The sequence below is a fragment of the Nocardioides marmorisolisilvae genome, assembly GCF_031656915.1.
GTDB classification, from domain to species: Bacteria; Actinomycetota; Actinomycetes; order Propionibacteriales; family Nocardioidaceae; genus Marmoricola; species Marmoricola terrisoli.
In genome coordinates, this window is sequence record NZ_CP134227.1 from 3,516,211 (window position 1) to 3,974,424 (window position 458,214).

The 458,214-nt window shown below is 69.3% G+C and carries 419 protein-coding genes, 3 tRNA genes, 1 pseudogene and 1 riboswitch (2 of these 424 cut by a window edge); of the genes and pseudogenes, 254 read left to right on the forward strand and 169 right to left on the reverse strand.

What is annotated here, in order from left to right:
- Both dapD and Q9R13_RS16915 read right to left on the reverse strand, forming a co-directional pair.
- Positions 1-212, reverse strand: the beginning of a protein-coding gene (dapD, locus tag Q9R13_RS16910; RefSeq protein ID WP_310962343.1) for a 2,3,4,5-tetrahydropyridine-2,6-dicarboxylate N-succinyltransferase. The gene continues 775 nt to the left of window position 1, outside the view; 212 of the gene's 987 nt are visible here — the first part of the coding sequence; its start codon is at positions 210-212; its stop codon lies off the left edge, out of view.
- Positions 213-272: 60 nt separating this feature from the next.
- Positions 273-1,295, reverse strand: coding sequence for a M48 family metallopeptidase (locus Q9R13_RS16915; RefSeq protein ID WP_310962344.1), 1,023 nt, complete (start codon positions 1,293-1,295; stop codon positions 273-275).
- Positions 1,296-1,386: 91 nt separating this feature from the next.
- Between Q9R13_RS16915 and dapE the strand changes: the two genes are divergently transcribed.
- The 3 genes from dapE to Q9R13_RS16930 are packed head-to-tail and all read left to right on the forward strand — an operon-like array spanning position 1,387 to position 3,554.
- The gene (dapE, locus tag Q9R13_RS16920) at positions 1,387-2,451 is read left to right on the forward strand and encodes a succinyl-diaminopimelate desuccinylase (protein WP_397219456.1); all 1,065 of its coding nucleotides are present in this window, start codon (positions 1,387-1,389) and stop codon (positions 2,449-2,451) included.
- Positions 2,448-3,266, forward strand: coding sequence for an LOG family protein (locus Q9R13_RS16925; RefSeq protein WP_310962346.1), 819 nt, complete (start codon positions 2,448-2,450; stop codon positions 3,264-3,266). The genes dapE and Q9R13_RS16925 overlap by 4 nt, the downstream gene beginning before the upstream one ends.
- Positions 3,267-3,302: 36 nt before the next feature.
- Positions 3,303-3,554 (forward strand): DivIVA domain-containing protein, encoded by a 252-nt coding sequence (locus tag Q9R13_RS16930; protein ID WP_310962347.1) that lies wholly within the window; start codon positions 3,303-3,305, stop codon positions 3,552-3,554.
- Between the two features lie 7 nt (positions 3,555-3,561).
- On the opposite strand, the gene Q9R13_RS16935 is transcribed toward Q9R13_RS16930, so the two are convergent.
- Positions 3,562-4,374: an enoyl-CoA hydratase-related protein gene (locus Q9R13_RS16935; RefSeq protein ID WP_310962348.1), complete on the reverse strand. Its 813-nt coding sequence runs from the start codon at positions 4,372-4,374 to the stop codon at positions 3,562-3,564.
- 119 nt (positions 4,375-4,493) lie between these two features.
- Between Q9R13_RS16935 and Q9R13_RS16940 the strand changes: the two genes are divergently transcribed.
- From Q9R13_RS16940 to Q9R13_RS16950, 3 genes are all read left to right on the forward strand, one after another.
- Positions 4,494-4,661: a DUF3117 domain-containing protein gene (locus Q9R13_RS16940; protein WP_310962349.1), complete on the forward strand. Its 168-nt coding sequence runs from the start codon at positions 4,494-4,496 to the stop codon at positions 4,659-4,661.
- 73 nt (positions 4,662-4,734) lie between these two features.
- Complete coding sequence (locus Q9R13_RS16945; RefSeq protein ID WP_310962350.1) at positions 4,735-6,267, forward strand: leucyl aminopeptidase; 1,533 nt, start codon at positions 4,735-4,737, stop codon at positions 6,265-6,267.
- A complete protein-coding gene (locus Q9R13_RS16950) occupies positions 6,264-6,620 on the forward strand; it encodes a hypothetical protein (RefSeq protein ID WP_310962351.1) in 357 nt (118 codons plus the stop codon). Before Q9R13_RS16945 ends, Q9R13_RS16950 begins: the two co-directional genes overlap by 4 nt.
- A gap of 9 nt (positions 6,621-6,629) precedes the next feature.
- On the opposite strand, the gene Q9R13_RS16955 is transcribed toward Q9R13_RS16950, so the two are convergent.
- Positions 6,630-7,280 carry an O-methyltransferase gene (locus Q9R13_RS16955; protein ID WP_310965113.1) on the reverse strand — a complete coding sequence of 217 codons (651 nt, stop codon included), beginning with the start codon at positions 7,278-7,280 and terminating at the stop codon, positions 6,630-6,632.
- Between the two features lie 219 nt (positions 7,281-7,499).
- Here Q9R13_RS16955 and sigE point away from each other — a divergent pair, with 219 nt between their 5' ends.
- Genes sigE through Q9R13_RS16970 form a run of 3 tightly spaced genes read left to right on the forward strand, consistent with a single transcriptional unit; the run spans position 7,500 to position 9,826 of the window.
- Positions 7,500-8,129, forward strand: coding sequence for an RNA polymerase sigma factor SigE (gene sigE, locus Q9R13_RS16960; protein WP_310962352.1), 630 nt, complete (start codon positions 7,500-7,502; stop codon positions 8,127-8,129).
- 21 nt (positions 8,130-8,150) lie between these two features.
- Complete coding sequence (locus tag Q9R13_RS16965) at positions 8,151-8,645, forward strand: anti-sigma factor family protein (protein WP_310962353.1); 495 nt, start codon at positions 8,151-8,153, stop codon at positions 8,643-8,645.
- 5 nt (positions 8,646-8,650) lie between these two features.
- Positions 8,651-9,826 (forward strand): S1C family serine protease, encoded by a 1,176-nt coding sequence (locus Q9R13_RS16970; RefSeq protein WP_310962354.1) that lies wholly within the window; start codon positions 8,651-8,653, stop codon positions 9,824-9,826.
- A 9-nt stretch (positions 9,827-9,835) separates the two neighbouring features.
- Here the strand turns inward: Q9R13_RS16970 and Q9R13_RS16975 are convergent, their stop codons facing one another.
- The 5 genes from Q9R13_RS16975 to Q9R13_RS16995 form a co-directional block, all read right to left on the reverse strand.
- Positions 9,836-10,162: a sec-independent translocase gene (locus Q9R13_RS16975; RefSeq protein WP_310962355.1), complete on the reverse strand. Its 327-nt coding sequence runs from the start codon at positions 10,160-10,162 to the stop codon at positions 9,836-9,838.
- Positions 10,163-10,169: 7 nt separating this feature from the next.
- Positions 10,170-11,333, reverse strand: coding sequence for an Mrp/NBP35 family ATP-binding protein (locus Q9R13_RS16980; RefSeq protein WP_310962356.1), 1,164 nt, complete (start codon positions 11,331-11,333; stop codon positions 10,170-10,172).
- A 20-nt stretch (positions 11,334-11,353) separates the two neighbouring features.
- The gene (locus Q9R13_RS16985; RefSeq protein ID WP_397218450.1) at positions 11,354-12,022 is read right to left on the reverse strand and encodes a DUF1003 domain-containing protein; all 669 of its coding nucleotides are present in this window, start codon (positions 12,020-12,022) and stop codon (positions 11,354-11,356) included.
- A gap of 6 nt (positions 12,023-12,028) precedes the next feature.
- On the reverse strand, positions 12,029-13,282 hold the full coding sequence (locus Q9R13_RS16990) for a magnesium transporter MgtE N-terminal domain-containing protein (RefSeq protein ID WP_310962357.1): 1,254 nt from the start codon (positions 13,280-13,282) through the stop codon (positions 12,029-12,031).
- Between the two features lie 212 nt (positions 13,283-13,494).
- Positions 13,495-14,568 carry a hypothetical protein gene (locus Q9R13_RS16995; RefSeq protein ID WP_310962358.1) on the reverse strand — a complete coding sequence of 358 codons (1,074 nt, stop codon included), beginning with the start codon at positions 14,566-14,568 and terminating at the stop codon, positions 13,495-13,497.
- Positions 14,569-14,800: 232 nt separating this feature from the next.
- On the opposite strand from Q9R13_RS16995, the gene Q9R13_RS17000 reads away from it, so the two are divergent.
- From Q9R13_RS17000 to Q9R13_RS17025, 6 genes are all read left to right on the forward strand, one after another.
- Positions 14,801-15,205, forward strand: a complete 405-nt coding sequence (locus Q9R13_RS17000) for a hypothetical protein (RefSeq protein WP_310962359.1) — start codon at positions 14,801-14,803, stop codon at positions 15,203-15,205.
- Positions 15,206-15,315: 110 nt separating this feature from the next.
- Positions 15,316-16,608: a phospholipase D family protein gene (locus Q9R13_RS17005; RefSeq protein WP_310962360.1), complete on the forward strand. Its 1,293-nt coding sequence runs from the start codon at positions 15,316-15,318 to the stop codon at positions 16,606-16,608.
- A 94-nt stretch (positions 16,609-16,702) separates the two neighbouring features.
- Positions 16,703-18,256 carry a class I SAM-dependent methyltransferase gene (locus Q9R13_RS17010; protein ID WP_310962361.1) on the forward strand — a complete coding sequence of 518 codons (1,554 nt, stop codon included), beginning with the start codon at positions 16,703-16,705 and terminating at the stop codon, positions 18,254-18,256.
- A 50-nt stretch (positions 18,257-18,306) separates the two neighbouring features.
- Positions 18,307-18,483, forward strand: a complete 177-nt coding sequence (locus Q9R13_RS17015; protein ID WP_310962362.1) for a DUF6752 domain-containing protein — start codon at positions 18,307-18,309, stop codon at positions 18,481-18,483.
- 9 nt (positions 18,484-18,492) lie between these two features.
- Positions 18,493-19,644 carry a hypothetical protein gene (locus Q9R13_RS17020; RefSeq protein WP_310962363.1) on the forward strand — a complete coding sequence of 384 codons (1,152 nt, stop codon included), beginning with the start codon at positions 18,493-18,495 and terminating at the stop codon, positions 19,642-19,644.
- Between the two features lie 122 nt (positions 19,645-19,766).
- Positions 19,767-20,966 (forward strand): acyl-CoA dehydrogenase family protein, encoded by a 1,200-nt coding sequence (locus tag Q9R13_RS17025; protein WP_310962364.1) that lies wholly within the window; start codon positions 19,767-19,769, stop codon positions 20,964-20,966.
- A 65-nt stretch (positions 20,967-21,031) separates the two neighbouring features.
- On the opposite strand, the gene Q9R13_RS17030 is transcribed toward Q9R13_RS17025, so the two are convergent.
- Together Q9R13_RS17030 and Q9R13_RS17035 are read right to left on the reverse strand one after the other, a co-directional pair.
- Positions 21,032-23,680 (reverse strand): M4 family metallopeptidase, encoded by a 2,649-nt coding sequence (locus Q9R13_RS17030; protein ID WP_310962365.1) that lies wholly within the window; start codon positions 23,678-23,680, stop codon positions 21,032-21,034.
- A gap of 96 nt (positions 23,681-23,776) precedes the next feature.
- Positions 23,777-25,198 carry an NAD-dependent malic enzyme gene (locus Q9R13_RS17035; RefSeq protein WP_310962366.1) on the reverse strand — a complete coding sequence of 474 codons (1,422 nt, stop codon included), beginning with the start codon at positions 25,196-25,198 and terminating at the stop codon, positions 23,777-23,779.
- Between the two features lie 179 nt (positions 25,199-25,377).
- Between Q9R13_RS17035 and Q9R13_RS17040 the strand changes: the two genes are divergently transcribed.
- Entirely contained in the window at positions 25,378-26,457 is a 1,080-nt protein-coding gene (locus Q9R13_RS17040) for an IS110 family RNA-guided transposase (RefSeq protein ID WP_310962367.1), read from the forward strand.
- 313 nt (positions 26,458-26,770) lie between these two features.
- Here the strand turns inward: Q9R13_RS17040 and Q9R13_RS17045 are convergent, their stop codons facing one another.
- Positions 26,771-27,421, reverse strand: a complete 651-nt coding sequence (locus tag Q9R13_RS17045; RefSeq protein WP_310962368.1) for a hypothetical protein — start codon at positions 27,419-27,421, stop codon at positions 26,771-26,773.
- An 84-nt stretch (positions 27,422-27,505) separates the two neighbouring features.
- On the opposite strand from Q9R13_RS17045, the gene Q9R13_RS17050 reads away from it, so the two are divergent.
- A complete protein-coding gene (locus Q9R13_RS17050; protein WP_310962369.1) occupies positions 27,506-27,679 on the forward strand; it encodes a DUF5302 domain-containing protein in 174 nt (57 codons plus the stop codon).
- Positions 27,680-27,697: 18 nt separating this feature from the next.
- Here Q9R13_RS17050 and Q9R13_RS17055 read toward each other — a convergent pair whose 3' ends face one another.
- On the reverse strand, positions 27,698-28,375 hold the full coding sequence (locus Q9R13_RS17055; RefSeq protein WP_310962370.1) for a GAF and ANTAR domain-containing protein: 678 nt from the start codon (positions 28,373-28,375) through the stop codon (positions 27,698-27,700).
- Positions 28,376-28,625: 250 nt separating this feature from the next.
- Here Q9R13_RS17055 and Q9R13_RS17060 point away from each other — a divergent pair, with 250 nt between their 5' ends.
- Genes Q9R13_RS17060 through Q9R13_RS17070 form a run of 3 tightly spaced genes read left to right on the forward strand, consistent with a single transcriptional unit; the run spans position 28,626 to position 31,177 of the window.
- The gene (locus tag Q9R13_RS17060; RefSeq protein WP_310962371.1) at positions 28,626-29,165 is read left to right on the forward strand and encodes a MaoC family dehydratase; all 540 of its coding nucleotides are present in this window, start codon (positions 28,626-28,628) and stop codon (positions 29,163-29,165) included.
- Between the two features lie 18 nt (positions 29,166-29,183).
- On the forward strand, positions 29,184-30,245 hold the full coding sequence (locus Q9R13_RS17065; protein ID WP_310962372.1) for a hypothetical protein: 1,062 nt from the start codon (positions 29,184-29,186) through the stop codon (positions 30,243-30,245).
- Entirely contained in the window at positions 30,242-31,177 is a 936-nt protein-coding gene (locus tag Q9R13_RS17070) for a glycosyltransferase family 2 protein (protein ID WP_310962373.1), read from the forward strand. The genes Q9R13_RS17065 and Q9R13_RS17070 overlap by 4 nt, the downstream gene beginning before the upstream one ends.
- Positions 31,178-31,195: 18 nt before the next feature.
- Here the strand turns inward: Q9R13_RS17070 and Q9R13_RS17075 are convergent, their stop codons facing one another.
- Positions 31,196-33,214, reverse strand: a complete 2,019-nt coding sequence (locus Q9R13_RS17075) for an LTA synthase family protein (protein ID WP_310962374.1) — start codon at positions 33,212-33,214, stop codon at positions 31,196-31,198.
- Between the two features lie 82 nt (positions 33,215-33,296).
- On the opposite strand from Q9R13_RS17075, the gene Q9R13_RS17080 reads away from it, so the two are divergent.
- The 3 genes from Q9R13_RS17080 to Q9R13_RS17090 all read left to right on the forward strand — a co-directional run bounded on the left by Q9R13_RS17080 (position 33,297) and on the right by Q9R13_RS17090 (position 35,250).
- Positions 33,297-33,869, forward strand: coding sequence for a histidine phosphatase family protein (locus tag Q9R13_RS17080; RefSeq protein WP_310962375.1), 573 nt, complete (start codon positions 33,297-33,299; stop codon positions 33,867-33,869).
- Between the two features lie 84 nt (positions 33,870-33,953).
- Positions 33,954-34,601, forward strand: coding sequence for a DUF6758 family protein (locus Q9R13_RS17085; protein WP_310962376.1), 648 nt, complete (start codon positions 33,954-33,956; stop codon positions 34,599-34,601).
- A 43-nt stretch (positions 34,602-34,644) separates the two neighbouring features.
- Positions 34,645-35,250, forward strand: coding sequence for a MarC family protein (locus Q9R13_RS17090; protein ID WP_310962377.1), 606 nt, complete (start codon positions 34,645-34,647; stop codon positions 35,248-35,250).
- Between the two features lie 186 nt (positions 35,251-35,436).
- On the opposite strand, the gene Q9R13_RS17095 is transcribed toward Q9R13_RS17090, so the two are convergent.
- Positions 35,437-36,228 carry an SDR family NAD(P)-dependent oxidoreductase gene (locus tag Q9R13_RS17095; protein ID WP_310962378.1) on the reverse strand — a complete coding sequence of 264 codons (792 nt, stop codon included), beginning with the start codon at positions 36,226-36,228 and terminating at the stop codon, positions 35,437-35,439.
- 59 nt (positions 36,229-36,287) lie between these two features.
- On the opposite strand from Q9R13_RS17095, the gene Q9R13_RS17100 reads away from it, so the two are divergent.
- Together Q9R13_RS17100 and Q9R13_RS17105 are read left to right on the forward strand one after the other, a co-directional pair.
- The gene (locus tag Q9R13_RS17100; protein WP_310962379.1) at positions 36,288-37,061 is read left to right on the forward strand and encodes a ParA family protein; all 774 of its coding nucleotides are present in this window, start codon (positions 36,288-36,290) and stop codon (positions 37,059-37,061) included.
- A 2-nt stretch (positions 37,062-37,063) separates the two neighbouring features.
- Entirely contained in the window at positions 37,064-37,741 is a 678-nt protein-coding gene (locus Q9R13_RS17105) for a L,D-transpeptidase (protein ID WP_310962380.1), read from the forward strand.
- A 47-nt stretch (positions 37,742-37,788) separates the two neighbouring features.
- Here Q9R13_RS17105 and Q9R13_RS17110 read toward each other — a convergent pair whose 3' ends face one another.
- Positions 37,789-39,327: a DEAD/DEAH box helicase gene (locus Q9R13_RS17110; protein ID WP_310962381.1), complete on the reverse strand. Its 1,539-nt coding sequence runs from the start codon at positions 39,325-39,327 to the stop codon at positions 37,789-37,791.
- A gap of 98 nt (positions 39,328-39,425) precedes the next feature.
- On the opposite strand from Q9R13_RS17110, the gene Q9R13_RS17115 reads away from it, so the two are divergent.
- On the forward strand, positions 39,426-40,118 hold the full coding sequence (locus Q9R13_RS17115; RefSeq protein ID WP_310962382.1) for a ferritin-like fold-containing protein: 693 nt from the start codon (positions 39,426-39,428) through the stop codon (positions 40,116-40,118).
- A 61-nt stretch (positions 40,119-40,179) separates the two neighbouring features.
- Here Q9R13_RS17115 and Q9R13_RS17120 read toward each other — a convergent pair whose 3' ends face one another.
- From Q9R13_RS17120 to Q9R13_RS17130, 3 genes are all read right to left on the reverse strand, one after another.
- Positions 40,180-40,452 (reverse strand): GlsB/YeaQ/YmgE family stress response membrane protein, encoded by a 273-nt coding sequence (locus Q9R13_RS17120; RefSeq protein ID WP_310962383.1) that lies wholly within the window; start codon positions 40,450-40,452, stop codon positions 40,180-40,182.
- A gap of 130 nt (positions 40,453-40,582) precedes the next feature.
- Entirely contained in the window at positions 40,583-40,804 is a 222-nt protein-coding gene (locus tag Q9R13_RS17125; RefSeq protein ID WP_310962384.1) for a DUF3107 domain-containing protein, read from the reverse strand.
- A 37-nt stretch (positions 40,805-40,841) separates the two neighbouring features.
- The gene (locus tag Q9R13_RS17130; protein ID WP_310962385.1) at positions 40,842-41,486 is read right to left on the reverse strand and encodes a TetR/AcrR family transcriptional regulator; all 645 of its coding nucleotides are present in this window, start codon (positions 41,484-41,486) and stop codon (positions 40,842-40,844) included.
- A 151-nt stretch (positions 41,487-41,637) separates the two neighbouring features.
- On the opposite strand from Q9R13_RS17130, the gene moeZ reads away from it, so the two are divergent.
- The 5 genes from moeZ (at position 41,638) to Q9R13_RS17155 (ending at position 51,074) form a co-directional block, all read left to right on the forward strand.
- Positions 41,638-42,864: an adenylyltransferase/sulfurtransferase MoeZ gene (moeZ, locus tag Q9R13_RS17135; RefSeq protein ID WP_310962386.1), complete on the forward strand. Its 1,227-nt coding sequence runs from the start codon at positions 41,638-41,640 to the stop codon at positions 42,862-42,864.
- A 48-nt stretch (positions 42,865-42,912) separates the two neighbouring features.
- Positions 42,913-43,761, forward strand: coding sequence for a trypsin-like peptidase domain-containing protein (locus Q9R13_RS17140; protein WP_310962387.1), 849 nt, complete (start codon positions 42,913-42,915; stop codon positions 43,759-43,761).
- 33 nt (positions 43,762-43,794) lie between these two features.
- Entirely contained in the window at positions 43,795-44,118 is a 324-nt protein-coding gene (locus tag Q9R13_RS17145; RefSeq protein ID WP_310962388.1) for an MGMT family protein, read from the forward strand.
- Positions 44,119-44,547: 429 nt separating this feature from the next.
- The gene (locus Q9R13_RS17150) at positions 44,548-47,808 is read left to right on the forward strand and encodes an ATP-dependent helicase (protein WP_310962389.1); all 3,261 of its coding nucleotides are present in this window, start codon (positions 44,548-44,550) and stop codon (positions 47,806-47,808) included.
- Complete coding sequence (locus Q9R13_RS17155; protein WP_310962390.1) at positions 47,805-51,074, forward strand: ATP-dependent helicase; 3,270 nt, start codon at positions 47,805-47,807, stop codon at positions 51,072-51,074. The genes Q9R13_RS17150 and Q9R13_RS17155 overlap by 4 nt, the downstream gene beginning before the upstream one ends.
- 15 nt (positions 51,075-51,089) lie before the next feature.
- On the opposite strand, the gene deoD is transcribed toward Q9R13_RS17155, so the two are convergent.
- Positions 51,090-51,809 carry a purine-nucleoside phosphorylase gene (gene deoD, locus Q9R13_RS17160; protein ID WP_310962391.1) on the reverse strand — a complete coding sequence of 240 codons (720 nt, stop codon included), beginning with the start codon at positions 51,807-51,809 and terminating at the stop codon, positions 51,090-51,092.
- Between the two features lie 66 nt (positions 51,810-51,875).
- Here deoD and Q9R13_RS17165 point away from each other — a divergent pair, with 66 nt between their 5' ends.
- Genes Q9R13_RS17165 through Q9R13_RS17175 form a run of 3 tightly spaced genes read left to right on the forward strand, consistent with a single transcriptional unit; the run spans position 51,876 to position 55,423 of the window.
- Positions 51,876-53,765, forward strand: coding sequence for a M3 family metallopeptidase (locus tag Q9R13_RS17165; protein ID WP_310962392.1), 1,890 nt, complete (start codon positions 51,876-51,878; stop codon positions 53,763-53,765).
- Positions 53,750-54,628, forward strand: a complete 879-nt coding sequence (nudC, locus tag Q9R13_RS17170) for an NAD(+) diphosphatase (RefSeq protein ID WP_310962393.1) — start codon at positions 53,750-53,752, stop codon at positions 54,626-54,628. The genes Q9R13_RS17165 and nudC overlap by 16 nt, the downstream gene beginning before the upstream one ends.
- Positions 54,629-54,688: 60 nt before the next feature.
- Positions 54,689-55,423: a lysophospholipid acyltransferase family protein gene (locus Q9R13_RS17175; RefSeq protein WP_310962394.1), complete on the forward strand. Its 735-nt coding sequence runs from the start codon at positions 54,689-54,691 to the stop codon at positions 55,421-55,423.
- A gap of 18 nt (positions 55,424-55,441) precedes the next feature.
- Here the strand turns inward: Q9R13_RS17175 and Q9R13_RS17180 are convergent, their stop codons facing one another.
- Positions 55,442-55,687, reverse strand: coding sequence for a mycoredoxin (locus Q9R13_RS17180; protein ID WP_310962395.1), 246 nt, complete (start codon positions 55,685-55,687; stop codon positions 55,442-55,444).
- A 77-nt stretch (positions 55,688-55,764) separates the two neighbouring features.
- On the opposite strand from Q9R13_RS17180, the gene Q9R13_RS17185 reads away from it, so the two are divergent.
- From Q9R13_RS17185 to Q9R13_RS17205, 5 genes are all read left to right on the forward strand, one after another.
- The gene (locus Q9R13_RS17185; RefSeq protein WP_310962396.1) at positions 55,765-57,837 is read left to right on the forward strand and encodes an ATP-dependent DNA helicase UvrD2; all 2,073 of its coding nucleotides are present in this window, start codon (positions 55,765-55,767) and stop codon (positions 57,835-57,837) included.
- 136 nt (positions 57,838-57,973) lie between these two features.
- On the forward strand, positions 57,974-58,165 hold the full coding sequence (locus tag Q9R13_RS17190; RefSeq protein WP_310962397.1) for a hypothetical protein: 192 nt from the start codon (positions 57,974-57,976) through the stop codon (positions 58,163-58,165).
- A gap of 146 nt (positions 58,166-58,311) precedes the next feature.
- On the forward strand, positions 58,312-58,593 hold the full coding sequence (locus Q9R13_RS17195; protein WP_310962398.1) for a WhiB family transcriptional regulator: 282 nt from the start codon (positions 58,312-58,314) through the stop codon (positions 58,591-58,593).
- 43 nt (positions 58,594-58,636) lie between these two features.
- Positions 58,637-58,804 (forward strand): hypothetical protein, encoded by a 168-nt coding sequence (locus Q9R13_RS17200; RefSeq protein WP_310962399.1) that lies wholly within the window; start codon positions 58,637-58,639, stop codon positions 58,802-58,804.
- 148 nt (positions 58,805-58,952) lie between these two features.
- On the forward strand, positions 58,953-59,114 hold the full coding sequence (locus Q9R13_RS17205) for a hypothetical protein (RefSeq protein WP_310962400.1): 162 nt from the start codon (positions 58,953-58,955) through the stop codon (positions 59,112-59,114).
- Between the two features lie 12 nt (positions 59,115-59,126).
- On the opposite strand, the gene Q9R13_RS17210 is transcribed toward Q9R13_RS17205, so the two are convergent.
- From Q9R13_RS17210 to Q9R13_RS17220, 3 genes are all read right to left on the reverse strand, one after another.
- Complete coding sequence (locus tag Q9R13_RS17210; RefSeq protein ID WP_310962401.1) at positions 59,127-60,488, reverse strand: ABC1 kinase family protein; 1,362 nt, start codon at positions 60,486-60,488, stop codon at positions 59,127-59,129.
- A complete protein-coding gene (locus tag Q9R13_RS17215) occupies positions 60,485-61,324 on the reverse strand; it encodes a TOMM precursor leader peptide-binding protein (protein WP_310962402.1) in 840 nt (279 codons plus the stop codon). The genes Q9R13_RS17210 and Q9R13_RS17215 overlap by 4 nt, the downstream gene beginning before the upstream one ends.
- A gap of 133 nt (positions 61,325-61,457) precedes the next feature.
- Positions 61,458-61,616, reverse strand: coding sequence for a DUF5679 domain-containing protein (locus Q9R13_RS17220; RefSeq protein ID WP_089503918.1), 159 nt, complete (start codon positions 61,614-61,616; stop codon positions 61,458-61,460).
- A 191-nt stretch (positions 61,617-61,807) separates the two neighbouring features.
- Between Q9R13_RS17220 and Q9R13_RS17225 the strand changes: the two genes are divergently transcribed.
- The 5 genes from Q9R13_RS17225 to Q9R13_RS17245 all read left to right on the forward strand — a co-directional run bounded on the left by Q9R13_RS17225 (position 61,808) and on the right by Q9R13_RS17245 (position 66,389).
- On the forward strand, positions 61,808-62,623 hold the full coding sequence (locus tag Q9R13_RS17225) for an enoyl-CoA hydratase/isomerase family protein (RefSeq protein WP_310962403.1): 816 nt from the start codon (positions 61,808-61,810) through the stop codon (positions 62,621-62,623).
- A gap of 249 nt (positions 62,624-62,872) precedes the next feature.
- Positions 62,873-63,409 carry an HIT domain-containing protein gene (locus Q9R13_RS17230; protein WP_310962404.1) on the forward strand — a complete coding sequence of 179 codons (537 nt, stop codon included), beginning with the start codon at positions 62,873-62,875 and terminating at the stop codon, positions 63,407-63,409.
- Positions 63,406-64,728 (forward strand): MFS transporter, encoded by a 1,323-nt coding sequence (locus tag Q9R13_RS17235; protein ID WP_310962405.1) that lies wholly within the window; start codon positions 63,406-63,408, stop codon positions 64,726-64,728. Before Q9R13_RS17230 ends, Q9R13_RS17235 begins: the two co-directional genes overlap by 4 nt.
- Positions 64,728-65,807 carry a PHP domain-containing protein gene (locus Q9R13_RS17240; RefSeq protein ID WP_310962406.1) on the forward strand — a complete coding sequence of 360 codons (1,080 nt, stop codon included), beginning with the start codon at positions 64,728-64,730 and terminating at the stop codon, positions 65,805-65,807. Before Q9R13_RS17235 ends, Q9R13_RS17240 begins: the two co-directional genes overlap by 1 nt.
- Before the next feature lie 33 nt (positions 65,808-65,840).
- Positions 65,841-66,389 (forward strand): M48 metallopeptidase family protein, encoded by a 549-nt coding sequence (locus Q9R13_RS17245; protein ID WP_310962407.1) that lies wholly within the window; start codon positions 65,841-65,843, stop codon positions 66,387-66,389.
- 75 nt (positions 66,390-66,464) lie between these two features.
- On the opposite strand, the gene Q9R13_RS17250 is transcribed toward Q9R13_RS17245, so the two are convergent.
- Positions 66,465-67,007, reverse strand: a complete 543-nt coding sequence (locus tag Q9R13_RS17250) for an NUDIX domain-containing protein (RefSeq protein WP_310962408.1) — start codon at positions 67,005-67,007, stop codon at positions 66,465-66,467.
- On the reverse strand, positions 67,004-68,335 hold the full coding sequence (locus Q9R13_RS17255) for a zinc-dependent metalloprotease (protein WP_310962409.1): 1,332 nt from the start codon (positions 68,333-68,335) through the stop codon (positions 67,004-67,006). The genes Q9R13_RS17250 and Q9R13_RS17255 overlap by 4 nt, the downstream gene beginning before the upstream one ends.
- Positions 68,336-68,382: 47 nt before the next feature.
- Between Q9R13_RS17255 and Q9R13_RS17260 the strand changes: the two genes are divergently transcribed.
- The 7 genes from Q9R13_RS17260 (at position 68,383) to Q9R13_RS17290 (ending at position 74,984) form a co-directional block, all read left to right on the forward strand.
- Complete coding sequence (locus tag Q9R13_RS17260) at positions 68,383-68,847, forward strand: molybdenum cofactor biosynthesis protein MoaE (RefSeq protein WP_310962410.1); 465 nt, start codon at positions 68,383-68,385, stop codon at positions 68,845-68,847.
- A 56-nt stretch (positions 68,848-68,903) separates the two neighbouring features.
- Positions 68,904-69,143: a hypothetical protein gene (locus Q9R13_RS17265; protein ID WP_310962411.1), complete on the forward strand. Its 240-nt coding sequence runs from the start codon at positions 68,904-68,906 to the stop codon at positions 69,141-69,143.
- A gap of 70 nt (positions 69,144-69,213) precedes the next feature.
- On the forward strand, positions 69,214-70,281 hold the full coding sequence (locus Q9R13_RS17270) for a YlbL family protein (protein WP_310962412.1): 1,068 nt from the start codon (positions 69,214-69,216) through the stop codon (positions 70,279-70,281).
- A complete protein-coding gene (locus tag Q9R13_RS17275; protein WP_310962413.1) occupies positions 70,278-70,835 on the forward strand; it encodes a PPA1309 family protein in 558 nt (185 codons plus the stop codon). The genes Q9R13_RS17270 and Q9R13_RS17275 overlap by 4 nt, the downstream gene beginning before the upstream one ends.
- Before the next feature lie 109 nt (positions 70,836-70,944).
- A complete protein-coding gene (locus Q9R13_RS17280) occupies positions 70,945-73,875 on the forward strand; it encodes a UPF0182 family membrane protein (RefSeq protein WP_310962414.1) in 2,931 nt (976 codons plus the stop codon).
- Complete coding sequence (locus Q9R13_RS17285; RefSeq protein WP_310962415.1) at positions 73,872-74,657, forward strand: hypothetical protein; 786 nt, start codon at positions 73,872-73,874, stop codon at positions 74,655-74,657. The genes Q9R13_RS17280 and Q9R13_RS17285 overlap by 4 nt, the downstream gene beginning before the upstream one ends.
- A 253-nt stretch (positions 74,658-74,910) precedes the next feature.
- Positions 74,911-74,984 (forward strand) — tRNA-Met (locus Q9R13_RS17290).
- Here Q9R13_RS17290 and Q9R13_RS17295 read toward each other — a convergent pair.
- Together Q9R13_RS17295 and Q9R13_RS17300 are read right to left on the reverse strand one after the other, a co-directional pair.
- A complete protein-coding gene (locus Q9R13_RS17295; protein ID WP_310962416.1) occupies positions 74,966-76,243 on the reverse strand; it encodes a tyrosine-type recombinase/integrase in 1,278 nt (425 codons plus the stop codon). The genes Q9R13_RS17290 and Q9R13_RS17295 overlap by 19 nt on opposite strands.
- On the reverse strand, positions 76,240-76,380 hold the full coding sequence (locus tag Q9R13_RS17300; protein WP_310962417.1) for a helix-turn-helix domain-containing protein: 141 nt from the start codon (positions 76,378-76,380) through the stop codon (positions 76,240-76,242). The genes Q9R13_RS17295 and Q9R13_RS17300 overlap by 4 nt, the downstream gene beginning before the upstream one ends.
- A gap of 45 nt (positions 76,381-76,425) precedes the next feature.
- Here Q9R13_RS17300 and Q9R13_RS17305 point away from each other — a divergent pair, with 45 nt between their 5' ends.
- Positions 76,426-77,403 (forward strand): DUF5919 domain-containing protein, encoded by a 978-nt coding sequence (locus Q9R13_RS17305; RefSeq protein ID WP_310962418.1) that lies wholly within the window; start codon positions 76,426-76,428, stop codon positions 77,401-77,403.
- Positions 77,400-77,870 carry an NUDIX hydrolase gene (locus Q9R13_RS17310; RefSeq protein ID WP_310962419.1) on the forward strand — a complete coding sequence of 157 codons (471 nt, stop codon included), beginning with the start codon at positions 77,400-77,402 and terminating at the stop codon, positions 77,868-77,870. The genes Q9R13_RS17305 and Q9R13_RS17310 overlap by 4 nt, the downstream gene beginning before the upstream one ends.
- On the opposite strand, the gene Q9R13_RS17315 is transcribed toward Q9R13_RS17310, so the two are convergent.
- Entirely contained in the window at positions 77,863-78,408 is a 546-nt protein-coding gene (locus tag Q9R13_RS17315) for an HD domain-containing protein (protein WP_310962420.1), read from the reverse strand. The genes Q9R13_RS17310 and Q9R13_RS17315 overlap by 8 nt on opposite strands.
- Positions 78,409-78,891: 483 nt before the next feature.
- Here Q9R13_RS17315 and Q9R13_RS17320 point away from each other — a divergent pair, with 483 nt between their 5' ends.
- From Q9R13_RS17320 to Q9R13_RS17350, 7 genes are all read left to right on the forward strand, one after another.
- Complete coding sequence (locus Q9R13_RS17320) at positions 78,892-80,190, forward strand: ISL3 family transposase (protein WP_310961331.1); 1,299 nt, start codon at positions 78,892-78,894, stop codon at positions 80,188-80,190.
- Positions 80,191-80,287: 97 nt separating this feature from the next.
- Positions 80,288-81,496 (forward strand): hypothetical protein, encoded by a 1,209-nt coding sequence (locus Q9R13_RS17325; RefSeq protein WP_310962421.1) that lies wholly within the window; start codon positions 80,288-80,290, stop codon positions 81,494-81,496.
- Positions 81,493-82,065, forward strand: a complete 573-nt coding sequence (locus Q9R13_RS17330; RefSeq protein WP_310962422.1) for a hypothetical protein — start codon at positions 81,493-81,495, stop codon at positions 82,063-82,065. Before Q9R13_RS17325 ends, Q9R13_RS17330 begins: the two co-directional genes overlap by 4 nt.
- Positions 82,062-83,990 carry an AAA family ATPase gene (locus Q9R13_RS17335; RefSeq protein ID WP_310962423.1) on the forward strand — a complete coding sequence of 643 codons (1,929 nt, stop codon included), beginning with the start codon at positions 82,062-82,064 and terminating at the stop codon, positions 83,988-83,990. Before Q9R13_RS17330 ends, Q9R13_RS17335 begins: the two co-directional genes overlap by 4 nt.
- A 48-nt stretch (positions 83,991-84,038) precedes the next feature.
- Positions 84,039-84,539 (forward strand): hypothetical protein, encoded by a 501-nt coding sequence (locus tag Q9R13_RS17340; protein WP_310962424.1) that lies wholly within the window; start codon positions 84,039-84,041, stop codon positions 84,537-84,539.
- Positions 84,540-84,785: 246 nt separating this feature from the next.
- On the forward strand, positions 84,786-85,595 hold the full coding sequence (locus Q9R13_RS17345; protein WP_310962425.1) for a MarR family winged helix-turn-helix transcriptional regulator: 810 nt from the start codon (positions 84,786-84,788) through the stop codon (positions 85,593-85,595).
- 141 nt (positions 85,596-85,736) lie between these two features.
- Positions 85,737-85,955: a hypothetical protein gene (locus Q9R13_RS17350; RefSeq protein ID WP_310962426.1), complete on the forward strand. Its 219-nt coding sequence runs from the start codon at positions 85,737-85,739 to the stop codon at positions 85,953-85,955.
- Positions 85,956-86,055: 100 nt separating this feature from the next.
- On the opposite strand, the gene Q9R13_RS17355 is transcribed toward Q9R13_RS17350, so the two are convergent.
- On the reverse strand, positions 86,056-86,691 hold the full coding sequence (locus tag Q9R13_RS17355; RefSeq protein ID WP_310962427.1) for a TetR/AcrR family transcriptional regulator: 636 nt from the start codon (positions 86,689-86,691) through the stop codon (positions 86,056-86,058).
- 67 nt (positions 86,692-86,758) lie between these two features.
- Between Q9R13_RS17355 and Q9R13_RS17360 the strand changes: the two genes are divergently transcribed.
- Positions 86,759-87,193 (forward strand): ester cyclase, encoded by a 435-nt coding sequence (locus Q9R13_RS17360; RefSeq protein WP_310962428.1) that lies wholly within the window; start codon positions 86,759-86,761, stop codon positions 87,191-87,193.
- 386 nt (positions 87,194-87,579) lie between these two features.
- Here the strand turns inward: Q9R13_RS17360 and Q9R13_RS17365 are convergent, their stop codons facing one another.
- A complete protein-coding gene (locus Q9R13_RS17365) occupies positions 87,580-88,944 on the reverse strand; it encodes an IS110 family RNA-guided transposase (RefSeq protein WP_310962429.1) in 1,365 nt (454 codons plus the stop codon).
- A gap of 165 nt (positions 88,945-89,109) precedes the next feature.
- On the opposite strand from Q9R13_RS17365, the gene Q9R13_RS17370 reads away from it, so the two are divergent.
- From Q9R13_RS17370 to Q9R13_RS17415, 10 genes are all read left to right on the forward strand, one after another.
- Positions 89,110-89,331 carry a TrfB-related DNA-binding protein gene (locus Q9R13_RS17370; RefSeq protein ID WP_310962430.1) on the forward strand — a complete coding sequence of 74 codons (222 nt, stop codon included), beginning with the start codon at positions 89,110-89,112 and terminating at the stop codon, positions 89,329-89,331.
- Between the two features lie 80 nt (positions 89,332-89,411).
- Positions 89,412-91,115, forward strand: coding sequence for a type I restriction-modification system subunit M (locus Q9R13_RS17375; protein WP_310962431.1), 1,704 nt, complete (start codon positions 89,412-89,414; stop codon positions 91,113-91,115).
- Complete coding sequence (locus Q9R13_RS17380) at positions 91,112-92,341, forward strand: restriction endonuclease subunit S domain-containing protein (protein WP_310962432.1); 1,230 nt, start codon at positions 91,112-91,114, stop codon at positions 92,339-92,341. The genes Q9R13_RS17375 and Q9R13_RS17380 overlap by 4 nt, the downstream gene beginning before the upstream one ends.
- On the forward strand, positions 92,341-93,312 hold the full coding sequence (locus Q9R13_RS17385) for a DUF4268 domain-containing protein (protein ID WP_310962433.1): 972 nt from the start codon (positions 92,341-92,343) through the stop codon (positions 93,310-93,312). The genes Q9R13_RS17380 and Q9R13_RS17385 overlap by 1 nt, the downstream gene beginning before the upstream one ends.
- A 58-nt stretch (positions 93,313-93,370) precedes the next feature.
- Positions 93,371-93,649, forward strand: coding sequence for a type II toxin-antitoxin system RelE/ParE family toxin (locus tag Q9R13_RS17390; RefSeq protein ID WP_310962434.1), 279 nt, complete (start codon positions 93,371-93,373; stop codon positions 93,647-93,649).
- Positions 93,650-93,679: 30 nt separating this feature from the next.
- Entirely contained in the window at positions 93,680-93,967 is a 288-nt protein-coding gene (locus Q9R13_RS17395) for a HigA family addiction module antitoxin (protein WP_310962435.1), read from the forward strand.
- 9 nt (positions 93,968-93,976) lie between these two features.
- Positions 93,977-97,069 carry a type I restriction endonuclease subunit R gene (locus Q9R13_RS17400; protein WP_310962436.1) on the forward strand — a complete coding sequence of 1,031 codons (3,093 nt, stop codon included), beginning with the start codon at positions 93,977-93,979 and terminating at the stop codon, positions 97,067-97,069.
- Between the two features lie 763 nt (positions 97,070-97,832).
- Positions 97,833-99,377, forward strand: a complete 1,545-nt coding sequence (gene istA, locus Q9R13_RS17405; RefSeq protein WP_310962437.1) for an IS21 family transposase — start codon at positions 97,833-97,835, stop codon at positions 99,375-99,377.
- Positions 99,374-100,153, forward strand: coding sequence for an IS21-like element helper ATPase IstB (gene istB, locus Q9R13_RS17410; RefSeq protein ID WP_310961606.1), 780 nt, complete (start codon positions 99,374-99,376; stop codon positions 100,151-100,153). Before istA (Q9R13_RS17405) ends, istB (Q9R13_RS17410) begins: the two co-directional genes overlap by 4 nt.
- A 145-nt stretch (positions 100,154-100,298) precedes the next feature.
- A complete protein-coding gene (locus Q9R13_RS17415; RefSeq protein ID WP_310962438.1) occupies positions 100,299-101,855 on the forward strand; it encodes an AMP-binding protein in 1,557 nt (518 codons plus the stop codon).
- Between the two features lie 11 nt (positions 101,856-101,866).
- Here Q9R13_RS17415 and Q9R13_RS17420 read toward each other — a convergent pair whose 3' ends face one another.
- On the reverse strand, positions 101,867-102,298 hold the full coding sequence (locus tag Q9R13_RS17420) for an Lrp/AsnC family transcriptional regulator (protein WP_310962439.1): 432 nt from the start codon (positions 102,296-102,298) through the stop codon (positions 101,867-101,869).
- A 166-nt stretch (positions 102,299-102,464) separates the two neighbouring features.
- Between Q9R13_RS17420 and Q9R13_RS17425 the strand changes: the two genes are divergently transcribed.
- From Q9R13_RS17425 to Q9R13_RS17445, 5 genes are all read left to right on the forward strand, one after another.
- A complete protein-coding gene (locus tag Q9R13_RS17425) occupies positions 102,465-104,804 on the forward strand; it encodes a transketolase-like TK C-terminal-containing protein (protein WP_310962440.1) in 2,340 nt (779 codons plus the stop codon).
- A 488-nt stretch (positions 104,805-105,292) separates the two neighbouring features.
- A complete protein-coding gene (locus Q9R13_RS17430; RefSeq protein ID WP_310962441.1) occupies positions 105,293-106,306 on the forward strand; it encodes a BMP family ABC transporter substrate-binding protein in 1,014 nt (337 codons plus the stop codon).
- A gap of 40 nt (positions 106,307-106,346) precedes the next feature.
- Positions 106,347-107,894 (forward strand): ABC transporter ATP-binding protein, encoded by a 1,548-nt coding sequence (locus tag Q9R13_RS17435; protein WP_310962442.1) that lies wholly within the window; start codon positions 106,347-106,349, stop codon positions 107,892-107,894.
- Complete coding sequence (locus tag Q9R13_RS17440; RefSeq protein WP_310962443.1) at positions 107,891-108,994, forward strand: ABC transporter permease; 1,104 nt, start codon at positions 107,891-107,893, stop codon at positions 108,992-108,994. The genes Q9R13_RS17435 and Q9R13_RS17440 overlap by 4 nt, the downstream gene beginning before the upstream one ends.
- Entirely contained in the window at positions 108,991-110,064 is a 1,074-nt protein-coding gene (locus Q9R13_RS17445; RefSeq protein ID WP_310962444.1) for an ABC transporter permease, read from the forward strand. Before Q9R13_RS17440 ends, Q9R13_RS17445 begins: the two co-directional genes overlap by 4 nt.
- 33 nt (positions 110,065-110,097) lie before the next feature.
- Here the strand turns inward: Q9R13_RS17445 and Q9R13_RS17450 are convergent, their stop codons facing one another.
- Positions 110,098-110,706: a TetR/AcrR family transcriptional regulator gene (locus Q9R13_RS17450; RefSeq protein WP_310962445.1), complete on the reverse strand. Its 609-nt coding sequence runs from the start codon at positions 110,704-110,706 to the stop codon at positions 110,098-110,100.
- A gap of 377 nt (positions 110,707-111,083) precedes the next feature.
- On the opposite strand from Q9R13_RS17450, the gene Q9R13_RS17455 reads away from it, so the two are divergent.
- The 21 genes from Q9R13_RS17455 (at position 111,084) to Q9R13_RS17555 (ending at position 136,148) form a co-directional block, all read left to right on the forward strand.
- Complete coding sequence (locus tag Q9R13_RS17455) at positions 111,084-111,617, forward strand: flavin reductase family protein (protein WP_310962446.1); 534 nt, start codon at positions 111,084-111,086, stop codon at positions 111,615-111,617.
- Between the two features lie 278 nt (positions 111,618-111,895).
- Positions 111,896-113,068 (forward strand): LLM class flavin-dependent oxidoreductase, encoded by a 1,173-nt coding sequence (locus Q9R13_RS17460; RefSeq protein WP_310962447.1) that lies wholly within the window; start codon positions 111,896-111,898, stop codon positions 113,066-113,068.
- Entirely contained in the window at positions 113,065-113,919 is an 855-nt protein-coding gene (locus Q9R13_RS17465; protein WP_310962448.1) for an enoyl-CoA hydratase/isomerase family protein, read from the forward strand. Before Q9R13_RS17460 ends, Q9R13_RS17465 begins: the two co-directional genes overlap by 4 nt.
- Before the next feature lie 13 nt (positions 113,920-113,932).
- Entirely contained in the window at positions 113,933-114,712 is a 780-nt protein-coding gene (locus tag Q9R13_RS17470; protein ID WP_310962449.1) for an enoyl-CoA hydratase/isomerase family protein, read from the forward strand.
- Between the two features lie 127 nt (positions 114,713-114,839).
- Positions 114,840-116,735 (forward strand): AMP-dependent synthetase/ligase, encoded by a 1,896-nt coding sequence (locus Q9R13_RS17475; RefSeq protein WP_310962450.1) that lies wholly within the window; start codon positions 114,840-114,842, stop codon positions 116,733-116,735.
- A 16-nt stretch (positions 116,736-116,751) separates the two neighbouring features.
- Positions 116,752-117,519 (forward strand): creatininase family protein, encoded by a 768-nt coding sequence (locus Q9R13_RS17480; RefSeq protein ID WP_310962451.1) that lies wholly within the window; start codon positions 116,752-116,754, stop codon positions 117,517-117,519.
- 393 nt (positions 117,520-117,912) lie between these two features.
- On the forward strand, positions 117,913-119,520 hold the full coding sequence (locus Q9R13_RS17485; RefSeq protein WP_310962452.1) for a GMC family oxidoreductase: 1,608 nt from the start codon (positions 117,913-117,915) through the stop codon (positions 119,518-119,520).
- Between the two features lie 31 nt (positions 119,521-119,551).
- Positions 119,552-121,102 (forward strand): aldehyde dehydrogenase family protein, encoded by a 1,551-nt coding sequence (locus Q9R13_RS17490; RefSeq protein WP_310962453.1) that lies wholly within the window; start codon positions 119,552-119,554, stop codon positions 121,100-121,102.
- Entirely contained in the window at positions 121,099-122,256 is a 1,158-nt protein-coding gene (locus Q9R13_RS17495; protein ID WP_310962454.1) for a DUF993 family protein, read from the forward strand. Before Q9R13_RS17490 ends, Q9R13_RS17495 begins: the two co-directional genes overlap by 4 nt.
- Before the next feature lie 31 nt (positions 122,257-122,287).
- A complete protein-coding gene (locus Q9R13_RS17500) occupies positions 122,288-123,067 on the forward strand; it encodes a sugar phosphate isomerase/epimerase family protein (RefSeq protein WP_310962455.1) in 780 nt (259 codons plus the stop codon).
- Between the two features lie 91 nt (positions 123,068-123,158).
- Entirely contained in the window at positions 123,159-124,163 is a 1,005-nt protein-coding gene (locus tag Q9R13_RS17505; RefSeq protein WP_310962456.1) for a LacI family DNA-binding transcriptional regulator, read from the forward strand.
- Between the two features lie 133 nt (positions 124,164-124,296).
- The gene (locus Q9R13_RS17510; protein WP_310962457.1) at positions 124,297-125,055 is read left to right on the forward strand and encodes an SDR family NAD(P)-dependent oxidoreductase; all 759 of its coding nucleotides are present in this window, start codon (positions 124,297-124,299) and stop codon (positions 125,053-125,055) included.
- Positions 125,055-126,626, forward strand: a complete 1,572-nt coding sequence (locus Q9R13_RS17515; protein ID WP_310962458.1) for an acyl CoA:acetate/3-ketoacid CoA transferase — start codon at positions 125,055-125,057, stop codon at positions 126,624-126,626. The genes Q9R13_RS17510 and Q9R13_RS17515 overlap by 1 nt, the downstream gene beginning before the upstream one ends.
- 25 nt (positions 126,627-126,651) lie before the next feature.
- Complete coding sequence (locus tag Q9R13_RS17520) at positions 126,652-127,818, forward strand: acyl-CoA dehydrogenase family protein (RefSeq protein ID WP_310962459.1); 1,167 nt, start codon at positions 126,652-126,654, stop codon at positions 127,816-127,818.
- Between the two features lie 71 nt (positions 127,819-127,889).
- Positions 127,890-129,050, forward strand: a complete 1,161-nt coding sequence (locus Q9R13_RS17525; RefSeq protein WP_310962460.1) for a glycerate kinase — start codon at positions 127,890-127,892, stop codon at positions 129,048-129,050.
- A gap of 83 nt (positions 129,051-129,133) precedes the next feature.
- A complete protein-coding gene (locus Q9R13_RS17530) occupies positions 129,134-129,889 on the forward strand; it encodes an aldo/keto reductase (protein WP_310962461.1) in 756 nt (251 codons plus the stop codon).
- Between the two features lie 82 nt (positions 129,890-129,971).
- A complete protein-coding gene (locus Q9R13_RS17535; RefSeq protein ID WP_310962462.1) occupies positions 129,972-130,991 on the forward strand; it encodes an aldo/keto reductase in 1,020 nt (339 codons plus the stop codon).
- Positions 130,992-131,339: 348 nt separating this feature from the next.
- Positions 131,340-132,449 carry a sugar ABC transporter substrate-binding protein gene (locus Q9R13_RS17540; protein ID WP_310962463.1) on the forward strand — a complete coding sequence of 370 codons (1,110 nt, stop codon included), beginning with the start codon at positions 131,340-131,342 and terminating at the stop codon, positions 132,447-132,449.
- A gap of 245 nt (positions 132,450-132,694) precedes the next feature.
- A complete protein-coding gene (locus Q9R13_RS17545; RefSeq protein ID WP_310962464.1) occupies positions 132,695-133,612 on the forward strand; it encodes an ABC transporter permease in 918 nt (305 codons plus the stop codon).
- Positions 133,612-135,147 carry a sugar ABC transporter ATP-binding protein gene (locus Q9R13_RS17550; RefSeq protein WP_310962465.1) on the forward strand — a complete coding sequence of 512 codons (1,536 nt, stop codon included), beginning with the start codon at positions 133,612-133,614 and terminating at the stop codon, positions 135,145-135,147. The genes Q9R13_RS17545 and Q9R13_RS17550 overlap by 1 nt, the downstream gene beginning before the upstream one ends.
- Before the next feature lie 101 nt (positions 135,148-135,248).
- Positions 135,249-136,148, forward strand: a complete 900-nt coding sequence (locus Q9R13_RS17555; RefSeq protein ID WP_310962466.1) for an ABC transporter permease — start codon at positions 135,249-135,251, stop codon at positions 136,146-136,148.
- A 172-nt stretch (positions 136,149-136,320) separates the two neighbouring features.
- Here Q9R13_RS17555 and Q9R13_RS17560 read toward each other — a convergent pair whose 3' ends face one another.
- The 12 genes from Q9R13_RS17560 to Q9R13_RS17615 all read right to left on the reverse strand — a co-directional run bounded on the left by Q9R13_RS17560 (position 136,321) and on the right by Q9R13_RS17615 (position 150,903).
- Positions 136,321-138,243 carry a hypothetical protein gene (locus Q9R13_RS17560; protein ID WP_310962467.1) on the reverse strand — a complete coding sequence of 641 codons (1,923 nt, stop codon included), beginning with the start codon at positions 138,241-138,243 and terminating at the stop codon, positions 136,321-136,323.
- 151 nt (positions 138,244-138,394) lie between these two features.
- The gene (locus Q9R13_RS17565; protein WP_310962468.1) at positions 138,395-140,266 is read right to left on the reverse strand and encodes a peptidoglycan DD-metalloendopeptidase family protein; all 1,872 of its coding nucleotides are present in this window, start codon (positions 140,264-140,266) and stop codon (positions 138,395-138,397) included.
- Positions 140,266-140,643 (reverse strand): hypothetical protein, encoded by a 378-nt coding sequence (locus Q9R13_RS17570; protein ID WP_310962469.1) that lies wholly within the window; start codon positions 140,641-140,643, stop codon positions 140,266-140,268. Before Q9R13_RS17570 ends, Q9R13_RS17565 begins: the two co-directional genes overlap by 1 nt.
- Before the next feature lie 155 nt (positions 140,644-140,798).
- Positions 140,799-141,425, reverse strand: a complete 627-nt coding sequence (locus tag Q9R13_RS17575) for a hypothetical protein (RefSeq protein ID WP_310962470.1) — start codon at positions 141,423-141,425, stop codon at positions 140,799-140,801.
- Complete coding sequence (locus Q9R13_RS17580; RefSeq protein ID WP_310962471.1) at positions 141,422-143,113, reverse strand: type IV secretory system conjugative DNA transfer family protein; 1,692 nt, start codon at positions 143,111-143,113, stop codon at positions 141,422-141,424. Before Q9R13_RS17580 ends, Q9R13_RS17575 begins: the two co-directional genes overlap by 4 nt.
- The gene (locus Q9R13_RS17585; protein ID WP_310962472.1) at positions 143,110-144,462 is read right to left on the reverse strand and encodes an ATP-binding protein; all 1,353 of its coding nucleotides are present in this window, start codon (positions 144,460-144,462) and stop codon (positions 143,110-143,112) included. Before Q9R13_RS17585 ends, Q9R13_RS17580 begins: the two co-directional genes overlap by 4 nt.
- Positions 144,459-145,919, reverse strand: coding sequence for an SCO6880 family protein (locus tag Q9R13_RS17590; RefSeq protein ID WP_310962473.1), 1,461 nt, complete (start codon positions 145,917-145,919; stop codon positions 144,459-144,461). Before Q9R13_RS17590 ends, Q9R13_RS17585 begins: the two co-directional genes overlap by 4 nt.
- Positions 145,916-147,244, reverse strand: a complete 1,329-nt coding sequence (locus Q9R13_RS17595; RefSeq protein ID WP_310962474.1) for a type IV secretion system protein — start codon at positions 147,242-147,244, stop codon at positions 145,916-145,918. The genes Q9R13_RS17590 and Q9R13_RS17595 overlap by 4 nt, the downstream gene beginning before the upstream one ends.
- 11 nt (positions 147,245-147,255) lie before the next feature.
- Positions 147,256-147,543 (reverse strand): DUF6112 family protein, encoded by a 288-nt coding sequence (locus Q9R13_RS17600; RefSeq protein WP_310962475.1) that lies wholly within the window; start codon positions 147,541-147,543, stop codon positions 147,256-147,258.
- Between the two features lie 290 nt (positions 147,544-147,833).
- A complete protein-coding gene (locus tag Q9R13_RS17605) occupies positions 147,834-148,127 on the reverse strand; it encodes a hypothetical protein (RefSeq protein ID WP_310962476.1) in 294 nt (97 codons plus the stop codon).
- Positions 148,128-148,571: 444 nt separating this feature from the next.
- Positions 148,572-149,807 (reverse strand): acyl-CoA dehydrogenase family protein, encoded by a 1,236-nt coding sequence (locus tag Q9R13_RS17610; RefSeq protein ID WP_310962477.1) that lies wholly within the window; start codon positions 149,805-149,807, stop codon positions 148,572-148,574.
- 13 nt (positions 149,808-149,820) lie between these two features.
- Entirely contained in the window at positions 149,821-150,903 is a 1,083-nt protein-coding gene (locus tag Q9R13_RS17615) for a phosphotransferase family protein (RefSeq protein WP_310962478.1), read from the reverse strand.
- A 73-nt stretch (positions 150,904-150,976) separates the two neighbouring features.
- On the opposite strand from Q9R13_RS17615, the gene Q9R13_RS17620 reads away from it, so the two are divergent.
- Positions 150,977-151,837, forward strand: a complete 861-nt coding sequence (locus Q9R13_RS17620) for a helix-turn-helix domain-containing protein (RefSeq protein ID WP_310962479.1) — start codon at positions 150,977-150,979, stop codon at positions 151,835-151,837.
- A gap of 185 nt (positions 151,838-152,022) precedes the next feature.
- On the opposite strand, the gene Q9R13_RS17625 is transcribed toward Q9R13_RS17620, so the two are convergent.
- The 11 genes from Q9R13_RS17625 to Q9R13_RS17675 all read right to left on the reverse strand — a co-directional run bounded on the left by Q9R13_RS17625 (position 152,023) and on the right by Q9R13_RS17675 (position 166,269).
- A complete protein-coding gene (locus Q9R13_RS17625; RefSeq protein WP_310962480.1) occupies positions 152,023-152,922 on the reverse strand; it encodes an alpha/beta fold hydrolase in 900 nt (299 codons plus the stop codon).
- Positions 152,915-153,256, reverse strand: a complete 342-nt coding sequence (locus tag Q9R13_RS17630) for an SDR family oxidoreductase (protein WP_310962481.1) — start codon at positions 153,254-153,256, stop codon at positions 152,915-152,917. Before Q9R13_RS17630 ends, Q9R13_RS17625 begins: the two co-directional genes overlap by 8 nt.
- A gap of 132 nt (positions 153,257-153,388) precedes the next feature.
- Positions 153,389-155,758, reverse strand: a complete 2,370-nt coding sequence (locus Q9R13_RS17635; protein ID WP_310962482.1) for a CaiB/BaiF CoA transferase family protein — start codon at positions 155,756-155,758, stop codon at positions 153,389-153,391.
- Between the two features lie 6 nt (positions 155,759-155,764).
- The gene (locus tag Q9R13_RS17640; RefSeq protein ID WP_310962483.1) at positions 155,765-157,606 is read right to left on the reverse strand and encodes an acyl-CoA dehydrogenase family protein; all 1,842 of its coding nucleotides are present in this window, start codon (positions 157,604-157,606) and stop codon (positions 155,765-155,767) included.
- Between the two features lie 325 nt (positions 157,607-157,931).
- Positions 157,932-159,449, reverse strand: a complete 1,518-nt coding sequence (locus Q9R13_RS17645; RefSeq protein WP_310962484.1) for a class I adenylate-forming enzyme family protein — start codon at positions 159,447-159,449, stop codon at positions 157,932-157,934.
- A 91-nt stretch (positions 159,450-159,540) separates the two neighbouring features.
- Complete coding sequence (locus Q9R13_RS17650) at positions 159,541-160,323, reverse strand: SDR family NAD(P)-dependent oxidoreductase (protein ID WP_310962485.1); 783 nt, start codon at positions 160,321-160,323, stop codon at positions 159,541-159,543.
- Positions 160,324-160,441: 118 nt separating this feature from the next.
- Positions 160,442-161,974 carry an AMP-binding protein gene (locus tag Q9R13_RS17655; protein ID WP_310962486.1) on the reverse strand — a complete coding sequence of 511 codons (1,533 nt, stop codon included), beginning with the start codon at positions 161,972-161,974 and terminating at the stop codon, positions 160,442-160,444.
- 4 nt (positions 161,975-161,978) lie between these two features.
- Positions 161,979-163,130 carry an acyl-CoA dehydrogenase family protein gene (locus tag Q9R13_RS17660; RefSeq protein WP_310962487.1) on the reverse strand — a complete coding sequence of 384 codons (1,152 nt, stop codon included), beginning with the start codon at positions 163,128-163,130 and terminating at the stop codon, positions 161,979-161,981.
- A gap of 9 nt (positions 163,131-163,139) precedes the next feature.
- Positions 163,140-164,456, reverse strand: a complete 1,317-nt coding sequence (locus Q9R13_RS17665) for an acyl-CoA dehydrogenase family protein (RefSeq protein ID WP_310962488.1) — start codon at positions 164,454-164,456, stop codon at positions 163,140-163,142.
- A gap of 17 nt (positions 164,457-164,473) precedes the next feature.
- Positions 164,474-165,331 carry a TIGR03619 family F420-dependent LLM class oxidoreductase gene (locus Q9R13_RS17670; protein WP_310962489.1) on the reverse strand — a complete coding sequence of 286 codons (858 nt, stop codon included), beginning with the start codon at positions 165,329-165,331 and terminating at the stop codon, positions 164,474-164,476.
- Positions 165,328-166,269, reverse strand: a complete 942-nt coding sequence (locus tag Q9R13_RS17675; RefSeq protein ID WP_310962490.1) for an enoyl-CoA hydratase — start codon at positions 166,267-166,269, stop codon at positions 165,328-165,330. The genes Q9R13_RS17670 and Q9R13_RS17675 overlap by 4 nt, the downstream gene beginning before the upstream one ends.
- 124 nt (positions 166,270-166,393) lie before the next feature.
- Here Q9R13_RS17675 and Q9R13_RS17680 point away from each other — a divergent pair, with 124 nt between their 5' ends.
- Both Q9R13_RS17680 and Q9R13_RS17685 read left to right on the forward strand, forming a co-directional pair.
- Entirely contained in the window at positions 166,394-167,164 is a 771-nt protein-coding gene (locus Q9R13_RS17680) for an SDR family NAD(P)-dependent oxidoreductase (RefSeq protein ID WP_310962491.1), read from the forward strand.
- Between the two features lie 118 nt (positions 167,165-167,282).
- Positions 167,283-168,053: a FadR/GntR family transcriptional regulator gene (locus tag Q9R13_RS17685; RefSeq protein WP_310962492.1), complete on the forward strand. Its 771-nt coding sequence runs from the start codon at positions 167,283-167,285 to the stop codon at positions 168,051-168,053.
- Between the two features lie 54 nt (positions 168,054-168,107).
- On the opposite strand, the gene Q9R13_RS17690 is transcribed toward Q9R13_RS17685, so the two are convergent.
- Positions 168,108-169,136: an NADP-dependent oxidoreductase gene (locus tag Q9R13_RS17690; RefSeq protein WP_310962493.1), complete on the reverse strand. Its 1,029-nt coding sequence runs from the start codon at positions 169,134-169,136 to the stop codon at positions 168,108-168,110.
- Positions 169,133-170,140 (reverse strand): phosphotransferase family protein, encoded by a 1,008-nt coding sequence (locus Q9R13_RS17695; protein ID WP_310965115.1) that lies wholly within the window; start codon positions 170,138-170,140, stop codon positions 169,133-169,135. The genes Q9R13_RS17690 and Q9R13_RS17695 overlap by 4 nt, the downstream gene beginning before the upstream one ends.
- 249 nt (positions 170,141-170,389) lie before the next feature.
- Here Q9R13_RS17695 and Q9R13_RS17700 point away from each other — a divergent pair, with 249 nt between their 5' ends.
- Complete coding sequence (locus tag Q9R13_RS17700; protein WP_310962494.1) at positions 170,390-171,370, forward strand: thiolase family protein; 981 nt, start codon at positions 170,390-170,392, stop codon at positions 171,368-171,370.
- Entirely contained in the window at positions 171,367-171,765 is a 399-nt protein-coding gene (locus Q9R13_RS17705; RefSeq protein ID WP_310962495.1) for a Zn-ribbon domain-containing OB-fold protein, read from the forward strand. Before Q9R13_RS17700 ends, Q9R13_RS17705 begins: the two co-directional genes overlap by 4 nt.
- Here the strand turns inward: Q9R13_RS17705 and Q9R13_RS17710 are convergent.
- From Q9R13_RS17710 to Q9R13_RS17725, 4 genes are read right to left on the reverse strand one after another with little or no spacing between them, the layout of a single operon-like run.
- Positions 171,738-172,196 (reverse strand): hypothetical protein, encoded by a 459-nt coding sequence (locus Q9R13_RS17710; protein WP_310962496.1) that lies wholly within the window; start codon positions 172,194-172,196, stop codon positions 171,738-171,740. The genes Q9R13_RS17705 and Q9R13_RS17710 overlap by 28 nt on opposite strands.
- 14 nt (positions 172,197-172,210) lie before the next feature.
- Complete coding sequence (locus Q9R13_RS17715; protein WP_310962497.1) at positions 172,211-172,984, reverse strand: SDR family NAD(P)-dependent oxidoreductase; 774 nt, start codon at positions 172,982-172,984, stop codon at positions 172,211-172,213.
- Between the two features lie 14 nt (positions 172,985-172,998).
- A complete protein-coding gene (locus Q9R13_RS17720) occupies positions 172,999-174,018 on the reverse strand; it encodes a phosphotransferase family protein (RefSeq protein ID WP_310962498.1) in 1,020 nt (339 codons plus the stop codon).
- Between the two features lie 39 nt (positions 174,019-174,057).
- The gene (locus Q9R13_RS17725; protein WP_310962499.1) at positions 174,058-174,525 is read right to left on the reverse strand and encodes a nuclear transport factor 2 family protein; all 468 of its coding nucleotides are present in this window, start codon (positions 174,523-174,525) and stop codon (positions 174,058-174,060) included.
- Positions 174,526-174,619: 94 nt separating this feature from the next.
- Here Q9R13_RS17725 and Q9R13_RS17730 point away from each other — a divergent pair, with 94 nt between their 5' ends.
- Positions 174,620-175,312, forward strand: a complete 693-nt coding sequence (locus Q9R13_RS17730) for a histidine phosphatase family protein (protein WP_310962500.1) — start codon at positions 174,620-174,622, stop codon at positions 175,310-175,312.
- 47 nt (positions 175,313-175,359) lie between these two features.
- Here the strand turns inward: Q9R13_RS17730 and Q9R13_RS17735 are convergent, their stop codons facing one another.
- The 9 genes from Q9R13_RS17735 to Q9R13_RS17775 are packed head-to-tail and all read right to left on the reverse strand — an operon-like array spanning position 175,360 to position 185,112.
- On the reverse strand, positions 175,360-176,034 hold the full coding sequence (locus Q9R13_RS17735; RefSeq protein ID WP_310962501.1) for an isochorismatase family cysteine hydrolase: 675 nt from the start codon (positions 176,032-176,034) through the stop codon (positions 175,360-175,362).
- Positions 176,031-177,683: a GMC family oxidoreductase gene (locus Q9R13_RS17740; protein WP_310962502.1), complete on the reverse strand. Its 1,653-nt coding sequence runs from the start codon at positions 177,681-177,683 to the stop codon at positions 176,031-176,033. Before Q9R13_RS17740 ends, Q9R13_RS17735 begins: the two co-directional genes overlap by 4 nt.
- Positions 177,680-179,155 (reverse strand): aldehyde dehydrogenase family protein, encoded by a 1,476-nt coding sequence (locus tag Q9R13_RS17745; protein WP_310962503.1) that lies wholly within the window; start codon positions 179,153-179,155, stop codon positions 177,680-177,682. The genes Q9R13_RS17740 and Q9R13_RS17745 overlap by 4 nt, the downstream gene beginning before the upstream one ends.
- Positions 179,152-179,619: a hotdog family protein gene (locus Q9R13_RS17750; protein WP_310962504.1), complete on the reverse strand. Its 468-nt coding sequence runs from the start codon at positions 179,617-179,619 to the stop codon at positions 179,152-179,154. The genes Q9R13_RS17745 and Q9R13_RS17750 overlap by 4 nt, the downstream gene beginning before the upstream one ends.
- The gene (locus tag Q9R13_RS17755) at positions 179,616-180,194 is read right to left on the reverse strand and encodes an FAS1-like dehydratase domain-containing protein (protein WP_310962505.1); all 579 of its coding nucleotides are present in this window, start codon (positions 180,192-180,194) and stop codon (positions 179,616-179,618) included. The genes Q9R13_RS17750 and Q9R13_RS17755 overlap by 4 nt, the downstream gene beginning before the upstream one ends.
- Before the next feature lie 20 nt (positions 180,195-180,214).
- Positions 180,215-182,671 carry a CaiB/BaiF CoA-transferase family protein gene (locus Q9R13_RS17760; protein ID WP_310962506.1) on the reverse strand — a complete coding sequence of 819 codons (2,457 nt, stop codon included), beginning with the start codon at positions 182,669-182,671 and terminating at the stop codon, positions 180,215-180,217.
- Positions 182,672-182,718: 47 nt separating this feature from the next.
- Positions 182,719-183,501 (reverse strand): SDR family NAD(P)-dependent oxidoreductase, encoded by a 783-nt coding sequence (locus Q9R13_RS17765; protein ID WP_310962507.1) that lies wholly within the window; start codon positions 183,499-183,501, stop codon positions 182,719-182,721.
- 20 nt (positions 183,502-183,521) lie between these two features.
- A complete protein-coding gene (locus tag Q9R13_RS17770) occupies positions 183,522-183,914 on the reverse strand; it encodes a Zn-ribbon domain-containing OB-fold protein (protein WP_310962508.1) in 393 nt (130 codons plus the stop codon).
- 10 nt (positions 183,915-183,924) lie between these two features.
- Positions 183,925-185,112 carry a thiolase family protein gene (locus Q9R13_RS17775; RefSeq protein WP_310962509.1) on the reverse strand — a complete coding sequence of 396 codons (1,188 nt, stop codon included), beginning with the start codon at positions 185,110-185,112 and terminating at the stop codon, positions 183,925-183,927.
- Positions 185,113-185,517: 405 nt separating this feature from the next.
- Here Q9R13_RS17775 and Q9R13_RS17780 point away from each other — a divergent pair, with 405 nt between their 5' ends.
- The 8 genes from Q9R13_RS17780 to istB (Q9R13_RS17815) all read left to right on the forward strand — a co-directional run bounded on the left by Q9R13_RS17780 (position 185,518) and on the right by istB (Q9R13_RS17815) (position 195,966).
- Entirely contained in the window at positions 185,518-186,786 is a 1,269-nt protein-coding gene (locus Q9R13_RS17780) for an ABC transporter substrate-binding protein (RefSeq protein WP_310962510.1), read from the forward strand.
- A 24-nt stretch (positions 186,787-186,810) separates the two neighbouring features.
- On the forward strand, positions 186,811-187,506 hold the full coding sequence (locus tag Q9R13_RS17785) for an ABC transporter ATP-binding protein (RefSeq protein WP_310962511.1): 696 nt from the start codon (positions 186,811-186,813) through the stop codon (positions 187,504-187,506).
- On the forward strand, positions 187,503-190,262 hold the full coding sequence (locus tag Q9R13_RS17790; RefSeq protein WP_310962512.1) for an ABC transporter permease subunit: 2,760 nt from the start codon (positions 187,503-187,505) through the stop codon (positions 190,260-190,262). Before Q9R13_RS17785 ends, Q9R13_RS17790 begins: the two co-directional genes overlap by 4 nt.
- A 15-nt stretch (positions 190,263-190,277) precedes the next feature.
- Positions 190,278-190,925 carry a TetR/AcrR family transcriptional regulator gene (locus Q9R13_RS17795; RefSeq protein WP_310962513.1) on the forward strand — a complete coding sequence of 216 codons (648 nt, stop codon included), beginning with the start codon at positions 190,278-190,280 and terminating at the stop codon, positions 190,923-190,925.
- 32 nt (positions 190,926-190,957) lie between these two features.
- The gene (locus Q9R13_RS17800) at positions 190,958-191,755 is read left to right on the forward strand and encodes a crotonase/enoyl-CoA hydratase family protein (RefSeq protein WP_310962514.1); all 798 of its coding nucleotides are present in this window, start codon (positions 190,958-190,960) and stop codon (positions 191,753-191,755) included.
- A 31-nt stretch (positions 191,756-191,786) separates the two neighbouring features.
- Complete coding sequence (locus tag Q9R13_RS17805; protein ID WP_310965116.1) at positions 191,787-193,205, forward strand: amidase; 1,419 nt, start codon at positions 191,787-191,789, stop codon at positions 193,203-193,205.
- 422 nt (positions 193,206-193,627) lie between these two features.
- Positions 193,628-195,148 carry an IS21 family transposase gene (istA, locus tag Q9R13_RS17810; RefSeq protein ID WP_310961201.1) on the forward strand — a complete coding sequence of 507 codons (1,521 nt, stop codon included), beginning with the start codon at positions 193,628-193,630 and terminating at the stop codon, positions 195,146-195,148.
- The gene (gene istB / locus Q9R13_RS17815) at positions 195,148-195,966 is read left to right on the forward strand and encodes an IS21-like element helper ATPase IstB (RefSeq protein WP_310961200.1); all 819 of its coding nucleotides are present in this window, start codon (positions 195,148-195,150) and stop codon (positions 195,964-195,966) included. Before istA (Q9R13_RS17810) ends, istB (Q9R13_RS17815) begins: the two co-directional genes overlap by 1 nt.
- 353 nt (positions 195,967-196,319) lie before the next feature.
- Here the strand turns inward: istB (Q9R13_RS17815) and Q9R13_RS17820 are convergent, their stop codons facing one another.
- The 3 genes from Q9R13_RS17820 to mobF are packed head-to-tail and all read right to left on the reverse strand — an operon-like array spanning position 196,320 to position 202,299.
- Positions 196,320-197,414, reverse strand: coding sequence for a toprim domain-containing protein (locus tag Q9R13_RS17820; protein WP_310962515.1), 1,095 nt, complete (start codon positions 197,412-197,414; stop codon positions 196,320-196,322).
- Positions 197,411-198,757 (reverse strand): hypothetical protein, encoded by a 1,347-nt coding sequence (locus tag Q9R13_RS17825; protein ID WP_310962516.1) that lies wholly within the window; start codon positions 198,755-198,757, stop codon positions 197,411-197,413. The genes Q9R13_RS17820 and Q9R13_RS17825 overlap by 4 nt, the downstream gene beginning before the upstream one ends.
- A gap of 44 nt (positions 198,758-198,801) precedes the next feature.
- Positions 198,802-202,299 carry a MobF family relaxase gene (gene mobF / locus Q9R13_RS17830; RefSeq protein ID WP_310962517.1) on the reverse strand — a complete coding sequence of 1,166 codons (3,498 nt, stop codon included), beginning with the start codon at positions 202,297-202,299 and terminating at the stop codon, positions 198,802-198,804.
- Between the two features lie 156 nt (positions 202,300-202,455).
- On the opposite strand from mobF, the gene Q9R13_RS17835 reads away from it, so the two are divergent.
- Positions 202,456-202,532, forward strand: a tRNA-Met gene (locus Q9R13_RS17835).
- Positions 202,533-202,974: 442 nt separating this feature from the next.
- On the opposite strand, the gene Q9R13_RS17840 is transcribed toward Q9R13_RS17835, so the two are convergent.
- Complete coding sequence (locus tag Q9R13_RS17840) at positions 202,975-204,213, reverse strand: RHS repeat domain-containing protein (RefSeq protein WP_310962518.1); 1,239 nt, start codon at positions 204,211-204,213, stop codon at positions 202,975-202,977.
- A 495-nt stretch (positions 204,214-204,708) separates the two neighbouring features.
- Between Q9R13_RS17840 and Q9R13_RS17845 the strand changes: the two genes are divergently transcribed.
- From Q9R13_RS17845 to Q9R13_RS17890, 10 genes are all read left to right on the forward strand, one after another.
- Positions 204,709-207,321 carry a helix-turn-helix transcriptional regulator gene (locus Q9R13_RS17845; protein ID WP_310962519.1) on the forward strand — a complete coding sequence of 871 codons (2,613 nt, stop codon included), beginning with the start codon at positions 204,709-204,711 and terminating at the stop codon, positions 207,319-207,321.
- Between the two features lie 411 nt (positions 207,322-207,732).
- On the forward strand, positions 207,733-208,167 hold the full coding sequence (locus Q9R13_RS17850; protein WP_310962520.1) for a hypothetical protein: 435 nt from the start codon (positions 207,733-207,735) through the stop codon (positions 208,165-208,167).
- Positions 208,168-208,507: 340 nt separating this feature from the next.
- On the forward strand, positions 208,508-210,052 hold the full coding sequence (gene istA, locus Q9R13_RS17855) for an IS21 family transposase (RefSeq protein ID WP_310961607.1): 1,545 nt from the start codon (positions 208,508-208,510) through the stop codon (positions 210,050-210,052).
- The gene (istB, locus tag Q9R13_RS17860) at positions 210,049-210,828 is read left to right on the forward strand and encodes an IS21-like element helper ATPase IstB (protein ID WP_310961606.1); all 780 of its coding nucleotides are present in this window, start codon (positions 210,049-210,051) and stop codon (positions 210,826-210,828) included. The genes istA (Q9R13_RS17855) and istB (Q9R13_RS17860) overlap by 4 nt, the downstream gene beginning before the upstream one ends.
- A 313-nt stretch (positions 210,829-211,141) precedes the next feature.
- A complete protein-coding gene (gene istA, locus Q9R13_RS17865) occupies positions 211,142-212,662 on the forward strand; it encodes an IS21 family transposase (protein WP_310961201.1) in 1,521 nt (506 codons plus the stop codon).
- Positions 212,662-213,480 carry an IS21-like element helper ATPase IstB gene (istB, locus tag Q9R13_RS17870; protein ID WP_310961200.1) on the forward strand — a complete coding sequence of 273 codons (819 nt, stop codon included), beginning with the start codon at positions 212,662-212,664 and terminating at the stop codon, positions 213,478-213,480. The genes istA (Q9R13_RS17865) and istB (Q9R13_RS17870) overlap by 1 nt, the downstream gene beginning before the upstream one ends.
- Positions 213,481-213,877: 397 nt before the next feature.
- Positions 213,878-214,501: a helix-turn-helix domain-containing protein gene (locus Q9R13_RS17875; RefSeq protein ID WP_310962521.1), complete on the forward strand. Its 624-nt coding sequence runs from the start codon at positions 213,878-213,880 to the stop codon at positions 214,499-214,501.
- Positions 214,494-215,204: a B3/B4 domain-containing protein gene (locus Q9R13_RS17880; protein WP_310962522.1), complete on the forward strand. Its 711-nt coding sequence runs from the start codon at positions 214,494-214,496 to the stop codon at positions 215,202-215,204. The genes Q9R13_RS17875 and Q9R13_RS17880 overlap by 8 nt, the downstream gene beginning before the upstream one ends.
- A gap of 64 nt (positions 215,205-215,268) precedes the next feature.
- Complete coding sequence (locus tag Q9R13_RS17885; RefSeq protein ID WP_310962523.1) at positions 215,269-215,592, forward strand: hypothetical protein; 324 nt, start codon at positions 215,269-215,271, stop codon at positions 215,590-215,592.
- Positions 215,593-215,594: 2 nt separating this feature from the next.
- Entirely contained in the window at positions 215,595-216,818 is a 1,224-nt protein-coding gene (locus Q9R13_RS17890; protein ID WP_310962524.1) for a trans-sulfuration enzyme family protein, read from the forward strand.
- Between the two features lie 382 nt (positions 216,819-217,200).
- Here Q9R13_RS17890 and Q9R13_RS17895 read toward each other — a convergent pair whose 3' ends face one another.
- Positions 217,201-217,758 carry a GNAT family N-acetyltransferase gene (locus Q9R13_RS17895; RefSeq protein WP_310962525.1) on the reverse strand — a complete coding sequence of 186 codons (558 nt, stop codon included), beginning with the start codon at positions 217,756-217,758 and terminating at the stop codon, positions 217,201-217,203.
- A 329-nt stretch (positions 217,759-218,087) separates the two neighbouring features.
- Between Q9R13_RS17895 and mreB the strand changes: the two genes are divergently transcribed.
- A complete protein-coding gene (gene mreB / locus Q9R13_RS17900) occupies positions 218,088-219,098 on the forward strand; it encodes a rod shape-determining protein (protein ID WP_310962526.1) in 1,011 nt (336 codons plus the stop codon).
- Between the two features lie 24 nt (positions 219,099-219,122).
- Here mreB and Q9R13_RS17905 read toward each other — a convergent pair whose 3' ends face one another.
- The 8 genes from Q9R13_RS17905 to Q9R13_RS17940 all read right to left on the reverse strand — a co-directional run bounded on the left by Q9R13_RS17905 (position 219,123) and on the right by Q9R13_RS17940 (position 229,270).
- A complete protein-coding gene (locus Q9R13_RS17905) occupies positions 219,123-221,996 on the reverse strand; it encodes an FtsW/RodA/SpoVE family cell cycle protein (RefSeq protein ID WP_310962527.1) in 2,874 nt (957 codons plus the stop codon).
- Between the two features lie 27 nt (positions 221,997-222,023).
- Positions 222,024-223,271, reverse strand: a complete 1,248-nt coding sequence (locus Q9R13_RS17910; protein ID WP_310962528.1) for a hypothetical protein — start codon at positions 223,269-223,271, stop codon at positions 222,024-222,026.
- 173 nt (positions 223,272-223,444) lie between these two features.
- Positions 223,445-224,215, reverse strand: a complete 771-nt coding sequence (locus Q9R13_RS17915; protein ID WP_310962529.1) for a thioesterase family protein — start codon at positions 224,213-224,215, stop codon at positions 223,445-223,447.
- Positions 224,216-224,321: 106 nt separating this feature from the next.
- Positions 224,322-225,677 (reverse strand): lipase family protein, encoded by a 1,356-nt coding sequence (locus Q9R13_RS17920; RefSeq protein ID WP_310962530.1) that lies wholly within the window; start codon positions 225,675-225,677, stop codon positions 224,322-224,324.
- Positions 225,674-226,501: an SDR family oxidoreductase gene (locus Q9R13_RS17925; protein WP_310962531.1), complete on the reverse strand. Its 828-nt coding sequence runs from the start codon at positions 226,499-226,501 to the stop codon at positions 225,674-225,676. The genes Q9R13_RS17920 and Q9R13_RS17925 overlap by 4 nt, the downstream gene beginning before the upstream one ends.
- Positions 226,498-227,634: an MBL fold metallo-hydrolase gene (locus Q9R13_RS17930; RefSeq protein ID WP_310962532.1), complete on the reverse strand. Its 1,137-nt coding sequence runs from the start codon at positions 227,632-227,634 to the stop codon at positions 226,498-226,500. The genes Q9R13_RS17925 and Q9R13_RS17930 overlap by 4 nt, the downstream gene beginning before the upstream one ends.
- A 65-nt stretch (positions 227,635-227,699) precedes the next feature.
- Positions 227,700-228,740 (reverse strand): AraC family transcriptional regulator, encoded by a 1,041-nt coding sequence (locus Q9R13_RS17935; RefSeq protein WP_310962533.1) that lies wholly within the window; start codon positions 228,738-228,740, stop codon positions 227,700-227,702.
- A gap of 47 nt (positions 228,741-228,787) precedes the next feature.
- Positions 228,788-229,270 (reverse strand): iron chaperone, encoded by a 483-nt coding sequence (locus Q9R13_RS17940; RefSeq protein ID WP_310962534.1) that lies wholly within the window; start codon positions 229,268-229,270, stop codon positions 228,788-228,790.
- Between the two features lie 109 nt (positions 229,271-229,379).
- Between Q9R13_RS17940 and Q9R13_RS17945 the strand changes: the two genes are divergently transcribed.
- The 3 genes from Q9R13_RS17945 to Q9R13_RS17955 are packed head-to-tail and all read left to right on the forward strand — an operon-like array spanning position 229,380 to position 233,029.
- On the forward strand, positions 229,380-230,105 hold the full coding sequence (locus tag Q9R13_RS17945; protein WP_310962535.1) for a sulfite exporter TauE/SafE family protein: 726 nt from the start codon (positions 229,380-229,382) through the stop codon (positions 230,103-230,105).
- Positions 230,106-230,149: 44 nt separating this feature from the next.
- Complete coding sequence (locus Q9R13_RS17950) at positions 230,150-231,526, forward strand: flavin-containing monooxygenase (RefSeq protein ID WP_310962536.1); 1,377 nt, start codon at positions 230,150-230,152, stop codon at positions 231,524-231,526.
- 60 nt (positions 231,527-231,586) lie between these two features.
- Positions 231,587-233,029, forward strand: coding sequence for a hypothetical protein (locus Q9R13_RS17955; protein ID WP_310962537.1), 1,443 nt, complete (start codon positions 231,587-231,589; stop codon positions 233,027-233,029).
- Position 233,030: 1 nt separating this feature from the next.
- Here the strand turns inward: Q9R13_RS17955 and Q9R13_RS17960 are convergent, their stop codons facing one another.
- From Q9R13_RS17960 to Q9R13_RS17980, 5 genes are all read right to left on the reverse strand, one after another.
- Positions 233,031-233,318: an iron-sulfur cluster biosynthesis family protein gene (locus Q9R13_RS17960; protein WP_310962538.1), complete on the reverse strand. Its 288-nt coding sequence runs from the start codon at positions 233,316-233,318 to the stop codon at positions 233,031-233,033.
- An 88-nt stretch (positions 233,319-233,406) separates the two neighbouring features.
- Positions 233,407-234,756 (reverse strand): serine hydrolase domain-containing protein, encoded by a 1,350-nt coding sequence (locus Q9R13_RS17965; protein WP_310962539.1) that lies wholly within the window; start codon positions 234,754-234,756, stop codon positions 233,407-233,409.
- Between the two features lie 61 nt (positions 234,757-234,817).
- Positions 234,818-236,236, reverse strand: a complete 1,419-nt coding sequence (locus tag Q9R13_RS17970) for a YlbE family protein (RefSeq protein ID WP_310962540.1) — start codon at positions 236,234-236,236, stop codon at positions 234,818-234,820.
- Positions 236,233-237,702, reverse strand: coding sequence for an FdrA family protein (locus Q9R13_RS17975; RefSeq protein WP_310962541.1), 1,470 nt, complete (start codon positions 237,700-237,702; stop codon positions 236,233-236,235). The genes Q9R13_RS17970 and Q9R13_RS17975 overlap by 4 nt, the downstream gene beginning before the upstream one ends.
- On the reverse strand, positions 237,699-238,592 hold the full coding sequence (locus tag Q9R13_RS17980; protein ID WP_310962542.1) for an oxamate carbamoyltransferase subunit AllH family protein: 894 nt from the start codon (positions 238,590-238,592) through the stop codon (positions 237,699-237,701). The genes Q9R13_RS17975 and Q9R13_RS17980 overlap by 4 nt, the downstream gene beginning before the upstream one ends.
- A 60-nt stretch (positions 238,593-238,652) precedes the next feature.
- Here Q9R13_RS17980 and Q9R13_RS17985 point away from each other — a divergent pair, with 60 nt between their 5' ends.
- The 11 genes from Q9R13_RS17985 (at position 238,653) to bar (ending at position 253,823) form a co-directional block, all read left to right on the forward strand.
- Entirely contained in the window at positions 238,653-239,924 is a 1,272-nt protein-coding gene (locus tag Q9R13_RS17985) for a PucR family transcriptional regulator (protein ID WP_310962543.1), read from the forward strand.
- A 148-nt stretch (positions 239,925-240,072) separates the two neighbouring features.
- Complete coding sequence (locus Q9R13_RS17990) at positions 240,073-241,503, forward strand: uracil-xanthine permease family protein (RefSeq protein WP_310965117.1); 1,431 nt, start codon at positions 240,073-240,075, stop codon at positions 241,501-241,503.
- Positions 241,504-241,590: 87 nt separating this feature from the next.
- Positions 241,591-242,466 (forward strand): FAD binding domain-containing protein, encoded by an 876-nt coding sequence (locus tag Q9R13_RS17995; protein ID WP_310962544.1) that lies wholly within the window; start codon positions 241,591-241,593, stop codon positions 242,464-242,466.
- Positions 242,463-242,972, forward strand: a complete 510-nt coding sequence (locus Q9R13_RS18000) for a (2Fe-2S)-binding protein (RefSeq protein ID WP_310962545.1) — start codon at positions 242,463-242,465, stop codon at positions 242,970-242,972. Before Q9R13_RS17995 ends, Q9R13_RS18000 begins: the two co-directional genes overlap by 4 nt.
- Positions 242,969-245,536 carry an aerobic carbon-monoxide dehydrogenase large subunit gene (gene cutA / locus Q9R13_RS18005; protein ID WP_310962546.1) on the forward strand — a complete coding sequence of 856 codons (2,568 nt, stop codon included), beginning with the start codon at positions 242,969-242,971 and terminating at the stop codon, positions 245,534-245,536. The genes Q9R13_RS18000 and cutA overlap by 4 nt, the downstream gene beginning before the upstream one ends.
- On the forward strand, positions 245,533-246,150 hold the full coding sequence (locus Q9R13_RS18010) for an SRPBCC family protein (protein ID WP_310962547.1): 618 nt from the start codon (positions 245,533-245,535) through the stop codon (positions 246,148-246,150). Before cutA ends, Q9R13_RS18010 begins: the two co-directional genes overlap by 4 nt.
- 2 nt (positions 246,151-246,152) lie before the next feature.
- Positions 246,153-247,538, forward strand: coding sequence for an amidase (locus Q9R13_RS18015; RefSeq protein ID WP_310962548.1), 1,386 nt, complete (start codon positions 246,153-246,155; stop codon positions 247,536-247,538).
- A gap of 90 nt (positions 247,539-247,628) precedes the next feature.
- Positions 247,629-249,734 carry a hydantoinase/oxoprolinase family protein gene (locus Q9R13_RS18020; RefSeq protein WP_310962549.1) on the forward strand — a complete coding sequence of 702 codons (2,106 nt, stop codon included), beginning with the start codon at positions 247,629-247,631 and terminating at the stop codon, positions 249,732-249,734.
- A complete protein-coding gene (locus Q9R13_RS18025) occupies positions 249,731-251,641 on the forward strand; it encodes a hydantoinase B/oxoprolinase family protein (RefSeq protein WP_310962550.1) in 1,911 nt (636 codons plus the stop codon). Before Q9R13_RS18020 ends, Q9R13_RS18025 begins: the two co-directional genes overlap by 4 nt.
- Positions 251,642-251,759: 118 nt before the next feature.
- Complete coding sequence (locus Q9R13_RS18030) at positions 251,760-252,695, forward strand: carbamate kinase (RefSeq protein WP_310962551.1); 936 nt, start codon at positions 251,760-251,762, stop codon at positions 252,693-252,695.
- A 24-nt stretch (positions 252,696-252,719) separates the two neighbouring features.
- Positions 252,720-253,823: a barbiturase gene (bar, locus tag Q9R13_RS18035; protein WP_310962552.1), complete on the forward strand. Its 1,104-nt coding sequence runs from the start codon at positions 252,720-252,722 to the stop codon at positions 253,821-253,823.
- A gap of 128 nt (positions 253,824-253,951) precedes the next feature.
- Here bar and Q9R13_RS18040 read toward each other — a convergent pair whose 3' ends face one another.
- From Q9R13_RS18040 to Q9R13_RS18055, 4 genes are all read right to left on the reverse strand, one after another.
- Positions 253,952-254,119, reverse strand: a complete 168-nt coding sequence (locus tag Q9R13_RS18040; protein ID WP_310962553.1) for a hypothetical protein — start codon at positions 254,117-254,119, stop codon at positions 253,952-253,954.
- Positions 254,120-254,155: 36 nt separating this feature from the next.
- A complete protein-coding gene (locus Q9R13_RS18045) occupies positions 254,156-255,322 on the reverse strand; it encodes a CaiB/BaiF CoA transferase family protein (RefSeq protein WP_310962554.1) in 1,167 nt (388 codons plus the stop codon).
- Between the two features lie 66 nt (positions 255,323-255,388).
- A complete protein-coding gene (locus tag Q9R13_RS18050) occupies positions 255,389-257,416 on the reverse strand; it encodes an MFS transporter (protein WP_310962555.1) in 2,028 nt (675 codons plus the stop codon).
- Between the two features lie 46 nt (positions 257,417-257,462).
- Positions 257,463-258,101: a TetR/AcrR family transcriptional regulator gene (locus Q9R13_RS18055; protein ID WP_310962556.1), complete on the reverse strand. Its 639-nt coding sequence runs from the start codon at positions 258,099-258,101 to the stop codon at positions 257,463-257,465.
- Positions 258,102-258,198: 97 nt separating this feature from the next.
- Between Q9R13_RS18055 and Q9R13_RS18060 the strand changes: the two genes are divergently transcribed.
- Together Q9R13_RS18060 and Q9R13_RS18065 are read left to right on the forward strand one after the other, a co-directional pair.
- On the forward strand, positions 258,199-259,380 hold the full coding sequence (locus Q9R13_RS18060; RefSeq protein ID WP_310962557.1) for an acyl-CoA dehydrogenase family protein: 1,182 nt from the start codon (positions 258,199-258,201) through the stop codon (positions 259,378-259,380).
- A 66-nt stretch (positions 259,381-259,446) separates the two neighbouring features.
- The gene (locus Q9R13_RS18065; RefSeq protein ID WP_310962558.1) at positions 259,447-259,764 is read left to right on the forward strand and encodes a GNAT family N-acetyltransferase; all 318 of its coding nucleotides are present in this window, start codon (positions 259,447-259,449) and stop codon (positions 259,762-259,764) included.
- Positions 259,765-259,773: 9 nt separating this feature from the next.
- Here Q9R13_RS18065 and Q9R13_RS18070 read toward each other — a convergent pair whose 3' ends face one another.
- The 4 genes from Q9R13_RS18070 to Q9R13_RS18085 all read right to left on the reverse strand — a co-directional run bounded on the left by Q9R13_RS18070 (position 259,774) and on the right by Q9R13_RS18085 (position 262,048).
- Entirely contained in the window at positions 259,774-260,142 is a 369-nt protein-coding gene (locus Q9R13_RS18070) for a hypothetical protein (protein ID WP_310962559.1), read from the reverse strand.
- A gap of 74 nt (positions 260,143-260,216) precedes the next feature.
- Positions 260,217-260,801: a hemerythrin domain-containing protein gene (locus tag Q9R13_RS18075; protein WP_310962560.1), complete on the reverse strand. Its 585-nt coding sequence runs from the start codon at positions 260,799-260,801 to the stop codon at positions 260,217-260,219.
- A gap of 88 nt (positions 260,802-260,889) precedes the next feature.
- Positions 260,890-261,114: a hypothetical protein gene (locus Q9R13_RS18080; protein ID WP_310962561.1), complete on the reverse strand. Its 225-nt coding sequence runs from the start codon at positions 261,112-261,114 to the stop codon at positions 260,890-260,892.
- Positions 261,115-261,211: 97 nt separating this feature from the next.
- Entirely contained in the window at positions 261,212-262,048 is an 837-nt protein-coding gene (locus Q9R13_RS18085; RefSeq protein WP_310962562.1) for an adenylate/guanylate cyclase domain-containing protein, read from the reverse strand.
- Between the two features lie 123 nt (positions 262,049-262,171).
- Between Q9R13_RS18085 and Q9R13_RS18090 the strand changes: the two genes are divergently transcribed.
- From Q9R13_RS18090 to Q9R13_RS18100, 3 genes are all read left to right on the forward strand, one after another.
- Entirely contained in the window at positions 262,172-262,615 is a 444-nt protein-coding gene (locus Q9R13_RS18090) for a Zn-ribbon domain-containing OB-fold protein (RefSeq protein ID WP_310962563.1), read from the forward strand.
- Entirely contained in the window at positions 262,612-263,790 is a 1,179-nt protein-coding gene (locus Q9R13_RS18095) for a lipid-transfer protein (RefSeq protein WP_310962564.1), read from the forward strand. The genes Q9R13_RS18090 and Q9R13_RS18095 overlap by 4 nt, the downstream gene beginning before the upstream one ends.
- 126 nt (positions 263,791-263,916) lie before the next feature.
- Entirely contained in the window at positions 263,917-264,726 is an 810-nt protein-coding gene (locus tag Q9R13_RS18100; protein WP_310962565.1) for a COG4705 family protein, read from the forward strand.
- Between the two features lie 160 nt (positions 264,727-264,886).
- Here the strand turns inward: Q9R13_RS18100 and Q9R13_RS18105 are convergent, their stop codons facing one another.
- The 3 genes from Q9R13_RS18105 to Q9R13_RS18115 form a co-directional block, all read right to left on the reverse strand.
- The gene (locus Q9R13_RS18105) at positions 264,887-266,281 is read right to left on the reverse strand and encodes an IS1380 family transposase (protein ID WP_310965057.1); all 1,395 of its coding nucleotides are present in this window, start codon (positions 266,279-266,281) and stop codon (positions 264,887-264,889) included.
- 143 nt (positions 266,282-266,424) lie between these two features.
- Positions 266,425-267,684: an NAD(P)/FAD-dependent oxidoreductase gene (locus Q9R13_RS18110; protein WP_310962566.1), complete on the reverse strand. Its 1,260-nt coding sequence runs from the start codon at positions 267,682-267,684 to the stop codon at positions 266,425-266,427.
- 104 nt (positions 267,685-267,788) lie between these two features.
- The gene (locus Q9R13_RS18115) at positions 267,789-268,928 is read right to left on the reverse strand and encodes a PucR family transcriptional regulator (protein WP_310962567.1); all 1,140 of its coding nucleotides are present in this window, start codon (positions 268,926-268,928) and stop codon (positions 267,789-267,791) included.
- 43 nt (positions 268,929-268,971) lie between these two features.
- On the opposite strand from Q9R13_RS18115, the gene Q9R13_RS18120 reads away from it, so the two are divergent.
- Genes Q9R13_RS18120 through Q9R13_RS18135 form a run of 4 tightly spaced genes read left to right on the forward strand, consistent with a single transcriptional unit; the run spans position 268,972 to position 273,420 of the window.
- The gene (locus Q9R13_RS18120) at positions 268,972-269,691 is read left to right on the forward strand and encodes an MOSC domain-containing protein (protein ID WP_310962568.1); all 720 of its coding nucleotides are present in this window, start codon (positions 268,972-268,974) and stop codon (positions 269,689-269,691) included.
- 36 nt (positions 269,692-269,727) lie between these two features.
- Complete coding sequence (locus tag Q9R13_RS18125) at positions 269,728-269,913, forward strand: hypothetical protein (protein WP_310962569.1); 186 nt, start codon at positions 269,728-269,730, stop codon at positions 269,911-269,913.
- A 35-nt stretch (positions 269,914-269,948) separates the two neighbouring features.
- Positions 269,949-271,361: a magnesium chelatase gene (locus tag Q9R13_RS18130; protein ID WP_310962570.1), complete on the forward strand. Its 1,413-nt coding sequence runs from the start codon at positions 269,949-269,951 to the stop codon at positions 271,359-271,361.
- Entirely contained in the window at positions 271,354-273,420 is a 2,067-nt protein-coding gene (locus Q9R13_RS18135) for a VWA domain-containing protein (RefSeq protein WP_310962571.1), read from the forward strand. The genes Q9R13_RS18130 and Q9R13_RS18135 overlap by 8 nt, the downstream gene beginning before the upstream one ends.
- A gap of 22 nt (positions 273,421-273,442) precedes the next feature.
- On the opposite strand, the gene Q9R13_RS18140 is transcribed toward Q9R13_RS18135, so the two are convergent.
- Positions 273,443-274,681: an MFS transporter gene (locus tag Q9R13_RS18140; protein WP_310962572.1), complete on the reverse strand. Its 1,239-nt coding sequence runs from the start codon at positions 274,679-274,681 to the stop codon at positions 273,443-273,445.
- A gap of 135 nt (positions 274,682-274,816) precedes the next feature.
- Between Q9R13_RS18140 and Q9R13_RS18145 the strand changes: the two genes are divergently transcribed.
- A complete protein-coding gene (locus tag Q9R13_RS18145) occupies positions 274,817-276,181 on the forward strand; it encodes a GH1 family beta-glucosidase (protein ID WP_310962573.1) in 1,365 nt (454 codons plus the stop codon).
- Between the two features lie 13 nt (positions 276,182-276,194).
- On the opposite strand, the gene Q9R13_RS18150 is transcribed toward Q9R13_RS18145, so the two are convergent.
- Genes Q9R13_RS18150 through Q9R13_RS18160 form a run of 3 tightly spaced genes read right to left on the reverse strand, consistent with a single transcriptional unit; the run spans position 276,195 to position 279,185 of the window.
- Entirely contained in the window at positions 276,195-277,055 is an 861-nt protein-coding gene (locus tag Q9R13_RS18150; protein WP_310962574.1) for an ABC transporter permease, read from the reverse strand.
- Positions 277,042-278,016, reverse strand: a complete 975-nt coding sequence (locus Q9R13_RS18155) for an ABC transporter ATP-binding protein (protein ID WP_310962575.1) — start codon at positions 278,014-278,016, stop codon at positions 277,042-277,044. Before Q9R13_RS18155 ends, Q9R13_RS18150 begins: the two co-directional genes overlap by 14 nt.
- A gap of 8 nt (positions 278,017-278,024) precedes the next feature.
- Positions 278,025-279,185, reverse strand: a complete 1,161-nt coding sequence (locus tag Q9R13_RS18160; protein WP_310962576.1) for a LolA family protein — start codon at positions 279,183-279,185, stop codon at positions 278,025-278,027.
- A 92-nt stretch (positions 279,186-279,277) separates the two neighbouring features.
- Here Q9R13_RS18160 and Q9R13_RS18165 point away from each other — a divergent pair, with 92 nt between their 5' ends.
- Together Q9R13_RS18165 and Q9R13_RS18170 are read left to right on the forward strand one after the other, a co-directional pair.
- Positions 279,278-279,934 (forward strand): response regulator transcription factor, encoded by a 657-nt coding sequence (locus Q9R13_RS18165; protein ID WP_310962577.1) that lies wholly within the window; start codon positions 279,278-279,280, stop codon positions 279,932-279,934.
- Positions 279,935-279,937: 3 nt separating this feature from the next.
- Positions 279,938-281,299 (forward strand): sensor histidine kinase, encoded by a 1,362-nt coding sequence (locus Q9R13_RS18170; RefSeq protein ID WP_310962578.1) that lies wholly within the window; start codon positions 279,938-279,940, stop codon positions 281,297-281,299.
- A gap of 298 nt (positions 281,300-281,597) precedes the next feature.
- On the opposite strand, the gene Q9R13_RS18175 is transcribed toward Q9R13_RS18170, so the two are convergent.
- Together Q9R13_RS18175 and Q9R13_RS18180 are read right to left on the reverse strand one after the other, a co-directional pair.
- Entirely contained in the window at positions 281,598-282,650 is a 1,053-nt protein-coding gene (locus Q9R13_RS18175) for an acyl-CoA dehydrogenase family protein (protein ID WP_310962579.1), read from the reverse strand.
- An 18-nt stretch (positions 282,651-282,668) separates the two neighbouring features.
- On the reverse strand, positions 282,669-283,820 hold the full coding sequence (locus Q9R13_RS18180) for an acyl-CoA dehydrogenase family protein (RefSeq protein ID WP_310962580.1): 1,152 nt from the start codon (positions 283,818-283,820) through the stop codon (positions 282,669-282,671).
- Between the two features lie 75 nt (positions 283,821-283,895).
- On the opposite strand from Q9R13_RS18180, the gene Q9R13_RS18185 reads away from it, so the two are divergent.
- Complete coding sequence (locus Q9R13_RS18185) at positions 283,896-284,312, forward strand: hypothetical protein (RefSeq protein ID WP_310962581.1); 417 nt, start codon at positions 283,896-283,898, stop codon at positions 284,310-284,312.
- Between the two features lie 25 nt (positions 284,313-284,337).
- Here Q9R13_RS18185 and Q9R13_RS18190 read toward each other — a convergent pair whose 3' ends face one another.
- Positions 284,338-285,936, reverse strand: coding sequence for an MXAN_6640 family putative metalloprotease (locus Q9R13_RS18190; protein ID WP_310962582.1), 1,599 nt, complete (start codon positions 285,934-285,936; stop codon positions 284,338-284,340).
- 74 nt (positions 285,937-286,010) lie between these two features.
- Here Q9R13_RS18190 and Q9R13_RS18195 point away from each other — a divergent pair, with 74 nt between their 5' ends.
- Together Q9R13_RS18195 and Q9R13_RS18200 are read left to right on the forward strand one after the other, a co-directional pair.
- Positions 286,011-287,309 carry a DUF445 domain-containing protein gene (locus Q9R13_RS18195; protein WP_310962583.1) on the forward strand — a complete coding sequence of 433 codons (1,299 nt, stop codon included), beginning with the start codon at positions 286,011-286,013 and terminating at the stop codon, positions 287,307-287,309.
- 5 nt (positions 287,310-287,314) lie between these two features.
- Positions 287,315-287,527, forward strand: coding sequence for an RNA-binding S4 domain-containing protein (locus Q9R13_RS18200; RefSeq protein ID WP_310962584.1), 213 nt, complete (start codon positions 287,315-287,317; stop codon positions 287,525-287,527).
- 27 nt (positions 287,528-287,554) lie between these two features.
- Here the strand turns inward: Q9R13_RS18200 and Q9R13_RS18205 are convergent, their stop codons facing one another.
- The 3 genes from Q9R13_RS18205 to hisN form a co-directional block, all read right to left on the reverse strand.
- Positions 287,555-287,929 (reverse strand): FKBP-type peptidyl-prolyl cis-trans isomerase, encoded by a 375-nt coding sequence (locus Q9R13_RS18205; protein ID WP_310962585.1) that lies wholly within the window; start codon positions 287,927-287,929, stop codon positions 287,555-287,557.
- A 26-nt stretch (positions 287,930-287,955) separates the two neighbouring features.
- Positions 287,956-288,387: a CBS domain-containing protein gene (locus Q9R13_RS18210; protein WP_310962586.1), complete on the reverse strand. Its 432-nt coding sequence runs from the start codon at positions 288,385-288,387 to the stop codon at positions 287,956-287,958.
- A 66-nt stretch (positions 288,388-288,453) separates the two neighbouring features.
- Complete coding sequence (hisN, locus tag Q9R13_RS18215; RefSeq protein ID WP_310962587.1) at positions 288,454-289,380, reverse strand: histidinol-phosphatase; 927 nt, start codon at positions 289,378-289,380, stop codon at positions 288,454-288,456.
- Positions 289,381-289,511: 131 nt separating this feature from the next.
- Here hisN and Q9R13_RS18220 point away from each other — a divergent pair, with 131 nt between their 5' ends.
- Complete coding sequence (locus Q9R13_RS18220) at positions 289,512-290,000, forward strand: DUF2231 domain-containing protein (protein ID WP_310962588.1); 489 nt, start codon at positions 289,512-289,514, stop codon at positions 289,998-290,000.
- Between the two features lie 81 nt (positions 290,001-290,081).
- Here the strand turns inward: Q9R13_RS18220 and rsgA are convergent, their stop codons facing one another.
- From rsgA to Q9R13_RS18240, 4 genes are all read right to left on the reverse strand, one after another.
- Positions 290,082-291,071: a ribosome small subunit-dependent GTPase A gene (gene rsgA / locus Q9R13_RS18225; protein ID WP_310962589.1), complete on the reverse strand. Its 990-nt coding sequence runs from the start codon at positions 291,069-291,071 to the stop codon at positions 290,082-290,084.
- Positions 291,071-292,336, reverse strand: a complete 1,266-nt coding sequence (gene aroA / locus Q9R13_RS18230) for a 3-phosphoshikimate 1-carboxyvinyltransferase (RefSeq protein ID WP_310962590.1) — start codon at positions 292,334-292,336, stop codon at positions 291,071-291,073. Before aroA ends, rsgA begins: the two co-directional genes overlap by 1 nt.
- 21 nt (positions 292,337-292,357) lie before the next feature.
- Positions 292,358-292,888 (reverse strand): DoxX family protein, encoded by a 531-nt coding sequence (locus tag Q9R13_RS18235; RefSeq protein WP_310962591.1) that lies wholly within the window; start codon positions 292,886-292,888, stop codon positions 292,358-292,360.
- 108 nt (positions 292,889-292,996) lie between these two features.
- Entirely contained in the window at positions 292,997-294,556 is a 1,560-nt protein-coding gene (locus tag Q9R13_RS18240) for a sigma-70 family RNA polymerase sigma factor (RefSeq protein WP_310962592.1), read from the reverse strand.
- A 125-nt stretch (positions 294,557-294,681) separates the two neighbouring features.
- Here Q9R13_RS18240 and Q9R13_RS18245 point away from each other — a divergent pair, with 125 nt between their 5' ends.
- The 7 genes from Q9R13_RS18245 (at position 294,682) to Q9R13_RS18270 (ending at position 298,680) form a co-directional block, all read left to right on the forward strand.
- Positions 294,682-295,503 (forward strand): hypothetical protein, encoded by an 822-nt coding sequence (locus Q9R13_RS18245; RefSeq protein ID WP_310962593.1) that lies wholly within the window; start codon positions 294,682-294,684, stop codon positions 295,501-295,503.
- 86 nt (positions 295,504-295,589) lie between these two features.
- Positions 295,590-296,360: an SOS response-associated peptidase gene (locus Q9R13_RS18250; protein WP_310962594.1), complete on the forward strand. Its 771-nt coding sequence runs from the start codon at positions 295,590-295,592 to the stop codon at positions 296,358-296,360.
- Entirely contained in the window at positions 296,353-296,988 is a 636-nt protein-coding gene (locus Q9R13_RS18255; RefSeq protein ID WP_310962595.1) for an alpha/beta hydrolase family protein, read from the forward strand. The genes Q9R13_RS18250 and Q9R13_RS18255 overlap by 8 nt, the downstream gene beginning before the upstream one ends.
- 43 nt (positions 296,989-297,031) lie before the next feature.
- Positions 297,032-297,736 carry a sigma-70 family RNA polymerase sigma factor gene (locus tag Q9R13_RS18260; protein ID WP_397218533.1) on the forward strand — a complete coding sequence of 235 codons (705 nt, stop codon included), beginning with the start codon at positions 297,032-297,034 and terminating at the stop codon, positions 297,734-297,736.
- The gene (rsrA, locus tag Q9R13_RS18265) at positions 297,736-298,020 is read left to right on the forward strand and encodes a mycothiol system anti-sigma-R factor (protein ID WP_310962597.1); all 285 of its coding nucleotides are present in this window, start codon (positions 297,736-297,738) and stop codon (positions 298,018-298,020) included. The genes Q9R13_RS18260 and rsrA overlap by 1 nt, the downstream gene beginning before the upstream one ends.
- Before the next feature lie 101 nt (positions 298,021-298,121).
- Positions 298,122-298,196 (forward strand): 50S ribosomal protein bL37, encoded by a 75-nt coding sequence (locus tag Q9R13_RS20315; RefSeq protein WP_369759046.1) that lies wholly within the window; start codon positions 298,122-298,124, stop codon positions 298,194-298,196.
- A 76-nt stretch (positions 298,197-298,272) separates the two neighbouring features.
- Positions 298,273-298,680, forward strand: coding sequence for a thioesterase family protein (locus Q9R13_RS18270; protein ID WP_310962598.1), 408 nt, complete (start codon positions 298,273-298,275; stop codon positions 298,678-298,680).
- A 112-nt stretch (positions 298,681-298,792) separates the two neighbouring features.
- Here the strand turns inward: Q9R13_RS18270 and Q9R13_RS18275 are convergent, their stop codons facing one another.
- On the reverse strand, positions 298,793-300,475 hold the full coding sequence (locus tag Q9R13_RS18275; RefSeq protein ID WP_310962599.1) for an acetolactate synthase: 1,683 nt from the start codon (positions 300,473-300,475) through the stop codon (positions 298,793-298,795).
- Positions 300,476-300,485: 10 nt separating this feature from the next.
- Entirely contained in the window at positions 300,486-301,373 is an 888-nt protein-coding gene (locus Q9R13_RS18280) for a DUF2785 domain-containing protein (RefSeq protein ID WP_310962600.1), read from the reverse strand.
- A 136-nt stretch (positions 301,374-301,509) separates the two neighbouring features.
- On the opposite strand from Q9R13_RS18280, the gene Q9R13_RS18285 reads away from it, so the two are divergent.
- Positions 301,510-303,042 carry a sensor histidine kinase gene (locus Q9R13_RS18285; protein ID WP_310965118.1) on the forward strand — a complete coding sequence of 511 codons (1,533 nt, stop codon included), beginning with the start codon at positions 301,510-301,512 and terminating at the stop codon, positions 303,040-303,042.
- A 35-nt stretch (positions 303,043-303,077) separates the two neighbouring features.
- On the opposite strand, the gene Q9R13_RS18290 is transcribed toward Q9R13_RS18285, so the two are convergent.
- The gene (locus Q9R13_RS18290; RefSeq protein ID WP_310962601.1) at positions 303,078-303,329 is read right to left on the reverse strand and encodes a WhiB family transcriptional regulator; all 252 of its coding nucleotides are present in this window, start codon (positions 303,327-303,329) and stop codon (positions 303,078-303,080) included.
- 324 nt (positions 303,330-303,653) lie between these two features.
- Between Q9R13_RS18290 and Q9R13_RS18295 the strand changes: the two genes are divergently transcribed.
- Positions 303,654-304,130 carry a hypothetical protein gene (locus Q9R13_RS18295; RefSeq protein ID WP_310962602.1) on the forward strand — a complete coding sequence of 159 codons (477 nt, stop codon included), beginning with the start codon at positions 303,654-303,656 and terminating at the stop codon, positions 304,128-304,130.
- A gap of 26 nt (positions 304,131-304,156) precedes the next feature.
- Here Q9R13_RS18295 and Q9R13_RS18300 read toward each other — a convergent pair whose 3' ends face one another.
- The 5 genes from Q9R13_RS18300 to Q9R13_RS18320 all read right to left on the reverse strand — a co-directional run bounded on the left by Q9R13_RS18300 (position 304,157) and on the right by Q9R13_RS18320 (position 307,763).
- A complete protein-coding gene (locus Q9R13_RS18300; protein WP_310962603.1) occupies positions 304,157-304,798 on the reverse strand; it encodes a UdgX family uracil-DNA binding protein in 642 nt (213 codons plus the stop codon).
- A 60-nt stretch (positions 304,799-304,858) separates the two neighbouring features.
- On the reverse strand, positions 304,859-305,635 hold the full coding sequence (locus Q9R13_RS18305) for an RNA polymerase sigma factor SigF (RefSeq protein ID WP_310962604.1): 777 nt from the start codon (positions 305,633-305,635) through the stop codon (positions 304,859-304,861).
- Positions 305,636-305,637: 2 nt separating this feature from the next.
- Positions 305,638-306,006: an ATP-binding protein gene (locus Q9R13_RS18310; RefSeq protein WP_310962605.1), complete on the reverse strand. Its 369-nt coding sequence runs from the start codon at positions 306,004-306,006 to the stop codon at positions 305,638-305,640.
- Positions 306,007-306,066: 60 nt separating this feature from the next.
- The gene (locus Q9R13_RS18315) at positions 306,067-307,245 is read right to left on the reverse strand and encodes an NAD(P)-dependent malic enzyme (protein ID WP_310962606.1); all 1,179 of its coding nucleotides are present in this window, start codon (positions 307,243-307,245) and stop codon (positions 306,067-306,069) included.
- Positions 307,246-307,457: 212 nt separating this feature from the next.
- Positions 307,458-307,763 carry a S24/S26 family peptidase gene (locus tag Q9R13_RS18320; protein ID WP_310962607.1) on the reverse strand — a complete coding sequence of 102 codons (306 nt, stop codon included), beginning with the start codon at positions 307,761-307,763 and terminating at the stop codon, positions 307,458-307,460.
- A 112-nt stretch (positions 307,764-307,875) separates the two neighbouring features.
- Here Q9R13_RS18320 and sodN point away from each other — a divergent pair, with 112 nt between their 5' ends.
- Both sodN and Q9R13_RS18330 read left to right on the forward strand, forming a co-directional pair.
- Positions 307,876-308,277, forward strand: coding sequence for a superoxide dismutase, Ni (gene sodN, locus Q9R13_RS18325; protein WP_310962609.1), 402 nt, complete (start codon positions 307,876-307,878; stop codon positions 308,275-308,277).
- A 626-nt stretch (positions 308,278-308,903) separates the two neighbouring features.
- Positions 308,904-309,566 (forward strand): Type 1 glutamine amidotransferase-like domain-containing protein, encoded by a 663-nt coding sequence (locus Q9R13_RS18330; RefSeq protein WP_310962610.1) that lies wholly within the window; start codon positions 308,904-308,906, stop codon positions 309,564-309,566.
- 16 nt (positions 309,567-309,582) lie between these two features.
- On the opposite strand, the gene Q9R13_RS18335 is transcribed toward Q9R13_RS18330, so the two are convergent.
- Positions 309,583-310,254: a response regulator transcription factor gene (locus tag Q9R13_RS18335; protein WP_310962611.1), complete on the reverse strand. Its 672-nt coding sequence runs from the start codon at positions 310,252-310,254 to the stop codon at positions 309,583-309,585.
- Complete coding sequence (locus Q9R13_RS18340) at positions 310,251-312,227, reverse strand: histidine kinase (RefSeq protein WP_310962612.1); 1,977 nt, start codon at positions 312,225-312,227, stop codon at positions 310,251-310,253. The genes Q9R13_RS18335 and Q9R13_RS18340 overlap by 4 nt, the downstream gene beginning before the upstream one ends.
- A gap of 108 nt (positions 312,228-312,335) precedes the next feature.
- On the opposite strand from Q9R13_RS18340, the gene Q9R13_RS18345 reads away from it, so the two are divergent.
- Both Q9R13_RS18345 and Q9R13_RS18350 read left to right on the forward strand, forming a co-directional pair.
- Positions 312,336-313,304 (forward strand): zinc-binding dehydrogenase, encoded by a 969-nt coding sequence (locus Q9R13_RS18345; protein WP_310962613.1) that lies wholly within the window; start codon positions 312,336-312,338, stop codon positions 313,302-313,304.
- Positions 313,304-313,972 carry an SDR family oxidoreductase gene (locus tag Q9R13_RS18350; RefSeq protein WP_310962614.1) on the forward strand — a complete coding sequence of 223 codons (669 nt, stop codon included), beginning with the start codon at positions 313,304-313,306 and terminating at the stop codon, positions 313,970-313,972. Before Q9R13_RS18345 ends, Q9R13_RS18350 begins: the two co-directional genes overlap by 1 nt.
- A gap of 10 nt (positions 313,973-313,982) precedes the next feature.
- On the opposite strand, the gene Q9R13_RS18355 is transcribed toward Q9R13_RS18350, so the two are convergent.
- The 5 genes from Q9R13_RS18355 to Q9R13_RS18375 are packed head-to-tail and all read right to left on the reverse strand — an operon-like array spanning position 313,983 to position 318,253.
- Entirely contained in the window at positions 313,983-314,729 is a 747-nt protein-coding gene (locus Q9R13_RS18355; RefSeq protein WP_310965119.1) for a class I SAM-dependent methyltransferase, read from the reverse strand.
- Positions 314,722-315,888, reverse strand: a complete 1,167-nt coding sequence (gene rffA, locus Q9R13_RS18360; RefSeq protein ID WP_310962615.1) for a dTDP-4-amino-4,6-dideoxygalactose transaminase — start codon at positions 315,886-315,888, stop codon at positions 314,722-314,724. Before rffA ends, Q9R13_RS18355 begins: the two co-directional genes overlap by 8 nt.
- A 10-nt stretch (positions 315,889-315,898) precedes the next feature.
- Complete coding sequence (locus Q9R13_RS18365) at positions 315,899-316,651, reverse strand: sulfotransferase domain-containing protein (protein ID WP_310962616.1); 753 nt, start codon at positions 316,649-316,651, stop codon at positions 315,899-315,901.
- The gene (locus Q9R13_RS18370; RefSeq protein WP_310962618.1) at positions 316,648-317,592 is read right to left on the reverse strand and encodes a glycosyltransferase family 2 protein; all 945 of its coding nucleotides are present in this window, start codon (positions 317,590-317,592) and stop codon (positions 316,648-316,650) included. Before Q9R13_RS18370 ends, Q9R13_RS18365 begins: the two co-directional genes overlap by 4 nt.
- Before the next feature lie 10 nt (positions 317,593-317,602).
- On the reverse strand, positions 317,603-318,253 hold the full coding sequence (locus tag Q9R13_RS18375) for a TetR family transcriptional regulator (protein WP_310962620.1): 651 nt from the start codon (positions 318,251-318,253) through the stop codon (positions 317,603-317,605).
- A 153-nt stretch (positions 318,254-318,406) separates the two neighbouring features.
- Between Q9R13_RS18375 and Q9R13_RS18380 the strand changes: the two genes are divergently transcribed.
- From Q9R13_RS18380 to Q9R13_RS18390, 3 genes are all read left to right on the forward strand, one after another.
- Positions 318,407-319,558 (forward strand): ferredoxin reductase, encoded by a 1,152-nt coding sequence (locus Q9R13_RS18380; RefSeq protein ID WP_310962621.1) that lies wholly within the window; start codon positions 318,407-318,409, stop codon positions 319,556-319,558.
- Positions 319,559-319,579: 21 nt separating this feature from the next.
- Positions 319,580-320,701 carry a fatty acid desaturase family protein gene (locus tag Q9R13_RS18385; RefSeq protein WP_310962623.1) on the forward strand — a complete coding sequence of 374 codons (1,122 nt, stop codon included), beginning with the start codon at positions 319,580-319,582 and terminating at the stop codon, positions 320,699-320,701.
- Between the two features lie 69 nt (positions 320,702-320,770).
- Positions 320,771-320,986: a hypothetical protein gene (locus Q9R13_RS18390; protein WP_310962624.1), complete on the forward strand. Its 216-nt coding sequence runs from the start codon at positions 320,771-320,773 to the stop codon at positions 320,984-320,986.
- 16 nt (positions 320,987-321,002) lie between these two features.
- Here the strand turns inward: Q9R13_RS18390 and Q9R13_RS18395 are convergent, their stop codons facing one another.
- The 5 genes from Q9R13_RS18395 to Q9R13_RS18415 form a co-directional block, all read right to left on the reverse strand.
- Complete coding sequence (locus Q9R13_RS18395; protein WP_310962625.1) at positions 321,003-321,617, reverse strand: acetoacetate decarboxylase family protein; 615 nt, start codon at positions 321,615-321,617, stop codon at positions 321,003-321,005.
- 15 nt (positions 321,618-321,632) lie between these two features.
- Entirely contained in the window at positions 321,633-322,295 is a 663-nt protein-coding gene (locus Q9R13_RS18400) for an AAA family ATPase (protein ID WP_310962626.1), read from the reverse strand.
- A gap of 73 nt (positions 322,296-322,368) precedes the next feature.
- Positions 322,369-323,214, reverse strand: a complete 846-nt coding sequence (locus tag Q9R13_RS18405) for an alpha/beta fold hydrolase (RefSeq protein ID WP_310962627.1) — start codon at positions 323,212-323,214, stop codon at positions 322,369-322,371.
- A gap of 25 nt (positions 323,215-323,239) precedes the next feature.
- A complete protein-coding gene (locus Q9R13_RS18410) occupies positions 323,240-323,419 on the reverse strand; it encodes a DUF6104 family protein (protein ID WP_310962628.1) in 180 nt (59 codons plus the stop codon).
- Positions 323,420-323,422: 3 nt separating this feature from the next.
- Positions 323,423-327,187: a multifunctional oxoglutarate decarboxylase/oxoglutarate dehydrogenase thiamine pyrophosphate-binding subunit/dihydrolipoyllysine-residue succinyltransferase subunit gene (locus Q9R13_RS18415; RefSeq protein WP_310962629.1), complete on the reverse strand. Its 3,765-nt coding sequence runs from the start codon at positions 327,185-327,187 to the stop codon at positions 323,423-323,425.
- A gap of 335 nt (positions 327,188-327,522) precedes the next feature.
- Between Q9R13_RS18415 and Q9R13_RS18420 the strand changes: the two genes are divergently transcribed.
- The 3 genes from Q9R13_RS18420 to Q9R13_RS18430 all read left to right on the forward strand — a co-directional run bounded on the left by Q9R13_RS18420 (position 327,523) and on the right by Q9R13_RS18430 (position 332,433).
- Positions 327,523-330,282, forward strand: a complete 2,760-nt coding sequence (locus Q9R13_RS18420; RefSeq protein ID WP_310965120.1) for a helix-turn-helix transcriptional regulator — start codon at positions 327,523-327,525, stop codon at positions 330,280-330,282.
- A gap of 9 nt (positions 330,283-330,291) precedes the next feature.
- Positions 330,292-330,507, forward strand: coding sequence for a hypothetical protein (locus Q9R13_RS18425; protein WP_310962630.1), 216 nt, complete (start codon positions 330,292-330,294; stop codon positions 330,505-330,507).
- Positions 330,508-330,615: 108 nt separating this feature from the next.
- Complete coding sequence (locus tag Q9R13_RS18430) at positions 330,616-332,433, forward strand: putative Ig domain-containing protein (protein WP_310962631.1); 1,818 nt, start codon at positions 330,616-330,618, stop codon at positions 332,431-332,433.
- Positions 332,434-332,519: 86 nt separating this feature from the next.
- On the opposite strand, the gene Q9R13_RS18435 is transcribed toward Q9R13_RS18430, so the two are convergent.
- Positions 332,520-333,716, reverse strand: a complete 1,197-nt coding sequence (locus Q9R13_RS18435) for an IS701 family transposase (RefSeq protein WP_397217824.1) — start codon at positions 333,714-333,716, stop codon at positions 332,520-332,522.
- 197 nt (positions 333,717-333,913) lie between these two features.
- Here Q9R13_RS18435 and Q9R13_RS20320 point away from each other — a divergent pair, with 197 nt between their 5' ends.
- The 7 genes from Q9R13_RS20320 to Q9R13_RS18470 all read left to right on the forward strand — a co-directional run bounded on the left by Q9R13_RS20320 (position 333,914) and on the right by Q9R13_RS18470 (position 340,981).
- Positions 333,914-334,336, forward strand: a complete 423-nt coding sequence (locus Q9R13_RS20320; RefSeq protein ID WP_397219467.1) for an MBG domain-containing protein — start codon at positions 333,914-333,916, stop codon at positions 334,334-334,336.
- Positions 334,337-334,776: 440 nt separating this feature from the next.
- The gene (locus Q9R13_RS18445) at positions 334,777-335,670 is read left to right on the forward strand and encodes a hypothetical protein (RefSeq protein ID WP_310962633.1); all 894 of its coding nucleotides are present in this window, start codon (positions 334,777-334,779) and stop codon (positions 335,668-335,670) included.
- 656 nt (positions 335,671-336,326) lie between these two features.
- Positions 336,327-336,878 (forward strand): helix-turn-helix domain-containing protein, encoded by a 552-nt coding sequence (locus tag Q9R13_RS18450; protein WP_310962634.1) that lies wholly within the window; start codon positions 336,327-336,329, stop codon positions 336,876-336,878.
- Positions 336,879-336,917: 39 nt separating this feature from the next.
- On the forward strand, positions 336,918-338,156 hold the full coding sequence (locus Q9R13_RS18455; protein ID WP_310961615.1) for a tyrosine-type recombinase/integrase: 1,239 nt from the start codon (positions 336,918-336,920) through the stop codon (positions 338,154-338,156).
- Complete coding sequence (locus Q9R13_RS18460) at positions 338,153-339,139, forward strand: tyrosine-type recombinase/integrase (RefSeq protein ID WP_310961616.1); 987 nt, start codon at positions 338,153-338,155, stop codon at positions 339,137-339,139. The genes Q9R13_RS18455 and Q9R13_RS18460 overlap by 4 nt, the downstream gene beginning before the upstream one ends.
- On the forward strand, positions 339,136-340,125 hold the full coding sequence (locus Q9R13_RS18465; protein ID WP_310961617.1) for a tyrosine-type recombinase/integrase: 990 nt from the start codon (positions 339,136-339,138) through the stop codon (positions 340,123-340,125). The genes Q9R13_RS18460 and Q9R13_RS18465 overlap by 4 nt, the downstream gene beginning before the upstream one ends.
- A 214-nt stretch (positions 340,126-340,339) precedes the next feature.
- Entirely contained in the window at positions 340,340-340,981 is a 642-nt protein-coding gene (locus Q9R13_RS18470; RefSeq protein WP_310961614.1) for an integrase core domain-containing protein, read from the forward strand.
- Positions 340,982-341,045: 64 nt separating this feature from the next.
- Here Q9R13_RS18470 and Q9R13_RS18475 read toward each other — a convergent pair.
- Positions 341,046-341,120, reverse strand: a tRNA-Arg gene (locus Q9R13_RS18475).
- A gap of 128 nt (positions 341,121-341,248) precedes the next feature.
- Here Q9R13_RS18475 and Q9R13_RS18480 point away from each other — a divergent pair.
- The 36 genes from Q9R13_RS18480 to Q9R13_RS18655 all read left to right on the forward strand — a co-directional run bounded on the left by Q9R13_RS18480 (position 341,249) and on the right by Q9R13_RS18655 (position 375,171).
- Positions 341,249-341,839, forward strand: a complete 591-nt coding sequence (locus Q9R13_RS18480) for a hypothetical protein (RefSeq protein WP_310962635.1) — start codon at positions 341,249-341,251, stop codon at positions 341,837-341,839.
- A gap of 42 nt (positions 341,840-341,881) precedes the next feature.
- Complete coding sequence (locus Q9R13_RS18485) at positions 341,882-342,370, forward strand: Na+/H+ antiporter subunit E (protein ID WP_310962636.1); 489 nt, start codon at positions 341,882-341,884, stop codon at positions 342,368-342,370.
- Complete coding sequence (locus Q9R13_RS18490; protein ID WP_310962637.1) at positions 342,367-342,621, forward strand: MrpF/PhaF family protein; 255 nt, start codon at positions 342,367-342,369, stop codon at positions 342,619-342,621. The genes Q9R13_RS18485 and Q9R13_RS18490 overlap by 4 nt, the downstream gene beginning before the upstream one ends.
- 13 nt (positions 342,622-342,634) lie before the next feature.
- Complete coding sequence (locus Q9R13_RS18495; RefSeq protein WP_310962638.1) at positions 342,635-342,934, forward strand: monovalent cation/H(+) antiporter subunit G; 300 nt, start codon at positions 342,635-342,637, stop codon at positions 342,932-342,934.
- The gene (locus tag Q9R13_RS18500; protein WP_310962639.1) at positions 342,931-343,218 is read left to right on the forward strand and encodes a Na(+)/H(+) antiporter subunit B; all 288 of its coding nucleotides are present in this window, start codon (positions 342,931-342,933) and stop codon (positions 343,216-343,218) included. Before Q9R13_RS18495 ends, Q9R13_RS18500 begins: the two co-directional genes overlap by 4 nt.
- The gene (locus tag Q9R13_RS18505; RefSeq protein ID WP_310962640.1) at positions 343,215-343,964 is read left to right on the forward strand and encodes an MnhB domain-containing protein; all 750 of its coding nucleotides are present in this window, start codon (positions 343,215-343,217) and stop codon (positions 343,962-343,964) included. Before Q9R13_RS18500 ends, Q9R13_RS18505 begins: the two co-directional genes overlap by 4 nt.
- Positions 343,961-344,308 (forward strand): sodium:proton antiporter, encoded by a 348-nt coding sequence (locus tag Q9R13_RS18510; RefSeq protein WP_310962641.1) that lies wholly within the window; start codon positions 343,961-343,963, stop codon positions 344,306-344,308. The genes Q9R13_RS18505 and Q9R13_RS18510 overlap by 4 nt, the downstream gene beginning before the upstream one ends.
- Before the next feature lie 6 nt (positions 344,309-344,314).
- Positions 344,315-346,129: a complex I subunit 5 family protein gene (locus tag Q9R13_RS18515; protein ID WP_310962642.1), complete on the forward strand. Its 1,815-nt coding sequence runs from the start codon at positions 344,315-344,317 to the stop codon at positions 346,127-346,129.
- Positions 346,130-346,194: 65 nt separating this feature from the next.
- On the forward strand, positions 346,195-347,850 hold the full coding sequence (argS, locus tag Q9R13_RS18520) for an arginine--tRNA ligase (RefSeq protein WP_310962643.1): 1,656 nt from the start codon (positions 346,195-346,197) through the stop codon (positions 347,848-347,850).
- Positions 347,851-347,860: 10 nt separating this feature from the next.
- The gene (gene lysA, locus Q9R13_RS18525) at positions 347,861-349,315 is read left to right on the forward strand and encodes a diaminopimelate decarboxylase (protein ID WP_310962644.1); all 1,455 of its coding nucleotides are present in this window, start codon (positions 347,861-347,863) and stop codon (positions 349,313-349,315) included.
- Entirely contained in the window at positions 349,312-350,646 is a 1,335-nt protein-coding gene (locus tag Q9R13_RS18530; protein ID WP_397218550.1) for a homoserine dehydrogenase, read from the forward strand. Before lysA ends, Q9R13_RS18530 begins: the two co-directional genes overlap by 4 nt.
- Positions 350,643-351,725, forward strand: a complete 1,083-nt coding sequence (thrC, locus tag Q9R13_RS18535; RefSeq protein ID WP_310962646.1) for a threonine synthase — start codon at positions 350,643-350,645, stop codon at positions 351,723-351,725. The genes Q9R13_RS18530 and thrC overlap by 4 nt, the downstream gene beginning before the upstream one ends.
- A gap of 10 nt (positions 351,726-351,735) precedes the next feature.
- Entirely contained in the window at positions 351,736-352,644 is a 909-nt protein-coding gene (gene thrB / locus Q9R13_RS18540; RefSeq protein ID WP_310962647.1) for a homoserine kinase, read from the forward strand.
- 168 nt (positions 352,645-352,812) lie between these two features.
- Positions 352,813-354,198, forward strand: coding sequence for an HNH endonuclease signature motif containing protein (locus Q9R13_RS18545; protein WP_310962648.1), 1,386 nt, complete (start codon positions 352,813-352,815; stop codon positions 354,196-354,198).
- Between the two features lie 498 nt (positions 354,199-354,696).
- Entirely contained in the window at positions 354,697-356,559 is a 1,863-nt protein-coding gene (gene rho / locus Q9R13_RS18550) for a transcription termination factor Rho (protein WP_310965121.1), read from the forward strand.
- Between the two features lie 47 nt (positions 356,560-356,606).
- Positions 356,607-356,978 (forward strand): response regulator transcription factor, encoded by a 372-nt coding sequence (locus Q9R13_RS18555; protein ID WP_310962650.1) that lies wholly within the window; start codon positions 356,607-356,609, stop codon positions 356,976-356,978.
- A gap of 2 nt (positions 356,979-356,980) precedes the next feature.
- Entirely contained in the window at positions 356,981-358,051 is a 1,071-nt protein-coding gene (locus Q9R13_RS18560) for a HEAT repeat domain-containing protein (RefSeq protein ID WP_310962652.1), read from the forward strand.
- Positions 358,048-359,505: a glycosyltransferase family 2 protein gene (locus Q9R13_RS18565; protein WP_310962653.1), complete on the forward strand. Its 1,458-nt coding sequence runs from the start codon at positions 358,048-358,050 to the stop codon at positions 359,503-359,505. Before Q9R13_RS18560 ends, Q9R13_RS18565 begins: the two co-directional genes overlap by 4 nt.
- Positions 359,506-359,530: 25 nt before the next feature.
- Positions 359,531-361,087, forward strand: a complete 1,557-nt coding sequence (locus Q9R13_RS18570; RefSeq protein ID WP_310962654.1) for a sensor histidine kinase — start codon at positions 359,531-359,533, stop codon at positions 361,085-361,087.
- Positions 361,088-361,202: 115 nt separating this feature from the next.
- Complete coding sequence (gene rpmE, locus Q9R13_RS18575; protein WP_310962655.1) at positions 361,203-361,445, forward strand: 50S ribosomal protein L31; 243 nt, start codon at positions 361,203-361,205, stop codon at positions 361,443-361,445.
- A gap of 81 nt (positions 361,446-361,526) precedes the next feature.
- Positions 361,527-362,624, forward strand: a complete 1,098-nt coding sequence (prfA, locus tag Q9R13_RS18580) for a peptide chain release factor 1 (protein ID WP_310962656.1) — start codon at positions 361,527-361,529, stop codon at positions 362,622-362,624.
- A complete protein-coding gene (gene prmC, locus Q9R13_RS18585) occupies positions 362,617-363,516 on the forward strand; it encodes a peptide chain release factor N(5)-glutamine methyltransferase (protein WP_397218556.1) in 900 nt (299 codons plus the stop codon). Before prfA ends, prmC begins: the two co-directional genes overlap by 8 nt.
- A complete protein-coding gene (locus tag Q9R13_RS18590) occupies positions 363,513-364,241 on the forward strand; it encodes an L-threonylcarbamoyladenylate synthase (protein WP_310962657.1) in 729 nt (242 codons plus the stop codon). Before prmC ends, Q9R13_RS18590 begins: the two co-directional genes overlap by 4 nt.
- A gap of 5 nt (positions 364,242-364,246) precedes the next feature.
- On the forward strand, positions 364,247-365,380 hold the full coding sequence (locus tag Q9R13_RS18595) for a glycosyltransferase family 4 protein (RefSeq protein ID WP_310962658.1): 1,134 nt from the start codon (positions 364,247-364,249) through the stop codon (positions 365,378-365,380).
- 351 nt (positions 365,381-365,731) lie between these two features.
- On the forward strand, positions 365,732-365,950 hold the full coding sequence (locus Q9R13_RS18600; protein ID WP_310962660.1) for an AtpZ/AtpI family protein: 219 nt from the start codon (positions 365,732-365,734) through the stop codon (positions 365,948-365,950).
- Positions 365,951-365,989: 39 nt separating this feature from the next.
- Positions 365,990-366,436: a hypothetical protein gene (locus Q9R13_RS18605; RefSeq protein ID WP_310962661.1), complete on the forward strand. Its 447-nt coding sequence runs from the start codon at positions 365,990-365,992 to the stop codon at positions 366,434-366,436.
- Positions 366,433-367,245 (forward strand): F0F1 ATP synthase subunit A, encoded by an 813-nt coding sequence (atpB, locus tag Q9R13_RS18610; protein WP_310962662.1) that lies wholly within the window; start codon positions 366,433-366,435, stop codon positions 367,243-367,245. The genes Q9R13_RS18605 and atpB overlap by 4 nt, the downstream gene beginning before the upstream one ends.
- Positions 367,246-367,320: 75 nt before the next feature.
- A complete protein-coding gene (locus tag Q9R13_RS18615; RefSeq protein ID WP_310962663.1) occupies positions 367,321-367,575 on the forward strand; it encodes a F0F1 ATP synthase subunit C in 255 nt (84 codons plus the stop codon).
- Positions 367,576-367,634: 59 nt separating this feature from the next.
- Positions 367,635-368,192 (forward strand): F0F1 ATP synthase subunit B, encoded by a 558-nt coding sequence (locus tag Q9R13_RS18620; RefSeq protein WP_310962664.1) that lies wholly within the window; start codon positions 367,635-367,637, stop codon positions 368,190-368,192.
- On the forward strand, positions 368,192-369,001 hold the full coding sequence (locus Q9R13_RS18625) for a F0F1 ATP synthase subunit delta (RefSeq protein ID WP_310962665.1): 810 nt from the start codon (positions 368,192-368,194) through the stop codon (positions 368,999-369,001). Before Q9R13_RS18620 ends, Q9R13_RS18625 begins: the two co-directional genes overlap by 1 nt.
- A gap of 54 nt (positions 369,002-369,055) precedes the next feature.
- Positions 369,056-370,699 (forward strand): F0F1 ATP synthase subunit alpha, encoded by a 1,644-nt coding sequence (atpA, locus tag Q9R13_RS18630; RefSeq protein ID WP_310962666.1) that lies wholly within the window; start codon positions 369,056-369,058, stop codon positions 370,697-370,699.
- Between the two features lie 42 nt (positions 370,700-370,741).
- Entirely contained in the window at positions 370,742-371,671 is a 930-nt protein-coding gene (locus tag Q9R13_RS18635) for a F0F1 ATP synthase subunit gamma (RefSeq protein ID WP_310962667.1), read from the forward strand.
- Between the two features lie 5 nt (positions 371,672-371,676).
- Positions 371,677-373,137: a F0F1 ATP synthase subunit beta gene (gene atpD, locus Q9R13_RS18640; RefSeq protein WP_310962668.1), complete on the forward strand. Its 1,461-nt coding sequence runs from the start codon at positions 371,677-371,679 to the stop codon at positions 373,135-373,137.
- Between the two features lie 76 nt (positions 373,138-373,213).
- A complete protein-coding gene (locus Q9R13_RS18645; RefSeq protein ID WP_310962669.1) occupies positions 373,214-373,543 on the forward strand; it encodes a F0F1 ATP synthase subunit epsilon in 330 nt (109 codons plus the stop codon).
- Between the two features lie 27 nt (positions 373,544-373,570).
- Positions 373,571-374,017: a DUF2550 domain-containing protein gene (locus Q9R13_RS18650; protein WP_310962670.1), complete on the forward strand. Its 447-nt coding sequence runs from the start codon at positions 373,571-373,573 to the stop codon at positions 374,015-374,017.
- Positions 374,014-375,171, forward strand: coding sequence for an MFS transporter (locus Q9R13_RS18655; protein ID WP_310962671.1), 1,158 nt, complete (start codon positions 374,014-374,016; stop codon positions 375,169-375,171). The genes Q9R13_RS18650 and Q9R13_RS18655 overlap by 4 nt, the downstream gene beginning before the upstream one ends.
- 7 nt (positions 375,172-375,178) lie before the next feature.
- On the opposite strand, the gene Q9R13_RS18660 is transcribed toward Q9R13_RS18655, so the two are convergent.
- Positions 375,179-375,751, reverse strand: coding sequence for a cob(I)yrinic acid a,c-diamide adenosyltransferase (locus Q9R13_RS18660; protein WP_310962672.1), 573 nt, complete (start codon positions 375,749-375,751; stop codon positions 375,179-375,181).
- A 36-nt stretch (positions 375,752-375,787) separates the two neighbouring features.
- Here Q9R13_RS18660 and murA point away from each other — a divergent pair, with 36 nt between their 5' ends.
- The 7 genes and pseudogenes from murA (at position 375,788) to Q9R13_RS18695 (ending at position 382,552) form a co-directional block, all read left to right on the forward strand.
- Complete coding sequence (murA, locus tag Q9R13_RS18665; protein ID WP_310962673.1) at positions 375,788-377,071, forward strand: UDP-N-acetylglucosamine 1-carboxyvinyltransferase; 1,284 nt, start codon at positions 375,788-375,790, stop codon at positions 377,069-377,071.
- Positions 377,072-377,201: 130 nt separating this feature from the next.
- Positions 377,202-377,507, forward strand: a complete 306-nt coding sequence (locus Q9R13_RS18670; protein WP_310962674.1) for an STAS domain-containing protein — start codon at positions 377,202-377,204, stop codon at positions 377,505-377,507.
- Positions 377,508-377,565: 58 nt separating this feature from the next.
- Positions 377,566-378,477: a methylmalonyl-CoA mutase family protein gene (locus Q9R13_RS18675; protein WP_310962675.1), complete on the forward strand. Its 912-nt coding sequence runs from the start codon at positions 377,566-377,568 to the stop codon at positions 378,475-378,477.
- 78 nt (positions 378,478-378,555) lie between these two features.
- Positions 378,556-379,950, forward strand: coding sequence for an IS1380 family transposase (locus Q9R13_RS18680; protein WP_310965057.1), 1,395 nt, complete (start codon positions 378,556-378,558; stop codon positions 379,948-379,950).
- Between the two features lie 170 nt (positions 379,951-380,120).
- Positions 380,121-380,759: pseudogene (locus Q9R13_RS20365) on the forward strand (methylmalonyl-CoA mutase family protein); the annotation flags it as partial.
- A gap of 102 nt (positions 380,760-380,861) precedes the next feature.
- Positions 380,862-381,317 (forward strand): cobalamin B12-binding domain-containing protein, encoded by a 456-nt coding sequence (locus Q9R13_RS20370; protein ID WP_310965123.1) that lies wholly within the window; start codon positions 380,862-380,864, stop codon positions 381,315-381,317.
- Positions 381,318-381,439: 122 nt separating this feature from the next.
- Positions 381,440-382,552: a PAS domain S-box protein gene (locus Q9R13_RS18695; RefSeq protein ID WP_310965124.1), complete on the forward strand. Its 1,113-nt coding sequence runs from the start codon at positions 381,440-381,442 to the stop codon at positions 382,550-382,552.
- 23 nt (positions 382,553-382,575) lie between these two features.
- On the opposite strand, the gene nucS is transcribed toward Q9R13_RS18695, so the two are convergent.
- Positions 382,576-383,250: an endonuclease NucS gene (nucS, locus tag Q9R13_RS18700; RefSeq protein ID WP_310962676.1), complete on the reverse strand. Its 675-nt coding sequence runs from the start codon at positions 383,248-383,250 to the stop codon at positions 382,576-382,578.
- Between the two features lie 203 nt (positions 383,251-383,453).
- On the opposite strand from nucS, the gene Q9R13_RS18705 reads away from it, so the two are divergent.
- Together Q9R13_RS18705 and Q9R13_RS18710 are read left to right on the forward strand one after the other, a co-directional pair.
- Complete coding sequence (locus tag Q9R13_RS18705) at positions 383,454-385,235, forward strand: 3-hydroxyacyl-CoA dehydrogenase family protein (protein WP_310962677.1); 1,782 nt, start codon at positions 383,454-383,456, stop codon at positions 385,233-385,235.
- A 9-nt stretch (positions 385,236-385,244) separates the two neighbouring features.
- On the forward strand, positions 385,245-385,841 hold the full coding sequence (locus Q9R13_RS18710; RefSeq protein WP_310962678.1) for a TMEM175 family protein: 597 nt from the start codon (positions 385,245-385,247) through the stop codon (positions 385,839-385,841).
- On the opposite strand, the gene Q9R13_RS18715 is transcribed toward Q9R13_RS18710, so the two are convergent.
- The 4 genes from Q9R13_RS18715 to Q9R13_RS18730 all read right to left on the reverse strand — a co-directional run bounded on the left by Q9R13_RS18715 (position 385,805) and on the right by Q9R13_RS18730 (position 388,795).
- The gene (locus Q9R13_RS18715; protein WP_310962679.1) at positions 385,805-386,524 is read right to left on the reverse strand and encodes a class F sortase; all 720 of its coding nucleotides are present in this window, start codon (positions 386,522-386,524) and stop codon (positions 385,805-385,807) included. The genes Q9R13_RS18710 and Q9R13_RS18715 overlap by 37 nt on opposite strands.
- Positions 386,502-387,575: a hypothetical protein gene (locus Q9R13_RS18720; protein WP_310962680.1), complete on the reverse strand. Its 1,074-nt coding sequence runs from the start codon at positions 387,573-387,575 to the stop codon at positions 386,502-386,504. The genes Q9R13_RS18715 and Q9R13_RS18720 overlap by 23 nt, the downstream gene beginning before the upstream one ends.
- 221 nt (positions 387,576-387,796) lie before the next feature.
- The gene (locus tag Q9R13_RS18725) at positions 387,797-388,180 is read right to left on the reverse strand and encodes a pyridoxamine 5'-phosphate oxidase (RefSeq protein ID WP_310962681.1); all 384 of its coding nucleotides are present in this window, start codon (positions 388,178-388,180) and stop codon (positions 387,797-387,799) included.
- Between the two features lie 78 nt (positions 388,181-388,258).
- Positions 388,259-388,795, reverse strand: a complete 537-nt coding sequence (locus Q9R13_RS18730) for a CGNR zinc finger domain-containing protein (protein WP_310962682.1) — start codon at positions 388,793-388,795, stop codon at positions 388,259-388,261.
- 38 nt (positions 388,796-388,833) lie between these two features.
- Between Q9R13_RS18730 and Q9R13_RS18735 the strand changes: the two genes are divergently transcribed.
- Positions 388,834-389,811 (forward strand): EamA family transporter, encoded by a 978-nt coding sequence (locus tag Q9R13_RS18735; RefSeq protein WP_310962684.1) that lies wholly within the window; start codon positions 388,834-388,836, stop codon positions 389,809-389,811.
- Here the strand turns inward: Q9R13_RS18735 and Q9R13_RS18740 are convergent.
- From Q9R13_RS18740 to mce, 4 genes are all read right to left on the reverse strand, one after another.
- Complete coding sequence (locus Q9R13_RS18740; RefSeq protein WP_310962686.1) at positions 389,789-390,910, reverse strand: AI-2E family transporter; 1,122 nt, start codon at positions 390,908-390,910, stop codon at positions 389,789-389,791. The genes Q9R13_RS18735 and Q9R13_RS18740 overlap by 23 nt on opposite strands.
- A 31-nt stretch (positions 390,911-390,941) precedes the next feature.
- A complete protein-coding gene (locus tag Q9R13_RS18745) occupies positions 390,942-392,330 on the reverse strand; it encodes a coiled-coil domain-containing protein (RefSeq protein WP_310962687.1) in 1,389 nt (462 codons plus the stop codon).
- 132 nt (positions 392,331-392,462) lie between these two features.
- The gene (ccrA, locus tag Q9R13_RS18750) at positions 392,463-393,800 is read right to left on the reverse strand and encodes a crotonyl-CoA carboxylase/reductase (RefSeq protein WP_310962688.1); all 1,338 of its coding nucleotides are present in this window, start codon (positions 393,798-393,800) and stop codon (positions 392,463-392,465) included.
- Positions 393,801-393,849: 49 nt separating this feature from the next.
- Positions 393,850-394,323, reverse strand: a complete 474-nt coding sequence (mce, locus tag Q9R13_RS18755) for a methylmalonyl-CoA epimerase (RefSeq protein WP_310962689.1) — start codon at positions 394,321-394,323, stop codon at positions 393,850-393,852.
- 180 nt (positions 394,324-394,503) lie between these two features.
- Between mce and Q9R13_RS18760 the strand changes: the two genes are divergently transcribed.
- The 8 genes from Q9R13_RS18760 (at position 394,504) to Q9R13_RS18795 (ending at position 401,569) form a co-directional block, all read left to right on the forward strand.
- Positions 394,504-395,694 carry an acetyl-CoA C-acetyltransferase gene (locus Q9R13_RS18760; protein WP_310962691.1) on the forward strand — a complete coding sequence of 397 codons (1,191 nt, stop codon included), beginning with the start codon at positions 394,504-394,506 and terminating at the stop codon, positions 395,692-395,694.
- Between the two features lie 13 nt (positions 395,695-395,707).
- Positions 395,708-396,679: a methylmalonyl Co-A mutase-associated GTPase MeaB gene (meaB, locus tag Q9R13_RS18765; protein ID WP_310962692.1), complete on the forward strand. Its 972-nt coding sequence runs from the start codon at positions 395,708-395,710 to the stop codon at positions 396,677-396,679.
- Between the two features lie 102 nt (positions 396,680-396,781).
- The gene (locus Q9R13_RS18770; RefSeq protein WP_310962693.1) at positions 396,782-396,961 is read left to right on the forward strand and encodes a hypothetical protein; all 180 of its coding nucleotides are present in this window, start codon (positions 396,782-396,784) and stop codon (positions 396,959-396,961) included.
- A 10-nt stretch (positions 396,962-396,971) separates the two neighbouring features.
- Complete coding sequence (locus Q9R13_RS18775; RefSeq protein WP_310962694.1) at positions 396,972-397,499, forward strand: PH domain-containing protein; 528 nt, start codon at positions 396,972-396,974, stop codon at positions 397,497-397,499.
- 46 nt (positions 397,500-397,545) lie between these two features.
- Positions 397,546-398,034: a MarR family winged helix-turn-helix transcriptional regulator gene (locus Q9R13_RS18780; protein ID WP_310962695.1), complete on the forward strand. Its 489-nt coding sequence runs from the start codon at positions 397,546-397,548 to the stop codon at positions 398,032-398,034.
- Positions 398,035-398,239: 205 nt separating this feature from the next.
- Positions 398,240-398,809 carry a hypothetical protein gene (locus Q9R13_RS18785; RefSeq protein ID WP_310962697.1) on the forward strand — a complete coding sequence of 190 codons (570 nt, stop codon included), beginning with the start codon at positions 398,240-398,242 and terminating at the stop codon, positions 398,807-398,809.
- Between the two features lie 99 nt (positions 398,810-398,908).
- The gene (locus Q9R13_RS18790) at positions 398,909-400,609 is read left to right on the forward strand and encodes an acyl-CoA mutase large subunit family protein (RefSeq protein WP_310962698.1); all 1,701 of its coding nucleotides are present in this window, start codon (positions 398,909-398,911) and stop codon (positions 400,607-400,609) included.
- 48 nt (positions 400,610-400,657) lie between these two features.
- Complete coding sequence (locus Q9R13_RS18795; protein WP_310962699.1) at positions 400,658-401,569, forward strand: tetratricopeptide repeat protein; 912 nt, start codon at positions 400,658-400,660, stop codon at positions 401,567-401,569.
- A gap of 68 nt (positions 401,570-401,637) precedes the next feature.
- Here the strand turns inward: Q9R13_RS18795 and Q9R13_RS18800 are convergent, their stop codons facing one another.
- The 8 genes from Q9R13_RS18800 to Q9R13_RS18835 form a co-directional block, all read right to left on the reverse strand.
- Complete coding sequence (locus Q9R13_RS18800) at positions 401,638-403,041, reverse strand: HNH endonuclease signature motif containing protein (RefSeq protein WP_310962701.1); 1,404 nt, start codon at positions 403,039-403,041, stop codon at positions 401,638-401,640.
- Between the two features lie 128 nt (positions 403,042-403,169).
- Positions 403,170-404,510, reverse strand: a complete 1,341-nt coding sequence (locus Q9R13_RS18805; protein WP_310962702.1) for a lipopolysaccharide biosynthesis protein — start codon at positions 404,508-404,510, stop codon at positions 403,170-403,172.
- Between the two features lie 21 nt (positions 404,511-404,531).
- Complete coding sequence (locus Q9R13_RS18810; protein WP_310962703.1) at positions 404,532-405,311, reverse strand: NUDIX hydrolase; 780 nt, start codon at positions 405,309-405,311, stop codon at positions 404,532-404,534.
- Positions 405,312-405,334: 23 nt separating this feature from the next.
- A complete protein-coding gene (locus tag Q9R13_RS18815) occupies positions 405,335-406,081 on the reverse strand; it encodes a class I SAM-dependent DNA methyltransferase (RefSeq protein ID WP_310962704.1) in 747 nt (248 codons plus the stop codon).
- Positions 406,082-406,153: 72 nt separating this feature from the next.
- Positions 406,154-408,394: a 1,4-alpha-glucan branching protein GlgB gene (gene glgB, locus Q9R13_RS18820; protein WP_310962705.1), complete on the reverse strand. Its 2,241-nt coding sequence runs from the start codon at positions 408,392-408,394 to the stop codon at positions 406,154-406,156.
- Entirely contained in the window at positions 408,391-409,746 is a 1,356-nt protein-coding gene (locus tag Q9R13_RS18825; protein ID WP_310962706.1) for a maltokinase N-terminal cap-like domain-containing protein, read from the reverse strand. Before Q9R13_RS18825 ends, glgB begins: the two co-directional genes overlap by 4 nt.
- Positions 409,736-411,502, reverse strand: a complete 1,767-nt coding sequence (gene treS / locus Q9R13_RS18830) for a maltose alpha-D-glucosyltransferase (RefSeq protein ID WP_310962707.1) — start codon at positions 411,500-411,502, stop codon at positions 409,736-409,738. Before treS ends, Q9R13_RS18825 begins: the two co-directional genes overlap by 11 nt.
- A complete protein-coding gene (locus Q9R13_RS18835) occupies positions 411,499-413,475 on the reverse strand; it encodes an alpha-1,4-glucan--maltose-1-phosphate maltosyltransferase (RefSeq protein ID WP_310962708.1) in 1,977 nt (658 codons plus the stop codon). The genes treS and Q9R13_RS18835 overlap by 4 nt, the downstream gene beginning before the upstream one ends.
- 123 nt (positions 413,476-413,598) lie before the next feature.
- Between Q9R13_RS18835 and glgP the strand changes: the two genes are divergently transcribed.
- Positions 413,599-416,169: an alpha-glucan family phosphorylase gene (gene glgP / locus Q9R13_RS18840; RefSeq protein ID WP_310962709.1), complete on the forward strand. Its 2,571-nt coding sequence runs from the start codon at positions 413,599-413,601 to the stop codon at positions 416,167-416,169.
- 35 nt (positions 416,170-416,204) lie between these two features.
- Here glgP and glgX read toward each other — a convergent pair whose 3' ends face one another.
- Complete coding sequence (gene glgX, locus Q9R13_RS18845) at positions 416,205-418,367, reverse strand: glycogen debranching protein GlgX (RefSeq protein WP_310962710.1); 2,163 nt, start codon at positions 418,365-418,367, stop codon at positions 416,205-416,207.
- 168 nt (positions 418,368-418,535) lie between these two features.
- The gene (locus Q9R13_RS18850; protein ID WP_310962711.1) at positions 418,536-420,533 is read right to left on the reverse strand and encodes a right-handed parallel beta-helix repeat-containing protein; all 1,998 of its coding nucleotides are present in this window, start codon (positions 420,531-420,533) and stop codon (positions 418,536-418,538) included.
- Between the two features lie 128 nt (positions 420,534-420,661).
- On the opposite strand from Q9R13_RS18850, the gene galK reads away from it, so the two are divergent.
- The 10 genes from galK to Q9R13_RS18900 all read left to right on the forward strand — a co-directional run bounded on the left by galK (position 420,662) and on the right by Q9R13_RS18900 (position 430,322).
- The gene (galK, locus tag Q9R13_RS18855; RefSeq protein ID WP_310962712.1) at positions 420,662-421,780 is read left to right on the forward strand and encodes a galactokinase; all 1,119 of its coding nucleotides are present in this window, start codon (positions 420,662-420,664) and stop codon (positions 421,778-421,780) included.
- A 1-nt stretch (position 421,781) separates the two neighbouring features.
- On the forward strand, positions 421,782-422,561 hold the full coding sequence (locus Q9R13_RS18860; protein WP_310962713.1) for an enoyl-CoA hydratase/isomerase family protein: 780 nt from the start codon (positions 421,782-421,784) through the stop codon (positions 422,559-422,561).
- 19 nt (positions 422,562-422,580) lie between these two features.
- A complete protein-coding gene (locus Q9R13_RS18865; RefSeq protein ID WP_310962714.1) occupies positions 422,581-422,961 on the forward strand; it encodes a hypothetical protein in 381 nt (126 codons plus the stop codon).
- A 120-nt stretch (positions 422,962-423,081) separates the two neighbouring features.
- A complete protein-coding gene (locus Q9R13_RS18870; RefSeq protein WP_458295154.1) occupies positions 423,082-423,858 on the forward strand; it encodes an electron transfer flavoprotein subunit beta/FixA family protein in 777 nt (258 codons plus the stop codon).
- 13 nt (positions 423,859-423,871) lie between these two features.
- A complete protein-coding gene (locus Q9R13_RS18875) occupies positions 423,872-424,831 on the forward strand; it encodes an electron transfer flavoprotein subunit alpha/FixB family protein (protein ID WP_310962716.1) in 960 nt (319 codons plus the stop codon).
- Between the two features lie 17 nt (positions 424,832-424,848).
- Positions 424,849-425,880, forward strand: coding sequence for an endonuclease/exonuclease/phosphatase family protein (locus Q9R13_RS18880; protein WP_310962717.1), 1,032 nt, complete (start codon positions 424,849-424,851; stop codon positions 425,878-425,880).
- Between the two features lie 65 nt (positions 425,881-425,945).
- Positions 425,946-427,133 carry a cysteine desulfurase family protein gene (locus Q9R13_RS18885; protein ID WP_310962718.1) on the forward strand — a complete coding sequence of 396 codons (1,188 nt, stop codon included), beginning with the start codon at positions 425,946-425,948 and terminating at the stop codon, positions 427,131-427,133.
- Positions 427,133-428,221 carry a tRNA 2-thiouridine(34) synthase MnmA gene (gene mnmA / locus Q9R13_RS18890; protein ID WP_310962719.1) on the forward strand — a complete coding sequence of 363 codons (1,089 nt, stop codon included), beginning with the start codon at positions 427,133-427,135 and terminating at the stop codon, positions 428,219-428,221. The genes Q9R13_RS18885 and mnmA overlap by 1 nt, the downstream gene beginning before the upstream one ends.
- 130 nt (positions 428,222-428,351) lie before the next feature.
- Positions 428,352-429,701, forward strand: a complete 1,350-nt coding sequence (locus tag Q9R13_RS18895) for an HNH endonuclease signature motif containing protein (protein ID WP_310962720.1) — start codon at positions 428,352-428,354, stop codon at positions 429,699-429,701.
- 84 nt (positions 429,702-429,785) lie between these two features.
- Positions 429,786-430,322 (forward strand): NUDIX hydrolase, encoded by a 537-nt coding sequence (locus Q9R13_RS18900; RefSeq protein WP_310962721.1) that lies wholly within the window; start codon positions 429,786-429,788, stop codon positions 430,320-430,322.
- Between the two features lie 6 nt (positions 430,323-430,328).
- Here Q9R13_RS18900 and Q9R13_RS18905 read toward each other — a convergent pair whose 3' ends face one another.
- The 8 genes from Q9R13_RS18905 to Q9R13_RS18940 form a co-directional block, all read right to left on the reverse strand.
- Positions 430,329-431,111: a DUF1295 domain-containing protein gene (locus Q9R13_RS18905; protein ID WP_310962722.1), complete on the reverse strand. Its 783-nt coding sequence runs from the start codon at positions 431,109-431,111 to the stop codon at positions 430,329-430,331.
- Positions 431,108-432,415, reverse strand: coding sequence for a cyclopropane-fatty-acyl-phospholipid synthase family protein (locus Q9R13_RS18910; protein ID WP_310962723.1), 1,308 nt, complete (start codon positions 432,413-432,415; stop codon positions 431,108-431,110). Before Q9R13_RS18910 ends, Q9R13_RS18905 begins: the two co-directional genes overlap by 4 nt.
- Entirely contained in the window at positions 432,412-433,689 is a 1,278-nt protein-coding gene (locus Q9R13_RS18915) for a cyclopropane-fatty-acyl-phospholipid synthase family protein (RefSeq protein WP_310962725.1), read from the reverse strand. Before Q9R13_RS18915 ends, Q9R13_RS18910 begins: the two co-directional genes overlap by 4 nt.
- Positions 433,686-435,758 carry an FAD-dependent oxidoreductase gene (locus tag Q9R13_RS18920; RefSeq protein WP_310962726.1) on the reverse strand — a complete coding sequence of 691 codons (2,073 nt, stop codon included), beginning with the start codon at positions 435,756-435,758 and terminating at the stop codon, positions 433,686-433,688. Before Q9R13_RS18920 ends, Q9R13_RS18915 begins: the two co-directional genes overlap by 4 nt.
- A complete protein-coding gene (locus Q9R13_RS18925; RefSeq protein WP_310962727.1) occupies positions 435,755-436,525 on the reverse strand; it encodes an anti-sigma factor in 771 nt (256 codons plus the stop codon). Before Q9R13_RS18925 ends, Q9R13_RS18920 begins: the two co-directional genes overlap by 4 nt.
- Positions 436,522-437,124 carry an ECF RNA polymerase sigma factor SigK gene (gene sigK, locus Q9R13_RS18930; RefSeq protein ID WP_310962728.1) on the reverse strand — a complete coding sequence of 201 codons (603 nt, stop codon included), beginning with the start codon at positions 437,122-437,124 and terminating at the stop codon, positions 436,522-436,524. The genes Q9R13_RS18925 and sigK overlap by 4 nt, the downstream gene beginning before the upstream one ends.
- Positions 437,125-437,155: 31 nt before the next feature.
- On the reverse strand, positions 437,156-437,776 hold the full coding sequence (locus tag Q9R13_RS18935; protein ID WP_310962729.1) for a fasciclin domain-containing protein: 621 nt from the start codon (positions 437,774-437,776) through the stop codon (positions 437,156-437,158).
- A gap of 89 nt (positions 437,777-437,865) precedes the next feature.
- Entirely contained in the window at positions 437,866-439,449 is a 1,584-nt protein-coding gene (locus Q9R13_RS18940) for a molybdopterin-dependent oxidoreductase (RefSeq protein WP_310962731.1), read from the reverse strand.
- A gap of 63 nt (positions 439,450-439,512) precedes the next feature.
- Here Q9R13_RS18940 and Q9R13_RS18945 point away from each other — a divergent pair, with 63 nt between their 5' ends.
- On the forward strand, positions 439,513-440,592 hold the full coding sequence (locus tag Q9R13_RS18945; RefSeq protein WP_310962732.1) for a uroporphyrinogen decarboxylase/cobalamine-independent methonine synthase family protein: 1,080 nt from the start codon (positions 439,513-439,515) through the stop codon (positions 440,590-440,592).
- An 84-nt stretch (positions 440,593-440,676) separates the two neighbouring features.
- On the opposite strand, the gene Q9R13_RS18950 is transcribed toward Q9R13_RS18945, so the two are convergent.
- The 4 genes from Q9R13_RS18950 to Q9R13_RS18965 form a co-directional block, all read right to left on the reverse strand.
- Positions 440,677-442,362 carry an MFS transporter gene (locus Q9R13_RS18950; protein ID WP_310962733.1) on the reverse strand — a complete coding sequence of 562 codons (1,686 nt, stop codon included), beginning with the start codon at positions 442,360-442,362 and terminating at the stop codon, positions 440,677-440,679.
- The gene (locus Q9R13_RS18955; protein WP_310962734.1) at positions 442,359-443,018 is read right to left on the reverse strand and encodes a TetR/AcrR family transcriptional regulator; all 660 of its coding nucleotides are present in this window, start codon (positions 443,016-443,018) and stop codon (positions 442,359-442,361) included. The genes Q9R13_RS18950 and Q9R13_RS18955 overlap by 4 nt, the downstream gene beginning before the upstream one ends.
- A 115-nt stretch (positions 443,019-443,133) precedes the next feature.
- Positions 443,134-443,634 (reverse strand): hypothetical protein, encoded by a 501-nt coding sequence (locus Q9R13_RS18960; RefSeq protein ID WP_310962735.1) that lies wholly within the window; start codon positions 443,632-443,634, stop codon positions 443,134-443,136.
- A gap of 119 nt (positions 443,635-443,753) precedes the next feature.
- Complete coding sequence (locus Q9R13_RS18965; RefSeq protein WP_310962736.1) at positions 443,754-444,386, reverse strand: alpha/beta hydrolase; 633 nt, start codon at positions 444,384-444,386, stop codon at positions 443,754-443,756.
- 113 nt (positions 444,387-444,499) lie between these two features.
- Here Q9R13_RS18965 and ligA point away from each other — a divergent pair, with 113 nt between their 5' ends.
- Positions 444,500-446,608, forward strand: a complete 2,109-nt coding sequence (gene ligA / locus Q9R13_RS18970; protein ID WP_310962737.1) for an NAD-dependent DNA ligase LigA — start codon at positions 444,500-444,502, stop codon at positions 446,606-446,608.
- A 60-nt stretch (positions 446,609-446,668) separates the two neighbouring features.
- Here the strand turns inward: ligA and Q9R13_RS18975 are convergent, their stop codons facing one another.
- Positions 446,669-447,688 carry an SGNH/GDSL hydrolase family protein gene (locus Q9R13_RS18975; RefSeq protein ID WP_310962738.1) on the reverse strand — a complete coding sequence of 340 codons (1,020 nt, stop codon included), beginning with the start codon at positions 447,686-447,688 and terminating at the stop codon, positions 446,669-446,671.
- 34 nt (positions 447,689-447,722) lie between these two features.
- On the opposite strand from Q9R13_RS18975, the gene Q9R13_RS18980 reads away from it, so the two are divergent.
- From Q9R13_RS18980 to Q9R13_RS19015, 8 genes are all read left to right on the forward strand, one after another.
- Positions 447,723-450,119 (forward strand): glycosyltransferase family 2 protein, encoded by a 2,397-nt coding sequence (locus Q9R13_RS18980; RefSeq protein ID WP_310962739.1) that lies wholly within the window; start codon positions 447,723-447,725, stop codon positions 450,117-450,119.
- A gap of 46 nt (positions 450,120-450,165) precedes the next feature.
- Positions 450,166-450,489, forward strand: a complete 324-nt coding sequence (gatC, locus tag Q9R13_RS18985; protein ID WP_310962740.1) for an Asp-tRNA(Asn)/Glu-tRNA(Gln) amidotransferase subunit GatC — start codon at positions 450,166-450,168, stop codon at positions 450,487-450,489.
- 35 nt (positions 450,490-450,524) lie between these two features.
- A complete protein-coding gene (gene gatA, locus Q9R13_RS18990) occupies positions 450,525-452,015 on the forward strand; it encodes an Asp-tRNA(Asn)/Glu-tRNA(Gln) amidotransferase subunit GatA (protein ID WP_310965125.1) in 1,491 nt (496 codons plus the stop codon).
- The gene (gatB, locus tag Q9R13_RS18995; protein ID WP_458295155.1) at positions 452,012-453,508 is read left to right on the forward strand and encodes an Asp-tRNA(Asn)/Glu-tRNA(Gln) amidotransferase subunit GatB; all 1,497 of its coding nucleotides are present in this window, start codon (positions 452,012-452,014) and stop codon (positions 453,506-453,508) included. The genes gatA and gatB overlap by 4 nt, the downstream gene beginning before the upstream one ends.
- A 113-nt stretch (positions 453,509-453,621) precedes the next feature.
- Positions 453,622-453,737: riboswitch (cobalamin riboswitch) on the forward strand.
- A gap of 66 nt (positions 453,738-453,803) precedes the next feature.
- Entirely contained in the window at positions 453,804-455,129 is a 1,326-nt protein-coding gene (locus tag Q9R13_RS19000; RefSeq protein WP_310962741.1) for a prenyltransferase/squalene oxidase repeat-containing protein, read from the forward strand.
- Positions 455,126-456,352, forward strand: a complete 1,227-nt coding sequence (locus tag Q9R13_RS19005) for a hypothetical protein (RefSeq protein WP_310962742.1) — start codon at positions 455,126-455,128, stop codon at positions 456,350-456,352. The genes Q9R13_RS19000 and Q9R13_RS19005 overlap by 4 nt, the downstream gene beginning before the upstream one ends.
- A gap of 22 nt (positions 456,353-456,374) precedes the next feature.
- Entirely contained in the window at positions 456,375-457,490 is a 1,116-nt protein-coding gene (locus tag Q9R13_RS19010) for a CbiQ family ECF transporter T component (RefSeq protein ID WP_310962743.1), read from the forward strand.
- Positions 457,487-458,214: the 5' portion of an ABC transporter ATP-binding protein gene (locus Q9R13_RS19015; protein ID WP_310962744.1), read on the forward strand. Its footprint extends 934 nt past the window's final position; 728 of the gene's 1,662 nt are visible here — the first part of the coding sequence; the start codon lies at positions 457,487-457,489; its stop codon lies off the right edge, out of view. The genes Q9R13_RS19010 and Q9R13_RS19015 overlap by 4 nt, the downstream gene beginning before the upstream one ends.

The following is a 458,214-nucleotide window of genomic DNA, read 5'->3' on the forward strand; positions in this document are numbered from 1 at the left end:
ACCCGGCGTGCGGTGTCCTCGCCGACCAGCGCGGTCAGCGACGCCGGTGCCTGGGCGTCGTCGGGGGCGTCACCGAGTGCGGGGGAGGGGAACCAGGTGTCCAGGACGGCGCCGGCGGCAGGACCCTCGGACACCACGGTGGCCAGGCCGAAGCCCCACGCGGTCTCGGGCAGCGCGTCGGCCGGGGTGGTGTCGGCGGATGTCGTCGGCATGCGAAGAGGTTACCGACTGACTGCACAGGGCCAGGAACGGCCGCCGGGCCCGGACCCGGCTCAGTCGTCGCGTGGCCCGCGGCGCAGGGTCTCGTCCAGCCACCCCTTGAGCTGGCCCGCGACGCCGGCAGCGTCGTGCAGCATCCGGCCCAGCGAGTCCTGCGTTCGCCGGAAGCTGTCGGTATAGCTCCGAGCCGCGTCCTGGGCAGCCGCGGAGACGCTCGCCGCCGCGTCGGTGCCCCGCTGGGGGTAGTCACCGGACAGGATCGCGGTGTACTCGCCGCTGTCGACCCAGCGGCGCAGCTCGGTGGCGCGTACGACGGCGAACGGATGCGACTGGCCCTCCACCAACATCAGCTTGATGAACGAGTCCCGCAGGTCGCCGGACTCGTCGTACTCCTGGCCCTGCGCCAAGAATGCAGTGCTGTCCAGGTCGGCCAGGTGGCCGCCGCTCGCCAGCGCCATGTGGGTGCGGAACGCGGTGGCCGGGTCCTGGGTGGCGAGCAGCCCGGCCCGGTCCGCGGAGAGCTCGGCCTTGCGCGACCACTCCATCAGGCCGGCCATCACGGCGCGGAACCCCAGTCCGCCCAGCGGGATCGCCGCGAACAGACCGCTGAGCATCAGCAGCCGCTGCAGCAGGGTCTGGTAGACGGCGTGGCCACTCAGCGCGTGCCCGAGCTCGTGGCCGATCACGAACCGGAGCTGGTCGTCGTCGAGCAGGTCCACCAGTGCGGAGTTCAGCACGATCATCGGCTTGTTCACGCCGATCGTCACAGCGTTGAGGACCGGGCTGGCGGCGACGTACATCTCCGGGACCTGCTCGGCGTCGAGGGCGGTCGCGGACTCCTGGAGCAGCCGATGCAGCCGCTCGAACTGGCGCTCGTCGACACGGACCGCCGACCCGAGCAGCGCGAGCCGGACCACACGCTCGTTGAAGAACCCGGAGAGCACCTTGACCACCTGGTCGTAGCCCTTCAGCCTGCGCAGTGCCACCAGCGCGCCGCGGTCGGCGGGGTGCTCCCACGCCCGCGAGCTGATGCCGGTGAGCGCCTTGCGGGCGCGGATGGGCTCGTTCCTCGTCATGCCCAGAGTCTGCCTCTCCGGTGGCTGTTCCCGACCGGTCCACGGATTCCCGCGGTGAGGTACGCCGTGCCGGCCTGACAAGATGACCGACATGGGACTGGACCTCACCGTGGACGGGGTGGCGCTCACCGAGGCGCTGGTCGGCATCGAGTCGGTCAGCCGCAACGAGGGACCCATCGCCGACGCTGTCGAGTCGGCGCTGCGCGAGCTCGGACACCTCGAGGTCGTCCGGCTCGGCAACTCGGTCGTCGCCCGGACCGGACTCGGCCGAGCCGAGCGGGTGGTGATCGCCGGGCACCTCGACACGGTGCCGCTCAACAACAACCTGCCGGTGCGCAACGACGGAGTGAACCTGCACGGCCTCGGCACCTGTGACATGAAGGGCGGCGTGGCCGTCGCACTCCGGCTGGCCGCAGGCCTGCCCGACCCGAGCCGCGACGTCACCTACGTGTTCTACGAGTCCGAGGAGATCGACGACCGGTTCAACGGCCTGCGGCTGATCAGCCAGGCCCGCCCCGACCTGCTCGAGGCCGACTTCGCCATCCTGATGGAGCCGAGCGAGGCGACGGTCGAGGCCGGCTGCCAGGGAACCCTGCGGGTCGAGGTCCGCACTCGCGGTGAGCGGGCGCACCCGGCGCGTGCGTGGAAGGGCGTCAACGCCATCCACGGTGCCGCCGAGGTGCTCGCCCGGCTCAACGAGTACGTCCCCCGCCGGCCAAAGATCGACGGGCTGGAGTACCACGAGGGCCTCAATGCGGTGCTGATCGCCGGTGGTGTTGCCACCAACGTGATCCCCGACGAATGCGTGGTGACGGTGAACTACCGCTACGCCCCCGACCGCACCGAGGAGGAGGCGCAGGCCTTCGTCCGCGACTTCTTCGACGGCTACGACGTGACCGTTGTGGACAGCGCGCCCGGGGCGATGCCCGGCCTGGGGCTGCCGGCGGCCAGGGCGTTCGTCGAGGCCATCGGCTCCGCGCCCCAGCCGAAGTTCGGCTGGACCGACGTCGCCCGGTTCACCGCGCTGGGCGTCCCGGCCGTGAACTTCGGGCCGGGCGACCCGAGCTTCGCCCACAAGCAGGACGAATTCGTGCCGATCGAGCAGATCAGGGCATGCGAGCACAAGCTGCGGCAGTGGCTGGGAGGAGACGCATGAGCGGACCAGAGGGATCGGCCCGGCCGGCCCACGAGGGACGCCGGTCCAAGCAGCGCGGCCCGACCGTGCTGCGCGGTTCCCAGGTCGACCTGTCGACCACCGACCAGCGGCTGCTCGACGAGCGCGGGCCGAGCGAGTGGGTGCACACGGACCCGTGGCGGGTGCTCCGGATCCAGGCCGAGTTCGTCGAGGGCTTCGGTGCGCTCGCCGAGCTGGGTCCCGCGATCGCGGTCTTCGGATCGGCCAGGACGCTGCCGGACAGCCCCTACTACGCGCTGGCGACCGAGCTCGGCGAGCGGCTCGCCCACGCGGGCTTCGCGGTCATCACCGGGGGCGGCCCCGGGACGATGGAGGCGGCCAACCTCGGCGCCAGCCGCGCCGGCGGGGTCAGCGTCGGGCTGGGCATCGAGCTGCCCTTCGAGACCGGGCTCAACGAGTACGTCGACATCGGCATCAACTTCCGCTACTTCTTCGCCCGCAAGACGATGTTCGTGAAGTATGCCCAGGGCTTCGCGGTGCTGCCCGGCGGACTGGGCACCTTCGACGAGCTCTTCGAGGCACTGACCCTGGTACAGACGCAGAAGGTCACCTCGTTCCCGGTCGTGCTCCTCGGCGTGGCCTATTGGAGCGGGATGCTGGACTGGATCCGCGGCACCGTGCTTGCCCAGGGCAACGTCTCGGCCAAGGATCTCGACATGATCAGGCTGACCGACGACGTCGACGAGGTGGTCGAGGCGATGGTCCAGGCCCGCGCCGAGCACGGCCAGGCGCCGGGCTCGGGCGCGAAGCCCGGCCAGCCGAAGCGACCCGAGTAGCCGCGTCGCGGCAACCGGCAGGGAGGAGGAGCGCCGATGGCATGGTTCTTCGGGGTGGTGCTGGTGCTGTTGATCGGCGGCGTCGTCGTCGTCGCCGCCGGCCGGGGCGAGGGTCTGGCACCGGCGCAGTCCGACGATCCTCGGCCCGCGCTGCCCGACCACACCCTGGGTGCGGCGGACCTCCGCGCCGTCAGGTTCTCCACCGCGCTGCGCGGCTACCGCGTCGAGGAGGTCGACGCGCTGCTACGCCGGCTGGCGGCCGAGATGGAGCAGCGCGAGACCCGGTAGCGACCGGTCAGCGGCCATGGAACTCGGGCTTCTCCTTGGCCACGAAGGCCGAGACTGCGGCGCGATGGTCGGCGGTGCCGCCGGTGAGCGTCATCATCGACGACTCGAAGTCGAGGGCGTCCGCGAGGTCGTGACCGGCCGAGTGGGTGACCGACCGGCGGATGGCGCCGTACGCCACCGTCGGCCCGGAGGCGAGTCGGCGGGCCAGCTGGGTCGTGGTGGCCACGAGCTGGTCGGCAGGGACGACCGTAGTGGCCAGCCCGAGCTCGAGTGCCTCCCTCGCAGGAATGGTCCGCGGGAAGTAGAGCAGCTCCAGCGCCCGGGCGCGGCCGATCAGCCGAGGCAGGGTCCACGACGAGCCGGTGTCGCAGGAGAGCGCGACGCCGGCGAAGGCGAGGTTGAAGCCCGCCGACTCCGCGAGCACCCGCAGGTCGGCGGCGAACGCCAGGCTCGCGCCCGCGCCGGCGGCCACGCCGTTGACCGAGGCGATCACGGGCTTGGGCATCGTGAGCAGGCTGCGCACGATCGGGTTGTAGTGCCGGTCGACGGTGGTGAACAGCTCCTCGGAGCTGCCCGAATCGAGCAGTTGGCGGTGCTCCTTGAGGTCCTGGCCGACGCAGAACGCGCGCCCCGACCCGGTCAGCACGACGCACCGGACCGAGTCGTCCGCGGCCGCGTCGGTCACCGCTGCGAGGAGTGCCTCCTTGATCTCGATGTCCAGGCCGTTCATGGCGTCGGGGCGGTTCAACGTGATGGTGGCGACCCCGTCGACGACCTCGTAGTGCAGGGAAGTGCTGTCCTGATTCTGCTGCTGGTCCATGCCTCGGAGTCTGCCCTACGCCGAGGGCTCGTGGTGCGGCCGGCGGCGGGCATGGGGGATAATGGATCGGACAGGGCGCTTGTACGTGGCGCGCAGGGAACTGAGGAAGAGGTGTTCGGATGGCGGCGATGAAGCCGCGGACGGGCGACGGCCCGCTCGAGGTCACCAAGGAGGGTCGCGGCATCGTCATGCGGGTACCCCTCGAGGGCGGTGGGCGTCTGGTGGTCGAGCTCAATGCCGAAGAGGCCGGTGCCCTGGGCGAAGCGCTCAACAACGTGGTCGGCTGACCAGCACGGTCGGCCGCTCGAGGCCCCGGGACGTCCCCATCGGACGACCCGGGGCTTCGCTATTGTCGAGGCCGTGCCGTTGCCCTCGCAGGTCTCACCCCCGGAGTTCGCGTTCACCGACGCCCCGCCCTCGCGCGTCATCGGCGCCGCGGTGGTCGCGCTGCCCGTGCTGGCCGGTGGTGAGGACGGGCCCGAGCTGGGGCCCGGTGCCGCCGAGCTGGCCGACGACCTCGACATCGACCTGCTCCAGATCGCGGAGTCCCTCGGTGCGACCGGGCAGGTGGGCCGCGTCGACGCCGTACCCCTGCTGCGTACCGGCGACCTGGCCAACCCCTCGCTGCGCACCGTTCTCCTGGTCGGCGTCGGAGGCGGCTCCCCGACGGCCTGCCGTCGAGCAGGTGCCGCGCTGGCCCGCGCCGTCCGCGGCCGGCACTCGGTGGCCACCTCGATCCCGTCGGTCGGGGGCAGCGACTGCCTGACCGCGTTCGTGGAGGGGGCCGTCCTCGGCTCCTTCTCGTTCACGATGCGCTCCGAGGGGGCGCCGGAGCCGCCGGTCCAGCGGATCGTGCTGGCGCACACCAACGAGCCCGAGGAGGGGCTGCTCTCCCGGGCCCTTGCACTGGCCGGCGCCGGCTGGCTGGCCCGTTCGCTGGCCACCGTCCCCTCCAACGTCAAGTCCCCGCAGTGGCTCGCCGACCAGGCCGTCTCCACCGCCCAGCAGGCCGGACTCGACGTCGAGGTCTGGGACCAGGACGTGCTGGCGGACAAGGGATTCGGCGGCATCCTCGCGGTGGGCCGCGGCTCGGCGACCCCACCGCGGCTGGTGCGGCTCGGCTACCGGCCGCCCAGGCGCGCGCGTCGCGTCCCGCACATCGTGCTGGTCGGCAAGGGGATCACCTTCGACAGCGGTGGACTGAGCATCAAGCCCGGCGAGGCGATGGTCAACATGAAGCGCGACATGACCGGCGCCGCCGTGGTCCTGGCGGTGATGGCCGCGCTCGCCGACATGGAGTGCCCGGTCCGGGTGACCGGGCTGATGTGCATCGCCGAGAACGCCATCGGCGGTGATGCGATGCGACCCGGGGACGTGCTGCGGCAGTACGGCGGCCGCACCACCGAAGTCGTGAACACCGACGCCGAGGGCCGCCTGGTGCTGGCCGACGGGCTGGCGCACGCGGTCAAGGACCTCAAGGCCGACGTGGTCGTCGACGTGGCGACGCTGACCGGTGCCGCCAAGGTGGCGCTCGGGCTCCAGACCGGCGGGCTGTTCAGCAACGACGACGTGCTGGCAGCGGCGCTGCTGGCCGCGGGCGCCGAGGCGGGCGAGCCGCTGTGGCGGCTGCCGCTGGTGCCGGAGTACGCCGAGCGGCTCAAGTCCTCGGTGGCCGACGCGATCAACGCGCCGACCTCGGCGGGCGCCATCTGCGCCGCCCTGTTCCTCCAGCCGTTCACCGGCGGGCTCCCCTGGGCCCACCTCGACATCGCCTCGGTCGGGGATGCCCAAGAGGACAGCTTCGAGTGGACCAAGGGGCCGACCGGCTTCGGGGCCCGGCTGCTGCTGCGCTGGCTGGGATCCGCGGACCCGCTCGAGGGGGTCGCGCGATGACGGTCCCGATGAGCGGGCTGACGGTGCGCTGGTCGCTGGCGGGCTGTCCCGCCGGCGTTCCCGACGAGCTGATCGCCTATGTGGCCGACAGCTCCCACCGGCGGTTCCAGGGCGCGGCGACGCTTCGCTTCAAGACCTGGCGGATGCGTCGCGACGACTGGTTCGAGGGCTGCTACGTGTTCGCCGATCCCGAAGCGCGGTCGGCCTTCCAGGAGTCCTTCACGGCGACCGCGGCACAGTCGCCGGTCTCGCAGATCGTCGGCTCGGCCCCGATGCTGATCGAGGCCTGCGAGATCGTCGGGATCGCGGAAGGTGCCGAGTCCTTCACCAGCGCGGCGTCGTACGACGGCTGAGACGCCCGCTCAGCTCTCCGGCGTCCACACCTTCTTGGCCAGGAGCAGGCCGTCACCGACCGGCAGCAGCACGCCGACGAGGTTCTCGTTGTCGGCGATCGTCCGGCCGAGCTCGCGGACCGCGATCGTCTCCTCGTCGCGCTGAGCCGGGTCGGCCACCCGGTCGTGCCACAGCGCGTTGTCGAAGGCGACCACGCCACCGGGGCGGAGCAGGCGCAGCGCCTCGCCGAGGTAGTCGGGGTACTCCCGCTTGTCGCCGTCGCAGAAGACCACGTCATAGTGACCGTCGGTCAGCCGGGGCAGCACCTCCAGTGCCGAGCCGGGGATCAGCCGGGCCCGTTGGGCGGGGATCCCGGCCTCGTTGAAGGTCTCCCGCGCGAGGCGCTGGTGCTCGGCCTCGGTGTCGACCGAGGTGAGCACCCCGTCGGGGCGCATGCCCCGCAGCAGCCACAGGCCGGACACGCCGGTCCCGGTGCCGATCTCCACGACGGCACGGGCCTCGAGCACCGAGGCGAGAAAGCGCAGTGCGGCTCCGCCGCCGGGCCCGATCGGGACGACCCCGACCTCCTCTGCACGGCCACGGGCACGGGCGAGGAGGTCGTCCTCGGCGACGTACTCCTCGGAGTAGGTCCAACTGGCGGGCTTGAGCGGTGTGGTGATGACGGCCTCCGGTGCTCGGTTTGGGGGGAGATTACCGCTCAGCGAGCCGACCAGGCAGCACCCGCGCGGGCAGGAGCGGCGGAACAACGTGCGCAGCGGCGTGGGAACAACGTGGCGCGCTGGTCCGTTCCGCAGGAGAATGGCTTTCCCAGCCTCCGGCTGGGAGCTGCTAAGTCCCGTCTCAGGGACCGATGGTTCATTGGAGGTCGAGAGCACACGATGGCGATCCGACGCGCCGCGCAGCACCGCCGGGGGAGGGAGTCCGCGATGTCGCAGGCAGAGCAGGTGCACCCCGACGCCCCGTCGTGGGAGCAGATCGTCGACGAGCACTCCGATCGCATCTACCGGCTCGCCTACCGCCTGACCGGCAACCGGCACGACGCAGAGGACCTCACCCAGGAGGTCTTCGTGCGGGTCTTCCGCTCGCTGCACACCTACACGCCGGGCACCTTCGAGGGCTGGCTGCACCGCATCACCACGAACCTGTTCCTCGACCAGGCCCGCCGCAAGCAGCGGATCCGCTTCGACGCGCTGCCCGACGACGCCGACAACCGGCTGCCCAGCGACGGCGGGACCCCTGAGGACGCCAGCGTCGACCAGCTGCTGGACTCCGACATCGAGTTCGCGCTGGCCTCCCTCCCGGCCGACTTCCGAGTGGCCGTGGTGCTGTGTGACATCGAGGGCCTCAGCTACGAGGAGATCGCCGACGTCCTCGACCTGAAGATGGGCACCGTCCGCTCCCGGATCCACCGAGGCCGCGCCCAGCTGCGCAAGGCGCTGGCCCACCGGGCGCCCTCGCCCGACCGGGTCCGCTACCTCGGACCGAAGCTGAGCGGTCAGCTGTCATGAGGCTCTTCCGATGAGGACGTCATGAGAGCGCTGCATCTCACCGGACACATCGGGTCGAGCGTCTCCGCGCTCGTCGACGGCCAGTTGTCGACCCAGGAGGAGGAGCGCGCCTGGGCGCACGTGCTGACCTGCGCCGGCTGCCGCCGCCTCGTCGAGCGCGAGGGCTGGACCAAGACCCGGCTGCGCACGCTGTCGGTCGTCCCGGACCGCACCCAGGCGCCGTCGGCCCTCCTCGGCTCGTTGTACGACGTCGACGCGTGGGCCGAGGTCGACCGGATCGAGCGGGCCAGCGTGCGCCGGCGTACCGCGGCCGCCGTGGTCGGCGTCGGGTCGCTGGGCTTCGCGGTCCTCGGCATCGTGGCGGCGACCACCCCGCCCGCGGGCCGCGGCGAGGTGCCGGGGACGCCCTCCCCCGCGATGATCCGCTCCGAGCTGATCGGCCCGGCGGTCGGTGCCGGGGTCGGGACCGGCGCAGGGGTCACCGAGCACGTCGCTGTGCGGCGTGCGGCAAGATAGACCGAGTGACGGAGAGCCAGGGCGACAGTCAGCCGACCGGCATCGAGCACAGCGCACCGGGGGGAGCACGAAATCCGGAGCCCTCGGAGGCCCGGCTGCCGGTCTGGGTCTGGCCGATGATCGCCGTGGTCGCCCTGCTGCTGGGGCTCAGCGGCGGCGCCTTCGCCGGCTACGTCGTGGCCGGCCACCGTAGCGGCGGCGACACCCCCGGCGGCGTTCTCAAGGTCCAGCGCCGCACGGTCGCTCCGCTGCCGGCCGACAACAGCAGCATCCCCTCGGTGGCGAAGAAGGTGCTGCCGAGCACGGTGCAGATCATCGCCGAGTACGACGGTCACGCCCGCGGCGCGACCGGTTCGGGCTGGGTCTTCGACAAGCAGGGCCACATCATCACCAACAACCATGTCGTGGCCCAGGCCGCGGCCGACCACGGCCCGATCGAGGTGATCGACCAGCGCGGACGGCACTTCTCGGCGAAGGTAATCGGTCGCAGCGCGGTCTATGACGTGGCCGTCCTCGAGGCCAAGGCGGCGCGGTCCCTGCGCCCGGCGGCCATCGGCTCGGCCGACCAGATGAACGTGGGCGAGACCGTCGTGGCGATCGGCTCGCCGCTGGGCCTCTCGGCCACGGTCACCTCCGGGATCGTCAGCGCCGTGCACCGCCCGGTGACGACCGGTGACGGCAGCGACTCGTCGTACATCAGCGCGATCCAGACCGATGCCGCGATCAACCCGGGCAACTCCGGTGGCCCGCTGGTCGACCTCCAGGGACAAGTGGTCGGCGTCAACTCGGCGATCGCGTCGCTGGGCACCGCGATCGGCAGCGACGAGAGCGGCAACATCGGCGTCGGCTTCGCGATCCCGATCGAGCAGGTCGAGACCACGACCGACCAGATCCTGCGGACCGGACGAGCGGAGTACCCCGTGATCGGGGCCGGTGTCCGGGGGACCACGGCGATGTCCGGCGCACGCGTCGAGTCGGTCACCGACAGCTCGCCGGCGGCGCGCTCGGGCCTGCGCCCCGGAGACCTGATCACCGCGCTGGACGGCGAGAAGGTCACCGGGTCCATCGATCTCGTGGTGGCGATCCGCACCCACGTACCGGGCGACACCGTCACGCTCACGATCGAGCGCAACGGTCACCAGCGCCAGCTGCGGGTCAAGCTGGCTGCGAAGACCGGCTGACCCCTGCTCTCAGGTCGACTCGGGGTCGTACGGCGGCCGCGCGCCGCGGGCGAGCACGTCGGACCGGCCGGTGGGACCGGGCTCATCCTCGTCCTCGAGGGCCTCCAGGATGTGCCGCCGGATCGCCTGGCGCGGGTCGAGGTCGGTCAGCTTGAGGTCGGCGTACTCCGGGCCGAGCTCGCGGCGCAGCTCGTTCTGCGCGCTGAGCGCGAACTGGCGCACCTGCCGGACGAACCGACCGGCCTGCCGGCCGAGCTCGGGGAGGCGGTCCGGGCCGAACACCACCAGTGCCACCACCAGGATGACCGCCAGCTCGGGGAGACCGACTCCGAACACGACTGCCTCAGAACTTCGACGTGGGTGTCAGGCCGAGCTGCATTCCGGCGAGGTTGCGGCCGCGGCCGGCGAGGCGCTGGGCGATGCCGGCCAGGGCACGGGCAGAGGGAGCGGTCGGGTCGGCCTCGAGCACCGGCTTGCCGGAGTCGCCGCCGGCCCGCAGCTCGACGTCGAGCGGGATCTCGCCGAGCACCGGCACGTCGTAGCCGAACCGTGCCGACAGGGTCGCGGCCACCCGGGCGCCACCGCCGGATCCGAAGACCTCGAGGCGGTGCTCCCGGCCCTCCTCCGCGCAGTGCGGGCAGGGCAGGAACGACATGTTCTCCACGACGCCGATGACCCGCTGGTGCATCATCGAGGCCATCGTGCCGGCGCGCTCGGCGACCTCGGCAGCGGCCTCCTGGGGAGTGGTCACCACGATGACCTCGGCGTTCGGGAGGTGCTGGCCGAGCGAGATCGCGATGTCACCGGTGCCCGGGGGCAGGTCGAGCAGCAGTGCGTCGAGGTCGCCCCAGTAGACGTCGGCGAGCATCTGCACCAGCGCGCGGTCGAGCATCGGGCCGCGCCATGCGACCACCTGGTCGCGGCGCGGCTTGAGCTGGCCGATCGAGATCACCGAGACCCCGGAGGGGGTCGGGACCGGCATGATCAGGTCCTCGACCTGGGTGGGGCGGTGGTCGGCGACGCCGAGCATCGCCGGCACCGAGTGACCGTAGATGTCGGCGTCGACGACGCCGACCTTGAGGCCCTGCTGGGCCAGGCCGAGGGCCAGGTTCACCGTGACCGAGGACTTGCCGACACCGCCCTTGCCGGACGCGATCGCGTACACCTTGGTCAGCGAGTCGGGCTGGGCGAACGGGATCTCGCGCTGGGCATGGCCGGCCCTCAGCACGGTCTGCAGCTCCGCACGCTGCTCGGCGCTCATCACCCCGAGCTGGAGGTCCACCGCGGTCACCCCGGCGACCTTCGAGACCGCCGCGGTGACGTCGCGGGTGATCGTGTCCTTCAGCGGGCACCCGGCGACGGTGAGCAGCACGGTCACCGCGACCTTGCCGGTGTCGTCGACGTCGAGCGACTCGACCATGTTCAGGTCGGTGATCGGGCGCTTGATCTCCGGGTCGTTGACCGTCGCCAGCGCAGCGCGGATCTGGTCGAGATCGGGGGATGTCATGACCTCAAGAGTACGTGCCGTCAGGGGGCGGTGGGCCGGCCCCCGGAGTGATCCGCCTCATCCCCCGGCTCGCTGCCTGCGTCCCCACCGGTCCGGTCCCCGGACTGCTCCTCGGAACGGCCCTCGGCGTCCGGCTCGATGGCCGCGGACCTCTCGTCGAGCTCGTTGAGCAGCGCCCGCAGCTCGGAGCGGACGTAGTCGCGGGTGGCGACCTCACCGATGGACATCCGCAGCGAGGCGACCTCGCGGGCCAGGAACTCCATGTCGGCGTGCGACGCGGCGTCCGCCTGCCGGTCCTGCTCGGCGACCACGCGGTCGCGCAGCTCCTGACGGTTCTGCGCGAGCAGGATCAGCGGGGCGGCGTACGACGCCTGCAGGCTGAGCATCAGCGTCAGGAAGATGAAGGCGTACCGGTCGAAGCGCAGCGACGGGGGCGCAAGCGTGTTCCAGCCGATCCAGACGACCACGAACACCGTCATCCAGATGAGGAACTTCGCGGTGCCCATGAAGCGGGCGAACTGCTCGGCGAAGACGCCGAACCGGTCGGTGTCCATGCTCGGTCGACGGACCAGCCGGCGGCGCAGCTCGCGGGGGGTGTCCAGGCGGGAACGGGTGCGGTCGTCGAGCGTGGTGTCCGGCTTGCGCTCCGTGTTGCGCGGCGTACGACGCTCCTGGGGGTCTCGTGCCATCCGTGCTCACCCCCTCCCGATGGTGCGGTCGCGCCAGCCCTCGGGCAGCAGGTGGTCGAGGAGGTCGTCGACGGTGACCGTGCCCAGCAGCCTGCCCTCGTCGTCGACCACGGGGGCGGCGACCAGGTTGTAGGTCGCCAGGAAGGTGGCCACGTCCTCGAGCGTGGCCTCGGGTCGCAGGTAGGTGATCGAGGTGTCCAGCACACCCGCGACCAGGGTCGACGGCGGCTCCCGCAGCAGCCGCTGGATGTGCGCGATCCCCAGCAGTCGCCCGGTGGGCGTCTCGAGCGGCGGCCGGCACACGTGCACCAGGGCGGCGAGGGAGGGGGTGAGCTCCTCGTTGCGGACGCGGGCGAGCGCCTCGGCCACGGTGGCGTCGGGGGAGAGCACGACCGGCTCGGGGGTCATCATGCCGCCGGCGGTCTCCTCGCCGTAGACCATCAGGCGGCGCACGTCCTCCGCGCCCTCGGGCTGCATCAGGTTGAGCAGCTGCTGCGCGGTCTCGGGAGCGAGGTCGGCGATCAGGTCGGCGGCATCGTCGGGGGACATCTCCTCGAGGACGTCGGCGGCCCGCTCGACATCGAGGTGGCCGAGGATCTCGACCTGGTCCTCCTCGGGCAGCTCCTCGAGGACGTCGGCGAGCCGCTCGACGTCGAGCGCGGCCACGACCTCGCTGCGACGGTCGGTGGGCAGGTCGTGGATGACGGTCGCGGCGTCCGCGGCGCGCAGGTCGGCCAGCGCCGCGATCAGGTGGGTGGCTCCCTCGTGGGTGCCGGTGCGCTGCAGCCCCTCGACCTCGTCCCACTCCACGACGTGGGTCTGCGGGCGCCGGCGGAAGCCCTTGGAGCGGGTGCCTTCGGCGATCGCCACCCGGGACAGCACCCAGTCGCGGGTGCGGGCCTGTTCCATGCCGACGTCGAAGACCACGCCCTCGGTGCCGGTGGCCCGCACCCGCACCAGCCGGTCCAGGAGCTGGCCGATGACCAGGGTCTCGGTGGAGCGCTGCTCGAACCGGCGCATGTTGAGCAGTCCGGTGGTGATCACCGACCCGGCGTCGATGTTGGTCACCCGGGTCATCGGGGCGAAGATGCGCCGCCGCCCGAAGACCTCCACCACGAGCCCCACGACCCGGGGCTGCCGGAGGTCGGAGCGGAGCACCACGACGATGTCGCGAACCTTGCCCACCTGGTCGCCCTGGGGGTCGAAGACGGGCAGGCCGGCGAGGCGGGCCGCGAAGACGCGAGTGGGTGCGGTGCTCACTCTGCGTCCCCGCGGAGGCACGAGCGCAGCGAAGTACTCCGGGGTCCCCGCGCGAAGGCAAGCGAAGTGCGTTCGCGGGGGGTGGAGCCTCGTGGGGTGGTCACGACCTGTCAGCCTAGTGGCCGACAGGTCGTGAGCCCGTCCCGAAAGGCGGTGTCACCGCCGGTTGTTCAGGGCTGGTTGTCCGGCCCGGTTGTACGACGGATCGCGGGTCACTGCGCCTGCGACGGCGGAGCGCCGGGCTTCGACCGACTGAAGTAGGCGTACTTGTCGCTCTTCACGGTAATGGCGCCGAAGATGTCCGCAGGTACCGACAGCGGGTGCTTTCCGCTGACCAACGAACCGCTCCAGCTGGTCTGGGTGTACTTGGTCTTGTCGCCCCTGCCGCAGGTGTTGAGGGCGGGGTATCCCGGATTGCTGCTGGTGATCTTGCCCGACGTCTTGTTGGGGCCCTTCGCGAGCAGTGTCGCGCCGCCGCTGGTGGTAGTCAGCTTGGGCTTCGGAGCACTGGTGGTGACGATGTCGGTGCGTGACGCCCCCTGGGGCCTGGCCAGCTGGGTATTCCGGCTGCCCGTAATGGCAGCGTGGGAGGCGCCCTGCTTGAGGAAGCCGTACAGCGACGTGGAGATGTGGGTCGCCTTGTTGTAGGCCGACACGTTCCAGGTGGTCCCGTAGGTGCAGGGAATCGTTGGGGTGCCTCCGCCGCAGTCGCCGGTCGAGGCGTAGCCGAAGGTCAGGTAGCTCTTCGTCGAGAAGTGGAAGGTCTTGCTCTTGCTCCCGACAGCGCCCCACTTGTGCCTTCCGGAGGACTTGGTGTTGAAGAAGAACGTGCCCGAGATCGTGCCCTGCCAGGTGCGTGAGCTGATCGCGCCACCGCAGTTGTAGACCTTGGCGGACTTGGACTTCTTGAACTTCAGGGCAACCTTCCCGTAGGGACCGAGCTTGGTCTTGACGCTGCCCTTGCCCTTCATCGATGCCTGGATCGCGGAGGCCGGGATGGGGATGTACCAGCTGTGGGTCTCGGAGTGGTCGCGCTTGGATACGTCGACCGACACGTTGCCCGTCTTCGACGCCTCGGCGCCCAGGCTCTTCGATGCGTACATATCCACGGTGAGCTTCGTGTGTGCGGACGACACCACGTTGACCGACCCCCCGTAGAGGCTGACGTAGTCCGGGCTGGGCGCGGCTGCGTGGGCCGGCATGGTGGCGACCGTCCCGGCGAGCGCCATGCCGCCGGTCGCCAGCAGACTGAGCAGGAGACGCGTCGTACGTCGCCCCCGTGGCATTGCAGGTGTTGCTTCTCGTACGGTCGACACGTTGACCAACTCCGATTCGAAGGGTGCGCAGGAGTCGAGCCCCGAGTTGCTCGTTCCGGGAGCGTCGCGCTTCCCGGCTCCCCGCGCAATCGCCCGATCGAACTAGTCCGCGCCACCCGCGCCCCTGTGTCGTGCTCCCATGTCGCGTCGAGGTGGGCGTCGAGGTGAGCACAGCGGCCCTTGGCCTTGTTAGCATCGGTTCATGCAGCGATCCCGCGTCTCCGTGTGCCTGCTGATGCTGGCGGCCCTGGGGGCCTTCGTGCTCGCTGGCTGCGGCAGCGCGGCCGGCCCCGGTGACGCAGCGGCGTCGACGAAGCCGACGACCAGTTCCTCGCCGAGCCCGTCGGACACCCAGAGCCGACCGGCGAAGCCGCTTCCCGCCTGCAGCCGGATCTGGATCGCCGGCCACAAGCTGCCGTCGAGCTACCACGGATGCGTACGCGGTGGCCACGAGATCGCCTCCCACCACTACGCCTGCTCCTCTGGCCAGGTCCTCGAGGCGTACGGCGACCACTATTTCGCCGCACGGGGCGGACCCGTCCAACGGGTCTCCGACCTGCGCCACGACAAGCGCTACGCACAAGCGGTGCGCTCCTGCACCGGCTGATCAGGGGCGCAGGGCCCGGGGCCGATCCACGGGCGATGCGCGTTTCCGTGGGCGGTGCAAGTTAGAGTGATCGTCGCCCGACCGCGAGTCTCGTTATTGGGGGAATGGTCATGTCACGTCCGTTGAGGGTCCTGGTGCCCACGCTGGCGATCGCCGTCGTCCTGGGCGTCGTCGCCCTTGCGGCGCCGACGACGGCGGCGACCCGGGCGGCGGCCACGCAGGTGGCTGCTCGTACGACGACGCCGTGGTCGCCGAGATCCGGCCCGGTCTTCAACGATGCCAACGGCACGTGGCCCGAGCGCAACCGGATCGCGCGCAAGATCATCCGGAGCATCGACGGATCCAAGAAGGGCTCCACCATCCGGATCGCGACGTGGAGCTTCTTCACCCGCCCGGCCCTGCACGCCCTGATCCGTGCGCACCAGCGAGGTGTCTCCGTCCGGCTGGTGATGGCATCCGGCCGGGCCAAGCAGAGCCCTAACTACTGGACCCTGAAGCGCGCGCTGAAGAAGGGGAACCGGAAGCGGCCGCCCGCGATGCGCAGCGGTGCCCGCACCTGCCGGGCGACCTGCCGAGGCACGCACGGAACGCTGCACAGCAAGCTGTTCCTCTTCTCCAAGGTCGGCCACGCCCGGGACATCACCATGTGGGGCTCACCGAACCTCACCTCCTCGGCGGTGCGGATCCAGTGGAACGACCTCTACACCGAGGCGAACCGGAAGGGCCTGTTCGACTACGCCTCGAAGATCTACCGGCAGCTGTGGCGTGACCAGCCGGTCAAGGACGGGTATCGAGTCAAGAACTTCGGCCGCGTCGGCTTCTCCGCGCTGCCCTACCACGGGACCAGTGACTGGATCACCAAGCAGCTGCGCAAGGTGCGGTGCAGCGGCGCCAAGGGCTGGGGGACCGTGAACGGCCACACCCGGATCAAGATCGCCCAGGCGGTGATCCGGGGCACCCTGGGCAACCGCATCTCCCGGCACCTGAAGTCGCTCTATGACAGCGGCTGCGAGGTGACGATCCTCTACTCCGTCAGGGGAAGGTCGGTGGCGAAGATCCTCGAGTCCCACAGCGGACGCGGCGCGATCCCGATGCGTCACTTCGTGCAGGACACCAACGGCGACGGGCTCTACGACAAGTATCTGCACATGAAGGTGCTGGCGATCAGCGGGCACATCGGCAGCGACCCGAGCGCCAAGCTCGTGATGAACGGCTCGGAGAACTGGGCCAACATGTCGTACCACAACGACGAGATCGTCGGGTACTTCCACAACAAGAGCTACCGGCAGTACTCCCGCTGGCTGACCTACCTGTGGCGCCACGTCCCGGTCTCGGTGCCGCCGACGTACTACGCCCGCACACGCCCGCCGACGAACCCGTACGCCAACCTCGAGCTGGACTGACCGCGGGTCAGCAGGTTGTCGTGCTGGCTGAACGCCCTCCGGCCCTGATCCGGCTGAGCAGGATCGGGGTCCGGCGTTGGGCTAGCCTGCGGTCGTGACGGCACGAGCAAGGGACCGGTCGCGCGGGCGCGAGGTCGTCTCCGTGGACGAGACCGGCATCGTGCTCACCGAAGGCGAGGACGGCCCCCTGGACGTCGAGTTCGATGGCCGTCGGGTGTGGTCGTTCTGGCTGGTGCGGGACACCGAGGAGGTCGGCGAGTCTCGGCGGCTGGCCGCGTGGCCGCGGCAGCTGCGCAACTATCTCGACGGGGTCACGGTCGTCGGGGTCCGCAGCCACGGAGACGAGCGGGCGCTCTTCGAGGAGGAACGCCGCTTCGGCACCTCCACGGAGCGGATCGCCGTCGTCGACAGCCGCGGCCAGCCGTTGGGCACCGACAAGTCCGGAAAGCTGGTGCCCACCTTCGAGAACCGTTCCGTCGAGCAGACCGCACCGCTGCTGGACTCCCTCGAGACCGTGCTCGCGGAGCTCGCCGCGGCGGGCGTGGCCGCGTTTCCGGCCTACGGCACGCTGCTCGGCGCAGTGCGCAGCGGTCGGCTGATCGGTCACGACTCCGACGCCGACATCGGCTACGTGAGCCGGCACCGACACCCGTTCGACGTGATCCGGGAGTCGTTCGCGATCCAGCGCAGGCTGGTCGCGCACGGCTACCACACGATGCGCTACAGCGGCGGATCGTTCCAGGTGCTGGTGACCGAGAGCGACGGCTTCGTGCGCGGACTCGACGTCTTCGGCGGCTACTTCGACGGGGAGCGGCTCTACCTGATGGGCGAGGTGCGGACGCCGTACCGCGAGGAGTGGATCTTCCCGCTCAGCAACTGCGAGCTGGAGGGCCGCACCCTGCCGGCGCCGGCGGAGCCGGAGCGGCTGCTCGAGGCGATGTACGGCCCGGGTTGGCGGGTTCCCGACCCTGCCTTCGCGTTCACCACCCCGGCAAGCACGGTGCGAGCCTTCGACCAGGTCTTCCGGATCAGCCGTGCGCGTCGTCGGCTCTGGGGACGCGCGCACCTGCAGACCACCGGCTCGTTGCCGCCGGTGCAACCGTCGCCGCTGGCGGCGTACGTCGCCGAGGGGGGCGTTCCCGCCCAGCTCCTCGACGTCGGCGCCGGCCGCGGGATCGACAGCCTGTGGTTCGCCCGCCAGGGCAGCGCCGTGACCGCGTACGACTACCTCGTCGGCACTCCCGGCCGCGCGGCCAGGAGAGCGGAGCGGGAGGGCCTCAGCCTGGACGTTCGCTGGCTGAACCTGCAGGAGTGGCGGTCGGTGCTCGCCGAGGGGGCCCGGATCGCCCGACTGCCCGGACCGCGGACGGTACTGGCCAACCACGTGCTGGAGGCCACACCGGCGTTCGGCCGGGACTCGCTGGTCCGGTTCGCCTCGATGGCGCTTCGCGACGGGGGCCGGCTCTACGCGGACTTCTGGTGCGGGGGCGGCGAGCCGGGGGAGACCCCGGCCTGGCCGGTCCGGCTGGAGGAGGTCACCGCGCTCCTGCGCCGCGCGGGGGCACATATGCTGCAGGCTGACGAGTTCGACGACGACGCGGCCCCGCTGGGCCGGCGCACAGGACGGGTGGTGGCGCAGTGGGCGTGAGTGGCGGTGCGGGAGGACTCACCGGCCGGTTCCGAGCTCGACAGGAACGTGTGGAGGAGCTGGAGGCTCGCGTCGCCGAGCTGGAGGCCGACCTTGCCGAGTTGCGCGCCCAGCACCTCCGCCTTGCCGAGATCGCCGACGTCGTGCAGGAGCTGCTGATCCCGATGGCCTCGCGCGACCAGGAGAGGATCGACGCCGCGATCGCCGACTTCACCAAGGCCCTGTAGGGACATCGGATGGCGGATCAGATCTTTCTCCATATCGGGCTGCCCAAGACGGCCACGACCTACCTTCAGACGATCGTCTGGAACGCGCGCGACCAGCTGCGCGACGACGGCGTGCTGCTGCCCGGTGTCGGCCCTCGAGACCACCTGTGGACCGCACGCGCGGTGTGCGAGCACAAGGTCATGGAGACCGCGACGACCCGACAGCGGGCAGCTTGGGACCGGGTCAGGGCGGAGATCGCCGAGGCCGACGGTCGGGTACTGCTCACCCACGAGTTCCTGGCCTCGGCGACGGCCGAGCAGGCGCGCGGGATGGTCGAGGCCCTCCAACCAGCAGAGGTCCATCTCGTCCTTACCGCGCGCGAGACGCTCGGGCTGTTCACCGCGAGCTGGCAGGAGAGCCTGAAGAACCGGGGCACCCGCCCGATGGCCGACTATCCCGGCTCGGCCCGCCGAGTGGCCCAGCCGGTGTGGCACTGGCACACCCTGGACCTGCGTGAGGTGCTGGAGCGGTGGACCGATGCGGTGCCGACGGATCGCGTCCACATCCTGCCGCTGCCTGGACCCGGCGCCCCGCGGCAGCTCATCTGGCAGCGGTTCGCGGGTCTCATCGGTGTCGATCCGTCCGCCTACGCCACGGACGGCTTCGTCAACTCCTCGATGGGCGTCGCCGAGGCCGAGACGCTGCGACGGGTGAACCAGCACCTGGTCGAGCGCGACCTGCTGGGCCACCGTCACGAGCGCGGCACCATGATCCGCACCTACCTCGCCGATCAGCGCCTGGTCCCGCGCGGGGGGGACCGCTTCTGGCCCACGCCGCCGCAGATCGAGGAGTGCAGGACCCGTGCGGACCGCGCGATCGGGTACGTGGCCGAGCACGGCTACCACGTCGTGGGGGACCTGGAGGACCTCCGGGTCCCGGACCGGCTCGAGGAGCGGCGCGAGGCAGGCTCGGCGACGGACGCCGAGGTCGCCGAGATCGCGACCGACCTGGTGGCCCAGCTGCTGGGCGACGTCTACGCCGTGCGCCAGGAGCGCAACGCGGCCCGCCGTGCGCTGGACCAGGCACTCCTCGTGGTGCCGCCCCCTCCGCCCCCTCCGCCCCGCTGGCGCGCGCTGGCCGGCCGCGTCCGAGGGCGACTGACCCGCCGATCGTCGACCTGAGGACCCCGCATCGACCGGCCCACGGAGGGCCGTGCGCTGTGGCCTGTGTCGCACGCCATGGCAGCGATGTCGACGCGCCGGTAACATCGGCGGCGCCGTCCAGCCGAAGGAGAATCGAACACATGGGTCGTCTCTGCGAGACCGAGGGCCTCACCGACATCCAAGAGGAGATCCTCAAGACCGTTCGTCAGTTCGTCGAGGCGAAGATCATTCCGGTCGCCACCGAGCTCGAGCACAAGGACGAGTACCCCACCGAGATCGTGGAGGGGATGAAGGAGCTCGGCATCTTCGGGCTGATGATCCCCGAGGAGTACGGCGGTCTGGGCGAGTCGCTGCTCACCTACGCGCTGGTGGTCGAAGAGATCGCTCGTGGCTGGATGAGCGTCTCGGGCATCATCAACACCCACTTCATCGTGGCCTACATGCTGTTGCAGCACGGCACCGAGGAGCAGAAGCAGAAGTACCTGCCCCGGATGGCGGCCGGTGACCTGCGTGGTGCGTTCTCGATGTCCGAGCCGGCGCTGGGCTCGGATGTCTCGGCGATCACGACGAAGGCGACCAAGCGGGAGGACGGGTCCTACTCCATCACCGGCCAGAAGATGTGGCTGACCAACGGTGGCTCGTCGTCGCTGGTCGCCGTACTGGTGAAGACCGATGAGGGCGCCGGGTCGGTCTACAAGAACATGACCACGTTCCTGATCGAGAAGGAGCCCGGCTTCGGCGAGGTCGCCCAGGGGATCTCCATCCCCGGCAAGATCGAGAAGATGGGCTACAAGGGCGTCGACACCACCGAGATGATCTTCGAGGGCCACGAGATCTCGGCCGAGCAGATCCTCGGCGGCGAGCCGGGCAAGGGCTTCTACCAGATGATGGACGGCGTCGAGGTGGGCCGGGTCAACGTCGCCTCGCGTGCCGTCGGGGTGGCCAACCGTGCCTTCGAGCTGGGTGTCTCCTACGCCCAGCAGCGCGAGACGTTCGGCAAGCCGATCATCGAGCACCAGGCGATCCTGTTCCGGATCGCCGAGATGGCGACCAAGGTCGAGGCCGCGCACGCGTTGATGGTGCGGGCAGCGCGGATGAAGGACCGCGGCGAGCGGATGGACCTCGAGGCGGGGATGGCCAAGTACCTCGCTGCGGAGTACTGCAACGAGGTCGTGGAGAGCTCGTTCCGGATCCACGGCGGCTACGGCTTCTCCAAGGAGTACGAGATCGAGCGGCTCTACCGCGAGGCACCGATGCTGCTGATCGGCGAGGGCACCTCGGAGATCCAGCGGATGATCATCGGCCGCCGGGTCGTGGAGGACTACAAGCTCAAGGCCTGAGCCGGCCCCGCCGGACGTCGCGTCAGCCCGGTGACGCTCGCAACGGCGGCCGCGGGCGATCCGGCTCAGCAGCGTCCGGCGGGCCTCGCCCGGGTCACGAGGTCCATCCGGCCGACGCTGAAGTCCGTCCAGAGGACTCGACGGCCGCCGGCGGCGGCGAAGGCCGTCTGCGCCCCCCGGCTGCACGACACCCGCTCGCGCCTCCCGCCGGTGGACGGGATCTGGACCAGGCGTGGCCTCTCGAACGACTCGTAGGTGACGGCCTTGCGGCTGGCGCTCAACGAGGCGAAGCGGGGCGCGTAGCGGGCGGTGTCGGGCACCAGCACCTGCTGGTGCCCCGTGCGGCGGCTCATCCGCACGATGGCGTCGCGCAGGCTTCGGCGGCCGCGATCAGCCACGTAGTAGACCGCGGACCCCACGACCGTCGGCTGGTAGATGCCAGCGACCGTCTGCTTCGACACCGGCCGGACCGTGGCCAGGGTGCGGGTGCTGCCGCGTCGGGCGTCGTACGCGCGAAGCAGCCCGCTGCCGCCTGGACGGAAGTCGAGCACCGTGTAGTAGACCGTGTCGCCGGAGACGTCGAAGTCGCCCAGCATGTGCTGTGGCGATGCCCTGACCGTGTGCAGCCGGCCACCGGACCGGTGCACCACCAGCTTGTACCCGCCCCTGGCGGTGGTCAGCGTCCATGCCGTCGTGAGGCCGTCCACGCCGGTGGCCCAGACCATGGCGTGGCGGTACGACGCCAAGGTGTGCGTGCGACCGCCGGAGAGGCTGCGCAGCTGGACCCGCACCGTGGTGCCGGCCGCTGTGGTGGCGGTCGCGGACCAGGCCGCGTGACGCCCGTCGGTCGACGGCACGTCGTAGACCAGGTGGCTGTTCGAGGAGATCAGCCGGTGGCCGGCGTGGTCGGTGCGGCCTGCGTAGACCGACGGTCGTCGGTCGCCCAGCCGGCCCGCATCGGTGATCACCCAGTGGCGGCCGCCCACCGAGACGTTGCCGCCCGAGCTCATCCCGGGATACAGCGCCCGGCTGTCCATGCCGGCGACGCTGTGCTCCCAGCCGGCGACGACCCCACGGACGCGGAACGCGTCTCGCAGCCTGCCCAGCTGGGTGCTGGTCGCGCCTGCTGACCTGGCCACGGCAAGGAGGCCGGCGCGGGCGTCGAGGAAGTCGGAGAGCGGGGTGAGGTACTGGGTCAGCAGCGTGTACATGTCCCGGTTCGCGACGGCGATGCCGAGGATCCGGCGCGCCTGCCAGAACGCGCCGCTCATGATCGTCGAGTTGTCGTGCACGCCGCCGTTGTCGTCCCCGCTGCCGTCGAACTGGGCGGTGGTGTGCAGCTTGTCGAGGTTCCGGGTGGCGCAGGCGGCAGGGGTCTCGTCGCGGCAGAGGCTCTGGCCCATCAGGCCGTCGAGCGGTGAGCTTGGCTTGATGCCCAGGGTCTGGTTCTCGATCGCGTTGCCGAAGTAGTCGGCGACCGCCTCGTTGAGGGCGCCGGACTGGCCGAAGCCGAGCAGCCCGGCCGAGTGCTGGACGACTCCGTGGGTCATCTCGTGACCGACCACGTCGAGGGACGCCGAGAACGGCCGATAGCCGTCCCCGCCTACGCCGTAGACCATCTCGTCGCCGTTCCAGAAGGCATTCGGGAATGCTCCGCCGTGGTCGGAGACACCGACGACGGACACGATCCGGCCGCCCTTGCCGTCCAGGCCGTCGCGGCCCAGGGACTTGTAGAAGTCGTAGACGCGCTCGGCGCCCCACTGGGCGTCGATCGCTCCATAGGGGTTCGCCGTGAACGGGATCGTCGCCGAGGTGACCAGCCTCGGGCCCGAGGGGATGCCGCCCCCGGCGAAACGAGTGAGATCCTCGCGGTTCGCGTCGTAGGTCTCGATGCCGTGTCCTCGCGTGGTGTCACGCAGCACGTAGCCCCTCGCGGTGCTGGTGGCCTGCAACGGGAGTGCGGGGCCGTGGAATCCGTGGCCCGTGGTGTCCACCGGAGTGTCGTAGTCGATCGCGTCATAGCTCAGCACCGGCTGCGACCGGCCGGCGGCGACGAAGGTTTCCTCGCGCACCGGGAGCCCCGAGCCTGCCCGCCGCCCGGTCACCGTCACGTGCCGGGCGAGCAGACCGCGGCCGAACGGGAGCACCACCTCGCCGCCGTCGTGGACGCGCACGTTCCGGACGGTGCGGGACACTGCGCGCTGCGCGACGAGCGCCGCGGTCCGCGTGCTCACGGTTGCGGTCAGGTCGGGCTCCAGGTGACCGAAGTAGCGGCCGCTGGTCCCCTCGACCACGTGGCGCGCATCGCTGGCGCGAACCCTGACGACGTACTGCGCACCGAGCACCGGAATGCCGTGATATCGCTGGGCGAAGCGGACCGCCTTCACCCCACCGCTCGACGAGGTGCCGACCCGGCGCAGGTCCGCGTGCGGGTGGGCGATCCGATAGCGGTCCCGGTGAGAGGCGAGGAAAGAGAGCGCTGCCGAGGTGGCTCCCGGCGCGCGCATCCGCACCCGCAGGCCCGCCGTCAGCGGCGGAGTGTCGGTGGGACTGAGCGCCGTCGACCCGCTGCCCGCGCTGCCGGCCCCAGCAGCCGTCGCCGGGGCCGTGGCGGGCGGTCGCGGGGACGAGGGGCCGCCGTCAGCGTGCGCGGGCGAGACAGCGAACAACGGGACCGCCAGCGCCGCAGCGGCGGCGAGCGCGAGTCGAGACACGGGGCACTCCGATCACCGGGTCGCGTGACCTGCGCACGCAGCCCCGCGCACACCCTAGTGCTGGCAGCGCGCCGTTCGGCCGGAATTCCCAGATACTCAGGCGTCGGTGGGCGCCTGCTCGCCACCGCTGATGGCCGCGGCGACCGCACCGGGGACGTCCGGGTGGAAGACGCTGGGAATGATGAAGTAGGGGTTGAGCTCCTCGTCGGTCACCACGTGGGCGATCGCCTCGGCGGCACGCAGCAGCATCGGCACGGTGATGTCCCGGGCTCGCGCATCGAGAAGGCCGCGGAAGACGCCAGGGAACGCGAGCACGTTGTTGATCTGGTTGGGGTAGTCACTGCGGCCGCTGGCGACCACGGCCGCCCGTTTGGCCGCCTCGGCCGGGTCGACCTCCGGGTCGGGGTTGGCCAGGGCGAACACCACCGCGTCGTCGGCCATGTCGTCGATCCACTCAGGCTCCAGGATGCCGGGCGCGCTGACGCCGATGAAGACGTCGGCGCCGCACAGCGCGGTGTGCAGGTCGCCGGTCACCCCCCGAGGGTTGGTGCGGGAGGCGACATCGGCCATGGCCGGCGACAGCGAGTCGTCGTCGCCGCACAGCGCTCCGTCGCGGTCGACCACGACCACGTCCGCGGCACCCGCTGCCAGGAGCAGGGTGACGATGGCCGTGCCCGCTGCGCCAGCGCCGGACACCACGACCCGGGCGTCCTCGAGCCGCTTGTCGACACAGCGCATCGCGTTGGTGAGCGCGGCCAGCACGACGATCGCGGTGCCGTGCTGGTCGTCGTGGAAGACCGGGATGTCGAGCAGCTCACGCAGCCGGCGCTCGACCTCGAAGCAGCGCGGAGCGGCGATGTCCTCCAGGTTGATGCCACCGAAGCCGGGGGCGATCGCGACCACTGCCTCCACGATCTTGTCCACGTCCTGGGTCGCCAGGCAGATCGGCCAGGCGTCGATGTTCGCGAACCGCTTGAACAGCGCGGCCTTGCCCTCCATCACCGGCAGCGCGGCACCGGGGCCGATGTTCCCCAGGCCCAGGACCGCCGACCCGTCGGTCACCACCGCCACCGTGTTGCCCTTGATCGTCAGCCGGCGGACGTCCTCGGGGTGCTCGGCCAGCGCGAGGCTGACTCGCCCGACACCGGGCGTATACGCCATCGACAGGTCGTCACGGGTGCGCAGCGGCACCTTCGACTCCACCGCGATCTTGCCGCCGAGGTGCAGCAGGAAGGTCCGGTCGGACACCTTGTGGACGGTGACGCCGTTGACCTCGCCCACTGCGGCGACGATCTCCTCGGCGTGCTCGGAGTCGGTCGCGGAGCAGGTCACGTCGACCACCAGGCGGTCGTGGCGCGAGTCAGTGACGTCGATCGCGGTCACGATGCCGCCCTGGCCGGCGATGCAGGTCGCCACCTGGCCGATCAGCCCCGGGTCGAGATCCGTGTGCAGCCGCATGGTGATGGAGTACGACGCACTGGTCGCTGCACGCCGCCGTCGGGTGTTGTCGCCTGCCATGCCCAGCATCCTGCCACCGTCGCGGCGCGGGCCGGTGTCTGCACGCCCCGAGTCTCAGACGGTATGACGTGACCGCCTCGACGTGAGGGGGTTGCGGGCCGGGGCCTCTCACATGCATGAACGTGGGTTATCGGGCAGGAGCGGCCTGCTCGACCTATCCACAGGCATAGGAGGCCCCGGTGTTCACTGAGCGTACGAGTGTTGGACTCGATGTGCATGCACGGTCGGTCGTCGCGACGGCGATCGACACCACGACCGGCGAGCTGTTCAAGGAACGGCTGATCCCCTCGAACGAGATCGTCCTGGAATGGCTGGCTCGTCTGCCCGGTCCGGTCGCGGTCACCTACGAGGCAGGACCGACGGGGTTCGGATTGGCCCGAGCGCTGGCTGCGGCCGGGCTGCGGTGCGAGGTCGCGGCACCGTCCAAGCTCGTTCGTCCGGCTGGTGATCGGGTCAAGACCGATGCCCGTGACGCGCTGCAACTTGCCAAGCTGCTGCGCAACGACGACGTGACCAGCGTCCGGGTGCCGACGATCTCCCAAGAATCGGCACGCGACCTTGTCAGGGCCCGTGAGGACGTCCGCGGCGATCTGATGCGCGCCCGGCACCGGGTCTCGAAGCTGTTGCTGCGCCACGGACACGTCTACTACGGCGGGCAGACCTGGTCGGCCAAGCACCATGGGTGGCTGCATCGGATCCGCTTCGAGGAGCTGGGCACCCGATGCGCCTACGAGGCCGACCTCGAGGCCATCGAGTTCGCCGTCGCGCGCCGCGATCGCCTCGACAAGCTGATCGCCCAGGTCGCCGCAGACAGCGAGTTCACCGACGTGACACGTCGACTGTGCTGCCTGCGCGGTATCTCGACCTTGACCGGATTCGCGCTCGCCGTCGAGCTCGGTGACTGGCAGCGATTCAACGCCAACGGCATCGGCGCCTACCTCGGACTCGTCCCTTCCGAGCACTCCAGCGGCCAGTCCCGCCGCCAGGGCTCGATCACCAAGACCGGCAACAGCCACGCCCGGCGGCTACTGATCGAGGCCGCCTGGCACCACAAGCCCCGCTACACCGTCGGTGCGGTCCTGCGAGCCCGCTGGGAACAGGCCCCAGAAGCGGCACGCGTGCGCGCGCACGTGGGCAACACCCGACTCAACCAACGCTGGGCCAGCTACACCCGCCGGCACAAGAAGAACACCGTCGCGAACACCGCGATCGCGCGTGAGCTAGCCGGCTGGTGCTGGTCACTAGCCATATTGGAGTAGCCGGCCTACGAAGACTTGGCCTGGCCCGTCAACCGTCTTGACGAGCAGCGCGAGGAGAACCCCGTCCGCGATTGGGCTGTGAGCCACGAAAAAGCTCGTGACGCTCGACCTCAGAGAAGCCGACCACTCCTGCCGCACGCCGTCCTGCGGTAACCAACCCGCGCATATCAGCATCGACCGCGCGTCGACAACGACACGCTGCGACAAGACGACCACAGCCCCAGACCAAGAGAGGCGCCGCCAGCACACCCAGTGCCGGCGGCGCCTCACCCTGCCCTCTTGACAGACAGGGCCCACATATCAGCCCAACGGCTCAGTGGCTCCAGGACCAGCTGGTCAGCACCGAGTCGATGGTGTGCTGGCGCTGGTGGGTTGGGACCTTCGGTGAGAAGGAGAAGCTGATGATGTAGCAGTGGTCGGGTCCGAGCACGACGTACTGGTCGATCCAGTAGGGCTTGTTGACCTCGGAGCGGAGGCCGGCGAGGTGTCCGGCGGGCGAGCCCGCGATCCGGGTCTGCGGGAGTACGGCGTACTTCGGCGCGGTGGACAGCATCCGCTGCCGGATGTTGGCCGTCACCGTCGGCAGCTGCGCCATGGTGAGCGAGCCGTCGGTCACCACGACGTTGAAGTTGCTGCGGAAGCCGTGCACGGACTGCACCGCGCCGGCAGCCCGGTCGATCCCGGTGTCGGTCTTGAGCTTCGACGTCACGTCGCGCCAGCCCTTGGGGAGCCGGAGACGATAGCCGGTGCCGGTGACCTGCGCGCCCTTGGCTGGGGGCGCCGTCGGCGGCGTCGCGGTCGAGCTGGGGCTCGGCGTGGGGTGGGAGGCCGACGGCGCGGCCGAGCCCGGACCGCTGCTCGCTGCGGGGTGTCCGCTACCGCAGCCCGAGACCAGCATCAGCACGGCGGCCAGGGCCGGGAGGACGGGGCGGGCTCCGACCGGGACGTCGCGAAGGTGCCTCACGGGGACAATCTATGCACTCGACGCACGCCGCGCGGGATGCGAGGGTGGTCGGGTCAGCGCCAGGACCACCGGGAGGACCGCACCATGACCGACAACGAGGACCTCAAGGCGAAGATGCGCGAGGCGCTGGAGCGCAAGCACGGCACCGAGCACCCCGACGACTCCGACGCCCGCTCCCGGGAGAAGGTGCACGGCTCCGAACAGAGCGGGGGCGCGCCGAAGATGCACCGTCGCAAGGCCGGTGGCGGCGGCTCCTGAGCTCGCGCCTCGGCGTTGTCAGTGCGGCAGGTCGCGGGTGCTGACCAGCTTCTCGGCGACCGCCCGCAGTTTCATGTTCCGGCTCTGGGAGTAGCGCATCAGGACGGCGAAGGCCCGCTCCTCGTCGATGTTGTAGCGCTCCATCAGGATCCCCTGGGCCTGACCGATCCGCTTGCGCGAGTCGATCGCCTGCCACAGGTGCTCCTCCTCGCGGGCGCTCGCCAGCGCCACCGCGGCATGCCGGGCCAGCACATGGGCCACCTCCTGGTCGGCCACGTCGAAGCGGTTCGGCTGCTCGTCGTACAGGTTGAGCGTGCCGACCGTCGAGGAGCTGGTGTACATCCGCACGCTCAGCAGGCTGCGGATCCCAGCCTGGGACACGGCATGGGCCCACCGCGGCCACCGGGTCTCGGTCCGGGTGTCGCCCACGATCACGCTGTAGCGGTCAGCGAGCACGTCGATATCCGGACCCTCCCCGCACTCGACCTGGATGGCCTCCAGATCGGCCACCAGCGAGTCGGTGGCGGCAGCGGTCTCGATCCGCTGGCCGTTGTGCACGAAGACCACGCCGGCGTACCCGCAGTGCACCGCCTTGAGCGCGTACTGGAGCACGCGGTCGACGGTCTCGTGCACGCTCTCCTCGCCATGCAGATCCAGCGCCATCTGCGCGAAGTCTTCAAGGAAGTCGTTGTCCATCGGGTCTCGCTATCGGCTCGTGCGCGCCGGGGCTTCCCTACACCAGCGCGCCGCCCGCCATGGCACGCTGCTGGACCACGGTGGGAGGATTCAACCACCTGCCCGACCCGGACCGATACCCGCCACCCCTCTTTCGTGGTGGCGGGTGAGCAACGCCACCCACCCCGGGGTCGTGCGCACGGGCGGACTTCGGCAGCATAGGGCCTGATCCCGGCGACCGCCGGTCGACCATGACGAGTGGAGAGCAGCCGTGCAGTTCGGACGCAGCTACGAGGAGTTCGAGGTCGGTGCGACCTACAAGCACTGGCCGGGCAAGACGGTCACCGAGTTCGACGACCACATGTTCTGTCTGCTCACGATGAACCACCACCCGCTGCACCTCGACACGAACTACGCCGAGGAGACCACCCAGTTCGGCAAGAACGTCGTGGTCGGCAACTACGTGTACTCGATCCTGCTCGGGATGAGCGTCCCCGACATCAGCGGCAAGGCGATCGCCAACCTCGAGATCGAGTCGCTGCGGCACGTGGCCCCCACCTTCCATGGCGACACGCTGTACGGCGAGACCACCGTGCTCGACAAGTGGGAGAGCAAGTCCAAGGACGACCGGGGCGTCGTGCACGTCGAGACGATCGGCTACAACCAGGACGGGAAGGTTGTGTGCATCTTCCGCCGCAAGGTGATGGTGCCCAAGGACAACTACCTCGAGGCCCGTGGCGGTGAGCAGCCCGGACGCCCGGTCCCGCAGCCGGACAAGAACTGGCCGGGGCCCGACGGCGCGGCCGGCTGACCGGACAGGGGTTCGGACGTGGCCACCCGAGTCGTCCTGCACGTCGGAGCGATGAAGTCCGGCACCAGTTTCATCCAGCAGGTGCTGCTCGCCAACAAGGACCGGCTCGCCGAGCACGGCATCCTGTTCCCGGGCAAGCGCTGGCGCGACCAGGTGGTGGCCGTGCACGACCTGATCGAGCACGACGAGCTCGCCGAGGACGGCCCATGGCACGCGATGGCGGCGCAGGTGCGCGACTGGCCGGGCACCGCGATCATCTCGATGGAGTTCCTCGGGCCGCGGTCGCGGCCGAAGATCGAGATGGTCAAGGAGTCCTTCGGCGACGCCGACCTCCAGGTGGTCCTGACCGCACGCGACCTGGCCAGGACCATTCCGTCGATGTGGACCGAGTCCGTGCAGAACAGGGGCACAGCGACCTGGCCGGCGTACCTGCGCGGCGTACGCAGTGAGGCACTGACCGCCGAGGGGCGGGCGTTCTGGCGCCAGCAGCGCATCCCCGCGATCGCCAAGCGCTGGTCCTCGGTGTTCGGGCGCGACCACTTCACGCTGATCACCGTGCCGCCCCGCGGAGCACCCCCGACGCTGCTGTGGGAGCGGTTCTGCTCGGTCGCGGGCGTCCCCGAGGGCCTCTGCGACCTCGAGGCCCCCGGCAACCCGGCGCTCGACGCACCGTCGGCGATGGTGATGCGGGCGCTCAACGAACGACTCCAGGAGCGCGGCCTGGACTCGGCCGACTACGACCGGTTCGTCAAGCGCTCACTGGCCAAGAACGGCATCGGCCGGCGTCCGGAGCGCGGAGCGCCCGTCGGCCTCGACGAGCGCTGGGTGCTCAAGAAGGCGCGCTCCGAGCTCGCCGGGCTCGCCGCGCTCGACCTGCGGGTGGTCGGTGACCTGGCCGAGCTCGAGCCCCAGCCCGTCCCCGGCGTGCACACCGACAAGGTGACCACCCAGGAGCAGCTCGACGCGGCCCTGGACGGGTTGGCCGCGGTGATCGAGCTGTGGGCCGAGGACAGCCGGGTCCGGGCCGCGCGGCAGCGACGTCGCCTCAAGCGGGCACGTCGCAAGGCGCGCAGGCAATGAGCCGCTTCTCGCGCCGTGCCGGCCGTGAGGCTCCGGTCGACGCGGACGACACCCGGGTGGCCGTGGTCACCATGGTGCGTGACGAGGGCACGGTGCTGCCGCTGTGGCTCTCGCACTACGCCGACCAGGTCGGTGAGGACAACCTCTACATCGTCGACGACAGCTCCGAGGACGGCTCGACCGACGACCTGCCGTGCAACGTGCTGCGGGTGCCGCCGGTCCGGGAGGGGAAGTTCGAAAGCTCCCGGATGCGGGCGGTCAGCGGCCTCGCAGACGGTTTGCTCGGACTGTACGACGCGGTGGTGTTCTGCGACGCCGACGAGTTCCTGGTCCCCGACCCGGCGCAGTACGCCGGGCTGCGCGACGTGGTGGCCGCGCACGCGGCCCGGGGTGCCGAGGCGGTCGGCACCCTCGGCTTCAACGTGGTCCAGCACCTCGGCGTCGAGCCCGCGCTCGACCTGACCGCACCGGTGTTGACGCAGCGGCACTACGCCGTGTTCGTGCCGACCATGTGCAAGCCGAGCATCAACCTCTCCGGATCCGCCTGGGTGGCGGCGTCGCACGGGATCCGCGCCGACTACCGCGTGGATCCGGCCGTGTTCATGTTCCACCTCAAGTTCGCCGACCGCGACCTGCTGCACGCCGCCGGCGAGCACCGCCGCAAGATGGTGGAGCTCGACGGCCGATCCCAGGTGACCAGCTGGCGACGCGGTGGTGACGAGCTGGTCGGGCTGCTGGAGAAGGTCTCGTCCGGCATCGACCCGGCGCGCACACCCGAGTTCGTGCCACCCAGGGGGCGTGCGCTGGACCGGCTGGTCATCGCCGACGACCAGCGCCCGGGCGCCCATCGAGCGCCCAAGGGAGGTCAGGTCAAGGCGATGGAGCAGCGTCCGGCCGAGCGCATCCCGGCCCGGTTCACCGGCACGTTCTGAGCCGCGCCGCTCCAGCGGTCACCGGGGCGGGTTGCCGAACATCGTCGACTCCGACCAGCGGTGTCCGACGCTCAGGTCGTACTGGATCAACCGGTAGTCCTTGAGCACGGCCTTGGCGGCCGGGTCCAGGTCCTTGGCCGAGGTCAGCTGGTCGGTCGCGTTGATCTTCATCCCGGCATCCATCGCCGGCACCTGCTTCTGAACCGCATCCAGCAGGGCGTAGTACGCCGGAATCGGGGCGTTCATCGCGTTGAACAGCATCGGGTAGAAGTGCGTCGGGCTGGTGGTCGGCAGGGTGGTGTGCTTGAACCTCTTGACGTTCGACCAGATCAGGAACGGCGTCTCGTGGGCCGTGCGCAGACCCTCGCGGCGGATGAAGTTGCCGGGGTAGACCTGCGGAGGCAGGTGGTCGCCGTACATGATCACCACCGTCGGCTTGTCGGTCTGCGCCGAGAGCTGGTCGGTGAAGCGCTTGAACGCGGCGTCGGTGATGTTGATGCCACGCAGGTACTGCCCGTAGTACTTGTCCAGTGACTTCGGGACGCCGCTGACCGGGATGATCGGGTCCGAGTACTGGTTCTGGTACGGCGTGTGGTTCTGCATCGTGATGACGTGCAGGTAGACCGGCTTGGTGTGGTCGTCGATCTCGTCGAGGATCTGGTCGAACGCCGACTGGTCGTCGATGTAGCGCCCGTGCTCGGCCCGTCGCTTCTCCTTGATCGTGTCCTTGTCGATGAACTGGGAGAACCCGAAGCGCTTGAAGACCTCGACCCGCTTGTACATCTGTGTGGTGTAGGGGTGGATCGCGATCGGCACGTGGTTGCGCTGGGTCAGCCACTGCACGATCGACGGGTAGCTCTTGTAGTGCGTGATCAGCTGCTCGTACGGCGTCTCCAGCTGCGGGTTGAACTGCGCCATCGACTGGCCGGTGAGGACCTCGAACTCCATGTTGGCGGTGCCGCCGCCGTACCCCCAGGCGAGCGTCTTGCCCGAGACGGTCTGCGCCATCGTCTTGGTGATGTTGGGCAACGGGTTCTCCGGCAGCTTGACGCCCTTGAGCCACTCGGGCTGGCTCAGGCTCTCGGACAAGATGTCGACGACGTTGACGTTGTCGAGGCTCCCGGTGCGGCCCTTGTTCATCTTCGCGGCGAGGGCGGTGTACTTCTGGTCGATCTGCCGGATGGTCGCCTCGGAGTACCCGGGCGGGGGGTTCATCGCGGTGACGTGCATGTTGAACAGCAGCCCGGAGACGAAGCCGTTCTTCTGGTAGTTGCGGACCGAGTCCCAGTCGCGCCAGCGCAGGCCGGTCGCGTCGTACATCTTGCGCCAGCTGTTGCCCGAGACGTTGAAGTTGGAGGCAGTGTGCAGCAGCAGCAGACAGAGCACGACCACCACGACGCGGACCCCGCGGGCGATCCAGAGCTGCCTTCTGGAAAGACCGCGCCAGAGCGGCGGGAAGAGCTTCGCGGCCAGCCAGCCCACGCCGGCCGCCGCCGCGATCGCGAGGACCACGCCGACCGCCCCACCGATCAGGTCCATCTTGGGCACGAAGGAGGCGATGAACCCGGGCTGGTTGAGGTAGCTGGTGTCAGTGGGGAGGAGGGGCTCGTTGCGCTGCTCGATCTTGGTGTAGTTGACCACGGCCAGGAAGACCGAGATCACCCCGAGGACGCCCATCGACAGCCACAGCCGGCCGATGAGGGCGAAGATGAGCACCACCACGATCCAGGTGATCAGCAGGCTGGGCCAGAGCCCTGCCGGATGCAGGATCGGCTGCCAGCCGCCCTGGTGCGGCACGCCGCGCCACATCGAGTAGTCCAGGACGAGGTTGGCGGCCCAAGCGCAGAAGAGGCTCAGCACCAGGGCGCAGAGTGCGGTGAAGGCCCAGCGGATCCGGCCGGGCCGGCGCCGGAACGGCTGGTCGGAGTCCCGCAACGGCGCACCGTCGCCGGCGGAGGTCTCCTCCGGGGAGGCCGGGACCTCGGTGGTCAGCTCCGGATCCGACGCCTCCGTGTCGGGGGCCTGAGGATGTGTCACGGGCGAATCCTACGTTTTGCGCCTCCCGAATTGTCCCAGGTCGTGCTGACATGGGACGCGCGCGTCGTGACAGGGTGGCTCCATGGCCGACGGCGGACAGGGTGAGCTCTGGGTGGTGCGGCACGGGGCGACCGAGTGGAGCGCCGCCGGCCGGCACACCTCGGTCACCGATCTGCCGCTGACGCCCGACGGCGAGGCGGAGGCCCGCGCAGTGGCTCCGAGGCTGGCCGAGGTGGCCTTCGACCTGGTGCTGACCAGCCCTCGGCTGCGGGCCCGCACCACCGCCCGGCTGGCCGGCTTCCCGGACGCGGTCGTGGACGAGGACCTCGCCGAGTGGCGCTACGGCGACTACGAGGGCCTCACCACCGCACAGATCAGGGAGCAGGTGCCGGACTGGACGGTCTGGCGCCGGCCCTGCCCCGGAGGCGAGACCGCGGACGAGGTCGGTGCCCGGCTCGACCGGGTCGTGGCCCGGGCGCGGGAGGACGGCGGTCGCGTGCTGGCCTTCGGGCACGGCCACGCCCTGCGGGTGCTGGCCGCACGCTGGCTCGGCCTGCCGCCACAGGAGGGTCGTCTGCTGGTCCTCGGGACCGGCACGCTGTCCTCGCTGGGCTACGAGCACGGCGAGCCGGCGGTCAGTCGGTGGAACGGCTGAGAGCGAGCCGCTCCGGAGGCCTGGCGGGACGCTTCGGTCCGCCAGCGGTTCCCGTCGGCGCCGGCACGCACTAGCCTCGCGGGTGTGGCGCTGGAGGCCTCGTGTCCGCGGTGCCCGTTGCCGGTCAAGGAGGGCGACGGGGGGTTCGCTTGCGGCCGGCACGGTCGGATCGTGCCGCTGTGGCGCCCGCGGGCTGCGGCGTACGACGCCTTCGCAGAGCTGATCGGCCGATCCGCGGAGGTCCCCACCTACCTGCCCTGGCCGATGAGCCCGGGCTGGACGATCGCGGACTTCGGCTGCGTCGGACACCCGGACGGTCCGGCTACGGCGACCGTGACGACCACGGTCGGGACCAGCGACCTCGACGGCCCGGTCGAGGTCACCGTGGTGTCCGAGGACCCCGGCGTCGGTCTCGGCGCGCGCTGTGCCGGGTCCCAGCACCTCGATCCCGGCGAGCAGGTGGGCGTCGGGCCACCCGCCGTACGTGTGCGGGCCGGAGGACGCTCGGTGCCGCTGTGGTCGGTCGACATCGAGGAGGACCCCGACGCGGAGGATGACCTGCTGACCAGGTCGGTCTTCGCCGGCGAGGCCGAGGGGCGCTGGCTCTGGCTGGTGCTGCGGCCCGCATCCGCCGCTCTGCTGCTGCACGACGAGTGGCTGCTGGCCGACATCACCGGCTTCGGGCCCGAGGCGCTCGAGATGCCGTTCGGGGGGCCGCGGCCGGAGTGGTGAGCGGGCACAATGTCCGCGTGCACGTGATCGTCGAGGCCGCGCGGTGAGCCTGACCCTGCTGATCGAGGTCTTCGTGACCCTCTTCGTGATCATGGACCCGGTCGGGACGATCCCGATCTTCCTGTCGCTGACCAGCGGTCGCTCCGGGGCGATGATCCGCCGGGCGGCGTGGCAGGCGGTGGCGGTCTCCTTCGGGGTGATCGTGGCGTTCGCGTTCTTCGGCCAGCAGATCCTGGAGTACCTGCACATCTCGCTGCCGGCGCTGCAGTGCGCCGGCGGCCTGCTGCTCCTGCTGGTCGCCCTCGAGCTGCTGACCGGCAAGGAGGAGGCCCCCGTGGTCACCGGCGAGACGAACGTCGCGCTGGTGCCGTTGGGCACGCCCCTGCTCGCCGGCCCCGGCGCGATCGTCGCCACGATGGTGTTCTCCAAGCAGGTGCACCACTGGGGAGCCTTCGCGGCGGTCGCGCTCGGCGTCGTACTCGTGCACGTCGCGCTGTGGCTGGCGATGCGCTTCTCGCTGCCCATCCTCCGGCTGATCCGCGAGGGCGGCGTGCTGCTGATCACCCGGATCGCCGGCCTGCTGCTCTCTGCGATCGCCGTCCAGATGGTCGCCGACGCCGTACGCGCCTTCGTCCTCGGTCAGGGCTGATCGGGGGCCGAGGCGGCGCAAGTGTGCAGTGGATCGGGGCCGAGACGGCGCAAGTGTGCAGTGGATCGGGGCCGAGGCGGCGCAAGTGTGCAGTGGATCGGGGCCGAGGCGGCCCAACTTTGCAATGGGTCGTGCAAGTTTGCGCCGCCTCGACGGGAACTTGCTGCAAATTTGCGCCGCCTCGACCTACTTGCGGCCCAGGGACTGCAGCCGCTGCAGGAGGCCGCCGGGGACGAGCCGGGCGGTGGTGGTGATCGTCTTGTAGCGCACGCTGGGGATGGACAGGACCTTCCCGGCGTCGAGGTCGGCGAGCGCCTGGGTGACCACGTAGTCGGCGTCGAGCCAGAGGAACGACGGGGCGCTGTCGGTGTCGCTGCCGAGGCGCTGGTGGAACTCGGTGCGCACGAAGCCCGGGCACAGGGCCGTGACCGTGACGCCGCGGGGCCCGTACTCGTGATGTGCCCACTCGCTGAACCTGTTCACCCACGCCTTCGCGGCGGAGTAGGTGCCCCGGGGCAGGAACGCAGAGACCGAGGAGACGTTGAGCAGCTTGCCGTGCCCACGCTCCACCATCGCGCCGAGAGCCGCGTGGGCGAGCCGCATCGGCGCCACGACGAGTACGTCGAGATGGGCCTGCTCCTGCTCGATCGTGTTGTCGAGGAAGTTGTCCTTCAGTCCGAAGCCCGCGTTGTTGACCAGGATCTCCACCGGGCGCGACCGGTCCGCGAGCCGCCGCTCCACCGTGGCCAGTGACTCCCGGTCGACCAGGTCGGCGGGCAGCACCTCGACGGCGACGCCGTACACCTCCCGCAGCTCGGCAGCGACCTCGGCCAGACGGGCCTCGTTGCGGGCGACCAGGACGAGATCGTGGCCCCGGGCGGCGAGCTGGCGGGCGAACTCGTGGCCGAGGCCGGAGGTCGGGCCGGTGACCAGGGCGGTGCCCGGCGAGCCCGCTGGGGCGGCAGAAGGGTCAGACATGGACACAGCATGCCGGTCACTGCATGGCGCCGGGAAGGAACTGCGGCATGATGGACACGATGTCCACCACCACAGTGCTCGCGGTCGCCAACCAGAAGGGCGGCGTGGCCAAGACGACCTCGGTCGCATCGCTCGGCGCGGCCCTTGCCGAGCTCGGCCACCGGGTCCTCCTCGTTGACCTGGACCCGCAGGCGTGCCTGACCTTCAGCCTGGGCATCGACCCGGAGGACCTCGACGCCTCGGTGCACCACGTGCTCACCAAGGGGCTGGACGCCACCGAGGTGATCATCGAGACCGAGGACGGCGTCGACCTGCTGCCGGCCACCATCGAGCTGGCTCGCGCCGAGGCCGACCTGCTCACCCGCACCGGCCGTGAGTTCGTGATCCGCACCGTCGTCGCCGACCTGGACCACTACGACTGGGTGCTGCTCGACTGCCCGCCGTCGCTGGGGGTGCTCACCGTCGCTGCCCTGACGGCCGCGAACGGCGTGCTCGTGCCGCTGCAGTGCGAGACGCTGTCCCACCGTGGCGTCGGCCAGCTCCTGGACACCGTCCACGACGTACGCCGGTTCACCAACCCGCACCTCGAGGTCTGGGGCGTGCTGCCCACCTTGTACGACGGCCGCACCAATCACGCCCGAGCAGTGCTCGACAACATCTCGGAGACCTACGGCCTGGCCGTCATCGGCCCGCCCATCCCCAAGTCGATCCGGTTCGCCGAGGCACCGGCGGCGGGCCGGTCGATCTTGGCCACCTCACGCACCAGCAAGGGCGCCCAGGCCTACCGTGAGGTCGCGCGCAACCTGACCACGTTCTCGACGGCACGGTCCTGACCATGCCGCGCCCCACTGGCCAGCATCGTGCCGAAGGGCGTGCGCAGCTCCGCCCGAACTACCGCCGGATGGGTTTCGCCGGTGCGGCATTCGCGATCACCCTGGTCGCCCTGCTGGCCGGCATCGGGGTGATCCCGCTGCAGCATCGGCAGCCGGCCGCCGCCGAGACGCACCTCCCGGCGACGAGCCAGCAGGCCACGGTCCGCTCACTTGCCGCGGGCGCCCAGCCGGTGGACAGGCGCGCTGCCGGCACGTCGGGCATCAGCAGGGCGTCGACCGCCCTTCCGACGAACTCCGGTCATGGCCGCCGGATCGTCTTCGACATCTCCGACCAGCGGGTCTGGCTGGTCGGCCACGGTGACGACGTCGCGTCGACGTACCTCGTCTCCGGCAGCCTCACCGACAACCTGCACCCGGGCAGCTACGCGGTCTACTCCCGGTCACGCTGGGCCGTCGGGGTCGACGACTCCGGCGTGATGCAGTACTTCGTCCGGTTCGCGCACGGCAAGCACGCCGCGATCGGCTTCCACAGCATCCCGACCAAGCACGGTCAGCCGCTGCAGACCCGGGCCGAGCTGGGCAGGCCGGCCTCCCACGGCTGCATCCGGCAGTGGCTGCCGGACGCGATCAGGCTGTGGCGGTTCGCCCCGGTCGGGACCAAGGTCGTCGTGACCGCCTGACGCGCGGCCAGGCCACGCACATCGCGGCGTGCCCGAGAACCCCGCGGTCAGCTCTCGGTGGAGCTGGCGGGCCTGCCACCACGGGTACGACGACGGCTGCGACTGCGTGCGGGGCGATCCGAGGAGGGCCCGCTCGACTTGTCCCCCGTCGCCTGCGCCGCCGCCGATGAGCCTGCTCCGGACTGACCACGGCTCTGACCGCCGGAGCGGCCCTCCGGGCGGCCACCCGATCGGCCGCCGGACCGACCGCCGCCGGAGCGGCCGCCGCTCGGCCCACCACGACCGCGGCCAGCGGGCTCGGCGCGCTCGACCTTGATCGAGCCCTCGGGGACGATGCGTCCCTTGATGCCCGGCGCGATGCCCTGGTCGTGCAGGAAGTGCTCGGAGCTGGAGTAGGTCTCGGCCGGGTCGTCGAACGGCAGGTCGAGCGCCTTGTTGATCATCTTCCAGCGGTGCAGGTCGGCCCAGTCCACGAACGTGATCGCGATCCCGGTCGCGCCCGCGCGGCCGGTGCGACCGATCCGGTGGACATAGGTCTTCTCGTCCTCGGGGCAGGTGTAGTTGACCACGTGGGTCACGCCGCTCACGTCGATGCCGCGGGCGGCCACGTCGGTGGCGACCAGCACCTGGAGCTTGCCCTCGCGGAACCGGGTCAGCGCCTTCTCACGGGCGCCCTGGGCCATGTCGCCGTGCAGCGGGCTCGTCTTGAAGCCACGCTCGGTGAGGTCGTCGGCGATGCGCTGCGCCTGCCGTTTGGTGCGGGTGAAGACGATCATCAGGTCCGCGCCCTCGGCCTGCAGCAGCCGGCCCAGCATCTCCGGCTTGTCCAGGTCGTGGGCCTGGTAGATGAACTGCGCGGTGGCCGGCACCGTCGCGTTCTCGTACGACGACTCCGCGCGGATGTTCATCGGGTGGCGCATGTGGGTGCGTGCCAGGGCCACGATCGCCGCCGGCATGGTGGCCGAGAACAGCATCGTCTGCCGGGTCTCGGGCGTCTTGGCGAGCAGCTTCTCGACGTCGGGCAGGAAGCCGAGGTCGAGCATCTCGTCGGCCTCGTCCAGCACCAGGCTCTTGACGTGGGAGATGTCCAGCGCGCGCCGGTTCATCAGGTCGATCAGCCGGCCGGGTGTGCCCACGACGATGTCGACGCCGGTCTCCAGCGCGTCGAGCTGCGGCTCGTAGGGGACGCCGCCGTACACGGTGAGCACCCGCATGCCGCGGTCGGCGCTGGCCACCGTGAGGTCGCCGGAGACCTGGATCGCGAGCTCGCGGGTCGGCGCCACGATCAGTGCCTGCGGCTTGCCGGGAGCGACGAGCTCTTCGTAGTCGGGGTCGTGCGGGGCGACGCTGCGCTGGATCACGGGGATGCCGAAGGCCAGCGTCTTGCCGGTGCCGGTGCGGGCCTGTCCGATCAAGTCGGTGCCCATCAGAGCGACGGAGAGGGTCATCTCCTGGATGGCGAACGGGGTCACGATGCCCACGCGCTCGAGCGCGTCGGCGATCTCGGGGAGCACCCCGAGCTCTCGGAATGTGGTCAGGATCTTGCCTGTTCTCTTGGGATTTCGGATGTGGTGGGCCCTTGTCATCTGGGGCGTCCACACCGTCCCGTCATGTCGCCCTCACTGGGATCAGGGCCCGGGCGACAGAGTCAATCTGATGGCCATGGTATCGGTACCCTGCCCCCATGAGCGAACCGAGCGAGCCGATCGCCTTCTCCGACCCCGCCTACCGGGCCGCTGTCGTGGACCTGATGGGCGTGATCGCGTACGGCGAGCTGTCCGCCTTCGAGAGGCTGGTCGACGACGCCAAGCTGTCGCCGCGGCTGACCGACAAGCTCGCCCTGGACAGCATGGCGACCGCCCAGTTCGGCCACGTCCAGCCGCTGATGGACCGGATCACCCAACTCGGCTCCGACCCCGTCGACGCGATGGCGCCCTTCGTGGAGCCGTTCGACGCCTTCCACGCCAAGACCGCGCCGAGCGACTGGCTCGAGGGCCTGGTCAAGGCGTACGTCGGGGACGGCCTGGCCGCCGACTTCTACCGTGAGATCGCCGCATTCGTGGATGCCGGCACCCGGGAGCTGATCATGGACTCGCTGCAGGACGCGGGCCAGGCCGACTTCGTCGTCGACCGGGTCAAGCAGGCGATCGCCGACGACCACCGGGTGGCCGGTCGGTTGGCGTTGTGGGGTCGTCGGCTGATGGGAGAGGCCCTCTCCCAGGGGCAGCGGGTGGCCGCCGAGCGGGACTCGCTCGCTGCGTTGCTGGCCGGCGGAACCGACCGCCCCGGCCTCGACCTGGCCGCGATGACCCGGATGTTCAGCAGGCTCACCGAGAACCACACCCAGCGGATGGCCGAGCTCGGTCTCGCCTCCTGACGCCGCGCGCCCCGCACGCGCGATGGCGTGCGGGGCGCGCGGATGGGACGTGTGGCGTTGCTCAGGCGTGCTTCGTGCGGCCGGTGACACCGGCAGCGATCACCACCAGGATCGCCGCGACGACGACCTGCCAGATGTGTCGCCACCAGTCGATGCCGCTGGTGCCTCCGTAGCCCCAGATCGCCTTGTAGATGTAGTTGCCGATCAGGATGCCCAGGATTCCGCAGATGACGGTCAACCAGAGCGGAATGTTGTCCCTCCCGCCCGGGGCGACGAGCTTTCCGAGCAAGCCGATGATCACGCCGCCGATGATCGTCCAGAGAACGAGTCCCATGACGCTTCCTTTCCGAACCGTTTCGTGGGCAACAGCCGAACCTGCTGCCCGCCGGCCACCATGATGGCCCGTCGGGCCGCCCGGCAAACCTCGCCGCGCGATCCTCGCGTGTCGGACTGCTCCGGCCCGGTCAGGAGCGGAAGCCGACCTGGCCCGCCACCGAGGTGGTGATGTCGACATAGGCGAGCTTCTCGGCGGGCACCACGATCCGGCGTCCCTTGGCGTCGGCGAGCGCGAGGACGGTGCCGTCGGCGATCGCCTTCGAGACCGCGTCCTGGACCTCGTCGGCGTCGAGCGTGGTGTCGATCGTGAGCTCGCGGTTGGCGTTCTGGACGCCGATCTTGACCTCCATCGGAGGACCTCCTGTGAGTCGTTGGGTGGGATGCGGGTCAGTCGCTGATCGGGTAGCCGCCGATGCCGCGCCAAGCCAGCCCCGCCACCAGCGCGGCGGCCTGGCGCTGGTCGATGCCGGCCTGCTCGTGCAGCCGCTCGTCCAGCCAGAACCGAGCGCTCACCTGAGCCATTCCCACGAGCGAGACCGCCAGCAGCTGGGAGTGCTCCTCGGGGAGCCCGGTGTCGTCGTGGATCAGCGGGGTGATCAGCGCGGCGCACTCGGTGGTCACCCGGTCGACCCGCTCCCGGACCGCGGGCTCGTTGGTGAGGTCGGACTCGAAGACCAGGCGGAAGGCGCCCTCCTCGCGGGCGACGTACTCGTAGAACGAGGTCACCGTGGCGGCCACCCGCTGCTTGTTGTCGTCGGTGGACTCCAGAGCCTTCGCCATGCTGACGATCACCTGCTCGCAGGACTGCTCCAGCAGCGCGAGGTAGAGCTCGAGCTTGCCTGGGAAGTGCTGGTAGAGCACCGGCTTCGAGACGCCTGCGCGCTCGGCGATGTCGTCCATCGCGGTCGCGTGGTAGCCCTGGGCCACGAAGACCTCCAGGGCGGCGCCGAGGAGCTGGGTGCGCCGCGCGCGCCGGGGCAGCCGGCCGCCCCGCGGCTTCTCGGACCCGTCCGTGGGCAGCTGCGTCGTCACGGGGCGGAGCCTACTCGGGGGTACGCCGTACCGGATGCCGGGACGCGCGCCCGCCGGAGGAACCCGCCGGGGAACATGGAGAGCGGTCCGATGGTTGTGCCTGACGAGAGCCATCGGAGAAGTCCGCCCGAAGATCTGCCCGAGGAGAGTCGTGTCCCTGCCACCGCTGGTCGAGCCCGCCGAAGAGCTGACCGTCGACGAGGTACGTCGCTACAGCCGCCACCTGATCATCCCCGACGTCGGCATGGCCGGGCAGAAGCGCCTCAAGAACGCGAAGGTCCTGGTGATCGGCGCCGGCGGACTCGGCAGCCCCGCGCTGCTCTACCTGGCCGCGGCCGGCGTCGGCACCCTCGGCGTGATCGACTTCGACGAGGTCGACGAGTCCAACCTGCAGCGCCAGGTGATCCACGGCCAGTCCGACATCGGGAAGGCGAAGGCGGTCTCGGCCAAGGAGTCGGTCGCCGAGATCAACCCGCTGGTCGAGGTGATCCTGCACGAGGAGCGGCTCGACAACGACAACGTGCTCGAGATCTTCGAGCCCTACGACCTGATCGTCGACGGCACCGACAACTTCGCGACCCGCTACATGGTCAACGACGCCGCCTTCTTCTTGAAGAAGCCCTACATCTGGGGCTCGATCTACCGCTTCGACGGCCAGGCCAGCGTGTTCTGGCCGACGCTGACCAACGAGGACGGCAGCAGCGCCGACGCGCCCTGCTACCGGTGCCTCTACCCCGAGCCGCCGCCGCCGGGGATGGTGCCCAGCTGTGCCGAGGGCGGGGTGCTGGGCGTGCTGTGCGCGTCCATCGGCTCGATCCAGGTCAACGAGGCCATCAAGCTGCTCACCGGCATCGGCGACCCGCTGGTCGGCAAGCTGATGATCTACGACGCCCTGGAGATGGAGTACCGCAAGCTCAAGGTCCGCAAGGACCCGAACTGCGCGCTCTGCGGCGAGCACCCGACCGTCACCGGCCTGATCGACTACGACTCGTTCTGCGGTGCGGTCAGCGAGGAGGCGGCCGACGCGGCAGCCGACTCGACGATCTCGGTCGTGACCCTCGAGCACATGCTCAAGGAGCGCGAGGAGGGTGCGCGTGACTTCGTGCTCGTCGACGTCAGGGAGCCGAACGAGTTCGAGATCAACCGGATCCCCGGCTCGGTGCTGATCCCCAAGGGCGAGTTCCTCAACGGCAACGCGCTCGCCCAGCTCCCGGCGGTCGACTCCGGCACCCAGGTCGTGCTGCACTGCAAGTCCGGGGTGCGCTCGGCCGAGGCCCTCGCGGTCGTCAAGGGCGCCGGGTACGACGACGCCGTGCACGTCGGCGGTGGCGTGGTGGCCTGGGTCAACCAGATCGATCCCTCGCAGCCGTCGTACTGAGTACGCGGGGGGCGTAGCCCGCGAGTGGGCTGGTGCGTTGGACACGACGTGACCCTCCGTCGTACCGCCCTGCTCGCGCTCGCCGTGCTCGCTCCGTTGCTGGTCCTGGTCGCGCCGATGCCGAGCGCGTCGGCCGCCGGCCGGCCGATCCAACCGGGCGTGCAGATGATCATCGCCGGCGCACAGTGCACCGCGAACTTCGTCTACCGGCAGAAGGGCCACCCGAAGCGCGTGTACGTCGGGATGGCCGCGCACTGTGCCGGCAAGGGATCGGACAGCGACACCAACGGATGCACCACGCCGTCGTACCCGCTGGGCACGAGGGTCCAGTTCGTCACCGGCGCGAACCTGCTGAGTGGAGGGACCCAGGTCGGCACCGGCCGGCTCGCCTACAGCTCGTGGATCGCGATGCACCGGGCGCACACCCGGGCGGCCGGGGCGTGCGGCTACAACGACCTCGCACTCGTGCGGGTGGACCGCAAGTACCTCAGCCGGGTCAGTCCGTCGGTCCCCGGCATGGGCGGTCCGGTCCGGCTCGCGCGCCAGTTCCCGGCGGTCGGCGCACCGGTCTACAGCCTGGGCAGCTCGTCGCTGCGCGGCAGCACCCAGGCCAAGTCGGGCACCGTGCAGAGCCGGTCGACCTGGACGATGACGGTGCGCACCGGCTCCCCGGGCGTGCCCGGTGACTCGGGCAGCGGCTTCCTGGATCGCCGGGGCGGAGCCATCGGGGTGCTGTCGACACTGGACATCTTCCCCAACACCGGTTCCAACGGGGTCGGCTCGCTGTACCAGGAGGTCCGGTTCGCCCGTAGCCACGGGATGGCCGGGCTGCGACTCGCGACCGGGCGCCCGTTCACGCCACCCAGCGGCGGCGGCGGTCTGCTCGGCCTTCTATAGCGCCCCGGTCGCCGCCGGCCTTACGGTTCCGGCGTGGAGCGCGAGGAGTACGTCGAGCGCGTCCTGTCCCTGGTCGAGCAGATTCCCCGCGGGCGGGTGAGCACCTACGGACTGATCGCCGAGGCGGTCGGTCGCGGTGGACCGCGCCAGGTGGGCGCGGTGATGGCGCAGTACGGCGGCCCGGTGCCGTGGTGGCGGGTGATCCGCTCCGACGGGACCCTGCCCGCCTCCCACCACGACGTCGCGCGCCAGGCCTACCTCGAGGAGGGAACGCCGCTGCGACCCTCCGGTGCGGTCGACCTCCGTCGTGCGGTCTGGGTCCCCGAGCCTGACCATGACGGGGTCGACGGGTCCTGAATCCACAGAGTTCTCCACCGGTCGCGGCGGCTGCGCGCAGGCCCTGTGGACGAGGGAGGCAAGTCTGTGGAGAACACCCGGTATCGACAGAATTCCTCGAAATAGTTCGCGAAACCCCTTGCGCGCGATGTGATCCGAGGCATAGAACTTCTCTCACGCAATCCCTCCGGGGAGAGCGGGATGGCTCGGAGACGAGGATCCACCCGGCGAGGAGACTCGCCGCCGCGGTCGGGTGACGAAACTGCGGGGATCGGAGTCGAGGAGTGCATCGACTGGAAGCGTCACCGTGATCCGGTCATCCAGATGGGCCCTCGCAACTCATACTTGCGAGGGCCCATCGTCAATTCCGGGGTACCCCGTCCGACCGGGTCCGGAGCGGGCCCGGTCCAGCCCGGCGAGGTGTCGGCACCAGATGCTTGAGTGGTCCCCGTGAGCGCCAGACCCGAGCAGACCCGCGAGCCGGCGTACACCCTGCTCCCGCCCACCGCGCCACCGACCGCACCGACACTGGACGAGCAGCAGCGCCGGGTCGTCGAGCACCCCGGTGGCCCGCTGCTGGTGCTCGCCGGACCCGGGACCGGGAAGACCACCACCCTGGTCGAGACGATCGTGGAGCGGATCGAGGGTCGCGGGGCCGACCCCGCCTCGGTGCTCGCCCTCACCTTCAGCCGCAAGGCCGCCGAGCAGCTCCGCGACCGGGTGACCGCGCGGGTCGGCCGGACGACCTCGACCGCGATGTGCTCGACGTTCCACTCCTTCGCCTACGCGTTGATCCGGAAGTACGCCCCGGCCGAGCTCTACGTCGCGCCGCTGCGGCTGCTGTCGGCGCCCGAGCAGGACGTCGTGCTGCGCGAACTGCTCACCGAGACCCCCGAGTCGGTGCGCTGGCCGGAGTCGCTCGGCCGCGCCCTCGGCACCCGCGGCTTCGCGCGCGAGGTGCACGACGTGCTGTCCCGAGCCCGGGAGAAGGGCCTCGACGGGCCCGCGCTCAGCGCGCTCGGTCGCGAGCACGACCTGCCCGAATTCGTCGCGGCCGGGCTGTTCCTCGACCAGTACCTCACCGTCCTCGACAGCCAGGGAGCCACCGACTACGCCGACCTGATCCGCCGAGCGGTGATCGAGGCGGAGTCCCACCGTGCCGAGCTGAGGGCGCGGTTCCGGCACGTCTTCGTCGACGAGTACCAGGACACCGACCCCGGTCAGGTCGCGCTGCTCCGGGCACTCGCCGGCACCGGCGCGCCCGGCGATGGACGCGAGCTGGTCGTCGTCGGCGACCCGCACCAGTCGATCTATGCGTTCCGCGGTGCCGAGGTCCGCGGGATCCTCGACTTCCCGCGGGAGATGACGTGCGCCGACGGCTCACCCGCACCGGTGGTCGCGCTGCGCACGACGCGCCGGTTCGGGCCCCGGCTGCTCACCGCCACGCAGCGGGTCGCCCGCCGGCTGCCGCTGACCGGCAGCATCCCCGAGGCGGCCCGGGGCGCGTTCCTGGCCCCGGTCGCGGCAGCCGATGAACACGGCGACGGCCGCGCCGAGGTGTGCACCTATGACACCGACCGGGCCGAGGCCGAGCACCTGGCCGACCTGCTCCGGCGGGCCCACCTCGAGGACGGGATCGGCTGGGACGAGATGGCCGTGCTGGTCAGGTCGGGACGCTCCCAGCTCCCCTCGCTGCGGCGATCGCTGCTGGCCGCCGGCGTGCCGGTCGAGGTGGCCGGGGACGACCTTCCCCTCGTCCAGGATCCCGCGGCGGCTCCGCTGCTCGACGCCCTGCGCGCCGCGCTGAACCTGCACAACGACGACCCCGGCGACATCGGCCACGTCGATGCCGCCAGGGCGGAGTCGCTGCTGATGGGCCCGTTGGGGGGTCTGGACGCCGCCGACGTACGCCGGCTGGCGCGTCGGCTGCGCGCCCGCGAGCGAGCCACCGATGAGCGGCCGACCCCGTCACCGCAGCTGGTCCGCCGCGCCGTGCTCGAGGACGGCTTCCTCGACGGTGTCGACAGCCCGGAGGCCACGAAGGCGCGGGCGCTCAACGCCCTGTTGGTCTCCGCCGCGGCGCAGGTCGCGGCCGGCGGGACCGCCGAGGAGGTGCTGTGGACACTCTGGTCATCGACGGGATGGCCACGACGACTGCGCACCGCCGCTGAGCGGGGCGGCGGCACCGCCCGGCGCGCACACCGCGATCTCGACTCCGTGGTCGCACTCTTCGAGGCCGCGGCGCGGGCGGAGGAGCAGCGGGATCACCAGGGGGTGCGCAACTTCCTGGCCACCCTCGCGGCCCAGCAGATCCCGGGTGACACTCTGGCTGAGCGCGGCGTGCGGGGCGCCGCCGTACGCCTGCTGACCGCGCACCGCAGCAAGGGTCTGGAGTGGCGGCTGGTGGTCGTCGCACACGTCCAGGCGGAGTCGTGGCCCGACCTGCAACGCCGGGCGACACTGCTGCGTGCGGACCGGATCGGCGCCCACGGCCTGGTCCCGCCGGTGAGCACCCGTGAGCTCCTCGCCGAGGAGCGGCGGCTGTTCTACGTCGCCTGCACCCGAGCCCGGGAGCGGCTCGTGGTGACCGCGGTCGCCTCCTCCGACGACGACGGAGAGCAGCCGTCGCGGTTCCTCGACGAGCTCGGCGTCGAGGTGCGCCACGTGCAGGGTCGCCCACCCCGGCCGCTGTCCCTGGCAGGCCTGGTCGCCGAGCTGCGGCGCACCGTCGCCGACCCGGAGACATCCTCTGCGCTGCGTGCTGCCGCGGCGCGGCGGCTGGCGAGACTGGCGGACGAACACGTGGGGGAGCGGCCCCTGGTCCCCCAGGCCGATCCCGCCTCCTGGTGGGGGACCCGTGCGCAGAGCGCTGCGGGCCGGCCGCTGCGTGACCCCGACGGTCCGGTGCCCGTCTCCGCGAGTGTGCTCGAGTCGGTGAGCCGGTGCCCGATGCGCTGGTTCCTCGAGCGCGAGGCCGGCGGCGTGCAGCCGGCAGCGCAGGCGGCCAGCGTGGGCCAGCTGGTGCACGCGCTCGCAGACCGGGTGGCCCGCGGCGACATCTCGCCAGAGCCCGACGGTCGCGTGGGCATCGACGCGCTGATGGCACAGGTGGACGCGGTGTGGGAGCGGTTCGAGTTCCGCACACCGTGGTCGCGCGATCGCGAGCACGCCCGGATCCGGCTGGCCCTGGAGCGCTTCTTGGACTGGCACTACCAGGACTCCCGCCGACTGCTCGGCACCGAGACCAGGTTCTCGACCGAGGTCGAGCTGGCGTCGGGGGAGCGGGTGCGGCTCAGCGGCTTCGCCGACCGGCTCGAGGTCGACCGCGACGAGCGGGTGGTGGTCGTCGACTTCAAGACCAATCGCAACCGGCCGAGCAACGTCGAGGTGACGCGCAACCTCCAGCTCGCCCTCTACCAGTACGCCGTCGACGCTGGCGCGGTCGAGGAGCTCCATCCGGACGCGCACTCGGGCGGGGCCGAGCTGGTCCAGCTCGGTTCGCTCGACGAGTCCGAGGCCGCCGTGGTGCAGCCGCAGCCGGCACCGGCGGCGGACGGCCCCGATCGGGAGGCGCTGCGCGAGCAGCTGGAGCTGGTGGCCCGGACGCTGCGCAGCGAGGTGTTCTGGGCGACGCCCGGGGACTTCTGCCGCACCTGCGCGTTCGTGGCGATCTGTCCGGCGAAGGGCGCCGGATCGGTGGTCAGCCAATGACCGCGGGACCATCGCGGCCGACGCGGCCGACGGGGCCGACACCCCGGCCGATCCGGTCCGCCGAGGAGCTCGCCGCGGTGATGGGCACGCCGTACACCCCGAGCGCGCAGCAGTGGGCGGCGATCTCCGCGCCGCTGACCCCGGCGGTGGTGATCGCCGGCGCCGGGTCCGGCAAGACCACCCTGATGGCCGCCCGCGTCGTCCACCTCGTGGTCACCGGCCAGGTCCGCCCCGAGGAGGTGCTCGGCCTGACCTTCACCACCAAGGCCGCCAGCGAGTTGCGTGGCCGGATTCGCGAGGCGCTCCTGGCGGCTGGCGCCCTGACCGGTCCCCGGCCGCTGCCCGGCGCGTCCGACGACGAGATGGAGGAGGAGCTCGAGCCGACGGTCGCGACGTACCACGCCTACGCCGCCAACCTGCTCACCGAGCACGGACTGCGCATCGGCCACGAGCCGGACACCCGGGTGATCACCGACGCCTCGCGCTACCAGCTCGGCGCCCGCGCGGTCGCGCGGTTCACCGGAGAGGTCGAGCAGCTCAGCGACCACCCGCCGACGGTGATCCAGTACATCCTCGCGTTGGACGCGGCGATGTCCGAGCACCTGGTCGGTCCCGACGAGGTGCGTGCCGCGGACGCGGAGGCGCGCCACGGGTTCATGGCCGCGCTGGCCGAGGAGCGCGCCGGCAATGACCGCAAGACCTACCGGGAGGCTATGGAGAAGGCGATCTCCGCGATCGACCGGCGGACCGAGCTGCTCGGCCTGGTCACGACGTACCGACGGCTGAAGTCCGACCTGGGCCTGATGGACTTCGGCGACCAGATCGCCCTGGCCGCCCGGCTGGTCGCCGCGCAGCCGGAGGTCGGCGCCCTCGAGCGCGGCAGGTTCAAGGTGGTCCTGCTCGATGAGTACCAAGACACCTCGGTGGCGCAGGCCCGGATGCTGGCGGGGCTCTTCTCGGGGCCGGACCCCGAGCACGGCCTGGGTCACCCCGTGATGGCGGTCGGCGACCCGCACCAGGCGATCTACGGCTGGCGGGGTGCGTCGGTGTCGAACATCCTCGGCTTCGCCGAGACGTTCCCGTCGCCGACCGGGGAGGTCCCGGTGCTGCCGTTGACGGTCAACCGGCGCTCGGAGCGGCGGATCCTGCAGGTGGCGAACGCGCTGGCCGGGCCGCTGTACGCCGGGCTGCCCGCCGTCACCCCCCTGGAGGCCAAGCAGGAGGCGGGCGACGGCGACGTCACGACCCGCGTCTTCGAGACCCAGGACGAGGAGCTGGCCTGGCTCGCCGACGCGGTCCGCGCAGCCCACACCGGGCTGTGGTCCGACATCGGGGTGCTCACCCGCGACAACGCCACGGCCGCGGCCTGCTACGACGCGCTGACCGCGGCCTCGGTCCCGGTGGAGATCGTCGGGCTGTCCGGCCTGCTGCGGCTCCCCGAGGTGGCGGGCGTGGTCGCGGTGCTCTCCCTCCTCGAGGACGTCACCGACAACGCCGCGATGCTCACCTTGCTCACCGGCCCCCGATGGGCGATCGGGCCCCGTGACCTGGCACTCCTCGGCGCCCGTGCCGCTGAGTTGTGCGGGGCGCCGTCCCGGGTCGCCGCGGCGGGCGACGCCCGGGCCGTGCAGATCCTCGAGGAGCTCGGCTCCATCGCGGACGGGGTCGATCCGGCCGAGGTGCCGGCGCTCGCCGACGCACTCGACGACCCCGGTGACGCGCCCTACTCCGCCGAAGCGCGGGAACGGCTCGCGCTGCTCGCCGCCGAGCTGCGGATGCTGCGCGCGAGTGCCGGCGAGCCGGTGCTCGACCTCGTCCGGCGCATCATCGACGTCACCGGCGTCGATGTCGAGCTCGCCTCAGCCGTCTCCACCGCCGCACCCGCGCGCCGGGACAACCTCGACCTGTTCGTGAAGGCCGTCGGCGAGTTTCAGGCCGTCGACGGCGAGGTGACCCTTGCGGCGCTGCTCGCCTACCTGACCGCCGAGGACGAGCAGGGCAGCGGCCTGGACCTGGCCACCCCGACGGAGGCAGACTCGGTCAAGCTCCTGACCGTGCACCGCGCCAAGGGCCTGGAATGGGACTCGGTGTTCTGCGTCGGCATGTGCGAGACCAGATTCCCGTCCAACCGGTCGCGGACGCTGTGGACCTCCTCGCCGGCGGTGCTGCCGGCGATGCTGCGCGGCGACGCCGTCGACCAGCCCCAGCTCCGCGGCTACGACAAGGCCGCCCTCGACGCCTACCGCGCCGACGCCCGGGACCACGACGCCACCGAGGAGCGCCGGCTGGGGTACGTCGCGCTGACCCGCGCCGCTCGACACCTGCACGTGAGCTCGCACTGTTGGGGGCAGCGCTCGACGCCGTTCGGGCCGTCGGCCTACCAGGCACTCGTGCGCGAGGCGGTGGAGGGCTGGCAGGGCACCGTCGCATGGCTGGAGCGGCCGGAGCGGGGCACCGCGAACCCCCTGCTCGGCAGGGACGCCGGCACTCCGTGGCCGGCCCGCGGGCTCGGTCGGGAAGCCGGCCTGCGGCAGGCGGCGGCCGCGTTGGTCCAGTCGGTCCCCAGGGCCGTCGACGACGAGGGGCTGGACATGGTCGAGGCCGCCCGGGTGCAGGACTGGGACGACGAGCTCGACCGGCTGCTGGCCGAGGCACGGGCCGAGCGCGGCGGCCGGCTCGGCGTACCCCTGCCGTCGAGCCTGTCGGCCACGGCGATGGTCCGGCTGCGGGAGGACCCCGAGGGCTTCGTCCGCGACCTGGCCCGGCCGATGCCACGACCGCCGTCGCCCGCAGCCCGGTTCGGCACCCGCTTCCACGCCTGGGTGGAGGCCCGTTTCGGACAGCAGGGCCTGCTCGACCCCGACGACCTGCCCGGCCGGGCCGACACCGGCATCGAGGACGAGGCCGAGCTCGCTGCCCTGGTCGAGCGCTTCGAGGCGGGTCCGTTCGCCGAGCGGGTTCCGCTCGCCGTCGAGGCGCCGTTCGCTCTGGTGCTCTCCGGGCAGGTGGTGCGCGGTCGCATCGACGCGGTCTACCTCGACGCGGACGGCCCCGACAAGCAGTTCCTCGTCGTCGACTGGAAGACCAACCGCACCCAGAGCGCCGACCCGCTGCAGCTCGCGATCTACCGCCTGGCGTGGGCCGAGCTGGCCGGCGTCCCCGTGGACAGCGTGCGCGCGGCGTTCCACTACGTCCGCTCGGGCGAGACGGTGGAGCCCGCGGACCTGCCCGGTCGGTCGGCGCTCGAGGCGCTGCTGCGACCCTGAGTGGGGGTCGGCGGGCTATTCCTCGGCGACGTCCTGGATCGCCGCCAGGGCGATCTCGACCATGTCGCCGAACGAGCGCTCCCGCTCGAGCGCGCTGGTCTGCTCGCCGGTGACGATGTGGTCGCTGACCGTGCACACCGCCAGCGCCCGCCGGCCGTACGCCGCCGCCAGCGTGTAGAGCGCACTGGCCTCCATCTCCACCGCGAGCACCCCGTGGGCCACGAACGGCTCGAGCAGCTCTGGGCGGGGCGAGTAGAACGCATCGCCGGAGAAGAGCAGCCCGACGTGGGTCGTCACGTCGGTGCGGCGGCGGGCCGTGTCGACCGCGGCCCGGAGCAGGTCGAAGTCGGCCACCGGGGCGTAGTCGAGGCCCGCGAAGCGGATCCGGTTCATCCCCGAGTCCGTACACGCGCCCGACGCGATCACGACGTCGCGCAGGGACAGTCGGTCGACCAGCGCACCGCAGGACCCGACCCTGACCACCTGCTGCACGTCGTAGTCGGAGAACAGCTCGTTGACGTAGATCGACATCGACGGCTGACCCATGCCCGAGCCCTGCACGGAGATGGGGATGCCCCGCCAGCTGCCGGTGTAGCCGAGCATGCCGCGCACCTCGGAGTAGCAGCGTGCGCCCTCGAGGAAGGTCTCCGCGATCCACTTCGCGCGCAGAGGGTCACCGGGCAGCAGCACGGTGGGGGCGATCTGTCCGGGCTCGGCGCCGAGGTGCGTGCTCACCTCGCCCAACCTAGCTGTCGCCACATGCCTCCGACGATCCCGCCCGGCAGCGCTACCCTCGCAGGAATGGAGCCCACCCCGCTGTCCCTCCCGGCCGCGACCGACCCTTGGGGCGATTGGCTACGCGACCGGGTGCGCGAGGGTCTCGGCCGCGCCGGCGAGGTCGTGGCCACGCTGCGCGAGGCGTCCGACGGCCATGCGGCGATCCTGCAGCTGTGGAACGACGCGGGCATCGAGGTCGCCAACGTCTTGGCGGTCACCTCGCTGGCCGCTGCGGTGCACCCCGACGAGGAGGTCCGGTCCACGGCCGAGGAGCTCGAGGCGGAGGCTCGCCGGTTCCTCACCGACCTGACCCTCGACGCGAGCGTCTTCGCCCGGCTGGAGTCGGTGCGCCCCGACCCCCTCGACGACGGCGCCCGACGGGTGCTGGCCGACGCCCTCCGCGAGTTCCGGCGCAGCGGTGTCGATCGTGACGAGGACGTGCGGGACCGGGTGCGCGAGCTGCGGGACCGCGAGACCGCGCTGGGGCAGGCGTTCGCCCGGAACATCCGCGAGGGCCGCCGTACGACCAAGGTGCCGGTCTCGGCCCTGGCCGGACTGCCCGCCGACTTCATCGCCGACCACCCCGCCGTCGACGGCGAGGTCGAGATCAGCACCGACTACACCGAGACCCACCCGTTCCTCACCTTCAGCACCGACGCCGAGGCCCGGCGGGCGGTCGGAGCGACCTTCTTCGACCTCGGCTGGCCGGCGAACGACCAGGTGCTCGCCGACCTGCTCGCCGTACGCCACGAGCGAGCCACGCTGCTGGGCTACCCGGACTGGCCCTCGTACGACGCCGAGGTGAAGATGATCGGGTCGGGCCCGGCCATCGCCGAGTTCATCGACCGGATCAGTGCCGAGGCGGACGAGGCGGGACGCAGTGAGGTCGCCGAGCTGGCCGAGGCCGTCGGCGAGACTGTCGACGTGGTCAGCTGGCGGCATGCCCTCGAGGAGCTGAAGCGGGAGCGCTTCGGGGTCAGCGCCAACGAGGTCCGCTCCTACCTCGACTTCACCAAGGTTCGGGACGGGCTGCTCGCGGTCACCGGCCGCCTCTTCGGCGTCGAGTACCAGCCCGTCGCGACGCCGAGCTGGCACCCCGACGTCACGGCGTACGACGTGCTCCTCGACGGCGACCTGCTCGGTCGGATCCATCTCGACCTGCACCCGCGGGCGGGCAAGTACAACCACGCGGCGCAGTTCGACCTGCGCCCCGGCGTCCGCGGCCGGCAGCTGCCGGAGGGGGTGCTGGTCTGCAACTTCCCCCGCGGGCTGATGGAGCACCGCGACGTGGTCACCCTGTTCCACGAGTTCGGCCACCTGCTCCACCATGTCCTCGCCGGTCGACACGAGTGGGTCCGGTTCTCCGGAGTGGCCACCGAGTGGGACTTCGTCGAGGCGCCGTCGCAGATGCTCGAGGAGTGGGCCTGGGACACCGAGGTGCTGCGCAGCTTCGCCACAAACGCCGACGGCGACCCGATCCCCGCCGCGCTGGTGGAGCGGATGCGCGCGGCCGAGGAGTTCGGCAAGGGGTTCTTGGCCCGCACCCAGATGTTCTACGCGGCGGTCTCCTACCGGTTCCACCAGGAGCGGCCAGCCGACCTGACCGCCCGGCTGTTCGAGCTCTACGACGAGTACTCCCTGCTCCCGCCGCTTCCCGGCACCCACTTCCACGCCGGCTTCGGCCACCTCGAGGGCTACTCGTCGGCCTACTACACCTACATGTGGTCCAAGACGATCGCCAAGGACATGTTCACCGCGTTCGACCCCGACGACTTGTTCGCGCCCGAGGTCGCGATCCGTTACCGCGACCGGGTGCTGGCGCCCGGCGGCTCCCGGGACGCGGCTGCACTGGTCGCGGACTTCCTCGGCCGGCCCTACGACACCAGGGCGTTCACCGCATGGCTGACCAGCTGATCCCCGTGGGCGCCCACGACCGCGCCGCGGACCGCCGCACCGACGACGCCTGGCTGGAGCAGGCCTGGGCCGACCCGGCCACCCGGGTCCTCGCCGTGGCCGGCACCCGGCTGCACGCGCCCGGCGGTGAGGTCGCCTGGACCTCGTCGGCCGAGGCGCCGGATGGGCTGCGGGCGTTCCTCGGCGCCGACGAGCACGGCGCCCGGTTCGCCGTCGTCGCGCCGCGGGACCTCGCCGACGGCGAGGACTGGGTCGGGTTGCGCGCGGTCCTCGGCCGGCTCCCGGACGCGGACGCGTCGTACGTCGTGCACGCCGTCGGCCTCGCCGAGTGGCACGCCTCGACCCGGTTCTGCCCGCGCTGCGCGGCAGCGCTGCAGCCCGCCCAGTCAGGGCATGTGCTGCACTGCCCGTCCTGCGGACGGGACCAGTTCCCGCGCACCGATCCCGCGGTGATCATGCTCGTGACCGACGACGACGACCGGGCGCTGTTGGGCCGCCAGCGGGTCTGGCCACGAGGCCGATGGTCGACGCTGGCCGGCTTCGTCGAGCCAGGGGAGTCCCTCGAGGACGCCGTACGCCGGGAAGTGCTGGAGGAGAGCGGCATCCGGGTCGGCGAGGTCACCTACTTCGGGTCCCAGCCCTGGCCGTTTCCCGCCTCGCTGATGCTGGGCTTCACCGCTCGTGCAGTCAGCACCACCATCGAGGTCGACGGAGACGAGCTGGAGGACGCCCGCTGGTTCAGTCGTGCCGAGGCGTTGGCCGGCGCCGCAGACGGCACCGTCGTGGTGCCGGCAGGGGTCTCGATCTCGCGGCGCCTCATCGTCGACTGGTACGGCGACGAGCTTCCCGGCTCCTGGACCTGAGGAGCTCTCCGGCCGGACTCGCTGCTGGACTGCGGCAGCGGCACCCGGCAGGCTTCGGCCATGTCGACGCGCCGGATGAGCAACGAGCAGGCCCACGACATCGCCCGCAAGGGCCCGGGCCGGGTCGCGTACTTCTTCGTGCGGATCGTCCTGATGCCGGTCCTGCGGATGCTGTTCGCGATGCGGGTGTCCGGCAAGGAGCACGTGCCGGCCCGTGGCCCGGTGGTGATCGCCCCGAACCACAAGAGCTTCTGGGACGCCTTCTTCATCTCCGCGGTGCTCTCCCGGCGGATCTACTTCATGGGCAAGGCGGAGCTGTTCGAGGGCCGGGCCGGCAAGCTGCTGATCTCGCTGGGCGGCTTCCCGGTACGCCGAGGCGCCTCGGACTCCGAGGCGATCGCGACCGCGCTGGCGATCCTCGAGCGCGGTGACGCCCTCGCGCTGTTCCCCGAGGGGACCCGGGTGTCCGACCCGGCGGAGCTCGGCCAGCCTCGTCGAGGGGCCGCGCGGATCGCGATCGAGGGCGGCGCGCCGATCGTGCCTACCGCGATCACCGGCACCGAGAAGCGCCGGTTCCACCTGCCGCGCCGGGTCCAGGTCTCCTTCGCCGCGCCGATCCCGGTCGCCGAGCTGCGCGCCACCCCGGAGGACGCGGGCAAGCTGATCGAGGACGCGGTCTGGCCGGTGGTCTCCGAGGACTACCGGAGGTTGCGGGCCCGGCCCGGCTTGGTCGCCGCGGGGTTGGCGGCCGTGGGCGTCGGCATCGCCGTACGTCGGTGGCGGGCGCGTCGCTGAGACCGCCGGTGCCGAGGCTCAGGCCAGGGCGGCGAGCTTCTCCTGGACCTGCTTCAACGACGGGTTGGTCTGTGCCGTGCCGTCGGTGTACACCAGCGTGGGCACGGTCTGGTTGCCGTCGTTGGCAGCCATCACGATGTCGGCGGCCGCCGGGTCCTGCTCGATGTCGACGACGTCGTACGCGATCCCGGCCCGGTCCATCTGACCCTTGAGCCGGTGGCAGTATCCGCACCAGGGGGTGGTGTACATCGTGACGGCACTCATCAGACTGTCGCTCCTCGCGCCTAGGGTGTGACCACACAACAACCCCGACCCGGAGATCCTTCCCTGTGCCCGCCCCCGTGACCGCAGACCTGCCATCGCCCGACCAGCTGCTCAGCGCCCTCGACCCCGAGCAGCGCGCGGTCGCCGAGGCGTTGCGAGGCCCGGTCCGGGTCCTCGCCGGCGCGGGCACCGGCAAGACGCGGGCGATCACCCACCGGATCGCCTACGGCGTGGCATCGGGCGTCTACAAGCCCACCGAGGTGCTGGCCGTCACCTTCACCACCCGGGCCGCCGGGGAGATGCGCGGCAGGCTGCGCGGCCTGGGGGCTGCGGGCGTGCAGGCGCGGACCTTCCACTCCGCTGCGCTGCGCCAGGTCCGGTTCTTCTGGCCGAAGGTCTACGGGGGCGCCCCGCCCCAGCTGATCGAGTCCAAGATCCCGATCGTCGCGGTGGCCGCCCGGCGCAACCGGCTCCAGGTCGACCAGGCCCGGCTGCGGGACCTCGCTGCGGAGATCGAGTGGGCCAAGGTCAGCAACGTCCTCCCCGACGACTACCCGCGCCTCGCCGGCACCCGCCACCGTGAGGTCACCGGCCTCGATGCGCCGACCGTGGCACGCGTCTTCGCGACCTACGAGGAGCTCAAGCGGGAGCAGGGCCGGATGGACATGGAGGACGTCCTGCTCTGCGCCGCGGCGCTGCTGGCCGAGGACGAGCGGGTCGCCGCCGAGGTCCGCCGGCAGTACAAGTGGTTCGTCGTCGACGAGTTCCAAGACGTCAGCCCGATCCAGTCGGCGCTGCTCGAGCTCTGGCTGGGCGGGCGTCACGAGATCTGCGTGGTCGGTGACCCGACGCAGACGATCTACTCGTTCGCGGGCGCCCGGGCCTCCTACCTCACCGACTTCGCGGCGAGCCATCCCGGCACCACCAGCATCGAGCTGGTCCGCAACTACCGCTCGACCCCGCAGGTGATCGCGACCGCCAACGCCCTGACCAGGGGCAGCTCCACTCGGGGCGTGGAGCTGCGCCCCCAGCACGAGTCCGGCCCCGAGGTGGCCTGGCACGAGCTCCCCGACGAGGTCGCCGAGGGTGAGGCGGTCGCCGCCGAGGTGCTGCGGTTGCAGCGCGCGGGCGTGCCGCTGCGGGAGATCGCCGTGCTGTTCCGGATCAATGCCCAGTCCGAGGGGTTCGAGGAGGCGCTCGCCGCTCGCGGCATCCCGTACGTCGTCCGCGGGGCGGCTCGCTTCTTCGACCGCAGCGAGGTGCGGCAGGCGATCGCCCTGCTGCGGGCCGAGGCCCGGGCCGGCGAAGCTCCCCACGATGACGTCGGTCCGCGGGTCCGTGCCGTGCTCGCCGGGATGGGCTGGACGTCCGAGGCGCCCGGCGGGCGTGGGCAGGCCCGCGACAGGTGGGAGTCGCTGATGGCGCTGGTCTCCCAGGCCGACGACTACGCGGAGGCAGAGCTCGCGGGCACCCTCGAGGGCTTCGTGGCCGAGCTCGATCGTCGCGCCCACGAGCAGCACGCCCCGGTGGCCGAGGGGGTCACCCTGGCCACCCTGCACGCCGCGAAGGGGCTGGAGTGGGATGCGGTGTTCTGCTGCGGACTGCAGGAGGGCACCCTCCCGATCACCTACGCGGACACGCCCGAGGCGGTCGAGGAGGAGCGCCGGCTGCTCTATGTCGGGATCACCCGTGCGCGCCGTCACCTGTGGCTGTCCTGGTCGCTGGCCCGCAGCCCCGGGGGCCAGGCGCGGCGCCGGCCCTCGCGCTTCCTCGACGGCCTGCGCCCGGCCTCGGCCACCGACCGACCGGCGGGGGGCTCGGCCGGCTCGTCGCGCCGGTCACGCAGTCGCCGGGCCGCGGTCTGCAAGCTGTGCCGGCGTCCCTTGGCGACCTCGGGGGAGCGCAACCGCGGCTACTGCCAGGACTGTCCGGTCCCGTACGACGAGTCGCTGTTCGACGCGTTGAAGTCGTGGCGCAAGGAGCGCGCCGAGGCCGAGAGCGTGCCGGCGTACGTCGTCTTCTCCGACGCCACCCTCGAGGCCCTCGCCGAGGTGCGGCCCACCGACCGCGATGCGTTGCTGCGGATCAACGGCATCGGCCCCTCCAAGCTGGAGAAGTACGCCGACGACGTGCTGGCGATCCTGGCCTGAGAACGGCGGCCAGCTCGGGGCTTCCTTAAATGATTTGCGCGCCCGAATGAGGGCGGCGTAACTTGACCCTCACGACTTGCGCACCACGGAGCTGACAACTCCGGCGCCCGACCAGCACGAAGGAGGTGCACCGACGATGAGCAACAACACCAGCATCTGGACGATCGACCGTGGCTACGCCATGCCTTCCGCCGCGGCCGCTTGCGTCGTGCCCTCCCACGCCGGTGCTGCCCTCCGCCGCACGCGTGGTGCCGTCGATCTGACCGCCGGTTTCGTGACCGAGCCGAAGTTCGACGCGGGTCCCCGCACCTGGAGTCCACCGATCTGACGAGTCCTGACTCGACGACCGGCAACCTCCAGGCCGCGGAACCCACCAAGGGATCCGCGGCCGTTCTGTTTTTCCGGCACCGGATCTCGCCCGGCTGTTCTCAACCCGCAGTTGCTCGCAGAAGTTCGAAAAGTAGGAGGAAGCACATGAGCACCAGTGCTCTCGACCCCGCCCAGGCGGACGAGGCGGAACGGTTGCCCTGTCGCAGGGAGGACCCGGAGCTGTTCTTCGCCGAGTCACCCAGCGACGTCGAGCTCGCCAAGGCCCTGTGCACGAGCTGCCCGGTCGTTGCCGAGTGCCTCGCCGGTGCGCTCGAGCGCCGTGAGCCGTGGGGTGTGTGGGGCGGCCAACTGTTCCTCCAAGGAGTGGTGATCCCCCGCAAGCGCCCCCGCGGTCGGCCCCGCAAGGACGCTGTCGTCGCGGCCTGAGCAACCAGACACCATGACCGGAATACCTGATCGGAGCAAGACCATGGAACACCTCATCCACGAGGACCTGGCGCGTGCCCATGTCGGCGCGCGCCTCCGGGAGGCGCAGCTGACCCGCCGCGAGCAGCAGCTCGTTCGGGCCAAGCGCCTCTCCCGCAGGGCGGAGCGCGCCGCCGCACAGGCGCGGCTGGCCCTGGCCCGCGCCCTGTAGTGGGCAGCGAGGCACCTGCGGGCACGGGGCCGGTTCCACCACTGTGGTGGAACCGGCCCCTTGTGCTCTCCGGGCCAGCGCAACGGAGCCCAGCGTCCCGGCCGCGCGGCATCGTGCGCTCGTCCAGCGCGCGACGTAGCGTGGCGTCGTGGTGACCTGTGACTTCTGCGGCAGCACCGAGCCCGGCGAGCAGCCGCCGGTGAGCTGGACCTCGGCCACCGAGCAGGGGCGGCTCAAGTTGTTCTGCGCACGCTGCTCACGCGAGTACCTGCGGTCGATGGAGGCGAAGCTGGACTCCGACCACTGGTGAGTGGGCTGCAGGCTAGCGCGGGTCGGCGAACCCGGGCAGGTTCTCCTCCAGCAGGGCGCGGAACGGCAGCTCGGCCTCGAGCTGGCTGAGCACCCCGATGGCGCCGGTCCAGGTGCGGTGGATCAGCAGGTACGACGGCGGCAGGTTCAACCGCAGCATGGTGGCGTAGGCCTCCCCGCGCGGGTCGTTGAGGCGCCGGAACTGTCGACGCATCCATTGGCGGGAGAACTGGAAGGTCTCCTCGGCGGCCGGCTCGATGAAGGGGCCGAGATAGGCGCGGAGCTGGTCGGCGTCGAGGCGGATCCGCTCTCGGATGAACCCCTCCTCGCGCAGCTGGTCGACCAGCTGGTCGTAGTCGTCCATCGCCGCGATCCGGATCAGCGCGCCCAGCGACCGGGGCAGGCCACGCTCCGGCAGTCGCGCTACGGCTCCGAAGTCGAGCACGCCGAGGCGTCCGGGCGTGCCGTCGGCGCTCGGCAGCGGACGGAAGTTACCCGGGTGAGGGTCCGCGTGCAGCATCCCGGTGCGCGACGGCCCGCCGAAGAGGAACCGGACGAAGTGCCCGGCGTAGTGATCGCGCTCCTCCTGGGTGCCGTCCCGGATCACCTGGGCGAGCGACCCGGGACTCTCCAGCCACTCGGTGACCAGGACGTGCGGGCTGCCGGCCACCACGTCGGGCACCACGATGTCCGGGTCGTCGCGGTAGGCGGCCGCGAAGGTCCGCTGCGCATCGGCCTCGAGGCCATAGTCGAGCTCCTCGGCTGCCCGCGCCTGCAGCTCGGCGAGCAGCGGCTTGACCTCGATGCCGGGCACCATGGGGCCCAGGGAGCGAGCCAGTCGGGCCAGCTGTCGCAGGTCGGAGCGCAACGCCTCGCCCGCGCCCGGGTACTGGACCTTGACGGCGACCCCGAGGCGGCGGTCACCGGTCCCCGCCCCCGGCTCGACCCAGATGCCCTTGTGCACCTGCCCGATCGAGGCGGCCGCCGCGGGGACGGCGTCGAAGTCGACCAGGTGCTCGTGCCAGTTCGCGCCGAGATCCTCGGCCAGCCGCTGCCGGATCATGATCGTCGGCATCGGCGGTGCGGAGTCCTGCAGGCGGGTCAGCTGCTCGCGGTACGGCGCGGCCAGCTCCTCGGGCAGCGCTGCCTCGAAGATCGACATCGCCTGGCCGAACTTCATCGCCCCGCCCTTGAGCTCGCCCAACGTCCGGAAGAGCTGCTCGGCGGTGCGTTGCTGGATCTCGGTCAGCACCGCCTCGGACGACGCGCCGCCGAGCCGCTTGCCCAGACCGACCGCGCTGCGGCCGGCGTACCCCAGCGGCAGCGCCGCGAGTCGGGCGGTGCGGGCCACCGCCTTGCGGGGAAGGTCGTTCACCCCGCCAGTCTGCCCGATGGGCGCGCGTCCTCCGGCGCGGCCTCGTCGGTCCACCCGCACGCGCAGCCGGGGTGACGCAGCCAGCGGGCGGCGACCATGCCGCTCAGCGCGCCGTCGACGGTGATCGTGGTGGACCAGGTCGCCGGCCGGGCGCCGCCGAGATGACCGGCCAGGTCGTGCAGGGCCCAGCTGGTGAGCAGCACTGCGAGCAGGGGGTCCACCGGATCCGCCACGGCATCGGGCCGGGGCCGGCCGGACGCCGCGGCGTACCGGGTGACCACCGCGTGGTGGCCCGGGTCCTCGTCCGCGCGGTGCTCGTCGAGGCAGCGCAGGCAGGCCGTCACGCCGGGGACGACCAGTGGACCGAGCACCGCGGCCCCGTCGACCAACCGGACCGCGATGTGCGTCGTCCGCGACCGGAGCAGCGGGTCGAGCAGGTCACGGTCGAGCTCGCCACGGCTGAGCACCAGGGCGGCATCGCCCGGGTCCGCGGCGGACGGGTCGTGACGGGCCAGGCCGGCGGCGTCCAGGAGCGCGCCCGGATCCAGGTCGGAGGCGGCGGCGCCCAGGTCTCCGTGCACGGCGATCCGGGCGCGCACCGGCTGCTCGGCATCGGCGTCCACGACTAGGCCCGCCGCCACCAGCTCGTCGAGGGTGCTGCGCGCCTCCGGGTCGTCGGGCAGGGTGTCGCGCGCGAGCAGCGCCTCTACCAGGCGGGTGTTCGCGGCGCTGCGCGTGAGGACCGCGCACCGGTCGGCGGTGATCCCGATCTGCAACAGTCCACGACCACGGTCGACGACCCGCAGCCCGGGGGCGAGGATCGGATGGCGGAGCATCCGCAGACGGTAGAGCCGGGCGGCCGCACCCGTCGAACGGCCGTCCACAGGGCTTCGCCCGGAGCGGGCGAACGCGCGAAGGCGGACCCCCCGAGGGGGATCCGCCTTCGCGAAATCGGATGCGGCGTGAAGCTCAGGCCTTGCCGAGGATCCGGTTGAGGTTGGTGCCGCAGACGGGGCAGACGGCCTTCGCCATCCGGGTGCCCTTGTCGTTCACCCTGACCTCGCCCTCGGCCTCGCGCTTCTCCTTGCACTTCACGCAGTAGAACTCGCCGCTCCAGGTCTCCGCCATGACGGCCTCCTTGTTCTGGTTGTTCGTGGTCGTCGCGGCGGGGATTGCAGGGAAGTCCCGCCGGGGTCCGGCCTGCGGACCGGTTACGACACTAGTCGACTGCGGCGGGGATTCCGTGCACCGGGGCGAGCCGGCGCCAGGCGTGTCCCGGCGCGACCACGCGGCCCGGATCGCAAAGTAGCCTCACCGTCATGACCCACGTGCCCGACCTGGCCGGGCTGGATCTGGCGCACCTGAGTGTGCGTCGGCCCAGCGACGGCGTCGTCGTACTCACCCTGGACAACCCCGACCAGCGCAACGCGATGTCGGCGGAGATGACCGATTCCTGGGGCCGCGCGCTCGATGCGGTCGCCGCGGACCCCGACGTACGCGCGGTCGTGGTGACCGGCGCAGGGACGGCGTTCTGCTCCGGTGGCGACACCGGCTGGATCGCCTCCGAGCCGGACGCCGGGGTCGACCGGCTGCGCAGCCGGATGATCGGGTTCTATCGCGCCTGGCTGCGGATCCGCGACCTCGAGGTGCCCACGATCGCGGCGGTCAACGGGCCGGCGATCGGGGCCGGTCTGTGCGTCGCGCTCGCCTGCGACCTGCGCTTCGCGGCACGCGGGGCGCGGTTGTCCGCGCCGTTCGTCAAGCTCGGGATGCACCCGGGGATGGCCGCGACCCATCTCCTGCCCGACGTCGTCGGCCCGGCCACGGCACGTGACCTGCTGCTCACCGGACGGACGGTGGACGCCGACGAGGCGCTTGCCCTGGGGCTGGTCTCGCGGGTCCTCGACCCCGAGCGCTTCGAGACCGAGGTGCTGGCCGCCGCCACCGAGATCGCCGCGACGGCGCCGATCGCATCCCGCTACACCACGGTGGCGTTGCGCGACGGGCACGCCGACATCGAGTCCGCCCTGCAGTGGGAGGCGCTCGCGCAGCCGGTCACGATGGCGACCGCCGACCTCCAGGAGGGCATCGCCGCGGCGAGGGAGCGCCGTGCCCCGCGGTTCCGCGGCCACTGAGCCCGCGCTGCCCGACGTCGGGACGGAGACGAGGCCCTCGACGATCCCTGCAGCTGCGTTTGCCTTCCCCTTGCGAACGCAACCTCGAGGTCGTCGAGGGCCTCAATGAGTGCCAACCTAGGGGGAGTGCGCCGGCCGGTCAATGCGGTTGGCGACCGACCTGTCCACCACCTGTGGACAACCCTGTGGAAAGGTGTGGACGACCGGCCGTGTGTTGTGGATCACATGTGGAGGAAGGGCGTTGAGCCGGTGCTGAGCGCGGAACCCGAGGACACGCCCGCGACCGGGCCACACGACGGGCCACAGGACGGTCCCCGAGACTGGCGCAGCGACCGGATCGGCGCCGCCCTGCGCGGGGAGAACCCCACCGTGCTCGCCCGGGTGCCGGCCGGGTTCGCCGTCATCGGCGACGTGCAGTGGCTCCCCGGCTACTGCGTGCTGCTCACCGACGACCCCGCCGTGGAGCGACTCTCGGACCTCGCGCCAACCGCCCGCGCCGACTACCTCGACTCGGTGGCCCGGCTGGCCGCCGCGGTGGAACGGGCCTGTGCCGCCGCCGATCCGGGGTTCCGGCGGGTCAACATCGAGATCCTCGGCAACACCGACCCCTACCTGCACGCGCACGTGTGGCCGCGCTACGGCTGGGAGCCGGTCGATCTGGTCGGCCATCCGGTGTGGCTCTACCCGCGCACGCACTGGTCGGACCCCGCGCACGCGCTCGATGCGCGTCACGACCCGCTGCGCGCCGCGATCACCGCGGAGCTGATCGAGACGGGGCGCCGGTGACCGCGGAGCAGCGCGTGCCGCGGGCGGCGTACGTCACCTGGCTGATCGGTCTGGCGGCGTATGTGATGGCGGTGTTCAACCGCACCTCGTTCGGTGTCGCGGTGATCCCGGCCGCGCACCGCTTCCACGCCTCGGCGAGCGACCTGGCGTCGTTCACGGTCGTCCAGCTGATCGTGTACGCCGGCCTGCAGATCCCCGTCGGCGTGCTCCTGGACCGGGTCGGGGCCCGTCGGCTGATCATCGCCGGCGGCGTCTTGATGACCCTCGGGCAGCTCGGCCTGGCGTTCTCCACCTCGGTGTCCACGGCGCTGCTGATGCGGATCCTGATCGGGGCGGGCGACGCGGTCACCTTCATCAGCGTGCTGCGCGTGGTCACCGACACCTTCCCGGGCCGGACGGTCCCGGTGATCACCCAGCTGACCGGGATCTTCGGCCAGCTCGGCGGCGTTCTCAGTGCGATCCCGCTGGCCGCGATGCTGGGCTCGTCAGGGTGGACGCGGTCCTTCGAGCTGGTGGCCTCCCTGGGCGCGCTGGTCACCGTGCTGGTGATCGTGGCGCTGCGCGTGGAGGACGTCGAGCACCGGACGGCCCCCGGATTGGCCCAGGCGTGGGAGCAGATCAAGGGCGCCTGGCGACATCCCGGCACCCAGCTGGGCCTCTGGACCCACTTCACGACCCAGTTCTCCCCGACGGTCTTCACGCTGCTGTGGGGATTCCCGTTCCTGATCTCCGGGGAGGGCCAGTCCCGCGGCACCGCGAGCATGCTGCTGACCGTCAACGTCGCCGCCGGCGCGGTGGTCTCACCGCTGCTCGGTCGACTGGTCGCCCGGCACCCGCTGCGACGTTCATGGATGGTGCTCAGCATCACCCTGAGCTGCGTGGCCGGGTGGACGCTCGTGCTGGCGTGGCCCGGGCAGGCGCCGCTGTGGGTGCTGGTCGTCCTCGTCGTCTCGATCGCGGCCGGCGGCCCTGGGTCGATGATCGGGTTCGACTTCGCCCGGACGTTCAACCCCAGCGAGCGGATCGGCACCGCGAGCGGGATCGTCAACGTGGGCGGCTTCGTGGCGTCGCTGTCGCTGATGTACGCCATGGGTGTGACGCTGGACCTGCTCACCCCCGGACACGGGTCGGACTACTCGCTCTCGGCGTTCAAGTGGGCGTTCGGGCTGCAGTACCTGATCTGGGCCGGCGGCACCGTCGCGATCCTGGTCAGCCGACGCCGGGTGATCCGGCGCGAGGAGATCGTCATCCCCAAGATCCGTGAGGCGGTGCTGCGCGAGTATCGCGCCCGCCGTGACCGCCGGGAGCAGGAGGACTGATGCCCGACTCGTACGACGACGGCCCGGTGGCCGCGCTGCGCCGGATCGCCTTCCTGCTCGAGCGATCCCGCGCGGAGACCTACAAGGTCAAGGCGTTCCGGGCTGCTGCCGCCACGATCCTGCCCGTCCCCGGCGACGAGCTCGCCGCCCGGGTTGAGGCGGGCACCCTGCGCGAGCTCCCCGGGATCGGCGCGTCGACGGCCGCAGTGATCTCCGACGCGGTGCAAGGACGGATGCCGGCCCGGCTGGCCAAGCTCGAGGCGGAGGAGGCCGGCCCGCTGGTGGAGGGAGGTCTCGCCGTACGCGCGGCGCTGCGCGGCGACCTGCACTCGCACAGCGACTGGTCCGACGGCGGCTCGCCGATCGAGGAGATGGCGTTCACCGCCATGGAGCTGGGCCACGACTACCTGGTGCTCACCGACCACTCTCCGCGGCTGACCGTCGCGAACGGGCTGAGCGTGGCCCGGCTACAACGTCAGCTCGAGGTCGTCGACGCCGTCAACGACCACCTCGGTCGCGCGGTCCCTGAGCCGGTCGGTCCGATCCCGAAGCCTGTCGAAGGGTTCCGGCTGCTCAAGGGCATCGAGGTGGACATCCTCGACGACGGCTCGCTCGACCAGACCGAGGAGATGCTGGCGCGGCTCGACGTACGCGTGGCCTCGGTGCACTCCAAGCTCCGGATGGATCCGGCCGCGATGACCCGCCGGATGGTCGCGGCCTGCGCCAACCCGTTCACCAACGTGCTCGGGCACTGCACCGGTCGGCTGGTGACCGGCGGCAGGGGGGTGCGGCCGCAGTCGGAGTTCGACGCGCGGGCCGTGTTCGAGGCGTGCGCCGCCCACGACGTCGCGGTCGAGATCAACGCCCGGCCCGAGCGCCGCGACCCGCCCACCGAGCTGATCCGGCTCGCGCTGGACATCGGCTGCCTCTTCTCCATCGACTCCGACGCCCACGCACCCGGCCAGCTGGACTTCCAGATCCACGGCTGCGCCCGCGCCGAGGAGCTCGGCATCGACCCGGATCGGATCGTCAACACCTGGCCGGTCGACCGGCTGCTGGCCTGGGCCCGAACCGGATAGCCGTCGGTGCGGACGGGAGGTACCTTCTGCTCCATGGCCGGCCAGCGCGAGGAGCCACCCACACCCGAGGTGGAGGTACGCCGGTCCCGGCGTCGGACCCGCACCGTGTCGGCGTACCGCCAAGACGGCCCGGACGGCAAGGTCATCGTGATGATCCCGGCCCGGTTCACCCGGGCCGAGGAGGCCCGGTGGGTCGAGCAGATGATCGCCCGGCTCGACCGCAGCGAGCGCCGCAAGCACCGCACCGACGAGCAGCTGATCCGGCGGGCGCGCGAGCTGTCGCGCGAGTACTTGCACGGCAGGGCGCAGCCGGTGTCGGTGCGCTGGGTGGACAACATGACCACCCGGTGGGCGTCGTGCACGCCGACCGACCGCACCATCCGGATGTCGGAGCGACTGCAGCCGATGCCGGCGTGGGTGGTCGACTACGTGCTGCTGCACGAGCTCGCCCATCTGCTCGAGCCGAGCCACAACGCACGCTTCTGGCACTGGGTGGATCGGTTCCCCCGGGCCGAGCGCGCCAAGGGCTACCTCGAGGGCGTCAGCGCCTCGGCCTCCCTGGGCATCGCCCCCTGCGACTGACCGTACGGCGCCGAGGCGGCTCAACCTTGCAGCCGTACGGCGCCGAGGCGGCGCAACCTTGCAGCCGTACGACGTTCAGCGAGCGACGAGCCGGGCCAGCCGGACCAGTTCGACCATGTCCGGCTCGTCGGTGGGGAGATCGTCGACGTCGAACCAGCGCACGTCCAGGGACTCGCTGCTGATCACCGCGGCCGTCTCGGCGGGGACCCGGGCGGCGTAGCGCACGTCGAGGTGGTGCACAGTCGTGCCCGGGTGGCAGAACGGCACCGGGTGGGACGAGAGCTGGACCGGGGCGGGCCACAGCACCAGCCCCTCGATGCCGGACTCCTCGGTCGCCTCGCGCAGCGCGGCTGCCGCCAGCGACGCATCGTCGGCCTCCAGGTGGCCACCGAAGTGGAACCAGCGGCCGGCCTTGCCATGCAGGTTGAGCAGCACCCGGTCACCGCGCTCGCTGAGCACCAACGTGCCGGCGGTCAGGTGCGCGGGATGGCAGGACTTGAGCAGTCCGTCGGGGTGCGCCCCCAGGTGCGCGACGTACGACGCGCGCAGCGCCTCCTGCTCGGCCGAGGGGGCCACCCATGCGCGCAACTCGGCGAGCGCATCGTCGTGCGCGCTCACGTCCCGTCGGGGTGGTCGTCTGCCCCCGGCTCGTCGGTCGGGGGGGTGGAGTCGAGGAGCTCCTGGACCGCCCGGTCGAACACGTCGTCGTCGAGCTCCTCCGCGTCGGGAAGGTCGTCGCGGAAGCCCAGCGGGTCATCGAGATCCGCGGCGCTCGGCAGCAGGTCGGGGTGGGCCCACACCGCATCCCGACCCTCCTGGCCCTGCCGGGACCGCAGCGAGCCCCACAAGGTGGACGCGTCGCGCAGCCGGCGGGGGCGCAGCTCGAGGCCGACCAGGGCCGCGAAGGTCTCCTCGGCGGGACCGCCGGCGGCCCGGCGACGACGCATCACCTCCTGCATCTTCGCGGCGGCGGGCATCCGCTCGGCGGTGGCCTGGCCGACGACCTCGTCGACCCAGCCCTCCACCAGGGCCAGGGTGGTCTCCAGCCTCACCAGCGCCGCCTCCTGCTCAGGCGACTTCCTTGGCTCGAACAGCCCGCCCGACAGCGCCTCCTGGATCGCGGCCGGGTTGCTGGGATCGAGGCCGCTCACCGCCTCCTCGATGCCACTCATGTCGATGTGCACCCCGCGACCGAAGGCCTCGACGGAGGAGATGAGGTGCTGGCGCAGCCACGGCACGTGGCCGAACAGCCGCTGGTGGGCGGCCTCGCGCAGGGCGAGGTAGAGCAGCACGTCGTGCGGCTCCACGTCGAGTCCATCGGCGAAGGCGGCGACGTTCCCGGTCAGCAGTGCCGCCGTGCCGGCCGGTCCCAGCGGGAGACCGATGTCGGAGGCGGTCAGCACCTCGCCGACCAGCGCACCGAGCGCCTGCCCCACCTGGCTGCCGAACATCGCGCCACCGGCCTGGGACAGCATCCCGATCAGCGGGCCGGCCATCGCGCGAGCCTCCTCGGGCATCGCCTCGCCCATCGCCGAGACGACGTGCTGGGCAACCGGTTCGACGAGCACCCGCCAGACCGGGGTGGTCTGCTCGATCCAGTCGGCGCGGCTCCACGCCGCGGTCGTGGTCACGCCCGAGGGCAGCACGGTCGCACTGTCGAGCCAGTGGTCGGCCAGCCGGAACGCGTCGGCGACTCGGGTCTGGTCCGCGCGGTCGGGGCTCGGGTCGGGCCTCTGCGCGGAGGTACGACGGGCGACGTCCGTCGCGAGGCTCCAGTTCACCGGGCCGTCGTACGGCGTCATCATCGCCTGCATCTGGCTCATCAGGCCGGACAGGTCGAGGTTGCCGAGATTCATTCCGCCGGCCCCGAACAGCTGCTCGAAGGGGGTGCCCTTGAACGGGTTCTGCGGGTCGTTCTCGCCGGGCTGGTCGGGCGTGTCGTCCATGCCTCCACGGTACCGGCCGGTGCACATCGGCCGCGTAGCCTTGGCACGTGAGCGATACCCCGACCAGCGCCACCACGCCGTCCGATCCGACCCGGGTCCGGCTGGTGGACCTGCGTACCGATCCGCTCGACCCCGCCGAGGTGCTGGCGGCGGTCTCCGACCCGGCGGCCGGCGGACTCAACCTCTTCGTCGGCACCGTCCGCGACAGCGATCACGGCGCGGGCGTCGATCACCTCGACTACTCCGCGCACCCGGGCGCGGCCGAGCGGCTGGGTGAGGTCGCCGCGTCGGTGGCTGCTGCTCATGACGACGTGGTCGCGGTCGCTGCGGTGCACCGGGTCGGCAAGCTCGTCGTCGGTGACCTCGCGGTCGTGGTGGCGGTCTCCGCCGGCCATCGTGACCAGGCGTACGTCGCCTCCCGCACGCTGATCGACCGGCTCAAGAGCGAGGTCCCGGTCTGGAAGCACCAGGTCTTCACCGACGGCACCGACGAGTGGGTCGCCCACGCGTGAGCCGGATCCGCGTGTCCTGACGGATTTCCTGCCCGGTGAGGCGCGACCATAGGCCCATGGCGATCCTGCTCTGGCTGCTGCCGCCCGTCGCGGTGACGGTGGTCGCGATGCTGTGGGTGGGCTGGGTCGGCCGCGACCGGCCGGCGCTGTCCGATCGCAGCGAGGCCGCGCAGGAGCGCGCCCAGCAGCGGTTCGCCGAGGCCATCCTGCGTGAGCACCCGGCCGCCGCCGTACGACGGACGACGCCGCGCGACCGCAGCACCGGGGTCGCTGTCCGGACCAGGAAGTCGGCCTGACCCGATCCGCCGCCCGGCTCCGGGTCCGGGCAGGTGCGCTGCGGTTGATCCCGGATGAGAGGGTTTCGCCATGAGCCGACGGACCGTGGCCACCCTGCTGGCGGTGGTGCTGCTGGTCGTGCTCGCGGGCACGTCGTTGAGCAGGCCGGTCGGCTACACGGTCTTCTCGCCCGGTCCCACGATCAACGTGCTCGGCTCGAACGGCAAGAAGCAGATCATCACGGTTTCCGGTCACAAGGCATTCCGTGACGACGGTGGGATCCGGCTGGTCACCGTCTACGAGACCGCGATCGACCAGAAGGTCACCCTCTTCGACGCGCTCCGAGCCTGGGTCGATCCCAACGACGGGGTCTACCCCCACGACGTGATCTACCAGCGCACCGACACCACCTCGTCGGTGCGGCAGGAGTCGGCCGCGGAGATGACGTCGTCGCAGGACAATGCGGTCGCGGCGGCGCTGCGCGAGTTGCACGTGAAGTACACCACTGCCGTGAAGATCGCGACGGTCGACCGGAAGGGCCCGGCCAAGGGGCGGCTCAAGCCGGGCGATCTGATCGTCGCCGTCGACGGGGTGCGCACCAGCAACCCCGACGCCGTGGTCCGGCACATCAAGACGCGACCTCCGGGCTCCAGGGTCACCGTGACCGTCGACCGGTCCGGCCGCCGTCTGCAGGTGCCGGTGACGACCGGGCCACTGGGCCCCAAGGGCCGGATGCGGCACCAGTCCCGGGTCGGGGTCGGGATCAGCCCGTCGTACCGCTTCCCCTTCGACGTCGGGCTGCACCTGAGCAGCAACATCGGAGGGCCGTCCGCGGGCCTGATGTTCTCCCTCGGCGTGTACGACGTGCTCACCCCTGGATCACTCACCGGCGGCAAGATCGTCGCCGGCACCGGGACCATCGACGCTCGCGGCAGGGTCGGCCCCATCGGGGGGATCCGGCAGAAGATGGTCGGTGCCCAACGAGACGGCGCGAAGCTGTTCTTCGTGCCGGCCGGCAACTGCGCCGAGGCGCTCGGCGGGCACTGGGACCCGTCGAAGATGCGGCTGGTGCGGGTGACGACCATGCCGCAGGCGCTGGCGGCGCTGAAGGCCTGGACGAAGAACCCGAACGCCGAGCTGCCCGGGTGCCGACGGTGAGCGCCGCGACCGATCGGGCCGCCGACCCCGAACTGACCCGCGTGGTCCGCGAGCTCGAGAAGCACGCCTCCGAGGCAGGCTGGGACCGGCCGGCGCAGCTGTTCGCCCTCGTGCCGACCGCCGAGCTGCTCGAACGCGAGCCCGGACTGGCCGCCCTGCTCGAGGATGCGGGGGAGCTGACCTCGGTCCAGCAGGAGGAGCTGGGCGCGGACGAGCTCGAGGAGCTGCTCGAGCGGATCGTCTGGCCCAGCGGCGTCGTCGGTTGCGCCGCGGTGGTCGAGCGGCTGCTGCTGCCGCCCGAGGCCGAGGCACAGATCCCCACCGGGTCCAAGGACGCCGCGGAGTTCGTCGCCGGACACCCTGCGCGGCAGGAGGTGCGGATCGTCGCCGGAGCCACGCGCGCGGGTGGCTCCTGGTGTGCGCTGCGGCTGCGTTCCCACGACGAGCCGCAGTCCGTGCTGGTCGGTGACGACCTGGTTCCGGGCCTGCTCGAGCTGCTCCATGCCACCCTTGAGCCTGAACCAGGCCCACCCGAGGGAGAGCAGCCCCGATGATCCACCCCACGAGATCGTCCCTCGCGTGCCTTCCCGCGGGGACACCGAGCTGGGCACGACGCTCCGCTCCTCGGCTGGGCTCCTGCGCACCACGACCGAGGGACCCCGCGTGAGCGACTTCTTCGACGACGAGGACGCGGCGGTGGCTGCGGTGCGCCCGGCGCGCCGGCGACCCCGTCCGATCGTGCTCACCCTGGTCGCGATCGCGGCGCTGCTGATCGCGTTCTCGGTGTTCACCTCGATCTGGACCGAGAAGCTGTGGTTCGCCAGCCTCGGCGACTCGTCGGTCTTCACCACGCTGGTCTGGACGAAGGTGGCGCTGTTCTGCGGCTTCGGCGTACTGATGGCGCTGGTGGTCGGAGGCAACCTCGCCGTCGCCTTCCGGCTCCGCCCGATGTTCCGGCCGCGCTCGCCCGAGCAGGCGGGCCTGGACCGCTACCGCGAGGTGGTCACCCCGGTACGTCGCGTCCTGATGGTCGCGATCAGTGTGGTGATCGGCCTGTTCGCGGGCAGTTCGGCCGCGGGCCAGTGGCGCGACTTCCTGATGTGGCGGCACCGGGTGCCCTTCCACAAGACCGATCCGTACTTCCACAAGGACATCGGCTGGTACGTCTTCTCCCTGCCGTGGTGGCACTTCGTCGTCGACTTCTTGATGACCGCGGTGATCCTCGGGCTGATCGCGGCGGTGCTGGTCCACTACCTCTACGGCGGCATCCGGCTGCAGACGCCCGGTGACCGGTTCTCCCGCTCCGCGCAGGCCCAGGTGTGCGTGCTGCTCGGTGTTCTGGTGCTGGTCAAGGCGGTCGACTACTGGCTCGACCGCTACGACCTGACCACCAACGACGGCAGCTTGATCACCGGGATGACCTATGCCCGTCAGCACGCCGTACTGCCGGCCAAGGACATCCTGATGGCGATCGCGCTGATCTGCGCGGTGCTGTTCTTCGCCAACGTCTGGCGGCACACCTGGCTGCTGCCCGGCGTCGGGATCGCGCTGTTCGCGCTGTCGGCCGTGCTGCTCGGCCTGATCTGGCCTGCCGTGGTGGAGAAGTTCCAGGTCAAGCCGAACGAGCCGGACAAGGAGTCGACGTACATCGCGCACAACATCGCGGCGACTCGGGCGGCCTACGACCTCGACGGCACCTCGGTGACCGAGTACGACGCCAAGACCACGCTCAGCCCGCAGCAGAGCAACCGGGACGCCGCATCGCTGCCCGGGATCCGGCTCGTCGACCCGATGCTGGTCTCGGAGACCTTCCAGCAACTGCAGCAGGTGCGTGGCTACTACAGCGTGCCGAGCGTCCTCGACGTCGACCACTACGAGGTCGACGGGCGCGAGCGCGACATGGTGGTGGCGGCCCGGGAGATGCACCTGGCCGGCCTGCCCGGGGCCGAGCAGAAGTGGTCCAACGAACACACCGTCTACACCCACGGCTACGGCATCATCGCCGCCTACGGCAACCAGCGCAACGCCCAGGACAAGCCGGTGCGCAACGACGGCTCACCGGTCTGGGCCGAGCGGGACATCCCCCCGAAGGGAGTGCTGGGCAAGTACCGCCCGCAGATCTACTTCGGCGAGAACAGCCCCGACTACTCGGTCGTGGGCAAGGCGCCGGGCGGCCACGACGTGGAGCTCGATAGCCCGCAGGGCACCGGCGACTCGGGGAGGTCCACGACCACCACGTACGCCGGCAAGGGTGGCGTCCCGATCGGGTCGCTGTTCCACAAGCTGCTCTACGCCGCGAAGTTCGGCGACTCCAACCTGCTGCTGTCCTCGCGGGTGCACGCCGCCTCCAAGATCCTCTACGATCGCTCGCCCCGCGAGAGGTTGCAGAAGGTCGCGCCGTGGCTGACCGTCGACTCCGACGCCCTGCCCGCGGTCGTCGACGGCCGGATCGTGTGGATCCTCGACGGCTACACCGTCTCGGACCGGTATGCCGACTCCGAGTCGCGGTCGATGGAGGAGATGACCTCTGACGCGATCAACCCCCGGTCGACGTACGCCACCTTGCCGACCGACCAGATCAACTACATCCGCAACTCGGTCAAGGCCACGGTGGACGCGTACGACGGCACCGTGACGCTCTACGCCTGGGACCAGTCCGACCCGATCCTGCAGGCGATGGAGAAGGCGTTCCCGCACCTGGTGAAGCCGCGGTCGGACATCCCGCCCGACCTGCTGGCGCACATGCGCTACCCCGAGGACCTGTTCAAGGTGCAGCGCAACATCCTGGCCGACTACCACGTGACCGACCCGACCACGTTCTTCAACGACAACGACCGCTGGGACGTGCCCAATGACCCGTCGTCGGCGACCCGGCTGCAGCCGCCGTACCGGCTCTCGGTGGCGACCAAGTCGGGCGGCAAGCCGGTGTTCTCGCTGACCAGCGTCTACACACCGAAGAACAAGCAGAACCTGGCATCGTTCATCTCCGTAGGGGCCGATCCGGAGGACCCGTCGACGTACGGCAAGTTCCAGATCCTCCGGCTGCCGGACAACACCCAGGTGCCGGGGCCGTCGCAGATCGCCAACCAGTTCGCCTCCGACGACCACATCGCCAATCGGCTGCAGGCCTTCAAGCGCGTGGGCGCGAAGATCGAGTACGGCAACCTGCTGACGCTTCCGGTGGGCGGTGGACTGCTCTACGTCCAGCCGGTCTACACCTCGCGTGCCGGCGGCACCGGCAACTATCCGGCGCTGCGGTTCGTGCTGGTCTCGTTCGGCAAGGAGGTGGGGATCGGCGACACGTTGTCGGCCGCGCTGGACGACGTGCTGGGTGTGACCGAGTCCGACCAGGGCAAGGGCGGGTCGACGAAGACTGCCCACCCGCGCGGCAAGGGTGGCACGACGACGAAGGGGAACGGCGGCAAGGGGGGTGCGGCGCTGCCCGAGCACGCACTCCGGCTGCTGCAGCGCGCCGACGCGAAGTTCCGGCAGGGCCAGGACCTGCTGCGCCAGGGTGACCTCGCCGGCTACGCCAAGGCCGTGAGGCAGGGAGAGCGGCTGGTCCAGCAGGCCATAGCCGCCGGCAGCAGATGACCGGCGCTCCGGAGCAGCAGCCGGAGCACGAGCGGCTCCGGATCGACTGGCTGCGCACCATTGCGGGGGCGTTGGCGGCGGTGTCCTCGGCGGTGCTGCTGTCCACCCTCGGCGCCGCCGGCACTTTGGCGGGTGCGGCGTTGGGCAGCGTGATCGTGTCGATCACCAGCAACCTCTACAGCCAGGGGCTGAACCGTAGTCGGGAGCGCGTCGCCAACCGGACGGTCGCGCTGCGTCAGGTGGGCGTTGCCCAGGCGGAGGTACGTCGGGCGCGCCGCCGGCGGATGAGCCCCGCCGCGGCCCAGGCGCACTTGGCCCACGCCGAGGAGCAGTTGACCCGCGCCCGGGCCGAGCTCGACGGCGAGGTCGAACCGGAGCGGCCCGGGCTCGGCGCCCGGTTCGCGGCGCTGCCGTGGCGTCGGGTGGCCCTGCTTGCGGCCGGGTTCTTCCTGATCGCAGCCGTGGCGATCACCGTGTTCGAGCTGATCGCGGGCGAGCCGATCTCGTCGTACACCGGAGGTAGCGACACCCACAGCGGCACCTCCTGGACCCGGATCGACGGCGGCTCGAAGCCGCGGCACAAGCCGACCCCAACGCCGACGCCAACCTCGACGACCACGCCGACGCCCACGCCGACCCCCACGCCCTCGTCGACCCCGACACCGTCATCGACCGCCGCTCCCAGTGGCACCCCGTCACCGACGCCCCCGGCCGCGTCGTCCTCGCCGAGCGAGCAGCCAAGCCCGACCGGCAGCCCGAGTGGGCTGCTCGGTCTGGGCTGACCCCGGCTCGCTGACCCGCGCTGCTGATCCTCGTGCGGCGTACCCGGTCAGTTGTGCGGCGCCGGGGCCGTTCTGCGCCGACCCTGCGCGTGCGCACCCCAACGACCATCGCGCGCGGTGACCAGCCCGGGGTCCTGCTGCTCACCCGCGGCCGGCCGTCGCCACCGCTCGCATGGCCGACCTCGGTGCCTGCGCTGTCCTTGGATCCGATTTTGCGCCTGCGACACTGTCCACTAACCTTGTGCCTACGCGACGCGGGGTGGAGCAGTTCGGTAGCTCGCTGGGCTCATAACCCAGAGGTCGCAGGTTCAAATCCTGCCCCCGCTACTTTGTGAAGGGCCCGCTGACCTGCGGTTTTGCTGAAGGTCAGCGGGTTCTTCGCTTTTCTGGTCGCCCTTGGAGTCGTCGATGCTGCCGAGAATGCTGCCGTCCACTTCGCCGATCTCGGTCGGCGCCGGGGCGAGGATCAGCTGCGCAACCGCGTCGGCAGCCACGGCATCCATGCCGGGGATGACGTGCGTATAGGTCTGCAGCGTGAACGCGGCGGTCGAATGTCCGAGGCGCTCGCTGATCACCTTGGCCGGGATGCCGGCCTTGAGCGCAGCGCTGGCATAGGAGTGCCGCACGTCGTGCAGCCGGATGCGGGGCAGGCCCGCTGACTTGCAGTGCCCGTGGAACAGAGCGGTGATCGTGTCGGGGTGCAGGGGGCGGCCGTCGGCCCAGACGAACAGCAGCTGGGTGTCCTGCCCGAGCAACTCGCGTTCGGTGTCCCAGGTGATGAAGTACTCACGAAGCGCCTCGCATGTGTCCGGATCGAGGGCGAGGTTGCGAACGCCGCTGGCTGTCTTCGGCTGGGATTCGACGGCCCGTCCCGCCACGACGACGCGGGGCGTGCTGGGGGACACCCGGCGGAGGTGCAGATCGACATCGTGTCGAAGCAGCCCGGCCAGTTCACCTCGACGCAACCCGGTCGTCGCGACCAGCAGCCAAAGTGCGTAGAACCTGTCGCTCTCGACATGGCGGACGAATTGGCCGAGCTGCTCCGGAGTCCAGATGGTCGGCCGCGGCCTTGGGGCGCGCGGCGGCTCGGCGTCCTCGGCATAGTTGCGCGGAAGCTGGTCCCACTTGACTGCATCTCGCAGGGCACGGTGAAGCATCCGGTGGACGTTCTGCACGGTCTTTGGGGCAAGCCCGCCGCTGGTTTTGACCCGGCCCCGCTGAAGCAGGTGGGTGTAGAGCAGATTGAGCCGGACCGCCGTGAGGTCTTGGAGCGCGGTCTGCCCGATCACGGGGATCACGTAGGCATCGAGGTAGTTGCGATAGTTCACCCAGGTCGACGGCCTGATCGCTCCCCGCACGGCTGCGTGCCACTCGTCGAGGAAGTCCTCGACGGTCCGTCTCGAGTTCTTGACGCTCCGCCCTTGGAGGTGGGCGTTGATGGCCTTGTTCATCGCTTGAGCGGCGGCGCGCTTGGTCGGGAATCCAGACTTGGTCATCCGTCGGCGTCGTCCGGTCAAAGGGTCGGGGCCGACCTCGAATCGGTACTCCCACTCACCCGACGGGCGACGTGACACGTTCCCGCTCATGCCGAGAGCAACTCCTCGAGCTTCGCGGTGATCACGTAGACGCGTCCGCCGAGATGGGTGGTGGGAAGGTCGCCACAGGCGGCGCAGCGATATGCCGCGGAGCGGCTGATGCCGAGCAGCCGCGCGGCCCGTGGCACGGGGATGAGCATGGGCAGTCCCGCCAGCTCACGTACTGCCGGAGCATGCTGCTGGATCAGCTGGCCATCCTTGATTCGGTCTGCGACGGCGCCGATGGGTGCGGTGCCCGACGTAGTTGCCCTCTGCTCTGCGACGTGTGCATCCGACATTTGGTAGACCTCCCGATAGGCCAGTTGATACGTCGATTTCACCGCGCGGCCCGGGACGCTGAAACCGCCTGGTGGGACGTTTTAGGACGGCTCGTGCTAGTCTGGATTCGTCCGGAGGTGGAACACGTGCGCAACGAACGGCTGCGATCAGCGATGGTCCGGACGCACATATCGGTGGAGGATCTCCAGCGTGCAGTGGGTGTCGATCCCAAGACAGTTCAGCGCTGGCTCAATGGGCGTGTTCCCCATCAGCGATTCCGCTGGGCAGTGGCGGAGCTGCTCGACGAGGACGAGGCCTATCTGTGGCCCACAACATCCGTCGAGACATCGGCAGGCGCCGGGAGCACGGCGGAGATCGTTGCGGTCTATGCCCGGCGCGCCGAGGTAGACCGCAGGCTGTGGACGAAGCTCATCGACGACAGCCGTCGCGAGGTGTGCATCCTCGGCTACGCCGCGCTGTTTCTCACCGAGGCATACCCAGGGCTGGCAGAGCGCCTGGTGGCAAAGGCCGAGGATGGATGCCAGGTACGGGTGGCGCTCGCGGACCCCTCCTCTGCTGAGGTCGCGGCACGAGACGCAGAGGAGCACCAGGACGGTGGGCTGGTGGCGCGCATCCAGAACGCGCTGACGAGGTTCCGCCCGGTCGCACTGTGTGAGGTTGCGGATCTGCGGCTTCATCACGAGCCGATGTACAACTCGGTCTTCCGCTTCGATGACCAGATGGTGGTGACACCGCACCTGTTTCGCCGGGGTGGCTTCGAGTCTCCCGCCCTGCACCTGCGTCGTCTTGGCGATCACGGCATCTTCGACACCTTCGCGAAGCACTTCGATGAGGTCTGGTCCAGCGCAATCGCCGTACCCTCTCAGGCATGACGCGCATCGATTACTACGACGATCCGGACGCGCCGGCGGCAAACAGCCTTGTGCCAGCGGCCTCGGCCGTGGTGGTCAACGGCGACGGATCGATCCTGATGCAACGACGCAGTGACAGCGGGTTCTGGAGCATTCCAGGCGGAAAGATGGAGCCGGGAGAATCGATCCGCGACACGGCCGTTCGCGAGACCCGCGAGGAGACAGGCTATGAGATTGAGCTCGGCCGCCTTGTGGGCATCTACTGCGATCCAAACCACCGCGCCGCGTACTCGGACGGCGAGGTACGCCAGGAGTTCTCGGTCTGCTTTGCCGGCAAGGTCATTGGCGGGAGCGCTCAGACCAGCGACGAGTCGCTCGAGGTCGCCTTTGTCGCTCCCTCAGAACTAGCCGACCTCGATATTCACGGGCCGATCCGGTTGCGGATCAAGCACTTCCTTGAAGACCGACCACAACCGTTCATCAGTTGAGCAAGGGCGCTGGGAGAAGACCCTGTACTCGAGCGACCACCTCCCGGAGGTGTGGCTCCGATCTCGCCAATGCAACGGTGACTGGATGCTCGCGCGGATACCGCCGCCGGATGTCGGCGATCCGTTGATCGATGTCGACCTGATCTCCCCTGGGGCCCGTGGTCAGGTCGGCAAACGTCAGAACGTCCGCTGCGATTGAGTCCTCCAGCGGGAACTCGTCTAGTTCGCTACTCAGCCCTCGCACCCCCGCCTCCCAGCGGGCGCCACTGTGGTGGGCCACCAGACACGACAGACGTTCCTCGCCCAGCGTCCGCAACCACCGCGCACCGTCGAGCGGGTGGAACCCAGTCGCCGAAAGCGCGGGGGAGTAGCCGATGTCGTGCATAAGGCCGGCGCACGCGAGGACGAGTTCGTCATCGGGGCACACACGCTGAGCGACGTTGCGGGCGGTCTCGCCGGTAGCACGGACGTGCGCCAGACGTCCGAGCAGGCCGTCCAGATAATGCCGTGCCAGTTGATCTGCCGTACCCAAGTCCATGCTTCGAGGGTAGGTCGAACATCTCCCGCACATCGAGCGGCGTTTGGCATGGGATGCATGGCTCGCAACGTTCGTGCCGGCTCGTGCGTCGCACCATGACGAACGCGATGTGCGTCGCTTCGGCCCAGATTGACGCAGGACATCCTGATCGCTCAACGAAGTTCAAGGGGTCCTGAAACACGGTGAATGCTCAGGACAGGCGCAGTCCGCGTCTGAACACCGAATGTCGTGGCCGCGCTGGGAGGGTGCACCGGCGTAGGGATTGCGAAGGCAACCGCGGAAGTCATGCGAGATCTTCGCGCGGCACCTAGATTGGCGTTCGTGACTGACACTGCCCAGGCGACCGCGATGACGCCTGCGCATATTTTGGGCTCTCCTGACGTACCTGTGGGTGCCTGAGCGCGCCTGAACGAGCCACACGCCGCTTCCTGTCTAGGTTTCTGAGCTGTCTAGGAACAGGAACCAGGTGCACAGGAGAGCGGCGTGCGTGATGTCAGCCTATGGCGGGGCGTGTTCGGGGTCGAGAAGACGGTGATCGAGCGGGTCGAGTTCGACGAGGACGACCAGGTGCTGGTCGCCTACGTGCGGCCGACCAAGCGGCAGCGTGGCCGCTGCGGGCGTTGTCGGCGACGCTGTCCGGGTTATGACGCCGGTGCGGGCAGGAGGCGTTGGCGGGCGCTGGACCTGGGCACGATGGTCGCGATGGTCGAGGCTGACGCGCCGCGGGTGACCTGCCGGGCCCATGGCGTGGTGGTCGCCCACGTGCCCTGGGCCCGCCACGACGCCGGCCACACGCTGAGCTTCGATGATCAGGTGGCATGGCTGGCCACCCAGGCCTCGAAGTCATGCGTGGTCGAGCTGATGCGGATCGCCTGGCGCACCGTGGGTTCGATCATCTCCCGGGTCTGGGCCGACATCGAGACCCAGCACGACCGCTTCGCCGGGCTGCGGCGCATCGGGATCGACGAGATCAGCTACAAGCGCGGGCACAAGTACTTGATGGTCGTCGTCGACCACGACCAGCGGCGACTGGTCTGGGCCGCACCGGGACGCAACAGCGCCACCGTCGCTGAGTTCTTCGATCTCCTCGGCGAAGAACGCTGCAAGCTGATCACCCACGTCTCGGCTGATGGGGCCGACTTCATCGACACCATCGTCGCCGGGCGGTGCCCGAACGCGGTCCGGGTGGCCGATCCGTTCCACATCGTCAAATGGGCGACCGAGGCGCTCGATGAGGTCCGGCGTGAGGCGTGGAACGACGCCCGCAAGCAGGCCAGAACCGAACCCAAGCGGCCGCGTGGACGTCCTCGCGCCGACGCACCGCCGCGACCGGGCAGCGAACGGGCCAAGTCGTTGAAGGGAGCCCGCTACTCGTTGTGGAAGAACCCCGAAGATCTCACCGAGAACCAGCAGACCAAGCTGGCTTGGATCGCGGCCACCGATCCGCGGTTGTATCGCGCCTATCTGCTCAAAGAAGGCCTGCGGCTGGTCTTCCGACTACCCCACGCGGCAGCCGCCGAGGCCCTGGACCGGTGGATCAGCTGGGCGCGACGCTGCCGGATCCCGGCGTTCGTGAAACTGCAGAAGAGCATCGTCAAGCACCGTTCCCGGATCCTCGCCGCGATCGAGCACAACCTGTCCAACGGGCTGATCGAGTCGACCAACACCAAGATCCGGCTGCTGACCAGGATGGCGTTCGGGTTCCACTCCGCCGAGGCATTGATCGCGCTGGCGATGCTCACCCTCGGCGGGCACCGACCCGCCCTCCCGGGCCGCAACTAACCCACAGATCAGTCAGGAGGGCCATATTTTGAAGGTCACGCCTACGCCCGACGATGCGGGCGCGGAGGCAATGGACAGATTCGATTGGCAGTGCGCGATGGCGACCGCTGATCTGCTCGCGGTCTACACCGAGCTGCTAAAGGCCGGGCGGACAATCGGCGAGGTTGCGGTCGAGCTGATCTGTGAACACCACGAAGACTGGGCTCTGTTACTGGGTGACGATGCGGACATTGTTTCTGCGAAGCATCTTGAGCGTGAGTTCGGTACGTACAGCACGTTGAAGCAGGTGCTTGATGATGGCGGTGTCCTGCATCTGTTCGACCGCTGGGTTGCTTTGAAGCAGTCACCGACGTGCCGGGTGATGACGACCCCGAGCTTGAGTGGCGACGCACGCCAGCTCGAGAAGGCCTGTGAGCACTTCGCCGGCCAGCAGGGGAACCTTGAGTTTGGGGAGTTCGAGGGGATCCTGACCAAGTTGGCGGCTGAGATTGTCCGGCGGCGGACGGTGAAGGCGAAGTCGGCGGACCCGAAGTCGGAGATTGTGTTCGTTCCGGAGAGTGCGGAAACCCTTGCTGCGTTTCTTCGCGTTCTTCGGTTCACTCACAGTCGCCCGTTCCGGGATGACTTGGCGTACTCAGCGGGCGATAGGTACGCAATGCCGGTGGCTGTGGCGTTGGGTCATGCGGAAGCGGCTGACGCGATCTGGGAGGCGTTGATGAACGTGGTCCGGGAGCGGATGCGGGCTGCGGGTCCAGAGCCTCGGGCGGCGTTGCCTTTGGTGTTGGGCGCCAGGGATGAGCCCGGATTCGAGAAGCGGATGCTGACGTTGGCGGATGTGGAGACGATTGTCGGTGTGGCGGTTGCGAACCCGTCTGGGTATCGGCGGTTGCCGAAAAAGGTCCTGACGTCGAAGGTTGCGGTAAAGATGAGCGCCGGCGGTTGTTCGGACACCGCGATTGCGCGTGCCGAGAGCTTGCGGCTTCAGTTCCGTTCGCACTGGCGCACGGTGAATTCGGGACCGAGCAAGGTCACGGCACGTCGAAACGTTGAGAACGCGTTGCATCGGATTGCGGACGAAGAAGCGGCCGCGGTGTCCGGGGGCCCTCAACCGTGGGGTCAGAGGTTGTGGTCTGCGGTTCAGGTGCGGATCGATGCTTTTGAGGGCAACGCGAAGGCGCACGGCCTGGACTCAAACCTGCTCCTTGGTGGTGTCGCGGAGCTGTCGAACAAGTGCCTGGTGTGGTTCTCGCCGAGCTTTGACGCTGACACTGTGATGCGCGAGACGGCAGAGAAGGCATCGTCATGACCCGGTCTTTCGAGGAACTCGATGAGCTCCAGTGGGAACTTGACGACCTTGCCTATCACCAGATTCGGGTGCTGTTGCTGGTCGCGGCGGTGGCTGCGGAACCGAAGCACAACCGGAAGCTGGATGGGCTGACCAAGCTCGCGAAGCTCGACTTCTTCGTCCGATACCCCGCACTCGCGACCGCGGTTCTTGACGACCTTGAACCGGATGAGCGGATGCATTTGAGTGAAGAAGACCTGTCGAACCCGACGACGGTTCAGGACCCGATGACGAGGTACAAGTACGGGCCCTGGGATGACCGGTACTACCCGGTCATCGGTGCGCTGGTCGCCCGCGGCTTGTTGAAGTACGGCACCGGTGCGCGTGGAAGCGTCTCGCTTCTCCCGACCCCTCTTGGGAAGCAGTTAGCGACCGAGCTCGCCGGAGACGGCGTGTGGCATGAGGTCGCTGACCGGTGCGCTGCGATCGCGGAAGCGTCACGCGGCATGACCGGAAACGCGCTAAAGGAACTCATCTACGAGAGGCTTGCAGAGCTAATGGATCGGCCGCACCGTCAGGTGATTTCGTGACCAGCCGATTTCGGATCGACCAGTTCAGGCTGGAGACCGTCGAAGGGCCGGTCACCTACAACTTCACTGACGATCTGACTGTCCTTGCCGGTGACACCGGTGTCGGCAAGACGACGCTGTTCGAGCTCATCAAGTTCGCGCTCGGTGGCGACGGCCTCATCGCGCCGGTGGCAGCGAAGAACGTTTCCGAGGTCCATCTGAGCATTCAGGTCGGAACCGAGCGGCTCCAGTTGAGCCGTGAGCTCGATGGCGACCGGCGCAAGAACATGCGGGTCACCGACCTGATTACTGGTGACGTTCGCCCGAAGGTCGCCGTGAGCAGCGACAAGGAAACAACGGTCAGCGGCATCCTGTTGAGTGCGCTCGGGTTGTCGACGACGATGCGGGCCGCCGCGCGTTCACCTGGCAGCAGCCGCAAGGGTGCGCTCATCACGTTCTACGACCTGTTCAAGTACATGTACGTGCCGCAGGCGGCCATCAACCAGGACATCGCTGGCAGCAGAGACACCTACTACGAGCCGAAACGAAAGTCAGTGTTCGAGCTTCTCTTCGGCCTCACCGACGCCGAGGTCCTCGACATGCAGTCGGAGCTGAACGACCTGAACGGCAAGGTCGCCGAGGCGAATCGTGAAGCCGAGACCATCAACCAGTTCCTCACCCACAGCGGCATGAAATTGCGGATCGACGCAGAACTGGCACTCGCTCAAGCAATCAAGGAGGAGAAGGAGGGGCAAGACGCCCTCATCCACCTCGCGAGCGAGGTCGAAGAGGTCGTCGACCGCGAGACCCAGGTCCTTCGCGAACTGCTGACCGACAGCGAGCGAGCCCTGAACGACGCGCAAGAGCTCGTGTCGTCACTGGACCGCGAAGAAGCGCAGTACCGCGCTGAGCGTCACCAAGTCGAACAAGACATCACGCGCCTCCATCAGATGGCAAGTGCCGGGCAGCGGCTCGCGAACATCGAGTTCGTCGTATGCCCCCGCTGCACTCAGTCACTGAACCAACGCCAGGTACCGGACGACGTGTGCCGCGTCTGCATGCAGCACGACAGCGTCAAGAACCTCACACGCGGCCAGTACGAGACGGCCCAACTAGTCGACCAGGTCGAAGAGGTCGATCTGCAGCTGACGGTCATCGCGAAGCAAGCTAGCGATGCCGCCGAAGCTGTTCAGAACCGCAGGAACCTGGTCAGCTCCCTGACTGCCCAGATCGAGAGGCGCACCGCGAACCGGGTCACACCGCGCCTCCAGGCGTACACCGACGCGGCAGCCAAGGCCGCACGCGCCAAGGCACAACAAGAGCATCTCGAAGAGGTCCTGCAGCGTTGGGACAGGGCCAGCGACCTCCAAACCGTGGCCGAGACACTCGAGAGCCAGCGCAGCGCACTCAAGACCGCGATCGGCGCTGCGAAGTCCGCGTTGGACGAGCGACGACGCAGCGTGCTCAGCCAGCTCACCGACGAATTCGCCACGACGGTCGCAGCGTTCCGCATCCCTGCCAGCCAAGGCGCCACCATCGACCCCAAGACCTACCTCCCGCTGCTCGACGGACAGCCCTTCAACCAAGTCAGCTCCGCCGGCGGCATCGCGACAGCAACACAGGTCGCGTACTGGATGTCGCTCGTGGCGGTCGCCATACGTCTCAACGACACCGCGTACCCGGCGTTCTTGATGATCGACAGCCCGCGGTTGGCGGTCAGCAGCACCGAGGACATCTCTGGCCAGATGTACTCGCGATTCGTAACACAGGTAGGCGTCGTCCCGAACCGACTTCAGTTCATCGTCGCCGACAATGAGATGCCGAAGGACTACGTCCGTCGGTTCACGGAGTTCAAGTTCTCGTACGAAGACCCGACCATCAGTACGGTCGAACATCCCGGCCCGGCAGACGTCGTGCCACTTACTGCCGAGTCCGACCCGGCCTAATGAGCCTGTCTGCAAGTCGCGTCATTTCGCCATGGCAGCCTAAGCGCCATGGACGTTGACGTACTGGATCGACTTCTGCCGATCGTCACATTGGTGATCGGCGCTTTGCTGACGTTCTTCCTACAGCGCTCGGAAGGTGGGTACACCCGTCGTCTTGCGGCAGGTGACCTGCTAGCCGACCTGAGTCGCCAAGTCTGGTCGAGGAGCGAACCCGACGGCTGGATGAGCTTTCAGGTGTATCTGGGCCGGCTGCGCGTCTACCTGCGTGAGGCGGGCGTGCCGGAACGGGTGACCAGATCGTTGTCAGAGGCCGCTGAGGCCTACTGGTCGGCTGTCGAGGAGATTCGAGGATCCGATGGCCAGGAGTCCTGGGCGATGCCGGACAGCCACGTGGCGCAGACCCTGAACATCGCTGAGAACCGAGTTCACATGTTCCTGCGCACGGGCTTGCGTTGGCGGCTCGGTGAATGGCGGCAGAGGCGTCAGGTTGTCAGATGGGTGACCGACGCACAAGAAGCTGAACGGAAGGCAAAGCAGGGGAGCGGATGATCTCCTGAATCGGAACAGTTCGGGCCAGTGTCGTCGGCGAGGGCCGTCACATCGGTCTGAGGCTCGAACGCCGCACGCTCCGCTGGTTCGACACGACCAGGTCCGTGCGATATCTGCAACCCAGACGGACCCGCGTCACACCGCCGCGGATGCCGCGACCTCGTGTCGTATCCGAGCGCCTCGTTCGTGGTTAGCGTGAGAGGTCGCCTTGGAAGGCGCCGCCACGACAACGGAGGATGCAGACCGATGCCGCACCCACAGTCGAAGATCCACCGCGTGTTCGAACTCATCGAGCCGATCGCCACGACCACGTTCTCCCAGGGTCCGACCGAGGAGTTCCTCGCCCTCGGTATGCGGAACTACTGGGACGGATATTTCGCAGGCCGGGCCGCGCCGTTGGGGTTGGCGCCTGCCGAGGTGGTGGACGCGGTCTTCTACAACTTCGCCGACGGCGAGGTGGCGCGCCACATTCCCTGGGTCTGGGGCATCACCACGCCGCAGGAGGCGATCGCGGTGCGCGAGCGGGGTAGCGCCGCGGCGCTGCGGCAGCGGATCGGGAACCTCGCCAACTCTCCCCGGGTTGCGCACGTTGCCGACCTCGCCACCCGAGCGGCGGTCAGCGCGCCGATCGAGGGTCGGGCGTTGTATGCCGGACTTCGAGCACTGGCCGTGCCCAGGGACCCGGTGGCGAGGCTGTGGCACGCGGCGACACTCCTACGCGAGCACCGCGGAGATGGCCACAACATCATCCTTGCCGCCCACGGCATCGGCGGCGGCGAGTCCCACGTCTTGATGGCGCTCACCATGGGGATGCGGGCCGAGGAGTTCGGTCGGATCAACCACCTGCCCCCGGCACGGGTGGTCGCAGTCGTCGACCGGTTGCGGGCACGCGGACTCGTGGACGCCGAAGGGTGGTTCACCGACGCTGGTCGCGACCTCCGGGAGAAGATCGAGAGCCAGACCGACGAACTGGCAAGACCGCCCTATGACGTACTCAGCGCGGGCGACCTCGACGAGCTGATCACCGGGCTCGAGTCGATTGCGGCTTCTTTGTAGGCCGCTTTTCGCCCATCGACGCGCGTCATACAGCGTTTGCGCACCCGCCGTCGAAGGCGTTTCGCGAGTGGGGTCTACCGTTGCAGACTGGCGGATGGCCGGAGCCCACTGTCGGCGCGACAGGATGCGAGGTGTAAGCCCATGTCAGAGATTCAGCTGCGGGTTCGCCTCGTGAGTGGTGATCAACTCGACGTCAGGTTTGAGGGTGATGGCGAGGAGGACGAGGTCATCGAGCGAGTCGTCGCAACCCTTGCGAATGATTCCGGCGCGCTTCGCTGCACCCATGGTGGCCGGCTGCTCGTGCTCTACGGGAGGGGCGTGGCCACCGTCGAGATAGCACCGCGCGGCGCAGTTCTTTGACCGCATCGCCAGCTGGTCGGCTCGTAGTGCCGCACGGAAATATCCGCGTCGCTCGCGGTGCCAGTCGCGCCCTTGTCGGATGTCGGGGGATCGGGCCGGCTCAGTCGAGTAGCGCGATCAACTGCCCGGCGAGCCAGGTCTCGTATTCGGTCGGCGACCAGCCGCGACGACGTACCAGCCGGTCGTAGCAGTCCGGGGAGTTCAGGGTCCACACCGCGTCGATCAACCAGGGCAAGCCGTTCTCGTCCGCGTGGTGCTCGGGGAGACCGATCCGGTCGCGCATTCCGGTGATCGCGCGGGCCGTGCCGACGTACCGTTCCTGCTCGATGGTCGCGGTGAACTCGAGGAGGGTGGCGTCGGTGCCGTGCGCTAGGAGCGCACCGAGCAGCGGCCCGGCCCGTTCGGCGAGAAGCCGTACCCAACCGGCGTATGCATTCGCGAACGCAGGCCGGTCGCCGGCTTCAAATATGGCTTGGAACTCCGGTCGGTCGCTCATCGTCACGGCCGCGTCGTCACCGGCCATCATCTGGTCATAGACCACCTTGACCACAGCCGCCTTGTTTCCGACCGAGTTGTAGACCGTCTGCGGGCTGACCCCCGCCGCAGCTGCCAGCGTGGCGACGGTCATCGCGGAGTACCCGCCGTGGAGGAGCAGGTCACGCGCGGTCTCCACGATCGATGCCCGGGTCCGCCGCGCACGCTCGATCCGAATGGAGCTGTCGTAGGGCCTTGGCATGCCGCCCCTAGTTCGTTAGATTCCAATTCCATTGGAATAACATTCCAATCCCTGTAGGAGTGTAGCCATGAACCCGAATCAAGCGCAGGCGGCGGCCCTACGCGTCTTCGACGCCATCAACTCCGGTGACCTGGACTGTCTCGAGGATCTGGTCACCGACGACTTCGTCGATCACGGCTCACCGTTTCCCCTTCCACCGGGCCCGGCCGGCTACCGGCAGATCCTCATCTTCGTCACCCAGGTGCTTCGGATCAGGTACGACATCGAGGACGTGTTCTCGACCGAGGACCGGGTTGTGCTGCGAGCGGTGGCACACGGCGTCGGGGTCGACGCTGTGCACGGACCGGGTGCGGAGGGCGGGAGCTACTCGATGGCCACCGCGCACATCTACCGCACTGAGGGCGGCCGGCTCGCCGAGCATTGGGGCGTCCGCGACGAGTACGGCGCACGCCTCCAGCTCGGCACCATCAAGGCCCCGGACCCGATGCCGCTCGGCCGCTGACTCAAGTCGGTGGCGGGGCACCACGCCGAGACGAGACCCCTGCGGGATCAGGCGACTCGACCGCAGCGCGGTCTCCGAGCAAAACGCGGGCCGCGACGGCGAATGCTCAAGTTGTCGCGCGCACCTCGTTCCTGGACGGAGGCCCACTGCCCAGCTGTCGGCGCAGATGGTCCCGCATGCTCCACCGATCGATGGTTCAGATGGACTGGACGTGGAAGCGCCACCGATCCAGCACTAGCCAACCGGAGTTGGGACTCCGACTGGGCACGGAACCCGACCTGATCAGGATGGACGGAGGGTCTGTCACAGACCCGTGAATCACCTGTAGTTGCACAGGCGCGTCAGCGCGTCGGGCGGCAGCCCGACACTTTGGTTCCTCGTGCGGCTCAGCTGACCTGGTCGAGTACGACGGTGTGGCCCAGCTTCTCGAGCTGGGTGACAAGTCGCCGGGTGTGGGCCTCCTCGTTGCGCTTCTCCAGCCATTGCGGGCCGAGGTCGCTGTAGGGCTGGTCTCGCTTGAGCATGTAGTAGGCGGTGGTCAGGATCGAGTGCGCGACCGCTACCTGGGCCCGACTCATCCCTCGGCGGCGCGTCAGCCGGGCGTGTTGGACCGCCAGGTAGTTCTTGCCCTTCATCCGGCCGACAGATCCGGCGGCCTCCACCAGGATCCCCGATAGCCACTTGTTTCCGCGGCGACGACCCGCGGGGGTGCGCCTGCCAGCCGACTCATAGATCGCCGGGGACAAGCCTGCCCAGGATGCTAGGTGCGCCGCGCTGGGAAACTTCGACATGTCCCCGCCCGTCTCGGCCAAGATGACCTGTGCGACCTTCGGGCCAACGCCGGGAATGGTCTGCAGCAGTTCGATCTGGTGCGCCCACGGCTCACAGGCAGCTTCGATTGCGAGGTCGAGCTCGCGCATGGCGCGTTCGACCCGATCGATGCGATCAAGCAGCGAGCGCGCCAGCTGGGCATGGTGTCGGTCGAAGTTACCCTCCAATGCTTGGGCCAAGTCCGGGATCTTCGACCGCATCTTGCCCTTGGCCATATCGGCCAAGACCAGAGCATCGGTCTCTCCCGCGATCATCGCGGCCAAGATCGCCCGTGCCGAGACCGTCTTCAGTGACGAGGCAACCACCGACAGCTTGATCGAAGCGTCCTCCAACATCAGCTCCAACCTGACGATCTCCCGGGTCCGGTCACCTTGCAGTTGAACTCGGTATCGAGTCAGCAGCCGGAGCCGGCGGATCTCGGGGGGCGGGACGAACGAGGGTGTCAACAAGCCGTGTTCGAGCAGTTGCGCGATCCACTCCGCGTCGCGCACATCGGTCTTCCGGCCAGGCACGGCCTTCATGTGCGCTGCGTTCAACAGCCAGACATCCATGACCTCCTCCAGGCAGTAGAACGGCGGCTTCCAGTACGTCGAGGTCGACTCCATCGCCGCGATGGTCACGCCCTCGCGCTCGAGCCAGTCCCGCATCACCAGTAGCGATCCCGTGGTCGTCTTGAAGGTCCGAGTCTCTTGATGTCGCCCACGGCGTGCGCCCGGCGTGCGGACGCACACCGTCACCGACGCCTTGCCGACATCCAAACCCGCGACCCGGTCGTAAAGCACTTCCATCTCGATCAGCTCCTTCCGGTCAAACCGGCCCGCCGGAAGGCTGGCCGGGTGTCGCTCGGAAGGTCTTCTGCCGGGATACAGACCCACGTGCTCGCAGCAACAATCCAAAGGCACCCGAAGACCCCACGCCATACACCTCTACGGGCTCAACCCGCACCAGTGTGTCCCGACGTCGCCGAGCGACACCACGATTCTCATCCCCCACCGCAGCGACGAAGTCGCAAGCCTTCACACCTCTTGCACCACGGATGACAACCGGGGGTTGACGCGATAGCTGCAGGCTGTCAGCATCGGCCCATGACACCGAAGCCCGTCGCCGAGGAAGACCGCCAGAAGTTCGAGAGACTTCGAGACCTTCGAAGCTCTGCGCTGGCGCACGCCCGTCTGGCGCGTCAGTTGGCTGAGCAGCGGCGCGACTTGATCAGCGAGCTGGTCGAGGCCGGGTACTCCCAGGCCGACGTTGCGCGTGAGTTGGGCGTGACCCGCCAGGCGATCCAGAAGATGCTTGCTGCTGTTTGACGTCGACGCTGGGCGGGTGGCGCAGGATGGGTCGGACCTATCCGGCAGGATCGGGTCAGTCAATCGGAAGAGGGGTCGAGTTGAGCAGTCTGGGGAACTTCGTGTGGTCCATCGCGGATCAGCTACGGGGGGTCTACAAGCCGCACCAGTACGGCGGGGTGATCCTGCCGTTCACGATCCTGCGGCGGCTCGACTGCATCCTCGAGCCGAGCCGCGTCACTGTCCGCGAACTCGCCAAGAAGCACAGTGGCGGTGCGCTCGACGTACAGGTCCGCCAGAAGACCGGCTTCCGGTTCTACAACACCAGCGCCTACAACTTTGCCGCGCTGCTCAATGAGCCCGATCAGCTGCGGTCGAACCTGATCGACTACATCTCGCGCTTCTCCGCCAACATCGACGTCTTCGAACGGTTCAAGTTCGAGAACGAGATCGCCACCCTCGACGAGAAGGGCCGTCTCTACCTGGTCGTCTCGAAGTTCGCCGAGGTAGACCTGCACCCCGACATGGTGCCGAACTCTGCAATGGGCGATCTCTTCGAGGAGCTGATCCGCAAGTTCGCCGAGGCCTCCAACGAGGAGGCCGGCGAGCACTACACCCCACGAGATGCGATCCGGCTGATGGTGGACCTCCTGTTCGCCGAGGACAACACCGCGCTGCTGGAGCCGGGCGTGGTCCGGTCGATCTATGACCCCACCGCCGGCACCGGTGGCATGCTCTCGGTCGCCGAGGAACGACTGGTAGAGCGCAACCCGAAAGCGCGCCTGGCGCTGTACGGCCAGGAGATCAACGACCAGTCGTACGCCATCTGCAAGTCCGACATGCTCGCCAAGGGCCAGGATGCCTCCAACATCCAGCTCGGCGACACGCTTTCCGACGATCGGTTCGCTGGTCGCACCTTCGACTTCTGCATGTCCAACCCGCCGTACGGCGTGGACTGGAAGGCCGCCCAAGAATCCGTGAAGGCCGAGGCCGCGCAGTTCCCGCAGGGCCGCTTCGGCCACGGACTACCGCAGGTCTCCGACGGCCAGATGCTGTTCCTGACCCACCTCGCCCACAAGATGCACTCCGCGAAGGACGGCGGCGGCCGGGCCGGCATCGTGTTGAACGGCTCGCCGCTGTTCAACGGCGCGGCCGGGTCGGGGCCGAGCGAGATCCGCCGCTGGCTGCTGGAGTCCGATCTGGTCGACGCGATCGTCGCGCTACCGACCAACATGTTCTTCAATACCGGCATCGCCACCTACATCTGGATCCTTGACAACACCAAGGCGCCCGAGCGCAAGGGCAAGGTCCAGCTGATCGACGCCACCGGATACTGGTCCAAGCTACGCAAGAACCTCGGCGCCAAGGGCCGCGAGGTCGGTGCGGCCGACCGCGACACGATCGTCAAGCTGTACGACGCCTTCACCGGGTCCGAACATTCCAAGATCTTCGACATAGGCGACTTCGGCTACTGGACCATCACCGTCGAACGCCCGCTCCTCGATGAGGACGGCAAGCCGGTGCTCGACGCCAAGGGCAAGCCCAAGCCGGACAGCAAGCTCCGCGACACCGAGAACATCCCCTTCACCTACGCCGGCGGCATCGACGCCTACTTCGACGCCGAGGTGCTCCCGCACGTCCCCGACGCCTGGGTCGACGCTAAGAAGACCAAGGTCGGCTACGAGATCCCTTTCACCCGGCACTTCTACACGTACGCCCCACCGCGCTCGCTTGCCGACATCGATCGGGATCTGGAAGCCCAGGTCGCCAAGATCCTGGATCTTCTACGCGAGGTTGAGGGGTGACTTCGTTGACCCGGCTCAAACGGGTGCTGAGCGAGGTCGACATTCGCGCTGGAATGGCGGACTCCACCTTGCCGCGCATGTCGGTTTCGATCTACTCCGGTGTGCAGCGTCGCGTTGAGCCGGCAGGTGAAGCATCTACCGCGGCCGACTTGTCCAGCTACAAGGTTTGTCGAGACGGCGACCTCGTCATCAACAGGATGCGAGCGTTCCAAGGGGCTCTTGGGATTGCGCCCGAGGACGGGCTCGTTAGTCCGGACTATGCAGTACTTGAGGTCGCGAGCGGAGTCGATCGCGCTTGGCTGTCCTACCTAATGACAAGTCAGCCGTTTGTGAGCGCGATGGCGAGTCTGGTCAAGGGCATCGGTGGGATCGACGCTGGGAATGTGAGGACGCCCCGCCTCAACATTCGCGATCTGGGTGACCTGGACGTTGCTGTGCCGAGTGCGTCCGATCAGCAAGCCGTCGTCGCATACCTTGACCTCGAGACCTCCCGGATTGACACGCTCGTCGAGGAGCAGCAGCGCCTTGTTGACCTCCTTCATGAGCGACGCGACGTGGCCTGGGCAAACGTGTATCGGTCGTTGGCTGGCTCTGCCCCGATCGTCTCCATCAGGCGCGTGATCTCGTCGATAGTCGACGGCCCATTCGGATCGTCGCTGACATCTGCGCACTACGTTGACGAAGGCGCACGCGTAGTCCGTCTCGGCAACATCGGCATCAACGAGTTCAAGAGCAGTGATGCCGTTTACATCTCTTTGGAGTACGCGCAGGAGCTGGAGGCGCATGCCGTCAGGGTGGGGGATGTCGTCGTAGCCGGACTTGGGGACGAGCGGATGCCGCTCGGTCGGGCTGCTGTTGTTCCCGATATTGGACCCGCCATCGTTAAGGCGGATTGTTACCGCGTGCGCCCCAGGCAGTCCGTGAGTTCAGAGTATTTGGCATGGGCGCTGTCGGCGCCCCAGAGCCGCAATCAGATCGCGCTCCTAGCTCGTGGCGCTACGCGTGCACGCCTAAACACGAGCATCATGCGCGAAGTCGCGATCCCGGTCCCTGACCACAGCGTTCAGCGTCGAGCGGTGGAGCAGACCGCGCTGATGACCGGGAAGATCGACACCCTCATCGCCGAGTCCGAGCGGTTCATCGAGCTGTCCCGGGAGCGCCGCTCCGCTCTCATCACTGCGGCCGTGACTGGCCAGATTGACCTACAAGACGAGGTTTCGGCGTGATGGACGCCCCGGCTTCGCTCGGTCGGTTGACGACGGTCCCGGCCCGTGAAGTCTGGCCATACGAGGCGCTCAACTTCACGCCGTGGCTGCTGGCCAACGTCGACGTACTCAGCGATCTGCTCGGCATGGATCTCGTCCTCGAGGTCGCCGAGCACCCCGTGGGCGACTTCAGCCTGGACCTGATGGGGCATGACGAAGCGACCGGTCAAACCGTGATTGTCGAGAATCAGCTCGAGATCTCCGACCACACCCATCTCGGTCAGATCCTGACTTATGCCGCTGGCACCGACCCGACCACGATCGTCTGGGTGACCACTGGCTTCCGGCCCGAGCATCGAGCCGCGCTGGACTGGCTCAACGACCGCACCGACGAGAACACCCGGTTCTTCGGCGTCGAGATCCACGTCGTAAAGATCGGCGATTCGGAGCCCGCGCCGGCGTTTCGACTGATCGTGCAGCCCAATGACTGGGGCAAGCAGGTGCGAGCGGCGACTGCGGTGTCCGGCGAGACCAGCGAACGCGTGCGGGCCTACTGGGCCTTCTGGGAGCGGTTCCGGGACCGACTCAAGGCCGCCCACCCCAACTGGACCTCATCGACCCAGTCCACGAAGAACTCGTGGTTCGCCAAGTCGGCTCGAGTGAGAGGGGCGACCTACTGCTCCGCGTTCACCGAGCGTGGTCTGGCAGTACAACTGGTGTTCGATAGCCCCGACGCCGGGCTGAACGTGGCCCGGTTTCAGGCCTTGCATGCACGACGAGCGGAGCTCGAGGCGGCGTTCGGCGCACCACTGCGTTGGGACCTAGTCGATGGTAGGAAGTCGACCCGGGTCGAGGTGGTGCGCGACGGGTACTGCGACGTCAGGGACGAATCGCAATGGGATGCCTGGCTTGACTGGCTCATCGAGACCGAGGGGCGACTGCGGGCCGCGTTGAGCGCTGTCGGTGGTGTCCCGTCGGTGCAGGTCGACTGATGATCCGGACATATGCTGACTTCTTGTATCGCATATCGTTACGCGATACATTGATCCAGTGATCGTCGGGTTCCGGCACAAGGGCCTGGAGCGGCTGTATCGCGACGGGTCCAAGAAGGGGGTGCAGGCGGCGCATGTCGACAAGCTGTTGCGCATCCTCTCCGTCCTTGACGTGGCGCAGTCCGCTGAGGACCTTGCGATCCCGTCGTTCCGCACGCACCAGCTCAAGGGCAAGCTCGCCGGACACTGGTCGATCTGGGTGAACGGCAACTGGCGGGTGACGTTCCGCTTCGTCGACACCGACGTCGAGCTCGTCGATTATCAGGACTACCACTGAACGCAGCGCCACCGCTGAAAGGACATGATCATGGTGATGAAGACCCCGGTCCATCCAGGCACCGTTCTGCGTGAGGACGTGCTCGCCGAGCTCGGTCTGAGCGTCGGGGAGACTGCGGAGCGACTCGGGGTGTCCCGGGTGACGCTCAGCCGGGTCCTGCATGCCCATGCCCGGGTGAGTCCGAACCTGGCCGTGCGCCTGGAGGAGGCGGGGGTCGGTACGGCCCGCGCGTGGCTGGCCATGCAGACGGCGTACGACCTCGCTCGTGAGCGCGCCGCGGGCGTGCCCAAGGTGACCAAACTCGAGCCGGTGGCCTGAGCCGTCACCATGGCCGACCACAACGAGATCAAGTTCGAGCAGGAGATCTCCGAGCATCTGGCTGCGCACGGTTGGCTGTACTCACCCAGCGACGACGGGTACGACGCGGAGCGGGCGCTCTTCCCCGCTGACGTCTTCGGCTGGTTGGCCGACACGCAGCCCGACGAGCTGGCCAAGGTGGTCAAGAACGGGTCGGTCGCCGAAGAGGGGCAGGTGCTGGACCGGTTGGTGAAGGTGCTCGACACCCCGCTGGAGTCGGGTGGCGGCACGCTCAACGTGTTGCGCAAGGGCTTCCAGCACGTCTCGGCTCGGTTCGACATGGCTCAGTTCAAGCCGGAGTCGACGCTCAACCCGGCCACGTCGCAGCGGTACTCACAAGTTCGGCTGCGGGTGATGCGGCAGGTGCACTACTCGACCGCCACCCGGCACTCGCTCGACCTGGTGCTCTTCGTCAACGGCCTGCCGGTGGCAACGCTGGAGCTGAAGACGGACTTCACCCAGACCGTCACCGACGCCATCAACCAGTACAAGAAGGACCGTCCGGTCAAGGACCCGGCAACCGGCAAGCCGCAGGCGATGTTCGGGTTCGGCACCCGCGCACTGGTGCACTTCGCGGTGTCCAACGACGAGGTCTGGATGACCACCCGGCTTGCGGGGGAGAAGACCCATTTCCTGCCGTTCAACCGGGGCACCCTCGACGGTGGTGCCGGCAACCCGCCGGCGTCGGGAGGCAAGTCCACGACGGCATACCTGTGGGAGGACGTCTTCGAGCGTGACGCCTGGCTGAACATCCTGGGCCGCTTCCTGCATCTGGAGACCCGAACTTCCCGCGACCCGATCTCGGGAGCGGTGGAGAAGTCGACGACGCTGCTCTTCCCGCGCTACCACCAGTGGGACGCCGTCACCCGGCTCACCGGGGCCGTGACCGAGGAGGGTCCGGGACGCCGGTACCTGATCCAGCACTCGGCCGGGTCGGGCAAGACCAACTCGATCGCGTGGACCGCCCACCGGCTGGCCCGGTTGCAGGTGGACAACCAGAAGGTCTTCGACTCCGTCATCGTCATCACCGACCGCAATGTGCTCGACGCCCAGCTCCAGGAGGCGATCAAGCAGATCGACAACGATGCGGGCATCGTCACCGCGATCGACATCGACGAGGCCCGCAAGCAGGGCGCGACCTCGAAGTCCGGGCTGCTGGCCAAGGCGCTGGTCAACGGCAAGCTGATCATCGTCGTGACGATGCAGACGTTCCCGTTCGCGATGCAGGAGATCCGGCAGAACTCCGGGCTGAAGGACAAGAGGTTCGCGGTGATCGCCGATGAGGCGCACTCCTCGCAGACCGGCCGCACCGCGACCGAGCTCAAGGCGGTGCTGACCTCCGAGGAGCTCGAGTCGTTGGAGGACGGCGGCGAGATCGATGTGGAGGCGCTGCTCGCTGCCGAGGCGACCGGGCGCGCGAACTCCTCGAACATCTCCTACTTCGCCTTCACCGCGACCCCGAAGGCCAAGACCCTGGAGCTGTTCGGCCGGGTTCCTGAGGGATCAGTGGACAGCCGCCCGGTGCCTTTTCATGTCTACTCGATGAAGCAGGCCATCGAGGAGCGGTTCATCCTCGACGTACTTCGCGGCTACCACTCCTTCCAGCTCGCCTTCAAGGTGGCCGGCGAGGCCGGCGCCGAGCGCGAGGTGGACCAGGCCGAGGCGACCAAGCGGGTCAAGCAGTGGGTCAAGCTCAACCCGCAGACGATCGCCCAGAAGTCGGCGCTGATCGTCGAGCACTTCCAGGAGAACGTCGCACCGCTGCTCGAAGGGCATGCCAAGGCGATGGTGGTGGCCGACTCCCGGGTGGCCGCGGGGCGCTACAAGCGCGAGATCGACAAGTATGTCGCGGCCAAGGGCTACGACATCGGCACCCTGGTCGCGATCTCGGGCTCGATCAGCGATGCGGAGTACGGCATCGAGGACGCCACCGAGGCCTCGCTCAACCCGGGTGTGGGTGACTTGCGCAAGGCGTTCCAGGGTGATGACCGCAAGGTGATGATTGTTGCGAACAAGTTCCAGACGGGGTTCGATCAGCCGCTGCTGAGCGCGATGTACGTCGATCGCAGGCTGTCCGGTGTCACCGCCGTACAGACCCTGTCGCGGCTCAACCGCACTTACCGGACCCCGTCGGGTCAGGTGAAGGACACCACCAGCGTCGTCGACTTCGTGAATCAGCCCGAGGACATCCAGGCGGCGTTCGAGCCCTACTTCACCGACGCCTTTCTGGAGACCTCGACCGACCCGAATCTGGTCTGGGACATCGCCGGCAAGCTCGACCAGGCGCGCATCTATGAGGAAGCCGACCTCGATGCCGTCGTCGACGCGTGGGTGAAGGGCAAGGGCAACCAGGCCCTCGACGCCGCGTTCGCGCCCGCGCTGACCCGCTTCACGACCCGCCGCAACACCGCCGAGGCCGCCGACGACAAGGGCGAGCTGGATGCGTTGGCCATCTTCCGCAAGGACCTCGGCACGTTCGCTCGGGTCTACGACTTCATGAGCCAGATCATCGACTACGGCAGCGCCGTACTGGAGAAGAGGTCGATCTTCTACCGGCTCTTCGACAAACGCCTCCACGAGAGGACCGACGCCGACGACATCGACCTGTCCTCGCTCTCCCTGCTCGCCGTACGCCAGGTCGACAAGGGCAAGACCGACCTCGACCTCGGCGCCCGCATCGGCCTGCACGGCCTCACCGAGGCCGGCTCAGCGGAGAAGAAGGACCCCAAGCTGGTCGCTCTCCAGGAGGTCATCGAGCGGCTCAACGACCTGTTCGGCGCCGAGGAGTTCGCGCAGAGCCAGTCCGAGACATTCGTGCGCGGCCTGATCGACCGGATGCTGGAGAACGAGTCCCTGGTGCAGCAGGCGCGGGTGAACTCGATCAAACAGTTCAGCGAGAGTCCCGACTTCGACGAAGCAGTGGTCGACGCTGTCGCCGACAACCAAGGCGCCCACAACAAGATCGCCGACTACTTCTTCACCGACGCGCCCGGCCGATCCAACCTGGTCCGTTCGCTGGCCAAGGCATTCCACGAACTGGCTGCCGATGGTGACGTCGCGTAGGGGAGTCGATGTCCGGCTCACAGACCGGCTGCACCGCCGACCACGGTTCCTGACCGGGTCCGCCGCGGCCGGGGTCACCAAGCTCGGCACCGAGATCGCCGAGGTTCTCACCTTGGGTGACGCGCACGGCACCGAGCCACTCATCTCGGCACTTGAGCGAGCGGTCGCGTTCGGCCGCTCGCGCGCTGATGACGTCCGTTCGATCCTGGCCACCAACGGACATGGCCGCAGGCCCATACCGGCGGGTCAGGCGTTGGCGATGACCCTGCCCACGGTGCCCGCCAGGTCGCTGGACGCCTACGCCATCCAGCCCGCGATCGAGGGGCTTGAGGGAGGTGACGGCTCACGACAGCGACGACTCCGACATTGCGGATCGCCACCCGAGCGAGGGGGTGTCGGCTGGTGTGCCAACCGGCTGCGTATCCAGTCATGTCAACGGGTGTCCCCCCGCAGGGTTTCCAATCTCGGGGCGAACGGAACAGGCGGCCCTCGCACCTTGTGCCCCGCTCAAATCGGACCAATGAAGCGTGCAAACTGCGTCAGGTCTCTACAGGTTGGACCCTGCATGCAAGTCTTCGGACGCGTCGGAGAAGTACATGTCCGTGGCCATGAAAAAGTCCCCACTGGTGGCCAGGTTCGGGTCCCCGCTGGTGGCCGGATAGAAGTCCCCACCCTTCGCGTCGTGTCGTAGCCGACGGTGAGGGCCCTGCGTGGTGACGGTGGCGGTGCCAACCAGTCACCGAGCACCACGCAGGGGTCTCCATTGAAGAACGCGAAGGAACGAATGGACGTGATTGCCGCCTACCGAGACGTGGGCACTTACCGGGGAGCGGCCGCGATCTGCGGCACGACCCACAAGACCGTGCGACGGATCATCGAGGCCCACGAGGCCAGCGGTGTGGGCTCGGCGCCGCCGGTGCGGGTCCAGCGGAGCAGGAACTACGAGAGCGTGGCCGAGCTGGTCGCGGAGAAGGTCGCCAAGACTGCTGGGAGGATCAGCGCGAAGCGGCTGCTGCCGACCGCCCGGGCGGCGGGCTATGAAGGGTCGGACCGCAACTTCCGGCGCCTGGTCGCCCAGGCGAAGCGGGAGTGGCGTCAGGGTCAGGTCCGTGCGGGTGGCCGCCGTCCGGCTGTCTGGTCGCCCGGCGAGGTCCTCGCGATCGACTGGGGTGAGAAGGTCCTCGCGGGCCGCAAGGTCCACGTCTTCTGCGCGGTGCTGGCGTGGTCGCGGTTCCGGTTCGTCCGGTTCGCCGCCGATGAGCAGCAGGCCACCACGCTGGCGATGCTGGCGGAGTGCTTCGAGGCCCTCGGCGGCGTCCCGAAGGTCGTGCTCGCCGACCGGATGGCCTGCTTGAAGGGTGGCGTGGTCGCGAACGTTGTCGTCCCGTCGCCGGACTACGTCCGGTTCGCGACCCACTACCGGTTCCGGCCCGACTTCTGTCATGCCGCTGACCCGGAGTCCAAGGGGATCGTGGAGAACCTGGTCGGCTACGCCAAGGACGACCTGCTGGTCCCGCTCGAGCTCGACGACGACCCGTGGGCCGGTGGCCTGGCAGGTCTGAACGAGCGGGCCGTCGCCTGGTGCGATGAGGTCAACGCGGCGGTGCACTCGGAGATCCACGCGGTTCCGGTCCAGCGGCTGGCCACCGAGGCCGAGTTGCTGGGCGAGTTGCCGTCGTTGCGGCTGGAGGTCGGTCCGAAGCCGACCACCCGGAAGGTCGACAAGCTGTCCTGCATCCGGTTCGGCTCGGCCCGCTACTCGGTGCCGAACCGGCTGATCGGCACCGTCGTCACGGTGCTGGTCGACGAACGCGACCGGATCCTGCGGGTGGTCGAGCCGGTCACCGGCGAGGTCCACGCCGAACACGGGCTGGTGGCGCCGGGCGAGGTCAGCATCGAGGATGCTCACTACGACCGGCCACGCCCCACCACGCCGGCCCGGGGAGCACGCGCCAGGACGCCTGCCGAGCGGGAGTTCCTCGCACTGGGAGGAGTCGCGGAGCAGTTCCTGACCGGGGCCGCAGCGGCCGGGGTCACCAAGCTGGGCACCGAGATCGCCGAGGTCCTCACCCTGGGTGCCGCGCACGGCACCGGCCCGCTCCTCGCGGCACTCGAGCGAGCGGTCGCGTTCGGCCGCTGGCGCGCCGACGACGTCCGCTCGATCCTGGCCACCAACGGACATGGCCCCAGGCCCACACCCGCGGGTCAGGCGCTGGTGATGACCCTGCCCACGGTGCCCACCAGGTCGCTGGACGCCTACGCCATCCAGCCGCCGATCGAGGGGCTCGAGGGCGGTGAGGTGTCGTGACCGCGACGACTCCGCCGCCGCTGCCCGCGGACCTGAACGAGGGTCTGAAGCGGTTGAAGATGGCCGCGATGCGCCGACTGGCACCCGAGCTGCTGGTGACCGCGAAGACCCAACGATGGAAGCCCGAGGAGTTCCTCCGCACCCTGGTCGAGGCCGAGATCGCCTCCCGCGACGAGTCCAACGTCCGCACCCGGATGCGACAAGCCGCCTTCCCGGTCGCCAAACGCCTGGAGGACTTCGACGTCGCCGCCTCCTCGATCCCGGCCGCGACGTTCGACTACCTCTCCTCCTTGGAGTGGATCCGCGCTGCGGAGAACGCCTGCCTGATCGGGCCCGCCGGCACCGGGAAGTCCCACACGCTCATCGCCTTGGGGATCGCCGCGGTCGAGGCCGGGCACCGGGTCCGGTACTTCACCGCCGCAGAGCTCGTCGAGACCCTCTACCGAGGGTTGGCCGACAACTCGGTCGGGAAACTCATCGAGAACCTGCTGCGCCATGACCTCGTGCTCGTCGACGAGCTCGGGTTCGCCCCGCTGGACGACACCGGGGCACAGCTGCTGTTCCGCTTCGTCGCGGCCGCCTACGAGCGCCGCTCGCTGGGGATCGCGTCGCACTGGCCGTTTGAGTCCTGGGGACGGTTCCTGCCCGAGCACACCACCGCGGTCAGCATGCTCGACCGGCTCCTGCACCACTGCCACACCGTCGTCACCGACGGCGACTCCTACCGGATGAAACAGGCCCGAGCGAACGGAGGAACACGACTCAAGACCAGCTGAACTCACCGCGAAGGGTGGGGACTTTCAGTTGGCCACCAGCGGGGACCGCAACTTGGCCGTTGACAAAGTACAAGACAGCATCGATGGATGTCCATACGACCGATGATGCGGCGTAAGCGGCCACGAGCGACCGGACGATTTGCTCATGCCGACTGAGGCTTCTCTCGAACTGGAACCAGCGAGAGGCAGTGATATGCACGTAGCAGCAACACCCCTGGAGTTTCTCCGGCGATCAGAAGCCATGTTTGCTGGCCGCGTTGCCGTCATTGACGGCGACCGCAGCTTCACCTATGCGGAAATGGCCGAGCGATGTCGCCGCGCTGGCGGAGCCTTAGAAGCCCGTGGGATCCGCGCCGGGGATCGCGTTGCCACCCTGGCGCGTAACAGTCTCATGATGTTGGAGGCCCACTATGCGGTCCCGGCGGTGGGGGCCGTCCTGGTTCCGATTAACCACCGCCTCAAACCCATCGAGATTGCTCCGCTGCTGGCTCATGCCGGCGTGAGCTTAGTTCTCGTCGACGACGTCCTCGCAGATTTGGCAGCGCAATTCGATGTGCCGGCGATGAGCGCAACGGAGTATGAGCGGAGCATCGCGTCAGCGCAGCCTACGATGCGCGAGATTCCAGATGAACACGATCTCTTGTCGATAAACTACACAAGTGGCACGACTGGTCGCCCAAAAGGGGTGATGTACGACCATCGGGGTGCGTACTTTCAGGCGCTCGCTATGGTCGCGCACAATCATCTGAGTATGGGGACGCGATTCCCCTGGACGTTGCCCATGTTTCATTGCAACGGTTGGACGTACCCATGGGCCGTGTCCGCCGTTGGCGGAACCCACGTTTGTCTCGATGCCGTCGATCCGGGGCGCATCTGGGAGCTCGTCCACGATCTCGGTATCACGCACCTCAATGCCGCACCCACGGTCCTCATCAGCCTGATTGGGCATGAGCTCGCTCGGCCCGTGATCTCCGAGCAGGCCCTGCGAGTTGCCACGGGAGGTGCGCCGCCTTCACCCACGCTTCTCTCGAAGCTTGCCGACCTCAACATCGACGTGACGCACTTGTACGGCCTGACCGAGACGTATGGGCCAGCAGCGGTCTGCGACTGGCAGCCCGAATGGTCTCGGCTACCCGCCGCGGAGCAGGCAAGGCTGAAGGCGCGTCAGGGCAATGCCAACGTCCTCGGCGGTCACGCTCGGGTGGTTGGACACGACGGTAACGATGTGCCCGCCGACGGGGAGACGGTCGGCGAGGTGGCCCTGCGTGGCAACAATGTGATGCGCGGCTATTTCCGGGATCCCGAAGCGACGAACGAGGCCATTCGCAATGGCTGGTTCTACTCCGGGGATCTCGCCGTGATGCACCCTGATGGCTACATCGAGTTACGGGACCGGTCCAAGGACATCATCATCTCCGGCGGTGAAAATATCGCCAGCATTGAGGTCGAGCAGGCCCTGTCCACGCATGGCGACGTTATCGAGGTGGCGGTCGTTGCGATGCCGCATGAGCACTGGGGTGAGGTGCCTGCCGCGTTTGTCGTTGCGCGCAATAACGTTCGGATCGAGGAGACTGAACTCATCGACTTCGTCCGTACGAAACTCGCCGGATTCAAGGTGCCCAAACGGATCGTCCTCGTCGACGAGCTGCCCAAGACTGCGACCGGGAAGATCCAGAAGTACGTGCTACGGGCGCGCCTCTGAAGGCTGCCGCGTCATCCGGCGCGATTCCATGAATACATGACGATCAGAGTCTTGGTGGCTGTCAGTCGCCCCGTGCGTCGCATCTTGTTGACGACGCGCTGCAGGTGATCGACGTCCTCGACGCGTATCCGCACAAGGACGTCAGGATCGCCAGCGATCGTGTAGAAGGACTCGATCTCGGGCACGTCCTTGAGAATCTGCGCGATCTCACCCGTCTCCGCGCTGCCCTCGAGCCGGATCTCGGTGAATGCCTCGACGGCGCCTCCAAGGCGATCGTCGACGAGGGCTGTGTACCCCCGGATGACACCAGTGTGTTCGAGGCGCTCGATTCGGCGGGCGACCGGTGCCGGGGACAGGTTCACCGCCCGCGCGATCTGGGCAACCGGCGCACGGCCGTCCTTGCGGAGAAGTTCGACGATCCGCCGATCTGTCTCATCGAGCACGGCACAATCCCCTCAGCATGATTCGATCTCTAGGAGCGTGATCAAGGGCGAACAATGCCAGACGAGCCGCCCACAATCAACCGAATCGAGCCTTCAAGGTGCTCAGGTACCCCATCGGCTGGGGTGCGGCTGTCATCCTTTCCCATCGCCGTTGAGAGGACGCGACGTGACCCAACTGAGCTTCCCGGAGCAATTCGCTTCGCCGCCGACCAGCAAGGCCACCGTGCTGCGGCGGGTCGCTGACCAGGTGTTGTGGCTGTCAACGGCCATTGTTGACGCGGCCAATCGCGGGCGACCGAACAACACCGGTGTCAAGGTCGGGGGTCATCAGGCCTCCTCCGCGTCGATGGTCGACATCATGGTTGCCCTTTGGTTCCACTGCTTGACGGCCGAGGACCGCGTCTCGGTGAAGCCGCATGCCGCGCCGGTGCTGCACGCGATCAACTACCTGCTGGGCGACCTGGACCCGAAGTACCTACCGACCCTCCGAGAGAAGGGCGGCCTGCAAAGCTATCCGAGTCGCTTGAAGGACCCTGACTCCGTCGACTTCTCAACCGGTTCGGTGGGGATCGGGGCCACAGCGGCGCTCTGGGCCGCTATGTCGCACCGCTACGTTGCTTCCCACTTCCCGCAGACACCAAGAGCAGGGAGGTTCATTAGCCTCCTCGGCGATGCCGAACTCGACGAGGGCGCGATCTGGGAGGCCGTGGCTGACCCCTCGGTGGCTTCGCTCGGCGAACTCATGTGGGTCGTTGACCTCAACCGTCAATCGTTAGATCGGGTGGTCCCCGATATCCAAACCTACCGACTACAAGCCATGTTCGCTGCTGCCGGTTGGCAGGTCATCACCCTTCCTTGGGGTCGTCAACTGCAGGCGCTGTTCGCCCGCCCCGCGGGCGAAGAACTACGCGCCCGGCTGACGGAGATGCCCAACGAGGAGTACCAGCGCATCCTCCGCGCGCCCGAGACGGAACTGCACGATCGTGTCGTGACCCCCGGGGGCAGCGATGCGCTGCGCGCACTTGTGGCGAGCCTTAGTGGAGCGGAGCTGGCCGCGGCGGTTCGAGACCTTGGAGGGCACGATCTCGAGCTCCTGGTCGACACGTTCGACAACGCAGATCCGGAACGACCCACCGTCGTGTTCGCGTACACGATCAAGGGGAACAGACTGCCCACGGAAGGTCATCCGAACAACCACTCGGCTCTGCTCTCCGAGATGCAGATGCACGCGCTGGCGGACAGCCTTGGAATGTCAATGGACGATCCCTGGCGCCCGTTCGACCCCGGAACCCCTGAGCACGAGCTTTGTCGTGAGCGCAGTGCCGCATTGCAACGAACGCCGGCCGTGGACGAAGCAAGGCTGAATGTGCCGACCTCGCTCGGTCACCCGTACCGCAAGCCGTTGTCAACGCAGGCCGCCCTGGGGCGCCTGCTGGCCGACACGGTGCGCGATGCGCCGGAGGTCGCGCAACGGTTGGTGACCTGCAGCCCCGACGTCGCGTCGTCGACCAACCTTGGCGGCTGGATCAACAAGACCGGTGTCTGGACGGCGCACAGCCGCCACGACTGGTTCGCCGACGACCCCGATCGCGTACTGCGCTGGTCGGAGCAGATGACTGGCCAGCACATCGAATTGGGAATCGCCGAGGTGAACCTCGTCGGGCTACTTGGCGAACTCGGGACGACCTGGAGCCGGTGGGGTCAACGACTGATCCCAGTCGCAACCCTGTATGACCCGTTTGTTGGACGGGCGCTCGAACCCTGGTCCTATGGGATCTATGCCGGTGGGCAGTCCATCCTGGTCGGCACGCCGTCCGGAGTGACCCTTGCGCCTGAGGGCGGTGCGCATCAGTCGATAACCACGCCCTCGATCGGGCTGGAGCAACCCGGCTGTGTGGCGTGGGAGCCGGCGTTCGCCCAGGATCTTGAGTGGACCTTCTTGCACGCAATCAAGAGCGTTGGAGTTCCGGGGGGTACCTCCCACTACTTCCGCCTCTCCACACGTCCGATCCCACCCGAGTTGTCCGAGCCCTCCGATGACCGCCATCTGATGGAACGTCGTCGCCGCCAGGCGATCTCCGGCGGATACAGGCTGCGGTCTTCCGCGACCGACGACGTCACCCTCGTTGGAGTCGGTGCCATCATGCCCGAGGTGATCGCAGCGGCGAACGCGCTAAGCGCCTACGACCTCACTGCGGGGGTGGTCTGTCTGACAAGCCCGGACTTGGTGTTCCGGTCCCTCCAGCAGCGAGGACTCCGAGTGCCCGGTCACGGGGGGTCGATTGTCGGGGAGTTGTTCCCAGCAACGACGCCGACCCCGATCGTGGCGGTGCTAGACGGGCATCCGCACACACTGGCCTTCCTCGCCGGTGTCAGGGGCGATCCAATCCGCAGCTTGGGAGTCACCGATTTCGGCCAGTCCAGCGCCCTCGACGAGGCTTACCAGATCCACGGCATTGACGCTGCCGCCATCGTCGATGCGGCCCTCGGCCTGCTGAACCGCTGAGGTCCACCCGGGCACACCAGCACTCGGCGCAATTCCGCGCCGATCGACGTGAGGCCCCGTTGCCTCGTTCAACTATGTGAACCAAACTTCACCTATGCCGCTCGGGACCTCCCCGTCAGCGAGGACAGTCTGTTTGCCCGTGATGCGCCGTCGATGTGGGACTTCCGGACATCGAACGGCTGGAGTGTTGACAAGATCACACTTCAACTCTAGGTTAATCCTAATTCACAGCCGAGGAGCGACAAACTCCGTCTGTCCGTCATTTGAGCACCGCGACTGCGACAGGGCCGCTGCGAACGAGGACAGCTTCATCGATGACGGTCCCCTGGCACACAAGGCCGGGAGGGGGCTGGAGCACGGGAACAAACAGATCCCCAAGCTCTGAGAGAGGTCTGCGTTTGCTAGCCAAGCGCCGGAACGCAGGCAGTCGCATCACATCGAACGCACCGTTGCCCCTAACAAACGCGCACAAGAAATTGGAGACCGAAATGCGACGCAAGACAAGCGCTGTGGTGGCGCTGAGCGTGGCGATCACCATGGGACTCTCTGGATGCGGGAGCACCAGCGGAACCAAAGGCACCAGCTCGGGCGCAAACTCTCACGACAGCACCAGTTCGGGCCAGCTGCGGATCGGCTTGGCGCTGAATGGGCCCATCAATGACAAGGGCTTCAACCAAGGGTATTACGACGGACTGGAGGCAGCGGCGAAAAAGTACGACGGAAAGATCTCGGTCGTGCAGAACCTGAAGACGCCTGCTCAGCAACAGACCGGGTTCGCCAACCTGGCCAAGTCGAACGACCTCGTCCTGCTGTCTTCTGGCGAGTTCTCCGACGTCGGCGCCCAGATCGCAAAGCAGTATCCCAAGGTGGAGTTTGTTGGCTCGCAGCCACCAGCCTCCAAGGATGTGCCAGCCAACTTTCACTATTACGGCATCAATTTCGCCAGTTCAGCCTTCTTGATCGGCGCAATCTCGGCGAAGTTGAGTAAGACGGGGACGGTCGCATTCGTCGGCGGGCCCCAGGATCCGCCGTCAACCCAGGCGAAGGCGGGATTCACCGCCGGAGCGAAATACGCAGTCCCCGGTATCAAGGTCCAGTCGAGCTTCGCTGGCTCATATGCCGATCCTGCAGCGGCGTCCTCGGCCGCGGCTGCGGAGTTCGCGAACGGCGCCGACGTGGTCGATGCATTCCTCGACTCGGGCTGGACTGGCGTCCTCCAAGCGGCGAAGAGCTCTGGAAAGGACGTCAAGGTCTTTACCGGCTCCCTGCGCAGCTGCACCGGGGGCGGCGTGGGGTTCGCCGACGAGAACTACAGCGCACTAGTCGAATTCCAGGTCAAGAGCTTCGTGAACAAGTCACTCCCCGCCGGTGGCAAACAGATCGGCCTTGAAGACGGAATTCAGACTGTGGGGTTGTGCTCATCGATCGCGAACGAAGCCGCCTATGTGAAGGAACTGACCGCGAAGGTCAACTCCAGCGCGGTCATCGTTCCGACGAGCTGACCAGCAGCGATCAGGCATCCGGAAGGGATGGCGAACTCACGTGACGGTGGCTCATGGCGCAACAGGTACGACGCTCGCGCTGGAAGCTCACAAGATCTGCAAGACCTATGGAGAAGTTGTCGCCAACGATCACGTGAGTCTCGCCATCCCTGAAGCGCAAGTGCTCGCGATCTTGGGAGAGAACGGCGCCGGAAAGTCGACCCTGATGAGCATATTGTGTGGTTTGACCCGGCCGGACTCAGGCGAGATCCGAGTCAAAGGCACGCCGCGGAGCTTCCGTCGGCCCGAGGACGCGCAGCGGGCTGGAATCGGCATGGTCCACCAGCACTTCATGCTCGTCAACGACATGACGGTCGCGGAAAACATCGCCCTCACCCGTTCGGGCCACTGGTCCTCAAACCGCCTTGCGTCCGAGGTCAAGAACGCCCTGCGATCCTTGTCGGAGGAATACGACCTTCACCTCGAGCCAGACGCTTTCATCAAGGATCTATCGGTCGGGCAGCGGCAACGAGTCGAGATCGCGAAGCTGCTGTGCGGCGACTTTCACACGTTGATCTTCGACGAGCCCAGCGCGGTCTTGACCGAACAGGAATGGCGGGACATGGGCGCGATCCTCAAGCGCCTTTCTGGCTCAGGGAAGAGCATCGTCATCGTCACCCACAAACTCGCCGAAGCCATCGAAGTCGCTTCGCAATGCGCCGTGTTGCGCAACGGACGGGTCGAGGGAGTAGTTCACACGGAGGACGTCACGACGGCGGAGCTTGCCAGAATGATGGTTGGCCGTGACGTGAGCCTGCCAACGGCCCTCATGGCACCGGCAGTTGGCGATGTCGTATTCCGGGCCGACCGGATCTGCCTTGATACCGCAGTTCGAAGCACGTCGCTCAAGGACGTGTCGTTCTCGATCCGGCGCGGCGAAATCTTCGGCGTCGCCGGTGTCGATGGCAATGGGCAGACGGGGCTCGTGCGGGTGATGTCGGGTATGCAACTGCAGACGACCGGTTGCGTTGCATTGAACGGGCATACCCTCACGCCCGGCTCGGTCGCCGCATATATCGATGCCGGAGGGGCCGTGATCCCTGAGGACCGTCAGCAAACAGGTCTCAACCTGGCGATGTCGGTCGCCGACAATCTCATCAGCAAAGACGTCAAGCGGTTCACCCGTGCTGGAATCCTGCGGCGCCCGGAGATCCGGATGCATGCGGAAGCAGTGGCCGCCGAATACGGCATCGTCGCGGCGAACGTCAAACACCCGGCCAGCAGCCTGTCGGGCGGCAATCAGCAGAAGATTGTCATCGCACGCGAACTCGGCCGCCCCTCGTCGTTTCTGATCGCATCGCAACCAACGCGAGGACTAGATCTGGGCGCAGTCGAGTTCGTGTACAAGGCCATCGAACGCTTCAGAACCGCTGGCGGAGCAGTCCTGCTCATTTCTTCAGACCTCGATGAGATCCTCACGCTGTCTGACCGGATCGCGGTGATGTCCGACGGGCACCTGTCACAACCCTGGGTCCGCGGGGCACTGTCCAAGGAGGAAATAGGTCTCCTCATGACTAGCTCAGTGTCCACGGGCGAGGATGTGCGATGAAGTCGGCATCTACGGCCCTGCGTCAACTTCTCAGCTCTGTCTTCGCGGCGGCGGCCGCCCTTGCTGTCGGCATCGTGTGCATCGGACTCAGCGGGTTTCCAGCGAAGGCGAGCCTGCGCACCATGCTTGTTGGCGCTGCCGGATCGAGTCAAGCATGGGCCGCGACGCTCAATGAAGTCGTGCCGCTGGTGCTGGTTGCACTCGCGTGGATCGTGGCCATTCGGGCCGGGCGTATCAATATCGGGTTTCAGGGTCAGATGCTCGGCGGCGCCATGTGTGCCACGGTCGTTGGCATCTACCTTCCCACCGGTGGAAGCCACGTCGGTCTGGTCGCCGCTGTCATCGCGTCCAGCTTAGGTGGTGCTGTGCTGTCCGGGCTCGCTGCTGCCCTTGCACATTGGCGCGGGGTACCCGAGATCATCTCGACCTTGTTGATGAGCTTCATGATGGTTCAAGTCGTAGCGTGGGCAATCCGCGGGCCGTTGAACGAGCCACATCAATCATTACCGCAAACCTCGCCGGTACGTTCAGGCGCCCGGTGGCCGACGCTCATTTCTGAGACGCCCCTCCACTACGACATCCTCTTATCGATCGGGCTGGCGTGCGTGGTCGCATGGGCGTTGCGCTCGACCACCTTCGGATGGCGCGCTCGGATGTCCGGTGACAATCCAGAGGCCGCCCAGCACGTAGGCATCAATACGTCCACGGTCGGCATCGTCGCGATGCTGTTGTCGGGTGGATTGGCCGGTATCGCCGGCGGCTCGCTCGTCTTGTCTTCCCTGCTCGGCAACTTGGTCGACGGCGTCGACGGCGGATTTGGGCTGGAGGGGATCGCGGTCGCGTTACTCGCGGGCAACTCGGCAATCGCATGCATTCCGGCCGCGATCCTCCTCGCCGGAGTCGACCAGGGAGGCGCGCTCACCGAGGCGAACCTGGCCGTGCCTTCCGCGCTTGTCGGAATAGTGCAGGGCTTGGTCATCGTCGCCGTTGCCGCCGCAGCCAACCTGCGGACCGGCGTCATCCGCAGGACATGGCTGACCATTCGAGACGCGCTTCCGAACCGCGCCACCGTTCGGTCAGCACGCGAGGTGACGCAATGAACGTCCTTGATGCGACATGGCTCGCATCTTCTATCGTGGCCGCAGCTCCGCTGCTGTTGGCTGCATCAGGCGAATTGGTCTCACAGCGGGCAGGGGTGCTCAACATCGGGCTCGAGGCGTACATCCTCGCCGGTGCGTTCTTCGGATATTGGGCTGAAGTGGCGACCGGCTCCCTGTGGATCGGCGTCGCGTGCGGTGTCGGGGCGGGCCTCCTCCTGGCAGCCGGGATGGGTATCGCATCCATTCAGTGTGGCGCAGACCAGCTCGTCGTTGGCATCGGCATGGTTCTGCTAGCCACGGGCGCAACGTCGTACATCTTTGATGTCCGGTTCGGTGGAACATCAACCGTTTCACTCAAGCCCATGGAAAGTGTGTCGGTACCGGTGGTCAGCGACATCCCGTTCCTGGGGCGGCCATTGTTCGACCAAAGCGTTCTCGTCTATGTTTCCTACCTCGCCGTGCCGCTCGCTGCATTCGTCCTCTACCGGACCACGTGGGGTCTCGCGGTGCGCGCCAGCGGCGAGGCTCCGGTGGCGGCTGTCGCGAACGGACTTAAGGTGAGGGCACTGCGCTGGCAGGCACTCCTCCTGTCCGGAGCTATGGGCGGCCTTGCCGGCGCCTTCCTTTCGGTCGCACAACTGGGCTTCTTCGTACATGGCATGAGCTCGGGCCGCGGCTACCTCGCACTCGCCGCGATCTTCTTCGGCCAGTGGAGAGCCAAGGGCGCGTTCCTGGCGTGCCTGATCTTCGGTGCCGCGCAGTCCCTTCAACTGCGACTGCAGGGTCTGCCCAGCGTGCCAAGATCGGTGTGGATTGTGTTCGCCATCGCCATCCTTGCCCACTTGATCTACTCGCATCGAGGCCGCGATGAGCTGTTCCGCATCGCGCACCTTCTCGAGGCCGTCGTCGCGATAGTTGTCGCAGCGTGTGGGATCTTGTCAGCTGACATCACGTTGCCCAGTGAGTTGTGGCTGGCGCTGCCATATGTGCTAAGCCTGATCGTGCTCGGACTGAGCGTCGGGACCTCCCGAATGCCGTCAGGTCTGACACTTTCGCCGCGACCGACCTAAGCGTCGCTCCTCAAGACGAGGGCGGTCTCCGGATCAATCTGCTCGGGTCGAGGTCAACGCTTGGACTGCCGCTGTCGACATCGTCTTCAGGATCGAGTCCCGATCGACCCCCTTGTTCAGCGTCGCGACCGAGTTCAGCATCGAAAAGACCGCCTGCGTGAGCAGCCGCACCTCTGGGTCCGACAGATCTGGTCGCAGCGGGGCGACAACAGCGATCCACTCCTCGGCATAGAGATTCATCGCGCGCCGAATGCGGCGGCGGTCCGCCTCGGGGAACGCAAGCTCGTTCTTGAGAAAGATCAGCGTCGTCGGGGGCCCGGAGATGATCGACCTGACATGGAAGTCGACCATCGCTGCCAACGCGGCACGAGAGTCGGGCTCGGACTCGGCAATGGCAAGCGCCGCATCGTGGAGAAAGTCCAACGGAGCCTCGACGACGGCGATGAGCAACGCCTGCTTGTTGTTGAAGTGCCGGTACAGCCCGGGCCCGGAGATGCCTGCCTTCGCGCAGATCATTCCCACGGTGACTTGGTCGTACGGATAGTGGAGGAACAAGTCGGCGGCGACCTCCATCAGAAGTTCGCGGCGCGAACGCTTTCTGACTGCCCCAGGCCATGCGACAGGAACTTGGTCAGCACTCACGGTCGATCCTCGCCACCTTGCGTCAAGACAGTGAACCGCGCGTTGCTCGCCTTGCCACCATCACGGCCAGAGGTTACCACGCATTCACCTGCGGTGATCGACAGATCTTCGCCGACCCACGCGAGACTGCCGGCCTGCTGTCGCTGGACTGTTTGCGGAAGTGCCTGTGGTCGACCCTAGCGTTGACGCTTCACATGTGTTAATTTCGATTAACAGATTCGGTTCGCGGGACGGAGGGTTGCGATGAAGTGGACGGACTGCGGCTCCTCGCCATCGAGGCTAACGAGAGGCAGCGTGGTCGTGCGTGCCGGGTGCTCACGACTCGGAGGTCCGGCGGACAGTTGCCGAAGAGTGATCCTCTCCCGAGGAGGCGCGGGATGACGCAGGGGGTGCTGATGGCGAGTCTTGATCCGGTCGTTTCTGGGGATCACCTTCGGGATCAATCCAAGCTCCGCCAGCTCTACGGTCGCTATCCAACGGGCGTTGCCGCTGTATGCGCACTGCGCGATGGTGAGCCCGTGGGCATCGTGGCGACGTCGTTCACTTCGGTTTCCCTTGAACCGGCGATTGTGTCGATCTGCGTGCAGCACACGTCTCAGACCTGGCCGATGCTTTCCGCCGACGGCGGCCGCATTGGGGTATCGGTCCTGGCTTCGACCCATCAAGACGTGTGCTTGCAGATTGCTGGTAGGCGAGAGGAGAGGTTCACCGGCGTCCCGTGGTTTGCAGGCAACTCCACCTCGGTGTTTCTCTCGGATGCAGCTGCTTGGCTCGACTGCGCGATCTCAAGATCAATCAAGGCGGGCGACCACGATGTGGTTCTCCTTGAGGTCCGCAGTGCAGCAGTGAACGAGGCGGTCGCTCCGCTCGTATTTCACGACAGCCATTTCCACACCCTCACCGCGCGTTAAGAGCGTTGCAGGCCCTGCCCCGCTCAGTCCCATGCGCACGCCTTGGCGCGCGATGCTACCCACAAGAACGTGAATGCGGCATCACTTCTCGTGCACTACCGCGGAGGTCGAGCATGTCCGTTCAGGGCGTGGCGCTCCGCGCCCAGAGGTCGCGATACAAGGCACAAACTCGTGCGATTGCGTCACGCGGTTCGATCCGTTGACATCCAGCGACTCGCAGGCTAGGTTAATTCTGATTCACATTCATAGTGGTCTTAGTCGAAGGCGGTTGGGTAGAGATGCGTTTCATCTTCATGAGCGAGGCAGAGACCGTCCCTGGGCACACCCATGAGCAGCGTTATCGCGAGCTGATCGATGAAGTGCTCTTGGCAGAGGAGGTTGGGTTCGACGCGTTTGGGACATCCGAACAGCATGTAGCGATCGGCACGGCGACTACATCTGCCCCAGAGGTCCTCTACCCCTACATGATGGCGCTGACGAAGCGGATCCAGTTCATCCATCTGGTGACGTTGTTGCCCACTCGGATCAATCACGCTTTGCGTGTCGCGGAGCGCCTCGCCACCGAAGACATCCTTTCGAACGGGCGGGTTGCGCTCGGCGTAGGTCGGGGCAATACGACCCTCGCCCTCCGCGCGTTCGAGGTGTCGCCAACTGAGAACAAGGCTCAACTTCTCGAAGGCATCGAGGTCATTCGCCGCGCGATGACCAACGACATCTTCTCCTTTGTTGGAGAGCACTACAAGATTCCACCGCGTAGCCTGGTTCCCAAGCACATCCAGCAGCCTCACCCCCCGATTCTGATGGCGACCGGCAGTCCCGAATCAGTGCGCGCTGCCGCGCAGATGGGCATCGGCGCGATGATGGGCGGGTTCTACCTCGGCTTCGATTTCTTGCAAAGCATGATCGACATCTACGACGCCGAGCTCAATGCCACGGAGCACGATGTCCCCACCCAAGCCCAGAAGGTGGCCGTGATTTCAGGCGGCATGCACTGTGCGGAGACGAACGAGGACGCGCGGCACTGGGCGTCGACACTGTTCGAAACGGTCAAGCTGTCGACCGGGGGGTACGACCGCCTGGCTCAGCTCTCCAGCGACTACGCGTACATGGGCGCGGTCAAGAATATTGACCTTGCTGACCAGCGCTACATGTTCGAGGATTCCGCCGGTTTTATCGTCGGCGACCCGGAGGCATGCATCGCGCAAGTCAAGAGATTCGCCGACATGGGCATCGATGCGATCACGATGCGAATTGACGGCCTGCCTCACCGGGAACTCATGAGGTCGATCGAGCTCTTCGGCAAGTACGTGATCCCAACGTTCAAGAACCCCCGCTCTGTAGTGCGCTCGTCCGACGAGATCCTCGTGGACATCCGAGCGGCCAGGCCCGCGCACCAAGCTGAGCTCGAGGCCTTTGAGAACGTGCACGCAGCGGTGGGAGACCCGCGATGAACACACTTGACCCCGGAGACATTTTCGCGAAGTACCCCGAAGAAGTCCTCGTTGAGCGTAAGGCCGACGGCGTCCTGCTGATCACGATGAACCGCCCAGAGCGTCTGAACGCGTTGACGATGCCGATGTTCCAGGTCATGTCGGATATCTGGGCAGACGTCGATCGCGACCCTGAGACGCGGGTGGCGGTCATAACGGGTGCCGGGCGGGGGTTCTGCACGGGGATGGACGTCCGCCAGCCCGATCCGTCGCTTGATGACGCAATCGCCCTCGCCGAGACCGAGAGGCGGCGCATCACAACTCTGCTCAACATGGACAAGCCCGTCATCTCGGCGATCAACGGCCCCGCCGTGGGTTGGGGCTTGTCGATGGCGCTGCTGGCGGACATCAGTGTCGCTGCGGAGGATGCGGTCCTCTCGGACGGGCACACTCGCATCGGGGTTGTCGCCGGTGACCACTCCTCGCTCATCTGGCCATTGCTTGTCGGGATGGCAAAGTCCAAGTACTACCAACTCACCTCGGCGAAGTTGACAGGGATCGAGGCCGAGCGCATTGGTCTCGTCAGTCTCGTCGAGCCGAAGGAACGGGTACTGGAACGAGCGCTGGAGATCGCCTCGGATCTGGCCCGGGGCTCGCAGCAAGCGATTCGTTGGACCAAACGCTCCTTGAACACAGGGTGGCTGACGAATGCGCTGCCTCAGCAGGAGCTCTCCGCTGCGCTGGAAACGATCGGCTTCGCGAGTGCGGACTATGCAGAGGCAAGGCAGGCGTTCCGTGAGGGCCGAGCGCCGGCATACCCATCAGCTCGGGGCAAAGGCCACTCCTTCGAACAGTCACCCGCGCACCTGTAGGGGGCGAGCAAACATGCCGAGCTCCACCATCGAGGAGGTCGAAGGACTGTGCACCGACGAGCACGATGGCGTGGTCATTGTGACTCTCGACCGGCCGCCTGCAAATGCGATGAACCGCGACGTGATCCGCGGTATTGCTTGCCTGTTCAACACCTTCGCGGAAGTCAGAGAGCCGCCGCCCGTGGTGATCACGGGAGGTGGCGAGCGTTTCTTCTGTGCCGGAGGTGACATCAAGGAACTGGACGGAGCCGATGTCAGCCAGATCGAGGACCGCATGCGCGAGTTCCACAGGATGCTCGTCGCGATGGACCGGTACCCGCGCCCGGTTGTTGCCGCCGTGAACGGATACTGCGTTGGCGGCGGCGTCGAATACGCGATGTTTGCCGATCTGGTGCTCGCGGCGCCCCATGCACGGTTCGGGTTCCCTGAGATCAACCACGGCCTGCTCCCAGCAGAAAAGGGAATCGAGCGAGTTGCTCGCCTGGTGGGCGTGAAGACTACGCGCGCCCTGCTCTTGACCGGCGATTTGATCGATGCCGATCGCGCTACCCAGGTCGGCCTGGTCGACGCGATCGTCGAGCCGAATGCACTCCTGGAGACTGGCATTGCTCATGCGCGGTCTGCGGGTGACAAGGCGCCCGTGTTGTACGCAGCGCTGAAGCGCGCCGTGAATGATCTCTCCGACTCCGGCGACGAGCGACGTTGTGAACTCGCGCTCGAGAATGCCCGCGCCTACTTCGACGATCCCGTCGCCAAGCGCCTCCGAGGGGGGTGGGAACAACGAAACAGATGAGGGTGGTCGCTGGACCGCTGACGCCCTCGCAACCAGAAGCCCGAGGGAGTCGGATCTGGCAACGGACGCCGGCAAGGACAGCCAGAATGCCGCTCGTTCATATCGAGAGGGTGGGAGCCTGATCACGATGTCAAACACTTCTTTACCGATTGGCGGCGCGACGCCCTACGCGCCCGCGCTCTCCACCATCGCCGGCTTCACGGCTCTGGAACGCACATTCCCACAGCTGTTGAAGGACCGCGCCGCCGCGGAGCCGAACGAGATTGCCTTCTGCCATTGGAACGGCGACCGCGCGGTCCCGACGACATGGAGCGAGTATGCGACGGCGGCGCGTGAGGTCGCGCTCGGCTTGAACCTCCTCGGTGTCGAACCCGGCGACCGCGTGGCGATCATGTCGCAAGCGTGTGCCGAGTGGGTTCAGGCGGCGCTGGGAATCTTGTCAGCAGGCGCGATCCCCGTCGGCGTATACCCCACGAGTTCTGTACTCGAAGTCAGGCAGGGCCTTGAGCACAGCGGCGCGACCGCCATCTTCTACGGCGGCTCCGAGCCTATGCCCAGGATCGTTGACATCGCTGCCGACATCGAGACCCTTCGGGCCGTGGTGAGCTTCGGTGCCGAACCGGTCGGCCTCGCTCCCTCGACAGTAGGCAAGTCGTGGGACGGACTGCGCCGAGCCGGACGTGACCACGGGCTCGTAAACCCGGCACTCTTCGATGACTTGGTCGAAGCAGGAAACATCGATCAGCCCGCCGCGCTGTTCTACACATCCGGGTCCACCGGAGCGCCCAAAGGAGTCACGCACACACACAGGAGCCTGCAGTACGCGGTGCTCACATTCGGGATGAACTATCCAGAGGTCGGCACGGTTCGTCACGATCTCGTGGGCTTCCTCGGCCTGTCACACGTTGCCCCAGCACTCCTATGCGTCTATGTGCCGATCATGACCCGCCTGGTGGTCACGTTCTGCAGGATGGACCAACGAGCCGAGGCCCTCATCGGCGTACGACCCACCGCCGCGGTTTGGCCACCTCGCATACACGAAAAGCTGCTCAGTGAGGCGCTCGCCGAGCTCAATGCGTCGCCGGCACCGTTCAGGCTTGCCTACAACCTCGCGATGATTGTCGGCCGCAAAGTGTGTGCACGGCGCTGGAAGCAGGAGCGCGTGCTGTGGCATCTGCGCGCTCTCTATAGCGTCGCGCTCAAGCTAGTCTTCCTACCGCTACGGGCAAAGGTGGGCGTCGACCGAATCGAGGTCTCATGGACCGCATCCGGTGCCATGACCCCTGAAGTCACCGCCCTGTGGCAGGTGTGGGGCCTTGATCTGCGCGAACTCTTCGGCACCACCGAGACCTGCGGTTCGGTCCTCGCCCAATGGGACCGTGCGTTCCCTCGTCCAGGCACAGTCGGGAAAAGCATGCCGGACCACCGTTGGGCAATCAAGACGAACGACGAGGGAGAACTCATGGTGCGGGCGCCACTGATGTTCGACGGATACTGGAACGACGTACAGGCAACCGCATCGGCGATGGACGGCTCCTGGTACCGGACCGGCGATCTTGTCGAGATCGACGCATCCGGCGAGGTTCGGCTCATCGGTCGCGTAAAAGACATCATCATCACCACCGGCGGCAAGACGATAAGCCCGCAACCGATCGAGGTACGGCTGAAGGCTGGCCCCCTCATCGAAGAGGCCGTCGTCATTGGTGATGGGCGAAAATACCTCACAGTGCTTATCTGGCCGAGTGAGGAAGGCAAGGCGCTAACTGAAGAGGCATTCTCGGAGGCCGCGCGCTCATGGATCGCGGAGGTCAATGCTGAACTCGCCCGGCCACTTCAACTTAAAGACTTTCGAACTCCTTCGCGACCGCTTTCGGCAGATGAAGGTGAGCTGACGCTCAAGGGCACCATCCGGCGCACGCAAGTCCACAAGTCGTTCGAATCCTTGGTCGCGGAGATGTATGGCCGCGAAGATCACGATGAGATTGCGCACCACGCGCAGTTCCTGGACGCGACTCAGGAGTGAAGACGTCGGGGTCGAGATGAGCGAGTTCCACGAGCGACGGATCGAGGAATTGACCAGTGCTGAGATCCACGGAGCAATCTCAGCCGGAGCGCGCACGGCGATTCTCCCGCTGGGTGCGACAGAACAGCATGGACCTCACCTGCCGCTGTGCGTGGACAGTGCACATGCGGATGCGCTCGCGGTCCGCATCGCCGAGCGGCTTGGTGACGCCCTGATCCTGCCGACTATCAGGGTCGGCTACTCCCCCCATCATCTCGGCTTCCCGGGCACCATGACGGTCAGCGCATCCACGTTGGAAGCCCTCTGCCTGGACTATTGCAGCTCGCTCGAAACGCACGGGTTCGAACGTGTGGTCTTGTTCTCCGCTCACGTCGGCAACTACCCGGTCATGCGCGACTTCGCACCGCGCCTGGCCGCAACCCTCGGACCGCGCCTGCAGATAATCGTCTATACCGACAGTGCAGCGATCCTCCGAGCATGGCGCGAGGCTGCCCAGGCAATCGCTGGGCTCGGAGAGCACGTGGGCGGCCATGCCGACATTGCGGAGACGTCGGTGATGCTCGAACTCCATCCCAGCGTCGTGCGCCGGGACCGTGCTGCCGCGGGGTACCGAGGTGAGGTGAACGACCAGTTCCTTCGCCGATGCTTCGAAGAGGGCATCCACACAGTGGCGCCCAACGGGGTCTTGGGCGATCCGGAGGGCATGTCCAAGGAGATCGGCCGTGCGGCTCTGGATGCCGTGACGGATCTCATCGTTGCCTACGCCCGCTCACGTGAGGCGTGATCGGCGCGAGTCTCAGTGGAGCGCGCGCTGATCGTGGGCCTTCGTCGACTTGTAGTCGGTGAGCGACGATGCGGGTCACGACTAGCGCCTGTTCATTGCAGAGCGCCGGGACGCGGAGCTGAACTCGGGAAGCTCATCGAGTTCTTCGAGCGCTACCTCGTGCTCGCGTGACTTCGAGCTGGAGGACTGGTCATCCCCGGAGCGCCGCCGCACAGGCATTGGACGCGATGTGTGGGTCAACCGACGCCCACCTACGGCGGGGAAAGCGATTACACCCGCGGTTAGATGGCAAACGGAACCCATGGCCCCTGTCGAGGTCTGATCGGGCAGGCTTGACAGCATTGGCGTCGGGACGTGTACGGTACAGAAAGCGTTTTCTACGGGAGGTTCCTGATGCCTGATTCGACTGCCTTCGATTACATCATTGCTGGCGGCGGCACGGCTGGGTGTGTCCTTGCCAATCGCCTGACCTCGAATCCCGAGATCTCAGTCCTGCTGATCGAGGCCGGTCGAAGTGATCGCAATCCGCTGATCCAGATACCCGCCGGGTTCGCGAAGCTCACCGCTGGACCATACGAATGGGGGTTTCGCAGCGTCCCCCAGAAGAACTGTGATGACCGCGTGATCCCGCTAGCGCAAGGCAAGGTGATTGGTGGGGGCGGCTCGATCAATGCTCAGGTCTTCACTCGTGGCGTCCGGCAGGACTACGACGATTGGGCGCATGAGTACGGCTGCGACGGGTGGTCAGCCAAGGAAGTCGACAAGTACTTTCTGCGGTCAGAGGGAAATGAGCGCCTCGCCGCGCCCCTCCACGGCACCGAGGGACCTCTCGGTGTCTCAGACCTCGCCAACCCGCACCCGCTCACGAGGGCCTTCGTCCGAGCCGGGCAAGAATATGGCCTGCCCTACAACGCAGACTTCAACGGCACGAGCCAGCATGGCGTGGGCTACTACCAGACGACCACAAAGGACGGCAGGCGGTGCAGCGCCGCGGTTGGCTACCTCCGACCCGCGCGTCATCGGCGGAACCTGACCGTGTTCACGCAGACCCATGTCGCCCGAGTCGTCTTGGCTGGCAAGAGGGCTGTTGGGGTCGAAGTGATCCGTGGCGGGAGGCCGGAGCGCTTCCACGCCTCTCGGGAGGTGATTGTCTCGGGTGGTGCGTACAACTCACCGAAAATCCTTCAACTTTCGGGCATCGGCGACCCGGCAGCGCTCCGGTCCGCCGGTGTCGACATATTGCATTCACTTCCTGGTGTCGGAGCCAACCTCCACGATCACTGCGACCTGGACATCATCTATGAGCTGAAGCAGTACCAGAGCATGGATCGTCTGAGCCGAGTGCGGCCGGCGACGGCTGCTGCGGGTCTGCAGTACTTGGCGTACCGGCGCGGTCCGCTGGCCTCCACGGTGGTTGAAGGCGGAGCTTTCAGCTACGGCGAGCCAGGGCACACCATCCCGGACATTCAGTTCCACTTCCTTCCCGCTGCGGGGGTGGAAGCAGGCATCGCCGCAACACGATATGGCTACGGGGTCACGCTGAACTCCTACTTCACCCGTCCGCGAAGTCGCGGCAGCGTGCGGCTCAGTTCGCGGAACCCCTTGGATCCCCCGTTGATCGACCCCAATTACCTTGACGATCCTTACGACGTCGAGATGAGTGTCGAGGGTGTGCGGCAGAGCCGAGAGATCATGACCCAGCCCTCGATGGCGCGGCACATCAAGGCGGAGCATCTCGCAGGTGGCGCGACGCTGCGATCCACGGACGATTACGTGCGCTTCGTTCGGGCACACGGCCGCACTTCATACCACCCCGTCGGCTCGTGCGCGATGGGCGTCACGGATGCCGCGGTCGTCTCCCCACAGCTGAAGGTTTACGGGATCGACTGCTTACGCGTAGTAGACGCATCAGTCATGCCACGCATCGTGAGCTCGAACACCCAGGCACCCACGGTCATGATCGCTGAGAAGGCTGCGGACCTGATCCTCGAGCGCGCCTAGCCAGCACCCAAGACGACCGGAGAGTCAGGACATGAACGTGACAATGGCTTCTGCGCCTGCAGTCCGCACATACGGGCACTTCATCGACGGCGAGACTACGTCTTCCTCGGAGCAGATTGTCCGCAGGAGCCCGGCAACCGGCCAGCCACTTGCGACATTCGCACGAGGCACGGCTGACGATGTCGACCGTGCCGTGAAGGCTGCTCGTCGCGCCTTCGACGAAGGCCCTTGGCCTCGCCTCAGCGGTCTGGAGCGTGGGCGCGTCCTGTTACGCCTTGCGGACCTGATGGGTCGCGACCTCGACAAACTCGCCATGATCGAGGCTGCCGAGGTGGGAAAGCCAATTCGGCAGGCACGCGCCGACGTCGAGAACTCGATCGCACTGACACAGTACGCAGCCTCACTGTCCATGAGCGCGCACGGCGAGATCTATTCCAACCTCGGAGAGCATCTCACGGGGATGGTCATCAGAGAGCCCTGTGGTGTGGTCGGCATGGTCACTCCTTGGAACTTTCCGCTCCTGCAACTGGTACAGAAGTTGCCTTTTGCCCTGGGTGCTGGTTGCACCGCGGTTTGCAAGCCCGCTGAAGTCGCGTCGGGGACGACGGTCGAGCTCGCTGCGCTCTGCGCCGAAGCTGGCGTACCCGCTGGTGCGTTCAATGTCGTCACCGGAGCGGGCAGCACCGCTGGTCAAGCGCTGACGGAATCGAGCCTTATCGACATGGTGTCCTTTACCGGGAGCACCGGCATCGGTCGCTCAGTGATCGCTGCAGCGCAGACGAACATCAAGCGGGTGTCCCTCGAGCTTGGGGGCAAGGGAGCCACGATCGTCTTCGCGGACGCCGACCTCGAGGACGCTGTGGAGGCTGCCATCTATGCCAACGTCTTCAACTCCGGCGAATGCTGCGTCTCGGGCACACGTCTCCTGATCGATCGACGTGTGGCTGATGACTTCACCGCGGCGCTCGGTGAGCGGCTCGGCGACTTGCGCGTCGGGGACCCTATGGATCCGGAGACGGACATCGGTCCAATGATCCATGATGCTCACCTCGCAAAGGTGATCTCGATGATTGACCACGCGCTCAGCGAGGGCGGTTCAATTGTCGCAGGTGGAAGCCGGCTCAGCGGCGCGCCTTACGATGCCGGCTCGTTCGTGGCACCGACGGTGATCGACGAGGTTCGGGTCGAATCTCAGCTCTTTCGCGAGGAGGTCTTCGGTCCGGTTCTCGCTGTCACCCGATTCGACAGCCAGGATGAGGCGATCCGGCTCGCAAACGCCGTCGACTACGGCCTCGCCAACTCGGTCTGGACGAAGAACCTCGACCTCGCGTGGACCACGGCGCGGCGGCTTCGGTCTGGCACTGTGTGGATCAACACGACCATCGATGGGGCCCCCCAGCTCCCTGGCGGTGGTGTGAAGCTCAGCGGTGTCGGTAGAGAGATGGGACAGGCTGGCTTTGACGAGTTCACCGAGCACAAGACGATCCAGCTCCGGACCGGTGGGTGGGAACGCTCCATTGCTGGACGAGCAGAACAGGACCCCGCGGGCGCCCCCGGTCCAGAGGCAAGGCCTGCTTCATGATTCGAATCGACCTACCGACTGCTGATGGTGACGCGAAACCGTACCGGCTCAGCGGCCTATCGACGGATCTGACCCAGGCGCCACCGCCACAAAGCAGGGTGGCTTACGCCGCTGTGCACGTGATTGCCGATGCTCGTCGAGCCTCGATCCCGGAGCACACGCGCTGCATAGATTGGGAGGGGACCCTGCGGCAGCGGAGCAGGATCTGGGATCTAGGTCTGGGCGTGGCCGAGGCTATGGATACTGCACAGCGGGGGATGGGTCTCCCGTGGTCAGATGTGCACCGCCTGGTGCGCATGACTCTCGAGGCCGCTAAACCGCGTGGCGCAAGCACCGTCGTCGGCATCGGTACCGACGCGCTGCCACCCGGACCGACCGGGATCGAACGGATCGTCGACGCCTACCTCGAAGAGCTCGACTTCGTCGAAGGTCTAGGTGGGACCGCCGTTATGATGCCAAGCCGCCAGTTGGCGGCGACGGCGACTACGCCCGAGCATTACGTGAAGGTGTACGACGCCGTTCTCGCTGATGCCCGCCGACCGGTCATCCTCCACTGGCTCGGTGAGCAATTCGACCCATGTCTTAAGGGCTATTGGGGGATCAACGATCCCGCCGAGGCTGTTGACACCGTCGCTGAGATCGTCCGCAGTCGGCCAGACGTGGTCGACGGCATCAAGATGTCGGTGCTTGACCCGGCTCTGGAGGAGGAGATTCGGGGCAGATTGCATGGGGAGCAGCGGGTGTACACCGGCGACGACTTCCACTATGTCGATCTGATCGGCGGTACCGCACGAGGACATAGCCACGCGCTCCTGGGCGCATTCGCCGCGATCGCGCCCATTGCGCGGCTCGCACTTGGCCACCTCGACGATGGGGACCTTCTCGGTTATCGGCGGACACTTGGACCTACCGAGCAACTATCCCGGCTCCTGTTCGAGGCTCCCACGCAGTACTACAAGACCGGCATCGCCTGGATCGCCTACCTCCAGGGTTATCAGGACCACTTCCGCATGCTGGCGGGCCTCGAGGCCGGTAGAAGCGTCGTACATCTGGCCGAGCTCTTCAAGGAGGCCGACACCATCGGACTCTTCACCGACCCCAGTGAGGCTGCACGGAGAATGCAGCGCTATCTGACGTTGCACGGAATGGCGTGAGATGGATATTGGGCGCTTGAGCCTTAACTCGATGACAGTCCCCTCGCTCAGTCTCGAGGAGCTGGTTGATAAGGCAGTCGGTCGCGGTATACCCGCGGTCGCGCCGTGGCGAAATCTGTTGCGCGAGGACCTGCCCGCCTCAGCGGCTCGACGCTGCTTGGTGGACGCTGGCTTGCACGTCAGCTCACTGTGCCGTGGCGGACTGTTCACGTCGTCGAGTCGCGCCGGACGTGCCGCTGCCATCGAGGAGACTATGCGGGCGATCGACGAGGCCGCCGAACTAGCCGCGGAGTGCTTGGTTATGGTCTGCGGCCCCGTTGTGGAGAAGGACGTGGCCGGTTCCTTCTCCATGGTGCGCGACGGCCTCGGGGCGGTGATCGACCACGCCGAGCGCGCCGGCGTCAACCTGGGGCTGGAGCCACTGCATCCGATGATGTCCGCGGACCGTTCCGTCGTCGCGTCGCTGAGGGACGCCCACGACCTGATCGTGGAGTTGGGATGGCCGCATCGTCTGGGCGTAGTGATCGACCTGTACCACGTTTGGTGGGATCGTGAGTTGCCTCGGTACGTCGAGCTGCTATCGGATCGGATCCTGGGTCTCCATGTCTCTGATTGGGTCACACCCCTCACGGGTGGGATTGCTTCGGGCCGGGGGATGATGGGTGACGGGTCCATTGACATCCCGGGTTTGGTGCGAGCCATTCCCTGGCCTGGCTTCATCGAGGTCGAAGTTCTCAGCGATGAGCTGTGGCAAAGGCCCGTCGAAGACACGCTGGACCTGGTCGTTGAGCGGTTCGGCAGCCATGTCTGACTACAGTCTGCAGCGCGGGCGGTCGGCGGAATCAGACGGGCCGCCCCAACAGGCCGTTTCACGTCGCTCGCGTAACAACAGGAGGGCCGCGATGCCTCGGCAGGTGGGGATCCAGGCTGTAGCCGATCGTGCAGGGGTCTCGACGGCGACCGTGTCGCGGGTGATGAGTGGGTCCACGTCGGTGAACGCCGAGATGACCGAACGTGTACGCGAGGCGGCAGCTCAGCTCGGGTATCGTCCCAACAGCGCGGCACGGGGGCTCGCATCGGGCGTGCTTCGAAACGTCGGCGTGCTTATGCCAGACATGACCAACCCCTATTTCTCGAACGTCCTGCAAACGGTCAGCCAGCAGGCAGAGAAGCAGGACTACCGTCTGGTCGTCGCAGACTCACGGCAACGACTTGATCAGGAGCTCAGCATCTGTTTGGGGCTGGCGGCGCAGACTGATGCGCTGTTGTTGCTGGCGCCGAGGATGCCGGCCGCGGACTTGAAGACCCTGGCACGACGCGAGATGCCCGTCGTGATCGTGAACCGGGTGGAGCTCGGCGTCGACCTACCCATGATCGCCGTCGACAACTTCTCTGCGATGCTGGAGATCTGCACTAATCTGGCGCAGCTCGGCCATCGTCGGGCGGTATATCTCGCCGGTCCTCGGGAGTCGTGGCAGAACCAGGAACGGTGGCGGGCGGTCCAACAAGCCAGGATCTTCGGCTTGGAAGCTACGCTCGTTCAGACCGACGGGACCCTCGAGTCGGGATTCCATAGCATCGAAGAAGCACTCAAGACCGATCCGACGGCGCTCATCGGCTTCAACGATCTGGTCGCGGTGGGGGCGATCTCCGCACTGCGACGCAAGGCGCTCGCGGTCCCCAGAGATCTCTCGGTGACAGGGTTCGACGACAGCGCCTTGGGTCGCTACACGGAGCCGCGGCTGACGACCGCGAAGAGTCCAATGCTTCAGCTGGGCGACGAGGCCTGGCGACTTGTCTGGACGGCCCTCGAGGGAGAGCGCCCCGAGAACCCGCCTCTGCTGCCAGCAGAGGTCGTACTTGGCCAGTCCACCGGCCCTCGGCCGAACGGTAAGCGCTCTCTATAGAGCGGGATGTCGCCGCGCTGGCTGGCAGAGCCCCAGGGCTGAGCCGGCAGCGTCCCCGTGTCACGCCATGCCCTCGTCGGTTGACACCAGTTTCCGTCGGATGATAGAAAGCGCTTACTGAACAGGAGGCGCCATGAAACTGCTAGACAAGGTCTGCGTCGTCACCGGCGGCACGTCCGGAATCGGGTTGGCGGTCGTTCGTCTGTTCGCGCAGCACGGCGCAACGCAGGTGGTGATGTCCTTGGACGTCGATGGCTGCGACGACCTTCGCAAGGAGGCCGCAGAGGCTGGATGGCCGGTGCGTGTTCTCGTAGGCGATGTTGGCGACCCGGCGGTCTGGGAAGACGCGATGGCGGTCGCCGGGGAAGTCGGGCCAGTCGACGTGCTGGTCAACAACGCCGGCTACGGCATCCAGGGCACGGTCCTCGAGACGTCGATCGCCGACTGGGAGGCGCTGTTCAAGACCAATACGGCCGGTGTCTTCTTGGGCTGTCGCGCGGTGCTGCCCCAGATGGTGACGCGAGGCTCCGGGTCGATCGTGAACGTCAGCTCGGTCGCCGGGCAGATCGGGATGTCGCGGCGCGCTGCATACTGCGCTTCGAAGGCGGCAGTAGTCGGGCTCACCAGGGCGATGGCTGTCGACCACGCCAAGGACGGCATTCGCGTGAATGCGGTTGCTCCTGGGACAACGGATTCGCCGTACTTCGACAAGATCGCAGCCGATGTCGCCGACCCGACGGTCTACCGGCGGTACCTCGCCGGACGGCAGTTGATGGATCGGCTCGCAGATCCTCAGGAGATCGCACAAGCTGTCCTGTTTCTGGCGAGCGATGCGGCGTCTTTTGCGACCGGTTCAGTGGTGACTGTCGACGGTGGAATGAGCGTCGTCTGATGGCATCGAGCGGAGCATTGACGGGCGGCGCCGGTCGCTTCGCGACCCCGGACGAGGCCGCAGCGGTGTTCGAGGACGGCATGGTTGTCGCGGTCACTGGATCAGGCGGAGGAATCCTCGAGGCGGACGCCGTGTTTGCGGCAATAGAGCGACGCTTTCTCACCACCGGACATCCGCGCGACCTGACGGTCGTGCACGGACTGGGTATCGGCGACGGCCAAGCTACGGGTCTGAACCGCTTCGCTCATGTGGGCCTAGTGAAGTGCGTGATTGGCGGTCACTGGTCCTGGTCTCCGGCCATGCAGGACCTCGCGATGCGCGGATGCATCGAGGCTTACTCACTGCCCGCTGGCGTGATCGCGGCGCTGTTGCGTGAGAGCGGCGCCCGACGCCCGGGACTGTTCACCAAGGTCGGACTTGGAACGTTCGTGGATCCGCGACGCGAGGGCGGCCGGCTTAATGCCGAAAGTCGACAGGATCTGGTCACGCTGGTTCAGGTCGACGGGGAGGAGTACCTCCACTACAAGCCGTTACATGTGGACATCGGCATCGTGAGGGGCAGCTCCGCCGATGCGTTTGGAAACGTCAGCGCTGCTGAGGAAGCCAGCATTCTGGATAGCCGGGCGGTTGCGCTCGCGGCCCGCGGAGCGGGCGGCTTGGTCATCGCACAGGTGAAGCATCGTGCCGAGTTGGGCGAGCAGGATCCCCGGTTGGTGAGTATCCCGGCGCCGATGGTCGACGTGGTGGTTGTCAGCCCCACGCAGTGGCAGACCTATGCCGCCGAGCACGATCCCGCCTTCAACACGCCTGCACCTCCCGGGTGGCCAGCCTCAACGATCGCGCCCCCGACCGACGGCGCACGCGCGATCGTGGCGCTCCGTGCGGCTATGGAGGTCGTTGATGGCGACGTCGTCAATGTCGGCTTTGGAATGAGCGCCGGTGTGGTCGACGTGCTGAGCCGACAGGGCCGGCTACACGACATCCAGCTCGTAATAGAGCAAGGAGCTGTGGGTGGATCGCCGGAGAGTGGGGATCTGTTCGGGCTCAGCCGGCATCCGTCCGCGCTGATGGACTCCCTGACCCAGTTCGACTTCTTTGCTACCGGGATGATCGACGTCGCGATCTTGGGAATGGGCGAGACAGATCGGGCGGGCAACGTCAACGTGAGCAAACTTGGACCCGCGACGGTCGGACCCGGCGGTTTCATCGACATCGTTCACAGCGCAAGTCGACTCGTGTTCTGCGGCACGTTCACGGCTCGCGGCCTTTCAGTGGCGACAGAGGGCGGCACCCTGCGCATCCTTCGGGAGGGCTCGGTCCACAAGTTCGTGGACCACGTCAGCCAGGTGACATTCGATGCCGCTGGTTCGCCGGCCAGAAATCAGACAGCCCTATACATCACTGAGCGGGCCGTATTCGAACTAGGTCCCGACGGGCTGACCTTGCGAGAGGTCGCTCCGGGCATCGACATCGAGCGAGACATCTTGCGCCACATGGACTTCGTTCCACGCATGGATGGCGTACGCACGATGCCCGCCGCCATCTTCGAAGGCGACCACCAACCGGTCTGATCACTCAGGAAGAAGAAGAGGTCCTATGTCCATCGCCACCGCCACGCCCCAGGAAGCCGAGGAACGCGCCGCCCTGATCTCGATGGTGCGGGACTTTGCCGCCCGACACATCGCGCCAGTGGTCGAAGAGCTCGATGCTACCGAGCGCTTTCCCGAGGAGATCTACAAGATGATGGGCTCCTTGGGCCTCTTCGGGGTCAGTGTCCCGGAGGTGGATGGGGGAGCGGGAGGCACGGTATCGGACTACGTGGCCGTCATGGAAGAACTGTCCTACGGCTATGCAAGTGTGGCGGATCAGTGCGGCCTAGTCGAACTGGTGACATCTCTTTTGGCTCGCTATGGCACAGATGACCAGAAGAGCCGCTACATACCGGGCCTCGTGTCAGGGGAGCTTCGAGCTAGCTACGCACTCACCGAGCCCCAGGCAGGCTCAGATCTAGGTGGCGTCAAGACACGTGCCCGGCGTGACGGCAAGGACTGGGTGCTCAACGGCGAGAAGATCTACATCCACAATGCGCCGGTCGCCGATGTCGCCATGGTTCTTGCAGTGACGGACCCGACCAAGGGCAAGCGGGGAGGGATGTCGATGTTCCTTGTGGACACAGACGTGCCGGGAGTCGAAAGGGCCTATCGCGAGAAGAAGATGGGGCAGAAGGCCTCGCCCGTGGGAGGATTCGTCTTCACTGATGTTCGCCTTCCCGATGCCGCGCTCCTGGGGGAAGCGGGCGCTGGCTTCTCCGCGGTGTTGCACGTCCTTGAGAAGGGCCGCCTTGGCATCGGCGCGCTTGCTAACGGCATATCTCGCGCTGCCCTGGACACGGCACTGGAACACGCGACCTCTCGTCACCAGTTCGGTCGCCCGATTGCGGACAACCAGGCAGTCGCGTTCGAACTGGCGAATATGGCATTGGATCACCGAGCTTCGACGCTGCTACTTCAGCGAGGTGCTGATCTGATCGATCGTGGCGAGCCGGCCAATGCTGCGTCGTCAATGGCGAAACTCTTCGCCTCGGAGGCGGCGATTCGTAACGCGGGGCGGGCAGTTCAGATACTCGGCGGCGCCGGGTACATCCGGGGCGTCACCGCTGAGCGGCTGTACCGAGATGCCCGGATCACTACGATCTACGAGGGCACTAGCGAAGTACAGCGGCTCATCATCAGCCGAGACCTCATCGCCAGCCGTCGGTCGTGAACCGGGCCATGGTTATGGGCCATGCCGTTGAACGAGATTTGCGATCAGGCGCACCGGCGCAGCGGGTCCTCGTGGCGATGGACAAGTTCAAAGGCTCGGTCACCGCACGCCAGGCGTGTGCCGCGGTCGCGACTGGAGTCCGTGATGTGCATCCTCGGGCAGACGTGGTGCAGCGACCCATCGCCGACGGCGGCGACGGAACCCTTGAAATGTTGTTGGCGACCGGCTATCAACCTCGCACCGTTGCTTGCCATGGGGTTATTGGGGAACCGCGCAGCGCGCAGGTCGCATTGTCGGGGGGCCAGGTATTCATTGAATTGGCTGCGGTCTGTGGCCTGCAGCTCCTGGGCCCAGTCCGGCGAGAGCCTTGGTGTGCCTCCAGCTTCGGGCTGGGGTCGGCGATCAGATCAGCGCTTGACCTAGGTGCACAAGAGGTCATCCTGGGGCTCGGTGGTAGCGCCTCGAGCGATGGTGGGCTTGGGATGCTGGTCGCGCTTGGTGCTGGCGTCAAGGACGGCTCCTCGCAACTCGTCAGCCCCGACACGCGGGGGGTCCTGACGGCCGAGGACCTTGATCTTTCGACCATTGATCGGCGCCTGCGTAACGTGGGTTTTATCGCTCTCGCCGACGTCCGGAGCCCGTTGAGCGGACCCGAGGGCGCCGCTTCGGTCTACGGTCCGCAGAAGGGCGTTCCATCAACGGAAGTCACCAGGTTGGATCACGCCCTGCGCCGCTGGGGCGCTCTGCTATCCGTCCGGTCTGGTCGGTCCGTAGACATGCCGGGCGCAGGAGCGGCAGGCGGGATCGGGGCGGCAGTTCTCGCCCTAGGTGGCTCTGTCATCCCAGGTGCCGGCTACCTATTGGACCGGATAGCCATCGATCAGATCCTTGAACGCGCCGATCTTGCTGTTACAGGCGAAGGGTCGTGGGATGCGCAGAGCTGGCAAGGGAAGGCGCCTGCAGAGTTGCTCAAGCGTGCTTCGCGCCTTAACGTTCCGGCTGCTCTGGTCGCTGGCCGTATTGAGGGGACATCGCGACCGACGCAGGTGCTGGGCTCCTACTCCTTGACCGATCTGGCCCGCGACGAGCAGACCTCCATGATGCAGGCAGCGCGGCTGCTGCGCCGTATCGGGAGCGAGATCGGGCGCAAGCACCTTGGACCAAAAGCGCGACCGAATACACCGAATGGCCGCGCCGTTATGGATTGCGAGCCGGAGGCATCCGCAGGATGAACCCATCACAGGACCTAGCGTTGAGGCCCGTCCGACTGGCGAATGGCCGTCGCCTCGACCGGATTGGCCTTGGTGTGTACCAGATGTCGGAGGATCACGCGGATCACACCATCCACGATGCCTTGGACCTGGGCTACCGCCGCTTCGACACCGCAGCTATGTATGGCAACGAAGCTCTGTTGGGGCAGGCGCTTGCATGCTATGGGGCCGCCACTGCCCCGGAGGTTTGCGTGACCACCAAGATCTGGAACGCCGACCACGGTCATCGCTCGGCACTAGAGGCATGCGAAAGAAGTCGCCGACGGCTCGGTGTACCTCGCGTCGGTATCCTTCTCATCCACTGGCCATGTCCAGCGCGTGACCAGTACGTCGAGACTTGGCGGGCAATGATTGAGTTGCAGAAGCAGGGACTTGTCGAGACCATCGGCGTGTCGAATTTCCAGATCGAGCACATTGAAAGGCTCATCGGCGAGACCGGCGTGGTACCGGTGATGAACCAGGTCGAGCTCCACCCACATTTCCAACAGCGACGCCTCCGAACCTGGCACGCCGAACGCGGCATTGCAACAGAAGCGTGGAGCCCGCTCGGCCGCGGAAGTGTCTTCGAAGACACGACGCTTCAGCGCATCGCTCGACGGCACAATCGCAGTGTCGCTCAGGTCGTGCTCCGTTGGCATCTCCAAGTAGGCAATCTAGCGATTCCCAAGGCCTCCAGCAGAGAGAGACTGCGTCAGAACATCGAATTGGGCGACTTCTACCTCGATGACCGTGACTTGGATGAGATCGACTCGTGCGATCGAAACGAACGAGGTGGCCCGGACCCATGTCTCGTGAACTGAGAGACCACGATCTGGGATCCCCGGCGACCAAGCCACCGGCGTACGCGAGTGGTCCCAACACACTGAAACATGGAGGCTCCCAGTGACACCGATTCAGACGAGGGCTCTCGGCAGGACCAGCGTTGAGGTAAGCGCCCTCTCCTTCGGGGCAGCCCCAATTGGCAACTTCCGGACGAGCTTCACCCAGTCCGGCGCGGAGGACATGATCCGCGACGCCTGGGAGAGCGGAATCCGATACTTCGACACCGCGCCTTCTTATGGAAATGGCCTGAGCGAACACCGAGTCGGGCATGCGCTCTATGGCCACGATCGTGCTGACTTCACACTTTCCACAAAGGCCGGATACGTCCTCAGGCGCCGATCGCATGCGTCTGTGGACGCTGGGCTGTGGGTCGAACCGGCGCCATTCGAGGCGGCCTTCGACTACTCCTATGAGGGCGTGATGCGGAGCGTAGAGTCGAGCCTTGACCGTCTGCTCACCGATCACCTTGACATCGTCTTCATGCATGATGTGGATCGGTACACCCACGGCGCGCACCAACCGGAGGCCTTCGAAGAGGCGGTTCGGAAGGGCTTCCCGGCACTCGAGAAACTTCGAGATGAGGGCGTGGTGCGCGCGATCGGGTTCGGCGTCAATGAGGCGGACGTATGTGCCGAAGCCATGCGGCGCGTCGACGTGGACTGCTTCTTGCTTGCAGGCCGCTACACCCTCCTGGAACAAGACCCGCTGGACGCCCTGCTGTTCAACTGCGCAGAGCAGGGAATCGGCATCGTGCTCGGCGGCGTCTATAACAGTGGGATCTTGGCGACTGGCGCCATACCGAACGCCCACTTCAACTACGGCCCCGCACCTGCGCTGATTCTCGAGAAGACAAGCCGCATTGAGGCGGTGTGCACGAAGTACGGCGTCCCGTTGGCCGCGGCCGCCTTGCAATTCGCAAGCGCCGGACCAGCGGTCGCCAGTATTTGCATCGGGTCTCGAACGCCCGCTCAGCAGCAGCAGACGGTGGATCTACTCAACACGCGTATCCCCCCACAGCTCTGGGCGGAACTTCGAGACCTGGGGCTTGTGCGGAGCGACGCACCCGTTCCGATGGCGTGAGCTCGACGCCACCTCGACGAGCCTTGCGCTGCGCGCCGCCGAGCAATCGATTTCTCGGCGATCCTTCGCGAGCTCGTGGCTTCAGATTCCAGGCCCCCTAGAGGTTGCGCATCGCGCCTATGCAGCGTGGATCCGGCTCACAAACCGCAAAATGTGAGATGCGGAACTCTGCCCTCTTGACCGGCCTGCGGGAGCCGTGCTAGAAAACGTTTACTAACAACAGAGGGACCAGTCGATAGTTGGCGCAGGTACCGACTTGGAACGAGCGGCTCGGGCGCTCCACCTACAAGCCTGCTGGACTTCTCGATTCCCGCCACCCCACAAAGACCTCCACATAGGGAGATGGGCATGAAGACATTTGGCCTCAATGCAACCCGTCGTGCGTCCTCACGTCGCTTGTTCGCGCTTGGTGCGGCCGGGGTGCTGTGCAGTGCGCTCGCTGCCTGTTCGGCTGCGGGGAGTAGTGCCGGCTCAGACGGTGGCGGGAGCGGCAGCGACTTTCAGATGGTCACTGCGGTCCGCAGTTTGAGCAACCCCTACGAAGCGCAGTGGGTCCAGGGAGCGAAGTGGTACGCAGAGTCGCTTCATCTTCCGCTGAAGACGATCGTCTACAACGGGGATTCGCAGAAGGAACTGTCGGATATCAATGCGGTGCTCGCCACTGGCAAGAAGGTGATCATGGACATCAACGTGAACGCCTCGGCCGACACCCAAGCGATCGCGCGCGCCGTCACCAATGCTGGTGGTTATGTTGTCACCGAATGGAACAGCCCCTCCAGCCTGCATCCGTGGGATGTAAGCGACCATTGGGTGGCACACGTCAGCTACAACGGTGTTCCTGGTGGCGAATCGGCTGCCAAGATCCTGTTCAAGGCCTTGGGTGGTAACGGCGGGATCATCGCTCTGCAGGGTATTGCCGACAACACGCCCGCAATCCAACGAAAGGCCGGGCTCGAGAAGGCACTTGCTCAGGCACCCGGCATCAAGCTTCTGAGCAGCCAGATCGCCAACTGGGACCAGACCACGGCGTACAACGACACCAAGACGCTGCTGACCAAGTACGGCTCACAGGTCAAGGGCATCTGGGCGGCGAACGACGACATGGCGGTGGGCGCGGAGCGTGCTGCCGATCAGGCGAACCGCAAGGACATCGAGATCGTAAGCGCGTCTGATGCCACTCCTCAGGTCCTCAAGGACATCGCGAGCGGTGGTCAGATCCTTGCGACCTATTCGACGGACGCACGTTATGACGGAGCGATTGGTCTCGCCATTGCCTACCAAGCGGCGACCGGCAAGATCGACGTGTCCAAACTTTCTCACTCGAAGCGGGAGTTCTACATCAAGGAGTTCCCGGTCACCGCAGCAAACGTGAAGAAGTTCCTGGCCACGCCAAGCAAATCGGTCTTCCTGCAGGGTCTACAGGATCCGTTCGCCCGTAACGTCGGACCCATCAGCTGAGGATCGCAAACATGGCCGAGCAGGCTCCGGTCCCAGAGCGGCCCGATTCCCAGAGCGACCGCACTCGCGGAGGAACAGTGGTTCTACACAGCGAACCTTCCGTCCGGGGAGGACGCCAGGGAGATCCGGCTGGCTCCCTTCCGCCTGAGGAATCCAGTGGTCGGGCGGCTGGAGCCGGCTCGGGCGCCACCGGTGCCTGGACCCGCCGGGTTTGGAGATTTGGTGCCGGAGCGGGCCCAGGCGTCGTGCTGGTCGCGATCTGCATCTATTTCGCGCTCACTACTAGCCACTTCGCCTCGCTGGACAACGTGCAAGCGATCATCGTCCAGGCTTCGATCATCCTGATCCTGGCGGTTGGTGCCACGTACGTGATCGTGATGGGCAGCATCGACCTTTCCGTGGAGGGCGTCATGGCGGCAGCAGCGCTGACGTTCGCTCTGTTGGTGCGCAACAGCGTTAACCACCACAGCTTCGGGCTCCTGGCGGTGGTTGCCGCAGTGGCGGTCGGTCTGCTCATGGGTGCGTTCAGTGGCGCAGTTCACGTCCTTCTGCGGGTCCCGTCCTTCATGGTGACCCTCGGTACCTGGTTCATCGGCCTGGGCATCGCAACCGTGCTCTTTGGCAGCCAGCAACCGCAGATCATGGATAGCTCGATCCTCGGCTGGAGCCAGCCGGGGCTTCTCGGCCTGCCACTCCTGACCTACATCGCAATCGCGGTAACCCTGCTCGCCGTACTGCTCGGCAAGTACACCAAGTTCGGTAGATACAACTACGGCATCGGTGGCGACGAGTCGATCGTCAAGCTGTCCGGCGTGAACATCAGCCGACACAAGATCCTTGTGTTTGTCCTTGCGGGCGGCTGCAGCGCGCTTGCGGGCGTACTGACGACAGTCCAGCTGGGCAACGCAAGTGTCGACATGAGCTCGGGCCACCTGTTCATCACCCTCTCGGGAGTAGTCGTGGGAGGAACACTGCTCAGCGGTGGCCGAGGCGGGGTATTCCACAGTGTGATCGGAGTCTTCATCCTCACTACTTTGGGCGACGGACTGATCCTTGCCGGGGTCAGTCCCTACTGGCAGGGCGCGATCCAGGGCCTGATCATCGTCGGGGCGGTACTGGCCGCAAGCTGGCCTGCCAGAGCACCGTTGAGGGTGGTGAAGTGATGAGTGCACCATCAGCGGCCAGCCTCTTGGAGATTCACGGCGCCACCAAACAATTCGCAGCCGTACGAGCACTCGACAATGCCAGCCTGCACGTCAGGCATGGCGAGGTCGTCGGGCTCGTCGGAGAGAACGGTGCCGGCAAGTCGACGATCCTCAAGGTGCTCTCCGGCAACTACCAGCTAGATTCGGGCACGTTGCTCGTTGGCGGGGTGGAGCGACGTCTCGGAGGTCCCCGAGATGCCGCTAGGGCCGGTGTTGGTGTCGTACATCAGGAGCAGTCGCTCCTACCCAATCTGACCGTGGCCGAAAATATCCTCCTTGGATGCGAACGAAGCGCAGCTTCCTTCGGGATTTATAGGAAGCGCGCGATGAACGAGCGCGCTGCCGCGTTGCTCGCACGGGTCGGTACGCGCGTCGACCCCCGGGCGCTTACGGAGACGCTGTCATTCGCCCAGCGTCAGATGGTCGAGATTGCGAAGGCGCTTGCGGTGCAGGACCAGTCATCATCGCGCGAAACCGTTGTGTGCCTGGACGAAGCTACCTCCGTGCTCGACAGCGATGACATCGACGCCCTTTACCGCGAGGTGCAGAGGCTGCGTGGGCTCGGAGGCGTCATATTCGTCTCGCATCGGCTGGACGAGGTACTGCGATTCTCCGATCGCATCTACGTGATGCGCGACGGCCGCGTGGTCGCCGAGCGTCGAGTCGCAGAGGCGAGCGAACAAGAGTTGCATCAGTTGATGGTGGGTCGGGACTCGCGTGCAGAGTTCTACCTACAGTCGCGCCAGAACGATGCTCCCGACGCCGAGACAGTCCTGAAGATTAAGAACCTGGGCTCTGCAAGAAGCTTCCACGATGTCTCCTTCGATGTGGCCAGAGGCGAGATCCTCGGCATCGCCGGAGTGGTCGGCTCCGGCCGTGAGGAACTCTGCCGAGCGCTGTACGGCGCCCAGCAGGTCACCGAAGGGACCATGGTTCTTGACGGCCGGTCATACGCCCCACGCTCACCGGGTGCGGCTACCCGTCGAGGCGTCGCGTACATCCCAGCTGAACGAAAGACCGAGGGTGTCGTCATTGGCTTGAGTGCTGGCGAGAACCTGTTCGTAACGTCCCCGAAAGTCGGTAGCCGAGGGCCTTTCGTGTCCCACCGGGCTCGCCGGAAGATCGCTGCCGACAACCTTGCCAAGATGCACGTCCGACCCAACGACCCATCACTCGATGTAGGAAGCCTTAGTGGTGGAAACCAACAGAAGGTGGCACTCGCACGATGCCTGCTTGTGCCGGACTTGAAGGTTCTGATCCTGGACCATCCCACCCGTGGTCTCGACGTTGGAGCCAAGGAGGACCTGTACCAACTGTTCAGAGAGCTGAGTGAGCGAGGCATCGCGATGGTGCTTATCGCTGAGTCCCTCGATGAGTTGATCGGCTTGAGCAACAGGATCATCGTCATGCGCGACGGTCGGACCTCAAAGACCTTGCAAACTCCTGCAGCCGCCAAGCCGAAAAAGGTCGATATCGTCGGAGAGATGGTCTAATCACTATGGCTACAGAACTCACAGATCGCCAGAGAAGAGCTTCGCTGCTCGCTGGGCACGGTCTCGCCGGGCGGCACGTCAGGAGCATCGCCCCGCTATTGGTGCTCGTCGTTCTCGTCGTAGTCATTGGATTGCGGCAACCACTGTTCTTCTCCGAACGCAGCCAGACAACGGTCGTCAACCAGGCAATTCCAATTCTGCTCCTTGCGCTTGGCCAGATGTTCGTTGTCCTGATCGGGGGCATCGACCTTTCCAACGCCGCGGCCACCTCCCTGCTAGGGGTGCTGCTGGCCGAATGGCTGCCGCACATGGGGGTGCTCGCGATCGTTCTCGTGATCCTGTGCGGCGTCGGAATCGGACTCGTGAACGGAGTCGTCTGCGCTTACGGCCAGGTTCCGTCCTTCGTTGCGACACTGGGAACGCTGGCGCTCTTTCAAGCACTCGCGCTGGTGATCTCACATGGTTCGGCCATCACAGTGAGCAACAACTACGGCGCCATCGGCTGGCTGGCAACGGGCAGCATCGGCGGCATCGCCCCAGGGTTTCTGATCGGCGTGGTCGCGGTCGTGGTCGTGGGTGTCGCTTTCCGCGCTCTGCGTCGTGGCGGCGTCTTCCACACCGTTGGCCTTGCTGAACAGGCCGCCATCATGTGTGGCATCTCCGCGAAGGCGGTGAGAGTGTCTGCGTTCGCCCTCTCGGGGCTCTTTGCCAGTCTCGCCTCGTTGTACCTGACCGCGAGCCAGTTCAGTGCGGCACCCGGACTCGCCGACTCACTCCTGTTGCCCGCTATCGCTGCGACGGTAGTCGGCGGTGTTGCCATCACAGGCGGCGTTGGCGGCCCGGTGGGTGTGCTGTTCGGGGCGCTCATCATGAGCGTGCTGCGGATCGGGTCGACCATCGCAGGCATCGATCCGACCTACCAAGACATCATTTATGGCGCGGCGGTGATCATCGCGGTCGGAGCGACAATCGATCGTCGAAAGCTCTCGATGATCAAGTAGCGGTCAGCAGAAGCGTCGTACCGCAAGCCATGCGGTGCTTTGGGCCTGCCGATCCTGAGCTTGACCCGGACCCGGGTGTCCCCAAGCACCCGGCCGAACCGAGATGGCCGGTCCGCGGAGGTCGCTTCATCGGCTAGGTCATCTACCTCGTACGGGAGGGTGGCCGAACGCGTCAGGGCGCTGGCGGCGGGTCGTGGATCAAGGTGAGGGTCGTGGTGCCGCTGTAGCCCCCTCCGTCGCTCGCATCCAGCGTCTTCTGTGCGAACACGTCACCACTGGCGCGGTCGAGGTCGATGCCCATCGATCCATCCGGGTTCGGGGTCGTTCCGTCGCGGATCACGCCGGTGACCAGCACGTCGGTCCACCACCGCGCACTGTCGTAGTTTGTCGGACCGGACTGGCAGTCGCCCTTCTCCTGGACCTGGTACTGCTCCGTCGCGCTGGAGTTGAGGTCGAGCTTGACGTCGCCGACCGTCTGTCCAGAGATGGTGAAGGTCAGCCCCGGCACCTGCACAGAGTTGGCGACACCGCTGAGCAGCGACTCGGTCGTGGTCGAGTGTTCGTCGTTCACCCCGCAGTCCCCGGTCGTGGTCACCGTTCCACTCGCGTCGGCGTATGTCCCGTCGCCAGTGCCGTCCAGCGGCACTGACCCGGAGACGACAGGGGCGCTGAGGTCCGGCTTGATCTCGACGGAGGCCTGGTAGTGCCACTGCCAACTCCCGGTCTCCGAGGAGTCGACCTTGCCAGCGTCGTAGCGCACCTGGGAGTCGAGCTCGAGTTTGAACCGGAGGCACTGGTAGAGCTCGGAGGTCGGAACCGGGGCGCCGAGCAGGGCGAGGTCGCGTGCCTGGGGGACGATGTTGCGCCCGATCTCGGTGATGTCGTGGTTGGTCACACAGCGTTGCTGGGCCCGATGGTAGATCCCATGAGCGAGCTTGGCCACGGTCGGCATCACCCGGTCCCTGATCGCAGCGCTGTCCGAGCCAGCACCGGTGATGAGGGCGTTGTCTCGCGCCCAGGTGAGCAGGTCGCGGATGGCCACCCGCGCTGGATCGTCCGCCGTGAGGCCGGGTGGTACCTCGTCGGCCATGATGGCCTTGAGCCAGTCGTCGAACACCGACGCCACGGCCTTGTCCGCGTCGTCTGAGGACATATCCCCATCGCGGAGGTCGCCGAGGATTTGGGCGAGCATCGAGTCGTAGAAGCCGGTGTCGTCCGAGGCTGCTGGAGCGCCCGCCGGGCCGGTTGGTGAGTTGTCGAGCCCGTAGCCACTGAAGTGCGCAACAGGTACCTGGATCTTGCTGCGCGAGGGTCCCAGTGGGACCGCCTGCAGGCCCGCGCCACCGCCGCTGTAACCGAGGCCGACCTGGCGCCGCAACGGCACCGCGTGCTTGGGAGTGATCGTCAAGGTGGCGCCGCGGACCAGTGCAAGACCCTCGGGGGCAAGCTGCACACCGCCGACCACCACCCCCCGAAGCCCGCCTGCGACCAGTGACGTCCACGGCGTCATGGTGATCTTGGTGCCGTCAGGCACGGAGCCCTTGGGCACAGAGAGCGTGAACCGGGTGCCATTCGCCGCCTTCGCCGCCAACATGCCGCCCGCTGAGCCGATCGTCGCGGTGTGGACAGCGGCAGAGTCGAGCTTCGTGGTCGCGTGTACCGGCTGCGCGAAGCGATGCGGCACCGGCACCATCCCGACCCGCTGGGATGTTGCACATCCGTGCGAGCTCGAACCCGGGCACGCCACCAGGAACCAGGTACCTGTGGCGAGGTGCGCCGGGACCCTCAGCTTCGCGGTGCCCCTCCGGTGGGCGATGCGCACCTTCGCCTTGACCTGGACGTCCGCGGCGCCATGCCTGGCATCACGGGAGAGCCAGAATCTCGGCGGCACCGGCGAGCGGAACTTCACCGCGAATCGCGCCCCGTGACGGAGCACCGCGGGTGGGTTCCCCAGATGTGACACCTTGGCGCCCTTCGCGCTCGCGCTGACCGCCCCGGTCGTGCCTGCGAGTGCGAGCATCACCGCACAAAGTCCGACCAAGCAGTTGATCCGGAGCCGGCCGGGCCGGCCCACGGGAGACACCAAGGCACCCATGCTTGTCAGCGTGGCACCGCGCCGCGAGATATGGGTCGAATCCCTGGAATCCAGGACCGGCGGACTACTCCACGGCTTCGACCGGGTGTCGCGACCACAGACCGGGCGGGAGGCGGTGCGTCGCCCTTGACCTGCCGAACAAGCGGTGGAGTCACTGCATTCGGATCTCGTGGGCGAGCCAGGCGGACGGATCGGTCGGGTCCTGGTAGATCGTCCCGCCGTGGGGGTGGACCTCGAAGTGCAGGTGGCAGCCGGTGGCGTTGCCTTCGGCGCCGGCGCGGCCGATCTGTTGGCCGACGGTGACGGCTTGGCCGTTGATGACGGATTCGGATTCCATGTGGGCGTACCAGGTGGTCAGCGTGCCCGGGCCGGCGCTCTGGATCTTCACCAGGTTTGGTCCGGCCCAGGCCTGGGTGTGGTCGAGGATGACGGTTCCAGATGTGGCGGCGTAGACGGGGGTGCCGCAGGGGACGGCGAAGTCGGTGCCGGTGTGGAAGCTCGACCACAGGGATCCGCGGTGGCCGAAGTTGTGCTCGTCGGTGCCAGCGAGATTGGCAGGGACTGGCCAGGTCACGGAGCCGAGCCCGTGCGCGGCGGCGAGGACGGTGTCGCAGCTGGCGGTAGCGCCGTCGGCGAGGAGGGCCTGGACGGTGCTGGAGCCGGTCAGCGCGGACAGCAGCCGCAGGGCGTGGGACCAGTACGGGGTGTAGTAGCTCGGGTCGGCGTTGTGTTGGGTGCGGTGGGCGGCGATGGTCGGGGGCAGGCTGGTCCAGCCGGGGACTTGGAGCAGCGCCTTGTAGAAGTTCAGCGATGAGGTGCGTGGGTCCATCCGGTCGGCGAGTGATCCCCAGGCGCCGCCGGCGCGTTGCTGGAACAGGCCTCGGGAGTCGGGGCCGGCGGTGTCGCCGTGGTCGAGGACGCGCAGACCGGATTCGCCGATTGCGGTCATCAGCGCGATGGCCTTGGCCTTGAGGGGTACGCCGAGCTGCTGGCCGGCGGCGATGATCGCGGCAGCGTTGTGGAGCTGCTCGGCGTCGAAGCCGGCCACTGAAGGATGTGACAGGGCCGGGGCCGCGGCCCGGTTGGCGTGCGCGGAAGGTTCTGCGTCGGCGGTGCGTGCGGCGGAGAAGTCGGCTTGCACACCACGGTGGTCGGAGTAGAGCCCGAAGGTGTTCTGCCGCAGGGGCACCAGTGCGCCAGTCTGGTAGAAGATCCAGTCGAAGGTGCCGCCGCGGTCGTAGGTGGCCCATCCGGCGGCGGGCTTGCCGAGCGCCCGATACGTGGGGATCATGCCGACCGGTGTCATCGCGGGGAGCGGTCCCCACCATTCGTCGCCCGGGCCGCCGTTGTGGGGGTAGTAGGTGTTCAGATCGCCTGCGACCAGGACGGGTCCGCTCTTCTGCAGCTGTTGTGCCAGCCAGGCGAGGTTCTTGAACCCGGCGGCGTCCTCGTGCTTGCGCAGTGTGTCGTGGTCGCGCCGTGGGTTGACCATGGTGTGGGCCGAGACGACCGATACTTGCGTCCCGGATGCGGAGCGCAGGGTCACCCAGGTGGCGTAGCGCGAGTCGAGCCGCTCGTAGTGACCGCGCACCGGGCGGGTCAGCCGGATGAAGCCCCTCGCGGCTGGGGTCCAGCGATCAGCACGCCAGAGCACCGCGGTCTCCCGGGCGGGGCTGCGCCGGCCGTCGAAGGACACCGGTGCCCGCCACATGCCGTAGCCGGGCCGGGTGAGCTGGCCGTCGCTGCGGCTGTTGACTTCGTTGAGGGTGACGAAGTCCGGGTCGCGGCCGACGATGTTGGCCAGATCGGATGCGAAATGGTGGGTGGGTTCGCTGATCTTGAGGTTGGCCTGGATCAGCCTGAGCCTCGCGCCTGGGCCAGCCTGGCCGCTGTGGGCTGCGGCCAGCTGCGGGGTGGGCAGGCAGCCGGCATCGTCGCGGGCCCCGAACATAGTCTCGAAGACGATCAGGCTGCTCATCACCAGCCCGACGGCCGCGATGATGGCGATCGCTGCCCGGTTCATCACAGGCTCGCGTGGTCGAAGCCGGTGGTCGGGTGGGACGGGGGCTTGGATTGGGGCTTGGGCTGGGGATGGCGGGGGAAGATGATCTCGGCGGCCAGCCACGGCGCGGTGGGGGAGCGCCGCGAGAGGCGTACGCCGAAGAGGCCGTGGTCGGTGTCGAACCAGACGGTCGCTGCGGTTGCCACCGGGGAGCGTCGTACGACGGCCAGGCCGGTGAGCGTGAGTCGTGGGATCTGGCTGGGGTCGGTGTAGGCGTAGTCCTGGCGGCCCTCGGCATTGAGCAGCGGACGCAGGCCGGCCCACCAGTGGTGGTAGTCCAGCCGTGGTCGTGACCAGGTCGCCAGCACCCTCCGTGCGGCGCTGCCCGGCCCCGGCACGGTCGTTGGCTGGCCGCTTGGTGCGGGCGCGGGTGCGATTGAGGGCAGGGGCGCTGTGCTGTGGATGGGGGTCGTTGGTGCGGCGTGCTCCGGGGTGCTGCCGCAACCGCTCAGGGCGAGCACACCCACGGAACACAGCGCCACCAGCTGCCGCCTCATGCGCCCGCCCGGGGTGCGGACGGACCGGCGCCGGCGGAGGCCAGCTCGGGGTCGAGGTCGGCGTCGGGGCCGAGGTCGGGTGTCGGGGGTCCGTAGGACGCGGCCGGACGGGGGCGGTGTTGGGTGCTGCATTCGATGGCGAACGCTCCGTGTTGGAGCCGATGCAGGACGCCGGGTAGCCACCGGTCGTGCCAGTCCGCGGCCGCGGTCAAGGGTGGGTCGTTGTCCTCGTAGGCCTGTTGCCAGGCCAGCCAGAGCGCGGTGAGCTCCTCGACGACCTCGGGGTGTTCGGCCCAGCAGGTCGGGATGGTGCGGGCGAGCGGGTAGCGGGCACGCAACCAGCCGACCCAATCGGTCAGCTGTCGCCACAGCTCGTCGCGACCCTTGGGTCCGAGGTTGCGCCAGCACCATGCCGTCGAAGAGGCAGCGATGCTGCTCGTGTTGCCGGTGGTTTCGAGGTCGTCGATCCGGGCGGCCAGTCCGGCGGCGGTGTCGACTGCCTCGTGGGCCAGTTCGTCGAGGTCGCGGCGCAGCCTGCTGATCATCTGTGCGTGGCTGAGCAGCTGCCGGGCGAGCGGGTCGCCTTCGGGCGACGGTGGAGGTGGTGTCGTGTCGGTGCTCATGGGGCGTCCCGGAGGTGACGGAACCGGCGTTCGGCGTACCAGGGCAGCAGCCGGACCCGTGCGGGTGGGAGGTTCTGGTAGAGCAGCACGGCTTGGCCGTCGGGCAGCTGCTGGAGCAGGTGCAGTGGTGCCAGGTGGTCGGTGTGCTCGTTGCGGGAGCGGCTGCGTCGGCCGTCGCCGCCGGTGGTGGTGCCGTGGGAGTGGGTGCGGGTCTGGCCCATCAGGTCTGACCAGTAGCGCAGGGTGTCGAGGTCGGCGACGCCGGGCAGCAGCATCCGCATCTTCGCGTTGGACACCACGGTGCGGGCGACGCTGCGTCCGCCGTACAGGTGCTCGAGCTGGGCCAGGTCGTGGTAGATCAGCAGCAGCTGGATGCCGTTGCCACGCGAGGTGGTCAGCAGGTGGGGCAGCCGGGGGTAGCGGAAGACGTTGCCGGCCTCATCGAGCGCCAGCAGCAGCCGAGGCTCGATCGGGCCGCCCTGCCGTGCGGCGCGCTGCTCGGCGGTGTGGATGATCGCCGACAGCAGGGTGGTGAAGTACGGCGCGAACCGGTCACCGTCGGCGTTGGGCACCACCACGCACAGGGTGCCTGCGCGGTCGAACAGGTCTGCTGGGGTGAAGCCGCCGGCGCGTGCTGCGGTGAGGATGCCGGGCCGGGAGTAGGTGTCGGCAATGCCCAGCGCGGTGAAGAGCACCGATCCCTTGCCTTCCTCGTGGATCTGCCAGGTCGAGGCGTAGTCCTGCGCGGCGCCGTCCTCACCTGCGGTGCGCAGCAGGTCCTCGACGTGGTCGCGGGCGCGTTCACCGGCGTGGATCCACTCCACCCATCCGGCGATGCCGTCACCGGAGAGGTGGGCGGCGAGCAGCAGCCCCTTGAGGTACTTGCGTGCTTGGGCGTTCCAGGGCCGCGCCTTCGGGTCGTCGGCCATCCCGGAGGAGTCGACCATCCACTCGGCGAGCCGGTCGGCGGCCTCGGCGTCGACCGCGGCATCGATGGGTGACCAGCCCGCGAGCTGGTGGCCCGGCGCGCCGCCGGGCGCGATCACCCACACCGGCCCGTGGACGGCGCGGGCCGCGCACAGCGGCTGCAGGTCCTGGGGCTTGGCGGTGGTGATCACCACGGGGCCGTCCCAGTCGAGCACGTTGGGCACGATCAGCCCGGTGGTCTTGCCGGACCCGTTCGGCCCGAACACGACCGCGGAGACGCAGTCATGGCCGGCCAGCAGCATCCGCCGACCCAGCGCCCGCCCGGCGACCAGTCGCCACCGCCGCTTGGCGGGATCAGCGGGTACGGCGAGCCGCCGCTGCGTACGACGGGTCGCCCATCGTGCGGGATCGACCTGCGAGGGTTGGGTGCGGCGTTGCCAGCCGAGGATCCCGAGCGCTGCGCCGACCGCGATCAGGAGGATCAGGACCGCGAGCACACTCCAGAACGCGGCCGGCACCAGCGATGCAGCGTCGGGGTACGCCGTATCCCAGGCGGCCGTGACCTGCCTGTCGCGGATCAGCTGGACCACGAACGACGGCGAACCACTGAACGGCGCCGAGGCACCGGAGCGTCCGACGAGCAGCAGGCTGGCCTGCGCGGCCAGCCAGCACCCACCGGCGACGACCCCGACGACGCCTCCGATGATGAGGATGCCGATCGCCAGAGCGTCGCTGGAGACCGTCTCCTCGCGGCCGCTCATGAGGCGATGCCTCGCATCCTGCCGTCAGTGTCGACGAGGGTGACCTCCTCCTCGCCGAGCAGGTGGTCGACGATCGCCGAGTGCCGTCCGATCTTCCACAACGCCCTTCCGCGAGGCAGGTGGACCAGCTGGTCGGCCTCGACATCGGTCAGGCCGAGCGTGGTCGCGGTCGCCTCGACCTGGTCGGACTCCTGGGCGTAGACGATCCGGGTCGAGCAGTCGGCCAGCAGGCCCTGGGCCAGGGCGACGGCCTCGCTGCCGGATGCACCGACCGCGCCGAGGTCGGAGATGCGGTGCACCACCGCGAGATTGGCGACCCCGAGCGCTCGGGAGAGCTTCCACTGGGCCTGCATCCGGCGGACCAGGGCGAGGTGACGCAGCATCCGCCAGGCCTCGTCGTAGACCACCAGCCGTCGACCACCCGGTGCCGAGGCCAAGGTGGCCTCCATCCAGGCCGACGCGCAGGTCATCAACAGTGCGACCGCGGTGTCGTCACCGGCCAGCCGCGAGGTGTCGAGCACCTGGATCGGTGCATCGAAGTCCAGCGGGTGGGTGGTCGGCCCGTCGAAGAGCCCGGCCAGGTCGCCCACGACCAGGCGACGCAGCTCCAAGGCGAGGTCGCGTGAGTCCACGACCAGCTCGCGAACGCTCATCTGCAGGGTGGCCGCAGCCTCCCGCGACGGAGACATCAGCGCGGTGACGATCTCGGGCAGCACCGGCGCGCCCTGCCCGCCTGCATAGGAGTCTGGCTGGGCTTCGTGGCGGGTGCCGGTCACCTCGGTGAGCGCGACCAGCAGCGCGTTGCGCTCGACCGGGCGGAGCCGGCGGTCCAGCGCGGTCTCGGCCAGCGAGGCGAGCAGGCTGTTGCGTCGTGCCAGCACCTCGCGTGCCCATTCCTCGGCGCTCAGCCGTGGCGGGCGGGGGCCCGGGTCGAGCGGGTTGACTCGGGCGGGCAGGCCTCGACCGAGCACGATCGGGTCCGCGCCCAGCGCGGTGGCCACCTGCCCCCACTCGCCCTTCGGGTCACCGGGCACGTAGACGCGCACCCCGAAGGCGCTCATCCGCAGTGCGAGCGTCTTGGCCAGCGCGCTCTTGCCGCGCCCGATCACCCCGGCCAGCAGGATGTTCGGGTTGGTGATCACGCCCTCGCCGTACAGCTCCCAGGGGTCGAAGACGAAGCTGCCGTCCGAGCCGGCCTGCCGCCCGATGTAGACCCCGCGGGTGCCCAGCGCGGAGTCGACGATGAACGGGTAGATGGCCTGGAGGTTTCGGGTGGTGGCCCGGTGCGCCGGAACCCGCAGCCGCCGCAGCGATCGACCGGTCGCAGCGCGTGGGTCGCGACGCTTCATCGGGCCACCCCCTGGGTCAGCGGCAGGCCGCCGCGCAGGAAGGCCTGGTCCACCTCGCCGTAGACCCGGCGTACCTCCAACGCACTGCGCACGGCGGCCTGCTCGACCATCGAGCACGCCGACTCCAGCTCATCGAGATCGGCGGCGGTGACGGTGATCCAGCCGGTGAACCGGTATTCGGTGTGCCCGCGCACCAGCTCCCGCTCGCGCCGCTCGAGGGCGTCGTACTCCTCGTCGTCTTGGGCGGTCTCCACCTGGCCGAGCCGACGCCGCTGTGCCTCGTCGGCACGCTTGGCGACCCGCTGGCTGCGCAGCTCCCGCAGCGAACGCGAGGGTGCGATCGGCTCGGCGGTCACCGAGACGGTCCGACGGATCCCACCCAGCGCGATCAGCGGGTAGACCCACGCCGCCTCGACCGGCACCGAGGGCCACTGGGAGATCCAGTAGACCGCGTGCATCGCGCTGTCGGTGCGGTAGTGGTCCCAACCCGGCTCGGCGGCCATCGGCCCGGCCGCAACCGGAGAGGACGGGACCCCCGCGGTGTCCAGCCCTGCTGCCGAGGCCGGGTCGAACTGTCCCCGCATCATCGTGGCAAGCTCCTTGGCCCCAGCCACGCCGAGCACGTCGATGTCGGCGCGGCCGAGCGCCTGCCTGACCCAGGCGATCTCACCCATCAGCACCTTCGTGGTGCCCTCCGGGCCCCCGCCGGCCTGACGGATCGGACGGCGCAGCCTGTGGGCGTCGATCGCGACCGCGACGAACGACTCGTGCCGGGTCGCGGCCGGGCCGGCTCGCTCGATCAGCCGGGCGTAGGCCCCGGCGTACGGCGCCGCGTGCTGGCCGTGCTGGTCCCACCACTGCTTGAGGTCGTGACCGCTGTCGGGCACAGTGCGCTCGAGCCACTGGACCGCGGCGATCCGCGATCCCTCCTGCCCGCTCTGGGACAACAGCGCACCCCAAGCGCTGATCCGCCGCTCCTGGCTGGCGCGGTCGGCCAGGACGTAGTTGGCGCCGCGGACCCGCAGCACCACCGTCCAGCGGTCGCCGATCCGCATCGCCGCGACCGGTCCGTCGAAGGTGCGGGCCTCGAACAGTCGTAGGCTCTGGCCCAGCCCCGGCAGGTCCATCCGCGCGACCCCATCGCAGCGGCGCAGCGCCGAGAACCCACCCAGATAGTGGGCATCTCCGAGCAGCCGGGCGTGCAGATGGTTGGCGATGGGACGCGCCCAGTCGACCAACGGGCGACCCTGGACAGGGAACAACGCGAGCGTGGCCATCACGCCCAGCACCAGGCAGCCGACCAGCGCGCCACCGGTGCCGCCGGCAAGGACGCCGAACAGCACCGCGGCGAAGCCGCATCCCAGCGCGCAGATCTGGCTCGCGGTGAAGCCGATCAGCAGCCCACCGCGGTCGCGTCGACCGAAGGTGTAGGTCGTCGGGGTCTCCTGGATCGTCATGACTTGTCTCCTTGTCCGCCGTGGCCGCTCGGGTCGGCGTCGGGCCCAGGGAGCGCGGCGTCGTCGCGCGGCGGCTGCGCCGTACGACCTGGATCGACGTGATCCGCGAGCTGCTCGGACGTCTCCCGGGCATGGGTTCCCGCTGCCTTGGTGGTCTCGGCGGCCACCAGCGTCGCGACGCCGGCGACGCCTGCCGCGGTCGCAGCCCCGCCGCTCGCCGCCATACCGCCCGCTCCTTCGCCGGAAGCTCCGGCTGCCACTCCTTCTCCGCCACCACCGGGCGCGGGAAGATTGGTAGCCATCGCCGGCTCAGGACCCTCCGGCCGTGGCGCGGTGCTCTGCGCGCGGGCAGCGTCCTTGCGGCGCATCCCCGAGCCGGAGCCGCCACCGGGCATCCGGTTCAGCACCGGGTTCATCCCGCCCCGCAGGGTGCCCATCGCATCGCCCGCCAGGTGGGTGTCGGCGGCGAAGTGCACCAGCCGCAGCATCACCAACGGCGCGAAGCACGCGCCGCACATCAGCACCGTCTCGCCGACGAAGTCACTCAACGACTGATCGGTGCCCCGTGCCAGCAGCGCGAGACCGACCCCGAAGAGCGTGAAGATCGCGGTCTTGGTGAACACCAGCGCGATCAGCACCTCGGTGGTCTTGCGCACCCACGCTCGGGTCGGGGCCCACAGATAGCCCGCGATGAGCAGCGGCGCGAACGCGACCACCACCAAGATGGCGACCTTGCGCAGCGCCAGGACGAACCAGAGGATTAGCCCGGATACCAGCATGATCGCCATCAGCAAGATCAGCAGCATGTTCGCCGCCGCCTGACCGGGATCGCCCGCGATCCGGTCGAAGCCCGACGCCAGCTTGTCGATCGAGCTGGACAGGTCATAGCCGGTGATGCGCACCACGCTGTGCGAGAGCCAGTCATCCAAGGCGATCAGCAGCTGGGCCATCACGATGTAGAACCCGCCACCCAAAGAGGCAACCCCCACGCCCACCGCGGCCCGGCCCAGGGTGCCGGGATCGCGGCGCAGGCAGGCCATCACCAGCGCGATGCACAGCACCACCCCGATCAGCGAGGCCGCCAGGCCCAGGAACCCGTAGTAGACGTGGCGGTAGGTCGGGTCGGCCAGCGGGACGGTCGAGGACTGGTCGACGTTCTTGACGATCTGGCTCAGCAGCGTCTTCGCGCCGGTCGCGATCGACCTGGTGATCGCGCTCAGACCGGCGTCGGCGACCTGATGGCCGCCCTTACAGATCAGGTTCCACCACGGGCAGCCGGTGAACGGCGGGGCCACGGTGGGATCGAAGGCCTGGATCGAGTGCATCGCCGGCTCCTTCAGTGGATCTGGGAGCCGAGGTTGGAGCAGAAGTTGATGATCGGCGCGGCGCCACCGGCCACCAGAGCGGCGGCGCCGCAGACCAGGACGCCGGTCTTGCCGCGCGAGACCGCGTGGTAGTTGCCGCCGAAGCTGCCCAGCGACCAGATGATCACGCTGATCAGCAGTCCGCCGAGGGCAGCGAACAACGCCCAACCGCCAAGCCCGTCGAGGATCTGCTGGATCTGCCCACCGCCGGGCAGGCTCGTCGGATCCGGGTTGACCTTCACGTTCGTCGCAAGGAACATCACTGACTTCCCTTCCTGAGGTTGTACCTAGCCACAGGCATCGGAAAGGACCGCACGTGGACACTCGAGGAGAAGATCGCCGCCGGTAACGCCGGCCGGGCCGGCCACGCATCGGCCAGGGCCGATGCCGATGCGGCGTATCGCGGTCGGGCTGGCTGAACGCCCATTGCGGGTCACCCCCGAGAGGTGGGTCGAAGCTGTAGCCCTTCGACCGTGAACCCATCCGCGAGCGCGGCGGAACCCCGATCAGTGAATCTGTGGAAAGCTCCTGCGACTCGCCGACGGTGGACTCAGCGGGTGAAGCTGGCCACCAGACTGGTCAGAAACCCGACCACCACCAGCAGGAAGAGCAGCCCGAGGACCAGGCGCCGAAGGACGCCGGTCCGCTGCCGGATCACGATCCGCTGGGGTCGGCTGCGGGCCGCGGCGTACCCCTCGGCATAGCCATCCTTGAACGCGGCCTCACGCGCAGAAGCCAACAGGCGCTCATGATCCTCGCGCCAGAAGAACTCCCCGTGCACCTCAACCAGAGGGTCATCCGCATCGACGATCACGACCCGCTTGGGTCTGGTTGACTCACTCACACCGCCCACCTCCCGATCGATAGCGCGGGTGGTTGTGACTTCTCATCGTAATCCGGTTCGGACCTCCACTACGGCATCGATCTGGCCGGGCCTGAGCCCGCCCACGGCCGTGCACAAGGGGTCCAACTTGCGGTCCGCCGCCAGTTGCTGGACGGCGGTTGCGAACGACAACTGCTCGACTCCTCAACCACCGTCGGCCGACGGTGGTTGACTGAGGCGAGAGCGGTCAGGGCTGCCTGATGTCCAGCGTCTCGGTTGTCGGTCAGTGTGATCGGACCAGCGTTATCGCCTCGGTCAGAGCGAGCAGCACTGTGGCGAGAGTCTCGAGGTCGCCTTCGTTGCGCGAGCTGATCGTGAGGTTGAAGGCTTGCCGGGCTAGTGAGAGGGCGATGCCCTGCCCGATTCCCCGTGAGGCGCCCGTCACAAGCGTGGACCTGTTGAACGTCACTGGGCCGGCTGCCCGTGGACGACGGGGTTGCGCGATGGATTCGCCGAGCCGCGGAGTTCGTTTCGTGCCACGGTTCGTCGGTGCACCGCGTCGGGTCCGTCGACGATGCGCAGGACGCGGGCCCAGGCGTAGAAGTAGGCGAGGGGGGTGTCGTCGCTGACGCCGGCGCCGCCGTAGACCTCGATGGCGCGGTCGATGACCGCGGTGGCGACCTCGGGTGCGGCGACCTTGATGCCGGCGATTTCGCCTCGGGCGTTCTTGGCGCCGTCCTGGTCGATGAGCCAGGCGGTGCGTTCGACGTAGAGGCGGACCTGGTCGATCTCGATGCGGGACCGGGCGATGAGGTCCTGGACGACGCCTTGGTCAGCGAGCGGGACACCGAACGCGACGCGGTCCTTGGCGCGGTCGACCATAAGAGCGAGGGCGCGTTCGGCCATCCCGACGGCCCGCATGGCGTGATGGATGCGGCCCGGCCCGAGGCGGGCCTGGGCGATCGCGAAGCCGCCACCCTCCTCGCCCAGGAGGTTCGCGACCGGCACACGGGCTCCGTCGAAGCGGATCTCGGAGTGCCCGTGCTGGTCCTGGTAGCCGAAGATCGGCAGGTGACGTACGACCTCGACGCCCGGGGTGTCTCGGGGGACGAGGACCATCGATTGTTGCCGGTGGGTGGCGGCGTTGGGATCGGTGCGGCCCATGACGATGAAGATCTCGCAGCGTTCATCGGCCACGCCGGTGATCCACCACTTGCGGCCGGTCACGACGTACTCGTCGCCGTCACGGACGATCGAGGTCTCGATGTTGGTCGCGTCCGACGACGCGACCTGCGGCTCCGTCATCGCGTACGCCGAGCGGATCTCGCCTTCCAACAGCGGCTCGAGCCACCGCTCGCGCTGTTCCGGGGTGGCGAAGAGGTGCAGCGTCTCCATGTTGCCGGTGTCCGGGGCCTGGCAATTGATGGCCTCGGGTGCGATTACGGGTGACCAGCCGGTGATCTCCGCGACCGATGCGTACTCGAGGTTGGAAAGGCCGCCGAACTCGTGGTGGAAGAGGTTCCAAAGACCCCGTCGACGCGCCGAGGCTTTGAGGGACTCCATTACCGGAGGATGTGCGTGCTCGCCGAGCTCACGCAGTTCTGCGGCCCACACCGGCTCGGCGGCGAAGACATCCTCGTGCATGAAGTCCCACATGCGACCGCAGACGTCCTCGGCCTTGGGGGAGAGGGCGAAGTCCATGATCGGTGCTCCTTTAATGCGGGTCAGTGCGGGTCGGTGCGGGTCGGTGCGGGTCGTCGGTGCTGTCGAGCGCGAGGAGGCCGGCCTCGGCGATCCGTGCGACCTCGGCATCGAGGTCGCCGAATTCCTGACCGGCCATCTGGCCGCCGGCCGCTCGCGCCGAGATGCCTTGGGCGATCGCGGCGAACTTGAAGTGCGCCAACGCGGTGTACGCAGGCAACTCCGTCATGTCTGCGTCCGACAACTCCGCGTAGCGATCGACGAGTTGGGCCCGATCGGGGAAGCCCGGTTCGCGGGTCAACGCGGGTGTCAGCACGGGCACGGTCTCACCGGCCTGGATCCAATAGACGAGGAGCAGGCCGAGATCGGCCAGAGGATGGCCCAGGGTGGAGAGCTCCCAGTCGAGCACCGCCACGAGGCGGCGCGGATCGTCCGAAGCGAACACGCAGTTGTCGAGTCGGTAGTCCCCGTGAACGATGGTCGCCCGGGCCGGTTCCGCCCAGCGCTGCGCACCCAGCCGAGTCGAGAGTTCTGTCATGGCGGGTACGTTGTGCGTCCGGGTCGCCTCCCATTGCCGGGTCCACGTCCTCACCTGTCGCGCGGCGAACTCCTGGGTCCTGCCGTACTCGCCGAGTCCCACACTCGCCGGGTCGACCGCGTGGAGGGTGGCGAGGCCCTCGATCAATGCGTCGGCCAGTGCGGTCCGATCGGTGGGTGAGTCGGCGTATCCGGCGGGAAGGGTCTCGCGAGGGATCACGCCGTCGACCTTCTCCATCACGTAGAACGGGACGTCGAGCGTGCCCGGTGCGTCTCCGACGAGCACGATCCCGGGCACCGGCACGTCCGTTACGCCGAGCGCGCGTTGGATCCGCGCCTCCCGGGCCATGTCATGGGCCCGCGGGAGGAGGTGTCCGGTGGGGGGTCTGCGCAAGATCAACGAGCCGGCGTCCGAGGTCAGCTCGAAGGTGAGGTTCGACTTCCCGCCCGTGATCAGCGCTGCCGTGTGCTCGCGCCAGCGCTCATCCCCCGTGGCGCGGACCAGGGCGGGGCCGAGGCGGTCGGAGCGAGTCAAGGAGAACGTTTGTTCTGCAGTCATCGTGTAGTTCAACCTAGGAGGGGGAGCGTTTGCGGTCGAGAGCTATTCGACGGTGTTCAGGTATTCTGAACACGTGACGGTCGATGGCCCGATCCGACGCGCGCGCGAGGACCGCGGTCGGTCGCTGCGGTCGGTCGCCGCTGAACTCGCCCTGAGTCCGGCAACCCTCAGTGCGATCGAGACCGGTCGAACATCTGTCACCGTCGACCGCCTCGCGCGCATCGCGGCCGTCCTCGGCGTACCGACGTCGTCGCTGCTGGAAGTTGACGACCACCCCGTACGACGGCCGCACCCCACGACCCGGCCCCGGGTCGCCCCATCGGCCCCGACGTCCTGGCGCGAGTTCCCCGACCTCAAGCTGGATCCGGTGCTCGCGAGCGCAATCCGCGTCTTCGTGACGACCGGCTATCACGGCGCGACGATCCGGTCGATCGCTGCCGGTGCCGGCACCAGCGTGTCCGGCGTCTATCAGCGCTACGACGGCAAGCAGCACCTCCTCGTGACCATCCTCGACCTGACGATGGACGAACTCGACTGGCGTCTGGCTGCCGCCCGCGCGTCGGCACCGGACGGTCCTGCCGGACCGCTCGTCCGGTTCGCGACGCTGGTCGAGGCGCTCGCGCTGTTTCACACGCGTCGGGCCGACCTCGCATTCATCGGGGCGAGCGAGATGCGCAGCATCCGACCGGCCGACCACGACCGCATCGCTCGACGACGCTCGGAGATCCAGCGGATGCTCGACCGTGAAATCCGTGCCGCAGTCAGATCGGGGCTGGTCGCGACCCGGCGTCCACGAGAGGACGGTCGAGCCATCGCGACAATGTGCACCTCGCTGCCGCAATGGTTCGACAACGCGGGATCGACAACGCCCGAGCAGATTGCCCACGAGTACGCGCTCCTCGCTCTGCGCATGCTCGGTACCCGTACCGGCTGATCGCTCGCGGCGGACTAGAGAGCGTCGATCACCTTCAGATGGGGCGAGCCCTCCAAGAGGTGCTCGCGAGAGTGAACCCGCTGACCAGTGCTTCTTCTTGGGCCGGGGTGATCGGGCGTCACTCGTGGCGGAGCTGGCACGGGACACATTCGACGTCGGTCCGCACTAATAGGTCGAGAGCGACCTCAGGTGTCCAGGAGGCACGAGACCTCCGCCGCCAGCGCCTCCGGCCGGTCCGACTGCACGTTGTGGCCGCAGCGAGGGATCTCCACGCTGCGGACGCGCCGGTTCGACCGGAGCATCCGCTGACGGTCCTCGACGGTGACGATTGGGGAGTCGCCCGCGACCACCAGCGTCGTCGGACACTGCAGCAGCGCGACCTCGCTCCACAGCGAGGCCATCTCGTCGAAGAGCCGCTCGGTCTGGGTGCGACCGTCCTCCCACCGTCGTGGATCCGCGCGCCATGCGTAGCTGCCGTCGTCCCGCCTCACGGCGTTGTAGCGCAAGGAGCGCTCCAGGGAGGCGTCGCTCGCCGTGGGGAGGTACCGGCGGGTGTGCCGGAGGAGCGCCTCGAAGTCGGCGAACACCTCGGTCTCCGCCAGGGTTGCGAGGTCTCCGGCGCGCCCGGGTCGGTTGCCGGGCGTGATGTCCACCAGGACGAGGCCCCGAGCGAGGTCCGGATGGGCCGCGGCGAGCGCGAGCGCGGCCAGGCCGCCGAGGGACATCCCGACCACCACACGGGGAACGGCGGGGAGGCTCCCGATCGCAGTGGCGAGCGAAGCGGCCATCCGGCGAGGCCGGTAGTCCGGGGTGGGGTACCAGCCGGAGCGCCCGTGGCCGGGCAGGTCCAGAGCGAGCGCGGGCCCAGTCCCAGTGAGGAGCATCCGGTCCCAGGTGTGGGCGTTCTGGCCGCCACCGTGCAGCAGGATGACCTTGGGGTCGTCGCCCCCCCAAGACAGCCCGCTCACCCGGACATCGCCGCCGTCGAGCTCGACGCGGCGCACCGCTGCGGGGTCCAGCCCCACGCCGAGCTCGGCCGCGTGCCGGTGGACGCTCGCGATCTCGTCGTCGGTGTGCTCAGGCACGACCGCCGTCCACGCTGATCGCGGTTCCCGTGGTGACCGACGATGCCTCGGTGGCCCGGTACAGGGCGGTGCCCCCGATCTTCTCCGGTCGATCGTCACGACCCAGCGCGGTGACCTCGCAGACAGCGGCCACCGCCTCCTCGGTCCAGTGCCGGCCGACGTCGGAGCCGAAGGCCCCCGGCATGATCGTGTTCATGGGAACGGGGGCGAACTCCGCCGTCAGCGCCGCCGTCATGGCGTTCACGCCGGCCCTCGCACCGCCTAGGGAACGATTGACGGTCTTGTCCCACAACGCCTCGGTCACCTCGGCGACGGAGGGATAGCGGAGCGACATGCCCGCATTGTCCACCAGGACGTCGACGCGCCCTGCCAGTCCAGTGCGTGGGTCGCGGCTGCAAGGGCGGGTGCGAGTCGCTCCCCGCAGGTGAGAGCGTGTGTTATCAGACAGGATGAAAGTGACCGTTCTTCATTCATGATCCTGCGATTCGTCGGTTCGAGAACGGGAGTCGCATAGTTGGATGACCCCGGCCCGGGCGGCTTCGTCGATCTGGGCCTCGGACAGCCTGAGAACGTCTCGGCAGATGGTGCGGGTGTCTTGTCCTTGAAGGGGGGCTGGTAACAGATCAATCTGCGGAAGGCTGGCAAATCGTGCCGGTGCGCCCGTCGCCGGAAGCACTCCTGGACCGTGTGGCTGATAAACGGGCCGGAGGAACTGTCGGTCCAGCAACTGGGGATCGCGCATCAGGTCAGTGGGTCGCTGGACGACACCGCAGGGAACACCTGCATCCTGCAGCGTTGACATGGCTTCGGAGGCCGGATGATGGGCGAACCAATTGATCGCGGTATTCACGAGAGCCGCGCGCTCGGTGGTCCGACACCCCAGGACTTCAGCCAGTTTCGCGGAGTCACGCGGATCGCGCAGCTCGACCACGCACCACTGGTCGCGGCCGGCACATTGGAGGACGTGTACGTCGGGTGATGGATACGCGCAATCGTCACCTGAAATGGAGGCAAAGGCGAATCGCGATGAGAGTTGCGCCAGGATCGTCTCGGCTTGGGAGACGCTCACCCGGGCACCGATCCCGTCGCCGTTTCGTTTGATGAGCGCTGCGAGGACGGTAATGGCAGAGATGATCGCCGACACATTGTCTGGGTAGATCGTCGAGGTGTCTGCATATCCGTCCTCGAGCTCTGGGTATCGCCACAACGAGGTGAGACCGGTCGCGGCGCGCACCAGCGGCCCGTAGCCCATACGCTCGCTCCACGGCCCGGTCGGACCGAAGGCGCTGCTGTCGGCGACGACGATGCCTGGGTTCAGAGTGCGTAGCCGCTCGTAGTCGAGCCCGAGTGCCGCCATCGTGCCAGGTTTGAAGTTCGACACCACCACGTCGGAACCGCGGACGAGTTCTTCGAAGAGCTCGATGCCTCGGGGATCGCGGAGATTGAGTCCCAGGCTCTGCTTGTTACGGTGGCCGTAGGCGAGGGATACCGTCATCGTGTCGGCAGGGGCAACCTGACGACTTCCATCGGGGAAATTGCGGTTTTCTACCTTGATCACTTCGGCACCGAGGTCCGCGAAGAGCCGCCCGATCTCGGCCCCGACCACGATGACGCCCAGGTCCAGCACCCGTAGGCCCGCGAAGGGTAGTGCCCCTGGAGGACCTCCACCCTGGCTGTCGGTCGGGCGCTTGTCGATGTCGGCAAGTTCGCGGAGTACCTCGGCGCGATGTTCGTCGTGCTGCGGCGCCCGGCGGCGGATGCCGGCCCGCTCGCCGTCGAACTCGACGAAGCCATTCGCCAGCGCAATCGTCTGCCCGTTGTCGTCCAACGGTGTGCGGACGAAGGCTCTTCTGGTTCCGAACTGTTCACAGTCGAAGACCTGGGCCGGCGTCTGGACCCGGGCGAGCGGTACGCCGAATCGCTCGGCTTCGGTCTCCAGCTCGGTAGCCGTCCTGGTGCGGAGGAATCCGCCGACGACGGTGTCGATCAGGTCTCGCGCCTGCTGACGCGCGACGAGTGAGCCAAGTTCGGGATCGGCGAGCTCGGGCGGTGAACCCATCCAGCTCAGGAGAGACTCCCACTGCCTGGTCGCGAGCACGCACATTCGCACGTAACCGTCCTTGCAGCGGAAGATCGGATAGAGGTGTCGAGTGTCCTGCTGCTCGTATTCCTCTTCCCATGGTGGCCGACCGCCCGACGCAGTGCCTCGGATCCCGAACAAGGGATCGACGGACTGGATGGCTGCTTCGTAGGTCGAGGCGTCGATGAACTCGCCCCGTCCGGTTCCCAGTCGCCGGTAATAGGCGGCAAGTGCGGACCATGCCGTGAGGACCGCGGCTGACTCGGTCACGATTCCGTTGGGGGGTGAGAGCGGCTCCTGTCCGGGGAGCCGTGATTGGACGGATACGCCTATGAGTGCGCCGAGGACGGCGTCAGTGCCGATCCAGTCCCGGCGAGGCCCGGTGAGTCCGAAGTCCGTCAGGGCGACCACGATGAGGTGCGGATGCGCCGCAGCGATCTCCTCGGGGCTGACAGGGATCAACGGCGCATCAGGTTGCTGGAAGATGATGTCGCTCCTGCCGACCAGATCCCAGAAGAACTCGACATCTTCTGTGGTGTCGGCATCCAGGGCGATCGCGCGCTTGTTGGCGTTGTGGACCGCGTAGCTGATGCTGCGGTCCCGCCACATCGGCAGTGCGGTACGGCTGCTCGAGCCCTGAGCCGTTTCGACGCGGATGACGTCAGCGCCCAGATCGCCGAGCAGGCGCGGTGCAAGTTCTCCTCGCCCATCTGTCAGGTCGAGTACCCGTAGTCCTGTAAGCGGCAGTTTCGGCATCGCCGGTCAGCCCTTCGCCATGCCCAGCGACCGTGCAATGAGGTTGCGTTGAATATCGATGGTTCCGCCGCCGACCGCATGCATGATCGAGGCGCGCAGGGCATATTCGAAACCCCCGCACCCCGGTACGTCGGCGACGTCCTCGCCGAGAATCGCGCTGGGGCCGAGTAGGCCCAGGGCCGACACGCCGAAGTCCTCGTAGAGCGAGGCCGCAACGACCTTGGCCATCGGCGCCTCCAGGCGTGCGCCGCCTCCGGCAGCGGTCGCGCGAACGCTCGCCGCGACCAGCACCCGTGCTGCCTGAACCCGTGCGGACAGCTGGGTGATCGTCGCCCTGGCCGCAGAGCCGACGGGGCCGACGACATCGGGCCGATCTCTGGTAGCTGCGAGCAGATCCTCGAGAAGGCGCAGACATTCGGCCGCGATGTTCGCCATGGCGATCCGCTCCTGGGCGAGCGCCTCGCCGATCACCTTCCAGCCCCCGTTAACCTCACCGATCCGGTCGCTGTCCGGGACACGGAAGTCATCGAAGAAGGTCGTGCAAGAGATTTCGCCGGACAACGCGACATGCTGCTGGGCCTCCCAGCCCGATCCCTCGATCGGAGTGAGGAAGAGCGTGATGCCTGCGTGGGGCGGCGTCGCGTCCGGGTCGGTTCGTGCCGCGAGCCACACGTACTCTGCTCGTTGCGCGCCCGTGCCCCACATCTTGCTGCCGTTGACGACCCAGTCGTCGCCCTCGCGAACTGCCCGCGTCCGAAGGTGAGCCAGGTCTGATCCGACCTCTGGCTCAGAGTAGGCAAGATACTGGGTCAGCCGGCCGCTGTTGAGCAGAGGCAGGAAGCGCTCGCACTGTTCGGGTGTTCCGTGACGGAGGATCGCGGTACCGAACATGTCGGCGACGATCTTCGCTTCGAGGTGGATGTTGTGGGCGGCAAGCTCCTCGGCGAGAACGATCTGGTGCTCGATCGGGGCATCGGCACCGCCGAACTCCTTGGGCCAGGCGAGCGAGAAGTAGCCGGCCTCGCTGAAGGCGGCGAGCAGGTCGGGCGACGGTGGCGCATCCAGATGCTGTACCGCTCCGACTCCGCTGAAGGGCGCGAGCACCTTGCGGACCTCTTGACGGAACTGTTCTGCGGACTCGCCGAGACCCAGAGCGGGCAGGCTGCGACTGGCCCGGAGGAGCTGTTCGGCGGGTTCACCCGAAGCTGGAGGAATTGCCCGCAGCCTGACCAGATCGGCGTGCAGGCGTCGGAAGAGCCAGGGTGCCTCGTGTTCCTCGAAGTAGCCTTGGGCGGCCAGCGTGTGGGCGTTGTCGAACTGGACGCGCGGCAGGGTCTCGACCGCGTAGGCGATCGCGAGCTCAGCGCTCAAGTGGCGATCGGGAGCCCCGTTGACGATCGACGCGGCTGCCTCCATCAGGAGCAGGCCCAGCGCGGTCAGGTCGATGGCCCCGTTCGCCGCTCGATGGGAGACGGCTTGGTAGGCGCCGATCGGCTTGCCAAAAGCCTCACGGGTCCGTGCGTACTCAAGTGCCAACTCGTGGCACCGGCTGGCTGCTGCGCGTGCCCGGGCAGCGAGACCGAGACGAAGCGTTGCGGCGAGGTCGTCGACTGCGTCCATCGCGAGCGTGAAGCTGCAGTCAGCTGCGCCCACCGAAGCCTCATGCCAATCCGGCTTGGCCAGGCCCGGTCTGGGCTCGAGCGAAACGACGGGCATCAGGTCGACCGCGCCGGTCCTGTCATCAACCACCAGGGCATGCGTGACGGACGTTCCCCCATCCACCAGGAGGCGCGGCGGTGCCCCGTCGTGCGTGAAGAAGGTGGCCGTCCGAACGTCGGCCGCCGTCACCCGTGCAGCCCATTCGTCCAGGCCAGCGACCTTGAGCGCGAGGACAGCGACGTAGGCGTCTGTGAGAGGGAGAGGGAGCCCGAAGCCTCCTGTCTGGGACACGGCCGTCAGGAGAGCATCCGCAGCTGACTCATCGGCCAATCCGCACCACCCCAACTCCGCAGCTCGGGCCCATAGACCTTCGAGGCGTACGTCGGCGTCCGCCTCGCCAGCAGTGCGGGCATCCGGCCAGTGCTGCGAGATCGCGCCGTGGACGGAGGCACCGAATGCATCGAGTTCTTCGGGCGTCAGGGACGTCATCATCTTCCTCCGTTGGGTGGCGCGCCTACGCGGTCGCCTTAGCGGCCTCATGGGCGAGGATCTTGCGCAGCTCGCCCTTGAGAATCTTCCCATCCGGCGACTGGGGCACGGTGTGCGTGCAGACCACCCGCTCGGGCAACTTCTCCTTGGAGAGCTTGAGGCCGAGCAGGTGCTGCACGAGGTCGGCCATGGTGACTTCCTCATCGGTCCAGATCCACGCACATGCACGCTCGCCGTAGACCGGATCCGGATAGCCGACCACGGCGACATCGCGGACACCGGGGTAGAGCCGGATGAGCTCCTCGACCTCGCTCGGATCGATATTGAAGCCGCCACGGATGATCATGTCCTTGAGGCGCCCGACGATCTTGACGTAGCCGCCTTCGACCTTCCGGCCCAGGTCCCCGCTGCGTAGGAAGCCCTCAGAAGTCAGCATGCCTTCGACACCTGACGGGTCGCCCAGATATCCGAGCATCAACGAGGGGCCCCTCATGGCGACCTCGCCGACCTCGCCGTCGGGAAGTCGTTCTCCCGAGGGCCCGAGGATGACCAGATCACAGTCGGGACCCGGCTTGCCGTCGAGGAGATTGCGCTCCTCCTGAGTGGAGTCCAGACCCATGTGGCAGTGCATCATGACCTCCGCCATCGCATAGACGCGAAGGACCTCGAAGCCCATGATGCGGCGAGCATCGGCGATGAGGTCGGACGACATGGGCGAACCACCCATGGAGATGGTGCGCATCGACGAGAGGTCGAGCGCATCGCCGAGTTCCTCGCGGGCTCGCATGAGCATGAGAAGCATTGTTGGAACCATGGTCGACCAGACACACTTCTCGCGCGCCATCAGCTCGACCACGCGAGCTGGATCCCACTTCTCGCTCTTGACGATGGGCAACCCCCTCGTTAGGCCGAGATACGTGTAGAAGGTGAAACCGGGGGCTCCCGCCCCTGCACCGGTGACGCAGATTGCCTCGCCGTAGCTGAGCCCGGCCCGTTCCGCGATTCGGTCGGCGACCCAGTCCATCGAACTCCAGCCGTGCATCACGCCCTTGGGCAGGCCCGTCGAACCACTGGTGAAGCCCACGACTGCCGGCACGTCTCCGGCCCACGCATGCGGCTCGACCGCGGTCGGTTGATCCGCGGCGATCTCGGCGCGGGTGGTCACGAGCATTCCCTCACGCTCGTCCACCATTGCGCGCTGCACATCGGTGTTGACCATGACGACGGTGGGATCTGCGAGTTCGACGACATAGCGGAACTCGCGTTCACCGAGGCGCTTGGGGATGGGCATGAAGACACATCCAACGCGTGCTGCTGCCAGGGCGACGGCCACATCCTCGAACCCGGTGTCATAGTGTGCGACCACGGCGTCGCCGGGTTTGGCACCGGCGGCGAGGAGCGTCGTGATCACACGATCGGCCTGCGTCGAGAGCTGCGCTCGCGTCCACCGGTCGTCCCCGACCACGATCGCGGTGGCCTCGGGATCGGAATCGAGGTGGCGGGCAAACGAATGGGCCAGGCTCACAGATTGATTCGGCAACATATCTCCTGGGGCGAGAAAACGTCAGATGTTTTGGATGGAGGCGTGACGGTGTCGTGGGTGACTCGGAAGTCGGCCACGCGTCGCCTGGGGATCAGTACGGCGATGCGCCGCCGTCGACGTTGAGAGCGGTGCCGGTGATGCCACTGGCGGCATCGCTTGCGAGGAAGAGTGCGGCAGCGGCGACCTCGGCGGCCTCGATCGGCCGTTGGAGCGCCGATTCCTTGTAGTAGATGGCCGCGAGCGCGTCGAGGTCGGGAAGATTCATGGCTTGGATCGTGGCGGGGCCGACGTCGTAGAAGGCGTCGGTGAGGACGATGCCCGGGCAGAGGGCGTTAATGGTGATGCCTTCGGTGCCGACTTCGCGAGCTGCTGACTTCACCAGGCCGAGAATGGCGTGCTTGTTTGCGACGTAGCCCGGAATCCCGGGCTTGCCCAGCTTCCCTTCCATCGATGACATGGCGATGATTCGCCCGCTCTTGCGGGGGAGCATGTGCTGGATCGACGCACGCATGCCCCAGAAGACGTGATTGAGGTTCCAGTCGAGCTCGAACTGCCATTCCTCGTCGGACATCTCTGCCACCGGTGCGGTCTTGTCGCAGCCGCCGGCGTTGAGAACGGCGATGTCAAGCCCGCCGAAGTGGTCGATCGCCGCGGCGATCAGGTGCTCCACGTCCTCGCGGCGGGTCGCGTCGCACGGCACGAAATGGGCCTGGGTGCCGGCGTCGAGCTCGCGCAGTGCCTGTTCGCCCTTCTCGGCCGACCGGCTACTGATGACGACGTACGCCCCTTCGGCCAGATAGGCCTCGGCGATGGCGCGTCCCAAGCTCCGCGTGCTCGCGGTGATGACCGCTACTTTTCCGTCGAGCGTAGGCATTCTTAGTCCTCCTGAGGTGGGTCCGCTTCCGAGGCAAGCGATGAGCCGTGCTGTGCGCCTGACTATAAGTCAGATGTTTTCTCGCAGCAAGAGATCGCAGTCATTTTGGTGGCCTTGATCATCCGTCCGCGCGCAACTGGGCGCGGAGCTGGAATTTCTGAATCTTGCCGGTTCCCGTCTTGGGCAGATCGCCAAACACGACCTCTTTCGGGGCCTTGAATCCGGGGAGTTGCTTGCGCGCCCAGGCGATAAGTTCGACGCTGGTGAGACTGGCCCCACTGCGGAGGGTGACGAAGGCAACCGGTACCTCGCCCCAGCGGTCATGCGGTGCGCCGACGACTGCACACTCAAGCACGTCGGGGTGGGTAGCAAGCGCCTGCTCGACTTCCACCGAGGCGATGTTCTCGCCGCCGGAGATGATCACGTCCTTCGCCCGATCGCGAAGTTCGATGTAGTTGTCAGGGTGCATCACTCCGAGGTCGCCCGTTCGGAACCAGCCGCTACCGAACGCCTCCGCAGTGGCAACGGGATCGCGGTGATACCCCAAGGCGACCGTGTTGCCCGTCAGGACGATCTCACCCACGGAGACACCGTCCGCTGGCACGTCACGGCCGGCATCGTCGACGACGCGCACGGGCGCACCGGCGATGTTCGCGTTGCCTTGGCGTGCCTTGAACGAGGCCTGCTCGCTGAGCGGTGCCGCGGCACGTTCCGGTGGGAACTCGGACACGACGGAGGGCCCGAAGGTCTCGGTCAGACCGTAGTAGTGGCGCACGTCGAAGCCCAGGTCACCCAGTTGGCCCAGCAGTGTCGGGGAGGGTGGCGCTCCGCCGGTGCCGACGAGCACCCGATGGGGGACGCGGGCGGCGAGCGAACTCGCTGCGAGGTCGATGAGCACCGTTGGTGCTGCGTTAAGGCTGGTGACCCCCTCCTCCTGCACCGCGCGCCAGACAGCGTCTGGTCGCACCTGCCGCAGGCATACGTGTCGTCCTCCGGCCGCAGTGACCGCCCAGGTGAAGCCCCATCCGTTGCAATGGAACATCGGAAGGGTCCACAGATGGACGGTGCTGGGGTCGAGCGCGGCGTGGTAGGCCATGGCAAGCGCCTGCTGGTGGGCGCCCCGATGGTGGTAGATGACCCCGCGCGGGCGGCCAGTGGTCCCTGACGTGTAGTTGAGGGCGAGGCTGGCGTATTCGTCCTCGACCGCGCGCTCGACCTCATCAGCGTCGATGAGCAGTTCCTCATACTCGACGTCCGAGATCTTGGCAGACGCAGGCAACCGGCTCGCGAGCGCCGCAAGCGAATGGTCATAGAGCAGGACGCTTGCCGACGCATGTTCGGTGATCCATGTGAGCTCGTCAGCGGTGAGTCGGATGTTCAGCGTCAACACTGTTGCGCCGGCTAGGGCGACGCCGAAATGTGCGTCGAGGAGCATGCGGCTGTTGGGGGCCAGCAGGGCTACGCAATCGCCTGGTTTCACTCCCTGGGCAGCGAGGAGTCCTGCCATCCGGCGGACACGCGTCAGCCAAGCGGCATAGGTGATCCTGATGTCACCGTCGACGACAGCCACACGTTCGGGGAAGACGACGGCCGAGCGTCTGAGGAAGTTGACGGGGCTCAGCGGAAGGTCGGTCGGTGGCCGGGCGCTCACGGGGTCAGCCGCGCAATTGCAGCGAGCGTCCGATGACCTCACGCATGATCTCGTTGGAACCGGCCCAGATCTTGGTGACGCGGGCGTCCTGCCACGCGCGGGCCACGGCGCTCTCCTGCATGTACCCGTAGCCTCCGTGCATTTGCACGCATGCATCGACGACCTCGTTCTGGAGATCGGATGTCTTCAGTTTCGCCTTCGCGGCGTCGATCGGTGTGAGCTCGCCGCGCACATGGGCGTCCACACACGCGTCGACGTACGACTGGGCGATGTCGACCTCGGTCACGAGGTCGGCCATGCGGAAGCGGATGTGCTGGAGGGACCCGATGCTGGCGCCGAAGGCCTGTCGAGTGGAGACGTAGTCACGAGTCATCTCGAGCACGTGCTGAGCGTGCGTGATGTTGCAGACCGCAGAGGCGAGGCGCTCTTGAGCGAGGTGCTCCATCATGTAGCCGAAACCCTCGCCGCGGACACCGATAAGGTTGTCAGCTGGGACACGGACTTCGTCGAAGAAGAGCTCCGCAGTGTCGCCCTGGTGCTGACCGACCTTGTGCAGCAGCTTGCCGCGGTGGAGGCCGGGCGAGTTGCCGTCGACGGCGATCAGCGAGATGCCATCCCTTCCCGTGGTCGGCTCGGTCCGCACCGCCGTCACGATGAGGTCGGCCGAGGCGCCGTTCGTGATGAAGATCTTCGAGCCGTTGACGACCCATTGATCGCCATCGAGGGTCGCGCGTGTCTGGAGCCCCGCCAGATCCGATCCTCCTGCGGGTTCGGACATGCCGACCGCGGTCACGATGTCACCCGAACAGAAGCCCGGGAGCCATCGTTGCCGCTGCTCTTCAGTGGTTCGCTTCGTGAGGTACTGCGAGACCACATGGGTGTGGATCCCCAGGGCGCAGGCGTATGCCAGGCCGGCGCGGGTCAACTCCTCGTCCATGACGGCGTTGAACCTGTAGTCATCGACGCCCATGCCGCCGTACTCCTCAGCGACGCACAGGCCGAGCAGGCCGAGTGCGCCGGCCGCCCGCCAGAGCTCGCGATCCAATCTTCCCTCGTGCGCGAACCGCTCGTCATGGGGTTCGATCGCGTTCCGGACGAAGGCACGCACGCTCGTCCGGAAGTCTTCGTGATCGGTGTCGTAGATGCTTCGCAACACGCTCGTCTCCTAGTACTGGTCGGGGGCCGCGAGAGCAGCGGGATCGTCGAGATAGGCCGCGAAGCGTTCAGCCGCCTGGCGGCGCCGCGTGGGCAGGTGCTCGCTGGGAATGTCATGTCGCTCGTATCCGCGGAGGATTCGGCGCGCGACCGTTGCACGATGTACCTCGTCGGGGCCGTCGTAGATGCGCGCGTTGCGCGCCTCCTTGTACATGTCCTCGAGCGGCAGATCGGTCGTGATGCCCAGCGAGCCGTGCGCCTGGATGGCGCGGTCGATGACGTTGTAGAGCACCTGGGCCCCGTAGAACTTGATCAGCGAGATCTCCGTCAGTGCGGCCTTCACGCCCTGTGTGTCCATCTTCCAGGCCGCATGGAGGGTCATCAGCCGGGCTGCCGAGATCTCTGCAGCCGAGTCGGCCACCCAGTTCTGCACGGTCTGCTTGTCGGCGAGGAGCGAGCCGTGGGTGTAGCGGGACACTGCGCGCTCACAGAGCATGTCGAGTGCCCGGCGCGACTGGCCGAGCCACCGCATGCAGTGATGAATGCGGCCCGGTCCCAGGCGCTTCTGGGCAAGGAGGAAACCTGCGCCCCGGGCGCCGACCAGATGTCCTGCCGGCACGCGGACGTCGCGGTACCGGACCTCGGAGTGGTTGCCGATCCGTCCCGGCTCGGGGTGTGGGTGCTGCATGGTCCCGATGTCGCGGATGATCTCGACTCCTGGCGTGTCCCGAGGGACGACGATGATCGATGCCCGCCCGTGGGGAGCAGCGTCGGGATCCGTCACGGCCATGACGATGAGGATGTCTGCGGCAGAGCCGTTGGAGGTGAACCACTTGTGTCCATTGATCACCCACTCGTCCCCGTCACGGACCGCGGTCGTCGAGAGGAGCGTCGGATCGGCGCCGGCGCCGGGTTCGGTCATCGAGAAGGCGCTGCGAATCCCTCCGGCGAGGAGTGGTTCGAGCCATGCCTCGCGTTGCCATTCCGAATCGGGGGCCTCCTCGATTCCCAGCGCCAGCAGCTCCGAATTGCCGGAGTCGGGCGCATTGTTGCCGAAGACGACGGGTGCGAGTGACGACATGCCGATGATCTCGTGCAGCAGGCCGAGACTGACCTGTCCGAATCCCATGCCACCCAGAGCGGCGGGAAGGTGCGCGGCCCACAGGCCCTGGCGCTTGACTTCTGCCTGCAGGGGACGAATTGCCGCAGCCAGTTGTGTCTGAGGTAGTTCGAGTGATTCCAGCAGGAAGACCTCGCTGCGGACGAAGTTCTCTGCCCATGCCAGCTTCTCGGCATACTCGGGTTCTGTGGAGAAATCCCAGGCCATGTCGATGTCCTCTCGTTTCAGGCGTCGGGGCGGATGGCGAGGCGTTCGGCGAGTTCCTCGAGGCGGTCGACCGCCTCGCTGCCCTTCGCCCAGGGGCGTACGACGAGCCGGTCGATGCCGGCAGCTCCGTACGCTTCGACCATCGCGTCGGTGACGTCCCCGGTGATGTGGGCGCTGAATTCGAAAGCGTCGTCGCGCGCCAGTTCTGCCCTCTTGCCGCGGATGAACGCCGTTGCCTCACCGACCGTCTCGGGTGACATGCCCGTTGCCAGCCAGCCCTGGCCGCGAGTCGCCGCGCGGATGAGCGCCTTGGGTCCGTGGCCACCGAAGATGTACGGCGGATGCGGTGATGTGGTCGGCTTCGGCTCCATTGCCACAGGGGGCACCTCGAGCAGGTCGCCCCGGTAGGTCGTCACCCGCTCGGTGAAGAGGAGATCCATCACGTCGAGCGTCTCGTCGAGGAGGCGACCACGCCGGTTGAAGGGCTTGCCCATGATCTCGAACTCCTCACGCAACCAGCCCGAGCCGATGCCGAAGCGGAAGCGCCCGTCGGAGTACTGGTCCATCGTCATGACGGAACGGGCCAGCCGGAACGGATCGTGGAGGGGGACGATCGAGATCGACACGACGAGCTCGAGAGTGCTCGTGCGTGCTGCGAGGAAGCCCAGCGCGGCGTATGGGTCGAAGAAGGGGAGAAAGCCGTGGAAGGCCTGGTGTGCGTCATCCTCCGCATACGGGAAGTGCGAGTCCTGGTGGACGGGCGTGACGACGTGTTCGCCCATCCACACCGAGTCATAGCCGAGCCGCTCACAGGCGGTGGCTACGTCGACGGTCTGGTGGGCCCGTAGCGGGAACAGCGAAACGCCGAACTTCACGAGGCATTCCCCGAGGTCGAAGCACCGGGAAGCCCGTCGCGTGTGCGCCGCCGAACCGGTTCAGCCGACGACCACTCAGGCACGCCGAATTCAGGGGTGCCGAGGTGGGTCTCACCTCGGGTGACCTCGGCCCAATGCGAGTGGCTGACCTGATGCAGGGAGAAGCAGGCATTGAGTGCGTTGTAGAAGCCCATCTGGTCGACCGTCTGGTTGACGGACTCCTTGATGAGCAGCGAAGCGACGGTCGGAAGCTTCGCGATCCGGCGGGCGAGTTCGAGGGTCCTGCTCTCGAGTTCGTCGTCGGGGAAGATCCGGCTGACCATGCCCCACTCGTGGGCCTCTTCGGCACCTACTGAGTCACCGAGCAGGAGGAGTTCCTTGGCACGTCGGGGACCGAACTCCCACGGGTGCGCGAAGTACTCGAGGCCGCACATTCCAAGCCTTGTGCCGACGACGTCCGCGAAGGTGGTCGAGGGCGTTGCCACGATGAGGTCGCAGGCCCAGGCCAGCATGAGCCCGGCGGAGAAGACCGGCCCCTGTGTCTGGGCGATCGTGATCTTGCGCAGGTCACGCCAGCGGCGCGTGTTCTGGAAGTAGTAGTGCCACTCCTGCAGCATCCGCTGTTCGGTACCGAGCCGGGAGCCACCGTTCAGGTCGTAGCTGGGGTGGCCCTCGGGAGCACCGGAGCGCTCTCGTACGTCGTCCGCGGATCCAAGGTCATGGCCGGAGGAGAAGACGGGCCCATTCCCGCCGAGAATGACCACTCGGACGCGATCGTCACGCTCTGCCCGGACGAGGGCGTCGTCGAGCTCGACGAGCAGTCCGCGGCTCTGCGCATTTCGCTGGCGCGGCCGGTTCAGCATGATGCGAACGATCCCGCCGTCGTCGATCTCGTCGTAGGTCAGGTAGGAGAACGGATCCTCCGTCGTTGTGGTCATCGTGTTGTCCTCGGTTGGGAGCGAAGCAGCGAAAAGAGCGATGGTGCAATACATCAGATGTATAGTACAAATGTAGTCCGGTGGCTAGGGGTCGTCGGATCGAAGGTCGGAGGAGGTGGCTTTGATGGCCGAAGTGCGAATCGATCCCGGCGGGTTGTTCTCGCTCGCGGGAAAGACCGTCCTGGTCACGGGCGGCAGCCGTGGTCTCGGCCGGGAGATGTGCCTGGGGTTCGCGGCAGCCGGCGCAGATGTCGTCGTGAGCAGTCGGGATCTGGGCGCGTGTGAAATGGTCGCCGCAGAGGTCGAGGCGTTGGGGCGCAGGGCCGTGCCCGTTGCCTGCCATGTAGGCAGGTGGGACGAGTTGACGAACCTGGCCGATGCTGCGATGAAGGCATCGGGCCGCGTTGACGTGCTGGTGAATAACGCCGGCATGTCGCCGGTCTACGGCTCGGTGGCAGAGATCGGCGAGGACCTGTGGGACAAGACGGTCAATGTCAACATGCGTGCCGCGTTTCGCCTCACCGCACTGCTGGCGCCGAAGATGGTGGCTGCGGGCGGCGGAGCGGTTGTCAACGTGAGCAGCATCGGGGCCGTCCGGCCCACGCGCGATATCGTTCCCTATGCGGCCGCAAAGGCCGGTCTAAACGCCATGACGGCGGCGCTCGCCAAGGAGTACAGCCCATCGGTGCGCGTAAACGCGATCATGCCCGGCGCGTTCGCGACCGACGTGGCGGAGTACTGGTCGGACGAGGCCGTTGAGCGGGTGTGTGGCATGACTGCGCTGGGCCGTGTCGGCAGGCCTAAGGAGATCGTGGGGACGGCGCTGTATCTGGCCAGCGATGCGTCGAGTTTCACCAATGGCGCGGTCATTGCCGTCGACGGGGGCCGCGACTGAGTGCGCTGTGATACCTCAGACGTGTAACGTGCGAGCCAGCTCTCGCGGTCGAGTGCAGACTGAGGTGCGGAAATCGAGCCCGTCACATGACGGGCCGGACGGGTAGGTGGTCGGGGACATGGCACAGGACAAGGCGGACTCGGCACGGCTCTCGCGCGCCCGCCAACTGCAGAAGGCAGAGCTGGGTGTCAGCCGGGTGCAGTCGTCGTACACGCAGGTCGCTGCACAGCTGCGCGACCTGATCACGCGTGGTGATCTGGTCGTGGGTCAGCGGCTGCCCTCCGAGGCGGAGATGGCGCCACTCTTCGGCGTCAGCCGGAGCACGATCAGGGAGGCACTGCGGATCCTGGTCACCGAACACCTCATCGAGACCCGGCGCGGTGTCCAGGGCGGTGCCTTCGTGGCACAGCCGGACCCCAGTCAGCTCGAGGGCATGTTGAGCACCTCCTTCAGCATGTTGGCGCTGACCAACCAGGTCGACGCGGAGGCCTTCCTCCAGGCAATGAGTGCCTTGGACGGCCCGGCGGCAGCGCTGGCCGCGCGCCGGCGCGGGGGCGACCAGGTGGACGAGCTGATCCGCACGACCCGAGAGATCGATGCGGACGATCTCGAGGTGATGCGCCAACTGCACATCGACTTCCATTCGGCGCTGCTCGTAGCCTCGGGGAACAAGCTGCTGGTCGCGATGGGTCGACCGGTGGCGGCGGTTGCGCGGGCGCGGTTCCGCCGCACGACGCCTGGCGAGGAGTTCTGGGAGCAGAACCTTCGCGACCATCAGGCGATCGCGCGGGCGATCCTCGACGGCGACGAGGTAGAGGCCTTTCGGCGGGCCAACGAGCACATCACCGGTAATCTCGCGCCCTACTACGAGCAGGAGAAGGTGGACTGATCGCACCCGTCGGGCACGAGCGCCTCGTGGCGGTCAGGGGAGGAGCCACGCTGGTCAGCTGGTCGGGTCCGGTGAGACCCGTACCAGCGCCTTACCGAAGTTGCGACCGGTGAGCATGCCGACGAAGGCGTCGACCGCGTTGTCGAGCCCATCGGCCACGTCCTCCAGGTACCTGATCTCGCCGCCGCGGATCCACGCGGACATCTCGTCGACGAAGCGGGCGTGGTGAGTGGGGAGGAACTGCGCTTGGAGGAAGCCCTGGACCGTCAACCTCTTGACCAGTGCCCGGCGCAGGAAGGTCGAGAGCCGGTCCGGACCCGAGCCGGCACCCGTGTCGTTGATCTCCGCCACCAGCCCGCACAGCGGGATGCGGCCATGGACGTTCATGCGTCTGATGACCGCGTCGCCCACCTCGCCGCCGACGTTCTCGAAGTAGACGTCGACGCCATTGGGGGTGGCCTCCTTGAGCTGCTCGCGAAATTCGGGCGACCGATGATCGACGGCAGCGTCGAAGCCGAAGTGCTCGCGCAGGGCGCGGACCTTGTCGGCGCCCCCTGCGATTCCGACGGCCCGCGCACCCTTGATCCGGGCGATCTGCCCGACAGCCGACCCGACAGGCCCCGTCGCTGCTGCGACGACGACGGTCTCACCGTATTGTGGATGACCTATCTCGAGTAGGCCGGCATAGGCCGTGAAGCCTGGCATCCCGAGCACTCCGAGGGCCGTGGAGATGGGTGCGACGGACGGGTCGACACGCCGCAGGGCACTCCCGTCGACGATGTCGTGGGTTTGCCACCCAGACTCGGAGAGGACGAGGTCGCCGGTCGCGAAGGCGTCGTGCTCGGATTCGAGGACCTCGCAGACCGTCTCGCCGATGATCGTCCCTCCGAGGGGGATGCCGGAGGCATAGGACTTCGCATCGGAGAGGCGACCACGGACATAGGGATCGAGCGAGAGATAGATGACCCGTAGGAGGACCTGTCCCGGCTCGAGTGGCGGGAGGTCGAAGGTCGTGGACGAGAAGTCCGAGGCGGTGGGGAGGCCGACAGGATGCCGTGCGAGCGTGATTCGGGATGGCCTCATCTCGGCCTCCCGTTGGGGGTGGTGACATCCAGGCGGCGGAGCCCGTCTGAAACCAGCCGCGGGATCGAGGGCGCGATCCGTTCCCAGTGTGGATCCTCGCGGCGGCCCGAACGATGCATATTCAGGTTGAGCCCGGCGATCACGGCGAAGCGATAGCTCGCGAGCGCGCGCGCGAATGCCACTTCCTCGCGATCGACCGCGCGACCGAGAGCCGATTCGTACCAGGCGAGGACGACCTCTTGTGGCGGGATGTCCTGCGTGGCCACGTCGTGACTCCAGGATGCTTGGTCGTTGATCGAGAGGAACCAGCCGATGTCGAGAAGCTGCGGTCCGAGGCCGCTCACCTCCCAGTCGAGCACGGTGCCGAGGCGGTCGTCGTCGAAGAGAAGGTTGGAGAACTGGTAGTCGCCGTGAACCAGGCCGGTTGAGGGCTCCGCCGGTGCTCCGTCTAGCAGCCCGCGGCGGAGGCGCGTCGCGTCCTTCTGCCATTCCGTAGGCATTCGTTCGAGGGCACGGTCCCAGGCGCACACCTCGTCGGTGTAGGAGACCGGCTCACTCCATTGCCGGAGGTCGACCGATGCCGGCAGGCGGTGCAGCTGTCCCAATGTGGTGACGGCGGCTCGGACGTGATGCGCGCCGGGTGGCTGGCGATCGGCGATCTCGAGACTAACGGTGTGGCCCGGCATCCGACGGACGAGCAGGAAGGGCGAGCCGAACCATTGGTCGTCGGTCCCCGGGTCGAGCACCGGAGCGACGGGAAGCCCCTTCGAAGCCAGGTAGCGTAGAACTGGGATCTGGCGCAGCACGTCGGCATTGCGGGTGCCCGCGCCCGGTGGAGGCAGGCGCAGGACCAGGGGCTCGCGCGTGCCGTCGGGCTGGGTCACGTCGAAGCCGTAGGTGAATCCCGAGTGTCCGTCGAGCGTGCGTACGCCGGACACCCGCGCGCCGGATCCGCGGGTCCCCTCGACCCAGACCCGCAATTGTTCCTCGAGCTGACTGATCATCTCCACCACTTCTCCGGCGTGACGTGAGGACTTGAAGCGATGACGTTACTATACATCTGACATTTATAGTGAGGAGTGCTCGTGGAGATCGCGGTCGTGGGGGTGGGCGAGAGTGACTATGGGCGTCGAACCGGGCGGAGCGAGGGCGCGCTTGCGCGTGAGGCAGTCGATCGTGCTCTCGCCGACGCCGGGCTGACCGGTGCTGACGTCGACGGCTTCGTCACCGAGGGGATGCTCACCTCCCACAGCGTGCCGGTCGACCAGATGGCGCGTGCGCTCGGCATCCCCGAACGACCCTTCTCGGCGCAGACCTCGATCGCGGGCGCCGGTGTGGTCGCGGCTCCGAGGCTGGCGCGCACGATCATCGAGGCCGGTCTGGCAAGCGTCGTCGTCACCTACTTCTCGATCGCCCTTGGTGCGAACAGCGGTGGACCCTATGCCGTCCATGCTGAGGACCCGTGGAAGGCGGAGTTCGAGCTGCCCGCAGGATGGTTCGGGCAGCCGACCTATTTCGCGGCTGTCGCGGCGCGCTATGCCCACGAGTTCGGTCTGCCGGACGATGCCCTCGCTGCCGTGGTGGGCGCCGCCCGTGCGCACGCGGCGCGCACGCCCAACGCGCTGTTGCGTGAACCCGTGACTAGTGCTGACTATGACAGGAGCCCGATCGTGGCGAGTCCGCTCCGGAAGGCGGACTGTTGCCTGACGAACGATGGCGCCATTGCCTATGTGATGACCAGCGCGGAACGCGCGCGATCATTGGCGAAACCCCCTGTCGTCGTCCGTGGCGCTGGTCTCGCGGCGGCTGCGACAACCCAGGCAGAGTATTTCACTCAACGGTCCGACTATTTCTCTCTGGCCGCTGGCGCTGCCTTCGGGGCAGCTCTCGCGGAGTCAGGACTTCAGCGTTCCGACATCGACATCGCCGAGCTGTACGACTGCTTCTCCATCACCACCCTTCTGCAACTCGAGGAGCTCGGCTTTGCCGAGCGAGGGGGTGGGCCCGCGTATGTGCTCGAGAGCGGTATCGGTCCGGGAAGCCCCGTGCCGGTGAACACGCACGGTGGCCTGCTCGCCCAGTCGTACGTCGTCGCCGGCAACCACGTCGTCGAGGCTGTTCGACAGCTCCGCGGTGAGCGCGGGGAAGGCCAGGTCGAGGGAGCTGAGGTGGCAATGGTCACCGGCTTGGGAATCCCGGACTATGCGTGCACCCTGCTGAGCGTCGACCGATGAACAGGTCAGAGATCGACGAGGAGTTCTGGAACGCTGCGCGGGAGGGGCGGCTCAGGTTGCCGCGATGCCCGTGCTGCCACGCGTGGTGGTGGTACCCACTGGACACCGGGCCGTGTCACGCCGCTGCCTACGAGTGGGTGGAGATACCGACGACAAGCCTGGTCTTCACCCGAACCGACGTGCAGCGGGCATTCGTCCCCGGCCAGGCAGTGCCGTTCACGCTGGCGCTCGTCATACCCGGAGCGGCACCGGTGGTACGGCTGGTAGTCAGGCTCGGTGGTGAGGCTGCCATCGGCGACTCCGTCGACCTCAAGGGCGTCGCCGAGACCGAGAACGGGCCCGTACTCGTCTTCGGCGCGCGATCTGATCAGTCGTCCCGGCCGACCAGCACGTAGGCGCCGTTGATCTCGTTTTCGCGGTCGATGCGCCGGGCCAGAATTGCCCGACCCTGGGCGCGAAGCTCGTCCTCGCCGGCGTCGGCGGCAAGCTCGAGGAGACGGGCGAGCACGATCGAGCCGGCTTCGTATGCGCTGACGACGTCATCGAGGTGGTAGCTTGCCGCGGGCTCAGGCGCCACGATGTCGGCGACTTCCGGCGTGCCGCTCAGGGCGTCGAGCCCGGCGCGCGCGTAAGCAGCCATGAGATCGGTCTCCTCAAGCATCCAGGCGACCTCGTGTGCCGAGCGAACGGCAGCAGTCCGCAGGGTCGTGGCGATCACTGCGAGTGCTTGCTGCGCGGCGCTCGCGCCCACTTCGGGGGCAACGAGCTGCTCGAGGTTGTGGCAGCACTCGAGGATCAGCTTCTCGGTGGTGGGTCTGGGGATCACGTTATTCTCCTGGATCAGTGGGCGAGCAGTCCGGCATCGACCGAGAGTGCGTGCCCGAGGATGAAGGACGCTTGGTTAGAGCAGAGGAAGAGGGCAGCTTTTGCGACCTCCTCAGGATCGCCGAGGCGTCCCAGGAGGCTCAGACGTGAGGTGACTTCGTCGCGATCGCGGCCGCGACGAGCGATGGTGGCATCGAGTAGCGGAGTGCGGATCCCGCCGGGAGAGATCACGTTGACGCGGATGCCGTGTTCTGCAGCCTCAAGGGCGGCAGTCCTGCTGATGCCGACCACGCCATGTTTGCTCGCGGTGTAGGCCGCCTGGCGGGCGTTTCCCCGGAATCCGGCGGTGGAACCGATGTTCACTATGGCACCACCTCCGCCCTGTGCGATGAGCTGGCGCAACTCATACTTGAGGCATAAGAAGGTCGACCTGAGGTTGACGGCGATGATCTGGTCGAAGAGTTCTTCCTCGAGGTCGACGAGGTGAGTCGTCTCGCGTTCAATGCCGGCAGAGTTTACCGCGCAGTCGAGGCGGCCGAATGCTTCCACGGTCTTCTCGACGAGTTCTTGCAATGCTGCCGCGTCGGAGACATCGGTGTAGAAGTAGCGGGCGCGTGCCCCGCTTGCCGTGATCTCTGCCTCGACCGTCCGACCGCGCTCGTCATCGAGGTCGGCGACCACCACATCGGCTCCAGCGGTGCCGAATGCCAGAGCCGTCGCGCGACCCATGCCGCTGGCTCCACCTGTCACCAGGGCCACCTTGCCGGCGAAGGACGGGTAGTCGTGCATGTCGGCCTCCCCTCTCATCGGACGCTGAGCGAGTGGTCGCGGTCGCGGACAATTCGGGAGAACTGGTTGTTGAAGTGCGAGAGTGTCCCGATGAGCAGGGCGCTCATGACACCGTGTTGTCCTGTCTCGAGAGCGGCGACACCTTCCCAGATCTGCTGGAAGTACAGCAGATTGCTGACCACGCAGAAGTAGTCGATGGCGGCAGGTTCGACTTGGGCCTCGGAAAGCCCGGATGCCTTCCGGTATTCCTCCAGGACGGTGTCGGCGTCTTCGACGTAGAGGTTCGGCGGGACGGGGTAGATCGAGTAGTAACCCAGGTCCTCGCGAGGATCGCCGATGCGCGCATATTCCCAGTCGATGACGAGCGGGTCGCCCCCGGGCGGGAGGAGAATGTTGGCCGGCTGGAAGTCTCCGTGGACGAGGGTGAGCGGCGCAGGTTCGGGGATGTTGTGCCGCAGGTAGCCGACGACGTCGCCCATGACGGGCAGGGAAGAACCAGCGCGGCTTGCCAGTCGCTCGGCAAACGCGATCACGCCCGCGATGTGGTCGTCCCACGATGCTGGTGCATCGAGGAGGAGCTTCGTCGTATCGACCGCGTGGATCGCAGCCAGCGTACGCATCAAGCGCTTCGCGCCGGTCTTGAGATCTGTTCCCGCTGTCAACAGGCCCTGCAGCGTTCCGCCGGAGACGAAATCGGTGACGAGGCACTTCGCCTCGAAGAAGTCCGCCTTCTCGTCGTACCACTGGGGCTCGGCTATCCCGAGCGAGGAATGCTCGTAGAGAGCGTTGAGGAGCTGCCACTCCCGGTCGCGATCGGTCCTGAAGGGCCCGGTGTCGGTGATTGGGTCCGAGCGCAGGATATGCGTCGTCATGGAGCCCTCGCGCCAGTTGATCGTGGCGACCCAGGTGGTCCGGCTGTATCCGCCCTCGACCGATTCGACCGAGATGTCTGTCACGCCTCGATCAGGCGCGCGCGCCGCAAGCAGGGCCTTCAGCTGTTCCGCGATGCCGGCTGCCGTCTTCGTGGTGACCATAGTCGTCCTCCTCGAGGAAGTATACATCTGATGTTTAACTCACGCGCGGTGGCTGAAGCCAAGCTGGGCACGCCGCGAGGCGAAGCGCCACCCCTCGGGCAAGCGGACGAAGGTGTCGACGTACTCGCCGACGTAGCGTGGCGAACCGGTCGGCGCGAGCGGGCGCACGCCTTGTGCGTCGGTGGTGACCACATCATCGAAGTCATGACGGAAGTTGACCATGTAGGTCGACGCTGTCGCGTGGTCGTCGTCGAGGAATTCGATTCGTGTGTTCGTGCAGACGTGCCGTGTAGTACGGCGATTGTCCGAAAGGCGCAGGGGCAACTCGATCCGTAGCTCGTCGTGGCCCGTGTAGCGGAGGTCCTCGAGTGGCATCTCCCAGAGGCCGTCGCCGGCGAAGAGCTCCCAGATCGTGTCCACCGAGCCGAAGTCGAGCCGGTGGGTGTAGTCGACGATGAGGTTCTCGATGTCGCGCTGGTCGAGCAGGCGCTGCAGGCAGTCAGTCATCCGCGCACTTCCTCCTGGTTGGGAATGGCTGCTTGTTGCTGATGATGCTAGTAGTCTGACGTTTATGGCAAGGACTCCGACAGTGGCTTCGCAAATGACTCCGTTCGACCACATGGTCTACTCCTATCTGAGCCAAGAAGGGCCCAAGACCGAGCTCTTGCTGGTCCGGCACGGTCAGCAGTGGCTGCCCGGGCCCGGGGAGGCCTATGAGGGGCACCGCAACCCGGCCCTCTCCGAGACAGGGAAGGAACAGGCCCGGGCGGTGGGACTCGGTCTGGCCGCGCACACGTTGGATGCGGTGTACGCCAGTCCGTTGACCCGTGCGCACGCGACCGCGGAGGCGATCGGTGGACATCATGGCCTGGAGCCAGTCGTCCTTGAGGACCTGCGCGAGATCGACCTCTTCCGCGAGCTCGAGCCCGGGATCAGTGCCGAGGATTTCCTCGGCCCGATCCAGATGCAGGGCGTGCGTGAGCGGATGATGCACGAACGGAGCTGGGACGTGTATCCGGCCTCTGAGTCGTCCGCGGAGTTCCGGCGCCGTGTTGCCAACACGATCGAAGGGATCGCATCCAATCACGAGAACCAGCGAGTCGCGATCGTCTGCCACGGTGGCGTGATCAACTCGTATCTCGCCCACGTGCTGGGGATCGGCCGGGACATGTTCTTCATGCCAGCACACACGTCGGTGAGCACGGTGCTCGCCGCACCGTACGGCGTCCGCGCCCCACGAACGATCGGAGACGTCTCCCACCTGGCGCATCGTCGCGACCTGGTGACGTTCTGACTGGCACCGGTTGCCGACTGCCGTTCGGCCGGCACGAGGGATGGGCGTCACGACGCTGCAGTCGCCGCCAGCAGCATCGCCCGGACCTCGCTCGAGGTGCGCACGTCGGCCGCGACGCTGGCGATGTTCATCATCGAGGCGAGCTCCTCTTCCTCGGTCGCCGCGGCGTTGCCGTCGGAGAGATACAGGGTCTTGTAGCCGAGCTGGTACGCGTCGCGTGCAGTTGCTTCACAACAGGTGTTCGCGGCGCACCCCATGATGATCAAGCTGTCGCAGCCACGCTCGGCCAGGACGTCATCGAGGGAGGAGGAGTTCCTAGCGAAGGGGCTGTAGCGGTACTTGTCGACGACCTCGTCGTGGTCACTCAGGTCAAGGTCCGGGTGGAGGTTATGGGCAGCGTTGCCCACTCGCAACTCGTCGCTCAGAGCGTGAATGATCGGGCTCGCCAGCTGCCAGGGCGGTAGCGCTCGCGGGCCGCTCTCGGCGTAGGTGTGGCGCAGGAAGAAGACCTGGCCGCCGGCGGCGCGAACCGAGGCCGACATCGCATTCGCCAGCGGGATCAACGCCTGTGTGCGAGGCAGCCCGAACGGATAGGTGTCCAGGGTGAACCCCTGCTGGAGATCGACCACGAGGAGCGCGCATCGGCGTGGATCCAGATCAGCATGGTTGTTGATCGTGCGCCCTCGCTTCATGATCTGGTTCCACGCCTCGCGCGTGATCATTGGTCGTGGTCCTTCAGGATGAGCTGGGCGCCGCGCTCGCCGATCATGACGGTCGGCGCGTTCGTGTTGCCGCTGGTCAGCGTGGGCATCACCGAGGCATCAACGACGCGCAGGCCGCGGACACCCTTGACGCGGAGCGTCGGGTCGACCGCGGCTCCGGGATCTGCGGCGTCTCCCATCCGGACGGTACCCACCCAGTGTGAACCGCCGAAGGAGTGTCCTCGGATGAAGCTCTCCCATTCGACGTCGCTGTGGACGTCACGAGTGGGCTCGTTCTCGGTGACGACGTACGGCTTCATCGAGGCCGTCTCGAAGATCTCACGCACCTTTCGGCCCGCCGCAGTGAGGTCCTCGATGTCTCGAGGATCAGCCAACATCGGGTGGTCGATGACCGGTGCTGAGCGGTGATCGTCGGACTCGAGACGAATGGTTCCGCGTCCGCGCGGATGAACCGGTGACATGAAGGTGCTGACGATCGACCGGTCCGAGAAGGCCACGCCCTGTTTGTCGTGGCGGTTCTTGGCCACCTCCTCCTGGGTCGAATGGGGTTTCTCCTCGGCCAGCCCGAGGGGGGCCATCAGGACGTGGTACTGCGGCCAGCCCTCGGGTTCGAGCGGAGGTCCGAAGAGCATCGCGTGCGACAGGGGGGCGGTGCCGGGGCCGCGCCGCCTGAACACGAACTCCAGGCCACCCTTGAGGATCGAGAGAGGATTCAGCTCCTGGTTCAGGGTGCGCTCGGTCACCTCGAAGGTCATCGAGATCGCCGGGTGTTCCTGCAGGTTGCGACCGACCGCCGGCACGTCGGCGACGACGGGGATGCCCAGGGCACGGAGCTCATCCTCGGGACCGACACCAGAACGCAGCAGAAGGGTGGGGGACTCGAGTGCGCCGGCACTGACGATCACTTCCCTATTTGCGCGGACGGTGCGCAGCTGACCTCTCTTCTCGTACTCGACGCCGACAGCCCGGGTGCCCTCGAACAGGATGCGAGTGGCCACGGCATGTGTTTCGACCTCGACCTCTCCCCGCCGCCGGGCTGGAGCCAGGAATGATCGTGCTGTGCTGTGACGCAGGCCCTTGCGCTGCGACAACTGCGACCAGGCTGCTCCAAACTGGCTCTCACCGTTGTAGTCGTCGAGCAGCGGCAGTCCAGCCTCCTCGGCACCGGTGAGCCAATGGCGCACCATCGGATGCTTGAGCCTGACCTCGGAGACGCGCTGTGGGCCGTTGCCGCCGCGCCACGCGTTGGCGCCACCCTCGTAGGACTCCAGCGACTTCATGAAGGGAAGCAAGGTGGAGTAGTCCCACCCGGCAGCACCCATCTTCGCCCAGGTGTCGAAGTCAGCCGAGTTGCCGCGTACCCACAGCATGGCGTTGACGGAGCTACCGCCGCCGAGCACCTTGCCTGCCGCCCACGTGTCCACCGCGCCACCACGGGTCGCGTCAGGAAGCAGTTCGTAATGCCAGTAGTTCTGGGGGTTGATCCTGATCATCCCGGCGGGAATCTGGATGAACGGCGACAAATCCGAGCCGCCAGCCTCCAGCAACAGGACGCTTCCCTTGCGCCCCGCCCCGAGCCTGGCGCTGACGACATTGCCTGCCGAACCGCCGCCGACCACGATGTAGTCGGGATTGTTGGTGGTACTCATGCCATCGCCCACTGGACGTGCTGAGCCTCGGAGAACTCCTCGATTCCCCAGACGCCGTACTCACGGCCAACTCCGCTCTGCTTCATGCCACCGAACGGGGCGTCGGGCCGGAAGCCTCCGCCGTTGACCTGCACACTGCCGACCCGCAGCTGCGCGGCCACCTTCAGGCCCGCTTCCAGGTCGGTGGTGAACACCTTCGCGTGGAGACCGTACGGTGTGTCATTCGCCGTCGTCACGGCGTCGGCGATGTCGTCGTAGGGGAGGAGGACGCCCACCGGACCGAAGAGTTCCTGCCGCGACACCGGCGCCTGATTGTCCACGCCGCCGAGGAGGTACGCGGGCATGAACCAGCCGTCCAGGTCGGGCACGGACCCCTTGCCGATGACCGTCGCGCCTGATTCGAGCGCAGCATCGACCCTGGCTTGCACGTGGTCACGATGTTCGGGGCGGATCAAGGGACCGATCGCCGTTGAGGGCGCCCAGGGATCGCCTGCGGGAAGGGCTTCGATGAACCGACGCGCACGCTCGGCGAACTCGTCCCACCGTGAGCGTGGAACAAGTATGCGTGTGGTGGCGCCACAGCTCTGGCCGGAGTTGGCGAGGTAGCCCATCAGGATAGAGGGCACCTGCGACTCGAGGTCCGCGTCAGGAAGGACGACAGCCGGTGACTTGTCCCCCAGTTCCAGCGAGATCGACTTTGCCGTCTCGGCCGCCTGGCGCATGATGTGTGCGCCGACTGCCATCGAACCGGTGAAGGCGACCTTGTCCACACCTGGATGTGTGGTGAGGCGCTGCCCGACGTCGGGACCGCCGACGACGATGTTCACAACGCCGGGAGGAAGTTCCGAGAAGACCTCTGCCAGCAGCAGTGTCGTGAGTGGTGCGCGTGGGCTGGGCAGGAGGACTCCGGTGCAGCCGGCGGCGAGCGCCGCTCCCATGCCCCGCATGGCAAGGAGAATCGGGAAGTTGTATGCGGTGATGACGGCGGCAACGCCGACGGGGCGACGCGCGACCAGGCTGACGCTGGTCGTCGGTACGAAGTGAGGTCCGAGGTGGACGGTGCCGTCCTCGGCGGCCCGGTCGGCGTACTCACGCAGTGTCTGCACGGCGAGGTCGGTCTGCAGGGTGTCGGCCAGGGCCACAGGAGTCCCGACTTCGAGGATCACGCCTGCGGACAGGGTGGCCTGCAAGGTCTCGAGCTTGTCCGCAACGCGATGGAGTGCCAGCGAGCGCTCACGCGGGGACATCCGCGGCCACGGACCTTCGTCGAAGGCGCGACGAGCGGCATCGATCGCGGCGTCGACCTGGGACAGGTCAGCAGTTGCGAATGTGGTCAGGGTCTTTGTGGTCGTCGGGTCGGGAATTGTGAGTTCCGGACCATTGCCTGCGACGCTCTTGTCGCCCACCAACAGATCCAGGTTCCACGCGGGCGCGCGTTCGTCGACGCCTGCGGATGAGGGTAGTGATGTCATGACGTAGTCTCCATTTCTGAAAGGGGCACCTCGACGACGACCGTCCCCGGTCCTACCGTCACGCCGAGCGAGTTCCAGGCGGAGATCTCCAGGTGGACTACGCCGACGCCCTTCGTCGTCGTCTTGCTGAGGACCCGGCCGCCGACGTAGGTGGTGTCGCCGACGATGTTGAACTTCTTCATCCGGAAGCCTGAGATGGAACGGATCGTTGCCGTCATGCCCACGTATTCGCGAACGGCGCGTTCCCACATCCCGAGCAACATGAAGGTGTTCGCGTACATCTCGGGCGCGCCGGACGCCTGTGCAGCCTCCGTGTTGTGGTGAATTGAATTGAAGTCCCGGGTCGAGCCGGCAGCCATCACGAGGCGATATACCGAGAGCGGGAACGCGACAGCGGGCACCTCGTCGCCGGGCTGCACATCGGCAAAGCGCAGCCTGGCGCCCTCACTGGTTTCGAGGCTCATCGGTCGATCTCCTCATCATGTGCGTTGTAGGCGTAGGTGCCGGTGCGCACCCGCGCCACGACATCGAGGTTCTCGTCCACCACATCGGACTCCCATTTGATGAAGGCGCCCTTGCCGACCGCCGTTTCCTTGGGGGTGCAACTCAGGAGCCTGCGCCCCCGCTGGGCGAGCCGGGAGCCGACGACCACCGGGCGTAGGAACTCGATCTCCAGATCGGTTCCGAAGAAGCCGTTGGTGGGTGGGGCCAACTCGAGCCCGACGTTGTTGATCGGGCTGTCCTCCGGTTGGGCATTGCGCTCGTGGCTGGTGAAGATGACCTGGCCGGGCTGGCGCATCGGTGGAAGAGTCCACATCAGCATCGAAGCGGCAGGCGCAATGATGTCGTCGTAGCCGTGGGCGCGCGCGGTCTCGCGGCTGGTGTGGAGCTTGCAGTCGAACTCGAGCGGCTCCAACCACCGACGAATCGTGCTCTGCTCGACAGGGTCACCGGCGAAGGTCGGCGCCCCCTCGTCGAAGTTTCTTCCAACGGCGGCGATCATCGGCTGCCAACCGGCTTGCCATCCCTCATCTGCCATGTCGCACTTCCTCTCCTTGGTCATGTCAGGACACCTGTCCGTTCGAGCTCGGCGATCTCATCCGAGGTCAGGCCCAGGTTTTGGCGCAGGATTTCGTGGTTGTGCTCGCCGTAACGGGGTGCGGATCCACGCACGCGGGCAGGCGTGGCGGAGAGCGAGAATCGTGGGCCTTCGACTGTCACTGATCCGTGAAGGGGGTGGTCGACGGAGGTGAAATGGCCGCGTGCAGCGAGCTGGGCGTCATTCATCGCGTCGACTGCGGTCGATGCGACATGTGCGGGCACGCCCGATCGCTGGAAGAGGTTCTCGAGGTCCTGTGCGCGACGGCTCGCCGTCCAGGCGCTGATGGTCGCATCGATCTCGTCCTCACGCGCTCGACGCCCTGCCAGCGTCGACAGCGCCGGATCCTCGGCCCAGTCCGTGCGACCGATCGCGCGGGCCAGGGTCTGCCATTCGGACGTCGTACGCACCGTCAACGCGAGATGGTCCGCGCATCCGTCGTCTGTCGCGCGACAGCGATAGACACCGTGGGGCGCGAAGGCGTCGTGACGATTGCCGTGCGGCCGGGCGACGTGGCCGGTCGCGAGATGGGCGGCTAGTTCGGGACCGAGGAAGTAGACACCTGCCTCGGCCTGGGCGACATCGAGATAGCAGCCGCGGCCCGTCGTGCGTCGGGCGCGCAGCGCGCCGAGCAGTGCAATCAGGGTCACCCTGGGCCCGAGGAAGTCCGTGTAGGGGCCGAACGGCCCGATTGGCAGTTCTCCGGGGACGCCGACCAGTTGCTGATAGCCGCTCATTGCCGCGCCGATGTTGCCGAAGCCGGCGAGGCCGGACAGGCTTCCGCTCTGTCCCATCAGGGAGCTGCTGACCATGACCAGGTCCTCATGACCCTCGCGTAGCGAGTCGTAGTCAAGCCCCCATCGCGCCATCTGGCCAGGTGCGAAGGACTCGACCACGACATCAGCCCAGCGGGAGAGCCGACGGACCAGCTCCCGACCCTCGGCCGTGGAGAGGTCGAGCGAGAGCCCCAGCTTTCCGGCGTTGCATGTCTCGTAGAGCGCAGAGTTCTCGACTCCTGGGGTGCCGCCTTGGAAGGGCGGCATCAATCGGGCGGTGTCGACCTTCTTCCGCGACTCGACCCGAATGACCGTTGCTCCGAGATCGGCGAGTGTACGCCCGACCACGGGGCCGGCGACCACCCAGCTCAGGTCGAGCACCCGCAGGCCGTCCAGGGGACCGATCGTGTCGGTCCGACGGTGAGACTCGTGGTGTGCAGACGCGGGACAGGAGCCGGACAGCCATTCCGAAAGGACCTCCGATGTGTGCTCTCCCAGCTCGGGTGCTGCTCGCCGGAAGGAATAGAGCTCACCACTTGCGCACGCGAACCGGCCGGGCAGCCGCTGGCGGCGGTCGCCGTCGCCGACCTCACACCAGAAGCCCCTTTCGGCCAACTGTGGGCTGGCGGCGAGATCGGCAACATCGGAGATGCCGACACAGAGCAGTCGACGCTCCATCGCGGCCGCGGTGACCTGCGCCTTGGTCTTCGTCTGAAAGAACTCGCCGACACGGTCGCGAACCTTCTCTAGGTCCGACTGTGTGATCTCGCCGCGTTCGAGCATGGCGGGAAGGACCAGCCAGTCCCAGTCCAGATGCTTGGGGAGGGGGGCGTCCGCCTCGGCCATCCACGTGAAGAACCGGTTGGTGAAGTGGCCCGCCGCGGCTCCCATGGCGAGATGGAACTCGATCAGTCCGTCGACGCACGGCCATTTCGAACGGCGGGTGCCGGTGCCGCTGCCGCTCTGGTCGATCTTGCCGTGAACCGCGTCTGGATCGGGGTTGTCATCACCCGCGTACGGAGCGAGGATGCGGCCGAGGGTGCAGATCGTCAGCGAGGCTTGTGCGCTGACTTCGACGCGCTGGCCAAGGCCGGTTCGCTCGGCGACGTCGAAGGCGGCCAGGGCGCCGCATGCGGCGTCGGCCCCGGCGTGCAGGAAGGCCTGGTCCGAGCTGATCCTCAGTGGCTGGTCGGAGTTGTCCCGGTTGAGGTCGAGCGCACCCCCGGCGGCCCAGACGATCAGATCAGTCGATGCATAGTCCGCCTTCGGGCCCGAAGAGCCGAATGGTGAGATCGCCACGTGAACCAGGCGTGGATTGACCGCGGACAACTCGGCAGGACCGAGCCCGAACGATGACAGCTGGTTGCCGGAGGACTCCACCACGATGTCAGCGACGGCGACGAGGTTGGCCAGGCGCTCACGTCCGTGCGTGCTCTCCAGGTCGAGCACCACGCTGCGCTTGTTCGCGGCGAGCGCCGCCCATGTAGATCCGGCGGGCCCCGGACCCAGATGGCGGGTTGGGGAGCCTTCAGCGGGTTCCACCACGACGACATCGGCGCCGAGGTCGGCGAGCATGCGGCCGGCAAGCAGCGCGCCACCCTCGCACAGGTCGAGTACTCGACATCCGTCCAGAGATCCCATCGTTCCCTCCCTTCTGACATGCGCCACGCTGGTATTGGGCGGATCGGTCAGTAGGGCGACGTTCCGCCGTCGACGTTCAGCGCTACGCCTGTAATCCCGCTGGCGCTGTCACCTGCTATGAAGACCGCCGCTGCCGCCACCTCGTCCACGGTGATGGGGCGTTGCAGCGCAGACTCTTTGTAGAAGATGGCCGCCAGCGCGTCGAGGTCGGGCAGGCCCATTGCTTCGATGGTGACGGGGCCGCCGTCATAGAAGGCATCGGTCAGCACGATGCCCGGGCAGATGGCGTTGACGGTGATTCCAGCCGTCCCTACTTCCCGGGCGGCGGACTTCACGAGTCCGAGGATCGCGTGCTTGTTGCTCGTGTACCCGGGGATCCCTGCCTTGCCCAGCTTGCCTTCGATGGACGACATGGCGATGATGCGGCCCTTGCCCGCAGGAAGCATGTGTCGCATCGCGCGACGCATTCCCCAGAACGTGTGGTTGAGGTTCCAGTCGAGTTCGTACTGCCACTCGGCGTCGGAGATCTCCGCGACGGGAGCGGTCTGATCGCAGCCGCCAGCATTGAGTACGACGATGTCCAGCCCCCCGAAATGGGCGACAGTCTCATCGATCAGTCGCTCCACGTCCTCGCGCTTGGTCGCGTCTGCGGCGATGAAGTGCGCCCGATTGAGACCACCCAGCTCGGCGAGTGCCTGTTTGCCCTTGTCCTCCGACCTGCTGCTGATGACGACCTGCGCGCCCTCGCGGAGATATGCCGCCGCGATGCCGAGGCCGATGCTGCGTGTGCTCGCCGTGATCACGGCGACCTTGCCTTCGAGCGAACCCATGGTCTTCTCTCCCTGACGAGTCATGCGAGCGTGAACACGGGCACGTGCTGACCATCGTTGAGTTCGCGAAAGGCGATACGCAATGCGGACCCGGTCTTGACCTCGTCGGGATCGGCATCCTCGACCTCGGCCCACCACCAGGGACCCTCGTCGAGCTCGCCGATCGCTACCACGGAGCGCGGAGTGACGCCGTTTGCGTCCGGGCGACCGTGGACGAAGGTGAAGCTCACGACGGTCGCCCTCCCGCTTGCGGCGAACGGCAACATCGCCTCCGCCGGGGTGTGTTCGGTGCGTGTGTCCTGGGGACCGTAGACCCGGCCGGTGGATGGGTCGCGATGCAGCAGGAATTCGCCACGGCCGGCGAGATCAACGAACTCCTGCGTGGCCGGGTCGGCGCGGAATGTGATGGACATCGGCGTCTCCTCATGACGGATGGGTGCCTAGGACGAGAGTGGAGTGGTGATCGAGGACCCCGCCGTTGCCGCTGACGAGGAGGAGTTCGTGATCGGCGACCTGCCGCTCGCCGGCCTGGCCACGAGCCTGGATGATGGCTTCGGAGAGAGGCGTCATGCCCCACATGTAGTACGAGGAAAGTTGACCGCCTCCGGTGTTCAACTTCAGCGATCCACCGGGACCCAGGGCGCCCGACTCGACGAAGGCACCCCCTTCACCCTTGGCGCAGAAGCCGTAGTCCTCGAGACTGATCAGGACCGTGTAGGTATAGCAGTCGTACAACTCCACAACGTCGATGTCGGACAGACTCACTCCTGCCATCGCCAGCGCGGCTGGACCCGAGTCCACGGCGCCGCTCACCAAGCCGAACTCTTCGAAGCGTTCGAGGAAGTGCCCCGGGTGTGCCTGCCCCCAACCCAGGACATGCACCGGCGGCTGCTGCAGGTCCGCGGCGCGCTCAGGGCTCGTCACGATGACTGCGATACCGCCATTGGAGACCAGGCAACAGTCGAGGAGCCTGAAGGGCTCTGCGATCCAGCGTGAGGATCGGTGGTCGTCCAGGGTCATCGGGGTCCGTTGCTGGGCAAGAGGGTTGAGCGCGGCCCAGGCACGCTGCGCTACGGCAATGGCACCGAACTGATCCGTGGTGGTCCCGTATCGTTCGATGTGGCGTCGTGCTGCCAGGGCATAGAGCGGGTTGGCGCCGAGCACACCAGCAGCGGCGAGCAGGCCCATCCAGCCGGAGGCGCTCCCGCCTGTGTAACTTGCCCCCGCCGACACCGACTCCCGCAGAGGAGCGTCGGCGAAGACGCAGGCGACGGCGTTGACGACGCCGGCCGCGACCGCCAATGAGGCAGTCTGGACCATCGCGCCTGCGGTAGCGCCGAAGGACTGCATCTCGGCGAGCACATGGAGATCCTTGAGGCCGAGCGATCGTTGCAGGTCGAGATGCACGTCGTCGCTGATGCCTCCCGACACCAGGAGACCATCGATCTCCGACAGAGCCAGTCCTGCGTCCACGGCAGCGAGGCGGACCGCCTCGTCGGCGAACTGCGTGGCGGTCCGACCGTAGACCTTGCCCATCTCGGTGATCCCGAGACCGGCGATCGCTGCGTGGGGGTGATACCGGGTGTGCACCGAGGTGACGCCTCCGTCCATTTCGTCCGACTCAGATTTGTGGTGTGTGGGGCTTGCCACACGTGTCGCTTCGCGGTTGACTGTGGCACGCTAAGAATCAGACGGCTATAGAAAAAAACGGTCCGTAACTCAAAACTTTCGCTCTCTCGCCCGAACAGTCAGACTGATGAAGTGAGGGGTTTACTACGGGGAAAGCAAGATGATCGTCCCTTGACAGGGTAAACACCTGATGTTTTACTTCCGGTCATGTGATGCGGACCACAGCGCAGCGGTGGAGGGCGCAGCTCGACCTTTCGACGGGGCGATTCTCGGGGACCGGCGGAGCGTCGGCGGTGGCTGACGGGGCACGCATCTTCGATCGATCGCCTGTTCCAACCCGGGTCATGCACCCCTCACCAGGCGACCAACAGTAGGGAAGGACAATTCATGAAGGCCACGGGTAAAGCGATCGTCGCGCTGGCCGGCGCAACAGTCATCAGTCTCGCTGTGGTTGGTTGCGGCTCATCGAACTCCGGCGGCGACGCCGGCGCCAAGAGCAGCGCAGCCGCCAGCGCGCCGACCCTGACCGGGGACCCGGTGCTCATCGGCTCCATGTATCCGCTCACCGGCCAGGGGCTCAACGAACAGACCTGGCTCGCAGGTGCGAAAGCCGCCGTTGCCGGCATCAACCAGCGCGGTGGGATCAACGGCCACCCCGTGAAGCTCGACCAGTGTGACGACGGCAACGACCCGAACAAGGCGACCGCCTGTGCGCGCAAGTTCATCAAGGACAAGGTCATCGCCGTCGCGGGGGGCGTCACCCTCTTCGGCGACAAGATGACTCCGATCCTGCAGAACGCGGGCATTGCGCAGATCGGCATCCTGCCCATCGTCCCGGCGGAGTACAGCTCGCCGACGGTCTTCCCGTTGGACACAGCCGGTCTGGGCACCGTCGGTGGTGGCTTGTACGCGCTCAAGAAGATCGGTGCAGAGACCGTCTACATCGTCGCGCCCTACTCGGGTGCGGCAAGCGACGCCGCCATCGCCTTCACGGAGAAGAATGCTGCCGCGGCCGGCCTCACAGTGAAGGGCGTCGCCCACGTGCCCCCGTCGGCGACCGATTACACCCAGTACGCGCAGGCTGCGATCAGTTCGGGTGCCGACGCGGTGTTCACCAACCTGGCCCCCGCACAGTTGATCCCGTTCACCCGTGCCGCGCAGCAGCTCAACGCGCATTTCAAGCTCGGTACGGACGGCGAGGCGTCTCCGGGCGATTACAAGAGCCTTGGAATGCTGGGCAGCTCTGCCGTCTACGCAAGTTCGTACCCGCCGATCAGCGGCGACACCGAGCGGTTCCCGGCCCTGGCCACGTACAACGCTGACATGGATGCGGAGCTTGCATCGGGTGACAGCAACGCGGAGAAGGACAAGCGGACGTCGTTCACTCAGCGGGCCTGGCTCGCAGTCTCGGTCACTGCGCAACTGGCGGAGAAGCTCGAGAAGCCGGACGCGGCCGGAATCCTCAAGGCGTTGCGGACCGAGAAGAACATCGAGACCGGAATGATTCCAGCGTGGACTCCCAGCGCCAAGGGTCCGACGGGCTACAGGTCGATATCGAACGGCCAGATGTACCTGCTCCAGCGTGATGGTGATGGCGACAAGCTCATCGAGAACGACCCGGTCGACATCATGAAGATCCTCTTCCCCAACGGCTGAGTTCCGCCCAGAGCAGGAGTCGAAGTGCCCATTCATCTCGAAGCTGCCGGCGTCTCGGGTGGCTATGGTCCGGTCACCGTTGTGCGCGATCTGACGCTTGCGGTCCAACCCGGTGAGGTCGTCGCCCTGCTCGGGCCCAACGGCGCCGGGAAGTCCACGACCCTGCGATTGCTCAGTGGAGTGCTTGCTCCGACCGCGGGAGAGATTCGGATGAATGGGCGCTCGACCCGGGAAGGCCTCCATCGTCGAGCACGGTCCGGCGTCGGCTACGTCAGCGGCGAGAAGCCCGTCTTCTCACGGCTGACGGTCGCCGAGAACCTCAGGGTGTCCGGAGTCAAGCGCAAACGTGCGATCGACCTGTTCCCCGAACTCGAGAGCCGGTGGAACACTCGTGCCGGCAGCCTCTCGGGCGGGGAGCAGCAGATGCTCGGCCTGGCCCGGACCCTTGGCCGGGGAATCCAACTGCTGCTCGCCGACGAGCTGTCCCTCGGGCTGGCTCCTCTTGTGGTCGAACGACTACTGGCCGTCGTGAGACGCGCCGCCGACGAGGAAGGCGTGGCCGTGATCAATGTCGAGCAACACGTCGACAAGGTCCTCAAGATCGCCGACCGCGCTTATGTCATGCGCCGGGGCCACATCGAGATGGAGGACTCGGGTGAGCACATGCGCGGCCAGATCGACAAGATTGCCGCTTCCTACCTGACGGGGATGCAAGGATGACCAACTTCATCGAGTTCGCGATCCTGGGGATCGCCGCGTCGTCCGCCTACGCGCTGCTCTCGAGCTCCCTGGTCCTGATCTATCGGGGTTCAGGGATCCTGAACATCGCGCACGGCGCCTATGCCATGGCCGGTGGCTTCCTCTACTACCAGTTCAGCACCCTCAACGGGATCTCTGTCGTCTGGAGTGCCGTTCTCGCCGTGCTCGGCGCGTGCGTCCTGGGCGCATTGACCCATCTCCTCGTCATGGTTCCCCTGCGCAACTCGGTTCCCCTGGTCCGGGTGATAGCCACACTCGGTGTGCTGGCGGTCCTCCAGGGCCTCGCACAGGTCCGCTACGGTGGAACCGGCAATGCCCTCGTCGCCGATCCGTTCCTGCCGCAGGGAAAGGTGACCTTTCACGACCTGATCGTGCCTTACGACCGGATCATCCTCTTCGGATTCGCCGTCGTGGTCGTCCTGGGTCTCCACTTCTTCAGCCGACACACGACGATCGGGCTGGCGATGACGGCAGCTGCAGAGAACGAGATCGGCGCAGCCAGCGTCGGCTGGTCTCCCAACCTCCTCGCCCTGTTCACGTGGACGGTCGGTGCGGGACTTGCGGGCTTCGCCGGGGTCATGATCGTCCCCTTGATCGGCCTGCAGGTGCCGACGCTGACATTGATCGTCATCGCGGCGATGGCTGCGGCGCTCTTCGCCAGCTTCGAATCCTTTCCCAAGACTCTCGTGGCATCGATGGCGATCGGCATTCTCCAGTCGTGGATCCTGCTCTACGGGACCAATGCCCACTGGGCAGGCGTTGGTGATGCTGTCCCGTTCCTGGGGATCCTGGCGGTGATGTTGGTGCGGGGGAGTGCTCTACCGCTGCGGGGCCACATCGTCGAACAGCTGCCGAAGGTTGGATCCGGGCGGGTTCGTCTCGGCTACCTGATACCCATCGTGGTCGTCCTCGGGCTGCTCATGATTTGGGTATTCTCCCTCGATCTCACGACGGCGATCGCGGTGCAGAGCATCGCCGGAATCGTCCTTCTCTCGGTGGTGGTTCTCACTGGTTACGCGGGGCAGCTCTCGCTCGCGCAGATGGGCCTGGCCGGCATCGGCGCCTACTTCGCAGGGCGTCTCGTCTCCGTGACGGGGGCGCCATTCCTGCTCGCCCTCATCGTCGGCGTGCTCGGCGCCGTCGTGGTGGGCCTGCTCTTCGCGCTACCCGCGCTGCGTACGCGAGGGGTCAATCTTGCCGTCGTCACTCTCGGCCTGGGGGTTGCGGTGCAGTCGGTGCTCTTCGAGAACGGCCTCTACACAGGTGGCTCGAAGGGGACCAACGTCGGTGCCGCACACCTCTTCGGCATCAACTTGGACCCGGTCGCCCACCCGCAGCGCTATGCCGTGTTCTGCCTGGTTTCCTTTGCCCTCGCGGGAGTCCTGGTCGCAGCCTTGAGGCGGAGCACCATCGGAAGGCAGCTCATTTCGATCCGCACCAATGAGCGTGCGGCAGCCTCGATCGGGATCAGCGTCTTCCGGACAAAACTGCTTGCCTTCGGCATCTCCTCGGGCATTGCTGGACTCGGCGGCATCCTGCTGGCGTTCAACGGTCACTACATCACCTATTCGACGGGATTCGATGCGCTGACATCGATCAACCAGGTTGGGAATGCGGTCGTCGGTGGCCTCGGCTACGCGAGCGGTCCCTTGGTCGGTTCGACCCTCCAGGCGGGTGGCATCGGCTCCTACGTGCTCAATCACTTCGGCTCACTCGATCCGTGGCTAACGGTGATCGGCGGCGTCTCCCTGATCCTGATGTTGCTGGGCAATGCCAATGGGGCGGTGGCGAACCTCACCGACATGACTGCGTCGTTGGTTGCCAGGTTCCGCGGGCGGGAGCCGGCCGAGGTCCGTGCCGGCGAGAAGACCTCGGCGCCGAGCCGGACGATTCCGGAGCCCTCGGTCGACAAGCCTTCACTCGCGCTGGTGGCGCGCGACGTGACGGTTCGCTACGGCGGTGTCACGGCAGTCGACTCCGTGGGCCTCGAGGTGCGCTCGGGTGAAGTGGTGGGACTGATCGGTCCGAACGGTGCGGGCAAGACGACGATGATCGACGCGTTGACGGGCTTCGTAGCAGCAGACATGGCAGAGCTCCGCCTCGGCGACACCGACCTCCGTAGGACACCCGCCCATCGTCGTGCACGACTCGGTCTCACACGCTCCTTCCAATCCCTGGAACTGCTCGAAGATCTCACCGTCGCGGACAACCTGATGGCTGCCGCCGAGCGTCACCAGGGACTGCGCGGCGTTCTTGAAAGCGTGCTGGGACGGCGCCGGTCGCTGCCGGTCCGTGTGCAGGAGATCGTCGACCAGATGGGGCTGGGCGACTGCCTGCACCTGGTCCCCGGAGAGCTTCCGTACGGCCGCCGCCGGCTCGTGGCCATCGCGCGTGCCGCTGCGGCGAGTCCGACGATCCTCCTCCTCGATGAGCCCGCCGCCGGTCTGGATGACACGGAGACCCGCGAGCTGGCGACCGTGATCAGATCGCTGGCCGAGGAGCAGGGTCTGGGCGTCCTGCTCGTGGAGCATGACATGAGCCTGGTGATGGACGTCTGCGACCAACTCGTGGTACTCAACTTCGGCCAGAAGATCGCCGAGGGAAGCCCCGCCGAAGTGCAGCAGCTCCGTGTGGTTCGCGAGGCATACCTCGGCGACATGGAAGACGAGGAAGAGGCGGATTGCGATGACCGAACGGTCGCATCCGCAGGGAGCTGAGCGAGGGGTGCTTCGATGAGTCGTGGCGCTGGTGGCCGTCCCCGCGCCCCGGACGCTGATGACCGGATCCTGACAGCGGCGTACGAGCTCTATGCGGAGAAGGGCTGGCGCGGCTTCTCGATCGGGGAGATCTGCCGACGGTCGGGATCCGGCAAGTCGGGCATCTACCTGCGCTGGTCGGGCCGCGCCAACCTCGTGGTGGCAGCCATTGCATCCCGTGAACTCGACTGGGCCTCGTGCGACACCGGAGACATTCGCAGTGACCTGCTCGCGCTCGCGCGCCTCGAGTATCTCGCCCAGACCTCGGGACACTACGCGGTCCTGGCGCGGTTGAAGACGGATGCTGCGACCTACCCGGAGTTGGCTGAGCTCACGGAGTCCGAGCTGTACCGCGCGCCGGTCCGGCATGTACGCGGAATCGTCAAGCGTGCCATCGAGCGTGGCCAGCTGCCCCGGCGAACCTCCACTGCGCTCATCTCGGATCTCGTTATCGGTGCCGTCATGAACCGTGCGATGGCCACACCGACGAACCTGCGGGCCGAGGTGAAAGCGAGGACCGAGGAGTACCTGAACCAGCTCGTCGATCTCGTCATAGCCGGCGCATGGCGTCTGGCTCAGGACTCAGACGAGGAAGCGGCCCACACCTTGACCCTTAGCCAGTGAAGGGAAGTTCTTTCGTGCAGAAGGCACCAGACGTGGTTCGGAACGAGGCGGTTCTCACCGAAAGGCGCGAGGCGGTGATGTTGGTGACGATCAACAGGCCCGAAGCGCGCAACGCCGTGAATCTGGCCGTGTCGCTCGGCGTCGGCCGGGCGTTGGACGAAGCCGATCGAGATCCCGATGTTCGCGCCGTCGTCATCACCGGGCAAGGTGATCTCTCTTTCTGCGCAGGGGCAGACCTCAAGGCAGTCGCGCGTCGCGAGATCGTTGTTCCGGTCGATGGGCCCGAGGCCACGTGGGGTTTTGCCGGCTATGTCTCGCACCCGATCAGCAAGCCCACGATCGCTGCTGTCAAGGGCTTTGCGATGGGTGGCGGAACCGAGATCGCTCTGGCCAGCGACCTCGTCGTTGCGGCGAAGAACGCTGTCTTCGGGCTTCCCGAGGTCAAGCGTGGGCTTTTCGCAGGTGCCGGCGGTGCCTTCCGCCTGGTGCAGCAGATGCCACAGAAGATCGCGATGGAGTTGCTTCTGACCGGTGACAGCATCACGAGCGAGCGCGCTCTCGAACTGGGCTTGGTCAACCGAGTGGTCGACGTCGAGGATGTTGTGGCGACCGCTCTCGATCTTGCGGATCAGATCGCAAGCAATGCGCCACTGTCGGTGCAGGCAACCAAACGAGTTGCTCTGGGGATCGTTGGCGCCGTTGTGCGTGGGGAAGACCCCCGCTGGGCACAGACTGAGCGTGAGGCCCGCACCTTGATGAGCTCTCAGGATGCTCAGGAAGGCCCTCGCGCTTTTGCGGAACATCGCGCCCCGAGGTGGAACGGCCGTTGATCCAGCCGCTGCCGCCAGCCTGGTTTCGAGAATGAGGCCGGGTGAGGTGGACGAGACCACCGCTTCCAGTCCGGTCAGCGCCGCTGTGCGAAGGGCTCGCGCTGATGGTGCGTCATCCGTCGTACGTGAGGCCTATCGTGCGATTGCCGCAGCTGAGTCGTCCGCGGAACTGAATGCATGGGTCAGGCTCTATCGAGGACGAGCTCTTGGCGTGTCAAAGAAGCTGGACGAACTCGACCCGAGTGAACGGCGCCAGCGGCTGCTGTTCGGCCTCCCCGTCGGGGTTAAGGATGTCATAGCGGTCTCCGGATGCCCGCTGACGGCGTCGAGTGACCGCCTGCACGGACGACCACGGAACGAGAGCTCCCTCGTCATGAAACGTCTCGAGCGCGCCGGTGCTGTGGCTGTGGGTCACTGCCACACGCATGAGTTCGCCGCAGGTGCCACGACAGACCAGTGTGCGAATCCCTGGGACGTCGCGAGATCCCCTGGTGGCTCAAGCGGAGGCTCGGCTGTGGCGGTGGCAAGTGGTGCCGTGCCGCTGGCGCTTGGCACCGACACGGCCGGATCTCTCCGGATCCCGGCCGCGCTCTGTGGCATCAGCTCGTTCAAGCCGACGTACGGCCTGGTTCCGAACCAGGGGTCGATCCCACTGGCGGCGTCCTTCGACCACATCGGCCCGATGGCTCGTGAGGTTTCCGACTGTGCACGGGTATTCATGCTCATGTTGAGCGACTCGGATCGACATCGTCTGGGCGGGCGTCGATCGGTGCCGCCTGAGGACCTCTCCGGGATACGAATCGGAATATGTGAGGCGCCCGACCGGACCGGGTTGCTCGACGAAGATGTCGCCACGGGGCTGGTGCGCGCATCCGAGTCGCTCGTGGAGCTCGGGGCGGAGTTGGTCTCGTTCCGCTTCCCGGCCGACCTCCTCGAGGGCTTCGCTGACTTCATGCCCCTGCTGTGCACGGACCTGTGGCGCTACCACCGCACGCTCACGAATGAGCCCGGTAAGTACCAGCCCGACGTGGCTGCGCTAGTGAATGCTGCCGCAGCGGACCATCTGGACGCCGAGAGGTACGCCGAGGCACAGCGGCGCCGGCGGCGGGCGATCGCGCGGTGGGAGGAGGGGATGGCTTCCGCAAATCTCAACGCTGTGCTCGAACCGACCTGTCCGATCACAGCGCCGCTTCGTGCATCACACGGCGACGTGGGCAATCCCGCAGCGGTGTCGCTCGCGGCGCTGACCGCGCTCTGGGACTACACCGGCAGCCCCGTAGTCGCCCTGCCGAGCGGCGTAGGGCCTGACAGCGGTCTTCCGACGGGCGTGAGCCTTGTTGGCACTTGCGACACTGATCTTCAAGTGCTCGATATAGGTGTCGCGTTGCAGACACTCATGCGGCCTCCGACCAGTCCGATCGCACTGAGGGTTGCCGCATCCGCTTGGTGAGACGGCCCTCGGAGCCTGTTCATGGCTTGAAAGTGGATGTCGACCGAGACGCGATGATCGATGGCATGACCGCCGGGATCCGGCCGATGCTCTTCTTAGCCGATGACAATGGCTCCACACCGCTTGGCAGCGAAGGGAGCGTCACTCCCAATTCTGGGTCGCGCGGCCGGCGCCAACACTAAGCGTCGACCTCGACACGCGTCCGGCGAGATCGACCAAGCGTGGTGACAGCGGACAGTCCAAGATCCCTGTAGGCGGACACTTCATCTCCCTCTCCGCGGACAGCTGATCTCCCTTCACGGACTACGGGGCCGGTCGTGTCGGTCCGAAATTGAAGGTCCCTCCGGGGCAACGCTCGAGGTCTCTAACCACGCTCGAGCTGCCTCACCGGAGGGACTGTGAAGAAGTCTGACAGGGAAATCATGGAGATTCTGGAAGCGTTTGATGCCACCGGGTGTGCGCACTCGGCGGCGCTGTTGGCGGGGGTAGACCCCAAGACCGTGCGCCGGTATGTCGCCAAGCGTGATGCTGGTGAGCCGGTCGATGCGCCGGTGCAGCGTCCGAAGTTGATCGACCCGTTCCTGCCGAAGATCGAGGAACTGGTCGAGCAGTCCGAGGGCACGGTCCGTGCCGATGTGCTGCACGAGCGGCTGGCCGCGATGGGATTCACCGGCGACGAGCGGACCACCCGGCGCGCGGTCGCGAACGCCAAGCAGGCCTGGCGCAACGGGCACCGCCGTCAGTACCGGCCCTGGATCACCGAGCCTGGTTTGTGGTTGCAGTTCGACTGGGGCCACGGGCCGGTCGTCTTCGGTCCTGATGGTCGACCACGGCAGACGCTGCTGTTCTGCGCGTGGTTGGCCTGGTCGCGATTCCGGGTCGTCCTGCCGACCTGGGACCGCAAACTCGAGACCCTGCTGACGTGTCTGGACACCACCTTGCGCAGGGTGGGTGGGGCGCCGACGTATGCGTTGACCGACAACGAGAAGACCGTGACGGTCGAGCACATCGCCCGGGTTCCGGTCCGGCATCCGATGATCGTGGCCGCGGGCCGCCACTACGGGCTGACGATCCATACCTGTGTCCCGTTCGACCCTGAGTCCAAGGGTGGGTCCGAAGCCACCGTGCGGATCGCGAAGGCAGACCTGGTCCCGACCAAGGCGAACCTGCTGACCGGCTACAACTCGTTCGCCGAACTGGACGAGGCGTGTGAGGCGTTCTGCGTCAAGGTCAACAACCGGATCCACCGTGAGACCGCACGCATCCCGGCCGAGGCGCTGGTCATCGAGCAGGCACGGTTGCATCCGATACCGGTGGCACCATTCACCGCAGCGCTCGGTGAGACCCGCATGGTCAACACCGACCAGACAATTCGGTTCGGGTCGGTGCGCTACTCCACCCCGTCGGGCCTGGTGGGTCGTGAGGTCTGGGTCCGTGCCGACGGCGACGAGCTCGTCATCACTGCCAACCTCCAGGCAGGGCTCACCGAAGTCGCCCGGCACCGGCTCTCGACGCCGGGGAACCCGCGGATCGACCTGTCCCACTATCCCGACCATCCCCAACAGCCCGACGGGTCCCCGAAGCCACCGCAACCGAAGGGCCGCAGTGACCAGGAGAAAGCGTTCCTCGGGTTGGGACCGGGCGCGCACTCGTGGCTGATCGAAGCCGCCGCCGTGGGTGCGCAACGCGTTCGGTCGAAGATGACCGCCGCGCTCGAGCTCGCCGCCCTGGTCGGGACCGGACCCGTCGACGCTGCGTTGGGTGTTGCTGCCGCAGCCGGCCGGTTCGCCGAGGGCGACCTCCTCGCGATCGTGACCCACCGCGCGAACGGTGCCTCGATCGCCAGCATGGTCGTCGCCGACGACGCTCACTCGGTCCAACCCGGCACCAGCGGCTGGGCAACCTTCGGTGCCCGCCCAGAGGGTCTAGAAGAGGAACAGTGATGACCACGCCGACCACGCGAGGTCCCCAGTCGACCGCCCTCAGCACCCAGTCGGCCTCGGCGCCGGAGCTGCCCGAGGAACTCCTCGCGGTCTTGAAACGGATGCGGTTGCCCTACCTTCGCAACGTCGCACCCGAAGTGTTGGCCACCGCACGGGCGCAACGCTGGGACCCCGCCGAGGTCCTGCGGGTCCTGATCACCGAGGAGATCCGCGGCCGTGATGACGCCACCAGGAGGATGCGACGCAAAGCCGCCGGCCTGCCCGCCGGGAAGACGTTCGAGTCCTGGCGCGAGACCGACTCCTCCATCCCACCCGGCACCCAGACCGGCCTCGCCACCCTGGAATGGGTCGGCCGGGCCGAGAACCTCGCCGTCGCTGGCCCCAGCGGCACCGGGAAGACGCACTTCGTTGAAGCCCTGGCCCACAAGGTCATCGACGAGGGCATGCGCGTCTCCTGGTTCAGCCTCGAATCGCTGACCACAGCGATCGGTCGCGCGAGCGTCGATGGATCCGTCGCCAAGACCATCGCCCGGATCACCAGGGCCGAGCTCATCGTGATTGATGACATCGGCATGCTCCCCGCTGGCCAAGCAGCCGGCGAGGCGTTCTACCGCGTCGTCGACGCTGCCTACGAACGCCGCTCCATCGCCGTCACCAGCAACCTGCACCCCTCCGGGTTCGACACGATCATGCCCAAGACTCTGGCCACAGCCACCGTCGACAGGCTGCTCCACCACGCACACGTCGTGCTCACCGAGGGCACCTCACTGCGCCTCTCCGAAGCCACCGCCGGACGAGGAGTGGTGCCTCTGACCTAACCAACGCAGGGAGATCAGTTGTCCGTGGACAGGGATATCAACTGTCCGCCAGCAAGGAGATCACCTGACCGCCCACAGGGAAGTCCCGCTGTCCGTTGACACGTGGAAAGTGCGTCGTCCGGTTCGAGACGGGTAACCTCACCCCGGTCCTGTCGAGGCTTCTCTCCACGTGATTGGCTCGTATGCTACGACGCCGGCTATCGCGCCCCGCCGACCGAATTGGGTCGTCTGGTCGAGCACGGCAACAGCCGGTGGAACTCGTCCGTCGGGATGAATGCGTGGTGAAGTTTGCCGCAACAGCAAAGCCTCAGGTGAGGGACCTGCAGGCGCCCTTCTGTAATCCCACGGAAGGATCAGGTTCCCTGCGGTCGTGGCCCTTCACGTCGTAGCTGGGTGTGCCGGGGCCGAGTGTGGGTGGGGGCCTTGGCAACATCGTGGACTGCAGTTGAAAGCTCCCGGGTCACCGTTTCACCAGGTAGGTCGAGGTGGGAGGCGAGTCGGGCTGCTTGGCGGCTGATGTCGCTGGGCTGCATGCGGCTGACGACTCTGGCGATGCTCCGGAGGCAGCAGATTCGGGCTTCGGCGTTGTCGTCGATGTCGGGCCAGTTGGCGAGGTGGTCGGTGACGATGCGGTCGGCCAGCGGTGTGACGGTGTTGAGGTGGGCGCGAACTGCAGATGGCTCGTGGGCGCCGAGGATCTCGGCCGGGTCCTTGCTGTCCTGGCGTTTCGGCGCCTGGAGCTTCGAGGGCGTCTCGCGCAGCGTGAAGTACGCAGATTGCGCTGCGCGGGCGCCGGAGGCGTCGTGGTCGAGGGCAATCACGATTGTTCCGGGTGAGGATGCGGCAAGCTGGCGCGCGTGGCCGGGGGTGAATGCGGTGCCGCACAGGGCGAGCGGAGCGAACACGGGTGGGCCGTCGCTGTTGGCGGCGTCGACGGCGAGCGCGTCCAGGGGGCCTTCGACCAGGACCGGTGTCGCACCTTCACGGATCCGCGATGCCGTTTCACCGAGGCCGAACAGCGATGTGGCCTTGTCGTAGATGGCGGTGCGGGGGGTGTTGAGGTAGCGGGGCACGGTCTGGTCGGCGCCGGGTGCGGCGCGGCCGGTGAAGCCGATGAGGTGTCCTTCGGTGTCGCGGATGCCGAAGGTGACGCGGTTGCGGAACCGGTCGATGAGGCTGCCGCGTCGGCTTGTGGTGACCAGGCCTGCGGCGAGCATGGTCTCGTCGGTGTAGCCGAGATCGGCGAGGTGGTCGTGCAGGCCGGTCCAGGACGCGGGGGCGTGCCCGACGGTCCAGATGGTGTCATCGAGGAGGTGGGCGAAGCCGCGTCCGGCCAGGTAGTCCCTCGGTCCGGTGGCCTCGGGGCCGAGTAGGTGGCGGCGGAAGTAGGTGGCGGCGTCCTCGTTGGCTGCGAAGAGAACCTCGGGGGAGTGGGGCGTCGTGTTCATCGGCTCGCGCTCCGGTGGACCTCCAGGCGAGGTGCCTCGCGTGCCGCAGAGGTGACTGCGGGTCGGTCGCGTTCGGGCTGGGGGGCGATGTCGCGCAGGGCTCGGACTACGTGGCGAGATGTGCTGGCTGCGAGGGTGAAGCCGCTGACCAGTGCTTCTTCTTGGGCGGGGGTGATCGGGCGCCATTCGTGGCGGAGCTGGCAGGGGACCCGTTGCGGGCTCTCCAGCGAGCCTGCGCGGCTGAGCGCGCGGACGATGGTGCTGGCCTCGGTGGCGAATCGGGGAAGGGCCGCGGTGAGGGCGATGCGCACGGGTGGCGTGAGTGTCGCGGGGTCGCGGAGGCGTTGGATCGCGTCCGCGTAGGCCCGTGGTGCTTTGGTGACGCCCTGGATGGTCTTGGTCAGGCCGGTGCCGGCGGAGGCCCAGGCGGCACGTGCGGCGTCGAGCTGGTCTTCGAGGTGGGCTCGCCGCACGCGGTCCAGCCCGGAGCCGGGCTCGTCCAGGGTTGTCGGGAGCTCAGCGAGGATGCTGGTGCCCAGCTGGGTCAGGTCGCGGAGGCTGGCCGGGCTCGCGCCGACCTGTGCGTGTGCTTGGGAGAAGGAGATCTGCCGGAGCAGTCGCAGCGCATCCGTCGAGTTCTCGAAGGAGGCCGAGCACGGGCCGGGGCTGAGGCGCTGGGCGATCCCGAGCTCGTCGATCCCGAAGGGCCCAAGGCTGGTGGCGATGTCGCGCAGCTCCCACATGGCTGCGCCGCCGTAGAGCCGGATGGCCTGGTGTGCTCCGTGGATCCGCTTGTGGAACCCGCGGTCGACGGGCCTGTCATCGGTATGCCGCTGGGCCCGGATGGCACTTTGCAGCAGGGCTTCGCCCGCCGGGAGTACGTCGAGGACCAGCTCGGTCAGCGCGCGGCTGGCCTCCAGACCACCGGGGGTGATCAGGACGTCCTCGACATCCGGTGTGCGTGGCTGATTGCGGCGGTCGATGTGGGTGGCGACGATGTCGTGCGCGGCGCCGAGGTGGAGCGCAGCCGAATGCCACATCCGGTCGGCCGACGCGGTCGCCGGCGACATGCCGGGGGACATGATGAGCCGGCGCGCTAGGCGTCGTGTCCCGGGAACTGACTGGCCGCCGACCTCGAGCAGCATCCTCAGATGGATGCCGGCGACATGCAGGAATTGTTCGTAGCCGGCCAGCTCGTCGCGGACGGCCAGGGCGTCGAGGCTGTGTTCGCAGGAGTGCCGGATGGCCTGGTCGACGCGCACATGGGTGCTGTGCATCAGCTGGCCGTAGGTGGCGGTGGTCGGTGTGGGGCCGGTTGAGGGCGCGGGGGAGTACTGCAGCACGAGACCTCCCGAGATCGGTGCGCTGCCTATGGGGCGCTATGGGGTCAGCGAGTCAGCCGCGGTCCGCGATAGGGCTGGGTGGCGGAAGGGGCTCGGACGGGGGCCGGCCGCGCCGCGAGTGGCGGTGCTGTCGGTCTTGGTGGGGCTGGCGGCGAGGCTTCGATCTCGGCCAGGGCGGCCCGGTAGGCGTCCTCGCGTCGGGTGCCCGGCTCGGGCGGCTCACCAAGCGGGCCCTGCTGGGTCGCGGTGACGTCGTACTGCTCGCGGTAGACCGCTGCCAGGGAGCCGAGCTGCTCGGCGCGGTCGCGGATCAGGCCGGCGCGCTCGCGCAGGTAGGGCAGCCAGCCGGGATGGCCGACATCGGGGGCGGGCAGCCAGGGAAGTGGTCGCTGACCGGCGTCACGGTCGGGTGCGCCGAGCGAACGCGGATGGTCCTGAATGCGGGTGGCGAGCACCAGCGCCGGGGAACGGGCGTTGTCGAGGTCTTCGAGGTCGTAGGCCGCGCGCAGCAGTCGCTGCGGTGCCACCCCTCGGCCGGCGGCCTCGGCGAGCACCCGTGCCAGGAAGGGTGCGGCTCGATCGCCCAGGATCCGTGGGCGTTCGGCCTCGGGGAGTGTCTCCACAGCCAGCCGGAGCGCATCGTCGGCCGCAACGGTGCGGGCGTGTTCGTACCGGCTGATCAGGGTGGGCAGGCTCCCAGCAGCGGTGACGGTCCCGGCGATGGTGGCGGTCGCGGAGTCCTCGCCACTGCTGCGGGCGAGCACTGCGTCGAGGACCTCCCGGGCGGTGCGTGGCGGGTCCGGTTCGTCATCGCAGGCCAGGCCCACAGCGTTCTCGGTCGCGACGTAGAGCGCGGTGTGATGCCGGCCGCGGGTGGAGGCCACGTAGAGCGCCTCACGTGTCATCTCGGTGGTCACGAGTGCGTGGGCGGTGTCGGTGGTGGTTCCCTGCACGCGATGGGCCGTGCTCGCGTAGGCAAGTTCGACCGAATCACTGACATAGGCCGCTGGCAGCACCACCGCGTGCCGGTTGGCCAGGTTGCGCACCGTCAGCGCGCCGTCGCGGTGCCGGCGTACGACGCGCCAGCTGTCGCCGTTGTGCACCCACCGGTCTCGGGCGTAGCGCAACAGCCGAGCGTTCTGGCGGGTGATCACCCAGTCCCCGACCCCGGCGGTGTTGCCGTCGCGCAGGCCGACACCCTTCGAGGCCACCTGTCGGGCATCGACCCGCTCCAGGCGAGCACGGGCGTTCAGTGCGGTGACGTCGCTGTTGGTCGAGGCCACCAGCACCGAGGTCCTGCCCGCACGGACGTCGGCGGCCCAGGCGTCGTAGGCCGCCTCCAGCATCGCGTCACGCGCGCCCGAGCGCACCCGGTCACGGTCGAAGTAGAAGTCCAGCGCCTCCCGACATCCGCTGCGCAAGGCCAGCGTCGCGGAGCCCTCATCGGGATCGGTGAACCGGTGCAGATCGCTCAGGTGTGCCGCACCGGCCTCGGCCTCGAGCAGCCTCAGCGCACCACCGGCGTCGACGGCGGCGAGCTGCGCCGGATCACCGAGGAGCCGTACCGCGGCACCGGCCGCCGACGCCACCCCCAGCAGCTCGGCCAACTGCAAGGTGCCGGCCATCCCGGCCTCATCGACCAACAGCACATCCCCGCGGCTGACCCTGAACCAGCCGTCACCCCCCTCGGCGTGGGTGTTCTCATGCAGGAACTTGTGCAGGTTCTCGGCCCGCATCCCGAGCTCGGCGCCCAGCACCGCGGCTGCCCGAGAGCTCGAGGCCAGCGGGATCACCCGGCCCAGGTCCGCGGCACCCCACACCTCGGCGAACGCACGCATCGCGGTCGTCTTGCCGGCGCCCGCGGGTCCGATGCCGACCGCCAGCTGCCTCGAGGTGGCCGCGAACTCCTCGACCAGCGTCCGCTGCCCGGGATCCAGACGGATACCGCAGGAGGACTCATGCATCGCAAGCGCGGCCTCCACGACGACGTCCTCGACGTGCGGCCCGCTCGCAGAGGTCGCCGCGGTCACCAATGCGTCCTCGGCGCTGAGGATCTCGCTGCTGGTGTAGCGCTGGGAGCCGTGCGCCACGAACACGCTTTGGTTGTCACTGGCCCGGACCAGAGCCGGCTCCTCACCGACCAGCTCCGGTTCGGCGATCCGGATCGACAGCCGTGGGCCGCTCGCCTGCTCGACCACGGAGCGCACCGCCTGCTCCCGTGCTTGGGCGTCCGCGAAGCGCAGTGGCCGCAGCGCACGCTCGGTCTCGGCGTAGAGGTTCCAGATCGTCCAGGTCGCTCGCTGGGTCGCGACGCTGCGCACCACCCGCTTCGCCGCGGCGGCGGTGAGCTCGTCGGAGAGCGCGGTGACCGGGTCGTCGCGGTGCACACACTCGGCGGCCAGGTGTTCGAGGCGCCGCCTGCCGACCACCGTGCGGGCCTGGGTGGTCCAGTCGGTGACCTGCTCGGCCAGGCTGCGCCCGACACCCTTGGCCTCACGGGTCTCCAAGGTGGCCTGCTGGGCCAGCCGCAGCTGGGTGGGCCGATTCGGCTCTCGGCCATGAGCGCTGCGGTACTGGCTGCGCAGCTCGGCGTACCGCTGCTCGATCAGGGCACGACGCCGAGAGAAGTGCCCGATCAGGTCAGCCGGCACGCCATCGATCTCGCGAACCGGACGCTTGCCGCCCGCATCGCCGGGACGCTCGACGAACCGGACCCCCAGCCGCCGGGCCATCGCGTCCTCGAACCGAGTGTTGTACCGCTCCGAGGCCGCCACCCCCAGCCCATACAGCCCGCGAGCATCCAGGGAGCGCCACTTGCCGTCCATGCCGCAGACCTTGTTCGCAATCGCGACATGGGTGTGCAGGTCCGGGTCGCCGCTACGCGACTCACGATGGTCGAAGGCCGCGCAGACCAGCCCGCTCGCGTCGATCTGCGCCACGCCCCCGTGGCCGGTGCGGGTGTAGGCCGCATGCTCCTCGAGCCAGCCGATCGTGGAGGCGACCGCCTCGTGGTGAGCGGCCTCGACCTCGGCCCGCACCGCGGGCCCGCCGAGTGCCCACAACACCGACGCGGACTTGACCGGAGTGAACACCAGATCGAACCCGGCCACCGCCCGACGCCCACGTCGCGCCTCGTTGGCCGCCAGCCGGCCCCGCTCGGACTGGGACGGTTCTCGCCCCGCCTGCTCGACGAACTGCGCCACCCGGGCGGCCACCCGATCCGGATACGGCGCCAGCTCGGCGTACGACGGATACCGCGCACCCAGCCGCACCGCCGCCTCGGTTGCGCCCGCCGCGCGCATCGCGTCGGCATCCGGATGCAGTCCGGCACCGAACAGCGCCCGCATCTGCGCCTCGGAGACCTCACCGCCGGCCACGCCCAGCTGTTCGGCGCCCTTGCCCATCCACACGCCCGGCGGGTTGCCGTGCGCCACGTAGTAGTCCGCTAGCGACTGACCAGCCGCACGGGCCCGATCGGCCGAGGCGACCTGGCGGGTCAGGTAGGTGTACCCGTCCCCGGCCGAGAGCTTGTGCAGCGTCATCACGTGGACCACAGGCGTTCGAATCGAAACCACGTGGACGCGAGATCGCCGGATCGTGCGGCCAATTCTGTGACCAAAACGTGCTGGAACCGGCCGCGATGGGTGGGATCGGGCGGGACAGCTGAAGCGCGAAACCGCAGGTCAGGCCGCCAATTCGGGTCGCAGCGGGACAGCCAGAACTGCCTTCGAGCAGGCTCATAACCCAGAGGTCGCAGGTTCAAATCCTGCCCCCGCTACAATGTGATGTCTCAAGACATCCCGGAGGGCCGAACCCAATAGTCGTGGGTTCGGCCCTCCTTCGTTTCTGCCCCCGCTACAAGGTGAAACAGCAGGTCAGAGGCGGCTTTTGGAGAGATCCGGAAGCCGTCTTTGGCGTTGTCGGGAGCGGTTTGGTAGCACTTGGCAGCAAGATCCGCGCCCCTTGGCGCTCGAGTCGCGTAAGCGACCGTGGTCACACGTGGACGGTCGCGTCCGTCGGTGAGCGTGCAGGGACCGACTTCTCGACGCGACCGGCCTCGACCTCTGGGTCAATGACCCTGATCACCGGCGTCATCGCCCGCGATCCCATACCGACTGGAAGCATCGCCGCAGCGGTCAACGGTGCCATCGAGGCATGGGGTCGGGCTAGCGCCTTGGAGCTGTGGGGAAGCCACCGCATCAACGCGGTCAGCCCCACTAGGAGAGGGTGCGTGTGACCGTCACGCTGTCATCGATCACACCGTCGTCCCCATAGTCGACGTCGCTGGTGTAGGTGACTGTCGAGCGTCCGATGTAGTCGTAGCGGGTGGTGGCAGTGGTGGTGCTGCCGCTCGCTGTATCGGTCCACGACTCCAAGCTGATCCGGCCCTTGGTGTCGTAGGTGTAGGCGTAGAACTGGTTGTCGACGAGCTGGCCATCGGCGTCATGCGTGTCTCCCGTGGTGTGCTCCAGCCGGCCCTGGCTGTCGTACTTCGAGATGAGGCGCTGGGTGGCCTCCGGGACCCCGTCGCCATCCGTGTCGAACTCGGCCAGGGTCGACACCTGCCGGCCACGGTTGTCGTAGCCGTACGTCACTGCCTCCAGGTTGGTCGTCCTTCCAGAGGCGGGATCGGTGCTGGTGGTTACCGACCTCAGCAGCCGACCGGCCTGTCCGTAGTCGTTGCGCACGTCTATCTGTCGGTCGTAGACGCCGTCGCCGTCGTCATCGATGCGTGCGTTCAGCAGAGTCAACTGGCCCCGGGGGTCATAGGTCTGCTGCTCATCCTGCATTAGCGTGAGCGCTCCTGGCCCCTGGGCCTGTGACTGGGTCTGCCTGATCAACTGTCCGCGGGAGTCGTAGGCGAGCTTCACGACGTCGTGAAGGAGCACGGCCCCGTGTTCGTCGTGCTGCACCGTGTCCCACTCCAGAACGTTGCCCCGCTGGTCGTAGGTCGTGGTCAGGACGTAGCCCGACCCCGATTCGTTGGAGTTGCTGTAGTCGTACGTCGTGGTGAGGGCCCGGCCCCGGCGGTCGTTGCCGAAGGCGAAGGTGTTGGTGCGGTCGATGACGCCGTCGCCGTTGTCGTCCACTGTCTGCTGTTCGCTGGTTAGGTGGCCCTGCCGGTCGTAGTTGGGCGTGTCGACAGCCGTGGAGGTCGGCCCCGGCCCGTCACCGTCCGAGTCGAAGGTGGACACCGTGTCGATGAGCTGGCCGCGAGCGTCGTACTCGGAGTGACGGTCGCTCCGTTCGGTCACGGTGCCGGCCGCATCGGTGATCACCCGCGACTGACTCACCACGTGCCCCGAGGTGTCGTAGACGGTGGTGACCGTCGCCCGCTGGACCCGTCCGTCCATGGCCTTGACGTCCGTGGTGGTGGTGACCACGGCCCCACGCAGCTCGGCCGGTGAGAGGGTGAGCGCCGCGTAGGGGTCCGGAGTCGCTGACGCTGGCGCCATCGGAACGAGGAGAAGCGCGGCTGGCAGGACCGAGGCGAGGCGCAGCAAATTCCGACGGGCAGCCATGAGTGCTCCTGCTTTCGTGCCCGGCGCGGGTCGCCGGACACCTCCACCGTGGCCCGGAATCATCGGTAAGGGAACGTCGGGCACTACCGGGGTTTGCGCTTCCGGTACCGGGTTTTCCGGCCGACCTCAGTGGGCGCATCGACTCCGGGCCAAACCGAGATGCATTCGGGTCAGCAGTGCATGTTGGTCGTGATCGGATCCCGGCGCGGGTCGCCGCGCACCTCCACGGTGGCGTGGAGACATCGGAAAAGGGAAGGGCAGACACCACCGGTGTTTCCGGTGCCGACACTGGGGTTTTCTTGTGGTGTGACCTGTCCGAGGGGGACCGGTTCGGCGGTTTCCGAGACACGGTGCGCCCAGCGAGGCACAGTGGAAGCGTCTGTCGTCCTGTCACCCCAGGAGCTCCCGTTGCACAGTCCGGTTCGATGTGTGCGCTACCGGGAGGTGAAGGTGATCGAGGGGGCTCTCGCGGCGGTCTCTGGTGGCACCTCGAAACTGGTCCTGGTCGAGGGTGGGATGGGCAGCGGCAAGACGGCGCTTCTAGCGGCGGCGGCCGAGGCGGCGACCAGGCTCGGTCTCCCCGTCATTCATCGGCGCGGAGACGAGTTCGATCTCGGATCGCCCATTGCCGACTTGGAGCCGGAGCTCCATGCACACGACGGGGATGTCGCCATCGTGCTCCTCGTCGACGATGCGCACTGGATCGACTCCCGCTCCCTGCTTCGCCTGCGACGATGGGTTCAGGACGGTCCGGGCCACACCTGTATGGTCATCGCGGTCCGGGCGGCTGAGTTGGTGGGAACCTCCGAACGCGTCATCCACGAGCTGATGGTGACCTCCGACGCCGAGGCGATTGAGCTGGCACCCCTCTGCCATGACTCCGCTGCGTCGCTCATCGCGGGGATCCGTGGGCGCCCGCCGTCATCCGAGGAAGCGCGGGAGTTGTGCACTCGGACGGGAGGCAATCCTTTCCTTCTGGCCGCAGTCGCGCAGGCTGACCACACCAATGCGTGCGCAGAGGTGCCGCGAGAGATCGTCCGCTGGGTGCGCACGGAGCTGACGCGGCAGGGTGATGACGCCGTGGTGCTCGCTCGGGCGGTGGCTGTGTTGGGGATGCATGCCTCGCTTCCCCACGCGGCGCGGGTCGCGCGGCTCTCGATCGAGGCTGCTGCCGAGGCGGCCGATGGTCTTGCGGTGGGCGAGATCCTGGCACCGCCGTCCGCGGTGGGAGATCGGCTCGACTTCGTCGCGTCCGTGGTGCGGGAGGCGGTGCTGGTGGACATGCCGCCGTTCGGCCGAGCCGAGTTGCACCACCGGTCGGCGGAGGTGCTGCACGGCGAGGGCGCACCAGCCGGTGACATCGCGACACATCTTCTGTCCTCGGTCTGCCGTGACGACGCGTGGGCCGCCGAGAGCCTGCTAAGCGCTGGTCGCCAGTGCAACGATGCAGGCGAGCCGACCAGGGCCATCGACCTGCTGCGTCGGGCGCTGGCCGAGCCGCCCCCGTCGGCCCTCACTGCGCAGGTGCTGCTCGAGCTGGGCCGTGCCGAGGCGTTGACCGGATCGGTCGACGCGGTGCAACGGCTGAGCCGGCTCATCGTGGGTGATTTCGACCCGGACATCCGGCGTACGGCGGCACGGTTGCTCGGTTCCTACAACTTCGCCGCCGGGCAGCCGGCGGAGGCCGGCCGGGCGTTCAACCAGGCCGTGGAGGAGGCCGCCGGGGCGGCGCCGGGAGGCCGCGGGGTCGAGATCGACCGGCTGGGGGCACTCTTCTTCGTCACCGAGAACCGTGTCGCCTTTGACCAGGACGTCAGGGCCATCCTGGACTCGGCCCGCGAGCAGGGCTCGGCGCCCGAGCCCGGGCTGCTCGCCATATGGGCGTGCTGCCTGGCCGTTACCCGACAGGATCGGGAAGCAGTGCGCATCGCCGCCGAGCAGGCGATGGCAGCGGGGCCTCTGCACGGCGCCCCTCCCTGGGACTGCGGGTTCTCCTGGGCCGTCGGGTCGCTGGTCTACAGCGATCACCTGTCCCTTGCGCGGCAGGTGATCGACGAGGTGTACGCCGACGTCGGGGAGGAGCCACCGCCGGCGACACTGGGCATGCTGCAGATGTGGCAGGCCATGGTGGCCTACCACGAGGGTCGTCTTCCTGAGGCCGCAGCGTATGCGAGAGCCGCGACGGACCTGGCCCGCGCCACTGGACTGCACATGTGGCTGCCGTGGAGTGCGACCTATGAGGTGCTGTGCGCCATCGAGGCCGACGAGCCCGCGCTGGCGCAGCGGGCACTCGATCTGGCTGTCGATCTCGATGACACCATCCTCGGCGAGGCGTGCCTGCTCTTCGCCCGTGGTCGGCTGCAGCTGGAGTCCGACGATCCGATCCGCGCCCTAGAGACGTTCCGTGCCACCGGCAGGAGTCTCGAGCGCAGCGGTCTCGATGATTGGCCGGAGGTCCCGTGGCGGCTCTGGGCCGCGCTGGCGGCCTCCGAGACGGGCGCTGACGGCGAGGCCGCGGCCCTGGCCGAGACCGAGCTCGCCGCCGCCCGCCGCTCGGGGGCGCCACGCCTGATCGGTGCAGCATTGCGCGCGGCCGGGCTGGTCAAGGGCGGAGGACTGGACCTACTAGAGGAGGCCGTTGCCGTCCTCGAGGAGACCTCGGCCCGGCTCGAACGGGTCCGGGCCCGCTGCGATCTCGGAGCGGCGCTGCGTACGGCAGATCGTGACGCCGAGGCGACCGCCATGCTCATGGAAGCGTTGGAGGAGGCCGAAGCCTGCGGCTCTAGGATCGTGGCTGCCCGGGCCCGCCGCGAGCTGCGTGCGCTCGGGCGGCGCCCTCGTCGGGCGGCCGTCTCGGGCCCGGCCTCCCTCACCTCCGCGGAAGCCAGGGTGGCCACCCTGGCTGCGCAGGGGCTGAGCAACGCGGCGGTCGCCGAGGTGCTGAGTGTCTCGGTACGCACCGTCGAGTGGCACCTGCGCTCGGTCTTCCGCAAGCTCGGCATCCGCGAGCGATCAGCCCTCGGCCCCGTACTGCGCGACTAGGGCGTGCGGAGACACGCATCGCCGACGCAGGTGGACGCGGTGGCGGAGGCATCAACGTGCATCGCCGGCCCTCCACCTCGATCGACCAGCACTCGGGGTCGCTCACCGAAGGCCCGCCACCTGTACCTAGGGCCGGTTTTCGCAACCATCGGGCCGAAGTGCCTCAAGGCCCTGCAATGCACGTGATTTGGTCCCGCTCATCGTCGAATGTGAGGAGCCCGTTCAGCGCGCGGCCGCCGGGCCTTGCCGTTGCTGATCCTGGCGCGCTCGCTGCAGGGCGTCGGACTGGCGTTGGTGCCGGTCGGCATCGCGATCATGCGCGATGACCTGCCACGGGACCGGGGGGCGGGCATGGGGTCAGGTTCGCCGTCTCCGGGATCAACATCGACACCACCGACCCGAGCGTCAGCTATGCCAGCCACCCGGCCGGCTACGCGGTCGACCAACAACATCCACATCGGGTGTACCGCCTCCGACCCTCTCGGAATCCTGGCGGGGTGCACGGGCATCGACGTCGATGCATCCGATCTGCCGCCAGGCACCAACACCTTCAGGACGACGGCCACTGACCGCGCCGACAACACGCGGATGGCCTCGACCAGCTTCACGGTGGAGGTGACCTACGCCAGCCTCTGCACCCTGACCCAACGCTGGGTAGCGAAGGACGGCGTCACTCACTCGCTGTGCAGCAAGCTCGACGGAGCCGAACGAGCCGACGCACGAGGTAATCACAACGCAAGCGCCGGGATCCGCGCCGCCTACCGCCATCAGCTGGACGCTCAGGCCGGCCGAAGCGTGACCCGTCAGCATGCAGACACCCTTGAGAACCTGTCACGGCAGTTGTGATTGACCATCGGCCGCCGAATTGCGGCGGCGGCCTCTTCCTTGCTGGTCGGCTCGACGATCCGAGCCGACACTCTCCGGGAGGCCGCCCCGTCGATCCTAGGAAGGCTCGATATCTCCTGCCAAAGAAGCCCACGCCACGGCACAACGGTTGTCGCCTACTGCGCGACGTCTTGCTGTCCGTGGCCATGAAAAAGTCCCCACTGGTGGCCAGGTTCGGGTCCCCGCTGGTGGCCGGATAGAAGTCCCCACCCTTCGCGTCGTGTCGTAGCCGACGGTGAGGGCCCTGCGTGGTGACGGTGGCGGTGCCAACCAGTCACCGAGCACCACGCAGGGGTCTCCATTGAAGAACGCGAAGGAACGAATGGACGTGATTGCCGCCTACCGAGACGTGGGCACTTACCGGGGAGCGGCCGCGATCTGCGGCACGACCCACAAGACCGTGCGACGGATCATCGAGGCCCACGAGGCCAGCGGTGTGGGCTCGGCGCCGCCGGTGCGGGTCCAGCGGAGCAGGAACTACGAGAGCGTGGCCGAGCTGGTCGCGGAGAAGGTCGCCAAGACTGCTGGGAGGATCAGCGCGAAGCGGCTGCTGCCGACCGCCCGGGCGGCGGGCTATGAAGGGTCGGACCGCAACTTCCGGCGCCTGGTCGCCCAGGCGAAGCGGGAGTGGCGTCAGGGTCAGGTCCGTGCGGGTGGCCGCCGTCCGGCTGTCTGGTCGCCCGGCGAGGTCCTCGCGATCGACTGGGGTGAGAAGGTCCTCGCGGGCCGCAAGGTCCACGTCTTCTGCGCGGTGCTGGCGTGGTCGCGGTTCCGGTTCGTCCGGTTCGCCGCCGATGAGCAGCAGGCCACCACGCTGGCGATGCTGGCGGAGTGCTTCGAGGCCCTCGGCGGCGTCCCGAAGGTCGTGCTCGCCGACCGGATGGCCTGCTTGAAGGGTGGCGTGGTCGCGAACGTTGTCGTCCCGTCGCCGGACTACGTCCGGTTCGCGACCCACTACCGGTTCCGGCCCGACTTCTGTCATGCCGCTGACCCGGAGTCCAAGGGGATCGTGGAGAACCTGGTCGGCTACGCCAAGGACGACCTGCTGGTCCCGCTCGAGCTCGACGACGACCCGTGGGCCGGTGGCCTGGCAGGTCTGAACGAGCGGGCCGTCGCCTGGTGCGATGAGGTCAACGCGGCGGTGCACTCGGAGATCCACGCGGTTCCGGTCCAGCGGCTGGCCACCGAGGTCGAGTTGCTGGGCGAGTTGCCGTCGTTGCGGCTGGAGGTCGGTCCGAAGCCGACCACCCGGAAGGTCGACAAGCTGTCCTGCATCCGGTTCGGCTCGGCCCGCTACTCGGTGCCGAACCGGCTGATCGGCACCGTCGTCACGGTGCTGGTCGACGAACGCGACCGGATCCTGCGGGTGGTCGAGCCGGTCACCGGCGAGGTCCACGCCGAACACGGGCTGGTGGCGCCGGGCGAGGTCAGCATCGAGGATGCTCACTACGACCGGCCACGCCCCACCACGCCGGCCCGGGGAGCACGCGCCAGGACGCCTGCCGAGCGGGAGTTCCTCGCACTGGGAGGAGTCGCGGAGCAGTTCCTGACCGGGGCCGCAGCGGCCGGGGTCACCAAGCTGGGCACCGAGATCGCCGAGGTCCTCACCCTGGGTGCCGCGCACGGCACCGGCCCGCTCCTCGCGGCACTCGAGCGAGCGGTCGCGTTCGGCCGCTGGCGCGCCGACGACGTCCGCTCGATCCTGGCCACCAACGGACATGGCCCCAGGCCCACACCCGCGGGTCAGGCGCTGGTGATGACCCTGCCCACGGTGCCCACCAGGTCGCTGGACGCCTACGCCATCCAGCCGCCGATCGAGGGGCTCGAGGGCGGTGAGGTGTCGTGACCGCGACGACTCCGCCGCCGCTGCCCGCGGACCTGAACGAGGGTCTGAAGCGGTTGAAGATGGCCGCGATGCGCCGACTGGCACCCGAGCTGCTGGTGACCGCGAAGACCCAACGATGGAAGCCCGAGGAGTTCCTCCGCACCCTGGTCGAGGCCGAGATCGCCTCCCGCGACGAGTCCAACGTCCGCACCCGGATGCGACAAGCCGCCTTCCCGGTCGCCAAACGCCTGGAGGACTTCGACGTCGCCGCCTCCTCGATCCCGGCCGCGACGTTCGACTACCTCTCCTCCTTGGAGTGGATCCGCGCTGCGGAGAACGCCTGCCTGATCGGGCCCGCCGGCACCGGGAAGTCCCACACGCTCATCGCCTTGGGGATCGCCGCGGTCGAGGCCGGGCACCGGGTCCGGTACTTCACCGCCGCAGAGCTCGTCGAGACCCTCTACCGAGGGTTGGCCGACAACTCGGTCGGGAAACTCATCGAGAACCTGCTGCGCCATGACCTCGTGCTCGTCGACGAGCTCGGGTTCGCCCCGCTGGACGACACCGGGGCACAGCTGCTGTTCCGCTTCGTCGCGGCCGCCTACGAGCGCCGCTCGCTGGGGATCGCGTCGCACTGGCCGTTTGAGTCCTGGGGACGGTTCCTGCCCGAGCACACCACCGCGGTCAGCATGCTCGACCGGCTCCTGCACCACTGCCACACCGTCGTCACCGACGGCGACTCCTACCGGATGAAACAGGCCCGAGCGAACGGAGGAACACGACTCAAGACCAGCTGAACTCACCGCGAAGGGTGGGGACTTTCAGTTGGCCACCAGCGGGGACCGCAACTTGGCCGTTGACATCTTGCATGCCTACGCGATGACCTGCAGATCCGGCGTAGGTGAACCCAACTGACAGCGGACAGTCCAAGATCCCTGTAGGCGGACACTTCATCTCCCTCTCCGCGGACAGCTGATCTCCCTTCCACGGACTACGGGGCCGGTCGTGTCGGTCCGAAATTGAAGGTCCCTCCGGGGCAACGCTCGAGGTCTCTAACCACGCTCGAGCTGCCTCACCGGAGGGACTGTGAAGAAGTCTGACAGGGAAATCATGGAGATTCTGGAAGCGTTTGATGCCACCGGGTGTGCGCACTCGGCGGCGCTGTTGGCGGGGGTAGACCCCAAGACCGTGCGCCGGTATGTCGCCAAGCGTGATGCTGGTGAGCCGGTCGATGCGCCGGTGCAGCGTCCGAAGTTGATCGACCCGTTCCTGCCGAAGATCGAGGAACTGGTCGAGCAGTCCGAGGGCACGGTCCGTGCCGATGTGCTGCACGAGCGGCTGGCCGCGATGGGATTCACCGGCGACGAGCGGACCACCCGGCGCGCGGTCGCGAACGCCAAGCAGGCCTGGCGCAACGGGCACCGCCGTCAGTACCGGCCCTGGATCACCGAGCCTGGTTTGTGGTTGCAGTTCGACTGGGGCCACGGGCCGGTCGTCTTCGGTCCTGATGGTCGACCACGGCAGACGCTGCTGTTCTGCGCGTGGTTGGCCTGGTCGCGATTCCGGGTCGTCCTGCCGACCTGGGACCGCAAACTCGAGACCCTGCTGACGTGTCTGGACACCACCTTGCGCAGGGTGGGTGGGGCGCCGACGTATGCGTTGACCGACAACGAGAAGACCGTGACGGTCGAGCACATCGCCCGGGTTCCGGTCCGGCATCCGATGATCGTGGCCGCGGGCCGCCACTACGGGCTGACGATCCATACCTGTGTCCCGTTCGACCCTGAGTCCAAGGGTGGGTCCGAAGCCACCGTGCGGATCGCGAAGGCAGACCTGGTCCCGACCAAGGCGAACCTGCTGACCGGCTACAACTCGTTCGCCGAACTGGACGAGGCGTGTGAGGCGTTCTGCGTCAAGGTCAACAACCGGATCCACCGTGAGACCGCACGCATCCCGGCCGAGGCGCTGGTCATCGAGCAGGCACGGTTGCATCCGATACCGGTGGCACCATTCACCGCAGCGCTCGGTGAGACCCGCATGGTCAACACCGACCAGACAATTCGGTTCGGGTCGGTGCGCTACTCCACCCCGTCGGGCCTGGTGGGTCGTGAGGTCTGGGTCCGTGCCGACGGCGACGAGCTCGTCATCACTGCCAACCTCCAGGCAGGGCTCACCGAAGTCGCCCGGCACCGGCTCTCGACGCCGGGGAACCCGCGGATCGACCTGTCCCACTATCCCGACCATCCCCAACAGCCCGACGGGTCCCCGAAGCCACCGCAGCCGAAGGGCCGCAGTGACCAGGAGAAAGCGTTCCTCGGGTTGGGACCGGGCGCGCACTCGTGGCTGATCGAAGCTGCAGCCGTGGGTGCGCAACGCGTTCGGTCGAAGATGACCGCCGCGCTCGAGCTCGCCGCCCTGGTCGGGACCGGACCGGTCGACGCTGCGTTGGGTGTTGCTGCCGCAGCCGGCCGGTTCGCCGAGGGCGACCTCCTCGCGATCGTGACCCACCGCGCGAACGGTGCCTCGATCGCCAGCATGGTCGTCGCCGACGACGCTCACTCGGTCCAACCCGGCACCAGCGGCTGGGCAACCTTCGGTGCCCGCCCAGAGGGTCTAGAAGAGGAACAGTGATGACCACGCCGACCACGCGAGGTCCCCAGTCGACCGCCCTCAGCACCCAGTCGGCCTCGGCGCCGGAGCTGCCCGAGGAACTCCTCGCGGTCTTGAAACGGATGCGGTTGCCCTACCTTCGCAACGTCGCACCCGAAGTGTTGGCCACCGCACGGGCGCAACGCTGGGACCCCGCCGAGGTCCTGCGGGTCCTGATCACCGAGGAGATCCGCGGCCGTGATGACGCCACCAGGAGGATGCGACGCAAAGCCGCCGGCCTGCCCGCCGGGAAGACGTTCGAGTCCTGGCGCGAGACCGACTCCTCCATCCCACCCGGCACCCAGACCGGCCTCGCCACCCTGGAATGGGTCGGCCGGGCCGAGAACCTCGCCGTCGCTGGCCCCAGCGGCACCGGGAAGACGCACTTCGTTGAAGCCCTGGCCCACAAGGTCATCGACGAGGGCATGCGCGTCTCCTGGTTCAGCCTCGAATCGCTGACCACAGCGATCGGTCGCGCGAGCGTCGATGGATCCGTCGCCAAGACCATCGCCCGGATCACCAGGGCCGAGCTCATCGTGATTGATGACATCGGCATGCTCCCCGCTGGCCAAGCAGCCGGCGAGGCGTTCTACCGCGTCGTCGACGCTGCCTACGAACGCCGCTCCATCGCCGTCACCAGCAACCTGCACCCCTCCGGGTTCGACACGATCATGCCCAAGACTCTGGCCACAGCCACCGTCGACAGGCTGCTCCACCACGCACACGTCGTGCTCACCGAGGGCACCTCACTGCGCCTCTCCGAAGCCACCGCCGGACGAGGAGTGGTGCCTCTGACCTAACCAACGCAGGGAGATCAGTTGTCCGTGGACAGGGATATCAACTGTCCGCCAGCAAGGAGATCACCTGACCGCCCACAGGGAAGTCCCGCTGTCCGTTGACACCCAACGCACGTGCCTTGCGGCTCACGGCCGCGTCGTTCAGTGCAGTGGCTGCAATGTCCGCCCGTGACTCTGTTGGGGTCGTGCATGCCGCCGCCGCACTTCTGTCCTCCAGCCTTCGTTTGGCGCGTGACTGACCGGATCAGGTCTGCCTGACGACGCACTCGGCAGCGAGGGCCCCGACGGTCAATGCAGCAGACCCTGTCCCGGAAGTCGGTAAGGCCCCGTGCCGTCTCCGAGAGTTGAGCCGACAGCTGGCCGAGCGTTAGATGCACGATAAGTGCACTATCATGCACTTATGGACGAGAGTACGGCTTCGCTGGCGTCCGCTATCGGCGGTCGCGTGCGCCACGAACGGCAGTCGCGACGGTGGACGCTTGACCAGCTGGCCGAGGTGGCAGGGGTGAGCCGTCGGATGCTGGTGAATGTCGAGCAGGGTACGGCCAACCCGAGCGTGGGCACGTTGTTGCGCCTCAGCGACGCCCTCGGCGTCGGGCTGCCAGCACTGGTGGAACCTCCGAAGACCGCACAGCTGACGGTGACCCGCAGCGGGGAGGGCGCGGCGCTGTGGACCGGCGATGCCGGCGGCCGTGGCGTGCTGGTGGCTGGCACCCAGCCGCCGGATGTCCTCGAGCTGTGGGACTGGAGCCTTGGGGTCGGGGACGCCCACACAAGCGAGGCTCACCTCGCTGGGACCCGCGAGCTCCTGCAGGTTCACGAAGGCAGGGTCACCGTGAAGGTCGGCGATCAAGCCGCCACACTCAACGCCGGGGACGCTGTCGGCTTCGCCGGGGACGTCGACCACGGGTACGCCAACGCCGGTACGGAGCCGGCCCGATTCTCCTTGACGGTCTTCGAGCCCGGCGTCGGAACCTCACCGAAGTCGAGCAGGTCCGGCAGGGCGGGTGGGAGCGATGCCTGACCTCGGGTCGTTCCTCAAGGGTGCCCACGTCGACCGTTCCGTTTTCGAGTTGCGCCCGGACTATCGCGCCATGCTGCTGGCTGTCGACGGCATCAGACCCGGTGCGGGCGACGAGGACAGCGAGGCCCTGCTCGTCGCCGCGGAGGCGTCGGTGCGTGAGCCGGCCGACCGACCGGTCGAGGAGTTGCCCCACATCGCGTCGTGGCGCGAGGCCTATCGGGCGTTCGGCGCCAAGCCGCAACGCACCCGCAACAGCCTCGAAGCACTGACGCGACGTGCCGGCTCGGAGGCAGGTCTGCCCCGGGTCAACCGGCTCACTGACATCTACAACGCGATCTCAGTCATCCACCAGGTGCCGCTTGGTGGTGAGGACCTGAACCGGTACGTCGGATCACCGCGGCTGATCCGGGCGACCGGTGAAGAGCCGTTCGACACGGTCGCGGACGGAGCCGACGTCGTGGTGCACCCCGAGGCCGGCGAGGTGGTGTGGTGTGACGAGATCGGCGTGACCTGCCGACGCTGGAACTGGCGCCAAGCCACCCGCACCCGGCTCCACGACGGCACCACCGCTGCACTGTTCATCCTCGATGCCCTCGACCCGATGACCGATCAGGACCTCGACGGTGTGGCCGACGACCTGCTCACCAACGTCGCGAGGCTCGGTCCGAACGTGCACTCCGCCCGGCGAGTCATCCGCCCTTGACCAAGCTCCGTCCACCCAGACCCCCCATGAACTCACCCGTACGACGGCGACCAGGAGATCACCGATGATGTGCTGCCAGTTCATCTTCAGGCCGGGAACCTACGACGATGACTTCCACCGGCTCGACGCCCAGATCGACGACTACGCCCGCAGCCTTCCCGGTTTCCAGCGGGTCGAGAAGTGGCTGGCTCCCGAGGACGGCATGGTCAACGCGATGTACTACTTCGCCGACAAGACCGACGTCGCCAAGCTCGCTCGCCTCCCCGCCCATCTCGAGGCCAAGGCCGGGGTTGCCCGCTGGTACGACGGGTACCGCATCGTCATCAGTCAGGTCACCGGCACCTATGGCGACGGCCGACTCCCCGCCGACGAGGGCCGCGTGGACTGAAGATGACCACCAAGCAGACCAGCCGGCCGGACAAGCACGACCCCGGCACCGTCGCCGACAACACCTGGTTCGTCCACGGCGGCAACCGTTGCGACGACACCACCGGCGCCATCCGCACCCCCATCGTGATGGCCAACAGCTACCAGCTCCCCGAAGACCCCACGACTCTCGACGACTCCGACTATGGCGGCCTGGTCTACACCCGCGAGCACGGCGCCAATCAGCTCGGCCTCGAACGCAAGCTCGCTGCGCTCGACCACGGCGAAGCCGCCGCCGTCTTTGGCACTGGCATGGCCGCCCTGCACGCCGCGTTCTTCACCATCCTCAACCCCGGCGACCACGCCATCGTCTCCAACGTCACCTATATGCGCGTGTGGGGTCTGTTCGACTCCCTACTGCCCGCCAAGCTCGGCATCGTCGTCGACTTCGTCAACATCACCGACCTCGACGCCGTCCGCGCAGCAGTTCGTCCGAACACCCGCCTGATCCACACCGAGGTCATCGCCAACCCCGACCTCCGCGTCTCCGACATCGCCGCCCTGGCCGACATCGCCCACGCCGCCGGCGCAACGCTCACCGTCGACGCCACCTTCACCCCGCCGCCCCTGTTCCGGCCCCTCGACCGCGGAGCCGATCTGACATTGCACTCGCTGACCAAGTACTACAGCGGTCACGGTGACGCCATGGGCGGCGCCGTCGTCGGCGCCAGCGCGTCGATCGAGGCGATCCGCACGGGCGCGCTGCACCACGTGGGCGGGGCCATCTCGCCGTTCAACGCCTGGCTCATCATGCGCGGCACCATCACCCTGCCGCTGCGCATCGAACGGCACAGTGCCAACGCCCAAGCCATCGCCGAGTTCCTCGCCGCCGACCCGCGCATCGCCCACGTCGCCTACCCCGGCCTGCCCGGCGACCCCCACCACGCCCGCGCCAGCGCCCAGCTCCGCGGGGGCGCCGGGGGCGTCGTGTCCTTCGCCATCGCGGGCCTTCACCAGGACCGCGTCCGGTTCGTCAACGACCTGCGCGTGATCACCTCCGCCGTCTCCCTGGGCCACGACGAAACGCTCGTCGCCTACGAGAACTACGCCGAAGCCCGCGCCTCCGCGTTCGACGCCCCCTTCCGTGACCACGGCCTCATCCGCCTCGCCGTCGGGCTCGAGGCAGCAGACGACCTCATCGCCGATCTAGACGCAGCCCTGACCACGGTTTACGGTCCCGCCGAATAGCTCCACGAAGGTCCATCCAGCCGTGGGACGTGGCCCCCGACAGCGACGCCGCGGGGCGTGGTTCGACTGGCTCGCACCCTCCGACCATGTCGGAGTCCTGGCTGTCGACCACCGCGAGCGAACCCACCCATCGCTGGTCATCGCGACCACGTCACCGCAGTCAGCGCTGACGATCTGCTCCTCCACTGAGCGTGACCGCGGCCCAACCGGTCGAGCGGATCGCCGACTCGCGTGCGGACCCGCGGCGGCGTTCACCGATCTGCGCGCCATGCTCAAACGCGAGGGCCCTCGTAGAGTCCGCCCCTGCAGTGCGACCCCGAGGCGGGCGGCTCCACGCGCGTCGCGACAGCGGGACCCTTCGGATGTACGGCGAGCGCGGCGTTCACACGTGGTTCAAAGCGCGCCAGTCATCCGCGGTGATCGACCACACCTCGGCGTCATGTGAGGGTCCACCAGGAACGGGGACGAAGTTCTTTCGAAGCACACCCTCGAGAGTGAAGCCCAAACGCTTGGCGACAGCGCGGCTGCGTTCGTTATCGAGGAGGTTCGTCCATTGAACCCGAGCCATTCCGCGTTCTCTGAACGCCCAATCGAGAGCATGCCAAGCCGCACGCTTGATCAGGCCCCGGCCCTCGAAGTCCGCGCAGATCCACACGCCGATCTCACAGCGGCGCATCGCAACGCTGAACTCGGGAAACCCCACTATCCCGATCAGACGATCGCCATGCCACAAGCCAGCAAGATGCCGGGCGTCGCTGGCGTGTGCATCGGCGAAGCGCTGCAGGAACGTTCTGGATTCATCGACCGTCCGCACGTGATAGGCAAAGGCCAGTTGCTTGATATGCGTGCGATCTCCGTCGACAGCCGCCAAGAACTGCTCCGCATGCCAGGGCTCGAGTGGCCCGAGTGCAGCCCCACCGCCCAGGTCATAGACGAACACACATCTGCCCCTCTCGCTCAGCTTCACGCGAACTGTGGCACCGTGACAACCATCAGGCAAGAGGCGTTCCCCGGGCCGGATCTGCGCGGACGCCACCTGAACCGACGTGCGTTGTCATGCCGCGAACCGTGAGCGTGCGTCCCTCACCCAAGACGGTCAGGTCGTAGCGAGGCCACGTCGCAGATCCGATGGAGCGCGGCGAGTGGGTCGCGTCGGCCCGCCTCGCCAGCGGCCATGGCTCGGATCAGCATCTCCCGACTGAGCGGGCGCCGGCGTACTCTGGAAGGCACTCCCTCGGATGCGCGAGGGCTCTCGATTGGAGGGCTCCCATGACCGGATTCGGTATCGATCTCGGCACGGCCAACACGGTCGTCTGCGACCAGAGACACGGCGTCGTCCTCGACGAGCCGTCGGTGATGGTCGTGCCCAACGCGCAGGGCCGCTCGAAGCGAGTCCATCCCTTGCTCGTGGGCACAGAGGCACGCGCGCTGATCGGTCGCTGCCCGGTCGGTCTGACCGCCGTACGACCACTACGAGACGGCGTGATCGTGGATCTCGAAGCCGCCCGCGCCTTCGTCGTGGGCGTGCTCGGCAAGCTGTCGATGTCACGACGGATACGCCCTCACGCGGTCATCGGTGTACCGGCAGGCGCCACCGCGCTCGAGCGTCGCGCGTTGCTCGAGGTCGCCGATGAGGCCGGCATCCGACGCGCCGCGCTGGTGCCCGAGCCGATCGCCGGAGCCATGGGCTGCGGCATCGACCCGCTGGAGGCCCGCGCCCACATGGTGGTCGACGTCGGCGGGGGTACGTCGGAGGTGACGAGCTTCTGCTTCGGCGGGATCCTGTCCCATCGCTCCACCCGGGTCGCCGGTGACGAGATGACGCTGGCGCTCTACCACCACCTGCGTACCGAGCATCACCTCCTGGTCGGGGAGCTCACCGCCGAGGCACTCAAGTGCAGCCTCGCGACTGACGACGCGCTCTCGGCGGTGGTGCAGGGCATCGATCTCGCCACCGGCCGGCCCCGGTTGCTGACTCTGGACTCCGCAGAGGTGCTGGAGGCATTGCGGCCCACCGTGGAGACGATCATCGCCGATCTCGGAGGCGCGCTGGAGGACCTACCTCCTCAGGCGGCCGACGACATCTTGGAGGAGGGCATCACGGTCTTCGGCGGCTGCAGTCTGCTGCGCGGCTTCGACAAGCTGCTGGAGTCCTCCTTCGCCTTCCCGGTCAAGATGGCCGAACGGCCGCTGACCTGTGTGGCCGAGGGCGCAGCTCTGTGCCTGGCGAACCCCGCGGTGCACCACGCCTTCGAGAACGCCTTCATCGAGGCCGCCTGAACCTGTCCGGCTCCCGGGGCTCGGCTACCTTCCCGTGCGCAGAATCGCGGCCCGGTGGGCGAAGAAGTACTCCATCGCGGGCAGCACCACCCGGCCGGAGGTGGTGACGCCCTCGCCACCACCACGCACGAAGCCAGTGGCCACAATGTCGGGTCGGTGCAACGGAGCGGCGGCGGTGAACCACGAGTCGGTGCCACCGCTGGGTGCGGCCGGATCCTGCGCCGAGCCGGTCTTTCCGCCGGCGGCGACCGGGAGCGCGGCCAGGATGGATGCCGTGCCACTCGTCGCGGCGGCCCGCATCCCGGCACGGACGAGGCCGAGCTTGTCGGCGAAGGACAGTGGATGCGCGCCCGGCATCGGCAGCCGCGTGAACCCGCTGCCGCTCCGATAGGAGAGGCCGAGGTGCGGCGTCACGAGCGCGCCGGTGGTGACGCCCGCGGTCCACAGGGCGTCCTGCAGGGGAGTGACGTCGAGGTAGCCCTGACCGATCCCGAGGACCACGGTCGAGCCCGGGTACCAGGTGCCGCCGGCCTTCGCCACGCTGCTCGGCGTACCCAGGAAGCCGCTGGACTCCCCGGGCAGGTCGATGCCGGTGGCGGCGCCCACGCCGAGTTGGCGTGCGGTGGTGATGATCGGCTGCGGGCCCATCGCCCAGGCGAGCTGGTAGAAGTACACGTCGTTCGACCACGCCAGCGCCTGCACGAGGTTCTGCGGCGGCAGCACCATCCAGTTGTGGAAGGTGTGATCGCCCAGTGTCCAGGAGCCGCCGGTCGGGATCACCTCCTCCGGTTGGATCGCCGGATGCTTGAGATCCGCCGAGGCGACCACGAGCTTGAAGGTCGAGCCGGGTGGCGCCACCACCTGAGTGACGTGCTCCAGCACCGGGTTGCCCTGCTGTTTCGACAGTGTCGCGAGGGCGCGCTGGTGCACCGGCGGGCCGAACACGTTGTCGTCGTACGACGGCAGGCTGGCCATCGCATAGACCTGACCGTTCTTGGGATTCATCACCACGGCGCCGCCCAGGTCGCCGCGCGGCTGGCCAGGCTCGCCCCTCAGGGCGCTGGCCAGCTGCCGGGTGAGCTCGCGCTGGAGGCCGAGGTCGAGCGTCAGTCGCAGACGACTGCCGGGCACCGGCGGGGTGGAGGGCCCCATCGCGACCGGCCGTCCCGCCGGATCGACGTACACGCACTGCCTGCCGTCCCGACCGCGCAGGATCGGGTCGTAGGTCTCCTCCAATCCGGTTCGGCCGACGATCGCACCGGAGGGCAGGTCAGGCCAGCGCTTGACGTCTGCGGGCGTTGCCACTCCCGTCCAGCCCAGGACCGGACCGAGCAGCGCGCCCTCGGGATACACCCGCCGGGTCGTCGGCGCGAGGAACACGCCAGCCAGATGGGCTGCTCGTACCCGGGCCGCCGTCGCTGGCGGCAGTGTGGCGACGACCACCGTCAGTCCGTGCGCCCGGTGCAGCTGCCGGACGACCGCGGTCCGGCTGCGCGCGGTGAGGGCGGCCAAGGTGCGGACCTGGGCCGATCGCACCAGCGCGGGCACGGCGTCCACCTGCTCCTGGCGTACATCGATGGCAAGCGGGGCGCCGTGCCGGTCGGTGATCTCGCCGCGGGGCGCGGGGATCCGCACGCATCGCATCATCTGGGTCAGGCCCGCGCGCCTGAGCTGGGGGCCGTGATCGGCCTGCAGGTTCCATGCGAAACCGGTCATCGCCATCAGGCAGCCGGTCACCAGCAGCGCGGCCGGGCCGAGCAGCCGGGGCAGCTGAGGCATCTGCCGGTGCCACAGCCGGTGCTTCTCGCCCTCGGCGCGCAGCCCGAGCACCAGTCCCAGGGTGGCGATGTGCACCGCGGCCGCCGTACCTCCGTAGCTGAGCAGCGGGAAGGGAACACCTGCGGTCGGGATCAGCCCAAGGTTTCCCGCGACTGAGACGACCACCTCGATGCCCACCAGCGCCGCAAAGCCCCCGGCGGTCAACCCTGCGGTCCGCGTGCGGGCGTGCCGAGCCGACAGCACGACGCGCCAGATCAGCACTGCCGCAGCCAGCACGGCCACGACGCCCGCGATCATGCCGTGCTGTTCGACCAGGCTGGCGAAGGCGAGGTCGGTCTCGCGGTCGGGCAGGTACTCGGAGACGAGCGCATGCAAGTGTCCGGCTCCGTGGCCGGTCAACCCACCCCAGGCCAGCGCGATGTGCATCTGCAGGATCGCCCAGCCCGGGCCGTTGGCGCTGGTCGACCCGCTGAGGAACGCATGGAGCCGATCCGCCTGGTAGGGACGCAGCAGGTGCTCGCCAAGCGGGGCAGCGAGGGCGGCGACGAGGACAAAGCCGCCGAGCACGCGCAGCGGAATGCGACCGATCACCAGCATCGCCACCGTGACCCCGCAGAGAACGGCCGCAGTCGACAGGTCGGGCTCGTTGACCACGAGCCCGATCGGTATGACTGAGACGACGAGCGCTGCCCCGAGCCGTCGTCGCCAGCCCCGCTCGGTGGCCAGCACCTGGGCCAGCACGAGCAGCATCCCGAGCTTGGCCAGCTCCGAGGGCTGCACGGTCAGCGAGTCGAGGGCGAGCCAGCGCCGCGCGCCGTTGACCGACTCACCCACGGCGACCACGGCCAGCAGCAGCACCACACTGACCAGGTAGCAGCTCCAGCCCAGCCACCGAAGGCCGTCCGCCCGCAGGCGTCGTAGCCAACAGAACAGCGCTACGCCGGCGAGGTCGACTGCGACCTGGTGATAGAGGATCGAACGGTCACCGAGCGACTGGAGGTTGAGCAGACCGAGGCCGACGAGGACGGCAACCGCCAGTACGGCGGGTACGTCGGGTGCTGCCCTCGGCCGGTGCACGAGCCTGTCCAGCCCGGCGTGTGCCCGGGGCGGCCCGCTCAATCCACGCTCGACGCTCAGCACGGGGGCTCACCGCGACCGTCCGCAGTGCGCGGGTCCGGCCGGCACCAGCACCGGCGGTGACTGGGTACGTGCCGGACTCGTCGTCTCGGCGACCAGCGCCAAGGAGTGCGCGTGCGGCAGCGACACGCTCGTCGGGGCGAAGACCCTGGTCCAGCCGGGGTCGGGTGCCATGGTCGTCGCCGGGACCCAGCGGGCAGTACCACGACAACGGTTCACGATGCCGATCCGCCAGCGCACGACCTCGCCGGCGACGGCGGGCTGCAGCAGCACGGTGACCTGGATCGGACACGCCATGCCCGGTGCGCAGGTGGCCAGCTGCTTGACAGTCGTCCCGGTGACCGCGCCGGCCGACGCCGGGGCGAAGGTCCGCAACGGTCGCGGTGTCTTCGCCGCCCTGCGAGGCACGACCGTGGGCTGGGACGGGGTCGGCGAGGGCGGGGTGACCGCTGTCGAGGCGGCCGAGTCGCCACGCAACCGGGCAAGCTGCCCGCCGGGCCCCAGCACGATCGCCGCCGCGACCACGAGCATCAGCGCGGCGAGGGTGACGAGCAGCCTGCGCCGGGTGCGGTGACGCAGCCCCTTCCAGCCGCGGCGGCGCCAGGGCTGGGCGCGCAGCGTGACCATCGGATCGGCCAGGTGTCCCGGTGCGGTCTGGGTCGGGTAGGGCGACCGATGGGGAGGGTCGATGCGGCCGAACGCGCGGACCAGCGCGGACAGCTCGTGGCGAAGCCGCTCGGCGTCGGCGGCGCCGCTGCCCTGCTGGAGAGCGAGGGCCGCGCGCAGTCGATGCGCCGCGGTGGCCGACTCGAACAGCTCCTCCTCGGCGATCCCTTCCAGGGTGCGCAGCAGCAACGCAGCCTCGGCGGGGCGACGTGCCATCCCGCTGCGGGTGTTGCCCAGCAGGAGCTCCGCCACTCCCCGGGCTGCGGCAAGGTCTGCCTCCGGTGAGGACGATGCGGGCGTTGTCTCGGCCGCCCAGTCCACCTCACCATCCCCGGAGACCGTGAGGGTCTCGGCCGAGGGCACCGGCCCGCGGCCGTTGTGCGCGTGCCGGCTGGCCAACAGCCCGAATATCTCGGCGGCCAGGAAGACCGCTTGGTACGGCGTGAGCACTGCCACCCGAAGCAGCTGGCCGAGGCGTACGACGGGCACCGGCGGTCCGGCCGGTTCCTCGGTGAGCCGGGTCTGCTGCACCGGCAGCACGAAACCGTCTGCGAGCCCACCCTGCGGAGGTGGGAGAACCTCGTGCGCCACGCGATCACCAGCCTCAGAAACCGACAACCGAACCAGTCGCCTGGCCGAGAGTGCGCACCAAGGGGCGACCACCTTTCAGTGTGGCGCGGTCGGCCCCGGCAGCCAAGACGTCGCTGCCCGCTGTGGGAGAACTCCGGGTCGGATCGGCCGGCCGGCGGCGATGGTGCTCTCCCTCAGGAGGTGCGGATCGTCAGGGTCTGCGACAGCGTGCCGAGGGCACCCCGCTCGTCATGCAGGACGCTGCTGGTCACGCCGAGGCCGGACGGCCCGAACGAGACGGTGGCGTCGAAGCCGACCCAGCCGGCGACCGGCTCACGGATCAGGTGGGCGGTGAGGTCGAGGTTCGGGAACGCGACCTCGCGCGGGTCGGCGCGCACCGTCATGCCGTTGACGATGTCGAACAGCCCGGTCGCTCGAGCAAGGTTGCTCACCGGCTCGTCATCGACGAGCGGCACGTCCGTATGCGCCCAGATCACCGCCCGACCGGGTTCGGCCTGCTGCCGGCGTACCTCTGCGGAGGCGATGAAGCCGCCGGGCCAGACGGTGGTCGGGTCCCAGGCCGGCAGCCGGTCGGGCGGCGGTACGGCGGCCAGCTGGGTGCCGGCGATGGCGGCGGTGTCGTTGGCGCGCATGAGCCACGCGCGCAGGGTCACCACCGTGCGATGCGCCTGGCTGAGCGTTGCCTCGACCAGCTCGATGCTTCGGCCGGGGCGCAGGACGCGCACGGCGGTGCCGACCTCGGCCATGGCCACGGTGCCCCAGATGTCGAAGGACAGCCGGGCCACGACGAGCCCGTCGTCGCGACGCGCGGCCAGGTCCCGTTCGAGGACGTGGACGAGCAGCCCCAGCGCGGGTGCGATGTGCTGCTCGTCGGGGTTCCATGCCCCGCTGACATGGTCGGTGGGGTGGTAGGTCGCGGGGCCGGTGCGGCGGAAGTAGGCCACGAGAAGCGCTCTCCTGTCAGCGGGTGATGACGGTCGGCAGCGAGCTCAGTGTCCGATCAAGGGACCGGTGGCTGCTCCGGTCATCGTTCCACCCTGGCACGCCGCCTCAGGAGCGACCGCCGGGGGACGCGGGTCCGGCTGGGTCATCGTGGTGGGACGACTGGCCGGCACGCCCGAAGATCACCCGTGTCGCCGCGCGCAGCATGCGGGCATATCCCGGCCACGACCGCGGGGACAGCGCAGGGGAGGTGACCCTGCGGGTGTGGGTGGTTGGCTCCTCGACGCCGGCGAACCGATCCTCGAGCCAGCCGAGCATCGCCGGCATGGCGAGGACCATGAGCGTGATGTGCCCGCTGAGTCGGTCCCGTAGGTAGCTGACCCTTGCGCCACCCTCGACGTACGTGGCGACCAGGGTGTCGATGTCTCGGACGTCGATGATCTGGTCATGGGTGGCCTGGACGACCAGCAGGGGGCACTGCGGGGTCTCGACGCCGAGGCGGAGGTCATCGAAGACCGCGAGGACCTCGGGCTCGGCGAGGACGTCGGCCAGTGGCGACTCGAGGAAGTCGTCGAAGTCGTCGAACGCGTAGCGCACCACGGCGCCGACCGTGGTCATCTGCTGGAGTGCCTCGAGCCTTCGGATGCCGGCCGCGGTGGCATGCCGGCGGAGTGTCTCGGCGAGCCCGGGATAGGCATGCCGGAGCCCCGAGACCACCAGGGCGGGCAGGCCCGCGTTGAGGCCGCCGTTCAACTTGATGAAGGCTTCTGCAGGATCGCCGACAGGTGAGCCGAGCACGGCGCCGACCAGTGGGAGCTCGGCTGCGTAGTGCGGGGCCATCTCCACCGCCCACGCGGATGCCATGCCGCCGCCCGAGTAGCCGAACAGACCGACCGGGGTCGTGGGTCCCAGCCCGAGCGGTGGGAAGGCCATGGCAGCGCGGATCCCGTCGAGGACCCGATAGCCGGGCTCCCGCGGGGCGGCGAAGTACCCGTGTCGGCCCTCGTGGTCGCTCATCGTGACGACGAACCCGCGATCGAGCAGTCCGCCGATCAGCATCAGCTCGAGCTGCGGCAGCGCGCCCCATGCCCGGGCGCCCAGACGCAGGGCATAGGAGGGGAAGCATCGGTCGGACACGGCGTCGATCGCGCACTGGTAGGCGACCAGGCGCTGCGGCCCCGCCGGGTCCTGGGAGTGCGGCACCACCACGGTGGTGACGGCGACCTCGGGTGCATCGTCGAGGTCGGTGCTGCGGTAGGCCAGCTGCCACGCATCGAGGCCACGCTGGGTCACCAGGCCGAGGAAGGCGAGCCGGACCTGCCGGCTGCGGATCACCGTCCCGGGGCTCAGGCTCGCCAGTCCGTCCGGGGCGTCGAAGAACGGGTCCGCCTCCGCGCGCAGCGGGCGTCGGATCGCCCGGTCGTCGCGGTGCGGCGCCGACCATGCGGACGCTGCCTCGGTCACGACGTCCCGCTGCGTGTCGAGAGCCTTCGTTGAGTACGCCGGCCGTGCGCGAGGACGAGTGGCACACCGGCCAGCCCCAGCCGGGGAGCAGCGTCCGCGATCCGCGCCAAGACGCCTCTCCAGGCCGGGACGGCGGTCACCAGGCGTGGCTTGTCGAGCACCCGGCCCACCGCGGTGACGACGTCCTCGGGTTGCAGCAGCTTGCCCGAGAACGACATGGCCGAGGCGGGGTCGGCGAGCTTGTCGTGGAGCATCGGTGTCCAGATGCCGTCCGGGCAGACACAGGAGATGGTGACGTCCTTGATGCCGGCGAGCCGGAGGTCGGCCATGGTGCTCAGGCTGAAGCCCAGCGCTGCGTGCTTGGATGCGGCGTAGACCGCCTCGCCCGCGACCGCTGTCAGCCCGGCCAGGGACACGATGTTGACGATGTGACCTCCGCCCGTCCCACGCATCGCGTCGACGGCAGCGATGGTCCCGTTGATCGTGCCCAGGGCGTTGACCTCGATCATCAGCCGGCGGCTGCGCTCCTCCTGGTCCCACGCGGCGCCGGTCATCAGCACTCCGGCGTTGTTCACCCACACGTCGAGTCGGCCCGCCCGATCCAGGATGGCGTCGCGGGCCTCCTCGACCTGGGCATGGTCCCGGACGTCGACGGCACGTGCTGTGGCGGCATCGCCGAGCTCATTGGCGGTCGCCTCGGCGGTGATGGGGTCGACGTCGGTGACGAGCACCTGGTGTCCGCGCTCGACCAGGAGGGCGGCGATGAGCTTGCCCAGACCGCGCCCGGCACCGGTGACGACGGCGCCCCCACGGGCGGCGGTCAACGTCGGCCGGCCCGGATCGTGCCGTACTCGATCCCGCCGTGGAGGTAGGTCGGCACCACGGGCCAGAACCGCTTCCACGGCACAAGCTCGGTCGACGGCAGGATCTGCAGCCACCGCGGATCGGCCGTGCAGGGGTCCGCGAGGGTCTTCTCCTTGACCATGGAGTCGTACTGGTCCAGCGAGTCCTCGAGGGTGTTGGCGTTCGGGCAGATCTCCCGGCCGAGCTGCTCGTGGTATCTGCGCACCCCGGGGATCTTGGACAGCTCGGGTTGCCAGTTGTCCAGGGAGATGCCGTTCTCCGAGGACACCCAGACACCATCAGGGGTGTTGATCACCAGCGAGTGGTTGCCGTCGGTGTGGCCCGGCGTCCACAGCAGGGCGACGCCCGGCCCGAGCTCGATGTCGCCGTCGAACGTCACGAACTTGTCCGGATCCACCCCGCCGAGCCCGCCCTCGACGTACCACGCCCACTGCATCGGGTGCAGCGACTGGAGCGTCGCCAGCTCCCGGCTGTGGACGAGCATCCGCGCATCGCCGAACAGCGGGGTGCGCGGTGCGGTCTCGCCCTCGATGACCTCGGACGAGCCGAGGATCATCCGGGGGTCCTGCACGTGCAGGTGGTCGAACGTGCAGTAGTCGATGTCGTCGGGGGAGAGGCCGAGCTTCTCGAGCACCGTGTCGGGCTCGTTGAAGTACTTCAGCACGACCTTCTCCATGAGCCTGCCTCCGGGCACCTTCCCGATGAGGGCCTGGAGGTTCCGGTAGAACGGCGCCTCAGCGGATCCGGCCGGCACCGTGGGCTCGAAGACGAGCGTGCGCGGCGTGCCGTTCCAGTCGTCGTACTGCACCACGATCATCCGGTTGATCATCGAGATCAACGGCAGGGTGGGCACCGACACCGCGTCGTGGAAGGCGTAGTTGACCGGGTACGGCGCCGCCGCGATGTCCACCGACCTCACCGCGTCGACCGTGCCCTGCTCCTTGAACCGCGTCTTGTACGCCGCTGCCGCCTCGCGCACGGCCCGCAGCCGGTCGCCTCGGGGCCACACGTCGTGCACGCCGTCGAACTCGGGTATCGATCGGATCCCGAGCTCCGTGAGGTCTGTTCGGGTCCGCTCTGCCTGCTGCACCATGAGTGCGCTCCTCCTTGGGTCTGCCCCGGATCGATACTGCGTGTCGAACGCGGCAGAAACTTGTTTCAGAGCGACAACTCTCCGAATCGCCGGGGACCATGTGCGGTGCGTCGCAGCTCGCGCGGGGCGAGGCCGAACCAGCGGCGTACTGCGTGGCTGAGGGTGGACTGCTCGGTGAAGCCGACCAATGCGGCCACCTGACCCAGGGGCAGGTCGGTCGTGGTCAGGTAGCGGTGCGCGGCGTCGCGGCGTACCTGGTCGAGCACCGCCTCGAACGTGGTGCCCTCCGCCGCGAGCTGGCGTTGCAGCGTCCTCGGGTGGACGGCGAACAGTCGGGCGACGTTGGTGATCGCCGGGCGGGTGGTGCGCAGGCTCTCCGAGAGGGCACCACGTACCCGCGCCGAGGTCTCCCGACCGGGGTCGGTGAAGTTGTCGGAGAGGTACTCCACGGCGAGCCGCCGGATCGCGTCGTTCGCGGTGGCGAACCCGCTGTCGAGAACGCGACGCTCCACCCGAAGGGCTGCGGTGGGACGGCCGAACTTCACGTCGACGCCGAAGAAGTCGGTGTAGCGGGACACCGGCGAGAGCGGCTGGTGCGGGATCTCCACCGTCCGGAGCCCGGTGCGACCGCCGATCATCATCACCGCGATGCGGTGGAAGACGCCGAGCCCGAGCTCGAGGGCCTGCGGGGAGTACGGCGACTCGGTGAGGTCCTTGCGGTAGGTCAGGGCGACGATGCTCCCATGACCCCACGGGTCGGGCTCGACCCCGATGCTGAGCGCGGGACTGTGCACGAAGAGGAAGTGGGACACGCACTCCAGGGCTGCGGCAACCGTCGACGACGCCTCGATCGCCACCGAGAGGGGTCCGAGGATCCCGAGGTCCTGGCGCTCCGCGAGTCGCAGCCCGAGATCAGGGCAGCCGAGCTGCTCGGCCGCGGCGTCGAGCATCTGGTCGTGGGCGGTGATCGACACCAGACCGTCCTCGTCGGCCAGGGCCGCGCGCGGGATCTCGAACGCATCCAGCAGTGCGCGGCCATCGCCGCCGAGGGACTCCACCAGAGACTCGAAGCCGCGCAGGCTCGCCGCACGAATCATCGGCCCCATGACTCAGCAGAGTAGGGGAGCCGTTTCGCCCGGGGTGGCCGCGGACGTCAGGAGCCGGCCGCCCGCTTGACCAGGGCCACCAGCTTCTTCTCCACCGCGGGGGTGATCGCGGTGACGGCGTAGGCCGTGGGCCACATCTCCCCGTCGTCGAGCTGGGCCCACTCGTTGAATCCGACCTCGCTGTAGCGCATCTTGAACTTCGCAGCGTTCTTGAAGAAGACGACGGCCTTGCCGTCCTTCGCGTACGCCGGCATGCCGTACCACGTCTTCGCGGCCAACTCGGGGGCGTGGGTGGTGACGATGGCGTGCAGCCTCTCGGCGATGGCACGCTCGTCGTCGGGCATCGCGGCGATCTTCTCGAGCGCGTCGTCCAGGTCGGCCGCCGCCTTCTTGGCCGCGGATCCGCCCCTGCTTGCGGCTGCCTTGAGCTCGGCCGCGCGCTCCTTCATCGCAGCGCGCTCCTCCTCGCTGAACCCCTCCTGCGCCGTGCCCTTCGCCATCGTCAGCCCCTTGTCCATGTCGGTGTGCACCGATCGTAGGCGGGATCGGGGTCGGGGTGCTTCTCCGATCCTGACCGGCTCAGCGGCTCCTCTGGAGCCCGGGACCGGGTCCGCCCCGGACACGGCGTACCGTCCCGGCGTGACACCCGACCTGCTGCCGCTGCTGGCGACCGGCCTCGTCGCCTTCGGGCTCGCAGCGGTGGCGCAGGCGGTCACCGGGTTCGGGTCGGCCCTGGTCTCGGTGCCGCTGCTCACCCTCGTGGTGCACCCGGCCGAGGCGGTCGTGGCGGCCACTCTTCTCGGGCTGGTGCTGGCCGGCTGGGGCGCGAGTCGCGAGCGCGCTCACGCTGACCGGCCCCGAGCGGGACGGCTGGTGCTGACTGGAGCGCTCGGCATTCCGATCGGGCTGGCTCTGCTGCTGGTGCTGGACGAGCGCGTCCTGCAGCTGGTCATCGGCAGCACCGTTCTGGTGCTGGTCGCCCTGCTCGCCGCCGGGCTGCGGATCCGGTCGACGAGCACCACGCTCACCGTCGCCGGACTGACCAGTGGCGCGCTGCTCACCTCGACGGGGATGAACGGCCCGCCGCTGGTGATGGTGCTCAGGGGACTGTCGCCCAGGACGTCCCGGGCCACCCTGCAAGTGGTCTTCTGCGTCCAGGACGCGGTTGCGGTCGTCGGGTTCGGCGTCGTCGGCCGGCTCACCGCACCGACGCTGGCGCTGGCCGCTGCGGGTGCCCTTGCCGTTCCCGTCGGGTGGCGCATCGGGGATGGCCTGTTCCATCGGTTGCCCGCTCGCGCCCTGCACTGGCTCGTCCTCGGCGGTCTCGCGGCGTCGGGGTGCGCCGCCGTGCTCGCGGCCCGCTGACCGAAGGGGTGCCGCCGCGTCGGGGCGGTGACTAGGGTCTGTCCATGGCGTACATGGTCAAGCCCCGCGATCGTGCGCCGGCGGTCACCGAGGTGGTCGTTCCCGACCTGTCCCTGCCCCGCGTGTGCGTGATCGGCGCCGGATCGTCCGGGATCGCCGCGGCCAAGGCGCTCTACCTCGCCCGGGTGCCGTTCGACTGCTTCGAGAAGGGCACCTCGATCGGCGGCAACTGGCTCTACGACAACCCCAACGGGCAGTCTGCCTGCTACGAGACCCTGGAGATCAACACCTCCTGTCCACGGATGGCCTTCTCCGACTTCCCGATGCCCGAGGACTACCCGCCCTACGCCCGGCACGATCAGGTGCAGCGCTACTTCGAGGCGTACGTCGACTACTTCGGCTTCCGGCACACGATCACCTTCGACACGACCGTCGAGTCGGTCAGCCGCAGCGGCGACGGTGGCTGGCTGGTCCGCATCGCTGGGCGTGACGGCACACAGACCCGGCGGTACGACGCCGTCCTGGTCGCCAACGGCCACCACTGGGATGCGCGCTGGCCCGATCCGCCGTACCCCGGATCCTTCGACGGCGAGCAGATCCACGCCCACGACTACCGGTGCGGTGACCAGCTCGCGGGCCGGGACGTGCTGGTCGTCGGAGCGGGCAACTCTGCCATGGACATCGCCGTCGAGGCGTCCTACCGGGCACGGAGCGCGACCCTGTCGATCCGGCGCGGGCAGTGGGTGCTCCGCAAGATGGCGCTGGGCAGGCCGTCGGACCAGGTGGCGCTGCCCGGCTGGATGCCGTGGTGGGTCACCGGGGTGCGGCTCCGGATCGGTGCGTTGCTCTCGGGCAGCCTGACGAAGTACGGCCTGCCGCGGCCCGAGCACAAGCCCGGGCAGTCCCATCCGGTGCAGTCCGACCAGATCAGGTCGCGGATCCGGGCCGGGGCGATCACCGTGCGGCCGGCGATCGAGAGACTCGACGGCGACCGGGTCAGGTTCGTGGACGGCAGCAGCGCGGTTGCCGATCTGATCGTGTGGGCGACCGGCTACCGGGTCAGCTTCCCGTTCCTGGACGCCGGCCTGGTCTCGGCCCGCGACAACGAGCTTCCGCTGTGGAAGCGGACCGTGCATCCGGACCTGCCAGGGCTCTACTTCATCGGCCTGGTGCAGCCCGTGGGTGCGGTGATGCCGCTCGCCGAGGCCCAGGGCGCCTGGATCGCGGAGATGATGACCGGCCGGTACGTCGCACCGCCGGCCGCAGAGATCCGCAAGCAGATGCTGGCCGACCACGAGCGCAACAAGCGGCACTTCTACGCCTCGCCGCGGCACACCATGGAGGTCGACTTCGACCACTACCTGTGGGCCCTCGACCGCGAGCGCAGGCGCGGTCGCAAGCGAGTGTCGTCCGCGCCGTAGCGCGAGGGGACGCTGCCGCGTTGGAGGGGCATGCGGTGCCGACGGTGGTGGACAGGACTGATGGCTGCGGGCGCGATCGTCGCCGTACTGGTCGGGGGTGCGCCACCCGGAACCGCGGCGACCCAGCCCCCGCCACCGCCCTCGCCGACGGCCCCGTGTGACGCGCTCAGCCCGATCGCGATCCCGTGCACGCTGCTCGGCAAGACCGCCGATGCGGTGGCCGCCGAGTGCCGTCGCGCCGGCGTGCCCGACGAGCGCTGCACGGTGCCGCTGGCGCACAAGGTGACCCAGGCAGCGCGGGATGCCTACCTGAAGTCATGGGTGCACCAGGCAGCCGAGTTCCAGTACGCCCTGGGTGGCTCGCTGCCGCTGCGGGACGCCCAGTGGATCGGCACGCACAACTCCTTCAACAGCCCGAGCGACTCGCTGACCCTCTCCCACGAGGACTCCAACCAACAGCTCACGCTGACCCAGCAGCTCGACATCGACGTGCGCGCCCTCGAGCTGGACCTGCACTGGATCCCGCGGCTGGAGCGCCTCGGGCAACGGGCGGTCACGGTCTGTCATGGAGAAAGCCCGAGCGAGGCCGACCTGGGCTGCACGAACGAACCGCTGTTCAGCACGGTGCTGCCGAAGATCGCGGACTGGCTCGATGGGCACAGCGATCAGGTGATCCTGTTGTACCTCGAGGACCAGATGCAGAAGCCTGCGGCGTACGCCTCGACGATCGCGACCCTGGACACGGTCCTGCGGCGGCCGGACGGAAGCAGCATGATCTACCGTCCCGACCCGTCCAAGCGGGCCGCCAACGGCTGCACGCCGCTGCCGCTCGGCGTCTCACGCGACCAGGTCCGCGCCTCCGGAGCCCAGGTGATCCTGGTCGGCTCGTGCGCCCCCGGATGGTCCGCGGACGTCTTCGACTGGAACGCGGACCACGTGGAGAGTGGGTCGACCTCGGCGTACCAGCCCTACCCGGCGTGCGACGCGACGTACGACGCGAGCGTCTACGCCACCAAGCTCGTCCGCTACTTCGAGGACTCCACCCTGGTCGCGAACCTGCTGGACCCGACCCGCCCACCGGCCGACCCGAACGCGCTGACGCCCGCGAAGGTGCAGTCGATGACCGACTGCGGGGTCAACCTCTTCGGCTTCGACCAGCTGCTCCCCGAGGACGGTCGGATCCAGGCCACCGTGTGGAGCTGGGCGCCCGACGAGCCACGCGTCGACGGGGGCGGCTGCACCCTGCAGCGCGCCGACGGTCGATGGGTCGCGGCACCGTGCGCCGACAGGCACCCGGCCGCCTGCCGGTCCGGCAGCACCTGGACGGTCACCGCGCCGGTTCCCTACGCTGCCGCCGCGGCGGCATGCGCCTCCTCCGGCTCGACCTTCGCGCTGCCGCGGTCGGGGGACCAGAACGCAGCGCTGCAGGCCGTCGCCGGGACCAGCGGTGGGGCCAGCCCTGGTGCCGGCGGCGCCTGGCTCCGCTACCGGATCACGTCGTAGGTCAGGCCTGCTGGTCGAGAGCGAACTGCACGTTGCCGTTGTCGTCGAGCCCGGCGTCGAGGACCTTGTCGTCGAGCTGCTGCGCAGCGGTGGTGGTGAGGTAGACGGTGGCGCCGTCCTCCTCGACGACCTGGTCGCCCTCCTGCGGCTGCTCGGCCGGGGTGACCACGAACGAGGGCTGGCCGGCGTCGTCGTCGGCGCTGATCCGCAGCGCGTTGATGTCCTCGGCACCGGGCTGGCTGGTCAGCGTGTTCAGGATCGTACGGGCGTTCTCGGTGAGGGTAAGCATGGATTCCTTCCGTCGAGATGAGTCATCCACCGTTGCTCGCTGGGGCCGAGGAATCAAATCGTGGCGCGCTCGGAAATGCTCGGGCAGGTCAGGCGAGGCCGGGCAGCGCGCGCACCGCGTCGAGCAGGCCCTTGGTGGGCACCGTGCCGTTGCAGACCACCACATTGCACGTCGGACTCGCGAGCAGGTCGCGGCGCAGCACGAACGGGCTCAGATAGTTCATCGGGTCGGCGTCGAGGTCGATCGGGTCGCCCGGGTAGGGGCCGGGGTCCGGTACGTCGACGTCCTCGACCGCGCTCATCAGGGTGCGGAAGAAGGTGTACTGCATGTCGCCCGGTGTGGCCCCCAACAGGATCGACGGGTCCGGGGAACGGTCGCCGAAGTAGCCGGTCGTCGTGACCGTCATGTGCAGGCTCGGGATCATCACGTTGAGCTGGCCGCCGGTGCCGTTCATCTCGTAGGCGTCCGACGGTGCGGTCGGGATCATCCGGCGGTGCACGGTCTGTGCCGCCGGGATGTTCGCGCCGGTGCACGACGTACCGGCGTTGGTCCAGAACAGCAGGCCGTAGCAGCCGTTGGTCGCAGTGGCCCGGCCGACCTCGTCGACGTACGCAGCGGGCACCACCTGGCGACCGTTCCAGCGGCCGCCGTCCTGCATCAGCAGGCCGAGCCGGGCGAGCTGGGTGGGGGTGAGGAACAGGTTCGAATAGCCGTACGGCGTGCCGGAGCGGTCCTCCAGCCACAGGTAGCTGCCTCGCGTGATCCCGATCGGCCCGAACAGCTCGCGCTGCGCGTAGGTGGCCAGGTTCTCGCCGACGGCCCGCTGGACGACGTAGGCCAGCAGCGCCGGCCCGAGCTGGCTGTACTCGAAGTGGGTGCCTGGAGCGTGCTTGATCGGCTGGGCGAGCGCCTCCTGCGGCAGGCTCGGGTCGAGGCCGGTGGTCGCGGCCTCGGCGAGGATCGACTCGTCGATCCCCGAGGTCTGGGTGAGCAGCTGGCGCACGGTGATCGCACGGTGGGCGCGGTCGCCCCACCCGGGCCCGGTCGGCAGGTAGCGGCCGATCGGGGCGTCGAGGGTGAGCCTGCCCTGCCCGATCGCGATCCCGGTGAGCATCGACGTGACCGATTTCGTCACGCTCCACAGGTTGTTGTGCGCCGTGCCGGTCAGGGCATCGAGCGGGTCGGCCGCCACCAGGCAGTCGTTGCGGAAGACCTGCACCGACAGCCGCATCCGGACGCTCAGCTGGTCCACCGCGGCCGTGACCCGGGCCCCGTCGAGGCGCTCCTGGGCCGGTGTCGCGGTCGTGAACGGCCGACCGGCGGCGGGCAGCCGGCAGTGCTTCACGACAGGAGCTGGTGCCGCCGTCGCGGTCGGGCCCATGAGCGCCGCCGCGCCGACGATCGCAACGGTGGCAAGCCGGGTGATGCGGCGGATCATCAGACCTCCGGGTGGGCGCTGGCTGCACGTGCCACCGCCAACGACCGATCCGGAGGGCGTGTTACGGCGACGGGGACCGGCGCCCCCGCGCCCGCGCCGCCAACGCGGAGAGCGCGGCCGGGAAGATCTCTGCGGGCGGGGTGACCAGGCCGGCGCCGACCTGGCCGGTGCCGGCGACCTTGCCGGCCATGCCAGTGTTGATCTGCGGCAGGATCCCGGTGCGGCAGACGAGCGAGACGTCGATGCCGGTCGGTGCGCCGCGGAAGTCGAGGACCGGGATCTGCCACCGGGGGTTCTCGGCGAGGGTGATCTCGTGCATCCGCCTGGTGGTGGCCAGCGCGTCGGGCACGGTGCCGCCGACGAAGCGCACGATGGCCGGCGCGGCGGCCATCGAGAACCCGCCGATGCCCGCGGTCTCGGTGATCGCCGAGTCGCCGATGTCAGGGTTCGCGTCGGCAGGACCGAAGTCCCCGAGGTAGAGCCCGTCGGCAACCTGGGCGGGGCCGGTGAACCACGCGTCGCCGGTGCCGGCCACCTGGATGCCGAAGTCGGTGCCGTTGCGCGACATCGCCACGACCATGGTGGAGCCGTCGATGCCACGGGCAGCGTCCAGGGCCAGCTTGCACGCGGGCATCGCGATGTTGAGGAAGAAGTGGTCGTTCCCGCCGATGAACGTGAGCGCCTCCGCGACGTCATCGGCGGAACGCCGGGACCGGGCCATCGCGGGCGACAGGTCGCGCAACAGCATCAGCGTTCCGGCGCGGTTGCGGTTGTGGGCCTCGTCGCCCATCTGCAGCATCTGGGTGAGGATGCCGGTGGCGTCGACAGGACCCGACGCGTCCACCGCTTCGGCCAGCAGCGGGCCGAGCACGTCGCGCATCCAGCCGAGCCGGGTGAGCACCTCTGCGGAGTAGGCGCCGTACCTCAGCACCTTGCCCAGCCCCTCGTTCAGCGAGCAGAAGGTACGGCGCTCCGACGCGGGGTCCTCGAGCACATACATCCACATCGACGGGGAGACGACCCCGGCCATCGGACCCACCGCGCCGCGGTGATGGCATGGCTCGAAGGTGAGCGCGCCGGACGCGAACAGACGCGCTGCGTCCTCCGGGTCCTCCACGATCCCCTCGAAGGCCGCCGCGCCCATCAGTGCACCGCGCATCGGGCCGGACGCGCGGTCCCAGGTCAGCGGCGGGCCCGCGTGCAGGAAGTGACCGCGCTCGAGATCGAGCAGGTCGGCCGCGGGCGCGAGACCGACCAGCATCGCCTGGACGCCCAGCACCCGCTCCACGGCGAGGGCGTTGGCATCCCGGCGCAGTGGGTCGCCCGCGACCTCGGCGAGGTCGTCGGCGGTCCCGGGCATCGGCGGCTGCCAGTCCACCTCGCTCACCGGCACCGCCTGCGACCGGAGGGCGTCGGCGAACAACCCGGCTCCGGCGGTCGTCACCGAGTCAGGCGGTCGGCTGGGCAGGGCCGGGGTCATCGACGCCCTCCGAGGATCGCGACCGCGCGCCGGACGGCCGCGGCGTTGGAGAGGTGCACCTCGGCGCCGGCGGCGGCGAGTGCGGCGGCCTGCCGGGACAGCACCTGTGGATCGCTCTCGGTCCCGACACAGGCGACCACCACGGGCGGCCCGCACGCGGCGATGGCGGGCGCCAGCGCGGCGGCGGGGTCGGCCTCGGCGCCGTGGCCGAGCACGACGTCGAGAAGGACCACGCCGGTGCGCGGATCGGCGGCCGCGCGGGCGAGGTGGTCGAGGCGGACGGTCGGGTCGATCATCGGGTGCGCCCGTCCGCGGGTGAGGCTGTCGTCGCCGAAGTCCACCATCAGGTGGCCGTCAGCGGTCAGGGACGCGTCCAGTGCGAGCTCCGGCTCCAGCGGGATGTTGCTGCGGATCGGGCCGAGTGCCTCGGTGGCGATCAGCATTGCCTCGTCGCAGAGGGTTCCGCCGACGAACAGCCCGCGCAGCAGCGAGCCCGCGGTCTCGGTCGCGGGGTGACCACAGCTCGGCCAGGACGGGACCGGTACGCCGAGCCGGCCCAGCAGGCCCTCCACGGCGCTGGTCAGGTCGGGCTGGCCGGGGCCCAGCAGTGCGAGGTCGATGGGCGTGGCCAAGGAGGCGGCGTACTCCTCCAGCGCAGTGGCGACCTCCGGTGCCGGCGGCTTGGAAACCACCAGCACGCGCTCGATCGCGGGGTCGGAGTCGAGTCGCAGCAACGCCGTACGGGTGGAGATCGCGCCGACCTCTGTCGACAGGTCCCGCCCGCCCACGCCGAGGGCGGCACCGACCCCCACGCCGGCAGCCTCCAGCAGGCACATCACCTGCTGGCAGCCGGTCCCGGACGCGGCGACGATGCCCACGGGGCCGGGCCGGACGGTGTTCGCGAAGCCCAGCCCGACGCCGCCGATCGCAGCGGTGCCGCAGTCCGGGCCCATCACCAGGAGCCCGCGGTCAACGGCCACCTGCTTGAGTGCCACCTCCTGCTCGAGGGACACGTTGTCGCTGAACACCATCACGTCGCAGCCGGCGTCGAGCGCGTCGATTGCCTCCACGAAGGCATGCGCGCCGGGGACGGAGACCAGGGCCAGCACGGCCTGCGTTCCCGATGCCGGGAGGGAGGTCCGGGTGGTGCGGGGTGGCGCCACGGCCGTGCTGCGGTCTGCTCGGCCGGCCCGGGCGGCGGCCAGTGCCGCGTCGACGGCGCCCCGCGCGGCCTCGAGCCCGTCAGGGTCGGCCAGCCGTAGCGCCACGACCAGGTCGTTGGGGGAGCAGTCCGGCACGGCGAACCCCATCGAGCCGAGGACCTCGACGTTGAGCGGGGTCGCCATCGCGACCTGGGCGGCGACGACGCCCGGTGTGGCCGCGACGTCGCGGCTGACCTGCAGCAGGGTGACGGAGTCGGCGTAGGCGCCGGGCCGGATCTCGACGTGGTCCGTGGGGCTGGTCATCCCGCGACTTCCGCACCCGTGGCGACACCCGCGACAGCGAGCCGGCAGCCGAGCAGCAGGCCGGTCCCGGAGGTGTGCCCGACGGCGCGGAGCCCGTCGATCGCGCGGGCGAGGGCGGCCCGGTCGCCCGCCGCGAGCGCCGCGAGGACGATCCGCAGTGGGGGTGGTGCCTCGCCGTCGCAAGCGCAGCGAAGCAGCTCCGCCGACAGTGTGGTGGTACGACGAGCCAGCTGGCCGATCCGACCGGCGACGGACTCGAGGCCAGGATGCCCGACGCACCGGGCCGTCACCAGCCAGCCGGACAGCACGTCGTCACCCAGTGGGGTGAGCCCGCTTCCCCGACCCAGCAGCGAGCCCACCGAGTCCGGGTCGCCGGCGGTCAGCCCGACCAGCGCCTCGGCCGGCAGCTCTGTGGTCCGCACGGGCCCGTCGGCGAGCAGGTCCGCGTGTGCCCGTTCCGCGTCCTCGATCGACCAGGGGATGTCGAGCTCCACGAGCCGGGCAACGACCACGACCAGTCCCGCGACCTGCAGCCGACCGTGCCCGGTGGCGGCCGGGTCGCCCACGCTGACGCGCGCGGCGGTCGCGCCCGCGATGGTCCGGATGCCGCACGGCACGTGCACGGCGTTGCTCGAGAGCAGTCCGATGCACCGGTCCCGGATCTGGACGTAGACAGCGTCGTCGCCGACGTGGATCACCCGCCCGTGCCGGGACGGGCCGGTGAGCTGGTCGCGTACGCGTCGGGTTGCCGCACCCGGCTGCGGCAGGTCAGTCTGGTAGCGGCTGTGCTCGTCCGTCGGTCGCGCCGCGGGAAGGTGCTGTGCCGGACCGCGCCGGACCGGGGCGGCAGGGGCCGGCTGCAGGGCCGTCGATGACCGTGACAGCGGCACGAGTGCCCTCCTCCTACGCCTTCAGGAGACACACGCTAACCATTGGGCTACGGTCAGCCGATGGTGAGGATTGCCAACATCGGCGGGAAGCAGGCACAAGAGTTGATAACCGACGACGCCTACGCTTTGCACGACGGGCTGGCCGAGATGGTGCTCGCCGGCGAGGACGTGGGTCGGATCCTGGCCGAGCTCGCCGACACCCTCGGGGTCGGGGTGGTGCTCACCTCCACCGACGGCCGGGAGCGGGCCGCGGCGCTCGACGACGCCCTGCGCGACCGGCTGGCGAGTGCCCACCTGGTGGACGAGACCGGACGGCTCCGGGTCGAGCGGCTCGGCGAGCCGCGGGCCCTGGGCAAGGGCGAGGCTCGGCTGCTTCCCGTGCGGGCGCCGGGAAACGATCTGGCCCGGATGCTCGCGGTGAGCCCGCGCAGCCCGCTGACGACCGCGGACGTGCGCGCCCTGGAGAGGTCGGCGACGGTGGTCGCGCTGTGGATCACCCGTGAGCGGGCGGTCTCGGCGGTGGAGCACAAGTACCGCGGCGACTTCCTGCGTGACGTCCTCCTGGGTCGTGCCGGCGGCGGCGAGTTCGTCCTCGAGCATGCCGCCGACTTCGGCTGGGTGCTCGCCCGACCGATGGTGGTGCTGTCCGCCCAGATCGACCCGCAGCCGCCCGACGAGGAGCCGGCCGGCGAGCAGCAGCGTCGGCAGTGGCAGGAGCGGTTCGCCGCGGCCTGGCGGCAGGTGGTCGCGACGGTGGATCCGACCAGTCCCACCGCGGACTTCAGCTCGGAGGTGGTGGCGGTGCTCCCGGCCGGCGGCGCCGACGCGGACAGCGTGGTGCGCCGGGTGGTGCACGACGTAGCCGGCGACAAGGGCGGCGGCCGACGGTCGTTCTCGGTCGGGGTGAGCCGGGTGGTCGACGGCGTGGGCGGCTATCCCGAGGCCTACGCCCAGGCACGCCGCGCGGTCGACGTCGGACGCCGGGTACACGGGCACGGCTCGACCACGTGGTTCGACCAGCTGGGTCTGCACCGGCTGCTGGCGATGGTGCCCGACACCAGCGAGCTGGAGGCGTTCGTGACCGACGTGCTCGGCGACCTTGCCGGCGACACCGAGGAGGCCGCGACGCTGCGACACACGCTGCAGGTGCTGCTGGACACGAACTTCAACGTCGCCGAGGCCTCCCGGACCCAGTTCTTCCACTACAACACGATGCGTTACCGGGTCGGCAAGCTCGAGCGGCTCCTCGGCCCGCTCGGGACCGACCCCAACCTGCGCCTCGACGTCGCGGTCGCCCTCAAGGCACTTGAGGTGACCGGGCCGCGCGGCTGACGGCGCGCAGACAACCCTTGCCAGCCCTCCTCGGCATCCTTAGGCACCTCTCGCCGTCGTACCGCTGTGAGCGGCGTCACTATCTTGAGGCCACCTCGGGCACATGGACGCGTGTGACCAGACGCAGGGAGGACCCGCAATGTCAGGGATGTTCAAGTGGGATGTTGTCTACGGAGGCAAGACGCCACCGCCGGGCAAGGCGGTCGGTCCGCATGAGCGGTTGAGCTGGGGCCGCACGATCGGCCTCGGCGCCCAGCACGTGGTCGCGATGTTCGGCGCGACCTTCGTCTTCCCGATCGTGATGGGCCTGGATCCCAACCTGGCCATCCTCTTCTCGGGCATCTGCACGATCCTGTTCCTTCTGGTCGTCAAGGGCCACGTGCCCAGCTACCTGGGCACCAGCGGCTCCTTCGTCGCCGGCGTCACGGCCATCCGGCTCCAAGGCGGTGACTCCGCCGATGTCACCGGCGCGATCCTCGTGTCGGGCCTGGTGCTCGCGCTGGTCGGTGTCCTGGTGCACTTCGCGGGCGCCAACGTGCTGAAGAAGGTCCTGCCGCCGGCCGTGACCGGTGCGGTGGTGATGCTCATCGGCTTCAACCTGGCGCCCGTCGTCGCCAACGTGTACTGGCCCCAGGACCAGTGGATCGCGCTGATGGTGGCCGCGTTCGTCGTCTTCGCGACGGTCCGCTTCCCCGGCTTCTGGGCACGGATCTCGGTCTTCCTGGGCCTGGTGTTCGGCTACCTGATCTCCTGGTTCTCCGATGAGGTGTTCGGCAAGATCACCTCGTTCAGCGCCGCGGCGAACAAGGTCACCACCCACGACCGGATCGACCTCTCCGGGCTGTCCCAGGCCAAGTGGATCGGCCTGCCGTCAATGCATCTCAGGGACGGAGTCCCGGCGGTGCACGGACCCAGCATCTCGCTGACCTTCGTCCTGCTGATCCTGCCGGCGGTGATCGCGCTGATCGCCGAGAACACCGGCCACGTCCGCGCGGTCGCCGAGATGACCGGCGAGGACCTCGACCCCTACATGGGCCGCGCGCTGGCGGCAGACGGCATCGCCACCGCCCTGGCCAGCACCTTCGGCGCATCGCCCACCACGACGTACGCCGAGAACATCGGAGTGATGTCGGCGACCCGGATCTACTCCACGGCGGCCTATTACGTGGCCGCCTTCGTGGCGATCATCCTGGGGCTGTGCCCGAAGTTCGGCGTGGTCGTGAACGCGATCCCGGGCGGCGTGCTCGGCGGCATCACGGTCGTGCTCTACGGCATGATCGGCCTGATCGGCGCCAAGATCTGGGTCGACAACGGGGTCAGCTTCGCCGACCCGTTGAACATGGCGCCGCTTGCCGCCGGACTGATCGCGGGCATCGGCAACGTCTCGCTGAAGATCACCCACAGCTTCGAGCTCGGAGGCATCGCCCTGGGCACGATCGTGGTGATCGCGTTCTACCACCTCGTCAACGTCAGACGCACCGGCGGCCCGTCGCCCGCACTGGCATCGTTCGGCGACATCCCTCCCACCCACGAGGGTCGGCGGTCCGGCGACGACGATCCGGCTCCGGCCTCGGTGTAGGAGTGCGCCCGGATCCAGGCTGCCCAGCGGTTCGTGCGGGGCGGCCGGGATGACCAGGCACCTGGACAGGCCACGTAGAAAGGCATCGTGAAACCAGCACCCTTCCGCTACTGCAGGCCTGCCGACCTGGGCGCGGCGCTGCAGGCGTTGGCGGACGACCCGGAGGCCAAGGTGCTGGCGGGCGGCCAGAGCCTGGTGCCGCTGCTCTCCATGCGGCTCGCCGCACCGTCGATGCTGGTGGACATCAATGGGCTGCCCGACCTCGACCAGGTGCGGGTGGGCACGGACGGCGTGCGGGTCGGGGCCCTGTCTCGGCACAGCCAGGTGCTGGCCTGCGTGCAGGCGGCCCAGGTGCAGCCGCTGCTGTGCCTGGCCGTGGCCAAGGTCGCGCATCCGACGATCCGCAACCGCGGCACCACGGTGGGCTCGCTGGTCCACGCCGACCCCGCGGCCGAGCTCCCCGCCGTGCTCCTGGTCCTCGGCGGCACGCTGACGGTCGCCTCCACGTCGGGGCGGCGGACGATCGCGGCAGGCGACCTGTTCGCCGGACCGATGGAGTCGACCCTGGCGCACGACGAGATCGCGGTCGAGGCGTTCTTCCCCGCACTGCCCGCCGGAGGCGGGGTCGCCTTCGATGAGGTCGCCCGACGCAACGGTGACTACGCGTTGTGCGGGATTGCGGTCACGATGCGGCTCGACGGTGACCGGGTGGTCGACGCCCGGGCCGGGTACCTCTCGGTCGCGGAGGTGCCCACCGCCGTGGACCTGACCGTCGCGCTCGGCGGCACGGTCGACTCGGACGCGCTCGGGCGAGCGGGGGAGGCCGCTCTGGCTGTGCTCGACCCACAAGACGACATCCATGCGACGGCCGCCTACCGGGCCCAGCTCGTCCGGGTGCTGACCAGCCGGGCGGTGCGCGCGGCGTACGACGACGCCAGGGCACGAGGGAGGGTGGACCCGTGAGCGAGGAACTGCACGCAGTCCGGCTGCGGGTCAACGGCACGTCGTACGACGTCCGGGTGCCCGCGCGGCGGCTGCTCTCGGACGCGCTGCGTCACGACCTCGGTCTGACCGGCACCCACGTCGGCTGCGAGCACGGGGTCTGTGGGGCCTGCACCGTGCTGCTGGACGGGACGCCGGTGCGCAGCTGCCTGATGTTCGCGGTCTCGGCGATCGATGCCGAGATCACCACCGTTGAGGGACTGACCAACGACGACGGCAGTCTCGGCCCGGTGCAGCAGGCCTTCAAGGAGTGCCACGGGCTGCAGTGCGGGTTCTGCACGCCCGGCTTCCTGACCACGGTCACGGCCGGCCTCGCGGCCAACCCCGACCCGAGCCGGGAGGAGGCCCGCGAGATCGTGGCGGGCAATCTCTGCCGCTGCACCGGCTACCAGAACATCGTGGCCGCCGTGCAGCGCGCGGCCGCCCTTCGACAGGCTCAGGGACCGGCCGAGGGGGTCGCGCCGTGACCACCAAGCTGTTCGGCGCCAAGGTCCAGCGCGTCGAGGACGACCGGCTGCTGCGGGGTGCCGGCCGCTACGTCGACGACCTCGCGGTCGGGCCGCAGGCCGGCACGCTGCACGCGGCGGTGCTGCGCAGCCCGCACGCGCACGCGCGGATCCGCGACATCGACGTCGAGGCGGTGCTCGACCTCGACGGCGTGCATGCGGTCTGGACCTACGACGACCTCGTCGAGATGGCGGCGCAGACCTCCGCACCGCTCGCCGAGCCGCTGCCGCTGCTGATCCCGCACCCTGCGCTCACCCACGGCCGCACCCAGTACGCCCTGGCCCGAGACGAGGTCAACCACGTCGGCGAGGCGATCGCCTTCGTGGTCGCCGACGACCGCTACCTCGCGGAGGATGCACTCTCGCTGATCCGGGTCGACTACGAGTTCCTGCCACCGGTGGTCGGCATCGAGGCGTCGCGTGCCGCTGAGCACCTGGTCCACGACGACGTACCCGGGAACATCGGGGCGCGACTCGAGCAGGGCACCGGCGACGCGGCCGGAGCGATCGCGGCCGCGCCGCACCGGCTCGAGCTCGACCTGACCGTCGAGCGCAGCGCCAGCATGCCGCTCGAGGGGCGCGGTGTGGTCGCCCGCTGGGATCCCGACCAGGGGCGACTCCAGGTGTGGAGCTCCACCCAGACCTCGACCGGCGTGCGGGCCGCGGTGGCGGCCAAGCTCGGGCTCGACCTGGGCAGCGTGGACGTCATCACTCCCGACGTCGGCGGCGGCTTCGGGGTGAAGATCAACCATCCCTGGCCCGAGGAGGTGCTGGTCCCGCTGGCCGCCCGCGTGCTGGGGCGCCCGGTGAAGTTCGTCGAGGACCGGCGCGAGCACTTCGTCTCGGCCGCCCACGAGCGGGCGCAGGTGCACCACGTCGAGGTCGGATTCGACGACGACGGCCGGTTGCTCGGCCTGGACGTCACCTTCTGGCACGACCATGGCGCCTACACGCCGTACGGGCTGATCGTGCCGATCATCACCTCGACCCAGCTGCTCGGTCCCTACAAGCCGCAGAACTACCACGTGGTCTTCGAGTCGCTCTACACCAACACCGTGATGGTGACGCCGTACCGCGGCGCGGGTCGTCCGCAGGGCTGCTTCGTGATGGAGCGGACCATGGACGCGATCGCGACGTACCTGGGCAAGGATCGCGCCGACGTCAGGGCCGCCAACTTCATCCAGCCCGACGAGTTCCCCTACGACCAGGGGCTGATCTTCCAGGACGGCCGCGAGCTGGAGTACGACTCCGGCGACTACCCGGCGTCGTTGGCCAAGATCAAGGCCCTGGTCGGCTGGGACGAGTTCGAGGCCTTCCGCGCCGACATGGCGGCACAAGGTCGACGGGTCGGGATCGGCCTGGCCTGCTACGTCGAGGGAACCGGCGTCGGTCCCTACGAGGGCGCGCACATCCATGTCGAGACCTCCGGCAAGGTCAAGGTCGCCACCGGGCTGACCACGCAGGGGCAGGGGCACCAGACCGCGTTCGCCCAGATCGTCGCCGACGCGCTCGGCGTGCCGTTGGAGGACGTCGAGGTCACCACCGGGGACACCCGTCGGATGCCGTACGCCGTGGGCACCTTCGCCTCCCGCGCTGCGGTGATGAGCGGCTCGGCGGTGCACCTTGCTGCCGGGAAGGTCCGGGAGAAGGCGCTGCGGATCGCCGCGGATGCCCTCGAGGCGTCGGTCGATGACCTCGAGATCGTCGACGGAGTGATCGGCGTCAAGGGCTCGCCGGGCGCCACCATCGACCTGGGCACGATCGCGGTGCTGTCCAACCCGCTGCGCTATGCCTTCGACGAGAAGTCCGCGCTGGCCACCCAGTTCACCGTCGGCGACCCGGGCAAGCCCCCGGTGGCCGAGGACGACGAGCCGGGGCTGGAGGGCCGGGACTTCTACTCGCCCGAGCGGTCGACGTTCGCGTCCGGCATGCACTCCGTCGTGGTCGAGACCGATCCGGACACCGCCGAGATCCGGATCCTGCGGTACGCCGTCGTGCACGACTGCGGCCATCTGATCAACCCGATGATCGTCGAGGGCCAGATCCACGGCGGCGTGGCGCAGGGCGTGGGCGGAGCGCTCTACGAGCGGATGGTCTACGACGACGCCGGGCAGCTGCTCAACGCCTCGTTCATGGACTTCCTGATGCCCTACGTGACCGAGGTGCCCGAGTCGATCGAGATCGACCATCTCGAGACGCCCTCGCCCTTGAACCCGTTGGGCATCAAGGGCGCCGGCGAGGCCGGCGTGATCCCGTCCGCGGCGGTCTTCGCGTCCGCGATCGAGGACGCCGAGCGCGGCGGCGGTGGTGGCCTGACCATCACCTCGATGCCGATCTCACCGTCGGAGCTCTTCGCCCTTCGACAAGCTCAGGGACCGGTCGGCGAGGGGACGGTCGTCGAGGGGCCGATCGGCGAGGGGACGGTCGTCGAGGGGCCGATCGGTGAGGGCGTTGAGGGGCCGATCGCCGAGGGGCCGATCGCCGGGGGACCGATCGTCGAGACAGCAGGGAAGGACAGGCCATGAAGATCGGCGGAGAGGCGACCTTGGTCGCACCGGTGGAGCGGGTCTGGGAGGCGATCTTGGACCCGCGGGTCCTGGTCGCCACCATTCCGGGCTGCGAGCGGCTGGAGCAGACCGGGGAGAACACCTATGACATGACCGTGACGGCCGGGGTCGCCGCGATCCGGGGCACCTACTCGGGGACGTGCGCGCTGAGCGACCTCGCCGAGCGGGAGTCGCTGGTGCTGTCGGTGCAGGGCGCGGGTGCGCCCGGCACGATCGGGGCGAAGGTCGATGTCCGCTTCGAGGACAACCGCGACGGCACCACCACGCTGCTCTACGACGCCGACGCGGTCGTCGGCGGCATGGTCGGTGGCGTCGGCCAGCGGATGCTGACGTCGGTGAGCAGGCGGATGGCGACCGAGTTCTTCAGCAATATCGAGCGGGCGATCAACGGGGTGCCGGCGCACGAGGAGCCGGTCGAGGGCCTAGCCGCGACGGCGCCTGAGGTGTTCACCGCATCACCCAGGGCGGGGGCCGGCCTCGATCAGGACAGCTTCCTCAAGGGAGTCGCGCTCGGCGCCGGCCTGGTGCTGCTCGGGGTCGCCGCCGGCTCGTTGTTCGGCCGGCGGAAGTAGCCGTGCCGGATCTCTCCGTCGACTCGACGGCCCGCGCGATGGTGGCGGCACTGCGGGCTCGTCGGATCTCCGCGCGCGAGCTGCTCGACCTGCACCTGGCGAGGATCGTCGCACGCAACCCGCAGCTCAACGCGCTCGTCTCGCTCGACGAGGACCGTGCCCGGGCCGCGGCGACCGCGGCCGACAAGGCGCTGGTCGCCGGCGGGGAGGTCGGTCCGCTCCACGGTCTGCCGTTCGCCTTCAAGGACACCCACGACGTCGCCGGCTGGCGGACGACGTACGGCTCGCCGATCTTCGCCGACCACGTGCCCGATGCTGACGAGCTCGTCGTGGAGCGGGTACGTCGCGCCGGCGTGGTGGTCGTCGGCCGCAGTAACGTGCCTGAGTTCGCGGCCGGGTCGCACACCTTCAACCGGGTGTTCGGCACCACGCTGAACCCGGTCGACCCGACCCGGTCGGCCGGCGGCTCCAGCGGCGGCGCGGCCTGTGCGCTGGCGGCCGGGATGGTGCCGCTCGCGGACGGCTCCGACATGGGCGGATCGCTGCGCAACCCGGCATCCTTCTGCGGGGTCGTCGGTTTCCGGCCGTCGCTCGGCCGGGTGCCGTCGTGGCCGACCGGCAACCACTGGGAGACCACTGCGGTGAGCGGTCCGCTGGCCCGCAACGTCGGCGACGTCGCGCTGCTGCTGTCGGTGATGGCCGGGCCGGACCCGCGCACCCCGCACGCGCTCGCCGATCCCGGCTCGGCGTTCGCCCCGCCGCTCGTCGGCAGCCTCGCCGGGCTGCGGGTCGCGCTCGCCCCCACCCTGGACGGACAGCTGGTCGTCGACGACCGGGTCGCTGCCGTGGTCGAGGCGAGTGGGGCCGTGTTCGCCGCTGCGGGCGCCCGGGTCACCGGCGCCGCACCCGACCTGGCGCTCGCCGAGGACACGTTCCGCACCTTGCGGGCGTGGCTCTTCCAGGCCAGCTTCGGCGCGCTGCTCGCCGAGCGGCCCGACGACTTCAAGCAGTCGCTCGCCGACAACATCCGGGCCGGGGAGTCGCTCACCGGCGCGGACGTCGCCCGCGCCTACGCACAGCGCACCGCGCTCGCCGACACGATGCGGGTGTTCTTCGCCTCGCATGACCTGCTGGTGCTGCCCACGTCGCAAGTGCCGCCGTTCCCGGCCGACCAGGAGTATCCGGCCGAGATCAACGGGCAGCCGATGGAGACGTACCTGGACTGGATGCGATCGGCGTACTTCATCACGGTCACGGGCTGCCCGGCGATCTCCGTGCCGGCCGGGACCACGCCCGAGGGCCTGCCGGTCGGGATCCAGGTCGTCGCGCCGCACGGCGCCGACCGGTTCCTGCTCGAGGTCGCGGCTGCCTTCGAGTCGGCGCGCTGACCTCCGGAGTCAAGACTTGCCGTGGAGAGCGGGTGGTGTCGGCAACTTGTGCCGTCGTCCGGTCCGACCGCGGCCGGTTGAATCGGGGCCATGGCGGGCCAGCGGCGGATCCGGATCGGCATCGACACCGGCGGCACCTTCACCGACGTGGTCGCGCTCGACGAGGACACCGGCGCGCTGGTCACCACCAAGACGCCGTCGACACCGGCAGACCCGGCGGACGGCTTCATGGCCGGGGTCGAGAAGGTGCTCGCGCTCCTCGCAGTGGATGGCGGCGGCGCCACGGCCGCCGACCTGGTCGCCGTCAGCCACGGCACCACCGTCGCCACCAACCAGCTGCTCGAGGGGAAGGTGGGCCGGCTCGGCTTCATCACCAACACCGGCTACGAGGCGATGCTCGAGATCGCGCGCCAGTCGGTGCCGGACGGCTACGGCAACTCCTACTTCTGGGTGAAGCCGGACCGGATCGTCCCGCGCGACCTGGTCCGCGGCGTCGACGGCCGCCTCGACTTCACCGGCGCAGAGCTTCGACCGTTCGACGAGGACGGAGCCCGCACCGTCGCGCGCTGGTTCCGGGACCGCGGGATCGACACGCTCGGTGTCTGTTTCCTGCACGCCTACGCGAACCCCGCGCACGAGCTGGCGATGCGGGCCGTGCTGGCCGAGGAGCACCCGGACGCGGTGGTCAGCCTGAGCAGCGAGGTGCTGCGGGAGTATCGCGAGTACGAGCGCGCGATGACCACCCTGGTCGACGCCGCCGTCAAGCCTCGGCTGTCGCGGTACGTCGCCGGCATCCGCGAGCGGCTCGACCACCTCACCGGCGAGGCCGGTCCGGTGCCCTTCCACGTGATGAAGTCCAACGGCGGGGTGCTCTCCGCGGAGGAGGTCGTGCACCAGCCGATCACCACGGTGCTCTCCGGCCCCGCTGCCGGGGCCCTGGGCGCCGCCCTGATCGCCCGGGTGGCCGGGTTCGACCGGGTGCTCACCAGCGACGGCGGTGGCACCTCGACCGACGTGTCCGTGGTGATCGACGGCCAGCCCACGCTCACCACCGAGGGCAGCGTGGGCGCCTACCCCAGCAAGATCCCGATGATCGACGTGGTCACGGTCGGGGCCGGCGGTGGCTCGATCGCATGGCTCTCGCCCGAGGGCAGCCTCAAGGTCGGCCCGCAGTCGGCCGGTGCCGAGCCGGGACCGATCTGTTACCGGCACGGGGGCACCGAGGTCACCGTCACCGACGCCCACGTCGTGCTGGGCCGGATCCCACCCCATCTCCTCGGCGGTGAGATCCCGCTGGACGTGCCCGCCGCCCGCCAGGGCGTGGAGGCTCTGGCGGAGCGGCTCGGGCTCTCCGCGGAGGCCTGTGCCACCGGCGTGCTGGAGATCTCTGCCTGGAACCAGGCGAACGCATTGCGACAGGTGACGGTCAAGCGTGGCCTCGACGTACGCGACTTCACGCTGACTACATTCGGCGGCTCGGGTTCGCTGCTGCTCTGCCGGCTGATGGACGTCCTCGGGGTGCCGCGGGTGCTGGTGCCGCCGAACCCGGGCAACGTCTCCGCGTTCGGGCTGCTGACGGTGGATGTCCGCAGCGACTACGTGCAGACCCACGTGCGGCTGGCGAGCGTGCTCGATCCGGTCGAGGTCGCCGAGATCCTCGGCGCGCTCACCGAGCGAGCCGCCGCAGCGCTGGTCGCGGAGGGGTTCGCCGCCGACCAGCACGAGTTCGCGAGGACGGCCGACCTGCGCTACTTCGGTCAGGCCTTCGAGGTGCGGGTGCCGATCCCCGACGGGCCGGTGGACGACGGGTTGCTGGGCGAGGTCGGCAAGCGATTCCATGCCGAGCACCGGGCACTCTACGGCTACGACTTCGCCGGCGACCCGAGCCAGCAGGTGGAGTGGGTCAACCTGCGCGTGTCGGGGATCGGCCCGATCCAGCGCCCGGAGATCCGCGCTGCTCCTCGCCAGGTGGCCGCGGGGGCCGTGCCGAGCACCGGCTCGCGGCCGGTCTGCTTCGACGCCGCTGCCGGGTACGTCGACACGCCTGTGCACTGGCGAGCCGCCCTCGGTCCCGGCACGGTCGTGTCCGGGCCTGCGGTGATCGAGGAGTTCGGCTCGACGGTGCCCATCCATCCCGGATTCACCGCCCGGGTCGACGACTGGCTGAACCTGGTCGTGACGAGGAGCGAGCAATGAGCGAGCGCGCACCCACCCAGTTCCCCTTCGGGACGCTGACCGACGACGCCGGCGCGAGCGCCGACCCGGTGCTCGTCGAGATCGTCCAGGGGTCGCTCGCCAGTGTCGAGCTCGAGGTCGAGACCGCCATCGCCCGCACCAGTCGGAGCCCGATGATCCGCGACGCCCACGACTTCCGCGCCGGGATCCACGACCGGTTGCTGCGCAAGCTCACCGGGCGTTCCTACTCCGCGCTGGTGCACCCGGTCGCACGAGACTTCCCGATCGACCAGATGCGCCCCGGCGATGTGTTCTTCCATAACGACGTCTACCGGTCCGAGGGCGGGATCGGACACCTGCCCGACCTGTGCGTGACCGTCCCCGTCTTCTCGGACGCCACGGTGGTGGCCTTCGTGCAGGCCTTCGGACACCACGATGACATCGGCGGCGCCGTACCCGGCTCGATGCCGTCGGCCGCCACCAGCGTCTTCGAGGAGGGCCTGATGGTCCCGCCGATCAAGCTGTGGGACGCCGGCGTGCCGAACCGCAGCGCGCTCGCGATCATGACCCGCAACAGCCGGATGCCGGAGTCGCTGGCCGCGGACCTCGACGCCGAGTGCTCGGCCTGTCTGATGGGTGCCGGGCGGCTGGGTGAGCTCTTCGACCGGTACGGCGTCGCGGCGGTGGAGTCCTGCTTCGACGCGATCATCGATCGCACCACACAGACCTACCGGCGCGAGATCCTCGGGCGGATCCCGGTGGGCAGCTGGGTGTGGGAGGACTACGCCGAGCATGACGGCGTCGACGAGCCGATGCTGCACACGCAGCGGATCACCCTGACCCGGACCGCCGCCGACGACCCCGAGGGCGAGCGGCTGGTGATCGACTTCGACGGCACCGGGCCGCAGGCCAAGGGACCGATCAACCACTGTGGCGACTACTCCGACGGCGTCTTCTTGAAGAAGTGGCTGGCCCCGATCCTGCGCAACCTGGCCGAGACCCCGGAGCGGATGGCCGAGCTCGACGTCAACGAGGGCGTGGTACCCCTGATCGAGATGCGCTTCCCGCCTCCGGGCACGTTGCTCACTCCGGTCTTCCCGGCCCCCACCAACGCGCGCACGTTCGTGATCCTGCGGCTGCTGGGCGTGCTCTCCGGCGTGCTCGCCAAGGCGGTCGACGGTCGGATGCCAGCGGACCAGGAGACCATCCGCTACACCGGGGTGTACGGCGAGGACCTCGACGGCCGGCCCTACCTGATGCGCGAGGTGCTCGGCGGCGGCTCGGGCGGACGGCACTACGCCGACGGCGAGGACACCATCCATGTCGTTCCCGACTCGCGCAACCTGCCCACCGAGTTCACCGAGGCACGGTTCCCGTTCGTCGTGGAGAGCCTGTCGCTTGCCCTCGACTCCGGCGGCCCGGGGCAGTTCCGCGGCGGGCTGGGCTACGAGAAGCAGATCCGGATGTTGAAGGACGCCCACTTCATGTCGATCGCGGATCGGTCGATCTTGTCCTGCTGGGGGGTCCGAGGTGGCCGCGCGGGTCGGCCGTTCCAGGTGACGGTCGACCCGGGTGGCCCCGCGGAGCGCGAGGTCGACGCGCTGGCCGACGCCGAGCCGGTCCGGGCGGGCGAGGTGATCCGGATCCGCACGACCGGCGGGGGAGGGTGGGGCGATGCGCTCGCGCGCGATCCCGCCCTCGTCGTTCGCGACGTGGTGTGGCGCAAGGTCTCTGCTGAGTCGGCGCTCACGGACTACGGCGTGGTGCTGACCGGGTCGGTGGCGGACGACACTCTGGCGTACGACGAGGCCGCTACCGCCACCGAGCGATCCCGTCGGCCTGGTCCCGCGGACGCGTTCTTCGACCGTGGGCCCGGATATGCACGGCTCTCGGGCGGGGCCTCGGCGGCCGCGGTGGACTTCGTCTGAGCTCTCCGCGGGCCGTCTGCCCGGTGAACGGCGGTTGGCAGAAATTGCCGTGGTCGGTCACCGGGGTTGGTGGCTGTTGCTCATGCCTGCGCGGGGCTGGGCACCTAGATTCGAGGGCATGCGCATCGTCATCGCTCTGGGTGGGAACGCGATGACCTCGAAGGACGGCCGGGCGCGGGTCGAGGACCAGCAGGTTGCGATCGCCGAGGCCTGCGAGCACGTCGCGGACCTGGTCGCGGCCGGCCACGACGTACTCCTCACCCACGGCAACGGACCGCAGGTCGGCAACCTGCTGCTGAAGAACGAGCTTGCCGCCGCCGAGGTGCCGCCGGTCCCACTCGACTGGTGCGATGCATCGACGCAGGCGACGATCGGGGTGACCGTGATGGACGCGCTCGACGCCGCACTCGCCGTGCGCGGCGTCGACAAGCGCACGGCGACGCTGGTCTCGCGCACGTTGGTCGACGTCGACGACCCAGGCTTCGACAACCCGACCAAGCCGATCGGACGGCACCTGTCCCGCGAGGACGCTCAGGTCCTCATCGACCACGGGCAGCGCTTCGTCGAGGTCGAGGGCAAGGGGTGGCGCCGCGTGGTCGCCTCACCCGAGCCACGGGAGTGCCTGGACGCACCGGCCGCCGACCGGCTGCTGGGCGACGGCTTCGTGGTGGTCTGCTCCGGCGGCGGCGGGATCCCGACGGTACGCCGGGCCGACGGCACCCTGGCCGGCGTCGAGGCGGTCATCGACAAGGACCTCACCGCAGCCCTGATCGCAGCACACGTCACCGCCGACGTGCTGGTGATCGCCACCGACGTGGAGGCCGCGGTCACCGGCTACGGCACCGACCACGCCCGGCCGATCGGCGAGGTCACCGCAGCCGAGATGCGCAGGATCGCCGCCGAACAGCACTTTCCGGCCGGGTCGATGGGGCCGAAGGTCGAGGCGGTCACCCGGTTCGCCGAGCGGGCCCACCGGCCCGGGGTGATCACGTCCCTGGCCCATATCGCCGACGCGGTCGAGGGCCGCGCCGGCACCCGCGTCGTACCCGACTAGTCAACACCTGCCGAAAGGAACGTCATGCCCTCTGCCATCGAAGTTCGCAAGATCCCGTTGCACTCCGTCTCGGACGCGAGCGAGCTTGCGAAGCTGATCGACGACCGGGTGATGGCCGCTGACCGGGTGATCGCGATCATCGGCAAGACCGAGGGCAACGGTGGGGTGAACGACTACACCCGGATCATCGCCGACCGGGCCTTCCGGGAGGTGCTCGTCGAGAAGGGCGCCGACCCCGAGAAGGTCAAGGAGGTCCCGATCGTCTGGTCCGGCGGGACGGACGGCGTGATCAGCCCGCACGCGACGATCTTCGCCACCGTCCCCGAGGGCGACGTCGAGCCCACCGACGAGCCGCGGCTGACCGTCGGGTTCGCAATGAGCGAGCAACTGCTGCCCGAGGACATCGGCCGGACGGCGATGATCACCAAGGTGGCCGACGCGGTGAAGGTCGCGATGGAGCGGGCCGGCATCACCGACCCCGCGGAGGTGCATTATGTGCAGACCAAGACCCCGCTGCTCACCATCGACACCATCCGGGACGCGAAGAGCCGAGGGCACGACGTCTTCACCGAGGACACGCTGACCTCGATGGACGTCTCCAACGGCGGTACGGCGCTCGGCATCGCGGTGGCGCTGGGCGAGATCGACATGCCGAAGGACGAGGACGTGCTGCGCGACCGGTCGCTGTACTCCTCGGTGGCCTCCTGCTCCTCGGGCGTGGAGCTCGATCGGGCGCAGGTGGTCGTGGTCGGCAACGCCCCCGGCGTCGGCGGCCGCTACCGGATCGGCCACTCGGTGATGAAGGACGCGCTCGACGCCGACGGCATCTGGGAGGCGATCCGCTCCGCCGGCCTCGACCTCCCCGAGCGGCCGCGGACCGAGGACCTCGACGGCCGGCTGGTCAACGTGTTCCTCAAGTGCGAGGCCTCCCAGGACGGCCAGGTCCGCGGTCGCCGCAACGCGATGCTGGACGACTCCGACGTGCATTGGCACCGCCAGATCAAGGCCTGTGTCGGCGGCGTCACCGCCGCGGTCACCGGCGATCCGGCGGTGTTCGTGTCGGTGTCGGCCGCGCACCAGGGCCCGGACGGCGGCGGTCCGGTCGCCGCGATCGTCGACCTCGGCTGACGTCCGGCGGACGCGGTCGAGGACCGACGAGGAACGAGCGCCTGGACCGCCTGGACGGGACAAGGTGCGGGCCTACCCGGTTCGCTCCTGGATCCGAGCGGGACCGCCCTCAATAGTGCGGGGCCCGCTCAGGTCCGCGACCGTCCCGCTGCGGCCCGCACCACTGCCCGGACCCACGATCCGAACCACCTGTCCTGCCGGGCTCGGGCGGGTCGCCGCGGCGGACGGTGCTCGCGGTGCAGCGAGATGCTCTCCACCTCGATGGGCACGCAGCCGCGCTGCGGTGGGACGACCATGCCTCGAATGTAGCCCCGCGCAGCACGTCGACCGGGTCAGTCGCCAGCCAGCCAGGCCCGGACCGACTCGTTGTGCTGGCCCAGGGTTGGCGGCGGCAGGTTGTCGACGCGGCCGCCGGCGTATGCGTTGTCATCGAGCCGCAGCACCGGCCCCGGGAGCGACAGCGCGCCCAGCGTCGCGTGCTCGACCTCGATCAGCAGGCCCTGTGAGCGGGTCTGCTCCCAGGCGTAGACGTCGTCGATCGTGCGCACCTTGCCGGCGGGGACGCCGGCCTCGTCGAGCAGCGCGAGCCAATGCTCGGCGGGAGCGGTGGCGAAGACGGCCTCGATCCCCACGACCAGGTCGTCGCGGTGCCGCACCCGATCGGCGTTGCTGGCGAACCGCGGGTCGGTGGTGTCGAGTCCGAGCGCGCCGGCCAGCGCGCGCCACAGCGCCTCCGAGCCGCAGGCGAGCTGGACCGGAGCGGTGGCGGTGTGGAACAGCCCGTAGGGCGCGATCGCCGCGTGGTGTGCGCCCGACATCGTCGGCACCTCTCCGGCGACGGTCCAGCGGGTGCCCTGGAAGGCGTGCACCCCGACGACGCCGGCCAGCAGGGAGGTGCGGATGACCCGGCCCCGTCCGGTGCGCTCCCGCTCGTAGAGGGCGGCCACCACGCCGAAGGCCCCGTTCATCCCGGTGAGCAGGTCGGCGATCGGGACCCCCACCTTGGTGGGCTGGTCAGGATCGGAGCCGGTCACGCTCATCAGCCCGCCCTCGCCCTGGGCGATCTGGTCGTAGCCCGCCCGCTGCGCCTCCGGTCCGTCATGACCGAACCCGGACACCGACAGGATCACCAGCCGGGGATTGAGCTCGTGCAACCGGGCCACGTCGAAGCCGAGCCGGTCCAGGACGCCGACCCGGAAGTTCTCCATCAGCACGTCGGCGCGGCGGACCAGCTCCTCGAGCAGCGCCTTGTCGTCGGGGTCCTTCAGATCGAGGGTGATCGACTCCTTGTTGCGGTTGCAGGACATGAAGTACGTCGACTCGCGCGCATCGCCCTCCCCGAGGAAGGGCGGTCCCCAACCGCGGGTGTCGTCGCCACCGTACGGCGTCTCGACCTTGATCACCCGCGCGCCCATGTCGCCGAGCATCATTCCTGCCTGGGGGCCGGCCAGGGCCCGGGTGAGGTCGACGACGGTGATGCCGTCCAGCGGAGCGCTCATGACCACCGACGGTAGCGGCCGGTGCAGGACTGTCCTATGGCAGCAGTTGCCAGCCCGCTCAGGTGCTCAGTGCTGCGCGCTGCCGAACAGCGCATGACGACGCTCGGGGTCGTCGAGCAGATCACGGGCGAGCTCGTCCAGCTTCTCGGTGAGCCGGGCGTCGTGCTCGTCGGCCCAACTGCCGAGGCGCCCCTCCAGCCGTTCGCGTCGCGCCGCGACCAGCCGTTCGATGGCGGCGTGCCCGGCCGGTGTGACCGTGGTGGCCTCGCCGGACCTCGTGACCAGGCCGGCTGCGGTCAGCGGCGCAGCCAGGTCGTCGACCTGGGGCGGGCTGAATCCGAACCGCGCGGCCAGTTCGGCGAGGTCCACGTCGCGCCGGCTGTCGAGACGGTAGAGGATCCACGTCGAGCGGGGGTCCAGGTCGAGGCCCGCCTCGGTGGCCAGCTCGCGATAGATCCGCTCGCGGTCGTCGCGGCTGGCCAGCACCGAGAGCACCCGGACGACCTCGTCGGCCGCGTCATCGCCTGCCGGCATCGCGGTCGGAGCCAGTGCCTGGGACTGGTCGGGCGCACTCGCGGTCTCGCGCAGCGGGACCTCCTTGAGCAGCCAGGTCAGCAGGAACGCGATCGCGGCGATCGGCACGGCCGCCAGGAACACCGTGTGCAGTGACGCCGCGTAGGCGTGGATGAACCCGTTGTGCACGGCAGGCGGCAGCTGCTCGAGCGCGGCCGGGCTGGCGCCGGCCTCGGCGTTGAATCCGGGTGGCACCGGGGTTCCGGCCAGGTAGTGAGCCAGGTTGCCGGTGAGCTGGTTGGCGAAGATCGCGCCGAACACCGCCGTGCCGAAGGAGCCGCCGATGGAGCGGAAGAAGGTGGCGCCGGACGTGGCCACCCCGAGGTCGCGGTAGGGCACCACGTTCTGCACCGCGATCACCAGCACCTGCATCACACCGCCGATGCCGATGCCCAGCACGAACATGAACAGGGTGTACTGCCAGGCGGGCGTGTCGACGGCGAGGTGCGAGAGCAGCCACATGCCGAGGGTCATCACGGCGGTACCCAGGATCGGGAAGATCTTGTAACGGCCCCACTTGGTGATCAGGATGCCGGTGAACGTCGAGGTGAGCAGCAGGCCGAGCATCAGCGGCAGCAGCTGCAGGCCGGAGCCGGTCGGGCTCTGGCCGCGGACCACCTGCATGTACTGCGGCAGGTAGGTGATCGCCCCGAACATCGCGAAGCCGACCACGAACCCGACCAGACTGGCCACCGTGAAGACCCGACTGCGGAACAGCCGCAGCGGCAGCACCGGCTCGACGGCGCGGCGCTCGGCGACGATGAACAGCGCGATCAGGACGACGCCGAGGACCGCAAGGGTGAAGATCGGCGCGGACGACCAGGCGTACGTCGTACCGCCCAGCGTGGTGAGCAGCACCAGCGACGTGGCCGCCCCCGCCAGCAGCGCCGTGCCCAGGTAGTCGATCACGTGGGAGACGCGTCCGGTCGCCGCCGGCAGGACCGCAGCGGTCACCACCAACGCCACCGCCCCGATCGGGAGGTTGATGTAGAAGACCCAGCGCCAGGACAGATGGTCGACGAAGAAGCCGCCGAGCAGCGGGCCCAGCACGCTGCTGACCCCGAACACCGAGCCGAAGATCCCCTGGTAGCGCCCGCGGTCGCGCGGCGAGACGACGTCGCCGACGATGGCCTGGGCGCCGATCATCAGGCCGCCACCACCGATGCCCTGGATCGCGCGGAAGGCGATCAGCTCGACCATCGACTGGCTGATCCCGGACAACACCGACCCGATCAGGAAGATCACGATGGCGGCCTGGAAGAACGTCTTGCGACCGTAGAGGTCGCCGAGCTTGCCCCACAGCGGCGTCGAGGCAGTGGAGGCGAGGATGTACGCCGTCACCACCCACGACAGCTCCGACAGCCCGTGCAGGTCTCCGGCGATGGTCGGCAGCGCCGTCGCCACGATGGTCTGGTCGAGGGCCGCCAGCAGCATGCCGCAGAGCAGTGCGCCGATGATGATCAGGATCCGCCGATGGCTGAGCTGCTCGCGCTGCGGAGCGGGTGTCGCGACCGTGCTCACGGGTGCCTCCAGATTCCTCCGGCGGTCCCGGTGGCCCGCCAACCGGTCACGCTACCGCGATCGGCGGTGCGTCCGGTCGCTCGCGGAGCCCGGCGACCAGGCTCGTCAGCGCGAGCTCGAAGCTGTCCTCGTCGATGCGCTCGGCGTGCTCGCCGATCCGATGCGCCTGGACCAGGTTGGGATAGCGGTTGAGGTAGACCGCGGTGTCGTCGGCGAACCCGCTGGCGAACGGGGTGGTCGCCGCGCCGACGACGAGGTACTTCACCGACCCCGAGATCAGCGTCGCCGTGCGCGGGGCCCAGCCGGCGCCGACGAGACCCCCGTGCACCGCGTCTGCCATCGCAAGGAAGTCCTGGCGGGCCCCGGTTCCCGCGGCGATGATCGGAGCGGCCCGCGGATGCGCGCCGAGCGCGGCGCGGTAGGACCGACCCCAGACCAGCAGGCCCGTCTCCCAGTCGTGGCCATCGAACCCTGAGGTGTCGATGTCCCGGGTGAGCAGGTTGGCGACCGCGTCGAGCAGCGCGTCCTTGGTCGGGTAGTGACCGTAGAGCGACTGGGCTCGCACCCCGAGCACCTCGGCCAGCCCACGCATCGAGAGCGCCTCCAACCCGCGCTCGTCGATCAACCTCAACGCGGTGTCCCGGATCAGATCCCGGTCCAGCTTCGGGACGGTCGGGCGTGGCATGGCGCCTCCAGGCAGCGCAACGGTTGCAGAAACGAACGCTGTCAGGTTAGGGTACGCAAGGCAACTGACAGCGTTCGGTAATGATCGGAAGTCCTCCATGGCCTCGCCACGCAAGCCGCTCGAGCTCTTCGCCACCGACAGCCTCGTCGGCCCTGACGACCTCGCGATCCGGGACACGGTGCGCCGGTACGTCGCGGAGCAGGTCCGGCCCCACCTCGCGCAGTGGTACGACGACGCCACCATCCCCGCGCGTGAGCTCGCCGGCGAGCTGGGCCGGCTGGGGCTCCTCGGGATGCACCTGAAGGGGTACGGATGCGCGGGCACCTCCGCCACGGCATACGGCCTGGCCTGCATGGAGCTCGAGGCCGGTGACTCCGGGCTGCGCTCGCTGGTGTCGGTACAGGGTTCGCTGGCGATGTTCGCGATCTGGAAGCACGGCAGCGAGGAGCAGAAGCAGGAGTGGCTCCCCCCGATGGCCACCGGCGAGGCGATCGGCTGCTTCGGCCTGACCGAGCCCGACTTCGGCTCCAACCCGGCCGGCATGCGGACCAGCGCTCGACGCGACGGCGGCGGCTGGGTACTCAACGGCACCAAGATGTGGATCACCAACGGCTCGGTCGCCGACGTGGCGGTCGTCTGGGCACGCACCGACGCGGACGACGGGCGGATCCGTGGCTTCGTCGTACCCACCGACACCGTTGGATTCTCGGCCCCGGAGATCAAGCGGAAGCTGTCGCTGCGTGCCTCGGTCACCTCCGAGCTGGTGCTGGAGGACGTGCGGCTGCCCGGCTCGGCAGTCCTCCCCGAGGCGGTCGGCCTGTCGGGACCGCTCTCGTGCCTGGACGAGGCGCGCTTCGGGATCGTGTTCGGCGCCCTCGGAGCGGCCCGGGACTGCCTCGAGGTGGCGATCGAGTACGCCGGCGAGCGCGAGATCTTCGACCGTCCGCTCTCAGCGTTCCAGCTCACCCAGGCCAAGCTCGCTGACATGACCGTCGAGCTCGGCAAGGGGATGCTGCTCGCGCTGCACCTCGGCCGGCTCAAGGACGCCGATCAGCTGGACGCCCGGCAGGTCAGCCTGGGCAAGCTGAACAACGTCCGCGAGGCGATCGCGATCGCCCGGGAGTGCCGCACGATCCTGGGCGCCGCGGGGATCACCCAGGAGTTCCCGATCATGCGGCACGCGAACAACCTCGAGTCAGTGCTCACCTACGAGGGCACCAGCGAGGTGCACCAGCTGGTGATCGGCCAGGCCCTCACCGGCCAGTCCGCCTTTCGCTGAGCCCCGAGGCCCTCCGGGTTGAGCGCTCAACTTGCCGCGTCGGCCGTCAGCAGCGACGATGGGCCGGTGACGAGTGCGGACGACACAGACGACGGCATCACCCTGGTGCACGTGCCCGAACGGCACCGCTACGAGGTGCGCGACGGTAACGCGGTCGCCGGGTTCGTGCAGTACACCGTCCCCGACGAGACGCATGTGGACCTGATCCACACCGAGGTCGATGACGCGTACGGCGGCCGCGGGCTGGCCGGCCGCGTGGTCGCCTTCGCCCTCGCGGACATCCGGGCGCGGGACCTGCGGATCATCCCGCACTGCCCCTACGTCCAGTCCTGGCTGAAGAAGCACCCCGGCTACGCCGACGTGACCGACTGGCCCGAGGCCTGAGCTCGCTCCTCAGTCGAGCAGGTCGAGCAGCCAGCTGGGGCTCATCACCCGGGCGCCGACGAGCTCGACCTGCTGCTGCAGGGCTCGGTCGGCGGTGATCACCACTGCTGGGCCCAGCTCGACCGCTGCCCGGCAGCACGCGACGATCGTGGAGTCACCGTCGCGCGGGGCATGCACGGTGACCAGGTGGCCGTCCCGGCCCGCGGGTACGCCGGCCCGCGCCTGACCCTCGAGCACCAAGACGATCTCGTCGTACGACGTGTCCGCGACCGAGAGCTGTCCGTGCAGCCGACGGGCCGCGCCGGCTCGGTCCTTCCACCAACCGTCCGGGCGCGACCCGACCACGTTGGCGCCGTCGACGACGAGGGTGGTTGCCACCCCCGCATGGTGCCACCACGGGCACCACCGGGGGTCCGAGCGGGGGTGGCGAGTCCCGCCGCCGAGCGGTCAGCTCAGCTGGCCGCCTTCTGCAGGGCGTCCTTGGCGTGGTCGAGCAGCGAGGCGAACGGCCCGGCGATCCACTGCGCGGTGGGGGAGCCCGCAGCGCTGGGGTGCGGGTGGGTCGGAGCGGTCTTCTCGGCGGTGGTGAGCATCGTGCCCATCCGGACGCGGGCCTTCTCGTCGGCCGACGAGAGCACCTCGGGGAACTCCTGGGTCTCCTCGGCCTCCGCGTGGTCGGAGACGGACTTCTCGAACTCGGCCAGCTGGTGGTCGAAGTCGGGGCTGCTGACGTCGAGCTTCTCGAGCTCGACGAGCACCTTGTTGGCCTCCGCCTCCTCCTCGTTGCGGGCGTCGGTGACCTCCTTGCCGGCGGACTGGCTGGAGACCGGACGCAGCACCATCTCCTCGGCGGTCTCGTGCATCGCCAGCAGGGCCCGCAGCTCGTCGAAGGTCTCGGACTTGTGCTGGGCGTCGGTGGCGGACTGGACCTCGGCGAAGAGGTCGCGGATCCGGGCATGCTGCTCGAGCAGGATCCGGATGACGTCTCCCTCCGGCAGCTCGGCTGCCCGGGCGCGCTCCTCGGCTGCTGTGCTCATTGCTCCTCCTGGATGGATTCGGGGGCGATCGGCGGTTCCTGCCGCCGTACCCGGGGCCCGTCGGAGGCAAACCGCCGAAGGGCTTTGGTCAGCTCGGCTCGTCCTGGGTGTCCTTGGAGTCCGTCGCCTCGACGTCGGTCTGGTTGGGCTCCTCGTCGGGGTCCTTGTCGATGCGCTCCTCAAGATCGGCGTCGTCGACGCCCTCCTCCTCCGGGAGGCCTTCGACCGAGGTGTCCCGGGCCTGCTTGACCCGCTCCATGCCGCGGTTCTCGATCATGTTGTCGTTGAGGTTTCCCTCCGGCGGCTGGATCATCGTGAGCTCCTCCCAGGGCCTCGACCGCCCGGGGCGGCTCGCCCCTGGCTGGACCGCGCCGGTACCCCGTGGTCCCGCGCCGAAAACGGGTTCCGCGCTAGAGGAGAGCGACCTCCCAGAGGCGGTGCACGCCCGGCAGCCCCTTGAGCTCGGCCTCGCGGAAGTCGACCAGCACGATGTCCTCGTTCCCGCGCAGCGCCTGGCGCAGCTCGTCGCTGACCAGGATCTCGCCGCCCTCGGCCTGCCCGGCCACCCGTGCTGCCATCGCCACATTGGTGCCGAAGAAGTCGCCGCCCTTCTCGATGGCGGTGCCGGAGTGGATGCCGACCCGGACCCGGATCGGGTTCCGCCGCAGCAACCGGTGGCTCCCCGAGCCGAGCGCGTCCTGGATCGCGATGCCGGCATGGACCGCGGCGGCGGGGTCGCTGAACACGATCATGAAGCCGTCGCCCTGCGACTTCACGATGTGGCCGTGATGGCGCGTGACGCAGCCGCGCACCAGCTTGTCGTGAGCGGCCAGCAGCGCCACCCACTCGTCGTCGCCGAGCTGCTCGTTGATCGCGGTGGAGTCCTCGATGTCGGAGAAGAGGATCGTCACGGTGCCGTCCTCGGCGGTGAAGCGGCTGATCGCGCTGCGGTCCTCGGCGGTCCACCGGGCCAGGTCCTCGATGGACGCGGCGAGCAGTCCGGTCACGCCACCCTCGCGCAACCGGACCGCGCTCTCGACAGCGGTCTCCATGACGGCCCTGACCGCACGGGCACCCCGCTGCCGGCCGGTGAGGGGCGCAGCCGCGGCGGCCGTGCGACGGGCCTCGACCTGGGCCTGCAGGCCGGTGAGCTCCGTGCTGACCTTCGCGAGACTGGTCCGGGCTCGCCACCAGAGCACGGTCATGGCGACCAGGCACACCGCCAGCACGATGATCGAGGTGAGCACGGGACGAGCGTGGCACAACCCGCGGTCTCGTCGGGACCCGTGGCGGTGGGACCTCCGTCACGCCCTGTGCGACAATGAGAACCTGTTCTAGTTCTGTCTCAGTCCGCTCCTGCTGGAGGCTCGATGTCGGTACCCGCGATCGAGGGCTGGTTCACCAGTGGCGACGCGCCCGCGCTGGTCGGATCCCGCTGCACCACCTGCGCGACCGTCCACTTCCCGCGAACCGACGGGTTCTGCCGCAACCCCCGCTGTGCCGGCGAGGAGTTCGCCGAGACCACGCTGGCCCGCCGGGGAACGGTGTGGTCCTACACGGACGCGCAGTACCAGCCGCCGCCGCCGTACATCCCGGCCGGCGACGACTACATCCCCTTCGCGCTGGCCGCGGTCGAGCTCCCCGAGGGCATCGTGGTCCTCGGTCAGGTGGCCGAGGGGTACGGCGTGGACGACCTGCACGTCGGCGCGGAGGTGGAGCTCGTCGTCGAGCGGCTGTACACCGACGAGACCGGCGAGCGCACCATCTGGCGCTGGAAGCCGGTGGCCGAGCTGGGCGAGGAGGCCGACGCGTGAGCGACGTCGTGGTGGCCGGGGTGGGCATGCACCCGTGGGGCAAGTGGGGCAGGAACTTCGTGAGCTACGGCGTCCACGCCGCACGGGAGGCACTGGCCGACGCCGGGGTCAACTGGGCCGACGTGGACCTCGTGGTGGGCGGGGAGACGGTCCGCAACGGGTACGCCGGCTACGTGGCCGGCGCGACGTTCGCCCAGGCGCTGGGCTGGAACGGTGCCCGGGTGGCCACGTCGTACGCCGCCTGCGCGACCGGTGCCCAGGCGCTGGACACCGCCCGCGCGCGGATCCTCGCCGGGATGTCCGAGCTGGCGCTGGTGGTCGGCGCGGACACCACGCCGAAGGGCTTCCTCGCGCCCAACGCCGGCGAACGCTGGGACGACCCGGACTGGCTGCGGTTCCGGCTGCTGGGGATGACCAACCCGGCCTACTTCGCGCTCTACGCGCGCCGCCGGATGGATCTCTACGGCGCGACCGCTGAGGACTTCGCCGCGGTCAAGGTCAAGAACTCCCGGCACGGACTGGCCAACCCCAACGCGCGCTACCGCAAGGAGGTCAGCCCGGCCGACGTGCTCGGGTCGGCGGTGGTCTGCGACCCGCTGCACCTGTTGGACATCTGCGCGACCTCCGACGGCGCCGCCGCGGTGCTGCTCTGCTCGGCCGACTATGCGCGCCGTCATGGACTCGCCGATCCGGTGCGGGTGCGGGCCGTCTCGACGGTCACCCCGACCTTCCCCAACACGGTCATCGACATGCCGTTGCTGGCCACTGACGCCGGCACCCCGGGGCCGCGGACCTTCAAGGAGTCGATCGGCGACGCGGCGTACGAGGAGGCCGGGATCGGCCCGGACGACGTCGACGTGGCGGAGGTCTACGACCTGTCGACCGCCCTGGAGCTCGACTGGATGGAGGACCTCGGGCTGTGCGGGCGCGGTGAGGCCGAGGCGCTTCTGCGTGCCGGGGAGACCACGCTCGGTGGCCGGATCCCGGTCAACCCCTCCGGGGGGCTGGCCTGCTTCGGCGAGGCGGTGCCCGCCCAGGCGCTCGCGCAGGTGTGCGAGCTCACCTGGCAGCTGCGTGGCCGGGCCCAGGGCCGCCAGGTCGAGGGCGCCCGGGTCGGGATCACCGCCAACCAGGGCCTGTTCGGACACGGCTCATCGGTGATTCTCAGCCTCTGAGCGGGTCCGCTCTTGGATTGGCTTCACCCTCCTGCAAGGTTCGCCGGGGATCGTCGTGTCTCGTCTGCCGCGTCCGCCCGCCGGGGAGCGTTGACGGCGGAGCCCGATCACGACGAGAGGAAGCGCGTGTCCGCCCACAAGAGTGTCTCCACCACCGACCTGTCCTACGCCGCCGCCAAGGTGCCGGCGATCACCGTCGTCTTCTGGGTGATCAAGGTCCTCACGACCGGGATGGGGGAGGCGGCGTCGGACTACCTCGGCAACACCAACCTCGCGCTCGCCGGCGTGGTCGGGGTGGGCGGGCTGGTGCTGAGCCTGCGCTGGCAGTTGCGGACCACCCGGTACCAAGCGGCGGCGTACTGGTCCGCGGTCGCCATGGTGGCCGTCTTCGGGACCATGGCCGCTGACCTGGTGCATGTGATCCTGGGGGTGCCCTACGTCGCCTCGACCACCTTCTACGGCATCGTCCTCGCGGTGGTGCTCGTCCTCTGGTACCGCTCCGAGGGCACCTTGTCGATCCACTCGATCACCACCCGCCGCCGCGAGCTGTTCTATTGGGCCACGGTGCTGGCCAGCTTCGCGCTCGGCACCGCCGCCGGCGACCTGACCGCCGCTTCGCTGCACATGGGCTTCTTCAGGTCCGGCCTGCTGTTCGGCGCGATGATCCTGGTCCCGCTGGTCGCGTGGTGGCGCTTCGGCCTCAACGAGGTGACCGCCTTCTGGACGGCCTACATCCTGACCCGGCCGCTGGGTGCGTCGTTCGCCGACTGGTTCGGCAAGCCGCCGCGGATCACCGGCCTGGGGTACGGCGACGGCACCGTCACCTGGATCCTGGTGGCGGCGATCGTGGTGCTGGTCGGCTGGGTGGCGACGACCGAGCACGGCGTTCAGAGCGCCTCGGTCGGCGAGCCGGATCTGGAGACCGAGCCGGCCTGAGCCTCAAATCACCGATCTGAGGCGGGTTAGGCGCACTCGGGCCGTTGAGGGGTTGCTGACCAGCCTCTGACGTCGGTGGTCGGGTGGAGGGCAGGAGTGTCCTGCCGGTCTGTCCGGCTTCTCCTGGGTCCTCGGGTCGTGGCGGGCGGGATGCGGGAGGTCAGCCGCTGGCGGCTGGTAGGGCGCGTAGCCGTTCGATGGCAGCGGTGATCAGTGCGGCCCAAGGCCATCGGCGGGGTAGGCGCAGGACAAGTCGTCGCCCGGTGCGGACCAGGCGGCCGGTGACGTTGTAGATCCGGCGGCGGATCTTCTTGGTCATCACCGGTGCGGTGGCCAGGCCGAGCCGGGTTGCCCATCGGGTGAGGTTGTGGGCGATGGTGTTGAGGATCAGCCAGGCTGCGTTCCCGCCGAAGCTCTTGGTCGGGAAGTGGTTCATCGCCATGTCGTGCTTGAGGTCGCGGATAGTGAGCTCGACCTCGGCGTGGCGGCGGTGGTCGGCCTCGATCTCGACGATCTCGCCGGTTCGGTCGGTGATCATCGGGTGGTAGTCGTAGATCGGGAACAGCGCTGGTTGATCGGGGTCCTGGCCGCGGTTGATTGCTTGAGCGTCGGTGAGTGGGGTGCGACGCACGATCAGCCGGACGGGATGGATTTCGCCGCGCTCGGCCAGCAGCTTGCCGCGGGGACCGCTCGCGAACGGGATGAAGGTGAATTCCGCGACCCCGGCTCCGGGCAGGAAGTAGTCGATCGGGGTCCACTCGGATTCGGCGATCGCTGCGATCTTGTCCTTCACAGCGGAGCCGATCATGCGAGCGGTGATGGAGAAGCGCACGTCGTTGTTGCGGCAGGCGGTGACCACATCGGACAGGTAGAACCCCGAGTCGGCGCGGAGCACGATCTCACCGGCCGCGCCCGCGCTGCGGAGTCGGCTGATGGTCTCCTTGATGAACACCGGTGCGCTGGTGGAGTCGCTCGACCGGCCCCGACGCATCCGGGCGTGTGCCACGACGCCGGCGATGTCAGGTGTTCCCGCGATAACGGCGAGCAGCGGGTGATAGCCCCGCAGCCCGGTGCGCATCACGCCGCGAGCACCGTCCTTCTTCAACCCGTAGGTCTCGCAGAGGGTGGAGTCGATGTCGACCGTGACCGACTCGCTGAATCCGGGATGTGCGCCGGCGGTGACGGCGCGGGCGAGCAGGCGCCGAGTCACGGCGTCGAGTTGGCGGGCGTGGCCGAACCCGAACGAGCGTAGGAAGGTGCCGACCGTCGAGGAGGCGGCGACCTTGTGCCCCAGGACCGCGCCAGTGGACCCGGCCCGTAGGGCGTTGACGTCCTCGATGCAGTCCCCACCCGCCAGGAGCGAATGGATCAACGTCAGGCACTTCCGGTCCGGGTTCGCGCCAGCGCTGCCCGGGACGGTGAGGTGTTCACGCAGCAACGGACCGAGCCCGAGCCGGTCCCCCAGGGTGGCCGCGATCAGGAGTCCGGCGTCGGACACGCCGTTCTCATCATCGGCTGTCACCCGGATGCGGTCGAGCGTGCAAGACTTCGTCACCAAGAGGGTGCTCCTTTGAAACTGCTCTGATCAAGGCGTGGTAACCATGATCGTGCAGGTCAGGAGCACCCTCTTCGCTCAGCCGCACCGACCAACGCCGTACGAATCGGTGATTTGAGGCTGAGCCGGCCTGAACCGCGGAGTCAGCGCAGCGGGTCGAAGGACCGCAGCAGGTCGTCGGTGCGGCCGTGGACGAGCTGGTCGGCGAGCAGCCGACCGGTCAGCGGGCCGAGCGCGATGCCCCACATGCCGTGGCCGCCCGCGACGTACACCCGGTCCGAGCGGGTGCGGCCGACCAGCGGGAGCCCGTCGGCTGTGCACGGCCGGGACCCGACCCACTCGTCGGTGCGCGCGGACCAGTCGACTCCGGCGAACATCGGCTTCGCGGCGTCCACGATCGCCGCGATCCGCCGCGGGTCGAGGGGTGCGCCGGGCTTGCGGAACTCCATCATCCCTGCGACCCGCAGTCCGTCCCCGGGGCCGCCGAGCGGGGTGCAGGCGACGCGCTGGGTGGGCAGGTAGATCGGGTTCGCCGGTGCCTGCTCGGGACGGACGGTGAAGCTGTAGCCGCGGCCCGCCTGCACCAGGGTGCGGACGCCGTGCCGGCGGGCCAGACCACCCAGCCAGGTGCCGGTGGCCACCACGACGGCATCCGCCTCGATCTCGGTGGTGTCGGCGAACCGGACGACGGCGCGGCTGCCGTGCTGCACCACGTCGGCCACCTCGCGGCCGGTGAGGATCTCGCCGCCGGCGTGCTTGACGGCGTCGGCGAGCGCGTGCACGAAGTCGCCCGGGTTGATGTACCGCTGCCCGGCGAGGCTGATCCCGCAGTCCACTCCGGCGCCGAGCGCGGGCTCAAGAGCGTGCACGGCGTCACGGTCCAGGAGGGTGTGGTCGACGGAGCCGCCGGCCTCGTTGACCCGCCGGAACTCCTCGACCAGCACCGCCCGGTCGGACTCGGACGCGAACGCCGCCAGGAACGGCGTGGCGGGCTTGGTGGGGGCTGCCACCGGCGACCGGGTCGAGCCGGTCAGCTCGTCGTAGGCGTCGAGGGCGACGGCGTTGGCCCGGTTGAACACGCCCATCGCCTGCTGCCAGTGCCGGTCGGTGCAGTGCCGGGCGAATCCGGTGAGGAAGCGCAGCAGGCGAGGGTTCGCGGTGAGCGGGACGTAGACCGGTGACTTCGGGCTCAGCGCGGCCCGGATGCCGGTGGACAGGATCGCCGGCTCGGGCAGCGGCAGGGTGAGCGCGGGGGAGAGCCATCCCGCGTTGCCCCAGGACGAGCCCGCCGCCACGTCGTACTTGTCGACGACCGTGACCTCGACTCCCTCGCGTTGCAGGAACCAGGCGGTGGAGAGCCCCACCATGCCGGCACCGACCACGACCACGCGCTGTGCACTCATGGTGTCCATGGTCCGTGACCACGCTCACCAGGGCACTGCCCGTCAGGCCATCGTTCCAGTCACCGGGTTGTGCGATCCCACAACCCCTGCTGGGCGGCCGGCTCTCAGCGGGTACGGCGAGCGGCCAGGTGCACCATCAGCGCCAGCCGGGTGGCCGGGTCCTCGACGTCGATCCCACATGACTCCCGGGCGCGGTGCAGCCGGTTGCGGACCGTGTTGGTGTGCACGTGCAGCGACTCGGCCGCGACCGCGACGTTGCCGGCCGAGGCGAGCCATGCGTCGACGGCCGCCACCAGGCCGGTGTCGTGGGCGGCGTCGTACCGCTCGAGGGCCGCGAGCGGGCTGGCCGCGCGATGGGTGGACAAGAACCCGCGGACCCGGTCGACGAGGACGTCCGCGAACACCTCGGTCAGGCCGGCCACCCGGCCGGTGTCACCGCGGCGGAGCAGCGCGCGCGCGACGTCGTCGGCGACCGCGCGGGAGTGCGGCAGGTCGATCGCAGCGACCGGCTCGCCCAACCCGGCGACCACGGCGCGCCCGGCACGTAGTCGGGTGAGGAAGTCGCCCATCACCCGCCGACCGGCGTCGGCGGGCAGCACACAGTAGAGGGTGTCGTCCTGCAGCGCGCAGGCCGACCGCGGCGCGACCGCACTCAGGTTCAGGGTCAGCGCACCCGCGAGCCGGCTCGCGGCGTCGGGATCCTCGCCGCGCACCGCGACCACGACGAGCCGGTCGCCCAGGCCGGTCTGCTCGGCCGCCTGCACGGCGGTCTCCCCACCGCGGAGCAGGTCCGCGACGAGGTCGTCACGCTCGCGGGCGACCCGGTCGGCACGACGGCGGGCCAGCAGCACCTGCCTCGCGATCACCGGCGCAGCCGACCTCAGCGCCGCGGCCTCCTCGGGGGTGGGCGCCCGGCCGAGCGCGGCCCACACCGAGCCGAGGAGCTCGCCCTCACTGCGCAGCGCCACCACGGCACGTGCGGCCATCTGCAGCTCGGGCAGGTCCACCACGATGACGTCGTCGGTGTCGCGCAGCTGGTCGAAGACGCCGGCCTCGGCGATCGCGGTCCGGTAGCGCACCGGCACCTGGCGGTTGAGGATGGTCTCGACCCGGGCGGCGTCGACATCCTGGTGCTCGCCGGCGTACGCGATCACGATGGTGTCGCGGTCCTCGATCGTGACCGGGCAGCCCACCAGCCGGGAAAGGTCCTGGGCCAGCTCGAAGAGGTCACCGCTCTCGGCCATGGGCGCAAGCCTAGGGAATCGCGGACGACTAGGATCCCCGGACATGGCAGCGGGTCCCGCGAGGCAGGTCGGCCGGGTGACGGCCCTGGCCCGCTACCCGGTGAAGTCGATGGCGGGCGAGCGGCTCGATCGGGTCGACGTCGCGTCGCGAGGGCTGGTGGGGGACCGCGCCTGGGCCGCCTACACCGCCGACGGGGGGATCGGGAGCGGCAAGACCACCCGCCGATTCCGGAAGGTACCGGGCCTGTTGGACCTAGGGGCGCGGCTCGGGGCAGACGACGTCCCATGGCTGGAGATCGACGGGGTCGAGCGACGTGTCGACGACCCGGAGACCTCGGCGGCACTCTCCGAGAGGCTGGGGCAGCCCCTGGCGCTGCGGCCCGAGGGGGCTGTGCCGCACCACGACGAGTCCCCGATCCACCTCGTCACCACGTCCGCACGGCGCGCGCTCGAACGCAGCCACGGCGGCGCGGTCGACGAGGGCCGGTTCCGCGCCAACGTCGTGCTCGAGACGGACGGCGACGGGTACGTCGAGCACGAGTGGGTCGGTCGGGATCTGGCCATCGGCGAGGTGGTGCTCCGGGTCGGCCCGGGGATGCCGCGGTGTGTGATGGTCGACCTCGCCCATGGTGGCGCCGGTCTTCCCGCGGCGCCGGGTCTGCTGCGCACGATCGGCCGCGTCAACGGGCTCGACCTCGGCGTGCAGGCGTCCGTGGTGAGGGGCGGCGTCCTCCGGCTCGGTGACAGCGCCTTCGTCTGCTGACGATCGATCCGGTCCGGGCGTGGGTACCGTCGAGCGATGAGCACTCCTGGTGGACGGCGCTGGTACTTCGTGCTGATGGGCGTCTGCATCCTGCTCATCGTGCTCGCGTGGAACGTCGTACGCCTCTGGTCGGTGCCCGCGGCCGTGGCGATGTCCGTGGTGGCCGCGCTGATCCCGCCGGTGGCCGCGATCGTCGGCAACCGCAGCGGCAGCGGCGGTTGAGCCTCCCCCGTTGTGCGGCTGAGTAGCGTGAGTGCGTGACGGAAACGACCACCCCTCCCGCCCTGCACACCGTCGGCCAGCTGCGTGCCAGCGGTCACCAGCACCGCGGGCTGCGCGACGAGATCCGGGCGAACCTGCTCGCCATGCTGGCCGCCGGCGAGGACCCCTGGCCCGGCCTGCACGGCTTCGAGTCCACCGTCATCCCGCAGCTCGAGCGGGCGCTGATCGCGGGTCATGACGTGGTGCTGCTCGGCGAGCGGGGACAGGGCAAGACCCGGCTGCTGCGCACCCTCGTCGGGCTGCTCGACGAGTGGACCCCGGTCATCGAGGGCAGCGAGCTGGGCGAGCACCCCTACGAGCCCGTCACCGCCGCGTCGAGGCGGCGCGTCGCCGAGCTCGGCGACGAGCTGCCGGTCGCCTGGCGGCATCGCGAGGAGCGGTACGCCGAGAAGCTGGCCACGCCGGACACATCGGTGGCCGACCTGATCGGCGACGTCGACCCGATGAAAGTGGCCGAGGGCCGCTCGCTCGGCGACCCCGAGACGATCCACTTCGGACTGATCCCGCGCAGCCATCGGGGGATCGTCGCGATCAACGAGCTGCCCGATCTCGCCGAGCGCATCCAGGTGGCGATGCTCAACGTGATGGAGGAGCGGGACATCCAGATCCGCGGCTATGTCCTGCGGCTCCCGCTGGACGTGCTCGTGGTCGCCTCGGCCAACCCGGAGGACTACACCAACCGCGGCCGGATCATCACCCCGCTCAAGGACCGCTTCGGTGCCGAGATCCGCACCCACTACCCGACCCGGATCGAGGACGAGATCGCGGTGATCCGTCAGGAGGCACACCTGGTCGCCGACGTACCCGACCACCTCGTGGAGATCCTGGCCCGGTTCACCCGGGAGCTGCGGGGGTCGAACGCGATCGACCAGCGCTCCGGGGTGTCCGCACGGTTCGCGATCGCGGGCGCCGAGACGGTGGCTGCCGCGGCGTTGCACCGGGCCACCGTGCGCGGCGAGCCGGAGGCGGTCGCCCGCATCGTCGACCTCGAGACCGCGGTCGATGTGCTCGGCGGCAAGGTGGAGTTCGAGACCGGCGAGGAGGGCCGCGAGGCCGAGATCCTGGAGCACCTGCTGCGACTCGCCACCGCACAGACCGTCACCGCGCACCTGGCCGGGATCGACCTGGGTCTGCTCGTGCAGGCGGTCGAGAACGGCGCCAGCGTCACCACCGGCGAACAGGTCACCGCTCGAGACTTCCTCGCCGGGCTGCCCGCGCTGGGCGAGTCCGACCTCTACGACCAGGTCATGGAGCGCCTCGGTGCGCACAACGACGGCCAGCGCGCCGGGGCGGTCGAGCTCGCCCTGGAGGGTCTGTTCCTGGCCCGCAGGATCGACAAGACCGTTCCCGAGATCCGTGGGTCCGGTGGGGAGACCGTCTATGGCTGACCCGTTCGTCGGCCGGCACCGGTCCCGCTACGCCCGCTACACCGGCGGGCCGGACCCGCTCGCGCCCCCCGTCGACCTGGCGGAGGCGCTGGACGCCATCGGCGCGGACGTGATGGCCGGCTACTCCCCGGAGCGGGCGATGCGGGAGTTCCTCCGCCGTGGCCCTTCGAGAGCCTCAGGACAAGCGGCCGACCGGCGCGGTCTCGACGATCTGGCCCGCCAGGTCGCGGAGAAGCGTCGGGAGCTGCTCCAGCGGCACTCCCTCGACGGCACCCTGCAGCAGGTTCGCGAGCTGCTGGACCACGCGGTGCTCGAGGAGCGCAAGCAGCTGGCCCGCGACGTCGCGATGGACGACGCCGACCGATCGTTCCGGGAGATGCAGCTGGGCAACCTGCCGCCGTCGACCGCGGCCGCGGTGACCGAGCTGTCGTCGTACGACTGGCAGAGCCGGCAGGCGCGGGAGGACTACGAGCAGATCAAGGACCTGCTCGGCAGGGAGCTGCTCGACCAGCGCTTCGCCGGCATGAAGCAGGCGCTCGAGGGAGCGACCGACGAGGACCGCGCCCGCGTCAACGCGATGCTCACCGACCTCAACGAGCTGCTCGAGAAGCACGCCCTCGGTGCGGACACCCCGGAGGACTTCGCGCAGTTCATGGACCGGCACGGCGACTTCTTCCCGGAGAACCCGCGCGACGTCGACGAGTTGCTCGACGCGCTGGCGAAGCGGTCCGCCGCCGCCCAGCGGATGCTGAACTCGATGACGCCCGAGCAGCGCGAGGAGCTGATGCAGCTGTCTCAGCAGGCGTTCGGATCGCCGGAGCTGACCGAGCAGCTGGCCCGGATGGACGCCAACCTGCAGGCGCTGCGTCCGGGCGAGGACTGGGGAGGCTCGGAGCAGTTCGAGGGCCAGGATGGGCTCGGCCTGGGCGACGGCACCGGTGTGCTGCAGGACCTCGCGGAGCTCGACGAGCTCTCCGAGGAGCTCTCCCAGTCGTACGGCGGCGCCCGGCTGGACGACCTCGACCTCGATGCGCTGGCGCGACAGCTCGGCGACCAGGCTGCCGTCGACGCCCGGACCCTGCAACAGCTCGAGCGCGCCCTGCGCGACACCGGGTACCTCAAGAGGGGCACCGACGGGCAGCTGCGGCTGTCCCCGAAGGCGATGCGTCAGCTCGGCCGGGCGCTGTTGCGCGATGTGGCCACCCGGATGTCGGGCCGGCAGGGCCAACGGGACCTGCGTCACGCCGGGGCCGCGGGCGAGCTCAGCGGCGCGAGCCGGCCCTGGGCCTTCGGCGACACCGAGCCGTGGAACGTCACCCGGACGATCACCAACGCGATCCAGCGGACCGTGGCTGAGGGCGGCTCCGCAGCGGGCGGCGTACGGCTGTCGATCGAGGACGTCGAGGTCCACGAGACCGAGGCGCGCACCCAGGCCGCGGTGGCGCTGCTCGTGGACACCTCCTTCTCGATGGCGATGGACGGCCGCTGGGTGCCGATGAAGCGCACCGCGTTGGCGCTGCACCAGCTGATCACCTCCCGGTTCCGTGGGGACGCCCTCCAGCTGATCGGCTTCGGGCGGCACGCCGAGGTGATGGACATCGAGCAGCTCACCGCGCTCGACGCGATGTGGGCGAAGGGCACCAACCTGCACCACGCGCTGCTGCTCGCGAACCGGCACTTCCGCAAGCACCCCCAGGCCCAGCCGGTGCTGCTGATCGTGACCGACGGCGAGCCGACCTCCCACCTCGAGCCCGACGGTGAGGTGTACTTCGGCTATCCGCCGCACCCGCTCACGATCGCCTACAGCGTCCGCGAGCTCGACAACGCCGGCCGGCTCGGCGCTCAGGTGACGTTCTTCCGGTTGGGCGCCGATCCCGGGCTGGCCCGGTTCGTCGACTCGATGGCACGGCGCGTGGACGGCCGGGTGGTCGCCCCCGAGCTCGACGACCTCGGCGCCGCCGTGGTGGGCAGCTACCTCGGCTCGCGCGCCTCCCGCGTTGGCGGTGCCGGTGACCACCTCGGCGACTGGTACACGGGACGGGGGTTCTGGGTCGGCTGACCGGGCCCGGCCGGTAGTCGGGTCAGCGCACTGACCGGATCCGGTAGACCATCGCGGCCCCGGCCAGGGTGATCACGCCTGCTGCGCCGAAGAGCATGGGGTATCCGCCCAGCGTGGTGATGAAGAGCCCGCCCAGCAGCGGACCCAGCGCCTGGGGCAACACCGATCCGATGTTCATCAGGCCGAGGTCCTTGGCACGGTCCTCGGCGCTGGGCAGCACCGCCGTGATCAGGGCCTGGTCGACCGACATGAACGCGCCGTACCCGGCGCCGAGCAGCGCCGCGCCGACCATCGCGGTGTCCCACGACGGAAGGGCTGCGAGCAGCAGGGCGGCGACGGCCTGGAGGCAGGACGCCACGGCGACGAAGACCCGGCGCCGGCCGGTGCGGTCCGACCAGATGCCGCCGAGGTAGGTCGCGAGCACGGTGAAGACCAGATAGACCAGGGTCAGTTGCACCAGGCGCGAGTCGGGGTCCGGGACCTTCAGGTCATCGCGCAGGAAGAACAGCAGCTCGGTGGTGCCGAAGGCGTTGCCGAGGTTGACCAGCAGCCGGCCGCCGAAGGCCCAGGCGAAGTCGGGGTGGTCGCGTGGGCTGATCCACATTCCCCGGGCCACCGACCGGACCGAGAGCGGGGGAGCGGTCGCGGCCGGCGGCGCGTCCCGGTGGCCCAGCAGGAACGGCAGCGAGAACACCAGCAGGCCGAGGGCGAGCGCGACGAAGCGACCCATCGTGCCCAGGCCCTGGACGGCGAGCAGCCCGACCAGGATGCCCACCGCCTGCGGGCCGTAGATGGCTGCCGAGGCCATTCCGCGTTGGGACTCGGGCACCTCGTCGGCGATCACCGCGGTCAGACCGGCGGCCATCGCGTTGTTGCCGAGCGATGCCAGCACCCAGCAGCCGCCCAGCGCCACCCAGTCGGTCTGCAGCCCGGAGAGCAGCAGGCCGAGCACGAAAACGACCACACCGCCCAGCACCCACACCCGACGACGTCCGAGCCGGGAGCTGGTCCGGTCGCACAGCGCGCCGAAGAGCGGCAGCGTGACGATCGCGACCACGCCGACCCCGCCGTTGATCCAGCCGAAGTCGCTGATCCGGTGGGCATGGTCGATCCGGTCCAGCTGGTCCGGCAGCACCAGCTGGATCGGCACCAGCCAGGCCATCCAGATGCCGAACCAGACCAGCGTGAACCGCGTGGTCCAGCCGCGCGAGACGGGTCGGTCGGGCCCCACCCAGGGCGTCGTGGTCACCTGCTCGGTCATCCGCCCCTCCGCGATCCCTCCCCGACGGTCCATCTGGCCCGCGGTGCGAGGCTAGTGGCACCGGACCGGGGAGGGTCAACACGCACCGACACGGGCGGGTTTGACCCGGTCGCCCCCGGACCCGATCATCGGGCCATGACGAAGCGCGCTCCCCGGTCCGCAGCGTCGGAGTTCTGGTGGGGGACGGCGACGTCGGCGTACCAGATCGAGGGCGCGACGTCCGTCAACGGGCGCGGACCGTCCACCTGGGACACGTTCTGCGCCGAGCCCGGCCGGATCGCCGACGGCTCCACTGGCGAGGTCTCCTGCGACCACTACCGCCGGTACGCCGAGGACGTCGCGCTGATGGGAGAGCTCGGTGTCAACGCCTACCGGTTCTCGATCGCGTGGCCGCGGGTGCTGCCCACCGGCGTTGGCCCGGTGAACGACGCCGGTCTCGACTTCTACGACCGGCTGGTCGACGCGCTGCTCGCGGCCGGGGTGACACCCGTCCCCACGCTCTTCCACTGGGACACCCCGCAGCCACTCGAGGACGCGGGCGGCTGGCTCGGGCGCGACATCGCCCACCGATTCGCCGACTACGTCGACGTGGTCGCCGCTCGGCTCGCCGACCGGGTCCACGATTGGATCACCATCAACGAGCCGCGCGAGCTGACGATGCTGGGCTACGCCCTCGGCGTGCATGCTCCCGGGCGCACCGCGATGTTCGACGCGCTGCCCGCGGCGCACCACCTCCTGCTCGGCCACGGCCTGGCCGCCGACGCGCTGCACGCCGCGGGCGTGGCCACGGTGGGCGTCGCGGCGAGCCACGCGCCGGTGTGGCCGGCCAGCGACGAGCCCGCCGACACCGACGCGGCCGCACTGTTCGACCTGCTCGACAACTGGCTCTTCGCCGATGCGCTGGTGCGCGGAAGCTACCCCGAGGACCTGCTGCCGCTGCTGCCCCCGGGGGCCACGGACGACCTGCCGTCGATCGGCGGCCGGCTGGACTGGTACGGCGTCAACTACTACAACCCGATCCGGGTGGGCGCTGCGGTGGCAGGAGCGGACCAGGTGGACGGGATCACGCTGCCGGAGGGGCTGCCGTTCTCCGCTGACATCACCGGCGTACCGATGACCGACTTCGGCTGGCCCGTCGTACCCGAGGGGTTGACCCAGATGCTCCGCCTCCTCGTCGAGCGCTACGGCGACGACCTGCCGCCGCTGGTCATCACCGAGAACGGTTGCTCCTATGCCGACGGCCCCGGTCCGGACGGTCGGGTGCACGACGTACGCCGGATCGACTACCTACGCGACCACCTCGGGGCACTCGACGCCGCGGTCTCGGCCGGCGTCGACGTACGCGGCTACTTCTGCTGGTCGCTGTTGGACAACTTCGAGTGGGCCGAGGGCTACCGGCAGCGGTTCGGGCTGGTGCACGTCGACTTCGCCACCGGGACGCGCACGCCGAAGGACTCCTTCGGTTGGTACGCCGAGCACATCCGCGCCGCCCGCGGCTGAAGGGCCGGAGGACTCAGCTGGTGACGTCCTTGGTGGAGAACCGGGCCCACGCCGCGAGCAGGAACACCGCGACGTACGCCACTGCTGAGTAGAGGCCGTGCTCGATGCCGCTCCACGCCACCGGAGTGCGCAGCAGATCGCCGAAGCTGGTCCAGTTGTGCACGATCAGGTAGGGGTGCAGGAACGACACCTGCGGGATGCTGTCGAGCACGAAGCTCGCCCCGCTGAACACGATCGTGGCGAGCATCGCGGCGATCGGCTGTTCGGTGAGCGTGGAGAGGAAGATCCCGACGGCGCCGAGCGCGGTCAGGCAGACCCCCAGGTACGCGGTGGCGGCCACCACGCGCAGCAGTCCCTCGCCGAAGCCGAGCTCGGTGCCCGAGAGCGTGGTGAGGTTCCCACCGCCGAAGAGGATCAGCCCCATCACCATGCCGACGACGGTGACGACGAACGCCGCGGCGAAGCTGAACACCAGCACGCCGGCGAACTTCACCGCGAGCAGCCGGATCCGGCCCACCGGGACGGTCAGCAGGTAGCGCAGCGTGCCGGTGTTGGCCTCGCCGGCGACCGAGTCGCCTGCGACCAGTGAGATCGCGAGCGGCAGGAAGAGGCCCATCTCGATGGTGAGCGCAGCGAGCGCGACGAACAGCCCGTTCTGGGTGATCGAGCCGAAGAAGTCCGGCGCCTCACGGCCCGGGCGCGAGAGCGAGGTCTTCACCGCGATCGAGATCAGCAACGGCGGGCCGGCCAACACCAGCAGCGCGAGCTGGTTGCGACGGCGGCCGAAGATCAGCCGCAGCTCGGAGCGCAGGAAGCGCGACGACCACGACCTGCCTGCGGGTACGGGCAGGGTGACGCTCTCAACCGCTGACATCGAATCCCTCTCCGGTGAGTGCCACGAAGGCGTCCTCGAGGCTGGGGGTGACCACCTGGAAGCCGGTGACGGCCAGGCCCTGGTGCACGCACGCGGCGACCACCTTCTCCGGAGCCACCTCGGCAAGGTCGCCCAGCACAACGCCCTGCTCGACGCAGACCCCCTGCACGCCGAGCTGGCGGAGGACACCGGCGGCGGCGCGGGGCTGGTCGGTCTCGAGTCGCACCCGCCGTCGTACGCCGCCCACCACCGAGGCGACCGGTCCCTGGGCGACCAGGCGACCGACGTGCATCACGCCCACGTGGGTGCAGACCTGCTCGATCTCGGAGAGCAGGTGGCTGGAGACCAGCACGGTGCGGCCCTCGTCGGCCAGATCGGCGACCAGGTGTCGCACCTCGCGGGTGCCCTGGGGGTCCAGGCCGTTGGTGGGCTCGTCCAGCACCAGCAGCTCCTTGGGGGTGAGCAGTGCTCCGGCGATGGCGAGCCGCTGGCGCATGCCCAGTGAGTACGCCCGGTAGCGCTTGGTCGCGGCCGGCAGCAGACCGACCCGGTCGAGCGCCGCATCCACCCGGGCCGCGCTGGTGCGCGGGTCGGCCCGCCGGTCGGCGGCGTCGAGCCGCTCGAGGTTGGCCCTGCCGGACAGGTAGAGGTGGAAGGCCGGGCCCTCCACCAGCGCACCGACCCGGGGGAGTGCGTCGGCGAGCCGGTCGCGATCCGCGCCGAGCAGGCTCAGCTCACCCGCGGTGGGGGTGATCAGACCGAGCAGCATCCTGATCGTGGTGGTCTTGCCCGACCCGTTCGGCCCGAGGAACCCGTAGACCGCGCCGGTCGGTACGTCCAGGTCGATGCCGTTGACCGCCAGCTGCTGGCCGAAGCGCTTGCTCAGGTTGCGGGTGGTGACCGCGGACGCCGTTCGGGTGCCACCGCTGACCGGACCGGGACGGTACGGAGCGCTGGTCACTGTCGGACTCACCGGCCCGCCAGTGCGGCGTACAGCTGGCTCGGCGGTACGGCGCCCACGGCAAGCCTGCCGTCATCGGTCAGCAGCGCGGAGAAGACGGTCCCCGCCAGCAGCCGCCCCGAGCCCCAGGTGCCGTGCACCTCGGGAAGCTTGGCCAGCACCGCGCCGAGGGGGCCGGCCTTCTTGCCGCCGGGCGAGGTCAGCTCGGCGAGTGCCTTCGAGGGAAGGTGCGTGACCAGCACGGTGCTCCAGTCGGAGCCGACCACGGTCGGTCGCAGAGGCGTGCCCGTGTGCCCGGCGGCGCGGTGGTCCTTCATGACCTTGCCTCCCGGCATCAGGTCGGAGAGCTTGCCCTGCGTGACCTTGGTGCCCGGGGGTGGGTTGAAGCCGAAGACCGACATCGACGGCGTGCTCGGGTCGAAGGAGGTGAAGCCCACCGAGAACACCGGGTCCTTGGTTCCGTTCGCGTAGACCTGCACCCGGGTCGGCACGTGTGTCCGGCCGTCGATCGCGATCTGGACCGACTCGATGAGCGTCTTGCTCGTCCGTGGCGCGAGGGTGAGCAGGTACGCCGGGCGGTTGGCCACCACCGCGGTGCCGTTGGTCGTGACGGTGGTGCTCGGGGAGATCGCGGACAGCGCCTTCTCGGCGGCCTGCTGCGGGGTGAGGGCCTGCCCGGGCAGCGCCGGGCCGCCGGCGTGGTGACGAGAGCCGGAGTCGGTGGGCAGGACCCAGTGCTCGGCCGTGCCGCGGGTGGCGCTCGAGCTGGACCAGCTCCACAGGTCGCGGCCGTTGCGGATCAGGTCGGACTCGCCCAGCTGCCCCAGCAGGGCGAGTCGGACGTGCTCGGGGCCGGCGTACCAGGTGCGCAGGGTGTGCGTCCCGGACAGCAGCGCGGTCATGCTGGAGTCGCTGCCGGCCAGCCCGGAGACGGCACCGGTCGGCAGTGCGGGCAGGCCGAGGTCGGCGTTCTGCACGATCGTGCCGGACAGGCCGGCGAGCTTGGCGTGCTCGACGTCGACCAGGAGTTGCGCGGCCGAGCGCGGGGCGAGGTCGGCGTGGGCGGCGCTGGTCAGCGCGGACACCACGGAGCCGCCGGCGATGAAGAGGACTGCGGTGGCGAGTGGGGCGACCCAGCGCGTCACGGGTCGTTGCAGGAGCGAGGTCATGGTGTGAAGCATGCGCCCCGGGCGCTGTGGAATCGCTGAGAAACTGTGGGCGTGCTCAGCGGCGCCGGACGCGGGCGTGTCAGGGTGAGGGCATGCGGCTGCTGCTGGTCGAGGACGAGGCCCGGCTGGCCCATGCCCTGCGCCGCGGGCTCGCCGCCGACGGGTTCCAGGTCGACGTCGCCGGCGACGGGGCCTCTGGTCTCGAGGCCGCTCGCACCGGCAACTACGCCGCGATCCTGCTGGATGTGATGTTGCCGCGGCTCTCCGGCTACGAGGTGGTCCGGCGGATGCGGGCGGAGCAGAACTGGGTGCCGGTGATGATGCTGTCCGCCAAGGACGGCCCGCACGACCAGGCCGACGGACTCGACTACGGCGCCGACGACTACCTCACCAAGCCGTTCTCCTACGTGGTGCTGTTGGCGCGGCTGCGGGCGTTGCTGCGTCGGGGGCACGAGGCTCGGCCGACCGTCCTCGAGGCGGCCGACCTGCGCCTCGACCCGGCGACCCGCGAGGTCACCTCGGCCGGGGAGCCGGTGACGCTGACTCCGCGCGAGTACGCCGTACTCGAGCACCTGCTGCGCCACCCCGACCGGGTGGTCACCAAGATCGAGCTGCTCGACCAGGTGTGGGACGCCAACGCCGAGCTGGACCCCAACGTCGTCGAGGTCTACGTCGGCTACCTCCGCCGGAAGCTGGGCCGGGACGCGATCCGGACGGTGCGCGGTGTGGGCTACCGCATCGGGGGCTGAGCCATGCATCCCGCGGCCGGCCGGCTGACCCTGCGCACCCGGCTGCTGATGGTCGGGGTGCTCGGGCTGGCGGTCTCCCTGGGCATCGGGGCGGTCGCGCTGTACGTCGTACTGAGGTACTCGGGCCTGCACAGTCTCGATCGGGACGCCCACGCGAGCGCCGACCAGGTGGTGCAGCTGGTGCAGGCCGGGCACCTGCCCGATCCGATCCCAGTCACCGGCGACCAGATCGTGCAGGTCGTCGACCGGCGCGACCGGGTGGTCAGCGCCTCGGTCAACGGCGACCTGCTCACCGCGCTGCTGCGTCCGAGCGAGCAGGCCCGTGCTGAGCGGTCGCCGATCCAGGTGCCGGGATCGCGGATGGGGCAGGCCGGCCGGCTGCGGGTCATCGCGCAGGCCGTCCCCGGCACCGACCGGACCGTCGTCGTCGCGCAGGGACTCGATGAGGTGCAGCGCAGTCTGCGGCTGCTGCGCAACGCCGCACTGGTGATCTTCCCGCTGTTGCTGGTCGCGCTCGGTCTGATCGCCGCACGTGCGATCGGGGCAGCCCTGCGCCCCGTCGAGCAGTTGCGTGTCGGCGCCGAGCGGATCTCCGGCTCCGGTCGCCAGGAGCGACTGCCGGTGCCGCGCTCGGCCGACGAGATCCGTGCGCTCGCACTCACCCTGAACTCGATGCTGGACCGGCTCGCGCAGTCGCGGGAGCGGCAGCGCTCCTTCGTGGCCGACGTGGCCCACGAGCTGCGCAGCCCACTCACGTCGATCCGCACCCAGCTCGAGGTCGCCCAACGGATGGGGGAGCTGAGCAGCGCCGACGGCAGCCTGGTCGACGACCTGCACGTCGACGTGCTGCGGATGGGTGCGCTGGTCGAGGATCTGCTCACCCTCGCCCGCCTCGACGCCGATGCCGCGCCGATGTCGCCGCCGCAGCCGGTGCCGGTGGCGCCGATCCTCGCCGAGGTGGCCGCTCGCCATCGCGGCTCGTCCGCCAGCGTGCGGGTCGAAGGCTGCCCGACGGATCTCGAGGTGGCGGCCACCCCCGAGGAGCTGACCCGGGTCGTCGGGAACCTGGTCGACAACGCGGTGCGGCACGCCGACCGCCGGGTCCTGCTTTCGGCCGGGTCGTCGGGACAGCGGGTGGTCCTGCGGGTGGACGACGACGGTCCCGGTATCGCCGAGCAGGACCGCGGACGAGTGCTGGAGCGCTTCACCCGTCTCGACGAGTCTCGGGACCGCGATGCCGGGGGGAGCGGGCTCGGACTCGCGATCGTCCACGAGCTCGTCGTACGCCGCGGCGGCGCCGTACGACTCGTCAGCTCACCCCTCGGCGGTCTGCGCGCCGAGGTTGATCTCCCCCGCCCCTCCTGACCCGTCGAGGCGGCGCAAATGTGCAGCGCAGGTAGGCCGAGGCGGCGCAGCTTTGCAGCGCACGTACGTCGAGGCGGCGCAGCTTTGCAGCGCACGTACGTCGAGGCGGCGCAAACGTGCAGCGGGGCGTTCGACTGGGCGGTGTACCGCGACTCTCAAGTGCCGCAAAGTTGAGCCGCCTCGGCCCGGATGCGCCGCAAAATTGAGCCGCCTCGGCCCCGAAGCGCTGCAAAATACTGCCGCCTCGGCCCCGATGTGCTGCGAAGTTGCGCCGCCTCGACGAACCCCCCGGGACCGATCAGCCCATCGGGTCGAGGACGGTGTGGTCGGTGAGGGAGCTGGACAGCTGGGCCACCATCGTGCGGTCGTCGCCGAGCCAGTGGTTGATGGCGGTCAGCCGGGCGGTGTGATGGCCGACGGCGTACTCGGCAGTCATCCCGATGCCGCCGTGCAGCTGGATCGCCTCCTGGCCGATGTGCCGGCCGGCGCGGGCCACCTGCAGCTTCGCGCGGGCGGCCGCGTCGACGACCTGCTCGGGCATGCCGTCGGCGGCGACCATCGTCGCCCAGTTGACGATGCTGCGGGTCAGCTCGAGCGAGGTGTAGCAGTCCGCCGCACGGAAGGTCAGCGCCTGGAAGCGGTTCAGCGTGACGCCGAACTGCTGCCGGGTCCGCAGGTATTCGGTGGTGAGTCGCAGGGCGGTGTCCATCGCCCCGAGCGCCTCGGCGCAGAGCGCGATCCGCGCCCGGGCCGTCACCAGCGCGATCGCGGCGGACGCGTCGCCGCCGGTGCCGAGCGGGGTCACCGCGTCGCGGTCGAAGTCGAGTCGAGCCGCTCGGCCGCCGTCGTACGTCGAGTAGCCCGTCGCCGCGGCGGGTCGGTCACCGACGAAGAGCTCGGTGCCCACCTGCCACACGATGGTGTCGGCGCGGGCTCCCTGGATCACCGGCTCGGCGGCACCGCGGCCGTCGTCGGGGACGGCAGCGAAGGCCAGCAGCCGCTCTCCGGACGCCAGCGCGCCGAGCAGGTCGGAGCGCTGGTCCTCGGAGCCCGCCTCAGCGACCAGGCCGCCGGCCAGCACGATAGCGGCGACGAACGGTTCGGGAGCGACGACCCGGCCGATCTCCTCGGCGACCACGCCCACCTCGATGGGCCCGGCGCCCATGCCGCCGTCGGCCTCGGCGAAGGGCAGCCCGAGCAGGCCCATCTCGGCGTACCGCCCCCACATCGACTCGTCGAAGCCCGGGTCGGTGGCGCACACCTCGCGACGGTGCTCGGCGTCGTACACCTTCAGCAGCCCTCGTACGGCGTCACGGAGCGCGCTCTGCTCCTCGTCGAGTGTGAAGTCCATGTCTGTCTCCAGTCCGGGTCAGAGCCCGAGGATCGTGCCGGCGATGATCTGACGCTGGATCTCGTTCGATCCGCCGTAGATCGAGGCCTTGCGGAGGTTGAGGTACGTCGGAGCCGCCAGCGCCGCCCACTCCGGAACCGTGTCGGATCCGGTGGAGAGCGACAGCGGCCCGGCCACGTCGACGGCCAGCTCGGAGACCGCCTGTTGCAGCTCGGTGCCCTTCAGCTTCAGCACCGACGAAGCCGGGTGCGGCTTGCCGTCCGCGGAGTGCGCGACGACGCGCAGCGCGGTCAGGTCCAGGGCGAGCAGCTCGTTCTCCAGCTCCACGATCCGGGCGGCCAGCACCGGGTCGGCCAGCGCGCCGGTCTCCTCTGCGTGCTGCTTGACCCCGGCGAGCGCACGTTTGGTCGCGGCGACGGGGGCGACCCCGACGCGCTCGTTGCCGAGCAGGAACTTCGCGTAGCTCCAGCCGGCGTTCTCCTCGCCGACCAGCAGGTCGCCGGGCACCCGGACGTCGGAGAAGAAGACCTCGTTGACCTCGAAGCCACCGTCGATGAGCTCGATCGGTCGGATCGTGACACCGGGGGAGTCCATCGGGAAGAGCAGCATCGAGATGCCCTTCTGCTTGCGCTCGGCCTCGGGGTCGGTGCGCACCAGGCAGAAGATCCAGTCGGCGTACTGGCCCAGCGTGGTCCACGTCTTCTGGCCGTTCACGATCCAGTCGTCCCCGTCGCGCACCGCACGCGTGGTCAGCGAGGCGAGGTCGGAGCCGGCGTTGGGCTCGGAGAAGCCCTGGCACCACCAGATGTCGAGGTTCGCGGTGGCCGGCAGGAACCGCTCCTTGAGCTGCTGGCTGCCGAAGTTCGCGATGACCGGGCCGATCATGGTCGCGTTGAAGGCCAGCGGCGGCGGCACGCAGGCCAGTTGCATCTCCTCGTGCCAGATGTGCCGCTGCAGCGGGGTCCAGTCCCGGCCACCCCACTCGACCGGCCAGTTGGGCACCGCGAGCCCGGCAGCGTTCAGGATCTGCTGGGTGTGCACGATCCCGTCCTTGCCGACATGCTTGCCGAGGGCGATCGCGGCCCGGTACTCCTCGGGCACCTTCGTGGTGAAGAACGTCCGCAGCTCCTCGCGGAACGCGGTCTCCTCCTCGGTGAGTCGCAGCTTCATACCGGCAACGTAGTCCATCCTTGGTCGCAGACACCCGGGAAGTCGCGCCCGGGAACAGGCCCGGAGGAGACAGCCATGGTCGACCCGATGGAGCTTCTGACCGGTGCCCAGCGCAAGGCGCTGGGCATGGCGAGCGAGGCCTTCGACGGCGTGATGCAGGCCGGCAGGTCGGGCATCAGCCAACCCGAGGAGGCGGTACGGCGGCTCACCACGCTGGTCGCCGCGATCGGTGACCTGGCGGCATCGAGCACCAAGCCGATGGAGGCGCTGCTGGCCAACCAGCGCAACCTGGCCAACGCGATGGCCGCCTTCGCCACGTTGCAGGCCGAGATGGCCGAGGTGCTCGGGACGGTCGCAGCCAGTCACGCCGCCGTCGTCGACGCGCTGGAGCGGCTGGCCAGCCCTGCCCTGACCGTCAGCGAGCTGATCCGCAGCGAGCCCGCCGTGAAGAAGGCGCAACGCAAGGCGTCACCGAAGTCCCGCCGTAGCTAGGCCCAGCTGCGCCGTACGGCGAGTCCTAGGCGACGCGAGCCTTCACCGCGAAGGACCGGTTGTCGTCCACGCCGCGGCCACCGCACGAGTAGTCGTAGCCATCGCCGCAGTCGTGCATCCGGGTCGAGCCGTTGGTCAGCACGATCACGACGGAGGCCACCTGCCGGTGACCGAAGGCGTACGTGTGGCGACCGTTGCCCCACTTGTTGAGCCTGAAGGAACCCATCTTCAGGCGGCCGTCGCGGAACCGCACCTGGTAGGTCGCCGCGGCGCCGCGGGCGCGTCGGGGTGCGTTGACCCTGACCACGACCTTGCGGTGCGAGCCGAGGCGCTTGCCGGGGTACAACCGCAGCGGCGCGCTGGACAGGTGCAGGAGGCGGACCGACAGCGTTCCGGTCGGGTGGCTGCGGGTCACCGTGCGGGTCGCCCAGAAATGCGCCGGTTTGTAGGCGCTGCGCTCGGGGTAGGTGTGCCGGGGCAGGGTGTTCCAGGCCCCGAACATCGCGAGCACCTTTCGGGGGTTTCGATGGTGCTGCGTGATCACCTCGCGCACCGCGCGCAGCGAGTAGACGCCGGGGTGCGTGGCGTCGGCGTGCTGCCAGATCTGGCGCACCACCTTGCGGGACCCGAGGTACCGGGTGAGGAACTTGAAGAACGCGAAGTCGCCGTACACCGAGTAGGTGCCGTCGAAGTCGAGGGCCCATTGGGGGTGCCGGATGGGGGACACCGGGAGGTACTGGTAGTAGTCGTTGATGCTGTTGTAGACCTCGTCCTCCATCCAGACCGCGGTGCCCTCCATCAGCCATTTGTCCTCGCCGGTGTCGTAGGCGTACTGGATGGCGTGGAAGAACTCGTGCGCGGCGGTGACCTTGAGCGACTTGGTCGGTGAGCTCGGGTAGCCCACAAAGTCGTTGTCGAGCACGCAGTACGCCGGACTGTGCCGGGTCGGTGAGCCGCCCGTCGGGCTGCAGTAGCCGTAGAGACCTTGGCTGCGCAGGTCTCGCAGGTCGATCTCGATGCGATGGTTGGGCTCGCTGGGGTCGATCAGAGGGTGCTTGTAGCCCAGCGTGCCGACCTCGGTCGCGTAGACGTGCTCCAGGGTGCGGGCGACCTGGACGGCGTACGTCGTGGTGGCGCGGTTGGCGCTCAACGGGTTGCTCGTGAACACGACGTCGAAGTGTCGGGACTCGACCACGCACGTGCTGGTCGAGCAGCCACTCGCTGCGGCGAGGCTGACCCGGTCCGCGTGGGTGGTGTCGCTCATCGGGCTGGTCAGCAGCCGGTCCGCGAGCCGGCGGTCGGCGCCGTGCAGCGAGGGCCGGGCCTGCCACAGGTCCCGCAGTGCGGGCGTGGCGTCGCGGAACGGCAGCACTCGTCGCCCGTCCGCCGAGGAACGCGGGGCGAGCAGCTCGTGAGCGGTCTGCAGCGCCTGCACGGCCACGCCGTGGGAGAGTCGGGGCAGCAGGCCCGCTCCGGGTCCGTTCGGTGACTGACCGGGCGTCGCGCCGACAGGCGCCGGGGCCGGTGCCGGCGTCGGGTCGGCCCCGGCTGGCGCAGCGGCAACGACCACGGTGACCGAGATGGCGACCGCCAAGGTGAGCAGGGTCCCCAGACGTTTATGCACCCAAGGATGGTACGTGGCCTGCGCGCTCCTCGCGGCCGCGGTCCCGGGGTCGGTCTCGGGTAGGTTGCCAGGCGATGACTTCCCTTTCGACCCGGCCCGCGTCGGCGGCCCCGGGGCGCTCCGGCCTCTCCGAGGCGGACGCCGTACGCCGGCGGCGGCTTCGCCGGATGCGCGCGCTGGCGCTGTCCCTGCTCGTGCTCGCGGCCGTGGTCTACCTGGTGACCCTGAACCACGAGCACGCCTGGGGCGGCTTCATCGGCTTCGTCAACACCGGAGCCGAGGCGAGCATGGTGGGCGCGATCGCGGACTGGTTCGCGGTGACGGCCCTCTTCCGGCACCCGCTCGGCCTGCCGGTGCCGCACACCGCGCTGGTCCCGCGCCGCAAGGACGAGTTCGGCAAGAGCCTGGAGGAGTTCTTCACCGAGAACTTCCTGACCGAGGCGGTGATCCGTGACCGCCTCGCCGCGGCCCAGGTCCCGCAACGGGTCGGGCAATGGCTCGTCGAGCCGGCCAACGCACGATCCCTGGCCGCCGAGGCTGCCACCGTCGCCGCGATCGGGCTGCGCCGGATGCGGGACGACGATGTGCGCGCCCTGGTGACCGATGTGCTGCTGCCCCGGCTCCAGGACGAGCCGATCGCGCCGGTCGCCGGTGCGCTCCTGTCCGAGATCGTGGCCGACGATGCCCACCATGGCTTCGTGGACCTGGTCCTCGAGGAGGGGCACCGCTGGCTGCTGCAGAACGAGGAGACCTTCACCGAGGTGCTCGGCGAGCGGGCGCCCTGGTGGGCCCCGGAGCGGCTCAACGAGGCGGTCACCCATCGGCTTCACCTGGAGGCGATGCGCTGGGTCGAGGACATCCGCCGAGACCCGCATCACCACGCCCGCTACGCCCTCGACACCATGCTGCGCCAGCTGGCCGACGACCTGCTCACCAACCCCGACACCCAGGCACGCGCCGAGGCGCTCAAGGGTCGCCTGCTCGGGCAGCCCCAGGTCGTCGAGACCGGGATGTCGTTGTGGAGCGCCTTCCGGCGGGCGCTGGTCGCCGGGCTCGACGACCCGATCGGCCCGTTGCGGGCCCGCGCGGAGGCCGAGCTGGTCGCCTTCGGGAAGCGGCTCGGGGCAGATTCCGCGTTGCGCGAGCGGATCGAGGGCTGGCTGGCGGACTTCTCGGTGTGGGCCACCGATCGGTACGGCGGAGAGCTCGCCGCGGTCATCACCCACACGATCGAGCGCTGGGACGGCCGGGAGGCGGCCGAGCGGATCGAGCTCCACGTGGGGCCCGATCTGCAGTTCATCCGGATCAACGGCACCGTGGTCGGCGGTCTGGTGGGCGTGATCATCCATGCGGTCACGGTTGTGATCTCATGACCGGCATGGCCGACGTACCGATCCGCGACGAGTCGATCCGGCTCGGTCAGTTCCTCAAGCTGGCCGACCTGATCGACTCCGGCTCCGACGCCAAGCACCTGCTGCTCGAGGGCGTCGTCCGGGTCAACGGTGAGCAGGAGACGCGGCGCGGCCGACAGCTGCACCCCGGCGACGTGGTGGACGTGAGCGGCCGGCAGGCCCGCGTCACGACGCGCTGATCGCTCAGCGCGAGGGCCGCACTCGGGTCAGCTGACGTCGATCAGGTCGACGACGAAGATCAGGGTCTCGCCGGGCTTGATCACGCCACCGGCACCGCGGTCGCCGTACCCGAGGTGCGGCGGGATCACCAGCCGGCGCCGGCCGCCGACCTTCATGCCCTGCACGCCGGTGTCCCACCCGGAGATCACCTGGCCGACACCGAGCCGGAACTGGAGCGGGGCGCCCCGGTTGTACGACGCGTCGAACTCCTCGCCGCTGGAGTGCGCGACCCCGACGTAGTGGACCGAAACGGTTTGGCCCGGCTTGGCCTCGGCGCCGTCGCCCTCCCGCAGGTCGGTGACCTCCAGGTCGGTGGGCGCGTCGCCCAGATGGGGGTCGACCTCGGGCTTCTCAGCAGTCATGGTGCCCGACCCTACCGGGCCCGTGGTCAGGTCTGATGCACGTAGGAGTCGAGCTGATCGCGCTCGAACTCGATCTGGTCGATGTGCGCCTTGACCACGTCGCCGATGCTGACGATGCCGCGCAGGACGCCGTCCTCGACGACGGGCACGTGCCGGAACCGGCGCTCGGTCATCAGTCGTCGGGTCTCGTCGAGGCTGTCGCCGGGTGCGACGCTGCGCACCGAGGGGGTCATGATCGCTGAGACCGCGGCGCCCAGCACGGAGTCGTCGCCGTGCAGCTTGCGTACGACGTCGCGCTCGCTGACGATGCCGTCCACCGATGAGCCGTCGGTCGAGACGATCACGGCGCCGATGTTGTGCTCGGCGAGCAGGGCGATCAGGTCGCGCACGGTGGCGTCGGGGGAGATGGTGACGACCTGCTGACTCGCCTTGCCGGCGATGACCTCGCTGATCTTCATCGGGCTCCTCCTCGAGTGGACGATCGGTTGCTCCAACCTAGTGTGCCGTCGGGGCGGGGTACACCCCTACTCGGTGCGGTCGGGCCCGTCCGGCTGCTCCTCCGCCCGATCCTCTGCCTGCTGGCTCGCGTCGTTGCTCCGTCGGCGCGCGGCCAGGTCGTGGACCGACCCGAGCACCCGCCGCTGGGCGTCCATGTCGTCTCCTGAGAGCTCGCCGAGGAAGGCGAGCGCCTGGTCGTGGAGCTTTCCGTTGGTGGCCAGCGCGTTGCCGCCCGAGGGTCCGGGCTCGCCCTCGAGGGAGGTGAAGATCCCGCCGGCCTCACGGACCACGACGTCCAGGGCGGCCATGTCGTGCAGCTCGAGCTCGGGCTCGGCGGCGATGTCCACCGCACCCTCGGCAAGCAGCATGTACGACCAGAAGTCGCCGTACGCCCGGGTCCGCCAGCAGCGTCGGGACAGCGCCATGAAGTCGTCGAGGCGGCCGTGCTCGTCCCAGCCGCCGAGGGAGGAGTAGGACAGCGACGCGTCCTCGATCCGGGACACGTCGGAGACCTGGCAGCGGCTCGCCCGGAGGAGGGACTTGCCGGTCCAGGCCCCGCCGTCGCGCATCGCCCACCACCGCCGGTTGAGGGCGGGCGCGGAGACCACTCCCACGACCACCTCGTCGTCGACCATCAGCCCGATCAGGGTCGCCCAGACGGGCACGCCCCGCACGTAGTTCTTGGTCCCGTCGATCGGGTCCACCACCCAGCGCCGTTGGCTGTGTCCGGTGCTGCCCTGCTCCTCGCCGAGCACGGCGTCGCGGGGGCGGGCCCGCGACAGGGTACGGCGGATGCCCTCCTCGACCGTGCTGTCCGCGTCCGTCACGGGGGTCAGGTCCGGCTTGGTCATCACGTGCAGGTCGAGCGCTTTGAACCGTGCCGTGGACAGGGCATCGGCGTCATCGGCCAGCACATGGGCGAGCCGAAGGTCGTCGGTGAAGTCGGAGGGCATGGCGACAGGGTATTCCCAGCCAGTCGCCAGCCCGGGCTCATGCTGACGAAAGGTTCGCCCGCTTGGCTGAACCCATGGGGGTGGCGACCCGTCTGGAAGGGCGCGCCCGTGATGGACAGAGGTGGTTCTCGATGGAGGTCAACGGCTTGCCGTTGCACCCGCTGGTGATCCATGTGGCCGTGGTGTTCGTGCCGCTGGCAGCGCTGGGGGTGCTGGGCTACGCCGTCGTCCCGCGGTGGCGGCGCACGCTGCGATGGCCGATGCTCGTGGCCACCGTGATCGCCGCGGTCGCCGTCCAGGTGTCCGCGATGTCCGGCAGCGACCTCAAGCGCGAGCGTGGTCTCGGCGGGGTGCTGCTCGACCAGCACGAGATGTGGGCCGGGCGGCTCCAGTTCGCGACCTGGGTGTTGGCGGCCGTGGTCGTGCTGGCGTTCTTCGTCGCACCTTCCTCCCGGCGCCGGCTCTCCGGCGCGGGCAGTGCCGCCGCCATCCGGCTGATCCGCCTCGCCCTGGTGCTCCGGGTGGTGCTGGTTCTCTTCGCGCTGGCCGAGCTCTACCTCGTCGTCCGGACCGGTGATGCGGGGGCGAAGGCGGTCTGGGCGACCAGCCAGCGGGGCTGAGCCGCGGTTCCACCGCCGTACGGCTGCAACGTTGCGCCGCCTCGACGCCGTACGGCTGCAGGATTGCGCCGCCTCGACGAGCTAGGGGCTGGCCTCGCGGCTGGCGAGAAGGCGCCGGAACGAGCCGACTCGGGCCTCGAGCTCCGGCGGGGCGGCGTCGAGACCGCACTCCGGCTCGGACTCGCCGTGGGTGCAGCCGCGAGGGCAGTCCAAGGTGAGGTCGTGCAGGTCGGGGAAGGCCTCGATCAGGTGATCGGGTCGCACGTGCGCCAGCCCGAACGACCGGATTCCGGGCGTGTCCACGATCCAGCCTCCGGAGGGCAACGCCAGCATCACCGCGCTCGTGGAGGTGTGCCGGCCGCGACCGGTCACCGCATTGACCCCGCCGGTGAGGCGACCGGCGTCGGGAACCAGAGCGTTGACCAGGGTGGACTTGCCGACCCCGCTGTGGCCGAGCATCACGCTCTGCCGACCGTCGAGCCGGCCGGCGATCGCGGACACGTCCGCGCCGCGGCGGGTCACCTCGAACGGCACCCCCAGCGGCCGATACGCCTCCACCAAGGCATCAGGCGAAGCCAGGTCGGACTTGGTCAGCACCAGCAGCGGGTCCATCCCCGCGTCGTACGCCGCCACCAGGGCGCGGTCGATCAGCCGCGGTCTCGGCTCGGGATCGGCGAGGGCCGTCACCACCACCAACTGGTCTGCGTTGGCCACGATCACCCGCTCCACGGGGTCGTCGTCGTCCGCGGTACGCCGGAGCATGGTGCTGCGCTCGGCCACGGTCACGATGCGGGCCAGGCTGCCCTCGCTGCCGGTGGTGTCGCCGACCAGTCCCACCCGGTCGCCGACCACGACGCCCTTGCGTCCCAGCGGCCGGGACTTCATCGCGACAACCGGGTGCGGCGCCGAGCCCGGGACGCGCTCGGTCAGGCAGGTGTACCGGCCACGGTCGACCGTCACCACGACGGCGGGCTCGGCGTCGTCGTACGACGGTCGCTCCTTGGTGCGCGGGCGGGTGTGCCGACGCGGCCGCTCGTAGCTCTCGTAGTCCTCCTCGCCGTAACGAGGCATCAGAAGAGCCGTGCCCAGGCGTCGGCGAAGCCGGGGAAGGTCTTCGCGGTGGTGGCCACGTCCTCGACGAGGATGCCGGGTACGGCGGAGCCGAGCACCACGGCCGCGTGCGCCATCCGGTGGTCGCCGTAGGTGTGGAAGGTGCCGCCGTGGAGGATGCCTGGCCGGATCTCCAGGCCGTCGGGATGCTCGACCACCTCGGCACCGAGCCGGCCCAGCTCGGTCGCGAGCGCGGCCAGACGATCGGTCTCGTGCCCGCGGATGTGCCCGATGCCGCGCAGGTGGGACGGCGTCTCTGCGAGCGCGCAGAGTGCGGCCAGGGCAGGGGTCAGCTCGCCGAGGTCGTGCAGGTCGACGTCGAGGCCCTCGATCGCCCCGGTGCCGGAGCCCGTCACGCACAGTCCCGCCGCGGTCGGCTCGACGGTTGCGCCCATCCGGGTGAGAAGGTCACGCAGCGCGTCGCCGGCCTGCGTCGTCGTCTCCGGCCAGTCGAGGACGGTGACGGTGCCGCCGCTGGTCATCGCCAGCATCAGGAACGGAGCCGCGTTCGAGAGGTCCGGCTCGATGGTCATGTCGGTCGCGGCGATCGGACCGGGGAGGACATGCCAGCGATTCGCGTCGGAGTCGTCGACCTGGACGCCGTGCGCGCGCAGGCAGGCCACGGTCATGTCCAGGTGCGGCAGCGAAGGCACCGGCTTGCCGTCGTGGCGGACGTCGACGCCCTCGTCGTAGCGGGCCCCGGCCAGCAGCAGCGCGGAGATGAACTGGCTCGACGCCGAGGCATCGATGATCACGGCACCGCCGCGGACGGAGCCGCTGCCGTGCACGGTGAACGGCAGCGTGCCGCGGTCGTCGTCGTCGATGCGCACGCCGAGGCCGCGTAGCGCGTCGATGACCTGTGCCATCGGACGGGTGCGGGCGTGCTCATCGCCGTCGAACCCGATCGCGGCGCTGCTGAGCGCGGCGACCGGCGGGACGAAGCGCATCACCGTGCCCGCCAGCCCGCAGTCGATCTCGGCAGCGGCGTCGAACGGCCCGGGAGTGACCCTCCAGTCGGCGCCCGAGGTGTCCACGGTGGAGCCCAGCGCGGTGAGGGCCGCCGCCATCAGCTCGGTGTCACGCGAGCGCAGCGCCCGGCGTACGACGGACGGGCCCTCGGCCAGGGCGGCGAGAACCAGCGCGCGGTTGGTCAGGGACTTCGAGCCGGGCAGCGCGACGGCTGCCCGTACGGGCGCGGAGGCGACGGGGGCCGGCCAGAGTTCCACCTGTGAAGGGTATCGGGGCCCCTACGTCAGGGTCTTGGCTGCGAGCCTCGCCTCCAGCTTCGCCGTCCTGCGCAGGTGGCGCGCCTGGCGGCGTACGTCGCCGGCGGCGTGGCGGGTCCGCCAGACGACTCCCGGCCGGCCGCTGGTGTCGCCAGCCGCGATCAGCAGGCCGCCGAGCATCGAGAGGTTCTTGAAGAAGTGGAACTTCTGGTTGGCCCGCATCGCCGGATCGGTCTCGTCCCAGAACGGGTGGCCGGCGACGGTGGTCGGCACCAGGGACCCGGCCAGCACGAGCGCACCCAGCCGGGGAGCGCGACCGGTCGCCAGCGCCGCCGCACCGATCAGCTGGGCGACCGCGTTGATCCGGACCAGCGTCACCGGATCGCTCGGCATCGGCACCCCGGGGGCCAGCCGGTTGGCGGTGGTGACGATGCGGTCAGTGACGGGCTTGGCCCGCCCGGCCGCGCCCTCGGCGTCCTTCAATGAGCTCACCCCGCCCACGAAGAACATCGACGCGAGCATGGGACGAGCGAGCAGTCGTGTCGGCGTCATGAGGTTCCCATACCCGCTCTGACGGGGCCCAACCGTGGGAACGGTCAGGTTGCGCTCGTGGCCTCGACCCGGCCAGAGGGGCCGGCCGACCGCATGGTGGTGCCGCAGTCAGTGGAGGAGGCTCAGCACCAGGTCGGTCGTACCGGTGGGCAGCCCGGCGACCGGATCAAGGTGAAGGTGCAGCCCGAGCAGCCTCAGCGCGCGCAGCGTGGCGATCAGGTCGGGGTTCTCGTGGTCGACCGTGCAGACCTCGACGAGGCCGATGCCGTGGCACTGTCCCGAGGCGCTGACCACGGTGGCGCCGGGTGGCAGCCGGAGCGTGACGGTGGCGGCGCCGCCCGGTGGCAGGCCCTTGACGTGCACCCCGACGACGACCCGGGTGCCCAGCGGACTGCCGCTGGTGCGGATCACCGACGCGGACAGTCCGACCGCGCTTCCCGGCCCCGCCTGCGAGGGAGGCGCGGCCGGCGGAGAGACCCCCGGTGAGGATGAGCCCGGACCAGATGTGGGCGGGCCGGACGTGCTCGAGGGCCTCCCCGGGCGAGAAGCGGCCGTCGGCGTCGCGGTGGGGAGCCCGAGGAGCGTCGCCGCGGCGGAGGGCACCGGCACGTGCGCGGCGGGGGCGGGCGGGTGGCCGGTGTGCCGACCGTTCCGATGCTGGGCCGGCTGACCACCGGTGCCGCCGACCGGTGGCCCCATCGCGGTCGGCGGTCGGCTGTCGGTGGTGCCTCCGTGGTGGGCGGCCACCAGCAGCCCGACCGTGGCGGCGGCGGCGATGCCCACCGCGGCTCCGGCCGCCAGGGCGGTCTGGGCATTGGCGACCAGCACGTCGCGGACCCGTCCCAGGAGCAGGCCCACGCCGGCCAGCGCTCCCGCACCTCCGGCGGTGGTGCCGACGGCCAGGTAGGCGGCGGTCGCGCTGCCGAGCACCAGCGGGCCGACCACCGCCGCCAGCGAGGAGTTGACCTCGACCAGCTCGAGGTAGAGCGCCGTACAACGGCGGCAGTGCTCGAGGTGCTCGGCGGCGCGGCGGTTGTCCCGCCGGGACAGCCCCTGCCGGACGTAGGCGCCGAGCAGGTCACGGGTACGCCGGCACTCGTCGTCGAGCACGTCCGCGGCGTGCATCTGGAGGAATGCCTGACGGAGGCCCTCGCGCGCCCGGTAGGCCAGGGCCGACACGGAGTTCGCCGACATCCCCAGCATCGGGGCGATGTCGCCGGGCTTCTGGCCCTCGACGTCGAGGTGCCAGAGCACCATCTGCCAGCGCTCCGGCAGGCTCTTGTAGGCGCGGGCGGCGGCCGCACTCTCGAAACCGGCGACGGCCGGGTCGTCGAACTCCTCGCCCCGGTCCAGCACGGTGAGGTCGTCGGTGGGCCGGGTGCGGGTCTGGCTGCGGATCCGGTCGATGTGGCAGCGGCGTACCGAGGTCAGGAGGTAGGGCCGAAACGCGACGTCGGGTCCGCCTCCGCCGCGCAGCACCGAGAGCACCTTGGCGAACGCGTCCGAGACCAGGTCGTCGGAGTCGGGCCCCGGTGCCAGGGATCGTGCCAGCCTGGTCGCCGCCTCACGGTGCCGGGCGAAAAGGGAGCCGTACGCCTCGACGTCGCCGCCGCGGACGCGCGAGATCAGCTCGGCGTCGCTCAGGTCGGCGGGATCGGACGGGCTCATACTCGGTGGACGCTCCGTGGGCTGGTAGATGACGTCATCCCCAACGCTTCGTCGGGCGTGGGGATACGGGCTCGAGAATCCTTCCCCGTTCCGCGTCATGCATGCCGAGGTTCGTCGTCCTCTCGATGACGAGGGTCATCCGGGTGATGCTCGCCGATCCGAGAAGAGCAGTGCAGCGAGAGGACCTCACGATGGGCAGCTTCGGCGCGCGGGCCGCAATGCGGGTCCGCAAGCGGGATGCCCGGGCGTCGGCAGGGGTGGCGCGGGGAGGGCGCCACCAGCTGGCGGAGAGGTTCGAGGGGGTTGGCGAGGCACTGTCGCGAGGCGGTGAGGGCCTCGTTGCGTGTGCGGTGGTGGGTCGCAGGATGGCCCGTGAGGGTGTCGACCTGGGTGAGGCACTCGAGGGCTTGCGGACCACCACCGTGCACGTGACCGGGCGTGAGCCGTCGTACGACGCGGTTCGCGCGCTGGGCACCGCTTGGGCAGAGGAGGCGCTCGGATACGTGCACCAGCTCTCGTGCGAGGACGCGTTGACCGGACTGGCCGGACCGGCGCACCTGCGGTCCAGGCTGACGGAGGTCTACCGGGGGGCGGAGCAGCGCGGGGAGGCGGTGTCCGAGACCCACGCGATCGTGGTGGTCTCGGTCCCCGCGGCCGCGGGCGGCGGACTGTCCGGCTCGCTTGCGGTGGTCCGACTGGCGGAGCGGATCCGGCTGATCTTCGCCGGCGAGGAGACGCTGTGCCAGGTTCCCGGCCGCGGCGCCGAGGCCAGGGCGCTGGTGCTGGTGCGTCGTACCCCGGACCTGGGGCGGTCGGTCACCAACCTGCATGGACTGGTGGAGGTGCTCGGGACGGCGGCTGCGCCGGCCCGGGTGTGGATCGAGGGTCTGCCCGCGAGCGTGCAGTCCGCGGTCCCGTTGCTGGACGAGCTGGCCCGACGCGCCTGAGGCCGCCGGCGGCGCGGGCCCCACAGGGGAGGGCCCGGGCCGCCGACGGCACGCGGCCGTCGGACGAGCGCCCTATCCTCGTCGTCATGTGCGGTCGCTATGCCTCCAGTCGTGAGCCCGAGGAGCTCGCGGAGGAGTTCGACGTCCGCGAGGCCGAGCTGCCGCGGATCCCGGCCGACTACAACGTGGCGCCGACCAAGGAGGTCTACGCCGTCGTGCAGCGGCCGCCGTCGGGAGAGCGCGAAGCACCCGCCGAGCGACAGCTCCGGGTGATGACCTGGGGGCTGGTGCCGTTCTGGGCCAAGGATCCCTCCGTGGGCAGTCGGATGATCAACGCGCGGACCGAGACGGTGGCCGAGAAGCCCGCCTTCCGCCGTGCGTTCGAGCGTCGTCGGGCGATCCTGCCCGCCGACGGCTACTACGAGTGGTACGTCACCGAGCAGCTGGACGGCAGGGGCAGGCCCAAGAAACAGCCCTTCTACATCCGGCCCGCCGACGGCGGCGTGCTGGCGATGGCGGGGCTCTACGAGGTCTGGCGGGACCCGGCGAAGTCTGACGACGACCCGACGAGGTTCCGCTGGACCACGACCGTGCTCACCACGACCGCCGAGGACTCGATCGGCCGCATCCACGACCGGATGCCGATGATGCTGACGCCCGAGCGCTACGCCCGCTGGCTCGACCCGACCGTCTCGGATCGCGCCGAGCTGTTGGAGCTGCTCGAGCCCGCTCTGCCGGGGACGCTGGCGGCGACACCCGTCTCGACGCTGGTCTCCGACGTGCGCAACAACGGGCCCGAGCTGGTCGCGCCGATCGCGGTGGAGCCGGCCACCTCGGAGGACGCTCACCATGCCTGACGAGAGGATGGTGCGGACGCCCCAGGGCGACGCGCGGGTCGTCGTACGGCGTGCGAAGCGGCCGATCGCGACCTTGGTCCTCACCCACGGGGCCGGCGGCGGCATCGATGCGCCCGACCTCCTCCGTCTGGCCCGTTCACTACCCCAGCAGGACGTCTCGGTGACGCTGGTGGAGATGCCCTGGAGGGTGGCGGGCAAGCGGCTGGCGCCACGCCCGGCGGTGATCGATGAGTGCTTCCACGCCGCCCTCGACACGATGCGGATGCGCAGCCCGCTGGTGGTCGGCGGGCGCAGCGCGGGGGCCCGGTCGGCCTGTCGGATCGCCCGTGAGGCCGGCGCGCGGGGAGTGCTCGCGTTGTCGTTCCCGCTGCACCCGCCGGGGAGGCCGGAGCGCTCCCGACTCGAGGAGCTGACCGGTGCCCGGGTGCGCAGCCTGGTGGTGCAGGGCGATCGCGACCCCTTCGGCACGCCCGAGGAGTTCCCGGCCAACACCGAGATGGTCGTGGTGCCCGGGGCCGACCACCAGCTGAGGGTGCCCGCCCGAGCGCCGCTCACGCAGGCCGATGCCCTGGCGGTCGTCTACGAGGGCGTCCTGGAGTGGGTCGTGCGGGAGATCGGCGGCAGCTGAGACCGCCTGGGAATCCCGCGGGGCCGACCGGTGTTCTTCCGACATGCTCGCCGTACTCGACCGACCGGTAGTCTGGGAGACGATGACTGACCCTGAGACCACCACCGATGCGACCGCCGCCGAGCCGGGCGCCGAGCCCGCCGACGAGATCGACGTGGCGACCGAGACCGAGGACGAGCGGCAGCTGCGCTTCGAGCGCGACGCGCTGCCCTTCCTCGACCAGCTCTACTCCGCGGCGATGCGGATGACCCGCAACCCCAGCGACGCCGAGGATCTCGTGCAAGAGACGTTCGCCAAGGCGTTCGCCTCCTTCCACCAGTTCCGGCCAGGCACCAACCTGAAGGCCTGGCTCTACCGGATCCTGACGAACACCTTCATCAACAACTACCGCAAGAAGCAGCGCGAGCCGCAGCAGTCGATGGCCGAGGACGTCGAGGACTGGCAGCTCGCCCGCGCATCGGCGCACACCTCGAGCGGCCTGAAGTCCGCGGAGACCGAGGCGCTGGAGCATCTACCCGACTCCGACGTCAAGGAGGCGCTGCAGCGGCTGCCGGAGGACTTCCGGCTGGCCGTCTACCTGGCCGACGTCGAAGGGTTCCCGTACAAGGAGATCGCAGAGATCATGGGCACCCCGATCGGGACGGTGATGTCCCGGCTGCACCGGGGTCGGCGCCAGTTGCGCGAGATGTTGTCCGACTACGTCCGCGAGAACGACCTTCTCCCCAGCGGCTCGACGGGGGGTGCGTGATGGGTTGCGGCGCCCACGACGAGCACGACCAGCACGGCGCCACGGACTGTTCCGAGGTGCTCGACCGGGTGTTCTTCTTCCTCGACAACGAGCTCGACCAAGCCGACTGCACCGAGATCCAGCAGCACCTCGACGAGTGTGGGCCCTGCTTGGCGAAGTACGACCTGGAGCGCACCGTGAAGAGCCTGGTCGCTCGGTCCTGCACCGAGGTCGCGCCCGACGGGCTGCGGCAGCGGGTGATGCTGTCCATCCGGCAGGTCCAGGTGCGCATCGAGCGCGAGTGACGCGTCCCGGCGGGCGCGATTTCGCGATGCCCGCCGACACCTGAGAGGATGGACGTCGCTTCCGCCCGGCATCCGGGCGAACCGAGCTTCGAGGAGGACCCATGGGCAAGACCGGACGCAAGCGCCGCGCTCGCAAGAAGAAGGGCGCGAACCACGGCAAGCGCCCCAACGCCTGATCGGTTGACAGCACCTGATCGGCCGATAGCGCAGCGGACCCCGGCAGACGCCGGGGTTCTTTGCTTTCATGGACCCATGCCGATCGAGTCCGGGCTGAGCGCCTCCGCCGTCTTCACCGTCACCGACGACGACACCGCTGCCGCGCTGGGCTCGGGGAGCCTCGCGGTGCTCGGCACGCCTCGGCTGCTGGCCTGGTGCGAGGCGGTGACCTGTGCTGCGCTCGCTCCCGAGCTCACCCCGGGGACGACCAGCGTGGGCACCAGGGTCGACCTCGAGCACCTCGCGGCGTCCCCGGTCGGCGCGGCGGTCGCGATCAGCGCGACGGCGTCGTACGTCGACCTCCCCACCGGCTCGGGGCGACGCGGAGCGCTGGTCCGCTTCACCGTCACGGCCACCGATGCCGCCGCGGGCAAGCTGGTCGGCTCGGGTCAGGTCACCCGCGTGGTCGTCGACACCGAGCGGTTCCTGGCCCGGGTCGGCTGAGAGCGCCCGCCCCCCGCGAGTGGTCCCAAACGGGGGCCGAGTGGTCCCAAACCGCGCGCAATAAGGGGCGTCTCGGGCGACAATTGGGGACGTCTCGCGGGGGGCGGTGGGGTCAGATCCCGAAGGTGCTGCGCGGGTAGGCCGCGTCGACGTCGGTGATCACGTTGACCAGGTAGGGCACGTTCGCCGCGAACGCGCGGTCCAACGCCGGCCCGATCTGCGCAGGGTCGGTCACTGTCTCGCCCGCACCTCCGAGCGCCTTGACCACGTCGTCGTACCGGGTCCGTGGCGCCAGGTCGGCGGCCACGTCGTAGCCGTAGAGCATCTGCATCGGGCCCTTCTCCAAGCCCCAGGCGGAGTTGTTGCCGCAGACCATCACCACGGGCAGGTCGTGGCGAACCAGGGTGTCGACGTCCATCAGCGACATCCCCGCGGCGCCGTCGCCGTACAACAGCACGACCTGGGCCGAGGGGCGGTGCAGCCGGGCGGCGATGGCCGCGCCCAGCCCGGCGCCCAGGCAGCCGTAGGGTCCGGGGTCGAGCCAGCCGCCGGGGCGCTTGGGCTCCACGAACTTGCCGGCGAACGACACGAAGTCCCCACCGTCGCCGATCACGATCGCGTCGTCGGCGAGGCGTGGGACCAGCTCACCGTAGATGCGGGCCGGGTGGATCGGGTCGGCGGTCGCCCCGAGCAGCGCGGCATCGCGGGCGGCAGCCGCGGCCACGGTGTCCTGGAGGCCAGCGACCCAGCTGCTCCAGTCGGGCTTGCGGACCAGGTGCTCGGCCGCGGAGCGGACGCCGTCGAGGACCAGCCCCAGGTCTCCGTACGCCGAGCCGGCGAGCTCGGCATGCCCGGAGACCTGTCCCTCGGAGTCGGCGAGGTGCACGACTCGGGCAGGCGTCGCACCGTCCTTGCCGCCGAACACCCCGTAGCCGAGCCGGAAGTCGAGCGGGGTCCCGGCGACGATGACGAGATCGGCCCCGCCCAACGCCGCGCTGCGCGCCTTGGTCACCAGCAGCGGATGCCCGCCCGGCACCACGCCGCGACCCATGCCGTTGGTGATCGTGGGCAGGCCGAGGGTCTCCACCAGGCGCAGTGCGGCGTCCTCCGCACCGTCGGCCCACACATCGGTCCCCAGGACCAGCACGGGGCGCTCCGCGCGGCCGAGGAGCTCGGCGACATCGGAGAGCGCGTCGGGGTCGGGCTCGACCCACGTGGCCGGGCGGACCTCGGGGCGCACCACCGAGGCAGTGTTGAACAGCTCGTCCATCGGCACGTCCACGAACACCGGGCCACGGTGCGGGCTGCTCGCCAGGCGGAACGCTCGGTCGATGCCGTCGGCGACCTCCGCGGCCGTGTGGATGGTCTGCGCGGCCTTGGTCACCGACGCGAGGATCGGTGGCTGGTCCAGCTCCTGCAGCGAGCCGGAGCCCCAGCGGTTGGCCGGGGCGCGGCCCCCGACCACCACCAGCGGGGAGCCGGAGAACTGAGCCTGGGTGATGGCGCTGACGCCGTTGGTCACCCCCGGTCCGGCGGTGAGCACGGCCAGGCCCGGTCGACGGGTCAGCTTGCCCATCGCCTCCGCCGCGAAGGTCGCCGTCTGCTCGTGGCGGACGTCGAGGATGCGCATCGGGGGGTCGGCGTGGACGGCGCCGTCGTACATCGGGAAGACGTGCGCGCCCGACAGCGTGAACATCGTGTCGACGCCGTGGGCGCGGGCGACCTCGACGGCGTGCTGACCGGCGTGCGCCTCGACGGCTCCGTCGGCGGGGGGTGTCTCGATGTCCTCGGCCATGAGGCGCAGGCTACTGCGCGGTACGAGCGTCGCGGGCGCTCGCCCCTTCGCGGTCGTCCTCGGGGGTGAAGAGCCACGGGTTGCTGGCTCGCAGATGCTCGATCAGCACCAGCAGCAGGTCCGACCGCAGCTGCGGCTGCGGTACCCCGAGCGCGAGCTGGAGGTGCAGGCTGCGCAGAAACGCCTGGGCGTTCCCCGCGTGCCGGAAGGGGTCGTGGTCGGCATCCCCCGCCGGCACCGCCCCGGCGGCGATCCGCGCCACCCAGGGCTCGAGCAGCTTGAGGTCGAGCAGTTCGCGGCGCAACACCTGCATCACCGCAACCGCGAGCCGGTCCGGCTCGCCGGCGGTGAAGATGGTGTCCGTGGCCAGCAGCAGCCGGTCGGCCACCACGTCCAGCAGGACGGTGAGCTCGTTGCGGCCCAGGTGGGGGGAGCGGGCAAGGGCACCGAGGCAGTCGGCGCCGTGGGCCACCGCGTGCGCCCAGCCCTTGCCGGGGACGAAGCCGCGCAGGTCGCGCTCGCGGAGGAACCAGGTCATCAGCCGGTCGCCCCACCGCAGGATCCGGTCGGCGGGTACCAGCCCGGCGCGGGTGTCGCGCTCGATGCACTCGGCCAGGACCAGTGCCGAGAAGCTCCGGGTGAACACGGCGTCGGTGCCGGACTCGCCGAGCCCGCGCTCCAGGCCGACCGCCATTCCGTCGCCGAGGCCGGGAAGCAGGTCGTCGTACACCCCGCCCTCGATCCAGGTGGCCAGCGTCGGGTACCCGATGCCGTCGCGCACTGCGGGGTCGGGGTCGCCCAGCATCGTGGTCAGCTCGACGGTCATCTCGTCCAGGGGGCGGTCCGTCGGGACGTTCAGGCCGTCCGCCACCACCTGCTGCCAGAACGCGGAGACCATTGGTCCATCTTGCCCGTTCCCGGCCCGCGACGCCCAGCAGGGGTGCGCTCGCAGGGCGCAGGTCGGGGCCTCTTCGCACGCCGATCACCCGCCACGACCACTCCGGCGACGGCATAGGCTGCGGCAGGTGCCATCGATGAGCGACGTGGTGCGGGCGCACACCCACCTGGATGCCGACGACCGGGCCTGGTTGTCGCTGCTGCTCGCCGACTGGCAGATCCTGGCTGATCTGTCGTTCGCCGACCTCGTCCTGTGGCTGCCGGACCGGGACGACTCCGGCTTCTGGGCGGCCGCGCAGATGCGGCCGACCACCGGGCCGACCGCGATCGTCGACGACGTCGTGGGCAGCTTCGTCGCGCGCAGCACCCGGCCGCTGCTGGACACGGCGTACGACGACGGGCGGATCGCGCGAGAGGGCGACCCGGAGTGGCGCGACGACGTCCCGGTCCGGGTGGAGGCCATCCCGGTACGCCGAGCGGACAGGGTCATCGGGGTGGTCGCCCGGAACACCAACCTGCACGGGGTCAGGACGCCGTCGCGGCTGGAGCTCAGCTATCTGCAGGCAGCCGCGGAGCTGTCCCAGATGGTGGCCGGAGGGCTGCTGCCCCAGCCTGGCCAGCGCGGCGACCACGCCGACTCCCCTCGGGTGGGAGACGGCTTCATCCGGCTCGACGCGACCGGCCGGGTCGGCTACGCCAGCCCGAACGCGCTCTCGGTCTACCGTCGACTGGGCCTGACCGGCGACCTGGCCGGCCAGGTGCTCGCCGACGTGACCCGTGCCCTGGTCCCGGCCCGGCAGCGCCTCGACGAGGAGACCCTGTCGGCCGCGCTCGGGGGCCGGCTACCGCGGGACACCGAGCTCGGCAACGGAGAGGCGACCGTGGCACTGCGGTCGATCCCGCTGTTCCCCGGGGGCGAGCACACGGGCGCGCTGGTGCTGCTGCGCGACGTCACCGACCTGCGTCGCCGCGACCGCGAGCTGCTCACCAAGGACGCGACCATCCGGGAGATCCACCACCGGGTCAAGAACAACCTGCAGACGGTCGCCGCACTGCTGCGGCTCCAAGCCCGTCGGCTGGGCAGCGACTCGGGCCGGACGGCCCTCGACGAGGCGGTACGGCGGGTCGCCGCGATCGCCGTGGTGCACGAGACGCTGAGCCAGTCCTTCGACGAGACCGTGCAGTTCGACGCGGTCGCCGACCAGCTGATCGGCCTGATCGCCGACGTCGGCGGGCGGGACGCGGTCCGGATCAGCCGCGAAGGGTCCTTCGGGACGATCACCTCCGACGTGGCGACTCCGCTGGCGATGATGATGACCGAGCTGGTCCAGAACGCGGTCGAGCACGGGTATCCGGACGGCCGATCGGGTCAGATCGTGATCCGGTGCAGGCGCTCGGAGTCGGTCGACCCGAAGGGACCGGCGGTCGTGGCGGGCTCAGAGCGCGCGGCTGCGCTCGAGGTCCTCAGCGTGGAGGTCGTCGATGACGGCGTCGGCCTGCCGGTCGACTTCGACCCTGCCACGCGGGTCAGCCTGGGGTTGTCGATCGTCCAGACGCTGGTGGGGGAGATGGGCGGCACGATCGCGTTCGGCCCGGCCGCGGTGAGGCCCCGCGCGGGTGTCCGCGCGGGAGTGGGCACTCGGGTGACGCTCACGGTGCCCACCGGGTAGCCGCCCGACTGTGCCGACTGTGTCCGCGTGTCGAGTCAGGCGGTGCGAACCCGGGCGCGCGCGTTGCGGCGCTTCAGAGCGCGCCGCTCGTCCTCGCTGAGGCCGCCCCAGACACCGTGGTCCTGCCCGGCCTCGAGAGCCCACGCGAGGCACTGCTCGCGCACCTCGCAGCGACGGCAGACCTGCTTGGCCTCCTCGATCTGCATGATCGCGGGACCGGTGTTGCCGATCGGAAAGAACAGCTCCGGGTCCTCGTCGAGGCACGCAGCGACGTGACGCCAATCCACGGCGGATTGCTCCTCATCTACACAGTGACAACGTGAATGCTTTCACGAAGTTGGGCCCGACTCCAGCCCATTTGCTTGCTGGGTGGGCGGGTTGTCGCAGGCCGGATCCCTTCGGGGGCCTCGCGACAGACTCGATGCTGTCAACCCTGGCGCGTCTGCACAACCCCCCAGGATGGTCACGTTGGTCACAGCAGTCTCCCGGGACGTCGTACGCACCGGTCGACAGGGCCGCTGACCGGCGCATCGGCAGGCGGGGCCGGGCCCGCGACCGCGTGCTCGGGCCGCCCGTGCTCGTGGCATCGACGGGTGACTAGGCTCGCTTCCATGCTGCCGGAGGACCACGACCCCCCCGAGGCGGACTCGGCGGGCCGCCGCGTGCCTGCACCATTGCGGGCAGCGGCGGGACTGGTGCTTGTCGAGGGCCTTCTGGTGCTGCTCTTCGGGCTCGCCGAGGCGACGCGGACCAGTGGCGACCGACTGGCCATGGGTGCCAGCAGTGCCGTCTTCTTCGTCGCGTACGGCGTCGCCCTCGGGTTCTGCTCGTGGGGGATGCACTCCGCCCGGAGCTGGGCCCGCGGGCCGGTGCTGCTCTCCCAGCTGATGCTGCTGGGACTCGCCTGGGGGGTCCGGCACGACTCGCTGGCGATGGCGATCAGCGCGGCGGTGGTCGCCCTGATCGTGCTCGCCGGCGTCCTGCACCCCGCCTCGATCGACGCACTGGAGCGCGACCGGCACGACCGCCATGAGCGCGATGACCATCACGCGGACGGCAGCGACGAGCCGCATCCGTGGGACCGCTGAGCGCCGGCCTGCGACACGGCGCGGGCTCATCGAAGCTGGTCCGCCGCCACCTCGAGGTCGGCGACGAGCGCCCGGAGGTCCTCGTCGCGGTGACGTGATCGGAGCACCGACGACGGGTGCACGGTCGGCACTACCCACGGAGGGGCCCACGGATGCGGTCGGTCGTCCAGCGGCCAGGACTGCAGCCGACCCCGCAACTGGCCGATCCGGAAGCCGCCGCCGTACAGCGCTCCGCCAGCGGTGGCGCCGAGCAACACCACTCCCTCCGGCCGCACCAGCGACAACTCGGCGTCGAGCCACGGGCGACAGGCCACGACGTGCGCACGAGTGGGGGACTTGTGGATCCGGCGCTTGCCGACCGTGGCGAACCGGAAGTGCTTGACGGCATTGGTCACGAACACGTCCTCGTGCCGGAGCCCGGCGGCGGCCAGGGCCTTGTCGAGCAGCCGTCCCGCCGGCCCGACGAAAGGCTCGCCGATCCGGTCCTCCTGGTCGCCGGGCTGCTCCCCGACCAGCATCAGCCGAGCGGGTGTAGGACCGTCGCCCATCACCACCTGCGTGGCATCGATGTGCAGCTCACAGCCCTCGCACTCGCGTGCGGCGGTGCGCAGGTCGGCCAGGTCGTGGGCACTCTCGGGCACCCACGGTGCCGCACCACTCTCGGACATCTGGAGGAAGTACCCACTCCGACCGGCCGACAACCGCCCGGCCGGCGCTTCGGCGCAGGCTCAGGAGGGTTGGTGGAGCTGGTCCCGCAGACGGGTGAGGGTGCGGTTCAGCAGCCGCGACACGTGCATCTGCGAGACGCCGATCTCGTCAGCGATCTGGGACTGGGTCATGCCGTGGAAGAAGCGCAGCAGCAGGATCCGCTTCTCCCGCTCGGGGAGTACGACGAGCAGCGGTCGGATCGACTCGCGAATCTCGATGTGCTCCAGGGAGTCGTCCACCTCGCCGATCGAGTCGAGGATCGGTCCGGGGCCCTCGCTCTCGCCGGCGTCGAGCGAGAGCGTGGAGTAGGCGTTCGCTGACTCGAGGCCCTCGAGGACCTCCTCCACGGTGGTCCCGAGCCGCTCGGCGATCTCCGCGGGCGTGGGGGAGCGGCCCAGCAGCTGGGAGAGGTCGCCGGTCACACCGCCGATGGCGAGCCGCAGCTCCTGGAGTCGGCGGGGAACCCGGATCGCCCAGCCCTTGTCGCGGAAGTGTCGCTTGATCTCGCCGATGATCGTCGGTGTGGCGTAGGTGGAGAACTCCACCCCGCGCCCGGCATCGAACCGGTCGACCGACTTGATCAGGCCGATCGTGCCGACCTGGACGAGGTCGTCGAGTGGCTCGCCCCGGTTGAGGAAACGGCGGGCACAGTGGTCGACGAGCGGTAGGTGCAGCCGGACCAGCGCATCGCGGCACTCGAGCCGGCGCAGGTCGGAGGTCGTCGGGTCGAGGTACTCCTCGAAGAGCGTGGCGCTACGCTCCCGCAGCGTCCGGGTGTCCCCCTCGTCCCCCGTCATCGTCAGGCAGTCTCGGACGTCACCGCGAACGAGACGTAGTGTGCGCCGGACCGGTGCCCCGCGGCCAGGTCGTCGACCAGCGCCGCCAGCACCTGCCAGCCGAAGCTGTCCAGGTCAGGACCCTCGCTGTCGTCGGTGTCCGCTGAGACGGTCACCTTGATGGTGCCGGCGCCGAGCTCGAAGCGGGCACGCAGCACCCCGTCCTCACGAGCCCCGGGGAGCACCAGCGCACAGGCCTCACCCACCGCCATCCGGACCTCCTCGATGTCGTCGAGGGTGAAGTCGACGCGTGCGGCCAGACCGGCGGTCGTCATCCTGAGCACTGCCACGTAGGCGGACTCGGCGGGAAGGTGCAGCTCGGCGACGTTCACTGATGGGTCCTCTGCAGGAGCGGGGTTCTCCGCCCCACCCTAAGCGCTCGCCGGCACTGTTCAGCGGCGGGCGACGCCGTCACGTCGTGCCGCCTCAGCAACTGCTGCTGCCACCGTGGGGGCGACCCGGGGGTCGAACGGAGACGGGATGATGAGGCCCTCGGTGGCCTCGTCCGCCACGATCGCGGCCAGCGCGTTCGCCGCCGCGAGCTTCATCCCCTCGGTGATGGCGGTCGCGCGGCAGTCGAACGCCCCGCGGAAGATCCCGGGGAAGGCCAGCACGTTGTTGATCTGGTTGGCGAAGTCCGATCGGCCGGTGGCGACGACCCGGGCGTGCCGGTGCGCCACCTCCGGCAGCACCTCCGGCGTCGGGTTGGCGAGCCCGAAGATGATCGCGTCGTCCGCCATCGTGGCCACCACCTGTTCGGGGACGGTGCCGCCGGACAGCCCGATGAAGACGTCGGCCTCGGCCATCGCGTCGGCCAGGCTGCCGGTGCGCCCCGTCAGGTCGGCGGTGTCCGCGGCCAGTGCCCGCTTGGAGTCGTTGAGGTCCACCCGAGAGGAGTGCAGCACCCCGCGCCGGTCCAGCACGGCGACGTCACGCAGACCCACAGCGAGCAGGATCCGGGTGACCGCGACCCCGGCCGCACCCGCACCGGACACCACCACGCGGCTGGTCTCGATCAGCCGGTCGGTCAGGCGCAGCGCGTTCTGGAGGGCGGCCAGGACCACGACCGCCGTGCCGTGCTGGTCGTCGTGGAAGACCGGGATGTCCAACTGCTGCTTGAGTCGTTCCTCGATCTCGAAGCAGCGTGGCGCCGAGATGTCCTCGAGGTTGATGCCACCGAAGCTCGGGGCCAGCCGCACGACGGTCTCGATGATCTCGTCGACGTCGGTGGTGTCCAGGCACAGCGGCACCGCGTCGATACCGCCGAACTGCTTGAAGAGCACCGCCTTGCCCTCCATCACGGGCATCGCTGCGCGCGGCCCGATGTCGCCCAGGCCGAGCACCGCGGTCCCGTCCGTGACCACGGCGACGGTGTTCGGCACCCAGGTGTAGTCGTCGGCGAGCGACGGGTCGTCCGCGATCGCCTCGCAGACGCGGGCCACGCCGGGGGTGTAGGCCATCGACAGCTCGTCCGGGCCGTGCAGCGGGACGGTGAGGCTCACCGCCATCTTCCCGCCCTCGTGCAGGGCGAAGACGGGATCGTCGGCGTGGGGGTTCTCGATTTCTGGCATTGCCTCAGTTGCAACCATGAGCGGGCTTTCGAAGATGGGTCGGTGGCACCGGGGATTCCGGTGAGCAGAGCGGTGCGGCTCGACGCCGGCCCGAGTGTTGAGCCCGCGGAGACTGACTGCTGTGGGGGTGACCCGAACCCAGTGTCCCACAGGCCGTCCGGTACGGCGCCCTCTGGTGGGTCGATGTGGCGGATCAGACACCTGCCGGCGGGTCAGGGCCGGCCCGGTCTGGGCCAGAGCCGGCAGCGTACCGCCGCCAGGACGTCATCGCGCGTCGCCGCCCGGCCGAAGCTCCACGAGTCGAGCCCCTCCGACGGGTTGTCGCGGCCGAACCAGTAGCCCTCGTCATCGACCAGATGGAGGCGCTTGACCGAGACCACCCCGTCGGGCAGTCGGACGATCGCGAGCCGGCCGACCCGCGGGAGAGCGCCGTACCGGACCAGCAGCCGGTCCCCGTCGCGCAGTGTCGGCAGCATCGAGCGTCCACGGACGACCGCGATGCCGTGGGCCGGTCGCATGGCCACCTCTCCTCGGGGTACGCGCGCTGGTCGGAGTAGTGTCGCAGGACATGCTTCGCCACAGGCGGTGCACCCGCGCCGCCGACGTACCAATGCGAGAGGACAGATCCGGATGTTCCACAAGCTGTTCGCCCCGACGATCGAGGTTCGGGCCCACTGCGACCTTCCGTGCGGCGTCTACGACCCGGCGCAGGCCCGGATCGAGGCAGAGTCGGTCAAGGCGATCATCGCGAAGGCGAACGACAGCGACGACGCTGACTTCCGCACCCGCGCGATCATCATCAAGGAACAGCGTTCCGAGCTGGTCAAGCACCACCTCTGGGTGCTGTGGACCGACTACTTCAAGGCCCCGCACTTCGAGAAGTACCCGCAGCTGCACACGCTCTTCAACGAGGCCACCAAGCTCGCCGGGGCCAGCGGCACCAAGGGGTCCCTGGACGCTGAGGCCGCCGACCAGCTGCTCGCGAAGATCGACGAGATCGCGAAGATCTTCTGGGAGACCAAGAAGGCCTGAGCGAGGTCACACCCATCTGACCTGCGAGAACACTGCTTCGGCGCCGCTACTGTCCGTCCACTGTCCGGGTCTTCGGTCAGGGGCAACAGGGCGGCGTCGAGCGCGTTCCGGGTCCGGTCGTGTCGCCTGGGAACAGGTGCGCATAGGTGCGCGGCGTGATGACCGCCGAGGCGTGGCCCAGGACGATCTGGACTTGCTCGACCGAGACGCCGCATACCGACGCACCGCGCGGCTCACCGCTCCGATCCCCGTCCGGTTCCCTCCCGAGCTGTTGGACGAGATCCAGCGGCGAGCCGGTGAAGACGATCGGTCCGTTTCCTCGTGGCAGGCGCGCGGTGGAACATGAGACCCAGCGCCCCGCCTGATGTTTGTCGCGATCTGCTGTCCGCACAGAGTCCGCACGAAGGACGAGAAATGCCGATCATCGCCAAGCGCCGTCAGAGGCGTTTCCGCAGTGTCACACCTCATCTTCGGTCGACCGCCCCCAATAGCCGTCCAGGCGGTCCTACGAGGCGACCAAGAATGCCTGAGCAGGCCATCCGCCGCGGCTTGGGAGAACGCCCTAGCTCGTTCCGGCCTCGGTCCCCGCGGAGAACAGTCCGCTCTCGTTCCCACAGGACGACACCGTGAAGCTCCTGCTCACCTCGGGCGGCGTCACCAACCCGAGCATCGACGCAGCGCTCGTCGACCTCCTCGGCAAGCCGATATCCGAATGCCGGGCCCTCTGCGTGCCGACCGCGCAGTGGGGACACCCGATGTGCGGGCCGGCCTCGGTGCGCGGCTTCGTGGCGGCAGGGCCGCGATGGGCGGGGTCGACGGGTTTGGGCTGGGGGTCGCTCGGCGTCCTTGAGCTCACCGCGCTGCCCACGGTCGGCGCCCAGCGATGGGTGCCGTGGGTCCGGGAGGCCGACCTGCTGCTCGTGGACGGCGGCGACGCGAGCTATCTGTGCCACTGGATGCGGCAGTCCGGGCTCGCCGACCTGCTGCCGTCGCTGACGGACACGGTCTGGCTGGGGGTGAGTGCGGGCAGCATGGTGTTGACACCCCGGATCGGGCCGGACTTCGTCGAGTGGCCGTCCGCGCCCGACGACCGCACCCTGGGAGTCGTCGACTTCTCGATCTTCCCTCACCTGGGCGCGTTCCCCGAGAACACCATGGCCGCGGCGGCGCGCTGGGCGGCCGACATCGGTGGGCCGGCGTACGCGATCGACGAGCAGACGGCGATCAAGGTCGACGACGGCTCGATCGAGGTGGTCTCCGAGGGGCAGTGGATGCGGTTCGGCTCGTAGCCCTTCGGCGGGCCGGCTACTCGGGCACCGAGGTGCCGGATCCGAGCCCGGCCAGGCCGGTCTCGTGGGCGAAGATGGCCGCCTGGACCCGGTCGCGCAGTCCGAGCTTCATCAGCACCCGGGCGACGTGGGTCTTCACGGTGGTCTCGCTGATCACCAGGCCCTCGGCGATCTCGGCGTTCGACAGACCGCGCGCGATCAGCCCGAGCACCTCGATCTCGCGCGGCGTCAGGCCATCGAGCAGTGCCGTGGAAGATCGGGCCGGCTGAGCAGTGAACCGCGCGATGAGCCGTCGGGTGAGCGCGGGGGCCAGCAGCCCGTCGCGGCCGCCCGCGGCCTGACGGATCGCCGTCACCACCTCGTCTCCCGGCATGTCCTTGAGCAGGAACCCCACGGCTCCGGCGCGCAGCGCCTTGTAGACGTACTCATCGAGGTCGAACGTCGTCAGCATGAGTACGGCGGTGGCCGGATGGGTCGGCACCAGCTCACGCAGTGCGGAGAGCCCGTCCCTACCGGGCATCTGCACGTCGAGGAGCAGCACGTCGGGACGCGTGTGCGCAACCAGCGCGATCGCCTCGTCGCCGTCACGGGCCTCGCCGACCACGGTCAGGTCGAGCTCGGTCTCGAGGATCATCCGGATGGCGGCGCGGACGAGACCCTGGTCGTCGGCGATGGCCACCCGGATCATGGGACCGCCGGCGTCGCCGGACCCATCAGGCCGCTCGGGCCGGGTGTCCTGGTCGGGACGGGCACTGTCACCGCGATGCCCGCGGGCTCGGCGATCGGCAGCGCGGCGCGGACCAGGAACCCGCCATCGGGGCGGCGGGCCCAGTTCAGCTGCCCGCCGCAGGCCACGACGCGGGTCTGCATGCCGCTCAGCCCGTGGCCCGACCCGTCGGGTCCCCGGCTCGGGCCGCCCCGCGTGTTGGCGACCGCGACGGCGACCTGCCGTCCGGACCGCCCGACCTGGACCCGGACCAGCGCGCCCGGTGCGTGCTTGAGGACGTTCGTGAGCGCCTCCTGCAGCACCCGGTGGACCACGACGTGCGCCTCGGGCCCGAGGAGGTCGTCATCGAGGTCAACGTCGGCCTCGACGTGCAGACCCGCGGAGCGCGCCCGGCAGACCAGTTCGCGCAAGGCTGCCGTCGTGCCGACCCGGTCGGGAGCCGGCCACGGCGCGAATCCGGCGTCGAGGTCGGCGAGACCGTCCCTGGTCGTCGCGCGGATCACCTCGACGAGTCCGGCGGCCCGGGCCCGGTCGGTGTCCCACAGCCGCCGTGCCGCCTCGGCCTGCAGCGCGACCACGGTCAGGCTGTGCCCCAATGCGTCGTGGAGCTCACGGGCGAGCCGCCCCCGCTCCTCGGCGACCGCGTGTCGCTCTGCCGTCTCGCGTTGTTCGGCCAGCAGTTGCGCGTTGCGGTCCAGCTGGTCGGCCAGCCGGCTGCGCTCCTGGATGACCGATCCCGCGACCCACGCGAGCACCAGGATCACCGCTGCGTCGGCGAGGCCGGCTGGCCCGAAGCAGGTCAGCTCACCGAGTCCACAGATGAGCAGGCCGGCCGCCGCACGGCGGCGGGTGGCGAGCGCCGCCACCGCGAACGGCGGCACGAACGCGAGGCCGATCGCGGTGAAGCTCGTGTCCAGTGGTGCGATCAGGGCGTCGAACGCCGCGACCAGCACCCACAACGTGGCTGTCATCGCCAGCGGAGCGAGCCAGGCGAGAGCGAGGGGAACCGCGACGATCGCGCAGGTCAGCACCGCCAGCGGCCCCGGGACCTGCATCGGGAGCTGGGGAAGCTCGATGGTGAGACCCGCACCCAGCGCTGCGGCCGCAAGTGCTGTCCAGGGTTGCAGGTCCGGCCGCGGTCGCCGGAACGGAGGGGCCGTGTCGGCCTCGACGGCGGAGGGGACAGGCTCACCTGCCAGGGCGACTACGGCCTCGCGCGTGCGGGCCAGCAGCTGCCGGGCGGCGTGCTCGATCCCGCCGACCTGACGGCCGTCGGTCAGCGGCCCGTCGGCCGTCGTCTCGACCCGGGCGGCGAGGTCACGCATGCCCGAGACCAGGGTCGCGTGGAACTGCTCAGCCAGCCGCAACCGCTCCCGGGCGAGGACGGCGGCGGGCTGTGCCTCGCGCCGCGCCTCCAGCTCGCGTGCCTGTGCCTCGAGACCCTCGACCAGCTCGGCTCGGCCCCGCGCCAGCCGTCCGGCCGTGACCGGGATGGCGGCGGCGAAGAGCGCGGCGAACGGCACCACGCTGGGCAGCGACTCGCTGGTCGGCTGCAACAGGTCGACGCCCAGGATGAGCAGCAGCGGCTGGGGTGCACCGAGGAGCAGCTGACGGCGGTCGCCGTACGCGCCCACGGCGTACGCCGCGACCAGGACGGCCAGCACCACGACCCCGGAGTCTGCTGAGGCATGTGGCGTGAGCCGGGCCTGGACCGCGGACCAGGCCAGGCCGAGCATCGTGAAGATCGTCATCGTGGCCAGCGGTCGTGCCCGGCGGAAGGCAAGTACCACGAAGACCCCGGACCCCAGACAGCCGAGGGCGAGCTCCTCCGGCCGGCCGTGCGACCGTACGGCGGCCTCGACCAGCGCGCCGCCGACGAAGCCCGCGGCGATCAGTCGATCGGCGCGGTCGACCCGCGGCGAAATGCTGGTCACCCGCGTCAGGATAGGGCCGTCAAGGCCCGGCCACCCGCCCTTCCGGAGGATGCAGCGGGGAGGGAGCCACCCCGGATGCCGCGCCCGTGGGCCGGTAGCGTGGCACGCATGTTCGCCGTGTACGCCGAGTCCTTCTCCTCCGACGACCCGCTGTCCGGCCTGGTGGTCGGCGAGCGGCCCGACCCGCAGGCCCCGGAGGGCTGGGCAACGGTCACCGTGAAGGCCGCCTCGCTCAACCACCACGACCTCTGGTCGCTGCGCGGTGTGGGTCTCAAGCAGGAGCAGCTGCCGATGATCCTCGGCTGCGATGCGGCCGGGTACGACGAGGACGGCAACGAGGTCGTCGTCCACGCCGTCGTCAGCGACCCCGACTGGACCGGTGACGAAACCTTCGACCCGAGGCGGTCGCTGCTCTCCGAGCGGCACCAGGGGACGTTCGCGGACAAGGTCGTCGTACCGCGGCGCAACGTGGTGCCCAAGCCGGCCTCGATGTCGTTCGAGGAGGCCGCGTGCCTGCCGACCGCGTGGCTGACCGCCTACCGGATGCTGTTCACCCAGGGCGGTCTGAAGGCGGGTGAGACCGTGCTGGTGCAGGGGGCCGGCGGCGGCGTCGCCACCGCGCTGATCACCCTGGCCCGGGCGGGCGGACTCCGGGTGCTGGCGACCAGCCGCGACGAGGCCAAGCGCGCCAAGGCCCTCGAGCTCGGCGCGCACGACGTGTTCGAGTCGGGTGCTCGGCTGCCGGTCAAGGTGGACGCAGTGATGGAGACCGTGGGTCGGGCCACCTGGTCGCACTCGATCCGATCACTGCGACCCGGCGGGAAGATCGTCATCTCCGGCACCACGTCAGGTCCGAAGCTCGACGACGCCGAGTTGACCCGGATCTTCTTCCTGCAGCTGCAGGTGATCGGATCCACCATGGGCACCCGCGACGAGCTGGCCGCGCTGGTCAACCTGCTCGACGCCAGCGGCACGAGCCCGCTCGTGGACCGGGTGCTGCCGATGGAGGAGGCGCGCGACGGCTTCTCCGCGATGGCGGAGGGCGACGTGTTCGGCAAGATCGTCTTCACCCGCTGATGGCCACCCACTTCGTCACCGGCGCCACCTCCGGGATCGGCGAGGTGCTCGCCACGCTGCTGCACGAGCGCGGCGACGACCTGGTGCTGCTGGCCCGCAACGAGGCGCGTGCGGCGCTGCTCCGGGAGCGGTTCGCCGGCTGTCGGACGGTGGTCGCCGACCTTGCGGGAGCGGTCGACCTGCCGGACCTGCCCGAGCGACTCGACTCCGTGGTGCACTCCGCGGGTGTGGTCGATGTCGCCCCGGTCGCCGACAGCAGCCCCGGGAGCCTGGCTCGCACCGTGACGGTCGACCTGGTGGCGCCGATGCTGCTCACCCGCGCGCTGCTGGAGCCGGTCCGCCAGGGTGGCGGAACGCACGTCTTCGTCAACTCCGGGTCGGGGCTGAGGGCCAACCCCGGCTGGGCGTCGTACAACGCGGCGAAGTTCGGCCTCCGTGGCTTCGCCGACGCGCTGCGGCAGGAGGAGGCCGAGTACGGCGTCCGGGTGAGCACCGTCTATCCGGGGCGGACTGCCACGCGAATGCAGGAGCAGGTACACGCCCAGGAAGGCGCTGCGTACGACGAGGCTGCGTGGATCCGTCCCGAGACCGTCGCCGAGGCGATCGTGCGGATCATCGACCTCGGTCCCGACGCGACCGTGCCGGATCTCGTGATCCGCCCGCGCTGAGGTACGCCGGTCAGCGCGTCGGCTTGTGCGCGGCGACGAACACCGAGGAGCCGAACGGAAGATCACGGTTGCCCAGCAGCCGCTGGTCGACCCGGGACAGACCCATCAGCATCCGGTCGGTCCGCGGACTCACCTGAGGCACGCCCGACGCAGGTGCGCCCCGGCGGCCCCGCAGCCGGCGTACCAGGCGCTCGGCGACGAAGAATGGGAACACCGCGGTGAAGCCGTACGTCGCGCGGTCGATCGTCAGCCCGGCGTTCGTCATCGCGGCGACGATCCGCGGTCGCGTGTAGCGGGTGTGGTGCCCGGCTCTTACGTCGTGGTCGGTCCACGCCCAGAGGTACGCCGGGACCGAGATCAGCATCCGGCCGCCGGGCCGGAGCACCCGGGTGAGCTCGGCCAGCGCGGTGGCCTCGTCCGCACAGTGCTCGACCACGTCGAAGGCGACCACGGCGTCGAAGGACCCGTCGCGGATCGGCAGCGCCTCGGCGGACGCACAGATGCCGGAGCCGGCCTGAAGGCCCCGAGGGTCGACATCCACACAGGTGCGCCGGCCGCCGCGGGCCTGCACCCAGCCGACGCTCGGGCCGTCGGCGCTGCCCACGTCGAGCACCTGCTCGGGTGACCCGAGGAAGTCGCCCAGCGCGCGCTCCAGCAGCGCGGCGCGGGCGCGGTACCACCAGTAGTCGGGCTGGGACAGCGACGAGGAGCCCTGACCCTGTTCCGCGAGATCGCGCGGTCGCCTCTGCTCAGTGATGACCGGTCCCCACCTTCTCCACGGCCGACAGGAACGACTCCGCGACCCGTCGGCTGTCGTCCTCGGAGAGGTTGTTGTGGAAGGGCAGCCGCAGCAGCCGACCGCTGATGTCGTCGGTCACCGGGCATTCGGTGTCGCGAGCGGCGAACGACCGGCCGCCGGCGGAGCTGTGCAGGGGGACATAGTGGAACGTCGCCTGCACGCCGTCCTCGCGCATCGCGGCCAGCACTCCGTTGCGGGTCTCCTGGTCGGGCAGCAGCAGATAGAACATGTGCCAGGCCGACTCCCGGTCCGGCAGGTCGGCGGCGAGGCGGAAGTCGAGGCGGTCGGTGTGCGACTCGAGGAGCGCGCGATAGCGCTCGTGCAGCGCACGCCGCTTGCCCTGGATCCGATCGCGCTGCTCCAGCTGTCCGAGCAGGTAGGCGGCGAGGGTGTCCGAGACGCCGAAGGACGATCCGTTGTCCTGCCAGGTGTACTTGTCCACCTCGCCGTGCAGGAAGGCCTGCCGGTTGGTGCCCTTGTCGTAGAGCACCCGGGCGCGGTCGATGTCACGCGCCTCGTTGAGGATGATCGCCCCGCCCTCGCCGCAGATGAAGTTCTTCGTCTCGTGGAAGCTCTGGGTGGAGAACCGCCCGAAGCTGCCCAGTGGCTGGTCGCGCAGGGTGGCGAACAAGCCGTGCGCGTTGTCCTCGACGAGCGTGATGTCGGGCCGGTCGGCCAACACCTCCCGGATGCCGTCGACGTCGCAGGCGACCCCCGCGTAGTGGACGATCACCACGGCCCGGACGTGGTCGTCGATGAGCGTGGCGAGGTGCGCGGGGTCGATCCCGAGCGTGGTCGGCTCGATGTCGCAGAAGACCAGCCGGGCACCCTGACGGGCGAAGGCCAGCGCGGTGGCGGTGAAGGTGAACGACGGCACGATCACGGTGTCGCCGGGCTCGAGATCGAGCATCATCGCGGACAGCTCGAGGGCCGCCGTGCACGAGGTGGTCAGCATCACCTCCTCCGCACCGGTGGCGTCACGGAGAAGTGCGGCGGCACGACCGCTGAACGGGCCACCGGACGAGACCCGGCCGCTCTCGATCGACTCCCGGACGTAGTCCAGCTCCCGACCCTCGACGGCCGGGACGTTGAACGGGATCAGGGGAAGACTGCTCATCGGATGCTCCTCACGTGGGGTTCTGCTCTCGCCACGGCAGCTCGCGCCCGAGGACCTCGGCGAGCGCGGTGTCCGAGTCGGAGAAGTAGTCGCGGATCGCTCGGACCAGCGTCGCGGGCGGGCCGTCGGTCGGGCTCTTGCTGCGGTTGAGCGCCGGAGCCGGTCGCTGCTCGACCAGACCGGTCCGTACGCCGAGCGCACCGAACAGCCGGTCGGCCTCGCCCGCGGTCCCCAGCAGGTCGGCCAGGAACAGGACGTGGGTCCGGGGGAACTGGTCCAGCCACGGGGCCAGGTGGTCGACGTACCGGCCGCGCTCGAGATAGGCGTACGGCGAGACCGACGTGGCCGCGCGGTCCCAGGTCCCGCTGTTCGCGAGGTTGTCCCGCAGCGCCACCTCGAGAGGCCGGTCCTCGAAGCCGTTGTCAGTGCTGAAGCGCCAGTTGGACACGGCGCGCTCGACGGGATCGCGCAGGATCGCGACGACCTCGGGATCGCCGAGCATCCGGGCGGCGCGCGCGGGCGCCAGCGGGTCCTCGATGTAGCTGGTGCTCTTGTCGCCCAGCAACTCCTCGTCGCGGGCGTGGGAGAACCAGGTGGCGCGGTACCACTCCAGACCGCGGTCCGTGGCCTCGTCGGAGCAGAACACCTTCGGCTCGGGCCGGACCGGGCGGGCCATGGCGATGTCGGGATGGCTGTCGAGGATGCCGTGCAGCGTCGTCGTACCGCAGCGTTGCCCACCGATGACCAGGAGGTGACGGGTCACCGGCCGATCCTCTCCCGCACCACGTAGGTCTCCGTGGTGGCCACCGCGTTGAGGGTGCGGACGACGTACTCGCCCAGCATGGAGAGCAGCGCGATCGTCACTCCGTTGAAGAAGGCGAGCAGCACGACGAGCGTGGTCCAGCCGGGGACCACGGCACCATCGAAGAGGCCCTTGACGAAGTAGGCCGCGCCCAGCACGAAGCTGAGGACCGCGACCACGAAGCCCGCGAACGCCGCCGCGCGGAGTGGGAACGAGGAATAGCTGAACAGGATCGTCAGTACCAGGCGCAGGATCCGGCGCAGGCTGTAGTTGCTCTTGCCCTCGGCCCGGACGTCGTGACGGACCAGCACGTTGGAGCGGTTGTGCGAGTAGAGAAGCGCCTGCCCGGTGATGTAGGGGTGCGCCGTGCGCGAGGCGCAGATCCGGTCGACGACGTCCCGACGCAGGATCCTGAAGTTGGACACGGTGAGGTCGCTGGGCTGCCCGAAGATCCGCCGGTTGAGCATGCCGATCGCACCACTGCCGAGCCGGCGGACCAGCGACGCCTGCTTCGCCTCGAACCTGCCGAAGACGACGTCCTTGCCGGTCAATGCCTCGTCGATCAGGAGCAGCGCCTGGTCGGGCGGGTTCTGCAGGTCGTCGTCGAGGGTGATCACGTAGTCGCCGGTGGTCTCGCGCATACCGGCCAAGTTCGCGTGGTGCTGCCCGTAGTTGTGCAGCAGGTTGATCGCGATCAGGTGCGGGTTCCGCCGGGCCTCTTCGGCGATGACGTCCCAGCTGCGGTCCGAGCTGCCGTCGTTGACCAGAACCAGCTCGTAGCGCAGACCGGCGCCCTCGAAGGTCGAGACGATCTGCTCGATCGTGCGCCCGACGATGCGCTCGCTGTTGAAGACCGGGACCACGAGCGAGTAGGTGAGGTCGCCGCGATCCGTCCTAGGCACGGCGGACACTCTAACCGGGAGGGTCAGTGTGGTCCGAACGCCACCGCAGCGCTCCGACGACGACCATCCGCAGCTGCGTGGCCGCTCGGCGGCGCACCTCCGCCTCTACGGCCGGGCGACCGTCGGCGGCGAGGATGTCCTCCGCGGTCGCCACCATCGCGTTCACGATCAGGTTCGACAGCACCCGCAGGTCGTCGGACGACCAGCGCGAGCCGGTGACCTGGGCGAGGTCGATGGCGAGCTCGCGCTCGACCAGCTCCAGCTGGTGCCGTACGGCGCGCCGTACCGCGGGCGGCCCGGCGGTGCGCTCGCGGGCGATGAAGGCGAAGTGCTCGCGATGCACCCTCACGTGCTCGTCGAGCACCTGCACCGATCGGGCGATGACCTCGCGGGGCGCGGACTCGCCCTGGCGCACGTCGCGCAGGACGCCGCGCAGCGAGGCGAAGGACTCGTCGACCAGGGTCAGCCCGAGCTCGTCGACCGAGGCGAAGTGCCGGTAGAACGCGGTCGGAACCACCCCCACCTCCCGAGCCACCTGGCGCAGCGACAGTGCCGACAGCCCCCCATCCCCGGACAGCCGCAGCGCGGCGTCGAGGATCGCTCGGCGGGTGCGCTCCTTGCGCTCGACCCGGGTGCCGCCCGGGACCTCGGTCTCGGTCACGATGTCCACCCTAGCGATTCGCCGCCACCGAGAGCGCGGCCGGCCCGATGCCCGATCGGGGCCAGTCGGAGAACAGTCGTGCCTGGCGTGGTCGGCGTCACGCGCCCGGTCCTTGACCGTGCCGACGGCGGTCGGGCACAGTTGAGTGGACAGATGTTCACTGAACCTGCGAGAGCGATGATGACCCAGACCACCACCTTGGCCGAACGGCTGCTGCGCTCCCCAGCCGTGGCAGCACTCACGTCGCCGCACGGCGTCGACCGGTACCTGGAGCTGATCAACCCGATGTGGGCCGCGACCGAGGTGCGCGCCCGCGTCGTCGACGTACAGCGGGAGAACCCGGACAGCGGGGGCGCCGCGGTGGCCACGCTCACGCTGCAGCCGACGTCCACCTGGCGCGGGCACCGGGCCGGCCAGTACGTGCAGGTGGGCGTCGAGCTCCCCGGCAGTGCCCGGCGACTGACCCGCTGCTTCTCGATCTCCTCGGCGGCCTCTGCGCCCGGGGAACGATTCACCTTGACGATTCGGGCGCACGACGAGGGTCAGGTGTCGAAGTTCCTGGTCCACCGGGCACGGCCCGGACAGGTGCTGCACCTGAGCCAGGCAGAGGGCGAGTTCACTCTCACCGAGTCCCCGGCGACACCGACCAACAGGCACCTGCTGTTCATCACCGGCGGCTCCGGGATCACCCCGGCGATGTCGATGGTGCGCACCCTCCTTCGTGACGGCTACGACGGCCACGTCAACCGACGGGTGACGTTCCTGCACTTCGCACGGTCGGCCGAGGACCAGATCTTCGCCGCCGAGCTGGCCGGGATCGACGCCGGCGACAACGGCGTCGACGTACGCCTCTTTCACGGTGATCAGCTGTTCAGTGAGCAGTTGCTGACCCGGATCGTGCCCGACTTCCGCGAGGTCGACACGTGGGCCTGCGGACCGGCCGGCATGGTCGAGCTCGTCTCCGCGGCGTACGGCGTCAGCCCGACCGACACCTCCGGCAGCCGTCTCCGCGTGGAGTTCTTCAAGCCGCCGACCGTCGCGACCGGCTCCGCGGCGGGCGACCTGACCTTCGCGCGCAGTGACGCCACCGCGGCGAACACCGGCGCCAGCATCCTCGAGCAGGCCGAGGCCGCCGGGCTCCGTCCGGAGTTCGGCTGCCGGATGGGCATCTGCTTCTCCTGCACCGCACGCAAGACCGACGGCACGGTCCGCAACGTGCTCACCGGTGAGGAGTCCTCGCTCCCCGACGAGGACATCCGCATCTGCGTCAACGCCCCGGTCGGCAGCTGCACCGTCGACCTCTGACCCCATCTCGAGAGGAACACCATGACCACCAAGCTCACCCCTGACCAGCTCCACGCCTTCGGCAAGGAGATGGACTCGATTCGCCAGCGCATCCTGGCCGACCTCGGCGAGGAGGACGCGACGTACATCCGCGGCGTCCTGAAGCGGCAGCGCCAGCTCGAGGTGGCTGGCCGCGCCCTGATGTACCTGCCGCCCGCCTGGCCGCTTGCCGTGGCCGCGCTGAGCCTCTCCAAGATCCTCGACAACATGGAGATCGGCCACAACGTGATGCACGGGCAGTACGACTGGATGGGCGACCCCGGGCTCAACTCACGGATGTTCGAGTGGGACAACGTCTGCCCCAGCGCGCAGTGGAAGTACAGCCACAACTACATCCACCACACCTTCACCAACATCCTGGGCAAGGACCGGGACATCGGGTACGGCGTGCTGCGGATGGACGAGGACCAGCCCTGGCACCCCTACTACTTGGGCAACCCGCTCTACGCCTTCCTGCTCATGGTCTTCTTCGAGTGGGGTGTCGCGCTGCACGATCTCGAGGTCGAGAACCTCGTCAAGGGCACCCGCACGTTGGAGGAGAACCGCGCTCTGCACGCGGGAATCATGCGCAAGGTGAAGCGCCAGGCGCTCAAGGACTACCTGCTGTTCCCGGCGCTGACCGGGCCGCTGTTCCCGCTGACGTTCGCCGGCAACGCCATCGCGAACCTGGTCCGCAATGTCTGGGCGTTCAACATCATCTTCTGCGGTCACTTCCCCGCCGGGGTGGAGAGCTTCACCGAGGCGGAGTGCCTCGACGAGGACGGCCCCGACGGGCCCACCGAGTCGCGCGGTCACTGGTACTACCGCCAGGTGCTCGGCTCGGCGAACATCTCCGGGAGCCCGCTCTTCCACATCATGAGCGGCAACCTCTCGCACCAGATCGAGCACCACCTCTTCCCCGACCTGCCGGCGCGGCGCTACCCGCAGATCGCGGCGGAGGTCCGGGAGGTCTGCGAGCGCTATGGCCTGGAGTACAACACCGGCTCGCTGCGCCAGCAGCTCGGCAGCGTGGCCCGCAAGATCATCCGGCTCGCACTGCCGCCCCGGCGTACGACGGACCGCGAGCCGACCGCGGCCCCGGTGTCCGAGCCGGTGGCCGCCTGAGACTGGCTGAGACCGGCTGAGACAGCGGACACGTTGCCCGGACGTCGCGGACCGCGGGAGACTGGTGCCATGAACGACCACCTCAGCAAGGCAGAGATCCGCAAGGACGCGGTGCAGAGCGCGGTCGAGGCAACCGCCGGGACGGTGGGTCAGGTGGCGACGGTGCTGACCGGTGCGGTCCGCGACGTGGCCGGGGCACTCGGTGGCCTGGCGACGGACCTGTTCGAGATCCGTGACGCCGCCCGGCGTGCCGGCGAGGATCACGACGAGTCGGTCGGCGAGTAGGGCAGCCGGCCTCGGTTCAGCCGAAGCTCATCGAGAAGTCGGTCATCCGGAACGACGCGAGTGGCCGTCGGCCGGCGAGCCAGCCGAGCGGCCCTCCGGGGTTGAAGTCCCAGACGGCGGCGCAGGGCAGCGTCCGCGACGATCCGGTCAGCGCGGCCGTCCTGTCGCCGCCGTGCGCGCCGATGCCCTCGGTCAGGCCCGGCTGCCAGGTCGCGCCCTTGAACGGCAGCCGTGGAGCGAGGTGGGACACGTCGGTGAACCGGGCGGCCACCGTCGGTGTGCCGCCGACCGAGGCCGACCAGGCGGTGGTGCTGAGCGCAGCCCGGCGGCGGGACTCGCGAGTGAAGTCCGCCAGCCCCTTCGGGATCGCCCACAGCTCCCGCCCGCCGGCGACCGACGCGGGCGAGTCGACCCAGATATCGGTGATCGACACCGCCTTCACCGGGTGCTTGACCGGCCTGGCCACCAGCAGCTCGGAGTAGGTCAGCGGGCTGCCCTCCTCGTAGCCGACGAATGCCACTCCGTAGGTGCCCGCTGGCCGGCGCTCGTCGATCGCGTCACGGACGCGGAAGAGCGACAGCCACAGCTGCCCCACCATGTGCCACGGAGCAGGGGGATAGGAGTCGGTCATGTCTCGGAAGGGTAGTCACAGCACGTGACGTAGGTACCGCATGGGCTCGGCGAGGTAGGCGCGCCAATGGCCGACCAGCTCGAGGTCGTCGTACGAGGAGGGCCGCAGGCCCCACTCGCCCACCTCCAGGATCGCCGCGCCCGGGAGTGCCGCGAGGAGGGGCGAGTGCGTCGCACAGACGACCTGGCCTCCCCGGGCGGCGAGATCGTGGAGCACCCCGGCGAGCGCGATCTGGCCGGAGAAGGAGAGCGCGGCCTCGGGCTCGTCCAGGCAGTAGAGGCCGGGTGAGTCGAAGCGGGCGCGCAGCAGCTCCAGGAAGCTCTCCCCGTGGCTCATCCGATGGAACTCAGGGTCGCGGGGTCCCGCGTGCTGCTCCAGGAACGTGTACCACCCGTGCATCGTCTCGGCGCGCAAGAAGAACCCCCAGCGGGCTGACCCGGCGCTGCGCTCGAGGTTCAACCAGCGGTGCAGTGGTGACTCGGTCTCGTTGGTCGCGTGGCGCCCGTAGGGCGTACCGCCCTCCGGGGACAGCCCGAAGGCGATCGCGAGCGCCTCGACCAGGGTCGACTTGCCCGACCCGTTCTCGCCCACCAGGAGGGTCACCCCGGGCGCGAGGTCCCACCCTTCGTCGAGTACCTGCGCGACCGCGGGGATCGTCGCCGGCCATCGACTGCGCACGGCGCGCTCGTTGGCGACGGCCCGGCGGACCGGTCGGCGATCGCCCAGACCCGGCATGCCGGTCGCGCCGTCCTCAGGCCCGGCCGGTGCGTTCGACGATGATCCGGGCCAGGTCCGCGGGACGCTCGTCCGGGATCCAGTGCGAGACGCCTTCGAGGACCTCGAAACGGTAGTCGGCGTCCACATAGTCGGCGGTCAGCTCTGCGCCGACGCGGCCGAGCGCTGCGTCGTGGTCGCTCCAGACGTAGGTCGTGGGCACCCGCACCTTGACCCCGAACATCCCGCGGTTGGACAGCGGCAGCGCGCGGTACCAGCCGAGTCCGCCGGGGAGTGCGCCGCCCTCGACGATGTCGCGCCGGAACCGGGCCACCATCTCCGGCGTCATGCCCGCGCGACCGAGGAAGCGGCTGGCGACCCGGTGGTCCGACAGCAGTCGCTCGGGCAGCCACGGGATGTTGAACAGCGCCATGTACCAGGAGTCGAGGATCTGCCCGCGTGGCATCGCCTTGAGGAACGCACCCGGGTGCGGAACCGAGACGGCCGTCAGAGTGCGGAGCATCTCCGGGCGCATGATCGCTGCCCCCCACGCCACTGCCGCGCCCCAGTCGTGCCCGACGAGGTGCACCGGCTGGCCGCCGGCCTCGTCGACGAGTGCCACGACGTCCTTGACGAGCTCGCTGGTTCGGTAGGGTCGCCGGCCCCGTGGCCGCGCACCGGGGGAGTAGCCCCGCTGGTTGGGCGCGAGAGTCCGCAGGCCTGCCTCGTGCAGCAGGGGAACGACCTTCGCCCACGAGGTGTTCAGCTGCGGGAACCCGTGCAGCAGCACCACGACCGGTCCGTCGACCGGTCCGTCGTCGAGCACGTCGAACCGCAACCCGTCTCGGGTGTAGGAGGTGATCCGTCCGGTCGCAGTCGTCATGATCCGGAGCGTAGTGGCCCGGTGCCTACCCGTCGTCTGGGTCGTCGAGCCGGGCGAGCCAGGTGGCCAGCCGCTCCACCGCGGTCTCGAACTCCGGATGCGTGTCGGTGAACTCCTGGAGGCGGTCGGCGACCCAGGCGAGAGTCACCTCCTCGTCACCGCGCCGCCTCTCGAGCTCCTCGATGCCTCGGTCCGTGAAGTACATGACTCAGGCGAACGCCTTCTCGATGATCTCCTTCTGCTCCTGGACGTGGCGGGAGTGCTGACCCACCGACGGCGAGGACGACGCAGCGCGGGAGATCGGGTCGACGCGACCGGGCAGCGACGGGAAGAGGTTGAGCTGCAGGTGCGGCAGCGGCCCCATGTTGGCGGGCTCGTCCTGTACCCAGCGGACCTCGTGGAGATTGGGGTAGCGGCCGATCTCCGCCTTCACCTCCTCGACAGGCACGGGGTAGAGCTGCTCGAGCCGTGCGATCGCCGTCGTCGGCTCCTCGCCCTGCCGCTTCTCGCGCTCGACCATGAGGTCCCAGGTGATCCGTCCGCTGCACATCACCAGCGTGGTGACCTTGGCCGGGTCCACCGCAGAGTCGCCGATGACGCTCTGGAAGGAGCCGCTGGTGAAGTCCGCCGGCTGCGATGCCGCCTGCTTGCGCTTGAGCATCGACTTCGGGGTGAAGACGATCATCGGCCGGTGCCGCTCGCCCAGGGCGTGTCGGCGCAACAGGTGGAAGTAGCTCGCCGGCGTCGACGGCTGCGCGACCAGGAAGGCGTTGTCCGCGGCCATGGTCAGGAACCGCTCGATCCGTGCGGACGAGTGGTCCGGACCCTGTCCTTCGTAGCCGTGCGGCAGCAGGAGTACGACGCCGGACTGCTGGCCCCATTTGGTCTCGCCGGCGGTGATGTACTCGTCGATGACGATCTGGGCGCCGTTGACGAAGTCGCCGAACTGAGCCTCCCAGCAGACCAGCGCGTCCGGGCGGGCCACCGAGTAGCCGTATTCGAACCCGAGCGCGGCGTACTCGCTGAGCAGCGAGTCGTAGACGTAGAACTGGGCCTGGTCCTCCGCGAGGTTCGCTAGCGGCGTCCACTCGTCGGCGTTGAGCCGGTCGATGATGGTGGCGAACCGAGACACGAACGTGCCGCGGCGGGAGTCCTGACCGGCGAGCCGTACGGGGCGGCCCTCCATCAGCAGGGCGCCGAACGCGAGGATCTCGCCGGTGCCCCAGTCGATCGGTCCCTCGAGAATCGCGGCCGCGCGACGCTGCAACTGCGGCTGCACCTTGTGGTGGACGGTGAAGCCCTCGGGCGCGTTGACGTGGACGTCGGAGATGCGCTTCATGGTCTCCTGCGAGATCGCGGTGCTGGTCTCGCTGGCCAACTTCTCCGGGTAGCGCGGCACAGTGGTCCAGGCGTCCGGCTTGGTGTCCAGCTCGCGCACCTCGGTGAAGACCCTCTCGAGCTGCTGCTGGTAGTCGCGCAGGACCTGCTCGGCCTCCTCCAGGGTGATGTCACCGCGGCCGATCAGCGACTCCGTGTAGAGCTTGCGCACCGACCGCTTCTGCTCGATGAGGTCGTACATCAGGGGCTGGGTGTACGACGGGTCGTCACCCTCGTTGTGCCCGCGGCGGCGGTAGCAGACCAGATCGATGACGACGTCCTTCTTGAACGCCTGGCGGTACTCGAAGGCGAGCCGGGCCACCCGGATGCAGGCCTCCGGGTCGTCGCCGTTGACGTGGAAGATCGGCGCCTGCACCATCCGCGCGACATCGGTGCAGTAGAGCGACGAGCGCGAGGAGGCCGGCGAGGTGGTGAATCCGACCTGGTTGTTGACCACCACGTGGATGGTGCCGCCGGTGCGGTAGCCGCGCAGCTGGGAGAGGTTCAGGGTCTCGGCGACCACACCCTGGCCGGCGAACGCGGCGTCACCGTGGATGAGCAGTGGCAGCACCGGAAACTCTGCGCCCTTGTTGAGCACGTCCTGCTTGGCCCGCGCGATGCCTTCCAGCACCGGGTCGACCGTTTCGAGGTGCGACGGGTTCGCGGCGACCGAGACCTTGATCCGGTCGCCGGAGCCGGCGATGAACTCGCCCTCGGCGCCGAGGTGGTACTTCACGTCGCCGGACCCCTGGACCGTGCGCGGATCGATGTTGCCTTCGAACTCGCGGAAGATCTGGTTGTAGGACTTGCCGACGATGTTGGCCAGCACGTTGAGCCGGCCACGGTGGGCCATCCCGATGGTGACCTCGTCCAGCGCGGCCTCGGCGGCCGCCTCGCAGAGCTCGTCGACGAGCGCCACGGTTGTCTCACCACCCTCGAGGCTGAACCGCTTCTGCCCGACGAACTTGGTCTGCAGGAAGGTCTCGAACGCCTCGGCCTGGTTGAGCTTGAGCAGGATTCGCAGCTGCTCCTCGCGCGGCGGCTTCTGGTGTGGCTGCTCGACTCGCTCCTGGATCCACCGACGCTGGTCAGGGTCCTGGATGTGCATGTACTCGATGCCGACGGTGCGGCAGTAGGAGTCGCGCAGGATGCCGAGGATGTCGCGCATCCTCATGAACCGGCGCTCGCCACCGAAGGAGCCGGTGGCGAACTCGCGGTCGAGGTCCCACAACGTCAGGCCGTGCGACTCGACCTCAAGGTCGGGGTGGCTGCGCTGCTTGTACTCCAACGGGTCGGTGTCGGCCATGATGTGCCCGCGCACCCGGTAGGAGTGGATCAGCTCGAAGATCCGAGCCTGCTTGCTGACCTCGTCGTCGTGGCTTGCGGAGATGTCGGCGGACCAGCGGATCGGTTCGTAGGGGATCCGCAGCGCGCGGAAGATCTCGTCGTAGAAGCCGTCGGCGCCGAGCAGCAGCTGGTGCACCCGGCGCAGGAACTCGCCGCTCTGTGCACCCTGGATGACCCGGTGGTCGTACGTCGAGGTCATGGTCATGATGCGGCTGATCGCGTTGCGTGTGAGGGTCTCCTCGGACGCGCCCTGGAACTCTGGCGGGAAGTCCATCGAGCCGACCCCGATGATCGCGGCCTGTCCGGCCATCAGCCTCGGCACCGAGTTGTTGGTGCCCAGCCCGCCGACGTTGGTCAGGCTGATCGTCGTACCGCTGTAGTCATCCATGGTCAGCTTGTTGTCGCGGGCCTTGCGGATGATCTCCTCGTACGCCGTCCAGAAGTGGGCGAAGTCCATCGCCTCGCAGGCCTTGATGCTGGGCGCGACCAGCTGACGGGAACCGTCGGGCTTCTGCTGGTCGATGGCCAGGCCGAGGTTGACGTGCGCGGGCGACACCATGGTCGGCTTGCCGTCGATCTCGGCGAACGCGTTGTTCATCTCGGGCAGCGCCTTGATCGCCTGGACGATGGCATAGCCGATGAGGTGGGTGAAGGAGACCTTCCCGCCCCGCGCACGCTTGAGGTGGTTGTTGATCACGATGCGGTTGTCCCAGAGCAGCTTGACCGGGATGTTGCGCACCGAGGTGGCGGTGGGGACGCTGAGGCTGACGTCCATGTTCTTGGCGGTGGCCGCGGCGATGCCGCGCAGGACCGTGTAGGTGGGCTCGTCCGAGGCCTCCAGCTTGGTCTTCGGCTCCGGCTCCTTGGGCACCGGCTTGTCGCCGGCGGAGGTGGCGGGGGCGGAGGGCTTCGCGTGCTTGGCGTCGGCCGCCTTGGTTGGGGACGTCTTCGCGGCGGTCTTGTCCGTGGTCTTGGTGGTGGCCTTGCCGGCCGGGCTGGGCTGGGTGGCCGGGGCGGCGGGGGCCTTGGTGGTGGTCGACTTGGTGCTGGTCGACTTGGTGGCGGTCTGGGTGGCCGCGGCTGCCTGAGCGTTCCCGTTGCCCGTGGAGGTGGCGTGGTCGTTCTTGAAGAACTCCCACCAGACCTTGTCGACGCTTTGGGGGTCCTGCTTGTACTTCTCGTACATCTCGTCAACGAGCCACTCGTTGGCTCCGAATGCGGACAGCGGGTTCTCGGAGGGCTCCGACACTTCTTGTTTCGCCTCTTCTTGGTCGTGGCGCGTGGGTGACGGGAGCAAGGCTAGTCCCCGCGCGGACGCAATTCAGGAGGTGACCTGCAGATTTGTCGCGAGTGTGCCCGGACTCACTTGTCTTGACGTCAAGACAACTTCCCAGGGGTGCTGCGCTGGACCTCGATCCGGCCCGCGGTGGCGGCCGTACCCGGACTCGCGGCTCTTGCCGGGGGCACTCGCATCGGATCGGAGTTTTGCCGAAACCCCACCGTGCTCGCGACGCGGCTCTAGGCTGAAACGGACATCTCGGGAGGGAATGCGTTTCCTCCCAGAAGATTGCGTTGGTGCGGACGATGACCTCCTCGGGGAACCTCGGCGACGAGTTACCCCTGCTCGCGCGCGACGAGGAGTTCCGTGTGCTCCGGCGGGTGCTGGACCAGGGTCTGTCGGGTGCGCGGCGTCCCTACGGCGTGGTGATGGTGGCCGGCGCGGGAGTGGGCAAGAGCCGGCTGCTCCGTGAGGCGCTGCAGTACGCCGGGGCGCAGGGGGCTCCGACCGCGTTGGTGATCGGCACCGGCGCGGCCGCGTCGTCGCCGTACGGCGCGTTCGCACACCTGGCTACCGGCCTGCCCCCGGACGATCACGACGCTGCCTATGCGTGGTACCTGGCCCTGGCCGAGTCGCTGAGGGCAAGCGATGGCAGGCCCGCCGTGCTCGGTGTCGATGACGCCCATTTGCTCGACGACGGCAGCGCGGACCTGCTGTTGCACCTGACTGCGTCGGGTGCCGCAAACGTGCTGGTCACGGTGCGCCGTGGGGCCGATGCTCCCGACTCGATCACCACGTTGTGGAAGGACGAGTGGGCACTGCGCCTGGACCTGCAGACGTTCTCGCTGTCGGAGACCGAGAAGTTCATCGAGACCCAGGTGCATCAGGCGACAGGTGGCGAGATAGAGGCGCGGGCATGCATCCGCCTCGCCCAGATCAGCGGCGGGAACGCACTGTTCGCCCGCGAACTGGTCCTGAACGCGTTCGACAGTGGTTCACTGCGCCCCGTCGATGGCGTCTGGCGATGGGACGGCACGCTGGAGATCGCCCCGCGATTGGCCGATGCGGTCGCGCTTCGTCTCGGAGAGCTCGACGAGGGTGCACTGGACGCGCTCGCCTTGGTCGCGCTGGGGGAACCGATCGGTGTCCCGGTCGCCGTGCAGGTGGCCAGCGAGTCCGCGCTCACCGCACTCGAGCGGCGCGGGCTGGTCACGGTCGACGATGTCGGCGACGGACAGTGCCGGCTGGCCCATCCCCTTTACGGCGAGGTCGCACTCGACCGGGTCGGATCAGTCTGCCGTCGGCGTCTGCGCCGAGAGCTCGCCGACGTCCTCGCCCGAGACCCGCAACGCACCGAGCAGGATCTCGTGCGAGTGGCCAGGTGGCGGCTCGAGCTCGGCGAGCCGGTCGCCGCGGAGATGCTGGCCGGGGCAGCGCAGGTGGCCAACCGGTCCTTCGACCACCGGCTCGCCCGCCACCTGGCCCGTGCCGCGGTCGACTCAGGTGCCGGCCCGGCCGCCGCGGTCTCAATGGCCGAGGCAGCCAACGGCTGCCGCGAGTTCGACGAGGCCGAGCAGGTGCTGGCAGCGGCCGAGGAAGCGATCCTGCGCACCGAGGACGACCACGTGAAGCATGCGTACGTCGCCGTCCGTCTCACCGCGCTGCAGCGGGGACTCGGCCGGTTCGCCGACAGCCACGCGGTCCTCGACCGGTTCGAGCACATGCCGGCCGACGGGGAGGACACGGCCTCCCTCCGCCGCCGAGGGCTGACCGCCGCAGCGCACCGCAGCCAGTTGCTGCTCGACGAGGGCAGGCTGGCCGAGCTTCTCGTCATCACCGGGCCGGTACTCCGCGAACCGGACGCGGCCGGTCCGCTCGCAACCCTGACCGCACTCGCGAGCGAGGCCGAGGCGTACGCCTACCTCGGTGACACCGTCGTGGCCAGGAAGCGGCACGACCAGATGCTCGAGATGGCCCGCACGGGCTCCCCCGAGGTCAGGTCGGGCGGGTCGTGGGCGACCTCACTGCAGGTGCTCACCTTGATCGTCGAGGGTCGACTCGTCGAGGCGAACGCCCTGGCGACGCTGATGCGGGACTACACGGTGAACATCCCCGACCCGACGGTGCGTGCGCTCGCGGCTCTGGTGCTCGGTTCGGTGCAGCTGAAGGCCGGGGCAGTGGCGACGGCGCGGCGTACCCTCCTGGACGCGGTCAGCGGCTTCGGCGAGTCCGAGATCAGCGAGCAACCCGTCTGGGCGAGTGCACTGCTCGCCCAGGCCCAGGCCCTGCTCGGCAACACCGAGTCGGCGCGCGTCACACTGGACAAGGTCCACGATCTGCAGCGGCCCACACCCGTGTCGCGCACGGTGGCTGACGTCGTCACCGCACAGGCGCTGGTCGAGTTCGCCGAGGGCGACTCGTGCCGCGCCGTGCAGACAGCCCTGTCGGGCGCGGATGCGGTCGGAGAGCTCACGGTGCACCGCGCACGGCTGCTTCATCTGGCTGTCCGGGTCGGCGCCGCGGCCGGCTCGGTTCGTGTCGAGCTCGAACGACTCGCCGACCAGACGCCGTGTCGAGCCGTGCTCCGGCGAGCACGGCAGGTGACCGCACTGGCGACCGGAGACGGTCCGGGGCTCGCCCAGCTGGCGGAGGAGTACGCCGAGGCGGGCTCCCTCCTGCTGGCGGCCGAGTCCGCCGCCCAGGCCGCGCGCGTCCACGCCCATGCCGGAGCGCACACCCTGGCCGCGCGCCTCGCATCCCGCTCACAATCTCTGGCGAAGCGTTGCGAGGGTGCCCGAACCCTGACCATGCTGCCCAGGGACGACACGCGCCCGGCGCTCAGCCGCCGCGAGCATGACGTCGCCCGGCTCGCCGCCGACGGGCTGTCCAACACCGAGATCTCCGAGCGGCTGACACTATCGGTGCGCACTGTGGAGTCCCACCTGCATCACGCCTTCACCAAGCTCGGTGTCACCCGGCGCAGCCAGCTCGCCGGCAACTTGGCGCAGGACCCCGGACAAATCCAGTACTCGAGTACGGAAGCGCTCACGTCCTCCGGCTCCTAGCCTCTGGTCATGGAGCACGACCCCCTCATCGACCAGCTGCCCACCGCACTGGGGGTGGTGATTCGGCTCGCTGATGCGGGTTACTCGGATGACGTCATCGCCGACGCGCTCGACGTCCCCCTCAGCAGCGTGCCGACCCTGCGCGAGCTGGCCCGCGAGAAGCTGGCCCGCCTGACAGCCCCGGACGAGGGGCCGGAGGCTGAGAATTCAGTAGTCGACTACTGATGTGCTCCGAAGGGCCGCTCCCTAGCGTCACACCGTGGAGTCGTTGGCAGTCCTGACCGTGCCGCCGGGTCTTCCAGGCAGGCGCCCCCCGGGAGAAGGAGTACGACGATGAGCGACCAGGGGAGGAGCTCGGAGACGGTCGGGCGCTGGGCGTCCCCGCGGCGCGTGGCGGTCGCGGTCCTCATGCTGCTGGCGGCGCTGCTGGTGCCCCTGGGCGTGGCCGGCGGCGCGAGTGCGGTGGGCCGTAGTGCGGGGTCGGCGCTCGCGGCGCCATCCGGCACCCCCGCGGCGCGCACCGTCCTGACCGCCGGTGGCTTCCACACCTGCGCGCTGCACCCCGACGGCACCGCCCGATGCTGGGGCGACAACATCGACGGGCAGACCGACGTGCCGGCCGGGACGTTCACCGCCCTGACCGCCGGTGGCTACCACACGTGTGGGCTGCACCCCGACGGCACCGCCCAATGCTGGGGCTACAACTACTACAGGCAGGCCACCGCGCCAGGTGGGACGTTCACCGCCCTGACCGCCGGCCGCTCGCACACCTGCGGGCTGCACCCCGACGGCACCGCCCAATGCTGGGGCTTCGACGGCAGCGGGCAGACCGACGTGCCGGCCGGCGAAACGTTCACCGCCCTGACCGTCGGCAGCGATCACACCTGCGGGCTGCACCCCGACGGAACCGCCCAATGCTGGGGCTACAACACCTACGGGCAGGCCACCGCGCCGGCCGGGACGAGGTTCACCGTCCTGACCGCCGGCTACTACGACACCTGCGGGCTGCACCCCGACGGCACCGCCCAATGCTGGGGCGACAACTCCTCCGGGCAGGCCACCGTGCCGGCCGGAACGTTCACCGCCCTGACCGCCGGCTACACCCACACCTGCGGGCTGCACCCCGACGGCACCGCCCAATGCTGGGGCTCCAACACCTCTGGGCAGGCCACCGCGCCGGGTGGGACGTTCACCGCTCTGACCGCCGGCGAGCACCACACCTGTGGGCTGCACCCGGACGGCACCGTCCAATGCTGGGGCGCCAACACCTACGGGCAGCTCGGCGCGGCCCCTGCGAAGCCGTCTCCGGCACCGCCGGAAGCGGTGGTGGGCAGCGCCTACTCACACACCTTCACCAGTAGCACCGGCAAACCCACCGGCCGGTTCACGGTGAGCGCCGGCAGCCTGCCGGCCGGGCTGAGCCTGACCCCCGCCGGCGTACTGTCCGGGACCCCCACCACCGCGGGCAACTCCACGTTCACCGTCACCGCGGCCAACCTGATCGGCAGCACGAGCGCCGAGTTCACCCTCAACGCCAAGAACCCGACCACGCCGACCCCCCCGACCGCGGCACGCTCGGTCACCCTGCACCGCGACCACCGCACCGTGTCCTACGGGAACCCGGCCACGGTGTTCGGAGCGGTGAGCTCGACCGATCCCTCCTGCGCAGCCGGAGCAACGGTGCACATCGACCGGCGGATCTACGGCCAGACCCACATCACCCGCAACGTGCAGAGCACGACCACGAACACCAAGGGCACCTACACCGTGAGGTTCACCGCCCGACGCAGCGCCCACTACACCGCCCGACTCGGCCACACCACCGTCTGCCGGCAGGCGACCTCAACATCGGTCGCGGTACAGGTCCGCGCCCTGGTCCGCATCCGCGGACACCACCACGTCAATGCCCGCGACCGGGTAAGAATGTCGCTCCAAGCGATCCCCTGCGGCACCGACCACCAGCACGGCACCCTGATCCTGCAACGCCACACCCGCCACGGCTGGGCCAAGGTCGCCGCCAAAGCATCCAACAACCGGTGCGTGGCGATCTTCCACCAACGGCTAATACTACAGCCGCACTTAGGGAACAGCGCTGCGCCTGGCGTAGTGGCATCGTCGGGCGCGGGCTTGGTGGCGGCGTCGCCAGCGTGACCAGTCCAGGACGACGGTGGTGTCTGGCTGGCGCTGCCAGATCAGGGCAGCGAGGAGCCGTCTGACTTCGGGCACGGTGAGGGGGATCAGTTCCTCGACCGGCCGGAGGTCCCCCTTTTTCCGCCGCCGGCGGCGGTGTTGGTCTGGGCGGTGGTGATGGTCAAGAAGGCGTGCGCGAGCATCGCCAAGGTGATGTGCCGATACCAGGAGTCGTAGCGGCGTACCTGGTACTGGTCGAGGCCGACTTGGCCCTTGGCTGTTTGGAACGTCTCCTCGATCGCCCAGCGGGCACCGGCCACCCGGACCAGTTCACGCAATGGGGTGCGTTCGGGCCCGAAGCACAGGTAGTAGGCGACATCATCGGGGTCGGTCAGGCTGCGGCGGGCCAGCAACCAGTAGCTGGGGCTGTCCTCCAGGGGGCGGATCGGCGCCCGGGCCCAGTGATACAGGCGCGGACCCTTGGCGCCGCGCCCGGCGGAGATCTTCTTCCACGCCTGGGCGGGAAGCATCGCGGCCAGCGCATCGGCGCGCAGTTCACGCACTTTCGGTCCGTCACCGTCGTCGACGGCGGCGATGACGCGCTGGTTCACCGGAACCGCCATCACGTAAGGCATCTGACGTTCTTCAAGCATCGCGCGCAATCGGTAGTGCTGGCCATAGACCTCATCGCCGGTGACCCACCCAGCCGGCACCCCGGCGTCGATCGCGCGCCCGATCATCCGCATCGCCAGCTCCGGCTTGGTCGCGAACTCCACCTCGTCCCCGATATGCGCCTCAGCGCGTCGGGCAGCATCCTCGGCCCAGGCCTTGGGCAGGTAGAGCTCACGGTCCAAGAACGTCCGTGCGGATCCCTGGCCAGGACCAGTGGCATAGCCGAGGAAGACGCCGATCTGGCAGTTCTCGATTCGTCCCGCAGTGCCGGAGTACATCCGCGCCACCCCCGCGGACTTCGTGCCCTTCTTCAAGAAGCCAGTCTCATCAACCACCAGCACCCCAGCAGGGTCGCCAGGCGCAGGGGCGAGGTGCTCGACCACGTAGTCACGCACATCGTCGCGCACCGCGTCGGCGTCCCAATCGGCATAGGCCAACAATCGCTGCATCCCGTCGGGGATCGCCTCACCTGCAGACTCGGCCAGCGTCCAGGAGTTCTTCTTCTCCAACGGCGCCAACAACCCCCGCACATAGGCCAACACCCGCTCACGCGGCTCCGAGCGCGCGAACCGCGGCGCGATCCGGGCATGCACCTCCGCAAGCCCCGCCGCCCACTCCTCGACCTCAGACACACAAACCTCACCAGTCACACCAGCAACATGCCGGCGAACACCAGTCTCACACAGGCGACACACCGATCACGGCCAAAATAAGTGCGGCTGTAGTACTAAGGCACACCACCCTCTTCCGCGGGATCTGGCCCAAGCAGGACCTCGATCACCTGGGCGGTCACAGCCGCACCTTCCGAGTCAGGGCGTAAGACACCCCACTGGCTCACCGAGGACAGCCACCCCGACGAGGTCGTGGCCGACGCGCTCGCCGTCCCCCTTACGGCGCCGCGAATCCGTCCTTCACCGCCACCACCAGCGGGTTTGTCAACGGCGACGCCGCTGCGACGGCGTACACCGGCTCTCCGGCGCTCAGCACAAGCGCGACCACCACGTCAGACATCGGTGGGTGTCCGATCACGACCGCTGCCGGGACGCTCGCCTCGACGAACTACACGTTCACGTTCGTGCCCGGCGCCCTGGCCATCACCAAGGCCACTACCTCGATGAGTCCCCGGGCGGTGCTGGTCACCCTCAGCCCAGGTGGGCCGCTCGTCCGCTTCGGCACCCTCACCACCACGCTGACCTACGGCACTCCAGCGGAAGGCCGCGGTCGGCGAGACGATCGTGTTCAGTGCGCATAGGGCGACCCTGTGCACGGCGACCACGAACGCCCACGACACGGCAACCTGCCGGATCACCGCCCCGCAAGAAGCTCTGGTCGCCCTCGATCTCGGCTACACCGCCACCTTCATCGGGACCCGGAACCTCGACAAGGCCAGCGGTAGCGGACACCTCATCAAGCTCGCACATCGGCGCGTACCAAATTCGCCGGTGCCCATCGACTTGTGGCCACCGCTGCCGGGCGTGGTGGCTCAGTCGACAGGCCCGAGAATTACTAGCAGTGCGCGGTCGAGCCGAACAAGTTCGGCCACAAGCTGACCCACCTGACCCGACCGGACGATCGCCGGATGCTGAGAATTCAGTAGCCGACTACTGATGTGCTCCGAAGGGCCGATCCCTAGCCTCACGATTAACGCCCATCGGAGCGCACATCATTAGTCGACGAAGGTAGGGAAATGCTATGTTAAGGGAAAAGAAGGTGCGCGGAAAGCGACTGTTCGCCGTCGCCGCGGCGCTCGTCACAGCCGGCGCATTCGCGGGAATCGGTACGGCTGCGGCCGCGGGAGTGGTGACGCTTCCATTCTCCGGTGACGGCAACACGATCAACGGCTGCTACTCGCCCGGCGGTCAGTTGAAGGTACTTACAGCGGACCAAACGACCTGTCCGCACGGAATGACACCGATTCACTGGAACGTCACCGGCCCGCAGGGTCCCAAGGGCGCTACCGGCGCAACCGGAGCAACCGGCCCGCAGGGCCCCAAGGGCGCTACCGGCGCCACCGGAGCAACCGGCCCGCAGGGCCCCAAGGGAGACACCGGCGCGCAGGGTCCCAAGGGAGATACTGGCGCGACCGGGCCTGCTGGGACCAACGTTGCCGCAGGGCAATTCTGCCCGTCGGGCCAGTTCGTGACCGGGTTCACTGCTCAACATCGCGCCACTCCAGGTGGGAAGATCGTCTGCGCTGCTCCAACCAGCACGCCACCGCCCTCGGCTTGCCCGGCAAATAGCAAGCTGACGTTCACGGTCCAGGGCGGCCCCGCCGGAACCACGGCGGGACTGCAGAAGTGGCCGGGTGGAACGCAAACCCTGGCCGTCACGGGGCACCCGAACTGCACCGTCACCGTGCTCAGCCCCAAGGGCATCATCAACAATGCCCCAGGCATCAACGGCTGGAGCATCCAATCCTGGACGGGCTTCACATCGGCCTCAGGATTGGTGACACTACCGATCTGCGGTGCCTCATCCGCTTTGCATACCAAGAACTCAGCCAGTATCTCTGGGACCTACCCGGTGTGTGCCAACGCATTGGACGTGAATACGTCGTTCGATACGTACATCGTCACCGCGTCATAGGGCTCACGTGAGCAGCCGGGGGGATTTGCGGCCCCCGGCTGCTCGCTTGGGACTCGCCCCTATCGGCAAGGAGGTACTCAGGGAACGGCCCCTCTCTGAGCCCAGATTGTGCAACGACTCCTTATCGGCCGCCCACCCTTCACTTCCGCTCGGCCCAACCTCGTCATCCCCGACTCTCGATGGCGACCTATAGTCGCGGGACATCTCTCAGATACCTGCCTCCCTGCGATCTCAGGTATTCCCTTCCCGAGCGGCACGCACGCTATTGTTTTAGGTATATCGGCTTGCTCTTCGGGGCCGCGCCATCGTGCATTCAAGGGGAATTGTTGGTCATTATTGGTGGTTGATGGGAAATGTAAGACGGGATGAAGGTCTACTGCGGCAGTCCGACCGCGGGGCGGGTGTGTGTGGAGGCGGATCGGGCGCGTGCCGATGCACTGCCTCGCCGAGGGCACGGGACTGGCGGACCGTTAGGTCCCCCACCGGCCAGCTCACTGGGGAACGTGCGGGGGGAACCACCCGGACGTTGCGGCTTTCGGATGGCGCCCCTGGCAGTGTCCTGGCTCAGGACATCCCGGAGCCATGTCTCAAGACATCGCGGAGTGATGTCGCGAGTCATCCCGGACTGAGCGTCGGTCCGGTCCCAGCGTCCGGGCATGACACTGAACCGATTGCTGATCACCTCCGTGGTGGTCGAGAACCGACCCGTCCGCGAGGTCGCCGCCCAGTACGGCGTCTCTGAGTCCTGGCTCTTCGAGCTCCTCGCCCGCTACAAGACCGAGGGCGACTCAGCCTTCGAACCACGCTCCAGGCGCCCTCACAGCGTCCCGACCACAATCCCCACTGAGGCCGTCGAGCTGATCCTCGAGCTGCGCGAGAAACTGACCGCGACCGGGCTGGACGCCGGTCCCGACACCATCAAGTGGCACCTCGAGCACCACCACTCGACCGTGGTGTCACGGGCGACAATCTCGCGCTATCTGGCCAAGCACGGCCTGGTCACCCCGGAGCCGAAGAAGAAGCCGAAGTCGTCCTACATCCGCTTCGCCGCCGAGATGCCCAACGAAACCTGGCAGTCCGACTTCCAATGCCGACGTCGGCATTGCATGTCCTATGCCGACCTCCGAACTATGCCGACACTGCTGAAGATCGTGCAGGTCAGTGACGTGCAGTGGAACTGGAAGGTCGGCATAGTTCCGTCGTCGTGATCACGCTTCAGACACACGAAGTGTCTGGAGGTGAGGTTCGTGACGAAGAGATCGGCAACGGCCCGGCCGTATCCGGTTCGGATCCAGCGGGTGCCGGTGGGCCCGCTGGCACCGAGGGTGTTGGACGAATGTCGGCAGTGGTTCGCGGCGAAGGGGTACTCGCCGGGCTCGGCGGCCGCAGCTGTGAATCTGGCGCAGCGGCTGAGCGCTTGGATGGAAGAGGCTGGCGCTGACATCGAGGAGATCGACGAGGACCTACTCGGTCGGTTCGTGACAGCGGAGCGTTCCCGCGAACGGCCGTGCTCCTCGGTGAAGCCCTGGATCGGTGCGCTCCGCCGATTCCTGACAGATTCCGGCTACTTGCAGGCGGCCGAGGTCAACGAAGACCGGTTCACACCGACTCAGGTTGCGGTGGTGCAGTGGTGCGCGTGGATGCGGGTCCAGCTGGGGCTGACCGAGAAGTCCGTCGTTCGGTATCGCTACTACGCAGCCGGCCTTCTGGACCAGGTGACGGCGGCCGACGGCTCGGTGTGCTGGGACCGGCTCAACGCGACGGTGATCAACGCGTACGTCGCTGACCGTGGCCGTGGCTACGGTGTTGCCGCCAAGGCTCACGTGGTGGGCTCGGTCCGTTGTCTGCTGCGGTGGGCGCTGAGCACCGGTCGCCTGGACCGCGACCTGAGCGCCGGGATCCTCAAGCCGCCCGGGACCAAACGATCCCTCCCGCGGGGAGTGACCGCCGACCAGGTCGCGGCGTTACTCGCCGTTTGCGACCCGACCACGGCGATCGGGGCACGAGACCGGGCCCTGGTGTTGATGCTGGTCCGGCTCGGCCTGCGGGCTGGTGAGGCCGCCCGTCTGATGCTCGACGACATCGACTGGGCCAACGGCCAGGTCAGGGTCACCGGGAAGGGCCGCGAGCACGTGCTGCCGCTACCCGTCGATGTGGGGCAGGCGTTGGAAGCCTGGCTGCGAGTCCGACCTGAGGCGCTGGATCGGGCTGTGTTCGTGCGCACCATGGCACCGCGTCAGATGATGACGACCTCGGGAACATCAGGGGTCATCGCCCGCCTGTCGAGCATGGCTGGCATCGACCCGATCCACGCGCACCGGCTGCGCCACACCGCCGCGATGGACGTGCTGGCCGCGGGCGGCTCGCTGAGTGAAGCCAAGGAACTGCTGGGCCACGTCTACACCGTCACCACGATGACCTACGCCAAGGTCGACCTTGCCTCGCTACGCGAGCTGGTCGTCCCGTTCGGGAAGGTGCCGCGATGACCGCCCCCGGGGAGACGTCGGTGTCGGCGTCGGCGTCGACAACCACAACGTTGCGTGATCGGCTCGATGAGTATCTGGTGCTGCGGCGGGCGTTGGGGTTCCAACTCAACGACGTCGAGCGACAGGTCGGCGGGTTCTGCACCTGGCTCGAAGCCCGCGGCCAGACGACGACTTTCACCATTGATGAGGCCGTGACCTGGGCCCGGCTCAACCCTGACGCGCACCCCTCGTGGTGGGCGACCCGTCTGTCGTTGGTGCGGCGCTTCGCCGGCTACCTGAACGCGAACGATGTCGACGTCCCGGTCATCCCGCGCGGGCTGTTGCCGGCACGGAAGCCCCGAGCGGTGCCCTTCATCTACAGCCAAGACGACCTCGACGCGCTGCTGGCCGCCTGCGACCGAGTGTTCAGCGACGAGCGGATCGCCGCGACGATGCGCACCGCCATCGGGGTGCTTGCCGCGACCGGGCTGCGGATCGGGGAAGCATTGAAGTTGCGCGTGGGCGACATCGACCACGTCAACCACCTGTTGGTCATCAAAGCCGCGAAGTCTGCTGAGCGGCTCGTCCCGATCCACCCCACGACGACGGCCGCGCTGATGGACTACATCGCGTTGCCAGCCCGCGCGGCGAGCAACCCCGACCCCGATGGTCCGGTCTTCGTGACGGCCAACGGGACCGGATACGCCTACGTGACCTTCCTGTCCAGGTTCAAACGAGTCCGAGAAGCAGCCGGACTGCTTCCGCGCGGCCGAGCACGTCCGCGTCTGCACGATCTACGACACACCTTCGCGACCGCGCACATGAGCGCGGCCTACGCCCACGACGGTGACCCCGACCGAGTGCTGTCGCTGCTCGCGACCTGGCTCGGGCACTCCGACGCCACCCACACCTACTGGTACCTGAGCGCGACCGGCGAGCTCATGGCCCTGGCCGCAGGCCGCCTTGAACTCAACGCCGGCACCACGCAAGGAGAACCCTCATGAACACCCTGGCCGCCAGCTTGCAGACCTACTTCACCACCTTCGCCCACAGCCAACGGGACCTGTCGAGTCACACGATCGGCTCCTACCGCGACACGTGGCGGATGCTGATCAAGTACCTGACCGCGACACTCGGGGTCAGCATCGACGCGGTCGACTTCGACGCCGTCACCGCGACGAACATCACTAGGTTCCTGGACTACCTCGAACACGAACGCGGCAACAGCACCAAGACCCGCAACGTCCGCCTGACCGCGATCCGCGCCGTGCTCAGCCGGGCACTGCCCGACCACCCCGAACACGCAGCAACGATCACTCAGGTCCTCGCGATCCCGCCCAAACGCACGACCAGACCGGTCATCGAGTTCCTCACCCCCGACGAGGTCGTCGCGCTCCTCGCCGCGCCCGACACGACGACCCGGACCGGGCGACGAGACCACGCACTCCTGGCCATGACCGTGCAGACCGGACTTCGCATCAGCGAGGTCTGCTCACTCACCATCGACGACGTCCACCTCGGCACCGGCCCACACGTCACCTGCACCGGCAAAGGACGGCGCCAACGCATCACGCCCCTGACCGGCGCAACGCTAAACGTGATGACGGACTACCTGACAGAGCGATCCGCCCGGCCCGGGACCGCACTGTTCAGCGGCCCTCACGGCCTGTCCCTGTCCCGCGACGCACTCGAGCATCGCCTTGCCACCCACGTCGCGGCCGCAGCCCGCGCCTGTCCCAGCCTGACCGGGAAACACGTCACGATGCACACCCTGCGACACACCGCAGCGATGAACCTGCTCGCCGCCGGAGTCGACGTCGCCGTCATCGCGCTGTGGCTCGGGCACGCCGACACCCACAGCACCGACGCCTACCTCCACGCCGACATGGCCATCAAGCAAGCAGCCCTCGACCGAACCCGACCACCCGAGGTGAAGCCCGGGACCTACCGCCCCGCGCCCGACATCCTCACCTGGCTCACCGCACTTTGACTATGCCGACCATGCCGCATCGAAGGCCGCACCGGCAAAGACCATCCTGAGGAACATCGGCATAGTTCGGAGGTCGGCATAGGACTTCACACACTTCCGCCTGGTCCGACCCGACGGCCGGCTAGGCGCCGACACCGAGATCCTGACCTGGCTCGACGACTGCTCCCGCTACGCCCTCTCGGTCACCGCTCACGTCCGGGTCACCGGGCCGATCGTGCTTAGGACATTCCGTGAAACCGTTGCAGAGCACGGGATCCCGGCCTCCACGCTGACCGACAACGGGATGGTCTTCACCACCCGCCTCTCCGGCGGCAAAGGCGGCCGCAACCACCTGGAGACCGAGCTACGCCGCCTCGGGATCATCCAGAAGAACGGCAAGCCGAACCATCCACAGACCCAGGGCAAGGTCGAACGCTTCCAGCAGACGATGAAGAAGTGGCTGCGCAGCCAACCCGAACAGCCGGCCACGATCGACGACCTCCAAGCTCTGATCGACGCGTTCGTCGAGGAATACAACCACCACCGTCCCCACCGGTCGCTGCCACACCGAGCCACTCCTGCGACGGCCTACACAGCCCGGCCCAAGGCCACCGTGGGTGACCGCAGCGACGACACCCACGACCGCGTCCGCGAGGACCGGGTCGACAAGTCCGGCAAGGTGACGCTGCGCTACGGCGGCCAGCTCTACTCCATCGGCGTCGGCCGAACCCACGCCCGAACCCGCGTCATCCTCCTCGTCTCCGACCTCGACATCCGCATCGTCGACGCTGCCACCGGCGAACTCCTCCGCGAGCTGACCCTCGACACATCCACGCGCTACCAAGGAACCGGACGCCCACCCGGACCGCGACGCTGAAACGAAGGAGGGCCGAACCCACGACTATTGGGTTCGGCCCTCCGGGATGTCTTGAGACATCACATGGCGCCCCTGGCAGGATTCGAACCTGCGCTCCCGCCTCCGGAGGGCGGTGCTCTATCCCCTGAGCTACAGGGGCCAACGTGTGGCCTTGGTGCGTGCAGAGGCTACCCCAGCGGCCGGCTCCGCACGAATCGCGGGGTGGGCGAGTCAGTGCCCGGGGGGGTATGTCGGGCATGGCACCCCCGGGAGCGGGAACGAGCCCGTGTGGGAACCGACCTGACAGCCGACCCGGACGCCTTCCTCCTGGTCCGGGAGCAGCACGAGCAACTGCGCGACCTGCTCGACCAGCTGGCCCGGCAACCTCGGGTCACCGAGCGCATCGAGGCCGGGCAGTTACGCCGTCGCGGGGAGCTCCTCGACCTGATCGGGCACAGTTTCGTCGCCCAGGACACCGCCCGGCACCGCTGGCTCTGGGGCCCGGTGACGGCGGGCTGGACCGATGGACCACCGATCCGCAAGGACCTGCGGCGGCGGAGTCGACGGATCGCGTACCTCCTGGTCAAACTGGATTGGTTCGGTGATCGTGACTCCGAGGTCGATGACGTGGTCGACGAGCTGGACGACGAGATCCGAGCACTGCTGGGCTACGAGACGGAGCTGCTCGGTCGCCACCAGCGCGAACCCACCGCGGATCTTGGCGCGATCGGGCGGCGGATGGCTCGTGGTGGGCTGCTGCCCACTCGTCCGCACCCGGACATGCCCGGTTGGCCGGGACTCGCCAGACTGCTGCAGCTCCCGCTTGCCGTCCGCGACCGGATAGCGGACCTGGTGACCCGGCCGCCGACGGGCTCGTGAGGGTCCGGGTTCGTCGCAGGCTCCTTGGGGTACGCCGCCCCCATGGGTCGAGCACCGAATGCCCTGAAGGGGGCCGTGGAGCTGGTCTGCTGGTGGGGTGTCGCCACCGGGGTCTGGCTGCTCACCCTGTCATCGGTGAACGTCCAGGACCTGGTGCTCGCGATCGTGTGCGCGTTGCCGTGCGCGGCTGTCGCCGGCGTGACCCGCAGGGCACTCGGCGGGTCATGGCGGCTGCGGCCGGGCTGGCTGCGTTGGATCGGCCCCCTGATGGTGTCCGCCGTGGCCGACTTCGGTGCGGTGCTTGCCGCGGCCGCGTCGTCGCTGGCGGGCCGTCCCGTGACCGGTCGGCTGGAGGTGGTACCTCTTGACGAGCCGGGCGGCAGGACGGCAGCCGGGCACGAGGCCCTCGCCACGCTGGTGCTTTCGGCCACACCGGGCAGTCTGGTCGCGGATGCGGACCCTGAAGAGAACCACTTGGTCGTCCACTCGCTCGGCTCGGTCGGCCCGCTGCAGAAGGCGGTACGCCGATGACGCCGTGGCTGTGGGGTTGCCTGGTCCTGGTCGGGGTGCCGTTCCCGGTGGCGCTCTGGGTAGGTGCTCGGGGCAGCCCGGTCGACCGGCTCGTCGGTCTTGAGCTGGCCGGCGTGACCACCACGCTGGCGCTGCTCGCGTTCGCGCACGCCGTAGGCCAGTCGTCCTACCTGATCCTGCCGTTGGTCACGGCGCTGTTGTCCTTCGCCGGATCGCTGGTCTTCACGCGGCTGCTCGCGCCGCGGTCCTGAGACGGGAGGTCTCGTGCACGCCCTTGCCGTCGTCCTGTTCGCCGCCGGGGTAGCGGTGGTCGTGGTGAGCGCCGTCGCGGTGCTGGCCTTCCGCGAGGCGCTCGACCGTCTCCACCTGCTCACTCCGACCACGACGTTGGGTGCGCCGCTGGTCGGGCTGGGACTCGCTCTGGACGGGGGCTGGACGCTGCCTGACGCGGCGATCCTCTTCAGCTGTCTGGTCCTCGCCCTGACCGGCCCCGTGATCGCCGCCGCGACCACCAGGACGATCGTCCAGCGACGCGGCTCGGTCCAGCCGGAGTCGCCGCAGTGACCGCGCTCATCGTGATGGTGCTGACCATCGTGGCCGCGGCCGGCACCGCGGTGGTGTTCACCGACGCCCCCGAGCGGCAGGCGGTGACGCTGTCCGGCTTCGGGCTCGCCCTGGTGCTGGCCTTCGTCGTCCTCGAGGCGCCGGACGTGGCACTCTCCGAGCTCGGCGTCGGGACGGTGATCGTCCCGTTGATGGTGCTGCTCGCGATCCGCACCATGCGCAAGGACCGACGTGCGGACCTGGGCAGCAAGTCCGCCACGGACGGCGAGGGTGAGGACCGGTGAACCGGCGGGCGCGGCTGGTGCTCTTCCTGCTGGGCGGCGCAGGCGTGGCGGTGATGTTCGTGGCTGCGGTTGTGGCGATCCCGCCGTTCGGGCACAGCAGCCATCCGAACCGTGATCTCGCCGTTCCAGCGGCGACCGCGCGCCAGGCCGCCAACGTGATCTCCAGTGTCAACTTCGACCAGCGTGCGATGGACACGCTGGGCGAGGAGACCATCCTGATCGCCTCGGTGGTCGGCGCGGTTGTGCTCCTCCGACCGGGCGACGACGAGACCGAACGGCACGTGCCGGACACCGGTCGCACGCTCCAAGGGACCCGCCTCCTGGGCTACCTGCTGCTGCCGGTGACGCTCGTGGTGGGCCTCGACGTCGTATGGCACGGGCATCTCACACCGGGTGGCGGGTTCCAGGGCGGCGTGGTGCTCGCCACCGGTCTGCACCTGCTCTACATCACCGGGGACTATTCGGCGCTGGAACGGCTGCGGCCGGTGACCGCCTTCGACGTCAGCGAGGCCTTCGGCGCGGCGGTGTTCGCCGCCACCGGGCTCGCCGGGATGGCCATCAGCGGCTCGTTCCTCGCCAACTTCATCGCGCTGGGGAAGCTGGGCCAGCTGATGTCGTCGGGCACGGTCCCGTTGCTGAACGCCGCCGTGGGCCTGGAGGTGTTCGGCTCGATGGTGGTGCTCCTCGCCGGGTTCTTCGAGCAGGACGTGACGGTGACCCCGAGTGCGTCGGGGGTGCGGCGGTGAGCATCTTCGCCTATCTCGTCGCCGGCTACCTGGTCCTGGTCGGCAGCTACGGCATCGTCCGGTCCCGGCACATGGTGCACGCGGTGGTCTCGCTGTCCGTGGCGCAGGCAGGGACCTACGTGTTGCTGCTGGCTGTCGGCTTCCAGACCGGAGCGAGTGCTCCCGTCTTCGGCTCGACCACCAAGCCCAACAAGAACGTGGCCGACCCGGTCGTGCAGGCGATGTGCCTGACCGACATCGTGGTCTCTGCGACCGTGACCGCCCTGCTCCTGGCGCTCGCGATCCAGGTCAACAAGCGGCAGGGCACGGTCGATCCCGACGAGCTCACCGCCTTGCGGGGCTGAGCGGTGATGAACACGACCGCCGCCTTGATGCCGATCCTCGTGGCGGTGCCGATCCTCGTCTCCTGTCTGCTGGTGGCCGCCGGGTCGGTGCTGCCGCGCTGGGCCGTGGACATCATCGCGACCGGCACCGCGCTGGCCGTCACCGGTCTGGGCGCCGCGCTGCTGGTCGGCACCGGCACCGGCCGGACGGTCACCTGGCTGGGTGGGTGGTCCCCGCATCACGGACTCGCCGTCAGCATCCCGTTCGTCGCCGACCCGACGAGCGCGGGGCTCGCCGTACTGATCGGCGGCCTGGGCAGCTGCGCACTGTTGTTCGCATGGCGCTACTTCGAGTCCGCCGGAGGCCACTTCCACGCCCTGATGCTGTTCTTCCTCGCTGGCATGGAGGGCTTCGTGCTCTCCGGCGACGTCTTCGACATGGTGGTCTTCTTCGAGCTGATGGGGGCCGCGGCGTACGCCTTGACGGGCTTCGAGGTCGAGGACGAGGAGGCGGTCGAAGGTGGCCTGAACTTCGGGATCGTCAACTCGCTGGGCGCTTATATCTCCCTCGCAGGGGTCGCCTTGCTCTACGCCCGGGTCGGTCAGCTCGGGTTGCCCCAGCTCGCCGACGCCCTCCGCGACAAGGCACCCGACGGCCTGGTCGTGGCGTCGTTCGTGCTCATCGTCACGGGCTTCCTGGTCAAGGCGGCGATCGTGCCGTTCCACTTCTGGCTCGCCGACGCACACGCCGTCGCGCCCGCCCCGGTCTGCGTGCTCTTCTCCGGGGTGATGGTCGAGCTCGGCCTGTACGGCGTGGCCCGGCTGTACTGGACGGTCTACGGCTCGGCGCTGCCGTACGACGACATCCGGCGGGCCTTCCTGGTGCTCGGTGTGCTGACGGCGGTCGTCGGCGCACTGATGTGCGTGGGGCAGCACCACCTCAAGAGGCTGCTGGCGTTCTCGACGATCGCGCACATGGGGCTGTTCACCGTGGCCTTCGCGATGCTGAGCTCCGACGGCACCGCGGGCGCGCTGGTCTACGCCCTGGGCCACGCCGGGGTGAAGTCCGCGCTGTTCCTGGTCGCCGGAGTGCTGCTGAGCAGGTTCGGCACGGTCGACGAGATCGATCTGCACGGCCGGGGTCGCGAGCTGCGCGGCACCGCAGTGCTCTTCTTCGTCGCCGCCCTGGGCCTGGCGGGGCTCCCGCCCTTCGGCACCGCGCTCGGGAAGTCCCTGGCCGAGGACGCCACCGTCACCGCGGGCTACCTCTGGGGACCGGTGCTCTACGTCCTGGTCTCCGCGGTCACCGGCGGAGCGGTCCTGCGGGCCGGCATGCGGATCTTCCTCGGCGCCGGTCCACGGCCCGAGGCCCTGCAGGATGAGGAGGGGACCAGCGGTGAGGAGGAGTCGGGCACCGGTGGCCTCGTCCGGATCCCGGTGACGATGATGATCCCGATCGCGGTGCTTGTCCTCGGCGGACTGGCGGTCGGCGTGGTGCCGCGAGAGGCGGCAGCGATGGCCCATGCCGCGGAACGGCTGCTGGACGGCACCGGCTATGCCGACCGGGCGCTCTCCGGCCTCCCGGCGGGCCCGCTCAGCGCCGCGCCTGCCGCACACTGGACCGTGCTCGGCGTCGCCCTCGGTCTCGCCAGCACCGCGCTGGCGGTCGCCATCGCGGTCCTGGGCCTCCATCTCGAGAGGTTCCGCCGGGTAGCGCGGCCGCTGCACGTGGGGCTGAACGCGCTGCGCAGGCTGCACACCGGGCATGTCGGTGACTACGTCGCCTGGGTCTTCGTCGGCATCGCGTGCCTCGGTGCCCTGGTGGGACTGCCGCTGGTGTGAGGGCCCCTCGGCCCGGCGGCTGGAACGGGTCGGAACCCGGTGGCGGCCGCCGATAGGCTTGGCCGGTGACTCCCGAGCAGCTCTCCGCACTGATCGTGACCGCTCTGACCGCGCTGTCGGAGGCCGGCCGGATCACGCTGCCCGACGGGGTGCCCACGGCGGTCACGGTGGAGCGGCCCCGCAATCGCGAGCACGGCGACTACGCCACCAACGTCGCCCTCCAGCTCGCCAAGAAGGCCGGCACCAACCCACGACAGTTTGCCGAGCTCCTCGCCGAGCATCTGGGCTCGATCGATGCGATAGCCGGAGTCGAGGTCGCCGGACCCGGCTTCCTCAACATCACCGTCGAGGCCGGAGCCCAGGGCCGGGTCGCCGCAGAGGTCGTCGCCGCCGGCTCGTCGTACGGCGGCTCGGACGCGTTCGCCGGCGAGAAGATCAACCTGGAGTTCGTCTCCGCGAATCCGACCGGCCCGATCCACATCGGCGGGGTGCGCTGGGCCGCTGTCGGTGACGCGCTCGGTCGAATCTTCGCCAAGACCGGGGCGCAGGTCACCCGGGAGTACTACTTCAACGACCACGGCGCCCAGATCGACCGGTTCTCCGCCTCCTTGCTCGCTCGCGCACACGGTCGTCCCACCCCCGAGGACGGCTACGGCGGGGTGTACATCGACGACATCGCGAGCCAGGTCGTCGCCCAGCATCCCGACGTCCTCGCTCTTCCCGACGACGAGGCGCAGGAGGTCTTCCGGGCGGGCGGCGTGGACCTGATGTTTGCCGAGATCAGGAAGAGCCTGCACGACTTCGGGGTGGACTTCGACGTCTACTTCCACGAGGACGACCTGCACGCCAGCGGCGCGGTCGACAAGGCGGTCGAGCGGCTCACCGAGCTCGGCAACACCTATGAGAAGGACGGTGCGCTGTGGCTGCGCACCGAGAAGTACGGCGACGACAAGGACCGGGTCATCATCAAGTCCGACGGCCAGGGTGCCTACCTGTCGGGTGACCTCGCCTACTACCTGGACAAGCGCAGACGGGGCTTCGACCGCTGTTTCATCATGCTCGGCGCCGACCACCATGGCTACGTGCCCCGGTTGATGGCGATGTGCCAGGCGTTCGGCGATCGGCCGCACGTCAACCTCGAGGTACTGATCGGGCAGATGGTCAACCTGCTCCGGGACGGCCAGCCGCTGCGGATGTCCAAGCGGGCCGGCACCGTGGTCACCATCGACGACCTGGTCGGCGCCATCGGGGTGGATGCCGCCCGCTATGCCTTGGCCCGATACAGCTCGGACTCCACGATCGACCTCGACCTTGTCCTCTGGGCCAAGCAGTCCAGCGACAACCCCGTGTTCTACGTGCAGTACGCGCACGCCCGGGTCGCGTCGATCCTGCGCAACGCCGCCGACCTGGGGCTCGAGCCGGGTGGCGACACCGCCTTGCTCGCGAGCGAGTGGGAGGGTCAGCTGCTGCGCGCGCTCGCGGACTTCCCCGGCGTCGTCGCCGCGGCGGCCCAGCTGCGCGAACCGCACCGGGTGGCGCGCTACCTGGAGGACACTGCCGCGGCCTACCACCGGTTCTACGACAACTGTCGTGTGCTGCCGATGGGTGACGAGGAGCCGGGCGACCTGCACCGCGCCCGGTTGCTGCTGGTCGCCGCGACCCGGGTGGTGCTGGCCAACGGGCTGGACCTGCTCGGTGTCTCCGCACCGGAACGGATGTGAGGACCCACCCATGAGGGCACACGAGGCCGGTTGGGCGCATGCTGCCGTCTCCGTGCGCGGACCGGCGTGGCTGCGCGAGCCCGAGGACGCGAACGCGCTCGTGCCGCAGCTCTGGTCGTCGACGGCACGCAAGTCCGACGGCGTCCTCGAGGTGGGCGGCGTCCCGCTGACCGACCTGGTCGCCGAGCACGGCTCCCCGGCGTACGTCCTGGACGAGGCCGACTTCCGTGCGCGGGCCCGGGCCTTCCGCGAGGCCTTCGAGGACTACACCGTCTACTACGCCGGCAAGGCGTTCCTCTGTACGACGGTCGCGCGCTGGATCGCCGAGGAGGGGCTCAGCCTCGACGTCTGCTCCAGGGGTGAGCTCGCCGTCGCCGAACGTGCCGGCTTCCCCATGGACAGGGTCGGCTTCCACGGCAACAACAAGTCGTACGCCGAGCTCGAGCGCGCCGTCGAGCTGGGCGTCGGCCGGATCATCGTCGACTCGTTCCACGAGGTGCAGCGGTTGACCGAGATCACCGAGGCCCTTCGACAGGCTCAGGGATCGGCGGCTCAGGGGTCGACGGCTCGGCCGCCGGTGCGGGTTCTCGTACGGGTGACCGCCGGCGTCGAGGCGCACACCCACGAGTACATCGCCACCGCGCACGAGGACCAGAAGTTCGGCTTCTCGATCAGCGACGGCTCGGCATTCGAGGCCGTCCGGCAGCTCCACGAGACCCCGGGGCTGGAGCTGCGGGGTCTGCACTCCCACATCGGGTCGCAGATCTTCGACTCCGCAGGCTTCGAGGTCGCAGCCCGCCGGGTCCTCGCCCTGCATGCCAGGATCCGTGACGAGCTCGGCGCCGAGCTACCCGAGCTGGACCTCGGCGGCGGCTTCGGCATCGCCTACACGACTCAGGACGATCCCGCCGAGCCGGCGATGCTCGCGGCGGAGCTGACCAGGATCATCACCGAGGAGTGCGCCGCGCGCCGGCTCGCGGTCCCGCGGCTCAGCATCGAGCCCGGACGGGCGATCGTCGGGCCCTCGGCGTGCACCGTCTACCGGGTGGGCACGGTCAAGGCCGTCGAGCTCGACGGTGCTCCGGGCATGCAGAGCGTGCGCACCTACGTGTCCGTGGACGGCGGGATGAGCGACAACATCCGCACCGCCCTCTACGACGCCGACTACTCCTGCACCCTCGCCAGCCGCGCGTCGACGGCGCCGCCGCTGCTCACCCGCGTCGTGGGGATGCACTGCGAGGCCGGTGACATCGTGGTGATGGACGAGTTCCTGCCGGGCGACCTGACTCCCGGCGACCTGGTCGCTGTGCCCGGGACCGGCGCCTACTGCCGGTCGATGGCGAGCAACTACAACCACGCCCTCCGCCCGCCCGTGGTGGCGGTCCGCGACGGGGCGAGCCGGGTGCTGGTGCGCCGTGAGACCGTCGAGGACCTCCTGGCTCTCGATGCCGGAGTGGAAGGATGAGCGCCGTGACCAGCCCGCAGATCGTTCCCGCCGTACCACCGGTCCGGGTCGCCCTGCTCGGCTGCGGTGTGGTCGGCAGCCAGGTGGCCCGCCTGCTCAGCGAGCAGGCCGACGATCTCGCCGCCCGGGTGGGGGCGCCGGTCGAGCTGGTCGGCGTCGCCGTACGCCGGCTGGGCCTCAAGCGTGACGTCGACCTGCCTGCGGAACTCTTCACCACCGACGCCGAGGCGCTGGTCAGCCGCGACGACGTGGACGTGGTGGTCGAGGTCGTGGGCGGCATCGAGCCGGCCCGGAGCCTGATTCTGTCCGCGCTCCGGCACGGCGCCAGCGTGGTGAGCGCGAACAAGGCCCTGCTCGCCGAGGACGGCGCCACGCTGTTCGCGGCGGCGGAGGCGGCCGGGCGGGACCTTTACTACGAGGCCGCCGTCGCGGGCGCGATCCCGATCCTGCGGCCGCTCCGCGAGTCGCTGGCCGGCGATCAGGTGACCCGGGTGATCGGCATCGTCAACGGCACCACGAACTTCATCCTCGACCGGATGGACACCTCCGGCACCGGCTTCACCGAGGCACTCGAGGAGGCCCAGCAGCTCGGCTACGCCGAGGCCGACCCGACGGCCGACGTCGAGGGCTTCGACGCCGCGGCCAAGGCGGCGATCCTCGCCAGCCTCGCCTTCCACACCCGGGTGACGGCCGCGGATGTGCACCGGGAGGGAATCGCCGAGGTGTCCGCCGCCGACGTCGCCTCGGCTCGCGAGATGGGCTGCGTGGTGAAGCTGCTGGCGATCTGCGCCTTGGAGCACGGTCCCGACGGGCCAGCTGTCTCGGCGCGTGTGCACCCCGCGATGATCCCCAGGTCGCATCCGCTGGCCAGCGTCCGGGAGGCGTACAACGCCGTGTTCGTCGAGAGCCGGGCCGCCGGCCAGCTGATGTTCTACGGCCCCGGTGCCGGCGGCGCCCCGACCGCGAGCGCGGTGCTCGGCGACCTGGTGACGGTGGCCCGCAACCGGCTCGCCGAGGTCAGCGGCGCGGGGGAGTCGGCGTACGCCGGCCTGCCGGTGCTGCCAATGGGGGCCACCCAGACCCGCTACCACGTGCAGGTCGACGTGGACGACAAGCCGGGCGTGCTCGCCTCGGTCGCGCACGCGTTCGCCGAGCGGAACGTCTCCATCCAGACCGTCCGCCAGGAGGGCCGCGGCGACGACGCCCAGCTGGTGGTCGTCTCGCACACCGCCAGCGACGCGGACCTCGCCGCGACGGTCGAGAGCCTGCGCAGCATGCCCAACGTCCGCGACGTGTCGTCGGTGATGCGGGTGGAAGGAGTCGACGGATGAGTGACACCGCTCCCACCAGCAGGCAGTGGCGCGGCGTCTTGGAGGAGTACGCCGAGCGGCTCGACATCCCTGACGGCACACCGGTGTTCACCCTTCGTGAGGGCGGCACCCCGATGGTGCCCTCGCAGTGGCTCTCCGAGGTGACCGGTGCCGAGGTGTGGCTCAAGGTCGAGGGCGACAACCCCACGGGCTCGTTCAAGGACCGCGGGATGACGGTGGCGCTGTCGGTGGCCGTCGGTCAGGGCGCCCAGGCGGTGGTCTGTGCCTCCACGGGCAACACGTCCGCCTCGATGGCTGCGTACGCCGCACGCGCCCGGATCAAGCCGCTGGTGCTGGTGCCGCAGGGCAAGATCGCCGCCGGCAAGCTCGCCCAGGCGATCCTGCACGGCGCCCAGGTGATCATGGTGCGCGGCAACTTCGACGACTGCCTCCGGCTGTCCCGCGGCCTGGCCGAGCAGTACCCGGTGGCGTTGGTCAACTCGGTGAACCCGATGCGGCTGCAGGGGCAGAAGACCGCTGCCTTCGAGATCGTGGAGTTCCTCGGCGACGCGCCCGACGTGCACGTGCTGCCGACCGGTAACGCGGGCAACATCTCGGCGTACTGGCTTGGCTACACCGAGGACCACGCCGCCGGCAACAGCACCCGGCTCCCGGTGATGCGGGGCTGGCAGGCAGCCGGCGCCGCACCGCTGGTCTCCGGCGCGCCCGTGCCGGATCCCGAGACCGTCGCCTCGGCGATCCGGATCGGCAACCCGGCCTCGTGGGACCTGGCAATGGCTGCCGCGGACCGGTCGGGCGGCAAGTTCCGTTCGGTCACCGATGAGGAGATCCTGTCCGCTCAGCGTGAGCTCGCGCGCCGGGAGGGCGTCTTCGTCGAGCCGGCCTCCGCGGCCGGGGTCGCCGGTCTGCTGCTCGAGGCGACGGAGGGGATTCGGTACGCCGGCCAGCGGATCGTGGTCACCGTCACCGGTCACGGGCTGAAGGACATCGACACCGCGCTGTCCACCTTCACCGATCTGGTCGACACCGTCTGCGACGCCGAGGTCGATGCGGCCGCGGCCGCCGCGGGCCTGCGCTGATGGGGTGCTGATGAGGTTCCTCGATCGTCCGGTCACCGTCGAGGTGCCCGCGACCAGTGCCAATCTCGGCCCGGGCTTCGACTGCCTCGGTCTTGCGCTCGACCTGCGCGACACCCTGACCGCGACGAGCTCCGGTGACCTGGACGTGGCGATCGACGGCGAGGGCGCCGACGAGCTGCCCCGCGACGAGCAGCACCTGGTCGTGCGCGCCATGCACGCGGCGTGGGACCGGATGGGGTTCCGACCCACGGGGGTGCAGCTGCGCTGCGTGAACAGGATCCCGCAGAGCCGCGGTCTCGGCTCCTCGTCGGCCGCGATCGTCGGTGGCATCATGCTCGCCCGCGCCCTGGTCGAGCGCGGCACCGACAACCTGGACGACGCCGCGGCACTGGCTCTGGCCAACGAGCTCGAGGGCCATCCCGACAACGTCGCGCCCGCGCTGCTCGGCGGGTTCGTCGTCTGCGGCCAGGACCGGCGCGATGGGGACGACGAGGTCTGGGCGGCACGGCTGGCCGTGGAGCCGACGATCTCGGCCACGGCGTTCGTCCCGCCGTACGGCGTGCACACCGAGGTGGCCCGCGGGCTGCTGCCGGATGCGGTGCCGCACCACGACGCCTGCGCCAACACCGGGCGCGCGGCGTTGCTGGTGGCTGCGCTGACCGGCAGTCCCGAGCACCTCCTGATCGCGACCGAGGACTTCGTGCACCAGCAGTACCGTCGCCCCGCGATGCCCGAGTCGCTCGACCTGGTCGAGCGCCTGCGCGCGGCAGGGATGGCCGCGTTCGTCTCGGGCGCGGGCCCGACGGTGCTGGCCCTGCACGCCGGTGCGCCGGCGGCCGACGAGCTCGCGCGCTGGTGCCCACCGCAGTGGCGCTCGCTGCCGCTGGCCGTCGGCGTCCCAGGGGCGCGGGCGTTCTGATCTGTGCTCCGGGCGGCGCAGACCCGCTCGCTGTGATGGCGCCGGCCCGGGCTCCTGGGGACGTCATCCGACAGGCACGCGTCGAGGCGTCGCGAACCAGGATTCGCCTTGTGGGTAAGGGGATTCGGCTCGATCGATACTGTCCGTGGTCGCGTCTAGAGTCGTCTCATGGTCTCGGTGAGCAGCGTTCGCAGCGACGGCTCGGTCGCGGGTGCGGTGTTGGCCTCGGCGCGCGAACATCGTCGGGCTGCGGATGCCGCCGAGGCCGCAGTCCTGGTCGATGTGCTGGCTTGGTGTGAGCTGCAGGTGACCGATGACCCGGACCTGGCCGCGACCTGGGGTGAGGCCCCGGTCCGGCTCGGGGGCGTCGGGTGTCCGTGGGTCGGTGAGTTCACCATCACCGAGCTCGCGGCCGGGTTGGGGTTGTCGTTGACCGCGGCCCGGTCGCTGGTCTCCGATGTGGTGGAGCTGGCGTTCCGGCTCCCGCGGTTGTGGGCGCGGGTGCAGGGCGGGGAGGTGGCGGCGTGGCGGGCACGCCGGATCGCCGAGCAGACCCAGGCCCTCTCGATCGAGGCCGCGGGGTTCGTCGATGCTCAGGTCGCAGGCTTCGCCGCCCGGATGGGCGCCACTGCGGTGGACCGGCTGGTCGCCGAGGCGGTGGGCCGGTTCATGCCCGACCTGGCCGCCGAGCAGCGGCGGCTGGCGGCGGACGGTCGCCGGTTCGACATCGATCATGAGCAGGTCTCCTTCGCCGGGACCAGCCGGGTCGAGGCCGAGCTGGACCTGGCCGACGCCCTGGACCTGGACGCCGCGATCGCCGAGCTCGCCGCACGCCTGATGGACCTGGGCAGCGACCTGCCGTTGGACCAGCGCCGGGCGCTGGCAGCCGGGGAGCTGGCCCGCCGCCAGCTCGCCCTGGACCTGGACACGGGAACCGGCACCGGCGCCGGCACTGGCGCCGGCACTGGCGCCGACACGGTGGACCAGCCCGCCGAGGCTCGGCCCGATGTCCGGGCCGCCCAGGGGCGCGGTCGCCGGGATCTGATCCTGTACGCGCACCTGTCCGCCGACGCGATCCACGGCACCCCGACCTCGACCGACGGCACCTTCGCGGGCGCGGTGGTCAGGCTGGAGGGTCACCGCGATCCGGTGATCACCCTGGACACGCTGCGGGACTGGCTGACGATCCCCGGCGATGTCCACATCACGATCCGCCCGGTGATCGATCTGAACGCCGACCTGACCAGCACCAGCCGGTTCGCCACCGGCCTGCACCGCGAACAGATCATCCTGCGCGACCGCACCTGCGCCGCACCCCACTGCAGCCGCCCGGCCCGACGACTCGACCTGGACCACATCGAGGCCTGGGACGACCACGGCCCACCCGGGCAGACCAGATCGAAGAACCTCGCCGCGCTATGCCGACACCACCACCGAGCCAAGACACTGACCAGCTGGACCTACCAGCAGCTACTCCCCGGCGTGTTCCTCTGGCAGACCCCACACGGGCTGCGCCACCTCACCTGCGCCGGCAACACCATCAACCTCAACTGAGTACGACAAGCGCACCGTGGCGGCTGGGCTTGCGCGCCTGGTTGGCCAACATGGGGACGGCTCGATCATCTGGCGCGGCTCGACCCGGCGCGGCGACGCGTCCGTCCGCGGGCCCGTACGTCGAACTGAGCTGGATGCGAAACCACGTCAGCGCAGACCGGTGACGTCGGCGACTTCTGGCGCCCCCCACAACTACGGCGTCGGTCGGTGTTAGTCTCTGCTGCAGCGCCGCGGATCGCGGATCGACATCGACGCAACTCGCAGGCGCCCATCTCCTCCCCGTCCTCACTGCGATGGACTGCCGGTGCGGCTCATCCGTGGCGGGCCGGGGTGAATCGACAAGCCGGGCGACTCTTCGAGTCCGCCCCAGGCTCACTGACGTGGGAAGGGCCTCACGTGACCGAAACCATGGACACCCCCGGCGACTCCGGCCAGACGGGCGCGACGACCGCCGGTGCGGCCTCGGCTGCCCGGCGCAAGGGCGGCGGCCTCAGCACCATGCTGATGCCCGAGCTGCGCCAGCTCGCCGGTGGTCTGGGCATCAAGCCCAACGGGATGAAGAAGGCAGAGCTGGTGGCGGCGATCCGCGCTGCCCAATCGGGGAACCCGTCGGGCAACCAGCCTGGGAACCAGGCGGATGACCGCGAGCCGCTGGCCCGACGCAACGAGCGGGCCCCGGAGCGAGACCGTGCACCGGACCGGGCCCGGGCTCAGGGAGCGGCGCAGGAGCGGCCGCAGAGCGAGGCGCAGGACAAGCCCGCGGAGCAGCCGCGACAGCGTCGCCGGCCGGACCGTGACGACAGCGCTCGCGAGGACCGGCCCGAGGACCGCGCGGGCGACCGGGCCGACGACCGTCGGGACACCGGCGAGGGTCAGGGCAGCCGGCAGCGCCGCGACAACCAGGGCGGCGACCAAGCCAAGGAGAGCCAGGCCAAGGACAACCGGCCCAAGGACAACCAGGGTCGGGACACCCAGGGCAACCAGCGCCGGGACGACCGCGGCCAGCAGAGCCAGTCGAGCCAGCAGGGCCAGTCGAACCCGCAGGGCCAGCAGAGCCAGTCGAACCCGCAGAACCAGGCCGCACAGGGTGGCGCCGCGAACGAGGAGGGCAGCCGGCGCAACCGGCGCCGCCGTGGACGCGACCGGACCCCGGGCCAGGGCACACCCGGCGGTCCCAGTCGCGGCAGTCGCAACGACCCGGATCTGAACATCCTCGAGGACGACGTGCTGACTCCGTGCGCCGGCATCCTCGACGTGCTGGACAACTACGCGTTCGTCCGGACCAGCGGCTACCTCCCCGGGTCCGAGGACGTGTATGTCGCGATGTCCACGGTGCGCAAGTACGGTCTGCGTCGCGGCGACGCGATCACCGGGCAGGTGCGCCAGCCCCGGGAGGGTGAGCGCAAGGAGAAGTTCAACCCGCTGGTCAAGGTCGACAGCGTCAACGGCGCCGACCCAGAGAGCGCCAAGGACCGCGTCGAGTTCTCCAAGCTGACCCCGCTCTATCCTTCGGAGCGACTGCGGCTGGAGACCACCGCGACCAACCTCATCGGACGGGTCATCGACATCGCGGCGCCGATCGGCAAGGGCCAGCGTGGCCTCATTGTCTCCCCGGCCAAGGCCGGGAAGACGATGATCATGCAGTCGATCGCGAACTCGATCACCACCAACAACCCCGAGTGCCACCTGATGGTCGTGCTCGTCGACGAGCGCCCCGAGGAAGTCACCGACTTCGAGCGCTCGGTCAACGGCGAGGTGATCAGCTCCACCTTCGACCGCCCGGCCTCCGACCACACCTTGGTCTCCGAGCTCGCGATCGAGCGGGCCAAGCGCCTGGTCGAGCTCGGTCACGACGTGGTCGTGCTCCTGGACGGCATCACCCGGCTGGGGCGTGCCTACAACCTCGCCGCCCCGGCGAGCGGCCGGATCCTCTCCGGCGGCGTCGACTCGGCGGCGCTCTACCCGCCCAAGCGGTTCTTCGGTGCCGCGCGCAACATCGAGGACGGCGGCTCGCTGACCATCCTGGCGACGGCGCTGATCGAGAGCGGCTCGAAGATGGACGAGGTGATCTTCGAGGAGTTCAAGGGCACCGGCAACATGGAGATCCGGCTGCGGCGCGACTTCGCGGACAAGCGAATCTTCCCGGCCATCGACGCCGTCCAGTCGGGTACGCGGCGCGAGGAGCTCCTGATGAGCAAGGAGGAGCTCTCCATCATCTGGAAGCTCCGGCGGGTGCTCTCCGGGCTCGACGGTCAGCAGGCCCTGGAGCTGCTCCTTGAGCGGCTGAAGAAGTCCCAGAACAACCTCGAGTTCCTGATGCAGGTGCAGAAGACCACGCCGACCGCGGGCAAGGAGGACTGACCGCGGTCCATCGGTCGTTATGCTCACGCTGTGACAGGAGGGGCACGATGGCGAGGATTGTGATCGCGGACGACGACGTCGACATCCGCGAGCTGGTGGCGTTCAAGCTGCGCCACTCCGGCCATGACGTGGTCGCCGTTGGCGACGGCTCCGCCGCGGTGGAGGCCTGCACCGCCCAGCGGCCGGACCTGGTGATCCTCGACGTGATGATGCCGGGGATGAGCGGTCTCGACGCAGCGCGCGTGATCCGCAACGACGAGTCACTCGCCGGCCTGCCCATCATCATGCTCACGGCCCGTGCCCAGGAGTCCGACATCGAGCAGGGGTTCGACGCCGGCGCCGACGACTACATCGTCAAGCCGTTCAGTCCGCGGGAGCTCGCCTCCCGTGTGGGTGCGGTTCTCGCCCGCGCCCGGTAGCCATGCCGGTGGACCCGGGGCTGCTTCAGGTCGCCACCGTCCTACTGTCGGTCTTCGCCGGCGTCGCCGGACTCGTCTTCGTGGTGCTCCTCGCCCTGCGGCTGGGCGTGATGACGATCGACCGGCGCACCGACCGTCGCCGGGCCGCGGATCGGGAGGTCATCTTCGACCTGCTGATGGGCGAGCCCGAGGAGGCCGAGGCGGCGCGCGCCGATCTGCTCGGCCGCGGCGGGCGCGCCTGGGACCACACCGAGGATCTCGTGTACGAGATGCTGCCCAAGCTCAAGGGCGACTCCCGCGGCCGGTTGGTCGAGGTGCTCGCGATCAGGGGAGCGGTGCGGCGGGCCCGGCGGCTGTCCCACTCGGTGTCCGCGGTACGCCGGTGCCGCGGCGCGTTCGCGCTCGGTGTGCTCGGAGACGTGGAGTCCCAGTCCCGTCTCGTCGAACTGCTGGGGGACCGGCACTTCCTGGTCCGGCGTACGGCGGTCCGTGCGCTGGGCAACCTCGGCGATCCCGGCGGCGCGGCACCCCTCCTCGAGCTGATCGGCGACGAGCCGCGGCTCTCGCGCGACCTGACCTACGCGCTGCACCGGATCGGCCCTGGCGCCGGTCCGTTGCTGCGGGCCGAAGTGGCCAGCGGCCTAGAGCATCCCGAGGACCGGCACCTGCACGCGGACCTCGCTGCGACCGTGCTCGGACTCCTCGGAGATGTGGCGGCGGGATCTGTGCTCACCCGTGGCGTCTCTTCGCCGCGGCTCGGCTTCGGTCTCGCGTGTGCCGAGGCGCTCGGGCGGATCGGGTCGCCGGACGCGATCCCCTCATTGACCGCTACGCTCGACGACCCGCGCCCACCGATCCGGGTGGCCGCCGCGCAGGCCCTCGGGCTGCTCGGCTCGGACGCGGCGGTGGCCCGGCTCCTGGAGGTCGTCGAGGAGGACGATCCCGGTGTCTCCCGTCAGGCAGCCGACGCGTTGCGCGCCCTCGGCCCGGCCGGGGTGGAGGTGCTTCGGGGCAGCCTCTCGTCGTACGCCGTCGAGGCCGTCGCGCTCGCCGACCTGAAGGCCTCGCGATGAGCTGGGTCGACGCGTTCACCGCGGTGGTGCAGGCGATGGGGTGGTTCTTCATCGCCTACTCCGTGTTGATCAATACCAGCTTCGCCATCCTGACCGGGCTGGCAGTGTGGTCCTACCACGCCTATCACCGTCGGCTGGACTTCGCGGCGTACGACGAGAGCTTCGGCGAGCCCCTGGCCCGCGGGGTGTCCGTGCTGATGCCGGCCTACAACGAGAGCGCCACCATCGTGGCCTCGGTGCAGGCGATGATGTCGCTGCGCTATCCCGACTTCGAGGTCATCGTCGTCGACGACGGCTCCAAGGACGACACCGTGGCGCGGATGGTTGCGGCGTTCGCGATGGTGGAGGTGCCGATCGCGGTGACCAAGGCCGTGGAGACCGTCGGCGACGTCGAGCGCTGCCTCGTCAGCCCGCGCGGAGCGATGAACCTGACCCTGGTCTGCAAGACCAACGGGGGCAAGGCCGATGCGCTCAACGTCGGCATCAACGCCGCCCGCAAGGAGCTGGTGTGCATGGTCGACGCCGACTCCCTGCTGGACCCGGACGCCCTCCTCCACGTGGCCCGGCCGTTCGCGGACGACCCCGAGCACGTGGTCGCCTCCGGGGGTGTGGTCCGGGTCGCGAACGGCAGCACCGTCTCCAACGGACGCGTCGTGGACGTGCGGATGCCGGGCCGCTGGCTGCCACGGATCCAGGTGGTCGAGTACCTCCGCGCCTTCATGATCGGACGGGCGGGCTGGTCGGCGATCGGGGGGCTGCTGATCATCTCCGGTGCGTTCGGCGTGTTCCGGCGCGACGTGCTGCACACCGTCAACGGCGTGGACACCGAGTGCATCGGCGAGGATGCCGAGCTGGTGGTCCGGATCCACCGCTGGATGGGCAACAACATGCCCGGCGGGCGGGTGGTCTTCGTCGCCGAGCCGGTCGCCTGGACCGAGGTGCCGGAGACCACCGGGGTGCTGGGGAAGCAGCGGCGTCGCTGGCACCGCGGACTGACCGAGGTGTTCTCCCGGCACCGCGGCATGATGGCGCACCGCCGGTACGGCATCATCGGCCTGGTCACCATGCCGTGGTTCTTCGTCTTCGAGCTGCTGGCTCCGTTCGTGGAGATCTTCGGGCTGGCCTACTTCGTCGTGGTGATGACCCTGCTGGTGCTCCAGGACGTCGGCGTGCTCCAGCACGACCTGGTCGCCCTGCCCGTGGTGGTCCTGCTGCTGGGGACCTCGGTCGCCTACGCGATTGTGATGAGCCTGCTGGCGCTGCTGGGCGAGGAGCTCTCCTTCCGCCGGTACACCGGCCTGCGCAATCTGCTCGTGGCGTGCTGGTCGGCCGTTGAGGAGAACGTCGGCTACCGTCAGCTGACCGCCTGGTGGCGGATGTGGGGCACCATCGACGCACTGCGTAACACCCGGCACGAGTGGGGAGAGATGAAGCGACGGGGGTTCGGCTCATGACCTTCCCGGGGATCGGGGCCGCGACATGATCGCGGGTCGCTCGCTGCGTCAGCTCCAGCTCGGCCTCGTCGTGGCGGCCGCGGGGCTGATCGTGGTCGTCGGCGGGGCTGGCACGCTGTCGGCGGTCTACGCCACCAAGACGGTCAACCACCTCAGCGAATCGGTGAACCCTGCGGTGCAGGCGAACGCGAACACCTACCAGGACATGCTCACCGGGCAGGCAGCCGTGCGTGCGTTCGCCATCTCCGGGACGCGATCGTCGATCGCCGACTACCGCCGTGCCGTCGGCCGGCTCCGCGCGGACGGCCGAGCGCTGGCGCAGTTCGGCAGCCCGGGCTCGAAGATCCGCGGGCTCTATGTGCAGCAACGTGCTGCGGAACGGTCCTGGATCCGGGAGTACGCCGAGCCGCGGATCGCTCGCGGTGGCGGGCCCGGCACCTACCAGGCGCCGCTGTTCGACAAGGGTGTGCGGCTCTTCGCCGAGGTGGAGCACATCCATGCTGCGTTGGGCTCCCGGCTCGACGCGGAGTACACCCGGGCCAGGGACGACGCGCAGACCCGGCTCAACGCGACGCTTGCGCTGATTGCGACGCTCACCGTCATCGGCGGAGCGGTGATTGCACTGCTCGGCTGGTGGGTCACCGAGGTCGTACGTCGACCGCTGGCCTCCCTGACCGATGTCGTCGACAGGCTCGCCCGGGGCGACCACGCCGCGCGGGCCCAGGTCGAGGGTCCGCCCGAGATCCGTCAGGTGAGCAGGGCGTTGAACGGGCTGGCCGACGAGAGCGACCGCGGTCGCGATGTCGAGGCGGCCATCCAGCGACAGCTGCGCGAAGTGGACGCCGCCAAGTCGGGCTTCGTCTCCAACGTGTCCCACGAGCTGCGGACACCGTTGACGATCATCACCGGCTACCTCGAGCTGCTCATCGACGAGCTCGCCGGCAGCATCGACGAGGAGCAGGCCCGGATGCTCGGCGCCACCGAACGCAACGTGCAGCGGCTCCGCGACCTCATCGAGGACCTGCTGGCGCTCGACCGGGCCGAGCACAGCGGCGTCACGGCGGCGCCGATCGATCTACGCACCTCGGTCGACGTGGTGGCCAGCGACCTACGGCTGTCCGCCTCCAACCGAGGCATCCGGATCGACGTGGAGCTCCCGGCGGAGCCCGTGATCGTGATGGCGGACGCGGCCCAGATCCAGCGAGCCCTGCTCAACGTGCTGAACAACGCCGTGAAGTTCAGCCACGAGGGCGGGGACATCGAGGTCTGCGTGGTGCCCGGCAACGAGAACGTGCTGGTCACGGTCACCGACTACGGTATCGGGATCCCTCGTGGCGAGATCAGCAAGCTCGGCTCGCGGTTCTTCCGGGCCTCCAACGCGGTGCGCAGCGAGATCGCCGGCACCGGGCTGGGGCTTCGGGTGGTGCAGACGATCATCGCGAACCACTTCGGGACGGTCAGTCTGAACTCGTCCGAGGGTGCCGGCACCGAGGTGCGGATCACGCTTCCCCTCCGCCCGCCCGCGGGCGCCGACGTGGAGCCCACCGCCGGGAACAATCCCCCCGGGCACGACGTTGTGTGACCGACAACCTCGATTGGCGCGACCCGAGTGCCGGATGGCAGACTGGTCCGCTGGCTCCGGTTCACGTCACCGTTCGGTGACGACCCGGCGGCATACCGACCCGAAGAGGACGCACATGAAGAAGGACATCCACCCCGAGTACGTGGTGACCCAGGTGACCTGCACCTGTGGCAACACCTTCACCACCCGCAGCACGGCCACCGGCGGCTCGATCCACGCCGACGTGTGCTCCAACTGCCACCCGTTCTACACCGGCAAGCAGAAGATCCTCGACACCGGCGGCCGCGTCGCCAGGTTCGAGGCTCGGTACGCCAAGGCCGCCCAGACGAAGGCGCCGGAGAAGGCAGACCAGAAGTAGCCGCGACGAACGCCGGTCCCGCACGCGCGGGGCCGGCGTTCGGGCTGTGGAGGAGTTGTCGTCGAGTCCTAGGAGCGCGTGATGTTCGAGGCCGTGGAGTCCCTGGTCGACGAGCACGCCGAGCTCGAGAGACAGCTCGCGGACCCGACGGTGCACGGTGACCAGTCGCGGGCTCGCGCCCTGAACCGCCGGTACGCCGAGCTCAGTGCGATCCTCGCCACCTGGCGGGAGTGGCTGCAGCTCGGTGGCGACATCGGGGCCGCTCGCGAGCTGGCCGGTGAGGACCCGGACGGAGAGGGCGCCGCGTTCGCGGCCGAGGCCGAGCAGCTCGAGGCCCGTCGTACGGCGGTGGCGGGACGGCTCCGCCAGCAGCTGGTCCCGCGTGATCCCAACGACGCGAAGGACGCCATCCTCGAAGTGAAGTCCGGCGAGGGCGGCGAGGAGTCCGCGCTCTTCGCGGCCGACCTGCTGCGGATGTACACCCGGTACGCGGAGCGTCGCGGCTGGAAGACCGAGCTGCTGGACGCCACGGAGTCCGACCTCGGCGGCTACAAGTCCGTCACCGTCGCAGTCAAGGCCACCTCGAAGTCGCAGCACACCGGCGAGGGCGAGGCGCCGTACGCGCTGCTGAAGTACGAGGCCGGCGTCCACCGCGTGCAGCGGGTGCCGGTGACCGAGAGCCAGGGTCGGGTGCACACCTCGGCGGCGGGCGTGCTGGTGCTGCCGGAGGCCGAGCCGCTCGATGTGAGCATCGACGACAACGACCTGCGCATCGACGTGTTCCGGTCCTCGGGGCCGGGCGGTCAGTCGGTGAACACCACCGACTCCGCGGTCCGGATCACCCACGTCCCGACCGGCATCGTGGTGTCCTGCCAGAACGAGAAGTCCCAGCTCCAGAACAAGGAGCAGGCGATGCGCATCCTTCGCTCCCGACTGCTGAAGGCCGCTGAGGACGCCGCGGACGCCGAGGCGTCCGACGCGCGCCGTTCCCAGGTCCGCACGGTGGACCGGTCCGAGCGGATCCGCACCTACAACTTCCCGGAGAACCGGATCTCCGACCACCGCACCGGCTACAAGGCCTACAACCTCGACCACGCCCTCGACGGCGATCTCGATCCGCTCGTCGCCTCCAGCGTCGAGGCCGATCTCCATGCACGGCTCGAGGCCGTTGGTGAGTGAGCCGGAGGTCGACCCGACGTCCCCCACCAGTGCGGGCGCTCAGATCCGCGCGGCGGAGAACGTCTTGGCGCAGGCCGGGGTCGCCAGCCCGTCGTACGACGCAGCGGAGCTGCTCGCCCACGTTCTCGGCGTGTCCCGGGCTGGGCTCCCGCTGGTGCGCGCGGTGTCGGCCGAGCAGGCTGCGGACTTCGACGCGCTCGTGCAGCAGCGCGCATCCCGTGCGCCGCTCCAGCACCTCACCGGCTCCGCCGGCTTCCGCTACGTCGAGCTGCGGGTCGGTCCGGGCGTCTTCGTGCCGCGGCCCGAGACCGAGCTGCTCGCGGGCTGGGCAGTCGAGCAGGCACGCGCGGCGGGCGAGGTCCCGGTCGTGGTCGACCTGTGCACCGGCTCCGGGGCGATCGCACTGAGCGTGGCCACGGAGGTTCCGGAGGCGGAGGTGTACGCGGTCGAGCTCGATCCGAAGGCGCTGGTCTGGGCGCACGACAACCTCGCGGGATCGGGGGTCCGGCTGCACGAGGGCGACATGGCCGAGGCGCTGCACGAGCTGGACGGCACCGTGGACGTGGTGGTCTGCAACCCGCCGTACATCCCCTTGGATGCGTGGGAGTCGGTCGCGCCCGAGGCGAGGGACCACGACCCGGCGCTGGCGCTGTGGTCCGGCGACGACGGGCTGGTGGCGCTCCGCGCTCTCGAGGTCGCCGCCGCGCGACTGCTGCGGCCCGGTGGGGTCGTCGGCGCCGAGCACGCGGACGCCCAGGGAGAGACGGCGCCGGGCGTGTTCAGTGCGTCCGGTCGTTGGACGCAGGTGCGTGACCATCCCGACCTGGCGGGTCGCGCCCGCTACCTCACCGCGCGGCTGCGCCGTGATGGGCATCCGGGAGTGGCACGATGACACCCGTGGCAAACCGGTACGACGTCGGCGACCCCGACCAGCGCGAGGCCGGCCTGGTGGCAGCGGTGGGCGCTGTTCGCAAGGGCGCGCTCGTGGTGCTGCCCACCGACACGGTCTACGGCGTCGGCGCCGATGCGTTCTCGCCGGTGGCCGTCGCTCGACTGCTCGAGGCCAAGGGCCGCGGTCGGGAGACGCCGCCTCCGGTCCTGGTGGCCTCCGCCGACACCCTCGACGCCCTGGTGGTCGGCGTGCCCGACTGGGTCCGCGCGCTGGTCGCGTCGTACTGGCCGGGGCCGCTGACGCTGGTCTGCCACCAGCAGGGCTCGCTGCGCTGGGATCTCGGCGAGACGCGGGGCACGGTCGCGGTGAGGATGCCCGACGACCCGGTGGCGCTCGAGCTGCTCGGTCGTACCGGGCCGATGGCGGTGACCTCGGCGAACCTGACCGGGCTCCCGGCGGCCACGGACGCCGACGGCGCCCAGGCGATGCTCGGGGACGCGGTCGAGGTCGTCCTCGACGGGGGGCCGACCGCCGGTGATGTACCGTCCACGATCCTGGACTGCACCGGTGAGCGGCCCAGGGTGCTGCGCGAGGGTGCGCTGGCGATCGACGAGTTGCGCACCTTCCTGGCCGGGCACGACGTGACGATCGACTCCGGCTCCGGTGCCGAGGCGGACACCGACTCCGAGACTGACGCCGACCCCGACTCCGCACCCGAGGTGTGAGCTGAGTGCGCGAGTACCTCCTGGTGTTCGTCGTGGCCTCGGTCGTCAGCTACTTGCTCTGCGTGGTGGCGCGGGAGCTCGCCAGCCGCTCCGGAGCGGTGGCGAAGGTGCGCGACCGTGACGTGCACGACGTCCCGATCCCCTACTTCGGCGGCATCGCGATGCTGGGCGGGCTCGCCGCGGGCATCATGATCGCCCGGCACCTGCCGTTCCTCGGCCACTCGCAGCCGCAGGTCTTCCACGACGCGCAGACGGTGCTGACCGCGGGCGCGATCATCTGTGCGGTCGGCGCCCTCGATGACCTGTTCGAGCTCGATGCGCTGACCAAGTTCGGCGGACAGGTGGTGGCCGCGGGCTACATGGTCCTCAACGGCGTGCAGCTCTACTCGTTCCAGCTGCCCTCGGTCGGCCAGCTGGTGCTGCTCACCCCGCAGGCGATGGTGCTGACCATGCTGCTGGTGATCGGCACCGTGAACGCGGTCAACTTCGTCGACGGGCTGGACGGGCTGGCCGGGGGAGTGGTGCTGATCGGGGCGGTCGCGTTCTTCCTGTTCTCCTACAAGCTGGCCGACGTCAACGGTGAGTCCCTCGCGATCACGGCCGCGCTGCTGTGCGCGGCGATGGGCGGCGCCTGCTGCGGCTTCTTGCCGCACAACTTCTTCCCGGCCCGGATCTTCATGGGCGACTCGGGATCGATGCTCCTGGGCCTGGTGCTCTCCGGGTCCGCGCTCACCCTGACCGGCCAGTTCGCGACCGTCCAGCTCTCCACGAGGACCGGTCTGGGCCCGCCCGGCTTCCTGCCCACCCTGCTGCCGTTCCTGCTGCCGATCTCGATCCTGCTGATCCCGCTGCTGGACCTGGTCCTCGCGGTGGTGCGCCGTACCCGCCGCGGGCAGGCGTTCTACCAGCCGGACAAGGAGCACCTGCACCACCGGCTGCTGGAGATCGGGCACAGCCAGCGCCGTGCGGTGGTGATCATGTGGATGTGGGCCGGCCTGATCGCCTTCGGTGCGGTCGGGCTGAGCCTCTACTCGGGTGCGCTGTTCTGGGCGACGGTCGCGTTGTTTGCGCTGCTGTGCTGCGCGATCACGTTCCTGCTGCCCCGGCTGCACCGGCCGGGCGAGTACCGTCCCGTCTGAGCCTCACGGCGCAAGCGCGTGGTCCGAGCACTGCTGGGCGGGGGCGGCTCGTGCCCAGGCAGGACCCGGTTACCGACGCGTCGCGACTTTGTGCTAGTTTTCACAAGCCATCCCGTGAACGGGGAGACCACCAGCTTCCCGGCACTCGCAGGGCCACCCGAGACAGAAACGGCCGCCGCCCATGACGACCGCATTTCGCGCCACCACGAGGGGGCATGTTGCGCGTCCTGACCGGCCGATTTTGCCGGGTCCCCGCTGTGGTAGCGTCCGTCCGGACGCCGGCGCGTCCGCCACGACTCGGGACGTGCTCGGATCGACGCCCGCAAGCCCCTCTGGAAGCGACCACCCTGGATGGCCGATGACGACCCCCAAGCACCCCTGCGAGGCCGCGACCTCGTCGGCATCGGCGGACTCCTCGTGGGCTCCGTCGTCGCAGGGATGCTCATCGGACTCCTCGTCGACCACCTGGCCGGCACGTCGCCGGCAGGCGTCCTCGTCGGCGTCGCCGTCGGTGTCGTCCTCGGCTGTGTCGCGTTCGCACTCAAGGTCCGCGCTGCCCTGCGCAGCTGAGCCGATGGGGCCGACCGTTCTCGTCGGAGGCGTCCGATGATGTCCGACCAATTGCCGCGCCCCGACGTCACCGACAGCCCGCTGAAGCCCGGCGAGCGTGCCTCGCTCGGCAAGGTGCTGCGTGACCAGCGCAAGACCGCGATCGTCGCGGTGGCGCTCATCGTCGCGGACTTCTGGATTCTCGGCCAGCTCGGCGAGTGGGAGCTCGGTGGTTGCATCGCCGCCGGCATCGTGCTCGGCCTCGCCAATCACATCGCCACCGAGCTCTGGCTGCTGCGCACGATCACCTCAGGTCACCAGCCCTCCCGCAACGAGATGGCCAGGGCCACCTTCGTGCGACTGCTGGTCCTCTCGATCGTGGCCGTGGGCACCGCGGCCGCGTTCTGGCCCAACGGCATCGGCCTGCTGTTGGGTCTGGCGATCTTCCGGATGATCGCCCTGGTCATGACGACACTCCCGCTGCTGAAGGAGCTGAAGAGGCAATGAGCGCCCTCCTGACTGGCTTCGTGCCCTTCGAGATCGACATCAAGCCCGGGGTCCACCCCGTGCGGCACTTTCTGGGCATGACGTTCAACATCGACACGATCTGGACCACGCTGATCGCCGGCGGCATTGTGATCGTCCTCGGCTTCGTCGTTCGGGCGCGGCTGACCCGGCCCGAGATCGACCATGTGCCCAGCAAGCTCCAGCTGATGTGGGAGGGCGTCGTCAACGAGGTCAACACCCAGGTCGAGGACAACCTGGGCAAGATCCATCCCTTCGTCGCGCCGTTGGCGATCGCGCTGTTCTTCTTCATCCTGGTCGCGAACTGGCTGGAGATCATCCCCACCGAGCTGAACAAGAAGGCGCACCTGCTGCCCGCCCCGACAGCCGACACGAACCTGACCTACGCGATGGCGATTCTGGCGATGGTCGGCGTATGGGTCTACGGGATCCGGCAGAAGGGCGCCCGGAAGTACTTCAAGCACTTCCTCGAGCCGTTCCCGGCGTTGGCGCCGCTGAACATCATCGAAGAGCTGGTCAAGCCGGTCACGCTGGCCCTGCGACTCTTCGGCAACATCTTCGCCGGCAGCATCATGCTCGCCCTGATCGGCGTGCTGCCGTTCTACTTCCTGTGGGCCGGCGACGTGGTCTGGAAGCTGTTCGACATGTTCATCGGCGCGATCCAGGCCTTCATCTTCGCGCTGCTGGTGGTCATCTACTTCGGGATGGCTGGCGCCGGTCACGGCGACGACCACGCCGAGGAGCACGCGGACGACCAGGAGCACGAGGCACAACCCGAACTCGCGGCCTGAGCAACCAGGTTCAGTCCGCACCAGAGGTACACAAGCAACGCCGGATCCCCGGCGTGAACCCAGAGAGGCAGTTCAATGGCAGTAGACGATTCCGCCGTCAAGGCAGCCGGTGCGTTCATCGGCGGTGGGCTCGCCCTCGGCGGCGGCGCCATCGGTGCGTCGATCGGTGACGGTCTTGCTGGTTCTTCGTACATCCAGGGCGTCGCACGGCAGCCGGAGGCCCAGGGCCGCCTGCAGACGATCTTCTTCCTGACCGTCGGTCTCGCCGAGGCGATGTACTTCATCAACTTGGCCTTCATGGCGCTGTTCGTCTTCGTGCTGGGCAAGTGATCCGGGTTCCGACCCGGGTTCTCTCCCACCAGCACCACGCAGCAAAGGAACGAAACTAGATGGACAGCGCAGTGAGGCCGGTTCCGCTGGCCAGCAACTTCCTCGTCCCGAACGGCACGTTCTGGGTGGAGCTGATTGCGTTCGCGATCATCGTGTTCATCCTGGCCAAGTGGGTCATCCCGCCGATCAACAAGGCGATGACCGCTCGACAGGAGGCGATCCGCAAGCAGTTCGCGGATCTCGACGCGGCCAAGTCCGAGGCGCACAGCGCCGAGGAGCGGTACAAGAGCCAGCTCGAGGAGGCCAAGCACGAGGCCGCGCGCATCCGTGAGGAGGCCCGCGACCAGGGGGCCCAGATCGTCGCGGACGCACGCGCGAAGGCCGAACAGGAGGCTCAGCGGATCATCGAGCACGCGCATGCGCAGATCGAGGCCGACCGCCAGCACGCGGTCACCACGTTGCGTGGCGAGGTCGGCACGCTGGCGACCCAGCTGGCCGGTCGGATCGTCGGCGAGTCACTCGACGACCAGGCCCGGCAGAGCCGGGTCGTCGACCGCTTCCTCGATGAGCTCGACGGCAAGGCCGGCGCAGCGGCCGGAGCGTCGGGGGTCCACTGATGCGTGGATCGTCGGCGGAGTCGTTCACCCGGATCAGCTCCCAGCAGGCCCGGGCGATCGCAGACGGTGCGGACGCCGCGCGGATGGCCGAGAACATGTTCACCGCGGTGGCCGTGTTCCGGTCCAACCCGTCCTTCCGGCGGGCTGCGACCGATCCGACTGCCGAGTTCGAGAACCGATCGGCGATGCTGCGCGAGGTGTTCGGCAAGCACTTCGAGCCGGCGGCCACCGAGGTGCTGGCCACGGCGGGCGGTTCCCGATGGGCCTCGAGCGTCGACATGGTCGACAGCCTGGAGCGGCTCGGTGTGATCGCGGTGGCTCGTGCGGCGGACAGCGCCGGCGAGGCGGACCGTCTCGAGGGAGAGATGTTCACCTTCGACAACGTCATCTCCGAGAACCCCGCGCTGCGGCAGGCGCTCACCGACCGCACCCGCTCGGTCGAGGACAAGCAGGCGCTGCTGCGCTCGCTCCTGGCGAGCAAGGCCTGTTCCGGCACTGTCCGGCTGGCCGAGCAGGCCGTGGTGGGCAACTACCCCACGGTGCGGCACGCGTTCGCGGACTACGCAAGGCTCGTGACCGAGGCCCGCGGTCGCTTGCTGGCCCGGGTCGTCGTGGCACAGCCGCTGTCCGAGGACGCCCAGCTTCGGTTGGTCGACGTGCTCAGCCGGCAGTACGACAAGCCGGTGCACCTCAACATCGTGATCGACCCCGAGACCATCGGCGGCATCCAGGTCGAGATCGGTGACGAGGTCATCGATGGCACCGTCGCCAGCAGGCTCAGTGACGCCCAGCGACGGCTGGCCGGCTAGCCCAGCGGCCCACTCACCAGAACTTTCACTTCAAGGCAAGAGAGAAGGCAGAAGATGACCGAGCTTTCGATTCGTCCGGAGGAGATCCGCGACGCGCTCGCCAAGTACGTCGCCGACTACCAGCCCGACACGGCGAAGAGGGAAGAGGTCGGCACGGTCGCGGAGGCCGGCGACGGCATCGCGCGCGTCGCGGGGCTGCCCTCCGCGATGGCGAACGAGCTGCTCGAGTTCGAGGACGGCACCCGCGGTCTCGCACTGAACCTCGACACCCGCGAGATCGGTGTCGTCATCCTGGGTGACTTCGACGGGATCGAGGAGGGCCAGACGGTACGCCGTACCGGCGAGATCCTCTCGGTGCCCGTGGGTGACGGCTTCATGGGCCGCGTCATCGACCCGCTCGGCAACCCGATCGACGGCCTGGGCGCGATCGAGGCCGAGGGGCGGCGTGCCCTGGAGCTGCAGGCGCCCAGCGTGGTCCAGCGCAAGTCGGTGCACGAGCCGCTGGCGACGGGCATCAAGGCCATCGACGCGCTGACCCCGGTCGGCCGCGGCCAGCGCCAGCTGATCATCGGCGACCGCGCCACCGGCAAGACCACCATCGCGATCGACACGATCATCAACCAGCGGCAGAACTGGGAGTCCGGCGACCCGGACAAGCAGGTGCGCTGCATCTACGTCGCCATCGGTCAGAAGGGCTCGACCATCGCCTCCGTGCGGGGTGCCCTGGAGGAGGCCGGCGCGCTGGAGTACACCACGATCGTCGCGTCTCCGGCCTCGGACAGTGCCGGCTTCAAGTACCTCGCCCCCTACACCGGCTCCGCCATCGGCCAGCACTGGATGTACGACGGCAAGCACGTCCTGATCGTCTTCGACGACCTCACCAAGCAGGCCGAGGCCTACCGTGCGGTGTCGCTGCTGCTGCGTCGCCCGCCGGGCCGCGAGGCCTACCCCGGTGACGTGTTCTACCTGCACAGCCGGCTGCTCGAGCGTTGTGCGAAGCTCTCCGACGACCTGGGCCACGGCTCCATGACCGGCCTGCCGATCATCGAGACCAAGGCCAACGACGTCTCGGCCTACATCCCGACCAACGTCATCTCCATCACCGACGGTCAGATCTTCTTGCAGTCCGACCTGTTCGCGGCCAACCAGCGCCCGGCGATCGACGTCGGCGTGTCGGTCTCCCGCGTCGGTGGCTCGGCGATGACCAAGGCGATGAAGGCCGTCACCGGCTCCCTCAAGGTCGACCTGGCGCAGTTCCGCGCGATGGAGGCGTTCGCGATGTTCGCCTCGGACCTCGACGCGGCGTCGCGTCAGCAGCTGGACCGAGGCGCGCGGCTGATGGCGCTGCTCAAGCAGCCGGCGTACTCGCCGTACCCGCTCGAGGAGATGGTCATCTCGCTGTGGATCGGGACCACCGGTCGCCTGGACAGGGTCCCGGTCGAGGACGTGCTGCGCTTCGAGCGTGAGTTCATCGACTACCTGCGCCACTCCCACGGCCAGGTGCTCGACACCATCCGCGAGAGCCAGAAGTTCGAGGACGACACCGAGAAGTCCGTCGAGCAGGCCTACGACACGTTCCTCGACCAGTTCGAGACCTCCGAGGGTCACTCGATCAAGGCAGGCACCGAGGCTGCGGTCGACCCGGTCGCCGACGACGAGCTCGGCCAGGAGCAGATCGTCAAGCAGAAGCGGGGCTGACGTTGTCCATGACTGCTGCGACGCTGAGAGGGGTAGCCACCGATGGCTGTATCGCTGCGTGAGTACCGCGCGCGGATCAAGTCGACGGAGTCGATGAAGAAGATCACGCGCGCGATGGAGCTCATTGCTGCGTCGCGCATCATCAAGGCGCAGCAGCGCGCCGCCGAGGCCGCGCCGTACGCCCGGGAGCTCACCCGTGCCGTCTCGGCGCTGGCGACCTATGCGTCGGTCGACCACCCGCTGACCACCGAGCCGGAGAACCCCACCCGGGCTGCCGTGCTCATCGTGACCAGCGACCGTGGCCTGGCGGGCGCGTACTCCTCCAGCGTCCTCAAGGAGTCCGAGCGGCTCTGCGAGAGGCTGCGCTCGGAGGGCAAGCAGGTCGCGGCGTACATCTCCGGGCGCAAGGGCGAGGCCTACTACCGCTTCCGCGAGCGTCCGATCGTGGAGTCCTGGTCGGGCTTCTCCGACCAGCCGCGCTACGAGAACGCCAAGGCGATCGGCGAGTCGTTGATCAAGGCCTTCGTCGAGGGCACGGCCGAGGGCGGGGAGGCCGTCGAGGGCGGTGTCGACGAGGTGCACCTGGTCTACACGCAGTTCCGCTCGATGCTGGTCCAGGAGCCGCACAGCGTGCGGTTGCTGCCGCTCGAGGTGGTCGAGGGCGAGGAGAAGCCGGACGCCGACGAGGTGCTCCCGCTCTACGAGTTCGAGCCTTCCGCCGAGGAGGTCCTCGACGCCCTGCTGCCCAAGTACGTCGACAGCCGGATCTTCTACGCGCTTCTCCAGGCCTCGGCCTCGGAGCTGGCGGCCCGCCAGAAGGCGATGAAGTCCGCGACGGACAACGCCGAAGAGCTCATCAAGAAGTTCACCCGGATCGCCAACCAGGCCCGCCAGGCTGGCATCACCCAGGAAATCAGCGAAATCGTCGGTGGCGTCAACGCGCTCGCCGACGCCACCGCGCAGAGTGAGTGAGAGAGATGACTGCCACCATCGAAGAGAACACCGCTGCCGCTGCCGGCGGTAACAGCACCGGCCGCATCGCCCGGGTGATCGGCCCCGTGGTCGACGTGGAGTTCCCGGTCGACCACATGCCGGGGATCTACAACAAGCTCGAGACCGAGTTCGAGCTGACCGGTGAGAAGCACCTGCTCTCGCTCGAGGTCGCTCAGCACATCGGCGACGGCATGGTCCGTGCGATCTCGCTGCAGCCGACCGACGGTCTGGTCCGTGGCGCACAGGTGACCGACACCGGCGAGCCGATCACGGTGCCCGTGGGCGACGCGACTCTCGGGCACGTGTTCAACACCCTCGGCGAGTGCCTGAACCTCAAGCCGGGCGAGAAGCTCGAGGTCAACGAGCGCTGGGGGATCCACCGCAAGGCCCCCGCCTTCGACCAGCTGGAGTCGAAGACCCAGATGTTCGAGACCGGCATCAAGGTGATCGACCTGCTCACGCCGTACGTCCAGGGCGGCAAGATCGGCCTGTTCGGTGGCGCGGGCGTCGGCAAGACCGTGCTGATCCAGGAGATGATCGCGCGTGTCGCCAAGGACCACGGCGGTGTGTCGGTGTTCGCCGGCGTCGGCGAGCGCACCCGTGAGGGCAACGACCTCATCGCCGAGATGGAGGAGGCCGGCGTCATCGGCCAGACCGCGTTGGTCTTCGGCCAGATGGACGAGCCGCCGGGCACCCGGCTTCGGGTCGCGCTGTCCGCGTTGACGATGGCGGAGTACTTCCGCGACGTGCAGAACCAGGACGTGCTGCTCTTCATCGACAACATCTTCCGGTTCACCCAGGCCGGCTCGGAGGTGTCGACCCTGCTCGGGCGGATGCCGTCCGCGGTGGGCTACCAGCCGAACCTCGCCGACGAGATGGGCGTGCTCCAGGAGCGGATCACCTCCACGCGTGGTCATTCGATCACGTCGATGCAGGCGATCTACGTGCCCGCGGACGACTACACCGACCCGGCGCCGGCCACCACGTTCGCGCACCTCGACGCGACCACCGAGCTGTCCCGCGAGATCGCCTCGCTGGGCATCTACCCGGCCGTGGACCCGCTGACCTCGACGTCGCGGATCCTCGACGCGCAGTACATCGGGCAGGCGCACTACGACTGCGCGATCCGGATCAAGCAGATCCTGCAGCGCAACAAGGAGCTGCAGGACATCATCGCGATCCTCGGTGTCGACGAGTTGTCCGAGGAGGACAAGATCATCGTGTCGCGGGCGCGCCGCATCCAGCGGTTCCTCTCGCAGAACACCTACGTGGCCAAGCAGTTCACCGGCATCGAAGGCTCGACGGTCCCGGTCGCCGACACCATCGAGGCGTTCAACAAGATCGCCGACGGCGAGTACGACCACGTGGCCGAGCAGGCGTTCTTCATGTGCGGCGGTCTGGACGACGTTGAGCGCAAGTGGGACGAGATCCAGAAGAGCCTCTGATGCGAGCGAAGCGAGCCAATTGGCAGAGCGCCCAGGGTTCTTGGGCAGCAGCGCCCGAGCGTAGCGAGGAGCGCTGATGGCCAAGAACATGCAGGTGTCGCTCGTCGCCGCGGACCGCGAGGTGTGGTCCGGGGAGGCGACCGTGGTGAACGCGAGCACCGTCGAAGGTGAGATCGGTGTGATGGCCGACCACACCCCGGTGCTGTCGGTGCTGGCTCCGGGTCAGGTCGACGTACGCACTGCCCAGGACGGCCATTGGGTCGCCGCCATCGACGGGGGCTTCATCTCGGTGGCCAACAATCATGTGCGATTGTTGTGCGAGAACGCCGAGCTCTCACACGAGAGCAACTTCGAGGAGGCCAAACGGCTCCTCGATGCGCGGCTCGCCGCACAAGGGGAGGGCTGACCACTTCGGTGGTGGAACGAGGGATAGATGGCGGTATGGCAGTGGCTGGCCGACTCAGCCGGTGTGCTGCTGCTCGTCGTCCTTGCCTACGGCCTGCTGCTCGTCGTACGCCGGCGCTGGATCTCGCGTGAGGGCGGCACCTTCGAGCTGAGCGTGCACACCGGGTCGCGGCTGGCCGGTCGCGGCTGGGTTCTCGGCCTGGGCCGGTACGACGCCGACTCCCTGGAGTGGTTCCGGATCTTCAGCATCTGGCCGCGACCGAAGCGTCGCTGGCAGCGCTCGGAGCTCCAGTTCGTGTCCCAGCGGGTGCCCTCCGGCCCCGAGTCGTTCTCGCTGTACGGCGGACACGTGATCGTGGTCTGCGCGGTCCCGGGTGGTCAGGTAGAGCTCGCGATGAGCCCGGACGCGCTGACCGGGCTCCAATCCTGGCTGGAGGCCGCGCCGCCGAGCGATCCTGCGGCGAGGAGGCGGTGACGACCGCACGCCGTGCGGTGGCAGTCTCGTTCTTCCTCAACGGCCTGGCGTTCGCCTCGTGGGCCTCGAGGATCCCGGACGTCCGGCACACCCTGGGGCTCTCCGACCAGGCGCTGGGTCTGCTGCTGCTCGGGCTGAGCCTCGGCTCGGTGCTCGCGCTGCCGCTGTCCGGTGCCCTCGTCCACCGCTTCGGCCCGGCCGCTGTCGTGCGGGGGGGCTGCGTGGCGGTGGGCGTCGCGCTGGTGGGCATCGCGGTGGGCGTCTCCGGCGTGGGGCTGGTCCGAGCCACCGTGCCGTTCCTGTTCTGCTACGGCATCGGGACCAGCGTGTGGGACGTGGCGATGAACGTGGAGGGCGCCGACGTCGAGCGTCGACTGGGCCGCTCGATCATGCCCCGATTCCACGCCGCGTTCAGCCTGGGCACCGTCGCTGGCGCCGGCCTCGGCGCACTGATGGCGCACCTCGGTCCCGACGTCACGCCGCACCTCGTCGGCATTGCCGTGGTGGCCGCCGCCGGGAACCTGGTCGCCGCCAGCCGATTCCTGCCGGCCGCCGAGGGGCCTGCCGAGCCATCGGTGGGCTCACGGGGTGCCTGGCGCGAGCCGCGGACGCTGATGATCGGCCTCGTCGTGCTGGTGATGGCGTTGACCGAGGGCACCGCCAATGACTGGTTGGCCGTGGCGATCAAGGACGGGTACGACGTCGCCGGGTCGGTCGCCGTCCTCGGCTTCGCGCTGTTCGTGAGTGCGATGACGCTGGGCCGGATGGTCGGACCGGCCCTCCTGGACCGTGCCGGCCGGGTACCGGTGCTGTTCGGCACCATCGTGCTGGCGGGGGTCGGGGTGCTGCTCACCGTGTTCGGGTCGACGCCGTGGCTCGTCGTACCCGGGATCGCGCTGTGGGGCCTGGGTGCGTCGTTGGGGTTCCCGGTCGGGATGAGTGCCGCGGCGGACGACCACGCCCACGCAGCCGCTCGGGTCGGCGTGGTCTCCACGATCGGCTACACCGCGTTCCTTGCCGGTCCGCCGCTGCTGGGCTTCGTCGCCTCCGAGGTCGGCACGCTGCGCGCACTCCTGATCGTGGCGGTGCTGCTGCTGCCGGCGTTCCTGGTCATCCCGGCGCTGGCGCCGCGGCCGCCCGCCCGCACGGTGTGAGGACCGCTCAGCGGTCGCCGCCCGGGACCCAGAGGACGTCGCCCTGCTCGCGGTTGGCGTGCCGGGCGAGGATGAAGACCAGGTCGGAGAGCCGGTTGAGGTAGGTGATCGCCAGCACGTTCATCGTGTCGGCGAACTGCTCGTGGGCCAGCCAAGCGGACCGCTCGGCCCGCCGTACGACAGTGCGCGCGACGTGCAACTGGGCCGCCGCCGGCGTACCCCCGTTGAGGATGAACGAGCGCAGGTTCGGCAGCTGCTCGTTGTAGTGGTCGCACCAGCGCTCGAGTCGGTCGACGTAGTCCTGCTCGATCCGCAGCGGGGGGTACGTGGGGTCGGGTACGACGGGGGTACACAGATCGGCGCCCACGTCGAAGAGGTCGTTCTGGACATGGGTGAGGACCTTGGCCACGTCGTCGTCGAGGCCACCGCCGGCGATCGCCACTCCGATCTGGGCGTTCGCCTCGTCCACATCGGCGTAGGCGTGCAGCCGGGGGTCGTTCTTGGTGGTGGTGCTCAGGTCACCGAGCTTGGTCTGGCCGGCATCGCCGGTGCGGGTGTAGATGCGCGTCAGGTTGACCATGGGTCCACCCTAGAGGCGGCCACTAGGGTGGGCGCCGTGGACGCCTTCCGGGTGGATTCGAAGGGTCCGCTGAGCACCCCGCTGCACGGCACCGTGGTGGTCGGCGGTGCGAAGAACTCCGCCCTGAAGCTGATGGCCGCCACACTGCTGGCCCCGGGCACGAGCACGGTGCACAACGTCCCGGACATCCTCGACGTCGAGGTGATGGGCCAGCTGCTCGGTGAGCTCGGCTGCACCGTCGAGGTGACGGGCGGTCCGACCGTGGGTGACCCGGGCAGCTGCCGGGTCACGGTGCCGGAGGAGCTCGGCAGCAAGGCGCCGTACCAACTCGTGCGCCGGCTGCGCGCCAGCATCGCGGTGCTCGGCCCGTTGGTGGCTCGGTGCGGGCACGCCAGCGTGGCGCTGCCCGGCGGCGACGCGATCGGCTCGCGTGGGCTGGACATGCACCTGAGCGGGTTGGAGGAGCTGGGCGCGCGGGTGCGGGTCGAGCACGGCCAGATCGTGGCCGAGGTGACCGACCGGCTTCGTGGGGCCCGGCTGGCGCTGGACTTCCCGAGCGTGGGTGCGACCGAGAACCTCCTGATGGCCGCTGTGCTCGCCGAGGGGAGCACGCTCATCGACAACGTCGCGCGCGAGCCGGAGATCGGCGACCTGTGTCAGATGCTGGTGGCGATGGGTGCGCGGATCGAGGGCATCGGCTCCTCGACGCTCGAGATCACCGGCGTCGAGCGGCTGCACCCGGTCGAGCACACCACGGTCGCCGACCGGATCGTCGCCGGCACCTGGGCCTTCGCCGCCGCGATCGGTGGCGGCGAGGTGCGGATCGACGGCGGCAACGCGGACCATCTCGACATCGTGCTCGACAAGCTGGCCAACGCAGGCGCGACGGTGTCTACGACCAGGGCCGGGTTCACCGTGGCGGTGGATCGCCGGCTGCGCTCCTTCGACGTGTCGACGCTGCCCTATCCCGGCTTCCCGACCGATCTGCAGCCGTTCGCGATGGCGCTCGCCTCGGTCTCCGACGGGACCTCGATGATCACCGAGAACGTCTTCGAGGCGCGTTTCATGTTCGCCCAGGAGCTCGCCCGCCTCGGTGCCGACCTGCGCACCGACGGCCATCACGCGGTGGTTCGGGGCCGACCGGAGCTCTCCGGGGCTCCGGTCGACGCCCATGACATCCGGGCGGGAGCCGCGCTCGTGCTCGCGGGACTGGCCGCGCAGGGGACCACGGTCGTGTCGGGCAGCCATCACGTCGACCGGGGCTACCCGAGGCTGGACGAGGCGCTCTGCTCGCTCGGCGCCGACGTACGCCGGCAGTGATCAACGAGTCGCTGCTGCTGTGCACGTATCGAAATCATTTCGTGACCGCGTGGCAGCAACCGTTCGGGGTACCAGCGCGTCATAGTGACCACGAGGGCAAACTTCCCCCTCGGCTCGCGGGAGGACTCAGATGGAACTGGTGCGCGAAGGAGCCACCCTGAGGGTGGTGGGCCAGGTTGACGGACGTACCACCTCCGAGCTGAGGGACGCGCTCGCGGCACAGCTGCGCGAGGAGCCCGGCGACGTCGTCCTCGACCTCGCCGCCGTGGAGGCCGTCGACCTCACTGCGCTGCGGATGATCGCGGTCGCCTCGCGCAGCGCGATGCTCGCCGGGCACCATCTGCTGCTGCGCGGCGCCTCCCCGGTGGTGCGCCGACTGCTGCACCTGAGCCACCTGCGTGGCCTGATCGACTTCGAGGACCAGGTCGCGGTCTGACGTGAAACGGCCCACTCCTCGTACCACCGGGTAGCCGATCCGCCCTACGCTTCGCCCCATGACGACCGAGCAGCAGCGCGAGAACGGCCAGGACCGGACGGACCGCCCCGCCAAGGCCCGGCCGTGGATCATGCGCACCTACTCGGGGCACTCCTCGGCCGCTGAGTCCAACAAGCTCTACCGCACCAACCTGTCGAAGGGCCAGACCGGGCTCTCGGTGGCCTTCGACCTGCCCACCCAGACCGGCTACGACCCGGACAGCCCGCTCAGTCGCGGCGAGGTCGGCAAGGTCGGCGTACCCATCATGCACTTGGGCGAGATGCGCCGACTGTTCCAGGACATCCCGCTGGTCGAGATGAACACCTCGATGACGATCAACGCGACCGCGATGTGGCTGCTGGCGCTCTACCAAGTGGTGGCCGAGGAGCAGAACCCCGGCGTCGACAAGCAGCAGGTCGCCCACCAGCTCGCCGGCACCACCCAGAACGACATCATCAAGGAGTACCTCTCCCGAGGCACCTATGTGTTCCCGCCGGAGCACTCGATGCGGCTGATCAGCGACGTGATCAGCTACACCGTCCACGAGATCCCCAAGTGGAACCCGATCAACATCTGCAGCTACCACCTGCAGGAGGCGGGCGCGACGCCGGTGCAGGAGCTGGCCTACGCGCTGTGCACCGCCATCGCGGTGCTCGACGCCGTCAAGGACTCAGGTCAGGTGTCCCCGGATGACTTCGAGCAGGTGGTCGGCCGGATCTCCTTCTTCGTCAACGCGGGTGTGCGGTTCGTCGAGGAGATGTGCAAGATGCGCGCCTTCGTCGAGCTCTGGGACGAGATCACCCGCGAGCGTTACGGCGTGCAGGACCCGAAGATGCGTCGGTTCCGGTACGGCGTCCAGGTCAACTCGCTCGGCCTGACCGAGGCTCAGCCTCAAATCACCGATTCGTACGGCGTTGGTCGGTGCGGCTGAGCGAAGAGGGTGCTCCTGACCTGCACGATCATGGTTACCACGCCTTGATCAGAGCAGTTTCAAAGGAGCACCCTCTTGGTGACGAAGTCTTGCACGCTCGACCGCATCCGGGTGACAGCCGATGATGAGAACGGCGTGTCCGACGCCGGACTCCTGATCGCGGCCACCCTGGGGGACCGGCTCGGGCTCGGTCCGTTGCTGCGTGAACACCTCACCGTCCCGGGCAGCGCTGGCGCGAACCCGGACCGGAAGTGCCTGACGTTGATCCATTCGCTCCTGGCGGGTGGGGACTGCATCGAGGACGTCAACGCCCTACGGGCCGGGTCCACTGGCGCGGTCCTGGGGCACAAGGTCGCCGCCTCCTCGACGGTCGGCACCTTCCTACGCTCGTTCGGGTTCGGCCACGCCCGCCAACTCGACGCCGTGACTCGGCGCCTGCTCGCCCGCGCCGTCACCGCCGGCGCACATCCCGGATTCAGCGAGTCGGTCACGGTCGACATCGACTCCACCCTCTGCGAGACCTACGGGTTGAAGAAGGACGGTGCTCGCGGCGTGATGCGCACCGGGCTGCGGGGCTATCACCCGCTGCTCGCCGTTATCGCGGGAACACCTGACATCGCCGGCGTCGTGGCACACGCCCGGATGCGTCGGGGCCGGTCGAGCGACTCCACCAGCGCACCGGTGTTCATCAAGGAGACCATCAGCCGACTCCGCAGCGCGGGCGCGGCCGGTGAGATCGTGCTCCGCGCCGACTCGGGGTTCTACCTGTCCGATGTGGTCACCGCCTGCCGCAACAACGACGTGCGCTTCTCCATCACCGCTCGCATGATCGGCTCCGCTGTGAAGGACAAGATCGCAGCGATCGCCGAATCCGAGTGGACCCCGATCGACTACTTCCTGCCCGGAGCCGGGGTCGCGGAATTCACCTTCATCCCGTTCGCGAGCGGTCCCCGCGGCAAGCTGCTGGCCGAGCGCGGCGAAATCCATCCCGTCCGGCTGATCGTGCGTCGCACCCCACTCACCGACGCTCAAGCAATCAACCGCGGCCAGGACCCCGATCAACCAGCGCTGTTCCCGATCTACGACTACCACCCGATGATCACCGACCGAACCGGCGAGATCGTCGAGATCGAGGCCGACCACCGCCGCCACGCCGAGGTCGAGCTCACTATCCGCGACCTCAAGCACGACATGGCGATGAACCACTTCCCGACCAAGAGCTTCGGCGGGAACGCAGCCTGGCTGATCCTCAACACCATCGCCCACAACCTCACCCGATGGGCAACCCGGCTCGGCCTGGCCACCGCACCGGTGATGACCAAGAAGATCCGCCGCCGGATCTACAACGTCACCGGCCGCCTGGTCCGCACCGGGCGACGACTTGTCCTGCGCCTACCCCGCCGATGGCCTTGGGCCGCACTGATCACCGCTGCCATCGAACGGCTACGCGCCCTACCAGCCGCCAGCGGCTGACCTCCCGCATCCCGCCCGCCACGACCCGAGGACCCAGGAGAAGCCGGACAGACCGGCAGGACACTCCTGCCCTCCACCCGACCACCGACGTCAGAGGCTGGTCAGCAACCCCTCAACGGCCCGAGTGCGCCTAACCCGCCTCAGATCGGTGATTTGAGGCTCAGCCGGAGAACAACGTGCAGCGCATCGTCCTCGAGATGCTCGGCGTCACGTTGAGCAAGGACGCTCGGGCGCGTGCCGTGCAGCTCCCCGCCTGGAACGAGGCGCTCGGCCTGCCTCGGCCGTGGGACCAGCAATGGTCGCTGCGGCTGCAGCAGGTGCTCGCCTACGAGTCCGACCTGCTCGAGTACGACGACATCTTCGACGGCTCCCATGTCGTCGCGGCGAAGGTGGCTCAGCTGGTGGCCGATGCCAAGGACGAGATCGATCGGGTGCAGGCGATGGGTGGCGCGGTCGCAGCGGTCGAGTCGGGCTACATGAAGCAAGCGCTGGTCTCCTCGCACGCCACCCGCCGGGCACGGATCGAGAACGGCGAGGAGATCGTCGTCGGGGTCAACCGCTTCGAGACCACTGCGGAGTCGCCGCTGACCGCGGACCTCGACACCGCGATCCAGACCGCGGACCCCGAGGCCGAGCGGCAGGCGCTCGCCAGTCTGGAGGCATGGAGGGCCGAGCGCGATCAGGCCGAGGTCGACCAGGCACTGGAGCGGCTCGCCGCGGAGGCGAAGACCGGCACGAACCTGATGCAGGCCACCCTCGCCGCGGCCCGCGCGGGTGCGACGACGGGGGAGTGGGCCGGCACGCTTCGACAGGTGTTCGGCGAGTTCCGGGCCCCCACGGGCGTCTCAGGTGCCGTGGGCGCGCAGGCGGTCGGCGTGGCCGGGTCCGCGTTGGCCGCCGTACGCGAGCAGGTGCGGCGCACCGGTGAGGAGCTCGCCGGCAAGGAGGGCGGGCGGCTCCGGCTGCTCGTCGGCAAGCCGGGCCTCGACGGGCACTCCAACGGCGCCGAGCAGGTGGCCGTGCGCGCCCGTGACGCCGGCTTCGAGGTCGTCTATCAGGGCATCCGGCTGACTCCCGAGCAGATCGTCGCCGCCGCAGTCGCCGAGGACGTGCACTGTGTCGGGCTCTCGATCCTCTCCGGCTCGCACATGGAGCTGGTGCCCGACGTCCTGGCGAGGATGGCCGAGGCCGGGATCGACGACGTGCCGGTGATCGTCGGCGGCATCATCCCCGACTCCGACGCCCGGGCCCTCAAGCAGCAGGGCGTCGCCGAGGTCTTCACCCCGAAGGACTTCAGCCTCACCGACGCGATGGCCGGCATCGTCCGGGCCATCCGGCGCGCCCACGGCCTGGAGATGCTGGACTAGACCGCGATCCGTCGTCGCCGCTTGGGGCGGGTCGCGCCCGCTGGTGCCGACTACGCTTGCCTCGCGGACGTGGTACGCCGGGAGGGCGTCGCTGCTCGTACGCGACGGGAGTGAGCGTGACCATGCACGAGACCATCGAGCCCGGCGCTTCGGCGTTGCCGGCGACGATGGAGGACTCGCCGCTGTTCCGCAGCCTGCTCGAGGCTGCGCCGGACGGCATGGTGATCGTGGACCACAGTGGCCGGATCGTGCTCGTCAACGCCCAGACAGAGAACCTGTTCGGCTACCGCCGCGAGGAGCTCGTCGGCCAGCGGGTGGAGATGCTCGTCCCGACTCGCTCGGCGGCCGAGCACCACCGGTTCCGCAGCGGCTACGTCCAGGAGCCGCGCACCCGTCCGATGGGGCTGGCGGGCAAGCTGTTCGCCCGGCGCAAGGACGGCAGCGAGTTCCCGGTCGAGATCTCCTTGGCGCCGCTCGAGACCGACCAGGGGCTGCTCGTGTCCGCCGCGGTGCGGGACATCACCGAGCGGGTGCGCATCCAGGCCGCCGCCAACCGGATCAGGGACGAGTTCTTCGCAAGCGTCTCCCACGAGCTCCGAACGCCGCTGACCAGCATGATCGGCTACGCGGAGCTGATGGAGGAGGTGCCCGACCTGCCGCAGCAGGCACGGGAGTTCCTCGACGTGATCACCCGCTCGGCAGCGCGAGAGCTGCGCCTGGTCGACGACCTGCTGACCCTGGTCCGGCTGGACAGCGAGGAGCTGTCGATGCAGTTCGAGGCCTGTGACCTCGTGCAGCTGGCTCGCGATGCGCTCGAGAGTGCCGCACCCGCGGCCACCGAGCGCGGACTCGTGCTGGATCTGCAGGTCCCGACCGGATCGGTCACGGTCGAGGGTGACCAGGGTCGACTCGGCCAGGTCCTCGACAACCTGCTGTCGAACGCCGTGAAGTTCACCGCCGCCCAGGGGCGGGTGACCGTCGCCGTCGGACGGACCGCCACAACGGGGTTCATCGAGGTGACCGACGACGGCCACGGCGTCGATGAGCATGACCTCGACCGGCTCTTCGACCGGCTGTTCCGCACCCAGGACGCCGTCGAGCGGGCGATCCCCGGTGCCGGACTCGGGTTGTCCATCGCCCGCGGCATCGTGCTGGCGCACGGCGGAAACCTGGTCGCCCACAACGCGGAGGGGCGCGGCATCACCTTCCGGCTCGACCTGCCCAGCACGGACTGACCTGAGCGCAGCCCGGCGAGTGGTCAGAACAGTCGCTCGGTGGGGTCGTCCAGGCCGCGGAGGGCGTCATAGTCAACCAGCGCGCAAGCGATGCCCCGGTCCTCCGCGAGGACCCGGGCCTGGGGCTTGATCTCCTGTGCGGCGAAGATCCCGCGCACCGGGCTGAGGAGCGGATCACGGTTGAGCAGCTCGAGGTAGCGGGTCAACTGCTCGACGCCGTCGATCTCGCCGCGTCGCTTGATCTCCACGGCCACACTCGCCCCGGCCGCGTCGCGGCACATCAGGTCGACAGGGCCGATCGGGGTGGGGAACTCCCGCCGTACCAGCGTCAGTCCGTCCGCGAGCGTGGCCGGGTGGTCGGCGAGAAGCTCCTGGAGGTGCTTCTCGACGCCGTCCTTGCGCAGTCCCGGGTCGACGCCGAGCTCGTGGCTCGAGTCGTGCAAGATCTCCTCGATCAGGATCCGCAGGGTGTCGTCCGTCTTGCTGGTCACGGTCCACTCGATGGTGCCGTCGTCGCCGGCGGCCTCCCTGACCGTGCAGGGCGGGTTCATCCAGTTCAGCGGCTTGTACGACCCGCCGTCCGAGTGCACCAGCACCGAGCCGTCCGCCTTGAGCACGAGCAACCGGGTGGCCATCGGCAGGTGGGCGGTGAGCTTGCCGGCGTAGTCGACCTGGCAGCGCGCAACGACGAGTCTCACGGGACGAGGCTAAGAGGTCCCGCCAGGAGGGCCAAGTCGGCTGCGCGGCGTGCGCTCGGCAGCCCCTCCGGGCGCAACCTCTCACGGACGGCGCGACAGGGCAGTGTCTGCGGTGCGGACGCGGCCCTGCCCGCACGTCCGGTGATGGTCTGACTCGTGAGCACGGTGCGGGCGCTGCCGCACGGCATGGCAGGATTCGCCGCATGGCACGTGACTTCAAGACGATCGGCGTTGTCGGCCTGGGCACCATGGGCGCAGGCATCGCGGAGGTGTTCGCCCGCAACGGCTTCGACGTCGTGGGCATCGAGCTCAACGACGAGGGTGTCGCCCGCGGGCGGCAGCACCTGGAGAACTCCACCGGCCGCGCCGTGGCGCGAGGGAAGCTGTCGGAGGCGGACCAGCAGGCGCTGCTCGGTCGGATCTCGTTCAGCACCGAGCTCAAGGACCTCGCCGGCGCCGACCTGGTCGTCGAGGCGATCGTGGAGTCGATCGACGCCAAGAAGGACGTCTTCCGCCGGCTGGAGGAGGTCGTCGGACCCGACGCGATCCTGGCCACCAACACCTCGTCGCTCTCGGTAACGGAGATCTCGACGGCCAACGCGCACCCCGGACGGGTCATCGGCGTGCACTTCTTCAACCCGGCGCCCGTCCAGGGACTCGTCGAGGTGGTCCGCACCGTGGTCACCGATCCCGAGGTGCTCTCCGACGTCGAGGCGCTCGCGGAGAAGGTCGGCAAGAACCCCGTCGTGTGCGGGGACAAGGCGGGGTTCATTGCCAACACCCTGCTGTTCGGCTACCTCAACCACGCGGCGTCGATGTACGAGCAGCGGTACGCCTCACGTGAGGACATCGACGCGGCGATGCGGTTCGGCTGCGGCTACCCGATGGGACCGCTGGCGCTGCTCGACCTGATCGGCCTGGACACGGCCTACGAGATCCTCGAGACGATGTACCGCCAGGGCCGTGACCGCCTGCATGCGCCCACGCCCATTCTCAAGCAGATGGTCACCGCCGGCATGCTCGGTCGCAAGACCGGTCGCGGCTTCTACACCTACGAGGGCCCGGACAGCCCGGTTGTCGTCGCCGATGCGCACACCCCGTCGGACGACGACAAGCCCCAGCTTCGCCACCAGATCCGTCAGGTCGGTGTCGTCGGCACCGGCACCATGGCCACCGGGATCGTCGAGGTGTTCGCCAAGAGCGGCTACGACGTGGTGTACGTCGGTCGCAGCGACGCCAAGGTCGACGGGGTCCGTACGACGATCGAGCGGTCCCTGGACAAGGCCATCCAGCGGGGCAAGCTCGAGGAGTCGGCCAAGGGAGACGTGCTCGGCCGGCTGACCGGCTCCACAAGCCTGGACGACCTCGCCACCGTCGACATCGTCGTCGAGGCGATCGCCGAGGACCTGAAGGTCAAGACCACGCTGTTCGAGAACCTCGACGAGATCTGCAAGGACGGGGCGATCCTGGCGACCACGACCTCGTCCCTGCCGATCATCGAGTGCGCCCGGGTGACCAAGCGGCCCGAGGACGTCATCGGGATGCACTTCTTCAACCCGGCCCCGATCATGAAGCTCGTCGAGGTGGTGAGCACCGTCTCGACCTCCGAGGACGTCGCGGAGACCACGCTGGCGCTGTGTGCGGCGATCGGCAAGGTCGCGGTGTCATGCACCGACCGAGCCGGGTTCATCGTCAACGCGCTGCTCTTCCCCTACCTCAACGACGCGATCAAGATGCTCGAGGCCCACTACGCCACAGCCGACGACATCGACACCGCGATGAAACAGGGCTGTGCGCTGCCGATGGGTCCGTTCGAGTTGCTCGACGTGGTCGGCAACGACGTGTCGCTGGCGATCGAGCGGGAGCTCTACCTGGAGTTCCGCGAGCCGGGGTTCGCCCCGGCACCGCTGCTCGAGCACCTGGTCACGGCCGGCTACCTGGGCCGCAAGACCAAGCGCGGATTCCGGGACTACTCCACCCGGTAGCCTCCGCGAATGACCAGCAGTCGGCTCGAGGCGTTCAGCGACGGCGTCCTCGCGGTGATCATCACCGTGATGGTGCTGGAGCTCCACGTCCCGCACGGCGACAGCGTGCAGGCCCTGTGGGACGCGACCGGCGTCGGCCTGCTGACCTACCTGCTCAGCTTCGTGTACGTCGGCATCTACTGGTCGAACCACCACCACATGTTCCAGGTGGCCGAGCACGTCGACGGCGCCGTGCTGTGGGCGAACCTGCATCTGCTGTTCTGGCTCTCGCTGTTCCCGTTCAGCACGGCCTGGGTCGACGAATCCGGCGTGGCGCGGACGCCGGCGGTGGTCTATGGCGTCAACCTGCTCGCTGCTGCCGTGGCCTACTACCTCCTGCAGCTGGCGATCTTCCGGACTACTGGCGGCGACCGACTGCGCTCGGCCCTCGGCGGTGACTGGAAGGGCAAGCTGTCCCCGGTCTTCTACCTCAGCGGAATCGGGCTGGCGTTCGTCGAGCCCTGGCTGGCGGAGGTCTGCTACGTCGCGGTCGCCATGATCTGGCTGGTGCCCGACCGACGCGTGGAGCGCTACCTGGCCGCCGAGCGGGGCGGGTCGACCGGCTGACCCGAGCGCCCCAGCTCGCGGACCGGCGTGGCGGTGACCACGACGTTGCTCAGGTAGACGGTGCCGTTCCAGTCGCCGCAGGTGACCACTTGTAGCCGGCCGCGCCCCTGCTGGTCGAACAGCCGGTGGGCACGGGCGGCCAAGGTCCCCTTTCGGTACACCGCGACCCGACGTACGACGTAGCGGATCCGACCCTTGTCCGTGCGGACGAGCACCCGGTCGCCGGGTCGCAGGTCGGTCAGGTGGTCCAGCGCGCCGCCCCCTTCGTGGACGGTGTGACCGGTGACCAGCGCGGTGCCGTGACGCGCGCCCGGCAGCGCACCCTGGGCCCACCAGCCCAGCTCTCCGGGGTCGCTCGGCGGCACCAACGTCCCGGCCGCTACCCGGATCGGGACCACGGGGGCGACGACCGCGAGTGCGGGGATCACGACCCGGCGCGGCGCGCCTGGCCGCCAGCGGCCGATCAGCGCGGCCCTGGGCACGAGCGCAGGGGCGGCCGGAGCGCCCGTCTGCGTCGTGTGCTCGGCGACTGCCGTGCCGCTAGGGGGAGTCGAGGCGTGCAGTGACCAGGTCGCCCCGACGGCCGCCACCACGAGCCCCACCAGGACTCCCCAGCTGGAGAGCCGACGCAGGCCGCGTGAGGGCGGTCGCCCCTTGCGCTCAGGCGCCTGGCCCGGTGCCATGGGCCCGACGCCGCACGAGGAGCGACACCCCCGCCGTACCCATGCCGAGGAGCACCAGCAGCACGGGAAGCGCAGCCCCATGCCAGGCGTGCACCAACCCTGGCGTCCCGCCGCGGGACACACCGGCCTCGACGGCGGTCGGGACGGTGCCGGCGGTCGTCGCCATGGGGGCGCGCGCAGCGGTGCTCGCGGCGGTGTCGGATCCGGTTGCTCGCTGGCCGCTCTCGTGCCCGCTCGCGCCGCCCTGGTGCACCGTCGTGCCGGCGGCGTGCGAGCTCGCGCTCGTGGACGTCGGGGACGCCGCCGCCGTGCACGAGCTGACCCAGAAGACCTTCGTCTTGGTGTCGTTGCCCAGGGAGTGTGGCGTGTGCACCGTGAGGCGGACGTGGTAGCCCTGCTTGGCCGGCGCGCCGGCGAAGGCGAGTTGGTACGTCGCCGTCCCGTCGAGTCCGGTCGGCGTACCGGCTCCGGTGGCGGGGTCACCGCCGACGAAGACCGTGCGATCCCCATGGACCGTCAGACCGACGTCGCGGGTGGGCGCCTGCATCGTGAAGGTGACAGTCGAGATCACGTCGGAACCCTTGTCGAAGCCGTACCACATCACCTCGAACGCGCAGCCCGGGTGCGGGACGTTGTTCGGGATCGTGCCGAGGTCGCCGATGCCCTTGATCTTCACCGTGCCGTTGTTGCCCGGAGGGCTACCCGCACCGGTCGCGGCATGGGTGTGTGTGGCCGGCTGCCTCGTGGGCTGACTGGTAGTGCCTGTCGTCGGGTGGCCGTGGTGGCCGTTCGCGGCTGCTGGGACGGTTCCCTGCGCCGGGTGCGTGGGGTGTGCCGGGTGCGTGGGGTGCACCGGGTGGGCGTGGTGGGGCTTATGCGTCGTCGCTGCGGCCGCGTGCGACCTTGCGTTGCCGCCGGCGTGGCTATGGGCGGGCGGCACCGGGTGCGGCGGGGTCGCCAGTGCGGACGTCGGGAGGAGGACGCCGACGGCCAGGACGAGCAGCGGTGGCAGCGTCGTCAGGGGTCGCCGGAACATCGTCGGACTGGGCATGGGACGGGCTCCTTCGAATGACGTGGCCTCTTGGTCACGGTGGGCTGCGAGTGAGTTCCCTCCCCGGCCTCATTCGGTGCCCGTCCGTACCCCCTGCTCGAGCCATGACACCTGTTTTGCGAGGAATTTGCGGCAACCGGACTGTCGGACACGTCGGGCCTCGAAATGCTTACGCCCACCTCCTGTGGCCCGCCATCACGCCGCGGCCGGTGGTACGGCGGTCAGCCGAGTCGCTGGCAGTCCTGCCCGCAGCCGTCGGCCGGAACCGGTCCGTCGGCGTGGCTGCTCGGACGGTGCAGCACTGCGCCGGACACAGTCACCGCCATCCGGTCGGCATCCCCGTCGGCACTCCCGTCGGCGATGAGTGAGTAGCCGTGGTGCGCGCGCGGGGGGAAGAGCAGCGTCACCGCCCGGTTGGCTGCGACGTTCGCCGCGGATCCCTTGCCGGGGCGGTCCACCAGAAGCCGCGCACCTGAGTCCGGATCGACTCTCGGTTCGACGGCGACGACCTTGACCCGACCGTCGCCCGACGTGCTCAGCAGATAGCCACCGTCGAAGTCGCCGAGCGCCTCCGCGAGCCGCTGCGGGTCCACCGGGATGCTCATGGGCCCCAGCGTACGTCTCGCGCGGTCCGGCGCCGGTGGCCCGATCCGGTCCGCGTGCACCCGCCGCGTGCGGAACGGTCAGCCGGCCGCCTGCCGGGCGCGGTAGGCCGCGACGGCGTTGCGGTTGCCGCAGGTGACCGAGCAGAACTTCCGAGAGCGGTTCCGGGAGAGATCGAGGACCAGGCCGTCACAGTCGGGATCGGCGCAGACGGCCAGACGGGACAGCTCGTCGGCCCGGATCACGTCGACCATCGCCATCGCCGTCTCCACGAGGATCCGTTGCGCCAGGGGAGCCTCCTGCGCGACGGCGTGCACGTGCCAGTCGTGGCCGCCGTGGCGCACCAGCCTCGGGATGGCGTGGGCCTCGGCCAACATCTGGTTGACCTGGTCGACCGCGGCGTCCCGCTCACTGGTGAGCAGCGCGCGGAGCGGCCCCCGCAGTGCTCGCACCTCGTCAAGCTCGGCCCGGTCCCGGGCGTGGGAGCCGGTGTAGTCGTGCTCGGCGAAGAACGCGTCGAGGTCGATGATGCGGGTGAGTGTGTCCGGCTCTACCGCCGAGTTGACCAGTGCGACGGCAGCCGTGAGCGCAACGGCCGTGTCATGAGCAAAAGTCATGTTGACAGATTACCAGCGCAGCCGTAGCGTCATGAGTCATGACGGCAGTGGCACATGACGTGAGGCGCCGGAGCGCTGCCGGCGGACTCGCTCTGGCGCTGCTGTCTGCGGTGTCGTTCGGCCTTTCCGGCGCACTGGCCAGTGGCCTGATCGTCGCCGGGTGGAGTCCCGGGGCAGCGGTCTCGGTGCGGATCCTGCTCGCCGCGGGGGTGCTGCTCTGGCCCGCGCTGCGCGCCCTGGATGGTCGCTGGAGCCTGCTCGCACGCAACCTTCCGACGTTGGTCGGCTACGGCCTGCTCGCCGTCGCCGGGGCGCAGCTGTGCTACTTCTACGCCGTGGCGCACCTGCAGGTGGGGGTGGCCCTGCTGATCGAGTACACCGCGCCGGTGGCCGTGGTGGCGTGGCTGTGGCTGCGACGTGGTGAGCGCCCCGGCGTGCTGATGCTCGCTGGTGCGGGTGTCGCGGCGGTCGGGCTGGTCCTGGTCCTCGACCTGGTCTCGGGGGCCGACGTCAACCTGGTCGGCGCGCTGTGGGCGCTGGGCGCGATGGTCGGCGCAGCGACCTATTTCGTCGTGTCGGCCGACGAGACGAACGGCCTCCCACCGCTGGTGCTCGCCGCTGGTGGGCTCTGCGTCGCCGCGGTGGCGCTGCTCGTGGCCGCTGCGGTCGGGGTCCTCCCGATGGCGGTCGCCTCCGTCTCTCCGACGTACGCCGGCCGCGCGGTGCCCTGGTGGCTGCCGGTGCTCGCGCTCGGCCTGGTCACCGCCGCACTCGCCTACACGACCGGCATCGCGGCAGGGCGCCGGCTCGGCTCGCGGCTTGCCTCGTTCGTCGCGCTGAGCGAGGTGCTGGCGGCCCTGGTCTTCGCCTGGCTGTTGCTCGACCAGGTGCCGCGGACCGTCCAGCTGGCCGGCGGCGCGCTGGTGGTGGCAGGCGTCGTCCTGGTCAAGCTGGCGGAGCCGACCTCGGCCCCGACCTCACCGAAGGCGTCCCTCAGCGGGCGTCCTGCCGCTTGATGAAGACCTCGCGCACCAGCAGCAGGATCGCCGCGGCGGTCGGGATCGCCAACAGGGCGCCGACCACACCGAGGAGCCCGGCGCCGATCAGGGCGGCGATCACCGTCACCGAGCCCGGGATCTCCACGGAGCGGGACATCACCTTCGGGTAGATGAGGTAGTTCTCGATCTGCTGGTAGACGATGTAGAAGATCACGCAGGCGATGCCGATCTTCACATCGGTCGCGAAGCCGATCGCGCACACGATCACGGCTCCCAGGGTCGCCCCGATCATCGGGATGACGTCGAGCAACGCGACCACCACGGCCAGGGCGACGGCGTACTGACCCATGCCGACGATGAACAGGAAGATCAAGGTGCTGATGCCGGCACACATCGCCACCATGAAGGCGCCCGACACGTACCCGCCGACCCCGCGCAGGATCTCGTCACCCAGGCGGCTGACCCGCGGGCGACGCGAGGCGGGCGCCAGGCTGTAGGCGGCCCGCTTGATCGTGTCCAGTGAGGCGAGGAAGTAGAGCGTCAGCACGACGACCACGAAGGTGCTGGCCAGCAGCCCGAGGATCTTCAGCCCCACGTTGATGGCGCCGCCGAACAGGCTCGTCCACAGGTGTCCGGAGCTGATGTAGTCCTTGAGCTTGCCGATCAGGTCGTACTTCTCGTTGAGCCGCAGGATCAGCTTGTTGTGCTCGAGCTGGTCCAGCCAGGCCGGTGCGTTCGAGGTGATAGTGCCCACCTGGTCACTGATCACCGGCACGATCGCGACCGAGAACAGAGCGATCGCCGCGAGCACGCAGCAGATCACCACGATCAGCGCCCACGCCCGCTTGAGCCCGTGCCGGATGAAGAACTCCACAGCGGGGCTGAGTCCGACCGCGATGAAGAAGGCGACCACGATGAGGATCAGCGAGGAGCTGACGATCATCACCCGGGTCGCCAGCCAGATCGCCAGTGCCAGGCCCAGCCCACCGAGGAGGCCCACATAGAAGGGCGTGTGCTCCAAGGGCGGGCCCGGCCTGCCGAAGGGCGGCTCCGGCGGAGGCGCGGCGGCGGCCTCCTCGGGCTGGTCCGCGAGAGTGTGGGGCGCGTCGGGCGTCATGCCCGCAGAACCTACTCCGTCGCGCTGCCGGTCAGTCGTCGTCACCGAACCCGGCGACCACGTCGCGCAGGGCGCCGAGCTGTGCGGTGATGGCGTCGCGGCGCTTGGTGAGCCGATCGACCTCGGCCTTGATCGCGGCGAGCTCGCGCTCGGAGTCGGCGTGCCCGCTGCTGCGGATCGCCTCCGCCTGCTTCTTGGCCGACGCGACCAGCTGCTCGGCCTCCCGGCGGGCCCGGACCAACAGCTGGTCGGCCTCGTTGGTGACCTGCTCGCGGTGCGCGTTGGCGGCGCCGGTGGCCTGTCGGGCGCGCTCCTCGGCGGCGTTGGCGCGCTCCTCCGCCTCGCGGACCAGCCGCTCGGTCTCCGCCATCGCCGTGCTGTGGTGCTCGGCCGCCTCGCGGGTCAGCCGCTCCTTCTCCAGGGAGAGCACCCGGCGCGCCTCGGCGACCTCGCGGTCGGCGGCGGCGCGAGCCTGCTCGGCCTCCCGGGCCGCGGCGGTGCGCTGCGCGTTGGTCTCCTGCTGGGCGGCCAGCCGGTGCTGGTCGGCCTCGCGCTTGGCTGCGGCGAGGGTGTCCTCGGCCTCGGAGAGCAAGCGCTTGCGCTCGCCCTCGAGCTCGGCCATCGTCCGGCTGCGGTGGTCGTCGAGCTCGCCGAGCTGCACCACCCGCATGTCCTCGGCGTCACTCTCGGCCTGAGCCTTCGTGGCGGCAGCGTCCTTGACGGCCTGGGCGCGGATCTGGGCTGCCTGGGCATTCGCCTCGGCAAGCACCTCGTCGGCCTCCTCCTCGGCAAGTCGGAGCAGCTCGCTGGCGCGACCGCCGAGGCCGGCGTACGACGGCCGCTCGTTCTCGGCGAGCTTCTCCTTGAGCGTCGCCGCCTCGGCCTCGAGCCGGCGGATCCGCTCCTGGGCCTCGGTCAGGCTGGCGGTCAGGCCAGCCCGCTCGGCGTGGGTCGTGCGCAGGTGCCTGTCGACGGCGTCCTTGTCGTAGCCGCCCCGCCGGGCGGTGGGCAGCTGGGGAAGGGGTGCGACGGGCGCTGTCGAGGCCGCTGACGACACGGCGGTGGGGGCCGCGGCCGAGGGCGTGCTCGACGTGGCGGTCGACGTGGCGGGGCGCGGCGAGGCCGGGCGGGCGGCCGGCGTACTGGCGCGGGTCGGGGTGGGCTCCACGGGCGGAGGCAGCACTCGGGCCGGCTTCGCGGGCTCCGACTGGACCCTCGGGATCACCTGCGTCGGCTCGTCGTCGGTGGGCTGCCGGGGCACGCCCGGCGCCTGGACCGGCTGCTGGGTCGCCTGCTGGGTCGCCTGCTGGGCGGGCCGCTGCTGGCCCTGCGCCGTGGGGTTCGGGCCTGGAGCCGCGGACTTCGCCTCGGTCTGGTCGGTCGCGTCTTCGAAGATGGAAAGGCCCTGGTCGTCGCTCATGTGACCAGTGTTCCCGATGGGTGGTGGCGATTGCCGTCAAGACACGGCAGCGGCCGCCCCGCGACACGATTTCCCTTGTGGACAAGGGCGATTCGCGCCGCCGGGCGGCCGCTTTCAGCAGTGCGCGGGGGATCAGACCCCGCGGAAGACGTTGATCTTGTCGAGGTGCTGCTCACGGAGCTCGTGGTTCCGCACGCCCATGCCCTCCTCGGGGGCGAGGCAGAGCACGCCGACCTTGCCCTGGTGCTTGTTCTGGTGGACGTCGAGGGTGGCCTGGCCGACCTCGTCGAGGCGGTAGGTGCGGGACAGGGTCGGGTGGATCATGCCCTTGGAGATCAGCCGGTTGGCCTCCCACGACTCGCGGTAGTTGGCGAAGTGCGAGCTGATGATCCGCTTGAGGCTCATCCACAGGTAGCGGTTGTCGTACTCGTGCATGAAGCCGCTCGTCGAGGCGCAGGTGGTGATCGTGCCGCCCTTGCGGGTGACGAACACGCTCGCGCCGAAGGTCTCGCGCCCGGGGTGCTCGAAGACGATGTCGATGTCCTCGCCGCCGGTCAGCTCACGGATCTTGGCACCGAAGCGCTTCCACTCCTTGGGATTCTGCTGGGTGCCCTCGTCGTTCCAGAACCGGTAGTCCTCCTCACGGCGGTTGATGATCAGCTCGGCGCCCATCTTGCGGCAGATCTCCGCCTTGTCCTCACTGGAGACCACGCAGATCGGGGTGGCGCCGCCGTTGAGGGCGTACTGGGTGGCGAACCCGCCCAGGCCGCCGGAGGCGCCCCAGATCAGCACGTTGTCGCCCTGCTTCATGTCGCCGCCGTTCTTGCTGACCAGCTGGCGGTAGGCCGTGCAGTTGACCAGGCCGGGCGAGGCGGCCTCCTCCCAGGTGAGGTGCTCCGGCTTGGGCATCAGCTGGTTGGCCTTGACCAGGGCGACGTCGGCGAGACCACCGAAGTTGGTCTCGAAGCCCCAGATCCGCTGTTCCGGGTCGAGCATGGTGTCGTTGTGCCCGTCCGGGTGCTCGAGCTCCACCGAGAGGCAGTGCGCGACGACGCGGTCGCCCGGCTTCCAGTTGTGCACGCCGATGCCGGTGGCGAGCACCACGCCCGCGAGGTCGGAGCCGACCACGTGGTAGGGCAGGTCGTGGCGCTTGGCCAGCGGGGAGGTGCGCCCGTAGCGCTCGAGGAAGCCGAAGGTGGGCATCGGCTCGAAGATCGAGGTCCAGACCGTGTTGTAGTTGATCGCGCTGGCCATCACCGCGACCAGCGCCTCGCCCGGCCCCAGCTCGGGGACCGGAACCTCGTCGACGTGCAGTGACTTGCGGGGGTCCTTGTCCTTGCTGGTCTGCCCCTCGAAGAGGTCGACCTCGTCCTTCTTCACGAAGGCCGCGCGGTAGGACTCGGGCACCTCGAGGGCCGCGAAGTCCTCGCTGGAGGCGTCGTTGACGATGGCGTCGAGGATCTGCTGCATGAAGGGTCTCCTGTGGGTGAAGGCTGCTACGAGGTTACCGGTCGGTAGATCAATGTGCGGTCGGCTGGCTCGCAGGCTGGACCAGCTCGACGAGCACGCCGCCGGCGTCCTTGGGGTGGACGAAGTTGATCCGGCTGCCCGCCGTACCGCGTCGCGGCTCGTCGTACAGCAGCCGGACGCCGCGCTCGCGCAGCACCGCGGAGACCTGCTCGACGTCGACGACCCGGTAGGCCAGCTGCTGCAGGCCCGGCCCGGAGCGGTCCAGGAACTTGGCGATCGTGGACTCCTCGTTCAGTGGCGCGAGGAGCTGGATGCACTGCGATGCGGTGTCACCGCCCGCCGCGTTGATCTGGACCATCGCCTCGTGGACGCCCTGCTCCTCGTTGACCTCCTCGTGCACCACCACCATGCCGAAGGTCTCGGTGTAGAGCCGCTTCGCCTCGTCGAGGTCGGGTACGGCGACGCCGACGTGGTCGATGCAGACGAACAGGTGCTCGGGGATGTCCAGGGGGGCTGAGGTCATGGGCTCATCCTCCCCGAGCGGGAGAGATCGCCTCAACGCGGTGTGACACGGTCGACACAACCGGTCCGCGGACCCCCCTGCTCCGGCGGCGGGACTCTGGGTAGTGTCGGAACCGGGGCGCTGCCCACTCGGCGCCGCCGTCCACGTGGACATCACGTTCCGCCTCGAAGGAGTCACATCATGTCCGGATCCGTCATCGTCGCCGGTGCCCGCACCCCGATCGGTCGCCTCCTCGGCGGGCTCAAGTCGCTGTCCGCCGCCGACCTCGGCGGGGTCGCCATCAAGGGCGCGCTCGAGAGGGCAGGCGTCTCGGGCGACCAGGTCGACTACGTGATCATGGGCCACGTGATCCAGGCCGGTGCCGGCCAGATCACCGCGCGCCAGGCCGCGGTCAAGGGCGGCATCCCGATGGACGTCCCCTCGCTGACGATCAACAAGGTGTGCCTCTCGGGGATGAACGCCATCGCGCTGGCCGACCAGCTGATCCGCGCGGGCGAGCACGAGATCGTCGTCGCCGGCGGGATGGAGTCGATGACCAACGCTCCCCACCTGCTGCCGAAGTCGCGCGAGGGGATCAAGTACGGCGACACCACGCTGGTCGACTCGATGGCCTATGACGCGCTGTACGACCAGTTCACCACCCAGGCGATGGGCGGGCTGACCGAGGCGCGCAACGCGAACGTGGACAACCTCACCCGCGAGGAGCAGGACGCCTTCTCGGCGCAGTCCCACCAGCGCGCCGCGGAGGCCGCCAAGAACGGCGTCTTCGACGACGAGATCGTGCCGGTGTCCATCCCGCAGCGGAAGGGCGACCCGATCGTGGTGACCGCTGACGAGGGGGTGCGGGGCGACACCACCGTCGAGTCGCTGTCCAAGCTGCGCCCGGCGTTCTCCAAGGACGGCACCATCACCGCCGGCTCGTCCTCCCAGATCTCCGACGGCGCCTGCGCCGTGGTGGTGATGAGCAAGGCCAAGGCCGAGGAGCTCGGACTCACCTGGCTCGCCGAGATCGGCGCCTCCGGCCAGGTCGCCGGCCCCGACTCGACGCTGCAGGCCCAGCCTGCCAACGCGATCCGGAAGGCCGCGGCGAAGGAGGGCGTCGAGATCTCCGACATCGACCTCTTCGAGCTCAACGAGGCCTTCGCCGCCGTCGGCATCGAGTCCGCCCGCGAGCTGGGCATCTCCGACGATGTCGTCAACGTCAACGGTGGCGCGATCGCGCTCGGCCACCCGGTCGGCATGTCCGGCGCCCGGATCGTGTTGCACCTCGCGCTCGAGCTCAAGCGTCGCGGCGGCGGCCTCGGCGCGGCCGCGCTCTGCGGCGGTGGCGGCCAGGGCGACGCGCTGCTGGTCCGCGTCCCGCAGGCCTGAGCGGCCACCGAGCTTGTCGAAGGGCCGACGCGGTTCCCCGGACGTCCCCGGACTGGTCGAGAGGGCCAGGGCCGGGGACGCTCGTTCGGTTGCCCGGCTGATCTCCCTCGTTGAGGACGCCTCACCGGACCTGCGTGAGGTGATGGCCGCGCTCGCGCCCCACGCCGGTCGGGCACACATCGTCGGCATCACCGGGTCTCCGGGAGTGGGGAAGTCGACATCGACCAACGCCCTGGTGGCAGCGCTGCGCAACGAGGGCAAGCGGGTCGGCGTGCTCGCGGTCGATCCGTCCTCACCGTTCTCGGGCGGGGCCCTGCTCGGCGACCGGATCCGGATGCAGGACCACGCGCTGGACCGTGAGGTCTACATCCGGTCGATGGCCTCCCGCGGACATCTGGGCGGCCTGAGCTGGGCCGCTCCCCAGGCCCTCCGGGTCCTCGACGCGGCGGGGTGCGACGTGATCCTCGTCGAGACGGTCGGCGTGGGTCAGAGCGAGGTCGAGATCGCCGGGATGGCCGACACCACGCTGGTGCTTCTCGCGCCAGGCATGGGCGACGGCATCCAGGCCGCGAAGGCCGGCATCCTGGAGATCGGCGACCTCTACGTGATCAACAAGTCCGACCGGGACGGCGCCGACCAGGTACGCCGGGAGCTGCGCTCGATGCTCGCCCTGGCCGAGCGCGCCGAGGGCGCCTGGAAGCCCGACATCATCAAGACGGTCGCCCACACCGGTGAGGGCGTGGACGAGGTCGCCACCGCCATCGAGAGGCACCGGGGATGGCTGGCCGACTCCGGTCAGCTCCAGGTCCGCCGTACGCGCCGTGCCCGCGACGAGGTGGAGGCCATCGCGGTGACCTCGCTGCGCGAGCAGTGGCGTGACGTGCACGAGCGCACCGAGCTCGACGAGCTCGCCGAGAGGGTCGTCGCCGGCACGCTCGACCCCTACGCGGCCGCGGACGAGCTGCTGGCAGCGACCCCGCACTGATACCGCGCGCCTCCCTGGTGACCGTCCGCGGCTGTGTTACACATGTGGCTGCTGTGACGTCTCGGGCCACTCGTGGGAGTGGCGCACACGCAAGGAGCAGTCATGACCGGCGCGCTGAGGAAGGGCCTGTTCCTTCTCGTGGTCATCTTCATCGGCTTCTACCTGTTCACCGACCCGCACGGCCTCGCGTCCTTCACCAGGGCGGGTGGCGGCCACGTGTGGGACGGTCTGAGCAGCCTCTTCTCGGCCGTGATCACGTTCCTCAACGACGTGTCCCACTGAAGTCGCCCCGATGGCACTGTTGCCCCGGGCGCTGACCGATCCCGACATCGGCAGGCACCTGCTGCGCGAGGAGGGCGAGGTGATCGTCGACGTGGTGCGCAAGCACTGGGTCGTCTACCTGCTGCCGGCCGCGGTTGCACTGCTCGCCCTGGTGTTCTGGTGGATCTTCTGGATGGTCCCGGTGCGGTGGGCGATGCTGCCGATGGGCGTGGCCACCGTGCTCTCGCTGTACGCCGCCTGGCGGGCGTTGTCCGCGGCCCTGGACTGTTTCGTGATCACCAACATGCGGGTCTTCCGCGTGCGTGGTGTGCTCGCTCGATCCCTGGCCACGATGCCGCTCGGCCGGATCCTCGACATCACCGTGGTGCGACCGCTGCACGGGCGGCTGCTGGGGTTCGGTCACTTCACCTTCGAGTCGGCTGCGCAGGACCAGGGCCTCAGGGAGATCCGGTACGTCGGGCATCCCGACGAGCGCGACCTCGCGATCCAGCGCGTCGTACAGCGGTCCGGCCTGCGCGGACCCCGCGTGGTCAACTGAGGCTCCGGCCGCGCGGCGGGGCGGTGGTGCCCTAGGCTCGGGCACCATGCTGGACTTCGATCCGATCGACGAGGCCGCCCGGCAGTGGGGGCGACACTGGTCGGGTGTGCCGGCGATGCACGCGGTCACCTCGCTGATGCGGGCTCAGCAGATCGTGCTGGGCAGGCTGGACGCGGTGCTGCGGCCGCACGGGCTGACCTTCGCCCGCTACGAGGCCCTGGTGCTGCTCACCTTCTCGTCCCGCGGGTCCTTGCCCTTGGGCAAGATGGGGGAGCGTCTCCAGGTGCATCCGACGTCGGTCACCTCGATCGTCGACCGCCTCGAGGCCGCCGGCCTGGTCCGCAGGCTGCCGCATCCCGACGACGGTCGCGCGGTGCTCGCCGAGATCACTCCCGCCGGCCGGAAGCTCGTCGAGACGGCGACGGCCGCCCTGCTGCACGCCGACTTCGGTCTGGGTGCGTTGGACGATGCGGGGTTGCGGGAGCTCTCGGAGGTGCTCCGACCGATCCGCAGGGACGCCGGCGACTACGCCTGAGGCGCTGCTGCGCCCGGGTCCCAGGTCCTGCCTGGAGGCCGAGGTGTGCGGCGAGGCGCGAGGATCCGGGCGGTCCGCCCACGAGACCCGGCCATTCGGCTGCGGTGGCCGGACTTCGCGCATAACCTGCACCGGGCCCGGTAGCGCGGTCCGGAATCGCCGGACCCGGCCGAGCCAGCACCATCTTCCTGGGGAGGGAACTCCAATGCTGTTCAACTCTGGACGCCGCGTCGCGGCGTCAGGCGTCGCAGCCGCGGTCGCCGCGGCCGTGGCCATGACTGCCGTCCCGGCCGCATTCGCCACCGGTACTGCCGTCACTGGCGGCTCCACGACGATCCAGCTCGCACCGGCCACCGCCAAGGCCCTGAGGGCGAAGCACATCTTGGTCTCGGGCATCTCGCGGGCCACCGTGAAGGGCGGCGTCCTGACGATGCGGATCACCGGTGGAACCGCCACGCCGCCGACCTATGTCACCCAGTACAAGGGTGGCTTCCGGTTCGCCAAGGGTGCGCGCTCCACCACGGTGACCGGGATCGTGTTCAACACGAAGAAGAACACTGGCTCGGCGGTGATCCGCCACCGGAAGATCGTGGCGTTCAAGCTGGGCGCACCGCAGAGCGGCAACGGTGGGCCCGGCGAGGTCCAGTTCGGCGACTATCCGGTGAGGCTGACCGCCGCCGGCCAGAAGGCTCTCGACTCCGCACTGCACACGTCGGTCTTCGACCACCACCCGCGGCTCGGGACCGGCGCCACCGACGTCAGGTTCAAGAGCTGATCCGTCGGACCCGGCGGTGGGTCACGGGCCACGGTCGGTGCGCTCCACTGCCGGGTCCGGCCGTTTGGCGGATTTAGTAGGACGTCCTAGTATTTGTCCATGACCTCGGAGACGACAGGCAACGCCCGCCAGCGCTGGCAGCAGCGCTACGACGCGGCGCACAAGCGTGACGCGGACTTCACCACGCTCAGCGGCATGGAGGTGGAGCCGGCCTACGGCACCGACGACTCGGAGTGGCCCGGCGAGTTCCCGTTCACTCGCGGGCTGCACCCCACCGGCAACCGCGGCCGCACGTGGACGATCAGGCAGTTCGCCGGCTTCGGCAACGCCCAGCAGACCAACGAGCGCTACCAGATGATCCTCGGCCGCGGTGGCGGCGGGCTGTCGGTCGCGTTCGACATGCCCACCCTGATGGGCCGTGACTCCGACGACCCACGCAGCCTCGGCGAGGTCGGGCACTGTGGCGTCGCGATCGACTCGGCGGCGGACATGGAGGTGCTCTTCGACGGGATCGACCTCGGCTCGGTCACCACGAGCATGACGATCAGCGGCCCCGCCGTACCCGTCTTCTGCATGATGCTGGTGGCGGCCGAGCGCGCGGGCGTCGACACCACCACCCTCAACGGCACCCTGCAGACCGACATCTTCAAGGAGTACATCGCGCAGAAGGAGTGGCTCTTCGGGCCGGAGCCGCACCTGCGGCTGATCGGTGACCTGATGGAGTACTGCGCGGAGAACATCCCGGCGTACAAGCCGCTCTCGGTCAGCGGCTACCACATCCGCGAGGCCGGCTCCACCGCGGCGCAGGAGCTCGCCTTCACCCTCGCCGACGGGTTCGGGTACGTCGAGCTGGGACTGTCCCGTGGCCTCGACGTCGACGTGTTCGCGCCCGGCCTGAGCTTCTTCTTCGACAGCCACCTCGACTTCTTCGAGGAGATCGCCAAGTTCCGCGCGGCCCGCCGGATCTGGGCGCGTTGGATGCGCGACGTCTACGGCGCGAAGACCGAGAAGGCGCAGTGGCTGCGGTTCCACACCCAGACCGCGGGGGTGTCCCTGACGGCCCAGCAGCCGTACAACAACGTGGTGCGTACCGGCGTCGAGGCGCTGGCCGCGGTTCTCGGCGGCACCAACTCGCTGCACACCAACGCCCTCGACGAGACACTCGCGCTGCCCAGCGAACAGGCTGCGGAGATCGCGTTGCGCACCCAGCAGGTGATCATGGAGGAGACCGGGGTGACCAACGTCGCCGACCCGCTGGGCGGATCGTGGTACGTCGAGGCCCTCACCGACCAGATCGAGGCCGAGGCGAACAAGATCTTCGATCGGATCCTGGCAATGGGGGGCTCCACCCTCAGCAGCGCGGATACGTCCGGGCTCGCCGAGGCGACTCGGGACGGCGCGAACCCGGTCACCCGAGGGCTGCTGCGCGGCATCGAGGACGGCTGGTTCATGTCGGAGATCGCGGAGGCCGCGTTCGCCTACCAGGTGGCGCTGGAGAAGGGCGACAAGAAGGTCGTCGGCGTCAACTGCCACACCGAGTCCGTCACCTCCGAGCTGGAGATCCTGCGCGTCTCCCACGAGGTTGAGGTCGAGCAGGTGGCCGTGCTCGGACGGCGCCGCGCCGGGCGTGACCAGGCCGCGGTGGACCGCACGATCGAGGCCATGCTGACCGCGGCCCGTGAGGGCGCCAACATGGTCCCGCCGATGCTCGAGGCCTGCCGGGCGGAGGCAACGCTCGGCGAGATCTGCGACGCGTTGCGCGCGGAGTGGGGCGAGTACCGCGAGCCGGCGCGCTTCTGAGCGGATGCGGGGCGGCGCGATGCGCGGGGGTTTGGAACAATGGCGCTCATGAGTGAACAGAAGTTCTCGCGCCCCGGTGCCGTCGACCTGTCCGGCCTGCAGCAGCCGGCCGGCGGGGGTGCATCCGGAGCGGTGAGCGGCGCCTACTCCGTCTACGTCGACGAGCAGAACTTCCAGTCGGTCCTCGAGAGCTCGATGAGCGCGCCGGTGGTCCTGGCGTTCCTCAGCCCGAGCCGGTCCGCGGAGAGCGTCACGCTCGCCGACACCATGCAGGTGCTCTCCAACGAGTTCGAGGGCCGGTTCCTGCTCGGTCGAGTGGACATCGATCGCTCGCCGCAGATCGCCCAGGCGATGCAGATCCCCTCGGTTCCGCTCGTCGTCCTGGTGGCCCAAGGCCGCCCGATGCCGCTGTTCCAGCAGTCGGCGCCCATCGACGACCTGCGCGCCGCACTCACCCAGGTGCTCCAGCAGCTCACCGCCAGCGGCTTCTCCGGACGTCACCAGCCCCGCTCGGGCGAGGTCGACGCCGAGACCGGCGAGGAGGCTCTCGACCCCCGTTACGCCCCGGCTCAGGATGCCCTCGAGCGGGGTGACGTCGACGCGGCCGTCGCGGAGTACCAGAAGCTCATCGACGCCAATCCCGCCGACAGTGAGGCTGCGGCCGGGCTCGCGATGGCGCAGCTGCTGAAGAGGACCCAGGGAGTCGACCTCAACCAAGCACGCGAGGCCGCCGCGGCGCGCCCGGACGACGTCGACGCGCAGACGATGGTGGCCGACCTGGACCTGCTCGGCGGCCACGTCGACGACGCCTTCAACCGGCTGATCGACCTGGTGCGTCGGACCAGCGAGGGTGACCGGGACAAGGCGCGCACCCACCTGATCGGTCTCTTCGGTGCGGTCGGCAACGAGGACCCGCGCGTCCAGCGGGCTCGCCGCGATCTGGCCTCCGCCCTCTTCTGAGCCCGGACACAGGCGGACGGCGCGCCCCAGCCCGATGGCCGTCTGCCGTCCTCAGGCCGACGTGCCGGTCAGTTCAGGTCGATGGTGTGGCCGGTGGTGGTGAGGTAGCGCAGCCCGTGGGGGGTGTGCCAGAGGAACACTCCGGGGAGCAGCTGTTGGTAGGTCCAGCTGGTCAGCGTTTTGGCTCGGTGGTGGTGTCGGCATAGCGCGGCGAGGTTGGTGGATCTGGTCTGGTCGGGTGGGCCGTGGTCGTCCCAGGCCGTGGTGTGGTCCAGGTCGAGGTGGCGGGCTGGGCGGCTGCAGTGGGGTGCGGTGCAGGTGCGGTCGCGCAGGGTGATCTGTTCGCGATGCAGGCCGGTGGCGAATCGGGTGGTGCTGGTCAGGTCGGCGTTGAGGTCGATGATCGGGCGGATCGTGACATGGATGTCTGCGGGGATCGTGAGCCAGTCCCGCAGGGTGTCCAGGGTGATCACCGGATCGTGGTGTCCCTCCAGGCTGACGGTCGCGCCCGCGAGGGCGCCGGGGGCTGGGTCGGCGGACAGGTGTGCGTACAGGGTCAGGTCCCGGCGACCGCGGCCCCGGACCGGCCGCACGGGCCGGGCGGGCTGGGCGGGTCGGGCAGTGGACGCAGTGTCCTCGGGCTCCACGGTGCCGGTACTGGTATCGGTGCCGGTGCCGGTGCCGGTGCTGGTACCCGTGTCGGTGTCGGTGGTGTTCAGGTGCAGGGCGAGTTGGCGGCGGGCCAGCTCCCCGGCTGCCAGCGCCCGGCGCTGGTCCAGGCCGAGGTCGGCGCCGAGCTGCTTCAGCTCCTCGGCGAGTGCGGCGATCGCGGCGTCCAGGTCCAGCGCGTCGGCCAGGTCCAGCTCGGCCTCGACCCGGCTGGTCCCGGCGAAGGAGACCCGGGCGTGGTCGATGTCGAACCGGCGAGCATCCGCTGCCTGCTCGCGCTGCTCGCGTGCCAGGTCGGGCATGAACCGGGCCACCGCCTCGGCGAGGAGCCGGTCCACCGCGGTGGCGCCCATCCGAGCGGCGAACCCGGCGACCTGGGCGTCGAGGAACCCGGCGGCCTCGATGGTGAGGATCTGGGTCTGCTCGGCGATCCGCCGGGCCCGCCAGGCGGGCACTCGCCCGGTCTGCACCGCGGCCCACAGCCGGGGCAGCCGGAACGCCAGCTCGAGCACGTCGGCCACCAGCGCCCGGGCCCCGGTCGGGCTCATCCCCAACCCGGCCGCGAGCTCGGTGAGGGTGAACTCACCGACCCACGGACACCCGACGCCCCCGAGCCGGACCGGGGCCCCACCCCAGGTGGCTGCCCGGTCCGGGTCCTCGGTCACGTGCAGCTCACACCAGGTCAGCACTCCGGCGAGCTTGGACGCCTCAGCCGCCTGCGCGGCCTGCTGATCCGCCCGGATCCCGGCCAGCACCGCACCCGCAACCGACACATCGCTGCGAACGCTGCTCCCCGAGACCATGAAACAACCCTAGGCCCGAACACCGACACAATCGCAAATACATTCGCAGTCCGTCCGACGGAGCGAAAATGGCGACATCCGATCGGATCGTCCTGCTGGGCCGCCGATCGCCGGGCCGAGCACGGCTGCTAGCCGGGCCCGGGGCCGCTGGCGCCCGGCAGGTCCTCGAACGGCGCCCCCGCGTCGACCGGGTCCGCGTCGTGGCGCCGGATGCTGGCGGGGAGGCCGATCAGCAGCACGACCACCGCGGCGCACGATCCGAGCAGGTAGCCCAGCTCGACCCGGAGGAACAGGTCGTGGCTGAGGAGGGTGCCCAGGCCGAAGACGACACACCCGACCACCCAGCAGCCGGCGGTCAGCCGGTGGCTCGCCGCCGCGATCGAGGCGCCGTTGAGCGCCGCTGCGAGCACGTAGATCGCACTCGCCGCGGCCAGGATGGCCATCGTGCGGGCGGTGATCGCGAAGTCGGCGCCGAACAGGATCCGGACCGCCAGTGGTCCGAGCAGGAACGCCCCTACCGTGGACGCGACGATGAGCACGAGGCAGGCGAGGGTGAGCCGGCGGATCGCGGCCCGAAGCTCCGTCGTACGACGCTGGGCGGCCAACTCGGCGAGGTTGGGCAGGATCGTCGCCTGCACCGCCTGGAACAGGTACAGGCTGATCCGCGCGATCACCAGGGCGCTGAGGAAGCGACCCGCCTCGGCGTGCTGGCTGCTGGTCGCGAGGAGTTGGACAGCGAGGGGGCCCGCGTTGGCCAGGAACTGGGCGAAGAGCGACCCGGTGACAAGCCATCCGAACGCCCGGGTCAGCTCGCGCCATGCGGCCGGCGTTCCTGCCGTCAGTCGGAGCCGGCGCCCCATCCGGGTGACCCAGCCGCAGGAGAGCAGGGGCGCGATCGCGATCGCTGCCCCGAAGGCTGCCGCCGACCGGATCCCCAGCGCGACCAGGATCCCGGCGATCAACAGGCGCGCCACCGACTCGTAGGCGACCAGTCGGCCGAAGTCGGCGAAGTCGCCCAGGCCAGACAGCACGCCGCGGACCAGGTAGGTGATCGCATAGGCCAGCACGGCGCCCTCGAAGCACCAGAACAGCGCCCACTGCCCCTCGAAGAGCTGGTCGACGAGCCATCGACTGGCGGCCACGCCGGCCAGCAGGGTCACCACGCCCACACCGGCCGTGAGCTGTGACGCCCGACGTACGGCGGTGCCGCCACCCCGCTCGGCCCGCTGCGCGGCGATCACCCGGCCGAGCTCCTGCTGCAGCGGCACGAAGATGCCCGGACCGATGATGAACACCAGGGCCCACAACGTGGAGACCGGGGCGAACCGGGCCGGACCGAGGATCCGGCCGGCGAGACTGAGGAACAGGTAGGTGAGCAGTCCCGCCCCCAGGACGCCGGTCGCCACCGAGCGCAGGCCGGCGAGGAAGCCGAACCTGCCTGAGTGGTGTGTCGTGCCGGGGGAGGCCACGGGAGCAGACTCCACCGGGCCTCAGCGCCCGCTCTCGGTGTACTCGGGCCCGGAGCGTGCGAGACCGGCCAGCGCCGCGGCGATCCGCCGGGTGGTGAAGTCGGCCGCGAGGGCACTCACTTCGTCGAGGGTGTGGAAGCCGGCCGAACGGATCTCCCGCTCCTGACGCACGACTGAGTCGATGATCCCCGGGTCGTGCACCCCGCCGTCGAAGACCAGGCAGACCGCGTCGTCCCAGCCGCCCCAGGGCGGCAGCCAGTCGGTGAGCAGCAGCCGCCCCGCCGGTACCTCGAGACCGAGCTCCTCGGTGACCTCGCGGGCCGTCGCCTCGCGCGGGGACTCGCCGACCTCGACCACGCCGCCGGGCAGGTCGTAGTCACGCTTGTAGGTCAGCTGGCACAGCAGCACCCGATCGGCGCCGCCCTCCTCATCGGGGGCGGCCCTGATCAGCATCTGTCCGATGGCGCGCTTGCGGGGCAGGAACGAGTTCAGCAGCGAGCGGAACCCGGCTGGATCCTCGAGTGGTACGTCGTCGACCAGCCGCGCGTACACGATCCGGTCCTGACCGGAGTCGATGCCCCGAGCGATCCCTTCACGCATCAGTCCGCTGAAGGTGGCGATCCGCTGCGCCGCCTGGTCCGCCGGGTCGACCAGCGTCTCGACCCGGTGGTAGCCGTCGGCGAACGCCGAGTCGACGGCCCGGCGGACCTCGTCGGCGGCTGGCCGCAGTCCGCTCGACTGCAGCTGCGGCGTCCAGGTCAGTCGGGCCACACCGGGGGCGGTCTCGCTCAGTTCGGCCACTGCACGAGCCTAGACGAGGCCGATCAGCCGGGCCTGCGCCAGACCGAGACGTGGCTGGTGCTGGTCGCGGTGAACTCATGACGCTCCCAGTCCGCCCACCTACCGACCTTCTCGAGGCCTGCGAGCTGGGCCATCAGGTCGAGTTCGCTGGGCCAGACGTAGCGGAAGGGCACCGAGTCGAGTCGGTAGCTCGGGCCGGCTGACTCGCCGGAGACATCGAAGGAGTAGTGGTGAGACCACATCTGCTGGGTCACGACGTCGATCTCGTCGATGCCGACGTGACGCGCGCCGCGGTCGAAGACGTGCATCGTCTGCCCGATCGGCACGTGCTGCACGATCGGTACACCGATCTCCAGCACGAAGCGTCCACCAGGTCGCAGGTGGGCGGCCGCGTTGCGGAAGCACGCGACCTGCCGCTCCTGGGTGACGAGGTTGGGCAGCGAGTTGAAGACGAGGTAGACCAGCGCGAAGGATCCGGGTAGCCGGGTCGTGGCCATGTCGCCGATCGTGACCGGGAGGTCGTCGCCCCCAGCCTTCGCCCGCAGCAAGGCAACCATCGCGGGTGAGTACTCGATCCCGCTGACGGTGATCCCGCGTGCGGCCAGCGGCAGGGCGACCCTTCCGGTCCCGATCGCGAACTCGAGGGCCGGTCCACCCTCGGCCTGCTCGGCCAGGAAGGCGGTGGTCCGATCCAACAGTCCGGGATCGAACATCGGGTCCGCCGGGTCGTCGTACTGCGCGGCGACCGGGGCGTCGAAGTAGTTGTGCACCAGACCAGCGTCGTCGTTCGGCTCAGCCGGCGCGACCGGTTTTCGGTTCGAGGTCACCCCCGGCCAGCGGCCTCACATCGGTCGGAGCCAGAGGGTCCCCAGCGGAGGTACGCGCACGGTGGCTGAGGCGGGCTGGTCGGCGTACGGCTCATCGACGGCGGAGACGCTGCCGAGATTGCCCACCCCCGAGCCGCCGTAGGTCTCGGCGTCGGTGTTGATCACCTCGGCCCACTCGCCCGCGCGAGGGAGCCCGATGCGGTAGCCCTCGTGCGGGACCGCGGCGAAGTTGGTGATCGCCACCAGCGGCTCGGCCGCGCTCGACCCCGGCTCGGCCAAGGGCAGCGCGGGGGAGGGGGGTGCCCAGCGCACGAACGCGATCGTGTTGTTCCCGGCATCGTTGGCGTCGAGCCACTCGAACGAGTCGGGGTCGTTGTCCCGGCTCCACAGCGCCGGGCTGTTGCGGTAGACGGTATTCAGATCGCTGACCAGCCGACGTACGCCGGCGTGCTCGGGGTGGTCGAGCAGCCACCAGTCCAGCTCGCGTTGCTCGGCCCACTCCGCCTCCTGGCCGAACTCGCAGCCCATGAACAGCAGCTGCTTGCCCGGGTGGGCCCACATGTAGGACAGGAACGCCCGCAGGTTGGCCAGCTGCTGCCACCGGTCGCCGGGCATCTTGCGAAGCAGCGACCCCTTGCCGTGCACCACCTCGTCGTGGCTGATGGGCAGCACGTAGTTCTCGGAGAAGGCGTAGACCAGTGAGAAGGTGAGCTCTCCGTGGTGGTGGCTGCGGTGCACCGGGTCGTGGGCCAGGTAGCGCAGGCTGTCGTGCATCCACCCCATGTTCCACTTGAAGCCGAACCCCAGCCCGTCGACGTCCGTCGGTCGGGTGACGCCGGGCCACGAGGTCGACTCCTCGGCCACGGTGATCGCGCCGGGCACCCGCTTGTAGACGGTGGCGTTCATCTCCTGCAGGAACTGCATCGCCTCGAGGTTCTCCCGGCCGCCGCGTACGTTGGGCTGCCACTGCCCGTCCTCGCGCGAGTAGTCCAGGTAGAGCATCGACGCGACTGCGTCGACCCGGATGCCGTCGACGTGGAACTCCTCGAGCCAGTAGAGCGCGTTGGCGACCAGGAAGTTGCGCACCTCGCGGCGGCCGAAGTTGAAGACGTAGGTGCCCCAGTCGGGGTGCTCCCCGCGACTCGGGTTGGGGTCCTCGTAGAGGGGGGTGCCGTCGAAGCGGGCCAGGGCGAACTCGTCCTTGGGGAAGTGCGCGGGCACCCAGTCGAGGATCACCCCGATGCCGGCGTTGTGCAGCCGGTCGACGAGCCGCCGGAAGCCGTCGGGGTCGCCGAAGCGAGCCGTCGGCGCGTAGTACGACGTGACCTGGTAGCCCCAGGAGCCCCCGAAGGGATGCTCCATCACCGGGAGGAACTCGACGTGGGTGAAGCCCATCTCGGTGACGTACGCCGTGAGCTGCTCGGCCAGTCCGTCGTAGGAGAGGCCTCGCCGCCACGAGCCCAGGTGCACCTCGTAGACCGACATCGGCGCAGCGTGCGCGCCGGTGCCGGCAGCGCGACGCGTCATCCACTCGTCGTCGCTCCACTCGTGCGTGCTCTCGAACACGACCGACGACGTCGCGGGAGGCACCTCGGTGTGGAACGCCATCGGGTCGGCCTTCTCGCGCCAGTCGCCGTCGGCGCCCAGGATGGCGAACTTGTAGCCGGTGCCGGACCCGGCGCCGGGCACGAACAGCTCCCAGACGCCGGAGGAGCCGAGCTGGCGCATCGGGTGCTCTCGCCCGTCCCAGTTGTTGAAGTCGCCCTTGATCCGGACCCCGCGGGCGTGCGGCGCCCAGACCGCGAAGGACGCCCCGCTGATCGATCCGGTGGACGAGGGGTAGTGGTGCACGCGCGAGCCCAGCACCTGCCAGAGCTGCTCGTGTCGGCCCTCGCCGATCAGGTGCACGTCGACGTCGCCGAGGGTGGGCAGGAACCGGTAGGGATCGTCGACGGTGTACGTCGGCGAGCCGGGGTAGATCACCTCGAGTCGATAGTCGGGCACCTCGGGGTCGGGCAGCGTCGCCGACCAGATGCCGCCGTACTGGTGCACCAGCTCGGAGCGGTGCTCGGTGCCGTCGCCGTCGATCACCAGCGCCGTCACCGACTCCGCCAGTGGCTTGTAGGCACGGACCACGACCCCGTCGGCGGTGATGTGCGGACCGAGGATGCGGTGCGGCTGGTCATGGCTGCCGGCGATCAGCAGGTCGAGCTCGGCGCTGTCGAAGTCGGTCGGGTCCAGCTCCGGTCGCGTCATCGTCCCTCACCCGCCCGTGCGATCGCGGCCAACGGGATGTCCAGCCAGGTCGGCCGGTTCCGTCGCTCGTAGCCGACCTCGTAGACGGCCTTGTCGAGCTCATAGGCGTCGATCATGATCTGGTCCGGCTCGGTCAGTGGCGCCGTGGCGCTCGCGTAGCCCTCGAGGAACGCCGTACGGTTCCGCTGCACCCATTCCTCGGCTCGATAGGCCAGTTGGGCGTTGGTGTCGGGGTCGGCCGCCAGGTCACGCAGCACCGTTCGCGCCGCGTAGTCGAACGACCGCAGCATCCCGGCGACGTCGCGCCAGCAGGAGTCGGGCAGCGCCCGTTCCGGGAGCGGCTTGGCCGGCTCGCCCTCGAAGTCGACCAGCTTCCAGCCCAGCGACGTGCGCAGGGTCTGTCCAAGGTGCAGGTCGCCGTGCACCCGCTGGGCGACCGCCTTCACGTCGAGCGCGGCGAGTCGGTCGAACGCCTCGGCGGCGGGGGCCCGCACGGCGGCGAGCTCGGGGATCTCGGCGGACGCCTCGTCGAGGCGGCGGTGCATCGCGGCAGCCGTCGCGGCGAGGTCCAGCGGCTCGGTCGGGAAGTGCTCGCGCAGCACGGCGTGCACCTCGGCCACCGCCACTCCGAGGCGCTCGGCCTCCGCGGCGAAGTCCCCGCCCACCTCGTCCGGGTAGAGGTCGGCCTCGGCGAAGAGGTTGCGCACGCTCGTCAGGGCGAAGTCCCAGCCCTCCGCCACGGTGCGCAGGAACTGTTGCAGCATCGCCAGCTGGACCGGTGCAGTGTCGTGGTCGTCCGACGTCGCGTCCACCCAGCCGAACAGTCGGGCGACATGCTCGCTGCCGGCCTCGGTAAGCACGCGGTGGATCTCGATGTCGGGGTTGGCGCCCGCAGTCACCCGGCGGAACACCTTCATCAGGCTGTCGTCCCCGAACGCCACCGAGGAGTTGCTCTGCTCGCCCGAGAAGAGCGTCGAGTGCGAGGTGGTGTCGAGGTCGTGGCCGGGCAGGGCGTGGAAGGTGACCCCGTCGAGCCTGCGGGCGTCGCGGAACGCCTCCAGCCACCGGGCCATCGACTCCCGATCGTGCACGGCGTCGTAGTGGAAGGCGCCTCCCCACTCGCCGATGAACGCGTGGTTGATCCGCTCCTGCGGCTCGTCGTACGACGAGATCGGCAGCTGGTAGGTGTCGACCGTCGCCCGTCCCGAGCTCGTCGGCGGATCGTAGGCGACGTCGACGAGATGGATGCCCAAGGCGAGCTCCCGGACCGCGGTGACGGTGAAGGGGCGGTCCTTCCCGCCGAACCACCTGGCCTCGGCGATGAAGGCGTGCAGCGCCTCCTCACGCGTCATGCGTCACTCCCTCGGGGTCGGGCAGCCGGATCCAGTAGAACCCGTACCCACCCAGCGTCAACAGATACGGCAGCTCTCCGATCCGGGGGAAGCGCACGCCGCCGAGCAGTTCGATCGGATGCACGCCCTCCCAGCGACGCAGGTCCAGCTCCACCGGCTGGGGGAAGCGGGACAGGTTGTTCACGCAGAGTACGGCGTCGGTGCTGCCGTCGGGCAGCTCCGCCATCCGGACATAGGAGAGCACGGACGGGTTGGACCCGCCGAGGTCGAGGAACTCGCCCTGGCCGAAACAGGCATGCTGCTTGCGGGCGTGGATCATCCGGCGGGTCCAGTGCAGCAGCGAGGACGAGTCGTCCATCTGCGACTCGACGTTGACCCGTTGGTAGCCGAAGACCGGGTCCTGGATGGCCGGCAGCGTCAGTCGGCCCGGGTTCGCCGACGAGAAACCCGCGTTGCGGTCGGGAGTCCACTGCATCGGGGTGCGCACCCCGTCGCGGTCGCCCAGCCAGATGTTGTCGCCCATCCCGATCTCGTCGCCGTAGTAGAGCACCGGGGAGCCGGGCAGGGACAGCAGGAGTGCGGTGAACAGCTCCATCCGGTTGTCGTCGTTGTCGAGCAGGGGCGCCAACCGCCGGCGGATCCCGATGTTGGCCTTCATCCGGGGGTCCTTGGCGTACTCGCCCCACATGTAGTCGCGGTCCTCGTCGGTGACCATCTCCAGGGTCAGCTCGTCGTGGTTGCGCAGGAAGATGCCCCACTGGCAGCCAGCCGGGATCGCGGGCGTCTGCTCCATGATCTCCGAGATCGGCATCCGCTGCTCGCGGCGCACGGCCATGAAGATGCGCGGCATCACCGGGAAATGGAACGCCATGTGGCACTCGTCGCCGACCCACTGTCCGGTCTCCTCGTCCATGCGCCCGCCGAAGTACTCGACCACGTCGCCGGGCCACTGGTTCGCCTCGCACAGCAGCACGGTCCCGGGGTAGTGCTGATCGACGAAGGAGCGCACCTTCTTCAAGAACTGGTGCGTCTCCGGGAGGTTCTCGCCGTTGGTGCCCGGGCGCTCGTAGAGGTAGGGCACGGCGTCAAGCCGGAAGCCGTCCAGGCCCATCTCCAGCCAGAACCCCATCGCCTCGAGCATCGCCTCGTGGACCTTGGGGTTGTCGAAGTTCAGGTCTGGCTGGTGGGAGAAGAAGCGGTGCCAGAAGTACTGCTGGCGGACCGGGTCCCAGGTCCAGTTCGACGGCTCGGTGTCGACGAAGATGATCCGGGCGTCTTGGTAGAGCTCGTCGGTGTCGGACCACACGTAGAAGTCGCCGAACGGCCCGTCCGGGTCCTCGCGACTCGCCTGGAACCACGGGTGCTGGTCGCTGGTGTGGTTCATCACGAAGTCGATGATCACCTTGATGTCGCGCTGGTGCGCCTGCGTGACGAACTCCTCGAAGTCCTCGACGGTGCCGCACTCGGGGAGGATGTCGGTGTAGTCGGAGACGTCGTACCCGCCATCGCGCAGCGGCGACGAGAAGAACGGCGGCACCCAGAGGCAGTCGACGCCGAGCCACTTGAGGTAGTCGAGCTTCTCGGTCAGACCCTTGAAGTCGCCGGTGCCGTCACCGTTGGAGTCCTTGAACGAGCGCACCAGCACCTCGTAGAACACCGCGGTCTTGAACCACTCGGGCTGAGTCGCGCGCGGCTCGATCTCGGTCGCGCTGCTCGACGAGCCGTCCCGGTCCGCCGGATTCTCTTCGCGGCTCATCGGGGGCTCCTCACCGAAAGGACGTGCGCGGGCTCGACGTAGGGGTCCAAGCGAACGTAGTTGTGCGCGCCCCAGTGCCAGGTATGGCCGGAGAGCTCGTCGTACACCTCGACCGTGTCCGACCACTCCAGGCCCAGGGCCGGCAGGTCGAGGTGGACGGTGGTCTCCCGGGTGCCGTGGGGGTCGAGATTCACCACCACGATCACGGTGTCGTCGAGCCCGTCGTCCACCGCCCGCTTGGAGTAGACGACGATCGAGTCGTCGTCGGATGAGTGCACCGCGAGGTCGCGCAGCTGCTGCAGCGCCGGGTGGGCACGCCGGATCGCGTTCAGCCGGGTGAGGTACGGCGCCAGCGACCGCCCCTCGGCCTCCGCGCCGGCCCAGTCGCGGATCCGGATCTGGTACTTCTCGGAGTCGAGGTACTCCTCGCTGCCTGGGCGGAGGGCGACGTGCTCGAACAGCTCGTAGCCCGCGTAGACGCCCCAGCTCGGGGATCCGGTCGCCGCGAGCACCGCGCGGATGCGGAAGGCGGCCGGACCGCCGTACTGCAGGTAGGCGTGCAGGATGTCGGGGGTGTTCACCCAGAAGCTCGGGCGCAGCACGTGTGCGGTCTCGTGGGCCACCTCCGTGAAGTAGCTCTCGATCTCGGGCCGGTTGTTGCGCCAGGTGAAGTAGGTGTAGCTCTGGTGGAAGCCCACCGTAGCCAGGGCGCGCATCATCGGAGGCTTGGTGAACGCCTCGGACAGGAACAGGACGTCGGGATCGGTCGCCCGGATCCGGCCGAGCAGCCACTCCCAGAACGCGACCGGCTTGGTGTGTGGGTTGTCGACGCGGAAGATCCGGACGCCGTGCGCCATCCAGTGCCGGAGCACGCGCTCGGCCTCGGCGTAGATCCCCTCGGGATCGTTGTCGAAGTTGATCGGGTAGATGTCCTGATACTTCTTCGGGGGGTTCTCGGCGTAGGCGATGCTGCCGTCCGCGCGCGTGGTGAACCACTCCGGGTGGCTGGTGACCCAAGGGTGGTCCGGCGCCGCCTGCAGGGCGAAGTCGATGGCCACCTCGAGGCCGTTCGCCCGGGCTGCCGCCACGAAGGCCTCGAAGTCCTCGATCGTGCCGAGGTCGGGGTGGATCGCGTCGTGGCCGCCGTACCGGGAGCCGATCGCCCAGGGGGAGCCGACGTCGTCGGGTCCGGGATCGAGGCTGTTGTTGCGACCCTTGCGGTTCACCTCGCCGATCGGATGGATCGGCGGGAGGTAGATGATGTCGAACCCCATGGCCGCCACGGCGGGCAGCCGTTGCGCCGCGGTGGCGAAGGTGCCGGTGGTCACGGTCCCGTCCGCGTCGACGACCGCGCCCTCGGAGCGGGGGAAGAACTCGTACCAGGCCGAGAACAGCGCCCGGCGGCGATCCACGAAGAGCGGGTAGGGGTCGGTGCTTGCGAGCAGGTCGCGCAACGGGTGCGCGCGCAGCAGGGTCGTCAGCTCGGGCGACTCCGCCACCGCCAGACGTGCCTCGACCGGACGCTTCTTGTCCCTCAGCGCCTTGATCGCATCCTTCACCACGGTGGTGCCGTCCGGCGCATTGACGGTCTCCAGCCAGCGCCTCAGCAGCAGCACCCCTTCGGCGAACATCAGCTCGACGTCGACGCCGGCGCGCACCTTGATCCCGGTGTGGTGGAGCCACGTTGCCAGCGGGTCGCTCCAGGAGTGCACCTCGAACTGCCAGGCGCCCTCCGTGTCGGGCCGGACGGTCGCCCGCATCCGCGAGACGTCGTCGGGCACCTCGCTCATGCGCAGTGGCGGCCGTCGTACGCCGGAGGGGTCGGTCAGCACCACGTCGGCGCCCAGCTCGTCGTGCCCCTCGCGGAACACCAGCGCAGTCACGTCGAAGGCCTCGCCGACGACGGCCTTGGCGGGATAGCGGCCGTGCTCGACCACGGGGGTGACATCCATGACAGGAATGCGGCCGACCATGGGGACCACATTCCCGAACCCCGGGCGACTATGCAAACGACTCCGTCGCCGCGCCTGCCGAAGAGTGAGCCGATCAAGGCAAATATTGGATCGATCCAAGCATCGTGGGCTACCGTCCATCCCATGCGTGCCATTCGACGCTTCACGGTCCGTCCCGTCCTGCCCGCGCCGCTGGCTGCCCTCTCCACGCTGGCGACCAACCTGCGCTGGTCGTGGCACTCGGAGACCCAGGACGTCTTCGCCGCCCTCGACACCGAGGCGTGGGCCTCCAGTGGGCACGATCCCGTCCGCACGCTCGGTGCGGTGTCGGCCGCACGGCTGGAGGAGCTGGCCGGCGACAAGAAGTTCCTGCGCCGACTCGAGCTCGCCGCGGCCGACCTCGACGACTACCTCACCGGCGACCGCTGGTTCCAGAAGGCCCGGCCCGACGTCCATGCGATCGCCTACTTCTCCTCCGAGTTCGGCATCACCTCGGTGCTGCCCCAGTACTCCGGAGGCCTGGGCATCCTGGCCGGCGACCACCTCAAGACCGCGAGCGACCTCGGGGTGCCGCTGACCGGTGTGGGCCTGCTCTATCGGCACGGCTATTTCCGGCAGTCGCTGTCACGCGAGGGCTGGCAGCAGGAGACCTACCCGGTCCTGGACCCCGACGGACTGCCGATCAGCCTGCTCAGAGAGGACGACGGCACCCCGGCGACCGTGGAGCTCGACGTGCCCGACGGGCAGCGTCTGCTGGCCCGGATCTGGGTGGCGCACGTCGGGCGGGTGCCGTTGCTGCTGCTCGACTCCGACCTCGAGGAGAACCCCGGCGAGCTGCGTGCGGTCACCGACCGGCTGTACGGCGGCACCACCGAGCACCGTCTGCAGCAGGAGCTGCTGCTGGGGATCGGCGGAGTCCGGGCCCTGCGTGCCTGGTCACGGATCACCGGAGCTTCCGCCCCCGAGGTCTTCCACGCCAACGAGGGACATGCGGGGTTCCTGGGCGTCGAGCGGATCCGGGAGCTGACCGTGGCCCCCGGCGGGCCAGCCCTCGACTTCGACACCGCCCTCGAGCTCACCCGATCCGGCACCGTGTTCACCACGCACACCCCGGTGCCCGCCGGCATCGACCGGTTCCCGAGAGACCTCGTCGAGCAGTACTTCGCCGGCCACAGTCCGGCGGCCGGCGTGCCGGTCGACCGGATCCTCGCCCTGGGCGCCGAGGACTTCGACGGTGGCGACGAGGGCGTGTTCAACATGGCGGTGATGGGCTTCCGACTGGCCCAGCGAGCCAACGGCGTCTCCTTGCTGCACGGCCACGTCAGCCGCGGCATGTTCCACGGACTGTGGCCCGCTTTCGACGAGGGCGAGGTGCCGATCACGTCGATCACCAACGGCGTGCACGCCCCCACCTGGGTCGGCCGCGAGGTCTTCGAGCTCGCCAACCGACTGGGAGCCGACACCGACAGCGACGACCCCGACCTGTGGAGCATCGTCGACAAGGTGCCCGCCGACCAGCTGTGGGCCACCAAGCGCGACCTGCGCGCCCGGCTCGTCGAGGACGCCCGGGCGCGACTGCGCCGGTCCTGGCTCACCCGTGGCGCCACCCCCGCAGAGCTCGGCTGGATCGACTCCTGCCTGGACCCCGACGTGCTCACGATCGGGTTCGCGCGCCGGGTGCCGTCGTACAAGCGGCTCACCTTGATGCTCCGCGAGCCCGAGCGGCTCAAGCGGCTGCTGCTCGATCCCGAGCGGCCGATCCAGCTGGTGATCGCCGGCAAGGCGCATCCCGCCGACGACGGCGGCAAGAGGCTGATCCAGGACATCGTGCGGTTCGCCGACGACCCTGAGGTGCGGCACCGCATCGTGTTCCTGCCCAACTACGACATCGCGATGGCGCAGCCGCTCTATCCCGGCTGCGACGTGTGGCTGAACAACCCGCTGCGGCCCTACGAGGCCTGCGGCACCTCCGGCATGAAGGCGGCCCTGAACGGCGGCCTGAACCTCTCGATCCTCGACGGCTGGTGGGACGAGTGGTACGACGGCGACAACGGCTGGGCCATTCCGTCGGCCGACGGGGTCGAGGACCCCGACAAGCGCGACGACATCGAGGCCGCCGCCCTCTACGACCTGCTCGAGAAGGACGTCACGCCCCGGTTCTACGACCACGACAGCTCGGGCGTCCCGGTGCGCTGGATCGAGATGGTCCGGCACACGCTGAAGTCACTGGGCCCGAAGGTGCTCTCCAGCCGGATGGTGCGCGAGTACGTCGAGCTGCTGTACGCGCCGGCCGCCGCATCGGCGCGGGCGCTGAACGGGTCCTACGAGGGCGCGAGCCAGCTGGCGGCGTGGAAGGGGCGGGTCCGGTCCGGGTGGTCGGAGGTCCGCATCGACCACGTGGAGTCGTCGGGCATCGCCGAGGTGCCCGAGGTGGGCGGGTCGGTGGACCTGCGGGTGTTCGTGTCGTTGGGTGGACTGTCGCCGGACGACGTCGACGTGCAGGTGCTGCACGGGCGGGTCCGCGGCGAGGACGACCTGTTCGACCCCGAGGTCTCGTCGTTGGCGCTCGCCGAGTCCTATGAGGCGGGCCGGCATCGGTTCGACGGCACGCTCACCTTGGACCACACCGGCCCGTTCGGCTACACCGTGCGCGTCCTTCCGCGCCACGAGAGGCTTGCCTCGCCGGCCGAGCTGGGCCTGGTCGCAACGCCCTGACGTGACGACGCCGGCCGGACGGCCGGCGGCGTCGGTCAGCTCTCCTGCAGCACGACCAGCGACCGGGCGTCCACCCGGATGACCTCACCGGCCTTGACGGTGGTGCCCTGGGGCATCTCGGGGTCGGTCGAGAGCACCACCGTGCCGGCGCTTACCCAGTCGTTCTCGGGCAGCGTGCAGTCGGCGGGGTGCTCGGAGCCGTTGAGCCACAACAGGAACGACGAGTCGCGCTGCACCTCCCCCCGAGGGCCCGGGGAGCGCAGGGGCGAGGCGGAGACGAACATGCCGATCACCCGCAGCAGCCCGTCGGACCAATCGTCGCCAGTCATCTCGCGGCCGGTCGGGTGGATCCAGGCCAGGTCCTTCGGGCCGCCCTTGACGGTGGGGCGACCCTCGAACCAGTGCCGTTGCCGCAGCGCGGGATGCTCGCGCCGGATCCGCAGCGCGGTCTTGACGATGTCGTAGATGTCGAGCCACGCGTCGTCGGGGGACCAGTCGATCCACGAGGTCTCGTTGTCCTGGCAGAACGCGTTGTTGTTGCCGTGCTGAGTGCGTCCGCGCTCGTCGCCGGCGGTGATCATCGGTACGCCGTTGGCGAAGCAGAGCGTCGTGATGAGGTTGGCCGCGATCCGGTGCCGAAGGGTGAGCACGTCCTTGTCGTCGGTCTCGCCCTCGACGCCGCAGTTCCAGGAGCGGTTGTTGTCGGTGCCGTCCTTGTTGTCCTCGCCGTTGTCCTCGTTGTGCTTGTTCTCGTAGGAGACCAGGTCGCGCAACGTGAAGCCGTCGTGGGCGGTCACGAAGTTCACCGATGCGTACGGCGAGCGGCCGTCGTCGGCGTACAGGTCGGAGGATCCGGCGAGCCGGGTCGCCACCGTGCGGATCCCGTCGGACTGGCCGCGCCAGAAGTCCCGCATGGTGTCGCGGAACTGGTCGTTCCACTCCACCCACGGGGGTGGGTACTCGCCGAGACGGTAGCCGTCCATGGAGGCGTCCCAGGGCTCGGCGATCAGCTTCACGTGCCGCAGGACCGGGTCCTGGCCGATGGTGGTGAGCAGGTGTCCGCGCATGTCCACGTCGTACCCGGTGCGGGTCAGTGCGGACAGCAGGTCGAACCGGAAGCCGTCGACGTGCATCTCGGTGACCCAGTAGCGCAGTGAGTCGAGGATCAGCCGCAGTGCCGCCGCATTGTCGGCGTTGACGGTGTTGCCGCAGCCGGTCACGTCCCAGTAGGTGTCGTCGAACTCGTGCGGCACGGCTCCCTCGGTGGTGACCCGCTTGTACATGCCGCGGTCGTCGAGCCCGCGAAAGCTGAGCGTCGGACCGAGGGCGCCGGCCTCGGCCGTGTGGTTGTAGACCACGTCGAGGATCACCTCGATGCCGGCGGCGTGGAAGCTCTTCACCATCTGCTTGAACTCGGTGACCTGTTGCCCGCGATCGCCGCTGGCGCTGTACGCCGCGTGCGGTGCGAAGTAGCCGATCGAGTTGTAGCCCCAGTAGTTCACCAGCCCACGGTCGACGAGCTCGGGCTCGGAGACGAACTGGTGGATCGGGAGGAGCTCGACGGCGGTGACGCCGAGGTCCAGCAGGTAGTCGGTGACGACCTGGTGGCCGAGGCCGGCGTACGTGCCCCGCAAGTCCTCGGGGACCCGGTCGTGCAGCTGGGTGAAGCCCTTGGCGTGCAGCTCGTAGATGACAGAGTCGCGCCACCGTCGACGCATCGGCCGGTCGTCCCCCCAGTCGAACTCGTCGTTGACCACCACGCTGCGGGCCGTCGCGGGTGCCGCGTCCACCGTGGACGGCTTCGTGGGATCGGCGAGATCGTGGGCGAACAGCGCGCCGCCGCTCTTCTCGGTCCCGCTCTCGGTGGTGCCGCTGATCGCTCGGGCGTAGGGGTCCAGCAGCAGCTTGTGGACGTTGAAGCGCAGCCCCTGCTGGGGGAGCCACGGGCCGTCGACCCGGTAGCCGTAGCGGGTTCCGACGGCCACGCCGGGGATCTCGCCGTGCCAGATGCCGAGGCTGTACTCGGTGAGCTGGTGTCGGGTCTCGTTGTCGTCGTCATCGAAGATGCACACCCACACGGCGCCGGCCTCCGGGGCGTGCACGGCGAAGTTGGTGGCCTCGGTCGTCCACGTGGATCCCAGGGGCCAGTTCCGGCCCGGCCAGATCGTCGCGGACGCGGTCTCTTCCAGCACAGTCACCGGGCCATCATGCCGAATCGCCTGCGCGGTCGTGGAACGCTGGGTCCGTGAGCACCATCCACCCGGGTGCGGCGTTCCGGGCGGCGGAGCACGCGCGGGGACCCCTAGTTCAGGTCGGTGGTCACACGGAGCCCGCACCTGACGGGCACCGTGATCCTCAAGCGCCAGTCAGCGCAGCTGGACGGTCTGTGGTTTGGAGGTGCTCTTCGTGTAGTGGTGATCGCCGCTGTAGTGCACAACCACCCTGGCGGAGCCGCGATGTCTCGGCGTCTTGACCTTCACGCGCAGCGCGCCCTTGTCGCGTTTATGGAGCGTCGCCTTGCGAGTCACCTTGTGGTGGCCGACCTTCAGGGTGACCCGGACCTGGCCGGCCGGGAAGGCTCCGCCGGCGTGACCGCGGACCCTCACGTGCAGCGTCGCCGTCCTCCCCGCCTTGACCGACTTCTTTGCAAGCTTCACGGTGGTGCGGGTCTTCTGCTTGACCACCCGCAGTGCCGCCTGGGCAGGGGCGCTGGAGATGATTCGCGTGGTGCCGTCGTACGTCGCGGTGACGGTGTGCGGGCCGACCGAGAGCCCCGCGGGGAGGCGGACCGTGGCAGCCCCGCCGCTGAGAGCAGCGGTGTGCCGGAATCCTGAGGTTCTGACGGTGACAGTCCCGGTGCCGGCGCCCGGAACACTCACCCGCGCACGGGCCTGGTGGCCGTATCCGATCGTGGTCTTCGCCAGGGCGAGGTGGGGAGTGGCCCGGGCGGCCAGCTCGACCGCGCCGATGTCGCAGCGCAATCCCTGGGGGCGGGTGAGGCCGCGCTGATCCTTGGCGCCCGCGGTGCAGGGAGCAACGCCGTTGGGGATGGCGTTGACCGCCCGGCTGACCGCCTCCGGGGCCATGGTCTTGGTGGGCCCGCCGTTGTCGGCCAACATTCCGAGCTTCGCGGCGGTGTTGTTCAGGCTGCCGCCGGCATCAAGGCTGCAGCTGGTGTCCGAGGCCAGGTTGAACCCCTTGTCGGCAACAATGCCGTTGCAGGCGCGCATGTACGGATTGCGGGCGAGGATCGTGCCGCTGAGGTTCGTCGTCGCAGGGCCGCTCTCCGTGTTGACCACCACGGCGCCGTCAGAGAACCCGTTCTCGTTCTGCCCGGGCTCGGTGTCCGCGATCGTGGAGTCCTCGACGGTGACCGTTCCGCTCGAGTTCAGGATGCCCTGGCCGGTGTTGGCGTCGATGGTGGAGTTGGCGATCGACACGCTCGCTTTCAAATACACGACCACGCCGGCGCCGAGCGTTGGCGCCTGGCCCGAAATCGCCTTGGTGTGAGACACGGTGCTCGAATGGAGCGACGCGCTGGCCCCATCGCCGCTGAGCATGAGTCCGGCAAAGGCATTGCCGTCGAGGGTCGTGGTGTCGATGTCCGCGTGGCCGGTGTCGACGACCACCCCGCCCTGCCCGTTCCCATTGATCGTCGAGCTGTGGACGGTCGCCTTCGGAGGGTTCGCGGAGTCCGGGACGAGGAAGATGCCCGCCGCGGCGTTGTTCGACACGGTGCTGTCGGTGATGGTGGCGATGCTGCCGCCGCCGACGTACACACCGGCCGCCTCATTGCCGGACACGGTGCTGCTGGTGATGGTCGCGCTGCTGCCCTTGTCGATGTGAACGCCGTGGCTGTCGTTGGCGGACACGGTGCTGTCGGTGATCCGGGCGGTCGCCGATTCGAGCGAGATGCCGACGGACGCCGGGCTGCCGGAGTCGTGGTTGTCCGAGACGTCGAGGCCGGTCAGCGCGACGAACGGCGGTGTCGCGGAACCGGTGCCGTCTACGGAGATGCTCGGGGCCGCCGAGCCGTTGCCGGAGATCGTCGTGTTGGCGCCGGTCCCGCTGAGCGTGAGCGAGACGTCGATCTGGACGTTCTCGGGGTAGGTGCCGGGCCCGATCGAGATGGTGTCGCCGGGGTCGGCGTGATCCACGGCGTACTGGATCGTCTGGCAGGGAGCCGCCCCATCGGTGCACTCATTGGTGGTGTTGCTGCCGCTGGGGGCCACATACCGCGTGGTCGGGGCGGCGGCCGCGGCGGAGGGCACAGCGATGCCTGCGAGTGCGAGGCCGGTCGCACCGGTGGTGGCCAGGGCGACGGCGGTCGCGAGTGCGCGCCGCCATGGGTGTGTGGTGGGCATTGTCGGCTCTCGCAGATGGGACGCGCTCTGAATCCGCACGCTAGACCCGCATGCTGCGCATGTCTGGCATATCCGGCATTTGCCTCGGATGGCCAGGTCCGTCCCGTCGTCCGTGACACGCTGGGAGCGTGCTGAACAGATCGGGGACGTGGGTGGCGCCGGGACGGGTCAACCTGATCGGCGAGCACACCGACTACAACGGCGGCTTCTGCCTGCCGATCGCACTGGAGCACACGACCCGCGCCCGGGTCCGGTTGCGCAGCGACGACGAGGTCCGGTTCCGGTCGACCGCGGGCGACCGCGGCGGTGAGTATGCCGTCGGCGTGCTCGCTGCCTTCCGCGCCGAGTCGTACGACGTGCCGGGCGCGGACATCTCGGTGGACAGCGACGTGCCCATCGGGGCGGGGCTGTCCTCATCGGCCGCGCTCGAGTGCGCGATCGCCCTGGCCATCAACGACCTGGTCGGCCTCGGGCTGCCACGGACCGTGCTGGCCCGCATCGCCCAGCGGGCGGAGAACGAGTTCGTCGGCGCGCCTACCGGGATCTTGGACCAGTCCGCGAGCCTGCTGTGCACGGCCGGCCACGCCCTGCTGCTGGACTGTCGCGACCAGAGCACCGAGCAGGTCCCCTTCGACCCCGCGGCGAGCGGCCTGCACCTGCTGGTGATCGACACCCGCGCCCATCACCAGCTCACCGACGGCCAGTACGGGGACCGGCGCGACGAGTGCGCCCGGGCCGCACGTGCGCTCGGGCTGGGCAGCCTCCGCGACGCCGGCGCAGCCGACCTCGACCTGCTGGGCGACGACCTGCTCCGCCGCCGTGCGCGCCACGTCATCACCGAGAACCAGCGGGTGCTCGAGGTCGTGGTGATGCTCCGGGCCGGACGGCTCGGCGACATCGGCCCGCTGCTGACCGCCTCGCACGCGTCACTGCGCGATGACTACGAGGTGAGCTGTCCGGAGCTCGACGTTGCGGTCGCGGCGGCGCTGGCCGCGGGGGCGCGCGGCGCCCGGATGACCGGGGGTGGCTTCGGTGGCAGCGCGATCGCGCTCGCCGACTCGTCAGCCGCCGTCGAGGAGGAGGTCCGCGCCGCGTTCGACCGCCACGGCTTCGCCGCACCTGACGTGTTCGAGGTGCGGCCCGGAGCCGGCGCCCGACGGGAACCCGGCTCGACTACGCTCGACGAACGATCCGGTCGGACCACCGCCCGTCCGACCACCGGTCCACCGTCCACGAAAGGGCACTGACATGGCTGAGTTCGTGCGTCTCGAGGTTGCCGACGGCGTCGGCACGCTCCGGCTCGACCGACCGAAGATGAACGCGTTGAACGCCCAGATGCAGGAGGAGGTCCGGGCGGCCGCCGCGGAGGCATCCGACCGGGACGACGTCAAGGCCGTCGTCGTCTGGGGTGGCGAGCGCGTGTTCGCCGCCGGGGCGGACGTCAAGGAGATGGCCGACATGTCCTACACGGACATGGTCAAGCGCTCGACCGGGCTCACCACCGCGTTCACCGCCGTGGCCCGGATCCCCAAGCCGGTCGTCGCCGCGGTGAACGGCTACGCCCTCGGCGGTGGCTGTGAGCTGTCGATGTGCGCCGACATCAGGATCGCCGCCACCGATGCGACCTTCGGCCAACCCGAGATCCTGCTCGGCATCATCCCCGGGGCCGGCGGCACCCAGCGATTGACCCGGCTGGTCGGCCCGAGCCGAGCGAAGGACATCATCTTCAGCGGCCGTTTCGTCAAGGCGGACGAGGCGCTTGCCATCGGGCTGGCCGACAAGGTGGTGCCCGCGGCCGACGTCTACGACGAGGCGGTCCGTTGGGCGAGCCAGTTCAGCGCAGCGGCGACGTACGCCGTCCGGGCGGCGAAGGAGGCCATCGACCGCGGACTCGAGGTCGACCTCGAGACCGGCCTGGAGATCGAACGGCAGCAGTTCGCCGCGCTGTTCGCGACGGAGGACCGTAGCATCGGCATGGGGTCGTTCGTTGAGAACGGACCGGGCAGGGCCCGGTTCGTCGGTCGCTGATTTCGGGAGGGGGGTCGCGGTGCCCAAGGTGAGGTCGTCGGAGGAGCCGTTCCCCGATCGGAAGGCCCAGCACGAGCGCGAGATCGCGGATCTGCGGCTGCGGATGGCGGCGCTGGTCAAGATCGTGTTCACGGTGATCGCGCTGTTCCTCGCGCTCGGTGCGCTGCTGGTGGTGGCCGGTGACCACATCAGCACCGACAACGCACTGGTCCGGCTGGTCTGGCACGTCGACAACTTCTTCGACGGGCCGTTCTCCCGGGACAACGGCGTGTTCGTCTTCACCGGGAAGAACGCCGCCAAGCTCGACGCGATCGTCAACTGGGGGCTGGGCGCGGTCGTCTACATGGTGATCGGGAACCTGCTCCGCAAGCTGATGCGGCCACGCTCCTCAGCGCTGTGATCGAACCCACCCCGCCCGGAGGTGTCACCTGCTCAGCACCGCCGATAGTCTCGACCCACCATCTCTAGTTCAGGAGGGGCCCGTCACCGGGCCGAGCGAAGCATGAACATTGTTGTCTGTGTGAAGTACGTTCCCGACGCCACCGCCGACCAGAAGTTCGAGGACGACCTGACCGTCGACCGCGCTGCTGTTCCCGGTCTGCTGTCGGAGCTCGACGAGTACGCCGTCGAGCAGGCGCTCCAGATCAAGGAGAAGTCCGAGAACCCCGAGTCCGTTGAGGTGACCGCGCTGTGCGTCGGCCCGGCCGAGGCCGTCGACGCGGTGCGCAAGGCGCTGCAGATGGGCGCCGACAAGGGCATTCACGTCGCCGACGACTCGATCGCCGGCTCGGACGCGCTCGCGACCTCGAAGGTGCTCGCTGCCGCCGTGAAGAAGGCCGGTGACGTCGACGTGGTGATGTGCGGCATGGCGTCGACCGACGGTGCGATGTCCGTCGTCCCGGCGATGCTCGCCGAGCGCCTCGACCTGCCCCAGCTCACCCTGGCGTCGGTCGTCGAGTTCCAGGGCGACCAGTTCCGCGTCAAGCGTGACGGCGACACCTCCACCGACGTGCTCGGTGCCACCGCACCCCTCGTGCTGTCGGTGACCGACCAGTCCGGTGAGGCGCGCTACCCCTCGTTCAAGGGCATCATGGCGGCCAAGAAGAAGCCCATGGAGACCTGGTCGCTGGGCGACCTCGGTGTCGACGCCGGCGAGGTCGGCCTCTCCGCCGCGTGGACCAAGGTCGAGGCCGCAGACGCCCGCCCGCCGCGCACGCAGGGCGAGATCGTGACCGACGAGGACGGCTCGGGCGCCACCGCGCTCGTGGAGTTCCTCGCTTCCAAGAAGTTCATCTGAGGAGCGCCAAGACATGTCTGAAGTTCTCGTCCTGATCGACCACGTCGACGGCGCGGTGCGCAAGCCGGCGTACGAGCTGTTGACCATCGCCAAGCGGCTCGGTGAGCCGTCCGCGGTGTTCATCGGCCCGGCCGAGGCGGCCGATGCCGCAGTCGAGGCCGTCAAGAAGTACGGCGCCGAGAAGGTGTACGTCGTCGACGACACCGAGATCAAGGGCTACCTGGTCGCCCCCAAGGCCGAGGCGCTGCAGCAGATCGCCGGCCAGGCGAGCCCGTCGGCGATCCTGATCACCTCCTCCGCGGAGGGCAAGGAGATCGCCGGCCGCCTGGCGGTCAAGCTCGACTCCGGCGTCATCACCGACGCGGTCGACGTGCAGGACAACGGTGGCCCCGAGACCACCCAGTCCGTGTTCGCCGGCAGCTACACCGTGCGCGCGAAGGTCACCCACGGGACCCCGATCATCACCGTGAAGCCCAACGCCGCGACTCCCGAGGAGTCGACCGGTGCCGGCGCGGTCGAGCAGGTCTCCGTGTCCCTGTCGGACTCGGCCAAGAAGGCGCAGGTCGTCGCCTCCCAGCCGCGTGAGTCCTCGGGGCGCCCCGAGCTGACCGAGGCCGCGATCGTGGTCTCCGGCGGTCGTGGCACCGGTGGCGACTTCTCCGAGGTGGAGGACTTCGCCGACGCCCTGGGTGCCGCCGTCGGCGCCTCGCGTGCCGCCGTCGACTCGGGCTGGAAGCCGCACGCCTTCCAGATCGGCCAGACCGGCAAGACCGTGTCGCCGCAGCTCTACGTCGCCAACGGCATCTCCGGCGCGATCCAGCACCGCGCCGGCATGCAGACCTCGAAGAACATCGTCGCGGTCAACAAGGACGAAGAGGCTCCGATCTTCGAGCTGGTCGACTTCGGTGTGGTGGGCGACCTGCACACCGTGCTGCCTGCCGCCACGGAGAAGATCAACGCCCGGAAGGGCTGAGGATTCCCACTCCACCGGTGACGCATCCCGCTGCCGACGGCCCCCGCGACTACGGTCGCGGGGGCCGTCGCAACTCCCGGGTCGTCGATGGGCCGGCGAGCATGCTCGGCACGGGCGTCGTGGTGCTGCTCCTGGTCCTCGGCCTGACGCTCGTGCTGGCGCGGTACTGCCCCTCCGATGGTCGGATCCCCACCGTCCTGACCTCGCTGGTGTCCTGGGCTGTCCCGTTGCTGCTGCTCGCCGGGATCGGTGGCGCGCTGTTGCTCAGGGTCGTGCGCAGGATCGCCCTCGTGATCCTGGTGGTCAGCGGGGTCGCGCTGGTGCAGCTGGGCTACTGGCTGGCTCCGGCGTACGTCGGCGGCCACGCGCACGGCCGGCCGGACCTGACCGTGATGGAGCTCAACGCGCACTTCGGCCTGGCCGACCCGCGGACGACGGTCGCCCTGGCCCGTCGTACCACCGCCGACGTGCTGGTGATGACCGAGATCACCCCCTACGAGCTGGTCCGGCTGCGGTCCGCGGGGCTCTCCCGGGTGCTGCCGTTCGAGAGCGGCCTGCCCGAGCCGAGCCGCTACGGGGTGATGGCGTTCAGCCGCTACCCCCTCTCCACCGGTGAGCCGCTCGCCGTGAGCCGCGGCGGGTGGATCACTCGGGTGGCCGCTCCGCGCCCGTTCACGATGATCATCGGCCACGCCGGCCAGCCGCTCGTCGATGCGCCCGGGTGGGCGCGGGACCTGGCCGTGCTCCGAGGCGCGGTGACGCGCACCGCAGGGCCGTGCCTGGTGGCCGGCGACCTCAACGCGACCGTGCAGAATCGACCGCTGCGCCAGCTGATGTCGGCCGGGCTGCGCGATGCGGCCGAGGAGGCGGACTCGGGGTGGCAGCCCACCTGGCCCGGTGACGCGGGCCCGCCGCTGCTCCGCCGGATCGGACTGGTCGCGATCGACCATGTGCTCCTCGACCGCTCCTTCGAGGCGATCCGCACCAGTACCGCGGCCGTGCCCGGCACCGACCACCGTGCCCTGGTGGTCCAGCTGGCCGACGAGTGACCCCATCGGGTCGTCCCTCGACCGTGCGCGCAGCACGTCGGGGCAGCCCCGTAGGCTTGGCGGTGATGACCGTCTATCTCGACCATGCGGCGACGACCCCGATCCAGCCCGAGGTTGCCGCAGCGATGACCCGGCAACTCGGCCTGACCGGCAACCCGTCGTCGCTGCACGCCAGCGGGCGGGCCGCGCGCCGCGCTGTCGAGGAGTCCCGCGAGACGGTGGCCGCCGCACTCGGCTGTCGTCCCGGTGAGGTGGTGTTCACCTCCGGTGGCACCGAGTCGGACAATCTCGCGCTCAAGGGCCTGTTCTGGGCGCGTCGCCGAGAGGACGGCCGGCGGACCCGGGTGATCTCGACGGCCGTCGAGCACCATGCCGTGCTCGATCCGCTGCACTGGCTCGAGGCCGAAGAGGGCGCGCTCGTGCACCTCGTCGGTGTCGATGAGCTGGGCCGGATCGACGTCGAGGAGCTGCGGCGCGTGGTCGAGCAGGATCCTGCGTCCGTTGCACTGGTCTCGGTGATGTGGGCGAACAACGAGGTCGGCACGGTGCAGCCGCTGAGCGAGGTCGTCGAGATCGCGGGCGCCCACGGGATCCCGGTGCACACCGACGCCGTCCAGGCCGTCGGCCAGCTTCCGGTGGACTTCGCCGCGTCCGGGGTCGATGCGATGGCCTTGACCGGCCACAAGGTCGGCGGGCCGTACGGCGTTGGCGCCCTGCTGATGCGGCGCGAGCTGGCCCCGATGCCGCTGCTGCACGGCGGCGGCCAGGAGCGCGACATCCGGTCGGGGACGCTGGATACCCCGGCGATCGTCGGGTTCGCCACCGCCTGCGAGCTGGCGGTGCGCAGCCAGCCCGCGCTGGCGACTCGGCTGGGCGCACTGCGGGACGACCTGGTGGCGGGCGTCCAGAGGCTGGTGCCGGACGCGACGTACAACGGCGACCCGGTGCACCGCCTCCCCGGCAATGCCCACCTGACCTTTCCGGGCTGCGAGGGCGACTCGCTGCTGATGCTCCTGGACGCGCGCGGCATCGAGTGCTCGACGGGGTCCGCGTGCAATGCCGGTGTCCCTCAGGCCTCGCACGTGCTGCTGGCGATGGGCGCGAGCGAGGAGGAGGCGCGCGCATCGCTGCGCTTCTCCTTGGGTCACACCTCGACCGGGGCCGACGTCGAGGCGCTCCTCGAGGCGATCGGTCCGGTCGTGGAGCGGGCCCGCGCGGCCGGACTGACCGCACAGGCGGGCAGGGCCAGCTGATGCGGGTCCTGGCAGCGATGTCGGGCGGCGTCGACTCGGCGGTGGCGGCCGCCCGCGCCGCAGAGGCCGGCCACGACGTCACCGGCATCCATCTCGCGCTGTCGCGCAACCCGCAGTCCTATCGGACCGGTGCCCGTGGCTGTTGCACGATCGAGGACGCCGGAGATGCGCGCCGGGCCGCGGACGTGATCGGGATCCCCTTCTACGTCTGGGATCTGAGCGATCGCTTCCACGAGGACGTGGTCGCCGACTTCACGGCCGAGTACGCCGCCGGCCGCACCCCCAACCCGTGCCTGCGGTGCAACGAGAAGATCAAGTTCGCCGCGGTCCTGGACCGGGCTCTGGCGCTGGGCTTCGACGCCGTCGCGACCGGCCACTACGCGCAGCTGCGCGACGGCGTCGACGGGCTGATCGAGATGCACCGCGCCGTGGACCACGGCAAGGACCAGTCCTACGTGCTCGGCGTGCTCACCCAGGACCAGCTGGCGCACGCGATGTTCCCACTCGGCGACTCGCCGAAGTCCGCCGTACGCGAGGAGGCCGCACGACGTGGGCTGCGGGTCGCGGCGAAGCCTGACAGCCACGACATCTGCTTCATCAGCGACGGCGACACCGGCGGGTGGCTGGCCGAGAAGCTGGGCGACGGGGTCAACCGGTCCGGTGAGATCGTCGACGCCGAGTCCGGTGAGGTGCTGGGCAGCCACGAAGGCTCGTGGCGCTTCACGATCGGTCAGCGCAAGGGCCTGCGGATCGGCCGGCCCGCGGCAGACGGACGTCCGCGCTACGTCCTCGACATCGAGCCGGTGTCGGGCACGGTGACGGTCGGGACCCGCGAGGCACTCACGGTCTCGGGCCTGTCCTGCATCCGTCCGCTCTGGTGCGGCGCCGCGCCGTCGGGCCCACTCGAGTGCACCGTGCAGCTGCGGGCTCATGGTGAGGAGCTGCAGGCGGTGGTGGTGCCGTCGTCCTCGGGCTTCTCCGTCTCGCTGCGCGATGGTGCGTCCGGGATCGCGCCGGGTCAGGCGTGCGTGGTGTACGACGGCACGAAGGTCGTCGGGTCGGGAACGATCGCAGCGACGGAGCGCTGAGCCTCACCGTTGCTCGCGTCTCAAGGTGCACCGACCAGCCTGGCAAAGACTCTCGCTGAGTTCCGCATTCCCATACCAGTAAGGGGAAACCGGGCCGTTCTTGTCGGTGGTCTCCTCTAGATTCAGAGCCATGAACCCAGCCAGCTCGACCGTTGATGCGTCAGCGGTGTTGGCTGCCGCGCGCCGGTTGCGGCGGGAGGCGAACGCAGCCGAGGCCGGCGTGCTGGTCCAGGCGGTCGAGTGGTGCCGGATCCATCGGGTCGAGGAGCCGGATCTGGCGGCGACGTGGCTGGACAGTCGTGGCTATGACACCGGGATCCCGATCGCCGGGCCCGGCGCACCGCTGGTCAGTGAGTTCGCGGTGGCGGAGTTCGCTGCGGCGCTTGGGATCAGTGCCGCATCGGGTCGCAACCTGGTCGGGCAGGCGCTGGAGCTGCGCCACCGGTTGCCGAAGACGTGGGCAAGGGTCCAGGACGGGTCGCTGGCGTCGTGGCGGGCGCGGCGGATAGCCGAGCAGACCATCACGATCAGCCTCGAAGCGGCAGCGTGGGTCGATGCCCAGGTGGCGCCGTTCGCGCACACGACCGGCCCGGCGCAAGTGCAGCGGACCGTGGAGTCCGCGATCGCCCGGTTCATGCCCGACCATGCGGCCGAGCAGCGCGACCGGGCCGCCGAGCAGCGCTACTTCACCATCGATGCCGACCAGGTCTCCTTCGCCGGCACCGCCCGGGTCCACGGCGAGCTCGACCTCGTCGACGCCCTCGACCTCGAAGACGCCGTCCGCGCCGGCGCCGCCCAGCTGGTGCAGCTGGGTTGTCCGGACCCACTGGATGTGCGGCGTGCCGCTGCGGTCGGGATGCTTGCCCGCGGCGAACAGGCATTGGCCTTTGAGGGGGACGAGACGCCGATGTCTCGCGTCAGGTCGCGGGAGATCGTGCTCTATGTCCACCTGTCCGAGGACACCCTCCGGTCAGGTGCGGCGGATGCGCCGGTCTGGCTGGAGGACGCCGGTGGTCGGCTGCTCACCGCCGGGCAGATCGCCGAGTGGTGCGGACGGCCCGACACCAACACGGTGACCGTGAAGCCGGTCATCGACCTGCACCAGACCCGGGCAGTCGACGGCTACCAGGTGCCCGAGCCGATCGCCGAACACGTCCGGCTGCGCGACCGCACCTGCATCTTCCCGTGGTGCAACCGCCCCGCCCGCTCCTGCGACCTGGACCACATCGACCCCTACGTGAACATGGCCGACGGTGGCGCACCCGGCCAGACCAGCACCGAGAACCTGGCGCCCCAGTGCCGGCTGCACCACCGGATGAAGACCCATGCCGCCTGGACCTACACGACGGTCGAGCCGGGCGTGTTCCTGTGGCACTCACCCCACGGCCACACCTGGCTCCGCGACGCCTCCGGCACCACCGACCTCACCCGCCTCCCGGTCGATCCACCCGGCGATCCACCCGAACGACGAACCAGCTGACTCACACCCCGCAGACCGAGGCCTGCGGGGTCACAGCCACGCGCGCACGCGGCGTTGGGTCCGACATCGAGCAGACTGACCGACGTGGAGACGATCGACAGTGCTCAGGTGCATGAGAACCCATGGTTCGCTGTGCGGCAGGACACCATCCGGCGCCGGGACGGATCGATCGGCCAGTACTGGCTCGTCGACAGTGCGGACATCGCGCTTGTCGTGCCCCTGGACGGGAAGCGACTTCATCTCGTGGAGCAGGACCGGCACCCGATTGGTCGTCGGTCCTGGGAGTTCCCGTCGGGGACGGTCGACCGTGCGGATCCGGACCCGGCGACGACAGCGACCCGCGAGCTGCGTGAGGAGACCGGACTTGTCACCGGCGGGCTCAGCCTCGTCGGCAGGTTCGACGTCACGCCGAGCACTCTGACCCAGAGCTGCAGTGTCTTCCTGGCGACTGAGCTGGCCGCTGGCGCGCCTCAGCGGGAGCTCGAGGAACAGGACATGCGGTCGGCGTGGTTCACCCGCGCTGAGGTCGAGCAGATGATCGTCGACGGATCGCTTGCGGATGCGAAGTCTCTGGCGGCCTATGCCCTGCTCCTCGCTGCAGGCGTGCTGCCGCCGCTGTGACTGCACTCAGCGCTTGGGCGGCAGTGGCACGAACATGGACGTGCGGGCGGCGTACTCGGGGTAGCCGGGGCGCTTCATCATCGTCTCCTCGAGCAGCTTCGCGCCGGTGACGAAGGCCAGGAACCAGGTCATCGCGAGCGGTGAGACCACGGTCAGGACGCCGGGCCAGGCCGAGGCGGCCACCAGCCAGATTCCCCACCAGACGCAGGCGTCGCCGAAGTAGTTCGGGTGCCGCGTGTAGCGCCAGAGGCCGCGGTCCATCACCGGGCCCCGGTCGGGGTCACGCTTGTACGCCGCGAGCTGCGCGTCCCCGATCGCCTCGAAGGCGACTCCCGCGAGCCAGACCGCGCACCCGACGCCGACCAGCGCCGGGGTGGCCGGTCCGCGGGCCGAGGTCACCGCCGCGACCTGCAACGGGAGGGAGACCAGCCAGATCGCCGCCCCCTGCGGGAGCCAGACCTTGCGCAGTGCGCCGCCTGGTCCGCGGGCGAGCAGGTCGGCGTACCGCGGGTCCTCCCCGGCGCCCCCGCTGCGGCTCCCGACATGCCAGGACAGCCGCAGGCCCCAGATCGCGGTGAGCACCACCAGCAGCACGCTGCGCCAGTGGTCGCCGTCCCCGACGAGCGCACCGAGCACGGCGGCGAGGACGGCGGTCACGGTCAGGGCGATGCCCCAGGTCGTGTCGACCACCGAGACCCGACCGGCGCGACGGGCAGCGACGGCGGTGAGCGCCATCGCGAGCACCGCAAGGGCGGCGGTGCTGCCGCTGACCAGCCAGAGTCCGGTCACCACGACCGGACCTGCGGCAGGTCGTGGTCGCCGGGCCGGATCGCGAGGATCTGGTCGACCCCCATCCGGCCGTCGCGGAAGGCCATCCGGCCACCGACGAGGTAGAGCCGCCAGACCCGGATCACCTCCTCGGGCACCAGCGCACGCAGGTCGTCCAGGTGCGCCTCGAACCGCCGCAGCCAGTGATCGACGGTGCGCACGTAGTGCTCGCGCAGCGCGTGCACGTCGCGCACCTCCAGCCCGCCGGCCTCGATCAACGCGACCGTCTCGCCGACCGGCCGCATGTGCATGTCCGGCGCGATGAAGGACTCGATGAACGGTCCGCCTCCGGGATGCCGTCCACGACGGGACATCTGCTGGATGAGGACCCGACCGCCGGGCCGAACGGCGTCGCGAAGCACTCCGACGTACGTCGGGTAGTTGTCGCGCCCGACGTGCTCACCCATCTCGATGGAGGCGACGGCATCGAAGCTGCCGGGGCCGGTGCGCGGATCGGTCAGCGCGTCGCGGTAGTCCTGCAGCCGGATCTCGACCCGTTCGTCCAGCCCACGCTCGGCGATCCGTGCGTCGATGAACGCCTTCTGCTCCGCCGAGATCGTCACGCCGGTCACTTGGGCGTCGAAGTGCTCGGCGGCGAACAGGGACAGCGAGCCCCAGCCGCAGCCGACGTCGAGCAGTCGGCTGCCGGGCACCAATCCGACCTTGCGACAGACCAGGGCCAGCTTGTCGGCCTGAGCCTCCTCGAGGGTCTGGTCGGCGTCCTCGCTGGTCCAGTACGCCGAGGAGTAGGCCATGCGCTCGTCGAGGATGGTGGCGTAGAACGCGTTGGACAAGTCGTAGTGGTGGCTGATCGCGGAGCGGTCCCGCTCGCGGGTGTGCAGGCGTCCTCGGACGTGGGACTGGGACGCCGGCGACGGCGGGCGGGGCCCCAGCGCGCCGAGGCGGGCGGCGGTGCGGAGGGCGGTCAGCAGGCCTCCGACCGGCGGCCGGGTGCCCGCGAGGCTCCGCTCGGCGACCACCGACCGGACATGGGTCAAGGTGGCGTCGAGGTCGCCCTCCACGATGATCTCGCCGCGCACGTAAGCCTGGGCCGCGCCCAGCTCGCCGGGGTGCCAGAGCACCCGTCGCAGCGCGGTCGGAGAGGTGATCGTGACCCGGGGAGCGCCCTGCGGACCTGCCTCGGAGCCGTCCCAGGCCCGCAGCCGCACCGGGAGCTCCCCACCGGTGACCGGCCGCAGCGCCCTGGCGAGCTCGGCGGCCACGCCCCCGTGTCGGTCGGTGCGCGTGTCGAGGAGGGCGCTCATCTGCCCTCCCGGCTCAAGGTGAGCTGTTGCACGTCGAGGTAGCCCGAGGCGAAGCCGGCCCGGGAGTAGCACAGGTAGAAGTGCCACATCCGGCGGAAGACGTCGTCGAAGCCCAGGTCGGCGACCCGCTCCTCGGCGGCCAGGAACGCCTCGTCCCACCGCCGCAGCGTCTCGGCGTAGTGCCCGCCGAAGGACAACCGGTCGGTGACCTGCAGTGTGGTGTGCGTGCGCGTGACCTCCTCGATGGCCTGCACCGAGGGCAGGAAGCCACCGGGGAAGATGTACTTGTTGATCCAGGTCCAGGTGTTGCGAGTGGCCAGCATCCGCTGGTGCGGCATCGTGATCGCCTGGATCGCCACCGAGCCGCCAGGGGCGAGGAGGTCGTCGATCTTCTTGAAGTACGTCGCCCAGAACTCGTGTCCGACCGCCTCGATCATCTCGACCGAGACGATGGCGTCATAGCTGCCGGTGACGGTGCGGTAGTCGGCGAGGTCGACGTCGACCACGTCGGCGTACCCGGCTGCCAGGACGCGACGCCGGGCCGTGTTCTGCTGGGAGCTGGACAACGTCACGGTGCGGACTCGGGCCCCGCGGGCCGCCGCACGGACGGCGAGCTCGCCCCACCCGGTGCCGATCTCCAGGACCCGGGAGCCCGGACCCACCCGGGCCTGGTCCAGGATCCGCTCGATCTTGCGGGCCTGGGCGTCCTCGAACGGCTCGTCGGTGTTCGGCGCGCCGGCCAGGAGATGGTCGCCCCGATCGTGCACGGCGGCGTCGAAGAGGGCCGCTGAGTAGCTCATCGTCGAGTCGAGGAAGGTCCGGAACAGCGCGTTCGAGAGGTCGTAGTGACGGGCGATGTTGTCGCGGGCGTGGTTGATGCTGTTGTGCTCCGTGCGAGGCGGCCGTGCGACGTACGCCGCTCGCATCCGCTGCATCCAGGCAGGCACCAGTGAGTCGATGCTGGAGCACAGCGTGGTCAGCGTGCCGGTCAGGTCGGCGGCGTCCCAGGCACCGGTGAGGTAGCCCTCGCCGAAGCCGATCAGCCCATCGGTGCCCAGGCGTGCGTAGAACTCGTCGGGCCGGTGCAGCACGAGGTCGGCCGCTGGCTCGGGCCCGACGGTGACGCCCAGTCGACGGGCTGTCCGCTCGACGAGGAGCCGGGCCACGGGGCCCGCGAGCCGGGCGCGGGCGCCGGATGGCACGTCGCCGAGCCCGGCCCAGGCCTGGCGGCTCACCGGGTGTCTAGTGGTCACCTCGAGGGTGGAGCTGCTCACTGCACGTTCTCCTGTCGCTGATGGGGCGGTCGTGGCCGGACCGGCAGCCGCCGCAGCCACAGCGCGATGCCGTGCCGCCGGATGCGCGCCGCGTTCACGGCGGCTGCGGGCGCGGCGCGCAGAGCATCGCCGGGACGGCCCTCGCCGTGACGTCGGCCGCGCAGGCTGGCGTCGAAGCGCACACCGTCGTCGGTGATGAGTCGGACCGCGACCTCGAGACGGTCCGCCGGCTCGGGGACGACCAGGTCGTAGTGACCGTCGGTGTCGTGGAACGGCGAGACGTACATCTGCTTGTCGACGCGTGCACGTCCCTCGGCGTCCGGATGGATCAGGTAGGCGTGCCGGTCGCCGTAGGTGTTGTGCACCTCGACCACGGTGGCGACCGGCACGCCGGCTCGGTCACGGCACCAGAACACCGTGATGGGGTTGAAGCAGTAGCCGAAGGCGCGTGGCTGCGCCGCCATCAGGATCCTGCCGCCGGACACGTCGATGCCATGCCCGGCCAGGAACGTCTCGACGTTGGCGCGGATGCTCCGGTCGGGATCGCCGAGGTGGTCGCGGCCCTCGAAGCTGCCGAGGAAGAAGCGCCGCACGAGGCCCGGAGCGGAGCGCAGCCGCGGACCCGCGGGACCGCCGCGGCGGGGCAGGTCGTCGAGATCCACCAGCCAGGTCCACGACCGATCGGTGAACCGCCGCGTCCACGGCGTACGACGGGTGTGCGTGATGGTGGTGCGGTAGAGGCCGGGTGCTGCGGCGTCCGCGGGGACGTCGCCGCCGAGGCCGAGGCGAGCGACTGCCTCGACCCCGGAGCGAGCGCCGTCCTCGTGGAACCCCCAGCCCAGCCAGGCCCCGGCGAAGGCGACCTGCTCGGTGGCCAGCTCGGATGCTCGGCCCTGGGCGGCCACGGACGCCGGTGTGTAGATCGGGTGCTCGTAGTCCATCGTCGCGATCACCGTGGCCTGGTCGACGAGGTCCGTAGCGCCCAGCGTGACCAGGTAGCGGGTCGACGTAGGCAGCCGCATCAGCCGGGTCAGGTCGTAGGTCACGGTGACCCCGTCGTACCCGGGCCGCTCGAGATGGTTCCACGACGCACGGGCGCGCGGCGAGCGGGGGAGCAGCGCGGTGTCGGTGTGCAGTTGGGCGAGGTTCCTCGAGTACGGCATCGCGGCCAGAACCTCGCTCTGCGCGGGCGTGGGCTCGGCCAGCATCGCCAGGGCCTGGCCGGGGTGGGTCGCGACCACCACCTGGTCGAAGACCCGCACCACACCGTTGCCGTCGGTGATCTCGACGCCGTCCTCGGTCTCGAGCACCGAGGTGACCTTGGTGTCCACCAGGATCTCGCCGCCGCGGTCCCGGACAGCGTCGGCCACCCGGGCGACGTACTCCCGCGAGCCCCCCGTGACGGTGCGCCACTGCGGTGAGCCGGAGACCGACAGCATGCCGTGGTTGTGCAAGAAGGCGAAGAGGTAGCCGGCCGGGTAGTCCAGGGCCAGCGCGGGGTCGCACGACCAGACCGCCGCGACGAGCGGTGCGGCGAAGTGCCGACGGAAGTAGGTCGAGAAGCGGCCGCGGTCCAGGAACTCCCCGAGCGTCTCGGCGGCAGTGTCGTGGGCCGCCCGGGTGCCGTCGAGCGCGCGGCGGGCCATCCGGTGGAAGCGCGGGACCTCGGTGAGCATCCGCAGGTACGCCGGTCGGAGCAGGTTCCGCGGCTGGGCGAACAGGCCGGCCGGTCCGCGGGCACCGGCGTACTCCAGACCGGCGCCGCCGTGCGCGGTGTCGGAGCGGACCGACAGCGACATGTCGGCCTCCTGGGTGTGGACACCGAGCTCGCGGAACATCCTCGTCAGGGTGGGATAGGTGCGCTCGTTGTGCACGATGAAGCCGGTGTCGACCGCCAGCTCACGGCCTTGGTCGTCGACGACATGCGTGTCCGCGTGGCCGCCGAGACGATCGTCGGCCTCGAACAGGGTGACCGGGTGCCGGACCGAGGCGGCGTAGGCCGCACTCAGCCCGGCAACCCCGCTGCCGATGACCGCCACCCGTGCCCCGACGCGGGGGACGACGGTCACGACGCCGTCCCCAGGTCGAACAGCGCGATGGGCTGGGTCGTCGGCTGTGCGGATCCCCCGGCCGGTTCGATGGTGATTCCCGCCGCCTTGGCCACGGCGGCATCGCCGTGCAGCAGGACGGCCCGGTCGCCACCGGAGGACATCAGCCCAGCCGGCTCCATCCTCCCGTCGGGCGACTGCAGCCAGAGCTCGTAGACGTGGCCACCCGGAGCGGGCCGGAGATCGTGGGTGAGCAGCACCGCTCTGCGCTGGGAGACCGAGCGGACCAGGGTGGCCCGGCCGCCGTCGGGCAGCGTGCTGGCGACCCGCTGGGCGTCGGTGGCGCGAAGAACCTGGTCGACCGCGGAGATGCGGCCCTGGTTGGTGTCGTGCTGCCACGGCTGGACGACCGAGCCGAAGCCGACGATGGCAAGCACCATCGCGGCCGCGGCCAGCAGTGGCCAGTGCAGGGCCCGACGGGCTCGGGGGTGCCGGCGGAGCCCGGTGCTCCCGGCATCGCTGCTGGTGCTCGGGTGGGCCTCGAGGGGCGGCAGCGGGCGCACCCGGGCGACATCGGCGAGCACCCGGTCGCGCAGACCGGCTGGCGGCGGGACGGGGGCGAGCTCGGCGAGCCCGGCGGCGGCCTCGCGCAGACTGTCCACCTCGGCGCGGCAGTCCGCGCACTCGGCGAGGTGCACCTCGAACCGGGCCCTCTCGAGATCGTCGAGCGCGTCCACCGCGTAGGCGCCGGACAGAGCGTGGATCGAGCCTGGCTGGTCGGCGTTCACTGGGCCACCCCCATCGCGTCGCGCATCCGGATCAGGCCGTCTCGGATGCGGGTCTTGGCCGTGCCGACGGGAAGGTCGAGCATGCGGGCCACTTCTGTATGCGTGTAGCCGCCGAAGTAGGCGAGCTCCACGGCTTCTCGTTGCACGTCGGTGAGCGACTGCAGCACGCTGCGCACCCGACGGGCCTCCATCGAGGCCTCCGCCCTCTCGGCGGTCTCGTCGTGCTCGATGACGCCGCTCTGGCGGTGGTAGGTCGTGTCGTTCCGGCTCGCGGCCTCCGCGGATCGCACCCGGTCCACCGCGCGTCGGTGCGCGATGGTGAGTAGCCATGAGAGGGCACTGCCCCGGCTGGGGTCGAACCGGGACGCCGTACGCCAGATCTCGAGGTACACCTCCTGGGTGACCTCCTCGGCCTGGGCCGGGTCGCGCACGACCCGGAGCACGAGGCCGTGGGCGCGCGCTGCGGTCGCGTCGTACAGCGTCGCGAACGCGGACTCGTCGCCTCGGGCGGACCGGACGAGCAGGTCAGCGAGTGGTGTGGGCGTCGCCTTTCCCTCCGGCGACGGGTCGCCGGAGGGAACGGGGCGGAGTGGAGGCATCGGTCTGATCCTTGCGTGTCCTGATCGTGGATCAGGGCATCAACACCGAGTCGATGACGTAGACCGTGGCGTTCGCGGTCGGGATGTTCCCACACAGCACCTTGGCGCCGTCGACGGTGAAGTTGCTGCCTGAGCCCTTCACGGTGACGGTGTCGCCCGCGAGGGTCTTGTGGGTGCCCGCGAGCTGGCTCGGGGAGAGCTTTCCGGCGATCACGTGGTGGGTCAGGATCTTGGTCAGCGTCGCCTTGTCGGCGAGTACGCCGGCGAGTGCCTTCTTGGGGATCTTGTTGAAGGCGTCGTCGGTCGGCGCGAAGACGGTGAGCGACTTGGCCGAGTTGAGGGTGTCGGCCAGGCCGGCCTTGCCGACTGCGGCGACCAGGGTCGTCAGCAGCGGGTTGGCGCTCGCGGCGGTGGCGACCGGTGCGGTGGCCATGCCGTTGAAGGATCCGGCGCCGTTCTTGGGGATCAGCTTGCAGCCCGGACCGAAGGTCTGGGTGCCGGCGTTCTCGGCCATCGTGCTGCTCGAGCCCGACTTGGCCGAAGCGTTGGCCGGCGAGTTGTCGGAGCTGCTGCTGCCGCAGGCGCTGACGCCGAGGGACAGCGCGGCGGCGAGGGCCAGGGCCCCGGTACGTCGGAGGGTGGTGGTCTTCATGATGATGGCCTTTCGGCTTGGTCGGGTGACTGTCATGGGTTGTTCGGCACCGGTCCGGGACCGGATTGGTCGATTGCCGACGTTTCTGGTCATGCGGCCGTCACCACGATCTTCTGGATCCCGCTCGAGCCGGCAGGGAAGGGCGTGGCGCGCACGGGCGTCTGGACCACGCCGTCCGCGCTGGTCGCCCGTACGGCCAGCTCGTGCTGGCCAGGGGCGGCGTGCCAGGGCAGGTACCACTGGCGCCAGTAGTCGATGCCGACGTCGGGGCCGAGCCGGGCGGTGCGCCAGGCGCCGCCGTCGATGCTGACCTCGACCCGTGCGATCCCGTGCTCCTGCGCCCAGGCGACCCCGCCGATCACGTGGTCGCCCGGCTTGATTCGCGAGAGGGGGCTCGGGGTGTCGATCCTGCTGGAGATCTTGATGGGTGCCTGGGTGGCCCACCCGCGGCGGGTCCAGTAGGCGCGGTGCTCGCCGTACGAGGTGAGCGTGAGCCGGGTCAGCCACTTGGTGGCGCCGACGAACCCGTAGACGCCCGGGGTGACGAGCCGCGCCGGAAAGCCGTGCTCGCGAGGGAGCGCGGCGCCGTTCATACCGACCGCGATCATCGTGTCGCGGCCGTCGAGTGCCACGTCGAGCGGTGTGCTGATCGTGAAGCCGTCCACCGCCGTGGACAGCAGTTGGCCACGGCTCGGAAGGTTCCCGGTGTCGACCCCAGCCCGGTCCATCAGGGCGGCCAGCGGGACGCCGAGCCAGCGGGCCGCCCCGACGTACTGCCCGCCGACCTCGTTGGAGACGCAGGTGAGAGTGATGCCGTGCTCGACGAGGGGCATGCCGAGGAGGTCGTCGTAGCTGAGCTCGATGCGGCGGGCCACGTCGCCGTCCACCACCAGGGACCAGCCGCCCTGGTCCACGACGGGGACGGTCAGGTTGGTGTCCACACGGTAGAACTCGCGGTTGGGCGTGGCCAGCGCGGAGATCCCGGGATACTGGCGCTCCAGGCCGGCCGGCAGCGGCGGCAATGGCTTGGCGGCCCTGGGCAGCACGATGTCGGAGAGCCGGCTGCGGGCAACGCTGATTGCCCGGCCGGCGCCGGCCAGTCCGGCCGCGAGCACGACAGTGACCCCGGCACCGACCAGGAAGACGCGACGGTTCGGGGCCGGTGCTGACTGCGCGGGCTCGGTGGCGTCGGTGCCGGTCGGTCGTCCGGCGCGGTCGGCCGCACGACGGAGCAGCCAGAGGGCGACCACGCCCACGATGGCCGTCACCACGGCGGGCACCAGGTCCGCCGCCGATCCGGTGGGTCGCCGTACGGCGGCGGCGCCGGCCATCGCGACCAGCAGCACCAGCAGCGCGGCTCCGCGGACGAACCTGCGTCGGGCGATCAGTCCGGCGATGGCGGCCAGCACCAGGGTGCCGACCAGCACGCTGCCGACCAGGATCGTCTTGTCGTGGGTGCCGAAGTGGCTGACCGCCCACTCCTTGACCGGGGTGGGCGTCAGGTCGATCACGGTCGATCCGACGGCGAGCACCGGGGCCGAGGCCGGGTCGGTCACTGCGGCGACGAGTTGGCCGGCTGCGCTTCCGACGAGCGCGGCGAGGACGCCACCGAGGGCGGCGAGGGTCGCGGGGGACCGCCCGCTGAGGTCAGGTCGGGCGGGCGGTCGATGCATGGGAGTGGTTCGGAGCCGACACCGCACCGGATGGGTGGCGAGGCGGTGGTTATCGTCAGCGCCATGAGCAGCGAACCCCGACCGGAGACAGGCGCACCGCCAGGGGACGAGCCCACGCAGGCCCGCGGGGCGGCGGCCACGGGGATCGGTTCGATGCCCGGCGAGGACTTCGCCGAGGCGGTCCGCACGGTGTTCGGCGAGCTGCCCGACCTTCCCCACCTGCCCGAGCTCCCGGCTCGGGGGGTCACCGCAGCGATGCCCGGTCGGACCCTGGCCGTGGTGTCGGAGCTCGGCTTCGACCTGCAGCCTGCCGGGTGGCGGCTCACCGACGCGTCCGGTGTGGACCACCGGCGTGCTCGCTCGCTGCTCGCGCAGGACCTTGACACGCTGGAGGACCTCACCGAGGGGTACGTGGGGCCGTTGAAGCTCCAGCTGGCCGGCCCGTGGACCCTCGCCGCGACGGTGGAGCGACCTCGGGGTGACCGGGTGCTGGGCGATGTCGGTGCGCGCCGCGAGCTGGCCCAGGCACTCGCGCTGGGGATCGGCGAGCACGTCGCCGACGTACGCCGGCGGGTGCCGGGCGCTTCGGTGCTGGTGCAGCTCGACGAGCCCGCGCTGCCCGGGGTGCTGGCCGGGCAGGTGCCGACCTCCTCGGGCTTCCACCGGCACCGCGCGGTGGACACCCCGCGAGCCTCGGAGGCGCTGGAGTGGGCGTTCGCCGCTGTCGCCGAAGCCGGAGCCGAGTCGGTGGCGCACTGCTGTGCGGCCGACGTGCCGGTCGGTCTGCTGCGCGGGGCCGGCGCCGGCGCCGTCTCGGTGGACCTCGCCGTGCTCGCCGCCTCGGCCTACGACGACCTCGGCACCACGCTGGATGCGGGACAGCGGGTGCTGTTGGGGGTGCTGCCGGCGGTCGACCCGTCGGGCTCAACGGGTCGCTCGAGCGGTGCGGCCGCCGCGAGCGCAGCCGCCCGCGCGGTCGCCGACCGGGTGCTCCGGCTGCTGGACATGCTCGGCTTCGACCCGGACGCGGTCGCCGGGCGGCTGGTCCTCACTCCGGCCTGCGGACTGGCCGGCGCCTCCCCGTCGTACGCCCGCGACGCCCTGCGGTTGCTGCGGGAGGCGGCGCGACTCTTCCCAGGTTAAGAACCCGAAGTCCCTCTTCACACACCAGAGTCGGTGTGTGAAGAGGGACCTTCCTGGGTGAAGTCGGCCGGACCGGAGCCCGACTCAGACCAAGGCCGGCTCGGCCACCGTGCCGGAGTCTTCCCCGGAGTCCGCTGGCCCCGCGACGTCGCCCACCACGATCGTGTCGATGTCCTCGGTGGCCAACTCCTCGTGCCGGGCGTTGAGGAAGATCCAGACGATCGCGCTGGCCGCCCAGATCATGAACGCCCCGGTCAGGAAGGCGTGGCCGGCTCCTTCCGTGAAGGTCGCGACCTGGCTGACCAGGTGCAGCGAACGGTCGTCGGTATGTGGCCCGACCGGGATCAGCGCCCGCAGCTTCGGGAAGAGCTGGTCCGCGGCGGACTGGTTGAAGTGCACCGCGACCGTGGACAGCGTCGCCAGTCCGAGCGCGCCACCGACCTGCTGCATCGTGTTGAGGACGCCGGAGCCGATGCCCGAGTCCCTGGCACCGACGCCGTGGACCGCCGACAGCGTCATCGGCACGAAGGTGGCGCCCATGCCGACTGCCATCAAGATGATGAACGGGAACACCTGGGTCCAGTAGTTCACCGAGTCGCCGAGGTGGCCGCCCGAGGCGATCACCCGCGCCACGTGCCCGGCCGACTGGTCGACCGACAGCCGGGAGAAGGCGAACAGAGCGGTGCCGGCGAGGATCGTGCCGACGCCGGCGATGAAGCGGGGGTCGATCCGGTTGATCAGCTTGGAGGCCACGGTCGCGGAGAACACCATCCCGAAGCTGAACGGCACGAACGCGAGGCCGGTGCGCATCGGGGAGTAGCCCATCACGTTCTGGACGAACAGCGAGAGGAAGAAGAACATCGCGAACATGGCCGCGGGGACCATCATCATCGCGATGAAGGCGGTCGCCCGGGTGCGGCTCTGGAAGATCCGGAACGGGACCAGCGGGTGCTCGACGCGGCTCTCGACGAAGATGAACAGCGCCAGCAGGAGTACGCCGGCGGCCAGCGCGACCAGCGTCCAGTCGTTGCTCCATCCGTAGCGGTGGTCACCGGCCCGGGTGATCCCGTAGACCAGTGCCATCAGGCCCGCCGTACCGGTGACGGCGCCGGGCAGGTCGAGCTCACCGGGGTGCGGCTCGCTCTCGGCGAGGACCCTCTTGGCGAAGAACGCGGCGACCAGTCCGAGCGGGACGTTGATGAAGAACGTCAGCCGCCAGCCCTCGACGGCCCAGCTGCCCAGGTGCGGGTTGCTGCCGGTGAGCCAGCCGCCGAGCAGCAGGCCGACGGCGGCACCGACGCCGGACATGGCGGCGTACACCGAGAACGCGCGGTTGCGGGGTGGCCCGGCCGGGAAGGTGGTGGTGATCAGCGCGAGCGCGGCGGGGGAGGCGAGCGCGGCGCCCAGGCCCTGCAGGCCACGGGAGCCGATCAGCATGATCTCGTCCTGGGCGAAGCCGCCGGCGAAGGACGCGACCACGAAGATGACGAGGCCGATCGTGAAGATCCGACGTCGGCCGAACAGGTCGCCGAGTCGGCCACCGAGCAGCAGCAGTCCGCCGAAGGCCAGCGCGTACCCGGTGACGATCCACTGCAGGTTCGCCTCGGTGATGTGCAGATCGCGGCCGATGTTCGGCAGCGCGATGTTGGCGATCGTGCTGTCGAGCACGACCATCAGCTGTGCCATCGTGATGAGCACGAGCGCCCATCCCAGGTGGGTGTGGCCGTGCCCGGGCCGGGACGACGTCGCCGTCGTGGAGGTGTCTGTCATGAGCTGGTCCTTGCTTTCCGTGCCTTCGGGGCTTCTGGGTCTTTGGAGGTTGCGGTCTTCTCAGCGGTGGCGGTGCCGTAGTGGACGGCAGGCAGGATGAGGTGGTCGACGACGCGTTCGACGACGGCGTCGTCCGGGGGCGAGCCGAGGACATACATCCGGTGCAGTACGACGCCCGCGAGCGCGGGTCCGATGATGTCGATGTCGAGATCACCGGAGATCTCGCCGCGCTCGACCGCGCGACCGAAGATCTCCTGGGAGATCGCGATCTTGGGCGCGATGAAGGTCGCGCGGAACAGCTCGGCGAACTCGGGATCGGTGCTGACTGCCGTGATCAGCGCGCCCATCACGGCGCTGGCCCGGGACCCCACGAGACCGCCGTGGCCGCAGAAGGTCGACATCAGATCGCCGCGCAGGCTGCCGGTGTCGTGCAGCTGTGGGTCGGGCATCCCCTTGGCGCGCATCAGCGCATCGATCACCAGCGCGGGCTTGGACTCCCAGCGGCGGTACAGGGTGGCCTTGGAGGCGTGCGCCGTCCGTGCGACGGCGTCCATGGTCAGCCGGTCGTAGCCGACCTCGAGCAGCAGCTCGACGGCGGCTTCGAGGATCTCGTCCTCGCGGTCACCCTCGATGCGAGGCCGCGCGGTCGGGCTCATCGGTTGCTCCTCTGCGGTTCGGGGACAGGCGATGGATAGAACGAAACCGTTTCGTTTCATCGTCAGCATAGGACGCAACCGGCGGCGAGGGAAATCCATTCCCCCGCCGCGAGGATCAGTGGCCCGGGGTGCCGCCGCGCTGCGCGGCGAACTGCGCCACCGACCTGGCGAGGTCGTGCGCCGTGTCCCGCGCCACGTCCGTGCCGAGGCTGCTCAACCGGTCGAGCGCCGCGTGCACCGGATGGGCGAGATCCAGCGCTGCGGGCGGGTGCCCGTGGAAGACATGCTGGACGCCGGTGAGCCCGACGACCGCCACCGCGAGGGCCACCAGCGCGACGGCTGCGGTCCGGGGCCAGCGTCGCAGCGAGTGGTGGGATGTGGCGCTCACCACGGTGGCGATCACGCTCGCGAGGCCGGCTCCGATCGCGGTGCCGGTCAGGCCGAAGGAAGCGGCGATGGCGGTCGCGACAACGGCAGCCGTCGCTCCTGCGACGACCTGGGCCGGGCTGATGCCGAGCCGCGGGGCCCGGCGGGCGCGGGCGGGACTGGTGCCTTCGGAGTCGGTGACGTGGGAGTCGGTGACGTCGGGACGGTCGATCTGGCTGGTGTCGGGCATGACGGCTTCCGGGTCGAGGACCTTTCGCACTGACTGACGTTCGCGCGGGCGCCGGGGTTCCTCTTCGGCGACGTGAGCCCCGCCACTGCGGGGTCTCTGGCCGGCCGTGACCGAGTCGCTCAGGCCCGGGCCTTGGCCAGCAGGGCAAGGGACTGCTGTGCGGCCACATCGTTCCAGGCGCGCATCCGCGCGAGCATGTAGTGACCCACCGCACCCATGTCGATGAACCGGGACGAGGCGGCGACCGTCTCTGCCCGTCCGACCACCGCTCGCGTGGCGCGGGCGCTGGTGATCCGGTCCAGATGGCCGTGTGCAGCCACGAGATGCCGTCCGGTCAGCGGGGCGAGGTCTTCGTCGACGGGGAACCACGGGGCCAGGCCGACGACCCCGACCACACCGGGGTCGTCCGCCGCATGGAGGGCGGTGCGGGCGCCCATCGAGTGCCCCACGAGTACGACGGGCACCTCGCCGTACCGTCCACGCAGCTCCTCCAGGGCCCAGCGGGCGTCGGCGACCGGGGACGCCTCGGCGCCGTTCCACCCCCGGACGGAGAAGCGGAGCACCACCAGCGCATGTCCGGCCGTGGTGACCTGATCCTCGATCTGACGGGCCATCAGCCGGGTCCGCCACAGCGCGCGCGAGCGCGAGTCGACCTCGCCCCGACCGTGCTCAGCGCCCCCGTGCAGCATCAGCACGACCCCGTCGGCCGCGGTGCCGGTCCGGTCGGGTCGCATGGTGAACAGCGTGCGCATGACTGGATCCTCCCGTGTCCTGCAGGTTCGGAGCCGACCGGCCCGGTGGATTGCGTGACCGTGGCCGGCTCGCTGGTTGAGCCACGGGGGGTGGGAGCGGGCAGGATGGAGCCGTGGCAGAAGCGATCGATGACGCGCAGGATGCGCACCTCCAAGAGCACCGCGAGCTCGCCGAGAAGGTCGAGGATGCGCGCTGGCGCTACTACGTGCTGGACGACCCGACGATGTCGGACGCGGAGTTCGACCGGGCGATGCGACGTCTCGAGGAGCTCGAGGAGTCCTTCCCCGAGCTGCGCACCCCGGACTCGCCGACCCAGAAGGTCGGCGGCGCGGTCTCCACGCTGTTCACCGCTGTCGACCACCTGGAGCGGATGGAGAGCCTCGACAACGCGTTCACCTTCGAAGAGGTCGAGTCCTGGGTGGCGCGGCTGGCGCGCGACGGGGTCACCGACCCGTCGTACCTCTGCGAGCTCAAGGTCGACGGCCTGGCCATCAACATCCTCTACGAGGACGGCCGCCTGGTGCGTGCCCTCACTCGCGGCGACGGGCGCACCGGTGAGGATGTCACCCCCAACGTGCGGACGATCGACTCGATCCCGCACCGCCTGACCGGCACCGACGAGTTCCCTGTTCCCGAGCGGATCGAGGTCCGCGGCGAGGTGTTCTTGCCGGTGCTGGCCTTCGAGCGTCTCAACGAGTCGATGGCCGACGCCGGCAAGCCGGTCTTCGCCAATCCGCGCAACGCCGCGGCCGGATCGCTGCGGCAGAAGGACCCGCGGGTCACCGCGACCCGGGCGCTGGACATGGTGTGCCACGGCATCGGGGCCCGGGTGGGCTTCGAGCCCACCGCCCAGTCGCATGCGTACGACGCCCTGCGCGCCTGGGGCCTGCCCACCTCCGACAGGGTCCGGGTGGTGCCGGACCTGGCCGGGGTGAGGGACTACATCGCGCACTACGGCGAGCACCGCCACGACGTCGAGCATGAGATCGACGGCGTCGTGGTGAAGGTGGACGACGTCGCGCTGCAGCGGCGCCTCGGCTCCACCTCGCGGGCGCCGCGCTGGGCGATCGCGTACAAGTACCCGCCCGAGGAGGTCAACGCCCGGCTACTGGCGATCGAGGTCAACACCGGTCGGACCGGCCGCGTCACCCCATTCGGCCGGATGGAGCCGACGAAGGTCGCCGGCTCCACGGTCGAGATGGCCACCCTGCACAACGCTCACGAGGTCCGCCGCAAGGACGTCCGGCCGGGGGACACGGTGATCCTCCGCAAGGCGGGTGACGTGATCCCCGAGATCGTCGGGCCGGTGCTCGGGCTGCGTCCCGAGGGTCTGCCGGAGTGGGAGATGCCGACGGTGTGCCCGGCCTGCGGCACCACGCTGGTCCAGGAGCGCGAGGGCGACAAGGACCTGCGCTGCCCCGATCACGAGCACTGCCCCGCGCAGGTCCGCGAGCGGGTCTTCCACGTGGCCTCCCGCGGGGCCTTCGACATCGAAGGGCTCGGCTACGAGGCCGCGGTCGCGCTGCTGGAGTCGGGCGTGATCACCAACGAGGGCGACGTCTTCGACCTCGATGCCGACAAGCTGCTCCGCACGCCGCTGTTCACCCGTGCCGCGAAGAAGGGCGAGGACGGGGTCCCCCTCAGTGCGGACGGTACGAGAGCGTTGACCGCCAACGGCCACAAGCTCCTGGACAACCTCCACACCGCCTGCGACCAGCCCCTGTGGCGGGTGCTGGTGGCGCTGTCGATCCGACACGTAGGCCCGACCGCGGCGCGAGCGCTGGCCGCCGAGTTCGGCTCGATGAACGCGATCCGGTCCGCGAGCCGCGAGCAGCTCGCCGCTGCGGAGGGGGTGGGCCCGACGATCGCCGAGGCGGTCATCGAGTGGTTCACCGTCGACTGGCACCGGGCGATCGTCGACCGGTGGGCCGCCGCCGGCGTACGCATGGCGGACGAGCGGCCCGAGTCCTTGCCGCGCACCCTGGAGGGACTCACCCTGGTGGTGACCGGCTCGCTGCAGCGGTTCACCCGCGACTCGGTCAAGGAGGCGATCATCGCGCGGGGCGGGAAGGCCTCCGGCTCGGTGTCGAAGAAGACCGACTACGTCGTCGTCGGGGAGAGCCCGGGCTCCAAGGCGGAGAAGGCCGATCAGCTCGGAGTGCCGATCCTCGACGAGGCGGCCTTCGAGGACCTGCTCGAGCATGGCCCGAGCGGCGAGTGAGCAACTCGGGCAACGACGCGCACCGTCGGTCTTGGGCGGGCTGCGGGGGGCGGGTGGTCGTTAGGAGACGGCCCGCTCGACCAGCCGTGCCACGGCCCGCTGCTCCACACCGAACGGGTGATAGGCCGCAGCGCGGTCGGGCTGGGTCACCGAGCCGTTGATCCATGGATGCGGTGAGCAGATGTCGTGGCCCCGGCTCGCGGACCAGATGTCGACCCAAGTGCTGCCGGTTGCGGTCGCCGCTGCCCGGACGGCAGCGTCCAGCGCACGGTTGACCCCATAGGCGTAGCTGAAGTCCCCACGGGCGAGCGGCAGCTGCGGACAGGCGCCCGCAGGGGGCGCCGAGCGAGGCACGATCTGCGGGTAGCCGACCACGACGACCTTCGCCTGCGGTGCGCGTCGACGGATCTCGGCGAGCGCGGAGGTGACGGCGGCGGTGATCCGGGGCATCACGGCGAGGAGCCGGTCGCTTCCCGACGCCCGCATCTGCGCGCGGCACGGGGCCCCGGCCGGATCCGCGGCGCGGTCCCGGGTGCAGCCGTCGACGATCGTGCCGAAGACGTGGAAGTCGTTGCCGCCGATGCCCACGGTCACCAGGTCGGTACGCCGGTTCAGGGCGTCGAGCTGGGGCGGCACTCCTGCGCGCTGTGCGGAGGTGAGGTCGGTGGTGCTGGCGCCGCTGCAGCTGCGGTCGGCGAAGTCGGCGACGTCCAGGTCCCGGGCCACGAGGGAGGGGTAGTTGTGCGTGGACCGCAGGCAGCCGTTGTCCAGGTTGGTTCGCGGCACCAGCGGCGCGGCCGTATAGGAGTCCCCGAGGGCGACATAGGACGCAAGCCGCGGGGCGTCGTGCCGGCTGGCAGGAGGGCTGCTCCCACAACCGGCCAGCAGCATCATCGCGGCGAGCAGCAGCGCGCTCGGACGGCGTGCCCGGATGTGTGCGCCCACCCTGTCCTCTCGGTCGACGGCGATCGAGGTCGACACTAGGACACGTGCGCGCACCGCCCGGGTGATGACCGGGTGGTGGCCGGCCGGGTTGGCGTCGTCGGGATGCTCGCGATCCCGGGCGGCGCCTATCATCATCGGGTCGTTCACCCGCAGGTTCTCGGAGACCCGGTTGTCAGCCTTCCTCGCCCAGCTGCTCCTCACCGCCCTTGTGCTGGCGGTCCCCGCCACAGTCGCCCTCCTCGCCGGGCACGCCGGCCAGCCGCGGATATCGGCCTCGTTGCGCGGCGCGCTGCTCGCGGTAGGCACCGCGCTGGTGGCGCTGATCATCGGGCTCGCGGCGGAGGCGACTCCGACCCGGAGCGTCGCCGTTGCGGTGGTGCTCGCGGTTGCCGTCCTCGTCAACGTGCCGGCGGCTGCGCCCTGGACGTTGCGGGGCCTCGCGGTGTGGTCGCTGACGATCGCTGTCGGCGCGGCCTATCTGGTGTACGTCGCCCACTGGCTCGTGGTGACGCCGCACTCCATCGCGGTCGCGGTCGGGGGCTGGCTGCTGTGGCTGCTGGAGCTGTTCGTCTACGTGCTCGCCCTCGGCTATGTCTGGGAGCTGGTGGACGTGTTGGCGCGCTGGGACTGGCGGCGCACCCAGCGGGCCGAGGCTCGCGTGGAGGAGCTCGCCATCGACGGGGCAGAGGCGCCGGGCCGAGACGCCGGGCCGTTCGTGAGCCTGCACGTCCCCACCCACAATGAGCCGCCCGACCTGGTGATCGCCACCCTGCAGTCGCTACTGGACTTGGACTACGACGACTACGAGGTGCTGCTGCTTGACAACAACACCGACGACGAGGCGCTGTGGCGTCCGGTCGAGGCGTTCTGCGAGGGCCACCGGCGTCTGAGGTTCGTCCACCTGGACGACTGGCCGGGCTATAAGTCGGGCGCGCTGAACTACGGGCTCACGATCACCGACCCGCGCGCCGAGGTGATCGGCGTCGTCGACGCCGACTACCAGGTGCAGCCGGACTTCCTGGCCCGCTGCGCGCCGTTGTTCGCCGACGATCGGCTGGCTTTCATGCAGTCGCCCCAGGACTACCGAGACTGGCAGACCGACCCGTACTTCCGCCGGCTCTACTACTCCTACGCCTACTTCTTCGAGGTCTCCCAGCGCTCGCGCAACGAGCGCAACGGCGCCATCTTCGGCGGAACGATGGGTCTGATCCGTCGATCGGCACTCATCGAGGTCGGCGCCTGGGACGAATGGTGCATCACCGAGGACGCCGAGCTCAGCCTGCGGCTGCTGCGGGCGGGCTGGAACGGCACACACGTGCCTGAGTCCTTCGGCGCCGGCATCATGCCGCTGACCTTCGAGGCGCTCAAGCGGCAGCGGTTCCGCTGGTGCTTCGGTGGGGTGCAGATCCTGCGCATGCACTGGCGCTCATTGCTGCCGTGGGGCCGCGGCGAGAACCGACTCAGCATGTCCCAACGCTGGGCCTACCTGGTCGGCGGCCTGCAGTGGTTCGGGGATCTGGCCAGCCTGGTGTTCACCGCCTTCCTGCTGGTCGGCGCGGTCAGCACTGCGCTCGGCCACGGCGCTGCCCTGCGACAGCTGTCCGGTCCGCTGTTGTTCTGCGTCGTCGGACTGGTGCTGCTCGGTCCGCTGCGTTCGGTCGCGCTGCTGCGTCGTACCGGGGCCACCCGCTGGCGTGACGCCTTCGGTGCGTTCCTGCTCTGGCTCAGCCTCGGCTGGTGTGTGGCCTTCGCCTCCGTGCGCGGCCTGGTCGCACGGGAGGGCGCCTTCCTGCGTACCCCGAAGACCCGTGGCGACGTCGGTTGGCGTGATGCGCTGCGTGGCAACCTGATCGAGACCGCGCTCGCGCTGGTGTGCCTTGTGGGCGTGGCGCTGGGCACGATCGGCGCGGTGGGTGGCCGCCTGGGTGGTGCCGCGGTCGCGGTGCTGCTCCTGGTCCAGGCGGTGGGGTACGCCGCCGCGCCGGCCAACTCACTGGCCGCCGTCCGGGCCGACCTCACCCCCGAGCTGCGCCGTCGCCGCCGGGATGCCCGGTTGTCCTGGACCCGGGTTCGTCCAGGGGTTCGTCGTTGGGGCCTCGGCCCGGTGCTCGTCGCGGCCGTCGCGGTGGCCGCCCTCGTGGTGCTGGCCAATCCGGTCGGGGGACCGCCGGTCTCAGGGCTCGCGCACGAGGCAGTGCCGGACCATCCCGGGCGGGCCCACCCGCGTGCGCCGCACCGCACCCCCACCCCGAGTCCGGTGCCGGGAACGCAGCACCCCACGCCCGTCCCGCTCGCACCCTCCTCCGTCCTGACCACCGCGGCGGCCTCGCCCACGCGCGCGGCCGTGACGAACCGGGCGCGCACCAGCTCTACGCCCCGGCCCACCCGAGCTGCGTCTTCGACCGGCCGACCGAGCAGCCGGCCGACGCAGGCCGCGACGCCGACCGCGAAGCCGACCAGCAAGCCCACCCAGGCCGCGACGCCGACCGCGAAGCCGACCAGCAGGCCGACCCAGGCCGCGACGCCGACCCGGAGGCCGACCCACAGCCCCCGGTCCGTTCGCTGACGGGCAGCCGCCGGCCGGCCGATCCCGGCACCCTAGGATTGGCCGCATGTCTGAGCGACGCGCTGAGCCCGACGACGTGATCACCCGTGCCGAGGTGCGCCATCTCGCCGACCTCGCCCGGATCGAGCTCGACGACGACGAGCTGGACCAGCTGGCGCCGCAGCTGGCGGTGATCCTCGAGTCGGTCGCCTCGATCAGCACCGTCGCGGCCGAGGACATCCCGCCGACGTCGCATGCCATCCCGCTGACCAACGTCTTCCGCGACGACGTCGTGCAGCCGTCCCTGACCGCCGATCAGGCACTCTCCGGTGCACCCGAGCAGGACCAACAGCGATTCTCGGTCCCGCGGATCCTCGGGGAGGAGCAGTGACCACAGCAGTGAGCACGCGGTCGACCGCGGCCGAGATGGCCGCTGCGCTGGCGGCCGGCGAGGTCACCAGCGTTGCCCTGACGCAGGCCCACCTCGACCGGATCGCCGAGGTGGACCCGGCGGTGCACGCGTTCCTGCACGTCGACTCCGACGGTGCCCTGGCCCAGGCGGCCGAGTCGGACGCACGCCGTTCCCGCGGCGAGCCGGCCTCGCCGCTCGACGGCGTCCTGATCGCGGTGAAGGATCTGGTCACCACCGAGGGCGTGCCGACCACGTGCGGGTCGCGGATCCTCGAGGGCTGGGTGCCGCCGTACGACGCCACCGTGGTGACGCGGCTGCGCGCCGCAGGGCTGCCGATCCTCGGAAAGACCAACATGGACGAGTTCGCGATGGGCTCCTCCACCGAGCACTCCGCCTACGGACCGACCCACAACCCGTGGGACCTCGATCGGATCCCGGGCGGCTCGGGCGGTGGCTCCGCGGCAGCGGTGGCCGCGTTCGAGGCACCGCTGGCGATCGGCACCGACACCGGGGGCTCGATCCGCCAGCCCGGAGCGGTCACGGGAACGGTCGGCGTGAAGCCGACGTACGGCGGGGTGAGCCGCTACGGGCTGGTGGCCCTCGCCAACTCGCTCGACCAGGCTGGCCCGGTCACCCGGACGGTGCTCGACAGCGCCCTGCTGCACGAGGTGATCGGCGGCCACGACCCCCGTGACTCCACCAGCATCGACCAGCCGCTCCCGCCGCTGGTCGCGGCGGCCCGCCGTGGTGCCTCGGGCGATCTGACCGGGGTCCGCGTCGGTGTGGTGCGCGAGCTCTCCGGGGACGGCTACCAGGCCGGCGTGCGACAGCGATTCGACGAGGCGGTGCAACTGCTCGTGGGCGCCGGTGCTGAGGTCGTCGAGGTCTCCTGCCCCCACTTCGTGCACGCGCTGGCGGCCTACTACCTGATCCTGCCGGCCGAGGCGTCGTCGAACCTGGCCCGGTTCGATGCGATGCGCTACGGGCTGCGGGTGCTGCCCGACGGCGTGGACGCACCCAGTGCCGAGCAGGTGATGAGGGCAACGCGCGATGCGGGCTTCGGCGCCGAGGTCAAGCGGCGGATCATCCTGGGCACCTATGCGCTGTCCAGCGGCTACTACGACGCGTACTACGGGCAGGCGCAGAAGGTCCGCACGCTGATCAGCCGGGACTTCGACGCGGCCTTCGAGAAGGCCGACGTCCTGGTGTCGCCGACGGCGCCGACGACCGCGTTCCCCATCGGGGAGAAGCTCGACGACCCGCTCGCGATGTACCTCAACGACATCGCCACCATCCCGGCCAACCTGGCCGGCGTCCCGGGGATCTCGGTGCCGGCCGGGCTCGCGCCCGAGGACGGCCTGCCGGTCGGCCTGCAGGTCCTCGCGCCGGCGCTGGCCGACGACCGGGTCTACCGCGTCGGCGCCGCGGCCGAGGCATTGCTGCAGGCGCAGTGGGGCGGACCGCTGCTCGACCGGGCCCCGGCCCTGGAAGGAGCCGCATCGTGACCGACGCCCTGCTCACCCTCGACGAGGCGCTCGAGAGGTACGACCCGGCCATGGGCCTGGAGGTCCACGTCGAGCTGAACACCGCGACGAAGATGTTCTGCGGCTGCCCCACGGAGTTCGGCGCCGAGCCCAACACCCAGACGTGCCCCACCTGCCTGGGCCTGCCCGGGTCGATGCCGGTGGTCAACCGCACCGCTGTGGAGTCCGCGATCCGGATCGGGATGGCACTGAACTGCTCGATCGCCGAGTGGTGCCGCTTCGCCCGGAAGAACTACTTCTACCCGGACATGCCGAAGAACTTCCAGACCTCGCAGTACGACGAGCCGATCGCCTTCGACGGCTGGATGGACGTCGAGCTCTCCGACGGGGAGATCGTCAGGGTGCAGATCGAGCGGGCACACATGGAGGAGGACACCGGCAAGTCGCTGCACGTCGGCGGTGCCACCGGTCGCCTCCAGGGCGCGGACCACTCGCTGGTCGACTACAACCGCGCCGGCATCCCGCTCATCGAGATCGTCACCCGGCCGATCCTGGGCACCCGCGAGCACGCCGCCGAGGTCGCCAAGGCGTACGTCGCGCAGCTGCGCGAGCTGATTGTCGCGCTCGGGGTCTCCGACGCCCGGATGGACCAGGGCTCGATCCGCGCCGACGTGAACCTGTCGTTGGCTCCTCGCGGGTCGGGGGAGCTCGGCACCCGCACGGAGACCAAGAACGTCAACTCGCTGCGCTCCGTCGAGCGCGCGGTGACCTATGAGATCCGTCGTCAGGCCGCGGTGCTCGAGTCGGGCCAGAAGATCCTGCAGGAGACCCGACACTGGCAGGAGGACGCAGGCATCACCATCGCCGGACGCGAGAAGTCCGACGCGGACGACTACCGCTACTTCCCCGAGCCTGACCTGGTGCCGGTCGCTCCGGACGCGGAGTGGCTGCGGGCACTGCGCCAGTCGCTTCCGGAGCACCCACGCGAGCGCCGCAACCGGCTCCAGGCCGCCTGGGGCTTCTCCGACCTCGAGATGCGCGACACCGTCGGTGCCGGCGCGCTGGGCCTGGTCGAGGAGACCATCGAGGCAGGTGCGTCTCCCCAGGTCGCCCGGAAGTGGTGGCTCAGCGAGATGGCCCGCCGCGCCAACGAGACCGGCGCCGACATCGCCGCACTGGGCGTCACCCCGGCCGACGTCGTCTCGGTCCAGGAGCTGATCGACCGCGGCGACATCAACGACAAGCTCGCCCGGCAGGTCTTCGAGGGCCTGTACGCCGGGGAGGGGTCCCCGACCGAGATCGTCGAGCGGCGTGGACTGGCGATCGTCTCCGACGACGGTGCCCTGACTGCGGCGGTCGATCGCGCGATCGGGGCCAACCCCGACGTCGCGCAGAAGATCCGCGACGGCAAGGTGGCGGCCGCCGGCGCGCTGATCGGCGCGGTGATGAAGGACATGCGTGGGCAGGCCGACGCCGGCCGGGTCCGCGAGCTGGTCCTCGAGCGGCTCACCTGACCCTGGCTCGTGCGCCGCGTTTCCGGTGTCACCGGCTGGCACCGGCTGGCACCGGCTCGCACCGCGAACGCGGCACCCTGCCGCGGGAGGACCACTGGTAGCGTGACCGCCACACAACCAACCACGTGTGGGGTTGGGGGAAGCCGGTCGAAGTCCGGCGCTGACCCGCAACCGTAGGCCGTCGATGATGACGGCGAGCCGGAGCACCCGCCTCACGCGTCCTCATCGATCGCTGTCGAGGAAAAGCAGCGGGGGCCGTCCCCGGGTCACCGCTGTGCAGCGGGAAGGACCCCCCATGCGAAAGCCCCTGATCGCGGCGATCACCGCGGTCGTCGTCGCCGCCGGACTCGCCGGCCCTGCCGAGGCGGCCGGCCACGATCCGGTTCCGGCACGCCAGGGCGCTACCTGGCTCTATGGCCAGCTCAACAGCGGGCACCTGATGCACAACGCCCAGTACGACTTCGATGACTACGGCCTGACCGCGGACAGCGGACTGGAGCTCGCGACGCTCGGTCGGCACAAGCAGGCGCTCACCATCGCCAAGGCGCTCGCCCCGCAGGCCGCTACGAAGTGGTACAGGTCCACCTACGGTGGAGTGACCACGACCTACGCGGGCTCGGTGGCAAAGGCAGCTGTCCTTGCGCAGGTCGCCGGTCTGGACCCGCACTCGTACGGCGGTACCGACCTCATCGCGTTGCTCGAGAGCGAGGTCGCGCAGGATGCGCCGATCCGGGGCAGGATGCAGGACCAGAACGACTCCTTCGGCGACGCCAACGTTCTCGGCCAGGCCCTCGCCGCGCGGGCGCTCACGGATGCGCACTCGGCCGATGCCGGGCCGGTGCGCCGGTTCCTCCTCGGGCAGCAGTGCGCGGCCGGATACTTCACGCTGGACTTCAACAAGGACAAGGCGAGCGCGACGCAGACCTGCACTGGTCGCGGTGCGGCCCCGGACACCGACGCCACGTCGTACGTCGTGATCCAGCTGCAGGGCATGGGCCACCGGAGCGCCGCGGTCAGCTCCGCGATCGACAAGGCCCAGGCCTGGCTGAAGCGCAAGCAGAAGACCAGTGGTGCCTGGGGCGGCGGGACCTCGACCACAGCGGCGAACGCCAACAGCACCGGGCTGGCCACGTGGGCCCTCGGCAGTGGCGCCGCAGCGCACCGAGGCGCTGTGTGGTTGCGCAAGCACCAGGTCCGAGATGCTGCTGGTTGCCACACCAGGCTCAGCGCGAGCCGTGGAGCGGTCGCCTATGACACGTCGACGATGCGAGCGGGTCTCAAGGCGGGCATCACCGTGGCCACTCGGGACCAGTGGCGGCGGACCACGACCCAGGCGCTGATCGGGCTCACCCTGCTGCCTCGTGCGTCCAAGGACATCAGCGTCGCCCCCGCGAAGACCCGCGTCCGCGCGGGCAGGCGGGTCCGGGTCCACGTCCGGCACGCGGCGCCGTACTCCATGGTCTGTGTGCGGATCGGTAAGCACCGCAAGGCCGCGTCGGTCGGCGTGCGTGGACGGACCACGGTGAAGGTCAAGGTGCCGGCCGGGAAGCGACACCGCGCTGTGACGGTCGTCGACTCCGACGGACGAGAGGCTCGAGCGTCACTGCGAGTGACCCGATGAGTCGCTGGATCGGCGTACTGGCGCTGGTGGTCGCGGCGCTCGGCATCGCGCCTCCGGCCGCGAACGCCGCGTCGGGCTACTGCACCGGCGCGGGGGTGAACGCGGTGGTCGACTTCGGTGCGCTCGGCGGAGGGCTGCAGAAGTACTGCGACCCCGGCGGCGACGGGAAGTCCGCCTCCGCGGTCTATCACGACCTGGGCATCCCGCTCGACCGGGTGCAGCGCTACCCGGGCGCCGTGTGCCGGGTCGAGCACCAGCCATCCTCGGCGTCGTGCGCGGACATGCCACCCACCGACGCCTACTGGGGGCTGTTCTCCTCGAATGGCTCGGGGTGGAGCTACAGCTCGGTCGGCGTCGACTCGATCACGATGCACGATGGCGACACGGTGGCGTTCGCCTGGCAGAGCACCGCCAGCCATACCAACCCGCACACGGCTCCCGCGGCCCGACGTACGGCGTCACCGACCCCGAGTCCGGCGCCGGCTCCGACCGCGAGCAGCGCGCCACGCCACCACGACGCGCACCCGTCCGACCGGACCACGAGCCCCGCTCCCACGGAGTCCTCGACCGCCGCGACCGCGTCTCCCAGCCCGTCCGCCAGCCCGTCCACGACGGCGAGCAAGCGGCCCCGGCGCCTCTCGGCCGCAGCACCCGTCGTCGCGCGTGCGATCAGCCCCCACGGGTCCGCCTGCACGGGCAGCGGCGTTGATGTCGTGGTCGACTTCCACCAGCTCGGAGGCGGGGTGCTGCTCGGGTGCGCTCAGGGCGCCCACGTCGCGTGGGACGCCTTCGGCAAGGCCGGAGTGAGGCTGACCGAGCTCAGCAAGTTCGCCGGCGGGATCTGTCGGGTCGACGGCCTGCCTGCGAAGGCGTCCTGCGCCTCGATGCCGCCCGCCGACGCCTATTGGTCCCTCTACGTGGCCCAGGGCAGGAAGTGGGGCTACGCATCCAAGGGTGCCAAGCAGCTGAAGGTCGCGAACGGCGACGTGGTGGCGCTGTCCTGGCAGGGAGGCAAGAAGCCGGCGCCGCCGCGGGTCGGCCCGACCGGCCTGCCCACTCGGGCGGCGCCCTCCGCCAGTGCGACCCCGGTCGCGGCGCCGGCGTCGTCGTCGGAGAACCAGGACCCCGGAGGCACCCCGTGGTGGGTACCGGTGGTCGTCATCGTGGTGCTGGGCGGCGGCGCCGGTGCCGCCGTGTGGCGGCGCCGAATGACGCAGGGCTGACGGCGGGGGAGCGGCGACGACGGTGAGCAGCCGGAGGGACCTGCACCCGGGCGCCTGGTGGATCTGGGCGCTGGGGCTTGCCGTCGCCGCGACCCTGACCACCAACCCATTCCTGCTGTTGCTGGTGGTGGCGGTGGCCGGACTCGTGGTCGCGATGCGCCGCTCGGACCACAGCTGGTCGCTGTCCTTCCGGCTCTATCTGGGCCTTGGCGTGGTGATCGTGCTGATCCGGGTCGGCTTCCGGATCCTGCTCGGCAGCGGGTACGACGGTCACGTGCTCCTCGATCTGCCTGCGATCCCGCTGCCGCACTGGGTCGCGGGCATCCGGCTGCTCGGGCCGCTCACCCGCGAGTCGCTGCTCGCCGGCCTGTACGACGGGCTGCGGCTGGCCGCTCTGGTGATCTGTATCGGGGCGGCCAACGCGCTCGCGAACCCCAAGCGGCTGCTCAAGTCGATGCCGCCCGCGCTCTACGAGATCGGCACCTCGGTGGTGGTGGCGGTGGCGCTGCTGCCCCAGCTGGCCGACAGCCTTCGCCGGGTCCGTGCCGCTCGCCGGCTGCGCGGTGCCGAGGGCGGCCGATTGCGCCGGTTCCGCGGCGTGGTGATCCCCGTTCTCGAGGATGCGCTGGAGCGGTCGATCGCGCTGGCCGCCGGGATGGACGCGCGCGGCTACGGCCGGTCGGGCGGCCTGGGGCGCGGTCGACGGTGGTGGACGGGCACGCTGATGCTGGCCGGGCTGGTGGGCATCTGCGTCGGCACCTACGCACTGCTGGACCAGACTGCGCCACGGTGGCTGTCGACGCCGATGATGGCGGCCGGGCTGCTGCTCGCGGCCGGAGGGTTCATCTCGGCGGGCAGCCGGGTCCGCCGGACCCGCTACCGGGCCGATCACTGGCGCCTGCCCGAGCTGGCGGTGGCGGCCTCCGGGATCGCGGTGGCGATCGGCATCCACGTGCTCGGTCGCGATCCCCTGTTGCTGGAGCCGGACGTCACCGGCTGGCCGTCGGTCACGGTTGCGGCGCTGTGCGTCGTACTCGTCGGGCTGCTGCCGGCGGTGGTCGCGCCCCCTCCGGCGCTGGGCAATCGCGACTCCGTCGGGACACTCGGGTCCGCGCCCGTCGAGGACGTGGCGGCATGACGCCACTGGTCGAGCTGCGCGGGGTCACCGTCGGGTACGACGGCACCACCGTGCTGCGCGATGTCGACCTGAGCGTGGACGAAGGCGAGCTGGTCGTGGTCGCGGGGCGCACCGGGGTGGGCAAGTCGACCCTGCTCGGCGTCTTCAACGGGCTCGTCCCGGCCTTCACCGGTGGCCGGCTCAGCGGAGACGTCCTCCTCGACGGCGAGAGCGTGGCGCACCGGCCGCCGCGCGAGCGCGCCCACCTCGTCGGGTACGTCGGCCAGGACCCGTCCAGCGGCTTCGTCACCGACACGGTCGAGGAGGAGCTCGCCTACGGGATGGAGCAGCTGGGCCTCGACCAGGCCACCATGCGACGCCGAGTGGAGGAGACCCTCGACCTGCTCGGCATCGTCGACCTGCGCGGGCGGGACCTGCGGACGCTGTCCGGCGGCCAGCAGCAGCGGGTGGCGGTCGGCTCGGTGCTCACCATGCACCCGCGGCTGCTGGTCCTCGACGAACCGACCTCCGCACTGGACCCCACAGCCGCGGAGGAGGTGCTGGCCACCCTGACCCGCCTGGTGCACGACGTCGGGCTGAGCGTGGTCCTCGCCGAGCACCGGCTGGAGAGGGTGGTGCCGTTCGCCGACCGGATGGCGCTGCTCACCGGGACCGGCACCCTGCAGACCGGCCCACCGGCCGCGGTCCTCGCCGACTCCCCGGTCGCGCCACCGATCGTCGAGCT

Coding starts and splice junctions, on each gene's coding strand:
- Q9R13_RS16915 (WP_310962344.1), bottom strand. CDS start 1,295: ATGACGAGGAACGAGCCCATCCGCGCCCGCAAGGCGCTCACCGGCATC.
- dapE (WP_397219456.1), top strand. CDS start 1,387: ATGGGACTGGACCTCACCGTGGACGGGGTGGCGCTCACCGAGGCGCTG.
- Q9R13_RS16925 (WP_310962346.1), top strand. CDS start 2,448: ATGAGCGGACCAGAGGGATCGGCCCGGCCGGCCCACGAGGGACGCCGG.
- Q9R13_RS16930 (WP_310962347.1), top strand. CDS start 3,303: ATGGCATGGTTCTTCGGGGTGGTGCTGGTGCTGTTGATCGGCGGCGTC.
- Q9R13_RS16935 (WP_310962348.1), bottom strand. CDS start 4,374: ATGGACCAGCAGCAGAATCAGGACAGCACTTCCCTGCACTACGAGGTC.
- Q9R13_RS16940 (WP_310962349.1), top strand. CDS start 4,494: ATGGCGGCGATGAAGCCGCGGACGGGCGACGGCCCGCTCGAGGTCACC.
- Q9R13_RS16950 (WP_310962351.1), top strand. CDS start 6,264: ATGACGGTCCCGATGAGCGGGCTGACGGTGCGCTGGTCGCTGGCGGGC.
- sigE (WP_310962352.1), top strand. CDS start 7,500: ATGGCGATCCGACGCGCCGCGCAGCACCGCCGGGGGAGGGAGTCCGCG.
- Q9R13_RS16965 (WP_310962353.1), top strand. CDS start 8,151: ATGAGAGCGCTGCATCTCACCGGACACATCGGGTCGAGCGTCTCCGCG.
- Q9R13_RS16980 (WP_310962356.1), bottom strand. CDS start 11,333: ATGACATCCCCCGATCTCGACCAGATCCGCGCTGCGCTGGCGACGGTC.
- Q9R13_RS16985 (WP_397218450.1), bottom strand. CDS start 12,022: ATGGCACGAGACCCCCAGGAGCGTCGTACGCCGCGCAACACGGAGCGC.
- Q9R13_RS16995 (WP_310962358.1), bottom strand. CDS start 14,568: ATGCCACGGGGGCGACGTACGACGCGTCTCCTGCTCAGTCTGCTGGCG.
- Q9R13_RS17000 (WP_310962359.1), top strand. CDS start 14,801: ATGCAGCGATCCCGCGTCTCCGTGTGCCTGCTGATGCTGGCGGCCCTG.
- Q9R13_RS17005 (WP_310962360.1), top strand. CDS start 15,316: ATGTCACGTCCGTTGAGGGTCCTGGTGCCCACGCTGGCGATCGCCGTC.
- Q9R13_RS17020 (WP_310962363.1), top strand. CDS start 18,493: ATGGCGGATCAGATCTTTCTCCATATCGGGCTGCCCAAGACGGCCACG.
- Q9R13_RS17025 (WP_310962364.1), top strand. CDS start 19,767: ATGGGTCGTCTCTGCGAGACCGAGGGCCTCACCGACATCCAAGAGGAG.
- Q9R13_RS17035 (WP_310962366.1), bottom strand. CDS start 25,198: ATGGCAGGCGACAACACCCGACGGCGGCGTGCAGCGACCAGTGCGTCG.
- Q9R13_RS17050 (WP_310962369.1), top strand. CDS start 27,506: ATGACCGACAACGAGGACCTCAAGGCGAAGATGCGCGAGGCGCTGGAG.
- Q9R13_RS17055 (WP_310962370.1), bottom strand. CDS start 28,375: ATGGACAACGACTTCCTTGAAGACTTCGCGCAGATGGCGCTGGATCTG.
- Q9R13_RS17070 (WP_310962373.1), top strand. CDS start 30,242: ATGAGCCGCTTCTCGCGCCGTGCCGGCCGTGAGGCTCCGGTCGACGCG.
- Q9R13_RS17080 (WP_310962375.1), top strand. CDS start 33,297: ATGGCCGACGGCGGACAGGGTGAGCTCTGGGTGGTGCGGCACGGGGCG.
- Q9R13_RS17095 (WP_310962378.1), bottom strand. CDS start 36,228: ATGTCTGACCCTTCTGCCGCCCCAGCGGGCTCGCCGGGCACCGCCCTG.
- Q9R13_RS17100 (WP_310962379.1), top strand. CDS start 36,288: ATGTCCACCACCACAGTGCTCGCGGTCGCCAACCAGAAGGGCGGCGTG.
- Q9R13_RS17105 (WP_310962380.1), top strand. CDS start 37,064: ATGCCGCGCCCCACTGGCCAGCATCGTGCCGAAGGGCGTGCGCAGCTC.
- Q9R13_RS17110 (WP_310962381.1), bottom strand. CDS start 39,327: ATGACAAGGGCCCACCACATCCGAAATCCCAAGAGAACAGGCAAGATC.
- Q9R13_RS17115 (WP_310962382.1), top strand. CDS start 39,426: ATGAGCGAACCGAGCGAGCCGATCGCCTTCTCCGACCCCGCCTACCGG.
- Q9R13_RS17120 (WP_310962383.1), bottom strand. CDS start 40,452: ATGGGACTCGTTCTCTGGACGATCATCGGCGGCGTGATCATCGGCTTG.
- Q9R13_RS17125 (WP_310962384.1), bottom strand. CDS start 40,804: ATGGAGGTCAAGATCGGCGTCCAGAACGCCAACCGCGAGCTCACGATC.
- Q9R13_RS17155 (WP_310962390.1), top strand. CDS start 47,805: ATGACCGCGGGACCATCGCGGCCGACGCGGCCGACGGGGCCGACACCC.
- Q9R13_RS17165 (WP_310962392.1), top strand. CDS start 51,876: ATGGAGCCCACCCCGCTGTCCCTCCCGGCCGCGACCGACCCTTGGGGC.
- nudC (WP_310962393.1), top strand. CDS start 53,750: ATGGCTGACCAGCTGATCCCCGTGGGCGCCCACGACCGCGCCGCGGAC.
- Q9R13_RS17175 (WP_310962394.1), top strand. CDS start 54,689: ATGTCGACGCGCCGGATGAGCAACGAGCAGGCCCACGACATCGCCCGC.
- Q9R13_RS17180 (WP_310962395.1), bottom strand. CDS start 55,687: ATGAGTGCCGTCACGATGTACACCACCCCCTGGTGCGGATACTGCCAC.
- Q9R13_RS17190 (WP_310962397.1), top strand. CDS start 57,974: ATGAGCAACAACACCAGCATCTGGACGATCGACCGTGGCTACGCCATG.
- Q9R13_RS17195 (WP_310962398.1), top strand. CDS start 58,312: ATGAGCACCAGTGCTCTCGACCCCGCCCAGGCGGACGAGGCGGAACGG.
- Q9R13_RS17200 (WP_310962399.1), top strand. CDS start 58,637: ATGGAACACCTCATCCACGAGGACCTGGCGCGTGCCCATGTCGGCGCG.
- Q9R13_RS17215 (WP_310962402.1), bottom strand. CDS start 61,324: ATGCTCCGCCATCCGATCCTCGCCCCCGGGCTGCGGGTCGTCGACCGT.
- Q9R13_RS17220 (WP_089503918.1), bottom strand. CDS start 61,616: ATGGCGGAGACCTGGAGCGGCGAGTTCTACTGCGTGAAGTGCAAGGAG.
- Q9R13_RS17225 (WP_310962403.1), top strand. CDS start 61,808: ATGACCCACGTGCCCGACCTGGCCGGGCTGGATCTGGCGCACCTGAGT.
- Q9R13_RS17240 (WP_310962406.1), top strand. CDS start 64,728: ATGCCCGACTCGTACGACGACGGCCCGGTGGCCGCGCTGCGCCGGATC.
- Q9R13_RS17245 (WP_310962407.1), top strand. CDS start 65,841: ATGGCCGGCCAGCGCGAGGAGCCACCCACACCCGAGGTGGAGGTACGC.
- Q9R13_RS17255 (WP_310962409.1), bottom strand. CDS start 68,335: ATGGACGACACGCCCGACCAGCCCGGCGAGAACGACCCGCAGAACCCG.
- Q9R13_RS17265 (WP_310962411.1), top strand. CDS start 68,904: ATGGCGATCCTGCTCTGGCTGCTGCCGCCCGTCGCGGTGACGGTGGTC.
- Q9R13_RS17270 (WP_310962412.1), top strand. CDS start 69,214: ATGAGCCGACGGACCGTGGCCACCCTGCTGGCGGTGGTGCTGCTGGTC.
- Q9R13_RS17285 (WP_310962415.1), top strand. CDS start 73,872: ATGACCGGCGCTCCGGAGCAGCAGCCGGAGCACGAGCGGCTCCGGATC.
- Q9R13_RS17295 (WP_310962416.1), bottom strand. CDS start 76,243: ATGAGCGGGAACGTGTCACGTCGCCCGTCGGGTGAGTGGGAGTACCGA.
- Q9R13_RS17305 (WP_310962418.1), top strand. CDS start 76,426: ATGCTGCTGGATCAGCTGGCCATCCTTGATTCGGTCTGCGACGGCGCC.
- Q9R13_RS17310 (WP_310962419.1), top strand. CDS start 77,400: ATGACGCGCATCGATTACTACGACGATCCGGACGCGCCGGCGGCAAAC.
- Q9R13_RS17315 (WP_310962420.1), bottom strand. CDS start 78,408: ATGGACTTGGGTACGGCAGATCAACTGGCACGGCATTATCTGGACGGC.
- Q9R13_RS17325 (WP_310962421.1), top strand. CDS start 80,288: ATGGCGACCGCTGATCTGCTCGCGGTCTACACCGAGCTGCTAAAGGCC.
- Q9R13_RS17330 (WP_310962422.1), top strand. CDS start 81,493: ATGACCCGGTCTTTCGAGGAACTCGATGAGCTCCAGTGGGAACTTGAC.
- Q9R13_RS17340 (WP_310962424.1), top strand. CDS start 84,039: ATGGACGTTGACGTACTGGATCGACTTCTGCCGATCGTCACATTGGTG.
- Q9R13_RS17345 (WP_310962425.1), top strand. CDS start 84,786: ATGCCGCACCCACAGTCGAAGATCCACCGCGTGTTCGAACTCATCGAG.
- Q9R13_RS17350 (WP_310962426.1), top strand. CDS start 85,737: ATGTCAGAGATTCAGCTGCGGGTTCGCCTCGTGAGTGGTGATCAACTC.
- Q9R13_RS17355 (WP_310962427.1), bottom strand. CDS start 86,691: ATGCCAAGGCCCTACGACAGCTCCATTCGGATCGAGCGTGCGCGGCGG.
- Q9R13_RS17360 (WP_310962428.1), top strand. CDS start 86,759: ATGAACCCGAATCAAGCGCAGGCGGCGGCCCTACGCGTCTTCGACGCC.
- Q9R13_RS17365 (WP_310962429.1), bottom strand. CDS start 88,944: ATGGCGTGGGGTCTTCGGGTGCCTTTGGATTGTTGCTGCGAGCACGTG.
- Q9R13_RS17370 (WP_310962430.1), top strand. CDS start 89,110: ATGACACCGAAGCCCGTCGCCGAGGAAGACCGCCAGAAGTTCGAGAGA.
- Q9R13_RS17385 (WP_310962433.1), top strand. CDS start 92,341: ATGGACGCCCCGGCTTCGCTCGGTCGGTTGACGACGGTCCCGGCCCGT.
- Q9R13_RS17395 (WP_310962435.1), top strand. CDS start 93,680: ATGGTGATGAAGACCCCGGTCCATCCAGGCACCGTTCTGCGTGAGGAC.
- Q9R13_RS17400 (WP_310962436.1), top strand. CDS start 93,977: ATGGCCGACCACAACGAGATCAAGTTCGAGCAGGAGATCTCCGAGCAT.
- Q9R13_RS17415 (WP_310962438.1), top strand. CDS start 100,299: ATGCCGACTGAGGCTTCTCTCGAACTGGAACCAGCGAGAGGCAGTGAT.
- Q9R13_RS17430 (WP_310962441.1), top strand. CDS start 105,293: ATGCGACGCAAGACAAGCGCTGTGGTGGCGCTGAGCGTGGCGATCACC.
- Q9R13_RS17440 (WP_310962443.1), top strand. CDS start 107,891: ATGAAGTCGGCATCTACGGCCCTGCGTCAACTTCTCAGCTCTGTCTTC.
- Q9R13_RS17445 (WP_310962444.1), top strand. CDS start 108,991: ATGAACGTCCTTGATGCGACATGGCTCGCATCTTCTATCGTGGCCGCA.
- Q9R13_RS17455 (WP_310962446.1), top strand. CDS start 111,084: ATGACGCAGGGGGTGCTGATGGCGAGTCTTGATCCGGTCGTTTCTGGG.
- Q9R13_RS17460 (WP_310962447.1), top strand. CDS start 111,896: ATGCGTTTCATCTTCATGAGCGAGGCAGAGACCGTCCCTGGGCACACC.
- Q9R13_RS17465 (WP_310962448.1), top strand. CDS start 113,065: ATGAACACACTTGACCCCGGAGACATTTTCGCGAAGTACCCCGAAGAA.
- Q9R13_RS17470 (WP_310962449.1), top strand. CDS start 113,933: ATGCCGAGCTCCACCATCGAGGAGGTCGAAGGACTGTGCACCGACGAG.
- Q9R13_RS17475 (WP_310962450.1), top strand. CDS start 114,840: ATGTCAAACACTTCTTTACCGATTGGCGGCGCGACGCCCTACGCGCCC.
- Q9R13_RS17480 (WP_310962451.1), top strand. CDS start 116,752: ATGAGCGAGTTCCACGAGCGACGGATCGAGGAATTGACCAGTGCTGAG.
- Q9R13_RS17485 (WP_310962452.1), top strand. CDS start 117,913: ATGCCTGATTCGACTGCCTTCGATTACATCATTGCTGGCGGCGGCACG.
- Q9R13_RS17490 (WP_310962453.1), top strand. CDS start 119,552: ATGAACGTGACAATGGCTTCTGCGCCTGCAGTCCGCACATACGGGCAC.
- Q9R13_RS17495 (WP_310962454.1), top strand. CDS start 121,099: ATGATTCGAATCGACCTACCGACTGCTGATGGTGACGCGAAACCGTAC.
- Q9R13_RS17500 (WP_310962455.1), top strand. CDS start 122,288: ATGACAGTCCCCTCGCTCAGTCTCGAGGAGCTGGTTGATAAGGCAGTC.
- Q9R13_RS17505 (WP_310962456.1), top strand. CDS start 123,159: ATGCCTCGGCAGGTGGGGATCCAGGCTGTAGCCGATCGTGCAGGGGTC.
- Q9R13_RS17510 (WP_310962457.1), top strand. CDS start 124,297: ATGAAACTGCTAGACAAGGTCTGCGTCGTCACCGGCGGCACGTCCGGA.
- Q9R13_RS17515 (WP_310962458.1), top strand. CDS start 125,055: ATGGCATCGAGCGGAGCATTGACGGGCGGCGCCGGTCGCTTCGCGACC.
- Q9R13_RS17520 (WP_310962459.1), top strand. CDS start 126,652: ATGTCCATCGCCACCGCCACGCCCCAGGAAGCCGAGGAACGCGCCGCC.
- Q9R13_RS17530 (WP_310962461.1), top strand. CDS start 129,134: ATGTCGGAGGATCACGCGGATCACACCATCCACGATGCCTTGGACCTG.
- Q9R13_RS17540 (WP_310962463.1), top strand. CDS start 131,340: ATGAAGACATTTGGCCTCAATGCAACCCGTCGTGCGTCCTCACGTCGC.
- Q9R13_RS17550 (WP_310962465.1), top strand. CDS start 133,612: ATGAGTGCACCATCAGCGGCCAGCCTCTTGGAGATTCACGGCGCCACC.
- Q9R13_RS17560 (WP_310962467.1), bottom strand. CDS start 138,243: ATGGGTGCCTTGGTGTCTCCCGTGGGCCGGCCCGGCCGGCTCCGGATC.
- Q9R13_RS17565 (WP_310962468.1), bottom strand. CDS start 140,266: ATGAACCGGGCAGCGATCGCCATCATCGCGGCCGTCGGGCTGGTGATG.
- Q9R13_RS17575 (WP_310962470.1), bottom strand. CDS start 141,425: ATGAGCACCGACACGACACCACCTCCACCGTCGCCCGAAGGCGACCCG.
- Q9R13_RS17580 (WP_310962471.1), bottom strand. CDS start 143,113: ATGAGCGGCCGCGAGGAGACGGTCTCCAGCGACGCTCTGGCGATCGGC.
- Q9R13_RS17585 (WP_310962472.1), bottom strand. CDS start 144,462: ATGAAGCGTCGCGACCCACGCGCTGCGACCGGTCGATCGCTGCGGCGG.
- Q9R13_RS17590 (WP_310962473.1), bottom strand. CDS start 145,919: ATGACGATCCAGGAGACCCCGACGACCTACACCTTCGGTCGACGCGAC.
- Q9R13_RS17595 (WP_310962474.1), bottom strand. CDS start 147,244: ATGCACTCGATCCAGGCCTTCGATCCCACCGTGGCCCCGCCGTTCACC.
- Q9R13_RS17600 (WP_310962475.1), bottom strand. CDS start 147,543: ATGTTCCTTGCGACGAACGTGAAGGTCAACCCGGATCCGACGAGCCTG.
- Q9R13_RS17610 (WP_310962477.1), bottom strand. CDS start 149,807: ATGGACTTCGCCCTCTCCCCCAAGGCCGAGGACGTCTGCGGTCGCATG.
- Q9R13_RS17615 (WP_310962478.1), bottom strand. CDS start 150,903: ATGACTGCAGAACAAACGTTCTCCTTGACTCGCTCCGACCGCCTCGGC.
- Q9R13_RS17630 (WP_310962481.1), bottom strand. CDS start 153,256: ATGTCGCTCCGCTATCCCTCCGTCGCCGAGGTGACCGAGGCGTTGTGG.
- Q9R13_RS17635 (WP_310962482.1), bottom strand. CDS start 155,758: ATGCCGAAACTGCCGCTTACAGGACTACGGGTACTCGACCTGACAGAT.
- Q9R13_RS17645 (WP_310962484.1), bottom strand. CDS start 159,449: ATGTTGCCGAATCAATCTGTGAGCCTGGCCCATTCGTTTGCCCGCCAC.
- Q9R13_RS17650 (WP_310962485.1), bottom strand. CDS start 160,323: ATGCCTACGCTCGACGGAAAAGTAGCGGTCATCACCGCGAGCACGCGG.
- Q9R13_RS17665 (WP_310962488.1), bottom strand. CDS start 164,456: ATGGCCTGGGATTTCTCCACAGAACCCGAGTATGCCGAGAAGCTGGCA.
- Q9R13_RS17675 (WP_310962490.1), bottom strand. CDS start 166,269: ATGACCACAACGACGGAGGATCCGTTCTCCTACCTGACCTACGACGAG.
- Q9R13_RS17680 (WP_310962491.1), top strand. CDS start 166,394: ATGGCCGAAGTGCGAATCGATCCCGGCGGGTTGTTCTCGCTCGCGGGA.
- Q9R13_RS17685 (WP_310962492.1), top strand. CDS start 167,283: ATGGCACAGGACAAGGCGGACTCGGCACGGCTCTCGCGCGCCCGCCAA.
- Q9R13_RS17690 (WP_310962493.1), bottom strand. CDS start 169,136: ATGAGGCCATCCCGAATCACGCTCGCACGGCATCCTGTCGGCCTCCCC.
- Q9R13_RS17695 (WP_310965115.1), bottom strand. CDS start 170,140: ATGATCAGTCAGCTCGAGGAACAATTGCGGGTCTGGGTCGAGGGGACC.
- Q9R13_RS17705 (WP_310962495.1), top strand. CDS start 171,367: ATGAACAGGTCAGAGATCGACGAGGAGTTCTGGAACGCTGCGCGGGAG.
- Q9R13_RS17715 (WP_310962497.1), bottom strand. CDS start 172,984: ATGCACGACTACCCGTCCTTCGCCGGCAAGGTGGCCCTGGTGACAGGT.
- Q9R13_RS17720 (WP_310962498.1), bottom strand. CDS start 174,018: ATGGTCACCACGAAGACGGCAGCCGGCATCGCGGAACAGCTGAAGGCC.
- Q9R13_RS17725 (WP_310962499.1), bottom strand. CDS start 174,525: ATGACTGACTGCCTGCAGCGCCTGCTCGACCAGCGCGACATCGAGAAC.
- Q9R13_RS17730 (WP_310962500.1), top strand. CDS start 174,620: ATGACTCCGTTCGACCACATGGTCTACTCCTATCTGAGCCAAGAAGGG.
- Q9R13_RS17735 (WP_310962501.1), bottom strand. CDS start 176,034: ATGATCACGCGCGAGGCGTGGAACCAGATCATGAAGCGAGGGCGCACG.
- Q9R13_RS17740 (WP_310962502.1), bottom strand. CDS start 177,683: ATGAGTACCACCAACAATCCCGACTACATCGTGGTCGGCGGCGGTTCG.
- Q9R13_RS17745 (WP_310962503.1), bottom strand. CDS start 179,155: ATGACATCACTACCCTCATCCGCAGGCGTCGACGAACGCGCGCCCGCG.
- Q9R13_RS17750 (WP_310962504.1), bottom strand. CDS start 179,619: ATGAGCCTCGAAACCAGTGAGGGCGCCAGGCTGCGCTTTGCCGATGTG.
- Q9R13_RS17755 (WP_310962505.1), bottom strand. CDS start 180,194: ATGGCAGATGAGGGATGGCAAGCCGGTTGGCAGCCGATGATCGCCGCC.
- Q9R13_RS17760 (WP_310962506.1), bottom strand. CDS start 182,671: ATGGGATCTCTGGACGGATGTCGAGTACTCGACCTGTGCGAGGGTGGC.
- Q9R13_RS17765 (WP_310962507.1), bottom strand. CDS start 183,501: ATGGGTTCGCTCGAAGGCAAGGTCGCCGTGATCACGGCGAGCACACGC.
- Q9R13_RS17770 (WP_310962508.1), bottom strand. CDS start 183,914: ATGTCCATCACATTCCGCGCCGACCCGGCCACGCAGGAGTTCGTTGAT.
- Q9R13_RS17775 (WP_310962509.1), bottom strand. CDS start 185,112: ATGGACGGAGGCGTCACCTCGGTGCACACCCGGTATCACCCCCACGCA.
- Q9R13_RS17780 (WP_310962510.1), top strand. CDS start 185,518: ATGAAGGCCACGGGTAAAGCGATCGTCGCGCTGGCCGGCGCAACAGTC.
- Q9R13_RS17790 (WP_310962512.1), top strand. CDS start 187,503: ATGACCAACTTCATCGAGTTCGCGATCCTGGGGATCGCCGCGTCGTCC.
- Q9R13_RS17795 (WP_310962513.1), top strand. CDS start 190,278: ATGAGTCGTGGCGCTGGTGGCCGTCCCCGCGCCCCGGACGCTGATGAC.
- Q9R13_RS17805 (WP_310965116.1), top strand. CDS start 191,787: ATGAGGCCGGGTGAGGTGGACGAGACCACCGCTTCCAGTCCGGTCAGC.
- istA (WP_310961201.1), top strand. CDS start 193,628: ATGGAGATTCTGGAAGCGTTTGATGCCACCGGGTGTGCGCACTCGGCG.
- istB (WP_310961200.1), top strand. CDS start 195,148: ATGACCACGCCGACCACGCGAGGTCCCCAGTCGACCGCCCTCAGCACC.
- Q9R13_RS17820 (WP_310962515.1), bottom strand. CDS start 197,414: ATGAACACGACGCCCCACTCCCCCGAGGTTCTCTTCGCAGCCAACGAG.
- mobF (WP_310962517.1), bottom strand. CDS start 202,299: ATGACGCTGCACAAGCTCTCGGCCGGGGACGGGTACACCTACCTGACC.
- Q9R13_RS17840 (WP_310962518.1), bottom strand. CDS start 204,213: ATGGCGCCAGCGTCAGCGACTCCGGACCCCTACGCGGCGCTCACCCTC.
- Q9R13_RS17850 (WP_310962520.1), top strand. CDS start 207,733: ATGCCAGCCACCCGGCCGGCTACGCGGTCGACCAACAACATCCACATC.
- istA (WP_310961201.1), top strand. CDS start 211,142: ATGGAGATTCTGGAAGCGTTTGATGCCACCGGGTGTGCGCACTCGGCG.
- istB (WP_310961200.1), top strand. CDS start 212,662: ATGACCACGCCGACCACGCGAGGTCCCCAGTCGACCGCCCTCAGCACC.
- Q9R13_RS17875 (WP_310962521.1), top strand. CDS start 213,878: ATGGACGAGAGTACGGCTTCGCTGGCGTCCGCTATCGGCGGTCGCGTG.
- Q9R13_RS17880 (WP_310962522.1), top strand. CDS start 214,494: ATGCCTGACCTCGGGTCGTTCCTCAAGGGTGCCCACGTCGACCGTTCC.
- Q9R13_RS17885 (WP_310962523.1), top strand. CDS start 215,269: ATGATGTGCTGCCAGTTCATCTTCAGGCCGGGAACCTACGACGATGAC.
- Q9R13_RS17890 (WP_310962524.1), top strand. CDS start 215,595: ATGACCACCAAGCAGACCAGCCGGCCGGACAAGCACGACCCCGGCACC.
- mreB (WP_310962526.1), top strand. CDS start 218,088: ATGACCGGATTCGGTATCGATCTCGGCACGGCCAACACGGTCGTCTGC.
- Q9R13_RS17930 (WP_310962532.1), bottom strand. CDS start 227,634: ATGGTGCAGCAGGCAGAGCGGACCCGAACAGACCTCACGGAGCTCGGG.
- Q9R13_RS17935 (WP_310962533.1), bottom strand. CDS start 228,740: ATGGGGCCGATGATTCGTGCGGCGAGCCTGCGCGGCTTCGAGTCTCTG.
- Q9R13_RS17950 (WP_310962536.1), top strand. CDS start 230,150: ATGGCGTACATGGTCAAGCCCCGCGATCGTGCGCCGGCGGTCACCGAG.
- Q9R13_RS17955 (WP_310962537.1), top strand. CDS start 231,587: ATGGCTGCGGGCGCGATCGTCGCCGTACTGGTCGGGGGTGCGCCACCC.
- Q9R13_RS17960 (WP_310962538.1), bottom strand. CDS start 233,318: ATGCTTACCCTCACCGAGAACGCCCGTACGATCCTGAACACGCTGACC.
- Q9R13_RS17965 (WP_310962539.1), bottom strand. CDS start 234,756: ATGATCCGCCGCATCACCCGGCTTGCCACCGTTGCGATCGTCGGCGCG.
- Q9R13_RS17970 (WP_310962540.1), bottom strand. CDS start 236,236: ATGACCCCGGCCCTGCCCAGCCGACCGCCTGACTCGGTGACGACCGCC.
- Q9R13_RS17975 (WP_310962541.1), bottom strand. CDS start 237,702: ATGACCAGCCCCACGGACCACGTCGAGATCCGGCCCGGCGCCTACGCC.
- Q9R13_RS17985 (WP_310962543.1), top strand. CDS start 238,653: ATGGTGAGGATTGCCAACATCGGCGGGAAGCAGGCACAAGAGTTGATA.
- Q9R13_RS17990 (WP_310965117.1), top strand. CDS start 240,073: ATGTTCAAGTGGGATGTTGTCTACGGAGGCAAGACGCCACCGCCGGGC.
- Q9R13_RS18010 (WP_310962547.1), top strand. CDS start 245,533: ATGAAGATCGGCGGAGAGGCGACCTTGGTCGCACCGGTGGAGCGGGTC.
- Q9R13_RS18020 (WP_310962549.1), top strand. CDS start 247,629: ATGGCGGGCCAGCGGCGGATCCGGATCGGCATCGACACCGGCGGCACC.
- Q9R13_RS18025 (WP_310962550.1), top strand. CDS start 249,731: ATGAGCGAGCGCGCACCCACCCAGTTCCCCTTCGGGACGCTGACCGAC.
- Q9R13_RS18030 (WP_310962551.1), top strand. CDS start 251,760: ATGCGCATCGTCATCGCTCTGGGTGGGAACGCGATGACCTCGAAGGAC.
- bar (WP_310962552.1), top strand. CDS start 252,720: ATGCCCTCTGCCATCGAAGTTCGCAAGATCCCGTTGCACTCCGTCTCG.
- Q9R13_RS18040 (WP_310962553.1), bottom strand. CDS start 254,119: ATGGTCGTCCCACCGCAGCGCGGCTGCGTGCCCATCGAGGTGGAGAGC.
- Q9R13_RS18045 (WP_310962554.1), bottom strand. CDS start 255,322: ATGAGCGCTCCGCTGGACGGCATCACCGTCGTCGACCTCACCCGGGCC.
- Q9R13_RS18055 (WP_310962556.1), bottom strand. CDS start 258,101: ATGCCACGCCCGACCGTCCCGAAGCTGGACCGGGATCTGATCCGGGAC.
- Q9R13_RS18060 (WP_310962557.1), top strand. CDS start 258,199: ATGGCCTCGCCACGCAAGCCGCTCGAGCTCTTCGCCACCGACAGCCTC.
- Q9R13_RS18075 (WP_310962560.1), bottom strand. CDS start 260,801: ATGAGCACAGCAGCCGAGGAGCGCGCCCGGGCAGCCGAGCTGCCGGAG.
- Q9R13_RS18080 (WP_310962561.1), bottom strand. CDS start 261,114: ATGATCCAGCCGCCGGAGGGAAACCTCAACGACAACATGATCGAGAAC.
- Q9R13_RS18090 (WP_310962563.1), top strand. CDS start 262,172: ATGTCGGTACCCGCGATCGAGGGCTGGTTCACCAGTGGCGACGCGCCC.
- Q9R13_RS18110 (WP_310962566.1), bottom strand. CDS start 267,684: ATGAGTGCACAGCGCGTGGTCGTGGTCGGTGCCGGCATGGTGGGGCTC.
- Q9R13_RS18115 (WP_310962567.1), bottom strand. CDS start 268,928: ATGGCCGAGAGCGGTGACCTCTTCGAGCTGGCCCAGGACCTTTCCCGG.
- Q9R13_RS18120 (WP_310962568.1), top strand. CDS start 268,972: ATGGCAGCGGGTCCCGCGAGGCAGGTCGGCCGGGTGACGGCCCTGGCC.
- Q9R13_RS18125 (WP_310962569.1), top strand. CDS start 269,728: ATGAGCACTCCTGGTGGACGGCGCTGGTACTTCGTGCTGATGGGCGTC.
- Q9R13_RS18135 (WP_310962571.1), top strand. CDS start 271,354: ATGGCTGACCCGTTCGTCGGCCGGCACCGGTCCCGCTACGCCCGCTAC.
- Q9R13_RS18140 (WP_310962572.1), bottom strand. CDS start 274,681: ATGACCGAGCAGGTGACCACGACGCCCTGGGTGGGGCCCGACCGACCC.
- Q9R13_RS18145 (WP_310962573.1), top strand. CDS start 274,817: ATGACGAAGCGCGCTCCCCGGTCCGCAGCGTCGGAGTTCTGGTGGGGG.
- Q9R13_RS18150 (WP_310962574.1), bottom strand. CDS start 277,055: ATGTCAGCGGTTGAGAGCGTCACCCTGCCCGTACCCGCAGGCAGGTCG.
- Q9R13_RS18160 (WP_310962576.1), bottom strand. CDS start 279,185: ATGACCTCGCTCCTGCAACGACCCGTGACGCGCTGGGTCGCCCCACTC.
- Q9R13_RS18165 (WP_310962577.1), top strand. CDS start 279,278: ATGCGGCTGCTGCTGGTCGAGGACGAGGCCCGGCTGGCCCATGCCCTG.
- Q9R13_RS18170 (WP_310962578.1), top strand. CDS start 279,938: ATGCATCCCGCGGCCGGCCGGCTGACCCTGCGCACCCGGCTGCTGATG.
- Q9R13_RS18175 (WP_310962579.1), bottom strand. CDS start 282,650: ATGGACTTCACACTCGACGAGGAGCAGAGCGCGCTCCGTGACGCCGTA.
- Q9R13_RS18180 (WP_310962580.1), bottom strand. CDS start 283,820: ATGAAGCTGCGACTCACCGAGGAGGAGACCGCGTTCCGCGAGGAGCTG.
- Q9R13_RS18185 (WP_310962581.1), top strand. CDS start 283,896: ATGGTCGACCCGATGGAGCTTCTGACCGGTGCCCAGCGCAAGGCGCTG.
- Q9R13_RS18195 (WP_310962583.1), top strand. CDS start 286,011: ATGACTTCCCTTTCGACCCGGCCCGCGTCGGCGGCCCCGGGGCGCTCC.
- Q9R13_RS18200 (WP_310962584.1), top strand. CDS start 287,315: ATGGCCGACGTACCGATCCGCGACGAGTCGATCCGGCTCGGTCAGTTC.
- Q9R13_RS18205 (WP_310962585.1), bottom strand. CDS start 287,929: ATGACTGCTGAGAAGCCCGAGGTCGACCCCCATCTGGGCGACGCGCCC.
- Q9R13_RS18210 (WP_310962586.1), bottom strand. CDS start 288,387: ATGAAGATCAGCGAGGTCATCGCCGGCAAGGCGAGTCAGCAGGTCGTC.
- hisN (WP_310962587.1), bottom strand. CDS start 289,380: ATGCCCTCCGACTTCACCGACGACCTTCGGCTCGCCCATGTGCTGGCC.
- Q9R13_RS18220 (WP_310962588.1), top strand. CDS start 289,512: ATGGAGGTCAACGGCTTGCCGTTGCACCCGCTGGTGATCCATGTGGCC.
- rsgA (WP_310962589.1), bottom strand. CDS start 291,071: ATGCCTCGTTACGGCGAGGAGGACTACGAGAGCTACGAGCGGCCGCGT.
- Q9R13_RS18235 (WP_310962591.1), bottom strand. CDS start 292,888: ATGACGCCGACACGACTGCTCGCTCGTCCCATGCTCGCGTCGATGTTC.
- Q9R13_RS18240 (WP_310962592.1), bottom strand. CDS start 294,556: ATGAGCCCGTCCGATCCCGCCGACCTGAGCGACGCCGAGCTGATCTCG.
- Q9R13_RS18245 (WP_310962593.1), top strand. CDS start 294,682: ATGACGAGGGTCATCCGGGTGATGCTCGCCGATCCGAGAAGAGCAGTG.
- Q9R13_RS18250 (WP_310962594.1), top strand. CDS start 295,590: ATGTGCGGTCGCTATGCCTCCAGTCGTGAGCCCGAGGAGCTCGCGGAG.
- Q9R13_RS18255 (WP_310962595.1), top strand. CDS start 296,353: ATGCCTGACGAGAGGATGGTGCGGACGCCCCAGGGCGACGCGCGGGTC.
- Q9R13_RS18260 (WP_397218533.1), top strand. CDS start 297,032: ATGCTCGCCGTACTCGACCGACCGGTAGTCTGGGAGACGATGACTGAC.
- rsrA (WP_310962597.1), top strand. CDS start 297,736: ATGGGTTGCGGCGCCCACGACGAGCACGACCAGCACGGCGCCACGGAC.
- Q9R13_RS18270 (WP_310962598.1), top strand. CDS start 298,273: ATGCCGATCGAGTCCGGGCTGAGCGCCTCCGCCGTCTTCACCGTCACC.
- Q9R13_RS18275 (WP_310962599.1), bottom strand. CDS start 300,475: ATGGCCGAGGACATCGAGACACCCCCCGCCGACGGAGCCGTCGAGGCG.
- Q9R13_RS18280 (WP_310962600.1), bottom strand. CDS start 301,373: ATGGTCTCCGCGTTCTGGCAGCAGGTGGTGGCGGACGGCCTGAACGTC.
- Q9R13_RS18285 (WP_310965118.1), top strand. CDS start 301,510: ATGAGCGACGTGGTGCGGGCGCACACCCACCTGGATGCCGACGACCGG.
- Q9R13_RS18295 (WP_310962602.1), top strand. CDS start 303,654: ATGCTGCCGGAGGACCACGACCCCCCCGAGGCGGACTCGGCGGGCCGC.
- Q9R13_RS18300 (WP_310962603.1), bottom strand. CDS start 304,798: ATGTCCGAGAGTGGTGCGGCACCGTGGGTGCCCGAGAGTGCCCACGAC.
- Q9R13_RS18305 (WP_310962604.1), bottom strand. CDS start 305,635: ATGACGGGGGACGAGGGGGACACCCGGACGCTGCGGGAGCGTAGCGCC.
- Q9R13_RS18315 (WP_310962606.1), bottom strand. CDS start 307,245: ATGCCAGAAATCGAGAACCCCCACGCCGACGATCCCGTCTTCGCCCTG.
- Q9R13_RS18320 (WP_310962607.1), bottom strand. CDS start 307,763: ATGCGACCGGCCCACGGCATCGCGGTCGTCCGTGGACGCTCGATGCTG.
- sodN (WP_310962609.1), top strand. CDS start 307,876: ATGTTCCACAAGCTGTTCGCCCCGACGATCGAGGTTCGGGCCCACTGC.
- Q9R13_RS18335 (WP_310962611.1), bottom strand. CDS start 310,254: ATGATCCGGGTGGCCATCGCCGACGACCAGGGTCTCGTCCGCGCCGCC.
- Q9R13_RS18345 (WP_310962613.1), top strand. CDS start 312,336: ATGTTCGCCGTGTACGCCGAGTCCTTCTCCTCCGACGACCCGCTGTCC.
- Q9R13_RS18350 (WP_310962614.1), top strand. CDS start 313,304: ATGGCCACCCACTTCGTCACCGGCGCCACCTCCGGGATCGGCGAGGTG.
- rffA (WP_310962615.1), bottom strand. CDS start 315,888: ATGAGCAGTCTTCCCCTGATCCCGTTCAACGTCCCGGCCGTCGAGGGT.
- Q9R13_RS18380 (WP_310962621.1), top strand. CDS start 318,407: ATGTTCACTGAACCTGCGAGAGCGATGATGACCCAGACCACCACCTTG.
- Q9R13_RS18385 (WP_310962623.1), top strand. CDS start 319,580: ATGACCACCAAGCTCACCCCTGACCAGCTCCACGCCTTCGGCAAGGAG.
- Q9R13_RS18390 (WP_310962624.1), top strand. CDS start 320,771: ATGAACGACCACCTCAGCAAGGCAGAGATCCGCAAGGACGCGGTGCAG.
- Q9R13_RS18395 (WP_310962625.1), bottom strand. CDS start 321,617: ATGACCGACTCCTATCCCCCTGCTCCGTGGCACATGGTGGGGCAGCTG.
- Q9R13_RS18405 (WP_310962627.1), bottom strand. CDS start 323,214: ATGACGACTGCGACCGGACGGATCACCTCCTACACCCGAGACGGGTTG.
- Q9R13_RS18410 (WP_310962628.1), bottom strand. CDS start 323,419: ATGTACTTCACGGACCGAGGCATCGAGGAGCTCGAGAGGCGGCGCGGT.
- Q9R13_RS18420 (WP_310965120.1), top strand. CDS start 327,523: ATGACCTCCTCGGGGAACCTCGGCGACGAGTTACCCCTGCTCGCGCGC.
- Q9R13_RS18425 (WP_310962630.1), top strand. CDS start 330,292: ATGGAGCACGACCCCCTCATCGACCAGCTGCCCACCGCACTGGGGGTG.
- Q9R13_RS18430 (WP_310962631.1), top strand. CDS start 330,616: ATGAGCGACCAGGGGAGGAGCTCGGAGACGGTCGGGCGCTGGGCGTCC.
- Q9R13_RS18445 (WP_310962633.1), top strand. CDS start 334,777: ATGTTAAGGGAAAAGAAGGTGCGCGGAAAGCGACTGTTCGCCGTCGCC.
- Q9R13_RS18450 (WP_310962634.1), top strand. CDS start 336,327: ATGACACTGAACCGATTGCTGATCACCTCCGTGGTGGTCGAGAACCGA.
- Q9R13_RS18460 (WP_310961616.1), top strand. CDS start 338,153: ATGACCGCCCCCGGGGAGACGTCGGTGTCGGCGTCGGCGTCGACAACC.
- Q9R13_RS18465 (WP_310961617.1), top strand. CDS start 339,136: ATGAACACCCTGGCCGCCAGCTTGCAGACCTACTTCACCACCTTCGCC.
- Q9R13_RS18485 (WP_310962636.1), top strand. CDS start 341,882: ATGGGTCGAGCACCGAATGCCCTGAAGGGGGCCGTGGAGCTGGTCTGC.
- Q9R13_RS18490 (WP_310962637.1), top strand. CDS start 342,367: ATGACGCCGTGGCTGTGGGGTTGCCTGGTCCTGGTCGGGGTGCCGTTC.
- Q9R13_RS18515 (WP_310962642.1), top strand. CDS start 344,315: ATGAACACGACCGCCGCCTTGATGCCGATCCTCGTGGCGGTGCCGATC.
- lysA (WP_310962644.1), top strand. CDS start 347,861: ATGAGGGCACACGAGGCCGGTTGGGCGCATGCTGCCGTCTCCGTGCGC.
- Q9R13_RS18530 (WP_397218550.1), top strand. CDS start 349,312: ATGAGCGCCGTGACCAGCCCGCAGATCGTTCCCGCCGTACCACCGGTC.
- thrC (WP_310962646.1), top strand. CDS start 350,643: ATGAGTGACACCGCTCCCACCAGCAGGCAGTGGCGCGGCGTCTTGGAG.
- thrB (WP_310962647.1), top strand. CDS start 351,736: ATGAGGTTCCTCGATCGTCCGGTCACCGTCGAGGTGCCCGCGACCAGT.
- Q9R13_RS18545 (WP_310962648.1), top strand. CDS start 352,813: ATGGTCTCGGTGAGCAGCGTTCGCAGCGACGGCTCGGTCGCGGGTGCG.
- rho (WP_310965121.1), top strand. CDS start 354,697: ATGCTGATGCCCGAGCTGCGCCAGCTCGCCGGTGGTCTGGGCATCAAG.
- Q9R13_RS18555 (WP_310962650.1), top strand. CDS start 356,607: ATGGCGAGGATTGTGATCGCGGACGACGACGTCGACATCCGCGAGCTG.
- Q9R13_RS18560 (WP_310962652.1), top strand. CDS start 356,981: ATGCCGGTGGACCCGGGGCTGCTTCAGGTCGCCACCGTCCTACTGTCG.
- Q9R13_RS18565 (WP_310962653.1), top strand. CDS start 358,048: ATGAGCTGGGTCGACGCGTTCACCGCGGTGGTGCAGGCGATGGGGTGG.
- Q9R13_RS18570 (WP_310962654.1), top strand. CDS start 359,531: ATGATCGCGGGTCGCTCGCTGCGTCAGCTCCAGCTCGGCCTCGTCGTG.
- rpmE (WP_310962655.1), top strand. CDS start 361,203: ATGAAGAAGGACATCCACCCCGAGTACGTGGTGACCCAGGTGACCTGC.
- prfA (WP_310962656.1), top strand. CDS start 361,527: ATGTTCGAGGCCGTGGAGTCCCTGGTCGACGAGCACGCCGAGCTCGAG.
- Q9R13_RS18590 (WP_310962657.1), top strand. CDS start 363,513: ATGACACCCGTGGCAAACCGGTACGACGTCGGCGACCCCGACCAGCGC.
- Q9R13_RS18600 (WP_310962660.1), top strand. CDS start 365,732: ATGGCCGATGACGACCCCCAAGCACCCCTGCGAGGCCGCGACCTCGTC.
- Q9R13_RS18605 (WP_310962661.1), top strand. CDS start 365,990: ATGTCCGACCAATTGCCGCGCCCCGACGTCACCGACAGCCCGCTGAAG.
- atpB (WP_310962662.1), top strand. CDS start 366,433: ATGAGCGCCCTCCTGACTGGCTTCGTGCCCTTCGAGATCGACATCAAG.
- Q9R13_RS18615 (WP_310962663.1), top strand. CDS start 367,321: ATGGCAGTAGACGATTCCGCCGTCAAGGCAGCCGGTGCGTTCATCGGC.
- Q9R13_RS18620 (WP_310962664.1), top strand. CDS start 367,635: ATGGACAGCGCAGTGAGGCCGGTTCCGCTGGCCAGCAACTTCCTCGTC.
- Q9R13_RS18625 (WP_310962665.1), top strand. CDS start 368,192: ATGCGTGGATCGTCGGCGGAGTCGTTCACCCGGATCAGCTCCCAGCAG.
- atpA (WP_310962666.1), top strand. CDS start 369,056: ATGACCGAGCTTTCGATTCGTCCGGAGGAGATCCGCGACGCGCTCGCC.
- Q9R13_RS18635 (WP_310962667.1), top strand. CDS start 370,742: ATGGCTGTATCGCTGCGTGAGTACCGCGCGCGGATCAAGTCGACGGAG.
- atpD (WP_310962668.1), top strand. CDS start 371,677: ATGACTGCCACCATCGAAGAGAACACCGCTGCCGCTGCCGGCGGTAAC.
- Q9R13_RS18645 (WP_310962669.1), top strand. CDS start 373,214: ATGGCCAAGAACATGCAGGTGTCGCTCGTCGCCGCGGACCGCGAGGTG.
- Q9R13_RS18650 (WP_310962670.1), top strand. CDS start 373,571: ATGGCGGTATGGCAGTGGCTGGCCGACTCAGCCGGTGTGCTGCTGCTC.
- Q9R13_RS18660 (WP_310962672.1), bottom strand. CDS start 375,751: ATGGTCAACCTGACGCGCATCTACACCCGCACCGGCGATGCCGGCCAG.
- Q9R13_RS18670 (WP_310962674.1), top strand. CDS start 377,202: ATGGAACTGGTGCGCGAAGGAGCCACCCTGAGGGTGGTGGGCCAGGTT.
- Q9R13_RS18675 (WP_310962675.1), top strand. CDS start 377,566: ATGACGACCGAGCAGCAGCGCGAGAACGGCCAGGACCGGACGGACCGC.
- Q9R13_RS18695 (WP_310965124.1), top strand. CDS start 381,440: ATGCACGAGACCATCGAGCCCGGCGCTTCGGCGTTGCCGGCGACGATG.
- Q9R13_RS18705 (WP_310962677.1), top strand. CDS start 383,454: ATGGCACGTGACTTCAAGACGATCGGCGTTGTCGGCCTGGGCACCATG.
- Q9R13_RS18710 (WP_310962678.1), top strand. CDS start 385,245: ATGACCAGCAGTCGGCTCGAGGCGTTCAGCGACGGCGTCCTCGCGGTG.
- Q9R13_RS18715 (WP_310962679.1), bottom strand. CDS start 386,524: ATGGCACCGGGCCAGGCGCCTGAGCGCAAGGGGCGACCGCCCTCACGC.
- Q9R13_RS18720 (WP_310962680.1), bottom strand. CDS start 387,575: ATGCCCAGTCCGACGATGTTCCGGCGACCCCTGACGACGCTGCCACCG.
- Q9R13_RS18725 (WP_310962681.1), bottom strand. CDS start 388,180: ATGAGCATCCCGGTGGACCCGCAGCGGCTCGCGGAGGCGCTCGGCGAC.
- Q9R13_RS18730 (WP_310962682.1), bottom strand. CDS start 388,795: ATGACTTTTGCTCATGACACGGCCGTTGCGCTCACGGCTGCCGTCGCA.
- Q9R13_RS18735 (WP_310962684.1), top strand. CDS start 388,834: ATGACGGCAGTGGCACATGACGTGAGGCGCCGGAGCGCTGCCGGCGGA.
- Q9R13_RS18740 (WP_310962686.1), bottom strand. CDS start 390,910: ATGACGCCCGACGCGCCCCACACTCTCGCGGACCAGCCCGAGGAGGCC.
- Q9R13_RS18745 (WP_310962687.1), bottom strand. CDS start 392,330: ATGAGCGACGACCAGGGCCTTTCCATCTTCGAAGACGCGACCGACCAG.
- ccrA (WP_310962688.1), bottom strand. CDS start 393,800: ATGCAGCAGATCCTCGACGCCATCGTCAACGACGCCTCCAGCGAGGAC.
- mce (WP_310962689.1), bottom strand. CDS start 394,323: ATGACCTCAGCCCCCCTGGACATCCCCGAGCACCTGTTCGTCTGCATC.
- Q9R13_RS18760 (WP_310962691.1), top strand. CDS start 394,504: ATGTCCGGATCCGTCATCGTCGCCGGTGCCCGCACCCCGATCGGTCGC.
- Q9R13_RS18770 (WP_310962693.1), top strand. CDS start 396,782: ATGACCGGCGCGCTGAGGAAGGGCCTGTTCCTTCTCGTGGTCATCTTC.
- Q9R13_RS18775 (WP_310962694.1), top strand. CDS start 396,972: ATGGCACTGTTGCCCCGGGCGCTGACCGATCCCGACATCGGCAGGCAC.
- Q9R13_RS18780 (WP_310962695.1), top strand. CDS start 397,546: ATGCTGGACTTCGATCCGATCGACGAGGCCGCCCGGCAGTGGGGGCGA.
- Q9R13_RS18785 (WP_310962697.1), top strand. CDS start 398,240: ATGCTGTTCAACTCTGGACGCCGCGTCGCGGCGTCAGGCGTCGCAGCC.
- Q9R13_RS18790 (WP_310962698.1), top strand. CDS start 398,909: ATGACCTCGGAGACGACAGGCAACGCCCGCCAGCGCTGGCAGCAGCGC.
- Q9R13_RS18795 (WP_310962699.1), top strand. CDS start 400,658: ATGAGTGAACAGAAGTTCTCGCGCCCCGGTGCCGTCGACCTGTCCGGC.
- Q9R13_RS18800 (WP_310962701.1), bottom strand. CDS start 403,041: ATGGTCTCGGGGAGCAGCGTTCGCAGCGATGTGTCGGTTGCGGGTGCG.
- glgB (WP_310962705.1), bottom strand. CDS start 408,394: ATGACGCGACCGGAGCTGGACCCGACCGACTTCGACAGCGCCGAGCTC.
- Q9R13_RS18825 (WP_310962706.1), bottom strand. CDS start 409,746: ATGACGCGTGAGGAGGCGCTGCACGCCTTCATCGCCGAGGCCAGGTGG.
- treS (WP_310962707.1), bottom strand. CDS start 411,502: ATGAGCCGCGAAGAGAATCCGGCGGACCGGGACGGCTCGTCGAGCAGC.
- Q9R13_RS18835 (WP_310962708.1), bottom strand. CDS start 413,475: ATGGTCGGCCGCATTCCTGTCATGGATGTCACCCCCGTGGTCGAGCAC.
- glgP (WP_310962709.1), top strand. CDS start 413,599: ATGCGTGCCATTCGACGCTTCACGGTCCGTCCCGTCCTGCCCGCGCCG.
- Q9R13_RS18850 (WP_310962711.1), bottom strand. CDS start 420,533: ATGCCCACCACACACCCATGGCGGCGCGCACTCGCGACCGCCGTCGCC.
- Q9R13_RS18860 (WP_310962713.1), top strand. CDS start 421,782: ATGGCTGAGTTCGTGCGTCTCGAGGTTGCCGACGGCGTCGGCACGCTC.
- Q9R13_RS18875 (WP_310962716.1), top strand. CDS start 423,872: ATGTCTGAAGTTCTCGTCCTGATCGACCACGTCGACGGCGCGGTGCGC.
- Q9R13_RS18885 (WP_310962718.1), top strand. CDS start 425,946: ATGACCGTCTATCTCGACCATGCGGCGACGACCCCGATCCAGCCCGAG.
- mnmA (WP_310962719.1), top strand. CDS start 427,133: ATGCGGGTCCTGGCAGCGATGTCGGGCGGCGTCGACTCGGCGGTGGCG.
- Q9R13_RS18895 (WP_310962720.1), top strand. CDS start 428,352: ATGAACCCAGCCAGCTCGACCGTTGATGCGTCAGCGGTGTTGGCTGCC.
- Q9R13_RS18910 (WP_310962723.1), bottom strand. CDS start 432,415: ATGAGCGCCCTCCTCGACACGCGCACCGACCGACACGGGGGCGTGGCC.
- sigK (WP_310962728.1), bottom strand. CDS start 437,124: ATGCCTCCACTCCGCCCCGTTCCCTCCGGCGACCCGTCGCCGGAGGGA.
- Q9R13_RS18935 (WP_310962729.1), bottom strand. CDS start 437,776: ATGAAGACCACCACCCTCCGACGTACCGGGGCCCTGGCCCTCGCCGCC.
- Q9R13_RS18940 (WP_310962731.1), bottom strand. CDS start 439,449: ATGCATCGACCGCCCGCCCGACCTGACCTCAGCGGGCGGTCCCCCGCG.
- Q9R13_RS18945 (WP_310962732.1), top strand. CDS start 439,513: ATGAGCAGCGAACCCCGACCGGAGACAGGCGCACCGCCAGGGGACGAG.
- Q9R13_RS18950 (WP_310962733.1), bottom strand. CDS start 442,362: ATGACAGACACCTCCACGACGGCGACGTCGTCCCGGCCCGGGCACGGC.
- Q9R13_RS18955 (WP_310962734.1), bottom strand. CDS start 443,018: ATGAGCCCGACCGCGCGGCCTCGCATCGAGGGTGACCGCGAGGACGAG.
- Q9R13_RS18960 (WP_310962735.1), bottom strand. CDS start 443,634: ATGCCCGACACCAGCCAGATCGACCGTCCCGACGTCACCGACTCCCAC.
- Q9R13_RS18965 (WP_310962736.1), bottom strand. CDS start 444,386: ATGCGCACGCTGTTCACCATGCGACCCGACCGGACCGGCACCGCGGCC.
- Q9R13_RS18975 (WP_310962738.1), bottom strand. CDS start 447,688: ATGATGATAGGCGCCGCCCGGGATCGCGAGCATCCCGACGACGCCAAC.
- gatC (WP_310962740.1), top strand. CDS start 450,166: ATGTCTGAGCGACGCGCTGAGCCCGACGACGTGATCACCCGTGCCGAG.
- gatA (WP_310965125.1), top strand. CDS start 450,525: ATGGCCGCTGCGCTGGCGGCCGGCGAGGTCACCAGCGTTGCCCTGACG.
- Q9R13_RS19000 (WP_310962741.1), top strand. CDS start 453,804: ATGCGAAAGCCCCTGATCGCGGCGATCACCGCGGTCGTCGTCGCCGCC.
- Q9R13_RS19005 (WP_310962742.1), top strand. CDS start 455,126: ATGAGTCGCTGGATCGGCGTACTGGCGCTGGTGGTCGCGGCGCTCGGC.